The sequence below is a fragment of the Prevotella dentalis DSM 3688 genome, assembly GCF_000242335.1.
GTDB lineage: Bacteria > Bacteroidota > Bacteroidia > Bacteroidales > Bacteroidaceae > Prevotella > Prevotella seregens.
Genome location: NC_019968.1, coordinates 576713 through 1038085, shown reverse-complemented (window position 1 = coordinate 1038085; position 461373 = coordinate 576713). Strand labels below are relative to the sequence as shown.

The 461373-nt window shown below is 60.1% G+C and carries 338 protein-coding genes, 8 tRNA genes, 3 rRNA genes, 1 other RNA gene and 1 pseudogene (2 of these 351 only partly in view); 168 read left to right on the top strand and 183 right to left on the bottom strand.

The window, feature by feature from the left end:
- Both coaW and PREDE_RS11340 read right to left on the bottom strand, forming a co-directional pair.
- Positions 1–678, bottom strand: the 5' portion of a protein-coding gene (gene coaW, locus PREDE_RS11345; RefSeq protein WP_005847611.1) for a type II pantothenate kinase. Its footprint begins 162 nt before the window's first position; the window shows 678 of its 840 coding nt (coding positions 1–678); its start codon is at positions 676–678; its stop codon lies off the left edge, out of view.
- Positions 679–738: 60 nt separating this feature from the next.
- Complete coding sequence (locus PREDE_RS11340) at positions 739–1152, bottom strand: hypothetical protein (RefSeq protein ID WP_005847614.1); 414 nt, start codon at positions 1150–1152, stop codon at positions 739–741.
- A 507-nt stretch (positions 1153–1659) separates the two neighbouring features.
- Between PREDE_RS11340 and PREDE_RS11335 the strand changes: the two genes are divergently transcribed.
- From PREDE_RS11335 to trmD, 4 genes are all read left to right on the top strand, one after another.
- Positions 1660–2058: a (deoxy)nucleoside triphosphate pyrophosphohydrolase gene (locus PREDE_RS11335; RefSeq protein ID WP_005847618.1), complete on the top strand. Its 399-nt coding sequence runs from the start codon at positions 1660–1662 to the stop codon at positions 2056–2058.
- 160 nt (positions 2059–2218) lie between these two features.
- A complete protein-coding gene (gene ligA / locus PREDE_RS11330) occupies positions 2219–4219 on the top strand; it encodes an NAD-dependent DNA ligase LigA (RefSeq protein WP_005847620.1) in 2001 nt (666 codons plus the stop codon).
- 119 nt (positions 4220–4338) lie between these two features.
- Positions 4339–5082 (top strand): nucleoside-specific channel-forming Tsx family protein, encoded by a 744-nt coding sequence (locus tag PREDE_RS11325; RefSeq protein WP_005847621.1) that lies wholly within the window; start codon positions 4339–4341, stop codon positions 5080–5082.
- Positions 5083–5089: 7 nt separating this feature from the next.
- Positions 5090–5764, top strand: a complete 675-nt coding sequence (gene trmD, locus PREDE_RS11320) for a tRNA (guanosine(37)-N1)-methyltransferase TrmD (protein ID WP_005847623.1) — start codon at positions 5090–5092, stop codon at positions 5762–5764.
- A gap of 35 nt (positions 5765–5799) precedes the next feature.
- Here the strand turns inward: trmD and PREDE_RS11315 are convergent, their stop codons facing one another.
- The gene (locus tag PREDE_RS11315; protein ID WP_015310506.1) at positions 5800–7443 is read right to left on the bottom strand and encodes an NAD(P)/FAD-dependent oxidoreductase; all 1644 of its coding nucleotides are present in this window, start codon (positions 7441–7443) and stop codon (positions 5800–5802) included.
- A 271-nt stretch (positions 7444–7714) separates the two neighbouring features.
- On the opposite strand from PREDE_RS11315, the gene thrA reads away from it, so the two are divergent.
- From thrA to PREDE_RS11285, 6 genes are all read left to right on the top strand, one after another.
- On the top strand, positions 7715–10150 hold the full coding sequence (thrA, locus tag PREDE_RS11310) for a bifunctional aspartate kinase/homoserine dehydrogenase I (RefSeq protein WP_015310505.1): 2436 nt from the start codon (positions 7715–7717) through the stop codon (positions 10148–10150).
- 34 nt (positions 10151–10184) lie between these two features.
- Entirely contained in the window at positions 10185–11462 is a 1278-nt protein-coding gene (locus PREDE_RS11305; protein WP_005847629.1) for a cofactor-independent phosphoglycerate mutase, read from the top strand.
- Between the two features lie 3 nt (positions 11463–11465).
- Positions 11466–12791 (top strand): threonine synthase, encoded by a 1326-nt coding sequence (thrC, locus tag PREDE_RS11300; protein ID WP_005847631.1) that lies wholly within the window; start codon positions 11466–11468, stop codon positions 12789–12791.
- A 750-nt stretch (positions 12792–13541) separates the two neighbouring features.
- Entirely contained in the window at positions 13542–16784 is a 3243-nt protein-coding gene (locus PREDE_RS11295) for a SusC/RagA family TonB-linked outer membrane protein (RefSeq protein ID WP_005847633.1), read from the top strand.
- Between the two features lie 18 nt (positions 16785–16802).
- Positions 16803–18803: a RagB/SusD family nutrient uptake outer membrane protein gene (locus tag PREDE_RS11290; RefSeq protein WP_005847635.1), complete on the top strand. Its 2001-nt coding sequence runs from the start codon at positions 16803–16805 to the stop codon at positions 18801–18803.
- Positions 18804–18831: 28 nt separating this feature from the next.
- Positions 18832–20484, top strand: a complete 1653-nt coding sequence (locus PREDE_RS11285; RefSeq protein WP_015310504.1) for a DUF5123 domain-containing protein — start codon at positions 18832–18834, stop codon at positions 20482–20484.
- 274 nt (positions 20485–20758) lie between these two features.
- Here the strand turns inward: PREDE_RS11285 and pyk are convergent, their stop codons facing one another.
- Complete coding sequence (gene pyk, locus PREDE_RS11280; protein ID WP_005847640.1) at positions 20759–22204, bottom strand: pyruvate kinase; 1446 nt, start codon at positions 22202–22204, stop codon at positions 20759–20761.
- A gap of 239 nt (positions 22205–22443) precedes the next feature.
- On the opposite strand from pyk, the gene PREDE_RS11275 reads away from it, so the two are divergent.
- Positions 22444–23925 (top strand): tagaturonate reductase, encoded by a 1482-nt coding sequence (locus tag PREDE_RS11275; RefSeq protein WP_015310503.1) that lies wholly within the window; start codon positions 22444–22446, stop codon positions 23923–23925.
- A gap of 148 nt (positions 23926–24073) precedes the next feature.
- On the opposite strand, the gene PREDE_RS11270 is transcribed toward PREDE_RS11275, so the two are convergent.
- From PREDE_RS11270 to PREDE_RS11260, 3 genes are all read right to left on the bottom strand, one after another.
- Entirely contained in the window at positions 24074–24529 is a 456-nt protein-coding gene (locus PREDE_RS11270) for a DUF4293 domain-containing protein (protein WP_005847644.1), read from the bottom strand.
- Complete coding sequence (locus tag PREDE_RS11265) at positions 24529–24867, bottom strand: DNA-directed RNA polymerase subunit omega (RefSeq protein WP_005847646.1); 339 nt, start codon at positions 24865–24867, stop codon at positions 24529–24531. The genes PREDE_RS11270 and PREDE_RS11265 overlap by 1 nt, the downstream gene beginning before the upstream one ends.
- A gap of 70 nt (positions 24868–24937) precedes the next feature.
- Positions 24938–25771, bottom strand: coding sequence for an outer membrane protein assembly factor BamD (locus PREDE_RS11260; protein WP_044127150.1), 834 nt, complete (start codon positions 25769–25771; stop codon positions 24938–24940).
- A 115-nt stretch (positions 25772–25886) separates the two neighbouring features.
- On the opposite strand from PREDE_RS11260, the gene uvrB reads away from it, so the two are divergent.
- The 4 genes from uvrB to PREDE_RS11240 all read left to right on the top strand — a co-directional run bounded on the left by uvrB (position 25887) and on the right by PREDE_RS11240 (position 31300).
- On the top strand, positions 25887–27920 hold the full coding sequence (gene uvrB, locus PREDE_RS11255) for an excinuclease ABC subunit UvrB (RefSeq protein WP_005847649.1): 2034 nt from the start codon (positions 25887–25889) through the stop codon (positions 27918–27920).
- A 139-nt stretch (positions 27921–28059) separates the two neighbouring features.
- The gene (locus PREDE_RS11250) at positions 28060–28728 is read left to right on the top strand and encodes a DUF4468 domain-containing protein (RefSeq protein WP_005847651.1); all 669 of its coding nucleotides are present in this window, start codon (positions 28060–28062) and stop codon (positions 28726–28728) included.
- 1 nt (position 28729) lies between these two features.
- Positions 28730–28954, top strand: coding sequence for a hypothetical protein (locus PREDE_RS11245; protein WP_005847652.1), 225 nt, complete (start codon positions 28730–28732; stop codon positions 28952–28954).
- Entirely contained in the window at positions 28955–31300 is a 2346-nt protein-coding gene (locus tag PREDE_RS11240; protein ID WP_005847654.1) for a putative porin, read from the top strand.
- Between the two features lie 119 nt (positions 31301–31419).
- Here the strand turns inward: PREDE_RS11240 and PREDE_RS11235 are convergent, their stop codons facing one another.
- The 8 genes from PREDE_RS11235 to mazG all read right to left on the bottom strand — a co-directional run bounded on the left by PREDE_RS11235 (position 31420) and on the right by mazG (position 37754).
- Positions 31420–31851, bottom strand: coding sequence for a hypothetical protein (locus tag PREDE_RS11235; protein WP_005847655.1), 432 nt, complete (start codon positions 31849–31851; stop codon positions 31420–31422).
- 23 nt (positions 31852–31874) lie between these two features.
- Entirely contained in the window at positions 31875–32306 is a 432-nt protein-coding gene (locus PREDE_RS11230) for a hypothetical protein (protein ID WP_005847657.1), read from the bottom strand.
- A gap of 92 nt (positions 32307–32398) precedes the next feature.
- Positions 32399–32914 carry an RNA polymerase sigma factor gene (locus PREDE_RS11225; protein WP_015310501.1) on the bottom strand — a complete coding sequence of 172 codons (516 nt, stop codon included), beginning with the start codon at positions 32912–32914 and terminating at the stop codon, positions 32399–32401.
- A 52-nt stretch (positions 32915–32966) separates the two neighbouring features.
- Positions 32967–34538, bottom strand: a complete 1572-nt coding sequence (locus PREDE_RS11220; RefSeq protein ID WP_015310500.1) for a L,D-transpeptidase family protein — start codon at positions 34536–34538, stop codon at positions 32967–32969.
- 19 nt (positions 34539–34557) lie between these two features.
- Positions 34558–34869: a T9SS type A sorting domain-containing protein gene (locus PREDE_RS11215; protein WP_005847662.1), complete on the bottom strand. Its 312-nt coding sequence runs from the start codon at positions 34867–34869 to the stop codon at positions 34558–34560.
- 408 nt (positions 34870–35277) lie between these two features.
- Positions 35278–36192: a ribonuclease Z gene (locus PREDE_RS11210; protein WP_005847663.1), complete on the bottom strand. Its 915-nt coding sequence runs from the start codon at positions 36190–36192 to the stop codon at positions 35278–35280.
- Positions 36193–36228: 36 nt separating this feature from the next.
- Positions 36229–36798 carry a lipocalin-like domain-containing protein gene (locus PREDE_RS11205; RefSeq protein WP_005847665.1) on the bottom strand — a complete coding sequence of 190 codons (570 nt, stop codon included), beginning with the start codon at positions 36796–36798 and terminating at the stop codon, positions 36229–36231.
- A 26-nt stretch (positions 36799–36824) separates the two neighbouring features.
- Positions 36825–37754, bottom strand: a complete 930-nt coding sequence (gene mazG, locus PREDE_RS11200) for a nucleoside triphosphate pyrophosphohydrolase (RefSeq protein WP_005847666.1) — start codon at positions 37752–37754, stop codon at positions 36825–36827.
- 146 nt (positions 37755–37900) lie between these two features.
- Between mazG and PREDE_RS11195 the strand changes: the two genes are divergently transcribed.
- Positions 37901–40594 carry a valine--tRNA ligase gene (locus PREDE_RS11195; RefSeq protein ID WP_015310498.1) on the top strand — a complete coding sequence of 898 codons (2694 nt, stop codon included), beginning with the start codon at positions 37901–37903 and terminating at the stop codon, positions 40592–40594.
- Positions 40595–40597: 3 nt separating this feature from the next.
- Positions 40598–41857, top strand: a complete 1260-nt coding sequence (locus PREDE_RS11190) for a clostripain-related cysteine peptidase (protein ID WP_005847669.1) — start codon at positions 40598–40600, stop codon at positions 41855–41857.
- A gap of 102 nt (positions 41858–41959) precedes the next feature.
- Here PREDE_RS11190 and PREDE_RS11185 read toward each other — a convergent pair whose 3' ends face one another.
- The 5 genes from PREDE_RS11185 to PREDE_RS11165 all read right to left on the bottom strand — a co-directional run bounded on the left by PREDE_RS11185 (position 41960) and on the right by PREDE_RS11165 (position 47584).
- Positions 41960–42670 carry a DUF2461 domain-containing protein gene (locus PREDE_RS11185; protein ID WP_005847670.1) on the bottom strand — a complete coding sequence of 237 codons (711 nt, stop codon included), beginning with the start codon at positions 42668–42670 and terminating at the stop codon, positions 41960–41962.
- Between the two features lie 4 nt (positions 42671–42674).
- Positions 42675–43325 (bottom strand): endonuclease III, encoded by a 651-nt coding sequence (gene nth / locus PREDE_RS11180; RefSeq protein ID WP_005847672.1) that lies wholly within the window; start codon positions 43323–43325, stop codon positions 42675–42677.
- 62 nt (positions 43326–43387) lie between these two features.
- Positions 43388–45442 carry a molecular chaperone HtpG gene (gene htpG, locus PREDE_RS11175; RefSeq protein WP_005847674.1) on the bottom strand — a complete coding sequence of 685 codons (2055 nt, stop codon included), beginning with the start codon at positions 45440–45442 and terminating at the stop codon, positions 43388–43390.
- A gap of 317 nt (positions 45443–45759) precedes the next feature.
- Positions 45760–46125: a hypothetical protein gene (locus PREDE_RS11170; RefSeq protein ID WP_005847675.1), complete on the bottom strand. Its 366-nt coding sequence runs from the start codon at positions 46123–46125 to the stop codon at positions 45760–45762.
- A gap of 4 nt (positions 46126–46129) precedes the next feature.
- Entirely contained in the window at positions 46130–47584 is a 1455-nt protein-coding gene (locus tag PREDE_RS11165) for an aminoacyl-histidine dipeptidase (RefSeq protein ID WP_005847677.1), read from the bottom strand.
- A 142-nt stretch (positions 47585–47726) separates the two neighbouring features.
- On the opposite strand from PREDE_RS11165, the gene PREDE_RS11160 reads away from it, so the two are divergent.
- The 6 genes from PREDE_RS11160 (at position 47727) to PREDE_RS11135 (ending at position 51522) form a co-directional block, all read left to right on the top strand.
- A complete protein-coding gene (locus tag PREDE_RS11160; RefSeq protein ID WP_015310497.1) occupies positions 47727–47921 on the top strand; it encodes a hypothetical protein in 195 nt (64 codons plus the stop codon).
- 46 nt (positions 47922–47967) lie between these two features.
- On the top strand, positions 47968–48582 hold the full coding sequence (locus tag PREDE_RS11155; protein WP_005847680.1) for an OmpH family outer membrane protein: 615 nt from the start codon (positions 47968–47970) through the stop codon (positions 48580–48582).
- Positions 48583–48670: 88 nt separating this feature from the next.
- Positions 48671–48744: transfer RNA gene (locus PREDE_RS11150), tRNA-Arg, on the top strand.
- Positions 48745–48775: 31 nt separating this feature from the next.
- Positions 48776–48852 (top strand) — tRNA-Arg (locus tag PREDE_RS11145).
- A gap of 579 nt (positions 48853–49431) precedes the next feature.
- Complete coding sequence (locus PREDE_RS11140) at positions 49432–49713, top strand: HU family DNA-binding protein (RefSeq protein WP_005847681.1); 282 nt, start codon at positions 49432–49434, stop codon at positions 49711–49713.
- A gap of 234 nt (positions 49714–49947) precedes the next feature.
- Positions 49948–51522: an Rne/Rng family ribonuclease gene (locus tag PREDE_RS11135; protein WP_005847684.1), complete on the top strand. Its 1575-nt coding sequence runs from the start codon at positions 49948–49950 to the stop codon at positions 51520–51522.
- Between the two features lie 47 nt (positions 51523–51569).
- On the opposite strand, the gene PREDE_RS11130 is transcribed toward PREDE_RS11135, so the two are convergent.
- From PREDE_RS11130 to rpsF, 5 genes are all read right to left on the bottom strand, one after another.
- Positions 51570–53720 carry an alpha-amylase family glycosyl hydrolase gene (locus PREDE_RS11130; RefSeq protein WP_005847686.1) on the bottom strand — a complete coding sequence of 717 codons (2151 nt, stop codon included), beginning with the start codon at positions 53718–53720 and terminating at the stop codon, positions 51570–51572.
- A gap of 103 nt (positions 53721–53823) precedes the next feature.
- On the bottom strand, positions 53824–54711 hold the full coding sequence (gene fabD, locus PREDE_RS11125; RefSeq protein ID WP_005847687.1) for an ACP S-malonyltransferase: 888 nt from the start codon (positions 54709–54711) through the stop codon (positions 53824–53826).
- A gap of 163 nt (positions 54712–54874) precedes the next feature.
- Entirely contained in the window at positions 54875–55405 is a 531-nt protein-coding gene (rplI, locus tag PREDE_RS11120; protein ID WP_005847688.1) for a 50S ribosomal protein L9, read from the bottom strand.
- Between the two features lie 17 nt (positions 55406–55422).
- Positions 55423–55695, bottom strand: a complete 273-nt coding sequence (gene rpsR / locus PREDE_RS11115; protein ID WP_005847690.1) for a 30S ribosomal protein S18 — start codon at positions 55693–55695, stop codon at positions 55423–55425.
- 2 nt (positions 55696–55697) lie between these two features.
- A complete protein-coding gene (rpsF, locus tag PREDE_RS11110; RefSeq protein WP_005847691.1) occupies positions 55698–56042 on the bottom strand; it encodes a 30S ribosomal protein S6 in 345 nt (114 codons plus the stop codon).
- A 156-nt stretch (positions 56043–56198) separates the two neighbouring features.
- On the opposite strand from rpsF, the gene PREDE_RS11105 reads away from it, so the two are divergent.
- Positions 56199–56429, top strand: a complete 231-nt coding sequence (locus tag PREDE_RS11105) for a hypothetical protein (protein WP_005847693.1) — start codon at positions 56199–56201, stop codon at positions 56427–56429.
- 54 nt (positions 56430–56483) lie between these two features.
- Here the strand turns inward: PREDE_RS11105 and rprY are convergent, their stop codons facing one another.
- The 3 genes from rprY to PREDE_RS11090 form a co-directional block, all read right to left on the bottom strand.
- On the bottom strand, positions 56484–57182 hold the full coding sequence (rprY, locus tag PREDE_RS11100; RefSeq protein WP_005847695.1) for a response regulator transcription factor RprY: 699 nt from the start codon (positions 57180–57182) through the stop codon (positions 56484–56486).
- Between the two features lie 88 nt (positions 57183–57270).
- Positions 57271–58836 carry a sensor histidine kinase gene (locus PREDE_RS11095; protein WP_015310496.1) on the bottom strand — a complete coding sequence of 522 codons (1566 nt, stop codon included), beginning with the start codon at positions 58834–58836 and terminating at the stop codon, positions 57271–57273.
- A 205-nt stretch (positions 58837–59041) separates the two neighbouring features.
- Positions 59042–61204 (bottom strand): elongation factor G, encoded by a 2163-nt coding sequence (locus tag PREDE_RS11090; protein ID WP_005847699.1) that lies wholly within the window; start codon positions 61202–61204, stop codon positions 59042–59044.
- Between the two features lie 184 nt (positions 61205–61388).
- Between PREDE_RS11090 and hemW the strand changes: the two genes are divergently transcribed.
- A complete protein-coding gene (hemW, locus tag PREDE_RS11085; RefSeq protein ID WP_005847701.1) occupies positions 61389–62486 on the top strand; it encodes a radical SAM family heme chaperone HemW in 1098 nt (365 codons plus the stop codon).
- Here hemW and PREDE_RS11080 read toward each other — a convergent pair.
- Positions 62483–62866, bottom strand: coding sequence for a hypothetical protein (locus PREDE_RS11080; RefSeq protein ID WP_015310495.1), 384 nt, complete (start codon positions 62864–62866; stop codon positions 62483–62485). The genes hemW and PREDE_RS11080 overlap by 4 nt on opposite strands.
- Before the next feature lie 91 nt (positions 62867–62957).
- On the opposite strand from PREDE_RS11080, the gene PREDE_RS11075 reads away from it, so the two are divergent.
- Positions 62958–63731 (top strand): tRNA threonylcarbamoyladenosine dehydratase, encoded by a 774-nt coding sequence (locus PREDE_RS11075; RefSeq protein ID WP_005847705.1) that lies wholly within the window; start codon positions 62958–62960, stop codon positions 63729–63731.
- A 54-nt stretch (positions 63732–63785) separates the two neighbouring features.
- Here the strand turns inward: PREDE_RS11075 and PREDE_RS11070 are convergent, their stop codons facing one another.
- Both PREDE_RS11070 and PREDE_RS11065 read right to left on the bottom strand, forming a co-directional pair.
- Positions 63786–65132, bottom strand: coding sequence for a citrate/2-methylcitrate synthase (locus tag PREDE_RS11070; protein ID WP_005847707.1), 1347 nt, complete (start codon positions 65130–65132; stop codon positions 63786–63788).
- A gap of 118 nt (positions 65133–65250) precedes the next feature.
- Positions 65251–67551, bottom strand: a complete 2301-nt coding sequence (locus PREDE_RS11065; protein ID WP_005847709.1) for an aconitate hydratase — start codon at positions 67549–67551, stop codon at positions 65251–65253.
- Between the two features lie 275 nt (positions 67552–67826).
- Between PREDE_RS11065 and PREDE_RS11060 the strand changes: the two genes are divergently transcribed.
- Positions 67827–69401, top strand: a complete 1575-nt coding sequence (locus PREDE_RS11060; RefSeq protein WP_005847710.1) for a glycoside hydrolase — start codon at positions 67827–67829, stop codon at positions 69399–69401.
- On the opposite strand, the gene PREDE_RS11055 is transcribed toward PREDE_RS11060, so the two are convergent.
- From PREDE_RS11055 to PREDE_RS11025, 4 genes are all read right to left on the bottom strand, one after another.
- Positions 69379–72531, bottom strand: coding sequence for a glycoside hydrolase family 98 domain-containing protein (locus PREDE_RS11055; RefSeq protein ID WP_005847712.1), 3153 nt, complete (start codon positions 72529–72531; stop codon positions 69379–69381). The two genes, PREDE_RS11060 and PREDE_RS11055, sit on opposite strands and share 23 nt — an antisense overlap.
- A gap of 528 nt (positions 72532–73059) precedes the next feature.
- The gene (locus tag PREDE_RS14100) at positions 73060–73803 is read right to left on the bottom strand and encodes a putative polyvalent protein kinase domain-containing protein (protein ID WP_015310493.1); all 744 of its coding nucleotides are present in this window, start codon (positions 73801–73803) and stop codon (positions 73060–73062) included.
- A gap of 88 nt (positions 73804–73891) precedes the next feature.
- Positions 73892–74776 carry a DMT family transporter gene (locus tag PREDE_RS11030; RefSeq protein ID WP_005847717.1) on the bottom strand — a complete coding sequence of 295 codons (885 nt, stop codon included), beginning with the start codon at positions 74774–74776 and terminating at the stop codon, positions 73892–73894.
- 90 nt (positions 74777–74866) lie between these two features.
- On the bottom strand, positions 74867–75793 hold the full coding sequence (locus tag PREDE_RS11025) for an AraC family transcriptional regulator (RefSeq protein ID WP_005847719.1): 927 nt from the start codon (positions 75791–75793) through the stop codon (positions 74867–74869).
- A 161-nt stretch (positions 75794–75954) separates the two neighbouring features.
- On the opposite strand from PREDE_RS11025, the gene PREDE_RS11020 reads away from it, so the two are divergent.
- From PREDE_RS11020 to PREDE_RS11000, 5 genes are all read left to right on the top strand, one after another.
- Entirely contained in the window at positions 75955–77256 is a 1302-nt protein-coding gene (locus PREDE_RS11020) for a TolC family protein (protein WP_005847721.1), read from the top strand.
- Positions 77257–77398: 142 nt separating this feature from the next.
- A complete protein-coding gene (locus PREDE_RS11015; protein WP_005847723.1) occupies positions 77399–78298 on the top strand; it encodes an HlyD family secretion protein in 900 nt (299 codons plus the stop codon).
- Between the two features lie 4 nt (positions 78299–78302).
- Entirely contained in the window at positions 78303–79760 is a 1458-nt protein-coding gene (locus PREDE_RS11010; protein WP_005847725.1) for an ATP-binding cassette domain-containing protein, read from the top strand.
- Positions 79757–80860, top strand: coding sequence for an ABC transporter permease (locus PREDE_RS11005; RefSeq protein ID WP_005847726.1), 1104 nt, complete (start codon positions 79757–79759; stop codon positions 80858–80860). Before PREDE_RS11010 ends, PREDE_RS11005 begins: the two co-directional genes overlap by 4 nt.
- Before the next feature lie 26 nt (positions 80861–80886).
- Complete coding sequence (locus PREDE_RS11000) at positions 80887–81972, top strand: ABC transporter permease (protein WP_005847728.1); 1086 nt, start codon at positions 80887–80889, stop codon at positions 81970–81972.
- Between the two features lie 277 nt (positions 81973–82249).
- Here the strand turns inward: PREDE_RS11000 and PREDE_RS10995 are convergent, their stop codons facing one another.
- On the bottom strand, positions 82250–83401 hold the full coding sequence (locus PREDE_RS10995; RefSeq protein WP_015310491.1) for an IS110 family RNA-guided transposase: 1152 nt from the start codon (positions 83399–83401) through the stop codon (positions 82250–82252).
- Between the two features lie 264 nt (positions 83402–83665).
- On the opposite strand from PREDE_RS10995, the gene PREDE_RS10990 reads away from it, so the two are divergent.
- Positions 83666–84673: a patatin-like phospholipase family protein gene (locus tag PREDE_RS10990; protein WP_244879150.1), complete on the top strand. Its 1008-nt coding sequence runs from the start codon at positions 83666–83668 to the stop codon at positions 84671–84673.
- Between the two features lie 307 nt (positions 84674–84980).
- Here the strand turns inward: PREDE_RS10990 and rrf are convergent.
- From rrf to PREDE_RS10965, 5 genes are all read right to left on the bottom strand, one after another.
- Positions 84981–85093, bottom strand: a 5S ribosomal RNA gene (rrf, locus tag PREDE_RS10985).
- A 111-nt stretch (positions 85094–85204) separates the two neighbouring features.
- Positions 85205–88108: ribosomal RNA gene (locus tag PREDE_RS10980) — 23S ribosomal RNA — on the bottom strand.
- Between the two features lie 222 nt (positions 88109–88330).
- Positions 88331–88407: transfer RNA gene (locus PREDE_RS10975), tRNA-Ala, on the bottom strand.
- Positions 88408–88604: 197 nt separating this feature from the next.
- Positions 88605–88678 (bottom strand) — tRNA-Ile (locus PREDE_RS10970).
- Between the two features lie 258 nt (positions 88679–88936).
- Positions 88937–90470: ribosomal RNA gene (locus tag PREDE_RS10965) — 16S ribosomal RNA — on the bottom strand.
- The 16S, 23S and 5S rRNA genes sit together here with 2 tRNA genes alongside, the layout of an rRNA operon.
- Positions 90471–91089: 619 nt before the next feature.
- Between PREDE_RS10965 and PREDE_RS10960 the strand changes: the two genes are divergently transcribed.
- Positions 91090–92562 (top strand): glycoside hydrolase family 125 protein, encoded by a 1473-nt coding sequence (locus tag PREDE_RS10960; RefSeq protein ID WP_005847423.1) that lies wholly within the window; start codon positions 91090–91092, stop codon positions 92560–92562.
- A 280-nt stretch (positions 92563–92842) separates the two neighbouring features.
- Here PREDE_RS10960 and PREDE_RS10955 read toward each other — a convergent pair whose 3' ends face one another.
- The 4 genes from PREDE_RS10955 to PREDE_RS10940 form a co-directional block, all read right to left on the bottom strand.
- Positions 92843–93985, bottom strand: a complete 1143-nt coding sequence (locus PREDE_RS10955) for a cytochrome d ubiquinol oxidase subunit II (protein ID WP_005847421.1) — start codon at positions 93983–93985, stop codon at positions 92843–92845.
- A 129-nt stretch (positions 93986–94114) separates the two neighbouring features.
- A complete protein-coding gene (locus tag PREDE_RS10950) occupies positions 94115–95689 on the bottom strand; it encodes a cytochrome ubiquinol oxidase subunit I (protein WP_005847419.1) in 1575 nt (524 codons plus the stop codon).
- A gap of 18 nt (positions 95690–95707) precedes the next feature.
- Entirely contained in the window at positions 95708–95947 is a 240-nt protein-coding gene (locus PREDE_RS10945; RefSeq protein WP_005847417.1) for a DUF4492 domain-containing protein, read from the bottom strand.
- A gap of 508 nt (positions 95948–96455) precedes the next feature.
- On the bottom strand, positions 96456–98963 hold the full coding sequence (locus tag PREDE_RS10940; protein ID WP_005847416.1) for a choice-of-anchor J domain-containing protein: 2508 nt from the start codon (positions 98961–98963) through the stop codon (positions 96456–96458).
- 173 nt (positions 98964–99136) lie between these two features.
- On the opposite strand from PREDE_RS10940, the gene PREDE_RS10935 reads away from it, so the two are divergent.
- Complete coding sequence (locus PREDE_RS10935) at positions 99137–100558, top strand: hypothetical protein (RefSeq protein ID WP_005847413.1); 1422 nt, start codon at positions 99137–99139, stop codon at positions 100556–100558.
- Positions 100559–100652: 94 nt separating this feature from the next.
- Here PREDE_RS10935 and PREDE_RS10930 read toward each other — a convergent pair whose 3' ends face one another.
- Genes PREDE_RS10930 through PREDE_RS10915 form a run of 4 tightly spaced genes read right to left on the bottom strand, consistent with a single transcriptional unit; the run spans position 100653 to position 108993 of the window.
- A complete protein-coding gene (locus PREDE_RS10930; protein WP_005847411.1) occupies positions 100653–101525 on the bottom strand; it encodes a hypothetical protein in 873 nt (290 codons plus the stop codon).
- Positions 101526–101563: 38 nt separating this feature from the next.
- Positions 101564–103318 carry a RagB/SusD family nutrient uptake outer membrane protein gene (locus PREDE_RS10925; protein ID WP_005847409.1) on the bottom strand — a complete coding sequence of 585 codons (1755 nt, stop codon included), beginning with the start codon at positions 103316–103318 and terminating at the stop codon, positions 101564–101566.
- Positions 103319–103342: 24 nt separating this feature from the next.
- Positions 103343–106405, bottom strand: a complete 3063-nt coding sequence (locus tag PREDE_RS10920) for a SusC/RagA family TonB-linked outer membrane protein (protein ID WP_005847408.1) — start codon at positions 106403–106405, stop codon at positions 103343–103345.
- 11 nt (positions 106406–106416) lie between these two features.
- A complete protein-coding gene (locus PREDE_RS10915) occupies positions 106417–108993 on the bottom strand; it encodes a zinc-dependent metalloprotease (RefSeq protein ID WP_005847406.1) in 2577 nt (858 codons plus the stop codon).
- 271 nt (positions 108994–109264) lie between these two features.
- Here PREDE_RS10915 and PREDE_RS10910 point away from each other — a divergent pair, with 271 nt between their 5' ends.
- Positions 109265–110284 (top strand): UpxY family transcription antiterminator, encoded by a 1020-nt coding sequence (locus tag PREDE_RS10910; protein ID WP_005847404.1) that lies wholly within the window; start codon positions 109265–109267, stop codon positions 110282–110284.
- Between the two features lie 17 nt (positions 110285–110301).
- On the opposite strand, the gene PREDE_RS10905 is transcribed toward PREDE_RS10910, so the two are convergent.
- The gene (locus PREDE_RS10905; RefSeq protein WP_005847402.1) at positions 110302–110745 is read right to left on the bottom strand and encodes a T9SS type A sorting domain-containing protein; all 444 of its coding nucleotides are present in this window, start codon (positions 110743–110745) and stop codon (positions 110302–110304) included.
- Positions 110746–110888: 143 nt separating this feature from the next.
- Between PREDE_RS10905 and PREDE_RS10900 the strand changes: the two genes are divergently transcribed.
- From PREDE_RS10900 to PREDE_RS10750, 31 genes are all read left to right on the top strand, one after another.
- On the top strand, positions 110889–111272 hold the full coding sequence (locus PREDE_RS10900; RefSeq protein WP_005847400.1) for a 2-amino-4-hydroxy-6-hydroxymethyldihydropteridine diphosphokinase: 384 nt from the start codon (positions 110889–110891) through the stop codon (positions 111270–111272).
- Between the two features lie 151 nt (positions 111273–111423).
- A complete protein-coding gene (locus tag PREDE_RS10895) occupies positions 111424–113016 on the top strand; it encodes an ATP-binding protein (protein ID WP_015310488.1) in 1593 nt (530 codons plus the stop codon).
- Between the two features lie 423 nt (positions 113017–113439).
- Positions 113440–114834: a UDP-galactopyranose/dTDP-fucopyranose mutase family protein gene (locus PREDE_RS10890; RefSeq protein WP_005847394.1), complete on the top strand. Its 1395-nt coding sequence runs from the start codon at positions 113440–113442 to the stop codon at positions 114832–114834.
- Between the two features lie 35 nt (positions 114835–114869).
- Positions 114870–116456: a glycosyltransferase gene (locus PREDE_RS10885; RefSeq protein ID WP_005847392.1), complete on the top strand. Its 1587-nt coding sequence runs from the start codon at positions 114870–114872 to the stop codon at positions 116454–116456.
- Positions 116456–117478 carry an acyltransferase family protein gene (locus tag PREDE_RS10880; RefSeq protein ID WP_005847391.1) on the top strand — a complete coding sequence of 341 codons (1023 nt, stop codon included), beginning with the start codon at positions 116456–116458 and terminating at the stop codon, positions 117476–117478. Before PREDE_RS10885 ends, PREDE_RS10880 begins: the two co-directional genes overlap by 1 nt.
- A gap of 29 nt (positions 117479–117507) precedes the next feature.
- Positions 117508–118569, top strand: a complete 1062-nt coding sequence (locus PREDE_RS10875) for an acyltransferase family protein (protein ID WP_005847389.1) — start codon at positions 117508–117510, stop codon at positions 118567–118569.
- A gap of 30 nt (positions 118570–118599) precedes the next feature.
- A complete protein-coding gene (locus tag PREDE_RS10870; protein WP_005847387.1) occupies positions 118600–120144 on the top strand; it encodes a lipopolysaccharide biosynthesis protein in 1545 nt (514 codons plus the stop codon).
- Positions 120137–121369, top strand: coding sequence for a glycosyltransferase (locus PREDE_RS10865; RefSeq protein WP_015310486.1), 1233 nt, complete (start codon positions 120137–120139; stop codon positions 121367–121369). Before PREDE_RS10870 ends, PREDE_RS10865 begins: the two co-directional genes overlap by 8 nt.
- The gene (locus PREDE_RS10860) at positions 121339–122280 is read left to right on the top strand and encodes a glycosyltransferase family 2 protein (RefSeq protein WP_005847384.1); all 942 of its coding nucleotides are present in this window, start codon (positions 121339–121341) and stop codon (positions 122278–122280) included. Before PREDE_RS10865 ends, PREDE_RS10860 begins: the two co-directional genes overlap by 31 nt.
- Positions 122280–123131: a glycosyltransferase family 2 protein gene (locus PREDE_RS10855; protein WP_005847383.1), complete on the top strand. Its 852-nt coding sequence runs from the start codon at positions 122280–122282 to the stop codon at positions 123129–123131. The genes PREDE_RS10860 and PREDE_RS10855 overlap by 1 nt, the downstream gene beginning before the upstream one ends.
- A gap of 12 nt (positions 123132–123143) precedes the next feature.
- A complete protein-coding gene (locus tag PREDE_RS10850; protein WP_015310485.1) occupies positions 123144–124163 on the top strand; it encodes a glycosyltransferase family 4 protein in 1020 nt (339 codons plus the stop codon).
- Between the two features lie 204 nt (positions 124164–124367).
- Positions 124368–124940 carry a serine O-acetyltransferase gene (locus PREDE_RS10845; protein ID WP_005847380.1) on the top strand — a complete coding sequence of 191 codons (573 nt, stop codon included), beginning with the start codon at positions 124368–124370 and terminating at the stop codon, positions 124938–124940.
- 17 nt (positions 124941–124957) lie between these two features.
- The gene (locus PREDE_RS10840) at positions 124958–125905 is read left to right on the top strand and encodes a glycosyltransferase family 2 protein (RefSeq protein WP_005847379.1); all 948 of its coding nucleotides are present in this window, start codon (positions 124958–124960) and stop codon (positions 125903–125905) included.
- Between the two features lie 58 nt (positions 125906–125963).
- The gene (locus PREDE_RS10835) at positions 125964–126971 is read left to right on the top strand and encodes an acyltransferase family protein (RefSeq protein ID WP_005847378.1); all 1008 of its coding nucleotides are present in this window, start codon (positions 125964–125966) and stop codon (positions 126969–126971) included.
- Positions 126968–127915, top strand: coding sequence for a glycosyltransferase family 2 protein (locus PREDE_RS10830; protein ID WP_005847377.1), 948 nt, complete (start codon positions 126968–126970; stop codon positions 127913–127915). Before PREDE_RS10835 ends, PREDE_RS10830 begins: the two co-directional genes overlap by 4 nt.
- A gap of 74 nt (positions 127916–127989) precedes the next feature.
- On the top strand, positions 127990–129012 hold the full coding sequence (locus PREDE_RS10825) for a hypothetical protein (RefSeq protein ID WP_005847376.1): 1023 nt from the start codon (positions 127990–127992) through the stop codon (positions 129010–129012).
- 36 nt (positions 129013–129048) lie between these two features.
- On the top strand, positions 129049–130206 hold the full coding sequence (locus PREDE_RS10820) for an EpsG family protein (RefSeq protein WP_235777527.1): 1158 nt from the start codon (positions 129049–129051) through the stop codon (positions 130204–130206).
- Positions 130207–130230: 24 nt separating this feature from the next.
- Positions 130231–131127 (top strand): glycosyltransferase family 2 protein, encoded by an 897-nt coding sequence (locus tag PREDE_RS10815; RefSeq protein ID WP_005847374.1) that lies wholly within the window; start codon positions 130231–130233, stop codon positions 131125–131127.
- A 45-nt stretch (positions 131128–131172) separates the two neighbouring features.
- A complete protein-coding gene (locus PREDE_RS10810) occupies positions 131173–132273 on the top strand; it encodes a glycosyltransferase family 4 protein (RefSeq protein ID WP_015310483.1) in 1101 nt (366 codons plus the stop codon).
- Positions 132266–132874, top strand: a complete 609-nt coding sequence (locus PREDE_RS10805) for a sugar transferase (protein WP_005847370.1) — start codon at positions 132266–132268, stop codon at positions 132872–132874. The genes PREDE_RS10810 and PREDE_RS10805 overlap by 8 nt, the downstream gene beginning before the upstream one ends.
- Positions 132875–132919: 45 nt before the next feature.
- Complete coding sequence (locus PREDE_RS10800) at positions 132920–133564, top strand: PglD-related sugar-binding protein (protein WP_005847368.1); 645 nt, start codon at positions 132920–132922, stop codon at positions 133562–133564.
- A 13-nt stretch (positions 133565–133577) separates the two neighbouring features.
- A complete protein-coding gene (locus tag PREDE_RS10795) occupies positions 133578–133808 on the top strand; it encodes an acyl carrier protein (protein ID WP_005847366.1) in 231 nt (76 codons plus the stop codon).
- Positions 133808–134845 carry a ketoacyl-ACP synthase III gene (locus PREDE_RS10790; protein ID WP_005847364.1) on the top strand — a complete coding sequence of 346 codons (1038 nt, stop codon included), beginning with the start codon at positions 133808–133810 and terminating at the stop codon, positions 134843–134845. The genes PREDE_RS10795 and PREDE_RS10790 overlap by 1 nt, the downstream gene beginning before the upstream one ends.
- A complete protein-coding gene (locus PREDE_RS10785) occupies positions 134842–135597 on the top strand; it encodes an SDR family NAD(P)-dependent oxidoreductase (RefSeq protein ID WP_005847362.1) in 756 nt (251 codons plus the stop codon). The genes PREDE_RS10790 and PREDE_RS10785 overlap by 4 nt, the downstream gene beginning before the upstream one ends.
- 5 nt (positions 135598–135602) lie before the next feature.
- Positions 135603–135842: an acyl carrier protein gene (locus PREDE_RS10780; RefSeq protein WP_005847360.1), complete on the top strand. Its 240-nt coding sequence runs from the start codon at positions 135603–135605 to the stop codon at positions 135840–135842.
- Positions 135835–137313 (top strand): class I adenylate-forming enzyme family protein, encoded by a 1479-nt coding sequence (locus PREDE_RS10775; protein WP_005847358.1) that lies wholly within the window; start codon positions 135835–135837, stop codon positions 137311–137313. Before PREDE_RS10780 ends, PREDE_RS10775 begins: the two co-directional genes overlap by 8 nt.
- Entirely contained in the window at positions 137301–138359 is a 1059-nt protein-coding gene (locus tag PREDE_RS10770; RefSeq protein ID WP_005847356.1) for a ketoacyl-ACP synthase III, read from the top strand. The genes PREDE_RS10775 and PREDE_RS10770 overlap by 13 nt, the downstream gene beginning before the upstream one ends.
- A gap of 54 nt (positions 138360–138413) precedes the next feature.
- Positions 138414–139412, top strand: a complete 999-nt coding sequence (locus PREDE_RS10765; RefSeq protein ID WP_005847354.1) for a sugar-transfer associated ATP-grasp domain-containing protein — start codon at positions 138414–138416, stop codon at positions 139410–139412.
- Positions 139403–140338 carry an aldo/keto reductase gene (locus tag PREDE_RS10760; protein WP_005847352.1) on the top strand — a complete coding sequence of 312 codons (936 nt, stop codon included), beginning with the start codon at positions 139403–139405 and terminating at the stop codon, positions 140336–140338. Before PREDE_RS10765 ends, PREDE_RS10760 begins: the two co-directional genes overlap by 10 nt.
- 37 nt (positions 140339–140375) lie before the next feature.
- Positions 140376–141539 carry a glycosyltransferase family 4 protein gene (locus PREDE_RS10755; protein WP_005847350.1) on the top strand — a complete coding sequence of 388 codons (1164 nt, stop codon included), beginning with the start codon at positions 140376–140378 and terminating at the stop codon, positions 141537–141539.
- A 52-nt stretch (positions 141540–141591) separates the two neighbouring features.
- Positions 141592–142911 carry an aminotransferase class I/II-fold pyridoxal phosphate-dependent enzyme gene (locus tag PREDE_RS10750; protein ID WP_005847348.1) on the top strand — a complete coding sequence of 440 codons (1320 nt, stop codon included), beginning with the start codon at positions 141592–141594 and terminating at the stop codon, positions 142909–142911.
- A gap of 790 nt (positions 142912–143701) precedes the next feature.
- On the opposite strand, the gene PREDE_RS10745 is transcribed toward PREDE_RS10750, so the two are convergent.
- The 3 genes from PREDE_RS10745 to PREDE_RS10735 are packed head-to-tail and all read right to left on the bottom strand — an operon-like array spanning position 143702 to position 150951.
- Positions 143702–146185: a glycoside hydrolase family 31 protein gene (locus PREDE_RS10745; RefSeq protein ID WP_005847346.1), complete on the bottom strand. Its 2484-nt coding sequence runs from the start codon at positions 146183–146185 to the stop codon at positions 143702–143704.
- Between the two features lie 40 nt (positions 146186–146225).
- Complete coding sequence (locus tag PREDE_RS10740) at positions 146226–147854, bottom strand: RagB/SusD family nutrient uptake outer membrane protein (RefSeq protein WP_005847344.1); 1629 nt, start codon at positions 147852–147854, stop codon at positions 146226–146228.
- Positions 147855–147888: 34 nt separating this feature from the next.
- Entirely contained in the window at positions 147889–150951 is a 3063-nt protein-coding gene (locus tag PREDE_RS10735; RefSeq protein ID WP_005847342.1) for a SusC/RagA family TonB-linked outer membrane protein, read from the bottom strand.
- Positions 150952–151100: 149 nt separating this feature from the next.
- Between PREDE_RS10735 and PREDE_RS13940 the strand changes: the two genes are divergently transcribed.
- Positions 151101–151385 carry a hypothetical protein gene (locus PREDE_RS13940; RefSeq protein WP_155801352.1) on the top strand — a complete coding sequence of 95 codons (285 nt, stop codon included), beginning with the start codon at positions 151101–151103 and terminating at the stop codon, positions 151383–151385.
- Here PREDE_RS13940 and PREDE_RS10730 read toward each other — a convergent pair.
- The 3 genes from PREDE_RS10730 to PREDE_RS10720 all read right to left on the bottom strand — a co-directional run bounded on the left by PREDE_RS10730 (position 151328) and on the right by PREDE_RS10720 (position 155242).
- A complete protein-coding gene (locus tag PREDE_RS10730) occupies positions 151328–153349 on the bottom strand; it encodes a helix-turn-helix domain-containing protein (protein ID WP_005847340.1) in 2022 nt (673 codons plus the stop codon). The genes PREDE_RS13940 and PREDE_RS10730 overlap by 58 nt on opposite strands.
- A gap of 88 nt (positions 153350–153437) precedes the next feature.
- Positions 153438–154685, bottom strand: coding sequence for a porin family protein (locus PREDE_RS10725; RefSeq protein WP_005847338.1), 1248 nt, complete (start codon positions 154683–154685; stop codon positions 153438–153440).
- Entirely contained in the window at positions 154682–155242 is a 561-nt protein-coding gene (locus tag PREDE_RS10720) for an RNA polymerase sigma factor (RefSeq protein ID WP_005847336.1), read from the bottom strand. The genes PREDE_RS10725 and PREDE_RS10720 overlap by 4 nt, the downstream gene beginning before the upstream one ends.
- A gap of 302 nt (positions 155243–155544) precedes the next feature.
- Here PREDE_RS10720 and PREDE_RS10715 point away from each other — a divergent pair, with 302 nt between their 5' ends.
- The 3 genes from PREDE_RS10715 (at position 155545) to PREDE_RS10705 (ending at position 157558) form a co-directional block, all read left to right on the top strand.
- Complete coding sequence (locus tag PREDE_RS10715; protein ID WP_015310480.1) at positions 155545–156153, top strand: DUF4840 domain-containing protein; 609 nt, start codon at positions 155545–155547, stop codon at positions 156151–156153.
- 185 nt (positions 156154–156338) lie between these two features.
- The gene (locus PREDE_RS10710; RefSeq protein WP_005847332.1) at positions 156339–156968 is read left to right on the top strand and encodes a sugar O-acetyltransferase; all 630 of its coding nucleotides are present in this window, start codon (positions 156339–156341) and stop codon (positions 156966–156968) included.
- 26 nt (positions 156969–156994) lie between these two features.
- Positions 156995–157558 (top strand): NAD(P)H-dependent oxidoreductase, encoded by a 564-nt coding sequence (locus PREDE_RS10705; RefSeq protein ID WP_005847330.1) that lies wholly within the window; start codon positions 156995–156997, stop codon positions 157556–157558.
- A gap of 139 nt (positions 157559–157697) precedes the next feature.
- Here the strand turns inward: PREDE_RS10705 and PREDE_RS10700 are convergent, their stop codons facing one another.
- From PREDE_RS10700 to PREDE_RS10625, 16 genes are all read right to left on the bottom strand, one after another.
- The gene (locus PREDE_RS10700; RefSeq protein ID WP_005847328.1) at positions 157698–160619 is read right to left on the bottom strand and encodes an AraC family transcriptional regulator; all 2922 of its coding nucleotides are present in this window, start codon (positions 160617–160619) and stop codon (positions 157698–157700) included.
- A gap of 52 nt (positions 160620–160671) precedes the next feature.
- Positions 160672–163005, bottom strand: a complete 2334-nt coding sequence (locus PREDE_RS10695; RefSeq protein ID WP_005847326.1) for a glycoside hydrolase family 3 C-terminal domain-containing protein — start codon at positions 163003–163005, stop codon at positions 160672–160674.
- Positions 163006–163041: 36 nt separating this feature from the next.
- Positions 163042–165408 carry a glycoside hydrolase family 3 N-terminal domain-containing protein gene (locus PREDE_RS10690; protein ID WP_005847324.1) on the bottom strand — a complete coding sequence of 789 codons (2367 nt, stop codon included), beginning with the start codon at positions 165406–165408 and terminating at the stop codon, positions 163042–163044.
- Between the two features lie 9 nt (positions 165409–165417).
- Positions 165418–166404 carry a hypothetical protein gene (locus tag PREDE_RS10685; RefSeq protein ID WP_005847322.1) on the bottom strand — a complete coding sequence of 329 codons (987 nt, stop codon included), beginning with the start codon at positions 166402–166404 and terminating at the stop codon, positions 165418–165420.
- A gap of 61 nt (positions 166405–166465) precedes the next feature.
- A complete protein-coding gene (locus tag PREDE_RS10680; RefSeq protein WP_005847320.1) occupies positions 166466–168265 on the bottom strand; it encodes a SusD/RagB family nutrient-binding outer membrane lipoprotein in 1800 nt (599 codons plus the stop codon).
- Between the two features lie 29 nt (positions 168266–168294).
- Entirely contained in the window at positions 168295–171465 is a 3171-nt protein-coding gene (locus tag PREDE_RS10675; RefSeq protein ID WP_005847318.1) for a SusC/RagA family TonB-linked outer membrane protein, read from the bottom strand.
- A 55-nt stretch (positions 171466–171520) separates the two neighbouring features.
- Positions 171521–172927: an MFS transporter gene (locus tag PREDE_RS10670; RefSeq protein ID WP_005847316.1), complete on the bottom strand. Its 1407-nt coding sequence runs from the start codon at positions 172925–172927 to the stop codon at positions 171521–171523.
- A 26-nt stretch (positions 172928–172953) separates the two neighbouring features.
- Positions 172954–175482 carry a GH36-type glycosyl hydrolase domain-containing protein gene (locus PREDE_RS10665; RefSeq protein WP_015310477.1) on the bottom strand — a complete coding sequence of 843 codons (2529 nt, stop codon included), beginning with the start codon at positions 175480–175482 and terminating at the stop codon, positions 172954–172956.
- Between the two features lie 21 nt (positions 175483–175503).
- Positions 175504–176718, bottom strand: coding sequence for a glycoside hydrolase family 5 protein (locus tag PREDE_RS10660; protein WP_005847312.1), 1215 nt, complete (start codon positions 176716–176718; stop codon positions 175504–175506).
- A gap of 159 nt (positions 176719–176877) precedes the next feature.
- Positions 176878–178413 carry a RapZ C-terminal domain-containing protein gene (locus PREDE_RS10655; RefSeq protein ID WP_005847310.1) on the bottom strand — a complete coding sequence of 512 codons (1536 nt, stop codon included), beginning with the start codon at positions 178411–178413 and terminating at the stop codon, positions 176878–176880.
- Between the two features lie 9 nt (positions 178414–178422).
- The gene (locus PREDE_RS10650) at positions 178423–178641 is read right to left on the bottom strand and encodes a hypothetical protein (protein ID WP_005847308.1); all 219 of its coding nucleotides are present in this window, start codon (positions 178639–178641) and stop codon (positions 178423–178425) included.
- A 300-nt stretch (positions 178642–178941) separates the two neighbouring features.
- Positions 178942–180564: a chaperonin GroEL gene (gene groL, locus PREDE_RS10645; RefSeq protein ID WP_005847307.1), complete on the bottom strand. Its 1623-nt coding sequence runs from the start codon at positions 180562–180564 to the stop codon at positions 178942–178944.
- 246 nt (positions 180565–180810) lie between these two features.
- The gene (locus PREDE_RS10640) at positions 180811–181080 is read right to left on the bottom strand and encodes a co-chaperone GroES (RefSeq protein WP_015310475.1); all 270 of its coding nucleotides are present in this window, start codon (positions 181078–181080) and stop codon (positions 180811–180813) included.
- Between the two features lie 685 nt (positions 181081–181765).
- Complete coding sequence (locus PREDE_RS10635) at positions 181766–186328, bottom strand: rhamnogalacturonan lyase family protein (RefSeq protein WP_005847304.1); 4563 nt, start codon at positions 186326–186328, stop codon at positions 181766–181768.
- 295 nt (positions 186329–186623) lie between these two features.
- Positions 186624–188021, bottom strand: a complete 1398-nt coding sequence (gene axeA1 / locus PREDE_RS10630) for an acetylxylan esterase AxeA1 (protein ID WP_005847302.1) — start codon at positions 188019–188021, stop codon at positions 186624–186626.
- Between the two features lie 58 nt (positions 188022–188079).
- The gene (locus tag PREDE_RS10625) at positions 188080–189579 is read right to left on the bottom strand and encodes an alkaline phosphatase family protein (protein ID WP_005847300.1); all 1500 of its coding nucleotides are present in this window, start codon (positions 189577–189579) and stop codon (positions 188080–188082) included.
- Between the two features lie 161 nt (positions 189580–189740).
- Between PREDE_RS10625 and PREDE_RS14095 the strand changes: the two genes are divergently transcribed.
- Positions 189741–189890 (top strand): hypothetical protein, encoded by a 150-nt coding sequence (locus PREDE_RS14095; RefSeq protein ID WP_211205780.1) that lies wholly within the window; start codon positions 189741–189743, stop codon positions 189888–189890.
- Positions 189891–190616: 726 nt separating this feature from the next.
- On the opposite strand, the gene PREDE_RS10620 is transcribed toward PREDE_RS14095, so the two are convergent.
- From PREDE_RS10620 to gap, 6 genes are all read right to left on the bottom strand, one after another.
- Complete coding sequence (locus tag PREDE_RS10620; protein ID WP_015310473.1) at positions 190617–192032, bottom strand: glycoside hydrolase family 57 protein; 1416 nt, start codon at positions 192030–192032, stop codon at positions 190617–190619.
- 197 nt (positions 192033–192229) lie between these two features.
- Complete coding sequence (locus tag PREDE_RS10615) at positions 192230–193498, bottom strand: glycosyltransferase family 4 protein (RefSeq protein WP_005847294.1); 1269 nt, start codon at positions 193496–193498, stop codon at positions 192230–192232.
- A gap of 15 nt (positions 193499–193513) precedes the next feature.
- Positions 193514–195457: a glycogen debranching enzyme N-terminal domain-containing protein gene (locus PREDE_RS10610; protein WP_005847292.1), complete on the bottom strand. Its 1944-nt coding sequence runs from the start codon at positions 195455–195457 to the stop codon at positions 193514–193516.
- 1051 nt (positions 195458–196508) lie between these two features.
- Positions 196509–197441 (bottom strand): diacylglycerol/lipid kinase family protein, encoded by a 933-nt coding sequence (locus tag PREDE_RS10605; RefSeq protein WP_005847290.1) that lies wholly within the window; start codon positions 197439–197441, stop codon positions 196509–196511.
- Positions 197432–198379, bottom strand: coding sequence for a tRNA (adenosine(37)-N6)-dimethylallyltransferase MiaA (gene miaA, locus PREDE_RS10600; RefSeq protein WP_015310469.1), 948 nt, complete (start codon positions 198377–198379; stop codon positions 197432–197434). The genes PREDE_RS10605 and miaA overlap by 10 nt, the downstream gene beginning before the upstream one ends.
- 159 nt (positions 198380–198538) lie before the next feature.
- Positions 198539–199606 carry a type I glyceraldehyde-3-phosphate dehydrogenase gene (gene gap, locus PREDE_RS10595; RefSeq protein ID WP_005847286.1) on the bottom strand — a complete coding sequence of 356 codons (1068 nt, stop codon included), beginning with the start codon at positions 199604–199606 and terminating at the stop codon, positions 198539–198541.
- A 243-nt stretch (positions 199607–199849) separates the two neighbouring features.
- Here gap and mscL point away from each other — a divergent pair, with 243 nt between their 5' ends.
- The 3 genes from mscL (at position 199850) to PREDE_RS10580 (ending at position 201506) form a co-directional block, all read left to right on the top strand.
- On the top strand, positions 199850–200272 hold the full coding sequence (gene mscL / locus PREDE_RS10590; RefSeq protein WP_015310468.1) for a large-conductance mechanosensitive channel protein MscL: 423 nt from the start codon (positions 199850–199852) through the stop codon (positions 200270–200272).
- Positions 200273–200286: 14 nt separating this feature from the next.
- Positions 200287–200772 carry a pyridoxamine 5'-phosphate oxidase family protein gene (locus PREDE_RS10585; RefSeq protein ID WP_005847283.1) on the top strand — a complete coding sequence of 162 codons (486 nt, stop codon included), beginning with the start codon at positions 200287–200289 and terminating at the stop codon, positions 200770–200772.
- 137 nt (positions 200773–200909) lie between these two features.
- Positions 200910–201506 carry an RNA polymerase sigma factor gene (locus PREDE_RS10580; protein ID WP_005847281.1) on the top strand — a complete coding sequence of 199 codons (597 nt, stop codon included), beginning with the start codon at positions 200910–200912 and terminating at the stop codon, positions 201504–201506.
- A gap of 4 nt (positions 201507–201510) precedes the next feature.
- Here PREDE_RS10580 and rpe read toward each other — a convergent pair whose 3' ends face one another.
- Entirely contained in the window at positions 201511–202176 is a 666-nt protein-coding gene (gene rpe / locus PREDE_RS10575) for a ribulose-phosphate 3-epimerase (protein WP_005847280.1), read from the bottom strand.
- A gap of 36 nt (positions 202177–202212) precedes the next feature.
- A complete protein-coding gene (locus tag PREDE_RS14370) occupies positions 202213–202338 on the bottom strand; it encodes a hypothetical protein (protein ID WP_005847279.1) in 126 nt (41 codons plus the stop codon).
- Positions 202339–202548: 210 nt separating this feature from the next.
- On the opposite strand from PREDE_RS14370, the gene PREDE_RS10570 reads away from it, so the two are divergent.
- A complete protein-coding gene (locus PREDE_RS10570; protein WP_005847277.1) occupies positions 202549–203967 on the top strand; it encodes an FN3 associated domain-containing protein in 1419 nt (472 codons plus the stop codon).
- Between the two features lie 95 nt (positions 203968–204062).
- Here PREDE_RS10570 and rplT read toward each other — a convergent pair whose 3' ends face one another.
- From rplT to PREDE_RS10550, 4 genes are all read right to left on the bottom strand, one after another.
- Complete coding sequence (gene rplT / locus PREDE_RS10565; protein WP_005847275.1) at positions 204063–204407, bottom strand: 50S ribosomal protein L20; 345 nt, start codon at positions 204405–204407, stop codon at positions 204063–204065.
- A gap of 39 nt (positions 204408–204446) precedes the next feature.
- Positions 204447–204644, bottom strand: coding sequence for a 50S ribosomal protein L35 (gene rpmI / locus PREDE_RS10560; protein WP_005847273.1), 198 nt, complete (start codon positions 204642–204644; stop codon positions 204447–204449).
- 79 nt (positions 204645–204723) lie between these two features.
- Positions 204724–205410: a translation initiation factor IF-3 gene (gene infC / locus PREDE_RS10555; protein ID WP_005847271.1), complete on the bottom strand. Its 687-nt coding sequence runs from the start codon at positions 205408–205410 to the stop codon at positions 204724–204726.
- Positions 205411–205680: 270 nt separating this feature from the next.
- Entirely contained in the window at positions 205681–206067 is a 387-nt protein-coding gene (locus PREDE_RS10550; protein WP_005847269.1) for a rhodanese-like domain-containing protein, read from the bottom strand.
- Between the two features lie 507 nt (positions 206068–206574).
- Between PREDE_RS10550 and PREDE_RS10545 the strand changes: the two genes are divergently transcribed.
- The 5 genes from PREDE_RS10545 to PREDE_RS10525 all read left to right on the top strand — a co-directional run bounded on the left by PREDE_RS10545 (position 206575) and on the right by PREDE_RS10525 (position 210980).
- Positions 206575–207243, top strand: coding sequence for a LysE family translocator (locus PREDE_RS10545; protein WP_027951870.1), 669 nt, complete (start codon positions 206575–206577; stop codon positions 207241–207243).
- Between the two features lie 102 nt (positions 207244–207345).
- A complete protein-coding gene (locus PREDE_RS14205; protein WP_005847265.1) occupies positions 207346–207888 on the top strand; it encodes a DUF4924 family protein in 543 nt (180 codons plus the stop codon).
- Positions 207889–208773, top strand: a complete 885-nt coding sequence (gene rfbD, locus PREDE_RS14200) for a dTDP-4-dehydrorhamnose reductase (protein ID WP_005847263.1) — start codon at positions 207889–207891, stop codon at positions 208771–208773.
- 21 nt (positions 208774–208794) lie between these two features.
- A complete protein-coding gene (locus PREDE_RS10530) occupies positions 208795–210381 on the top strand; it encodes a peptide chain release factor 3 (RefSeq protein ID WP_005847261.1) in 1587 nt (528 codons plus the stop codon).
- Between the two features lie 2 nt (positions 210382–210383).
- The gene (locus tag PREDE_RS10525; RefSeq protein ID WP_005847259.1) at positions 210384–210980 is read left to right on the top strand and encodes a UpxY family transcription antiterminator; all 597 of its coding nucleotides are present in this window, start codon (positions 210384–210386) and stop codon (positions 210978–210980) included.
- A gap of 311 nt (positions 210981–211291) precedes the next feature.
- Here the strand turns inward: PREDE_RS10525 and PREDE_RS10520 are convergent, their stop codons facing one another.
- Complete coding sequence (locus tag PREDE_RS10520; protein WP_005847257.1) at positions 211292–211882, bottom strand: helix-turn-helix transcriptional regulator; 591 nt, start codon at positions 211880–211882, stop codon at positions 211292–211294.
- Complete coding sequence (locus PREDE_RS10515; protein WP_005847255.1) at positions 211882–212838, bottom strand: LuxR C-terminal-related transcriptional regulator; 957 nt, start codon at positions 212836–212838, stop codon at positions 211882–211884. The genes PREDE_RS10520 and PREDE_RS10515 overlap by 1 nt, the downstream gene beginning before the upstream one ends.
- Positions 212839–213064: 226 nt before the next feature.
- On the opposite strand from PREDE_RS10515, the gene PREDE_RS10510 reads away from it, so the two are divergent.
- The 10 genes from PREDE_RS10510 (at position 213065) to PREDE_RS13935 (ending at position 224945) form a co-directional block, all read left to right on the top strand.
- Positions 213065–214396: a hypothetical protein gene (locus PREDE_RS10510; RefSeq protein ID WP_005847253.1), complete on the top strand. Its 1332-nt coding sequence runs from the start codon at positions 213065–213067 to the stop codon at positions 214394–214396.
- Positions 214397–214453: 57 nt separating this feature from the next.
- A complete protein-coding gene (locus tag PREDE_RS10505; RefSeq protein ID WP_005847252.1) occupies positions 214454–215671 on the top strand; it encodes an imelysin family protein in 1218 nt (405 codons plus the stop codon).
- Positions 215672–215770: 99 nt separating this feature from the next.
- Positions 215771–217228, top strand: a complete 1458-nt coding sequence (locus PREDE_RS10500; RefSeq protein ID WP_005847250.1) for a di-heme oxidoredictase family protein — start codon at positions 215771–215773, stop codon at positions 217226–217228.
- Between the two features lie 187 nt (positions 217229–217415).
- On the top strand, positions 217416–218606 hold the full coding sequence (locus PREDE_RS10495) for a porin (RefSeq protein WP_044127113.1): 1191 nt from the start codon (positions 217416–217418) through the stop codon (positions 218604–218606).
- Positions 218607–218616: 10 nt separating this feature from the next.
- Complete coding sequence (locus tag PREDE_RS10490) at positions 218617–219366, top strand: hypothetical protein (protein ID WP_005847246.1); 750 nt, start codon at positions 218617–218619, stop codon at positions 219364–219366.
- A complete protein-coding gene (gene ccsA / locus PREDE_RS10485; RefSeq protein ID WP_005847244.1) occupies positions 219366–221444 on the top strand; it encodes a cytochrome c biogenesis protein CcsA in 2079 nt (692 codons plus the stop codon). Before PREDE_RS10490 ends, ccsA begins: the two co-directional genes overlap by 1 nt.
- Positions 221445–221459: 15 nt before the next feature.
- Complete coding sequence (locus PREDE_RS10480; protein ID WP_005847242.1) at positions 221460–222632, top strand: Rid family hydrolase; 1173 nt, start codon at positions 221460–221462, stop codon at positions 222630–222632.
- A gap of 18 nt (positions 222633–222650) precedes the next feature.
- A complete protein-coding gene (locus PREDE_RS10475; protein WP_005847240.1) occupies positions 222651–223784 on the top strand; it encodes a Rid family hydrolase in 1134 nt (377 codons plus the stop codon).
- A 394-nt stretch (positions 223785–224178) separates the two neighbouring features.
- Positions 224179–224682 (top strand): HU family DNA-binding protein, encoded by a 504-nt coding sequence (locus PREDE_RS10470; protein ID WP_005847238.1) that lies wholly within the window; start codon positions 224179–224181, stop codon positions 224680–224682.
- A gap of 167 nt (positions 224683–224849) precedes the next feature.
- Positions 224850–224945: a smalltalk protein gene (locus tag PREDE_RS13935; protein WP_015310466.1), complete on the top strand. Its 96-nt coding sequence runs from the start codon at positions 224850–224852 to the stop codon at positions 224943–224945.
- 65 nt (positions 224946–225010) lie between these two features.
- Here PREDE_RS13935 and rhuM read toward each other — a convergent pair whose 3' ends face one another.
- The 20 genes from rhuM to PREDE_RS10370 all read right to left on the bottom strand — a co-directional run bounded on the left by rhuM (position 225011) and on the right by PREDE_RS10370 (position 248047).
- On the bottom strand, positions 225011–226036 hold the full coding sequence (rhuM, locus tag PREDE_RS10465; protein ID WP_005847236.1) for a RhuM family protein: 1026 nt from the start codon (positions 226034–226036) through the stop codon (positions 225011–225013).
- 100 nt (positions 226037–226136) lie between these two features.
- On the bottom strand, positions 226137–226706 hold the full coding sequence (gene rfbC / locus PREDE_RS10460; RefSeq protein WP_005847234.1) for a dTDP-4-dehydrorhamnose 3,5-epimerase: 570 nt from the start codon (positions 226704–226706) through the stop codon (positions 226137–226139).
- A gap of 52 nt (positions 226707–226758) precedes the next feature.
- Positions 226759–227859, bottom strand: a complete 1101-nt coding sequence (gene gmd / locus PREDE_RS10455) for a GDP-mannose 4,6-dehydratase (RefSeq protein WP_015310465.1) — start codon at positions 227857–227859, stop codon at positions 226759–226761.
- A gap of 253 nt (positions 227860–228112) precedes the next feature.
- Positions 228113–229324 (bottom strand): GDP-L-fucose synthase family protein, encoded by a 1212-nt coding sequence (locus PREDE_RS10450; RefSeq protein ID WP_005847230.1) that lies wholly within the window; start codon positions 229322–229324, stop codon positions 228113–228115.
- 22 nt (positions 229325–229346) lie between these two features.
- The gene (locus PREDE_RS10445) at positions 229347–230528 is read right to left on the bottom strand and encodes a nucleotidyltransferase family protein (RefSeq protein WP_005847228.1); all 1182 of its coding nucleotides are present in this window, start codon (positions 230526–230528) and stop codon (positions 229347–229349) included.
- A gap of 73 nt (positions 230529–230601) precedes the next feature.
- A complete protein-coding gene (locus PREDE_RS10440; RefSeq protein ID WP_005847226.1) occupies positions 230602–231735 on the bottom strand; it encodes a DUF1972 domain-containing protein in 1134 nt (377 codons plus the stop codon).
- A gap of 32 nt (positions 231736–231767) precedes the next feature.
- Positions 231768–232604, bottom strand: a complete 837-nt coding sequence (locus tag PREDE_RS10435) for a LicD family protein (RefSeq protein ID WP_005847224.1) — start codon at positions 232602–232604, stop codon at positions 231768–231770.
- Between the two features lies 1 nt (position 232605).
- Positions 232606–233340, bottom strand: coding sequence for an SDR family NAD(P)-dependent oxidoreductase (locus PREDE_RS10430; protein WP_005847222.1), 735 nt, complete (start codon positions 233338–233340; stop codon positions 232606–232608).
- Positions 233340–234686 carry a Gfo/Idh/MocA family oxidoreductase gene (locus PREDE_RS10425; protein WP_174264893.1) on the bottom strand — a complete coding sequence of 449 codons (1347 nt, stop codon included), beginning with the start codon at positions 234684–234686 and terminating at the stop codon, positions 233340–233342. Before PREDE_RS10425 ends, PREDE_RS10430 begins: the two co-directional genes overlap by 1 nt.
- A 14-nt stretch (positions 234687–234700) precedes the next feature.
- On the bottom strand, positions 234701–235663 hold the full coding sequence (locus tag PREDE_RS10420) for a capsular polysaccharide synthesis protein (RefSeq protein ID WP_005847218.1): 963 nt from the start codon (positions 235661–235663) through the stop codon (positions 234701–234703).
- A gap of 35 nt (positions 235664–235698) precedes the next feature.
- A complete protein-coding gene (locus tag PREDE_RS10415) occupies positions 235699–236682 on the bottom strand; it encodes a glycosyltransferase (protein WP_005847215.1) in 984 nt (327 codons plus the stop codon).
- 187 nt (positions 236683–236869) lie between these two features.
- Positions 236870–237952, bottom strand: a complete 1083-nt coding sequence (locus PREDE_RS10410; protein ID WP_005847213.1) for an acyltransferase family protein — start codon at positions 237950–237952, stop codon at positions 236870–236872.
- A gap of 41 nt (positions 237953–237993) precedes the next feature.
- The gene (locus PREDE_RS10405; protein WP_005847211.1) at positions 237994–239169 is read right to left on the bottom strand and encodes an EpsG family protein; all 1176 of its coding nucleotides are present in this window, start codon (positions 239167–239169) and stop codon (positions 237994–237996) included.
- A gap of 50 nt (positions 239170–239219) precedes the next feature.
- Positions 239220–240461, bottom strand: a complete 1242-nt coding sequence (locus PREDE_RS10400) for a glycosyltransferase family 4 protein (protein WP_005847209.1) — start codon at positions 240459–240461, stop codon at positions 239220–239222.
- Between the two features lie 63 nt (positions 240462–240524).
- Positions 240525–241580, bottom strand: a complete 1056-nt coding sequence (locus PREDE_RS10395) for a polysaccharide pyruvyl transferase family protein (protein WP_005847208.1) — start codon at positions 241578–241580, stop codon at positions 240525–240527.
- Between the two features lie 3 nt (positions 241581–241583).
- Positions 241584–242147, bottom strand: coding sequence for a serine O-acetyltransferase (locus PREDE_RS10390; RefSeq protein ID WP_005847206.1), 564 nt, complete (start codon positions 242145–242147; stop codon positions 241584–241586).
- Positions 242144–243877, bottom strand: a complete 1734-nt coding sequence (locus tag PREDE_RS10385; RefSeq protein ID WP_005847204.1) for a thiamine pyrophosphate-binding protein — start codon at positions 243875–243877, stop codon at positions 242144–242146. Before PREDE_RS10385 ends, PREDE_RS10390 begins: the two co-directional genes overlap by 4 nt.
- 11 nt (positions 243878–243888) lie before the next feature.
- Entirely contained in the window at positions 243889–244755 is an 867-nt protein-coding gene (locus PREDE_RS10380; RefSeq protein WP_005847203.1) for an SDR family NAD(P)-dependent oxidoreductase, read from the bottom strand.
- The gene (locus tag PREDE_RS10375) at positions 244740–246293 is read right to left on the bottom strand and encodes a lipopolysaccharide biosynthesis protein (RefSeq protein ID WP_005847202.1); all 1554 of its coding nucleotides are present in this window, start codon (positions 246291–246293) and stop codon (positions 244740–244742) included. Before PREDE_RS10375 ends, PREDE_RS10380 begins: the two co-directional genes overlap by 16 nt.
- Before the next feature lie 635 nt (positions 246294–246928).
- Positions 246929–248047: a porin gene (locus tag PREDE_RS10370; protein ID WP_005847198.1), complete on the bottom strand. Its 1119-nt coding sequence runs from the start codon at positions 248045–248047 to the stop codon at positions 246929–246931.
- A gap of 1068 nt (positions 248048–249115) precedes the next feature.
- Here PREDE_RS10370 and PREDE_RS10360 point away from each other — a divergent pair.
- Together PREDE_RS10360 and nrdG are read left to right on the top strand one after the other, a co-directional pair.
- Positions 249116–251326 carry an anaerobic ribonucleoside triphosphate reductase gene (locus PREDE_RS10360; protein WP_044127069.1) on the top strand — a complete coding sequence of 737 codons (2211 nt, stop codon included), beginning with the start codon at positions 249116–249118 and terminating at the stop codon, positions 251324–251326.
- A gap of 21 nt (positions 251327–251347) precedes the next feature.
- The gene (gene nrdG / locus PREDE_RS10355) at positions 251348–251848 is read left to right on the top strand and encodes an anaerobic ribonucleoside-triphosphate reductase activating protein (protein WP_005847192.1); all 501 of its coding nucleotides are present in this window, start codon (positions 251348–251350) and stop codon (positions 251846–251848) included.
- Between the two features lie 134 nt (positions 251849–251982).
- Here the strand turns inward: nrdG and PREDE_RS10350 are convergent, their stop codons facing one another.
- A complete protein-coding gene (locus PREDE_RS10350; protein ID WP_154648472.1) occupies positions 251983–255366 on the bottom strand; it encodes an alpha-L-fucosidase in 3384 nt (1127 codons plus the stop codon).
- Between the two features lie 197 nt (positions 255367–255563).
- On the opposite strand from PREDE_RS10350, the gene PREDE_RS10345 reads away from it, so the two are divergent.
- Positions 255564–256415: a helix-turn-helix domain-containing protein gene (locus PREDE_RS10345; RefSeq protein ID WP_005847190.1), complete on the top strand. Its 852-nt coding sequence runs from the start codon at positions 255564–255566 to the stop codon at positions 256413–256415.
- Between the two features lie 159 nt (positions 256416–256574).
- Here the strand turns inward: PREDE_RS10345 and PREDE_RS10340 are convergent, their stop codons facing one another.
- Entirely contained in the window at positions 256575–257456 is an 882-nt protein-coding gene (locus PREDE_RS10340; protein WP_005847189.1) for a hypothetical protein, read from the bottom strand.
- Between the two features lie 231 nt (positions 257457–257687).
- Positions 257688–258353 carry a ParA family protein gene (locus tag PREDE_RS10335; protein ID WP_005847188.1) on the bottom strand — a complete coding sequence of 222 codons (666 nt, stop codon included), beginning with the start codon at positions 258351–258353 and terminating at the stop codon, positions 257688–257690.
- A gap of 2590 nt (positions 258354–260943) precedes the next feature.
- Between PREDE_RS10335 and PREDE_RS10330 the strand changes: the two genes are divergently transcribed.
- Positions 260944–261300, top strand: coding sequence for an MmcQ/YjbR family DNA-binding protein (locus PREDE_RS10330; protein WP_005847186.1), 357 nt, complete (start codon positions 260944–260946; stop codon positions 261298–261300).
- Between the two features lie 250 nt (positions 261301–261550).
- Here the strand turns inward: PREDE_RS10330 and PREDE_RS10325 are convergent, their stop codons facing one another.
- Positions 261551–262051 carry a hypothetical protein gene (locus tag PREDE_RS10325; RefSeq protein WP_005847184.1) on the bottom strand — a complete coding sequence of 167 codons (501 nt, stop codon included), beginning with the start codon at positions 262049–262051 and terminating at the stop codon, positions 261551–261553.
- A 152-nt stretch (positions 262052–262203) separates the two neighbouring features.
- A tRNA-Met gene (locus PREDE_RS10320) sits at positions 262204–262276 on the bottom strand.
- A gap of 359 nt (positions 262277–262635) precedes the next feature.
- Here PREDE_RS10320 and PREDE_RS10315 point away from each other — a divergent pair.
- From PREDE_RS10315 to PREDE_RS10270, 10 genes are all read left to right on the top strand, one after another.
- Positions 262636–263235 (top strand): TetR/AcrR family transcriptional regulator, encoded by a 600-nt coding sequence (locus PREDE_RS10315; RefSeq protein WP_027951903.1) that lies wholly within the window; start codon positions 262636–262638, stop codon positions 263233–263235.
- Between the two features lie 67 nt (positions 263236–263302).
- Positions 263303–264055 carry a 3-oxoacyl-[acyl-carrier-protein] reductase gene (fabG, locus tag PREDE_RS10310; RefSeq protein WP_005847182.1) on the top strand — a complete coding sequence of 251 codons (753 nt, stop codon included), beginning with the start codon at positions 263303–263305 and terminating at the stop codon, positions 264053–264055.
- 7 nt (positions 264056–264062) lie between these two features.
- The gene (locus tag PREDE_RS10305) at positions 264063–264743 is read left to right on the top strand and encodes an RluA family pseudouridine synthase (protein ID WP_005847181.1); all 681 of its coding nucleotides are present in this window, start codon (positions 264063–264065) and stop codon (positions 264741–264743) included.
- 70 nt (positions 264744–264813) lie between these two features.
- Positions 264814–269526: a translocation/assembly module TamB domain-containing protein gene (locus PREDE_RS10300; protein WP_005847179.1), complete on the top strand. Its 4713-nt coding sequence runs from the start codon at positions 264814–264816 to the stop codon at positions 269524–269526.
- Positions 269523–271862, top strand: coding sequence for a translocation and assembly module lipoprotein TamL (gene tamL / locus PREDE_RS10295; RefSeq protein ID WP_005847177.1), 2340 nt, complete (start codon positions 269523–269525; stop codon positions 271860–271862). The genes PREDE_RS10300 and tamL overlap by 4 nt, the downstream gene beginning before the upstream one ends.
- A 429-nt stretch (positions 271863–272291) precedes the next feature.
- Positions 272292–274313: a ribosomal protection-like ABC-F family protein gene (gene abc-f / locus PREDE_RS10290; RefSeq protein ID WP_015310461.1), complete on the top strand. Its 2022-nt coding sequence runs from the start codon at positions 272292–272294 to the stop codon at positions 274311–274313.
- A gap of 66 nt (positions 274314–274379) precedes the next feature.
- Positions 274380–276416, top strand: coding sequence for a M13 family metallopeptidase (locus tag PREDE_RS10285; protein WP_005847171.1), 2037 nt, complete (start codon positions 274380–274382; stop codon positions 276414–276416).
- A gap of 15 nt (positions 276417–276431) precedes the next feature.
- The gene (metA, locus tag PREDE_RS10280) at positions 276432–277349 is read left to right on the top strand and encodes a homoserine O-acetyltransferase MetA (RefSeq protein ID WP_005847169.1); all 918 of its coding nucleotides are present in this window, start codon (positions 276432–276434) and stop codon (positions 277347–277349) included.
- 101 nt (positions 277350–277450) lie between these two features.
- The gene (locus PREDE_RS10275; protein WP_005847167.1) at positions 277451–279472 is read left to right on the top strand and encodes a peptidase U32 family protein; all 2022 of its coding nucleotides are present in this window, start codon (positions 277451–277453) and stop codon (positions 279470–279472) included.
- Positions 279473–279484: 12 nt separating this feature from the next.
- On the top strand, positions 279485–280498 hold the full coding sequence (locus PREDE_RS10270) for a hypothetical protein (RefSeq protein WP_005847165.1): 1014 nt from the start codon (positions 279485–279487) through the stop codon (positions 280496–280498).
- A gap of 33 nt (positions 280499–280531) precedes the next feature.
- Here PREDE_RS10270 and PREDE_RS10265 read toward each other — a convergent pair whose 3' ends face one another.
- The 3 genes from PREDE_RS10265 to PREDE_RS14090 are packed head-to-tail and all read right to left on the bottom strand — an operon-like array spanning position 280532 to position 282878.
- Positions 280532–281773 (bottom strand): GH25 family lysozyme, encoded by a 1242-nt coding sequence (locus PREDE_RS10265; RefSeq protein WP_015310459.1) that lies wholly within the window; start codon positions 281771–281773, stop codon positions 280532–280534.
- 32 nt (positions 281774–281805) lie between these two features.
- The gene (locus PREDE_RS10260) at positions 281806–282720 is read right to left on the bottom strand and encodes a hypothetical protein (protein ID WP_005847159.1); all 915 of its coding nucleotides are present in this window, start codon (positions 282718–282720) and stop codon (positions 281806–281808) included.
- Positions 282717–282878 carry a hypothetical protein gene (locus tag PREDE_RS14090; RefSeq protein ID WP_005847157.1) on the bottom strand — a complete coding sequence of 54 codons (162 nt, stop codon included), beginning with the start codon at positions 282876–282878 and terminating at the stop codon, positions 282717–282719. The genes PREDE_RS10260 and PREDE_RS14090 overlap by 4 nt, the downstream gene beginning before the upstream one ends.
- 117 nt (positions 282879–282995) lie before the next feature.
- On the opposite strand from PREDE_RS14090, the gene PREDE_RS10255 reads away from it, so the two are divergent.
- Both PREDE_RS10255 and rmuC read left to right on the top strand, forming a co-directional pair.
- Positions 282996–284426: an MATE family efflux transporter gene (locus tag PREDE_RS10255; RefSeq protein WP_005847155.1), complete on the top strand. Its 1431-nt coding sequence runs from the start codon at positions 282996–282998 to the stop codon at positions 284424–284426.
- Positions 284427–284469: 43 nt separating this feature from the next.
- Positions 284470–285891, top strand: a complete 1422-nt coding sequence (gene rmuC, locus PREDE_RS10250; RefSeq protein ID WP_005847153.1) for a DNA recombination protein RmuC — start codon at positions 284470–284472, stop codon at positions 285889–285891.
- Positions 285892–287160: 1269 nt separating this feature from the next.
- Here rmuC and PREDE_RS10245 read toward each other — a convergent pair.
- The 8 genes from PREDE_RS10245 to PREDE_RS10210 all read right to left on the bottom strand — a co-directional run bounded on the left by PREDE_RS10245 (position 287161) and on the right by PREDE_RS10210 (position 296136).
- Positions 287161–288582: a hypothetical protein gene (locus PREDE_RS10245; protein WP_005847147.1), complete on the bottom strand. Its 1422-nt coding sequence runs from the start codon at positions 288580–288582 to the stop codon at positions 287161–287163.
- 33 nt (positions 288583–288615) lie between these two features.
- On the bottom strand, positions 288616–291345 hold the full coding sequence (locus PREDE_RS10240; RefSeq protein WP_005847145.1) for a TonB-dependent receptor domain-containing protein: 2730 nt from the start codon (positions 291343–291345) through the stop codon (positions 288616–288618).
- A gap of 302 nt (positions 291346–291647) precedes the next feature.
- On the bottom strand, positions 291648–292319 hold the full coding sequence (locus PREDE_RS10235; RefSeq protein WP_005847143.1) for a Crp/Fnr family transcriptional regulator: 672 nt from the start codon (positions 292317–292319) through the stop codon (positions 291648–291650).
- A 28-nt stretch (positions 292320–292347) separates the two neighbouring features.
- Positions 292348–293373, bottom strand: coding sequence for an FAD:protein FMN transferase (locus tag PREDE_RS10230; protein ID WP_005847141.1), 1026 nt, complete (start codon positions 293371–293373; stop codon positions 292348–292350).
- 84 nt (positions 293374–293457) lie between these two features.
- Positions 293458–294180, bottom strand: a complete 723-nt coding sequence (locus PREDE_RS10225; RefSeq protein ID WP_005847139.1) for a DUF6048 family protein — start codon at positions 294178–294180, stop codon at positions 293458–293460.
- Positions 294128–294613 (bottom strand): DUF6452 family protein, encoded by a 486-nt coding sequence (locus tag PREDE_RS10220; RefSeq protein WP_015310457.1) that lies wholly within the window; start codon positions 294611–294613, stop codon positions 294128–294130. Before PREDE_RS10220 ends, PREDE_RS10225 begins: the two co-directional genes overlap by 53 nt.
- A gap of 13 nt (positions 294614–294626) precedes the next feature.
- Positions 294627–295580, bottom strand: coding sequence for a glycosyltransferase family 2 protein (locus PREDE_RS10215; RefSeq protein ID WP_005847136.1), 954 nt, complete (start codon positions 295578–295580; stop codon positions 294627–294629).
- A gap of 19 nt (positions 295581–295599) precedes the next feature.
- Entirely contained in the window at positions 295600–296136 is a 537-nt protein-coding gene (locus PREDE_RS10210; protein ID WP_235777524.1) for a DUF4199 domain-containing protein, read from the bottom strand.
- 247 nt (positions 296137–296383) lie between these two features.
- Here PREDE_RS10210 and PREDE_RS10205 point away from each other — a divergent pair.
- Both PREDE_RS10205 and PREDE_RS10200 read left to right on the top strand, forming a co-directional pair.
- Positions 296384–296457 (top strand) — tRNA-Thr (locus PREDE_RS10205).
- Positions 296458–296903: 446 nt separating this feature from the next.
- Entirely contained in the window at positions 296904–299477 is a 2574-nt protein-coding gene (locus PREDE_RS10200) for a glycoside hydrolase family 88 protein (protein ID WP_005847133.1), read from the top strand.
- Here the strand turns inward: PREDE_RS10200 and PREDE_RS10195 are convergent.
- Positions 299469–299744 carry a type II toxin-antitoxin system YafQ family toxin gene (locus tag PREDE_RS10195; RefSeq protein WP_005847131.1) on the bottom strand — a complete coding sequence of 92 codons (276 nt, stop codon included), beginning with the start codon at positions 299742–299744 and terminating at the stop codon, positions 299469–299471. The two genes, PREDE_RS10200 and PREDE_RS10195, sit on opposite strands and share 9 nt — an antisense overlap.
- A gap of 2 nt (positions 299745–299746) precedes the next feature.
- Positions 299747–299977, bottom strand: a complete 231-nt coding sequence (locus PREDE_RS10190) for a hypothetical protein (protein WP_005847129.1) — start codon at positions 299975–299977, stop codon at positions 299747–299749.
- Between the two features lie 779 nt (positions 299978–300756).
- Here PREDE_RS10190 and trpD point away from each other — a divergent pair.
- The 7 genes from trpD to PREDE_RS10155 all read left to right on the top strand — a co-directional run bounded on the left by trpD (position 300757) and on the right by PREDE_RS10155 (position 307970).
- Positions 300757–301782, top strand: coding sequence for an anthranilate phosphoribosyltransferase (trpD, locus tag PREDE_RS10185; protein ID WP_005847123.1), 1026 nt, complete (start codon positions 300757–300759; stop codon positions 301780–301782).
- A gap of 54 nt (positions 301783–301836) precedes the next feature.
- Positions 301837–302715, top strand: coding sequence for an indole-3-glycerol phosphate synthase TrpC (locus tag PREDE_RS10180; protein WP_005847121.1), 879 nt, complete (start codon positions 301837–301839; stop codon positions 302713–302715).
- A gap of 20 nt (positions 302716–302735) precedes the next feature.
- Entirely contained in the window at positions 302736–303512 is a 777-nt protein-coding gene (locus PREDE_RS10175; protein ID WP_005847119.1) for a phosphoribosylanthranilate isomerase, read from the top strand.
- Between the two features lie 189 nt (positions 303513–303701).
- A complete protein-coding gene (trpA, locus tag PREDE_RS10170; RefSeq protein ID WP_015310454.1) occupies positions 303702–304478 on the top strand; it encodes a tryptophan synthase subunit alpha in 777 nt (258 codons plus the stop codon).
- 8 nt (positions 304479–304486) lie between these two features.
- Complete coding sequence (gene trpB / locus PREDE_RS10165; RefSeq protein WP_005847115.1) at positions 304487–305695, top strand: tryptophan synthase subunit beta; 1209 nt, start codon at positions 304487–304489, stop codon at positions 305693–305695.
- Positions 305696–305723: 28 nt separating this feature from the next.
- A complete protein-coding gene (locus PREDE_RS10160; protein ID WP_005847113.1) occupies positions 305724–307241 on the top strand; it encodes an anthranilate synthase component I family protein in 1518 nt (505 codons plus the stop codon).
- A gap of 165 nt (positions 307242–307406) precedes the next feature.
- Positions 307407–307970, top strand: a complete 564-nt coding sequence (locus PREDE_RS10155; protein WP_005847111.1) for an anthranilate synthase component II — start codon at positions 307407–307409, stop codon at positions 307968–307970.
- A 565-nt stretch (positions 307971–308535) separates the two neighbouring features.
- Here PREDE_RS10155 and PREDE_RS10150 read toward each other — a convergent pair.
- Positions 308536–310128, bottom strand: a complete 1593-nt coding sequence (locus PREDE_RS10150) for an ATP-binding protein (protein WP_015310453.1) — start codon at positions 310126–310128, stop codon at positions 308536–308538.
- Between the two features lie 347 nt (positions 310129–310475).
- Between PREDE_RS10150 and PREDE_RS10140 the strand changes: the two genes are divergently transcribed.
- The 8 genes from PREDE_RS10140 to PREDE_RS10105 all read left to right on the top strand — a co-directional run bounded on the left by PREDE_RS10140 (position 310476) and on the right by PREDE_RS10105 (position 330726).
- A complete protein-coding gene (locus PREDE_RS10140) occupies positions 310476–313346 on the top strand; it encodes a fasciclin domain-containing protein (protein WP_005847105.1) in 2871 nt (956 codons plus the stop codon).
- Positions 313347–313373: 27 nt separating this feature from the next.
- Entirely contained in the window at positions 313374–316793 is a 3420-nt protein-coding gene (locus tag PREDE_RS10135) for a SusC/RagA family TonB-linked outer membrane protein (protein ID WP_005847103.1), read from the top strand.
- Between the two features lie 15 nt (positions 316794–316808).
- A complete protein-coding gene (locus tag PREDE_RS10130; protein WP_005847101.1) occupies positions 316809–318566 on the top strand; it encodes a RagB/SusD family nutrient uptake outer membrane protein in 1758 nt (585 codons plus the stop codon).
- A gap of 18 nt (positions 318567–318584) precedes the next feature.
- Entirely contained in the window at positions 318585–320651 is a 2067-nt protein-coding gene (locus PREDE_RS10125) for a fasciclin domain-containing protein (protein WP_005847099.1), read from the top strand.
- 56 nt (positions 320652–320707) lie between these two features.
- A complete protein-coding gene (locus PREDE_RS10120) occupies positions 320708–322366 on the top strand; it encodes a fasciclin domain-containing protein (protein WP_235777523.1) in 1659 nt (552 codons plus the stop codon).
- Positions 322350–325667, top strand: coding sequence for a SusC/RagA family TonB-linked outer membrane protein (locus tag PREDE_RS10115; protein ID WP_005847096.1), 3318 nt, complete (start codon positions 322350–322352; stop codon positions 325665–325667). Before PREDE_RS10120 ends, PREDE_RS10115 begins: the two co-directional genes overlap by 17 nt.
- 53 nt (positions 325668–325720) lie before the next feature.
- Positions 325721–327625: a RagB/SusD family nutrient uptake outer membrane protein gene (locus tag PREDE_RS10110; RefSeq protein WP_235777522.1), complete on the top strand. Its 1905-nt coding sequence runs from the start codon at positions 325721–325723 to the stop codon at positions 327623–327625.
- Between the two features lie 221 nt (positions 327626–327846).
- On the top strand, positions 327847–330726 hold the full coding sequence (locus PREDE_RS10105; RefSeq protein WP_005847092.1) for a hypothetical protein: 2880 nt from the start codon (positions 327847–327849) through the stop codon (positions 330724–330726).
- Between the two features lie 294 nt (positions 330727–331020).
- Here the strand turns inward: PREDE_RS10105 and PREDE_RS10100 are convergent, their stop codons facing one another.
- From PREDE_RS10100 to PREDE_RS10080, 4 genes are all read right to left on the bottom strand, one after another.
- On the bottom strand, positions 331021–331449 hold the full coding sequence (locus PREDE_RS10100) for a D-Ala-D-Ala carboxypeptidase family metallohydrolase (RefSeq protein ID WP_005847091.1): 429 nt from the start codon (positions 331447–331449) through the stop codon (positions 331021–331023).
- A gap of 11 nt (positions 331450–331460) precedes the next feature.
- A complete protein-coding gene (locus PREDE_RS10095) occupies positions 331461–331919 on the bottom strand; it encodes a hypothetical protein (RefSeq protein ID WP_005847089.1) in 459 nt (152 codons plus the stop codon).
- A gap of 827 nt (positions 331920–332746) precedes the next feature.
- A complete protein-coding gene (locus tag PREDE_RS10085) occupies positions 332747–334519 on the bottom strand; it encodes a chloride channel protein (RefSeq protein ID WP_005847084.1) in 1773 nt (590 codons plus the stop codon).
- A 69-nt stretch (positions 334520–334588) separates the two neighbouring features.
- Positions 334589–335158 (bottom strand): L-threonylcarbamoyladenylate synthase, encoded by a 570-nt coding sequence (locus tag PREDE_RS10080; RefSeq protein ID WP_005847083.1) that lies wholly within the window; start codon positions 335156–335158, stop codon positions 334589–334591.
- Positions 335159–335405: 247 nt separating this feature from the next.
- Here PREDE_RS10080 and PREDE_RS10075 point away from each other — a divergent pair, with 247 nt between their 5' ends.
- The gene (locus tag PREDE_RS10075) at positions 335406–336383 is read left to right on the top strand and encodes an ROK family protein (protein ID WP_005847081.1); all 978 of its coding nucleotides are present in this window, start codon (positions 335406–335408) and stop codon (positions 336381–336383) included.
- Between the two features lie 683 nt (positions 336384–337066).
- On the opposite strand, the gene fmt is transcribed toward PREDE_RS10075, so the two are convergent.
- The 12 genes from fmt to PREDE_RS10015 form a co-directional block, all read right to left on the bottom strand.
- A complete protein-coding gene (fmt, locus tag PREDE_RS10070) occupies positions 337067–338047 on the bottom strand; it encodes a methionyl-tRNA formyltransferase (protein WP_005847078.1) in 981 nt (326 codons plus the stop codon).
- Between the two features lie 158 nt (positions 338048–338205).
- Positions 338206–338637, bottom strand: coding sequence for a BT0820 family HAD-type phosphatase (locus PREDE_RS10065; protein WP_005847076.1), 432 nt, complete (start codon positions 338635–338637; stop codon positions 338206–338208).
- A 4-nt stretch (positions 338638–338641) separates the two neighbouring features.
- On the bottom strand, positions 338642–341182 hold the full coding sequence (locus PREDE_RS10060; protein WP_005847074.1) for a GumC family protein: 2541 nt from the start codon (positions 341180–341182) through the stop codon (positions 338642–338644).
- 64 nt (positions 341183–341246) lie between these two features.
- Positions 341247–342128, bottom strand: coding sequence for a glucose-1-phosphate thymidylyltransferase RfbA (gene rfbA, locus PREDE_RS10055; RefSeq protein ID WP_005847073.1), 882 nt, complete (start codon positions 342126–342128; stop codon positions 341247–341249).
- Between the two features lie 270 nt (positions 342129–342398).
- On the bottom strand, positions 342399–342710 hold the full coding sequence (locus tag PREDE_RS10050; RefSeq protein WP_044127058.1) for a helix-turn-helix domain-containing protein: 312 nt from the start codon (positions 342708–342710) through the stop codon (positions 342399–342401).
- Positions 342697–343038 carry a type II toxin-antitoxin system RelE/ParE family toxin gene (locus tag PREDE_RS10045; protein ID WP_262498069.1) on the bottom strand — a complete coding sequence of 114 codons (342 nt, stop codon included), beginning with the start codon at positions 343036–343038 and terminating at the stop codon, positions 342697–342699. Before PREDE_RS10045 ends, PREDE_RS10050 begins: the two co-directional genes overlap by 14 nt.
- A 93-nt stretch (positions 343039–343131) precedes the next feature.
- Entirely contained in the window at positions 343132–344298 is a 1167-nt protein-coding gene (locus tag PREDE_RS10040; protein ID WP_005847067.1) for a TlpA family protein disulfide reductase, read from the bottom strand.
- Positions 344299–344352: 54 nt separating this feature from the next.
- Positions 344353–345780 (bottom strand): RagB/SusD family nutrient uptake outer membrane protein, encoded by a 1428-nt coding sequence (locus tag PREDE_RS10035; RefSeq protein WP_005847065.1) that lies wholly within the window; start codon positions 345778–345780, stop codon positions 344353–344355.
- A 12-nt stretch (positions 345781–345792) separates the two neighbouring features.
- Entirely contained in the window at positions 345793–349350 is a 3558-nt protein-coding gene (locus tag PREDE_RS10030; RefSeq protein ID WP_005847063.1) for a SusC/RagA family TonB-linked outer membrane protein, read from the bottom strand.
- Between the two features lie 114 nt (positions 349351–349464).
- Positions 349465–350499, bottom strand: coding sequence for a FecR family protein (locus PREDE_RS10025; protein WP_005847062.1), 1035 nt, complete (start codon positions 350497–350499; stop codon positions 349465–349467).
- 40 nt (positions 350500–350539) lie between these two features.
- On the bottom strand, positions 350540–351073 hold the full coding sequence (locus PREDE_RS10020) for a sigma-70 family RNA polymerase sigma factor (RefSeq protein ID WP_005847061.1): 534 nt from the start codon (positions 351071–351073) through the stop codon (positions 350540–350542).
- Between the two features lie 171 nt (positions 351074–351244).
- Entirely contained in the window at positions 351245–352681 is a 1437-nt protein-coding gene (locus PREDE_RS10015; protein WP_005847060.1) for a sodium:solute symporter, read from the bottom strand.
- Positions 352682–352869: 188 nt separating this feature from the next.
- On the opposite strand from PREDE_RS10015, the gene PREDE_RS10010 reads away from it, so the two are divergent.
- The 3 genes from PREDE_RS10010 to pflA all read left to right on the top strand — a co-directional run bounded on the left by PREDE_RS10010 (position 352870) and on the right by pflA (position 357104).
- Positions 352870–353163, top strand: a complete 294-nt coding sequence (locus tag PREDE_RS10010; RefSeq protein WP_005847059.1) for a hypothetical protein — start codon at positions 352870–352872, stop codon at positions 353161–353163.
- Between the two features lie 608 nt (positions 353164–353771).
- Entirely contained in the window at positions 353772–356018 is a 2247-nt protein-coding gene (gene pflB / locus PREDE_RS10005; protein ID WP_005847057.1) for a formate C-acetyltransferase, read from the top strand.
- 309 nt (positions 356019–356327) lie between these two features.
- Positions 356328–357104 (top strand): pyruvate formate-lyase-activating protein, encoded by a 777-nt coding sequence (pflA, locus tag PREDE_RS10000; RefSeq protein WP_005847056.1) that lies wholly within the window; start codon positions 356328–356330, stop codon positions 357102–357104.
- Positions 357105–357176: 72 nt separating this feature from the next.
- On the opposite strand, the gene PREDE_RS09995 is transcribed toward pflA, so the two are convergent.
- On the bottom strand, positions 357177–358406 hold the full coding sequence (locus PREDE_RS09995) for a uracil-xanthine permease family protein (protein WP_005847055.1): 1230 nt from the start codon (positions 358404–358406) through the stop codon (positions 357177–357179).
- A 192-nt stretch (positions 358407–358598) separates the two neighbouring features.
- Here PREDE_RS09995 and PREDE_RS09990 point away from each other — a divergent pair, with 192 nt between their 5' ends.
- Both PREDE_RS09990 and PREDE_RS09985 read left to right on the top strand, forming a co-directional pair.
- On the top strand, positions 358599–358922 hold the full coding sequence (locus PREDE_RS09990) for a cupin domain-containing protein (protein ID WP_015310449.1): 324 nt from the start codon (positions 358599–358601) through the stop codon (positions 358920–358922).
- 110 nt (positions 358923–359032) lie between these two features.
- On the top strand, positions 359033–361273 hold the full coding sequence (locus PREDE_RS09985; RefSeq protein WP_005847052.1) for a DUF6055 domain-containing protein: 2241 nt from the start codon (positions 359033–359035) through the stop codon (positions 361271–361273).
- A 159-nt stretch (positions 361274–361432) separates the two neighbouring features.
- Here PREDE_RS09985 and ssrA read toward each other — a convergent pair.
- The 4 genes from ssrA to PREDE_RS09970 form a co-directional block, all read right to left on the bottom strand.
- Positions 361433–361831, bottom strand: a transfer-messenger RNA (tmRNA) gene (ssrA, locus tag PREDE_RS13590).
- A gap of 205 nt (positions 361832–362036) precedes the next feature.
- Positions 362037–362735, bottom strand: a complete 699-nt coding sequence (gene trhA / locus PREDE_RS09980; protein ID WP_005847050.1) for a PAQR family membrane homeostasis protein TrhA — start codon at positions 362733–362735, stop codon at positions 362037–362039.
- The gene (locus PREDE_RS09975; RefSeq protein ID WP_005847049.1) at positions 362732–363883 is read right to left on the bottom strand and encodes a nucleotidyltransferase family protein; all 1152 of its coding nucleotides are present in this window, start codon (positions 363881–363883) and stop codon (positions 362732–362734) included. The genes trhA and PREDE_RS09975 overlap by 4 nt, the downstream gene beginning before the upstream one ends.
- An 11-nt stretch (positions 363884–363894) precedes the next feature.
- On the bottom strand, positions 363895–365829 hold the full coding sequence (locus PREDE_RS09970; protein WP_005847048.1) for a polysaccharide biosynthesis protein: 1935 nt from the start codon (positions 365827–365829) through the stop codon (positions 363895–363897).
- Between the two features lie 774 nt (positions 365830–366603).
- Here PREDE_RS09970 and PREDE_RS09960 point away from each other — a divergent pair.
- The gene (locus PREDE_RS09960) at positions 366604–368769 is read left to right on the top strand and encodes an alpha-galactosidase (protein ID WP_005847044.1); all 2166 of its coding nucleotides are present in this window, start codon (positions 366604–366606) and stop codon (positions 368767–368769) included.
- Positions 368770–368807: 38 nt separating this feature from the next.
- On the opposite strand, the gene PREDE_RS09955 is transcribed toward PREDE_RS09960, so the two are convergent.
- A complete protein-coding gene (locus PREDE_RS09955; RefSeq protein WP_005847042.1) occupies positions 368808–369059 on the bottom strand; it encodes a hypothetical protein in 252 nt (83 codons plus the stop codon).
- Between the two features lie 126 nt (positions 369060–369185).
- Here PREDE_RS09955 and PREDE_RS09950 point away from each other — a divergent pair, with 126 nt between their 5' ends.
- The 3 genes from PREDE_RS09950 to yfcE are packed head-to-tail and all read left to right on the top strand — an operon-like array spanning position 369186 to position 370694.
- The gene (locus PREDE_RS09950) at positions 369186–369386 is read left to right on the top strand and encodes a hypothetical protein (RefSeq protein ID WP_044127051.1); all 201 of its coding nucleotides are present in this window, start codon (positions 369186–369188) and stop codon (positions 369384–369386) included.
- Positions 369387–369412: 26 nt separating this feature from the next.
- Positions 369413–370138: a sigma-70 family RNA polymerase sigma factor gene (locus tag PREDE_RS09945; protein WP_005847038.1), complete on the top strand. Its 726-nt coding sequence runs from the start codon at positions 369413–369415 to the stop codon at positions 370136–370138.
- Between the two features lie 7 nt (positions 370139–370145).
- Positions 370146–370694 carry a phosphodiesterase gene (yfcE, locus tag PREDE_RS09940; RefSeq protein ID WP_005847036.1) on the top strand — a complete coding sequence of 183 codons (549 nt, stop codon included), beginning with the start codon at positions 370146–370148 and terminating at the stop codon, positions 370692–370694.
- A 113-nt stretch (positions 370695–370807) separates the two neighbouring features.
- Here yfcE and PREDE_RS09935 read toward each other — a convergent pair whose 3' ends face one another.
- The 5 genes from PREDE_RS09935 to ileS all read right to left on the bottom strand — a co-directional run bounded on the left by PREDE_RS09935 (position 370808) and on the right by ileS (position 378168).
- On the bottom strand, positions 370808–372454 hold the full coding sequence (locus tag PREDE_RS09935) for a dipeptidase (protein WP_005847035.1): 1647 nt from the start codon (positions 372452–372454) through the stop codon (positions 370808–370810).
- 28 nt (positions 372455–372482) lie between these two features.
- The gene (locus PREDE_RS09930; RefSeq protein ID WP_005847033.1) at positions 372483–373403 is read right to left on the bottom strand and encodes a DUF4296 domain-containing protein; all 921 of its coding nucleotides are present in this window, start codon (positions 373401–373403) and stop codon (positions 372483–372485) included.
- A complete protein-coding gene (locus tag PREDE_RS09925) occupies positions 373400–374086 on the bottom strand; it encodes a lipoprotein signal peptidase (protein ID WP_005847031.1) in 687 nt (228 codons plus the stop codon). The genes PREDE_RS09930 and PREDE_RS09925 overlap by 4 nt, the downstream gene beginning before the upstream one ends.
- Entirely contained in the window at positions 374083–374463 is a 381-nt protein-coding gene (locus PREDE_RS09920; protein ID WP_005847030.1) for a TraR/DksA family transcriptional regulator, read from the bottom strand. The genes PREDE_RS09925 and PREDE_RS09920 overlap by 4 nt, the downstream gene beginning before the upstream one ends.
- Before the next feature lie 72 nt (positions 374464–374535).
- Positions 374536–378168, bottom strand: a complete 3633-nt coding sequence (gene ileS / locus PREDE_RS09915; RefSeq protein ID WP_005847028.1) for an isoleucine--tRNA ligase — start codon at positions 378166–378168, stop codon at positions 374536–374538.
- Between the two features lie 100 nt (positions 378169–378268).
- Here ileS and yihA point away from each other — a divergent pair, with 100 nt between their 5' ends.
- The 3 genes from yihA to PREDE_RS09900 are packed head-to-tail and all read left to right on the top strand — an operon-like array spanning position 378269 to position 382747.
- Complete coding sequence (gene yihA / locus PREDE_RS09910; protein WP_005847026.1) at positions 378269–378883, top strand: ribosome biogenesis GTP-binding protein YihA/YsxC; 615 nt, start codon at positions 378269–378271, stop codon at positions 378881–378883.
- Positions 378883–380688 carry a ribosomal protection-like ABC-F family protein gene (abc-f, locus tag PREDE_RS09905; protein ID WP_015310446.1) on the top strand — a complete coding sequence of 602 codons (1806 nt, stop codon included), beginning with the start codon at positions 378883–378885 and terminating at the stop codon, positions 380686–380688. Before yihA ends, abc-f (PREDE_RS09905) begins: the two co-directional genes overlap by 1 nt.
- A 13-nt stretch (positions 380689–380701) precedes the next feature.
- A complete protein-coding gene (locus PREDE_RS09900) occupies positions 380702–382747 on the top strand; it encodes a DUF5686 family protein (RefSeq protein WP_005847022.1) in 2046 nt (681 codons plus the stop codon).
- Positions 382748–383064: 317 nt separating this feature from the next.
- Here the strand turns inward: PREDE_RS09900 and PREDE_RS09895 are convergent, their stop codons facing one another.
- On the bottom strand, positions 383065–384852 hold the full coding sequence (locus PREDE_RS09895; protein WP_005847020.1) for a calcineurin-like phosphoesterase C-terminal domain-containing protein: 1788 nt from the start codon (positions 384850–384852) through the stop codon (positions 383065–383067).
- Between the two features lie 215 nt (positions 384853–385067).
- Here PREDE_RS09895 and PREDE_RS09890 point away from each other — a divergent pair, with 215 nt between their 5' ends.
- Complete coding sequence (locus PREDE_RS09890; protein WP_015310445.1) at positions 385068–386027, top strand: DNA adenine methylase; 960 nt, start codon at positions 385068–385070, stop codon at positions 386025–386027.
- Between the two features lies 1 nt (position 386028).
- Entirely contained in the window at positions 386029–386862 is an 834-nt protein-coding gene (locus PREDE_RS09885; RefSeq protein ID WP_015310444.1) for a type II restriction endonuclease, read from the top strand.
- A 306-nt stretch (positions 386863–387168) separates the two neighbouring features.
- On the opposite strand, the gene PREDE_RS09880 is transcribed toward PREDE_RS09885, so the two are convergent.
- Positions 387169–387741, bottom strand: a complete 573-nt coding sequence (locus PREDE_RS09880) for a DUF4738 domain-containing protein (protein WP_005847015.1) — start codon at positions 387739–387741, stop codon at positions 387169–387171.
- 284 nt (positions 387742–388025) lie between these two features.
- Between PREDE_RS09880 and PREDE_RS09875 the strand changes: the two genes are divergently transcribed.
- Both PREDE_RS09875 and PREDE_RS09870 read left to right on the top strand, forming a co-directional pair.
- Positions 388026–388697, top strand: coding sequence for a DUF4230 domain-containing protein (locus tag PREDE_RS09875; RefSeq protein ID WP_005847013.1), 672 nt, complete (start codon positions 388026–388028; stop codon positions 388695–388697).
- Positions 388698–388699: 2 nt separating this feature from the next.
- The gene (locus tag PREDE_RS09870) at positions 388700–389338 is read left to right on the top strand and encodes a DUF4230 domain-containing protein (RefSeq protein ID WP_005847011.1); all 639 of its coding nucleotides are present in this window, start codon (positions 388700–388702) and stop codon (positions 389336–389338) included.
- 80 nt (positions 389339–389418) lie between these two features.
- Here PREDE_RS09870 and PREDE_RS09865 read toward each other — a convergent pair whose 3' ends face one another.
- Together PREDE_RS09865 and PREDE_RS09860 are read right to left on the bottom strand one after the other, a co-directional pair.
- Positions 389419–390447 carry a LacI family DNA-binding transcriptional regulator gene (locus PREDE_RS09865; protein WP_005847009.1) on the bottom strand — a complete coding sequence of 343 codons (1029 nt, stop codon included), beginning with the start codon at positions 390445–390447 and terminating at the stop codon, positions 389419–389421.
- Between the two features lie 315 nt (positions 390448–390762).
- Positions 390763–391227 carry a hypothetical protein gene (locus tag PREDE_RS09860; protein ID WP_044127107.1) on the bottom strand — a complete coding sequence of 155 codons (465 nt, stop codon included), beginning with the start codon at positions 391225–391227 and terminating at the stop codon, positions 390763–390765.
- A gap of 201 nt (positions 391228–391428) precedes the next feature.
- Here PREDE_RS09860 and PREDE_RS09855 point away from each other — a divergent pair, with 201 nt between their 5' ends.
- The 5 genes from PREDE_RS09855 to PREDE_RS09835 all read left to right on the top strand — a co-directional run bounded on the left by PREDE_RS09855 (position 391429) and on the right by PREDE_RS09835 (position 396154).
- Positions 391429–392079 carry a hypothetical protein gene (locus PREDE_RS09855; RefSeq protein WP_005847005.1) on the top strand — a complete coding sequence of 217 codons (651 nt, stop codon included), beginning with the start codon at positions 391429–391431 and terminating at the stop codon, positions 392077–392079.
- 125 nt (positions 392080–392204) lie between these two features.
- The gene (locus PREDE_RS09850; protein WP_005847003.1) at positions 392205–392498 is read left to right on the top strand and encodes a hypothetical protein; all 294 of its coding nucleotides are present in this window, start codon (positions 392205–392207) and stop codon (positions 392496–392498) included.
- A 7-nt stretch (positions 392499–392505) separates the two neighbouring features.
- The gene (locus PREDE_RS09845) at positions 392506–392811 is read left to right on the top strand and encodes a cell division protein ZapA (protein WP_005847001.1); all 306 of its coding nucleotides are present in this window, start codon (positions 392506–392508) and stop codon (positions 392809–392811) included.
- A 46-nt stretch (positions 392812–392857) separates the two neighbouring features.
- Positions 392858–394393, top strand: a complete 1536-nt coding sequence (gene rny, locus PREDE_RS09840) for a ribonuclease Y (protein ID WP_005846999.1) — start codon at positions 392858–392860, stop codon at positions 394391–394393.
- 159 nt (positions 394394–394552) lie between these two features.
- Positions 394553–396154 carry a DUF438 domain-containing protein gene (locus PREDE_RS09835; protein WP_044127050.1) on the top strand — a complete coding sequence of 534 codons (1602 nt, stop codon included), beginning with the start codon at positions 394553–394555 and terminating at the stop codon, positions 396152–396154.
- Positions 396155–396502: 348 nt separating this feature from the next.
- Here PREDE_RS09835 and PREDE_RS09825 read toward each other — a convergent pair whose 3' ends face one another.
- The 3 genes from PREDE_RS09825 to PREDE_RS09815 all read right to left on the bottom strand — a co-directional run bounded on the left by PREDE_RS09825 (position 396503) and on the right by PREDE_RS09815 (position 402360).
- On the bottom strand, positions 396503–399595 hold the full coding sequence (locus tag PREDE_RS09825) for a sugar-binding domain-containing protein (protein ID WP_005846995.1): 3093 nt from the start codon (positions 399593–399595) through the stop codon (positions 396503–396505).
- A gap of 103 nt (positions 399596–399698) precedes the next feature.
- On the bottom strand, positions 399699–400958 hold the full coding sequence (locus tag PREDE_RS09820) for a rhamnogalacturonan acetylesterase (RefSeq protein WP_015310441.1): 1260 nt from the start codon (positions 400956–400958) through the stop codon (positions 399699–399701).
- A 25-nt stretch (positions 400959–400983) separates the two neighbouring features.
- Positions 400984–402360 carry a rhamnogalacturonidase gene (locus PREDE_RS09815; protein WP_005846990.1) on the bottom strand — a complete coding sequence of 459 codons (1377 nt, stop codon included), beginning with the start codon at positions 402358–402360 and terminating at the stop codon, positions 400984–400986.
- A 496-nt stretch (positions 402361–402856) separates the two neighbouring features.
- Between PREDE_RS09815 and sppA the strand changes: the two genes are divergently transcribed.
- The 5 genes from sppA (at position 402857) to PREDE_RS09790 (ending at position 408055) form a co-directional block, all read left to right on the top strand.
- On the top strand, positions 402857–404635 hold the full coding sequence (gene sppA / locus PREDE_RS09810; RefSeq protein ID WP_015310440.1) for a signal peptide peptidase SppA: 1779 nt from the start codon (positions 402857–402859) through the stop codon (positions 404633–404635).
- A 36-nt stretch (positions 404636–404671) separates the two neighbouring features.
- A complete protein-coding gene (lpxK, locus tag PREDE_RS09805; RefSeq protein ID WP_005846984.1) occupies positions 404672–405844 on the top strand; it encodes a tetraacyldisaccharide 4'-kinase in 1173 nt (390 codons plus the stop codon).
- A complete protein-coding gene (locus tag PREDE_RS09800; protein ID WP_005846983.1) occupies positions 405729–406538 on the top strand; it encodes a purine-nucleoside phosphorylase in 810 nt (269 codons plus the stop codon). Before lpxK ends, PREDE_RS09800 begins: the two co-directional genes overlap by 116 nt.
- 75 nt (positions 406539–406613) lie before the next feature.
- A complete protein-coding gene (thiL, locus tag PREDE_RS09795) occupies positions 406614–407726 on the top strand; it encodes a thiamine-phosphate kinase (RefSeq protein WP_005846981.1) in 1113 nt (370 codons plus the stop codon).
- A 256-nt stretch (positions 407727–407982) separates the two neighbouring features.
- Positions 407983–408055: transfer RNA gene (locus PREDE_RS09790), tRNA-Phe, on the top strand.
- A 90-nt stretch (positions 408056–408145) separates the two neighbouring features.
- Here the strand turns inward: PREDE_RS09790 and PREDE_RS09785 are convergent.
- Complete coding sequence (locus PREDE_RS09785; RefSeq protein ID WP_005846979.1) at positions 408146–408523, bottom strand: RidA family protein; 378 nt, start codon at positions 408521–408523, stop codon at positions 408146–408148.
- Between the two features lie 147 nt (positions 408524–408670).
- On the opposite strand from PREDE_RS09785, the gene PREDE_RS09780 reads away from it, so the two are divergent.
- The 6 genes from PREDE_RS09780 to PREDE_RS14085 all read left to right on the top strand — a co-directional run bounded on the left by PREDE_RS09780 (position 408671) and on the right by PREDE_RS14085 (position 415663).
- Entirely contained in the window at positions 408671–409696 is a 1026-nt protein-coding gene (locus PREDE_RS09780; RefSeq protein ID WP_005846977.1) for a PrsW family intramembrane metalloprotease, read from the top strand.
- Positions 409697–410031: 335 nt separating this feature from the next.
- A tRNA-Tyr gene (locus tag PREDE_RS09775) sits at positions 410032–410114 on the top strand.
- Between the two features lie 657 nt (positions 410115–410771).
- A complete protein-coding gene (locus PREDE_RS14365; protein WP_005846973.1) occupies positions 410772–410903 on the top strand; it encodes a hypothetical protein in 132 nt (43 codons plus the stop codon).
- A gap of 50 nt (positions 410904–410953) precedes the next feature.
- Positions 410954–412090, top strand: a complete 1137-nt coding sequence (locus tag PREDE_RS09765; protein WP_015310439.1) for a helix-turn-helix transcriptional regulator — start codon at positions 410954–410956, stop codon at positions 412088–412090.
- Between the two features lie 297 nt (positions 412091–412387).
- On the top strand, positions 412388–415495 hold the full coding sequence (locus tag PREDE_RS09760) for a leucine-rich repeat protein (protein WP_005846969.1): 3108 nt from the start codon (positions 412388–412390) through the stop codon (positions 415493–415495).
- 12 nt (positions 415496–415507) lie between these two features.
- Positions 415508–415663, top strand: a complete 156-nt coding sequence (locus PREDE_RS14085; RefSeq protein WP_005846967.1) for a hypothetical protein — start codon at positions 415508–415510, stop codon at positions 415661–415663.
- Positions 415664–415739: 76 nt separating this feature from the next.
- Here PREDE_RS14085 and PREDE_RS09755 read toward each other — a convergent pair whose 3' ends face one another.
- From PREDE_RS09755 to PREDE_RS09740, 4 genes are all read right to left on the bottom strand, one after another.
- Positions 415740–416528: a FecR family protein gene (locus tag PREDE_RS09755; protein ID WP_015310438.1), complete on the bottom strand. Its 789-nt coding sequence runs from the start codon at positions 416526–416528 to the stop codon at positions 415740–415742.
- 36 nt (positions 416529–416564) lie between these two features.
- Positions 416565–417644, bottom strand: a complete 1080-nt coding sequence (locus PREDE_RS09750; protein WP_005846963.1) for a DUF4249 domain-containing protein — start codon at positions 417642–417644, stop codon at positions 416565–416567.
- A gap of 82 nt (positions 417645–417726) precedes the next feature.
- Positions 417727–420438 (bottom strand): TonB-dependent receptor, encoded by a 2712-nt coding sequence (locus PREDE_RS09745; RefSeq protein ID WP_005846961.1) that lies wholly within the window; start codon positions 420436–420438, stop codon positions 417727–417729.
- Between the two features lie 343 nt (positions 420439–420781).
- A complete protein-coding gene (locus PREDE_RS09740) occupies positions 420782–422065 on the bottom strand; it encodes a D-alanyl-D-alanine carboxypeptidase/D-alanyl-D-alanine-endopeptidase (RefSeq protein ID WP_015310436.1) in 1284 nt (427 codons plus the stop codon).
- A 252-nt stretch (positions 422066–422317) separates the two neighbouring features.
- Between PREDE_RS09740 and PREDE_RS09735 the strand changes: the two genes are divergently transcribed.
- Positions 422318–423568 (top strand): nucleotide sugar dehydrogenase, encoded by a 1251-nt coding sequence (locus PREDE_RS09735; RefSeq protein ID WP_015310435.1) that lies wholly within the window; start codon positions 422318–422320, stop codon positions 423566–423568.
- Positions 423569–423887: 319 nt separating this feature from the next.
- Here the strand turns inward: PREDE_RS09735 and PREDE_RS09730 are convergent, their stop codons facing one another.
- The 5 genes from PREDE_RS09730 to PREDE_RS09710 all read right to left on the bottom strand — a co-directional run bounded on the left by PREDE_RS09730 (position 423888) and on the right by PREDE_RS09710 (position 428303).
- Positions 423888–424520, bottom strand: a complete 633-nt coding sequence (locus PREDE_RS09730; protein ID WP_005846955.1) for an HAD family hydrolase — start codon at positions 424518–424520, stop codon at positions 423888–423890.
- A gap of 4 nt (positions 424521–424524) precedes the next feature.
- Positions 424525–425016, bottom strand: a complete 492-nt coding sequence (locus tag PREDE_RS09725) for a low molecular weight protein-tyrosine-phosphatase (protein WP_005846953.1) — start codon at positions 425014–425016, stop codon at positions 424525–424527.
- A 143-nt stretch (positions 425017–425159) separates the two neighbouring features.
- Complete coding sequence (locus PREDE_RS09720; RefSeq protein ID WP_005846951.1) at positions 425160–425345, bottom strand: hypothetical protein; 186 nt, start codon at positions 425343–425345, stop codon at positions 425160–425162.
- 48 nt (positions 425346–425393) lie between these two features.
- Positions 425394–426836, bottom strand: coding sequence for a hypothetical protein (locus PREDE_RS09715; RefSeq protein WP_005846950.1), 1443 nt, complete (start codon positions 426834–426836; stop codon positions 425394–425396).
- Positions 426837–426875: 39 nt separating this feature from the next.
- On the bottom strand, positions 426876–428303 hold the full coding sequence (locus PREDE_RS09710) for an MFS transporter (protein ID WP_005846948.1): 1428 nt from the start codon (positions 428301–428303) through the stop codon (positions 426876–426878).
- A 401-nt stretch (positions 428304–428704) separates the two neighbouring features.
- Between PREDE_RS09710 and PREDE_RS09700 the strand changes: the two are divergent.
- Positions 428705–429766, top strand: a pseudogene (locus PREDE_RS09700) (alpha/beta hydrolase-fold protein); the annotation flags it as partial.
- 277 nt (positions 429767–430043) lie between these two features.
- On the opposite strand, the gene PREDE_RS09695 reads toward PREDE_RS09700, so the two are convergent.
- The 4 genes from PREDE_RS09695 to PREDE_RS09680 all read right to left on the bottom strand — a co-directional run bounded on the left by PREDE_RS09695 (position 430044) and on the right by PREDE_RS09680 (position 437025).
- Complete coding sequence (locus PREDE_RS09695) at positions 430044–430796, bottom strand: ABC transporter ATP-binding protein (RefSeq protein WP_015310433.1); 753 nt, start codon at positions 430794–430796, stop codon at positions 430044–430046.
- A 112-nt stretch (positions 430797–430908) separates the two neighbouring features.
- Positions 430909–434244, bottom strand: coding sequence for a preprotein translocase subunit SecA (gene secA / locus PREDE_RS09690; RefSeq protein ID WP_005846937.1), 3336 nt, complete (start codon positions 434242–434244; stop codon positions 430909–430911).
- Positions 434245–434412: 168 nt separating this feature from the next.
- On the bottom strand, positions 434413–435807 hold the full coding sequence (locus PREDE_RS09685) for an alkaline phosphatase family protein (RefSeq protein WP_005846935.1): 1395 nt from the start codon (positions 435805–435807) through the stop codon (positions 434413–434415).
- 3 nt (positions 435808–435810) lie between these two features.
- A complete protein-coding gene (locus tag PREDE_RS09680) occupies positions 435811–437025 on the bottom strand; it encodes an Lnb N-terminal periplasmic domain-containing protein (protein WP_015310432.1) in 1215 nt (404 codons plus the stop codon).
- A 132-nt stretch (positions 437026–437157) separates the two neighbouring features.
- On the opposite strand from PREDE_RS09680, the gene PREDE_RS09675 reads away from it, so the two are divergent.
- The 4 genes from PREDE_RS09675 (at position 437158) to PREDE_RS09660 (ending at position 442879) form a co-directional block, all read left to right on the top strand.
- Entirely contained in the window at positions 437158–438471 is a 1314-nt protein-coding gene (locus PREDE_RS09675; protein WP_005846931.1) for a hypothetical protein, read from the top strand.
- Between the two features lie 32 nt (positions 438472–438503).
- Positions 438504–439139: an LptA/OstA family protein gene (locus PREDE_RS09670; protein ID WP_015310431.1), complete on the top strand. Its 636-nt coding sequence runs from the start codon at positions 438504–438506 to the stop codon at positions 439137–439139.
- A gap of 56 nt (positions 439140–439195) precedes the next feature.
- Positions 439196–440428: a hemolysin family protein gene (locus PREDE_RS09665; protein WP_015310430.1), complete on the top strand. Its 1233-nt coding sequence runs from the start codon at positions 439196–439198 to the stop codon at positions 440426–440428.
- Positions 440429–440737: 309 nt separating this feature from the next.
- Complete coding sequence (locus tag PREDE_RS09660) at positions 440738–442879, top strand: peptidylprolyl isomerase (RefSeq protein ID WP_005846925.1); 2142 nt, start codon at positions 440738–440740, stop codon at positions 442877–442879.
- Positions 442880–443099: 220 nt separating this feature from the next.
- Here PREDE_RS09660 and PREDE_RS09655 read toward each other — a convergent pair whose 3' ends face one another.
- From PREDE_RS09655 to mltG, 4 genes are all read right to left on the bottom strand, one after another.
- Entirely contained in the window at positions 443100–443735 is a 636-nt protein-coding gene (locus tag PREDE_RS09655; RefSeq protein WP_005846923.1) for a DedA family protein, read from the bottom strand.
- Positions 443732–445222, bottom strand: coding sequence for a tetratricopeptide repeat protein (locus PREDE_RS09650; protein WP_005846921.1), 1491 nt, complete (start codon positions 445220–445222; stop codon positions 443732–443734). Before PREDE_RS09650 ends, PREDE_RS09655 begins: the two co-directional genes overlap by 4 nt.
- A 3-nt stretch (positions 445223–445225) precedes the next feature.
- On the bottom strand, positions 445226–446944 hold the full coding sequence (locus tag PREDE_RS09645; protein ID WP_005846919.1) for a glutamine--tRNA ligase/YqeY domain fusion protein: 1719 nt from the start codon (positions 446942–446944) through the stop codon (positions 445226–445228).
- 225 nt (positions 446945–447169) lie between these two features.
- Positions 447170–448216, bottom strand: a complete 1047-nt coding sequence (mltG, locus tag PREDE_RS09640) for an endolytic transglycosylase MltG (RefSeq protein WP_174264892.1) — start codon at positions 448214–448216, stop codon at positions 447170–447172.
- Between the two features lie 145 nt (positions 448217–448361).
- Here mltG and PREDE_RS09635 point away from each other — a divergent pair, with 145 nt between their 5' ends.
- Together PREDE_RS09635 and PREDE_RS09630 are read left to right on the top strand one after the other, a co-directional pair.
- Entirely contained in the window at positions 448362–449144 is a 783-nt protein-coding gene (locus PREDE_RS09635; protein ID WP_005846915.1) for a carbohydrate-binding module family 20 domain-containing protein, read from the top strand.
- On the top strand, positions 449119–449763 hold the full coding sequence (locus PREDE_RS09630; RefSeq protein WP_005846913.1) for an HAD family hydrolase: 645 nt from the start codon (positions 449119–449121) through the stop codon (positions 449761–449763). The genes PREDE_RS09635 and PREDE_RS09630 overlap by 26 nt, the downstream gene beginning before the upstream one ends.
- A gap of 131 nt (positions 449764–449894) precedes the next feature.
- Here PREDE_RS09630 and rpmA read toward each other — a convergent pair whose 3' ends face one another.
- On the bottom strand, positions 449895–450185 hold the full coding sequence (gene rpmA / locus PREDE_RS09625; protein ID WP_005846911.1) for a 50S ribosomal protein L27: 291 nt from the start codon (positions 450183–450185) through the stop codon (positions 449895–449897).
- A 17-nt stretch (positions 450186–450202) separates the two neighbouring features.
- Entirely contained in the window at positions 450203–450520 is a 318-nt protein-coding gene (gene rplU, locus PREDE_RS09620; RefSeq protein ID WP_005846909.1) for a 50S ribosomal protein L21, read from the bottom strand.
- A gap of 1105 nt (positions 450521–451625) precedes the next feature.
- Here rplU and PREDE_RS09610 point away from each other — a divergent pair.
- From PREDE_RS09610 to PREDE_RS09600, 3 genes are all read left to right on the top strand, one after another.
- A complete protein-coding gene (locus PREDE_RS09610; protein WP_005846903.1) occupies positions 451626–454955 on the top strand; it encodes a TonB-dependent receptor in 3330 nt (1109 codons plus the stop codon).
- Between the two features lie 22 nt (positions 454956–454977).
- Complete coding sequence (locus PREDE_RS09605) at positions 454978–456498, top strand: BACON domain-containing protein (RefSeq protein ID WP_005846901.1); 1521 nt, start codon at positions 454978–454980, stop codon at positions 456496–456498.
- 169 nt (positions 456499–456667) lie between these two features.
- Positions 456668–457000: a cupin domain-containing protein gene (locus PREDE_RS09600; RefSeq protein WP_044127046.1), complete on the top strand. Its 333-nt coding sequence runs from the start codon at positions 456668–456670 to the stop codon at positions 456998–457000.
- Here the strand turns inward: PREDE_RS09600 and PREDE_RS09595 are convergent.
- The 4 genes in view from PREDE_RS09595 to PREDE_RS09580 are tightly spaced (at most 27 nt apart) and all read right to left on the bottom strand, a layout consistent with a single transcriptional unit that may run on beyond the window.
- Positions 456997–458754: a M6 family metalloprotease domain-containing protein gene (locus PREDE_RS09595; RefSeq protein ID WP_005846897.1), complete on the bottom strand. Its 1758-nt coding sequence runs from the start codon at positions 458752–458754 to the stop codon at positions 456997–456999. The two genes, PREDE_RS09600 and PREDE_RS09595, sit on opposite strands and share 4 nt — an antisense overlap.
- A gap of 25 nt (positions 458755–458779) precedes the next feature.
- Positions 458780–459568 carry an EFR1 family ferrodoxin gene (locus PREDE_RS09590; protein ID WP_005846894.1) on the bottom strand — a complete coding sequence of 263 codons (789 nt, stop codon included), beginning with the start codon at positions 459566–459568 and terminating at the stop codon, positions 458780–458782.
- A 27-nt stretch (positions 459569–459595) separates the two neighbouring features.
- Positions 459596–460198 (bottom strand): tetratricopeptide repeat protein, encoded by a 603-nt coding sequence (locus tag PREDE_RS09585; protein WP_005846892.1) that lies wholly within the window; start codon positions 460196–460198, stop codon positions 459596–459598.
- A gap of 4 nt (positions 460199–460202) precedes the next feature.
- Positions 460203–461373: the 3' portion of a M64 family metallopeptidase gene (locus tag PREDE_RS09580; RefSeq protein ID WP_005846891.1), read on the bottom strand. 71 nt of this gene lie beyond the right edge of the window; the window shows 1171 of its 1242 coding nt (coding positions 72–1242); its start codon lies off the right edge, out of view — the gene reads right to left on this strand; it ends in the stop codon at positions 460203–460205.

The window sequence follows — 461373 nt, the reverse complement described above, 5'->3', positions numbered from 1 at the left end:
GAGCACGTACTCCCTGATGCCCGAGTTGAGCGAAGCCAGAATGCAGCTCGACCCGATGCTTTGCAGCACCATGGTGATGATGCCCAGGGCAATGTCCTCGCGCGAGGCATTGCTCCGCGCGTTGCCGAAGAGCGAGGCGGTGGCCGTCTTGGGCAGGTTGGGCAGGGGATTGGGGCTGATGTCGCCGATGAGCACGTCCACGTTGGCGGGGTCGCCCTCCATGGCCAGGGCCACAATCTGCTTCACCTCGTCGGTCTTGAGCATGATGCGGCTCAGCCCCATCAGCGTGCCGCCGCCCAAACCGATGCCTCCGATGTGGCGGATGTCGTCGCCGTCGCACTGCACCAGACTGGTTCCCGTGCCCATCGAAACCACGAGCATGCGGTCCAAGTCGGTCTCGTAGCGCGCCCCCAGACCGTCGGCCAGGAACTCCTCGGCCTTGTCGGTGGGCAGCCCGTAGATGGGCGTGTCGATGTAAGCAGCCCCTACACCGGTTATCATCACGTGCTCAATGTCGTCGAGTCGCAGCCTGTTGTCGTAGAGATACTTGCCGAAAGCCCCGTAGAGCGAGGTCACGGGGTCGGTGGCTTTGATGCGGACGGGCGACACCACAGCGCCCTCGCCGTCGATGCCTACTATCTTGGTGGTACTGATACCTACGTCTATACCGATTACCATAATTGGGTGAAAGATATGATGGGTGATGGGGATTGAACGTGTTGCCCTGCCTCCCGGGCCTCAGCGCACGATGCGGGCCATCTGCGGGTCCAGGTCGTCGAACTCGTCGCCCTCGCGGTATTTCTGCGTGGCGGCCTCGTGGGCCGCGAGCTGGTAGAGGCACTGGGAGGCAATCTCGGCCTGTGGGGCCGTCACGTCGGCAGCCACGCGGAGGCGGTGGCTCAGCAGGTCGGTAGGCGAACCGAGGTGCATGTTGCTCACACTGAGGCGGCCACCCGCCATCTTCACCTCGATGGGCGTGTCGATGAAACCAAAGGTTGGCCGCGCCGCCAGCAGTTCGTCGTAGGCCCGCCGCACCTCCGCCGTCTTCACGTGCTGCGGTCGCAGGTCCTCGGCGTTCTGCCTTGCGGCCTCGTCGATATAGGGAGCCATGTCGGCGTATGCCACCTGGCCCAGGAGTTGTTTGAATGTCATGTCGGTGTCTTTTGGGTGCAAACTTACGCAAAATTATCGGATTACGCCCCCTCTTTGCCGAAAAATTGAGGCTGCCGGGAGGGCTGCCCGCCCTGCCCCGCCGCCTTTCCGGGCTCGGGGATGCAGGGGTGCGGGGGCAAGATGGGGGTGGCACGGGGCGGACAGCCCACCTGAAAACGAGGGGCCCAAGGCGGCTGCAACGGCACGCCCACGCCCGCACCGTGGGGCGATTGCGCCGCAACGGCCGTGCGATTACGGCCTTTTCGCGCGGCGTTTGCACCGTTTTCGCAACGCGTTTGCGGCGTGTTCGCGCGGCGATTGCGCCGCCCCATGCCCGCCGCCACCGCCCCATACATCCCCGGCAGACACACAAAGGCTGTGCCCCTACATGGCGGAGGGGCGGCACGCCAGCCTGAAAATAATGGGAAAAAGGCGGGGGCGGTATCTGATTTTTTGCGTATCTTTGCATGAATCAACAACAAAACCACACCCTAAAACAACCGAAACATGAGCACCCAAGAGGACATCATCGACGTGGTGGCGGCCGTTGTCAGAGACGACGACCGCTACCTCTGCGTGCAACGCCGCCGTTCGCACCGCGCCTACAACTCCGAGCACTGGGAGTTTCCCGGGGGCAAGGTGAAGGCGGGAGAGAGCCGGCACGAGGCCCTGCTGCGCGAAATCCGCGAAGAAATGGACTGGGACGTCTACGTGGGACGGCCGCTGGGTTGCGTGGTCCACGCCTACCCCGACTTCACCATACGCCTCTGGCCCTACCTGTGCAAGCCGGGCGACGGCCCCTTCACGCTGCTGGAACACCTCGACGCCCGCTGGCTCACGCGCGAGGAAGCCGAGGGCCTCAACTGGACCGCGGCCGACCGCCAGGTGCTGGCCCTGCTGCCGTGAGGGGCAAGGGGCCGGGTTGCGCACGGTTTTGGCCGCATGTACCCGCATGAACCGGCGGCGCCATGGGCCGCAAGCGTAGGGGCACTCCGAAAATATTGCGGCGCGCCCGCGGTCCTTTCCCGCCTTTTTTGCTAACTTTGCAGGGAAAGACAAGACACGCATGGACAAGACCCAACAGATGCAGGAGCTGATACGGCAGCTCAACGAGGCCTCGGAGGCCTACTACAACGGGCGTGGGGAGCGCATGACCGACTATGAATGGGACGCGAAGTTCGACGAGCTGCGACGGCTGGAACAGGAGACGGGCACCGTGATGCCCGGCTCGCCCACCCACCGGGTGTCGGAAGACAGCATCGCCGGACAGAAAGAAGCTCACGAGTTTGCCGCCCTCTCGCTGGCCAAGACCAAGCGCACGGAAGACCTGGCAAAGTGGGCCGAGGGGCGGCCCGTGTGGCTCTCGTGGAAGCTCGACGGGCTGACGCTCGTGGTGACCTACGACGGCGGCCGGCTCGCCAAGGTGGTGACGCGCGGCAACGGACACACCGGCACCAACATTACACACCTGGCACGGGCCATCGCGGGCATACCGCCGACCATCAAGGACCGGGGGCACGTGGTGGTGCGGGGCGAGGCCGTCATCGCCTACGACGACTTCGAGCAGTTCAACATGGAGAGCGAGGAGGAGTATGCCAACCCCCGCAACCTGGCCTCGGGCTCGCTCACGCTGAAAGACCCGGCCGAGGTGGCGCAGCGGCACATCCGCTGGATTCCCTTCACCTTGGTGCACACCGACGACGAGCTCCACTCCTGGGGCGCGCGCATGGACTATCTGCGCGACAACGGCATGGGCTGCGTGGAGCACGAACGCATAGACCATCCCACGCCGGAAAACGTGCAGACGGCCATCGACCGCTGGACCGAACGCGTGACCCACCGCCGGAATCCCTACCCCGTGGACGGCTTGGTGATGGTCTACGACGACACGGACTATGCCCGTACAGGCTCCGTCACGGGCCATCATGCCACGAGGGCGGGCCTCGCCTTCAAGTGGCAGGACGAGCGCGCGGCCACCGAACTCGAACGGGTGGAGTGGAGTTGTGCGGCCTCGACCATATCGCCCGTGGCCGTCTTCACCCCCGTGGAGCTGGAAGGAACCACCGTGAAGCGCGCCTCGCTGTGCAACATCAGCGAGTGCGAGCGGCTGGGCATCGGCGGACGGGGCACGCGGATCGAGGTGATCAAGGCCAACAAGATCATCCCCAAGGTGGTAAGTGTGAGCGCGCGGGTGGGCAGCCTCGTTGTCCCGGAGGCGTGCCCCGTGTGCGGCAAGCCCACCGAGGTGACGGTGAGCCCGGCCAGCGGCACCAAGACGCTGCACTGCACCAATGCGGCCTGCCCGGCCAAACAGCTCAGGAAATTCGCCCGCTTCGTCTCCAAGGAGGGCGTCAACGTGGATGGCATTTCCGAGCAGACGCTCGCCAAATTCATCAATTTGGGCTGGGTGTGCGAGTATGCCGACATCTTCAAGTTGCCCGCACACATCCACGAGATAGCCGCGCTCGAGGGCTTCGGAGAGAAGTCTGCCGCCAACCTCATGCGCTCCATCGAGAAGGCGCGCACCGTGGAGGCCCGGCGGCTGCTCTATGCACTCACCATCCCGATGGTTGGGCAGGACGTGTGCGCACGGCTGCTCGCCGCCTATCCGCTGGCCGACCTCATCGACATCGCCTCGGGGCGCGACCGCGACGGGGCCACGCTCTTCGGCCCCACGGGACAGGAACGGCTGGCCCTCATCCCGGGCATTGGGCCCGAGAAGTCGGCCTCACTGGTGGGATGGTTCAGTCAACCGGCCAACCTGGCTATGGTAGAGCGGCTGCTCAAGGAGGTCAGCGTCAGCCAGACGGCCGTCACCACCGCCGGCGACCGCTGCCGGGGGCTCACGTTTGTGGTGACCGGCGACGTGCACCACTACAAGAACCGCAACGAGCTCAAGGCCTACATCGAGAGCCAGGGGGGAAAGGTGACGGGCTCGGTAAGCAAGGCTACGTCCTACCTTATTAATAATGACACGGCCTCGGCCAGCGGAAAGAACCAGAAAGCACGGCAGCTGGGCATCGCCGTTATCTCGGAAGACGAGTTCGTGAGCCGCTTCGCCGACTGACGCGGAACGGCCCGCCGCCGCTCCGATAGCCCGCCGTGCATGCGCCGCGGGCAATAAACGGGGAAAACATTTGGCAGTTACGGGATTTTCCCTTACATTTGCACAAAATTTAACAGAAGATGAAACGTATCCTTGCTACGGCCGCTTTCGTGGCCTGCACTGCCGCCCTGGCTGCGCAAAACGTGCAGCTGCACTACGACTTGGGCCACTCGCTCTACAACGACCTGACCACCAGGCCCAGTATGACAACCACTGTAGAGATGTTCAAACCCGACCGTTGGGGCAGCACCTACCTATTTACCGACCTCGATTACCAGCGCGACGGCGTGGCCGGCGCCTACTGGGAGATAGCCCGCGAGTTCAGCGTCACGAAGAACAAACAGTGGGCAGCCCACGTGGAATACAACGGCGGGCTGAGCAGCGACGAGTCCACCTGGAACGCCACACGCTTCCAACACGCCGCGCTGGCCGGCGGCGCGTGGAACTGGCACAGCGCAGACTTCAGCCGAACGTTCAGCATTCAGGCCCTGTACAAGTATTATTTCAAGAACCGCCACTATGGCGCGCACCCCTTCAGCTCGTTCCAACTCACCGAGGTGTGGGGCCTGAACTTCGCCCGCAACCTGTGCACCTTCAGCGGTTTCTGCGATGCTTGGTACGATCCCAACGTGAAAGGCAAGTGGATTGTGGTGAGCGAACCGCAGTTTTGGTTCAATCTAAACACCATCAAAGGCTGGGACAAGGTGAACCTGAGCCTCGGCACCGAGGTGGAGTTGAGCAACAACTTCGTGTGGAATGAGAATGGCAAGAACAACCGGTTCTACGCCATTCCCACCATCGCCGCCAAGTGGACATTCGACTAAGCCGCCCATGAGAATAGACATCATCACGGTGCTGCCCGAGATGCTCGACGGATTTGTACACGAGTCTATCCTGGCACGCGCCCAGAAAAAAGGGCTGGCAGAGATCCGGCTGCACAACCTGCGCGACTACACCAACGACAAATGGCGCCGCGTGGACGACTATCCCTACGGTGGATTTGCCGGCATGGTGATGCAGATTGAACCCATAGACCGCTGCATCTCGGCCCTGAAAGCCGAACGCGAATACGACGATGTGATCTATGTGACGCCCGACGGAGAGAGGTTCGACCAGCGCATCGCCAACGGCATGAGCCTGCAACAGAACCTCATCATCCTTTGCGGCCACTACAAAGGCATAGACCAGCGCGTGCGCGACCACCTCATTACACGCGAGATCAGCATGGGCGACTTCGTGCTTACCGGCGGCGAGCTGGCCGCTGCAGCCATTGCCGACGCCGTGGTGAGGCTGGTGCCGGGCGTCATCAGCGACGACCAGAGCGCCCTCTCCGACTGTTTTCAAGACAATCTGCTGGCCGCTCCCATCTACACCCGACCGGCTGAATACAAGGGTTGGAAAGTGCCCGACATCCTGCTTAGCGGCAACGAGGCCAAGGTGAAACAGTGGGAAATGGACCAAGCCATGGAGCGCACGCGCCGTCTGCGCCCCGACTTGCTCAAATAAAAAGCTTTCGCCACGTGGCGAAAGCTTTCTTGTTTTTACTGGGAAGACTGCCCGTTGCTTGCATATTCGACCGCCATTTCGGCACACCGCTCGCCGTCCACGCCGGCCGAGACGATGCCGCCGGCATAGCCCGCACCCTCTCCGCAGGGGAAGAGACCGCGCAGACGGACGTGCTGCAGCGTCGTGTGGTCGCGCAGAATGCGCACCGGACTCGACGTGCGCGTCTCGACGCTGATGAGCGTGGCCTCGTTGGTGAGGAAGCCGTGGCTGCGCTTGCCGAAGGCCTTGAACCCCTCCTGCAGACGCGAGGTGATGAACTTGGGCATCCAGAAGTGCAGCGGACTGCTGATGAGCCCCGGCGCATAGCTGCTCTTCGGCAGGTCGAAACTGAGGTGGCCGTTCACAAAATCGGCCATGCGCTGCGCCGGAGCAGTCTGCCTTCGGTTGCCCTGCTGCCAGCAGTCACGCTCCAGTCGCTCCTGGAATCGCATCACACGGAGGTTGTCCGGCCCGTCCGCACGACTCTCGTCCTCCGTTCCGGGCTGGGCCGCATCGGGCGCAAAGAGCGTAGGGTCGGCCATGTCCTCGGGACGAATCTCGACCACCATGCCGCTGTTCGACCACTGCGTGCCGCGGTTGGCCGGCGACATGCCGTTCACAACAATCTGTTCCGGCCCCGTGGCGGCGGGGATGACAAAGCCGCCCGGACACATGCAGAACGAGTAAACGCCCCGTCCCGCCACCTGCGCCACATAGGCATACTCGGCCGTCGGCAGGTATTGGCCACGGCCTTCGCGGTTGTGATACTGTATGCGGTCGATGAGTTCGGAGGGATGTTCCAGCCTCACACCCACGGCAATACCCTTGGGCTCTATCTCAATGCGGGCGGCATCCAGATAGCGGTACACGTCGCGCGCGCTGTGGCCGGTGGCCAGAATCACCGGCCCGCGGTAGGTCTCGCCGGCCCCCGTGGCCAGATTCACGGCCTCGGCGCCCACTACCGTGTCGCCGTCGAGCAGCAGCCGGGTCATCTTTGTCTGGAAGTGCACCTCGCCGCCACTCTGCAAAATCTGCATCCGCATGTTCTCAATGACGCGCGGCAGCTTGTCGGTGCCGATGTGTGGATGGGCGTCGGCCAGGATGTTGGTCGAGGCCCCGTGCTGGCAGAACACGTTGAGGATCTTCTCTGTGTTGCCCCGTTTCTTGCTGCGCGTATAGAGTTTGCCGTCGCTGTAGGCGCCCGCCCCACCCTCGCCGAAGCAGTAATTGCTCTCGGGGTCCACCTGTTGGGTGCGCGTGATGAGGGCCAAGTCCTTCTTTCGCTCGCGTACATCCTTGCCGCGCTCCAGCACCACGGGGCGCAGTCCCAGCTCGATGAGGCGCAGGGCAGCGAAGAGACCGCCCGGCCCCGCGCCCACCACGACCACCTGCGGCCGGCCCTCCACGTTGGGATAAGCCGTGGGCGTGTAGGCCTCGTCCTGCGGAAACTCGTTGATGTAGACCCTCACCGTGAGGTTTACATAGATGGTTCGCTGGCGCGCGTCGATGCTGCGCCTGAGCACGCGCACCTGATTGATGCTCCGTGCATCCAGTCCTTTCTCCCGGGCAATGTGCCCGGCAATGCGCTCCGAGCTGCCCGCCACCTGCGGCAAAACCCGTATCTGGTATTCCTGTATCATGTCATGCAAATCTTAAAAACGGTGCAAAATTACGCAATTTATCAAAGACAGACCTGCCAAAAAGTATAATTCTTCATACGAAAAGCCCATTCTGCCCACACGCTAAACACGCCAAACAGGTATCAAATTCCAATTTTCCCTCCACGTTAAACGGTAAATTGTTACCGAAAACGTTGGTCGGGAGGATAATTCTTAGTATTTTTGCAGCCAAGTTTTGCCGTAGCCCCGTTTGTTCCGGGGGCGGCATGACATGATTAAAACGTCATTCACAATGAAAGTATTAAAGTTTGGCGGAACATCAGTAGGTTCCGTAAAGAGCATTCTGAGTCTGAAACGCATCGTGGAAAATGAGGCCCGCCGACAGCCGATTGTCGTTGTCGTGAGCGCCTTGGGCGGCATCACCGACCAGCTTATCTCCACTTCACAACTGGCTCTGACGGGCAACGAGGGCTGGAAGAGCGCCTACGAGGAGATGGTGGACCGCCACCACAAGATGATAGACACCATCATTACCGACCCCGCCAGCCGCGAAACGCTGTTCAATCAAGTGGACGCTCTCTTCGAGCAACTCCATTCCATATACTTCGGTGTGTACCTCATCCGCGACCTGAGCAAGAAGACTCAGGACGCCATCGTGAGCTACGGCGAGCGCCTGAGCTCGATCATCGTGTCGACACTCGTCCGCGGTTCGCGCTGGATGGACGCGCGCGAGTTCATCAAAACCGAGGTGGTGAACGGCAGGAACGCCCTCGACAGCGACCTCACCAACAAGCTCGTGCGCGACGCTTTCGACGACATGCCCCGCGTGTCGCTCGTTCCGGGCTTCATCTCGACCGACCGCACCACGGGCGAAATCACCAATCTGGGCCGAGGTGGATCGGACTACACAGCCGCCATCATCGCCGCCGCGCTCGACGCCGACTCGCTGGAAATATGGACCGATGTGGACGGATTCATGACCGCCGACCCCAAAGTCATCCGCTCGGCCTACACCATTGACGAGCTAAGCTACGTCGAGGCGATGGAGCTCTGCAACTTCGGCGCCAAGGTAATCTACCCTCCAACGATCTACCCCGTGTGTATCAAGAGCATCCCCATACGGGTGAAGAATACGTTTAATCCCGAGAGCCCCGGCACCATCATCAAGGACAAGATAGAGAACGACCGCAAGGCCATCAAGGGAATATCCAGCATCAAGGGCACCACGCTCATCACCGTGTCGGGCCTTTCGATGGTGGGCGTCATCGGTGTGAACCGCCGTATCTTCACCGCCCTGGCCGAAAACGGCATCAGTGTGTTCCTCGTGTCGCAGGCTTCGTCGGAAAATTCCACCTCCATCGGCGTGCGCGACGAGGACGCCCAGGCCGCCGTCGATGTGCTCAACCGCGAGTTCGGGGCCGAGATCGAGGACGGTTCCATGTTCCCCATGCACGCCGAGAGCCACCTGGCCACCATTGCCATCGTGGGCGAAAACATGAAGCACACGCCCGGCATTGCGGGCAAGCTCTTCGGAACACTGGGCCGCAGCGGCATCTCGGTCATTGCCTGCGCCCAGGGCGCCTCGGAGACCAACATCTCATTCGTCATTGATTCGCAGTATTTGCGCAAGGCACTCAACGTGCTCCACGACTCCTTCTTCCTCTCGGAATACAATGTTCTCAACCTCTTCATCTGCGGCGTGGGCACCGTGGGCGGGAAGCTCATCGAGCAGATACGCGCCCAATACGACGAGCTCAAGGAGCACTCGCGCCTCAAGCTCAACGTGGTGGGCATCGCCACCTCGCGCAACGCCGTCTTCTCGCGCGACGGAATCGACCTCGACAACTACCGCGAACAGCTGAAAAACTCGGAGCCCTGCACTCCCGAGAAGCTGCGCAACGCCATCCTCGGCATGAACATCTTCAACTCGGTGTTCGTGGACTGCACGGCCTCCAAGGACATTTCGGCCCTCTACCAGACCTTGCTCACCCACAATATCAGCGTGGTGGCGGCCAACAAGATAGCTGCCAGCTCGCGCTACGAGGACTACGCGCAACTCAAGGAGACGGCGCTGCGCCGCGGTGTGAAGTTTCTTTTCGAGACCAACGTGGGCGCGGGGCTGCCCATCATCGGCACCATCAACGACCTGCGCAACTCCGGCGACCGCATCCTCAAGATAGAAGCCGTGCTCAGCGGCACGCTCAACTTCATCTTCAACGAGCTTGCAGCCGACGTGCCTTTCTCCGAAACCGTGCGCCGCGCCAGGCAGCAGGGCTACGCCGAGCCCGACCCCCGCATCGACCTGAGCGGCACCGACGTCATCCGCAAGCTGGTCATCCTGACGCGCGAGGCCGGCTACCGGGTGGAGCAGGCCGACGTGGAGCGGCGCCTCTTCGTGCCCGACGACTTCTTCCAAGGCAGCGCCGACGACTTCTGGAGGCGGCTGCCCGAACTCGACGACAGCTTCGAGCAGCGGCGACGGCAGCTCGAAGCCGAGGGCAAGCGGTGGCGGTTCGTGGCCACGATGGAGGGCGGAAAGACCAGCGTGGCCCTACAGGCCGTGAACCGCAGCCACCCTTTCTACGGACTCGAGGGCAGCAACAACATCGTGATGCTCACCACAGAGCGGTACAAGGAATACCCCATGCTCATCCAAGGCTACGGCGCAGGGGCCAGCGTCACGGCCGCAGGCGTGTTTGCCAATATCATGAGCATTGCCAATATCTGACCCCATCACATTCACCCCACAAGCGCAAATCCCCATGAAACACATCATTATTCTGGGCGACGGCATGGCCGACCATGCCGTCGGACGGCTGGGCGGCCGCACCCTGCTGCAGCACGCCGACACCCCCTACATGGACCTGCTGGCCCGCCGAGGCCGCACGGGCCGGCTGATGACCATCCCCCAAGGCTTCCACCCGGGCTCCGAGGTGGCCAATACGGCTATCCTGGGCTACGACCTGAACCGCGTCTACGAGGGCCGCGGACCGTTGGAGGCGGCCAGCATAGGCTACGACATGCAGCCCGAGGACACGGCTTTCCGCTGCAATGTCATCACGCTGCACGACGATCGAATCCTCACCCACAACGGCGGCAACCTCTCCACCGAGCACGGCGACGAGCTCATGCGCTACCTTGACGAGCGTCTGGGCAACGACAGCGTGCGCTTCATCACCGGCATACAGTACCGGCACCTGCTCGTGGTGAAGCGTGCCAGCAAGCACGTGGTGTGCGCACCGCCCCACGACCACCCCGGCGAACCCTGGCGGCCCCTGCTGGTACAGAGCGAGCCGGGCTGGGAAGACAGGCGCGAGGACGTGCTCGGCCACGACGGACGGCCCACGGGAGAGCACCGCCTCACGGGCCGGGAGACGGCCGAATTGCTCAACCAGCTCATCATCGACTCCCAGCAAATCCTGGCCGACCACCCCTACAACCGCGACCGCACGGCCCGCGGCGATCGGCCCGCCAACAGCATCTGGCCCTGGGGCGGAGGCTACAGGCCCAGCATGCAGACGCTGATGCAGCTCTATCCGCAGGTCAGGACGGGCTCGGTCATCTCGGCCGTCGACCTCATTCGGGGCATCGGACGCTACGCCGGACTCGACGTGGTGAAGGTGCCGGGAGCCACCGGACTGGCCGACACCAACTACGAAGGCAAGGCTGCGGCCGCCATCGATGCCCTGCGCCGGCAGGACTTCGTCTACCTGCACCTCGAAGCCAGCGACGAGGCCGGCCACGACGGCGACCTCGAACTCAAGCTGCGCACCATCGAATATCTGGACCGTCGCATCGTGGAGCCCGTCTACAACGAGGTGAAGCACTGGGCCGAGCCGGTGTGCATCGCCGTGCTGCCCGACCACCCCACGCCGGTGGAGCTGCGCACCCACGTGGCCGAACCCGTGCCCTTCCTCGTCTGGCACCCGGGCATCGAGCCCGACGCCGTGCAGCAATACGACGAAGTGGCGTGTGCCTCCGGGGCCTACGGTCTGCTCCACCTCGAACAATTCATGAAAACCCTGATGCAAATACACTGACGCATGAAATACTATTCCACCAACCACCAGGCCCCCGAGGCCACGCTGCGCGAGGCCGTGGAGCGCGGCCTCGCCCCCGACCGGGGCCTCTACATGCCCGAGCGCATCGAGCGGCTGCCGGCCTCGTTCTTCGACCGCATCGCCTCCATGTCGTTCCCCGACATGGCTTTCGAGGTGAGCCGCGCTTTCTTCGGCGAAGACGTGGACGAGGCCTCGCTGCGCCACATCGTGGCCGACACGCTGACATTCGACACGCCCGTGGCCCCCGTCGACGGCAACATCTTCAGCCTCGAACTCTTCCACGGCCCCACGCTGGCCTTCAAGGACGTGGGCGCCCGCTTTATGGCACGGCTGCTACAACACTTCATCCACCGCGATGCAGCCGACGGCCGTCCCGTGAACGTGCTCGTGGCCACCTCGGGCGACACCGGATCGGCCGTGGCCAACGGCTTTCTCGGCGTCGACGGCATCCACGTCTACGTGCTCTATCCCAAGGGCAAGGTGAGCCGCATCCAGGAAAGTCAGTTCACCACGCTGGGCCGCAACATCACCGCCCTCGAGGTGGACGGCGTGTTCGACGACTGCCAGGCCCTGGTGAAGAGCGCCTTCATGGACCCCGAACTCAACGCCCACATGAAGCTCACCTCGGCCAATTCCATCAACGTGGCCCGTTTCCTGCCCCAGGCGTTCTACTATTTCAACGCCTACGCCCAGCTTCTTCGCGACGGCCGGCTGCGTCGCGAGGGCGGCCGCAGCAACCTCGTGGTGTGCGTGCCGAGCGGCAATTTCGGCAACATCACGGCCGGCCTCTTCGGCGTGCGCATGGGACTGCCCGTGAAGCGGTTCATCGCTGCCAACAACGCCAACGACGTCTTCTACAACTATCTGCAGTCGGGCCAGTACCGTCCGCAGCCCAGCAAGCAGACGCTGGCCAACGCCATGGACGTGGGCGACCCGAGCAACTTCGCCCGCATACTCGACCTTTACGGCTCCAGCTGGCCGGCCATCAGGGCCGACATCAGCGGGGCCACCTACACCGACGACCGCATCCGCCAGACCATGCGCCAGTGCCACGAGCGCACCGGCTACGTGCTCGACCCCCACGGAGCCTGCGGCTACCAGGCCTTGCGCGAGCAGCTGCAGCCCGACGAGCTGGGCGTGTTCCTCGAAACAGCCCATCCGGCCAAGTTCAAGGAGCAGGTAGACCGCATCCTCGGCACCGACATCGCCATCCCCGAACGCCTCCAAGCCTTCATGCGCGGCACCCGCCACAGCGTGCCCCTGCCCGCCAGCTTCGCCGCCTTCAAGGAGTATCTGATGCAGCAGTAGGAGAAAACGGCATCGTTCCATCGGCCGTTCCATTTTGATGAAACACATATCCGGCATTGTTCCATCGGCCATGTGGTTTCGATGAAACGGGCAAATGGTATCATTTGAACAAACATGCGATATGACTTGAACGGGCGTAGGGGCCGGCGCAAAGGCCGGTTCCTACGCCCGTTCCGTTTGACCAATCCACCCATCCCCCGTTGCATGCCCGGCCGTCACGGCGTTGTCACGTTGTCATAACGCCGCAATCGCATCGCCATTCCACCGCAATCGCATCGCCTTCACGGCGCAATCGCCGCGCGTTTGCGCCGTCATCGTCCGCCCTCCACCGCGCAGCATCCGTGAAATCTGTGGAATCTGTGAGAAAAAGCACCGCGCAGCCACATGTCCAATATGTTGTTATGTCCAAATCCCCACCCCGCAGCCCACGCGCCATCCGCGGCTTCTGTCCCAACATCCACGCCCCCGTCCTTTCCGCCCTTTCCTGTCAAACGCACAAATCCCGGTGGTGTATGGAGCCATGGAAACCGTCCAAACAGGCACCCTGACAAAAACAATTCGGCGAAAATTCTTTTTTTTCCCGATATACCATTACCTTTGCAACAGGTTATTCGGACGATGCAAGGCGTTGCGTGTCATCGAAGAAGACAGGCCGCCCAATCCGTCGCCCCACTCATTTGGCAGCCCGCTTTCTTCCCAATAGCCAAGTGGTTTGAGACTTTTCTGTGATTTATAATTAAAAACTAATGTATGTCTGGTAATTTGAACTCTATCAGAATGGCGCTCGTCGGCCTGCTGCTGTTGGTGGCAGGAAGCCTGTCGGCGCAGACAATCAAAGGTACGGTGAAGGACAACACGGGCGAGCCCGTGCTCGGAGCCACCATCCAGGAAGACAGCGCACGGGCCAACGGCACCGTGACCGACCTGGACGGCAACTTCACCATCACGCTCAAAGGCAAGAGCCGGAGGCTCAGCGTGTCCTACGTGGGCATGAAGACGCAGCTGGTCAACGTGGACGGCAAGACCTCGGTCAGCGTCACCCTCGAGGACGAGGCCACCAGTTTGAACGACGTGGTGGTCATCGGCTACGGCACGGTGAAGAAGAAAGACCTCACCGGCTCGGTGTCGTCCATCTCGGCCAAGGACATTGCCGGCGTGCCGGTGGCCAATGTGGGCGAGGCCATGACCGGCAAGCTGGCCGGCGTGAGCATCACCACCACCGAGGGTTCGCCCGACGCCGACGTGAAGATCCGCGTGCGCGGCGGCGGCTCGCTCTCGCAGGACAACTCGCCGCTCTACATTGTCGACGGCTTCCCCGTGAGCGGCATCGGCGACATTGCACCGTCCGAAATCGAGAGCATCGACGTGCTGAAGGACGCCTCCTCCACCGCCATCTACGGCGCACGGGGCGCCAACGGTGTCATCATCATCACCACCAAGAGCGGCAAGGAGGGCAAGACGCAGGTCAGCTTCAACGCTTCGCTGGGCTGGAAGAAGCTCTCCAAGGAGGTCAAAGTCATGAGTCCTTACGACTATGTGGCCTATCAGCACGAGCTCGGTTCCACCGACTACGGCAACTACGAAGACCTCGACATCTGGAAGAGCAACGCCGGCAGCAACTGGCAGGACGAGCTCTTCGGCCGCACGGGAACGCAGCGGCAGTACAACGCCAACGTGAGCGGGGGCACCAAGGACCTGAAATACAACGTGAGCTACGCCCACAACGGCGAGAACAGCATCATGCTCAACTCCGGATACCGCAAGGACAACATCAACGCAAAAATCAACGCCAACCTGAGCAAATGGCTGTCGCTCGACTTCAACGCCCGGCTGGCCAATGCCAAAATCAACGGTCTGAGCGGCGGCGCGGAGACCAACCAGAGCAACGCCGCCAACTCCATCGTGGCCAACAGCATCCGTTTCCGCCCCGTCGATCCGCTGGCCTCCAACGACGACGACGAGTCGACCAACTCCTCTTCGCTCAAGGATCCGCTGCTCCGCATCAAGGCCACCGACCGCATACAGCGGCGTTTCCGTCAGGACTATAACGCCGGACTGAACTGGAAGCCCTGGAAGAACATCACGTTCCGCTCGGAGTTTGGCTACGGCTGGAGATACGAAGACGACAACTATGTGTGGGCCGCCGATGCCGTGCAAAGCTCCAAATTCGCCTTCAACGGCCAGCCGCAGCTCGACTATGTGCACCAGGAATACAAGTCGTGGCGCAATGCCAACACCGCCACCTACGACAACAGGAAGCTCTTCGACGGCCGCGACCGCCTCACGCTGCTCGTCGGACAGGAGTGGAGTTCCACCCGGCACACCGCGCGGGAAAACACTGTTGTGGCCTTCCCCTCGACCATGACCATCGGCGAAGTCAAGGCCAACACGGGCGCGGGAACGCCGCTTCCCGTGGTGACCACCATTGCCGCCGACGACAATATGCTCTCCTACTTCGGGCGTGTGAACTACACGCTCAACGAGAAATACCTCGCCACGCTGGCCCTGCGCGCCGACGGCTCCTCCAAATTCGGCAAGAACCACCGCTGGGGCGTCTTCCCGTCGCTGGCCCTCGCTTGGCGCATCAGCGACGAAGCGTTCCTCAAAGGCAGCAAGGTTTTGTCCAATCTCAAGGCGCGGCTGAGCTTCGGAACCGCCGGCAACAACCGCATCCCGGCCGGCCAGCTCTACCCCGTCTACAGCATGGCAGGCAACGACGGCAAGGCCCCTTACTTCAATGAGGAGCGCGGCGCACAGCTCGAACGCGGCACCTACCTGTCCAATCCCGACCTGAAATGGGAGACCACCATCACCCGCAACTTCGGCATCGACTACGGATTCTTCGACGGACGCATCAACGGTACGCTGGATTTCTACTGGAACACCACCAAGGACCTGCTCATGCGAACGGAGATTCCGGCCAACACGGGCTACAATTTCCAGTACCAAAACATCGGCCAAACCTCCAACAAGGGCGTGGAACTCGCCCTCAATGCCGCCATCGTCGAGCACAAAAACTTCGCGCTCAACGCCACGTTGAACGTGGCTTGGAACAAGAGCAACATCGACAAACTGAACTACAATTCGCCCTGGCAGAGCAGCAATTTCGCCGGAAGCAACATTGCAAAATACGAAGATTTCTACGTGACCGAGGGCGGACGGCTGGGCGAAGTCTGGGGCTACCGCACCAATGGCTTCTTTACTGCCTACGACCCTGTGCGCAATCCGAACGGCGAACTGGTGCTCAACGGCACCACATGGAAGCTGCGCGACGGCGTCAAGGACAACAGCAACACGCTCACCGGCGGCCAGTACTATCCCGGAGGACTGAAATATCAGGTCGACGGGAACGGCGACCCCGTCAAGCAGAAGCTGGGCAACACCATTGCTCCGGTCACCGGCGGCTTCGGCCTCAACGGCAATTGGCACAATCTCGACTTCTCCATCTTCCTCGACTATTCGGTGGGCAACAAGATCGTCAACGGCACCAAACTGGTCAATGCGTTCTATGCCGGCTCGGCCAGGGGCTACAATCTCGTGGACGATTTCAGGCTCGGCAACCGCTATACATGGATTGATCCCGCCACGGGCATGAACCTGGCGCGTCCCTCGGCCGACATTCTGGCCCACTATGGAAGCGGCGACGCCATTGCCACGCGCCTGTACGAGCTCAACGCCGGCGCGGCCATCTACAACCCGGCAGCCGTGAGCAACATGTACATCAACGACTACGCCGTGGAAGACGCCTCGTTCCTGCGCCTCAATACACTGACCGTAGGCTACACGTTGCCCGCCAAATGGATGAAGATTATCTTCATCAGCAGCATCCGTCTCTACTTCACGGCCCACAACCTCTACTGCTTCACCAGCTACAGCGGCTACGATCCCGAGGTGGATACAAGCAGCAAAAGGAACGCCATGTGCCCCGGCATCGACTATGCCGCCTACCCCAAGAGCCGCACGTTCGTGGGTGGCGTGAACATCACTTTCTAATCATCAGACAGCATTCCCATGAAAAAGATAATCACAGTTTGCACCATTGCAGCCGCCCTGGCCGGGACAACGTCGTGCTCCGACTTCCTCGACCAGAACTCGCCATCCGAGCAAAACGCCGAAAACACCTACAATTCGGCATACTATACCAGCCTGCGCGTCAACAAAATCTACGGCGGACTGACCCAGGACCAGACCTATTCGCAGTACATGAACATCGTTTGGGGCCTGAACAGCGACATAGAATTGGTGGACGGCCTCGGCAGCGACGCAGCCAATACAGGCAGCGAACGCGGCAACATGAACTACAACGCCTCGCCGGGCTGGAGCAGAATCTCGTCGCTGTGGGACAAGGCCTACGGTGTGATCGAGGACTGCAACACCACCATCGAGGGCATCGAGGGCAGCCGTCTCCTCGCTGCCGGCAGCAGCGAGCGGGCCGTCATGCGCCGCTATGAGGGCGAGGCCCTCACGCTGCGAGCCATGCTTTACCTGGACATGATTCGCTTCTTCGGCGACATTCCCATGAAGATGGAGCCGTCGCGAAGCGACCTGGGCAACGCCTATCTGGACAAAACCGACCGCGACGTCATCATGGACTCGCTCATGAACCAGCTGGACCGCGCCATCGACTACCTGCCCTGGGCCGGCCAGAACGGCTACACCACCGAGCATGCAACCAAGGGATACGCCCACGCCCTGCTGGCACAGATCGCCCTTACCCGTGCCGGCTACGCCATTCGGGAGCAGGGAAAGGACGGTTACGAGACGGCAAGCTACAGCGACGCCACCTATCCCACGCAGCGGCCGGCCGCCGAAATGCGCAAGACGCTCTACGAGCGGGCCCTCGCCCACCTCGCGGCCGTCATCAAAAGCGGCGTGCACGCCCTTAACCCCTCGTTCCGAAACGAGTGGGAACTCCTGAACCAACTCAAGCTCGACCAGAGCTATCGCGAGAACTTGTTCGAGGTTCCGATGGGCCTCAACGTGAGTAGCGAGCTGGGTTACACCGTCGGCGTGCGCATGAACGGCGTGACCTCGCGCTTCGGCTACGGCAATTCGTCGGGCAAGATGAAGCTCACGGCGCCCTTCTTCTACTCGTTCGACAAGAACGACACACGCCGCGACGTGACCTGCTCCAACATACAATACAAGGAGGACAAGGACGCCAGCGGCAACAAGGCAACCGTTTGCCAGATGCTGGGCAACACGCCTTTCGGCATCTATGTGGGCAAGTGGGACCCACGGATGGAGGGCGAAGCCTGGCTCTCGCAGAACAAACAGGTGTCGCAGAAGCACCTCACGGGCATCAACTGCGTGAAGATGCGCTACGCCCAAGTGCTGCTGATGTATGCCGAAGTGATGAACGAACTGGCCGGCCCCGACGGCCACTACACGGGCGACGCCGGGCTCACCGCCCGCGAAGCGCTGGGCCAAGTGCACGAGCGCGCCTTTGACAGCCAGCACAAGGCACAGGCACAGGCCTACACCGCCACGCTTCCTGCCGGCAAGGAAGCCTTCTTCAGGGCCATCGTCGACGAGAACGCCTGGGAACTTGCAGGCGAGGGAGTGCGCAAGTTCGACCTGATTCGGTGGAACCTCCTCACGCAAAAGACACTCGAGATGAAGGCTCAGTACCTGGCCGACGTGGCGGCCGCCGAGGCCGATCCAGACAACAGCGGCCGCTACCAGAAGACGGTTTACTTCAACTATACCGACGCCACGAAGACCGACATAGACGAGAGCAGCAGCACCTGGTACGGGCTGCCCGAGGGCAAGACGGCGGCCGACTACACGGGAAGCGCCAGCTCTTTCGGCGCGGCCAAGACGGCAGACAAGACCGACAAGAACGTCTACACCAACCTGCCATCCATTTCCAGCGGCCTCGTGGGCTCGGCACTCGCCGTCGGCGACACGCCCGACGTGACGGTGAAGAACCGTTACCTCGTGCCCATCGCCTCGACAACCATCTCCACTTCCAACGGCCACCTGCACAATTCCTATGGCTACGGGGACTAAACATCACGCACTTCATCAACGCATCATCATGAAAAGTATCAAGCATAGCATCTGCACGGCCGCCGTGGCGACGCTGGGAGCGCTCTCCCTCGCGTCGTGCACCGACGGCAACGACTGGAACGTGGACAACACGCTGAACCGTCTTTTCGGCACCACCGACATCTCGCTCGACATCCATGACACCAAAGTTGGTGTGGCCTTCACCGAGATCAAGGGGGCCGAGGGCTACCAGGTGGAGCTGAGCACAGACTCTCTTTATGCCGACGAGGTGGCCCCGGGCTCCATCGTCGACACGCTACGCGGCACGCCCGACACCCTGCGCAACCTCACGGGCGAGACCAAATACTACCTGCGCATGCGCTCCATCGCCCAGGGCAAGGCGGCTTCGCGCTGGGTGTACTACAAGAACAGCCGCGGCCATCGCTACTTCGTCACCAAGTCGGAACAGCTCTTCCGCGACCTCACCCCGGCCGACGTGGACGAGAGCACGGCCCACGTGAGCTGGCGGGCGGGCCAGCAGGTGACCCACCTCGTGGTGCTCAAGGGCGGCGAAACGGTGAAGAGCATCGAGCTCGGAGCCGACCCAATAGCCGCCGGCGACTACACCATCACCGGACTGCAACCCACCACCACCTACACCGTGAACCTGATGAACGGCACCGCCAAGCGCGGCACACTGACCCTGACCACCACTGCAGCCATGCCGGCGGCCAGCTACAAGTACTACCTGCCGGCCGGCACCAAGGAGCTTACACAGGACATGCTCGACCAGATTGCGGCCACGGCGCAGCAGAAAGCGGGCAGCAACACCAACTACAGCGTCACCATCGGCATCGCCGCCGGCCAGCAACTGGCCCTCTATGGCAGCAACGCCGAGGAGGGCAAGACCTCGCTGACCATCCCCGACGGCATGGCCGTCACCTTCTTCGGACTGGCTGGCGACGCCCCCACGCTCAAGCTGCAGAAGGCGCTCAACCTTGAGGGCAGCCACGCTTACGTGCGCTTCCAGCACCTGAACATCACCGACGACGGCGCGGGCTACTTCGTCAACCAGTCGAAAACAGCCACCGTAGACGAGTTCGGCGTGGACAATTGCGAAGTGAGCGACTTCGCCACGGCCTTCTTCCGGCTCCAGGGAACGAGCGGCATCTCCGTGAACACGCTCAGCCTGAACAACAGCATCTTCCACGACATGTGCAGCGGATACTCCTTCATCCACGTGGACGCGGGCAGCGGCAAGGGCAAGGTGAACCGCATACGCATGGCCAACTGCACGCTCTACAACATTGCCACGGGCGGCAAAATGCTCATATTCAGCAAGAAAACCAACATGGAATCCATCGCCATAGACCGTCTGACGATGTACAACTGCATAGGCAACGGCAACTTCCTCATCGACTTCGGCGACAAGACTTTCGGCGCAAACAGCATCACCATCAGCAATTCGCTGTTTGCAAAAACGCCCGACGACGTGACCAACAAGAACCTGCGCTGTCTGCATGCACCCGTCGTGACCAACACCTACACCACCTCCGACTTCTTCAAGAAGATAGACGGGGCCACGGCGCTCGACGCTGCAGCCGGCGACGTGTTTGCCGACCCGGCCGCCGGTAACTTCACCCTGAAGCCCGCATACACCCGCCTCGGCGCGGGCGACAGCAGGTGGGACACGATTGATTAACCGGCCGTCCACCCGTCTTTCTCCGTCCGTCCGCCCACCGCAGGGCGGGCGCGGGCACATACAAAAGGCCCCACCGCCATGCGGTGGGGCCTTTCCGTCAAATTCTTCGCGCCGTTGTCGCCATGCGTCTGCGCCGTCATCGCAGGGCGTCTGCGCCGTTTTCGCGATGCGATTGCGCCGTCGCCGCCGCGCGATTACACCGCCATCGCGGCACCGTCTCCAGCCCTGCGCCGCGCCGCCACCAAGGGGCCGGCGCGCTGCGGGGCCGCCGCGCCTACTTCTTGTCGGGCAGGTGGAACTGGTAATCGTTGTCGAACACCTTGCCCACGTTGTTGATTTCGAGGAACGTGGTGCCGCCGCCCTCACCGAACGAACCGGAAAGGTAGGCTATCTTGTCGTCGGGTTGGATGTAGCCTTTCTGCCTCAACATGCGCAGGGCAGCCGAGAACATGTACTCGGACGAGACGTGGTCTTTCTGGTAAATGGGGATGACGCCGTAGGAAAGGTTGAGCCATCGCTGCGTCTTCTCCTTGTAGCAGATGGCCAGGATGGGCTTGGGGCCGCGGAAAGCAGCCAGGTCGCGGGCCGTCTCGCCCGTCTCGGAGTCGGTGATGATGCCGGCCACGCCCAGATGGCGCGACGACTCGATGGCGGCGTGGGCCAGGAACTCCTTCTGCGTGCAGTTGTCGTTCAGGGGCACTTCGTAGTGCTCGCCGAAGTTCTGCCGGTCTTTCTCGGCCTGCTCTGCAATGGCCGACATGGTCTCGACAGCCTCCACCGGATAGCGTCCCGAGGCGGTCTCGCCGCTGAGCATCAGGGCGTCGGTGTTGGAATAGATGGCGTTGGCAATGTCGGTCACCTCGGCGCGCGTGGGCCTCGGATTGCCAATCATGGTGTGGAGCATCTGTGTGGCCACGATGACGGGCTTCTTCTTCTGCACGCACTTGCGGATAATCATGCGCTGGATGCCGGGTATCTGCTTCACGGGCACCTCGATGCCCAGGTCGCCGCGGGCAATCATGATGCCGTAGCTGGCGTCGATAATCTCGTCGATGTTGTCCACGCCCTCCTGGTTTTCTATCTTGGAGATGACCTTGATGTCGGAGTGATGCTCGTCGAGAATGTCCTGCACGGCCTTCACGTCGGCGGCCGAACGCACGAAGCTGTGGGCTATGAAGTCGATGTCCTCCTCGATGGCGAGCAGGATGTTGCGGCGGTCTTTCTCGGTGAGTGCAGGCAGATTGATGTGCTCGCCGGGCACGTTCACGCTCTTGTGGGCGCCCAGCACGCCGTCGTTGGTGACGCGGGTGAAGACCGTCGGGCCCACAATGTCGGTCACTTTCATGTCGATGGCGCCGTCGTCGAAGAGGATGTCGTCGCCCACTTTCACGTCGCTGGCAATGTCGGGGAACGAGAGATTCACGATGTCGTGGCTGCTGTCCATGCCGGGACGGCCGAAGATTTTCACCACGTCGCCCGTCTTGTACTCGATGGGTGCCTCCACGCCGGTGGTGCGCACCTCGGGGCCTTTGGTGTCGATGAGGATGCCGATGTGGGGCGACACGGCCCGCACGTTGCGGATAATGGTGCGGATACCGTCGGGTGTGGCGTGGGCGGTGTTCATCCGAACCACGTTCATGCCTGCAAAAAACAACTTGCGCAGGAAGTCCACGTCGCAGCGGCGGTCGCTGATGGAGCAAACTATCTTTGTCTGTTTCATAATTCCAAGGGGATTATTTGGGGAGATAACGATTGATGTCTGAATACTCTTGCAAAGGTACTTAAAATTTCGCAGAACGGCCTTTACGGCGCAAAATAAAATCGGGCACGCAAAGGTTTACGTGCAATTAATGTGCGGCGGCGTGCCGACCTGCGGTTTATTTGCTTAACTTTGCAGCGACTTTGAAAGCGCAGCATCGACAATTCCATTCAGAAACAACATCATATTCAAGACAAATCATGAAAGCATTGCAAGCACTCAACAAGCGCACGGCACCGAAAAGCGCCATGCCCGAGCGTATCATTCAGTTTGGCGAGGGCAACTTCCTGCGCGCCTTCGTAGACTGGATTGTCTACAACATGGACCAGAAGACCGACTTCAACGCGTCGGTGGTGGTGGTGCAGCCCATCGAACGGGGCATGGCCGACTGGCTCAACGGCCAGGACTGCCTGTACCATGTGAACCTGCAGGGCAAGGAGAACGGCCGGCCCGTGGACACGCTCACCCGCATCGACGTCATCAGTCGGGCCCTCAATCCCTACACGCAGAACCAGGCCTTCATGGCCCTGGCCGAGCAGCCCGAGATGCGGTTTATCATTTCCAACACCACCGAGGCCGGCATTGCCTTCGACGAGAGCTGCAAGTTCAGCGACGCTCCGGCCGCCAGCTATCCCGGCAAACTGGTGCAGCTGCTGTTCCACCGCTACAAGTTCTTCGGCGGAGACCCCACCAAGGGCATGATTCTGATGCCCTGCGAGCTCATCTTCCTCAACGGCCACCACCTCAAGAAGTGCATCTATCAGTACATCGAACTCTGGAAAAACGACCTGGGCGACGACTACGAGGGCTTCAAAACGTGGTTCACACGCCACTGCTACGTGTGCGCCACGCTCGTGGATCGCATCGTGCCGGGCTTCCCGCGCGACACCATTCAGGACATCCAGCAGAAGATTTGCTACCGCGACAACCTCGTGGTCAAGGCCGAGAGCTTCCACCTTTGGGTCATCGAGAAGGCCGAGAACATGACCGTGGAACAGCTCAAGGCCGAGTTCCCTGCCGAAAAAGCCGGGTTGCATGTGCTCATCACCGACAACGAAAAGCCCTACCATGCCCGCAAGGTGACCCTGCTCAACGGCCCTCATACCGTGCTCTCGCCGGTGACATTCCTTAGCGGAGTGGACATCGTGCGCGACGCATGCGAGCACCCCGTACTGGGCAAGTACATCCACAAAGTGCAATTCGACGAGCTCATGCAGACGCTCGACCTGCCCATGGAAGAGCTCAGACAGTTTGCCGCCGACGTGCTCGAACGCTTCGAGAACCCGTTTGTGGACCATCAGGTGACGAGCATCATGCTCAACAGCTTCCCCAAATACGAAACGCGCGACCTGCCCGGCGTGAAGATTTACTTGGAGCGCAAGGGCGAGCTGCCCAAGGGGCTGGTGTTCGGACTGGCCGCCATCATCACCTATTATAAAGGTGGACAGCGCGCCGACGGCACAGCCATCGTGCCCAACGACGACCCGAAAATCATGGCCCGGCTGGCCGAACTCTGGGCCACGGGCGACACGCGGCAGGTGGCCGAGGGCGTATTGGCCTTCGACTACGTGTGGAAAGAGAACCTCAACCAGACTGTTCCCGGCCTCGCCGCACTGGTCAAGGAGTACCTCGACCTCATTCAGGCCAAGGGAATGCTCGAGGCCGTGAAGACCATTCTGTAGGAAACGGATAACACAAAAACCCGTCCACCAAAAACAATCATCCCGTCCGGACGCAACGATCCGGACGGGATGATGGTTGAAACGGGGCCTCGTTGTGGCACCCCTTATGGTTTTTGCCCGCAGGAACACGCCCCGCGCGGGCCGCCAATCAACGTATGCGGTCCATTGACCGCACCAGCTTCTCGTCGGCTTTCACCCCGGCACGCGCCAGCACCAGCAGCACCACGGCCACCAAGGGCAGGCAGAAAGCAAAGTGAACGCGCAGCGACGTGGAGGCCGAATCCACCGACCCCAGGAACCAGTAGCCGGCAAAGGCGGCATACCAGGCCAGGCAGAGCACGATGTTGGCCGTGCACAACGCCATCTGAACAGGGCGCCGACGATAGAGGAAAATGCTGATAAGCGTCAGCGAGCCCACCACCACCAGGTCGACAAAAGGCAGCGGATGGGGGTCGAAGCCCCTGCCCGAATACAGCCCCAGGCTATACCAACGCACGCCCTCGCCCATGGCTTTGGGCTCCAGCGTGGCCACCGGCAGACACAGGCAAACGATGACGCATGCCAGGGCCAGCAGCAGAAAGAGGGTCTGTTTGCGCTGAATCATCAGGCCTGCTCCGTCTGGTTATCCTGCGAGGGGTCGCGCCAATACACGTTGCCCTCGATAAATTCCTGCGTGGCCAGCAGCGTGGCCTTGGGCAGTTTCTCGTAGTAACGGCTGATTTCTATCTGCTCACGGTTCTCGAACACCTCTTCGAGCGAGTCGTTGTAGGAGGCGAACTCGGCCAGTTTCTTGTTCAGATCCTGCTTGATCTCTGTAGAAATCTGGTTGGCGCGCTTGCCAATGATGGCCACACTCTCGTAAATGTTGTTCGTCTCGTCACAGAGATCCATGATGTTTCGGGTGACGGTGTTGACCGGAGCTTTTGACTTTTTGTAATCCATGTCTATTGTTGGGTTTTAAATTTTGGCGTTGCCGGCAGGCCGTAGAGGCGGCCTCGGGAGAGGCAGGAGCCTATTCCTGCGCCGTGGAAGTGACCTTCTTGCACTTCTCGATGTACTCTTCGGCGTGCTTTCTTTCCTTGGAATCAGGATATTCGTTGATGAAACCGTAGCACTCGTCCTCGGCATCCTGGAAGCGTTCCAGCTTTCGGGCCTCGATGCTTTGCTGGGCCAACTCGTACTTGCTCTTCATGATGAGCACGGCAAAGTCCTCGCGCTTGGAGGTGTAGGGATAGTCTTTCAGGGCGTTCTGGGCCGTCACGATGCAGGCTTCATAGTTGTTTCCGCCGCTGAAACAGTTGCCGAAGTAGGACCCGAGGTCGTAGTAGAGCCGGGCAGAGAGCAGTTCTTTCTCCACCAACTTGTCCTGCAGGGCGAAGAGTCGCTGCTGCGCCAGCTCCTTCATACGGGCGTCCGGATAGATGTCCAGATACTCCTGAAAGGCCGAGATGGCCCTCACCGTCTCACTTTGGTCGAGCCGGGGCTCGGGCGTGCTCATGTAGAGGCTCTGCCCCACGTAGTAGGAGGCCTGCTCGGCATAGACGCCACGCGGATAGGTCTTCACGTAACGCTTGAAAGCCTCGGCCGCCGTCTCGTAGTCGCGACTGCAATATTCGGCCATGGCCAGCATGTAGAGGCTCTCCTCTGCATCGGGCGTTCCTTTCTCCTGAACGATGAGTTCCTGAAGCAAAGTGGTGGCGCGGGTGTACTTGCCCTGGGCAAAACACTCCTTGGCATACTCGTATTTGTAACGCCAGTCCTGGGATTTGTACACCTGGTTGAACTCCTTGGCACAACTGGTGCAAAGGAGAAGGGCGGATAAAGCAACGGTTACGGTTTTCTTCATATCCTGTCTTTTGACGTGCAAAATTACGCATATTTCTTTGATTTGCAAAGGTGGCATCGTTATTTTTAGTGAAAAAAGGGACGCGAAAACAGTTTTTTCGTAATTTTGCATTCCCATGGATTTCAAGCTGACTTCTAAATACAAGCCCACCGGCGACCAGCCCCAGGCCATCGCCCAACTGGCCGAAGGCGTGCGCCGCGGCGACCCGGCGCAGGTGCTGCTCGGCGTGACGGGCTCGGGCAAGACGTTCACCGTGGCCAACGTAATAGCCCAGGCGGGCATGCCCACACTGGTGCTGAGCCACAATAAAACGCTCGCCGCCCAGCTCTACGAGGAGATGAAGGGCTTCTTTCCCGACAATGCGGTGGACTATTATGTGTCTTATTACGACTATTATCAGCCGGAGGCCTACCTGCCCACCACCGATACCTACATAGAAAAAGACCTTGCCATCAACGAGGAAATCGACAAACTGCGGCTCGCCGCCGTGAGCGACCTGCTGTCGGGACGCAGGGATGTGATCGTGGTCTCGTCGGTATCGTGCATCTATGGCATGGGCGGGCCGGTGGCCATGCAGGAGAGCATCATTCCCATCAGGCGCGGACAGCGGCTCGACCGCAACGATTTCCTGCGGCGGCTAGTCAATGCTTTGTACGTGCGCAACGACATAGAGCTGCAGCGCGGCAACTTCTCGGTGAAGGGAGATACGGTCAATATCGCCATGGCCTACAGCGACTACGTGCTGCGGGTGACGTGGTGGGACGACGAGATAGACAGCATCGAGGAGGTGGATGCCCTCTCGATGCACACGCTGCAACGCTTTGACGAGTATCAGATTTACCCCGCCAACCTCTTCGTCACCAGCAAGGAACAGACTGAAAGTGCCATCCGCCACATCCAGGACGACCTGGTGACGCAGGTCGATCACTTCGTCGAACTGGGCGATAACATCAAGGCACAGCGCATCAAGGAGCGCGTGGAGTACGACATGGAGATGATTAAGGAGCTGGGACACTGCTCGGGCATCGAGAACTACTCGCGCTATTTCGACGGCCGCGAGCCCGGCCAGCGGCCCTATTGCCTGCTCGACTTCTTCCCGAAAGACTATCTCATGGTCATCGACGAAAGCCATGTGAGCGTGCCGCAAATCGGTGCCATGTACGGCGGCGACCGGGCACGCAAGCAGAATCTCGTGGAGTACGGCTTCCGGCTGCCCGCCACTTTCGACAACCGGCCGCTGCGCTTCGAGGAGTTCCACGACCTGCTTCATCAGGTGATCTACGTCTCGGCCACGCCGGCCAACTACGAATTGCAGGAATCTGAGGGCGTGGTAGTGGAACAACTCATCCGTCCTACAGGGCTGCTCGACCCAGAGATCGAGATACGTCCGTCCGAAAATCAGATAGACGATTTGCTCGACGAGATCGTGACACGAAGCCGTAAAGGCGAGCGTGTGCTCGTCACCACGCTCACCAAGCGCATGGCCGAGGAGCTCACGGAATACCTGCTCAACCACGACGTGAGGGCCAACTACATCCACAGCGACATCGCCACGCTGGACCGTGTAAAGATTATGAACGACCTGCGCGCCGGTCTCTACGACGTGCTCGTGGGCGTGAACCTGCTGCGCGAGGGCCTCGATCTGCCCGAGGTGTCGCTCGTAGCCATCCTCGATGCCGACAAGGAGGGGTTCCTGCGAAGCCACCGCAGTCTGACGCAGACGGCCGGACGGGCCGCCCGCAACGTGAACGGCAAGGTCATTATGTACGCCGACACCGTCACCGAGAGCATGCAGCGCACCATCGACGAGACGGCCCGACGGCGCAGCATCCAGCTGAAATACAACGAAGAGCACGGCATCACGCCCCGCCAGATCGTGAAGGACATCAAGGGAATGCTGCCCACCAGCCAGGGCGCGGACTACGAACGGCCCGAACGCCGACAGGCTCAGCAGGTGTATCTGGAGCCCGACAGCGCCGCCTTTGCCGCCGACCCGATTGTGAAACGCATGACGCGGCCCGAACTGGAAAAGAGCATTGCCGACACGAAGGCCCTCATGGAGCAGGCCGCCCGCGACCTCGACTTCATCCAGGCCGCCCAGTACCGCGACGAGATTCTGCGCTTGCAGGCCCAGCTGGAACTCAAGTAACCCGCGCCCTTAACGGCCGAACCCACGACCGACAAGCCGCAGCGGCACAGCCAATAACAAAAGTTAAAATGCGGGCCAACCGTCGTTTATACCACGGAAATTCGTAATTTTGCTAACCGTTAAACCAGAAATACAGGCAATGAAAAGGATCATTATCGCCCTCCTGGCATGCCTCCCGATGACAGGCATGGCACAGAATACGTGGGAAGTTCCACAAGAAGATACCCGGCAGACGCAATCCCAGCAGAAGAAAAAGGCCCTCTTCGAGACCCACAAGAAGGTCGAAGACCCGAAATATCTGGCCGGAGCCGTGCCCGAAGTGGACGGACGCATCGTCTTTACCCTCGACAAAGACGTGCCGGGCATGGGTGCAGACGAGATTTATCAGAAGACTTTCGACGCCCTCCAGGCCCTTGTCAAGGAGCCCGACCAGTTTCCCACGAGCAAGATTGCCGCGGTGAACAAGGACGAACACACCATTGCCGCCCGCTTCAAAGAGTGGCTGGTGTTCCAGAATACCTTTCTCTCGCTCGACCGTACCGTCTTTCTTTACACCCTGATTGTCAAGGCAACCGACGGCCATCTCAAGGTGACCATGGAGCGTCTGGGCTACCAATACGAGAAAGAGCGCGAGGACACCAACGGCGGTCTCGACACCAAGGCCGAGGAATGGATCAGCGATCAGGTGGCGTTGAACAAGAAAAAGGACAAGCTCAACAAGTTCTGCGCCAAGTTCAGACGCAAGACAATAGACCGCAAGGACCATCTTTTCGACTACCTCTGCAAGGCCGTCGGCGTGGCTTACTGACATGGAAAACGAAAATTCTTACCTCCAACGTCGCCGCCGCAACGCGGACGACGCACCACGCGACCCCTTTATCCGACTGCGCAACTGGCTCAACCTCGTCTTCATGCTGGGGGCCGTCGTGGGCGTGGCGCTCTATTTTTTCAGCGACCACACAGTCGGCACGATCGTTATTCTGGCGGCCATGGTCTTCAAGATTGTGGAGTGCGCCCTACGCTTTTTGCACTAAATGAAGAAAATCCTCCTTTTGTTCCTCCTCCTCCCGACCGTGTTTCCTGCCCTGGCGCAGCTGGAAACCCGAGACGGGGGGTATAACCAGATAGACGAAAACGGGACGCTCACCACTCCGAACCAGCGGCGCAACAACGCCGACTCACTGGGCTCGGACAAAGAGATTCCCAAGGGACTGCACATGTGGACCGTGGACAGGCGCTTCGGCGACCGGCAAGCGGCACCCCTCGACACGCTGTCGCACATGTTCATGAACACCATCTTCACCTCCGGGCTACGCGGTGAATACAACACCACGGGCAACCTCGGCGCACCCCGCCAGGCCCGCATCCTCATAGACCGACGGGAGAACGACCGCCAGTTTATCTTCACCAACCCCTACGATTTCTTCATCGTCGCACCCGATTCGTTCCGCTTCACCAATACGTTGTCGCCTTTCACCAACATCAGTTACAACACTTGCGGCGACCGCACCAACGGCGAAGACCACTTCACGGCCAAGTTCGGCGTGAACGCGGGAAGGCGCATCGGCGCGGGCTTCAAGTTCGATTATCTCTACGGCCGCGGCTATTACAGCAACCAATCCACGTCTCATTTCAACTACACCATGTACGGATCGTACATCGGCGACCGGTATCAGGCACACCTGTTGCTCTCGACCAACCACCAGAAAGTGACGGAGAACGGCGGCATTTCCGACGACAACTACATCACCCATCCCGAGTCGTTCAACGAAAATTTCCAGACCTCGGAGATCCCAACCATGCTCTCTTCCAACTGGAACCGCAACGACAACCAGCACGTCTTCCTCACGCAACGCTACAGTCTGGGCTTCACCCGCAAGGTGCGCATGACGCAGGAGGAGATCGACGCCCGCAAGTTCGCCATGGCCTCACAGCAGGAGTCGGCCGACCGCCAGGCCCGCGACGAGGCCGCCAAGACCGCCCGCAAGCAGGGCCGCAAGCCGAGCACGCAGGACCTCAAGGCCCCCGCCACCTTTGCCGGACGGCCCGACGGAGCACGCATTGCCGAGGGCCCTGCCCACCCCGACTCGGCCACCGTCGGCCCGACAGCCGGCCAACGCATCGCCGTTGACAGCAAAGCCACGGCCGACAGCCTGCTTTCCGCCGCGAAAAAAGCGGCAGAAGACACCGCCTGGCTCAAGACGGAATACGTGCCGGTAACGAGCTTTATCCACACCGCCGAACTCAACAGCTACCGCCGTATCTACGAGGCTTATGCCACCCCCGCCAACTATTATCTGGACAAATTCACCGTGCAGGAGAAGCTGCCGGGCGATTCCATCTACGACCAGACGCGCCACTGGAGCCTGCGCAACACCTTTGCCGTGTCACTGCTCGAGGGCTTCAACAAGTGGGCCAAGGCCGGACTCAAGGGCTTCCTCACCCACGAGCTGCGCCATTTCACGCTGCCCGACGCCACCGGCGACCGCTCGTGGAATGAGAATGCCGTCAGTGTGGGCGGACAATTGGGCAAGACAGCGGGCCGCACCGTACACTACCACGCCCTCGCCGAGTTCGGCATTGCCGGCATCAACGCCGGCGAGCTGCACCTCGACGGCGGGGCCGACCTGAACTTCCCGCTGCTCGGCGACACCATGACGCTGGCCGCCACGGGATTCTACCACCGCGAGAAGCCCGGCTTCTACTACCGCCACTACCAGAGCCGCCACTACTGGTGGGACAACGACGGCCTCTCCATGACCGACCACCTGCGCCTGCAGGGCATCCTGCGCTACCGCAAGACGCGTACCACGCTGCGCGTGGCCGTCGACGAACTGCGGAACCATGCCTACTTCGCCGCCACCTATACCACGAGCAGCAGTGGCCGGCTCTACAATGCGCTCGCCGTGAAACAGAAGAGCGGCGCCATCAGTCTGCTCACCGCCGAGCTGGCGCAGGACCTCACTTTCGGCCCGCTCAACTGGGAGAGCGTGGTGACTTTCCAGAAGTCGACCGACGACGACGTGCTGCCCGCACCCACCATCAACGTCTACACCAACCTTTATTTGCGCTTCAAGATAGCCCGCGTGCTGAAGTGTGACTTCGGTGGTGACGCCCGCTACTTCACGTCGTACACCGCCCCCGAGTATGTGCCCGGCATCGGTCAGTACGCCCTACAAGGCAACGAGAGCAAGGTCAAGGTGGGCAATTATCCCATCGTGAACGTCTATGCCAACTTCCACTTGCAGCACACGCGCTTCTTCGTCATGATGAGTCATGCCAATGCGGGCAGCGGCAAGAAGAACTATTTCCTGGCTCCCCACTACCCGCTCAACGGCAGCACCATCCGCTTCGGCCTGAGCTGGAACTTCTACAACTGATACGAAAAAGCCCCCCGGCCATAATGGCCAAGGGGCGCAAGCCGGCACTCCCACAGGGAGCCGCCGGCCATCATGCGCCGTGGCGTGGGGGCATCGGGCCGTCCCACGCCACAGTTTGTTCAATGCTGGCGGCGCGCCATGCGGCGGAAAGCCTGCCGATGGAACTTTTCCTCAGCCTTGATGATGCGCAGCACGGTGCCCGCCGGCAGCACCTTGCAGAACCGGGCATGGTATTGTTGCTGCAACTTCTTGATTTGCAGGTCTATCTCGTCGCACGCGCGGATGGCCTCAAGACTGGCTTTGTCGTCGCGTGTGTCGGTATGCCGGTACTGCCGCATCTTGCCAAACAGCACGCGTTGCTTCTGCTGCATCTCCTTGTAGACCGGAAAAAAAACGGCCGCCTCCTGCGGCGACAGCCCGGCCTCGGTGGTGACAAACTGTTCAAGGTCGGCCTCAAACTGCCGCGGGTCGAACTTCGGGCCCTCCTGGGCAACCGCCGGAAGCATGACCGCCACGACGGCCCAGACCATCAATATTCTCTTCCAAATCATAGACTACACGGGGTTTAGGGGTTTCAATCAGTATCGACCATATACTTGTACAGGTCTTCGGTGTCGAGCATGGCATAGTCGGCCATGGCGTCCATAGCCGAGTAGGAGGCCTGTGCCGGGGCCTCGGGCGCGGCGCTGCCTTGGGCGGAGGGCTTGCCCCCGCCGCCATGCAGGTAGACTTCGAGGCTGAACACGGCCACGCACACGCTGGCCGCAGCCACCACGGCCGGGTGCAGCCGCCGCCACAGGGTGGGTCGCAGGGCTGCCGTGCGGGCCCGCCGCCCGCCGCCCACAACGGTTTCGGGAGTCGCAGCGGCCTGTTCCGGCGCGGTGTCGGCCCCCTCGGGCAGCTGCCGCATCACCCGCGAGGGCAGGTCGTCAAAATAGCCCGAAGGCACCCGGAAAGGCGTCTGCCGGCCCAGCATTTCGGTCAAGCGTTTTTCTTCTCTGTCCATATTGGCTTGTCTCCTTTTGTCCTTTTGACGTTCGGCGCTTGGGAAAGTTTAATCCCGCGCGCCCGAATTTTCCGATCGCCACCCCGCGGGCGTCAGCCGTGGCCCTCGAGATAGGCCGTGATTTTCTTCACGGCCAAGTGGTAGCTGGCCTTGAGCGCCCCCTCGCTGGTGCCGAGCAGACGGCTCATCTCCGCATATTTCATCTCGTCGAAATAGCGCAGGTTGAACACCGTGCGCTGCACGTCGGGCAGCGTGGCCACGGCCTCCTGGAGGCGTGCCTGGGTCTCGTCGCCGTCGAACCACTCGTCGGCCAGCAGCTGTGCGGCCACCGTCTCGTCGGCATCGGCGCTCACCTGCTGCACCACGCGCCGGTGGCGCAGGAAGTCGAGCGACTCGTTCACGGCGATGCGGTAGAGCCAAGTGGAGAGCCGCGAGCGGTTCTCGAAGGTGTCGAGCCGGCTCCACGCCTTGAGCAGCGTGTTCTGCAGCACGTCGTCGGCATCGTCGTGCGAGAGCACCATGCGGCGAATCTTCCAGTAGAGCGGCTCGCCATAGCGGGCCACGAGGGCCTCGAAGCCCTGTCGCCGCCGGCCGGGGTCGGCCAGCATCCGGATGATTTGCTGTTCGTCGGTCTCGCTCACGTTGCGGGTCGGGGTGGGATTAGAGATAGTTTTTCAGAATGTCGTAGATCACGCGGTCGTAGCCATACACGTCGGCAAAGGCCTCGATGCGGCCGTCGGGGTCGGGGTAGAGCGTGAAGTAATAGAGGAATATCGGCACGGCGGGCTCCACTTTGACCGTGCCCACCAGCCTGCGGCGGTCGAGTGTGTCGCTCACGGTCTGCATCTCAGGCGTGAGCTCGCTGCGTCGCTTGCCCAGCGGCGACACGTCGGCCGCCATCGAATAGCGTATGCGGTCGATGAGTTGCTCGTCCTTGCGGGCCAGCATGAACACGGCCAGGTCCAGCGGTCGCTCCACGCGCACGCAGCCATGGCTCACGCCGCGGTCGGTCTGCGCAAACACATTGCGCGACGAAGTGTCGTGCAGGAAGATGGAAAGGCCGTTGTCGAAACGGAAGATGATGCGGCCCAGGGCGTTGCCCTCGCCGCCCTCCTGTATCACCAAGTAGTCGCCGTCGAGCAGCATTCCGCGGGTGACGAGCCCCGGCTCCACCACGCGCCCCGTGCTGCGCTGGCGCACAAAGTAGCGGTGACGGCGGAAGTAGCCCGTGTCGCCGGCATGCGGCAGGATGCTCTTGCGCACGATGCTGCGCGGCATCACCCACTGGGGATTGATGTCCATGCGCTGCACGCGGCTGGCCATGACCGGCGTTTTGGTGGCCATGGTGCCCGAGGCCACGCGCATGGTCATCGTCTCGTCGCCGTCTACGGCAAGCAGATGGTACGAGGGAATGTTCACCAGCACGTATTTGCGGTGGGCCTGGGGCCGGTCGGCCAGCCGCCATCGGCACCGCTCCATGTTCACCAGCAGCCGCACGCGGTCGGGCGCCGGGGCGGGGCCGCTGTCCAGCCGGGCCCGCAGCCGGTGGTAGAATGCGTCCTGCGGCTCGGCCTCCGCAAGGAAAGGGCCCACGCTGTCAGTCCCTGCCTTGTGCAGGGCCTCGCGGAAGAAGGCACGCGTGGCGTGGCGCATCTTCAGATCGAAGAGCGTGCGGTAGGTCGGGTGCACGGAGTCGCTGTCGTGCACGTCGAGCCGGTTGAAGACGTAGGTAGGGTTTACAAAGCCGAACTGCTGTCCGGCGGCATAGCGCAGGTAGGCTTTCGTGAGGTTGTATTCCAGCCGGGCCATCACCCGGTTGATGCGGTTGTCGCCGTCGTCGAAGCGCAGCTCGCGGGCCCGTTTCAGGTCGGCCTCGATCTGGGGCAGGCGGAAGCGGCGGCGGCTGAACCCCATGCGCGCCACGCCCTGCAGGTGGGCCACCGCGCTGTCGGCCCTGCTGTCGAGCCCCTTGCGGTCTATCCACACCAAGGGACTGCGGCCGGCATAGTAGGCACGCGTGCGCTGGTCGGCCGCCATCGAGTCGCGGTCGGCGGCAGCCAGACGGTCTATTTCTTCACGGATGCGGTGGGAGTTGAGCCGGTAGGCCGGGGCCGACAGCGTGGCAAAGTCGGCCAGCGACAGGTTGCGGTTGGGGTTGGGCTCCTTGTCATGGCACGACTGCAACAGCCCCACCACGAGCAACAGGAGCACCCACGAGCATGGGTACTTCAAAGCGGCAACGCCAATCGGCTCATCGAATGGAAATCTTTCTCACCACCTTGCCCACCTTGACGATGTAGCAGCCCTTGGGCAGGTTGAGCGGATAGCTCTTTTCCGAGCTGTCCACCTTGACGTTCATCACGCACAATCCCGTCACATTGTAGATGGAAAGCGTCTGTCCTGCAGCTCCCGACACGTGGAGCACCGACTCGCTCGACACCGAAATGACCACTGAAGGCAGGTCGTTCTCGATGATTTCCACGGCGGGAGCGGCCGTCGTCCGCAGCGGCACGGCGGCGGCGAGCAGGGTTAGCAAGAGGGTGAAAAATATCTTTTTGCACATACGCGTTTGCTTTTGGATCCACTTGCAAAGATAGCAGATTGCGGTGAAAATCTCCCGATTGCCCCCTCCTTTCTTCGCTCGGTTAAGAATATTTAACGTGCGCTACACAATACTTTCAGCCCCCGCCCTGTCGGGTGTCGGTTGTCAACTCGGCGGCATGGCCCGGTGCGATTCCCGCCGCGGCGCGCTTGCCGCCCGCGAAGTGCGTGGGCGTGCAGATTCGTCCATGCCGCAGCGGCGTTGCGAACACGCCGCCGGCACCCCGCGAACACGCCGCAAACGCCCCACGAACACGCCGCAAACGCCCCACGAACACGCCGCAAACGCGACGCGAAAACGCCGTCATCGCAGGGCGAAGACGGCGTAAAGAAAATGCGGGCGGCCGAAAGACGGAACAAAAGGCCGGCCCTACACGCTGACCACCAGCCCCTCATTGGCCAGCAACGTGTTGGGGAAGACGGCCTGGGCCTCGCGCAGCAGCAGCGTCTCGTCGTCGTAGCGTGCGCTGAAATGGCCCAAGAGGAGCCGCCCCACGTGGGCGTCGCGGGCCACGGTGGCCGCCTGAACCGACGTGGAATGGTGGTAGAGGCGGGCGCGGTCGGCGTGGGCCGCGTCGTAGGTGGACTCGTGATAGAGCAGATTCACGCCCTCGACGGCCTCGTGCAACGTGGGCATGTAGCGCGTGTCGCTGCAATAGGCATAGGCCCGGGGCGGGGCGGCGGGCAGCGTGAGCCGGTCGTGGGGGATGAAAAGACCGTCGGGTGTGGTCCAGCCGGCCCCGTTCTTGATGTTGTTGATTTGGCTCAGGGGAATCTCGAAGCAGTCGATCATGTCGCGGCGGATGTGGGGCAGCGTGGGCTTCTCGCGGAAGAGGTAGCCGCAACAGGCGATGCGGTGGCGCAGGGGAACGGACTCCACGGTAAGGCTGCGGTCGTCGTAGACCACCTGCTGCCGCGTGGTGGCGACGGCATGGAACTCCACCGTGAACTCGAGCCCCGTGCAGAACTGCCTCAACACCGCGTCGAGCATGGGCCCCAAGGCGGCCGGGCCGTAGACGTGGAGCGGGGCCGTGCGCCCCAGCATGCCGAAGGTGGAGATGAGGCCGGGCAGCCCGAAGCAGTGGTCGCCGTGCAGATGGGAAATGAAGATGGCCTGTATCTTGGTGAAGCCCACGTGCGACCGCCGCAGCTGCATCTGCGTGCCCTCGCCGCAATCGACCATGAAGAACTTGCCGCGCAGCTCCACCACCTGGGCGGAGGCGTAGTGCTTCAGCGTGGGCAGCGCACTGCCGCAGCCCAGAATATGTATTTTGAATGGTTCCATAAGCCGTGAAGCGCGCCCCGACGACGGGGCCGCCGCTTATTTCTGACGCTTGTAGACGAAGATGCCTTCGCGGTTTTCCAGATAGAGCGAGTCGCTGCCCAGATGGCCGATGTTGAACGTGTCGCGGTTGAGCAGCAGCTGGCCGTTGAGGATTTTCCAGCTGGTCCAGGGGTTGCGCTCGGCCTTGACGCTCGACTTGACCACGCCGCCCTCGAGGATTTCAAAGTTCTTGTCCAGGCTGGTCCACTTGCCCAGCAGCGTGGTGAGGTTGATGACGCGGCGCGCCGTGGGGTCGCCGTCGACGGCTTGGCCCTCGATAACGGCCAGCCTGTCGCCCACGAGCAGCCCGCCCTGCACGTCCTGCCGCCCGTCTTCGTCCTCGCCCAGCACGTAGCGGAGCGTGTCGCCGGCGTCGGTAATGAGCTCGAGCGTGTGCATGGCCGTGCCCTCGCCGCACACGCCGTAGACGGTGGAGTCGGCCGCGGTGTCGGCCAGGAGGGTGCTGTCGGCCCCGCCGCGGTCGCCGCGCGACGGCGTGTTGCGGCAGCCGGCCACCACAAAAGCCAGGGCCAGCAGGGCCAAGGCGCAGATAGTTACCTGTTTCATCGTTGCATGTATTTAGGGGTTTGTCTTCATTTTTCCTGCGCCTTGGCTTCGTTCCAGAGCGCGTCCATCTCGCCGAGCGTCAGTTCGCTGAGGGCCTTGCCCGCAGCCTTGGCCTGGCGTTCGATGTAGCCAAAGCGCGAGATGAACTTGCGGTTGGTCGACTCCAGCGCGTTGTCGGGGTTCAGCCGGTAGAGGCGCGCGGCATTGATGACGCTGAAGAGGAAGTCGCCCAGCTCGTGGGTGGAACGCTCGCGGTCGCCGCGCCGCAGCTCGGCCTCGAGCTCGCCCAGCTCCTCGCGCACCTTGTCCCACACGTCTTCTTTCTGTTGCCAGTCGAATCCCACGTTGCGGGCCTTGTCCTGTATGCGGTAGGCCTTGATGAGAGCGGGCAGTGCAGCGGGCACGCCGCTGAGCACACTCTTGTTGCCGTCGCGCTCGCGCTGCTTGATTTGTTCCCACGTTTGCTCCACCTCGCCGGCCGTGCCGGGCTTGTCGCCAAGGGTTTCGCCGTCGGCCTTGTAGACCACCTGGCCCTGCGCGTTCATCGTCATGGCGGGGTTGTCCACGGCGAACGGGGCGTTGTCGATGCCCCAGTCGCCCTCGCTGCGGCTCCAGTCGATGAAAGGATGGCGGAACATCAGCTTGTCGGCCTCCCGGTTGCACACGTCGGCCATGTCGTAGGCCCCGGCCTCGGCACCTATCATGGCGTAGAACACCACGTGCTCCATCACGTCGCCCAGCTCTTTCATCACCTCGCGGAGGTCGCCGTGCTGCAGGGCGTCGGCCAGCTCGAACACCTCCTCGATGGTGTTGGGGCGCAGGCTCGCCATGGTTTGTTTGCGGTCCCAGGGGCACTCGCGGCGCAGACGGTACTGCACGTCGAGCAGCCGGCCAAAGGCGGCCAGCATCTCAGCCCGGCTGTGCCGGGCTTGGGGTTTGCCGGATTGTTGCATCATCTTTTTGATGCAAAGTTACGGGTTTTCGGGGATAAATTCGTAATTTTGCGGTGTTTTTGTGGGCCGACAAGGCCGTTTTCGCCCGCATGCGAAAGCGCCGATGCGGCCTCGGCAAGGATAAATATACGAAAAGACAACCAACATACATGGAATTAGCAAGCAAGTACGACCCCAAAGAGGTGGAGTCGAAATGGTACGAGTATTGGCTCGACAACAAGCTCTTCAGTTCTAAACCCGACGGGCGCGAGCCCTACACGGTGGTGATTCCGCCACCCAACGTGACTGGTGTGCTCCACATGGGCCACATGCTGAACAACACCATTCAGGACATTCTGGTGCGCCACGCCCGCATGGAGGGCAAGAATGCGTGCTGGGTTCCCGGCACCGACCACGCCTCGATAGCCACCGAAGCTAAGGTGGTGGCCCGTCTGGCCGAGCAGGGCATCAAGAAAACCGACCTGACACGAGAGCAGTTTCTCGAGCATGCCTGGGACTGGACGCGCGAGCACGGAGGCATCATCCTGAAGCAGCTGCGCAGGCTGGGCTGCTCGTGCGACTGGGACCGCACGGCCTTCACCATGGACGAGACCCGCTCGGAGGGCGTCATCAAGGTGTTCGTGGACCTGTACAACAAGGGCTATATCTACCGCGGCGTGCGCATGGTGAACTGGGATCCGCAGGCACAGACGGCACTCTCGGACGAGGAGGTGGTGTACAAGGACGAGCATTCCAAGCTGTACTACCTGAAATACTACGTGGCACCCGAGGACCAGGCCTCGGTGGAGCGCAGGGATGAGGGCAACGTGATGCACCGCGACGGCCGCGGATACTATGCCGTGGTGGCCACCACACGCCCTGAAACCATCATGGGCGACACGGCGATGTGCATCAATCCCGACGACGTGAAGAACACTTGGCTGCGCGGCAAGCACGTGGTGGTGCCCCGCGTGGGCCGCGTGATTCCCGTCATCGAGGACTCGTATGTGGACGTGGAGTTCGGCACGGGTTGCCTGAAAGTGACTCCCGCGCACGACGTGAACGACCACGCGCTGGGCCTCAAGCACGGCTTGCAGACCATAGACATCTTCAACGACAACGGCACGATGGCCGAGGCCGCGGGCATGTACGTGGGTCAAGACCGCATGGACGTGCGTCGGCAGATCGCCCTCGACCTGGAGGCCGAGGGACTGATGGAGCGTGTTGAGGACTACGACAACAAGGTGGGCTTCTCCGAGCGCACCAACGTGCCCATCGAACCGAAGCTCTCCACGCAGTGGTTTCTCAAGATGCGGCACTTCGCCGACATTGCGCTGGCCCCTGTTATGGACGACGACATCGAGTTCTATCCCAAGAAATACAAGAACACCTACCGCCACTGGCTGGAGAATATCAAGGACTGGTGCATCTCGCGCCAGCTGTGGTGGGGACACCGCATCCCGGCCTACTACTTCAAAGACGCCGAGGGAAAGAATGCCTGCGTGGTGGCCGAGACGGCCGACAAGGCCCTGGCCGAGGCACGCCGGCAGAACCCGGCCCTCACGGCCGACGGCCTGGAGCAGGAGAGCGACTGCCTGGACACGTGGTTCTCGTCGTGGCTTTGGCCCATCTCCGTCTTCGACGGCGTGAACCATCCCGACAATGAGGAGATACGGTATTACTATCCCACGTCGGACCTGGTGACGGGCCCGGACATCATTTTCTTCTGGGTGGCCCGCATGATTATGGCCGGATACGAGTACCGCGGCACGTTCCCCTTCAAGCATGTGTACTTTACGGGCATCGTGCGCGACAAGCTGGGACGCAAGATGAGCAAGAGTCTGGGCAACTCGCCAGACCCTCTTCAGCTCATCGAGAAGTTCGGCGCCGACGGCGTGCGCATGGGCATGATGCTCTCGGCACCGGCCGGCAACGACATTCTCTTCGATGAGAGCCTGTGCGAGCAGGGCCGCAACTTCAACAACAAGATATGGAATGCTTTCCGCCTGGTGCAGGGATGGCAGACGGCAGACGCCGCGCAGCCCGAGGAAAACCGCCTCGCCGTGGCCTGGTTCGAGGCCAAGCTCAAGGAGGTGAACGCCCAGATGGACGAGCAGTTCAAGGGCTACCGCATCTCCGAGGCCCTGATGACGGTGTACCGACTGTTCTGGGACGAGTTCTCAAGCTGGTATCTGGAGATAGTGAAGCCCGAGTACGGCAAGCCCATCGACCGCCTGACCTACGACGCTACGCTGCGTTTCTTCGACGACTTGCTCAAGATGCTGCATCCGTTCATGCCGTTCATCACCGAGGAACTGTGGCAGCACATCCTCGACCGCAAGCCGGGCGAGAGCATCATGAAGGCCACGCTGCAGATGGGCGCACCCACCGAAGCCGAGCTGAAACTCCTGGCCGACGTAGAGCAGGTGAAGCAGGTGGTGTCGGGGGTGCGCATGGTTCGCAACCAGAAGAACATCGCCCCGAAAGAGCAGCTCGACCTGCTGGCCATCGGCAGCAACCGCTTCGGGGCCTACGGCAGCGTGATGACGAAGATGGCCAACCTGAAGACCGTCGAGACCGTGGCCGAGAAACCGGCCGATGCCAGCGCCTTCATGGTGGGCACCGACGAGTTTGCCGTGCCCGTGGGCGACCTCATCGACGTGGCCGCCGAGATAGAGAAGCAAGAGAAAGAACTGCAGCACCTCGAGGGATTCCTGGCCGGCATCCGCAAGAAACTGGCCAACGAGAACTTCGTGGCCCACGCCCCCGAGGCCGTGGTGGCCCGCGAACGCAAGAAGCAAAGCGATTCCGAGGAGAAGATTGCCGCGCTGAAAGAGTCGCTGGCTGCGCTGAAAAACAAGTAAACCATGAAGAAATCGTTCCTGGGCCTCGTCGTGTTGGTGCTCTCTCTGGTCGGCGCACAGCTGTTCTCGGCGTGCGACAACAAGGAGGCGCCCTCCGTGAACGACATCAACAAACAGACCATTCTGGTCTTCATGCCCTGGTCGGGTACGGAGTCCAGCAGCGGCCTCTATCCGGTTTTCCGGCAAAACCTCGACAGCATCGAGGGGGCCATCCTGAAGGCCAAGCGGCTGCAGGGACGGCTGATGGTGTTTATCAGCACGGCGGCCAGGCAGTCTGAGCTCTACGAGGTGGGCTACACGGGCGGCAAAATCGTGCACACACCCATCAAGACCTACGCGGGCAACGACTACACCACGGCGGCCGGCATCACGCAAATACTCAACGACGTGAAGGCCAACGCCCCCGCACTGAACTACGCCATGATGGTGGGCTGCCACGGATGCGGCTGGACCTACAAGGCCGATTGGGAGAACTATCCCTTCCAGGCCAAGCGCAACGTGCTGGTTCCCGGGCAGAAACAGGAGGCCGCCGCCGGGGCCAAGGGCATGGGCGGGGGCGCGGTCTGGCCCACGACCCGGTTTTTCGGCAGCGTGGGCGACAAGGCCTACGGCATCGATGTGCCGACGCTGGCCGACGGCATCCGGGGAGCCGGACTGAAGATGCAGTACATTCTCTTCGACGACTGCTACATGGCCAACGTCGAGACAGCCTACGAACTGCGCCAGGCCACCAACTATCTCATCGCCTCCACCTCGGAGGTGCTGGCCCTGGGAGTTCCTTATCAGACCATGTGGAGCGCACTGGCCTCGGCCACGCCCAACTATAAGACGGCCGTTTCGGCGTTCCACACGTTCTACTCGACCTACGCCTATCCCTACGGCGCCCTGTCGGCCATCGACTGCCGCAAGGTGGACGGCCTGGCCGCCATGATGCGGCAGATCAACCAACGCTATGCGCTGGCCGACTCACTGGCAGACAGCCTACAAGTGCTCGACGGCTTCAATACGCCCCTGTTCTACGACTTGGGCGACTATGCAGACCATCTTTGCCCGAACACCACCCTGCTGAGCGACTTCCATTCGCGACTCGACGAGGTGGTGAAAGCCAAGGCCGCCACAGATACGCTCTACTCGTACCTCTATGCAGCCCCCTTATATATAAAGGTGAAAAGCTACTCGGGACTCACCGTCTCCGACCCCAGCCGCCATCCGGTGGCCCTGAAAGGCAGGGAGAAAACCGGGTGGTGGAAAGCCACGCACTAAGGCAAGGGGCATAAAAACAAGGCCGGGCGGCCATGTTTGCGGCCGCCCGGTTGAAAAGAAAGTGGGCGGCAAGTGTTGTGAACACTTGCCGCCCGCCGTTGTTTATTCGTAGTCATCAATGACGTTGTTGGTGAAATCCATCATCGGCTTGCCTGTCTTGAGTATCTTTACCATCTCTTTCGGCCATGCCTCGCCGTCGAAAAAGTCGTCGGGCACCACGTGCCACGCACAGTAATCTTTCATTTTCAGATAGTGCAGATGCTCGTAATCGCTGGGGAAATCCCTGGGAGCCTTCTTCAGTCGGGCTATGCCAAAGCCTTTGGGGGCGGCGTGGTCGTCGCTCCATTCGGAGTCGTTGGCATAGCCGAAAGCCTTGATAAACTGGCCGTTCTCCACGCACTTGAGCCACTCGCCAATGTTTCCCATGATCTCATTGCGCATGGCAGTGAGGATGTTGGTAGGCAGCCAGTGGGCGCCAACAGCCAGCAAACACTGGCCCGGCTGCACGTGGAGGTAGTAGCCTGCGTGCAGACTCTTCTTGCCTTTGGCCGAGATATAGGCGCCGAAGTGGCGCTTGTAGGGCGACTTGTCGGGCGAGAACCGCGTGTCGCGATAGAAGCGATAGGTGCAGTCCTTGGCCGTGAGGTGCCCCACGGAGGGGTCGAAGGCGGCAATGGCAGCGATGGCTTTGTCCACGCCGGCGTCGAACGAGTCGCGGGCCGCCTGGTATTCGGACTTGTGTTCCTGGAACCAAGGGCGGTTGTTGTTGGCCGCCACGTCCTGCAGGAACTTCATGATGCGTTGGGTTTCCATGGGTCTATTCGAGTTTACTCCCCTCCAGCCGCTTGGGGCACACGGTGTCGAACGGGCACTCCCCGCACTTGGGCCGCGCACTCTGGCACACATATCGGCCGTGGAGCAGCAGCCAGTGGTGGGCCGAAGGAATGTCGGCGGCCGGAATGTCGCGCATGAGATGCTGCTCCACTTTGAGCGGCGTGTTGGCCGTGCGAGGCACCAGACCGAGTCGGTGCGACACACGATAGACGTGCGTGTCTACGGCCATCGTAGCCTTTCCAAACCATACAGCCTGCAGCACGTTGGCCGTCTTGCGTCCCACGCCCGGCAGTTTCACCAGTTCCTTGGGGTCGCTGGGCACCTCGCCGCCATAGTTGTTGACGAGCATGCGCGCCATCTCGACAAGGTGGCGCGACTTGGCATTGGGATAGCTCACGGAGTGAACGTACTCCAACACGTCCTCGGGCTCGGCCTGGGCCATGGCCCGCGCCGTGGGGTAGCGAGCGAAAAGGGCCGGCGTCACCTCGTTGATGCGCTTGTCGGTGCACTGTGCCGAGAGCAGCGTGGCACACAGCAGCTGGAACGCCGAGCCGAACTGCAGCTCTGTGCCTACGTCGGGCGCGTTCCTGCGGAAGTAGTCGAGGATGTACTGATACCTTTCTTTGCGGGTCATGACAGGCAGGCTTTCCGCTTCACCGGGGTGTTGCGGAGCGATGGAGTTACGGAGTTAAGACATTATTTGATGAGTTCGATGCTGCGCTTGAGGAACTTGTCGAGTGCCTCTCCCTTGAGCATTCCGTTCTGGAGCAGGGCCAGATCGATGAGCTGGTGCACGATGCGGTTGCCGGCAGCACAGTCGGAAAGTATCTGTTTTCGCTTGTCGCGCTGCTCGCTCACCGCCTTTTCGGTGTTCTGCACATCGTCTTTTTCTTCCTGCGTCAGCTCCTCGGGCTTCTTGCCGTCCTGGCTCTGATGCAGGGCGGCCAGGCGTGCCTGCAATCCCTTGAGCTCGCTGTCGACCGGCTTCAGAGCCTCTGCCGTGCCGGCGTTCACGTCGTCGAGCACCTGCTTGACCAGCGCATGATCGGCATTGAGCACCACGGTATAGCTGTCGGGCATCTGGCCATAGAAGCTCATTCCCGGCTGGAAATGGCTCATTTCCTTCATACGGCGCATGTACTCGCTTTGGGTAATGACAACGGGCATGCCCGTCTCTCCCAGCGACTCCACATCGACATTGAACATCGCCTTGTCCATTTTGGGCATCTGAGAGCTGAATACGGCTGACAGATTGTCACGGTCGGCCTCGGCCACGGCACCCTTTTTGGCATCGTCTTTCACGATGAGCCGGTCGATGATGTCGGCGTCCACGCGGGTGAACCGACTCTTCTCGAGCTTCTGTTCGAGCATGCTCACCATCGGCACATCGAGCTGGCCATCGAGCCAGAGCACGCTGTAGCCCTTGCTCTGGGCACTGGCCACGTAGGCGTACTGCTCTTCCTTGTTGGTGGCGTAGAGGTAAACGAGGTTGCCGTCCTTGTCGGTTTGCGCGTCCTTGATGAGGGTTTTGTACTCCTCGAAAGTGAAATGCTTGCCGTCCACGTCCTTGAACAGGGCGAAGTCCTTGGCGCGCTCGTAGAAGTCTTCCTGCGAGAGCATGCCGTAATTGATGAACAGACGCAGGTCGTCCCACTTCTTCTCGTAGTCCTGTCGGTCGGTTTTGAAGATCTGTTGCAGCCGGTCGGCCACCTTCTTGGTGATGTAGGTCGAGATCTTTTTCACGTTGGCATCGCTCTGCAGATAGCTGCGACTCACGTTCAACGGGATGTCGGGCGAGTCGATGACACCGTGGAGCAGCGTCAGGAAGTCGGGCACGATGCCCTCCACCTGGTCGGTGACGAACACCTGATTGCAGTAGAGCTGAATCTTGTTGCGCTGCAGTTCAAGATTGTTCTGCACGCGCGGGAAATAGAGAATGCCCGTGAGATGGAACGGGAAGTCCACGTTGAGGTGAATCCAGAACAGCGGCTCGTCCTGCATGGGATAGAGCGTGCGGTAGAAGTTCTTGTAGTCCTCGTCCTTCAGTGAAGCGGGCGCCTTGGTCCAGAGCGGCTCCACATGGTTGATGATGTTGTCCTCGTCGGTGTCCACTTGCTTGCCGTCTTTCCACTCGGTCTTCTTGCCGAAGGCCACGGGCACGGCCATGAACTTGCAGTATTTGTTGAGCAATGCCTCGATGCGGGCCTTATCGAGGAACTCCTTGCAGTCATCGGCGATGTGGAGCACGATGTCTGTACCGCGGTCGGTCTTGTCGGCATCCTCGATCGTGAACGAGGGCGAGCCGTCGCAACTCCAGCGCACGGGCTGTGCGTCCTCCCGGTAAGAGCGGGTGACAATGTCCACCCGGTCGGCCACCATGAAGCTGGAATAGAAGCCCAATCCGAAGTGACCGATGATGGCATTGGCCTCGTCCTTGTACTTGTCGAGGAAGTCGGTGACGCCCGAGAAGGCTATCTGATTGATGTATTTGTCGATTTCTTCGGCCGTCATGCCCAGTCCGTGGTCGCTGATGGTGAGCGTCTTGGCCTCCGGATCGAGGGCGATGCGGATGGTCTCGTCGCCCACTTCGCCCTTGAAGTCGCCCTTTTGGGCCAGGGTGCGCAGCTTCTGTGTGGCATCGACGGCATTGGAAACCATCTCGCGAAGAAAGATTTCATGGTCTGAGTAGAGGAACTTTTTGATGACGGGGAAGATGTTCTCCGTGGTAACCCCGATATTTCCTTTTTTCATCGTTAATGATTTATTGTATTCAGTTACATGGGCTGACTTTGCAAAAAATGTGCCAAGCCGCGGTCGCGTGCACGGCCGCCCCGCCCGCATTCAAAGTTTTTTTGAAGATTTACCGAATTCTTGACACGGCGCGTTGAAATAATCTTTATATTTGCAACATAGATTCATTTCAATAGGTTAAGGTTAGTTTTTTAAAAGGTTAAAAGGCCCCAATCCGAGTAGTGATACCGTGGATTGGGGTATTTGTTTGCCCCTTGCGGGCCGTGCAAACGGCCCTTCGGCCCGACATGACCGAAGAGCCATCCACACCGGAAAACTTAATCGTTCTTGAATCCCACGACACCCGTGAGCCCTGCGTCGAGGTAGAAGGTCTGGCGCAGGGTGTCGCCGCCCGCCACATAGCGCACGTGGATGAAGTGGAGTTTGGGCGTGGGCGCCACGTAGGCCGCATGGCCGTGGGCACGCAACTGCCCGGCGGCGGCGGCGCGGACGCGCATGACCTGCACCACGGAGTCGGTGACGAAGAACGTGGAGTCCATCTTCGACCACTCCAGCACCTCGGCGTCGGCCAGTCCCATGTCGCGCCCCATGAAGTCGCGGACCAGCCCACGCGCCTGGCGCGACTCGCCGCACCCCACGAGGAGCAGTGCGGCCAGGGCTGCTGCTGCAAACCATCGCATCATGGGCCTACTGTTTTGCAGGAATGTTCTTCAGAATCTCGAGCAGGTGATCCCACACCATCTGCACCGTGGGGATACTGAGACGCTCGTCGGGCGTATGGACGCAGCGCAGCGTGGGCCCGAAGCTCACCATGTCGAGGTGCGGATACTTCTCGGAGAACAGGCCGCACTCCAGTCCAGCGTGGATGCCTTTCACCTGCGGCTCCTTGCCGAAGAGCTTGCGGTAGGCGTCCACCGTCACCTTGACGAGCTTGGAGTCGGGGTTCATCTTCCAGGCGGGATAGCCGTCGTTCTGCACCACTTCGGCGCCGGCCAACTGGAACACGGCTTTCACGCTGTCGGCCATGTTGCGCAGGTTGCTCATCACATTGGAACGCTGGCTGGCCACCACGACCACCTCGCCCTCGCTGCTTTGCACGCTGGCTACGTTGCTCGACGTCTCGACCATCGAGGCCAGGGCCTCGTCTTGGCACATGGCCAGCACACCGTTATCCATGGCCTGCACGGCGCGGATGAGGCCGACGCTCACCGTCTTGGGCATCACGGGCTGGGCTTCGGCGCTTTCCATGTTCCACACCATGTTCTTGTCGGTCACGTGGAACTCGTCTTCCACCCCGGCGGTAAACACGTTCCAGTCGGCGCGCACCTGCTCCTTCCGGTCGGCCGGCACGGCAAACACAATCTTTCCGTCGCGCGGAATGGCGTTGTGCATTTTGCCCGAATTCCACTGTGCCAGGCGCAGGTCGAGCTTCTCCTGCTGCATATAGAGGAAGCGGGCCATGAGCTTGATGGCGTTGGCACGCTTCTTATCGATGTCGTCGCCCGAGTGGCCGCCGTTGAGTCCCTTGAGCGAGGCCTCGATGAAGAAGTGTCTTTCAGGAGCTTTCTCGCGCTCGAAGCGGAACGTTGCCGTGGTGTTGATGCCGCCGGCACACGACACGAAGATCTGTCCCTCGTCCTCAGAGTCGAGGTTGATGAGGTAGTCGCCCGTCATGAAGCCCGCTTTCATGCCGAAGGCGCCCGTGAGGCCAGTCTCCTCGTCGCGTGTGAACACGCACTCGATGGGGCCGTGCTCCAGGTCGTCGGAGTCGAGCAGGGCCAGCTCGATGGCCACGCCGATGCCGTCGTCGGCCCCCAGCGTGGTGCCCTTGGCGTGCAGCCAGTCGCCCTCCACATAGGTCTGGATGGCGTCTTTGTGGAAATCAAAGTCCACGTCGACCAGCTTGTCGCACACCATGTCCATGTGGCTTTGCAGCACGGTGACGGCCCGCTGCTCATAGCCTTTCGAGGCGGGCTTGCGGATGATGACATTGCCCGTCTCGTCGACCAGCGTCTCGAGGCCGCGCTTGCGGCCGAACTCCTTGAGGTATGCTATCATCTGTTCCTCGTGCTTCGAGGGGCGGGGAATCTGGTTGATCCTTGCGAATTGCTCGAAAACACGAGCCGGTTTCAATTCTGCCATAACTTGATGTTTTTAAATTTTATTTTTAAAGGTTTGTCCGTTTTTTCTTTGCACTTTGCGCTTTTTGCACTAACTTTGCAGCGTTCGTGTGTCAGGACGCATGCCCCGACGGCGCGCCCACGACACTGCAAAGTTAATAAAAATGACAGAATCTCTGCTCTGCAGCGTGTTAATAATTGCTATTGCCGTGGCCCTGCTGGCCGTCAAGCTGGTGTTTCGGCGCAACGGCCGCTTCAGCTCCCAACACATCCACGACAGCAAGGCCATGCGCGACCGAGGCATCCACTGCGTGCTCGACCAGGATCGCGAGGCACGCCGCGCCGGCAAGGCCTGCTGAACGCCGCCCCACAGCATGAGAACAAAAGGACAAAACAGATATTGAAATGAACAAGAACCGCATTTTCCGCACAATGGCCGTGGCCGCACTGGCCACCGTGTGCCTGGCATCCTGTGACAAGAGCAAGCCCCAAATGGACGAGAAAGCCACACCCGCCACGGCCGGTACGGCCGCCGGCACCAAGATGGCCTACGTCGAGGTGGACTCCATCATGGTGCAGTACAACTTCTGCAAGGAGTACAGCAAGATACTCCAACAGAAAGGAAACAACATCCAGAAGACCTTGGCCAACAAGCAGCAGCAGCTCCAGGCCGCCGCTGCCAACTTCCAACAGAAGGTGCAGGCCAACGCTTACACCCGCGAGCAGGCCGAGGCCGTGCAGGCCGGACTGCAGAAACAGAACAACGACCTCCAGGCATTGAACCAGCGGCTCAGCTCGGAGTTCCAGGCCGAGACCGACCAATTCAACAAGGCGCTCCACGACTCGCTGCAGCACTACCTGGCCATCTACAACAAGAACAAGAAATATGGCATGATCTTCGCCAAGCAGGGCGACAACGTGCTCTATGCCGACAAGGCCTACGACATCACCAACGAGGTGGTGGCCGGGCTGAACAAGGCCTACAAGGGCAAGGCCGCCGCCGACAAGTCGAAGAAATAAAAAAAGGCGAGTACGGCAAAAAAGACCGGCAAATGTTTGGTTGTTCGGGAAAAACGCCGTACCTTTGCACTCGCTTACAAGGTAGCATGGCTTCGTAGCTCAACTGAATAGAGCATCTGACTACGGATCAGAAGGTTCCGGGTTTGAATCCCAGCGAAGTCACTCCTCCCCCTGCAAGCATCACCAACGGCTTGGCTCCGTAGCTCAACTGAATAGAGCATCTGACTACGGATCAGAAGGTTACAGGTTTGAATCCTGTCGGAGTCACCACAAACCAAGGATGTACGGCACGCGCCGTACATCCTTTTTGTTTTGCCCCCACCCGGTGCAATGACCTCCGTCACCCATTGGAACAATCTCCGCCAACCCTTGGTACGCCCACCACCACTCGGCGCCGTCACCCACCCCACCCTTTCACCGCCGTCCGTTTGCGCCGTCATCGCGTGGCCGTTACGGCATAATCGCGCAGCGTTTGCACCGTCGTCGCGCGGCCATTACGGCGTAACGGCAACGCCGTTGCGCCGCCAAGAAAACGCCGCGGCGGCGCAGTGGTGACACGACGAAAAAAGCCGCTGCCCGTCCCCACGCCCCAAGGCCCCGCCGAACGCCCACCCATGCCGCCCGAAGAAACGTGACAAATGGCCCCGCCGGCCAGTCCACACGCGTGCCCCACTCACCCGGCGGCAACGGCAAGGACTTGAATATTAGACACTTCGACCAAGAATTTTAACCCATCACACCGAAAAAAACCGAAATAAGTTTCCTTATCACGCGAAAAACCCGTATATTTGCAGACCGCAAAGAAAGCGTAAGTAAAATTAGATAACAATATAAGACACAAGATCAGCTATGACGAAAGCAGATATCATCAGTGAGATTACTGAGCAGACCGGCCTGCAAAAGAAAGAGGTGGCCATCGTAATAGAGAGCTTCATGGAAACCGTGAAGAAGTGCATGCTCGAAAAGAAGGAGAACGTGTACCTGCGTGGCTTCGGCAGCTTCATCATCAAACACCGCGCCGCCAAGACGGCCCGCGACATCGGTAAGAACACCACCATCACCATCGCCGCCCACGACCTGCCGAGCTTTAAGCCGGCCAAGGCTTTCGTGGACGAGATGAAAGGCGAATAATCTCGGCCGCAAACCTCCCGGAAAAAGAACAAACAAATATTATAACCACATTTTAAACATTCAAAGCTATGCCAAACGGAAAGAAGAAGAAGGGCCACAAGATGGCCACGCATAAGCGTAAAAAGAGATTACGTAAGAACCGTCACAAGAGCAAGTAAGCCCGAGAGACCGTTCTGAGGAGGGGGCCCGCCTTTGCGGCGCGCCCCTTTCTTCATTCAAACAAAAGTTTAGGAAATGACAAGCGAAGTAGTAATCGATGTAAAACCCAAGGAGATTTCCATCGCCCTCTTGGAAGACAAGCGGCTGGTGGAATACCAGAACGAACCGCGATCGGCCAACTTCTCCGTGGGAAACATCTACATTGCCAAGGTGAAAAAGCTCATGCCGGGCTTGAACGCCTGCTTTGTAGACGTGGGTTATGAACGTGACGCTTTCTTGCATTACCTTGACTTGGGAAGTCAATTCAATTCTTACGCAAAGTATCTGAAGCAGGTACAGAGCGACCGCAAGAAGCTCTACCCCTTTGCCAAAGCCAGCCGACTGCCCGACCTGAAAAAGGACGGCAGCGTGCAAACCACCCTGACCGTGGGCCAGGAGGTGCTGGTGCAGGTGGTGAAGGAACCCATCTCCACCAAGGGGCCACGCCTCACGGGAGAGCTGAGCTTCGCCGGACGCTTCCTTGTCCTTATGCCCTTTGGCGATAAGGTGTCGGTATCTACCAAGATCAAGAGCGGAGAAGAGAGAGCCCGCCTCAAGCAACTCATCCACAGCATCAAGCCCAAAAACTGCGGCGTCATCGTGCGCACCGTGGCCGAGGGAAAGCGCGTGGCCGAGCTCGACGCCGAACTGAAGATACTCAACAAGCGGTGGGAAGACGCCATCGCCAAGGTTCAGAAGACACAGAGCCGCCCGCAACTCGTGTACGAAGAGACCGGCAGGGCAGTGGCCTTGCTGCGCGACCTCTTCAACCCCAGCTACGAAAACATCTTCGTGAACGACGAAGACGTGTTCAAGGAAGTAAAGGATTACGTGGGCCTCATCGCCCCAGAGAAGGTGCGAATCGTCAAGCCTTACACGGGAAAAGTGCCCATCTTCGACAACTTCAGCATCACCAAGCAGATTAAGTCGAGCTTCGGAAAGACGGTGAACTACGCCCACGGGGCCTACCTCATCATCGAGCACACCGAAGCCATGCACGTCGTGGATGTGAACAGCGGCAACCGCTCCAAAAACGAAAAAGGACAGGAGGGAACGGCACTCGACACCAATCTGGGTGCCGCCGACGAACTGGCCCGACAGCTCAGACTGCGAGATATGGGAGGAATCATCGTAGTGGACTTCATCGACATGAACCTGGCAGAAGACCGCCAGATGCTCTACGAACGCATGTGCAAGGCCATGCAGAAAGACAGGGCACGGCACAACATCCTGCCTCTGAGCAAGTTCGGACTGATGCAGATTACCCGTCAACGCGTGCGCCCGGCCATGGACGTGAACGTGGAGGAGACCTGCCCCACCTGTAACGGCAGCGGAAAAATCAAATCGAGCATTCTCTTCACCGACCAACTGGAAGGAAAGATTGACCAACTTGTCAACAAGATTGGCGTCAGAAAGTTCTATCTGCACGTCCATCCCTATGTGGCCGCCTACATCAACCAGGGCTTTATCAGCCTGAAACGCAGGTGGCAGAAGAAATACGGACTGGGCGTGCACATCGTTCCGTCGCAGAAACTCGCTTTCTTGCAATACGAATTTTACGATTCCAAGGGCGAATTTCTGGACATGAAAGAAGAAATCGAAATCAAGTGAGGCTCCTCCGGGAGCCTCACTTTTTTGTTGCCCGTAGGGCCGCGGGCCTACGGGTGCACCTTGAAGCGCACGCGGAAGGTCATCGTCGGCTGGTCCCAGTTGGTGCCGAGCAGCTCGAAGCGGCCTATCTGGGCCGTGGAACGCACGTGCTTGCCGATGCAGGGGCACACGTCGAAGTCGCCGATGCGCACCAGCCGGATGGTATCCGAGCTGTCCTTGGGCAGCCGGTCGAGGCTCACGCCCTCGGGCAGGTTGTGGCGGTCGACGTAGTCGAAAGTCACGGGCAGGTCGTCGTCGATGAGCGCATTCATCTGCTCCTCGATGGCTTTCTCCTCCTTGCGCGTGGGTTTACGGTCGAGCACGAAGCTCATCTTACTCTTCTTGCGCTCAATGTGGGCGTTGGCCGACCGGCCGCAGCCGAACATGCGTATCATCACCTGGTTGAGCAGGTGCTCGGCCGTGTGGGCCGGCGGGAACTCGTCCTTGGCATGCACGTTGAGCACATAGGGATTTTCGTCCATACTGATACTGAATTTATAAATACGGCCGTCGTAGGGCCTGATGTCCATATCCACGGTGCCGTCGCGCTGCAGGGCGATGGGCATCTCCTGACCGGTCAGCAGGTCGATGGCCGTCACCCCGCGCTCGGGCATGTGCAGGAAGTCGAAGGCATGGCCGGGAATCACCACACCGGCGTGCACGCGCTCGCCGGAGAAGTTGATCACGATGAGCAACACCTCGTCGCCATGCTTGCGCAGGAAAGCAAACTGGTGGCGGGGGTTGAACTTCCACGTCTGCGGGTTGACATACATCAGGTCGAAAAACTTGCCCTCGCGCACGGCCGCCTCGCGGTTGGCCAGGTGCAATATCTGCTGGTAACGCAGCTGCAGACACTTCTCTGCCGGGTCGAGGCGCTGCCGGTCGAAGTAGCCACGGTAGAGCTTTTCGAGCTGCCAGTAGTCGAAGATGGTGGTGCGGCCGTCGCGTCCGGAGAATCCTTCCTCGTCCATGCCGCGCTCGCCCAGCTCCTGACCGGCGTAGACCATGAAGGGATTCTGCTGCAACATGGCCAGCAGGATGACGCCGGGCAGGGCCCGGTTGGCGTCGCCGCAGAAAGCATCGCTGGCAATGCGCTGCTCGTCGTGGTTCTCGAGGAAGTAAAGCATGTGGTCCTTGATGTCGTCAACGCTCTGCCAGCAATAGGTGATGCTGCTGGCGGGACGGTGGCCGCAGATGACGTCGCGCACGCAGTCGTACATGCCCACCTTGTCGTAGAGGTAGTCGAACCCGGCCTGGATGTAGGTGCGGTACTGGGCCGTGTCGTACACCTCGCCGATGAAGTCGACGTGGGGATGACGCAGTTTCACAATGCGGGTGGCATAAGCCCAGAACTGCGAGGGCACCATCTCAGCCATGTCGCAGCGAAAAGCGTCGATGCCCTTCGACGCCCAGAAGAGCAAAATGTCGGTCATTTTGCTCCAAGTGCCGGGTACGGGGTCGTAGTGGAAGCTGCGACCGCCGGCATCGCAATAGTCCACGCCGTAGTTGAGCTTCACTGTCTCGTACCAGTCGTTCACACCGGGATGGTTGTCGAACCGGTCGTTGCCCGTGCAGCGGGCGGGCATCTCCACGTAGGGCTCCTCGCCCTCGGCCGGCCCCACGGGCAACACGAACGGCTGGCCGGGACAATAGTAGAAATTGTTCCGGGGCGAGAAGTGCATGTCGGTGCGGTCGTCCTGACCCAGGTCGCGCACGCCGGCAGGGCGTGCAATGGAGTGGTATTCGCGGGCCACGTGGTTGGGCACAAAGTCGATGATGACCTTCATGTCGGCCTCATGGGTGCGCTGCACCAGGGCCTCGAATTCGGCCATACGGCTGGGCACATCAACGGCCAGGTCGGGGTCGATGTCGTAATAATCGGTGATGGCATAGGGCGAACCGGCCTTGCCTTTCGTCACCGAGGCGTGCTGCCGGGGAATGCCGTAGCGGGAATAATCGGTGGTGGTGGCGTGACGGATGACGCCGGTGTACCAGACATGGGTGAATCCCATGCCCCGGATGCGGCGCAGACGCACCGCATCGAAATCGTTCATCTTGCCCACGCCGTTCTCGAGAAGCGTGCCGTTCTTCTTCCGGGTGCTGTTCGGGTTGCCAAAGAGGCGTGGGAGAACCTGATAAATAAATAGTTTACTGTTCATGATGCGTCGGTGCGCAACGTGTTTAGCAGATGTCTTGGTGTAAAAAGAGACGGCACCGGCCACGCGTCGGGCCGGTGCCGTCTCTCGGTGTAGGGGTCTGTTTTCAGGCAATGCCGCGGGCGGCCACTGTCTTGTCGATGCGGGCAATCATGCCCTGCAGAGCTTTGCCGGGGCCGCACTCGGTGAAATCGTCGGCACCGTCGGCAATCATGTTCTGCACGCTGGACGTCCAACGCACGGAACTGGTGAGCTGCGCGATGAGGTTCTGCTTGATTTCGGCGGCGTCGGTGTGGGGCTTGCCGTCCACGTTCTGGTAGACGGGGCACTTGGGTGCGGCGATGGCCGTCTGCTCGATGGCAGCCTGCAGCTCGTCCTTGGCGGGCTGCATAAGCGGCGAGTGGAACGCACCGCCCACCTTGAGCGGCAGGGCACGCTTGGCGCCGGCGGCCTTCAGCTTGTCGCAAGCCTCGAGAATGCCGGCCTCGTCGCCCGAGATGACGAGCTGCCCGGGGCAGTTGTAGTTGGCGGCCACCACCACCTTGCCAGTGGCGCTGACCTCGGCACATATCTCCTCCACCTTGTCGTCGGCCACGCCGATGATGGCGGCCATGGTGCCGGGATTGGCCTCACAGGCTTTCTGCATGGCGTTGGCACGGGCGGCCACAAGGCGCAGACCGTCCTCAAAGCTCAGTGCACCGGCAGCCACGAGGGCCGAGAACTCGCCCAGCGAGTGGCCGGCCACCATGTCGGGAGCAAAGGCGTCGCCCATGCAAAGCGCCGAGATGACGCTGTGAAGAAACACGGCCGGCTGGGTGACGCGCGTCTCCTTGAGCTGGTCGTCGGTGCCGGAAAACATAATGTCGGTTATCTTGAAGCCGAGAATCTCATCGGCCTTGTCGAACAGTTCCTTGGCCAACGCATTGTTATCGTAGAGGTCCTTGCCCATTCCTACGAACTGCGAGCCCTGTCCGGGGAATACAAATGCTTTCATGTTTTGTTCTGATTGAGTTTGAATAATCTACCTGCAAAGGTACGAAAAAAAAGGCATTTTCGCACCAACGCCATGTAGGAATTACAAGAAAAAATCCCTGTCACCGGCATGGTGGCAGGGATTTGTATGTGGATATGCTTTGCAGTGCGCAATCGGGCCCTGCCTATTCGGCTGCGGGAGCCTCCTCCTCGGCCACGGGAGCCTCGGGGGCAACCTCTGCGGGAGCCTCCTCGACGGGGGCGGGCACAGGGGCGTTCTCGGCAACAACCTTCACGGGCACGCGCACCTCAACCTCCTTGTGGAAGTGAACCACGGCCTCGAAATCGCCCAGCTTGCGGGCATCGCGCATGGTGACAATCTTGCGGTCAACCTCAATGCCGCGCTTGGCCAGCTCCTCGGCCACGGTAGCTGCATTGACCGAGCCATAGAGATGGCCGGTGGCTGCCACCTTGGCGCTGATCTCCAGGGCTACGTCTTTCAGAGCCTCGGCACGCTTCTCGGCCTCGGCCTTCAGGGCGGCGAGCTTGCCGGCCTGCTGACGCAGGTTCTCGGCGAGCACCTTCTTGGCACTCTCGGAGGCAATGACGCCCTTGCCCGTGGGGATGAGATAGTTACGGCCGTAGCCGCTCTTCACGTTCACAATGTCGTTCTTATATCCAAGACCGATAATATCTTCTTTCAGTATAATCTCCATATCTTAGCCTCCTTGTCTTACTTCATCATGTCGGTTACGTATGGAAGCAGTGCAATCTGACGTGCACGCTTGATGGCCTGGGCCACACGACGCTGGTATTTTAGCGAGGTGCCGGTGATGCGGCGCGGAAGGATCTTGCCCTGTTCGTTGAGGAACTTCTTCAGGAACTCGGGATCCTTGTAGTCGATATACTTGATGCCGCTCTTCTTGAAACGGCAGTACTTCTTCTTCTTGGTGTCGATAGAAGGAGCGTTCAAATAACGGATTTCTGATTTCTTCTGCTCTGCCATAATTATGCCTCCACTTTAGCTGCCCACTTTGCACGACGCTTCTCTGCATAAGCAATGGAGAACTTGTCGAGCTTCACGGTCATGAAACGAATCACTTTCTCGTCACGGCGATAGCCTGTCTCAAGTGTGTCAACTACCGACGGCTCTGCCTTGAACTGCAACAGGCAGTAGAAGCCGGTCGATTTCTTCTCGATGGCATAAGCCATCTTCTTCAGTCCCCAGGCCTCTTCATTCAGGATTTCAGCACCCTTGTCGGTGAGCAGTTTCTTGAATTTAGCGACCGTTTCCTTCATCTGTTCATCAGACAAAACGGGAGTCAAAATGAAAACGGTTTCGTATTGATTCATACTAAACTTGTAATGAAATAAATGTTATTGTGCAAAATGCGGGTGCAAAGGTACCAATAATCGGCGAGACAAAAGGCCGTAGACGCATTGTTTTTTCGCTTTTTAACATAAATTGCGAGCTTTAGACTCCCTTTTATTCGTACTTTTGCAGCCGCAATGAAGAAGATGCAGACCATACGCAGGGGCTGGGCCGCCGCCCGCTCATGGGCCCGCAGACACAGACGCCTGTGGGGGCTGCCGCTGGTGTATGCAGGGGTGGCGCTCATCGCTGTGAGCTATGCGGCGGGACTCACCAACTACAACCTGTGCCTCTTTGTTCCGGTGGCGCTCATTGCCGCCGGCATTGCGGGCTACGTGCAGCACGAAAAACACGGGGGCAGCTACTGAACGGTAGCTGTCCCCGTGGCATAGAGGCCTCGGCGAGACCTGTTCTCATGACTCTTAGTCCTCGTCGGGCACGATGAGTTTGTAGCCCTGGCCGTGAATGTTGATGATTTCCACCTGGTCGTCGTCTTTCAGATGCTTGCGCAGCTTGGTGATATATACGTCCATGGAACGGGCGTTGAAGTAGTTGTCGTCGATCCAGATGGTGCGCAAGGCATCATTGCGCTTGAGTATCTCGTTGGCATGCGAGCAGAGCAGGGCCAGCAGTTCGTTCTCCTTAGTGGTGAGCTTGGTCTGCTTGTCGGCAATGGTGAGCAGCTGTTTCTGGGTGTCGAAAGTGTAGCGGCCAATCTTGTAGCGCGTGCTCTCCTTGTTCTTTTTGCCGCGCACCCGGCGCAGGATGGCCTCCACACGCTTCACCAGTTCCTCCATAGAGAAAGGCTTGGTGATGTAGTCGTCGGCTCCTTTGTCGAATCCCTCGAGCACGTCTTCTTTCTGCACGCGGGCCGTGAGGAAGATGATGGGCACCTGCGAATTGATTTGCCGGATGTCCTGGGCCAGTGAGAAGCCGTCTTTCTTGGGCATCATCACGTCAAGGATGCAGATGTCGAACTTGTCCTTGGTAAACTCCCGGTAGCCCGCTTCGCCGTCGGGGCAGAGCACGGCATCGTAGCCTTTGGCGATCAGATACTCGCAAAGCAGCGTTCCCAGGTTCTCGTCGTCCTCGCAAAGCAGGACTTTAATTCTCTCGTCCATAGTCTTATACTTTTAAAATGAATGATTCTTTTGTCTGCCATCGGAACCCGGAGGCACCGCGCAGGGGCCGGAGCCGTGGCGCCGCGGCCTATTCGTCCTTGATGACGGGCAGCTTGATGGTGAACGTGGTGCCATTGCCATACTCGCTGTCCACACGGATGTCGCCATCATGCAAGACGACCACGTTGCGCACGTAGGCTAGTCCAAGGCCGAATCCTTTCACGTCGTGCACGTTGCCGGTATGCACCCGATAGAACTTGTCGAAGATTTTTTTCAAGTTCTCTTTCTTCATGCCCATGCCGGTATCGCGTACCGAAAGGTAGAGATTTTGGTCGTCGTTCCACGTCCTGAGGTAGACATTGAGCGGCTCCTCGGGCTTGCGATACTTCACGGCATTGTCCATCAGGTTGAAGATCACGTTCTGAAAGTGCACCTCATCCACGTAGATGCCCGACTCGACAGCCTCCACCTCGACATAGATTTTGCCTCCGGTGTGCTCCACCCGGAGGCTGAAGGAGTTGGCAATCGTCTCTACCATCTCGTTCAAGTCGAGGTGTTTCTTCTTGAACGAGGCTTTCTTACGGTCGAACATCGACATCTGAAGTACTTTCTCCACGAGGAAGCGCAGCCGCTTGGTCTCGTCGGTCACCACTCCGGTGAGGTGCTTCATCATCTTGTCGCTCTTGGTCACGGAGTCGTCGTTAAGCATTTGGGCAGCCAGGGAGATGCTGGCAATGGGTGTCTTCAGCTCGTGGGTCATGTTGTTGATGAAGTCGTTTTTGATCTCGCTGTACCGCTTCTGGCGGAAGATGACCATGATGGTGAAGATGAACGTAATCAGCAAAATGAACGTGAACACCACGCTGGGTATCATAAACCGCACGCTGGAGAAGATGTAACTGTCGATGTCGGGGAAATGGACTTTCACCACACCCATCTTTGATGAGGGGTCGTTGCGGAAGAGTACCTGCGTGTAAGTGTACCTGACGCCCTCGTCAGTGTAGTCAGGACAGCGGTACACCTCGCGGCCGTCCTGCGTGCACACGGTGAAGTGGTAAGGGATGTTGATGCCGTTGTTCATCAGTTCGGCCTTGAGATCCTGGTCGAGAATCTTGAAGTTGACCCGCTCTTTCAGCGGCTTTTCCGAGGCCGAATAGAGCATGTTCATCACCACTTCGTCGAGCAAAGCCTTCTGATAGACATAGCGGTTCTTCACGATTTCCTGCAACGATTTACTGGCTGCGGCGGCCGAATTCTTGTCTGTTCGCAAAATCATTGCCTTAGGCATGCTGCCCGGACGGGTGGCCAGCGTCTTCAGCTCGAACGAAGAATACACCGTGCCGTCCCTGCCGGCCACGGAATATTGATGGGAGTATTGCACCGTACCATCGTTGGGTTGCCCCGACCGGGTGCCCACGCTGTCCTTGCGGTAGGCCCTGCGCTCAGTCTCGTTGACATCCTTTTCCAGATAGCGGAGGGTCTCGTTGAGCTCCAAATTGCGCGAGGCCTGATAGAGAGCGCGGTTTACACTCTCGTCGAACTGCTCCTTCTTCATGTTGGCCATCTCCTGAATATAGGTCAGCTGGAGGCCAAGCAGGATGACGAAGGACAGCCCCATGACAATGGCAATCGTCCAAATGGTCTTCTTCTTCATGCGGACAAAGATAGGCAAAAACTTAATTGCTTAACATTCAACTGTTAATTCTTTCGCCCAAATTCAATGATTTTAACTAATCAAAAGGCCATTGATGCCCTATAAACAACCAAGTCCCCGCCTTTCCATGACGGAAAGACGGGGACTTTCAATTGGGAGCGTCGTGCCTCCGGGAGATTTCGGCTCAAGCCTTTTCCCCGGTAGTTCAGGCTTCCTCCTCGGCGGCTTCGGCCTCGTGTTCGGCTATCAACTTCTGCTGCATGTCGTTGGGCACAAGCTCGTAGCTCGCAAACTTGGTGGTGAAGCTGGCCCTGCCGCCAGTGAGTGAGCTCAGTGCCACGCTGTAGTTGGCGAGTTCTTTCAACGGAATTTTGGCGGCAAGTTTCTGATAACCAGCCTCTGCATCCATGCCCATGATGATGGCACGGCGGCCCTGCAGGTCGCTCATCACGTCGCCCATATAGTCGGACGGCACATAGACTTCCAAGTCATAGATGGGCTCCAGTATCTTGGGGCCGGCGGCTTTAAAGGCATCCGAGAAAGCGTGTCGGGCCGCCAACGTGAACGAGAGCTCGTTGGAGTCCACGGGGTGCATCTTTCCATCGAACACCACGACACGCACATCACGGGCATAGCTGCCCGTGAGGGGGCCGCGTTCCATACAGTCCATCACGCCCTTGAGGATGGCAGGCATGAACCGAAGGTCGATGGCACCACCCACCACAGAGTTGATAAACACCAGCTTGCCGCCCCAAGGCAGGTCTTTTTCCTCCCTCGACTTGATGTTCATCTTGAACTCCTGGCCGTTAAAACTATAGGATGTGGGGTCGGGCATGCCCTCGGCATAAGGCTCCACAATGAGGTGCACCTCGCCGAACTGACCGGCGCCGCCGCTCTGTTTCTTATGGCGATACTCCGCCTTAGCTTTCTTGGTGATGGTCTCGCGATAGGGAATCTTCGGCTCGCCAAAGGTCACGGCCAGCTTCTCGTTGTTCTCCAGCCGCCACTTCAGCGTGCGCAAATGGAACTCTCCCTGTCCGTGCACGATGGTCTGGCGCAGTTCCTTGCTCTGCTCCACCACCCACGTGGGGTCTTCCTGGCGCATCTTCAGCAGGGCGGCCATCAGCTTCTCCATGTCCTGTGGACTGTTCGACTTGATGGCACGACTGTATTTCGAGTTGGGATATTTGATAAAATCAAATCGGTCTTCGGCTCCTTTGCCGTTCAGGGTATTGCCTGTCTTCACGTCTTTCAGCTTCACCGTGCAGCCGATGTCGCCGGCATTGAGCTGGTCCACAGGCAGCCGGTTGGCGCCGGCACAGGCATAAATCTGGCCCAGCCGCTCCTTGGAGCCACGGTCGGCATTGCTCAGATCGTCGCCCGACCTCACGCTGCCGCTCATCACCTTGAAGTACGACACCTCGCCGATATGGGGTTCCATACCGGTCTTGAAGAAGTAAAGGCGTTCCACACCGTTGCTCTCGGGAGCCACTTCCTCGCCCCGGGTATTGCGCACTCGCGGCATTTCGCTCACGAAAGGCACCACATTGCCCAGAAATTCCATGAGTCGCTGCACGCCCATGTCCTTGTGGGCATCCACGCAGAATACGGGGAAGATGCTGCGGGTCACGAGTCCTTTGCGGATGCCCTCGCGCATCTCGTTTTCCGAAAGCGCCTCTTCCTCAAAGAATTTCTCCATCAGCGCATCGTCGTTTTCGGCGGCCGCCTCTACGAGAGCCTTGTGCAATTCCATGGCCTTGTCCATCTCCTCGGCGGGGATTTCCTCGCGCTTGGGCTCGCCACCATCGGGTCCCCAGGAAAGTTTCTTCATGATAAGCACGTCTATAAGGCTGTGGAAACCCGGCCCGGTCTCCAGCGGATATTGTATCTGCACGCACTTGGGGCCGTAAATCTCCTGCATCGTAGAGATGATATTGTCATAGTCGCACTTCTCGGAATCGAGTTGATTGATGAGGAAGATGACCGGTTTCTTGAGCTTTTCAGTATATCTGAAGCAGTTCTGCGTACCCACTTCGGGGCCATACTGGCCGTTGATGAGTATCACTGCCTGGTCAGTTACATTGAGCGAAGTGATGGCACCGCCCACAAAATCGTCCGAGCCGGGACAATCAATAATGTTCAGCTTCTTGTTGTTCCACTCAACATGGAAGACCGTCGGGAATACCGAATAGCCATATTCCAACTCCACGGGGAAGTAGTCGCTCACGGTGTTCTTGCCCTCGATGGAGCCACGACGCTTGATGATGCCGGCTTCGTAAAGCATACTCTCGGCAAGAGTGGTCTTGCCGCTACCCGCACTGCCCAGCAAGGCAATGTTTTTGATTTCGTCTGTCTGATATACTCTCATATCAAAAGATTTAAGTTGTTAGTAATGTATAAGTGTCTTGTTAAGGTTAGGAGCCGTCGTCTCCAAAACGTTGCTAAAGATAGGCAAAAAACAAATAGGCTCCAAAAGAAAGCCCCGGGAAACCGGCTTATTTTAAAACTTCTTAGTACTTTTGTGCGCTCGGAACCATCAATCCACGTTTCTTATGGCAGGCCTTTACATCCATATTCCTTTCTGTGCAAGCCGCTGCATCTACTGCGGCTTCTACTCCACCACGCTCCCCGGGCTGCGCGACCGCTATGTAGAGGCTTTGTGCCGCGAGATGGAGCTGCGCCCCGAACGCCCCGAGCTCTCCACAATCTACCTCGGCGGCGGCACGCCAAGCCAGCTCACGCCCGCCCAACTCGACCGATTGTTCTCCTATATATATAAGGTGTACCCTGTGCGAGCTGGCGCCGAGGTGACGATGGAGTGCAATCCCGACGATATTCCGGAGGGGCTACCCCGCCATCTGCCCGTCAACCGGGTGAGCATGGGGGCCCAGACTTTCGACGACGGACGGCTGCACTTCCTCCGTCGACGCCACACGGCGACCGAGGTGGACCGGGCAGTCGATGCCCTGCGCCGGCAGGGCATCAACAATATCAGCATCGATCTGATGTTCGGATTTCCGGGAGAGACCCTGGACGACTGGCAACACGACCTCACTCATGCCCTGCACTTGCAGCCCGAGCACCTGTCGGCCTACAGCTTGATGTACGAGGAGGGCACGCCGCTCCACGGGTTGTTGGCGAAAAAGAAAGTGGAAGAAATCAGCGAGGAACTGAGCCTCACCATGTACGACACGCTTGTCGACCGGCTCACCGCCGCCGGCTACGAGCACTACGAAATCAGCAATTTCGCCCGGCCGGGCTTCCGCAGCCGCCACAATTCGAGCTACTGGCAGGGCGTTCCCTACATCGGGCTGGGGGCTGCGGCCCACTCCTATGCCATCGACACCCGCCAATGGAACGTGGCCGACGTGCTGCAATACATCCGTGCCATCGAACAAGGCCGGCTGCCCAGCGAAACCGAGCAGCTGGACGACAATACGAAATACGACGAATTGGTCATGACCCGCCTGCGCACCAGCGAGGGCATTGCCCTCGAAGAGCTCGCCCCCGCCTACCGAGACTACCTGCTCCGAAACGCGCAAGACTATTTGAACCGCAGCCTGCTCCGTCTCGAAGACGGACGGCTACGCCTCACCCGCGCCGGCATCAGCATCAGCAACACCGTCATGAGCAACCTGATGCACGACTAACCACGCCCCACCATCTGCTCCAGTCCCTCAATGCCCTGCTCCTGATACACGCGGTAGAAGTGCCGTTTGATGTCGGCATTGATGTCCACAATGCTCCGCTTGCCCGTCACGTAGGGCTTCACAAACATGGTCAGCACGAAGGCCGCCGCGCCTACGCCCAGCCCAGCCAGCAAGTTGACCATCTCGTTGTGCAGCCATCCGGCATTCATAAAGCCCACTGTCGCCGCCACGGGCAGGACAAACAGCAACCAGTCGCCGGCCGTGTTCATCTTTCCATTGTTCTCGCGCTCCTCGCGCAGCTGCAACGGTGCACAGCGCAACAGCTGGGCTTCATGGGCCCGCCAATAAGTCTCGAACTCGCCATCAAATTGTTTGTCCATCGTTGTCGTCTCTTGGGTTTTCTGATGTTCTGCCCGCAAAGATAGGAAAAATTTAAGTAACTTTGCAGCCCAAAAGACCAAAATACAGGATATGCAAGACCAATTCTCCCGCACCCGCATGCTGCTGGGTCAGCCCGCCATGGACACGCTCGGCCGTGCACGGGTGGCCGTCTTCGGCGTGGGCGGCGTGGGCGGCTATGCCGTCGAGGCACTGGCACGCAGCGGTGTGGGCGGTCTCACCCTTGTCGACAACGACCGCGTGTGCCTCTCCAACCTGAACCGGCAGCTCCATGCCCTGCTCTCCACCGTGGGCAAATACAAGGTAGACGTGGCCGCCGACCGTGTGCACGACATCAATCCCCACTGCATCGTTTGCAAATGCCAGATGTTCTACCTGCCGCAGAATGCCAATTCCATCGACCTCTCGCAGTTCGACTACGTGGCCGACTGCATCGACACAGTGTCGGCCAAGCTCGAACTCATCCGTCGTTGCCACGAGCTCCACGTGCCCATCATCTCGAGTATGGGCGCCGCCAACAAGCTCGACCCCACGGGATTCCGTGTCACCGACATCAACAAGACACAGATGGACCCGCTGGCCAAGGTCATTCGCAAGAAGCTGCGCAAGCTCGGCATCCCACGCCTCAAGGTGGTCTACAGCGAGGAGGAGCCGCTCACGCCCATCCATGACGAGGCCGACTCCTGCCCATCACCCTGCAACTGCCCCGAAAAAGACCTGCCAATGGGCAGCGGCCGCCGCAGCATTCCGGCCAGCAATGCTTTTGTTCCCGCCGCCGCCGGCCTCATCGTCGCCGGCGAAGTGGTGAAAGACCTGCTCCGGCAGGCGGGAACAATGCGGGGATGACGAGTAAGGAGTTAGGGAGTTAAATCCTTAACTCCCTAACTCCACTGTCAAAATCTACCTGTCCTTAATCGCCACATACGCCTTCGGCGTGAGGATATTCTTGTAGGCGGGGCGGATGATGCGCCGGCTCTCGAAGTTGAGTTCCTCGATGCGGTGGGCCGTCCAGCCCACAATGCGGGCCATGGCAAAGATAGGCGTATAGATTTCCTGCGGCAATCCAATCATCTCATAGATAAAGCCGCTGTAGAAATCGAGGTTGGCACAGATGGGTTTCTTCGACTGCCGGAAGGCCGACACGCACTTCACGCCCTCCTCCTCGATGAGTTTCAAGAACTCGTATTCCTTTTCGCGTCCTTTCTCACGGGCCAGTTCGCCGGCGAGCCGCTTCAGTTCTTCGGCGCGCGGGTCGCTCACCGTGTAGACGGCATGGCCGATGCCATAGATGAGTCCCGACTTGTCGTAGGCCTCTTTGTTGAGCATGCGCAACAGGTAGGTGTCTATCTCGTCTATGTTGGTCCAGTCGGAGATGGCCTCTTTCAGGTGGTGGAACATGTTGATGGCCTTGATATTGGCACCGCCGTGGAGCGGACCTTTCAGCGAACCGATGCCCGCAGCAATGCTCGAATAGGTGTCGGTGCGGGTCGAAGAGGTGACGCGCACGGTGAACGTCGAGTTGTTACCGCCGCCGTGCTCGGCCTGGATGATGAGCAACAGGTCGAGCATGCGTGCGTCCAGTTCCGTGTAGTTGCCCTCCTTGAGCATGTAGAGGAAGTTCTCGGCAATGGTCTTGTTCTCGCGAGGATGGCGTATGTTCAGGCTGCGGCCCTGCACCGTGTGCCGGTAAATGTTGTAAGCGTAGGCAATGATGGTGGGAAACCGGGCGATGAGCTCGATGGACTGGCGCATCAGGTTGTCGCGCGAGATGTCGTCGGGATTGGGGTCAAAGGTGTACATCTCCAGCACGCAGCGTGCCAGAATGTTCATGATGTTCGAGCCTTCCAGGTCTATGATGTGCACGATGGTGCGGTGGTCGAGCGGCATGTTCTCGTTGATGAGCTCCTCAAAGGCCGCCAGCTCCTCCTGGTCGGGCAGCTTGCCCGAGAGCACCAGATAGGCAATCTCCTCAAAGCCGAACCGTTTCTCCTGCAACAGCGGCGACACCAGCGTGTCCAATTCGTAGCCGCGGTAGTAGAGTTGTCCGCGGCAGGGCTGCAGCTTGCCGTCGTCGTCGCGTTCGTAACCCACCACGTTGCCGATGTTGGTCAGGCCCACCAGCACGCCGGAGCCGTCGTCATTGCGCAGTCCGCGCTTCACGCCGTACTGCTGAAAAGCCTCACGTGGTATCTTGCACGAGTTCTTCACCTCGTCGCTCAGTTTGTAAATCAGATATTCTTTCTTCATTGTCGGTTCGATGTTTTACGAGGAGTGAAGGAGGGATGGAGGGATGGAGTTAAGACATTTATCTTCACTCCATCACTCCTTACTCCCCCTAACTCCTTTAAATCCTTAACTCCAAAGTTCAACGCTCCATGGAGGAGAAGTTCAGTGCAGAGCCTGCCCTGAACCAGTTGATTTGCGTCTCGTTGTACGTGTGGGCGGCTTTCAGCCGCTCCTGCGAGCCGTCACGGTGGTGCAGCGTCACGTCGAGGAGCGAGCCCGGGGCCATGTCGGCCAGCCCCGTCACGTCGATGCGGTCGTCCTCCTGCACGCGGTCGTAGTCGGCCTTGTCCACAAAGGTGAGGGCCAGCATGCCCTGTTTCTTCAGGTTGGTCTCGTGGATGCGGGCGAAGCTCTTGGCCAGGATGACGCGCACGTTGAGGTAGCGCGGCTCCATGGCCGCGTGCTCGCGCGAGGATCCCTCGCCATAGTTGTCCTCGGCCACCACGATACTCGGCATGGCATGGGCCTTGTAGTCCTTGGCTGCGGCCGACACCTCTTTATATTGTCCGTCCAATTGGTCCTTCACCCGGTTGCTCTCGCCGTTGAAAGCATTCACCGCCCCCATGAGCAGATTGTCCGAAATGTTCTGCAGATGCCCGCGGAACCTGAGCCACGGGCCGGCCATCGAGATATGGTCGGTGGTGCACTTGCCCTGCGTCTTGATGAGCAGCGGCATGCCCACAAGCTCTTTCCCGTCCCAGGGGGCAAAGGGTTCGAGGCGTTGCAACCGGTTGGAGTCCGGGGCTATCTCCACGGCGATGTCGCGATGGTCGCCCGACGGCCTGATGAAGAGCCCCTCCCGTTCCAGCACCTCCACGCCCGTGAGCGTCTCGTCGGCCCCGGCACGGAAGCCGCGTGGCGGGAAGTCGAAGCCTCGCGGTTCGTCGAGCATCACGCTGTGGCCCGCCTCATCGGTCAGCGCATCGGTGGCGGGATTGAAGTCCAGCCGGCCGGCAATGGCCTGTGCCACCGTGATTTCGGGCGACCCGATGAAGGCGTAGGTGTTGGGATTGCCGTCGGCCCGCCGGCGGAAGTTGCGGTTGAACGAGGTCACGATGGCGTTCTTGCGCTCCGCATCATCGGTGTGCCGCTTCCACTGCCCGATGCAGGGGCCGCAGGCATTGGTCATGATGAGGGCGCCGATGCGCCTGAAGTCGTCGAGCAGTCCGTCGCGCTCGGCCGTGTAGCGTATCTGTTCCGACCCGGGATTGATGATGAGCTGCCCACGCACGGGGATGTGCTTCTCGGCTGCCTGACGGGCCACCGAGGCGGCACGGGCCAGATCTTGGTACGACGAGTTGGTGCACGAGCCCACCAGCCCCACCTCCACCGTCATGGGGTATCCGGCTGCCGGGCCCTTGGCCTTCATCTGCGAGAGGGGCGTGGCGGCGTCGGGCGTGAAAGGGCCGTTCAGATGAGGCTCCACCTCCGAGAGGTCGATGTGGATCACGCGGTCGTAGAAGCGTTCGGGATTGGCCGTCACGGCCTCGTCGGCCCGCAGCTCGTCGGCCACCCCACACGCCATCGTGGCAATCTCCTGGCGGTCGGTGCGCCGCAGGTATTCCCCGGTGTTGTCGTCGAAGGGAAAGAGCGAGCACGTGGCTCCCAGCTCGGCGCCCATGTTGCAGATGGTGGCGCGGCCCGTGGCCGAGAGCGTCTGCACGCCCTCGCCGAAGTATTCGAGTATGGCGTTCGTGCCACCTTTCACGGTGAGCATGCCCAGTATTTTCAGTATCACGTCCTTGGGCGCGGCCCAGCCCGAGAGGCGGCCCGTGAGACGCACGCCGATGAGCCGTGGCATCCTGAGCTCCCAGGGCTGCGCCGTGAGCACGTCGACGGCATCGGCGCCACCCACGCCCACGGCCACCATGCCCAGGCCGCCGGCATTGGGCGTATGGGAATCCGTGCCCACCATCATGCCGCCGGGGAAGGCGTAGTTCTCGAGCACCACCTGATGGATGATGCCCGCTCCGGGCGCCCAGAAGCCGATGCGGTACTTGGCCGACACCGAGCGCAGGAAGTCGTAAACCTCCCGATTCTGCCTGCGGGCCGCGGGCAGGTCGTGCTCCGCCCCCTCGTCGGCCAGTATCAGGTGGTCGCAATGCACGCTGGCGGGCACGGCCACGCGGTCCTTGCCCGCGTTCATGAACTGTAACAGGGCCATCTGCGCCGTGGCGTCCTGCATGGCCACGCGGTCGGGCCGGAAGTTTACATAGGCCTCGCCCCGGCTGAAGGGGCGCAGCTCCCGGGGGTCGTAGAGATGGGCGTACAGCACTTTCTCGGCATAGGTCAGCGGGCGACGCAATGCCTGACGGGCGGCCTCCACCCGACTGGCGTAGCTGGCATAGAAATGCCGCAACATGTCTCGGTCCAGTATCATCTTGTCCTACTTAAATGTTTAATGCTTTGCAAAAGTACGAAAAATAATCCAAATTGTTACCGCTAACGGGAAATATTTATCAATTTGCAAGCACTTTTTAGATTTATCCAAGTTTTAAGCAACTTCTCCCGCCCGGTCTCCGCATAGGTTTCACGCCGCCGTCGCATCGAAAAAACCGGGCGCGCCGCCGCGCATCTGCCGTTTTTTTCGTAAGTTTGTCGCCGTAATCGCATGCCTCCCATCGCGCGGAGGCTTCACTCCAAAACAAAAAGAAGATGAACGACAAGACAACCTCACCGCTGCGGCGGCTCCTTGCCGCCCTCCCGCTGCTGTGTGCCACGCTCGCGGCCTCGGCCCAGACGGCCGTGGTCTGGCAGATAGACACCACACGTGCCGAGCAGACCATCCGCCACTTCGGGGCCTCCGACGCCTGGAGCATGCAGTTTGTGGGCCTGTGGCCCCAGGCCCAGCAGGAGCAGATAGCCGACTGGCTCTTCTCCACCGACAACGACGCCACGGGCCGTCCGCGGGGCATCGGCCTCTCGGTGTGGCGGTTCAACCTGGGCGCGGGCAGTGCCGAACAGGGCGATTCGTCCCAGATTCAGCCCGCCACGCGCACCGAATGCTTCCTCACGCCACAGGGCACCTACGACTGGACGCGGCAGCCGGGGCAACGCCGCTTCCTGCAGCTGGCCCGCCGGCGCGGCGTGCCCCACTTCCTGGCTTTCCTCAACTCCGCCCCCGTCTACTTCACCCGCAACGGCCTCGCCACCAACACCGGGCGCGGCGGCACCATCAACCTGCGCGACGACTGCTACGACAGCGTGGCGCGGTTTGCCGCCACCGTGATGCGCGAACTGGAGCGGCGCGAGGGCGTCCACTTCGATTACTTCTGCCCGGTGAACGAGCCCGACGGCAGCTGGAACTGGCTCGGGCCCAAGCAGGAGGGCTCGCCCGCCACCAACCGCGAGGTGGTACGCCTGGCCCGCGCCATCGGCAAGGAGTTCCAGCAGCAGGGCGTCTCCACGGCTGTCATGGTCGATGAGAGCTGCGACCTGCGTTGCCTGCTCGGCATCCACGACACCGACTGGACGCGGGGCCACGCCATCCGCAGCTTCTTCTCGCCCGACTCCACGGCCACCTACCTGGGCAACACGCCGGCGGTGCCCCGCATCATCAACGCCCACAGCTACTGGACCAACACGCCCGTAGCGTTCATGCGCCAAATCCGCGAGCAGCTGCGCGACACGCTGCGCCGCTACAACGTAGCCTATTGGCAGACCGAACTCTGCATCATGAGCAACGACAACGAGATTGGCGGAGGCGCATTCTACGACTACTCCATGCGCACCGCGCTCTACGTGGCCCGCGTCATCCACCACGATCTGGTGTATGGCAACGCCGAGAGCTGGTCGTGGTGGCGCGCCCTGGGCGGCGACTACCGCGACGGACTCATCCGCGTGCTCAGCACCGACGGCTGGCGCACGGGCAAGGCCCTGCCCGGCAAGCTCATGTGGACACTGGGCAACTACAGCCGTTTCGTGCGGCCGGGGGCCGTGCGTTACGACATGACGGCACGCGACGCCACGGGCCAACGCGTGACCGACGGCGACTCCGACCCGTACGGCGTCATGGTCTCGGCCTACCGCAACACCGACGGACGCTGGGCGGTGGTGGCCATCAACTACAGCGAAGCCGCCCGCCCGTTCACCCTCTCGGGCGTGGGCCGGCGGCAATGGAAGATGTATCGCACGAGCGACGTCGAGGGCGAGAGCCTGACACCCGTGGGCCAAACCGACGGCTCCACGGTGCTCGAGCCCCAGTCGGTCACCACGTTCGTGGCCGACTGAGGCTGGCGGATGAGCCGACAAACACCTTTCTGGCCGTGCCGTCGGCCGTGCGCAGGATGTTCAGGCCGCGCTGCATGCGCTCCAGCCTCACGCCGGCGGCATTGTAGATGCCCGTCACGGCAGCCGCGCCGGCCGGCACATCCACCGACTCCAGGCCGGTGGCGACCACCTTGTTCACCCGGCAGTCGGCCAGCAGATACTCGCTGAAGCCGCCCTCACTCACCAGCTTGACAACATAATTGCCCGCTACCTTCACCGTGAAGGGCAGCACGACGGGCTGTGCGCCACTGATGTCGGCCGTGCGGTTGCCGTCGGCATTGGGCGCGGCCGTACAGTCGGGCGACAGGAAAAGCTGCTGCCCCGCGAGGCTCTCCACGGCCACCCGGTAGTGCGGCACACCTTTCCAGGCGGCCACGGCCAGCGTGAGCTCGTAGCGGCCCGGGGCCAGCGCGAGGCGGTATGCGGGCTGACGGCCGTAGGCCGCACTGCCCACCCGCCAGTAAAGGGCCTTGCCCTGCCAGCCGGTGAAGCCCACCATCGTGCGCGCCCCACTGCCGTAGATGTTGGGATATTCGTGCAGCTCGCCGCCCTGGTCGGTCTGCCAGCCCTCGGGCAGCGCGCCGGCGGCCGTGGCCGAGAAGTCGAGCCGATAGACGGCCGTGGTGTCGCGGAAGAGCGGAATGAGCGTCACGTTGTCGTCGGGCATGACAAACGACTGGCCGTCGATGGTCACATCGCCGTGCACCAGCTCCCAGCCCGCAAGCTCATAACCGGCTGCGGGCTCGGCCTGCAGCGTCACCGTCTGCCCCTCGGCAGCCGTGGCTGTGCTGGCCGTGGCCGTGCCGTGGGCCGACGGGCGCAGCGTCACGGCAAACGTTTCGGCCGGGGTACCGGCCGGAGTGCAGGTCACTTGGTCGATGTACATGGCCCGGCCGTCCACATTGTTCAGCAGCAACCGATTCTCGCCGGCCGTGAACGCGGCCGTAAGGGTGGCCCTGCCCCAGGCGCCGGCAGCCGTCCGCGGACAGTCGAGCGTCTGCCCCACGCCGTTCACCGACACGGTGAGGCGGGCGTCGCCGTCGGGCGACTGGTATCTCACGCCAACCGCATAGTCACCGCCACGCTCCGTCCGTACCGTGTGGCGCAGGCAGCCGCGCGGGCTGGTGCCCATGTCCATGAACCCGTTGCCAGCATGTCCGCGCACCTGGGGATAGGCGTTGTAGGGGTCGAGCACACAGCTCTTGATTTGCTGCCAGTCCATGTCTTCGGCCTCGACCACGAGCTCGCCCGTCTGCGGCGCGGGCTGGCGGGGCAGGTCGAGACTAAGCCGCGTGCTGTCCAGCACGTCGGTGCGGCGGCCGTCGGCCTCGCCCCGGCACACGATGCGCAGGTCTACCGGGCCGTTGTGCCTCACCTCGACGGTGTACGTGCCCTGCGCGGCATCCCATCCGAGGGCGGTCTCCGCCTGGGCCTCGGCCCGGACATTCACCGTGCAGGAGGGCTCGGCCGTGACGCCGGTCACCACGATGCGGTCGGTCACCAGCGCGGCACTGTCCGACCGGTAATTGTTCAAATAGACGTCGATATGGCCGGCATACTCCTTGATGACGCCGCTGCCGAGCTTGCCGTAGGTGAGCTGCAGCGACGCGCAACTGTTGTATTGCAGGGGGATGACGGCCGTGGCCGTGGTCTTGCCGTTCAGATAGGAGTAGGGTGTGTAGGTGACAAGCTGGTTGCGGAAGCGCGACACGAACAGGTCGCCCCGGCTCGTCTCGGCATAGTTGGCGTCGAACTCGGCCACCTTGGAGGCCTCCGAGGGCCAGCGCGAGGCGGCGGCCGACTTGCTGACCTGCACGGGAATGGCGCGTGCCAAGTCGTCGTAGAGGCCCGGCACCACGGGAATCACGCCGTAACGGCCCGTGCGCTTCAGGTAGAATCCGTTCTCCATCCACTGCCCGCGGCCGCGGTTCATCGGGTCGTCCTGCTTGTAAAGGCCGTCGTAGAGACTGCCCCAGGCGGCATACTTGTCCTCGTCGCTGCCGGTGGCGAGGTCGTTCACCACGGCAATCTTCGTGCGGCCCACCACGTCGGCCCGGGTGGGAATGGTCAGCGTGCCGTCGATGACCTTGCGAAACAGGTCGATCCACGCATTGCGAAACCCTGGGAACGTGCCCCAGTTGCGGTGCGTGAAGCCCTTGACGGTGGAGTTTCGCAGGTTCTGGAAGTCCTCCGTCCAGATGAGTTCCGGGCCGTCCCACACGGCACCGCCGTTGATACCCGTCTGCTCCATCACCGTGCCGATGCCGGCCGCCACGGGATAGGTGCAGCCGTGGCCGCGTCCCAGCACCTCGTCGAGCGACCCGTTCCATCCGCAATTGTCGTAGCGCACGCCATAGTTGGCGGCCAGCCCGGCGATGAACGGGCCGATGGTCACGCTCTCGTTGTTGTAGAAACACGACGAGGTGGTGTATTTATAGAGCCACAAAATGGCCTCGGGATAGGCCTTGCAGGCGGCCAAGAGGTCGGCGTTGCGCTTCATCATGCCCATGGGATTGAGCGGATGCGACCAGATGTTGCCGCAGAAGCTCACCGTGAGGAAGCCGCCGTAGCGGTGCGCCATCTCCACCAGGCGGGCAAAGAGAGCCAGTCGCGTGGCCTGCGGACTGGAGCTTTTGTCGCCCGGTTCGTCGAAGCCCCAGAACTGTTCGGCATAGTTCCAGCCCAGGAAGTTGGGGTAGCGTCGGTAGAAATACTCGAAGGTCTCCAGGTCGTTGTCCTGTATGTGGGTGTGTCCGCCGCTGGCAGGCTGACACGTGAACCACAGGCGGTTGGCCTGGCAGACCGTTGCCCACGACTTGTACGTGCGTATGGCGTTCTGCGGCATCTTGTACACTCGCCGCGCGGTGTCGTACTGGCACGAGAGCGACAGGTTCATGCACACGTAGGGTTTGACGTCTTCGGGTATCAGGTCGATGATTTTCTGCGGGTCGGCTTTGTTCCAAACGTCGATGTGAACCAGCCACAACGGGTGGCGGGCATCAATGGGACGCCGCTCCTGGGCCGGCAGCAAGAGGGCGGCCATAAGCAGGAGTAGCACGAGCGGGAGTCGGTGGAGCATCGGTCTGTTCATTGTTCTTGGTCTTAGGTTTTGGTGCAAAGTTAGTCAAAAGACGGCATTCCTGCTTTTCGTTTTGTGCCAGATGTTTTTCATTCCATCGCTTTTTCGTGCGGACATCACGGCGTAATCGCGTCGCCATTACGCCGCAATCGCCCTGCGTCCGCGGTGCAATCGCCCCGCGATTACGGTGTTGCCGCGGGGCGATAAGCGGGCATTGAACACAACCCACACGGATGCGCGCGGATGCTGTGCGGGATTTTTTAGACAGAACAACATATTGGACAGATGGCTGCGCGAGGGTGTTTCTCACAGATTTCACGGATTTCACAGATGCTGCGCGGTGTTTTTGTTAATGTGTTTCACTGGTTGCCCAGATACCAATTCGCCCGCGCAGCATCTGTGAAATCCGTGGAATCTGTGAGAAACTTCCTTGAGCTGCATCTGTGGAATCCGTGAAATCTGTGAGAAAATCCCCAAAACATCCATGCCCTTGCGGGCATACGGCATTATCACCACAACAGAATCTATGGACATTGACCACTATTTCAGCAACGCGTAATAGTGCGCCAGCACCTCAACGGCCGGTCGTTTCAGTTTGATAATGGGGTCGATGAAATAGAATTGCTCGCCATTGGTCAGCACGTTGTCACCGTCGGCAGACACGTCGGTGACGGCCAAATAATCGTTTCCATAAAAATATCGGTTCTCGGGTACCAGCCCAAGACCTTGCGTGAGATAACGGTCTATCTCCTTTTGAGCGGGAACACCATACTGGTCCGGGACGTAGGCCTGGGTCAGAATAATGCGCACACCGTCCACATCATCACTGATACCTTTGAAATCATAACGGGTATTGGGAAAAAGAATATTGTGTATCAGATGCTCGTAGATGGCATCCTGAGCGTGCATTTGCTTGATGGTGGACTTGGCAAATGGGTTTCGCACTTTCACCACGTACTCGCCGTGCTCTTCAAGATAGACGATACTCTCACCCGACGGCAGACGTTTTCGGTCTCCAAAAAGTGCCCAGTCATCGCGTGGAATATAAAGGCCATGAGCTTTTGCAACGGCTATCAGCCGCGCGCCCTCCGCCTCTTGCGCTGCAGTTCGCGTGCTTTGCTCGTAATCTCCATATTGTTCAGCGGATACCCCAACCTCGAACACTCCAATATGGCTTCGGCTGCAATCTGCCTCACGCCTTGTTTCAAGCTCTGCACGTACAGGAGGGCATTCTGTCCGTTTCTTAAAGAAAGCATTGACAATCGTTCTTCCATAATTCCACATAATGGCTTTGATTACGGTGCAAAGTTAAGCGATTCTTTTGAGATAACGCAGTATTACTGACAAATAAATCCATTCGCCGCCCCCTGCCCTACCCTTTGTTGGACCAGTACACGCCGAGCAGGATGAGGGCGGAACCCAAGCAAGCAAGCCACGTCATCGACTCGCCGAGCACCAAGGCCGAGAACACCACTGTGGAAATGGGGTTCAGATAGATGTAGTTGCTGGCGTGGAGGGCACCTATCTTCTTGCTCACGAGGCTCCAAAGGGCGAAGCACCCGAAGCTGGCCACCAGCCCCAGGAACAGCAGGTTACCCCACACCACGGGGCGGACGAAGCCCTCCAGTGGAAACTGCCATGGCCGCACGGCAAACAAGGGCAGCACTGTGACGAGCCCATAGAAGAACACCTTGCGCGTGACGAACACCGCACCGTAGCCGCCCAGCCGACGCAACAGCAGACTGTAGACGGCCCAGCACAGGGCCGCCGAGAGGGCCAGCAGGTCGCCCAAGGGGTTGAGTTTGAGCAGGAAATGCCCGTTGAACACCACCAAGGCCACGCCCAGCGTGGCCGCCACCGAGCCCATGACGAGCGGACGAGTGGCCCGGACGCTGCGCAGCAGGGCCAGGGCGAGCAGCGTGGTGAGCAGCGGCGCGGTGCAGACAATGAACGAAACGTTGTTCACATAGTCGATGCGAACGGCCTCGTTCTCGGTGACGAAATAGAGAGAACCGCCTGTCATGCCGAGCAGCACGAGCTGCAGCTCGTCGCGCAGACTGTCGGCCCAGAGGCGGCGGGGCGAGATGAACCAGATGCAGAGGTAGGCAAAGAGAAAGCGGAGGGCGAAGATCTCGTGGGCCTGGAGGCCGTGCTGCAACAGCACCTTGGAGTTGACGAACGTGCATCCCCAGATGAGCACCACGAGGGCACCCACAACATGATAGCCCAGATGGCTGCGGACGGTTGACGGATTCATGGCTGCAAAATTAGCAAAATCCCGGCAAAGGGCGGCGGTTTCCCATGTAAAAGGCCACCCCGCGGAGCCGAAAAGCGGACGACAAACGGCTCAGCCCTCGGCCGACCGCCGATAGGCCATGGGCGTCTGGCCGGTCATGCGCTTGAAAAACTTGCCGAAAAAGCTCATGCCGGGGAAGCAGAGCTCGTCGGCAATCTGCTTGAGGGGCTTGGATGTGTGGCGCAGATCCACCTTGATGGCCGTGAGCAGGGCCTCGTCTATCCACGCCTTGGCGCCGCGGCCGCTCACTTGCCTGACGAGCGTGCTCATGTAGCGGGGCGAGAGGCACAGCCGCGAGGCATAGAAATCGAGGGTGTGCTCGCGGCGGGCATAGGCGTTGACCAGGGCGATGAAACGGGCAAACAGCTGCTGCTCGCGGCTCTGGGCGGCCTGGTCGCCGGGGGCGTGACGCTGATAGAGGCTGTCCACGTACCACCAGAAAGCGGAAGCCATGCCCAGAAACACCTGCGGACTGCAGTCGTCCTGCTGGAGCGTGTCGTAGAGCAAGGAGACAAACTGGGAGAAACAGGCCTGTTCGGCGGCCGACAGCGATAGGCGGAAGCTGCGCAGATGGCCGTCGAGCGCGGGCGGAATGGCATTGCCCAAGGCCAGCCCGAAGACTTCGTCGCTCATGACGACGCCCTCGCCCGCAACATCGTCGGACAGGCCACGGACGTGGGCCGTGGAGTTGCGGCCCAGAAAGAACAGGTCGCCCGCCTGCAGGTCTACGGGCAACAGATTGATGACCGGGTGGGCATGGCCCTGCCGGACGAGCACCACGCGCATCTCCTCGAGCAGGGAGGGGTGGTCCGTCAGATGGCGCGTCACGCTGGTAATCATGTGTTTCGCCACAGCCACGTGGCGGTTCACGTAGGCGTGAATCTCCTGATTCAGATCCGCATCGGCTGTGTCGGCGGCCTCGAGAAGCAGCGAACGCATCTGGAGCAGCGAAAGACGGCGGAGCTCTTTTTCTTTCATATAACAAGGTATTATCCGACGCAAAGATAATCATTCCGCCCGTATCGTGGACGAAAAAACTGGAAAATCGTACAAAAAGCACATCTTCCCGCACAAGAAGACAACAGCCGTTCCGGGCAAAGTGCCTACCTTTACACCACGAACAGAAAACAAAAACTATCATGACTCCCCACAAACCCTCCGCCCGCCTCCTGCTGGCCACGCTCTGCCTGGCCGCCCTGCTGCCCGCGCGGGCCCAGACACTGGAGCAGTGCCACGAGGCCGCCGAGCGCAACTATCCGCTCATCAAGCGGTATGCCCTCGCAGAGCAGACGGCCGGGCTCACCGTGGCCAACATCGAAAAAGGGTGGTTGCCCCAAGTGTCGGCCTATGCACAGGGCACCGTCCAGAACCGTGTGGTGACGTTGCCAGAGGCCATGACCCGGCTGATGACCAGCCAAGGCATGCAGGCGGACGGCCTGGCGAAGACACAATATAAGATAGGTGTGGACGTGGCGCAGACCCTCTACGACGGCGGCCGCATGCGCGGACAGAAGTCTGTGGCCCGCCGCCGGCAGACCGTGGACGAGGCGCAGAACCGCGTGGGACTCTACGCCGTGCGCCAACGCGTGGACGATCTCTACTTCGGGCTGCTGTTGCTCGACGAAAAACGGCAGCTGAACCTCGACCTGCAACGGCTGCTCACGAGCAGCGAGCGGCAGTTGGCGGCCATGGTGCGGGCCGGCACGGCGGCCACGAGCGACCTCGACGCGGTGCGGGCCGAGCGCATCGGAGCCCGCCAACAGGCCGTGGAGCTGGAGACGCAACAGGCGGCCCTGCGGCAGATGCTGGCCCTCTTCACCGGCCTCGACATCGGCAGCCTTTCGCGACCCGAGGCCGGCACGGCCGCCGGCACCCCCGACGCTGCCGACTGCCACCGCCCGGAACTGCTGCTCACCGAGGCCCGGCTGTCGCTGCTCGACGCCCGGCAGCGGGCCCTCGACACCCAGCTGCGCCCCGCACTCGCGGCTTTTGCCCAGGGCTACTACGGCTATCCGGGCCTCGACATGTATCGCGACATCATGCGGCGCACGCCCAGCCTGAACGCGCTGGTAGGCGTGAAGCTGAGCTGGAACATCGGGGCCCTCTACACTCGGCGTAACGATCGCGCCCGTTTGGGGCTGGAACGGCAGACAGCCGAGAACGACCGCGAGCTGTTTCTCTTCAACAACCGGCTGGAAGCCACCCGGCAACAGGCCGACATTGACAAGTACCGGCGGCTGCAGGAACAGGACGACGAAATCATCCGGCTGCGCACCGACGTGCGTCGGGCGGCCGAGTCGAAGCTGGCCCACGGCATCATCGACGTAAACAACCTCGTCCGCGAGATCAACGCCGAGAACCAGGCGCGCCTCCAACGCTCCATCCACGAGCTCGAGATGCTGCGCGAAATCTATCGCTTGCGCCACACGCTGAACCCGTGACACACCTTGCATTTGTCCTAACTCCCTCACTCCTTCACTCCATAACTCACCCAATATGGCAAAAGACTGCCATTTGTCTTAACTCCATAACTCCTTTAACTCCATAACTCCCACCCCTTAACTTCATAACTCCAAAAGAAAAATGAAAACTCCCCTCCCCCTCATAGCCGCCCTCATCCTCGTCGGTTGCGGCAACACAGAGACCCGGAACACGGCCTCGGGCACGTTCGAGGCCACCGAGACCACCGTGTCGGCCGAAGAGAGCGGCCGCCTGCTCGCCCTTGATATTGCCGAAGGCCAGGAACTGACCATGGGACAGACGGCGGGGCTGGTAGACACCATGCCCCTGCACCTCCGGCTGCAACAGCTGCGTGCCGTGCGCCAAGTGTACGGGGCGCAGCGGCCCGACGTGACGGCCCAGCTGGCCGCCCTGCGCCAACAACTGGCCAAAGCCCGGCAGGAACAGCGGCGATACACCGAGCTCGTGGCCGACGGCGCCGCCCCGCGCAAGCTGCTCGACGACGCAAACAGCCAGGTGCTGGTGCTGGAACGCCAGATTGCCGCCCAAGCCTCGGCACTGGGCACACAGACGGCCACGCTGGCCCGACAGCAGCAGACCACCGACGCCGAAGAGGCACAGCTGCGCGACTGCATCGCCCGCTGCCGCATCACCGCCCCGCTGCAGGGCACCGTGCTGGAGAAATATGCCGAGCGCGGCGAGGTGACGACGGCCGGAAAGCCCCTCTTCAAGATGGCCGACACCCGACGGATGACGCTGCGTGCCTATCTCACCTCGGCACAGCTGGCCGCCGTGAAACTGGGACAGAAGGTGACAGTGACCACCGACTACGGCGACCAAAAGCCCAGACGCTATGCCGGCACCGTGACCTGGATTTCGGACAAGAGCGAGTTCACGCCCAAAACCATCCTCACCGACGACGAGAGGGCCGACCTGGTGTATGCCGTGAAGGTTGCCGTGAGGAACGACGGGTATGTCAAAATAGGGATGTACGGCCATGTGGAGCTCGCCCCCAAACCGTAGCGGCATGGAACAGGCAGCCATAGAAATCAGCCATGTATCCAAGGTCTACGGCGCAGTGCAGGCCCTGGACGACGTGTCGCTCAAGGTGAAGCCTGGCGAAATGTTCGGGCTCATCGGCCCCGACGGGTCGGGCAAGACCACGCTCTTCCGCATCATCGCCACGCTGCTGCTGCCCGACGGCGGACAGGCCACGGTGGAGGGGCACGACAGCCGGCGGCAGCCGGGGGCCATACGGCGGGTGACGGGCTACATGCCCGGCCGCTTCTCGCTCTACGAAGACCTCACGGTGGAGGAGAACCTGGACTTCTTTGCCACCCTCTTCGGCACCACCGTGGCCCAGGGATACGACAGCATTCGCGCCATATACGGCCAGATAGAGCCCTTCCGCCAGCGGCGGGCGGGAGCCCTTTCGGGCGGCATGAAGCAGAAGTTGGCCCTGAGTTGCGCGCTGGTGCACCGGCCGCGCGTGCTGCTGCTCGACGAGCCCACCACGGGTGTGGACCCCGTGAGCCGCAAGGAACTGTGGGACATGCTCGCCACGCTGCGCCGCCAAGGCATCACCATCGTGGCCGCCACGCCCTATCTGGACGAGATAAGACGCTGCGACAGAGTGGCTTATCTGGACCACGGCCGCGTGGCCGGCACGGGCACACCCGAGGAAATACTCAACCGGTTCAAGGCGGTGTTCGACCCCGACCCGCTGCCCGCCACGACGCGCGGCGACGGGGAAGAGGCGGTCATCGAGGTGGAGCATCTGGTGAAAGCCTTTGGAAACTTCAGGGCCGTGGACGACATTTCGTTCAGCGTGCAGCAGGGCGAAATCTTCGGATTCCTCGGCGCCAACGGGGCCGGCAAGAGCACGGCCATGCACATGCTCACGGGATTGAGCCAGCCCACGGCGGGCCGCGGCCGCGTGATGGGCTATGACGTGGCCACGGAGTACGAGCAAATCAAACGAAACATTGGCTACATGAGCCAGCGCTTCTCGCTCTACGAGGACATGACCGTGGCCGAGAACCTGAGGCTCTTTGGCGGCATTTACGGCATGAACGACCGGGACATCCGGGAGCGCACGGGGCTGGTGCTGCACGAACTGGGCATGGAAGCACAGCGCGACACCATCGTGAAGGCCATACCGCTGGGCTGGAAACAGAAGCTGGCCTTCTCGGTGAGCATCTTCCATGAGCCGGGCATCGTGTTCCTCGACGAGCCTACGGGCGGCGTGGACGCGGCCACACGCCGGCAGTTCTGGCTGCTCATCCGCCAGGCTGCCCGGCGCAACATCACCATCTTTGTGACCACCCACTACATGGACGAGGCCGAATACTGCGACCGTATCTCCATCATGGTGGATGGAAAAATCAGTGCCATGGGCCCGCCCGACGAGCTGAAACGCCGGCTCGGGCTTGCAACCATGGACGAAATATTCACCCATTTGGCACGAAAAGCCCGGCGCACATGAAAACATTTCTCTCTTTTGTCCGCAAGGAAAGCCGCCACATCCTGCGCGACCGGCGCACGATGCTCATCCTCTTCGGCATGCCCACGGTGATGATGCTGCTCTTTGGCTTTGCCATCCGCACCGATGTGAAGAACGTGCGCACCGTGGTGGTGACGGCTTCGATGGACGGACTCACGCGCCGGGCCGTGGCGGCGCTCGACGCCTCGGACTATTTCACCATCGTGGGCACGGCTCCCACGGGGGCCGACGCCGAGCGCATGATGCGGCGGCAACAGGCCGACCTGGCCATCGCCTTTGCCCCACGGCTGGCCAGCCACGCCTACGACCGTGGCGCCATCCAGATACTCACCGACGCAGCCGACCCCAACATGGGGCAGCTCTATGCCAGCTATGCCCAGAGCATCGTGGTGCCCGTGGTGGCAGCGGCCGCGCAACGGGGCCGCGGGGGCACGACAAGAGAGGTCGTGGCCACGACCATGCTCTACAATCCGCAGCTGCGCTCGGCCTACAACTTCGTGCCCGGCATCATGGGCATGCTGCTCATGCTGGTGTGTGCACTGATGACTTCGGTGAGCATCGCCCGCGAAAAGGAGCGCGGTACCATGGAGGTGCTGCTCGTGTCGCCCGTGCGCCCCATCGTCATCATCCTGGCCAAGGCCGTACCCTACATGGCCTTGGCCGTCCTTATCCTCGTCGCCATCCTGACGATGAGCTACTTCGTGCTCGACGTGCCGCTGGCGGGCTCGGTGGGATGGATAGTCGTGGTATCGCTGGTCTACATCCTGCTGTCGCTCTCACTCGGGCTGCTCATCAGCACCGTAGCCGAGTCTCAGCTGGTGGCGCTGCTGGTGTCGGCCGTGGTATTGCTCATGCCCGTCATCATACTTTCGGGCCTAATATTCCCCGTAGAGAGCATGCCGGAGGTGCTGCAATGGGCTTCGTGCGTGGTGCCGGCCCGCTGGTACATCGCCGCCATGCGCAAGTTGATGATTATGGGAGTGGGTGTAGGCGACGTGATGCGCGAGCTCTGCGTCCTCGGCCTTATGGCCGCCGCTGTCCTCGGACTAGCCCTGGGCAAGTTCAAGACGCGGCTGCAATAGTCGTTCACCAAGAAAATGGGCAAGTTATGATACTGAAACATCTGATACGCAAGGAGTTCATCCAGATGGGGCGCAACCCTTTCCTCCTCAGGCTCATCCTGCTATACCCCATCGTCATCGTGTGCGTGATGCCGTGGGTGATGAGCATGGAGGTGCGCAACATCGGCGTGACGGTGGTCGATAACGACCGCTCCACCACAAGCCGGCGGCTCATCCATCGCATCGAGGCCAGCAACTACTTTGTGTTCAAGGGACAGGCCGACACCTACGCCGACGGTCTGAAACGCATGGAACGCGGCCAGACCGACATCGTGTTGGAGGTGCCGCCACGCTATGAACGCGGCCTCGTCGACGGGAGGCAGCCGCAGATACACGTGGCGGCCAATGCCGGCAACGCCACCAAAGGCGGAATGGGGGCCGCCTATCTCTCGCAAATTGTGACGGCCAACCTGAGGGCAACGCCGTCGGAGGAGCAGTTGCGCGTGTCGGTGATCGACCTGTACAACCCTCATTTGAGCTATAAAGTGTTCATGATTCCGGCCCTCATGGGGCTGTTGATGATGATGCTTTGCGGATTTCTGCCGGCCCTGAACATCGTGGGCGAAAAGGAAACGGGCACCATAGAGCAGATGAATGTGACGCCGGTCAGGAAGTGGGAGTTCATCCTGGCCAAGCTGGTGCCCTACTGGCTGGTGGGTATGGTGGCCATGACCACAGCCCTCGTGCTGGCGTGGCTGGTCTATGGCATTGGCTGTCAGGGGCCGTTGGGGCTGGCCTATCTCGTGGCGTTGCTGCTGGCTTTATTCTTCAGCGGGCTGGGGCTCATCGTGAGCAACTACAGCGACAACATGCAGCAGGCGGTGTTTGTCATGTGGTTTATGGTGGTGGTCATGATGTTGATGAGCGGCATGTTCACGCCGGTGGCCTCCATGCCGGCCTGGGCACAGGTCATCGTGAGGGCCAACCCGATGCACTATTTCATGGATGCCATCCGAACAGTGTACGTGAGGGGTGGCGGCTTCGCCAGTGTCGCCCGCCAAATTTTCGCCCTCGCTGCCTTTGCCGGGGTGATGAACGTGTGGGCGGTGGCAAGTTATCGGAAGAATCGCTGACAAGTCGCGCTTTGTCCGCAAAACTTTGTATCTTTCCTCTATAAAACCGAAAATAAAAGCCCTTCCAGGTAACTCAAACACCCGGAGTTCGCCACCTCGTTCCATATTGGTTGCGTACAGGCCCGTCTCCAGGCCTGCATAAACGATAATGATACTTTCCTCTTCGAGCTCCGGGCTCACACTGGGTTCCATCGCCGGCCATGTCGTGGGTTAATTTGCAAAGCGAGGTCGCGTGCCATCACAAAGATAATAGCCTTTCCATGACCGGTATATCGTGTCATCCGTTTTCGTCGGAAGTCCCGATTCTGTTGTCGAAGTCCTTGTATTGGACGTTCCGGCTGAGTATGTGCCATGCGCAGACAAGCATCTTGCGCGCAATGGCGACCTGTACTTTCATCCTGTTCTTTCTGCGGACTTGTGTCTGATGATAGGAGAAGCGGTTGAAGAAACAGCCTTGGGTGCGGCTCGCGCCCAAGGCGCATTGGATGAGGGTGCGGCGCAGGTAGCGGTTGCCATGGGTGATGCAGCGTGACTTTATGGTCTTGTTCGACTGGTCGTTGCGTGGTCTCAGGCCACTCCATGAAGTAAGATGGTTTGCCGTCTGGAAATGGCCCATGTCCGTTCCGATTTCTGCAATCAGTGAGGTGGCGGCCCTCATCTTTATTCCCGGTATGGTCTGTAGGTTCTGCAATGCGGCGGAGTATTCCCTTTCACAGACGGCCTGCATCTTGTCCATGCATTCCTGCTTATGTTGCCCGGCCATGTCTATCTCGGCCTTGAGCTGGCGCAGGATGTCCATGTCGCATTCCGTGACGCATCCCGTGAGCGAGGAGATGATGGTGTCCTTCCCGTGGCGATTGATGATACGGCCGTGAATCTCCTCCACAAGCACCTTGGGGTCGGTCACGCCCTCGCAGATCCTGTCTATGACGGACTTGTAGCTCTTGCTGTCCGTGTTGGACACGTAGTTGCCCAGCCGGATGTTGCACCGCTGGACGACGGCGTCGAGCTTGGCGAGCTTTCGGACAATCTCATCGTCAAGGTCGTAGATGCGCCTGTCATACTGGCGCAGCTGCTGGATGCGCTCGGGCGGGACGAAGCTGCCACGGACAAGTTCCTTCATCATGCACTCCGCTATCCACCGGGCATCCTTGACATCGCTCTTGTGGCCGGGAAGCTGCCTGATGAAGTAGGGGTTGATGAGCTTCAGCTTGAAGTGCGGCTCAAGCACACGCCATACAGGAATCCAATAGACACTCGTGCTTTCCATGCCGGCCTCCTCTACGTGATGTGTGAGCATCAGATCACGCATTTCCTGTAACTGGCAGGTCAGAACACCGAAAACTTTCTCAATAATTTCGCCTGTGCTGCTCAAAATACAAAGATAAATGCTATCTTTGTGCACGTCAAGGCCGCATACGATTCTCATAAGCCTACATTTTGAGGATTATTAATACCTCTCAAAGATAATACAAATTGTGCCACGAGCATGTGTTTAGGACAAGGAAATCTATGCTGGCCTTGACACTTCTACCGGTACAAGGGAAGCCGTCAGGGAATTTATTTTTGGTTTTTTATTACCACTGGCTTATAAATCACGATTTTTATGTAAATTTGCAAAGAACTGCATTGCAAAGCACAAAGCATGGAATTGTTTGCACAATGGTGGAACCGTATAAGGGGACGGCATGGCATGGAAGAAGCCAGATGCGTGGCTCTCGTGTTGGGCGGCGGCGGTGCACGCGGCCTGGCCCACTTGGGCGCCATCGAGGCTCTGCAAGCTCAAGGCTTCCGTATTACCTCGGTGGCCGGCACGTCAATGGGGGCCCTCGTCGGTGGTCTTTTTGCCGCCGGCAAAATCAACGAGGCAAAAAACATAGCCGAACGGCTCACGCGCAGACGTGTCCTCCGCATGATGGATATTTCACCCGGCCTGGATCACATTGCCACCGGCGGGCGGTTCATGCAGCTGCTCGACAGTCTCATCGGCGATGTCCGGATAGAAGACCTGCCCATTCCTTTCTGCTGCTCTGCTTCGGATGTCGTAAGCGGACAGGAAGTGGTGTTTCGCAGCGGTCCGCTTTCCACGGCCATCCGCGCCTCTATCTCCATTCCCGGCTTCTTCAAACCCGTTACACTCGACAACCGTATCCTGGTAGACGGCAGTCTGCACAACACGCTCCCTCTTGATCGGGTGCAGCGTCATCCTGGCGATTTGCTGATAGCCGTTAATGTAAGTGCACCGGACGACAAACCTTTCCCTACCCGTCTCAAACAAGACAACCTCACAGCAGACAGGCCATTCGGCACCTATCTCAAACAAAACAATCCCAAAGCTGATGCCTCCTTCGGTGCCCATTTCAAACAAAATAATCACCAAACTGACACCTCTTTCAGTTCCCACAAACAACACGATGCCAGAGCGAGCAGCATGTTCTCCTCTCTTTGGCATCGCCTCCCCCTGCTCCGCGTATTCCTTAAAACCGAATTATCCGCCAACTACATGAACATGGCTTTGCGCGTGGCCCAGATAAGCATTCAAAACAACACGCAGATGGCCATGCGTCTCACCCCTCCAGACCTCTGCCTGAATCTTCCAATGTCCACTTTCGGCCTTTTCGACTTCGATAAAGCACCCGAAATTATCAACCAAGGCCACCAGCAAATGCTTCACCTCCTCACTTCCTCCCCCCTCACATAACTCTCAATAACAGCTTATCATAGCTTATCATTGCTTATAAATTGCCTATTGCCCCTTAAAAAGTCCCTACAAATTCCTATCACCTCCTATGATGGCGCGCACCATTGCCTATCACGCCTATCATAGCCTATCAATTGCTATCACCTCCTATCATAGCCTATAATTGCCTATCACCTCCTATCATTACCTATCACCTCCTATCATTGCCTATCCCTGCCTATCCTCTTCTCTCCCCTTTCTCTTTCCCCAACCTCCCCCACCCCAAAAAAGTCCCCCGCCCACACTTCCTGTGGACGGGGAACCAAAAAGCAGGCAGCTCCCTACTCTCCCGCATTGCATTGCAGTACCATCGGCGCAGACGGGCTTAACTTCTCTGTTCGGAATGGGAAGAGGTGGGACACCGCCGCAACAGCCACCAAAAATAACGAATGACCATCGGCACAAGGCAAGACTGAAAAAGAAAAACAAAGACATGCGCCCGGACACCGCATCAAAGCGGGACAGGGAACGCCACGGCTGAAAAAATGGGGCCCGAAGAAAGCGCTCGGGCAATTAGTAGCGCTCGGCTTTGACGTCGCCGTCTTTACACCTGCGCCCTATCTACGTCGTCGTCTGCAACGACCCTCTACGGAGTTCTCATCTTGCGGAGGGCTTCGCACTTAGATGCTTTCAGCGCTTATCCCGACCAGACGCGGATACCCGGCGGTGCACCTGGCGGCACAACCGGCAAACCGGAGGTCTGTCCGTCACGGTCCTCTCGTACTAGTGACGGCACCACGCAAAACTCCTGCGCCCACGATAGATAGAGACCGAACTGTCTCACGACGTTCTGAACCCAGCTCGCGTGCCACTTTAATGGGCGAACAGCCCAACCCTTGGGACCTTCTCCAGCCCCAGGATGTGACGAGCCGACATCGAGGTGCCAAACCACCCCGTCGATATGAGCTCTTGGGGGGGATCAGCCTGTTATCCCCGGAGTACCTTTTATCCTTTGAGCGACGGAGTTTCCATACACGTCCGCCGGATCACTATGCCCCAGTTTCCTGCCTGCTCGGCATGTCTGCCTCCCAGTCAAGCGCCCTTATGCCATTGCACTCCATAAGGCCGGTTACCAATCGGCCGGAGGGCACCTTTGGAAGCCTCCGTTACGCTTTTGGAGGCGACCACCCCAGTCAAACTACCCGCCAAGCGGTGTCCGCGCATACGCGCGTTAGACCTCAGACAGCCGAAGGGCCGTATTTCAAGGAGGGCTCCACATGCACTGGCGTGCACGCCTCAAAGCCTCCGGCCTATCCTACACATCGGATGACCAAGGTCAGCGCTAAGCTGTAGTAAAGGTTCACGGGGTCTTTTCGTCCCATCGCGGGTAATCGGCATCTTCACCGATACTACAATTTCACTGAGCTCATGGTTGAGACAGCGTCCGGATCATTACACCATTCGTGCAGGTCGGAACTTACCCGACAAGGAATTTCGCTACCTTAGGACCGTTATAGTTACGGCCGCCGTTTACCGGGGCTTCAATTCAACGCGGCACCTTGCGGATGACGTCTCCTCTTAACCTTCCGGCACCGGGCAGGTGTCAGGCTGTATACGTCCACTTGCGTGTTGGCACAGCCCTGTGTTTTTGTTAAACAGTTGCCTGGACCTATTCTCTGCGCCTCCCAAAAAAGGGAGGACCCTTTATCCCGAAGTTACAGGGTCAGTTTGCCTAGTTCCTTAACCATGAATCTCTCAACGCCTGAGTATGTTCTACCCGTCTACCTGTGTCGGTTTGCGGTACGGGTACCACAAGGGTTGAGCTTAGCGGATTTTCTCGGGAGTATGATTACCAGCGCTGTTACCCCTCCCCGAAAGGAGGGGCATACTGTCAGGGTCGGCTCGGAGGGTGGATTTGCCTGCCCTCCTCGGCGCCTACGCCCTTCAACGGGGATTTCCGTCACCCCGCGGCTGTGTCACTGCTCCGTCCCCGCGTCGCCCCATGTGGTAGTAACGGAATGTTGACCGTTTCTGCCATCGCCATCGCCTGTCGGCTGAGGCTTAGGACCCGACTTACCCCGGGATGACTGGCATTGCCCGGGAAACCTTGGACTTGCGGCGGGGGGGGATCTCACCCCCCTTGTCGTTACTTATACCTACATTTGCTTTGCCGTACGCTCCAGGATCAGTCATCTTCACCATTCTGCGCATACGGCATGCTCCCCTACCGATACTTTATTCAATGCTATCCTGCGTCTTCGGCGTCCGCCTTATACCCGATTATTATCCACGCCCGGACCCTCGACCAGTGAGCTGTTACGCACTCTTTGAATGAATGGCTGCTTCCAAGCCAACATCCTGGCTGTCACAGGGACAGGACTTCGTTAGACTAACTCAGGCGGAACTTCGGGGCCTTAGACGGCAGTCTGGATTCTTCTCCTCTCGGGGACGGACCTTAGCACCCGCCCCCTTACTGCACGGCTGCGGCGCATGAGCATTCGGAGTTCGTCAGGTCTCGATAGGCGGTGAAGCCCTCTCGACCTATCGGTCGCTCTACCTCTCATGCGGAACACCGCACGCGGCACCTAAATGCCTTTCGGGGAGTACGAGCTATCTCCAAGTTTGATTGGCCTTTCACTCCTACACACACCTCATCCAGAAGCTTTTCAACGCTTATTGGTGCGGACCTCCATCCGGTGTTACCCGGACTTCATCCTGGACATGTGTAGATCACTTGGTTTCGCGTCTGCCACCACCGACTGAAACGCCCTATTCAGGCTCGCTTTCACTGCGGCTCACGCGTCTCATGACGCTTAACCTCGCCGGTGACGGCAACTCGTAGGTTCATTATGCAAAAGGCACGCCGTCACTGCTATAAGCAGCTCCGACCGCTTGTAGGCGCATGGTTTCAGGAACTATTTCACTCTTCTCATGGAAGTGCTTTTCACCTTTCCCTCACGGTACTCGTTCGCTATCGGTCTCATCCGAGTATTTAGCCTTGCCGGATGGTCCCGGCGGATTCACGCAGGATTACTCGTGGCCCGCGCTACTCAGGATACCACTATGCCGACAAATGCTTCGGGTACGGGGCTATCACCCCCTGCGGCACCGCTTTCCAGCGGATTCCCCTCGCAACTGCCGTGCAACGACGTGGTCCTACAACCCCCAAGCCGCGTTGCCACGGCGTGGGTTTGGGCTCTTCCCCGGTCGCTCGCCACTACTGGGGGAATCATTATCTTATTTTCTTTTCCTGGAGGTACTAAGATGTTTCAGTTCCCTCCGTTAGCCCCCGGAAAAAACACCGGGTGACAGTCCTTCAGACTGACGGGTTGTCCCATTCGGATATCCGCGGGTCAGGGGTCATTTGCACCTCACCGCAGCTTTTCGCAGCTTATCACGTCCTTCCTCGCCTGGATGAGCCAAGGCATCCGCCATGCGCCCTTTCCTACTTTCTTCGACTTTCCCCCATGACAGCTTATCTGCCAGGGGGACGCCCATACTTTCAGCTGTATCGTCCCGCACGTGGACACGCACCTCTAAAAAGGCGCGCCACGAGCGGCAAGTCTTCACTTTTTCTTCTTATACAGTCTTGCTTGTGTCAATATGTCAAAGATCGGAGACCGGGTACACATTCAGGACGCACGAACCCATGTTCGTGCTCCGTGAACGGAACGGTCGTGGTGGAGAATAACGGATTCGAACCGTTGACCCCCTGCTTGCAAAGCAGGTGCTCCAGCCAGCTGAGCTAATCCCCCTTGTCCAATTCATAATTCAAAATGCAAAATTCAAAATTACAGACCTGCACCGACGGATGTCAATGTCAAGCCGGCGGCATTCCGAACCGGGAACCACAGGGAGCGTACAATACAAAAAACATCGTCATCTTCCCAACCGCACGCCCTCGCCGGACGGCAATCTTGAATTTTGAATCCTGAATCCTGAATTGCAAAAGTAGTCCCAGGCAGACTTGAACTGCCGACCTCCACATTATCAGTGTGGCGCTCTGACCAACTGAGCTATAGGACTCTCTAGCGCCCCACCGGCCCTTGTCAAAAAACGGGGACCGGAGGCAGCCCGGCTTCCTTCTTCCCTTGCTTGTCAAAAACAGGGCAGCAGCAGCAAGAAGATTGGGAACGGCTGGACGAACCGTCACTGCCATACGGCCACACGGGCCGGACGGCATCATCCTTTCAGAAACACAAGGCATACACGCCCCAGAGGGGCACACATGCCTTAAGGCAATACCTTTCATCACAACGCACACCTCACAGGCGACAGCTCCAGAAAGGAGGTGTTCCAGCCGCACCTTCCGGTACGGCTACCTTGTTACGACTTAGCCCCAATCACCAGTTTTGCCCTAGGCCGATCCTTCCGGTCACGGACTTCAGGCACCCCCGGCTTTCATGGCTTGACGGGCGGTGTGTACAAGGCCCGGGAACGTATTCACCGCGCCATGGCTGATGCGCGATTACTAGCGAATCCAGCTTCGTGGGGTCGGGTTGCAGACCCCAGTCCGAACTGAGGGGGGATTTCAGGATTGGACCGCGTTTGCACGCGGCCGGCTTGCTGTGCCCCCCATTGTAACACGTGTGTAGCCCCGGACGTAAGGGCCGTGCTGATTTGACGTCATCCCCACCTTCCTCACACCTTGCGGCGGCAGTGTCCACAGAGTGCCCGGCATGACCCGATGGCAACTGCGGAGAGGGGTTGCGCTCGTTATGGCACTTGAGCCGACACCTCACGGCACGAGCTGACGACAACCATGCAGCACCTTCGCAGAAGCCCCGAAGGGCCTCACCATCTCTGGATCGTTCCTCTGCAATTCAAGCCCGGGTAAGGTTCCTCGCGTATCATCGAATTAAACCACATGTTCCTCCGCTTGTGCGGGCCCCCGTCAATTCCTTTGAGTTTCACCGTTGCCGGCGTACTCCCCAGGTGGGATGCTTAATGCTTTCGCTTGGCCACACGCCCAATAAAAGGGCGGACGGCGGGCATCCATCGTTTACCGTGCGGACTACCAGGGTATCTAATCCTGTTCGATACCCGCACCTTCGAGCTTCAGCGTCAGTTATGCTCCCGTCAGCTGCCTTCGCAATCGGGGTTCCTCGTCATATCTAAGCATTTCACCGCTACACGACGAATTCCGCCAACGTTGCGCACACTCAAGCACGACAGTTCGCGCTGCAATCCAGGTGTTGAGCACCTGCATTTCACAACACGCTTGACATGCGGCCTACGCTCCCTTTAAACCCAATAAATCCGGATAACGCCCGGACCTTCCGTATTACCGCGGCTGCTGGCACGGAATTAGCCGGTCCTTATTCATACGGTACCTGCAAAACACCACACGTGGCGCACTTTATCCCCGTATAAAAGCAGTTTACAACCCATAGGGCCGTCATCCTGCACGCTACTTGGCTGGTTCAGGCTTACGCCCATTGACCAATATTCCTCACTGCTGCCTCCCGTAGGAGTCTGGACCGTGTCTCAGTTCCAGTGTGGGGGACCTTCCTCTCAGAACCCCTACCGATCGTTGCCTTGGTGGGCCGTTGCCCCGCCAACAAGCTAATCGGACGCATCCCCATCAACAAGCGGATAAACCTTTCTTCCAACACGGAGGACCTCGTTGGAATACATAGGGTATCAGACCGCATTTCTACGGATTGTCCCCTGCTTGAAGGTAGGTTGGATACGCGTTACTCACCCGTGCGCCGGTCGCCATCGGCAGATGCAAGCATCCGCCATGCTGCCCCTCGACTTGCATGTGTTAAGCCTGTAGCCAGCGTTCATCCTGAGCCAGGATCAAACTCTCCATGGTAAAATATAACATTGTACGTGCCTACAATCACCACAAGGCCAATGCCCCACGGCAAATGGAAGCACGACGTCTTGCCTGTCACAGAACGCCTGAAAATGTATCGAAGTTCAAGTAAAACCTGTGAATCTCATCCAAAATGAATCGGACGGTTCTCATTCATACCCAATTCCCCGAAACCCAATAAAAACAGGAACGGGGACTTGCTTCTTGTACTACTACTCTGTCTATGTAAATACTTTCAAAGAACTCTTTCCTAAACGCAAACCGCCACACAGGCGGAAAGCGAGTGCAAAGGTAGACATTGCAACCAAAACAACCAAACAATCCCACAAAAAAATACAGATGAAAAACGAATTTTTCGCTTTAACGGACAAAACAAGGACACAAAAACAGAACTCACATTATTATATATATGCGCGAAAAAGCGGCGACAAGCATTGTTGAAACGACTGAAACATGCTTGAGGAGGCTGGAAAGGGAATGACAGACACCGCAAAAATCGGGCGAAAAGGCTTGAAAACCGGAAAATAATGGCTATATTTGCGCCATACGGACAAGACCATCAACGAAAAACAACCCAAACTCGACCCCAACATCCACCGCCAACACCCAACCCGCCATGTACCATCCCATCACCCGCACCCTAGCCCTCGCGCTGTGCCTGACAGCCGCCGCACCCGCACTGCACGCCCAAGACGTGCAAGTGGATCCGCGATACACCACCACCGTGGCCGACGACCACGCCGCCGAGTACATCTCCAAGCGCCCTCCCGTGGAGCAACGCCTGTTCCGCTCCGAGGTGATCGACCAGAAAATCAAGGAAGTGAAGCGCATTCTAAAGGACAATCCCAGGCTGGCCTGGATGTTCGGGAACTGCTTTCCCAACACGCTGGAGACCACTGCACACTACCGACAGCCCGACGGCGACGACGACACCTTTGTCTATACCGGCGACATCCCGGCCATGTGGCTGCGCGACTCCGGTGCGCAGGTATGGCCTTACGTGCCGTTTGCCCGCAAGGACCCGAAGCTGCGCCGGCTCATCCGCGGCGTCATTCTGCGCCAGTTCAAGCTCATGGCCATCGATCCCTATGCCAACGCATTCAACGACGGCCCCACCGGCGCGGGCTGGCAGACCGACGAGACCGACATGAAAAAGGAAGTCTACGAGCGCAAATACGAAATCGACTCCCTCTGCTACCCCATCCGCCTGGCCTACGCTTACTGGCTGGCCACGGGCGACGACACCATCTTCGGCGATGCCTGGCAAAGGGCCATCGCCGCCGTGGTGAAGACTTTCCGCGAGCAACAGCGCAAGGACGGGCTGGGCAGCTATCGATTCTACCGCGTCACCGACCGCACCTACGACACCGTGGGCTGGGGCGGCTACGGCGCGCCGGCGAAGCCCGTGGGCCTCATCGCCTCGGTGTTCCGGCCGAGCGACGACGCCACCACCTTTCCTTTCCTCGTGCCCTCCAACTTCATGGCCGTCTCGGCCATGAACAAAGCCGCCGAGATCCTGCGCAAGACCAACGGCGACGCCCGGCTGGCCGACGACTGCGCACGGCTGGCCCGCGAGGTGAGCGCCGCCCTGAAGCAGCATGCCGTGTACCCCCATCCCAAGTATGGCGACATCTACGCTTTCGAGGTAGACGGCTACGGCAACCACCTGCTGGCCGACGATGCCAACGTGCCGAGCCTGCTCAGCCTGGCCTATCTGGGCGACGTGGATCCCGCAGACCCCATCTATCAGAACACGCGCCGCTTTGTCTGGAGCGACGACAACCCCTGGTTCTTCCGCGGACGGGCGGGCGAAGGCATCGGCGGGCCCCATGCCGGACGGCAGCTGGCCTGGCCCATGAGCATCATGATGAAGGTGTTCACCGCCCGCGACGACAAAGAGATTGCCCGATACATGACCATGCTCATGCACACCGACGGCGGCACGGGCTTCATGCACGAGTCGTTCAACGTGGACGACGCCACCAGCTACACCCGCCCCTGGTTTGCCTGGGCCAACACGCTTTTCGGCGAGCTGGTGCTCAAACTCATCGACGACGGCAAGGCCCCACTGCTCAACCGGCTGCGCTGACCGCCGCTCCCCGTCCCGCCCGCCCTGCCGCAAGCAGCCGCCACGGCGGCGCACCCGCCCCGCCTCCACGCCGCAAAGGCGATGCCGTTACGCCGTAACCGCATCGCCTTTTCCGTGCAATCGCCCTGCCATTGCGCCGTCAACGCAGAGCCTCCACGACCGCGCTCGCTCACGATGCCCCCTTTGGGGCAAAAGCATCGGGCAGCCCCCGTGCCGCGACGACACGCCGGGGGCTGCCCGATGATGCTGTGGTATGGGGGCCGGAAGGCCGGCGCGCGGGTCAGTAGGCCTCGCCCTCGCTGATTTCGCGGCGGTCTATCTTCTTCTTGTCGATGGCCCGCCACGCATACGCGGCATAGGCCAGGATGACCGGCACCAGCAGCGACACGTAGGCCATGGCGCGTAGCGTGGTCTCGCTGCTGGAGCTGTTGCGGATGGTGAGCGAGCTCTGCAGGTCGGCGTTGGAGGGATAGAACGCCGTGTTGTTCCAGCCCACGCAGAGGAAGAGCACCAGCACCACGAGGATTACACCGATGCCCGCGGGCCAAATGCCGCGCACATAGTCCTTGACCAGCACGGTGCGGGCCACGCCGAAGAGCAGCAGCACCACACCCGCGAGCAGCACCAGCGTGAGGGGCCACATGGCGATGAGGTTGTGCAGATACTTGTAAGGCTCCATGAAGATGAGCCCCGTGGCCGGGTCGTAGGCGTAGCCGGCCTTGAGAAGGGTGCGCAGCAGGAAGGCGAGGAAGAACACGAGGAAAGCCGCCACGTTCCAGACGAGCTGCGTGCGGGTGCGCCGACGTATCTCGTCGTCGGCCACATTGTTGTGCACGTAGAGGATGCCCAGCACGCGGGCCAGCAGGAACACGGCCACGCCGAACACCAGATTCCACACGTCGAGCAGGGCATCGAGGCCGCTGCTGGCGTTGGCCCAGCGGCTGATGACGGGTTGCACGGAGGTCATCATGTTGGCTTTTTCGATGATGAAATTGCTGCCATTGAAGAACGTGGCCACCGCGCCGCCCAGCAGAAGCGGGCCTACCACGCCGTTGAACACCAGGCAGGCCTGGAACGTCTTCGGGCCGAAGAGGTTGCCCAGCTTGTGCTGAAACTCATAGCTCACGGCCTGAACCACGAAAGAAAACAGGATGAGCATCCACACCCAGTAGGCTCCACCGAAGCTGGTGCTGTAGAAAAGAGGGAACGAGGCAAAGAACGAGGCGCCGAAAGTGACCAGCGTGGTAAACGTGAACTCCCACTTGCGGCCCGTGGAGTTGACCACGAGACGACGCTCTTCGGCCGTCTTACCCAGGTTGAAGATGAGCGAATTGGCTCCCTGCACAAAGAGTAGGAACACCAGAAAAGCGGCCATCAGCGACACGATGAACCACCAGTATGATTGCAGAAATTCGTAACTCATTTTTATTTGTTGCTTTAAAACTGTGAACTCTGACTTGTGAACGACGAACCGTATTCCAAGAACATTTTAAATGATGACTTGCGAACGCAGCACGGGATGCCGGAAAAATTTTGAATTTTGAATTATGAATTATGAATTGTATTCCGGTCCCCGCCTGATCTGCTTGCACAGAATGCTCACCTCTACGACGAGCATCGTGGTGAAAAGAGCCAGGAAAAGGAAGAACGTGAGGGCGACGCTGCCGGCCGGAATGTCGGACACGGCCACGCCTACGGGCAGCATGTCCTGGATGGTCCACGGCTGGCGGCCCATCTCGGCCACCACCCAACCCGCCTCGCTGGCCACATAAGCCAGCGGGATGAGGGCCACGCCAGCCAGCTGCAACCAGCGCATGCGGGTGATGTCCTTGCGGTAAACCACGAAGAGCACCACCGCAAAGAACGCGATGAACAGCACACCCAGCCCCACCATCACGCGGAAAGCGTAGAACATCAAGGGAATATTGGGCACCAACTCGTGCACGTCCTTGATGTATCCGTAGCCGAAATACTTGATGTTGTCGCGCAGCACGGGCAGCTGCGCCTTGGCCTCGGCCGGCATGGGCTCGCCCTTCTTGGCGCGGGCCATGGCCGCACGGTAGGTCTGCAGGGCCACGATGGCTTTCTTGCCGCTGGCCATCTTCTCGGCATACGAGGGCTCGCGGGTGCCGTCCTCGCGGGTGTAGCCCTTGATGAGGTCGTTCACGCCCGGCACATAACCGTCTGTCGAGTGCGTGGCCAGCAGTGAGAGCACCCCCGGAACAGCCAGCCGCATGGGCGGTTCGGCCTGGCGTTCGTAGTCGGGCTGGCCGATGGGGCTCACCATCGAGACCAGCGTAAGGCCCTGGTTGGTGCCGCCGTTGTAGAGCGCTTCCATCGTGGCCAGCTTCATGGGCTGCACCTTTGCCACCATGTAGGCCGAGTTGTCGCCCGTGGCGGCGGCCAGCAACGAGGCCACCAGACCCACTCCCGCGCCAATCTTGATGCTGGCCCGGGCCAGCTGCAGCTCGCGCTTCTTCAGCAGATACCAGCAGCTCACGCCCACGGCAAACACGGCGCCGATGATCCACGACGAAGTGATGGTGTGGAAAAACTTGTCTACGGCAAAGGGCGAGAACGCCACATCCATGAACGAGGTCATCTCAAAACGCATGGTGTCGGGGTTGAACTGCTGGCCCACGGGGTACTGCATCCACGAGTTGGCCACCAGAATCCACCAGGCCGAAATGGTTGCGCCGAGGCCGGTGAGCCAGGTGGCGGCCAGGTGGAAGCCGCGCGACACCTTGTCCCAACCGAAGAACATCACGGCCACGAACGTGCTCTCCATGAAGAAAGCCACGATGCCCTCGATGGCCAGCGGGGCTCCAAACACGTCGCCCACCATCCAGGAGTAGTTACTCCAGTTGGTGCCGAACTCGAATTCGAGGATGATTCCCGTGGCCACGCCCATGGCAAAGTTGATGCCGAAGAGCTTCTGCCAGAAACGGGCCACGTCCCGCCAGAAAGCTTTCTGCGTGCGATAGTAACAAGTCTCTGCGATGCCCATAATCACGGCAAGGCCCAGCGTGAGCGGGACAAACAGCCAGTGATAGATCGCCGTCAGCGCAAACTGGGCTCTGGACCAGTCTACTGTTGAGCTGGTAATGTCGAGTAACAAATTGAACATATTGGTTAAGAATTAAATTTACGGCTGCGGAGCAGGAAGGATGCGCGAGGAGACAAACTCCGGCTCGTGTCCTTTCTGCGCATGGTTGCTAATGAAATTGGGGAAGAAAAACAGCTTGAGCACGGCGAAGATGACGAACAGCTTAATCAGAATGACGGCCCACAGCGTACGCCCCAGCGTCATTTCCCTGAACCCGTCACGGTAGAGGCGATAGGTTCCGCGCATCAATCGGTATAGCTTGCTTGACTTGAAATTCATTAGTTTTTGGTTATAGCTGCAAACTTAACGATTTTTCCCGATTCCCGCAACGATTTCATTGGAAAATCTACATTGTTGGACAAAATATCTTTTGCAGGGCCATCGCAGTGCGTCAGACAGGAGAACGGAGTCGCTTGCCGGATTCGTGATGGGGGGATAGACAGAACAACACGGGGGGTTAGACAGAACAACGGGGGGGGTTAGACATAACAACAGAATAACATATTGGCTGGCGCACTGTGTTTAAAGACATAGTAACAGAATAACATGTGGCTGACGCGATGTGTTCTATATGTTGTTATGTCTAAAATATCACCGCGCCAGCCACATGTTATTCTGTTACTATGTCTTTAAACACACCGCGCAGCCACATCCAACACACGTTGTTCTGTCTGAAAACACGGCGCAAACGCATGGCGATTACGCCGTAACGGCATTGTCTTTACGCCGTAGACGGAATGCCGTTACGGCGTAAAGACAACGCCTTGTCGGGTGAATGGCAGACGGTCTACCTCACCACCTTCTTCCGTGTGGTGGCGCGACCGGCGGCGTCGGTGCCGCGGACGATGTAGACGCCCTTGGCCAAACCCCGGGCGCTATCGGCCACACGGATGCCGCCAAGCGTGTAGACGCCGGCCGGCAACAGGGTGCGCACGGCGGTGCGGATGCCCGTGGGCGTGACGTTGACCGTGGCCGGCTGCGAGGCCGACGACTCGCCCTTGCTCGTTACGGCGGCTACGGTATAGACGTTGGTGCCCGGCAGGGGGGCCTTGTCGACGAACGACGGCGTGGGGGCAGTGCCTATGAGCTCGCCGTTGCGATAGACGCGGTAGCCCTGCAGGGTGTGCGAGGCATCGGCGGCATAGAGCTCAATGTTGTCCACCATCCAGTTGTAGGCCAGCCCGATGGGGTCGGCCGGGTCGAGCGGCTTGTCGAAAGCGTGGAAGCGCACGCGCATCTGGCTGGAGGCGTAGGCCGAAAGGTCGACGGCCACTTCCATGTATTTGTTGCTCGTTTCCCTGCCGCCGAGGCTGCGAACCTCGAGCAGCACGTGCCAGGTGGCGCCGTTGTCGGAGCTCACCTCCACGTTGTACTCCTGTGGATTCTTGACCGGAAAGAGCCCCATGCCCGTGTTGCACGACTGGAACACCAGCGTCGTGGCATGGTCGAGGGTGGGCGAAGTGAGCGTCTCGTTCTGGCTCTCGGAGTCCCAGGCCGACCACATGGCCGCGCTGTAGTTGCCGTCGTAGGCCTTGTAGGTGCGGTTTTTCAGCTGCCAGTGCCAGCCGCGCGTGCCCACGTTCTGCATTTGCCATCCGTTGGGATTGTCGGTGTTCTCGAAGTCTTCGCTCAGTATTTTCTTGCCCACGGGCACCGCATTCCACGAGAGCGACACGCCGGAGGAGTCGATGACGGCGTGCAGACCGTTGGGCATGGACACCAGATTGGACACCTGGGCCACGGTGAACTGCTGCTGCAGGGCGGGGTTGTGCGTGGCGGCGACCGTGATCACGGCCTGTCGCACCTTGGAGTCGGTGTTGTCGGCAGCGGCCACAAACACCAGCTGCGTGGTGCCCGAGGGGCCCTGTATGGCCGACGGCATGAGCCAGTCGGGCACGTTGCGGATCTGCCATTCCACGTCCGAGGCGACGGTCAGGCTGCCTGCACTGCCCGCCGTGCCGGCGAGCATGAGGGCCGAGTCGGAGAGGACGATGCGCTGTTCGGTCTGTCCGAGCGTGAACGTGATGGTCTCGCCGCAGGCCGACACCTGGCTGATGGCGAAGTTGGCTACGGTGCCGTCGCTGTAGAATGGCTTGTCGGGCGCGGCGCCTCCAAAGGCCGTGCGGCCGCTCTCGGCACTGAGCACGGCCTTCGCGATGGTTCCGTCGGAGGTGAGGCTGCCGCCGGGACGGAACACGTAGGTCTCGTCGAGGATGGTCGTGCCGTTGTAGTTCACGTTGCCGCCCGAGGTCCGCGGGTTGATGCGGTAGACCAGCAGGCCGCTCTCCGGCAGGGAGATGTCGCCGGCCTCGCGCCGCCGGTACTCCACGACGAAGTATTCGTCGGAGCCCAGCGGATGGATTTTATAGGCTATGTTTTCCTTGTCGGGGCCGCCCACGGGGTTGAGTTTGTAGGTGCCGGGAACCGAAATTTCGGGGATGCTGTCCACCCAATGGCAGTACTTCATCTTGGTGTAGACCATCATTTGCTGGGGCAGAAGTCCCTGGTTGGACATGAGGTCCCACATGCCCACGGGCGTCTGCGAGTCGTTGGCATGGTAGAGATCATAGGTGCCGAGCGAGTGGGAGCTCTCGTGGCAGACGAGGCCCAGGTTGAGGTCGATGGGTTCCAGTCCGCCGGAGAACGCGCTGCGGTAGCCGTTGGCCTGGTCGAAGACCATGAGGCAACCCACGAATCGCTTGCCGTGCACGTAGACTTCCTTGCCCGGGGCCGTGATCACGTCGAGGCGCTTGGGCCAGAGCATGTGCGAGGCCGAGCGGTCGGAGTTGCCGCTGAAGACGTAGGTCAGGTTGTCGATGAAGCCGTCCTGGTCGGCGTCGAGCGTCTGGTCGGCAGGCAAATGCTTGTCCAAATAGTTGGCAATCTCGATGGCGAGGGCCTGCAAACGGGCCGCGCCGGCCACGTCGTCCTTGTATCCACTGTCGTTGATGCCGGCCTGATAGGGCTGGTAATAACCGCGCTCGTACTTGGTGCGGCAGGCCACAACCGCCCCCGAATTTGGGGCCGGGAAGAAGCCGGTGCGCCACGACAGCTGGCCGTAGGAGGCGCGCTTGAAGTAGTTGAACAGGGAGAGCGAGTCGGGACGGTCGTCGTTGAACAGCTTGTCGTAGGCCGGGAACGGGCGCGTGAACGCCTCCTCCTCGGTGTCGTCGGCAAACTGAATGAAGCAAACCAGATTGGAAAGGTCGCCCTTGTTGGTGGCGGCCGCCGTGGCGCGCAGCGGCAACAACAGGGCCGCGAGCAGCAGGAGGCTGGACAGGTAAATCTTCTTCATATTGTGAAAAATTGGTGGTTTCGAGGCTAATTGGCGGGCGAATACGGCCCGAAGACAAGCAAAGTTAAGCCAATTAATATAAAAATGGAACTTTTTAAGGCCGAAATCGTAATTTATTCAAATAATTTAATACTTTTGCGGAGACGTCATTCACATTATTATTATTACCGCTTATGAAGAAGACTTTACTCTCTTTGGCCTCCGTGGCCTTTTGCATGGCTCTGTCTGCACAGACCCATCCTTCCATCACCTTGAAGACAGCCGTGGACGGCAAGCCGCTCACCCTGGGGCTGGCAACAAGCAAGGACGTGGCCTCCATCAACATAGACTGGGGCGACGGCACACTCGTACCGACCGAAGCCATCAAGATGGACGACGGCTATCAGACCACAACCAACGTGACCGGAACGGCCGTAGGCACCGGCGAAGTGAAGATTTACAGCGACGACATCACCGTGCTGGACTGCTCTTACCGCAAGGACGAGGCGAAGATCAGCGAGCTGAACGTGTCGAACCTGCCCGCACTGCGCTATCTTTATGCGCCCACCCACGAGCTGACGGCTATCGACCTGTCGAAGAACACGGAGCTGTACTTGCTCGAACTCTCGAACAATCTGCTCGAGAATATCGACCTCACAGCCAACGTGAAACTGCACAACCTCACGCTGAGCAACAACCGGCTGACCGCCGTCGACCTGTCGAAGAACACGGAGCTGTACAAGATTTACCTCTCGGACAACGCCATCCCGACCGTCGATTTCTCGGCCAACAACAAGCTGAAAACCGTCTATATGCTCAACTGCGGGCTCTCGAGCGTGAAGTTCGGCGAGAACAACACCGCCGGTCTGCTCATCAGCATGAACAACAATGCACTGACGAGCTTCGACGGCAGTAGCCTGACGGGCCTGGAATCGCTCTCGCTGAACAACAACTTGCTGACGGAACTCAAGCTGAGCGACGCCTTTGTGGCCTCAACCGCCAAGCGCAAGACGCTGAACATCATGGGCAACAGCTTCACCCTGGCCACGCTGCCCGTGCCCGGAACGTTTGCCACGGCAACCCGTTTCAACTATGCGCCGCAGCGCGCCATGGAGGTGCAGAAGGACTTCAGGCAGGGCGACGTGCTCGACCTCTCGGCCCAGACGCAAATCAAGGGCCTGGCCGACGCACCCCAGGCAACGGTGTTTGCCGTGAGCAACGCCAAGGACGAGGAGCTCGTGGCGGGTGTGGACTACAGCGAGGAGGGCGGCAAAATCACCTTCCTGAAAGGCCAGACCGACTCGCTGCACGTGAGCATGACGACGACGGCATTCCCTAAATTCGTGGGCACCAAGGTGATGCGCACCACCAATTTCTATGTCACCGCCACGACCAACGGCGTGACTGCCGCCGAGAATGCCGGGCCGGCCGTGAGCGTCGAGCAGGGCGAACTGCGCGTGAGCGGGCTTGCCGAGGGCGAGACGGTGACGGTATACAGCCTCGCCGGCGAGACCGTCGCCACGCGTCTGGCCGTTGGCGGCAAGGCCACGGTGCAGCTGGGCCACGGCGTCTATGTGGTGAAGGCCGGCGGAAAGGCCGTCAAGGTGGTGATGTAAAGCTATTCTTCGGCCGCTTTTCAAGGCCCACTGACCCCATCAAAAAATCCCACGCCCGGCAGGGGCGTGGGATTTTTCAATTTGTACGGAGCGTTCAGCGCACAGCCAGCTTGCGCACTTCCTTGCCCCTACGCACGATGTAGAGGCCCTTGGGAAGCGTGGAAAGCAGCTGCGCGTCGGCCTGAAGGGCCAACGGCGTGCCGTTCACGGCATACACGTCGACGCGCGCCGTCGCGTCGACGAGCGTGCGGATGCCCGTGGTTTCCTGGCGCGGCGTGGTAATTCTGACGCCGTGCACGTAGGCCGTGTCGGCGCTGGTGTTCTGGATGAGCACGTAGATGGGCCCATCGGAAACGATGGTCTGCTCCTGCGCGTTGGTGAGTTGATGTACGTTTTTCCAAGTGAAGTTGCCCGCATAGCTCAGTCTTCCGAAGCCAATGAGGTTGTAGCGGTTGAACTTCTGCTCGTAGCTGTCGAGTGCCGTCCCGGCCTTTGTGGTGGAGGCCACATAGTAATACATCGTGCTGGCGCACGACACATTGAGGCTTAGCGTGGCCAGCGAGGGCAGCTTGAGCACGATGGCGCCGCCGTTGCGCTGGGTGTTCTTGCTGCTGCCGGGCAGCACAATGGCACCCGTCTTGGAGCCTTTCTTGCCAATGCCGATGGATTCGGCGTCGTTGCCGTCGCGTCCCACGCCCACCACCGTGGGCGAAGCGAAGGCCTCCTCATAGGGCTCGAAGTTGGCTCCGGCCATCTGAACGACCTTGCCTGCGGCGTTGGCGCAGTAGTTATCGTTGTCGATGGCACCCACAAAGCGGTCGATTTTGTCCTGCGAATCGAACCAGAGCCAGCCGTCGCCATCCACGCAATCGGCCGGGAAGAAGTTGTAGTCGGTCTGCGCCGGCACGGAGGCGGCGAGGCCAAGAGACAGTGCAAGGAGTGTAAAGATTCTCTTCTTCATCATCATTTTCTATTTTAAGTTGATAAAAGGGGCGGGCGGAGGGGTTACATCTCCGTCCAGCCCGGGTTCTGTTTGATGCCGTGATACTTGACTTCGCTCCAGGGAATGGGCAGGTAATACTGCTTGGCGTTGAACTTGCGGATGCGTCCCGGATAGCGGTTGAGCCGGCCGACGGTGTACTTGTAGCTGCCGTCAGCATTGAGGTCCACGCGCATGGCCATGAGCGGGTTGCTGCTGCCGTTGAGCTTCTGCTCGGCAATACCCCAGCGGAAGAAGTCCCAATACGTGGTCTCCTCAAAGGCAAGCTCCACGCGCCGCTCGTTCACCAGCTGATCCCAACCGAGGGAAACGAGGGGCTCCATGTGGACACGGGCCCGCACTTGGTTGACCAGAGACAGGGCGGCGGCGGTGTCGCCGAGGCGGAAGAGCACCTCCGCATAGTCGAGCAGAACCTCTGCATAGCGCCAGATGATGTAGTTCTGCTTGCTGGCGTAGGTCTTGTTGTCGTCGATGGTCTGGGCCGGATCGAGGAACTTGGCCATGTAATAGCCCGTGCGCGAACAGGCCGCGCTGGCCGAGGTGCCGTACTTTGTGATGTCGACGCCCGGCTGCTTGCCGGTGTAGTGCATGTCCATCACATGGTTGCGATAGGTGCAACCGTCGTAGAGCACGTTGGCATAGAAGCGGTAATCGCGGTTGGCATAGGGGTGCTTGGGGTCGTAGACGGCCCCCGCGCGCATGCCGTACTCGTCTACATGGTTCTGTGTCGGCGTGTAGGCTGCGGTGACACCGGTGAAGAATGGCGAGGCCGCATCGCGGTCGAGCGTGTGTCCAAACTTGACGGCATAGTCGCCATCGTCGGAGTGCTGAATCTCGAAGATCGACTCTTCGCTGTTCTTGGTGAGGAAGATTTTGCGGTATTCCTCGCTGATACCCTGCTCCGTGGTGGCCTGAATGGGGATGAGCCGGTAGGCGCCGAGGGCGATGAGCTCCTCGTAGGCGGCCTTGGCCCTGAGCAGAAGTTCGTGCGCATGGTCGCCGGTGAAGCCCAGCGAGGCGGCCGTGTCGGGCTTGTTCTGGAACACTTCGGCCGACGCCCACAGGCAGGCCTTGGCCTTGAGCATGAGGGCTGCGCCCTTGGTGGCGCGGCCTTGGCCGGCTGCGGCGTGGCTCGCGGGGAGCGTCTTGGCGGCCGCGTCGGCCTCGGCCACGATGAAGTCGAGCATCTGCCCGTAGGTGGCGCGGGGGAATTTCTCGGCATGTTGCAGCGGGTCGTAGGGATGGTCGATGATGGTAACGCCGCCGTGGAGCCGCCAGAGCAGGTAATAGTAGTAGCCGCGGAGGAAGTGGGCCTCGCCCACGACACGCGCCTTCTGGTCGCCGTCGGCGATGCTGCCCTCGTTGGCAAACAGCTTGTTGATGGCCTGAATCTGGGTGAAATAGGCGTTCCAGTTGTAGCGCGCCCAGTTGGTGAGCTCGAGGTCGCTGCCTTTGAGCAGGTCGCCGTAGCCGGCATTGAACCAGTCGCTCTTGCTCACGGTGAGCTGATCGCCGAACCAAGGCATGTAGTATTTGGACGCACTCTTCACCAGCGCGATGCTGGGCACGAAGGTTTTGAAGCCCGACCCGATGCCGTGGTACCAGGAATTGACGTACTCGTCGAGCAGCATGGAGTTGTGCCAAACCTCGGTTTCGGAGATTTTATTGATGGGAGCCGTCCTGAAGATGTCGTCGCAGGAGGCCAGCTGGGCCGTGCTCGCAACGAGAAGAGCGGCATATAGACAGTTCTTGAAACTCATGCGTGTCATACGTGAAAGTGTGGATTAGAAACCAATGTTGAGTGTAAGGCCGTAGCTGCGCTGGATAGGGTAACCCCGAAGCGACTCGGGGTCCATACCTTTGAGCGACGACCACGTGAGCAGGTTGCTGCCCTGCAGGGCGATGCTCATGGTGGAGACGTGGAGGGGACGCAGCAGCGATGCGGGAAAGGAGTAGCCGAGGTTGAGCATCTTGAGCCTCACGAAGTTGCAATCCTGTATCCAAAAGGTGGATTCCAGGCGGTTGTTGTCGTTGGTGGTGACGAACTTGATGCGGGGATAGCGGCCGTTTGGGTTCTCGGGCGACCACGATTCGGTGAGGTGGTAACGCTGGAACTTCTGCAGTGTGCCGTTGTCGAGCGTGTAGTAGTCGCGTATATTCTGCTTGTATCCGCTCTCGCCCTGGAACATGGCGTTGATGAAGAAGCCCTTGTAAGAGGCTCCGAGGCGGATGCCGAAGTCGAAATCGGGCACGGAAGAGTTCTTGACGAAGATGCGATCATTGTTGTCGAGCACGCCGTCGTTGTTCTGATCGACGTACCGGATGTCGCCCGGCGCGAGGGTAGCGTTGCCTTGTCCGTCTTGGTCGAGCCGGTGGGCGTCGATCTCTTCCTGCGTCTTGAAGAGGCCGTCGGCCTGATACATGGTCCACACCATACTGCTACGGCCTTTGCGACGCAGGTTCGGAAGCTGTGCCGACTCGTCGCCATAGTCCAGGTATTTGTCGTCGTTCTTGGCCAGGGAGAGGGACAGACTGTACTTGAACTTGCCGATGGTGTTGCGGTGGCTCAGGGTGAAGTCCCAGCCCCAGGCCTTGAGCTTGCTGAAGTTCATGCTCGGCACGCTGCCGTTGACGCCGGTCGAGGGCGGAAAGAGATACTCGGGTGCGGAGGTGATCTTGTCGGTCTCGTAGCGCAGGTAGTACTCGAACGTCAGGCCGATGCGGCCGCCCCAGAAGCCCAGGTCGGCGCCCACGTTGTAGTCGTGGGTCTTGCCCCAGGTGAGTGCGGCGTTGGGATAGCCCTCGAGCACGAGGCCAGGGCGGTAGGAGCCGCCGAAGCTGTAGCCGTAATTGCCCGACTCGGTGTAGTTGGTGAGGTAGGAATAGGCACCCACCAGGCCGTCGTTGCCGAGCCATCCGGTGGAGGCCCGGAGCTTGACGTTGGAGACGACGTCCTGCTTCCAGTTCTTGAAGAACGTCTCATTGGACAGCACCCACGAGGCCGACAGCGAGGGGAAGAAGCCCCAGCGATTGTCGGGCGAGAAGTTGGTGGAGCCGTCCACACGGAAGCTGAACTCGAAGAAGTAGCGGTAGGCATAGCCGTAGTTGACGCGGCCGATGAGCGAAGCGCGCTCGTTGATGCTCTCGTCGCCCGAGAGCTTGGAGTCCTTGGACACGCCGATGGTCTCGGGAAAGCTGCTCTTGTCGAGGTTCTGGCCGGTCATGTACTGGTTGTGCAGCCGCTGGTAGTTGGCCACAAGGGTGGCCCCCACGTCGTGCTTGCTGGCGAAAGTGCGGTTGAAGTTGAGCCCTGCCTCGTAGAGCTGGCTGGTGTAGAAGCGGTCGGTCTGCTGCTGCGACACCTTGGCCGAGGGGTAGATGGTGTTGCGGTCCACGGCCAGCGAGCGGGTCTTCTCGTCGTAGGTGTAGAGCGTAACGGGCTTGTCGAAGTCGGTCTCGATGCGGTGGTTGTCGTCGAACGTGCCGCGCAGGTAGGCCGAGAGGCCCTTGACCATGGGGAAGTCGTAGGCCAGGCGGGCGGTGATGGTGGCGTTCTTGCTGTTGTCCTTGATGTATCCGCCCAGTCCGTAGATGTTGATGAGGGGGTTGTTGCCGTTGGCGCTGGCCAGGCTTCCGTCGCTGAAGCGCAGCACCTGCACAGGCGAGTAGGCGTAGGCCGCGTCGATGGTAGTATAGCTACTGTTCTTGCTCTGCGAGCTGGCGCCGGTGTAGTCGAGCGAGAGGGTGAGGCCTTTGGCCAGCGTGGCGTCGAGCTTGCCGCTGTAGTTGAGTCGGCTGCGCTTCACGCCGCTGTACAGTCCCTTGTTTCCGGCATAGCCCAGCGAGAGGTAATAGCGCACGAACTCGTTGCCGCCCGAGGCCGAAACACTGTGCGAAGTGGAGTGGCCGGTCTTGTCGAGGTAGTCCAATATGTTGTCGTTGCCATACACGTTGGGGTTGGAATGGGTGCGTATCTGCTCCAGCTGCTCGTCGGTGTAGGGCTCGAGGGTGGTGGTGGGCGAGTTGGCAATGGCCACGTTGCGCAGCTTGGCAAACTCGTAGGCGTCGAGGAACTCGGGCAGACGGGTGGCCTGTTGCAGGTTGTACTGCCCGCGATAGTCCAGCTTGATCTTGCCGTTGGCCTTGGCGCGCTTGGTCTGCACCAGCAGCACGCCGTTGGCGGCGCGCGCTCCATAGACGGCGGCGGCGGCGGCATCCTTGAGCACTGTGATGCTCTCGATGTCGTCGGGGTTCAGGTCGGAGAGGCGCGTCTCGCCGTCTGAGGTGTTGGTTCCGAAGCGCGGCACGCCGTCGATGACGAGCAGCGGCGCGCTGTTGATGCCACGGATGCTCATCGCCGCCTCGCGCGCCGTGCTGGGGTCGCCGGTGGTTTGCATCACCTGCAGGCCGGCAACCTGGCCTGCCAGCGACTGGTCGAGGTTGGTAGTGGGGATCATGAGTAGGTCTTCGGCCTTGACAGTCTCCACCGAACCCGTGATGGACGACTTCTTCTGGATGCCGTAGCCCACGACAACGAGCTCGTCGAGACTCTGTGCATCGTCCTCCATGGTGACGCTGACGGGGCCAGAGGCGGGGGCCACCTCCTTGGTTTTATAGCCTATGTAGGACACGAGCAGGCTCTTGGCGCGCGCGTCTCGGGGTATTGTGAACTCGCCGTCGGCATTGGTCACGGTGGCCAGCTTGGTGTCTTTCCACCGCACCTGGGCCCCAATGACGGGCTCGCCGCCACTGTCGACCACCTTGCCTTTCACGGCGCCGGCCTGCGCCCAGGCGGCCGCCGGGGCCGCGAGCAGCAGGAGCGACACGATTGTCTGTCTGATTCTCATAGCTTGATGGGTTATTGATGATTCAGGAGGCGCTCGATGACGAACACCTGATAATTGTAGAAATCGCGCGTGCTGCCCACGGCCTGATTGCGGTAGGAACGGTACTTGGCCAGCACTGCACGCAGCCGGCCCAGCATGATTGCGCCGAGTTCGCCCTGCGATAACGCCGCAGAGCCGAGATTAATACGGGAAAAAGACGACGCGATATGGCCGTAATCGCAGAGCGTTGACGGGGCCGTCGCGTCGCGCCAGAACGCTGCCACGTCGGCGGCCGCGGCCGCGGCTTTCTTGGGCTCGGCCTTTTCGAGCCCCGAAGCGCGCATCATCTGGGCAATGGCGGCCCCCTGGAGCTGCTGCTCAGCCGCGGTCAAACGGCCACCACGGGGGGCGATGAAGAGTGCCTGGGTGAGGTTGGACAGATAGGTGTCGAGGGGATAGTTGAGGCGGGGGTCGGCCAGGCCGCCCTCGCGGATGCGGTAGAGCGTGGCGCCATTGAGCAGCGACGACACCACGGTGGTGCGTATCTTGTCGTTCACGTTGAGGTCGATCTCCATCTTGTTCAGCACGTCGGCGGGCGTGAGCCAGGCGTCGTAGCTGCGCGCCTGGCGGAGCAGCCAGTGCATGGCCTCGCGCTGACGGGCGCGGGAAACGAAGCGGCGGGCGGCGGGCTGGCCGTCGCCCTGGCGCACCTCCTTGTACTCGATGCCGCCCACGAGGGGCATGACGTGGCCCAGGTAGCGGCTGTACTGGCGCGTCAGCTCCTTGTACACGTCCTCGACGGCGTCGTAACGCTCGCCGCGCTCCATGGTCCAGTCGAGCAGATGCCTCATCACAATCTTGAGATTGCTGATGCCCAGGTCGCCGGCCTTGACGTGGTCGTTGCCCAAATCCTCGGTCAGGTCGGTGGGATCGATGGTGCCCAGCATCTGCTGCGCGCCGAATTCGTACATCGGGTCGCCGGCCTTGGCGGCTATCCAGCGGTCGAGTTCGGGCTTCTCCTCGGCGGGCGTGGCGGCCCCGGGAACGAGCCGGTAGCCCCAGTTGATGGCGTAGACGTCGTACACGCCCAGCTCGGGCGGCAACAGGCTGACGCCCCGTTCGGGGTCGCCGGGCTGGGCCACGTAGTTGTTGCGGGCGTAGTCCATGATGCTGGGCGTGGTGCCGTAACGCCGGGTGAACGAGGGGCTGCGCAGCGAGTCGACGGGGAAGGCGTAGCTGGCGCCCATGTTGTGCATCAGTCCGAGCGTGTGGCCCACCTCGTGCGAGGCGGCATACTTGATCGACTGGCGCATCAGCTCGTCGTCGAACACCGGGCGGCGCACGCGCTCGTCCACGGCTCCGGTCTGGACAAAGCGCCAGTTGTGGAGCAGCGACACGATGTTGTGGTACCACAACACGTCGGCGCAGAGTATCTCGCCCGTGCGTGGATCGCTGTGACTGGGGCCCATGGCGTTGGGCGTGGCCGTGGTGGCGTACTTGAAACAGTTGTAGCGCATGTCGTCGGGATCGAAGAGCGAGTCGGCCGCGGGATAGTCGCGGGCCTCGATCACATGCTTGAAACCGGCCGCCTCGAACGCCTTGTTCCACACGAGGATGCCGTCCTTGATGGTCTGGCGCCACTTGGCGGGGAAGGCGGAATCGACGTAGAACACGATCTTGCGCTGCGGCTCCACGAGCTCTCCGCGGAAGTAGCGGTCGCGGTCCTCGGGCCTGGGCTCCACGCGCCACCGCCTGATGAAGCTACGTTGCTCCACGCGGTCCTTGTCGGAGCTGTAGAGATTCTGCAGCTCCGAGAAGTAACCCACGCGGTTGTCCTGGTAGCGTTTGGGCATGGGGTCGTCGGGCAGCACGAAGAGCGAGCGGTGCATCCGCACGGAATAGGGCGTGGCCGTGAGCCCGCCGGTGAGGTTGTAGCTGAGCGTGCTCTTGATTTCGATGTTGCGCTCAAAGGCCTTCACCTCGTTCAGGCCCGAGGCGTCGGCCACGTAGGTGCCCTTGAGCGAGTTGCCGCCGCCGAGCAGCTTGGTGATGGGGCTGTCGGTTTTGATGGGGCTCAGGCAGGCCTCGTTGGTGCCGAAGAAGGCGCTCACGTCGATGACCACGCTGTGGCCGTGGGTGGCCACAATCTTAAACGCCTTGAGAATGGGGTTCAGAAAGTTGCGGTCGAACGAGGCGCGGATGGGGTCGGAGGCGGCCACCAGGTTGGCTGCCTGCACCAGATTCATGTAGACCGAACGCTCGTCCTTGGTGAAGTTGACGACCATCGGGTTGCCAACCATCTGTCCGGCCACGTAGTCCTTGGCGTTGCTGGTCGAGGCCACGCGGTTGGCCAGCATGTAGGTGCGGCCGAAAGCAGAGTCAGGAATCTCGAAATAGAGCTTGTTGTCCTTGGCCTTGAAGATGACGGTAAAGAGTCCTTGCTTCTTCACGCCGCCCTTGACAATCTTGCCGTACTCGTCCTTGGAGAGTGAATCCTTGCCAAGCAGGAGTGCGCCGAGCTTGGCTTTCGGCTTCTTCTTGGCGGCGGCGGGCCCCGGGCAGCCCACGGCAAGGGCAAGGAGCAGGCAACCGGATAAGAGGTGTTTCATCTGTCTGTTCTAATTTAGTTTCCGAGGCCGGGGCCGGCTGAGGGCGCGTTGGCAACGCCATCTCCGGACAAGGCCGCAATGAAAATGATGATATTTTTGCAAAGTTAAGCATTTTTGCAGGTTTCCGCAACGCCAAAAGGCCAAAATCTTACCGCGAAATGGCCGTAAAGGCAAAATAAAAAGGCGGCGGATTTGCCGCCACCGAATATTATGCCTAACTTTGTATGGACGAAAGGGCGCCCCATGAAACACGCGCCGGACATGGAACAACATGGAACAACAGCCAACAACTGACAGCGAAAACACCCGATGGTACGTGCTCTCGGCCAACTATAAGAAGGAGCTTGCCGTGCGCGACGAGCTCCGGGCGCGCGGCTTCGAGGCCTACGTGCCCATGCAGTACGCCCTGGCGCAGGTGCAGGGACGGCGCGAGCGTGTGCTGCGGCCGGCTGCCCATGGGCTGGTGTTTGCCCGCGCCACCATCGACCAACTGCGCGACTACAAGCACTCCTCGCGCAACAATCCCTACGTCTTCTTCCGCATGCAACGCGTCGGGGGGCGGCTGGTGCCGCTCTTCGTGCGCGACGACGACATGGACAACTTCATGCGACTCACGGGCATCGCCGAGGCCAAGCTCACGTATTTCCGCCCGGAAGAGCTCCATTTGGCCAAGGGAGAACGGATTCGCATCATGGACGGAATCTTTGAAGGCATCGAGGGCGTGGTGCAACGGCTGCCCCACAAGCGGGGCGACTATCTCGTGGTAGACCTGCCCGGCGTGTCGGTGGTGGCGGCACGCATCAAGCCCGGCTATGTGCAGCCCGTGGAACGGCGCGTGGCACGTTCGCAGAATGTGGATGCCGACGTGACCCGACTCGCCGCCCTGGCCCTGCGGCTGCTCTACGAACTGCCGGCCGACGGGACGCGGCAGGCCGAACGCGGCATCGTGGCGGGCGAGCTGCAAGTTGTGCGACGCGCGCTGGAGGGCTGCAAAACGTTTCTCGCGGCCGACCGGGCAGCCTATGCCCTGGCCCACTATCTGGCCGCCCGCGCCCTGGGCGAGCCCACCCTGCCCCACGCCGAACGGCTGCGTCCGCTCTGGCCGCGGCTCAGCGTGCGCAGCCTGCTGCGGCTGCGCATCTGCCTCTATCTGGCCCTCGACCACGCCGATACGGCCGCGACCGACAGCATGGCCGCCACACTCGCACGGTGGGACGACAGCCGTTACACGGCGGGCGAGCGCGCATTCCTCACTGAGAAGATGCGGGCCGAAAAAGCTCTGGGAAAATAAAAGGAGGGCGTGAGGCGTCAGCGCTTCACGAACTTGAGAACGATATACCGGCACTTCAACAGGTAGATGCCGGTGTTGAGCTGATGAATGTCCACCACCGTGTGGCGGTCGTCCACCCGGCGTTCCATCACCTTGGAGCCCTGCAGGTTGTAGACGGACAGCGTGGCGCCCCGCTCAAGACCGTCGATACGGAGCGTCTGGTCCTGAAAACCGCTCACCGCCAGCAGCTTCAACTTGTCGATACATTCGGCTTGGGCCACCTGCAACATCAGCCGGGCAATGTCGCCGCACAGCGTGGTGTTGTCGCTCCAACGCAGGGAAAGCATGTCGCCGTCCATGGCAATCTCGGTGACGCTCTTGCTCACCTCCATGCCGTTCACCCGGATGGGTGCGGGGCGCACGGCGGCCCACATCGTGGACGACCAGACAAACAGGACAAGACCAAAAAGCCATCGAGACATGGGCTCACGTGTTTAGGGGTTCGGAACAGGGTCGGCTGGTGGCCGATCCATTGCGGCAAATATAGGAATAATAGTTGGGATTTTCCGTTTTTCGCCGCCTTTTCTTCGCCGGTGTTAACATTATTTCGTACTTTTGTGCCGTCATGGCCCTACACAGAATCGTTCTTGGCCTGGGTTCCAACACCCGGCAGACCTACCACATCCGGCTGGTGCAGCAGCAACTGCGGGCTGCACTGGGCGACATTTGCTTCACACGCACGCTCTGGACGGTGCCCATCGGTGTGCGTTCGCCGCTCTATCTCAATGGGTTGGCCGAGGCGCGTACGGCGTTGGACTACGACGAGCTGCTCCGACTCACCAAGCAAATCGAGCAAAGCATAGGCCGCACCGAGGCCGACCGCCGGGCCCATGTGGTGCGGGCCGACATCGACATCCTGCTCTACGACGGCCAACGCTTCCACCTCTCCGACTGGCAACGCCCCTATGTGCGCCGTCTGCTCGGCGAATTGCAGGGCTTCGAGCCGTAAGGACGGCGGCAGGAAACGTCACGGCAAAGGAGGCAAAAAAGTGGAACCAGGAGGAAAAAGGCAGAATCAGAAGCTGAAATACCGCGCCCTTTCCTTTGCCGTCTCGGCAATATGACTTATATTTGCAGCAAGAATCCATAAGCGCAACGACATGAAATACCCCATCGGAATACAAGACTTCAAGAGCATCCGCGAAGATGGTTTCGTCTATGTGGACAAGACTGACCTCGTCTACGACATGGCGACCCAGGGAAAAATCTACTTCCTGAGCCGGCCGCGGCGCTTCGGAAAGTCGCTGCTCGTCTCCACGCTGAAGTATTATTTCCGCGGCGAGCACGGGCTGTTCAAGGGCCTGGCCATCGACAAACTGGAAACCGAATGGAAGCAATACCCCGTGTTCCACCTCTCGTTCGGCCCGCAGGACTTCACGCAACCCGACGCTCTGTACAAGGCCATCAACTATTTCATCAGTTGCGCGGAGCAGGAGTACGGGCTGCAGACCATCGAAGAGACGCTCAGCACGCGGTTCCTCCGCGTGCTGCATGCCGCACACGAACAGACGGGGCTGAGATGCGTAGTGCTCATCGACGAGTACGACAAGCCGCTGCTCGACGTGCTCGACAGGCCAGACACCATACGCGTGAACAACGTAGACAAGACCTTCGAGGAGCACAACCGCGACCTGCTCAAGGGTTTCTACGCCGTGTTCAAGGACGCCGACCCCGACTTGCGCTTCGTTTTGCTCACGGGCGTCACCAAATTCTCGCAGGTCAGCGTGTTCAGCGGCTTCAACCAGCCCAACGACATCAGCATGGCTCCCAAGTTCGACGCGCTCTGCGGAATCACCAACCAAGAGCTCCACACCGTCTTCGCCGACAGCATACGAGAGCTGGCCGACGCCATGCAAACCACCGAGGAGGACATGAAGAGCCTGCTGCAGAGGCAGTACGACGGCTACCACTTCAGCCGTCTGATGACCGACGTGTACAATCCTTTCAGCTTGCTCAAGGCCTTCGACAACCAGGACGTGCGCGATTTCTGGTTCCAGACCGGCACGCCCTCCTACCTGCTGCGACTGCTCGAGCACTGCGAGGAGAACCTCAACGAGATGGTTGGCCGCTACTACAGCGAGCCGCAGTTCGTCGACTACAAGGCCGACGTGGAGCGACCGCTGCCCATGATATACCAGAGCGGCTACCTCACCATCAAGGAATTCGACCCCGACAGCCGAGCATACCTGCTCGACTTCCCCAACAACGAGGTCACAGCGGGCTTCGTCAGCCTCACGGCCGCCAGCTACCTCAAGTCGAAAGAAAGCCCGCAGACCTGGATTCTGCAGGCCCAGCGCGCACTCAAGCAGGGCGACACCGACGACTACCGCGACCTGCTCGCCGCGTTCCTCTCCAGCATTCCCTACTCCGCACGCCGCCATGAGAACGAGCGAGAGCAGGAGCGCTACTTCCAATACACCGTCTACCTGCTCATGCGCATGATGAGTGTCTACACCGTTTACCACGAGAAGCACACCAGCCAGGGACGTGCCGACTTCGTCATCGAGACCCCGCGCTTCGTCTACATCTTCGAGTACAAGCTCGACCGGCCCGCCGCCGAGGCCATCCGCCAGATCGAGGAAAAGGGCTATGCCCGCGAGTACGCCCAGGACCCCCGGCCCGTCTACTGCATCGGCTGCACCTTCAGCAGCCAGACCGGTACCGTGGGCGACTGGGCATGCCAGAGACAATGACCGCAACAACAACTCTCGTGCTCATGCCAGGAGTGGCCGTTACCAAACACACACGTGCAGTATTTTAGCGCCGGCATGGGGAAAACCCGCACGGCGCTCCGCACGCACGCGTCGCAGGGCTCCGAAAAGACCGCCAGAACAACGCTGCGGCAACGAATTGCCGTCCATTCCATCGAATTTAATCCGGATAATGTTGCCACCTTGGATTTTTTTCGTATTTTTGCAAACGCATACATAATTTAGACTGTTACTGACAATCTGCGAGCATGGCCACGCAAGCAGCGGCCAGCCAAGGGGCGGCGCCCTGCGCATCCCGCCGACGGCTTGTCCCATCGGCCAGCTCAAAAGCGGACGACACTTTCAGCCCCGGGCCCTTTTGGCCCTCACTCCATCTGCGGTCAGACAGACGGAGGAGGGAAAGATATGTCCCAGACAGAATTGTCAGAACGCCTACACCTTATTATAATATATAAACAGCCCCCTCTCCTCATCAACCCTTTGAAGTACGACTATCTCATTGTTGGCTCTGGCTTGTTCGGTGCCACCTTTGCCCATCTGGCCCGCAAGGCAGGCAAGCGGTGTCTGGTGATCGACCGTCGGCCGCACCTCGGCGGCAACGTCCATTGTCTGGAGATGGAGGGCATTCACGTGCACCAGTACGGCGCGCACATCTTCCACACCAGCGACAAGCGGGTGTGGGACTTCGTGAACGGCATCACCCCCTTCAACCGCTACACCAACTGCCCCGTGGCTAACTACGAGGGGCGGCTCTACAACCTGCCCTTCAACATGAACACCTTTTACCAGATGTGGGGTGTCACCACCCCCGCCGAAGCCGAGGCCAAGCTCCGCGAACAACGGGCCGAGGCCGTCGCACGGATGGCAGCCGGGGGTGTCGGCGAGCCGCGCAATCTGGAAGAACAGGCCTTGGCGCTCGTCGGCCGCGACATCTACGAGCGGCTCGTCAAGGGCTACACCGAGAAACAGTGGGGCCGCCCCTGCACCGAGCTGCCCGCCTTCATCATCAAGCGGCTGCCCGTGCGGATGGTGTTCGACAACAATTACTTCGACGATGCCTACCAAGGCATTCCCGTCGGCGGCTACAACCGCCTGATCGACGGGCTGCTCAAGGATGTCGAAACCCAGACGGGCATAGACTTCTTCACCCCGCTCGGCCCCGCCGATAGTAGGGATCGGGCACACGCCCACGCGTCCGGTGCCGGCGGTTCCGCCCACGGCCTCGGGCATGGTGGGGCCGGCCCGACAGCCCTTGCCGCCCTGTTGCAGCAAGCCGGACACCCCGTCGGCCCGCAACAGACCCTCTGGGAGACCTGGCCCGCACTGGCCCACAGATTAGTCTACACCGGCCCCATCGACCAGTTCTTCAGCTACCGCTACGGCCGGCTGGCTTACCGCACCGTGCGTTTCGAGACCGAAACCCTCGACACGCCCAACTATCAGGGCTGTGCCGTCGTCAACTACACCGAGGCCCGCGTGCCCTATACCCGCATTATCGAGCACAAGCACTTCGAGATGTTCGGCCCCCAAGTGGACGCATGCCCCCGCACCGTCATCTCCCGCGAATACGCCACGGAGTGGCAACCCGGCTTGGAACCCTACTATCCGGTGAACGATGACGCCAACAACACCCTGTACAAGAAGTACAAGGCACTGGCCGACGAATACCCCGCCACCCTGACCCTTCCGGCCCCCGGCCGTTCCTGCCTCTTCGGCGGCCGGCTGGCCGAATACAAATATTACGACATGGCACCCGTGGTGGCCCGGGCAATGGAGCTGTTCGAGGAAAAAGGAAACTAGTACCGACATGGCAGATTGCATCACAACCGCCGCTTATGAATGAAAAGAAATTAAGTATCATCGTCCCTGTCTACAATGTAGAAGAGTACTTGGAACGCTGCATTGACTCCATTTTTTGCCAAAGAATGGCAGAGGAAGATATGGAAATCATCATGGTAGATGACGGTTCCACGGACAACAGTCGGGCAATAGCGGAAGCCCTGGCCGCCAAACACCATTCCCTGCAGCTCATTCATCAGGAAAATGGAGGGCAAAGTGCTGCAAGAAATACAGGATTGAGACATGCCTCGGGGCAATATGTCATGTTCGTTGATTCCGACGATTACTTGCTGCCCAACGTGCTGGACAAGGTCTATGGCTGTGCGGTGCAACATGACTTGGATATGTGTGCATACCGGTTCAAGACGATGAAGGTCGATGGCAGCTGGTATGAGGATATGGTTCAGCCATTCGACACAGACAAGATATACACCGGAGAGCAAGCCCTGTTGAAGCATGTCTCCATCTCGTCTGCATGCGCCAACCTGTACAAGATGGAGTTCATTCAACAAAACAACCTGTTCTTTTCGGTTGGCATAGTACACGAGGATGTTGATTTCAACAGCCGGGCATACGCCTTTGCAGAACGCATCATGTTTACAGGGCACCTCGTTTATGCCTATTTCAGAAACGAAAACTCTTCAAGCCGGAGCAAAGACTCAGGCACGCTGAGGAAATCCCTGCTTGACGAACTGAGTGTGGCGGCCAACATGAAAAGGTTTGCCGAGACGGCTGCGCTGTCTGGCACACTCAAAGCTTTCTATCATCAGCATTGCAACTCCATCATGATTTCCCTGCTGCTGCTATATTTCAGAGGGCGTTATCCCTATGCGTTCCTGCAACAGCTTCTTGAAGACGCCAAGGGAAGGTCGCTGTATCCCGTCTACGGGAAAACCCATTCGTGGGCAACAACATGGATGATACCCCTTTTGAATCGGCGAGAGACCTTTGCCTTTTATGCCCAATCCACAGGTATCCTTGCCCGCTTGAGGCTGCACGGGCATGTACGGTGGTGCAACTTGAACCGGTGGTTGCACAGAAGACACCTTGCCAAACGGTTCACAAACCAGACCAGCATCATCTGCAACAACTGCTTTGGCAGCAGAATTTCGCAAGATTTGCATTTGGCGTATCGGTCTCCAACGATAGGAATGTTTATGTATTGGCCGGATTATTTCCTTTTCGTGAAGTGCCTCGGAGAGGCTGTTAAAAAAGAAATTTCTTTCCGAAATGTCTCAAAATACGACGGCAAGGGAAGAGATTACCCTATCGGATTTATCCCGATGGGCAGCCAAGACATAGAACTTCATTTCATGCATTACCCGTCGCCGGCCGTTGCAAAGGAAAAGTGGGAACGGCGATGCAAAAGGGTAAATATGGACAATTGCATATATATTTACGAAGGAAACGAGAAAATGGCAAAGGAAGAGATAGAAGAATTTCTAAGGTTGGGCGACTGCCACTTCTTTCATGACATTGATTTGTCCATAAGCCACACCCGCTATCACGCCATACCGCAAATGCGCAGCAAGCACTTTACCGACGGCTACGACATGGCCCATCTGTTTTATAGATACTTATAATGAAGAGATTTCAAGAGATAGATGTGGCCAAGGGCCTCCTCATCATGCTGGTTATAGTGGTTCATGTACCCATGGCCTTGCACAAAATGGGCTACGACTACCCCTTTGTGTGCTACCCAAGCAATGAGACTAGTTTCTTGTATGACGGTTTCTTCATGCAGGCTTTCTTCATGCTGTCCGGCTACACCTCGCATTTTGACAAGCCATTCCGTGCTTTCTCCGTCGGCAACCTCAAGGGTCTGCTGGTTCCTTTCCTGTTTTTTGGCATCCTCACCAAAGCAGCAGAGAGTGCACTGTTCGGGGACGATTTCTGGACGCTGACCGTAGGAGGCGAGCGGTATTTCTTTCTGGTCGAGACGCTCTGGTTCCTGTCGGCCATGTTTATAGCCCGATTCATTTACTGGGCCGTGCACCGCACTACGACCAACGACCTTTTACGAGGAGGGGCACTGCTTGCCATCCTTGTCATGGGAGTCGTGCTGAACCACATTCATCAGGAAGCGGAAGACCCCGCGCACTTCCACAATTACTTCCATTATCGCAATGCCATGTGCCTAGCAATCTTCCTTTGGATAGGCGATTGCATGAAGAGACACACTTGGATGAAAGGGCACGCCAGGGGAATTGGCTTCTGTTACATTCCCCTGATTCTTGTTTCAAAGTTCTTCCCCAAGATACATCCCGTTGCCTATACAGACTCCTCTGCACTGACAATTGCCGAGATTCCCGCTTACATTCTTTTCTCCGTCTCGGGAACACTACTGCTTGTAGAGCTTGCCGTATATCTGAAAAGAGCTGGAATTGTCGCTTACATGGGCCGCAACTCACTGGTTGTCTACTGCGTCCATTTCCTCATCATGCAGTGCGTGGCCGTGTTGTTGAGCGGTCTGGTGACGCCAGAGGGCAAGACGCTTTCCATGCTGTATTTTGGCATTTTCCTGCTGCTATGCTGGTCGTGTACCGCAGGATGCGCCTTTGTGTTCAAGAAATATCCATTGAATTACTGCGTGGGGAAATGGTAAGCCACCGCGAAACAAGCCCTATGGGACGTATGGAACATGTAGAATATATAGACGCCCTCAAGGGCTTCGGCATGTTCCTCGTGGTAATGGGGCACGTCATCGCATGGTCGTTCGACAGCTATGGGGCAGGTTTCTACGTGCCCGAAGCTACGGATACGCCGGCGGTATTGCTTTGGTGGCATGTAATCTACAGTTTCCACATGCCCCTGCTGTTTTGGATTTCAGGCTGTCTGCTGGTCTCACCATCCAGACCTTTTGCTGCGAACATGCTTCCCGGCTATCTATGGCGGAAGACATACACGCTCTTAATACCGTTTTTCGTGGCAGGCTTGACGTTCATGGCCATCACCGGCGAACCTTTCACGAAATATTGGTTTCTCCGTACCCTGTTCATTTTCATCCTGATGAGTCTGCCTTATGAGCTCGTCAGGCAGCGAGGCCTGAAAGGGCACCGGCGGCTTGTTGTGGGGGTGGACATCGCCTATTATATGGTTCTGGTACAAGTTATCAAGATATTGTCGTGGAAACACCGCGGGGACATCGTAGACGTGCTATGGGACTCGGAACACATGTTGCACTTTCAATATTTTGTCTTTGGTATCTTCTGCAGCCGCTATTTTTCGTTGAAGAAACTGCTCGACAGCAATTGGTGCTACACCGTGGCTTTGGTTCTTTTCTGCTGCGGCACATTTATCACAAATGCGTCCAACCAGAGCGAATGGGCTACCCAAACGGCTTATCTACTTGTGCCTTACTGCGGCATCATCTGTGCGCATTACTTGTTCAAGTCCAGATTCACGTCCGGCAGGTTTGTGGAATGGCTGAAAGGCCTTGGGCGACACTCACTCGAAGTTTATATCCTGCACTTTTATTTCGTCATTTCCATACCCCAAGTAGGCGCGTATGTCATCCGCGGCATGCAGGAAGACGCGTTTCACGGAAGCATGGCCAGTACAGCGCAGCTGCTATATGGAGCGGCCGTCGCATGCATCATCTGCGTGCTGTCCCTCCTTGCCACCCGCGTGTTGAGATCAAGCAACGCACTGTCCCTCTTGCTGCTGGGCAGGAAAAACAAGAAGCCAAACGGCTGAGGCAAGAGCACGCATCAGGAAAACTAAGAAATGGAAGCCGATTCAAGAATCAAGAAAAGCCTGCTGAACGCCAAGGTCAACACGATATGTTATACACTTGGACTGTTCATGACTTTCTTTTCCAGAAAGATATTCATAGACCATCTGGGGGCCGAATTCCTGGGGCTGTCGAGCACTCTGGCAAGTCTGCTGGGTTTCCTCAACCTGGCGGAGCTTGGCGTGGGACAGGCCATCAGCGTAGTACTCTACAAACCTATCTATGACAAGAACCGCCACGACATCAACGAGATTATCAGCGTGCTGGGTTATCTCTACCGTATGATAGGCTTGTTCATCCTCATTGGGGGCGTGGTGCTGTCGTGTTTCCTGCCCATGATATTTCCAGACACCAGCTTTTCCTGGGAAATTATCTATTTAGCTTTCTTCTCTTTCCTCTTCTCTGCATTGCTGGGTTATTTCTGCAACTACAAGCAGAATCTGCTTTGGGCTGACCAAAGAGGGTATGAGATAACCGGGTATTTCCAAATCATTGGACTTGTCAAGACCTCCATACAGATGGCCATTGCCTACTATACAGCCAACTATGTGTTGTATCTGGTCATTGAAATCTTGTTTGGCATTGCTTATGCCTTGGTTTTAAGATGGAGGGTGAATGCCGTCTATCCTTGGTTGCGCACAGAAATCAAGAAAGGAAGGCAGCTGTTCAAGAAATATCCCACCATCGGGAAATATATCGGGCAGCTGTTCATTCACAAGATAGGCAGCTTCGTACAGTTCCAAATTACCCCTCTGCTGATCTATGGCTATGTGTCTCTGGTCGTTGTAACATTCTATAACAACTACATGTCTGTGGCCACACAGGTAAAAGGATTCATAGGCGGTGTGCTCGACAGCACGGGGGCCGGGGTGGGCAGTCTGATAGCCGAGGGAAACCGGGAGCATATTTTCCGCATGTATAAAGAGCTACTCAGTATCAGATATTACATTGCCGGCTCACTGTGTTGCTGCATTTTTTATCTTGCCTCCAATTTCATTTCCGTTTGGCTGGGCAAGCAATACATGCTGTCGCAACTGGTGGTTTTGCTCATCTGCATCCAGACATTCTTCAACATGTCGCGAGGCACCAACGAGCAGTTCTCCAATGGCTACGGCCTCTTCTCAGATGTATGGGCACCGTTTGCAGAAACTATTATTTTCGTGTTGGTAGCCATGGCGCTGGGCAGCAGGTATGGATTGGTCGGCGTACTGTGCGGCCCGGTGGCCTCGCTCGCACTCATTGTCAATGTCTGGAAACCCTATTTTCTATTCTCCAAAGGGCTGAAACGCCGCTTCTACACGTATTGGTTGTTGGTTGCCGACTATACTGCCTTGCTCCTTGCCGCATATTTTCTTTCCAGTTTTCTTGCGGGGCATGCGGGCATAGACGGCTCCTTGTCCTGGAAGAACTGGTTGCTCCAGACACTGGCATTTGCGCCCTGCATGTTTGTCACGAGTTTTATCCTGTTTTATTTCTTTGGCATGGGCATGAAAGGGTTTGTCGGCCATTTGCTGTTGTCGCGCAAGATCCATGGATAACAAACCAAATATCCTACTGATTGAGCCTTTTATTCCTTACCCGCTGACCAACGGCGGTGCACAGGCCATCTTTCATGGCATACAGGCCATCAGGGAAGAGTATCATGTTTATGTGCTCTTCACAAGCCGGATGGGCGAGAAATATTTCCACGAATTTGAGCAAGAGATTGGGCCGGATGTCACCCTTTTGCCGTATTTGCCCGTCAAGTCCGCACGCCTTCCCCTGAAAAACAGGATTGCCCTCTCGCTGTACTACCGGACCGGAAGCGACCGACTGAGAGTGCAAGACCCCTTTGAAGAAAAGACGGTGGAACCTGTTTTCTCCGAAGATTTTCTCAGATACGTTCATGAAATCATCAGCAAACACAGCATATCCATCGTGCAGGTGGAGATGCCATGGGTCATGTCCATTGTCCTCGGATTGCCGCAATCGGTCAAGAAAGTATTCGTGCATCACGAACTTCGGTTTGTCAGAAACGAGCTGGAACTCAAGACCTACGGCGAGAATCTCTATCGGAGGGCGGCTGTAGAACTGAACAAAATACAGGAGATTGGCTTGCTGAACAGATATGATGCCATCGTCACTTTGTCGGAGACCGACAAGGAGAAACTGCTCCGCGAGGGCGTGAACGTACCCGTGCACTCTTCGTTTGCCATCGTCAATACAGCCCCAAAGGCCGAGGAGATCACCAAGATGGAAAAGACCGTTTCTTTCGTCGGCCCAGAGTTTCACCTCCCCAACCAGAAAGGCATCCAGTGGTTTTTGTCGGCATGTTGGCCCCGTCTGCTCCAAAAAGACCCAGCATATCAGTTCCAAATCATCGGCAACTGGAATGAAACGACGAAGACAAGCCTCGCCAGCCGATACAAAAACATAAAGTTTCTGGGCTTCGTGGACCATTTGCAAGAGGCTTTGACCAACACCGTCATGATTGTGCCCATCAGGATTGGAAGCGGCATCCGCATGAAGATACTGGAGGCCGCGGCCAACGGCGTGCCGTTTGTCTCAACACAGGTCGGCGCAGAGGGACTGCCCTTTGTCTCGGGCAAGGAGTGCTTCATTGCTGACGATCCCGATGCTTTTGTAGACGGAATCCTGCGTTTGCAGGACTCTGCCTTGGCCAACGCTTTCGTGCAGGCGGCACGTCACCGCGTACAAACTCAGTTTTCTTTGGCAGCATTAAAACAGAACCGATGCGAAATTCTCAAGAGCATCATTCGGTAAAGTTCTCATTTGTCCTGCCCGCCTGGAAAGGCAGATACCTTGCAGAGGCCGTGAGATCCATCCTGCGGCAGGACTATCGGAACTTTGAACTGATTGTAGTGGACGACTGCTCGCCGGAGCCGCTTGGAGAAATCATGAAGGAATTCCGGGACAACCGTGTCGTCTATCATCGGAATGAAAAGAACCTGGGCGGGCGAAACCTTGTCGGGCAATGGAACCGCTGTTTGCAATATGCCTCGGGAGAGTATGTGGTGCTGGCTACCGACGACGACCTTTATGAGCCGACATTCCTCTCTGCATTTGTTCCTCTCATCGGGAAATACCCCAAAGTCGAGCTGTTCCGTGCCCGCATTCTGCAGACAGATGCTCATGGAACCATCAAGGAAATAGACCGTTGCTACAAGGAGTACCTGACGAAAGACGAGTTTGCCTACCATATGCTGCATGGCATGAAAGGCGGCATACCTCATTATATTTTTAAGCGACAGGCCCTAATGGCCAAGGGAGGCTTCGTCGATTTTCCCAAGGCATGGGCGTCAGATGATGCCACGGCCATCATGATGGCAGGGCACGGCGTGGTGAACAGTCAGGAACATTTGGTGAGGTTTCGGTGGAGCAGCATCAATATTTCAAGTAACAGTACATTGATAAAAGAAAAGGTACAAGCAAGGATGCTCTTCTATAAGTGGTTAAAAAAAAACTTGACACCTATTGAACCAAGGAACGAAAAGAATCAGTTCCTTCATTCAAATATTGATGTATTTTTACCATTATACCATAAACTATCATTAATTACCCATCTTAACAGTGTTTCTTTTATAAAAAGAATTAAATGCTTCAAAACCATATATTGCAGTACCGATCTTTCTGTAAAAGACAAGTTGTCAATTCTATATAGAACTTATATATAATGAAATTCAGCATTATTACGGTTAATTTTAATCACGCGGAAGGACTTCAAAATACTATAAGGAGCGTAATCGGCCAAAGTTATAAGAACTATGAATACATAATTGTAGATGGTGGAAGTACCGATGGTAGTGTAGACATAATTAGGAGTTACGAGGCAGATTTGACATATTGGGTTAGTGAACCAGACGGAGGTATCTATCAAGCTATGAATAAAGGTACGAAAATGGCAACAGGTGATTATTGTATATACTTGAATTCTGGCGATATTTTCTCAAACATAAGGGTGTTGGAAAACGTAGCAGGAATGAGCCTCACAGAAGATATTATTAGTGGAGACCAACAAATTGGCACTAAACTTCTTAGGAGTCCGGATTTTGTTACATTAAAGATTTTTTTTATACGCTCGCTTTTTCATCAAGCAACATTTATTAAAACAAACTTAATAAAAACACATCCTTATGATGAGAGCATGAAATTTGCTGCTGATTGGAAATTCTTTATGGAAATGATAGTCCTAAACAATTCTACTTACAAACATATACCTTTGAGTATTTCTATCTTTGAATCTGGAGGAGCCACAGAACAAAATACGCAAAAGTCAAGAGATGAAGTTAGGGGAATATTAGAGAATATTTTTCCAAAGCGTGTGCTCGAAGACTATAATGACTATTGTTATGGAGAGACTCCTTATCGAAAGATGATGAATAAAATAGAGGACATCCCACCTGTAAAGAAGATTATTTATACAATAGATGTAGCTATATTAAAGATTATAAACATTAGAATTAAGTCAAAATGGATTCGAGAACTTGGCTTCTTTCTAATTAATAACGAAAAGAGTCGAATATAATTAATAGAAAAAATGAAATTAGCAATATCATTATGTACTTCTTCTCATGCTTTCCTTGGTGGTGTTGTAAATCAAGGAAAGATGTGGAAAGATGGTCTTGAACTATTAGGGCATTCCGTTGATCTTGTTAACTACTGGGATTCATACAAGTGGGCAGACTATGATGCGATTATAGTATTAGGAATGGGATTAGAACACGTTTCCCTAATTAATGAAATTTCAAAATACAACAAACATGTTATTTCTGCTCCAATATTGGATCCTGATCCAAGTATTTCTTGGAATATGTTTCGAATAAAAGCTAGATATTCGCTGGGATGGTTCAAGCATTTCTCTGGTTTTAGAGGTATGAGGCATTTGTTTTATGGTTTTGAGCAGTTGAATGCGTATTTAGTCCGTTCAAATTATGAAGCAGACTTTCTCACTAAAGTTTTCAAGATTAAGAGAAAACGTATCTTTATAGTACCTCTTTCATATAGAAATAAAGACATAAATTATTTTCCCGAGAAAGAAGACTTCTGTTTTCATGTGAGCAGACTAGACGCTCCAAATAAAAATGTGAGAAGATTGATAGAAGCAGCAAAGAAATATCAGTTTAGACTAATATTAGCAGGATTTATCAATGGAGAAGATAATAAAACTTTGCTCTTGGATCAAATAAGAAATTACCCTAATATCTCATACATAGGAACTTTGCCAGATGACAAACTCAATCATTATTACGAGAAGGCAAAAGTTTTTGCATTACCAAGTACTAATGAAGGAGTTGGACTTGTTGCCTTGGAGGCAGCAGCATACGGAGCAGAAATATTAATGACAAACTTGGGAGGTCCGCAAGAGTATTATAAAGGGATGGCAGAGTTGGTTAATCCTTATAGCATAGATGAAATAGGCCAAGCAATTTGCAAATTAATGAAAGAGGGGAAAGCTCAGCCACAGCTGATGAATTATATAAAAAAAGAATATTCCTTGAGAGCTTGCTCTGTTAAGCTAGAAAAAGTTATCATTTCTATAATAAAAACATCTTGTTAAAGTATGGCATATAGAAAGCGGTATAGCCATAATATACCATAAAAGTGTACATAAATCTTGCATGGCATCGTTTCTGTATTTGACTTGATGGGAATAAACAGTACGGCATGCGGATACATTGAGTAAAAATATAAAACTCTCCAAAATCCAAATGGCCATGCTCAACCGCGGGCTCGTCAAAGACTTCTCCATCAACGGAAAGACATGCAATACCAAGAATGCTTAGACTATATACGCAGCGACTATTATCGTTTCAAGGAGCGAAAGGACGCGGGCCTAATCCGCATGTGGACGGCCACTTTTCTCGACGTTGGCTTCCGCTTCTTGTTTTGGTTCCGGCTGGCCAAATGCAGTAATGTCTTGTTAGGCGGGATAAGCAGAATGCTGTATAGGTATTGTGCCATGAAGCACCATATCGTGATCGAGCGCACGACGGAGATTGGATACGGATGCCGCATTGTGCATGGAGGCCCTGTTGTCATCAATGCTTCCGCGGTAATTGGTGACAATGTTGACATATATCAATTTACTTCCATCGGGAGTATGTACATGACGGCCGCCCATATCGGCAACAATGTTTACATCGGTCCATCAGTCTGCATTGTTGAAGATGTGACCATCGGCAACGGGGTGACCATCGGCGCAGGGGCTGTGGTGGTTAAAGACATACCCGACGGCGTAACCGTGGCTGGGAATCCTGCCCGTGAAATATCTCGGAAAGAGCCGGGGCGGCTGGTGTGGAGACGATGGAACAGGGCGTGGAACAAAGCTAAATAAATATAATCTGACTGGTTATGAGCACCAAAATATCCGTAGTGGTTCCCGTCTATAACGGCGAGAAATATATCAGGGAATGCGTTGACAGCATACTGGCCCAGACATTTGAGGACTTTGAACTGATACTGATAGACGACGAAAGTCCCGACAATTGTGGAATGATATGCGACCAATATGCAATGGAAGACAGCAGGGTCAGGGTGGTGCACCAAACAAACCAAGGCATCAACCACACCCGACGAAACGGCGTAAGGGAGGCACATGGAGAGTGGGTGGTCTTCGTCGATGATGACGACACGCTACCCATGGATGCTTTGCAAAAGCTCTATGCAGTGTCGGACGGTACCGACTTGGTGATAGGTTTCCCTGACAAGCCGATCCATAAGAAAGAGCTGACGCTGGAAGAGTGCAAGAGCAACGCCATCACGGGCAGACTGTTTCCACCCACTCCTTGGGCCAAGCTCTACCGACGGACATTGTTTTCTGACGAGATCTTCGACTTTCCACGTGGCATAGATGGCGAAGAAGACATGATCATGAACATTCGCGTGATGTTTTCGCTGAGCCGGGCACCCCACTTTGTTTTCGAGCGGGTATACCATTTCAGGCGCAACCTGACGAGCGTGTCACACACCAAGAAGGCCTCCATTGCCCATGAGGCCCTGTTCGACGAATGTCGCGTGCACTCAATCCCCCCCCGCGAACGGGAGCATTTCATGAAAGCCATCCTCTCAAGCCGCATCAATGGCCTGTACGGCGTGGCCTATGCGTCGCCCGAAGACTTGGCAGACAAGCAACATCCCTTTTTGCAGCAAATCAAGGAAGATGTCCGGCGAACAGGTTACCGACTAAAGTTTACAGACAAGATCCTTTTAAGCTGCTCTAATCGGAGCTTGCTGAAAACTATAGGATTTGTCCGAGCCGTACGCAACTTCGCCAAGTATCATCTGGGGCTAAACAATTAAAGATGAATATTGGACATTACTCACAACCAGAGTTAATCACCCCAAAAGGCTAAAAGACATGGAAAAGACAAGGATACGTTTCCTAGATTTGGCAAAACTCACAGCCATCTTTCTGGTCGTATGGGGTCATGTGATACTCTGTTCGGGCAGTGAAAGTGCCAATACACGTAGCATCCACGATTGGATTTATACTTTTCACATGCCGCTGTTTATGCTGTTGAGCGGATTTTTTGTTGCATCCTCCTTACAATATGGTTTTGTCTCTGTACTGAGAAAGAAGTTCGCCCAATTGTTGGTTCCTTGCCTGAGTTGCACCTTGCTGTGCATATTATACATCGCTCTGTTCAGGGAACTGACTTTCAATGCTGTCCGAACAGAACTCATAGGCAATTCCTGGTTCCTCAAGACGCTGTTTGCCAACTATGTATTGTTCTATGTCTTGAAGCAGACTCGGTTGCAGGATGGTTGGCTGTTCGTGCTGTCCTATGTTGCCATTCTGGCCATCCCGCATTCCTACTCATTGCAATTCTCATGGCTGTACCCGTTCTTTTGGATGGGTTATTTCATGAAGTGCAAGTTTCAATGGTTGATGGACAACATGAAGGTCTTGACACTTGTGAGCATTGCCGCATATAGCACATTCTATGCTCTGTGCCATAAAGACATGGTAACTATGCTTGGAATCCTGCCCACCATGGCATCCATAACATCGACACCCCTGCTGCTTTTGTCGAAATTTGTAATGGCTGCAGCCGGAAGCCTCATGTGCATCGGCCTATGCTATTACGTGGAGAAATATGCTCCCCATGGTATCGTTGCCAAGATGGCCTGTTGTGGCAAATATACTTTGGGCGTATACATCATACAGACCATATTCATCATAGAAATATATGCAGATATAGCCGGAACGATAACAGCTTGGGGGCAAGGTCATGAAGTTTGGCATACCCTATGGGTATCCGTATTCATGTCGATATTGTGCTTGGCAACCATACAGTTCTTTGCACGTTACAAATGGGTAGACCGCTTATTGTTCGGCGGGCAGTATTACACCGACAAGGCATGACTCTCCTTTCCATACTCATACCGGCCTACAATGCCGAGCAATTCCTGCCCAGATGCCTTGACTCCATCTGTGGGCAAGACATGGCCGGGACGGAAGTCGTCATTGTTGACGACGGATCTACAGATGGCACCCTTGTCCTGGCACAACGATATTCCCACCTGCACGATAATATACGGACATGCTCCAAACCCAACGAGGGAGTAGGTGCGACTCGGAATCGACTTCTGCAGGAGGCAAAAGGCGAATACGTCTGGTTTGTGGATGCAGACGACTATGTCCATGAAGGCTGCATTCCACAGATCTGTTTGGCACTGGCCGAGGCACCAGACACCGATATGATGACGGTGCTGCATGACGAAGAAACTCTCCACGGCAGTTTTGAAGGCAGCGGGGAAGACTACATAGTGCAGGGGCGTTTCGACGGCTATCTTTGGAGCAAGATTATCAAGAGGTCTGCAATAGAAACAAACCACATTAGATTTGAGGCCGACCTTTGCTCGCAGGAGGACTGGCTGTTCCTTATGCAGCTCTATCCCATGCTCAGACGGGTGAAAACGACCCACATCATGGCTTACCACTATTGTGACGACAACCAGAATTCCGTGATGCGCAAGCCGACAAGGGAAAATATTCATCGCAATGTAGACAACTCGCTGAAGACCATCTGTCATTTCGGACAGCTCGTCAGCAAGTACCAAGGCAGACGCTTCTGCCCGGCCTATCGCGCTTGGCTGAACTATTCTGTTTCGGGTTTCCTCTTCAGCCTGCTCCCGCTGGACTATACCAAGACAGAAGTTAGGGCCATGTTACAAATCTTTCGGAAGAAAGGGCTCTACCCGGCAGGCAAGGCCCATCGGAAGAAAGCAGACCTATTTCTTCTGCTGGCCAATCGTGAATGGGTATATCTCCTGTTGGTGAACAGGTGGAAAAAGATTTCATACTGAAATACTGACTCCAAAACATCGTGGAAGAATCGAAATACAGACAGGGAAGAATCGGGCGAGCTCTGTACGGGCTCATGAACAAGACGCTCTACGTCTTGCCCATTCTGGTCAGCAACTATCGGTTCAGACGGTCGCTGTTTAGACCAATGTACCACGAGAGGGCTGCGGCCAGTCATGAACCACGGCCAAGCAAACAGCCGAAAACGGTTGTTTACATGGTACAGCCGGAGACAACATTCTCTGGCGGACTATCCGACCGGTTGCGAGCCATCACCTCCATATATGCAGAATGCAAAAGGCAGGGACTGCCTTTCAGAATCGTATTTGAACCCTTGCACTTGCAAGACTATCTGAAACCCAACAAATACGACTGGCGCATTGACGGGCAGGACATCATATGGGACATGCGGCGATGCTATCCCTGCACACTGTTGACCTATCACCATCGTTTAGAAAACCCTTTGCAGAGAATGGCCCAACGGCTACTGCTGCGAAGTTTCATCAAGAAAGACGCAGAGCAAATACATGTTTACTCCAACATGGCCACAGAGGAGAAGCGGTATGGCAAACTGTTCAAGGAATTGTTTGTCCCGACGCAAGAACTACAGGAACAGATAAATTACCACCTGCAACATATAGGTGGAAAAAGAAACTATATTTCCATGACATTCCGCTTTCGCCAGCTCTTGGGCGACTTTAAAGAAGGAGGGGAAACGCTTGACGAGAGAGAAAAAGGGCTGTTTGTCCAACGCTGCATAGCCTGCGTAAACAGAATGCACCAAAAGCAACCTGGAAAGAAAATCTTGGTGACAGCCGACAGTGCTACATTTTTAGAGAGCCTGAAAGCATCAGTACACGGCCATGGACTCGAGGCCTACGATTCGTGGCTGTATCTCATCCCTGGCAAAGTGGTGCACATGGGATTTACACATGACGCAAACAAACAGACTTACATGAAGTCGTTTGTTGACTATTATATGCTTAGCTATGCCTCGACAGTTTATTTGGTACGTGACAGATTGATGTACCATAGCGGCTTTCCATATCGGGCAGCTATACTTAATGGAGCCGATTATCAAGAAATAACATTAGACTGAACTATGCTAATATATATTGTAGCACTTGCTGCCATCATGTATATCATGCAGACCACCTCTCCCCTGCGTCAGCAGGAACACCTATGGCCGCTTGCCTTGTGGGTGTTTGCCATCACTTTGATATGCGGCTTGGGAGACATGCTTGGTGGATACGACCGATATATCTATGCCGAGATATTCGATGGTACGGCAGACGACCGCGCAAGGGGAATCCCCTTGTTCTCTACAGCTGCATTTATCTATGCAGAAAAGGAGCAGGGGTATGCCTTGTACAACTATCTGCTGACCTACGTCACTTCCAACCGCTATATCTTCATTCTCGTCACTACACTGGTGGTCTATCTGTTTCTGTTCCGGCATATCACAAGATACAGCCGTTATCCCATCATGGCTTTCTTCTTGCTGTTCTGCATCTATTACTTTTTCACTTTCACCTATCTCCGCCAGGTGCTGGCTCTGTGTATAGCATGGTTTGCTATTCCCTATGCGATACAAAGACGGCCCATCCCCTTTTTTGCCATCATTATACTCGCCATGTTGTTCCATAACAGTGCCTTGCTATTCTCGGGTATATATTTCATAGCAAGCCATCGTTTTAGCAGAAAGCAGATATTAACCGTTATCATTTGGTCGTTAATCTTAGGCCTAACACCGCTTTCTACTTTCCTTTTTTCTACTATTGGAGGTGCGGTGAATGAGGAAAAAGCCAATTTGTCGGCAAGTGGGGCAAACACAACGCGTTACGCCTACATCATAGAAGCAGCCTTCTTTCTATATTTCATTTTGAAACGTTATGATACGATCGGTAAAAACAGGCTTTCGCTCTGCATGATGAACATCGCCTTGGCCTTTGTTTTCATTCTTTGCTTTTTTGTCCGGTTCTTGGATGGAGGTCGAATGAGCTGGTATTTTCTGATAGGGGTCGTATGCACCATGGCTGAGATTATGGCCAAAGATAGAAGAAAAGGCGATATAAGAAAGATGATAACACTCGTAGCCGTCCTACTCTATTTGCGGATACTTTGGGGATGGGGAATACAACTCCGACCTTATAAATCTTTCCTGACCGACGGCGTACGAACAGAAGATGCCATTTGGGAACGATACGAATATGATCATCACTATGACGACGACAAACTGTACCGTCCGGTTTTTGGACCCATGAAGAAAGACAAACTCATAGACAAATATTAATACTCTGATTGTTCTCCTGCAAATATGATGCTGTCTATACTTACCCCAACCTACAACCGAAGCACTTGTCTGCCACAAATCTTTAAGACCTTGTGCCAACAAACAGTTGCGGTCTTTGAATGGATCATCATAGACGACGGTAGCGATGATGATACAGAAGCTATAGTTGCTGCGTGGACAAAAGCATCTGCAGTGTCTTTTCCCATTCGTTATAGGAAAAAAAAGAATGGAGGGAAGCATACGGCTGTAAATCTTGGAGTGCAGATGGCACATGGCGAACTTGTGCTGATACTCGACTCTGACGACGAGTTGCCTGCGAATGCCATGGAGAAGATAACAAGAAGATGGTTGGAAAGCGGGGTGCCAGCTACAGACGCTACATGCGGCGGCCTTGCTTTCTGCATGGCCCATCGAAACGGTCATCGTATAACCACAATTGGCAGAGGACAGACACAACAGCCTATCAAGGCAGACGAGATAGCCCTGCGATACCAGTATGGTGTTCGCGGAGATATATGCGAGGTGTTCCGCACAGACGTGCTGCGTGAGTTTCCTTTCCCAGAACAGCCTGGCGAGCGGTTCTGCCCGGAGCAGTTGGTATGGTTCAGAATAGCCCAGAAGTACAAACTGTACTTTTATGAAGAAGTGGTTTACTGCCGGGACTATCTGGAAAGCGGACTAACGGCTAACATCGTCCGGATTCGCATGCACAGCCCCGTCGCTTCCTGCATGACCTACGCCGAGATGCTTGGCTATACCCTTCCCTTTGCACAAAAAGTGAAAGCAGCAGTTAACTATTTCAGATTTCGGCATTGTATGCAAATCAGAAATGAGCACAACAGCATGGTGCCCCGTATAAGCTGGCCTTGGTTAGTGTTTTGGCCCATCGGTCTGGCCATGCACTACAGGGACAAACTTTGAATCGGCAGCATTGCCAATGTGGGGAAAACAGAAACATAGCCACAAATGAAAATACTTCAAGTCATAACCTCTCTCCGCATGGGAGGGGCCGAGCATATCGTGGTGGAACTGGCCAACGGCTTGGTGGCGCGAGGCCATCAGGTGGACATTGCTGTATTCGATGGCATAGAGACGCCTTTCTACAAGGAGCTGGAACCCAGCGTTAGGGTGTATCGGATGGGGAGTGGCACGTACAATCCATTATACATTTTCAAGCTGGTGCGACTCATGCGCCACTACGATCTCGTGCATACCCACAATTCCTCGCCACAGCTTTTCACTGCCATTGCCAGAGTGTTATGCTCTGTGGAGCTAGTCTCCACAGAGCATACCACTTCCAACCGCAAACGCGGTTGGAAGTGGTATGCTCCCATCGAGAGCTGGATGTATGGGCAGTACGACCATGTGGTCTGCATCAGTGAAATTGCCGAAAAGAAGCTCCGCGAGTATATGGGGGGGACATGGCTCGACAAGCACTCAAAGAAATACACCCGCATCTCCACCATCAACAACGGCGTGGACGTAGAGGCCATCCACCGTGCCGAGCCTGACCATTCGCTTCTCGAAGCCAAAGGCGATCGAAAAGCCGTGCTGATGGTGGCCGGTTTCCGCGAAGCCAAAGACCAGGACACCATCGTCCGTGCCATGTCGCTATTGGACAAGGAGTGTTTCGAGGTATGGTTTGCCGGCATCGGCACACGCATGGAGACCGTGAAGACACTGGCCAAGCAACTGGGCGTAGCCGACAATGTACGGTTTCTCGGACTGCGCACCGACATCCCACAGGTGCTGCAGGCGGCCGATATAGTGGTCATGTCCTCTCATTGGGAGGGGCTGAGCCTGAGCAATATCGAAGGAATGAGTGCGGGAAAGCCATTTGTGGCATCGGATGTGAACGGACTGCGGGAGGTGACCAAGGGGTACGGCGTGTTGTTTGAGCATGAGAATGATAAAGAATTAGCCTCAACTATCAACAGACTGGCTGAAGACGCCTCATACTATCAACAGATTGCCGGCGGCTGCTATGAACGGGCTTGCCAGTATGACGTTAGCAAGATGGTGGAGGCATACGAGAATGTGTATTTAAAAACTCAACTGCATGTATAGACATTTCTTCAAACGTATACTGGATTTCTGTATCTCAATGGTAGGCATCATACTTCTCTCCCCTCTGTTGCTAGTCATTACAGTGTGGCTGCACTTTGCCAACAAAGGTGCCGGCGCGTTCTTCTTCCAAGAGCGGCCCGGGCTGCACGGGCGGATATTCCATGTTATCAAATTCAAAACCATGACCGACGAACGTAATGCCAATGGAGAGCTGCTACCCGACGGGCAACGGCTTACGCGGGCAGGGCGCTTCGTACGATCAACCTCGATGGACGAGCTGCCTCAGCTTATCAATGTACTCAAGGGAGACATGGCGCTAATAGGCCCGCGACCTCTACTGCCACAATATCTTTCTCTCTATTCCAAAGAGCAGGATCGTCGTCATGAGGTGAGGCCGGGCATCACGGGATGGGCACAGTGCCACGGACGCAACACTATAAGCTGGACAGACAAATTCTGCTACGATGTGTGGTATGTGGACCATCTCTCATTGGCTGTAGACCTTACCGTATTATGGCTTACCATTAAGACCGTGGTGAAACGTGAGGGCATCAGTTCCAAAACGTCGGCCACCATGGAGGCTTTCAACGGCAACAATTAATGGTTTCCAGTTTTTTTGCTTAATTTTGTCGCAAAAATAAATACGATGCAAGACATAGCTATTTTCGGAGCAGGTGGTTTCGGCCGTGAAGTGGGCCATCTCATTCTTTCTCTCAACGCGATGGAACCGCAATGGAATCTCATTGGTTTTTTTGACGATGCCAAGGAGAAAGGCTCTTCGGTATCAGCATTGGGGAAAGTGTTAGGTGGTGTAGAAGAATTAAACAACTATCCGAAAGAACTTTCGGTTGTCATAGCAATTGGCTCTCCTAAAAGCATTATGGGAGTTTATGATAAGATTTCAAACAAGCGGATTAATTTTCCAAATATCATTGCTCCAGATTTCAAGATAGTGGACAAGGGCTCCCTGAAGATGGGAAAAGGCAACATCATCCAATCCAGATGTGTCGCATCGTGTGACGTGACCATAGGGAATTTTAATGTGATGAATGGCTCTGTCGTGTTAGGACACAACGTAGAGATTGGAGATTTTAATGTCATCATGCCTGCGGCGCGTATATCTGGAGAAGTTAAAATAAAGCAGCAGAATCTGGTTGGCGTTGGCGCTATCATTCTTCAGAGAATTCATGTGGGGCGACATGTCGCTGTAGGACCAGGCTCTGTATTGTACACCAAGCCAAAGGACGGTGGCGTTTATATTGGCAATCCTGCAAAACTATTTAAGTATTAATAAAAACAAGGTTATGGAATTAAAAGATTTTATTGAGAATTTTGCAAATCAGTTTGACGAGACAGATGCTCAGGAGATTAAGGCAAATACTAAATTTCACGAGTTGGACGAATGGTCTTCTCTAATAGCCCTCTCTGTTATCGCAATGGTCGACGAAGAGTACGATGTGGCTATCAAGGGTGAGGACATCAAGAATTCCGTCACTGTAGAAGAATTATTTAATACGGTAAAGAGTAAACTTTAATGGCTTTTTTGGAATTAAGAAAGGTAAGACTTGCTGGTATCTCTGCTGGTGTTCCCAAACATATAGAACGCTCTGTTTCCACCACTGGGAAATATGATGCCGAGAGTTTTGTTGCCATTACCGGTGTTAGAGAAAAACGTTTTTCCAATGATTTCACGACTTCCGATTTAGGACTTGCTGCTGCAAAACAACTCATGGCAGATTTGTCTTGGTCGGCAGAAGACGTTGATCTTCTGATTTTCGTATCACAGACCCCTGATTATATCTTGCCGGCTACCGCCTGCGTCTTACATGGCAAACTTGGGTTAAAAAAGGAATGCTTTGCAATGGATATTTCTTTGGGGTGCTCTGGCTGGGTATATGGTTTAGCCAATATGATGAGTCTCATGCAGACTGGTGCTTTCAAAAAAGGTTTGTTGTTGGCAGGTGATGCCCGCAAACATGCAGCAGAAGAGCCAGACCAACTATTTGGTTATGCCTGCACAGCCACAGCATTGGAATATGACGAAGACTTTTCTGATACTTTTAAGTTCAATTTAGGTACTGATGGCAGTGGATATGATGCTATTATCCGTCCTGCGGGCGGTACACGCAATCCGTTCACCCCACACTCTCTGGATGTGGAGGAGTGTGAGGACGGACGTTTCAGGCACTCACTGCAGACCAGAATGAAAGGAATGGATGTCTTTGCTTTTGGCATGACCATAGCTCCAAAGTCTATCAAGAAGTTGGCTTCTACTTACGGATTTGATTATCAAGACTACGATTACTTCGTCTTCCACCAAGCTAATTTCAAAATGAATGAAACCATTCGGAAAAAACTAAAGTTGGAAGAAAAGAAAGTGCCTTATAGTCTTCATGAGTTTGGAAACACCTCTTCTGCTTCTATTCCCCTAACCATAGTAACACAATTGAAACAACAAGTAGAAGCCAAGGACACGAAGATTATCGGTTGCGGTTTTGGAGTCGGGCTCTCTTGGGGTACTGTGGCATTTCAAACAAGAAAAATTGTAATTTCAAATTTGGTTGAATTATGATAGACTTCAATCCTTTTTCTTTGGCAGGGAAACAGATCCTTGTCACGGGAGCATCATCAGGTATAGGAAAAGAAATAGCCATAAGGTGTGCCAGAATGGATGCTTCTGTAATTCTTACCGCAAGAAACAAGGAAAGGTTGGCTCAAACCGCACAGGAAATGCCTCATGCAGATAGGCATCTTCAAATTATCGCTGATATTTGTGATGACAATGATTTAGAGCAATTAACAGCCGAATTGCCAACGTTGGATGGAGTCGTCGTTTGTGTAGGCAAAGGCTTAACTTTGCCATTCCAGTTTGCCACCAAGGACAAGTTCATGGATCTTTTCCTGACGAACTTCTTTGCACCTACAGAATTAATACGTTTGCTGTATAAGAAGAAACTCATCAGTAAGAATGGTTCTATCGTAATCTTGTCATCTTTGGGAGGCAACCAAATTTTCAGTGGCGGAAATTCAATTTATGGAGCGTCAAAAGCGGCATTGAACTCTATCATGAAATTCTGTGCCAAAGAGTTTGCTCCACGAAAAATCAGAGTGAACAGCATCTGCCCAGGAATGGTTGACACTCCCTTTATCCATCGCGGAACCATCACAGAAGAACAATTGGCACAAGATAAACAGAGGTACCTACTGAAGAGATATGGCACTTCTGAAGATATAGCCAACGGTGCAATTTATTTATTGTCAGATGCTTCTTCTTGGATGACAGGAGAAAGTCTTGTGATAGACGGGGGAGTATCTGTAAAATAAACGATATGGGAAATACTAAGCAACAGATTTACCAGATAATCAGCGAAGCCCTGGATGTTGATATCAACTTGATTCACGAGGGCTTGTCCATTGGAGACATACCAGAGTGGGATTCCGTAGGAAATCTTACCATTATCAGTCATCTGGAAGAAAAATTGGGTATAGAGATTCCTTTGGACAATCTTTTTGAAATGACGACTGTGGAGAACATCTTTCAAGTTGTAAAAAAGATAAAGAATGAGTGATCTCCTTTACAGCCCACTGTTACAGGCCTTGGCAAAGAATGCAATTGATATACCTGATAAAGTTGCATTAGAGGAAGCAAAAAGACGCATAACATATCATGAATTGTTCATCGCTATCAGGAAAACAGCTTCTTTCCTACAAGAAAAGGGAATTCAAAAAGGTGATAAGGTTATCCTATCGGCAGACAAAGAAATTGATTTTGTTTTCGTCTATTTTGCTTCCCACATGCTTGGAGCCATCAATGTCGTCGTCGATCCTGCCATGAGGAAAGAACGACTGGAATATATCGTCGATATTACTCACCCGAAAATCAGTTTTGGTCTTAAGACTCCAATTAAAGGATGTTTGCATCAAGAGTTTCCCCTTTCCTTATCAAACATGCCTTCTTATAAGAAAAGTGGAAGCATTTGTAATATTACTGATACTGCAGACATCATGTTTACCACTGGTACCACTGGTAAACCTAAAGGTGTATGTCTGTCGCATCTGAATATTTTCTCTTCTGCGAGAAACATCAATGCCTTTATAGGAAATACAGCAGAAGACATAGAAGCCTTGGCTCTTCCGCTGAGCCATTCTTTTGGTCTTGGTCGGATGAGATGTTGCCTTCTCCAAGGTACGTCTTTGGTTTTGTTAGGGAACTTTGCAAACTTGAAATTATTTTTTGAAGCGATAGAAAAATATCAGATTACTGGCTTTGGAATGGTTCCTGCCGTATGGGCGTATATTCAAAAATTAAGTGGAGACCGAATTTCTAAATATAGTCAACAAATTAAATACATAGAGATAGGCAGTGCTGCCATGAGCATTGAGGACAAACGAGAATTACTTGCCCTGTTCCCAGACACTCGCATTTGTATGCACTATGGACTCACGGAGGCCTCCCGGGCTTTATTCATGGAATTTCATGACAAACAAGGTTGTCTCAACACAATCGGTGCTCCCTCTTCTTCTGAAGTCCTTGTGAAGATTAGAGATGAGGCCGGGCATGAAGTGCCTATGGGAGAACAGGGTGAAATCACGGTGTCTGGAGACATTGTAATGAGCCGCTATTTTCTTCCCAAAGATAATGAGGGGATGTTTTTTGGCTCTTATTTCAGAACTGGTGATTGGGGGTATTTAGGACAGGATGGCAATTATTATTTGGTCAGTCGCAAAAAAGAACTCATCAATATTGGAGGCAAGAAAGTCAGTCCCACAGAAATTGAAGAGGCTATACTGAAGACGGGAGTCAGTGAGTGTGCTTGTATATCTGTCAAGGATCCCAATGGTATCCTGGGTGAAGTTGTCAAGGCTTTCGTGGTGAAAGGCAAAGAAGACATATCGTTTGATGAAATTCGCTCACGAATTTCAGGTAAGCTGGAGCCTTATAAAGTACCCGTGTTCTTTGAATGGATTAAAAGCATTCCTAAAACCAGCTCTGGGAAAATACAAAGGTTATTATTAAAGGAACATTCATGTCTAAACTAACAATAAATCATGTGAGGATTGCAGGACTGTCTGCTTGCGTGCCCTCAAAAGTTGAAGAAAACATAGGCTTGCCCATTTTCAAGGATACTAAGGAAGCTGAAAAGGTCATCAACTCCACGGGTATCATAAGACGCCATATAGCAGAAGAGGGAGTTACATCTTCAGACTTGGCCGTGAAAGCCGTAGAAAAGCTACTGGAAGACTTACATTGGGAAAAAGACAGCATAGATTGTCTGGCATTTGTAAGTCAAACCCGTGATTTTATTGCTCCACAAACATCGTGTATCCTCCAGGATCGACTGGGACTAAGCAACAAATGTTTTGTGATGGACCTACCTTTTGGCTGTTCAGGCTTTGTACATGGCATCAGCGTGGTGGCGGCCCTACTTCAAAATGGCAATCTTAAACGAGCTTTGATGATTAATGCAGAGACCAACTCAAAAAATAGAAACAAAAACGATCGTTCAGTCAGACCACTATTTGGTGATGCAGCTACGGTCACGGCTCTTGAATACTCACCCACTGCCAAACCCATAAATTTTGTTTTTGGCGTTGACGGCAGCGGCTATCAAGCCATCTGGACCAAGTATGGCGGGATGCGCTTTCCAACCACCCCCGAGTCTCTTCAGGAAGAAGAACTTGAGCCAGGAGTCATTCGCAAGGGTACAGATATGATTGTGAACGGTATGGATGTTTTTGCTTTCGCAATTTCTCGTCCCCCGAAATCTATCAAGGAATTGATAGAGACTTTCTCCATCGACATGGATACCATAGATTATTTGGTTCTGCATCAAGCAAACAAGTTTATTGACGAGAAAATCCGGAAAGCACTGAAGGTCGATTCCTCAAAAGTTCCTTATAGTCTTGACGAATATGGTAATGTAACCAGTGCTTCCATTCCTTTGACTCTTGTTGCAAGATGCCAAAAGGAGCTGACAACACGGACAAATCATTGCATAGCCTCCGGATTTGGCATCGGACTGGCATGGGCAAGCATGGAACTGTATATAGAGCATGCCGTTTGCTCCGACATCGTTGTCTATTAGGAATATTCAGTTTGCCATCTGTGAGTTTTTGTATCACGTCTGTTATTGCATAAGATGAAATTGCATAAAGTAATAACCGTCTTCAAGTACGTGCAAGCCAGCTGGGCAAACAGCAAGGAACTTTGTTTGTCCATCTTGCCTGATAAATGCCGCTTCCTTATTTTCCTTGACCTCATTCGTTGTTATCTCCTATGGGGAGACGACTTCAACGATTACCGTACATTCGAGTTTTGGAACAAAACAACTGATGAACGCAAGTCATATATCTCATTTCGGAGAAATGACAAGTTACGATTTGCTTTCACCTCGCCCGATGTTTATCAAGTGTTCTTGGACAAGGCTGCATTCAACCAGCGTTTCGCCAAATATATACACAGGGCATGGGTATCAACAACAAAACATTCAAGGCAGACGATAGATATATTTCTACACACACATGATGTGTGCGTTGCCAAGCCCCTGACAGATTACGGCGGACATGGAATTTTGAAACTTGACAGATACTCTCCCGAATATTCGTCCTCGGAACAGACACTCAGAAAGCGTATATCAGCAGGCGAAGATTTTATTATAGAAGAATGTATCTCCAATTCTTCCAGCATACGGGAAATAGCCAATAACTCGCTGAATACAGTCCGAGTTGTGACGGTGCTGGACCAAAGGCAGGAACTGCATGTCGTTGCGGCTTTACTGAGATTTGGAAATGGAAAGGGCTTTACGGACAACTACCATGATGGTGGAATGGCCTGCCCCATTAATCTTTCTACAGGTCAACTCACCAAGTTTGCCTACGGAATGAACAATGTGAAGTATGAGCGCCATCCCTCCTCTCATGTCGTTTTTGAAGGCTTCCCTATTCCAGAGTTCCAAGACTGCATGAAACTGATAACAAGTTTGGTCTGGGAAGAACCCTCCGCCAGATACGTGGGATGGGATATTGCCATAACAGACAACGGATTGGAACTTCTGGAAGGCAATATCCCTCCAGGTGAAGACATCACGCAAATTGCAACAGGAAAGGGTATTTGGTACCAAATGTTAGAATGGAAATAGAACAACAAATGAAAAATATCGTATTGAACAATGGGGTAGAGATGCCCCAACATGGGCTTGGAACATTCCTCATTCCCAAAGAGAAACTATCCAGAACACTGGCCGAAGCATATGAAATGGGCTACCGGCAGTTCGATACCGCTTGGAGGTATCACAACGAGACAGAGATAGCACAGGCACTTAAGGAAAATGGAATCCATCGCGAAGATGTCTTTATCACGACGAAAGTGAATGCCGATGCACTTTATTATTTCGGTTATTGGTATGGCAAACACAGCATCTTCAATGTCCGCTCATTCAAATCCATTAGCAGGGCGATTGAAGAATCTTTTGAGAATCTTCAAACCGATTATGTAGATTTATTTCTTGTTCACTGGCCATGGCCGATTTATCGGAAAATGTATAAGGAACTGACCAAATATTATAAGGCCGGAAGAATTCGCGCGATAGGCGTATGTTCCTGTTTACCTCCACATTTAGAGGCTCTAAAAGATGTATCAGACATTGTGCCTGCCGTCAATCAGTTTGAGATCAGTCCACTGAATACACAGAAGCAACTGATTCAATATTGCCGGGAACGAGGTATTCAGGTTGAAGCAATGGCTACATTGAGCCACTTCCGTTCAAATGAACCAAGAAAAGAACTTACGGAAAATGAGACTATCCGCCCTATTGCAGAGAAATATGGCAAGACTATTCCACAGATTATATTTAAGTGGCTCCTGCAGCAGGACATCATCATCATTCCTAAAACTTGGAATCCTAAATATCTAAAGCAGAACATTTCGCTTTATGATTTTACTTTGGACGATACAGAGATGGCTTTGATAGATTCATTGGATAAGGGGCACTTCCTCAACTATAATCCGTATAACGCTTTTCGAGGACTCCCGCGCAAATACAAAAGTTGGGATGGCTTTAAATAATTCTGTCGTATAAACCTCTAATAAAAAGCAACAAAACATGAGGAAGTTGGTACGATTAGCAACCATGGATTACTCTCTGGGTAACCTATTAAAAGGTCAGCTAAAATATCTGTCAGCTTACTATGAGGTTATAGGCGTGGCTTCCAACTCTGGAAAACTTCAAGGCATCGGCGACCGTGAAGGCATCCGTGTAGCCGACATTCCCATGAGCCGAGAAATATCCTTGAAACAGGACGTGCGCTCGCTGTTTGCACTCTTCCGCTTTCTGCGGCAGGAACGGCCCTACATCCTGCACTGCAACACGCCGAAAGGATCGCTGCTTGGCTTGGCGGCCGGATGGCTGGCCCGGGTGCCCCATCGCATCTACACCGTGACGGGACTGCGTTATCAAGGAGCACACGGACTTCTGCGGCTTATCCTCAAGACCATGGAACGCCTCTCGTGCCTCTTTGCCACCAAGGTCATACCCGAGGGACAAGGAGTGCTCCACACCCTGCAGCACGACCATATCACGCGAAAACCGCTTGCCGTACTGCATCACGGCAACATCAACGGCATTGATACTGCATTCTTCAGTCGCAAGGCCTTGTCAGGTGGAACGGAGCAAGTGAGCCGGACTTCTCTGGGCTTGGCCGACGACGACTTCGTGTTTGTCTTCATTGGGCGCATCGTCCACGACAAAGGCATGGACGAGCTGGCGAGGGCTTTTGCCCGCCTTTCGGCATGTCAGCTTCCCCGACGCCCCAAGCTGCTGATTGTAGGCTCCTTTGAAAAGGGAGACCCCATCGACCGGCAAAGCGAGCAAGAATTCCGCACCTCGCCCGATGTGTGCCTGGCCGGCTGGCAGAGCGACGTGCGACCCTACCTTGCCATCAGCGACGCGCTGGTGTTCCCCAGCTATCGCGAGGGATTCCCCAACGTGCCCATACAGGCCGGAGCCATGGATGTGGCAAGCATCGTGACAAACATCAACGGCTGCAACGAAATCATTAAAGACGGGCAGAACGGCAAGATTATCGCCGCTCCGCTTGCCGAAGGCTCCGAGCAGATGGAGGCCGCACTCTACGATACCATGCGGTGGTTTGTGGAACATCCTGCCGAGGTAGGGCGAATGGCCCGCAATGCACGTGCTATGATTACGTCGCGCTACGAGCAGCGGGATGTCTGGGAGGCCACCTTGCAGATGTACCAAAGCCTCTGACACACGTACTACAAACAATCCAAACAAATCAAAAAGTCTGAAAAGAGACACCATGCAAAAACCAGAAAAGCGAATCATTCTCTGTCTGGCCCACATGTCGGGCAATGAAATGAAATATGTGCAGGAGGCTTTCGACACCAATTGGGTGGTGCCCCTGGGCCCCAACGTCAACGGATTTGAGAGCGACCTGAAGCAATTCGTCACCGGAACAGCGCCGGACGGCGCCGGCTCCTCCAGCAGGAAGGGAGAGCAAAGCGGGATGGAGGAAGCGCTGGAGCGAAAGCAAGTGGTGGCCCTGGCCTCGGGCACGTCGGCCGTACACCTGGCTCTCGTCGCTCTGGGCGTCCGGGCGGGCGACGAGGTGATGTGCCAGAGCTTCACATTCTGCGCCTCCTCCCACCCCGTGAGATACCTGGGGGCCACGCCGGTCTTCGTCGATTCCGAGCCCGACTCCTGGAACATGGACCCCGAACTGCTCGAGACGGCCATCCGCGACCGCATGGAAAAGACGGGCCGCAAGCCGCGCGCCATCATCGTGGTCTACCTCTACGGCATGCCGGCCAGGATTCGCGACATCATGGCCGTGGCCGAAAAATACGGCATTCCCCTCATCGAGGATGCTGCCGAAGCCCTCGGCTCGCGCTACGACGGGCAGGTATGCGGCACCTTCGGCCAGTATGGCGTGCTGAGTTTCAACGGCAACAAGATGATCACCACCTCGGGCGGCGGCGCCCTTATCTGCCCCGATGCGGCCAGCAAAGAGCGTATCATGTTCTTCGCCACCCAGGCCCGCGAGGCTTTCCCCTACTACCAGCACGAGGAAATAGGCTACAACTACCGCATGAGCAACATCTGCGCCGGCATCGGCCGCGGACAGATGACCGTGCTCAACGCCCACATTGCCCACCATCAGCACCTGGCGGCATACTACCGAGAGGCGCTGCGCGACGTGCCGGGCATCGCTTTCCACGACAACCCCAACGCCCACGCCGACTCCAATTTCTGGCTCAACACCATCACCATCGACCCGTCTGTCCGTGTGGCGGGGCAGGAGCGGGCCTACGCCGAGGCCGTACACGGTGCCGTGGGCGGTGCCGCCGGCGTGGTGCATGCCACCGGACGGGCCCATACCGACTGCGAACCCAACGACAATGTCGAGGCCATGCGCATGTTTCTTGACCAAGCGGGCATCGAGAGCCGCCCGCTCTGGAAGCCCATGCACCGCCAGCCGGTCTACCGCGACTACCCGGCCTACGTCAACGGCGTCTCCGAATCGCTCTTCAAAATAGGGCTCTGCCTACCCAGCGGACCGCTCGTCACCGACGAGAATGCCGCCTACATCGTCGACCGCATCAAGGCGGCCATTATGTAAAAGCCGGTGATATGTAGGGACATATTGTAGAGGCAAGACACCAAACAACCACGGTTGGCATATAGGGACACACGCAATGTGTGTCCATCTGCACCATTCATTGTAGGGACATACAAGGCGTATGTCCCTACAATTGTATTATCCCCCTGCGTGTTAAACATGATTTTTAGACAGAACGAGAGGTGGTTTTAGACATAACAACATATTGAACATATTGCTGCGCAGTGGAGATTTAGACATAGTAACAGAATCGTGCAGCAAATTGGGGCCATCTGTTGTTCTGTCTAAAACCACCCCTCGTTCTGTCTAAAAGACAACCGGCAACAACGATAAACAACAAGCCATCCTGTCTAAAAACCCGTCGCGCAGCTATATGTTCAATATGTTGTTATGTCTAAAACCACCCCTTGTTCTGTCTAAAAGACAACCGGCAACAACGATGAACAACGGGCCATCCTGTCTAAAACCGCTCAAGGCTCTGTCTTCACGCCGCAAACGCAAGGCGACAACACCGCAAACGCGCGACGATTACGCCGTCAACGCAGAGCGATGACGGCGTAAAGAAAGAGGCATGGCGGCCTATACCAATCCTATTAACCAGCCTATACAGTCCTATAGCCCGGCCTATACAGCCTACAAACAAGCCCATACAGTCCTATAAGACGCCTATACTGGCCCTATAGCCCGGCCTATACAGTCCTATAACCCGTCCAATCCCGGCCTATAGTCAGCCTACACCAACCCATAGGAGAGGTGGGGAGGCCCCGCGGCGCGGCCTCCCCGCGCGGGTTCAGAGCATGAGCGAGAGTGCGCGGCCGTCGTAGTCCACAGTCTGCGCACCCTGCATGGGCTGGTCGCCGCGGCCGCTGTCTGCCCCCACCAGCACCACACGGAAGCGGCGGCGGGCCAGCATGCCCTTGTAACGCCCCCGGCGCGCGCCGATGGTGAGACGGTGCGCGGCATCGTCGTAGCCGAAGCGGATGGTGGCATACTGCCCGCGCTCGTAGTCGTAGCCGTCGCCAGCGTCCTCGTAGAGCGTGAAAGAGCCGTCGGCACCGGGGTAGACACGTATCTCCAGGTCGTCCCAGGGCTTCTCCGAGCTGTACTGCACATCGGGGCCGAAAGGCATCACCGTGCCCGCCCTGACATAGACCGGCATGATGTCGATGGGGCACGGACGCAGCAGCTCCTGCCCGCCGTCGTGCCGCTCATTCGTCCAAAAGTCGTACCAGGCAGAGCCCTTTGGCAAGTACACGCACACCGGAGCCGCGGCCCGCTGCAGGTCGGGATAGATGAGGTGGCCGCGCTTCTGCGCGTCTTTCCACGTGTAGAGCGGGTCGGTGACGGGCTTCACCAGCAGACTGCGGCCGAAGAGATACTCGTCGTTGAGCCGCGCGGCACGGCGGTCGGCACGAAAGTCCATCACCAGCGGCCGCATCATGCTGCCGTCGTTGAGCACGCAGTCGGCCAGCGTGCTGTAGATGTAGGGCAGCAGACGGTAGCGCAGGCGGATGCCGGCGCGGATGGCGTCGTAGCACCAGTCGCCCTCGTCGCCGAAGCGCCAGGGCTCGCTCACCATCGGCGAGGAGCAGTGGTTGCGCATCAATGGCATGAACACGCCCCACTGCATCCAGCGCGTTTGCAGCTCCTTGAGGGCGGCGTTGTGCGGGTTCTGCTCGAAGCCCCAGTAGAAAAATCCGCCCAGGTCGGTGTTCCACATGGGGATGCCGCAGAGCGTGTAGTTGAGGCCCGAGGGCACTTGCTGCTTCATCTCGTCCCAGCTGGCCGCGATGTCGCCACTCCACGAGAACGCGCCGTAGTGCTGCATGCCGAACGTTCCGCTGCGCGTCATCTGAAACACGCGCCTGCCGTTGCCGCGCAGGGCGCGCTGATGGTCGTAGATGCCGCGGTTGTGGACCAGGGGGAACGCATTCTTCACGCTGCGCCACGAGCCGTCGGCCGTGAGCCAGTCGTCGTCGCCAGGCTGCTCGAAGTGGTCGGGCTCGGTCGAGTCGGTCCACCAGGCATCCATGCCCATGCCGTAGAGATGGGACAGATGGCGCCAGTAAATGTCGCGCGCCTTGGGGTTGAACGCGTCGTAAGGCATCACGCCCTGCCGGCGGGGCCAGGTGTCGAAGGGGTAGAGCGCTCCGATTTTCTCCAGTTCGCGGTACTGCGGCGTCCAGGGCCCGAAGCTGGCCCACACGCTTATCATCAGATGAGCGTTGTTGCGGTGCACGTAGTCCACCATCTCTTCGGGGCTCTTCAGCCGCGGCGTCTGCCGTGCGGGCAGGCTGCGCATGTCGGCGGGCAGGTATTTCTGCCACTCCGGGTCGCCCACCTTATTGATATAGTAAGGGTTCATAAAGCGCATGGCGTTCCAGTTGGAGTCGCAGCCCCAGTACTGCCAGTCCTGCACAATACCGTCGAGCGGCAACCGTCGGCGGCGGAACTCGTCGAGCACCGAGGCCAGCTCGTCGCTCGTTTTGTAGCGTTCGCGGCACTGCCAGTAGCCCATGGCCCAGAGCGGGAACATCGTGGCGCGGCCCGTAAGCTGTCGTATAGCCGCGACGACGCCGTCCTGCGTGCCGTCGCGATAGAGGAAGTAATAGTCCACGCAGGGCGCCACTTCGCTCGAGAAGACGGTGCGGCCCGTGGCCGGCGAGTCGGTCCAGCGCGAGCGTCCGGCGTTGTCCCAGTAGAGTCCGTAGCCCTTTTCGCTGGTCAGGTAGGGGATGGAGATGTAGGTGTTGTGGTTCCAGAACTCCACGTCGCGGCCGCGCCGGTTCATCGCCGTGTCGCGCAACTGGCCCATTCCGTAGACTGCTTCGTCGGGTTCCAGCGTGAACTCCTGGCTCACGGCGTACTTGCCGCTGTCCACGGCATGGGTGCAGGGCGTGAGCGTGGCCGCCCCGGCGCGTAGCAAGGTGCGGCCCGTGCTGTCGGCAAAGGTGACGGCTCCGTCGGCCAGGTTCAGCGTGACGCGGATGCGGGCCGACTGCAACGTCAGCCGCCCGTCGGCCTCGCACCGGTCTATGCCGCGCCCGAGGCCCTGTCCGGGCTGGGCCACGACGGAATAACTCTTCTTCTCTCCCACCCCGCTGCCGGGCCATACGCTCACGCGGACGATGGTGGGCGAGTAGAATTGGATGCTCACTGTGCGGCCGTCCAGCTGCTTCCGGCAGCCGAAGCCGATGCTCTCGGCCCCTGCGCCCGGGCCTGTGGCCAGGGCGAGGAGCGTGAGGACGAGGTAACGCAAGAAGGTTCTCATCATGCAATGGGTTTTAAAAACGTTGGGGTTGCGGCCGCCGGGCTCAGTAGCCGGGGTTCTGTTTCAGCTTGCCGTTGGTCAGAATCTGCCTGTTCGGAATGGGGTAAAGGTTGCGCGTGGCGTCGCTGGCGTCGTGCGAGAACCAGGCCCGCGTGGTGAAAACGCCGAAGCGCACCATGTCCTGCCGGCGGCGGCCCTCCTGCGAGAACTCCCAGCCCAGCTCGTCGAGCATGCGTCCATACTTCACCTGGGCCCCGTCGTGGGTGGTGCGGGAGTCGTCGCGGCGGCCGTAGTCGTAGCAGGTTGTGCCCTCGAGCTGGCTGCCGCTGACGGCGGCTTTCTCGGGAAGGTCGGCAAAGTTGCGGCGGCGCACCTCGGTGACCAGCCGTGCGGCCTCGTCGGCCCGGCCGGTGCGCAGCAGGGCTTCGGCCTTCATCAGCAGCACGTCGGCATAGCGCAGCAGGGGAAAGTCGTTGCTCAACCGGTTGGTGATGCCCTGTGCATACTCGAACTTGCCCCAGCGCAACCCCTGGTTTTCCTCGGAGCCGTCGATGCTGTTCACGTGGTTCACGTAGTCGAGCGGGCGGCCCACCAGGTTGCCCATGGTGCACTTCAGGGTGTCGCCCGTGGCCGAAAACTGCACGCCGGCGATGAAGTCATCCCGCAGACGGCGGTCGTCGGGGTCGAAAGTGTCGATGTATTGCGGCAGTGCGCAGACGCCGCCCCAGGGCGTGGCCTGGAAGTTGTAGGTGGCTTGGTTCTCGGGTTGCAGCGAGTACATGTGGAAGTCGAAGGCGTTCCAGTCGTCCACGTAGGTCTCGTCGAACGGCAGGGCGAAGATGATTTCGCGCGACTTCTCGTTGTTGGTCACGAACACGTTCTTGCGTGTGGCCTCCAGCGCATACTTGCCGCTGCCGATAACCAGGTCGCATGCCTCGATGCACTTGTCGTAATCCTGGTGCGTTCCGTCTGAGAACACCTCGGAATTGAGGTACATCTTGGCCAGCAGCGCGTATCCGGCCCACTTGTTGAAGCGGCCGTAATAGGCGTTGTCCACGCGCTCGCTCAGGTTGGGAATGTTCTCGGTGAGCTCCTTGACGACGAACTCGTACACGTCCTTGCGGCTGCTTTGGTCGGGCAGGAATCCCTCGGGCACGTCGAAGCGGGTCACGATGGGCACGTTGCCGAAGAGGTCGTCGAGCAGGTAATAGTACGAGGCGCGCAGCACTTTCAGCTCCGAGACGATGGCCGTCTGGCGGTCGCCGAGCTTGATTTGTCCCGACTCTATCTGGTAGAGCACGCGGTTGCAGGCGTTGATGCCGTCGTAAGTGCGCACCCACGACTGCAGCGGAATGTCGTCTTCGCTGGTCCATTTGTGCTGGTGCATGCGCTTGTACACGCCGCCATCCACCCATCCGTTGGGCCTTGCGGGAATCACGTCTTGGTCTGTACAGAGCATCTCGGCCCGTGCCACGCCGTTCCAGAGCAGCATGGTCTTGCGCCACGACACGTATCCCGACGACAGCAGCGAGGCCACATCCTCGTCGGTCGGCTCGAAGCCGTCGGCCACAATACGGTTGTAGCTGGTGTCCTCCAGCCTGGTGCAGGAGGCTGTGCCCAGGAGGGCGGCAACCCCTACAAGGCAGGTATAGAGCAGGTTTCTTGTTTTCATGTTTCGGTTTTGTTTAAAGTTGGCAGTGTGGCGGTTAGAAAGTGGCGTTCAGTCCAAAGGTGAACGAACGCGTGTGGGGGAAGATGTCGCGGTTGTCGTAGCCGGGGTTCAGGCCCGCTGCCGACACTTCCGGGTCGATGCCCTTATAGCCGCTGATGGTGATAGCGTTGTTCACCGTGGCGTAAAGGCGCAGTGCCTTGACATACTTGCCCAGCCGGCCAAAGGTATAGCCCAGCGTGACGTTGTCTATTTTCCAGTAGTCTCCGTTCTCCACATAGTAGCTGTTGAACTCCTCCGAGCAGAGCGTGTTGAGCACGGCCTTGCCGAATACCGGGTCGTAGGCCGAGCGCAGGCGGTTCCAGTCCTGGCGGCTGCGGTTCTCATAGAACATCCGTGTGCCGTTGATAATCTGGAAGCCGAAGGCCCCGCGCATGTTCACGGCCAGGTCCCACTGCCTGTAACGCAGCTGGTTGTTGAAGCCGAGGTACCACTTGGGCACGCCGTTGCCCAGCACTTGCTTGTCCTCAAAGCTGTGCGTGAAGTCGTCGTAACCCACGCGTTGGCCGTCCCTGTTCTCGTAAATCCACTTGCCCTGCTCGTCCACGTCCACCACTTTGAAGCCGTAAATGTCGCCCACACGGTGGCCGATGCGCACGATGTGCGACTCGGTCTTCACCGGCTCCTCGATCCATCCGGCCATGAAATAGTCGGAAGAGGCCTGGTAGAGGTCGTTCGATAGGCTCTTCAACTTGTTGCTGTTGGTCGAGAAAGTGAGCGTGGCGTTCCACGTCAGGTCCTTCGTCTTCACCGGAATGGCACCCACCATCACCTCCAGACCGTTGTTGCTCATCTCGCCCACATTGGCGCGGGTAGTGGTATAAAGGTTGGGGGGAGAGGGCACGGAGTAGTCGTAGAGCAGGCCCTTGATGAGGCGATAGTACCAGTCTATGCTCACGTTGAGGCGGTAGCCGAGCATGCTGAAGTCCAGTCCCACGTCGTATTCGTGCTTCTCTTCCCACTTCAATTTGTCGTTGGCGTTCTGCGTAGGCTGGAGTGCACGTATCCATTTGCCGTCGTAAAGGTAGTAGTCTCCATAGCCCAAGAGCGAGCGGCCGAGGAACGATTCGCTGGGCTGCGAGCCCGTCACGCCGTAGCCTGCACGCAGCTTCATGTCGTCGAAGAGCTGCTGGCGGCGCATGAAATCTTCCTCGGTGATGCGCCAACCGAGCGACACCGACGGGAAGTTGCCCCAGGGTTGCCTGGTGCCTGCCAGCTGACTCGCGGCCTCATGACGCAGACTTGCCATGAAGAGGTAGCGGTTCTTGTAGTTGTAATTCACGCGTCCGAAGAAGCCGATGAGGTTGGTGTCGAGCCAGTAGCTGTACTCCGTGGCCTTGCCTTCCTTGAGTGCTTGGCCCACCCCGATGTTGTGCCAGCTGAACCGGTCGGTCGGGAAGTTGTAGTTGCGCTCGTACTGCTGGTTGTAGTTGCCGGCCTGATAGCTGTAGCCCGCAAGGGCCTGCACCGAGTGATTGCCGAACGACTGGTGATACTGCGCCGTGAGCTCCACGAGCTTGGTCATGGTCGACGAGCTGCCGGTCGAGGCATATCCGTTGCGGCCGTCGCGGATATTGGAGATGTGCTGCTTGGTCTCGTAGTAGCCTCCGCTGCGTGTTGTCTTGTCGTAGGACAGCAGGGCGTTGAACGTGAGCACCTTGATGGGGTTGAAAGTAATGTTTGAACTCACCCGCGTTTGCTGCACGTCCTGCCTGCCGTCGGCCTCGTAGATGCGGGCCAGCGGGTTGTCGTAGTTGAAGATGCCGGTGTTCTCGCGCCAGGTTCCGTCGGCATTCCGCGTGGGTTCCGTGGGGTTGTGGATCATCGCCTGACGCCAACTGTAGGTGTCGAAACTGCCGCCGTCGGTGGTCGAGGTGTAGCCGCTCTTGTTGGCCAGAAGCTGGAAATTGAAGCGCAGCATGTCGTCGAGCATGCTGTGGTTCACCTCGGCACGGCCCTGAAACTCCTCTTTGTCCGACTTGTGGAAGATGCCCTGGAGCTTGCGGTAGTTCAGGTTGAAGATGTAATTGGTCTGCGGTGTGCCGCCCTTGAACGAGAGATTGTGCACGTGGCTCACGCCCGTGCGTAGCACTTCGTCTATCCATCGCGTGTCGCTGCCCAGGTCCCAGGAGGCGTCGCGCAGCCCGTCGGCAATCTGTCGGCGGTAATCTGCGGCCGTGCAGAAGTCGGGTTTCTTCACGATATGGGTCATGGTGAGGTAGCCGCTGTACTGCACTTCGTTCATGTTCTCGCCCTTGGCCTTGCGCGTGGTAATCATCACCACGCCGTTGGTGCCGCGCGAACCGTAGATGGCCGCGGCCGAGCCGTCTTTCAGCACGTCGATGCTCTCGATGTCTTCGGGGGCCACGGTGTTGAAGTCGCCCGGCACGCCGTCGATCAAAATCAGCGGATTGGTCGATGCGCCAAGGATGGTTGTGCTGCCGCGCAGCGACACTTCGGTGCCGCCCACAGGGTTTCCGTTGGGATTAGTGACCGACAGGCCGGCTATCTTTCCCTGTATCAGCTGCCCGGCATCGTTCACCGCACCGGCCGTGAAGTCCTCACGCTTCACGCTGCCCACGGAGCTCGTCACGTCGCCTTTGCGCTGTGTGCCGTAGCCGATGACCACCACCTCGTTGAGCACTTTGTTGTCTTCCTGCAGCGTCACGGCCACATTCCGGCGGCCGTTGAGCGGCAGTTCCTGCGGGGCGAAACCGATGTATGTCACCTGCAGCGTGGCCCGGGCGGAAGCCACCGTGAGGGAGAAGCGGCCGTCAAGGTCGGTCACGGTGCCGTTGCCGGTGCCTTTCTCCATGACGGTTGCGCCGATGATGGGCTCGCCGGCAGCGTCGGTCACGGTGCCCTGCACCTGGTGGCGGGCCTGGGTGGGCGCTGGCCGCGGCGCGGTGTTCATGGTCTGCACGGGCAGCCGGCCGGGGGTGCCGGCCGCATGGGCTGCGGGTTGCGACGGGGCGTGCGCTCCGGCCACGGAGCAGCAGACGGCCGCCGACGCAAGGATGAGGTTCTTCTTTAGGTTCATGTCGATTGCGTAATTTTAGGTTGTATGATGAATGATGAATGGTTGGCAACAGGCCGCACGGGCACGGCACGGGGCCCGACGGGGTGGCGACATACGCCTGCCCGACGGTTGCAAAGTTAGGGTTTCGGCCCCGAAAAAGGATAGAACAAATGAAGATTTGGGATGTAACGTATGTTGATTTTCCCTTGGTTCAGCAACGGAAAACGGCAAAAACGCAAGCCGAAAAACGGGAAAACGCCCGGCGAAAAACGGCTCGACGCGATGCGGTTGCGCCATTTTCGCGCGACGATTGCGGCCTCATCGCGCGGCGGTTGCAGCGCCGCGCCCGCAGCATGCGCAGCCCACGGCCATGCCGCAAGGCAGCGAAGAAAAGGAATTACTGGTATTCCGACGGCTTCATGCCGAACTTGAGCTTGAAGCACTTGGCGAAGTAGCTGGGACTGTTGAAGCCACACTGTGCGGCAATCTCATTCACGCCGTGCCGCCCCTGGCGCAGCATGCGGGCCGCTTCGTCCAGCCGGATGTTGCGGATAAAGGCCACGGGGGTGTCGGCCGTGAGGGCGGTGAGCTTCTTGTAAAGGCCTGTCCGTTCCACGCAGAGGTCGTTGGCCAGCTGCTCCACGCCGTACTCGCCGTCGGCCAGATGCCGCCGCACGAGGGCCTCGGCCCGCTGCAGGAAATCGGGCTGCGCGGCCGCGACATCAGCCGCAGGCTCTGCCGGAGCCTCCGACACGGGACTCAAAGGCCTGAACAGCGCGGCCATCGGCTCCGCCTGTGGCCGCTGCGGCGACAAAACCGGGCTTTCCGTGCCGGCCGCGGCCTCCTTGCGCCGCCGCCTCAGCAGCCATCCGGCCCCCACTCCGCCGGCCAGCACCACCGCGCCCGCCCACACGCCGGGCCACGCCCACCACGGCCGCGCCACCGAAATGTGCACCGTGCGCACCGTGCCCACCCACCGCCGCGGGTTGGTCGAGGCCTGCACCTGCAGCGTGTGGTCGCCCGCAGCCAGGCGGGTGAACGAGAGATACATCACACCGTGGTCGCTGACCACGCCGGGATGGCTGTCGGCCGACACCGTGTGCCACACCCCGCCATCGAAGCGGTAGCGGTAACAGGTGCCGCGGGGCCGCACGTAGTTCATCGTCGTGAACTTGAAGGACACGTCGCGCTGGCCGCTTCCCAACCGCAGTTGCTGCAGGTAGGGCGTGTCCGTGGGCAGCAGCACGCGGCCGCCGTAGGCCCGCCCCATGCGCAGCTCCTCGCCGCCAAGGTAGACGTTGGTCAGGATGGGACACACGGGAATGTTGAGGGTTCGCGTGTCGAAGAGGTTGAAAAGCGACGAGGCGTAGAGCAGTCCGTTGTGGTAAGTGCCCAGCCACACGCCTTGCTGATGGTCGGGATAAATGGTGTTGATGCCGTCGGTGAGGGTGCTGCCGTCGGGCAGCGACACCGTGCGGAACTCCCGGCAGCGGGCCCCGCGGTTCAGGTCGAAGAGCAGGTAACCGCGCAGACTGCATATCAGGGCCACGTTGTCGGGCGTGACATTGAGCGTGTTGAGGATGTAGGGCGAGCGGTAAAGCTCGCGAAAGCGGAAGCGGCGCGTGTCGAACGCGAGGAAAATGGTCTCGTGCCGGCTCGTGCGAATCTGGTAGAACATGCGGTGGGGACCGCGCACAATGAGCGAGGTGCGCTGGTAAAGCCGGGCGTCGGCCGGGCCGTAGGCCGTGGCCACGCGCAGCCGGCGGCCGGTGCGCAGGTCGTAGTCCACGGCCATGCCCGTGCTGAAAAAGGTGTAGAGGCGGCCGTCCCACACGTCCAGGTCTTGCAGTCGGCCCAGCGAATCGGGCATGAGATAGTCGCGGCGGGTGCAGATGTTGCGCAGCCTGCGGCCCGCAACGACCCATGTGTCGTGATGGCTGTCGATGTAGAGGTCTTCGGGTGGCAGCCCGCCGCCCCAGCGGCGAAGCGAGTCGAGCGGGGCGGGCATGGGGCGCAGACGCTGCAGGTCCACGCAGGTCACGGCATAATGGTCCTTGATCCAGAGCCGTTCCTGCCGGTCGAGGTAGAGGTGCGTCTCGCCATCGTAGCGGCGCAGGGGCGTGCGCAGCCCCTTGTGCAGCGGCACCAGGCAGAAGTTCTGCCCGTTGTACACGTTGACGCCACGCTCGGTATAGACCGCCATGCGGCCATCGCCGAGCTGAATCATCTGCAAAATACCATTGTCGGAAAGGCCGTTCTGGCGGTTCAGCGTATAGAAGATGCGCGTGGCCGAACGCACCGACGGCGACGATTCGCCCTCGTCCACGGCCGTGGCCCCACGGGTGGCGGCGCTGCCTCCCACCCCCGGCGCGAGGATGAACAACAAGGGAAGCAGCAGCAAATGTCTCCGGGCGGTCATACGTGCAAATTTACGAAAACAAATCGTAAAACCGCTAAACCACGCCGGAGGAGAAAGAACCGTAAAACGTTAAAAAACTCAAACCCGCCTATTTCACCGTCACCCGCACGCCCACATTGAGGTGCAGGCCGAGCGGCTTGTCGGTATAGGCCGAGTGCACGCCGCTGCCATTGTGCAGGTAGCAGGCGGCGCCGGGCTCGGCAAAGACACTCATCCGCGGCGTGGCCAGATATTCCACGCCCGCCGTCGCCAGCAGACTGAACACGGGTCGGTGCTCGCTCACGCGGGTCGAACGGTCGCTGTGGTCCTCCGTCTGGCGGCCGCTCACCAGCTGTTCCACGCATCCGCCGGCCGAGGCGTAGACGTTGACGTGCGGCGTGCGCCACAGGCTGTAGCTGGCCATGAGGGGCAATCCCACGTAGTGGAGCCGCTGGCGCACGGTGCTTTGCATCACGCCGCGCTGCTCCTGAACCAGTTCGGAACTGAGTTTGCTGTAGACAAGGCCCGTCTGCAAGCTCCAGCGGGCGTTGAGTCGCCGGCTCACCGAGAGGCCCACGCGCAGGGGCTGGTGGTGGTGTTCGTGGGTGGTCGTCGGGGGATCGTCGGTCTCGGGGGCCCGCACGGCCTGCAGCTTGGCAGCGTCGTACGGCAGACCGGCGTCGGCATAGCTGGCTTGCGAGAAGTCGCCCAGCGGCTCCTGGGAGGCCGTGGGGCCCGCACCCGAGCCGCCCGCACCGCCATAGAAGGCACCCACGCGCCATGCACGGGAGTCGCGGGGCAGGTCGGCCGAGGCCAGGAGCGGGGCGGCATCGTCGGTGAAGCGGCTCCGGCGCACGCGCCTCACGGTGTCCCTCCCGGCCGAGGCTTCGGCCGGGGTGGCGGCCGGGGGCGTTGTTACAGTCTCGTCGGCAGTCGGCACGTCGGGCGGCCCGGCGGCCAAAGCAATGTCGGCGGCAGCCACAGGCTTCGCGACGGCCCTTGAGGCCTGGGTCAAAGGAGCCGATGCCACGAGCGCTTCTGCCCCTCCGGGGACCGCGCCGTGGCCGCCGCCCGCCCTGTGGGCGGCCTTGGCGGCTGGCCCGCGCTGGGCCACCATAGTTCCGGCAGGCAGGTCACGATGCCCAGCGGGCCGCATCCAGAAGACCACTCCCACCGTCACGGCGGCGGCAGCCACGGCGGCCACGGCCCAACGGCGCAACGTCACCACGCGGGCTCCGGCAGGCTGCACACCGCGCCGCGCCAGCTCGCGGCTGATGCGTGCGGGCAGGTCGGCGGGCGGTTCGGGGCCGTAATCGTCGGCCAGCTGCCTCAGCTTGTTCATCCATTCGTCGTTCATGACTTGCCTTTCTTGTATTCGTTGATGAGATGCGCCAGCATGTTCTTGGCGCGATGGAGCTGCGAGGCCGAGCTGTCGGGCCTGATGCCGAGCAGCTGTCCTATCTCCTTGTGGCTCCGTCCTTCGATGACATAGAGGTTGAGCACGGTGCGGTAGCCTTCGGGCAAGCGGCGCAACAAGGTCATCACCGCCTCTGGCGGCAGCCCCTCCGTGTCGGGATCTTCGTCGGGCAGGTCGGGCAGGTCAGTGTTGAGCACCACCGTTCCCTCGCGTTTCTGCCGGCGCAACAGCTGCAGACTCTCGTTCACCACGATGCGTGCCATCCATGCCCGCAGCGACCCGGGGCCGCGATAGCTGAACCGCTCCAGCTGCGTATAGATCTTGATGAAGCTCTCCTGCAGCACGTCGGCCAGGTCGGCGTCGCCCGTTACATAGCGTGCACAGACTCCCGTGAGGTAGCTGGCATAGCCCGCATACAGCCTCTCCATGGCCAGAGGACTGCCCTGGCGGAATAGCTGCACGAGCTGCTCTTCGTTGTCTGTGGTCTGTACGGTCATGGTTACGTCCGTCGGCGGCTGGGCGGCGGCCCGTGCACGGTCTCTCCGGTCTTCACTCCTGAAATGCCGTGCCAGGCGAAACCTTGCGTGGCGCGCCGCATAAAAACATATATAATAAGGTGTAGCCCCACCGGCCCGGCGGGGCGGCGGCTATTTGTGTACAAAGTTAGCGAATCGGCGGCGCACGGCCAAGAAAAAACGGGCAATACCTAAAAAAATCGCATTGGCCGTGCAAGGTTTCCCACACCACGCCGTTTAAGGGGCAGCAACAAGAAATACAAATGCCAAAATTTAACAGAAAAATGAAAAGCTTAAAAATCATTTCCATGGCGGCCTGCTGCGCCGCCGCACTGGTCTTCAACGCTTGTACCGAGAACGACAGCCCCAAGAGCCTCACTAAAGAAGAGGTGAAGGCGGCTTTTGAAACTGTGAAAGGCACTTACAAGGGCTCCGTCATCTTCCCCGCTACCAACCCCAAGAATGCGAAAGATGTCACCGATACGCTCGACGTGAACTGGACCATCGCCACCGATTCGGTGATGACCATCGACAATCTGCCGGCCCAGGCGCTTGTTCCGGCTATCTCGGACGAAGCCCTCGGCAAGGCGCTGGCCCAGCAGCAAGCCCAGAGCATGAAGTGCTACATCGGGTTCTACAGCGTGTCGCCGGCGTGCTTCCTCATCAATCCCAAGGGCCTGACCTACAAGTTTGCCTACGGCACCGAGAAGAAAGAACACGACGTGGTGGTGGCGTTCTACGTCAACAATAGTGGTTCGCTCGGTGCTTACAACGCCACGAACAAGACGCTTCAGATGCAAATCGTGGCTGGCGGCGTCTACATCGACGGCAAGCTGCAGCCCCGGCTCATCAAGAAAGCAACCCCGCTTCTGTTCAAGGCCACCAAGAAGTAGGCCTATCCGAGGCCGTCATAAGGCAGCCTCACCACGCCCGTACAGCCTCGCGCACCCCATACGCCGCTGTACGGGCATTTTATTTTTCAACATTTCGGGCGCGCAACGCACCGTCTACCCGTTTTTTTGCTACCTTTGCAGCCACACCGCCGCCCCATGCCGGGCGGCCCGACACCCACCCAAAGATGGACAGCGAATTCCAGAAGATGCGGTCGCAGCGGCTCTACGACTTCTCCGACCCCGAAATCAACGCCAGCCTGGCCCACGCCAAGGAGGCCTGCCTACGCCTGAACCAGCTCACGATCACCTCGCCCGGCTTCCGCGAAGCCCTGCGCGAGGTCATTCCGGGAATCCCCGACAGCAGCTGTGTGTGCCCGCCTTTCCACTGTGACCACGGCAACGGCATCACGCTGGGAGAGCGCAGTTTTCTGAACTACAACTGCACCATCCTCGACGGCGCCACGGTCACCATCGGTCGTGACGTGAAGATTGGCCCCGGCTGCCAGCTGCTCACGCCCCAGCATCCGCTCGACGCCGAGGCGCGGCGAGGCACCCGCGAGACCTCCTACCCCATCTCCATCGGCGACGACACCTGGCTCGGCGGGGGCGTCATCGTGTGTCCCGGCGTCACCATCGGCCGCCGCTGCATCGTGGCCGCCGGGTCAGTGGTGATTCGTGACGTACCCGACGACTGCCTCGTGGCCGGCAATCCGGCTGTGGTGAAACGGCGGCTCGACACCCCGGCACGGCCACACGGGCAGGAACCAACAGGGCAGAGCCCCCGACAGAACGGCCGGCACACACCCGCGGACTGACCCGATTTGCAACATTATTCCATATCATGAAGAAAGTTCTAATTGTTTCCGGCCACACCGACCTGAAAGATTCGGTGGCCAATAACACGGTACTCGACGAGCTGAAACGCCAGTTTCCCGAGGCCAAGTTTTCCATCTTGAGCGAGCTCTACCCCGACTTTCGCATCGATGTGGCGGCCGAACAGCAGAAGCTTGTCGAGGCCGACGTCATCGTGTGGCAGTTTCCCGTGTTCTGGTACAGCCTGCCGTCGATGCTCCACCGCTGGGTCGAGGAGGTGTGTGTGCACGGCTTTGCCCACGGCTCCACGGGCACGGCCCTGAAAGGCAAGAAGCTCATCGCCTCGTTCACCACGGGTGCTACGGCCGATTGGTACAGCCACGAGGCACTGGGCTACACCGTCGACGAGATACTTATGTCGCAAATCAAGGCCACGGCCAGCCTGTGCCAGCTCGACCTGCAGGACTATGTGTACACCGGAGGAGTGTCGTATGCCCTGCGCACCGACCCCGAACAGCTGGCCAACATCAAGGCCCTCGCCCGCCGGCATGCCGACAGACTCGCGGCCCAGCTCCGCGAGCTGACAGCATAGGAGGGCGTGCCCGACGCCCCCCCACGGCGGCGCGGCGAATGCGTCACCGCCGGGACATCCCCGCACGACGGCGTTATGGCAAGTCCATAACGCCGTCGTCGTCTTGTGTCCGCGCCGTTTTCGCACCGCCGTTGCGGGCTCATCGCGCGGCCGTTGCGGGCTCGTCGCCAAGCCCGGCTCCCGCCCCCGCCGCTTCGCCGGCCGGCCGGGCATTGAACCTGGAGGGCTGCACGCCAAAGTATTTCTTGAACACGCTGCTGAAATACTTGGGGTTGTCAAACCCCGCAAGCGCCGAAACCTCGCCCACGGACTTGCCGCAGCGCAGCAGGGCAGCCGCCCGCTCGAGCCGGATGACGCGCACAAAGTCCTGCGGCGACTTGCCAGTGAAGGTCTTGAGCTTCATGTAAAACACCGTGCGGCTCATGCCCATCTCGCGGCAAAGCCTGTCGATGGTGAAGCCCGTGTCGGTGATATGATCGAGCACCGCCTTGGTGGCCTTGTTGATAAACTCCACGGCGCCCTCTTCCTTCACGCCGGCGCCTTCGGGGGCCGGCGCGGCCACGTGGATGGGGACATGGGCGTTGGCACTGTCCTGCACGAGTTTCATGTACCTGCCGTGCAGCCCATACATCCACCACATGCCGCGGAAAGCCGCCGCGAGCAACAGCAGGTAGGCCAGCCACATCCACCACGTGTTCCACCAAGGCTGGGCGATGTGGATGGCAATCGTCCGCTCGTCGATGACGGCGTGGCTGGTCTTGCTCACGCAACGGATGTGCAAAAGGTGCCTGCCGGGCTCCAGATTCTCGAAGTTGACGTACTGTTGGGCAAAGGCGTCGCTCCAGTTGTTGTCGCCCAAGCGGTACTGGTAGACGATGTCAAAATGGTTGCGATGGTTGATGCTTTCAAAGGCCACGGAGAAAGTGCGCTGGCTGTACTTGAGCCAAATCTCGTTGCGGGCCAGCCCCTTGGCAGCCTGCTCGTTGAACAGCTCGCGGTCTTTGGCCGACTTTCGGCGGCCCTCCACCCCCTTCACCTCCACGCGCGTCAGCTGCAGCCGGGCCGTGTAGCTCTCTTTCTGCAAGAGCTTCGGGTTGACGATGAGGGCCGCCTCGGTGGTGCCGTAAAGGATGTCGCCGTTAGAAAGCCGGGCCACCGAGCCGCGCAGATAGCAGGCGTCGAGGCCGTAGCAGTAGCTCACGTTGACCACCCTGCCGGGCCGGCGCGGATCCACGAAGGCCAGTCCGCGCTCGGTGCCCAGCCAGAAGCGGCCCGCGTTGTCGCGCACAATGCTGCCCACACTGTTGGAAGGCAGGCCCTGGCGGGTGGTGATCTGCGTGGTGCGGCCCGTGCGAGGGTCGTGGATGTGCACGCCGCAGCCGTCGGTGGCAATCCACAGAAGGCCGTCGGGGGCCTCGCACAGGTCGGTGACGTAGCGGTTGGCAGCGGCTGCGCCGCGGGGCACATAGTGCAGCTCCTGCGGTCGGGCGTCGCCCAGCCGCACACGGAAGAGGCCCCGCGTGGTGCCCACGGCCACGCTGCCGTCGGCGAGCAGCTTCATCACAAACACGCTGTGCAGGTCGAAATACCTCACGCCTGCGGCCGTCTTCACCGCCAACGGGCCGTAGAGCGCGCCCATCCAGAGGTTACCCTCGCGGTCGTAGACCATGCGGTAGACATGGTCGTCGCGCAGCACGCCCCCGGCCACGGAGTAGGCTTGGCGCACTTGTCCGTCCAGCCCTATCTCGCACACGCCGTTGCCGTAGGTGGCGGCCAGAATCCTGCCGTCGGGGCTCCGGCAGACGTCGAGCACTACGAGGCCGCGCCCCGCGTGCCGCCACGTGCCCTGTGCGGTGTTGAACATGCTGACGCCGTCCTCGGTGCCCATGACCAAAAGGTCGGCGCCGTACTGCATCACACAGTTCACGTGGCCGTCGATGATGCTCTGCGCGTTGTTGCGCATGTGGGAGAAGATGGCCACCGTGCTGCCCACGGGCCGCGCAATGTCCAGTCCGCCGGAGTAGGAGGCCATGATGATGTTGCCCCAGCTGTCCACCAGAATGTCGTAGATGCCGTTGCCATAGAGCACCCCGTGGGGCCCGTCGTTGGCGCTGAAGAGCAGCCGCGGGGCCGTCGTGAGGGCGGTGGGGGCGGCAGAGGCCCCGGCCACGCCGACGACAAGGGCGGCCGAAGCCGCCACCTGGTACACGCCGCAGCCGTCGATGCCTATGAGCATCATCGGGCCGCAGGGCCTGATGGCCCTCACCGGATTGTGGGGAATGCCGGGGCCCGCATGGGCCACGGCCCAAGGGCCGGCGGCCGACGGCCGGGCCACCACGAGGCCGCGGTTGAACGTGCCCACCCACAGCCGGTCGCGGCGGGCGTCGTAGTGGGCCACGAGGGCATTGTCGGGCAGCACGCGCACGCACTGCCCGGCGGGGCCGTAGAGGTAGCCGCCGCGGTCGGTGCAGAAGAAGAACCGGCCGCCGCCCAGTGGCAGGACGTGGTGGGCCACGACGCCCGGCTCCCTGAACACGGGCCGCAGCCGTCCGTCCCGCAGCCAGAAGACGCCGCGGTCGGTGGCCAGCCAGAGCGTGCCCCCTGCGGCATAAACGTCGTTCAGCTCCACGGCGGCATGCAGCAGGGCGGCTGCACTGGCCTGCAGGTCAAAGCGGTCCTGAATGCGGTTGTACTGATAGATGCGCCCTTCGTTGTCGAAAACGCAGGGCCGCTCCATGGCGCCGGAGGCATGGGCGAACTTCAACACGCGGCCGGCAAACCGGCTGTGCTCCCCGTCGGCCAGGAAATAGGAGCGCACCGCGACCCCGTTGCTGCGGTCGACGCCGTTCTTGGTGGCTGCCCAGACAGCGCCGTCGGTGGTCTCGCAGAGCGAGAAGGCGCGCTGGCTCGAGAGTCCGGCCCCTGGGCCGACGTGTGAAAACGTAAAGTCCCTCACCTCGTAGCCCCGCCCCGGCAGGGGGAAGAGCAAGAGGCAAAGGACCCATCGTATTTGAAGCAGACGCTTGAGCATGTACATGGCGTTGTTTGTGCGGTTAGGCATAACGGTCGCAAAAGTAACGTTTTTCGGCCAAACCGCCAATGAAAAACCCGTCTTATTGCTGCCGCGCCAAGGCGTTGCTGGTCTTTTCCGCATATGCGGGCAGGGCGAGCGTGGCTCGGCCCTTGACGGTTGCCACGTCCGTAGCCACGAGGAAAGTGTAGGTTCCGGCGTCGGCCAGCCACTGGCTGCCGGCCTCGTCGTAGCTGGCCAGGTCGCGGGTGGCGAGTGTCATCTGCAGCGTCTGCGTCTCGCCGGGCTGCAATGTGCGCGTCTTGGCAAAGGCCTTGAGCTCTTTGGCGGGTTTCTCCAGGCTGCCTTTGGGCGCAGCCACGTAGAGCTGGGCCACCTCCTTGCCGGCCATGCTGCCCGTGTTCTTCACCGAAACCGACACCACGATTTTGTCGCCGCTGCGCTTCACCACGGGCTTGCCAAAGTCGAACGTGGTGTAGCTCAGTCCGTAGCCGAACGGATAGGCCACCTCGCGGCCCCTGCTGTCGAAGTGACGATAGCCCACCCAGATGCCCTCCTCGTGCTCGGTGTAGTCGCGGTTGGGCACGGGCTGGCCGCCACTGCTCATGGACTCGTAGGTGAAGAGGTCCATATCCTGCGGGAAGCAGCGCGTCGAGGGGTGGTCGGTGGCGGCCAGCGGCCACGTCATGGTGAGGCGGCCCGAGGGGCAGGCCTTGCCCGTGAGCAGGTCGGCCACGCTGTTTCCGCCCTCCTCGCCGGGCTGCCAGGCCATGAGAATGGCATCGGGGAAAACGCGCCAGCTGGCCGTCTCGATCACGGAACCCGAGTTGATGACCACCACGACGGGCTTGCCCTCGGCATGGTAGACGGTGGAGACGTCCTGAATGAGCTTCCGCTCGAGCGGGGTGAGGTTGAACTCGCCCTCGACCTTGCGGTCAATGCCCTCGCCGGCCTGCCGCGAAATGGTGACGACGGCCAGGTCCGACTGGGCCACCTGACGCTCCAGACACAGTTGGCTTATCTCGATTTCGGGCATCTTCTGGTCGCCCATCAGGGGTGCCTCGAACCAGCGTTCGCCGGGCCGGTCGGCCTCGAACTTGAGCTTCGCATAGGCAATGTACTTCTGGTAAATCTCGGCAAGGTCGGGCGTGGGCTCAATGCCTGCGCCGCGCAGGCCCTGCACCAAATCCACGATGTAGGGGGTGTGGACGCAGCCCGAGCCTACGCCGCCCGAGAGGAAATTGTACGAACCCGTGCCGAAGAGGGCCACGCGGGGCTGTGCGCCCGGCTTGAAGCCGAGGGGAAGCACGCCGTTGTTCTTGAGCAGCACCATGCCCTCGGTGGCCGCCTCGCGCGCAACGAGGGCGTGGGCTTGCAGGTCGGGGTTGTTGGTGGCCTGATAGCCGTTGAAGTGTGGCGTGCGCACGATGTACTCCAGCAGGCGGCGCACGCACAGGTCCACGGCCTCCATGCTCAGCTTGCCGCTCCTCACGCCCTCCACAATGTCGGCTATCTGCTCCTTGCTGCCGGGCTCCAGAAGGTCGTTTCCGGCCCTCACCTCGTCGATGGTAAGGAGCCCCGCCGACTCGCGCTTGCCGCACCAGTCGGTCATCACGATGCCCTTAAAGCCCCAGTCGTCGCGCAGGATGCGGGTGAGCAGGTCGTCGTTGGCCTGGGCAAAGGTGCCGTTGATGCGGTTGTAGGCCGACATGACCGTCCAGGGCTGGCTCTCGCGCACGGCAATCTCGAAGCCGCGTAGGTAGATCTCGCGGGCGGCGCGCTGCGAGACACGCTCGTCCACGTACAGGCGGTTGGTCTCCTGCGAGTTGACGGCATAGTGCTTCAGGCTCACTCCGGCACCCTCGCTCTGCACGCCGTTGATGTAGGCGGCGGCAATCTTGCCGGTAAGCAGCGGGTCTTCGCTGTAGTATTCAAAGTTGCGGCCGCAGAGCGGGTTGCGGTGTATGTTGGCGCCGGGACCGAGAATGACGTCGCAATTGTAGGCCTTTACCTCGTTGCCGATGGCCTTGCCCACGCGGCTGGTCAGCTCGGTGTTCCATGTGGCTGCGAGGCAGGAGCCGACGGGGAAGCCCGTGGCATAGTAGGTCTTGGGGTCATTGGGCCGCAAGGGGTTGATGCGCACGCCGGCAGGGCCGTCGGTCAACACCGTCTCGGGGATGCCGTAACGCGGCAAGGGGATTGTGGACCCGGCGGCGCCGGGAACCGTTCGCGAGGAATTGCCGGCCATGGCCGTGGTCGTCCAGAAGTCGTACTCGCCGCCCACGAGCAGCGACGCCTTTTCTTCGAGCGTCATGGCGTGGAGCACGGCGTCGATGTTGTCCCGGGACAATTGGGGCGCCTGCCCCATGGCTGCAGTACTCATGGTGAATGCAAGGGATAAAACAAGTGTTTTCATGTCTGATGATTGGGGTTGGATGTTGAATGGTTGGAACTACTCCGGCACCGTCGTCACGGAGAAGTAGTGTTCGCGCAGGGGCTTCTCCACGGCGCGGCCCTTGAGCACCACGTCCTGCTGCAGCCGGATGTCGGCCGACGAGGCCCCCAGCTTGAGCGTGTAGGCGCCCGGCTCGACGCGCCAGCGGCGACGGCGGCCCTCGCGGGTGTAGTGGCCCATCTGCTCGGTGTAGAGACGGATGGAGACCGTCTTGGTCTGGCCCTTGGCCAGGTGCACGCGGGCAAAGCCCTGCAGCTGGATGGGGCGCAGCGGCTGCGACGGCCGGGTGGGCGAGAGATAGAGCTGGGCCGTCTCGGTGGCCTCGGCCCCGCCCGTGTTGGTCACGTCGAAGCTCAGCGTGAGCGCCTCGTCGGTGGTTCGGGCCTCGGGGGCCACGCGCAGGTTGGCATACCTAAAGGTGGTGTAGGTCAGCCCATGGCCGAAAGGCCACTGCACGCGCGGGTCGGTCTGCGTCGAGCGGTTGTAGCAGAGGGTGGAGTCGAGCTCCACGCGGGGGTAGCTCACGCTCAGCTTGCCCGACGGCGACACGAGGCCGTAGAGCATGTCGGCCACGGCATTGCCCCCCTCCTCGCCCGAATACCAGGCCTGGACAACGGCCGCACACTCGTCGGCAAGGTTGCCAAGCACTTGGGCCCGGCCGCCAAACACCACAAGCACCACGGGCTTGCCCGTGGCTATGAGCCGCCGCACGTAGGCCTCCTGGCTGCCGGGCAGACGCAAGCCCCGGCGGTCGCGGTTCTCACCACAGAGCATCACGTTCTCGCCCATGGCAGCCACGATCACGTCGCAGCCCTTGGCCAACGCCAATGCCTCGTCGGCATTGGCCGGTTGGCCCGAGTCGACCTTGCGGTGCAGGATGCCATACTCCCACGCGCGTTCGTCGCCGAGCTCCTGATAGCGCGTCTCTATCTCCTCGGTCCAGTCGCAGCCGCGGCTGTAGAGCACGCTGACACCCGAGGGGGCGCGTCGGGTCATGCCCTCGTTCAGCGTAACGATGTGGGGGCAGTCGGGGCCCACGTCGGTCTTCTTCCAGAAGTAAGACATGGACTGGAAGCTGTAGTCGCCGCACATGGCCCACATGGAATGGGCGTTGGGACCCGTGAGCAGCACCGTCTGCCGACCGCGCAGGGGCAGCACGCCACGGTTCTCGAGCAGCACGACCGACTGCGTGGCCAGCTCGTAGGCCGTGCGCCGCTCCTCGGGCGAGTCGAGCCTGATGTCGTCTGGACTGTACAGATAGGCATCGCTGTCGAACAGGCCGCAGCGCAGCTTGTGCCGCAACACGTTCTTCACGGCGCGCTCAAAGGCCTCGTTGCCCACCAAGCCCAGCTGCAGGGCCTCGGGCAACGTGGCATAATTGCTGCCGACGGGGAAGTCAACATCGTTGCCGCCGTTGATGGCCGCCGCTGCACGCTGCATGGGGCCGGGCAGTCCGGGTATCTGGTCGATGGCGTTGTAGTCGCTCACGACCATGCCGTCGAAACCCACGTAGCCGCGCAGAATGTCGGTCAGCAGCTCGCCGTTGGCCACGCATTTCGTGCCGTGCACGGCGTGGTAGCCAGGCATCACGACCTTGCTGCCCGCCAGCCGAATCATGGCTTCGTGGGGCATGAGGATCTCTTCCATCAGTTCCTTCTCGTCGGCGTCGCCGCCGCCATAGCCCAGGTAGTGTTTGGAACAGGCTGAAACGCCCCGCTTGAGGCCGCCGGCCTGCAAGCCACGCACAAAGGCGGTGCCCAGCACGGCCGAGAGATAGGCATCTTCGCCATACGACTCTTCGAGCCGGTTGAACGAGGGGTTGCGGCACACGTCGACCATCGGCGAGAGCGACAGCACGCCGCCCATGCGGCGCAGGGCGCGGCCGGTCTGCAGGGTCTTCCGTTCGGCCAGCTGCGGGTTGAACGAGCAGGACAGGCCAATCTGCTGCGGATAGACCGTGGCGTCACGGGCATTGATGCCCGAGAGCACCTCCTCGTGGAACAGGGCCGGGATGCCGGTGGGCGTGTGCCGCATGAGCCACTGCTGAATGGCGGCCACGCGGTCGCGCAGCACGTTGGCCGACAGGGGCAACTGGCTGGCATACTGGGAGAAATGGCCGATGCCGTAGGGGATGAGCCGCCGGCACTGCGCCGTGTCGAGCTGGCCCTGGGCATCGAAAAGGTCGTCCATGAACCGGCTCTGCAGCTGCGCCACACGCTCGGGCTGAGACATGCGGCTGTATATTTCGTTCACGCGCCGGGTCTCGGCGGCGGACGGCGAGTCGGCAAGGGGCACGACTGCTGCAGAGGCAGCGGCGGCGTTCACCGCCACCGTCGCCAAGAGCAAGAAGAACTTGTCTTTCATGTCAGCCGGTTACTTGAAGGTCACTTTCGTCACCTTGTAGCCAAAGCCCACGATGAGCATGCCGCCGCGGCCGTCCACAAGGGCTTTGCAGGCTTCGGTGTAGTCGAACACGTAGGGGTTGGGCGTGTCGGCCGTGAGGTCGAACTGGGGCACGAGCTGGTCTTCGGAATTGTCGCCCCACTGCGGGGTGGTGATGCGAAAAGCATGGTATTCGGCCTCAACCAACTCGTAGTAGACGCAGATCTTCGAGCCCACCGGGGCACTGGCCAAGGCTTCGGCGCCCACGGCGACGTTGGCCTCGCCCCAATTGATGGACAAGTCGCCCTGCCAGAGCACGGTTTCTCCCCCACCGGGTTCCACGTAGGGCTCGTTGGTCACCTTGGCCTTGCCCACTCCAAACTTGCCCGCTGCGGTCTCGACCACCAGCTTGTAGTCGCCCTCGGGCAGTTCGGGCACGGTGAAGCTGAGGGCCGATCCGCTGTTGGCCAGGTCGGCCACTTTCTGGCTGCCCACGTAGAGACCCGTCACATCCTGGATATGACTGCCTGGGAGGGTTGCCTTTTGGCCGGGGTTGAGCCAGCGCGACTTGGCGTCGCTGGAGAGCGAGGGATCAGTGTCGAGCGGCAGCACGGACAGCGTGCAACTACGCGAGGTCTCCTTGCCCTTGGTGGTGGTGGCCACAATCTTCACATTGTAGTCACCCGCCAGCAGGGGCATGTCGATGGTTGTACCCTCGCTTGTCTTCTCGCCGTCGATGTACCATGACACCGTGGTGTACTGTGTCGGCGTGACGATGGCGGTGAACGTGAAGTTCTGATCGCGGTCGATCGAGGGCAGGTTGGAGGGCTGGCCGCCCGACATTTCGGGGAGGTCGGTGTTGAGAATGCGCGGTGCGTCGTCCTCGGTGGCCGTGAAGAAAGGGTCGTTGCTCTCCGAGCAGCCTGTGAATGCAAGTGCTGTGGACAAGGCCAAAAGCACGGTATATATTTTCTTCATTGTTGTTGTTTGTTGGTTTGGGAAGTAATGACGTTGGGTGATGGCGTGCGATATAAGCCAGCTATCTTAGGTGCGTGTTCTCCGCCATGTCCCACCACACGCGGTGGTGCCAGTCGTCCCTGCCGCCCATGCGGCTGAGGGCGTCGTTGTAGCTGGCGCTGTTGTACTTGACTTCAAGGCTCGGATACTTCAGCCGCACGGGCGTGGTGAGGTTGTTGTCCTCGCTGGTGAAATCGGAAATCTCGTACTTGTTGCGGTCGAGAATGTAGGGATAGTCCGAACGGCGCATGTTGGCCCAAGCCTCGGCAGGGTTCATCAGGTGCAGAATCCAGGCCTCGGTGTTGATGCGTTCTTTCTGTTCTTCGGCGGTGGCGCCCACGGGATGTGCGGCGATGTAGGCGTCGATTTCGGCATCCGAAATCTTGGTCTGCACGTCATAGTAGCCATTAATCATCTCCATGGCGGCACGCACGCCGGCCTTGTAGTGGCTCTCCACGGTGCCGCCCACCTGCCATCCCTTCAGGACGGCCTCGGCCAGCAGCAGCTCCACCTCGGCGCTCGTCATGAGAATGCCGGGCGTGTTGCCCTTCTCCAGCTTGACGGAGAGGGCCGGACGCAGCATGCGCACGTGGTAGTTGTTGGTGTTGTAGCCGCCGTTGGGGTCTTCGTCGATGAGCTTCTGCAGTCGGGGGAAGTAGAGTTTCAGGTTTTCTGCGCTCAGATCCACCCAGTTGGAGAGGATGGGACAGGTCTGTCCGGGACGGGCTTTGGCGTTGCTGTACCAGGCCGCGCCGGGCACACAGGCGTAGGAATAGCCGGCGGGCAGCTGGCCTACAGCCGAATTCTGATAGGCCACGACCTCGTCGGTGAAGTCGATGCTGCCCGTCTCGTCGGCCGAAGCCTCATTGCGCTTCACATTATTATAATAGCGACAAATGCGGTACAGGCGCGGATCGGCGTTCTGTTTCATCATTTCATAGAACGTGGCACTGATGAAAGTGGGGCTGCTGGCATCCTGTCCGTAAAGCATTTCGCCCAGTGCATTCACGCGGAAGTCGAGCTCGCGGGCTCCGTCGTAGAGGGTGAACGGGCCGTCGATATACTTCACATAGGCATTGTCTGCAGCCGTGGCGATGTAGCCGCAGGGGGCGTTCACAGCCTTTTCAAACTCCTGCCGCGCCTTGACGGGGTTCACATCGGAGATGCGCATGGCGTAGCGCATGCGCAGTGAGTTGGCATATTTCTTCCACTGTGCCACGTCGCCGCCGTAGGATGTCACGTCGCCCGTCACGCGGTCGCCGTCGCCCAGCCGGTTGATGCAGCTGTCCAGCTCGTCGAAGAACCAGCTGTAGATGTCTTCCTGCTTGTCGTACTTGGGGTTGGCGATGTGCTTCAGATAGCCCTGTCCGGCCTCCGAGCAGGGTACATCGCCGTAGGTGTCGGTCAGCACCGACATGACGTACACACGGTGAATGCGCAGCATGGCATTCACGTTGGGCTTGTCCTGGCTGCGCGAGATGGCATCCACCATGTTCTTGATACCCACGTTATAGAACTCGTCCCAGATGGTACGCATCATGTCGTTGTTGGCATTCACGGCGCCGCCATAGTTGCTTACGTTCCAGCCTCCGGAGAAATGCTGCGTGAATCCGGTGACGTAGCAGCGGTAAGCATCCATCAGCCCAAAGTCGCCGTAGGTCTGCAACAAGCCCGTTGTGAGCTGCGTGTTGGGGTCAAGTGTCTCTGCCTTGGTCTTGTCGGTGTTCACTTCTTCCATGTAAGAGTCCGAGCACGAGGCCATGCCCAGCAGGGGAAGAGCCACGACGGCGAGACGCAATATGTTTCTTGTTATTCTTTTCATACGTTTATTCAGGTTTGTGGTTCGGAGGTTTAGAACTTGAGGTTTACGTTAATGCCGTAGCTTCTGCGCGAGGGCAGCGAGCCATACTCCAACCCCATGCCCGAGGTGTTGTAACCGGAATCGGGGTCAATGTTGGGGATGTTCTTCCAGACGATGAACGGGTTGCGGGTCACGAACGACACAGTAAGGTCTTTCACCACCTTGCCAAGCATCTTCTGTGGGAAGGTGTAGCCGAAAGTGATCTCGCGGCACTTGATGTATGAGTTGTCGTAGACGAACATGCCGGGGGCGTTGCGCGAGGCGGTCTCCCAGTAATCCTCGGGATTCACGGCCACGTCGTTCTGACGCAGCACGTTGCCGCTTTCGTCCAGGATGACGCCGGGCACCACCAGTCCGCGGCACTTTCCGGCTTCGCGCCACTCGGCCAGGCTCATGCCGGCAGCCAGACGCTGCTCTTCCGACTGGTACCATTCCTCGCGGCCCTCGAGCGTGCCGCTGGCCTTGCCCGTCTGATAAGCCGAGCGCATGGACATGGAATAAAGGTCGGCGCCCACCTTGACGTCGAAACCGGCTGTGAGACGGAAGTTCTTATAGGTGAAGGTCGAGTAGAAACCACCCGTCCAGTCCCAAGTGGAGTTGCCCAGTGTGCGCAGCCGATCGTCGAGTTCGGGCAGACCGGTCGCGGCGTTAATGACAATCTGGCCGTCGCCGGTACGCTTGAAATCGGGTCCCACGATGGAGCCGAAGTTCTTGCCCACCTCGGCACCCACGGACACATTGCACCATGTGGCCTTCTCCAACTCAAAGTAATCCATGCCGTCCACCAGCTCCAACACCTTGTTGGCATTCTTTGAAAAGTTGACGCCCATGTCCCAGGCGAAGTCCTTGTACTGCACGGCGCGTCCGTTAAGGGCAATCTCTATACCCTTGTTCTGTATCTTGCCGGCGTTGATCAGGCGGTAGGAATAGCCCGAAGTAGACGATGAAGCCAGCCCGATGATCTGGTCGCGCGAGGTCTGGTTGTAGTAGGTCACGTCCAGTCCCAACCGGCTGTTGAACATCTTCATCTCCAGACCGAGCTCGTAAGAGCTGGTCATCGTGGGCTTAAGATCCTTGTTGGGCTGGGTGGTGTTGTTGATCATGCCGATGGTGTAACCGGGATACGAGTACTTGCCCGTGGCATAATTGAGCGAGAGCTGATAGGGATTGGTATCCGAACCCACCTTGGCCCACGAGGCGCGGAACTTGCCATAGTTCACGAGTTTCTTGTTCTTGATGAACTCTGACCATACCACGCTTCCCGAAACAGAGGGATAAACATACACGTTGTGGCCGCCGGGCAGCGTCGACGACTTGTCGCCGCGCAGCGTTCCTTCCAGATAATAGGTGTGGTTGTAGCCCACGCTCGCACTGCCGTAGATTGAGTTAATCTGCTTCTTGTACGTGTTCTCCTGGATGTTCTGCTCCTCATAGTTCATGATGGCAATCAGATTGTCCATCTGCTGATTGGTGCCGGTGAAGACGGTTGTCTTGTTGTCCACCTTAAAAATGTTGCCTCCGACCGTGGCGTTGAAGTCGAAGTCGCCCCACTGGTTGCTGTACAACGCGAGGATTTCAGCGTTCAGCGTGCGGTTGTTGAAGATGGAGTTTTGCAGTTGCCCGGCAGCCTTTCCCGGTGTGGTGCGGGCAATGAAGTCGGAGAAGTTCATGTTGTTGATGTCTGTTCCGATGGTTCCTTGCAGCTTGAGATGCCTGTCAACGTTCCATGTGGCCTTGCCCGTCAGACGGAAAATATCCTTGGACGTGGTGTTCTCGTTCTTGTAGAGATCCCAATAGGGGTTGCGGTTGTACTGGTCCACACCGTTCCACTTGGAATATTCGCCCTTGTCGTCCTCATACTTTTTCAGCCACTCGTGGTTGTAAGAGCTGGCCAGCGTCATGAGGTTCTTGCCCACGTTGCTCTGCGAGTCTCCCAGGGCGGGACGGTTTTTCACGTTCTCCCGCGTGTAGTTGCCCGTCAGGTCGAGGTCTACTTTAGACACAGAAGTGGTGACGCGCAGGTTGAAATTGTCGCGGCTCATGTGGGTGTTCGGCAGGATGTCGCTGTTGCGCATGTCGGTCACCGAGAAGCGCATGCCGGTCTTTCCCGAGTGCACAGACACGATGCCGGTGTTCTGCGCCGTGAGTCCCGTGCGGAAAAAGCTGGCCGCATTGTTGGAGTAAAGGTAGAAAGGACGCTCCACGCCGTCGAAGTACAACATGGAGTTATTGTCGCCTTTGGGGCCCCAAGAGTTGTTGGTGAGCGTCATGGCGGAGTTGGAATACTTGCCGTCGGCCCCTTGTCCGTACACCTGCTGCACGTCGTCCCACTTGGCCAACTGCGAGTCTATGGTGAACGAACCGTTGTATTCCAAGGAGAATTTGTCTTTCTCCGCCTTCTTCGTCGTGATGAGAATCACGCCATGAGATGCCCGCGAGCCATAGAGGGCGGAGGCCGCCGGGCCTTTCAGCACGGTCATGGTTTCTATGTCGTCAGGGTTGATGGCCGAGATGCCGTCGCCCAAATCATAGCCTCCTGCCGTGCCGGCACTGCCGAAATTGGTGTTGTCCAAGGGAACGCCGTCGACCACATAGAGCGGCTGATTGTTGCCCGTCATCTCGGTGTTGCCGCGCAGCAGCACGCGCGTGGAGCCCGAAGCTCCGCCTGCAGTCTGCTGCACCACAAGGCCGGCCACCTTGCCCGAGAGGGAGTTGATGACGTTGGTCTCCTTGGCTTTGGTCAGTTCGTCGCCCTTCACCTCGGAGAGGCCGTAGCCCAGAGCCTTGCGGTCGCGCTTGATGCCGAGTGCGGTCACCACGACATCCTGCAGCATTTTGCTGTCGTCCTCCAGCTTGACGACCATTCCATTGGCAGCCTTTACCCGAACGGTCTTGCAGCCCACGTAGCTCACTTCGAGCATAGTGCCGGGTTCACAACTGATGGAAAAGTTTCCGTCCAGATTGGTTACGGTGCCTGTCTGGGCGCCCACCACGGCAATGGTGGCGCCGATGAGGGGTTCGCCCTGGGCATCGGTCACGGTTCCCTTGATGTCTTGCTGGGGTGCTACCGAAGCGTAGGCAGTGCCCTGTGATGACAGAAACGGTGTTCCGCACATCATTCCTGCTGTCAGCAGACCGATTAGCATTGGTTTTTTCTGCATATTAGTAAGCGTATTGATGGATATGTCTTGAGTTGCTTTTATATGTCTTGAGGTATCAGTCCGGCTGCCGGGAGCCTCCGTTCTGCGAGCGAACCAGCCGTGCGCCTATCTCCTGCATGCGACGGCGGTCCAGCGGATAACAGAAGAGCAGCGCGCACATCAGCAGTGCAATGGCCGCGGGGATACAGCTCATGGCGAGTCTCATGCCGAGAATGGCGGTGTCGGTCTGCGACGCGGCGTTGGGCACCAGCCCGAAGGCGTCGAAGAGCAACAGCACGGCACTGCCGGCAATGGCGCCTCCAAACTTCTGCGCCATGCTGCCGCTGGAGAAGACGAGACCTGTCGAGGCCGTGCCGTTGCGGGCCTGTGAGTAGTCGGCCACGTCGGCATACATGCTCCACACCAACGGACTCACGATGCCGGTAAAGACGCTCACGGCCACCTGCAACGCCAGCATGAGAATGTAACCGCCATTGGTCAGCGGCACCATAAAGAACAGCACGCTCAGCACGGCCATGGCCGCGGCGGCCAAGATGAACGTGGACTTCTTGCCCAAACGCTTGCTGAGGGGCACGGCCACCACCACACCGAGCATGTTGCACACCTCACCCACAGCCAGGAACAGGCCTGCAAAGAACACGAAGCCCGTGAAACCGAGGTCGACGTGGGCGTGCTCGCCAATGTAATATTTAAAGTAATAGGCCACCGTGGCTCCACGCACGGTGTTGAAAAGGTTGGTGCAGAGGGCGGCGGCAGTGAGGATCCACCACGGCACATTGCGCAGCAAGGCCTTGAAGTCACTGCCCAGGGCTGCCACGCCGTCTACCCGGACGTGCTCGCGCGTCAGCATGAAGCAACCGATGAACAGCAGGAAACACACTGCCGCAATGGCAATCATCGCACCCTGCCAGGCGTCGGCCGGGGCATTGACGGGCGAAAGCGGCTGATGCTTCACGAAGAAGTCGCACAGCGGCTCCCATGCAAACAACGCCACAAACGAGCCGGCATAGGCAAAGAACATGCGGTAAGACGAGAACACGGTCTTCTCATACGAGTCGGTGGTCATCACCCCAAGCATCGACGCATAGGGCACGTTGATGCCCGTGTAGACGGTCATCATGAGGATGTAGGTGCAGTAGGCCCAGATGAGTTTTCCGTTCTGGCCGAGGTCGGGGGTGGTGAAAAGCAGCACGCCCGCTATGGCAAACGGAGCGGCAAACCACAGCAGGTAAGGCCGGTACTTGCCCCATCGGGTCTCGGTGCGGTCGGCAATGACGCCCATCATCGGGTCCGACACGGCATCCCACACGCGTGTGACAAACATCAGCGAGGCGGTCTGAGCCAGCGTCAGTCCGAAGATGTCGCTGTAGAAGATAGGCAGATAGTAGGAAAACACTTTCCAGAACATGCTGCTGGCCATGTCGCCCATGCCATAACCTATCTTTTCCTTGATTGTAGCCATCGGGTTGTCGGTTTACGGAATTGGAATCACAGGGTCGCCACCACCTCGTGGCGGCCCGGCCCGGCCTTGACAATGGTGCCCTCCTGGGGCTTGCCGTCGACCACCAGACTGCGCACGCCGTGCTGGCGTCCGTCGGGATTGAGCACAGTTATCTCGAACACACTGTCGCGGAACTCGCGGTGCACGTGATACTCTTTCAGGTCGGCGGGGATGCAGGGGTCTATCTCTATGCCGTCGTAGGCGGGCTTGACGCCAAGGATGGCCTGCGTCACGGCAATCCAGTTCCACGCTGCCGTGCCCGTGAGCCAAGAGTTCTTGCCCTCGCCGGGACGCGCACTTTCCTTGCCGGCCACCATCTGGCAGTAGACGTAGGGCTCCACCTTGTGCAGCTCCTGATTCTCGATCCAGGCCGGGGCTATCTTCTTGTAGTGGGCCCAGGCGTCGTTGCCGCGACCGGCCACGGTCTCTGCAATAACCACCCAGGGGTTGTTGTGGCAGAAGATGCCGCCGTTCTCCTTGTAGCCTACGGGGTAGGAACTGATCTCTCCCATCTCCACATGGTAGGTGGTATAGGCCGGCCAATTGAGCACCATGCCGTGCTCGGAGTCGAGCCATTGCTTGCAGGAATCGAGGGCTCGCCCCACCATTCCCTCCTCCATGCCGATACCGGCCATGGCGCAGAAACCCTGCGACTCAATGAAGATCTTGCCCTCCTCGCAGGTTCTGGAGCCTATCTTGTTGCCATAGAAATCGTAGGCACGCAGGTACCAGTCGCCGTCCCAGCCGTGGCGTTTCACGGCTTCGACCATGGCATCCACGCACTGCTCGGCGCGCCTGGCCTCGGCATCCATGCCCGTCTGGCGGCACAGGGCCACATAGTCCTTGCCCGTCACGACGAAGAGTCCGGCTATCATCAGCGACTCGGCCTGGCTGCCTTCTGCGTTGTTCTCCGTGGTCTGGAACGACTCGTTGGGGTCCCACGAGAAGCAGTTCAGGTTCAGGCAGTCGTTCCAGTCGGCCCGCCCGATGAGCGGCAGCATGTGCGGGCCCAGATGTTCCACCACATGATTGAACGAAATGCGCAGGTGCTCCATGAGCGTCACCTCGGTGCCGGGCTCATTGTCCCAAGGCACCAGCTCGTCCAGGATGGAGTAGTCGCCGGTCTCCTTGACGTAGGCCACGGTGCCGAAGATGAGCCAGCACGGGTCGTCGTTGAAGCCGCCGCCGATGTCGTTGTTGCCGCGCTTGGTGAGAGGCTGGTACTGATGGTAGCAGCCGCCGTCGGCAAACTGGGTCGAGGCTATGTCGATGATGCGCTGGCGGGCACGCGACGGCACTTGGTGGACGAAGCCCACGAGGTCCTGATTGGAGTCCCGGAACCCCATGCCACGGCCCACACCGCTCTCGAAGAAGCTGGCCGACCGCGAGAAGCAGAAGGTAATCATGCACTGATAGGGGTTCCAGATGTTGACCATGCGCTCCAGCCGGGCGTTGTCGGCGGCGTTGCCGAAGCGCACACCGTGCACCGCAAAGCTGCGCAGGATGCGCTGCCAGTAGGCTCCCAGCTCGGCAAAGGCGGCGTCGACAGCCTCTGCCGTGGCAAAGCGGGCTATCACGGACTGTGCTTTTTCCTTATTAATAATGGTGCGGTCGGCCTCGCCCAACGAGGTCACGAGGCCATGGCGCGGGGCGTCCTCGGGCTCGAACTTGCATGCTTGCTCGTTCTCGGCATAGCCCAGCACGAAGATGAGGTCGCGCCGCTCGCCGGGCATCAACTCCACTTCCACGTAGTGTGAGGCCACGGGGCTCCAGCCATGGGCCACCGAGTTGGCCGGCCGCCCTGCCTCGACACACTGCGGATTCTCGAACCCGTTGTACATGCCGACGAACGTTTCGCGGTCAGTGTCGAAGCCCTGGGCCTGTGCATTGGTCAGGGCGTAGTAGGCATAGTGGTTGCGCCGCTCCTTGTACTCGGTCTTGTGATACACCACAGTGTGGGGCTGCCCTTGGTCTTCGCCCTGCGTGTAGACCTCCACCTCGCCGGTACTCCAGTTGCGCTGGAAGTTCTCCATGTCGGTGGCGGCGTTCCACAGGCACCACTCGGCGAGCGAAAACAGCTTGAGCCGGCGCACGGCGCCGGTGGTGTTGCACAGCGTGAGCTTCTGCACCTCGGCTTGCGTGCCCAGCGGCACAAAGAAGAGCACGCTGGCCTCGATGCCGCGGCGGGCGCCTGTAATGCGCGTATAGTTCATGCCGTGGCGGCACTCGTAGCTGTCCAAGGGGGTCTTGCAGGGCTTCCATCCAGGGTTCCACACGGTGCCGCCATCGTTGATGTAGAAGTAGCGGCCGCCGCTGTCCATGGGCACACCGTTATAGCGGTAGCGCGTGATGCGGCGGTATTTGGCGTCCTTGTAGAAGTCGTAACCGCCTCCGGTGTTGCTGACGAGGCCGAAGAAGTCGGTCGTTCCCAGATAGTTGATCCAAGGAAAAGGGGTCTTCGGGTTCGTGATGACATACTCGCGGTGCTCGTCGTCGAAGTGTCCGTATGATTTCATGTCAAGATGGTGTTGCATTGTTTACTTGCCGGCCATGATGCCGTCTATGATCCATTGTGCCTTGATGGGGCAGCTGTTCTTGGTGCGGTCGAAGATGCCGAAGCGCTCTTGGCCGTTTCCAAAGGCGTTGTTGTCCCACACGAAGGTGGAGAAGCCGCGCTTGCGTGCCTCGCCGGTAAGGAAGCGGCAGTAGTAGCTCATGTTCTCATGGATGCGGTCGGTCTCGTCGGCCTTGTAGTGGTCGGTCACGCCCCACTCGCCCACGACCACGCCGAGTCCTTTCGAGGCCCAGGTGCCCACCACGCGATCGAAGAGCGCCGTCATGGCCTTCTCGTCGCTGGGCGAGGCGCCGTACTGCTTGTAGGGCTCGCCCCAGTAGTAGTATTCGCAGCTGCCGGCATAGTCCCAAGGACTGTAGTAGTGGAACTCCACGCTCATGTAGCCGTTGCCATTGTCCTCGGTGTCCTTGGGAATGATGAAGTCGCCGTTGTTGATGCCGAAGTCGGGATTGCATACATAGGTCTGCACGATGAGGTGACGGCGGGCGTTCTTGCCGCCCATGGCGCGCACAATGTCCACGAAAGCCTGGTTGTAGGCATTCTGCACCTCAAGGTTCTCGGGCGTGGGCTTGCCCCAGTTGTCGCGCACGTGCACCTCGTTGGTGCCGGCAAAGGCCACGCGGTAGTCGTAGTTGGCCAGGGCCGTGGCTATGTTCATCCAGAGCAGGGACAGCTTTTGGCAGTTCTCCTCCTTGTGGGCCAGCAGGGGGCGGCCCTCGAGCCACTTGTCGTGGTGCACGTTGACGATGACTTTCATGTCTTCGGCCAGGCACCAGTCCACCACTTGTTTCACGCGGTCCAGCCAAGCCTTGTCTATGCTCATGGCCTTGTCGTTGGTGATGTGGCATTGCCAGCGCACGGGTATGCGCACGGCATTGAAGCCGGCCTGGCGCACGGCCTTGATGAGTCGGCGGGTCACCACCGGATTGCCCCAGGCGGTCTCGGCATTGAGTGCGCCGGCGGGATTGCCGATGTCCATCGACTCGCCGTCCTGCCCGGGGGCCGGGCATTCCAGCTGGTTGCCCAGATTCCAGCCCACCACGTCCTTGTTCCACGCCTGCGCGGTCACGGGGGTCTCGGGGTTGGCAACGGTTGGAGGATTGGCCACGACGGGGTTGGAACTGCACGCGCAGCACACGAGGGCGGCCAGTAACAGGTGTACGGATTTGAACTTCATGATGTCTAAGATTTGTCGGTAAGTTGTTGGTCGGGTTGAAATGACACGGCAAAAGTAGGCCATACAGGCCACAACCAGGGTCTGAAAACAAACAAGAAAGGTATAAAAACCGTGCTTCGACAGTTTTTATACCTTTTCGCGATAGATTTTACACCTTTTTCAGACCAGGCGTTGCTCGATGCCTTGCTCGCGGTGCACCACGTGCACCTCCACCCCGAACCGCTTGTGCACGTGCTCGGCCAGGTGCTGCGCGCTGTAGACGCTGCGGTGTTGGCCGCCCGTGCAGCCGAAGCAGAACATCAGATGGGTGAAACCCCGTTGCAGGTAGCGGGCCACATGCTTGTCGGCCAAGGCGTAGACATGGTCGAGAAATTCGAGTATCTCTCCGTCGTCCTCCAGAAAACGGATGACGGGTTCGTCCAGTCCCGTGAGCTGCTTGTAGGGCTCGTAGCGACCCGGATTGTGGGTGCTGCGGCAGTCGAAAACGTAGCCTCCGCCGTTGCCCGAGGGGTCGTCGGGGATGCCCCGACGGTAGGAGAAGCTATAAACGGTGACCAGCAACGGGCCCTTGCCGTCGTACTTGGAGAACGTGGCGGGGCCGTCCTGCGGATGGGCGGGGTAGATGTCGCGGTCGGTGGTGCGGTAGCCGTCGGTCCGACTATGCACAGTCGGGGCCACGGGAGCGAACTGCGGCAGCTCGGTGAGGCGGCGCAGCAGGTCGCGCAGGTAGGGATAGGGCAGCACGTCGTCGCGCAGCCGCAGCAGGTCGCGCAGGTTGTCGATGGCCGGCGGAATGCTGTCGATGAAGTGTTGCTTGTGTTCAAAGTAGCCGCGGAAGCCGTAGGCGCCCAGCACCTGCAGCGTGCGGAAGAGCACAAAAAGGCTCAACCGCTCGGCAAAATGGCGCACCGAAGGCACCTCGGTGTACTGCTTGAGCGACTCGTAGTAGGCAGCCACCAGCTCGCGACGCAGTTTAAAGGGGTATTTGGCCGAGGCCTGCCACAGGAAAGAGGCCAGATCGTAGTACACGGGACCGCGCCGTCCGCCCTGAAAATCGATGAAGAAAGGCTGCCCCTCGGCGTCGAGCATCACGTTGCGGGCCTGGAAGTCGCGGTAGAGGAAGCTCTCGGCGGGCTCCGACGTGAGGTCTTTGGCCAGGCGGCGAAAGGCGGCTTCGAGCTTGAGTTCGTGGAAATCGAGCTCCGTGGGCTTGAGAAAACAGTACTTGAAATAGTTCAGATCGAAGAGCACGCTGTCCTCATCCATCTCGGGCTGAGGGTAGCATTGGCTCCAGTCGAGCCCGCGCGCGCCGCGCATCTGGATGTTGGGCAGTTCGCGGATGGTGCGCAGCAGCAGCTCGCGCTCGGCCACGTTGTAGCGTCCGCCGGCCTCGCGACCGCCGCGAATGGCGTCGAAAAGCGAGCGTTCGCCCAGGTCGGTCTGCAAGTAGCACATCTCGTCGGCACTCACGGCGAGCACCCGCGGCACGGGCAGCTTGCGCCGCACGAAGTGGCGGTCCAGGTAGACGAAGGCGTGGTTCTCCTCGCGGCTCGTGCCCACCACGCCGACAACCGTCTGCCCCGCGGCGTCGGCCATGCGGTAATACTGCCGGTTGCTGCCCGCCCCGGCCAGGCGTTCCACCCGTGCCGGAGCCTCGCCCCGCCAGGCCGTATAGAGTTGTGTGAGCTGTTCCATGGCGCGCAGCTATTGCTTTTGCTCCTCCTCGTGCCTGCGTCGAAGCTCGTCGAAGAGGCGGCGCGTGCGGCGGCGGTACTCCCTGTCGGCCAGCAAGCTGTCGACAACAAACAGCAGCAGCACGATGCCCATGGACATGAGCAGCGACCGCGTGATGTAAATCAGTCCGGCAGAGACCAGCAGAAACAGCAGAACTTTCTTCCAATCGATGTGTAATTTCGGCTTCATGGTGCAAAGATAACGGTTTTTAAGGGAAGCACAAAAAAAATCGGATGTCATCGCGACAACCGATTTCCAAAAAACAAACTACTTAAAAACTAATCTACTAAAACAAATCAAAAAATATCGTTGACCCTCTCACAGAAAGGTCTGTTACAGTTTACCGCTGCAAAGATACGAAGATTATGGATATTCTCCAAATATTTAAGCGTGAAAAAGCACCGGCCAATATTTAAAAAAGACTAACGTGCCGAAACCGAAAGGGGCGCGTGCCCCTCGGCACGCGCCCCTCCATGCGGTTGCGTGTGATTACATCATGCCGGGCTGTGCAGCGGGCATGGCCGGTGCGTTCTCCTCGGGCTTGTCGCAGATGAGGCACTCGGTGGTGAGGAACATGCCGGCTATCGAGGCGGCATTCTCCAGAGCCACGCGGGCCACCTTGGCCGGGTCGATGACGCCGGCAGCGCGCAGGTCTTCGTAACGGTCGGCGCGGGCGTTGTAGCCGTAGTCGCCCTTGCCGCCGCGAACGTTGTCCACCACCACGGCGCCCTCGCCGCCGGCGTTGGCCACAATCTGGCGCAACGGCTCCTCGATGGCGCGGCACACGATGTTGATGCCCGTCTGCTCGTCGGCGTTGTCACCCTTCACATCGGCCAGTCCCTGCTGGGCACGGATGTAGGTGGTGCCGCCGCCCACCACGACACCCTCCTCGATGGCGGCGCGGGTGGCGCACAGAGCGTCGTCCACACGGTCTTTCTTCTCTTTCATCTCCACCTCGGAGTTGGCGCCCACATAGAGCACGGCCACACCGCCGGCCAGCTTGGCCAGACGCTCCTGCAGCTTCTCCTTGTCGTAAGAGCTCTTGGTGTTGGCAATTTCGTTCTTGATTTGTGCCACGCGCTCCTGAATATTCTCCTTGGCGCCGGCCCCGTCCACGATGGTGGTAAAGTCTTTCGATACAGTCACTTTCTTGGCTGTGCCGAGCATTTCGAGGGTGGCCTGGTCGAGTTTGAGGCCTTTCTCCTCGCTGATGACCACGCCGCCGGTGAGCACGGCAATGTCTTCGAGCATGGCTTTGCGGCGGTCGCCGAAGCCGGGGGCCTTGACGGCGCAGATCTTCAAGCCGCCGCGCAGACGGTTCACCACGAGCGTAGTGAGGGCCTCAGAGTCCACATCCTCGGCAATCACCATGAGCGGACGGCCGCTCTCAGCGGCAGGCTGCAGGATGGGGAGGAACTCCTTGAGGTTTGAAATCTTCTTGTCGTAGATGAGGATATAGGGATTTTCCATCACGCACTCCATCTTGTCGGCGTCGGTCACGAAGTAACCCGAGAGGTAACCGCGGTCGAACTGCATGCCCTCCACCACGCCGATGCTGGTGTCGCGGGTCTTGCTCTCCTCGATGGTAATCACTCCATCTTTCGACACCTTGCGCATGGCGTCGGCCAGCAGCTTGCCAATCTCGGGGTCGTTGTTGGCCGAAACGGTGGCCACCTGCTCAATCTTGTCGTAGTTGTCGCCCACGAGCTCGGCATTGTTCTTGATGAAATCCACCACGTTGGCCACGGCCTTGTCGATGCCGCGCTTGAGGTCCATGGGGTTGGCGCCGGCCGTTACGTTCTTCAGGCCCTCGTTGACGATGGCCTGTGCCAGTATGGTGGCGGTGGTTGTACCGTCTCCGGCGTCGTCGCCCGTCTTGCTGGCCACGCTCTTCACGAGCTGTGCGCCGGTGTTTTCAAACTTGTCTTCGAGCTCCACCTCCTTGGCCACGGTCACGCCGTCCTTGGTAATCTGCGGGGCACCGAACTTCTTTTCAATCACCACATTGCGGCCTTTGGGGCCCAGCGTCACCTTGACGGCATTGGCCAACTGGTCTACACCCTGCTTGAGCAGGTCGCGTGCTTCTGTATCGAACTTGATAATCTTAGACATAATTGTAATTTTTTATGGCCCGCTCAGCCTCTCACGGCTTCTTCACGGGCTGGGTATGGTTTAAATATGAGTGCGGGGGCGACGTGTCGCGAGCCTGTCATCGCTTGCTTGGCAACTCTGCTCGGCTTTATCATCAGCCTGGAATTATTAGCTTGGCAACTCGGCCCGGCTTTATCACGAGCTTGTCATCGCTTGAAAAATCTCCCCGGATGGCTCAATTTTGAATTATGAATTTTGAATTTTGAATTACTCAACCACTGCGAGCACATCGCTCTGCCGCATCATGAGATACTTCTCGCCGTCGTTCTCCAGCTCGGTTCCCGAGTACTTTCCATAGAGCACTTCGTCGCCCTCCTTGAGAAGCATGGCCTCGTCTTTGGTGCCCTGTCCCACAGCCACCACCTTGCCGCGCTGCGGCTTTTCCTTGGCCGTGTCGGGGATAATGATGCCTCCTACTTTCTCTTCGGCCGGTGCGGGGAGCACCAGCACTCTGTCTGCTAATGGTCTTACTTTCATAATTTCATGTATTTTTAGAATGTGAATACGTTGTGTCGCACGCTCCGCGTGCACGGTTTGTCGTGGGTCTCCGCCTTGCGGCAGCCCACCCTCCCCCTCTGCCAAAAGCGTGCCAACACCGTGACAACGCCGCCGACTGACACATTTGGCACACCCGCGTCTGCCACATTTGTCAGTCTTCGACCGGTGCCGACAGGGCGCCCGTCCTGCCTTTCCCGCACCGTCCTGCCGGCATGGGTGTGCCGTCGTCCCACGATTACGCCGTATCCGCCGAGCGTCTGCGGTGTTTTCACCGCACGATTACACCGTTTTCGCCACGCGATTACGGCGTGCTCGTCGCGCGATTACGGCGTGCTCGTCGCGCGATTACGGCGTGTTTATTTCGCCATGTCCCTGCCGGGACATGCCTGCCGTACCCTCAAACATCCGCCGACCGCCCACACGGCATGCTCCAAACGCATGTTCCGACCGCCCTTGTGCTGCTCTATATAAATTTAAAGACAACTCGAACAACAACAAACAACACTGCCAACCAGGGCGAAGCGTTGTTTGTTGTTGTTGCGGGTTGTCGTTTGGACAAGGCGGGGGATAACTTGAAACAGAAAGGAGGGAGCGGGGGTTCAGACCCCCAACCCCCTATCTTAGGGGGCTAAGACCACCGGATTAGGGGGCTAACCACGCAGGATTAGGGGGCTAAGACCACCTTAACGGCAGAAGAAGCCGAGCGTGCAATGTAGGTGCCGGGGGCAAGACCGAGGGCGAGGAGACGGCGGCGCAGGTCGGCGGGACGGGCGGTCACGCGGCCCACATGGGCTCCACCCACGGCGTAGACCTCGAAAGCAGCCTCGACATCGGCCGAAAGACGGCCCAAACCCGTGGTCGCCGCGACGATGCGCAGGTAGCCCGTGGTGCTCTTGTCGGTGAGCGACGTGCGCTCCCAGGCCATGCCGGCGGGCAGTTCGGGCAGCGTCACCGACGTGGGGGCCTGCATCACGCGCTGGCAAGTCCAGAGGCAGATGCTGTCGCCCACAGCGGGCGTGTAGCCGTCGGCAAGCCTCACGCAGACGTTGCCCAGGTAGAGGAAGTTGCCGCACTCGATGCGCGAACCCACGACGGCCGTGCCGCTCTTGCTGCTCACCACGAAGTTGGCCGTGGCCGTGGGGGCCATCTTGAACATGGCCGACGTGCGGAACACGCCGCCCAAGTTGTCGTTGGCATACTTCACGGGGGAGAAACGGCTCGCCCCGTTGAGCGTCACGGCACTCACCAGACCCGTGCCCTTGACCTCGGCCTCGCCGTTCACCGTGAGCGTGGAGCCGATGATGGGGGTGGCTGTGCCGGAGGTGAACGAAAGCATGCCCTCGTCAACCTGCAGCTGTCCCTGCACCTTGTTGACAAAAGAGAGGTTCATACGGCCCGCGCCGCGCTTCACCACCTTGCTGGTGGAGACCACGCCGAAGTTGAAATCGTTGCCCGAAACGCCCACGATCCATGCGCCACTGCCGGCCAGGGTGCCCGCGCCGGTGACGCTGCCGAGCGGGAAATCGTGGCCGTTGTTGCTCACGGTAACGCCCGACGGCACGTTGAGCGTGGCCCGGGGAAGGCCGTGGCTGTTGGTGAAGTCGAAGGTTTCGTTGGTGTAGAGGTGCTTCGTCGTGCGGTTTTCGAGGCGCGGCACCACCGTGCCCTCGAAGTCGCTCCAGTCGCCGCTGAACGTGCAACGCACCCAAGCGTCGTACACATTGAACGTGCCGCGGCCGGTGAGGCGGCCCGTGTAGTTGCAGCGCGGGTCGGCATGGAACGTGCCGGTGCAGCCCTCGGGCACGACGAAGTTCACGGGATTGACCGACGAACTGTTCTCCGTGGCGGGGTCGTAGAGCGTGCCCTGGCCGAACTCCACGGTGGCGGGAAGCTGTGGTTGGTTGTAGAGCTCCACGTCGTTCACCGTGCCGCGGGCAATGACGAGGCGGTCGATGGTGTTGACCGTGCCGAGCGTGAGCGTGCCGTCGCCCATCTTGGTCACAGTGTTGCCCGCCCCGGCAAGGCCTCGGTTCAGGGTGAGGGCCGTGCCGCCGGGCGTCTCGAACGTGGCGCCGCCGCTGCCGATGAAGAACGGCTGGTCGGTGATGATGGTGCGGGCCACACCGAATGTGGCTCCGCCCGAGAGCGTGATGCGGCTCGCGGCCGTGCCCAGCGCGCCGTAGGCCACGCCCGTGAGATTGCCCAGGCTGTTCACCACGAGCCGTCCGCCGCTCACCTCGGTGGAGGCCATGCGGTTGAGCGAGGCCACGGTGAGCGTGCCGGCGCCCGTCTTGCGGAGCGTGGCGGGGCTCACGATGCTGTCGCCCGAGAGGGTGTAGGCCTTGGTGTCGTTGGTGAAAAGCAGCGAGGCGGGGCGCACCGCGCCCTTCACCTCCACCTGCGTGGAGGCGGCCCGGTCGTCGAAAGTCACGTCGTCGCCCGGCGCAGAATAGTCTTTTTTGTCGCCGTTGAGGAAGTTTTCACTCACGCCGAAGTCCCAGATATGGGAGTCGTCGGTGCCGTTCCAGCGCACGGCGGCGGCACTGCGCAGCGTCTCAACGTGCAGCGAGAGGCGGCCGTCGACCAGCACGAGACGGGTGCGGCGGTCGCCGAGGCCCTCGAGCAGGATGTCGGCCAGGCGGCCGCGCAGTGAGTCGACACGGCCCAAGGTGTAGTCGCCGTCGGGCAACTCGCCCTGGATGCGGAACTCGAACACGGGCGCCTTGTACTTGGGCCCGTACTCTCCCCAGTCTTTGGTCTGGAGCACGAGGGTGTCGGCATTGAGCGTGTCGGGGCGGGCATTGACGATGTCGAACACCACACGGGCGCCGATGCCGAGGTCGAGGCGGCTGGCCGAGAGGCTGCCCACGCCGTCGTCGCCGGGCAGCAGGGTAGCGTTGTAGTCTGCACGCAGCCCGCCGAGGAAGTGGCCGCCGCGCGAAACAAGGCGCGTGTGGCGGTTGAGCCACACGGGACTCTTGGCCATGGTGCCGTCGAACCGGAGCGTACCGTTCCAAATGTCGGTGGGGCCGCTGTGGTTTTCGGTGACGTTGGGCAGCACAAGCACGCCCTCGCCCTGCTTCACCAGCCGCGTGGCACCGCCGAAAGCCCCGCCCGTGAGGGTGTGGGTGCAGGTGGTAACCATGCGCTCGGGGGTCTTGCTGCGGGCGTTTTCGCCGCCGGTGCCGGCCACGATGGCGGGCGCATTGTCGGTAACGATCCAAGGAGAAGCCCCGTCGGCCACGCCGACAGTCATGTCAGCCTGGTCGCAAAGCAGCAGATGGGCCTTGCCGCTGCGGAGTGTTGAGCCGTCGGCCACCACGCTGCGGCCGGTGAGTGTCACGGGCGGCGGGGCCACGGTGATGCCTTCAAGCTCGCCCAGGAAAAAGCTGGGATGGGGCGGTTGGTTGTAGCCCACGCACTGCCAAGCCATGGCATTGCGGTACTCGTGGTCGTGCCAGAGGGTGTAAATGGCGTGTTCCGTGGGGTAGTTGGTGGTGTAGAGCTGCAGCTCGCTCGGGCCGTTGCGCACGATAAATTCCTCTCGCCAGTCGCCCAGAATGTCGCCAAGGGCGCAGGGATTGTTCTTCGACGAGTTGTTGAGCTGGCCTCCCGAGGTGAAGATGCGGCCGTTGCCCCACTTCGTGATCGAGGCGGCACGCTCCACGCCGGGGCTGTCGAATATCTCGTCAAGCAGGTCGCCGTCCCAGTAGATGCGGCAGTTCAGGTCGTCCCACTTCATCTTACTGTTGGCGTCGACGGGCAGAATCTTGTCGGACGAGAGGCCGATGATGCCCGAAGAGACGGAGCGTCCCTGGCCGCCGGGGTAGTCGTTGGTGAAGTTTCCGGCCAGGGCGCGGCCGTCGTCGCCGCCGTCGGCCTTGCGGTAATACAGCTGGCCGGTGGTGGCGTTCCAGTAACTGTTGCCCTCACTGCCCTCCTGACAGGTGAACTGCTCGAGACCCCAGCGGTACGGATCGAGGTCGCCGCAGTGCTGTGCATCGCCATGTCCGAGGCCGGTGGTGGCCAGTCCACGGCCGTTGTCGTCGATAATCATTGAGCCAAAGACTATCTCATCGCGGCCGTCCATATCGACGTCGGCTATCTGGAAGTTGTGGAAACCGTTGCCAAACCACGGGCTCGACGCGTCGTAGGTGTTCCAGCGCCACCGCTGCGAGAGCTTGTGGGTGACGGGATCCACGTCGAGCGCGCACATCTTGTGGCGCGTGTAGCAGCCGCGGCCCAGGAAGATGCTGGCCCGACGGCCGTCCAGGCAGGGTGCGCCGAAGTAGTGCTTGCAGGCGCGGTGGCCGGTGTCGTTGGAGCCCCACACGGCCGCATAGTCCGTCTCGCCCTGCTCGAAGCGGGGCAGCGGATAGGCCGGCGGCGTGTAGGCGCCGCTGTTGCCGTCGTAGCCGTAGGGCACGCCCGTGGCGCCGTCAAGGTAGAGCAGGTACTCCTTGCCGGCGCGGGTGTACTCGACGCGGGTGTCGGCCGTCCCGCCATTGTCGTAGTTCATGTCGCCGATGTTGATGGTGCGGCCGTCGGCGGTGTGGATAATCATGTTGTCGGCACCGCGCATCAGGGCCTCGGCACGGCCGTCGCCGTCCCAGTCGTAGCCTATCATGTCCCACTGCTCGTCGGGCCCCGACATGAGGTTGGGCCCCAGGTCGATCCACCACAGGCGCTTGCCCTGCAGGGTGTAGACCTCGTAACGGTTGAAGTCGGTGCGGTTGCTGGTCTTGAGCAAGTTGCCGCTGTCGTTGCGTCGCTTGAGCATCAGCTCGGGCACACCGTCGCCATCGACGTCGGCCAGCGAGATGTCGTTGAGCGAATAGCCGGCCGTAACGTCCTTGCCCGCGCGGTTGAGGGCGGGCTCTATGGGGATGGAGAGATACTGTCGGGCCCACGCCTTGACGGGCGCGCAGCGTTCGTGCAGCTCGCCGTTGACCACGGCCTCGACCTGATAACTGCTCGAAGAGTTGCCGCCGGCATCCTGAAAGTTGGAGACGGAGAGGCCGGAGGCGATGCGGGCGCCGTCGCGATAGAGGTTGTACTGCGTGTCGTAGTACTCCTCGCCCAGCTTGCGCCAGCTCACCAGATTGCCCGACGAGCGGCCGGGCACGGCCACGAGGCCACGGTCGAGGCGGTCCATCGTGCGCTGGGCGTGCAGGGGAAGGGCCATGCCGAGGGCCAGCAGGGTGGAGAAAAGGATTCGCTTGTTCATGGGTTTGTTGTTGGTTTTTAGTTGTTTTTTGGGGTTGCAGGGATGTGTCCCGTGCGGGGCGGCCGCCGTTTCAGGGGTTTGCGGACGCGCGGACACGTGTGCCCGCGAGGGCCGCGGGCAGCAGATTCCGGCTGCAAAATTAGTGAATCGTGGAGAGAGACGGGCACGGCAGCAACCGTTTTTCGGCAGAATGGCCAAAAAACACGGGTTAAAAACAAAAAAGCCGGGCGTTCAGACCCGGCTTTTAGAGACCGTGCCCCGGCTGCCAACACCGGGCGGCGGGGGCGCGGGGAGCTCACGGTTTGAGATACGGGGCGATGATGCGGGCCATCTGTTCGGCCCCCTCCGCAGTGGGATGTACGCCGTCGCGCTGCATCTGCCGGCCGTCGGCCAGGCTGAAGGCCGCGTGCAAGTCGATGAGGGTGAGGCGGTTTTTGCGCGCCACCTTCCGAATGACGGGGATAACGCCGGCCGTGATGATGCTGTCGTTGATGTCGCGACCGGTGAGCCGCGTGGTGGGCACGGGCGTGCACAGGTAGATGGCGGGCCGGGTGGGCAGGGCCTTGAGCGAGTCGACCAGCTGCTGCAGGTCGCGCTCCAGGTCGGCCCTGTACTGCCAGTTGTGGGCTTTGGAGTCGTTGGTGCCCAGCTTGACGATGACGGTCTGGGGCTGGAAGTCGAGGGCATCGCGCCAGGCCGGCTCCTGCATGTAGGGGTGGTCGCCCTTATTTAATAAGGTGCGGGCCGAGACTCCGAAGTTTTTCACGAGCCAGTCGGGGCCGAGCAGCTGCTGCAACCGGGCGGGATAGGCCTGCGACTCGGCCATGGCGAGGCCGGCGCCGTCGGTGATGGAGTTGCCGATGCAGGCCACGCGGCGGGCTCCGGGACGGGGCGAGGGCAGCGCGGCAAGCCACTGGGTGAGGTCGGCGAGCATCTGGTCGTGGAAGGTGTAGCTGGGCCTGAAGCCGAAGCCGTGGCCTCCCGAGGGATAGATGTAGAGGGCGCAGTCCTTGCCCAGACGGCGCATGGCCGAATAATAGGCCACGCCATTGGGCACGGGGGGCACCGCCGCGTCGTCGTTGGCCAGCAGGATGACGGTGGGCGGAGTGAGGTGTCGGCGCAGCTGCGTCTCGTTGCTCCAGGCCCGTGTTAGCGCAGGGTCGTCCTGTCCGTCGCCCAGAAAGTTGGCCTTGGAGCCGCCGTGGCAGCCCTGCCCCATGGTGATGACGGGATAAAAGAGGATGGCAAAGTCGGGACGCGAGGCCCAGGGGGCGTGGGTGCTCACCGAGGAGGCCAGATGGCCGCCGGCCGAGAAGCCCATGATGCCCACGTCGTGGGGGTTGACGCCCCACGCGGCGGCCGAGTCGCGAACGGTGCGCATGGCGCGGTAGGCATCGGTCAGGGGGATGGTGCGGTCGCCGTGGGGCATGCGATACTTCAGCACGAAGTAGGCGATGCCCTGCCGGTTGAAGTAGGCCGCCCAGTCGTGGCCCTCGTGGTCAAGGGCCAAATGGGCGTAGCCGCCGCCGGGACAATCGACGATGGCGCGGCCCGTGGGCTGCGCGGGCAGGTAGGCCGTGAGCTCGGACTGGCCGTCGGCCGAGTTGGGGAGCACAAACTTGCGGGCCGTCTGCGCCGCAGACTGAATGGAAACGGCGAGCGATGCCGCCAGGACAAGAATGAAATGTTTCATAAAAGAGTTGTTGTAGTTGTTGAATTTACGGGGATGAGTGGCGGCGGGGCAAGAGCCGTCAGCGGGCCTCGCGGCCGTCGGGGGCGGGCACGGGCCGGGCGTTGCCCACGCAGCTGTTGGGCATCTGGATGTGGAGCAGCTCGCAGATGGTGGGCGCAATGTCGACAATGGCCGTGGGTTCGGCCGTTTCGCCGTGGCCCACATGCCAGCCATAGACCACGAAGGGGATGTGGGCGTCGTATGGATTCCACTGTCCGTGCGTGGTGCCGGGGTAGTCGGGCTTGCTGCTTACGTTCTCCCAGTCGGCGCGGGGCACGTAGAAAATGTCGCCGCTGCGCTTTTTGTTGTAGCCGTTGACGATGCGCTCGCGGATGGGCTGCGGCACCGACGTGGTGAGGGCGCGGTCGTAATCCACGGCGTAGAGTATGTCGTCGCGCCGCTCCAACTCGCGGATAAGGGCTTGTTTTACGGCGTCAACGCGCTGCGATTGGCGGGCAATCGCGTCGCGATTAAGGTAGATTCGCCCCGCGTCTTCGCCTTGAACGACGGGCGTTGACAGCCCCAACTGCTGGCAGACGGCCCGATCCACACTGTCCATCCACGTCCACGTCTCCAGCCCGCCCGCCGGAATGCGGTGGCGGCGCAGGAGGTTATGGTTGTGGGCCGCGCCGTGGTCGGCCGTGAGAAAGAGCAGGTAGTTGCCGCGGCCCACGCGCTCGTCGAGCACGTGCAGGAAGCGGGCCAGCTGCCGGTCGAGCTCCATGTAGGCATCGTGGTTCTGCTGTCCGCGCGTGCCGAACGTGTGGCCGATGGCGTCGGTCGACGAAATGCTCACGGCCAGCAGGTCGGTAACGGAGTCCTGGCCCAGCTGTTCGTGCTCCAATGCGGCCTCGGCCATCTGGAAAGTCTTGGTAATGCCCTCCACCGAAGTCTTCACATCGGTGCCGGGCTTGGCCCCGAGGCGTCGGTTCTGCTGCTGCACCCAGCGGGGAAGCTCCTGCATATAATAGGTGGACGAGACGAAATGGCCGGCCGAAGTGTCCCACCAGTAGGCGGCATCGGCGGCATGCCCGGCGGGCAGGATGGCGGCGCGGTCTTTCAGTGCCACGCCAATGACCTTGGCCCGAAAGTCGGTTGCCGTCTTGAGTACGTCGCCGAGGCCCGACGCCAGCAGGTTGCGCGGCGACATCTGGCCCTCGCGGCTCTTCGAGCCCACGCTCTGCACGGTGGTGTCCGAGCAGCAGTAGGTCTTGCGGCCGTCGATGTAAAAGTTGTTGCCGGCGATGCCGTGCAGGGCCGGCACACTGCCCGTGTAGACGCTGGCATGGCCGATAGCCGTCACCGTGGGCACATAATTAATCATCGTGTTCTCGAAGCTGAAGCCCCCGTCCATGAGGCGGCGCAGACCGTCGGGGCCGTACTGGTCGTGATAATAATAGAGGTAGTCCCAGCGCATCTGGTCGACCACGATCCCCACGACGAGTCGCGGACGCTGCACCTCGGCCCGGCCGGGCAGTGCCAGCAGGGCGGCGGCAAGGAGCACAAGCAGTTTTTTCATTCGGATTGCGGTTTAGACGTTTCTTGGCGCAAATTTACAAATTTCCCGTCGAACGGCAAACGATTCGGCCGAAAAGCCGTAACTTTGCAACTGCAGCGCGCCCGCCCGCGAGCCGGCGGCGCGTTCTTGCACAGCCATTCACCCACAACCCCATGTCCGCCATGCCCAAGGTCTTCACCCATTTTGCCGCCGACGAGGAGAGCCGGCGCGCCGAACTCATCCGCATCATCGAGCACAGCGTGGCCCAACTCTCGCTGGCCGAGCTCGAAGCCCTCTACTACGACCTCGTGTCGAAAGACTATATCCGATAAGGCAACCGCCCTATCCACCCCTGGCAAGGCCTATCATCCGATAAGACAATTGCCCTATCCACCCCTGGCAAGGCCCATCATCCGATAAGGCAACCGCCCTATCCTCTCCTATCAAGGCCTATTATTTCCTATCAACTCCTATCGCTTAGGGGCCGGCCTCCGCGCCGGCCCGCCCTATCAAGACCTATCCTCTCCTATCGAGTCCTATCAAAGCCTATCGAGTCCTATCAAAGCCTATCGAGTCCTATCAAAGCCTATCGAGTCCTATCAAAGCCTATCGAGTCCTATCAAAGCCTATCGAGGGGCCCTCTCAAGGCCTCTCCCAGCCCCCCCCTTCCCCCAAGGAAAAGGCCCCGGCCCTGCTGTGTGGCAGGGCGGGGGCCTTTCGTTTCTCTTACTTCTTGCTCTCTTTGTCGGCCAGCGCGGCGCGGCGGTCGGCCAGAATCTTCTCCAGGCGGCTGTTGGTTTGCAGCTCGACCTGGGCGTTCATTGTTACCAATTTGTCCATAATGCTTTACAATCTTTTTACTTTTAGCGGCGCAAAGTTAGTGCCGTTTGCCCGATTTTGCCGCCGCAAGAACGAAAAAAAGAAAGGAAAGTCCCGATTCTTTGACCTATATCAATGCACCGGGCATGCACAAAATACCCCTGTCCACCGGCCGTTGGCCGGCGGACAGGGGCTTACAAACAGCGGGACAGGGCCGAACAAGCCCACAGCCCTACGCTCTATTTCGCCTCCCCGGCCGGTGCCTCGGCCTTGGCGGGAGCCTTCTTCCGCGGGGCAGCCGGCTTTTTAGGCGCCGGCTTCTTGCCCTCATACTTCTGCCGCAGCTTCTCGGCGGCGGCCTCAATCTTCTCTATCTTGGCCTGCAAGCGGGCTATCTCCTTGTCTTTCATCTCTATCTCGTCGCCCTCGTTCTTGATGGTGGTGAGCAGAGAATTGAGCTGTTCGTTGTCGATGTCGGTGGAATAGCGGTCGTTGATGCGGGTGATGAAGTCGCCAAGAATGTTCATATAGTTGGTGAAAGCGTCGAACGGGCTGCTGTAGATGCCGCGGTCGAGACCCACGTTGGAGGGCTTTGTGGTCATGAACCGGAAGTTGTTGCTGGCCTGCAAGTAGTCCCAGTCCTGATTGATGCGGGCGTCATTGGCAATGCGCACACGCTCGGCCACGCTGTAGAGCTTCTCGAAAGCCTCGCGCTGCATGGGATTTCCGAGCCAGCTGCTCACGTCGCGCTCCTCGTCCACCCACGACAACGTGTCGGGAACATCGATGCTTCCCACGCTCTTCACCGAGGCGCAGATCTCCGACGGCGTGGCAAACCGGATGTCCTTGAGGCGTGCATACTCGGGCAGGGCCCGCAGGAACTCCAGGATGTGCGACGACAACGGCTGGGCAATGCCTATGGCCGAGAGCTCCATGAAGATGTTGACCACCTGCTCCTCGGCGGGCAGCGAGGCGATGTCGCCGATGTATTTGTCGGCAAAGAGCGGGTAGCCGTCCCAGTCGGAGTTGTTGAAGCGCAGGCAAATGTCGTCGCTCAGGCGCACGTCGCGCAGCAGGAGCTTGAGGTTGGGGGCCAGCGCACAGTTGTAAACATAGTGGGGCGACTTCCATCCGAGCACGTGCTTGGCGCCCTCGGTGAGCATGCCCTTGAAGCCCATCTGGGCGGCTTGCAGCCCGATGTCGTCGCTGTAGATGAGCGAGGAGTTGCGCAGCACGGTGGGTTTCTTGCCGAAATATTCCTTGATTTTGTCGCACTGCTTGCGCACGTCGGCGGCGAAGCACTCGGGATCTTTCAGCGAAGAGAGGCCGTGCGAGTAGGGCTCGGCCAGAAATTCCACGCAGCCCGTCTTGTTCATGGCCTGCAGCTTGTCGAGCATTTGCGGGGCATGGAGCTCGAACTGCTCGATGCACACGCCCGAAAGCGAGAACGCCACCTTGAAGCGGCCCTCGCTTTCGCGAATCATTTGCTCCAGCGTGTCGAGGGCCGGCATGTACGAACGCTCCACAACATCGGTGATGCTGCGCTCGTTCTCGTAGTCGTCGTAGTAGTAGTGGTCGGTGCCGATGTCGAAGAAACGGTACCGTTTGAGATGGATGATTTGGTGTATCTCGAAATACAAACAGATGGTTTTCATATACTTTGATGTTTGAACGTTGAACTTTGAACTTTTGCCTGCGGGGCGGCGGGCCGGCGCCTTGAAGCGTTGGGCCATTAATCACGGAGCGTTAAGCCGTTACTGGCAGGGCGGCGGGCCGTTAATCGCGAAGCGTTGAACCGTTACCGGCAGGGCGTTGAACCGTTGCTTGCGGGGCGGCGGGCCGTTGCCGGGGGTCAGATCCAGCCGATGGTGCGCATGTAGAGCTCGCGAATCCAGGCCCCCACTTTCTCCCAAGTGATCTGGTCAACCTCGCGCTTGCCCTCGTCCTGCAGGTAGCGGAAGAGGCTGTCGTTGTGGCAGATGCCGTAAATGGCGTCGGCCAGCGCATGGATGTCCCAATAGTCCAGCTTGATGCAGTTGTCCAATATCTCGGCGCAACCGCTCTGTTTGGAGATGATGGTGGGGGTGCCGCACTGCATGGCCTCGAGCGGCGAGATGCCGAAAGGCTCGCTTACGGAGGGCATGACGTAGACATCGGAGTCTTTCAGGCACTCGTACACCTGCTTGCCGCGCATGAAACCGGGGAAGTGGAAACGGTCGGCGATACCACGCTCGGCGGCCAGATAGATCATCTGTTCCAGCATGTCGCCCGACCCGGCCATGCAGAACCTCACGTTGTGCGTGCGGTGAAGCACCATGTTGGCTGCCTCGACGAAGTACTCGGGCCCTTTCTGCATGGTGATGCGGCCCAGGAAAGTCACCACCTTCTCCTTGCCCGCGTGGTTGGGGCGGGGGATGGCGGCGTTCTCTGCACTGAGCGGATACACGGCGTTGTGCACGGTAAACACCTTGCGCGGGTCCTGATGGTACTGGTTGATGACGGTTGTCCGCGTGAGTTCGCTCACGCACATGATGCAGTCGGCATGGTCCATGCCGTCTTTTTCGATGGAATAAACCGTGGGGTTCACGTGGCCGCGGCTGCGGTCGTAGTCGGTGGCGTGCACGTGGATGCACAGCGGCTTGCCGCTCACCTGCTTGGCATGGATGCCGGCGGGATAGGTGAGCCAGTCGTGGGCATGGATAATATCGAACGCCTCGGCCCGGGCCACGACACCCGCGATGACGGAGTAGTTGTTGATTTCCTCGTGCAGGTTGCCCGGGTAGCCTCCGGCAAAGTCCATGCAGCCCAGGTCGTTGACGTGCATGTAGTTGAAGTCGGAGTAGATGTGGTCGCGGTAGCGGTAGTACTCGTTCGGGTCCATGAGGTGGCCGATGCGGTCGCGCACGTAGTCGAAGCCCACGTCGCGGTAGGCGATGGGCACGCTGTTCATGGCCACGATGCGGGCAAAGGTGCGGTCCTCGTCGCCCCAGGGCTTGGGCAGACACAGCGTGATGTCCACGTCGCCCTGGGCGTGAAGGCCCTCGGAGATGCCGAAATTGGCGGTGGCCAAGCCGCCGTACACGTGAGGAGGATACTCCCATCCAAACATTAACACTTTCATTTGCAGGTCCTCCTATTAGTATTTATACTTTTCCAACTGTTCCAGTGACCGCAGGATCTCGGCCACGTTCATGGCAAACGACACGGCGCCGCGCCCATGGAAAGGCGGGTTTCCGTCGAAGAGCTCGGGCAGCGTGGCCATGCAGTGGTAGAACATCTCGTCTTCATAGCCCACCAGCTGCCGGTCGATGAAGCTCAGGCGGGTGCGCTTGTAGAGCTTCAAGCTGGCCTCAATATAGAAGCCGCCGAGCCATGGCCAGGCCGTGCCCTGATGGTAAGCATAGTCGCGTTGGGTCTGCGGGCCCACGTACATGGGGTTGTATCCGCCGCTCTTGGGCGAGAGCGAGCGGAGCCCTTTGGGCGAGAGCAGCTCGCGGGTGCAGATGTCGATGACGCGCTTCTTCTGGTCGGGAGAGAGCGGCGAGTAGTCGAAAGCGGCGGGGAAGATCATGTTGGGCCGTACGCTCCAGTCCACGGCCTCGCCGTCTACATAGTCGAAGAGGTAGCCGTACTCGTTGACAAAGGTGCTCACGAACGAGACCTGGCAGCGTGCGGCCAGCTCCTCCAGGTGGCGTTGCTGCTCGGACTGGCCGGCATCCTCGGCCATGCTGGCGGCAAAACGCAGGGCGTTGTACCACAGGGCGTTGAACTCCACCACGTAGCCTGTGCGCGGCACCACGGGCCGGCCGTTGGCCATGGAGTTCATCCACGTCACGGCTTTGTCGCGCCCTTCGGTGCGGAGCAGGGCGTTGTCGTCGAGCTTCAGGTTGGGATGGCGGCCGGCTTCGACGTAGGCCAGGATGTCGGCCACGAGCTGCCCGTAACGCGCGCGGGCGGTGGCGAGCCCCTTTTCCTTGGCATATTGCTGGATGCACCACACGGCCCAGAGCAGCACGTCGGGCTGGTCGGTCTCGTAAAGTTTCACCGAAAGCGGCTTGCCGGCCATGAACTCGCGCAGCCCTTTCTCGGCCGTGGCCATGGCTGCCTCGAAATATTCGTCCTCCTCGATGGAGAGGGTGAGGCCGGGCAGGGCAATGAACGTGTCGCGGGCGCGGGCCTTGAACCAGGGGTAGCCGGCCAGCACGTATTTGTTGCCGTCCTTGTCCTCCACATGGAACTGGTGTGCGGCGTTGACCAGACAGTGGAAGAAGCTGTCGCGCGGCGACCGCTCCTCCACCTCTTTCTCGAACAGCGCCTTCAGCCCGCGCGTCTTGGCCTCGGTGGTCGAGGCCGAGAACACCACGCTCTCGCCCTTGCGGATGCCCAGCTCGAAATAGCCGGGCACGTAGAGATCCTCGTTGGAGGCGTAGCCGCGCTCCTGCTCCTTGGGATATTCGATGCCGCGGTACCAGTCGGGCTGGAACACGAACTGCGCCTTTTTGGACAGTTGCATGTAGAGGTCGGGGTAGCCGGCGTACATACAGGTACGTATGCCGTTGTCCACTTCCTGGTAGTCACGGCTGGCGGTGGAGTTCTCGTGAGTGAACTGGCGCACGCTGCGAAAGGCGAGGAACGGGCGGAAGCGCAGCGTCGTGGCCGAGTGGGCGTCGACGAGCGTATAGCGAATGAGGATGCGGTCTTCGTAGTGCTGGAAGACGACTTCTTTCCTAAGCAGCACGCCGCCCACGCGGTAGAGGGTGGTGGGAACCTTGTCACAGTCGAACTCCTGGATGTACTTGTGCCCCTTCGGACTGAAGTTGTTGCCCTGATACTTGTGCAGGCCGAGGTTGAATTCGGCGCCATGCTGAATCACCGTGCAGTCGAGCGAGGAGAGCAGCACGTGGTTCTCGTCGTCCAGCCCGGGCACGGGCACCACGAGCAGACCGTGGTACTTGCGCGTGTTGCAGTCCACGATGGTCGAACAGGAGTATGCTCCCGAGCGGTTGGTGCGTAGGAGCTCCTTGGGAAGGGATTCCTGCAGGTTAGTCATCAGAGCCTTTTCAAATCTAAGATAACTCATAGTTGCTAATTAAGGCTGTTGTTGTATATGCGATTGTTCATTAGGAGCAGGCCCGCGGCGTTGCGCTGCGAATGCCTATATTCCATTCCCAAAGATAAGCATTATTTTGAAACCGCGCAAAAATACTGACCAATTATTTGGAAAAATGTATCATTTTTGAGGCCGTTGATTCTTTTTTGCAAATGCGCTGCCGGGCGTTGCCGCACACAAGACGGCGAAGCACGCCCGCGGGAGCCCCGCAGAGGCCCCCGCTTTGCGGCGTAAACGCACGGCGATTGCGGCGTGGAGGCGGCGCGATCGCGGCGTAGAGGGCGCGCGAGTACGGCGTTATCGCACGCAGGGAGCAGCGTGGGCGCACGCTGAAAGCTGCGTTATCGCACGCAGAGGCGCAGAGGAAAGGAGATTGATGGGCTGAAAAGAAGAGAAACGCAGAGGCTCTGCGACTCTGCGTGAGAGAAGAAGAGACTCGCCGTGAGACATGACTCGCACGCAGAGACACGGAGAAAAAGAGGATAAAAGAAAAGGTGACGCAGGACGCTCCGCCTCTCGGCGCCTCCGCGTGCAAGAAAAATAAAGGCTCAAAAGAAAAGGTGGGGCAGGAAGCTCCGCCTCTCGGCGTCTCCGCGTGAGGCATGTCCTCGCGCGAGAACTCGGCGGGCTCCTACACGGAGGCGCAGAGGAAAAGAGGATAAAAGAAAAGGTGGGGCAAGACGCTCCGCCTCTCGGCGCCTCCGCGTGAGACATGCCCTCGCACGAAAGCTCGGCGGGCTCCTACACGGAGACACGGAGGAAAAAGAGGATAAAAGAAAAGGTGGGGCAGGAAGCTCCGCTTCTCGGCGCCTCCGCGTGAGGCATGTCTTCGCGCGAGAACTCGGCGGGCTCCTACACGGAGGCGCAGAGAAAAAGAGGATAAAAGAAAAGGTGGGACAGGAAGCTCTGCCTCTCGGCGCCTCCGCGTGAAAGAGAAAGCAGCTCCACGCGAAAGAGGGAAGAGGGCTGCGTGAGACAAGTGCTCGGGGTGAGCGACAGAAAGAAAGGGGGCGAAAGGGCCCTACGAGGGGATGAGGAAATTGACGACCTCCTGCTCCACCGTGACGCGGTAGGGACCCACGGGAGTGTGCATCAGCCGGCCGTCCACGCCCACCAGCGCACCCTCCGCACGCTCCACCTCCACCTTGTGCGTGCGGTATGGGTGCACGCTGTGGTGGTTCAGTATCTTGCCGCGCACGAAGAGATAGATGCCTTCAAAGAGCTGAGTCATGCCGGGATGGTACACCACCGACACGTCCAGCAGCCCGTTGTAGGGCACGGCATTGGGCGTTTGCCCGTAGCCGGAGGCGTTGCCGATGCACATCGTCATCACCCTGCGGTCGATGGTGTCGGTGTTGATGCGGAGCTTCATCCGGTAGTCCAGCCGCTGGAACGTGAGCAGCAGGAACGAAAACAGGAACGACAACGCCCGGCTGCCGAACACATGGTGCGTGCGCCGGCGCAGATTCATGATGGAAGCAATGAGCCCCACGTTCACGCAGTTGAGGAAATAGCGGCGGCAGGCCTCGCCCTCTCTGTTGGTGTAGCGGATGCAACCCAGGTCGATCCGGCGCACGCGGCGCGCCTTGAGCCAACTGATGGTCTGCTCGTAGTTGTCTTCGTCGAAGCCCCAGAAGTGGGCAAAGTCGTTCATCATGCCGTTGGGTATCACGCCCAGGACGATGCTTTCGCGCACCTCGCGCTCCGCCTGCATCAGGCAGTTCACGGTGTCGTTGAGCGCAGAGTCTCCGCCCACGATGACGATGGTGCGGTAGCCGTTGTTGATGAGCATCTTCACCAGCCGGTCCACACTGCCCGTGCTCTCGCTCTGCACGTGGTCAAAGTCGATGCCATTAACGTGCAGGCACTGCTGTATCCTCTCCCACCGCTTGCGCGACGAGCCCATCACGCCCGACTTCGGGCAGTAGATGATTCCCCAACGATTCATTTCCATGTTCTCATTCGTTTGATTGCGTTGATTTTTTCTTCCGTCGGCAGCGTGGCGTCCAGCCAGTGGATGGGTGTGCCGCGCCGCTCCATGCCGCGAAACCAAGTCATTTGCCGCTTGGCGAACTGGTGGATGGCGATTTCGAGCCGGCGCAGCATCTCCTCGCGCGTGAGCCGTCCCGCGACATACTCGGTGACGTATTTGTATTCCAGCCCATAATAAATAAGGTCTTCTTCGGCTACGCCCCGGGCCAGCAGCCGGCGTATCTCGTCGGCCATGCCCTCGTCCATGCGCTGGTGCAGACGGGCCGTGATGCGGCGTCGCCGCTCGTCGCGGCCGATGTCGAGCCCCACCACGAGCGAGTCCACCCGCGGCATGGCGCGCTGCTCGGCGGCGTGCTCCAGGTTGTAGGTCTCTATCTCGATGGCGCGGATGGCGCGCTGGCGGGAGTCCACGTCGGTGGTGTTGTGCATCGCGGAGCCGGTCTGCCGCTTCAGTTCCCGCAGCCGCTCGGTGAGCGCGGGCAGCGTCTCGCCCTCCAGGCGGGCGCGCAACGCGGCGTTCTGCGGCACGGTGGACAGGGCGTAGCCCTTGAGCACCGCCTCGATGTACAGCCCCGTTCCCCCGCAGAGGATGGGCTGCACGCCGCGCCGCGAAATGTCGGCGAGGGCCGCCTGGAAGTCTTGCTGGTAGCGGTAGAGGTTGTATTTGGTGCCCGGCTCGGCGATGTCTATCAGGTGGTAAGGTATCTGCCGTGCGCCCACCACATAGTCGGCCAGGTCCTTGCCCGTGCCGATGTCCATGCCGCGATACACCTGCCGCGAGTCGGCACTGATGACTTCGCCTCCCAGGTCGGCCGCCAAGGCAGCCGCCAGCGCCGTCTTGCCGCAGGCCGTGGGGCCGAGAATGGTGATGAGTGCAGGGGCCGCCGGTGGGCCTGTCATGTCCTGATAATGAGCGTTCACGGCGGCAAATATAGGTAAAAATTATCAGACGGCCGAAGATTTACGCCGTGTTTTCGCAAAAAAAGACCGCCCAACACGGTGTGTCGGGCGGTCATAACCTGTTTGGACGGCGTTCCGTCAAGCAGTCTCGGCGGGCTCTTACTTCAGCTCGGCGAGGTACTTGATGGTGCGAACCATCTGCGAAGTGTAGGAGTTCTCGTTGTCGTACCAAGACACTACCTGCACCTGATAGGTGTCATCGCTAACCTTGCTCACCATGGTCTGGGTGGCATCGAAGAGCGAACCGAAGCGCATGCCGATGATGTCGCTGGATACAATCTGGTCCTCCGTGTAGCCGAAGCTCTCGGTGCAGGCGGCCTTCATGGCGGCGTTGATGCCCTCTACGGTCACGTCCTTGCCCTTAACCACGGCAATGAGGATGGTGGTGGAACCCGTAGGAGTCGGTACACGCTGGGCCGAACCGATGAGCTTGCCGTTCAGCTCGGGGATAACGAGACCGATGGCCTTGGCTGCACCCGTGGAGTTGGGCACGATGTTGCAGGCACCTGCACGCGAACGACGGAGGTCGCCCTTGCGCTGGGGGCCGTCGAGAATCATCTGGTCGCCCGTGTAAGCGTGGATGGTGGACATGATACCAGACTGGATAGGAGCGTAGCCGTTCAGGGCAGCGGCCATCGGAGCCAGGCAGTTCGTGGTGCAGGAAGCAGCCGAAATCACCGTGTCGTCTGCCTTCAGGGTCTTGTGGTTCACGTTGTACACGATGGTGGGGAGGTCATTTCCTGCGGGAGCAGAGATAACAACCTTCTTGGCACCGGCCTGAAGGTGAGCGGAAGCCTTGGCCTTGGAGGTGTAGAAGCCCGTGCACTCCAGAACCACGTCCACTCCGAGCTCGCCCCAAGGCAGTTCAGCAGCGTTGGGCTTGGCATAGATAGTGATCTCCTTGCCGTCCACAGTGATGGAGCCCGGAGTAACCACCGTCTTGCCGTCCTCGCCGAGAACAGAGTCCTTGAAAGCTACAGTGTGCTTGCCCTCGCCGAACTTGCCGGCGAAACCACCCTGTGCGGTGTCATACTTCAGCAGGTGAGCGAGCATCTTGGGACTGGTCAGGTCGTTGATGGCAACAACCTCATAACCCTCTGCCTCGAACATCTGACGGAATGCGAGACGGCCGATACGACCGAAACCGTTAATAGCTACTTTTGTCATTTTACTTTGATTTATTAATAAAAGTTTATAAAAATGTATCCTATTCAGGGAATGACGCAAGTTTTTGGCTTGCTCGATTGCAAAGTTACGAATTATTTTCTATTTTTGCATTCGGTTTGAGTATTAAATTAATTAAAAAGGAACAGACTGTCATTCCGACTTGGCAAAAGCGCGACTGCGCGGTAACGGGTGCAATATCCACTTGCCAAAACCACGGTATTGACTTGTCATCATCACAGCATCATGAGCAAATTTATCAATGAATTCAAGGAGTTCGCCGTCAAAGGCAATGCCGTAGACATGGCCGTCGGCGTCATCATCGGCGGCGCGTTCGGCAAAATCGTCAGCAGTATTGTGGACGACATCATCATGCCGCCCATCGGTTGGCTCATCGGCGGCGTGAATTTCTCCGACCTTAAAGTGACGCTTCCGGCCATGGATATGGGGCTCGAGACCACGGCTCCGGCCACCATCAACTACGGCAACTTCATTCAGACGGCCTTCGATTTCGTGGTCATCGCCTTCTGTGTGTTCCTGCTTGTCAAGGGCATCAACAAGCTGGCCCGCAAAAAGCAGGAGGAGCCCGCCGCACCCGCTCCCGCCCCGGAGCCCACCGCCGAGGAGAAGCTGCTGGCCGAAATACGCGACCTGCTGAAGAACAAATAGCTCCTGCGCGCATCATGAAATACGTCAACGACACCGTGCGACGGCAGGACCGGCTGATGGACGAGGGGCGGGCCCTGGAGTTGCTCCGCACCAGCGAGTACGGTGTGCTGAGCATGGTCAGCGAGGGCGGCGGCTACGGCATCCCCGTGAACTACGTGTGGGACGGCCGCCAAAGCATCTACATCCACTGCGCTCCCGAGGGCCGCAAGCTGCGGGCACTGGCCGAGAACGCGCGGGTGTCGTTCTGTCTCGTCGGGAGGGTGAACTTGCTGCCCGGCAAGTTTACCACCGAATACGAGAGCGCACTCTTCTTCGGCGAGGCCCACACCCGTCTGGACGACGAGGAGAAGATGGCCGCCCTGCACCTGCTCATCGACAAACTGTCGGCCGACTTCCGCGACACGGGCGACAAATACGCCCGCAAGAGCTTTCACCGGGTGGAAATCATCCGCGTGGACTTTACCGAATTCAGCGGCAAGCGCAAGAAAGTGACTTTGTGATTTGATTGCATTTAGCCTGCGAAAAATTTGGCGGACTTACAGATTTTCCATAATTTTGCACACGTAACACCTCAAAACGACAAATTAATCAACGCCTATCGACACACATTTACTTATTCAACAACAAGACTAAGAAAATGAAGAATCTTACAGAGATGACCGACGAGGAGTTGGCCCTTTCTTATATGGACGGCAACAACCGGGCGTTCGATTTGCTGTTGTCGCGGCATCAGGACAGGCTTTTTTCGTATATCCTCTTCGTCGTACACGATGAAGACAAGGCCAACGACCTGTTCCAGGACGCTTTCATCAAGATTATCGTGAAGCTGCAGAGCGGCAAATACGCCCCCACGGGCAAGTTTGCCGCATGGTGCATGCGCATCACCCATAACGTCATCATGGACTGGTACCGCGAGCAACGGGCCAGGCACATCGTTGAGGCGGGCGAGGACAACGACCTCTCCAACCTGAGCCACGACACCCTGCTTGACGGCAACATCGAGGGGCACTACGTGAATGAGCAGGTGCTCTGCGACGTGAAGAAGATGATGAACCACCTGCCGGCCTCGCAGCGCGAGGTGGTATTCATGCGCTTCTACCAGCAGATGTCGTTCAAGGAGATAGCCCTCACCACCAATGTGAGCATCAACACGGCCCTGGGCCGCATGCGCTACGCCATCCTCAACATGCGCCGCATGGCCCGAGACAACGACGTACAGCTGGAGGTGGGCTAAGCGTCTATGCCCTTTCTGCGCCCAGCCGCTTCAGCATGCCGATGACCTCCCCGGGCCGCTCGGCTCCGAACACATAGCTTCCACTCACCAGTACGTCCACGCCAGCCCTGACCAGACGCGGCGCTGTGTCGCCGTTCACGCCGCCGTCCACTTGGATGAGGGCGTGCGAGCCGCTCTCGGCGATGAGCCGTCTGAGCCGTTGCACCTTGGCCAGCGTGTTCTCAATGAACCGCTGTCCGCCGAATCCGGGGTTCACACTCATGAGCAACACCATGTCGACCTCGGCCAGCACATCTTCGAGCAACGCCACGGGCGTGGCCGGATTGAGGGCCACACCGGCTTTCATGCCGGCCTCGTGTATCTCGTGGATGGTGCGGTCCAGATGGGTGCAAGCCTCCTGATGCACGGTCATCATCATGGCACCCAGGCGCGCCGTACGGGCAATGTAGCGTTCGGGATGCACTATCATGAAGTGCACGTCGAGGGGTTTGCGGCTGATGCGCTTCACGGCCTCGAGCACAGGAAAGCCAAACGAGATGTTGGGTACAAACGAACCATCCATCACGTCACAGTGCAACCAGTCGGCTTCGCTGCGGTTGATGAGGTCTATCTCCCCCCTTAGGTTGGCAAAATCGGCGGCCAACAGAGAGGGCGAAACAAGTGTTGTCATTGCAAATATCAGTTTTTAGCGGTCAGGGGGCCGTGTTCAGTTCATGCCACAAGGCACATTCCGGCCCTGCACCTTGGCCACACGGTAGGTGTAGGCCATCTGGCGGATGATGCCGAGCGTGCGCTCAGAGGGTTTGATTTCTTCGGGAGTAAAATTCTTCATAGGCTATTTTTGTTTGTGGAACGTGGTTTGCCGTCTTCTGATTGTCTAACGCAAGGCCCATGGCCTTTATTACATGTCCGCGCGATATATTTCTGCAAACCCTCGTTTTTCCGGCCGGAGCCGTTGTGGCTTCCGAATATCTTTCGTATCTTTGCAATATGTCGCACGCGCGTACATTATTTATTATAACCATTTACAAACCGTTTGTCTATGAACAAAGTATTACGCATTCCGATGCTTTTATTCCTCGCACTTGCAGGTCTGGCCGCTCATGCCGCCAACTACACCCACACTTTCACCGAAGGCGACATCAATGCCGTGGGCAATGTCACGCTCTCCGGCTCGGCCTGGGACGTGAGTGCAGAGTGGAATTCCTCGGCCTACTTCGGCTGGGACAAGAACTATGGCAAGGGCATCCAGCTGGGAAGCAGCAAGAAATCGGCCAAGAGCATCGTGCTCAAGTCGTCTGCTTTCGACGGCAACATCAGCCGCGTGGTGGTGAATGCCAGCACGGCCAAGGACGCGAAAGCCACGATCACCGTGGCCGTGGGCGGCTTCTCGGGGCAGAATGACCTGAAAATGGAGGCCACCGACTACAGCTTTGAGCCCAACGCCACGGGCGACGTGGTCATCACGCTGAGCCAGCCTTCCACCCAGAAAGCCCTCTACGTGAAGAGCATCCAAGTGACCTACGGCAGCAGTGCCAACGCTCTGGCCGCACCGACCATCGACGGCACGACACCTTTCCTGGGCACCACCCTGGTGACACTCACCGCCACCGAGGGCGCCACCATCCACTACACCACCAACGGCGAAGAGCCCACCACGGCCTCGCAGCAGTATGCTGGCCCCTTCACGCTCACGGCCTCGGCCACGGTGAAAGCCATTGCCAGCGACGGAACCAAGACCAGCGACGTGACCGCCAAGGAGTTCACGGCCGCCGTGGAGACGTCGGACATTGACGATTTCAAGCAGCAGACCGACAAGACCGTGGCCAACCTGGCGCTGAACAACGCCCGCGTCGTCTTCGCAGACGCCAGCGGACGCTACGCCTACGTGCAGGACGAGACGGGCGCCATCTGCTTCTACAACACCGGACTGGGCCTCAAAACAGGCCAGACGCTCAACGGCAGCGTGGCCGGAACACTGGTCATCTACTACGCTCTGCCCGAATTTACGGCCAACGCCCTCACCTCCACCGACAAGCTCACCCTAACCGACGGCGACCCCGTGGCCCCCTCCGTGCTCTCCATTGCCGAGGCCAAGAGCAATGCCAACGTGTGCCGACTGGTGCAGATCAGCGGCGTGAAGCTCGACTCCATCGGCAAAAACCTCTACGCCTCGCTCAACGGCGACACCATCCAGGTGTACGACACGTTCAAGACGCTGGCCCAGACCCAGCTCCCGGCCTCCAGCGAGGGCAACACCGTGACGGGCATCCTCGTGCCCCATGGCAAGGGCTTCGAGATCTGTCCCACCACGACCGGCGGCTTCGTCACCACCTCCGTGAAGCGTGCCGAGCTGTTTGCCGACGATACCGACGCCCCGCTCTACAACCTCAGCGGCCAGCGCGTGGGCAAGTCTTTCAAGGGCATCGTCATCCGCAAGGGCCGCAAGCACCTGCAATAGACCCCGCCCAAACACAAAAAGAGCAGGAACCGGCATTGCCGGTTCCTGCTCTTTTTTAATAGCCTAAAGCGAAAGGGCCCTGTCGGAACCGCCGCTTACTTCACCTTGTCCACGATGGCCTTGAAAGCCTCGGGGTTGTTCACGGCGAGGTCGGCGAGCACCTTGCGGTTGATTTCGATGCCGGCCTTGTGCAAAGCACCCATGAGCTGGCTGTAGCTCATCTCCTGCAGGCGGGCCGCAGCGTTGATACGCTGGATCCAAAGCGCACGGAAAGTGCGCTTCTTGTTCTTGCGGTCGCGGTATGCGTAGGTGAGACCCTTCTCCCAAGTGTTCTTGGCTACGGTCCAAACATTCTTGCGGGCGCCATAGTAACCCTTGGTGAGCTTCAGGAGTCTTGTTCTTCTTGCTTTTGATGCAACGTGGTTAACTGATCTTGGCATAATTTTCTTTCTTTAAACGTTCGACTAAAAAGTTAATGGTTAGCGCAGGCAGAGCAGGTCGCGCACCTGCTTCAGGTTGGAACGGTCCACCAGAGTCTGGTGTACAAGGTTCCGTTTCTGCTTCTTGGTCTTCTTAGTCAGAATGTGACTGTGGTAAGCGTGATGACGCTTGATCTTACCCGTACCGGTGAAACGGAATCTCTTCTTCGCACCGGAGTTCGTCTTTACTTTTGGCATTTTTTGTTGTTGTTTAAATGATGATTATTGAAAGGTGGCAACGCATATACCCGGCGGTACCACACAGTATTGACCCGTATCAGTCGGCCGTCTCGCCGACGAGCTTCTTCAAAGCGTCGCCTCCCTTGGCATTGGCCAGCAGTCCGTTCTTCCCGGCATCCTCGTCCTTCTGGGCCTTGGCAGCCTCCTGGGCAGCGGCCTCGGCGGCCAAACGGTCGCGCTTCTGCTGGCTCTGCTTGGTCACGCCCACCTTTTTCGGGGCGAGGAAGAGGAACATCTTCTTGCCTTCCAGCTTGGGCAACTGCTCCACCTTGGCATACTCTTCGAGGTCGTTGGCAAAGCGCAGCAACAGCACCTCGCCCTGCTCCTTGAACAGAATGGAGCGTCCGCGGAAGAACACGTAGGCGCGCACCTTGTTGCCCTCGTCGAGGAACTCCTTGGCGTGCTTGAGCTTGAACTGGTAGTCGTGGTCGTCGGTCTGCGGCCCGAAACGTATTTCCTTGACCTCGACCTTGACCTGTTTCTGCTTCATTTCCTTCTGCCGCTTCTTCTGTTGGTAGAGGAATTTGCTATAGTCGATAATCCGACAGACAGGCGGCTGGGCGTTAGGAGAGATTTCTACGAGATCTACCCCCTGCTGACGAGCCAAGTCCAGCGCCTGGCGGGTCGGCATCACTTCAGCGCCATTGTCACTTACCACACGAACTTCGCGGGCATGAATCTGCCCATTCACGCGGTATTGATTCTTCACATTGTCTTTCTTCATTCAACTATATTAAAGCCTTTTTTACGGATGACAGGGCACAATGCGCCCAATTCAAGGTGCAAAATTACAAAAGAAAACTGTAACTTCCAAATGTTTTGCCGGTTTTTCATCCGCCGCCGGCCGCGCCTGGCATGTCGTCCTGCAAGCCGGAACCGCGGCGGCGGCCCCCACAAGAAGCAGAGGTGCTGGCCCCGACCGCAGAAGCGCTGCGGGCAGGGGCTTCATGTGTCGCGTATGCCCGAAGAGCCATTCCCCGTCGCCCCACGCCCCTCACCTCACGATGGGGCGGCCGGCGGCGGCCCACTCCATGATGCCGCCGGCCAGGTTCACCACGCGGTAGCCGGCACGGGCCAGAATGTAGGCCGCCGTGAGCGACCGCTTGCCACTGCGGCAATAGACGTAGACGGGCAGCGCAGGGTCGAGCAGCTGCCGCACGTGGGCGCCAAAGTTGGTGTGCTGCACGTCCACGTGGACGGCTCCCTCAAGATGTCCCAGGGTGTACTCCTCGGTGGTGCGCACGTCCAGAATCTGCACTCTGCGGGTGGCCACGCCGTCGGCAAAGGCGGCGGCGTTCACCGAGCTTATGTTCTCTCTCACCTTTCTGGCCTGCTCGCCGAATCCGAATCGTGCCAGCAGGGCGTTCCATAAATTTCCCATAGTCTGCGGTTTGTTGGGTGTGCGGGGCCGCCACAGGCGGTGGCCCCTCGATTGCAAAGATAAGAAAAAATCTGTTTTTTCCGCATTTTCAGGCCACAAAATGTGTCTGCCGTCGGGCGGAAACAGGGCGGTCGCGCCGTGGGAATGGGGCGGTATGGGAGGCAAAAAGGGCCAGGCCCCGTTGCGGCAAATGCGCGGACGGGCGGCAAAAAGGGCTGGGACGCACGGCAAAAAGGGCGCATGCGCACGGCCAAAACGGCAGGGGCGACATGCAGACTCCAGCAGACGTGCGACAAAAACGGTGCAAACGCACAATGAATGCGCCGCAGACGCGCGGCGAATACGGCGCAGCCGCAAGGCGAATACGGCGCAGCCGCAAGGCGGCGACGGCTCCACGGTGGCTCCACGGCGGCCGCGTGCGGACAGGGTTTTACGGCGGCGGGGGCCACATATTCCGCGCGAAGTCTTCGCCATGTCTGAAAAAAGTCGTAACTTTGCAGCCGTATGATGCCGTTTCCGATACACATAGACCTGCTGCAACTGATACTCAAGGGGCTGCTCATAGGCGTCATCGCCTCTGCTCCTATGGGTCCCGTGGGTGTGCTCTGCATTCAGCGCACGCTGAACAAGGGCCGCTGGTACGGCTTCGTGACGGGTCTGGGCGCCGCCGCGAGCGACATCATCTACGCGCTCATCACGGGCCTGGGCATGAGTTTCGTGATGGATCTCATCACCAACCCCACCAACAAGTTCTGGCTGCAAATCTCGGGCAGCGTGCTGCTGCTCGTCTTCGGCATCTATTGCTGGCGCAGCAACCCCACCAGCAACATGCACCGCAGCGGCAAGCAAAAGGGCACACTGTGGCACAACGGGGTGACGGCGTTCCTCGTCACGTTCTCCAACCCGCTCATCATCTTCCTTTTCATGGCCACGTTTGCCCAGTTCGCCTTTGTCATTCCCTCCCACCCCACGGAGATGACGCTGGGCTATCTGAGCATCGTCGTGGGGGCGCTGCTGTGGTGGTTCGGGCTGACGTGGCTCGTGGACAAGGTGCGGGGCAAGTTCGACGAGAGCGGCATCCTCATCCTTAACAAGATTATCGGGTCGGTGGTCATCGTCTTTTCGCTGGTGGTGCTCATCGGCACCGTCTTCAATCTCTACACGTTCCACTATTAGCCGGCCCCGCAACGGGCCCGCAACGGGCCGGGCCCCGCGCTTTGGAAAGGGCACGGCGCAACGGCTGCAAAGACACACCTTATTATATATAGACGCGCATCCATGTTTATCGCTCAAGAAATACGCAAGACCTCCATCGCCGAATACCTGCTCTACATGTGGCAGATGGAAGACCTCATCCGCGCCTACGGCTGCTCGCTGAGCCGCATACGCAAGGAGTATATCGACCGGTTCGACTACACCGAGGCGCAGAAAGAGGAGGAGACCGACTGGTTCGGCAACCTCATCCGCATGATGAACGAGGAGGGACGGCGCGAGGGAGGGCACCTGCAAATCAACCGCGTGGTGCTGCAAGACCTGGCCGAACTGCACCACCAGCTGCTGGAATCGACGAAGTTCCCGTTCTACAACGCCGAGTACTACAAGGTGCTTCCCTTCATCGTGGAGCTGCGCAACAAGGGCGACAAGGAGCTCAACGAGGTGGAGACTTGCCTCGACGCGCTCTACGGCATGATGCTGCTCAAGCTGCAACAAAAGGCTGTTTCGCCCGAGACCACCCACGCCATTCAGGAGATTTCCACCTTTGTGGGCATGCTGAGCGACTATTATATCAAGAATCGTGACGAAGGACTTAAATTTGAATAAATGAATATCTTAGTGACAGGAGCCAACGGACAGCTCGGCAACGCCATTCAGCGCGCCAGCCAAAAGTCCGCAGCCGACCGCTACATCTTCACTGATGTGTGCGAGGGCTACGAGAAACTCGACATCACCAGCCTCGAAACCGTCCGACGGGCGGTGCGCGACAATGACGTGAAGTGTATCATCAACTGCGCCGCCTGGACCAATGTGGACAAGGCCGAAACGGCCGGCGACATCGTGGAGACCCTCAATGCCACGGCCCCCGAGAACCTCGCACGCGCCATGAAAGAGGTTGGAGGGCTGCTCGTGCACATCTCCACCGACTACGTTTTCGGCGGCGACCCCTACAACACGCCCTGCAAGGAAGACCAGAAAGGCACGCCGACGGGCGTGTACGGACTGACCAAGCTGCACGGCGAACAGCGCATCCAGGCCACGGGCGTGAACCATCTCATCTTCCGCACGGCCTGGCTCTACTCCGAGTACGGGCACAACTTCGTGAAAACCATGCTCCAGCTCACGGCCACCAAGCCCAGCCTCAAGGTGGTGTTCGACCAGACGGGCACGCCAACCTACGCCGGCGACCTGGCCGAGGCCATCTTCGACATCGTGGAGCACCGCAAGTTCGAGGGCCGATCGGGCGTCTACCACTACTCCAACGAGGGCGTCACCTCCTGGTACGACTTCACCAAGAAGATAGCGCAGCTGGCCGGACACACGGCCTGCGACATCCAGCCCTGCCACAGCGACGAGTTCCCCTCGCCCGTTGTGCGCCCTGCCTACAGCGTGCTCGACAAGACAAAGTTCAAGTCCGCTTTCGGCATCAGCATCCCTTACTGGGAAGACAGCCTGCGCAAGTGCGAGGCACGGCTGCTGGAGCAGGGGTAAGCCATCAAACCAAATCACTGCATGAAAGAAATAGAAAGGCGGCGGACGTTCGCCATCATCTCCCATCCGGACGCCGGAAAAACCACGCTCACCGAGAAGTTCCTGCTCTTCGGCGGGCAGATTCAGGTGGCCGGCGCCGTGAAAAGCAACAAGATTCGCAAGACGGCCACCTCCGACTGGATGGACATTGAAAAGCAAAGAGGCATCTCGGTTTCCACCTCGGTGATGGAGTTCGACTACCTGCCTGACGCGCAGGAAGGCGAGCCTTACAAGGTGAACATCCTCGACACGCCCGGCCACCAGGACTTTGCCGAAGACACTTTCCGCACGCTTACCGCCGTGGACTCGGCCATCATCGTGGTCGACTCGGCCAAGGGCGTGGAGGCGCAGACCCGCAAACTCATGGAGGTGTGCCGCATGCGCAACACCCCCGTCATCATCTTCATCAACAAGATGGACCGCGAAGGCCGCGACCCCTTCGACTTGCTCGACGAGCTCGAGGAGGAACTCCAGATCCATGTGCGGCCCCTTTCGTGGCCCATCGGCCAGGGACAGAAGTTCAAGGGCGTGTACAACATCTATGAACGGCAGCTCAACCTCTTCACGCCCAACAAGCAGCGGGTGACGGAGAAAGTGCCCGTCGACGTCGCGTCGGCCGAGCTCGACCAGACCGTGGGCGAGCGCGAGGCCCGGCAACTGCGCGACGACCTGGAGCTGGTGGACGGCGTCTACCCGGCGTTCGACGTGGCCGACTACCGCGGGGGCCAAGTGGCTCCCGTGTTCTTTGGCTCGGCGCTCAACAACTTCGGCGTGCAGGAGCTGCTCGACTGCTTCGTCGAAATAGCCCCGAGCCCCCGTCCCACCAAGGCCGAGGAACGCACGGTGGAGCCCGAAGAAGACAAGTTCACGGGCTTCGTGTTCAAGATAACGGCCAACATCGACCCCAACCACCGCTCGTGCATCGCCTTTTGCAAAATCTGTTCGGGCCGTTTCGTGCGCAACCAGCCCTACCTGCACGTGCGGCTGGGCAAGACCGTTCGCTTCTCCTCGCCCACGCAGTTCATGGCCCAGCGCAAGAGCACCGTCGACGAGGCATGGCCCGGCGACATCGTGGGACTGCCCGACAACGGCATCTTCAAGATAGGCGACACGCTCACCGAAGGCGAAGACCTGCACTTCCGCGGGCTGCCATCGTTCTCGCCCGAGCTGTTCAAATACATCGAAAACGACGACCCGATGAAGTCCAAACAGTTTGCCAAGGGCCTCGAACAGCTCATGAACGAGGGCGTGGCACAGCTCTTTGTCAACCAGTTCAACGGCCGACGTATCGTGGGCACCGTGGGGCAGCTGCAGTTTGAGGTCATCCAGTACCGGCTGGAGCACGAGTACGGCGCCAAGTGCCGCTGGGAACCGGTGCACCTGCACAAGGCATGCTGGATAGAAGCCGAGGACGCCGACGAGCTCGACAACTTCAAGAAGCGCAAGTACCAGTACATGGCCAAGGACATTGAGGGCCGCGACGTGTTCCTGGCCGACTCGGGATACGTGCTCGCCATGGCCCAGCAGGACTTCAAAGCCATCAAGTTTCACTTCACCTCAGAGTTCTGACCGTGGCCCCGCCCTCCAGTCCCGACAACAGCGAAGAGCCCCTGCTGCCGGCCGACGCCGCCGGCATGCAGGACGACCGGCCGTGGTACGCCCTGCGCCTCTTCACGCTGCGGCAGTCCGAAGTGGCCGAACACCTGAAGTCGCTCGGCCTCGACATCTACATCCCCATGGAGTATCGGGACCGCGAGGACCGCACGCACCACATCCGCCACGAGCTGCGGCCCGTGGTGCACAACCTCATCTTCATCCGCAAAACCATGGAGGAGGAGGAGCTGCGCACCCTGCTGCACGGGCTCGACTACAAGATGGCCGTCATCCGCAAAAGCCGCGACCGGCAGGACTACTGCGAGATTCCGGCCCATCAGATGCAGGAGTTCCAGGCCATGTGCAACCCCGACATCCTCATGAAACGCTACCTCTCCCAGGAGCAGGCACGGCTCAAGGCGGGCACTCCCGTCCGTGTCACCCACGGTCCGCTCCGGGGATTGCAGGGCAAACTGGTGCGGTCCAACAAGCATTACTTCCTGCTCAAGGAGATTCCGGGCATGGCCGTCATGCTCAAAGTGACGCGATGGTGCTGCCAGCCCATAGGCGAATAAGGAGGGGCACGCTGCACAACCCTCAGCTGCACGCCGCGCAACCCTCCGTTTTACGCCGCACACGCTTCACGAACACGCCGCAAACATCGGACAAATACGGCGTATTCGCCCGATGAATACGCCGTAAAGCCATCGCGAATACGGCCTATAAAATCTCATAACAACCCATACCGTCCTGCAAAACACAGCCTATCATCCTCCTATAACATCCTATCAAATCCTATCATTTCGGCCTAAACCATCCTATAATTAGGCCCAGGCTCCCCGCAACATCCCCGGCCCTCACCCATGGTGAAAGCCGGGGACGACCGTCATATCTTGTTGATGTCCACGTAGCCGTGGGTCACGGCATAGATGGTGAGGGCCGAGACGCTCTTCATGCCCAGCTTCTCCATGATGCGCTTACGGTGGGTGATGACCGTGGTGAGGCCGATGTTGAGCCGCTCGCCCACCTCCTTGTTGATGTAACCCTGCACGATAAGGCTGAGCACCTCTATCTCGCGGTCGCTCAACAGCTTGCCGGTGAGGGCGCGGGGCATGGGCGGAAGGTTGCGGCCGTGGGCGTGGGCGTGCTGCTCGAGCGCGAGCAACGAGCGCACGAGCTGCGCCTCGGGCACGTTGATGCACAGGCAGTGGAAGCCCGTCGGCTGCGTGGCCGGGTCGGTGTTCATGGTGAGCACGATGGTCTTCTGCCGGCGGTCCAGGAAGAACCGGCGGTGCCCGAGCACGATGCTCTGGGCCACGAAGTAGTGGAAGAAAGTGTCGGGGCGGTTGGCCTCCAGCTCGGCAAACGAGCCGAAAGCCGACACGTCCATGATGGGAACCACGGTCTGCAACAGCTGTTTCAAGCCCAACACGGCGAGCGTGTTGGCGTCGACGACGGCTATTTTGGGCCTTTCCATCACAGTTTCACGGTGCTGATGTCCACAAGATTGTTCACGATGGCATAGATGGTGAGCCCGGCCGGCGAGTGGATTTGCAGCTTGCGGGCGATGTTGCGGCGGTGGGTGATGACGGTGTTGATGGAGATGCAGAGGTGGTTGGCTATCTCCTTGTTGGTCATGCCCTGCACCAAGGCCACGATGACGTCCTTTTCACGGTCGGACAATGTCTCCTGCGACTCGGCGTTGTGGTTAATCATGTTGCTGATCTTGACGCTCACATCGCTCTGCTTCGACTTCATTTCGAGCCGGCGTATGGCGGGGATGAGGATCTCGTCTTCCACTTCGGCGTGTTCCATGAGCCACTGCTCGCAGTTGTAGATGTCGTAGAGGGCGGCCGAGAGCTGGTTGTTGTGCAGCCCGTCGGACGGCAGGTACTTGATGATGATGTTCTTCAGCTCCTTGAGTTTCTGGTCGGTCTGGTTGTGGTGCTTCGAGAAAGTCTCGATGTCGTAGTTGGTGGGGGCGTTGCCTTGCCCGAGTGCTTCGACGTAGGGGAACACCGTTTTCTCCTCATACTGCATGTGGTTGCGTATGCTGTGGGCGTACTCATCGTAGAGCTTCATGATGAGTCGGGCCAGGTTGTCGTTCTCGTCGAGCGCGTCGGTAAGGGCCTTGCGGATGAAAGGCAGCTGAAAGTCGAGGTAGTAGGCATGGCTGGCCTTGAGGTATTGCAGCAGCGTAGGGATGGACAGGCGGTCGGCGTCGTCGTAGTCGCGGTAGCCGTTGATGGTGTAATTAACCACGGCCAGGAAGGTGTAGGTGTCCACATCCTGGTCCTCGCACACCTCTTTCACCGTCTTGTCGCCGAAGCCCAGGTTGATGCCGAACGAGCCGAGGCTCTGCAGCGTATTGTAATTGTCCCGGATAATAGAGATTAGTTTATCGTCGGGCTCATACATCTTCTGATTCTTCATCTGTCTGTTCGTTGTGAATAATAGGTGCAAAATAACTAAAAAACTGGGACATTGACAACAGAATCGGCCGCCTTTTTGCCTTTTTCGCGGTACAATACCTAAAAATAATGACCCTGCAAATATACTCACTTGTAGGTATTGCACGGTTCGCGATTCGGCCGTAACTTTGTAGTCCGGAATCAAACTGAGTCCCGAAAGCCGAATTACAGACATCAACGATACTGATATGAACAAGTCAAACAAGGGACTGGCCATCGCGCTGCTGGCGTGCCTAAGCCTCTCCGCCCCCGCGTTTGCCGCCCAGCCACCGGCTGCCCAGGATACCGCATTCAGCAAATACCGCATCGGCGGCTATGGCGAGATGCTGGCCCGCTTCAAGGATTACGGCCTGAATCGCTTTGCCGGCACCGCCCAAGGCAACACAAAAATCAAACACAACGAGATTTCTATTCCGCGCTTCGTGCTCTCGGGCGACTACAAACTGTCCAGCAAATGGATACTTGGAGTCGAAGTTGAGTTCGAGGCTGGCGGCGTAGGCACGGCCTATGAGATAGAGTCGGGCTCGGGTTCCGAGAACGGCGAATACGAGACCGAGACCGAAAAGGGCGGCGAGGTGGCGCTCGAGCAGTTCCACATCACCCGTCTTGTCGTGCCGGCGTTCAACGTGCGCGTGGGCCATCTCGTCGTGCCCATGGGCCTTACCAACACCCATCACGAGCCGCTCAGCTTCTTCACCCCAGCACGTCCCGAGGGCGAAACCTCCATCATTCCCTCCACCTGGCACGAGACGGGCCTCGAGTTCTTCGGCTCGTTCGGCCGCGGCCTGGCCTCGTTCGACTACGAGGCCCTCATCACCAGCGGCCTCAACCCCGACGGATTCGGCAAGTACGAATGGGTGAAGGGCGGCAAGCAGGGAGCCTTCGAGTTCGACAACTTCACCTCGCCCGCCTACACCGCGCGCCTCAATTGGACAGGCGTGCCCGGGCTTCGGCTGGGTGTAAGCGCCTACTACAACCCCAATTCGGGCAAGAACTGCGAGAAGCTGGTGAACTATGAAGCCCTGAACAAGGTCAACGTCTTCATGTATTCGTTCGACGCCCAGTACGTCGGCCGCTACGTCACGGCCCGTGCCAACGTGCTCCACGGCTACCTCTCGGCCTCAGACCAGGTGAGTGCCGCCTCCGTTTCGTCGGCCTCGCCCTACGGCACCCGCAACCGCGGCGTGGGCTCTCACGCCCTTACCTATAGCGCCGAACTGGGCTTCAACCTGGCCGGTTTCTTCCCCGGCGTGAAGTTTCCCGCCATTTATCCCTACGCCCACTACGACTACTACAACCCGCAGGAAAGCATGTCGGCCGGCACTGCTGCCGACCCACGCACCCAGGTGAGCATGTGGGCGTGCGGCCTCAACTGGCGGCCCCTGCCCTGCCTCGTAGTCAAGGCCGACTATGCCACCCGCCAGTTCGGCACCCACAGCCTCTTCGGCAAGGGCCGTTACAACTCCGAAAACGAGCTGCGCATCGGCGTGGCCTACGCCCTCTACCTCGCCAAGAAATAAAGTCAGTCGACAAACAAATAAACAACCACTATATTTTTAACGTAATCAGACAGTAACATGAAAAAGAGTTTATTGCTTCTGGGGTTGCTCTCCATGGGCCTCACGTTCGTATCATGCGGCGACGACAACAAGGGAAATGGGACAGCACAGACCAACGACGAGAAGATTATCGCCGAGATTGATGCCGAAGACACCGTGGAATACACCTCTGCCCGTGCAAAGGCGTGGGGCAACTACATGCGCGTGGTAGGCAACCTGCTCGTCAAAGATGCCACTACACTCTACAACGATTGGGCCGTCAGCTTCAACGGAGGAGCCTCTTATGGCAGTCAGTTCAAGGGGCTCAAGCTGAAAGGTTTGACCACCAGCCTGGCCTGTGTGGAGCAGGTACTCGACGGCATGTCCGACATTGCCAACGAGGTGGGCGAGGCCAAAATCGGCGATCCCTACAAGCTCTACACCACCAAATACCCCGATAAAAAGAGCATGCGCGCCGGTCTCTACGCCGTGGAGTCGTGGTACAGCTGGCACTCGCGACTGGACTATTCCAACAACATTCTGTCCATCCGCAATGCCTACTACGGGGTCTACGACAAGAATATCGGCAGCATGAGCAAGACGCCGGCCGCCAATTCCATGTACAAAGTGGTGGAGGCCAAGAACCCGGGACTCCACACTCAGGTCGTGGCTGCCATCGACGCCGCCATCAAGGCCATACAAGACATTCCGCAACCTTTCCGCAACCACATCAACTCGGCCGAGTCGGTGAAGGCCCAAACCGCCTGCGCCACCCTGCAGTCGCTGCTCTCCAAGGAGCTGAAGACCTTCTTCAGCGAGAAAGCCAACACCGAAGCCGAGCTCGCTCCTGTCGTTGCCCAAGTGGTGGATGCCGTCATCCTGCCCACCTACAAGGACCTGCTCGACCTCAACACCAAGCTCTATGAGAAGGTGGTGGCCTTTGAGCGCAACCCCTCCAACGCCGCCTTCGCCGCCTGCTGCGAGGCCTGGATTGCCGCCCGCCAGCCGTGGGAGTCGTCCGAGGCTTTCCTCTTCGGCCCCGTTTCAGACAAGGGTCTCGACCCCAACATGGACACTTGGCCCCTCGACCAGGACGGCATCATGAACGTGCTGAAGTCGCAGAAGTGGGCCGATCTGGAGTGGACCGGCGAGTTCAACGAGGATGACGCCAGCATCGGAGCCAGCCAAGCTCTGCGCGGATTCCACACTTTGGAGTTCCTCATCTTCAAGAACGGCAAGGCTCGCACCATTCGCTAAGCCTCTTTCCGTCCAAAGACATGAAGCGAAGGCCGAGAGTTCCCAACTCCGGTCTTCGCTCTTGTGCGCTAAAAGAAATCGTTAAAAATATCCCCATTCATGAATCCCATCAAGTATTCATTCCTGCTTCTCGGAGCCTTGTCCCTGTCGGCCTGTGAAGACAACGACGGGCAGCTCACCATTGCCGACGTGGACGTGCCCGCAGGCTACGCCCTCTCGGCCGGCACGGCCACCGAGTTCTCGCGGTCGGCATTCTCCTACGACCAGCCGGCCAGCTGGATCTCGGGCGAGTACAACGCCCTGTTCAACAAGGGCGACCGGCTCTACGACAACGTGGCCACCAGCAACTACAACCATGCCGGCGGTGGCTTGGGCCCGGTTTATGCCGGTTACAGCTGCGGCGGCTGCCACCGCAACGCGGGCCGCACCGAGCCCTCGTACTGGACTGCCTTTAAGAACGGCAGCCGAAAAGCCACGGGCGAGTACGGCTTCACCTCGATGCTCTGCTACGTGACGCGGCGCAACGGCAAGTTTTTCCAGAACTATGGCCGCGTGATCCACGACAACACCATCTACGGCGTGACCCCCGAGGGCGAGATTCACTTCGAGATCGACTCGGCCGTCTACCGCTTCCCCGACGGCGAACGCTACACGCTCTGCTACCCTCGCTTCAGCATTACCAAGTGGTATGCCGACAGCATCCGCCCCGAAGACCTGTTCATCTCCGTGCGCATACCGCTGCGCCACGTGGGCCAGGGCCAGATTATGGCCCTCGACCGCACCGAGATACAGCAGCTCGCAGCCCGCAGCAACTACCCCCGCTGGGGCATCAGCGGCCGCTGCAACGTCGTCTCCGAGCGCAACGTGAGCCAGATTGGCGTGGGCGGCAACAAGGCACACCACGGCGACCTCACCGTGGAGCTGGGCTACTCCTCCGACATGGGCCTCACCAACAGCCGCTACCCCGAGGAGATATGCCGCGGGCAGAGACAGATAGAAGAGGGCTCGATGATGGGGCTGAGCTATGAAAAGCTCGACGTGAGCACGGCCGACATGGAAGCCGTGGACCTCTATCTGCACAGCCTCGGCGTGCCGGCGCGCCGCGACGTGAACGACCCCGACGTGCAGGCGGGCGAGAAACTTTTCTACAAGGCCGGCTGCCACCTGTGCCATGTCACCACGCTCCACACCAACAAACGCGGTTCCACCCTGCTGGCCGGCCTCACTTTGCCCTGGCTCGGCGGCCGCCAGACCATCCATCCCTACTCTGATTTCCTGCTCCACGACATGGGATCGGAGATCATGGGCGTGGGCCTCAACGACAATATGGTGAGCGGACTGGCCCGCGGCAACGAGTGGCGCACCACCCCGCTCTGGGGCATCGGTCTGCAGCAGCTCGTCAACGGCCACACCTACTTCCTGCACGACGGCCGCGCCCGCAACTTCACCGAGGCCATCATGTGGCACGGCGGCGAGGCCGAGGCCAGCAAACAGGTCTTCGCCCACTACTCCAAGGCCCAGCGCGCCCAGCTCATCCGCTTCCTGTGGAGCCTGTAACCGACATCCGAAAACAAACCAGAAAAGACATCACGATATGAAAATCAACCGCATTTTTGCTGCCATCGTCGCAGCCAGCCTGTCTGCAACCGTCTGCGCCGAGACAGCCAACCCCGCCGCTCCCGAGGACAATGCCCTGGGCAAGGCCGCAGCCTCACTCCACGCCACCGCCGCCCGCCTCGACTCCATGGCCGCCGCTCCGCAGGCCTCCGGCCGCCAGGCCACCCACTACGACATGGAGAACGGCGTGCTTCCCATTGCCGACAACCGCGGCTTCTCCCTGCAGTCGGCCGACGGCCGCTTCATCCTGAAGCCCTATCTCATGCTTCAAACCACGCTCACCTACAACTATTATGCCGACGAGGGCCTCGACAAGGCCTACAATCAAGACAACATTGCCAACTCGGGCTTCGCCATTCCGTTCGGCATCATCGGCTTCACGGGCAGGGCGTTCGGCAAGATTGACTACAACATCTGCGTGAACGCGGCCGCCACCGGCGGGGCCATCCTGCAACAAGCCTGGATAGACTATGCCGTGAGCCCCGCCCTCCGCTTCCGCGCGGGCAAGCAGAAGACGCCCTTTGCCGGCGCTTTCCTCACCACGCTGGGCGAGACGCTCTTCCCCATGATGCCCACATCGCTCACCAGTGCCGTCATTCTTCCCCACAGTCTCAACGCCGTCACACCGCCGATCAACACGGGCTGGGACCTCGGTTTCAAGATGCACGGCCTCATTGCCAACAAGTGGGGCTACGAGCTGGGCCTGTTCAACGGAACCGGCGGAACCGTCAACACCGCCACGAAGACCATCAGCGACGACAACCATCTGCCCTCGCTGCTCTATGCCGCACGCCTCACTTTCCAGGGCAACGGCCCGATGCCGATGAGCCAGGGCAACCCCAACCTCACGCAGCTGGGCACGAAATACGTCATCGGCCTCTCGGCCAACTACAACAACGAGGCCGAATACGAGTCGACCAACGACTTCCGCGCCGGCGTGGACTTCGCCCTGCTCAGCGGCCGCTGGTCGGTGGCCGCCGAGGCTTACTACATGAACATGGGATTCACCAAGCGCCAGAAGATCGACGAAAGCTACAATTACATGGGTGCCTACGCCCAGCTGGGCTACTTCGTCGGCCGCGACTGGCAGCTCGGTCTGCGCTACGACTGGATGGACCGCAACGGCAACCACAAGGACGGCAGCCTGAACTCGCCGGCCGTGGTATGCAACTATTTCGTGCCGAAGACCAACATCAAGGTCTCCGCCATGTACCAGTACATCGGCCGATGGGGCCACGACACCCAGCTCGACCGCGACCTCGACGACCTCGGCATAGCCACCCACACGGCCTGTGTGATGCTGCAATACGCCTTCTAAACCCACTGCCATGAACATCCTTACACACAAAAGCCCGGCCCTGCCGGCCCTCCTCGGCCTCGCACTCTGCCTTGCCGCGTGCGACGACGGCCCCATCCACGAGGCCGAGCACGTGGCCGAGGGCGGCAAAGTGGTCAAGGTAGAGGGCACGCTGACCGGTCTGGACAGCTGGCCCGACGACTACGACGTGTCGCTGGCCGGGTTTACCGACAACAGCGCCGACGAGTGGTCGCCCTACGCCACCATATCGAAAGTCATCACGGCCGACGCCAACGGCCACGTCTCCATGTCGCTCTCGGGCATCGGCGGCAGCATAGAGACCGTGCAGGTGTGCGTGCTCAACCGGCTGCGACAGCGCATCATGACCTTCACCAGCCGCAACATTGCCAACGAGAAAGGCACCGACACCATCCGCATAGACCTCGGAACGGTCAACACCAGCATGCTCAACGCCGTGCAGCAGAGCGTGTTCAACGCCAGCTGCACCGCCTGCCACGGCGGAAACGGCCGCTCGGCCGCCGGTCTCGACCTGACCGAGGGCCACAGCTACGCCGCCCTCGTGGGCCAGCAGTCCGTCAAGGTCAAGGACCACAAGCGCGTGCAGCCCGGCGACGTGGGCGGCAGCGTGCTCCACCAGGTGCTCAACACCAACGTCTCGGCCGACTGGCACCAGAACCATGCCGACATGCTCAACAAGGAGCGTGCCGCCCATCTGCTCACCCTCATCGACAACTGGATAAGCAGCGGAGCCCCCGAGTGATGCCGACAAAGACGCTCAAGACCCTGCTGGGACTGCTCTTCGCGGCCACCGTGGCCGTGCTGGCCGCGGGCACCGTGGTGGAGAAGCTACACGGCACCGACCAGGCTGCCCGCAGCATCTACCACACGCCCTGGTTCTTCGCCCTGTGGGCGGGTCTGGCCGCAGCGGGCGCAGCCTACGCCGCGACGCGTCGTCTGCACCGCCGACCGGCCGTGGCCCTGCTGCACGGAGCCCTGCTGCTCATCCTCACGGGGGCGGCAGTGACTTTCCTCACCGGCCGCGAGGGACGCATCCACCTGCGCGAGGGCATGCCCGAGACCAGCTACATGCCGCGCGGCAGCCACGAGATGCAGCCCCTGCCCGTGGCCCTGCGCCTCGACCGCTTCGAGGTGACGACCTACCCCGGCACGGAGACACCGGCCGATTTCGTGAGCCGCGTCACCTGCACCGACCGCGCCACGGGCCACGCCCGTCCGGCCGTCATCTCAATGAACCACATCCTAAGCACCCACGGCTACCGTTTCTACCAGACCAATTTCGACACCGACCGCAAGGGAACGGTGCTCACCGTAAACCACGACCCCTGGGGCACGGCCCTGACCTACGCCGGCTACGCGCTGCTTGCCGTGGCCATGGCCCTCACGTTGCTGAGCCCCCGCGGGGAGTTCCGCCGTCTGCTGCGCTCGCCGGCCCTGCGCCGCCGCCTCTTCGGGCTGGCGTTGCTCGCCGTGCCCGCCCTGGCCGCCGCCCGCAGCGTGCCCACCATTCAGGAGGCCAAGGCCCGCGAGGTGGCCCGCTACCAGGTGGAGTACAACGGCCGCGTGGTGCCGCTCAACACCGTGGCCATCGACTTCGTGCAGAAGCTCTACGGCCGCCGCAGCTACCGTGGGCTGCGGGCCGAGCAGGTGGTCTACGGCTGGCTCGTGAGCCCCGAGGCCTGGAAGCGCGAGCCCATGATACGCATTCCCTACGCCCCGCTGCGCCGCTGGCTGGGCATCGAGGGCAAGTATGCCGCCATGCAGGACCTTTTCGACGCCGACGGCAAGTACCGACTCATGCCCCTCATCCAGGAGGAGCAGCGGCAAGACGCCATGGGCAAGGCCATCCGCGCGCTGGACGAGCAGGCCGGCCTCGTGCTCATGCTCACGGGGCACACGCTCTTTACGCCCCTGCCGGCCGGTGCGCCACGCCTGAGCGAGGCGCGCGTCGAGGCCGAAATCATCTACAACCGCATCCCCTTTGCCACCATCCTCTTCATGCTGAACCTCACGATGGGGCTCGCCACGTTCCTCGCCCTGCTCTGGGCCATGGGCCGCACGCGCGGCCCGCGTGCGCGCCGCGCCATGCGGCGACTGTGGCATGCGGGCTGGGCGGTGCTGGCAGGGGCCTTCGTCTTCGCCCTGGCGGGCTACGCGCTGCGCTGGTATGTGGGCGGCCGCGTGCCCTTGGGCAACGGCTACGAAACCATGCTCTTCATGTCGCTGGCCCTCATGGGCCTCACGCTGGCCCTGCGGCGGCTGGACTATGTGCTGCCCTTCGGCTTCCTGCTCTCGGGCCTGACGCTGCTGGTAAGCCACCTGGGGCAGATGTCTCCACAGATTACCAACCTCATGCCCGTGCTGCAGAGCCCGCTGCTCAGCATCCACGTGAGCATCACGATGGCGGCCTACGCCCTGCTGGCCTTCATGGCCCTCAACGGCGTGCTGGCCCTGCTGCTGACCCCGCGCGGCGGCCGCCGCGACGCCACGACGGGCCCCGACACCGCCGACGGCCCCGACCAGCTCACCGTGCTGAGCCGCCTCATGCTCTATCCGGCCGTGTTCCTGCTGGCCGCCGGCATCTTTCTCGGGGCCGTGTGGGCCAACGTGAGCTGGGGCCGCTACTGGAGCTGGGACCCCAAGGAGACGTGGGCGCTCATTACGCTCATGGTCTACGCCGTGCCGATGCACACCGCTTCGCTGCCCGCCCTGCGCCGCCCGCGCGCGTTCCACCTCTACCTCATCTGTGCATTCCTCACCGTGCTCATGACCTACTTCGGCGTGAACTACTTTCTCGGGGGCATGCACGCATACGCATAACAACCACAAAACAATATGGAAACCCAAAAGTTGCAGATTCAAAACGACCACGTACTCATCCGTCTCTTCGCCCTCGACGGCGCCAACGGCGCAGGCGAATACCTCTGCATGTTCACCCTCGAACCCACCGAAGCTCCTTTCGGCGAGCAGCTGGGCTGGCTGCTCAAGGCCTACGACGAGCTGCTCGCGAGCCGGTTCCACGGCCAAGTGCCCGGCCTGGCCGAGGCGCGGCCCGTGTTCAAGCGGTTCTACCTGAGCGACGCCGCCAACCAGGCCGACGCGTTCTGGGCCGCAGTGGGGCAGGACGACTGCGCCGTCTCCACCGTGCAGCAGCCTCCTCTCTGCGGCGGCAAGGTGGGCATGTGGGCCTGGCTCATGACAGGCGTGCAGACCGCACGGGTCGACGATCACCTGTTCCGCGCCTCGCACGGCGGCTACGACGAGCTGTGGTCCACACAAAATACGGCAAATGGCGACACGTCTTACGTGCAAACGGCCGCCCTTTTCGGCGCATACGCCGAGCGATTGCGGCGCAATGGTTGCACGTTGGCGGCCAATTGCGTGCGCACCTGGCTCTACGTGAACGACATTGACAACCACTACGACGGCGTGGTGAGGGCCCGCAACGACGTGTTCGACCGCGAGGGGCTCACCGACCAGACCCACTACATCGCCTCGACGGGCATCTGCGGGCGCGACGCCGACCCCCGCACGCTCTGCAAGATGAACGCCCTGGCCATCGGCGGCATACGTCCCGAACAGGTGCACTACCTCTACGCACTGGACCATCTGAACCGCACAAGCGAGTACGGCGTGCGCTTCGAGCGCGGCACCTGCGTGGACTTCGACGGCCGCCGGCGCGTCTTCATCTCAGGCACGGCCAGCATAGACAACCGCGGCAACATCGTCCACGTGGGCGACATACGCGGCCAGGTGGAGCGCATGTGGGAGAACATCGAGGCCCTGCTGGCCGAGGCCGGCTGCACATTCGACGACGTGGCCGAGATGACCGTCTACCTGCGCGACGTGGCCGACTATCCCGTGGTGGCCTCCCTCATGGCCGGCCGCTTCCCCCACACGCCCTACATCATCGTCAACGCCCCCGTGTGCCGGCCCGGATGGCTCATCGAGACCGAGTGCATCGCCATGAAACCCCTCTCCGAGGCCGACGCCCCGGCACATGCCTGACCCCAAACCCCACCCCTCATGACACCACATCCCTACATCGACATCCAGCTGGGCACGCTGCCCTGCACGGAGGGCGTGACCGAGAGCCACGCCCTGCTCTCCATCGCCCCGGCGGGCTTCACCCTGACCTACGAGGAGCAGCTCAAGGCCCTCATGGAGGCTTTCGACACGCTGCGCCGCGAGCTCGGCGCACAACCCGTGTTCAAACGCTACTTCATGAGCGACGCCGCCAACCAGTTTCCCGGCCTCATGAACTATGAGCTCGAGAGTCCCGACTATGCCGTCTCGGCCGTGCAGCAGCCGCCCGCCGGCGGAGGCAAGCTGGCGCTGTGGGCCTGGCTCATGACCGGCGTGCAGACACGCGCCTGCCCCGGCGGGCTCTTCGAGGCCGCACACGGCAGCTACCGCCACCTCTGGAGCGGCGGCAACAGCATCGACGCACAGGGCTCTGAGGCGCAGACCAAGCTGCTGCTCAACGACTACGTGATGCAGCTGCTCGGCGAGGGCTGCACGCTCGAGGCCAATTGCCTGCGCACCTGGTTCTTCATCAACGACATCGACAACAACTATCCCGGCGTGGTGGGCGCGCGCAACGACGTGTTCCGCACCCAGAACATGAGCGACCGCACCCACTTCATCGCCTCGACCGGCATCGGCGGACGGCAGAACAACCCCAAGGTGCTGGTGCAACTCGACAACTACGCCGTGGCGGGGCTGCAGCGCGGACAGCTGCGCTATCTCTATGCGCCGGCCCACCTGAGCCGCACGAGCCGCTACGGCGTGAGCTTCGAGCGGGGCGTACAGGTGGACTACGGCGACCGCCGCCACGTCTTCGTCTCGGGCACGGCCAGCGCCAGCCCGCAGGGCGAAATCATGCACGCGGGCGACGTGGCCGCCCAGTGCCGCCGCGTGTGGGACAACATCGGGGCGTTGCTGGCCGAGGGAGGCACCGGATGGGCCGACGTGAAGATGCTCATCTGCTACCTGCGCGACCGCGCCGACGCGCCGCTCGTGGGCCGCATGCTGGCCGAACGCTTCGGCCCGTCGCTGCCCCGCCTCGTGGTGCAGGCCGGCGTGTGCCGTCCTGGCTGGCTCGTCGAGATGGAGTGCATCGCCGCCCGGCCCCTGCACACGGCCTTTGCCCCGCTCTAAGGCGACGCTACACCTTATTATATTAGGGGGCCTCACGGATGATACGAGGCCTCCTCACAATGATGTCACTGTCCCCTTACGGATTGCACGAAGGCACCCCGCGGGGTCGGCGGCCTCGCCCGAACCTCTCGACACGCCGCCACCAGCCGCCCAACGCACAGTCCCCGGCCGTCCGACCCTCTCCTATTGGCCTGACGGAGAGGCCGTTGCGCCCCCTGCAACCTCAAACTTCAACGCCCTGTGGTCTACGCGATAGGCCACAGGGCGTTGGCGTTGTGCCCCCGGTGCCGTATCTTTGCATCGTCGAACAGAGAAAGGATGCATCACTCAGACACTGTGAAGACACAAACACACAACTCATGTTTAACCTTAAAGCAAAGAAAGGAACCGAATTATGGCAATCCGTTATCGAAAAGTACAGAACAAGTTGAACAACAGTCCCACCTTCGGCAAGTGGTATGCCAGGGCCGTGGTGCTCGATACCATCGACACGAAGAGGCTGGCCGAGGAGATCTCGCACTCCACCACCGTGACCTATGCCGACGTAATGGCCGTGCTCTGGGAGGTGTCTGTGGCCATGAAGACCCATCTGCTCAACTCGCAGCGCGTGGTGCTCGACGGCATCGGGGCGTTCAAGGTGGGCATCAGCTCCAAGCCCTCCGACACCGCCGCCGACTGCGACGGCACGAAGATCACCAACTTCCGCATTCTCTACAAGCCCGAGTCCACGTTCAACGCCACGGGCGTGAATGCGAAAGGCCACCGCACCGGCGTCTACATCAAGAACCTGCTGGAGGGCGTGACCGCCAAGGAGACGCCCAAGAACACGGTGAAAGACGCCAAGCCGCAGCCCGGAGGCAAGACCGAGAACGGCGGCAAGACCGAGGGACAGGGCTAAGCCCGCGGGGGAGGGGCCGGGCCATGCGGGCCGGTAGCGGCGTCACAACGATGGCGCGACGGCGGGCGGGGCCCGCCAGGACGCACGGCACGCGGCGCGGCTCCGCCGCCCCCTCCCCCTCTCCTCCCCCATGCTTCACTTCAATCTAACTCTGAAAAACACACGACATGAAAAACAAGGAAACCTGGAGAATGATTCTCCAAATCGCCGTCAGCATCCTGACGGCCGTCGCCACCACGCTGGGCATCACCTCGTGCAGGTAGCACAAACGAAAAATCCCGGGGCCATGGCCCCGGGATTGCTGTGTGGTGACGGTTGCGGCAGCGGCTCATCCCGCCCCGTCCGCCCTGTCGTCGCTTGTGGCGCGGCGGCAAGTGGAGAGCCGCCTGATGTCGCGGTCGAGCTGTCTGATGCTGTCGAGACGCTCGAGCCGACGCTGCTGTTGCATGTAAGCCTCGTACTCTTGGGTGGCTTTCCGGACGGCCAACTGATGGGATATTTTGCCCGCATGTTCCAGAATGTTCTTCTCGTTCATGGTGAGGATGAGCCGCAGCTTCTGCACCCAGTCGCGCATATACATGGGTTTCTCGGCCAGGGCCTGCGCCTCGGCATAGGCAAGAAACTGCTCTACGATGAGTTTCAGCCCGCCGATTTCCTTTTCATGCAGATAGTTTTTCCCCACCAGGGCGTCGGCTTTCGTCACCTTTCCCTCGCGTTCGGTCGAGGTGAGGCCCATCATGGGCAGGGAGGCATTGGCACGATAGTACACCAGCTCGGCCGCCGTCTTGCCGCTGACGGCCCACAAGAGCTTGTTCTGCACTTCCTTGTAGAAAGCCAACGTCAGTTCGTCGGAGGGGTTGTAGTCGATGCTGGTGGCGTAGATGTCCTTGATTTGCTGGTAGAACACTTTTTCGGAGAGGCGTATCTCGCGTATCCTGTCCAGCAACTCCTTGAAATAATTGTAGGCCGAACCGCTCTTGAACCGCTCGTCGTTCAGCGCAAAGCCCTTGACGAGATACTCGCGCAGACGCTGTGTTGCCCAGATGCGGAACTGGGTGCCCTGCAGCGACTTCACCCGATAGCCTACGGAAATAATCACGTCGAGGCTGTAGTACTTCACTGGCTTGTCTGAATTTGCAATGTGCAAAAAATGCACATTGCCCTCTTCTTCAAGCTCGCCCTCCTCAAAGGCATGACGGATATGCTTGGTGATGACACTACGGTCACGCCCAAAAAGTGTACACATTTGTGCTTGAGAGAGCCATACCGACTCGTTCTCAAAGTGTACATCTATCTTGATTAATCCATCTTGAGACTGGTATATGATGATGTCGCTATTGCCTTTCTGCTCCATTTTTCTTTTGTTTGAAATATTGATTGCCGCACCCCGCCCGGCATTTCATGTCCGGACGGGGTGCGGGCGGCAGGTGCGCATGCCTCTGGTGGAGTGGCAATCAGTACAGGCTCACGCCGTAGTCGAAGAAGTAGTCGCTGTCTTTCAGTAGCGGATGGTTCGTGTCCTTGGGCGAGAGCAGGGCCTTGTCGGCCGGGATGCGCCAGTCGATGCCCAGGGCGGGATCGTTCCAGGCAATGGCGCCCTCGCTCTCGGGGCAGTACAGATTGTCGCACTTGTACTGGAAAACGGCCGTGGGACTGAGCACGCTGAAGCCGTGGGCGAAGCCGCGGGGAATGAAGAACTGCCGCTGGTTCTCGGCCGTGAGCTCCACGGCCACGTGGCGGCCGAAGGTGGGCGAGCCCTTGCGCAGGTCGACGGCCACGTCGAGCACGGCTCCCTCGACCACGCGCACGAGCTTGCTCTGGGCGTGCTCGCCTTTCTGGAAGTGGAGGCCGCGCAGCACGCCGTAGGACGACTTGGACTGGTTGTCCTGGACGAAGCGCACGGGGCGCACCTGCTCGTTGAAGGCTTTCTCGTTCCAACTCTCAAAGAAATAACCGCGGTCGTCGCGGAAAATGCGCGGCTCGATGATGACCACGCCCTCGATTTCTGTTTTGATGACGTTCATTTGTATGCTGAATAAATAGTGACAAGATGTGGAAGGAACCCGTAGAGGGGTGTTATTTCACGATGCCTTTCTCCAAATACTCCTCCAGATTGACGCGCACGCGGGCGGCGGCATCGTCGCCGGCCACCTTTTTCATGTCGTGGTCGACCATGAGCTTGACCAGCTCCTCAAAGGTGGTGGCGTTGGGATTCCAGCCCAGCCGGGCCTTGGCCTTGGTGGGGTCGCCCCAGAGGTTCACCACGTCGGTGGGCCGGTAGAAGTCGGGCGACACCTCGACGAGCACCTTGCCCGTGGCGCGGTCGATGCCTTTCTCGTCGGCTCCCTCGCCCTGCCACTCCAGCTCGATGCCCACATGGCGGAAAGCCAGCGTGGCAAACTCGCGCACGCTGTGCTGCTGACCGGTGGCGATGACGAAGTCCTCGGGCTTGTCGTTCTGCAGGATGAGCCACATGCACTCCACGTAATCGCGGGCGTAGCCCCAGTCGCGCAGGCTGCTCAGGTTGCCCAGATAGAGCTTGTCCTGCTTGCCCTGCTTGATGCGGGCGGCGGCGAGCGTAATCTTGCGGGTGACGAAGGTCTCGCCGCGACGCTCGCTCTCGTGGTTGAAGAGGATGCCGTTGCAGGCAAACATGCCGTAGGCGTCGCGGTATTCTTTCATAATCCAGAAGCCGTAAAGCTTGGCCACGGCGTAGGGACTGTAAGGGTGGAAGGGCGTGTTCTCGTTCTGCGGCACCTCCTCCACCTTGCCATAGAGCTCGGATGTGGAGGCCTGGTAGATGCGGCAAGTGGAGGCCAGCCCGCACGTGCGCACGGCCTCGAGGATGCGGAGCACGCCCACGGCATCCACGTCGGCCGTATATTCGGGCGAGTCGAAGCTCACCTGCACGTGGCTCTGGGCGGCCAGGTTGTAGATTTCCGTGGGCCGCACCTTGCCCACCACGCCCACGATGGACATGGAGTCGCCGAGGTCGGCATAGTGGAGGTGGAAGTGGGGCTGGCCCTCAAGGTGGGCAATGCGCTCACGATAGTCCACGGACGAACGGCGAATAATGCCGTGCACCTCGTATCCCTTACTCAGCAGCAGCTCGCTGAGATAGCTGCCGTCCTGTCCTGTAACGCCCGTAATGAGGGCAATGTTCTTTTGTTCTGCCATATTTCTCTTATTTTTCTTTTCTCTATTTCTATAATGATTGCTTGTCAAGACGATGCAGTCTCACAGATTCCACAGATTTTTCCCACATCTTCTAATATATAAAAGCCATGTGACACCGCGCAACAATCTGTGGAATCCGAGGAATCTGTGAGAATAACATCCCATTTGTAAGAGCCCCACAACACCGCGCAGCTATCTGTGAAATCCGTGGAATCTGTGAGAAAAACGCCTCGTTCGTGGGAGCCGCACGCCGTCAGTCTGCGAGCGACTGGCGGTACCAGGCGTAGAGCCGGGCCACGCCCTCCTCGATTTCCACCTTGTGCGTCCAGCCGAGCCGGTGGAGCTTGGACACGTCGATGAGCTTGCGCGGCGTGCCGTTGGGCTTGGACGCATCCCAAACGATGTCTCCCCCGAAGCCCACGGTGCGCTTCACGAGCTGCGCCAGCGAGCCGATGGTGAGCTCCTTGCCCGTTCCCACGTTGATGTGGCAGTTGCGTATCTCGCCGAGCGAGGGGATGGCCCCGCCGCGTCCCTCGGAATTGTTGCGGTCGACGGCACCGTCGGTCCGTGCCCCATAGAACACCGAGGAGTACTTCTCAACGCCTATAATGTCGGCAAAGTCCACGTTGAGCAGCACGTGCACCGAGGCATCGGCCATGTCCTCGCTCCAGAGAAACTCGCGCAGCGGGCTGCCGTCGCCCCAGAGTGTCACCCGATTGTCCTCGATGCCATAGAAAGCCAGTGCCCTGCGTATGCGCTCCTCGGGGTTGCTGCCGTCCACGTTGCCCTCGCCGATGAGGGCGCGCAGCGCGTCGGTGGGGTTGATGGGGCGACGGTTCATGTCGGTGCGGATGGACTGCCAGTCGCCCTCATGGATGAGCTTGGCCAGATAGATTTTGCGCATCATGGCGGGCATGACGTGCGAGTTTTCCAGGTGGAAGTTGTCGGCCGGCCCGTAGAGGTTGGTGGGCATCACGGCCATGTAGTTGGTGCCATACTGCAAATTGTAGCTCTCGCACATCTTGAGCCCGGCAATTTTGGCAATGGCATACTCCTCGTTGGTGTATTCGAGTGGCGAGGTGAGCAGGGCATCCTCGCGCATGGGCTGGGGCGCATCCTTAGGATAGATGCACGTGGAGCCGAGGAAGAGCAGCTTCTTCACGCCGTGCAGATAGGCCTGCTCGATGACGTTGCACTGCATCTTCATGTTCTGCATGATGAAGTCGGCACGGTAGAGCGAGTTGGCCATGATGCCCCCTACGAAGGCAGCGGCCAGCACCACGGCTTCGGGCCGCTCGGAATCGAAGAACTGCGTCACGGCCCGCTGGTCCGTCAAGTCCAGTTCGCGGTGGCTTCGCCCCACCAGATTCCGATACCCCCTCTGCTCGAGGTTCTTCCAAATGGCCGATCCCACGAGTCCACGGTGGCCGGCAACGTAAATCTTGCTATCCTTGCTTAAAGACATGATGATATAAATATATGATAATCTATTTTAAACGACGCTCTCCCGGCAGCCTGGACGGGCTGTGCCGCCACCGCCATGCCGCATGCCAAAGCCGGAATACAGGCTCGGACAAGGCCTCGACAGGGAAATAACGCACAAGGCGCACGTCGCGAATGAGACGGCCAAGATTGCGTCCCACCACGCCGTTGCCCAGACGGCGCACATGGTATTTGCCGAAATTGCCACCCCTCAACACCTCGTCCAGCACAAGCCGACCCCGCCGGGCATCGGGCTCCACCAAGGCATATCGCGAGTCCATGCCGAACTCTTCGGTCAGAATCCACATCACCGCCCCGGCAATGCCGCCGAGCCCCAGGCGGGCGAACAACCCTTTCCATTCGGCTTTCGAGCCGTGGACCAGATCCTCGCTGGCCGTCAGCAGGTAATAATAATCCAGCAACTGCCGCAGCCCGATGCCCTCCTTAAACAGATGTTGGAAGATGTGACTCAGCTGGAACACGGCGTTGAACCTGGCCGTGGGCACGGCCACCCGACCGCCACCCAGCTCCACCTCATGGGCGAACTGGGCGTCGGCATGCACAAAAAAGAACTCCTGCAGCCGCTGGTTGTGCCGGAAATTGAACATGAAGTGCGGCCGATAATGTATCTCCACCTCCGTGCCCTGATACGCCGGACACTCGATATGATGATAGATGGCCTTTGCAGCAGGCATGAAGCGCCTGATGTAGGAAATGATACGGCGGGTGTCCTGCCTCACGGCCGCCTCCCTTTCTGCGGCCGTGCTACCGCCGGCGGGCGCAGCCGTGCGCAGCCACAGATCGATGTCGCCCGGCGTGCGGAGCCTGCCGTCCGGGTACATCAAGGCATTGCCCTGCCCTTTCAGCAGACAGCACTCGAAGCCCGACTTCCTGAAATTGCGCACGACGGCCGCCACATGACCGTCTATGCGCTCGTTGGTGCGGCTGATGACGAGGCCCTCGCTGCACCAGTCCATCATGACCTCGGCCATCGTTCCGTCATCGCCTTCCACCTCCAGCCGCTTGACTCCCTCCAGCATCACCGCCGTCAGCGACTGCCGTCCGGCCATGTCGAACACCTCCCTCACCCTGTCCGGCGTGAGGGCGGCGGACACTGCATCGGCCGTTCCGATGCAGTAGCGCAGCAACTGGAGGAACAATGGGCAGGAGGAGGACGGGGCTTTCATCCGATTTTAGATTTCAATCCTACAGGTTCAGGCAGAAGACCATAGGCAAACGGGATCCGGCTGTTCCCGAAGACTACAACTGACTGTCACGAAGCATCCACTTGAAATACGCTTCGTGCTGATCCACCAAGTAGTCCCAGGAATACTCCTGACGGATGATTTCAAGATTGGATGCGATGTATTTCTCTTTCTTCTCCCCGGCGATGTCCTCTATATGATTGAGCAATCCTGCAACATCCTCTGCAGATTTATAGTATTCTGCATTGTCACCCAATACGGCTTTGTTGAAGATATTGTCGTGTGCAAGGATGAAACAGTCGGACGCCATCGCCTCCAACAACGAGGGATTGGTTCCTCCTACGCTGTGTCCGTGGAAGTAGGCGAAAGAGAAATGACGTATGCTGTTCAGCTTGTCAAAGTCATAAATGCCCCCGACGAACCTGATGTTCTTGTCATTTCCATAGGTTTTCACGAGCTCCTGCCCATGCTTCGTAGTCGTCTTTCCCACAATGACAAGGGGCTTCTTTCCATATTCCGTCGATTGCTTGTAGCCCTCTATTGCCATGAGCATATTGTTTTCCGGCTCCATTCTGGCAACAAGCAGGTAATATTCGTTCGGTGTCAGGCCCAGACTTTCCAAATGCCGGACATCGTAATTGTCGTATATGTTGGCACCATAAGCGAGAAATTTGCTCTCTTTGCCGTACACCTCTTTATAATAGTCGCGGATGCCCATGTTGTCGGCAATGAGATAATGGCTGTGCTTTACTGCCTCACGCTCTTCCCAATGCACGAATTTCTGCACCCATTTGTTGAATTTGGAACGCTTGAACTCCAGTCCGTCCATATTCGTGGTAAAGAGCGGACGCTTGATATTCTTCACATTAAACCAGATGTAAGCAGGGATAATGCTCGTGTATCCGGCCTCATAGATGATGTCGAACTGCTCTTTCTTGAGTGCATCCCTCAGACAGGCAAAGTCGTAGAAGAAACTTCCTATCGAGCCTCCCATCCATTTCTCAGGCGAATAGATGTGCTTGATGTGGACTCCCTTGTACGCTTTCTCCTGGTAGGGATGGTAATGCGGGGAATAAACCGTAATGTCGTGCCCGCGCTTGGCCAGTCCCACAGATATATATTCGGCAAATTGCTCAAAGCCGCCGTAGTTGTTGGGGATGCCCCGTGTGCTTACAAATGCTATCTTCATGTTCTAAATGCTATGCTATAAAGGGTTTTCGCTTAAGATTCCGTTACGCTCTGGCCGTGAATCTCCACGATTCTGAAATGAATTTTCCGGGCATTTACAGGGGGGAGCTTCATGTAGTCGCCATACAAATGCGACAAATACTTGTCGTATTCCTTGATGCCTCTTAGCTTGATGTCCTCAAAATCGTAGAACGTATCCCGGCCATACCAGGAAGTTGGAATCATCTCCACGGTTCTGTATGCCCCCATAATGTTGCCGGAAATCTCGGAAGTCCACATGTCATGCTTCCGCAGAATGCGGTCTATCTTCTCTTTTTGGTGGTAGGCATTGAACATTTTGTCGGTTGGCAATGCCGTTATCAGCTTCAGGAAAAGCCTTTCGGCAAATCCTCTTTTCCGCTCTTTGTCAATGCCTTTCTTGTAGTGCAAGGCCATCATGGCCCTGTGAGCCATCACCCTGAAGTAATACAGCTTCCTCAGCAGACCGTTGTCGGGCGAACCGTCCAACGGGAAAATGTCGATGGAGACATGGGTGTACTTGCCCTCCGCCTCGTATCTGTTTTCCATCACCTTGGTTTCGGTGTCCTGTATTCTTGTGATATAGTAATGGTAGTCGCGGTCTGTCTTGTAATTGATGAGCCGCAACTCCTTGCTGAGCAAGGAGGGAGCAATCTCCAGAAACCGCTCGTAGTCCTCCCTGGGCATGCCCAGGTCGATGTCGTCGTCCCAGGGAATAAAGCCCTTGTGCCGGATGGCGCCGAGCATGGTGCCGCCCAAGGCATAATAAACCAGGCCGTTCTCATTGCATATATTGATCACTTTCTTGACGATATTCAGGTCGGCCTGATGGAGTCTTTCTATGTTTGTCATCCTATTTTATTCTTTTTGATGCAACCTTGTAGTCGTAGCTGTGCAGCCCCTCCTTGCGGAAATCATGGTGATACCGCTCCAAAACCTCATGAAATACCTCGTCGTACTGCGGGATGAAAAGGTCATCCTTGGCCTCCATGTGCAACAATATGTCCCGTGCGAGCGGTGCCGTCACCGCCAAGTCGGTCTTGCCCTGGCTGAAACTCGTGCCCTTGATGGAGCCCGGACTTACGTTCAGTATCCGGTTGGGGCTTCCACCTTTCTCGAGTTCCACGTTCACACTCTCTATAAATATCTTGAGCGCGGCCTTCGTGGCGCCGTAAAGGGAGAAGAAAGGAGAAGACATGAACCCGGCAATGCTGACCATAACGCCACAGAAGAAATCGTTGTCCGACTTTAATTTGTGGTAAAAGTGCTTGATGATTCTGATGACGGGGATGGTGTTCACCTGGAAATATGTGGCTATCATACGCTCGTCTATGTCCTCGAAGAGCGCCAGCCGGCCAAAGCCCGCCGTGATGATGAGCCCGTCTATGTCTTCGTAAGCATCCAGAATGCTGTAGTCTTCGGCCGTTAAATCAAACTGCCTGCTCTCTATTTTAGGGGATGCGAAAGCCTTGTCGAGCGGTGCCTTGTCGATGATATACACCTTTTCGGTTTCGTCTCTTTCGGCAAGGAGGCAGGCCATCGACAGGCCAATGCCATTTGCTCCTCCCACGATCAATATTCTTTTCATCACAATTCTATGAAGTTTTTCCTTTCTGTAAACTGTTCCATAATCTCTGCCATGGCTATGCTTTCCCTGCGTCTGAGCCTTGCCGTACTGAAGCGATGGTTGACGATGCAGGAGATAAACTCCTGTATCTCGTATCTCAACCCCTCGCCATCCCATGTGTAGAAGTACTTCTTGTTCTGGTTCTGGTCTTCGTAGCGGAGTTCATAGTAATCTGTTTTCCACCATGGTGCGGGAACATAGGCATAGCCCTTGGTGCCTGATATGACGAGATTGCCCTCGGTTTTCACGCCCAGTCCCAGCTTGAAAGAGGCCACGGCGTTCTTGTATCTCATGACTCCCTTCGTGTAAACATCGACTTGGTTGCGCATGCGGGAGTAGAGGTTCAGGTTCTCGTATTCCGTTCCCAACAGCCGGATGATGGGAAGCAGCGGATAAGACCCCATCTCGTAGAACGAGCCGCCGGCCTGCCGTGGGTCCAGCTCCCGGAGCGAGGGGTCGCCCCACACCTTGGATTCGGAAGCGTCTATATCCACCACCTCGCCTATCAGTCCCGACTTGATCATCGTGATGAGATGGTTGAAGGCCGGGCAGTGGGCCGTCTTGTTGGCCTCCATGAGTATGACGCCGTTGTCCTCGGCCAGTTTGTAGAGCTCGCGGGCCTGCCCTCCCTGCAGCACCAGCGGCGTTTCGCAAAGCACGTGCCGGTGCTGGCCGATGGCATATTTGGCCTGTTGATAGTGCAAAAGATGGGGTGTGGCGATGTAGACGGCATCGACACGGGCAACCAGTTGCTCGAACGAACTGCATACGTCTTCTATCCGATGGGCGGCGGCCAGACGGGTGGCGGCATCGCGATCGGTGTCGTAGACACTGGAGATTTTCACCTGACTGACGTAGTTTGCCTCCGGGGGGAACCTGCGGGCGATGCGTCCGCAGCCGACAATGCCGATGCGGATGTCGGCGTCCTGCTCCTCGCGCAGCATGGTAGAAGAGATTCCTTCCGTCCGCGGGAGATAGACGACGTCGCAGAATTCACGGAGATAATCGAAGTGTCCCTCCCAGTCTGACCCGACCGTAAAGATGTCGATGTCGTATTTCTGGACGTCGTCTATCTTCTGTCCGACGTAGTCCTCGATGATGATTTTGTCGGCCAGACCGGTCTGCCTGACGGCTTCCACGCGTTCGAGCACATTGTTCTTGACGTTGAGCTTGCCGCGCTCCCGGTCGAAATTGTCGTTCGTAACGCCCACAATCAGGTAGTCGCCAAGGGCCTTGGCCCGCTTCAGCAGGTTGATGTGCCCTTGGTGAAGCAGATCGTAGGTGCCGTATGTAATTACTCTTTTCATCGTATAGTCAGTTTTCATGATAGCCCTTGTTCGCCCTCAGCCTTGACGATATGGGCATAGAAAGTATCTTCCTGCCGTTCCTTCACCGGGTCGAGCTTGTAGCTGAGCTTGTGGAAGCACGTCTGGCGTTTCCAATCTTCCCAGAGGCTCGGCCGGTAGGCGTCAAAGAAATGCAGGAGCAATATGTGCGGTGTTTCGTTCGTATATGGCGGGATTTGCCGGGCCTCGTCGGCATGGAACTTGCAGGCGAGGGTGAAGAAATGATGCAGCAGGAAATAGTTGAGCAGCCGGTCGTTGCGCTGCCAGTAGGCATAGAGCAGCGTGCGGGTGGCGCGGAGTATGCTGTTGCCGGGCCGGGCCCACATGCACCAGCTCGACATCTGCGTGGCGTGCCCGTTTGAACCGGGCTTCTGCGTCTGGTAGACAAAGAGCTCGGAGTCGAGAATGCTTGGGGGAATGGCCCCTCCCGTACAGAGCACCGTGGCGTCCAGCCACAGCCCTCCATGGTTGATGAGCAACTCTATGCGCAGCAAGTCGGAGAAATGGGTCAGCGTGATGGCGCCCGACTCCAGCTTCTCGAGGATGCGGGGAGGGAAAGAAACGTAGTCCTTGTAATTGTCTTTCGTGATGAGCACCACCTCCCATTCGCCGAGGTATTGGCATACAGACCTGTAACACTGCCTCACCAACCGGGGTGCTCCGTCCATGCCTTGCCACCAGAATATCCATACTTTCCGGCTGCCGCACTGCACAGGCGGGGTACAGTCGTCGGCTGCAAACAGGTATTTTGCATAGTGCTTTTCCAGGTATCGGTAGGTGGAGAGCGATGCTGCCTCGCGAAACAGTTCCAGCCCCTTGTCTGAAAGCCCCGTTGCCAGCAACTGCAAGGGGGCCTTGAACAGGAAGCCGGTGGTGAGGTATTCCCGGAGAAGACTCGCCCCTCCGAAGCGTTTGTACAGATTGAAGATGTGTCCCATGGCGTCAGTGTTCGTAAAAATGTTTGTCTCCGGGCCTATGGCCGATGCTGGCAGCGGGCATAAAACTTCTGGAATACCTGCTTGGGCGTCTTCCCCGTAAAGCATACGGAGAGCGTGTTTCGGTCTTTCCATGCCAGCATGCGGTATCGTTCGGGGTCGGCCTTGCCCCTCGACCGTGCCGTGTGGTAAACGTATTGCCCCACGAGATAGGGCACGTGCAACAGCGTATGGAGCCAATAGCCCCAGCGCGAGCCGCCGCCGCAAAACAGCATCGTGCCTACAAACCCTGCGGGCCCGGTGGCTGTCTGCACGGGGCTCAGGCTGCGGCCGGTCATCCCCTCGTAGTGCACGATCTCGGCATCTGCGTCCACCCAGCACTCGTATCCCCGCCGGCGCAGGGTGTAGCTCACGGCAATGTCTTCCGGGGTGAAGAAGTATTGCTCGTCGAACCACCCTATTTCCCTGAACACACTGGTCTTGATGAGGAAATAAGCACCGATGATGTCGTGGCTCTTGAATATGCCATGGACGGGATTGCGCCTGTTTATCCTCCGCTCGTTCCACAGTCCGAAAGCTCCCAGCGTATAAGTCAGGGGCGTGTGTGCCGCCCTGCCGCAATACTGTATCCGGCCATTGCCCAGGATGCCCTTGGGGCTCACCACGGCTACCTGTGGGGGCAACGCCTCGATGGTCTCCACCAGTTTGTCCACGCAGGGCATCTTCAGCTCCGTGTCGTCGTTAATGACCAGGCAGTATTTGCCGGCAGCCCGCCGCAGGGCCAGGTTGTTGTTCTCGGAGAAGCCCCTCGTCTCGTTGCTCTCAATGATGGTCGGCCAAGGATAGGCGGCCCTGATTTTTTCGAGGTTTTCCCGACTGAACAGGTAGGCCACAACGAGGCATTCGTAGCTGACCGACGTATATTTCCGTATGCTGTCAAGGCAGCGACAGAGGTTTTCGGGATTGTTCATGCAGACAATCACTATCGAAACCGTGGGCGAGAGTGTGCTTTGATCGTTCATGTGTGTGGTGCGGTGTAGCAGAAAAAGGCGCAAACGCGTGGCGAAACCGCCGTTATGGCGATGCGAACAAGCCGTATTCGCAATGCGTGTACGGCTCGAACGCCGGGCGAAAAAGCCGTATCGGCAGCGGCATCAGGCCGCCGTGGGAATGCGCGGGCCATAGGCCGGCACTCCGTCGGGCGCGAGCCTATCTCAGAAACGACAGGGCAGGGATTCGCTTTCCAATGGCAGGGAAGGCTATGTTCTTGACCAGAAAGCTGAACGCGACGGCCAGCGATATGCCCAGCAGACAGTAGGTCCAGTAGAGCAGCTGCGGGTTTTCTATCATTCTTTCCAGGTGCGCTTTCTCAAGCAGTCGGAACATCATCATGTGACACAGGTATATTTCCATGGACAGAGCGCTCAGGAATGTCATGATTCGGTTGTCCAGCAACTTCGTTTTCAACATGCGGAATCCCCCGGTCATGGCATAGAGTATCCAGAAAATGAAGATTATCAGGATGAAAAGAATGTTCTCTCCGAATATCTTGGGGGCGACATGGATTTGCAGTGCCGTGCAAACCACCGCCGCCAGCAGGTAGGCAAACCTAAGCTTGGCGTTGCCAAGCGGCTTTCGATAAATGTAAAGCAAGCCGCCGCTGATAAAGAATGGGAAGCTGAACACGATGTTGTGCCGGTAGTTTATGATTTCCGAGGGAAGCACAAACTGCTCCGTAAGGAAATAGTTGACGACCAGCAGGTGCATCGCCAAGGCCACGCCCCACGCAAACCATGCCCGCCGACGGTCTTTCAGGATATAGACAAACCAAGGGAACAGCATGTAGAACACGAAGACTACGCCGACAAACCATCCCACGCCAATGACATGTATGTCTGGATTGGGAAGGAAATTGAAAGCCAGTGTCAGGTCTGCAAAGCCTTGATAGAGCTCCTCACGGGTGGGATTCATCAGCAAATCTATCAGCACAAGCAGGGCGAAAAACGGAAATATCCGGCTGTATCGCTTGTTGTAGAAGCGCTCGGCGTCGAACGACGAACGGCCGGCCTCAACATCAAACTTATGGTAATATCCGCAGCACATGGAGAAAGCGCTGAGGATAAAAAACATAAAGACAAACATTGTAAAGAACGGAATTGCCCGCTCGTACAGAATGCCGCTGTGCCGCAAGGCCGCCGCGGTGGCGTCGTTCATATTGACAAGGTAGTGCATCATGGCGATGCCGAATGCGCCTATGGCGCGCAAACCGTTGAAACTGTTGTATCTTTCCATGAAGTTGTGGGGAATGTGATGGCACGGCCGAGGGCCGCGGGTCAATAAAGTATGCCGTCGAACAGCCAGCTGTGATAGGGAACGACGATGAGTCCCTCTGCCGAAAAAGCCGTCTGCACCAGCAGCTGCGTGGTCACCTTATACATAAAGTAGGCGAAGATAGGGACCGAAAAGCCTATCTGCACTTTCAGTTTCTGGCCGTGGAGGGCGTTGGGAATGACGATAATAACAAGAATGGTGAGATAGAGTATCAGTCGGCTCCACATCAGATTGTTGTAGAACAGGTTGTTGGCCAACACTCCCCAGAGGAACAACTGATTGTACCACAGCTTCAGCTTGTCGTTCGTTTCAAGATAAAGCAGCATGAAAGCAATTGCCATGAACGGGAGCAGATTCATGTTCAGCCAGCCCTTGCCCTCGATAAACCCGAAACTGAGGCTTCTGTAATTCTCATAGTGGCCGAAATTGACGGCATTGGAGGCAATGTCAAGTATCTGGTTGACAAACGTAATGTTGAGGGCGCTCAGTACGTAGGAGGAGGCCAAGACTATGAGCCAGAAGCTCTTTTTGAAAGGCTTGAAGTAAGCGACAAGGATGAACGGCAAGGAAAACAATACCGACTTGTGGGTAAGGACGGCTACCATATACAGTGCTCCGGCCAGGATATACTTGCGCTTTTTTCTGGCCGTATTGGAAAAAAAGAGGTAGCTGGAGACGAAGTAGAAGCTCATGGCAGTGCACTGCCGCATCATGCTCATGTAGAGAAACAGGGTGATGCTGGCCGTTCCCGCCATGAGAAACAGGAGGAGGGCATACAGCTTGTTCAGGCTCGTCTTCGTGATAAGATAGAACAAGCCGTAGCAAGAAATCAGGGAATCGGCAAAGATAAAGAACTTATCGTCGGTGGAAAGGTCGCGGAGAAATCTCCCGATAAACTCAAATGCCGGGTCGGTGGCTGCGCCCTGGTAATGGAAATTGGGGCTTCTGAAGAAGTAAACATAGGATATGGTGTCGGTCCCTACAAGGGCATCCCTGGTGCCTATGAACAAGAACACAAGCAGTGCATAGAGCCAAAAGACCCTGTTTTCGATTTTCTGCCTTGGAGATATGCCGCCCGGCCCCGTCGCTCTGACGTATCTATGCAGGTAGAACTGTATGACAATGAAAGAGAGAATAAAAAAGGAATACAGAAGTATATAGGGTCTGAAGATGTCCATTCTATGAAAATTATGCCATTATTCTTCGGTTAGGGTGCGGTAAAAGCGTGTCAGGCCGTCTGTTCCGAAATGATTTCGCGGTATATACCGACGAGTGTACGGACGATGTGCTCCGGGTTGTGGCGATCGTGGGAGAGCCTGTACTCGTTCTCGCTCAGCTCCTGCATCCTTGCCTTGTCTCCGTACAGGTCCATGATTTTGAAGGCAAGGGTGTAGCTTTCGTTATAGGGATAGAGGATGCCCGTGGTGCCGTCTTCCACCAACTGGGGGATTCCGCCGACGTTGGCGGCTATGACGGGTGTGCCTATAAGCTGCGCTTCGCAGAGCGTGTTGGGCGAATTGTCTATGATGGCAGGGTGGATGTACAGGTCGGCATCCGCCAGTTCTTCTGCTATCCGCTCGGCACCGACGCGCCCTATCAGGTTGACGTTCACGTCTTGGTGGGATATGCCGGTTCGTTGCTCGTAGGCACGGAGGTCGTTCTCGGTGGATGTCAGCCGCCACTCAAAGTCGGCGTGCAGGAGTTCTGTCAGTATTCGGGCCGTCTTGAGGATGATTTCGTTGCCTTTCAAGGTGCTGCCGCTTCCTATGGTGACGAGTCGCAGCTGTTTGTGGTCGTGGAGCACCCATCGCCGGGCGGCGTCGTAGATCTGCGGACGGATGGCTTCGGCACAGTGGAAATACCTGCTTCCCGGAGAGAAATACCTGACGATGCTGCGGTCCCACTCGGTCCGCCCCATGAAATATCTGTTGGCCTTCATCTCCTCCCGCTCCATCGTGCAGCGTATTTGAGCCTTGCGTTTGCGGAAAAAGGCATAGCGGAAGATGCTGAACGGATTGTAATGCTTCTCGTGATAGATGTCTGCCTTGTGGGTGACCATGCCGGCCATGTCGGTGTATATGTTCTGAAAACCCATGATATGGACCACCATCGGCGTGCTGATTTCCTGCGCCAGAAGGCTGTAATGCCAAAGCTCCGTGCCAAAACAATGGATGATGTCGGGGCGGAAGTCTGCAATGGCTTCTTTGTAGTGCCGCTTCAGCATCTCGTATTCTTTTCTCGGAGACTGCGTCGCCTTCAGCCTGTCTGTCAGCGTCTGCCTGATATTTGCGGGATAATAGGTGAATCCGTCCTTGACGGTCTTGCCGTCTGCACGCGTATATTCAAAGCACAAGGCTGTCTCCATATCCCCTCCATAACGCTGCACGGCCCTTTGAAGAGCCTCCACCCAGGTGCCGTAGGGGGTCGGTGCGTAAAGTCCCGGTGAGGGAGTGAACCATAAAACTTTCATGATTGACCGTCTTTTACGTGTGTAATCTTGTATCTTCGAGGATTGCGAATCGATGGGCAGGCCTCATAATGGGGAAGAATAGTAATTATCCTTAAACCAAGATGGGTTGACGATTTCTTGCCCATTTCGCGCCAGAATCTCCATGACACGGGAATAAACACCGTCCAGGGTCTCCTCAAAATAAATGTTCTTTCCAAACTCTTCTCGTGGAAACCACTTGACTCCGCTGGAAAGCTTGTGGTCGCCGGAGGAGATAACGACGACCGGGGTATTGACTATTTGCGAGAAAATAGTGCCGTGATAGCGGTCGGTGACAACCACTTGGTACTGTGCCAAACGCCTGAGCATCTTGCGGATGAGCTTTTCGCGCTGCGTTTCCCAGGCACTTATCGGTGCCTCGATGGTCGTGTCGCACTGAAATGTCCTGATTTTGTCGAACCTTTCTTTCAAGGCTCGCAGCTGCTCGTCCGAGTAAAACTTCTCGCCATCGTTGCGGGTGCAGAAGCAAATGCCCCGCCGTGGCAGATGATAATGGAAATCTTTGTTGCCGATTAACGACGTCACCACGTCAGGCATGAGCCTTAACTTGACTTTTGGGAATAGTTGTTGTGCCTTTGCATAAGAAACATCGTCACGGCAAATCAAAGTCAAGGAGGGGTGATTATTGAAACATTGGGCAACGACATGCTGGAACCAGTCGGCCAAAAGATTGACCGTCTGGGGCAGAATGGTCACCGGATGGTCATAAAAAGCATTGACCACGTCTTGAATGAACGGGAGTTCGGGATGAGGATCATAGAGCAGATAACCGCTGTGGACAAACACCAGGTCGTCTTTCTTTATCTTTTTCTTGATCTCGAAAAGCGTGGACAGCCGGCGATACCGCGTCGGAACGCAGATGATGCGATGGTTAGGATACCACTCTTTAAAAAGTCGAAGCCAGCAGAACAACTGTGCCTGATCGCCCAAATTGCTATGCGTCGGTGCACAAAAAAGGTAGAGTGTTCTGGCGGCCGGGTTTCGTTTTATCTCGCCTTGCAGTTTGTCGGCCTGCCTGTTACAGTAAATATCAGTAAAGATATTGCCTATTTTTCTTTTTATCTTTGCTAATGCGCCCATTGTCTAAAGTTTGATTTTGCATTTAATACCGTCCTTACGGACAATCACCGCCGGATTTCCCACTACGGTACAGTTGTCGGGTATGCTTTTATATACACAGCAATTGGGCCCGATCCGCACATTGTGCCCAATCGTTATCTCCCCAAAGATCCTTGCTCCGGCACAAGCATAGAAGTTGTCGCCTATTTGTGGAGAGCCGCCTTTCTTCTTGTTTTTGCCGATAACAACGTTTGGTTGGAAGGTGGCGTTCCTGCCAATCCGTGCTTCGCCATTGATGATGATCGTCCCCCAATGGAAGAGAGTTACCCCCTTGCCAAGGACATTGGGCGGAATCTGGAAGCCAGATATTCGCCCAAGTCTCCTCAAACGCCACAAGGCATACAGTTTCAACAAGGGGTGGTGGCAGTTGATGGCATATTCTGCCATCCGAAGACAGCGAAGATACTGCCGCTGCAGGTACTGGTCGCAAATGGGATCGGCGAAAGCCTGCCCGCGTAAACCTCGACCGACAAAATTCGATTGATCGGCCTTTACATACGCTTTGTAGTCTTCCCAGGAGCGAATCATTGCTTGATTAGGTTTTTAACCAAAGCTGTTCCTGCCGGTCCCAACACTTTCTTCAGTATCGCTTTAGGCGTATGGGCAGGCTCGTTGCTGTTGCTTCCGATAAGCTCCTGAATGGCTTTCACCTCATCATCAGGGTTGGTGGTGACCTCAAAGACAACAGGTTGCTCGGACGGAGCGACAAAGATGAACTTCTTTTCCTCGAACTCTTTCTTGGTCGTGGCCGACAAATAAACGAATCCACAATCTTCGGCCCAACCCTTGGCCGTGCCGTTGTGTCCGCTGGCCGCCACAAACTGATCCAGTTTTACCTTGTCTTTCCACGGACGGGTCATCACCCTGAACTCCGCTCCCGTATGATTATTTATTAAAAGAATCCTCACGTTTTTCCTGATGTGGCGGATGCCGAGAGCGTTCATATCATAGAAGAAAGCCAAGTCGCCGGTAACCAAGAAACACAGTTCTTCTGTGTTCATACTCTCTCCAACCAGCATGGAAGTGCAGCCGTCTATTCCGAATGCCGCCACGTTGGCAAAGCCTTTCACAGAGGCTTTCAATGGGAAATAGTTCCAGCAACGGAGGCTATTAAGGATGGCGAAGTTGATATAACTGTTTTCTGGGATCAGGGAATGAAGCTGTTGGGCGACATAAAGATTGGACAAAGGAAGCTGTGTGTCGGTTACCAAGTTCTGTATCTCGGTTTCCCATTCCGTAAAATAATTGTTCTCCTCGACCTCGTCGACCGTTGCTGTCCGTTTGAAGAAGTCTGCATCGGGCGACACGAAGACCTTGGTCAGCCGGCCGTAGGTGTCCACCACGTCGCCTCCCCGGTCAACTCTCCACACCTCCGTCCGTTCGCCAAGTCCGCTCAAGGCGCCAAAGATGGAATAGTCGCCTGTCTGTCCGCCAACGGTAATGACAATATCAGGACAGAGGCGACTGTCGGCTATCCTGCGGGAAGACACCAGCAAATTGCCCTGGACTGTGTTCCTGCCATGGAAATTAGACAGATTGTTGGTGTATACCGCCGCATGATGTCTTTGGGTAAAGGCATCGATGGCTTCCATTTGGGCCTGCGTGAAAGGCCGGTGCTCGCCAATGACGACGAGAATCTTCTTTCCCTTGAGTTCCAACTCACTCCAGTCGTCCCAGTATTCGTAACGCTTGATGGTGCGAACGCTGGGCAGCTCTTTCTGGTCGAAGACGCTTTGCACACGGTCGTCTATCCTGATGTTCAGCTGTACCGGGCCTGGGGTGTGGTGTGTCAGCTCGAGCATGGCCTCCCTTGCCCGCTGCTGGCAGAGGACTCGCGTGTTTACATCTACGACCTGTGGCAAGTCATACGATTTCTTGACGGCGTCGCGCGGCAGTGAACATTGGTCGGGCGCCTGCATGTAGTCTTGGTACTCGTAGCGTTCGAGCTTGGATGTTGTGATGGCAAGAATAGGCACATGCTTGTAAAACGCCTCGGTAAGTCCGGGCAAATAGTTCCTCGTGGCCTGTGCGCTGGTGCACGATGTGGCCACTTTCTCCCCGGTCTGCAGGTGCAGTCCAATGGCAAAATACATGGCGCTCCGCTCATCCGGGACAGAATAGCAATGGAAGAAGTCGTCGTCTTGAACGGCTTGAACAATCGGTATATTCGTCCCGCCGGGGTTTAATACAATGTGGCGTATTTGATATTCCTTTAATAAAGCAATAACTATCCTGACGTTTTCGTGAGTTGAATACATTGTGTTGAATATTAGAATGAATAAGGTACGTCATCGTAGGAGAGGTTGCCCGCGCCTCCTGTCATATAAATCATGTCGCCCATGATTGCACGGCCATAGTCGCTGACAAGGATAACCGCCATGTTGGCAACTTCTTCCGGCATGATGTATCTCCCCAAGGGGATGCGCTCCAGGCCCAAGTCTGCCTTGTCACCGGCCGTCATCATAGGGGTCGCTGTCGGGCCAGGCGCAATTCCGTTGACCGTAATGCCGTCCTTGCCCAAAGCCTTTGCAAGTCCCAGCGTCAGGGAACGGATTCCCCATTTGCTCAGAATGTAGGCACTGTTTCCCGGACGAAGACACGAGGCAGAGCCTATATTGAGTATGTTTCCGCGGATATGATTGGCTTTCATATACCGTCCTACAAGCTGCGACAGGAAGAACGCACCTTTCAGATTGGTGTCCATGACGGCATCGTACTCCGCTTCCCGGGCTTCGGGCATGGGAGCTGCATTCACCCCTGCGTTGTTGACCAAGATGTCAACAGCAGGGATTCCCTCTGCCTCCAGCAATGACAATATCCTTTGAAACCCCTCTGCAAAAGAAGAAACGTCGGAATTGTCAAGTCTGAACGCTATGATTTTAGAGGAGGGAAAAGCCTGCTCCAGCTCCGTTTTCACCTTGCTCAGCTTGTCCTGATTCCGCCCGGTCATGACTATCGAGGCTCCGGCTTGCAGGAATGCCCGGGAAATGGACAAGCCGATGCCGCTCGTTCCGCCCGTGACAAGGGCGCATCTTTGCTCCAGCATCCTGCTCGGCGGGAGTTCAACGGTCTTGATTATCATTCTCGGGCGACGGTCAAGAAGCGTCTTGACAAGGTGCTTTATTGTTGTGTACATACGTGTTTTTTCAGGAGTTTTGCCATAACTAGCCCTTTCACTTTCCCTCTTTCAGACTTGGACATCCCCACCATATAAATGAAAATTACGGAACTGACGAGGGACGCAGCAACGGTAACCAACAGGTTCAGCCAGTATCCGGGGACTGCATACAGGCATGCCAAAGGCACGGGCAGCACAAGAACAGAAGTGTAAAGGATGGGAAAAATAGAGGAGTTCAGGTAATCTCGAACCGACAAACCTATCTTACTGCGCAGGTAAATGACCCTTGCGACGATGATAACGACATTGATAAGGATTCTCACCACCCACACAGACCATACCGCCATACCCAATTTCAGCACGACATATACCGCAGGAACCGTGAGGAAATTGATGGAAGAGACCAGTATCTGGTAGTTTCTGATATGTCCGGCGGCCTGAACCGACATGTAGAGCGGGGCCGTCAGTGCCTCAGACAGATAAAAAATCAGGATGAGCTGGCAGAAAATTCCCGTGTACTCCGGGACGTCGACCAGCCAAATATCCAGTATCTTGTCTGTCTCCAACAGGAGTGGAAGCGAGATGAACAGCATCAGGAAATAGGAGTATTTGGACGTCTTGTAGACCAGATTAAAAAACTCTCGGATCTGTCCCGCCGCATAATACTTCACAATCTGGGGATTGAACGCAGTCTGAAAATTAGTGAAGAACTGGACGACCTGGCCCGAAATCTGATTGGCTATGCCCAATGCCGCGTTCAGCGTAACGCCGTAGAAGATATTGACCACGATGTTGAGACCCTGCTGGGCGAGTATGTTTGCAGCATTTCCCATCAGGGACCAGCCGGAGAAACTGAACAAATCCTTGAACATTCCACGGTCCCACAGCAGGCGATAGCGCGCCGTTCGGAAACTCCGGACACAGTACACGCGATAGGCAACATTGTCTGCAACGTTGACCAACAGCAGCAGAAAGCCATACGCAATGAGCTTGTCGACGGGAGAAATATACAGCAGATAGACAATGCCGAGCTTCAGCACGACATCCAACAAGCTCAAATAGGCATAAAAATCCATCCGTTCATAGGCAATGAGCGTTGCATTGTACGGTATCCTCGTCAGGTTGAGCATGAACGTAAATACCGTAAACTGATAGATCCAGAACGCAGCGTCGGCCCGGGCCGGAGGAATATTGAGCTGTGTATTGACAAACCACAGGCCGACCGTCTCGGCCAGAACCAGGAATACAACCGACAGCATGGCATAGATGCTCATGCTGATACAGAACACCTTGTGGGTCTTCTCCTCGTCCTGCTTGCCCAAGTAGAAGTTAAGAAACCGCTGTGTCGCAGAAGTCAGCGCACCGTTTACAAAAGAAAACAGAACGACGATGCCCCCAATGATGTTGTAGATACCATAGTCGGACACCCCCAACACGTGCAGAACCACGCGCGAAGTGAAGAGCGACACAACAAGTATCAGCAACATCCGCACGTAGAGAAACATGGTGTTCTTGGCGATGCGCTTGTTGTTTGAAACCGTATGTTCCTGTGCCATGATTGTTTGTTCGTGGCCGATCGGCTATCGTATCAGCCCCATTTCTCTGGCCAGCCCTGCATTAATCACAGTGTTATTTCTTACCTATAAAGGGCTACCCGTTCGTCGACAATCGTTTTTTCGGATATGCCTGCCCTGCATGTCTCCATAGCCTACGCCCGAACCCTGCCCAAACAAAAGGACAGGAGGACTGTCTTTCCCGAACGATTCGGCCCGATGAAAAGGTTGATTCTGCCTGCTTTATGGCAAGCTGCATTCCTGATTGGGCCATAGTTCTCAAGGCTATAAGAGTTTATCATATATCAAAGACCTATGGAAATTAATTTGTATTTCACCTTTCGAGTCTATCTTAGAGGTACCAACAATATACCTCGTGGAAAATTCAATGGTCTGAATATCAGCGAGTTATGTGTTTTCATACGTGCAAGGGCCCGAGCAGTAGGGGGTGCTGGAGGGGTGTAAGCGGGCTCTTGTGCCTACAAAGATAGGGGAAATCCGTGGAAAGAGCAAATCTGAGGCGGAGAATTTTGCCTGTCGGCCGGGTCGAGTGTGCAAATGATTGCACTGCAAAGGGGATGCCAAGCAAGGCCGACGGCACGGACACCACAGCATGAACCGCCGAAGCACGCGCCCCCTCAGAACCGGAAGTCGAGCTGCACGTCCACCATGTCGTAATCGTGGCAGACCAGCGAACGGTCGTTCACGCGCAGGTATTCGGTGTTGAGCTGCACGTTCTTGTTGAACATGAAGTTGGCGCCCACCTCATAAAGGGTCTTGCTCGTGCGCCACGAGGCCGAGGGGCGGTACAGGTCGTAGCGGACCTTGGCATAGAGTTTCTTCGGGAGCACGGGGGCGATGACGAGAGCGTAGGCGCCGTCGGCCTTGGCACCGAGGGCCTCGTTGACGTCGCACTTGCTCAGGTCGGCCGAGGAATTGTAGGTGGTCTGGAAGGCCTTGCCCGTGGAATGGATGTACTCCGAGCGCACGGTCCAGTCGCAGAACTTGTACTCGCCCGAGATGGCGTAGCGGTGCTGGGGCAGCCGTCGCACGCCGGCGACGTCGTTGCCCTGGAGGTTTTTCCAGCTGCCCTTGCGGCTGTAGGAGCCTTCGGAGCCGAACACGCCGAGGCGCAGGCCGGCCACGGGCATCACCCAGACGCCGCCGATGAGCTCTTTCTGCTGGTCCACGTCCTTGGTGTTGATGCCCTGTCCGTTGAACACGCCGGCCTGATAGTGCAGCAGAGGCCGGCCGGCGGCGTTCTTCACGAGGTCGCCCTCGAGCTGCACGCCGATGTCGCGGCCGTTGCTCGGGTGGGCGCCGGAGCGGTCGGCAAAGTAGACCAGACGGCTGACGCTCTGGGCCACCGACAGGAATCCCTGGTCGATGGGGTGCAGGGGGTTGTCGAAGGAGAACGGGCGCTTGAACTGGCCCACCTTCACACGCATGAACCCGAAGCGCTGCCACTCGGCAAAGAGGTCGACCAACCGGGACGAGTTGCCCAGCGTGGAGGTGTTGCCGTTGAACTGAACCTGTGCTTTCCAGTACCAGTCGGTGGCGATGCGCCCGTCGAGGCTCACGCGCAGCAGCCGCAGGTTGAAAGAGTTGCTCTCCGCGCCGTCCTGCCCGGAATACTGGTATTGCGCCATGCCGTAGCCCGAGAGCCTCACGTTGTTAATCCATGCCGGGGTCTTGTTTTCCGCGCCGGCGGCGGCCATCACGGCGACGGCGGCCAGCGTCATCATAGTCCTTTTCATGATATGTCAGGGTTTTGGTTGCCGTATGCAGACATGCGGCCGACGCTGCAAACGGCCGGCCGACGCTGCAAACATGCTGCAAATATAAGGATTATTCTGGAAATGTGGGCCGTTCCCGCCCGTTTTTTCTCGGCCGGCAGACGCGGGGACAGCTGCAAACGCGGCATTGTCGTGGGGCGGCCGCGCTGCAAACGCAACGGGAATATAGCGTAAACGCTACACGGCCACGCCGTAAACGCAACGGGAATATGGCGCAAACGCCACACGCCTACGCCGCAAACGCCATGCAATAATGCCGCCAACGCCACGCAAATGCGCCGTCGCCGCAGGGCTCCCACACCGGCAAGCATCCTCCAACCCACCCTATCAAGTCCTATACCCCCCTATCCTCTCTTAAAAGACAACCCTTGCCACAACAACAAACAACCACAACAACCACCCCCACACACCCTGCAACGATTGCCAAAGACCACCTTATTCTTCCCCCAACCCACCCTATCAAGTCCTATACCCCCCTATCCTCTCCTAAAAACAACTCCTATAACAACAACAAACAACCACAACAACCACCCCCCCACACCCTGAAACGATTGCCAAAGACCACCTTATTCTTCCTACAACCCAGCCTATCCTCGCCCAAACCCAGAGCCTATCAAGTCCTATAACGGCCTATCCTCTCCTACAAATCCCCCTATCCTCTCCTACAAATCTCCCCTGCCCCATCCCCAAAAACCGCCCCGCACGGCAACCTTGGCCCCTCCTCCGCCCGCCCCCGTGCGCCCCCCGCGCCGCCTGCCCCGGACGGCACGGGGGATAAGCCGCTGAAAACCTTTGCCTTGTACCCGGAACTTGCACCATCGCTTCACAAAAACGGCAACAATTCTACGAGGAATTTTGTCAAAGTTTTCTTTTTAAATCTGTAACTTCAAGACTATCAAACGATTGACATTTCTTAACGCAACAAAAGTTGTCCAAAAGTAAAATCTTCACGGGAGAATGGTTATCTTTGCAACATCATTCCAACACAATTCAACAAACCCCTTTAAACCCCATCGAGGACACACCAAAATGATACAGACGGTAGTTAAAAGAGACGGTCGCATCGTTGGCTTCAACGACCAGAAAATCCAGGCAGCCATCCGCAAAGCCATGCTCCACACCGACAAGGGCGAGGACGAGCACCTCATCGTGCGCATCACTGACCACATTGCCACCAAGGGCAAAGCCCAGATGTCGGTGGAGGACATTCAGGACGCCGTGGAGGTGGAGCTGATGAAAAGCGCACGCAAGGACGTGGCCCAAAAGTACATCGCCTACCGCAACCAGCGGTCCATCGCACGCAAAGCCAAGACGCGCGACGTGTTCATGGAGATTGTGAACATCCAGAAAAACGAGGTCACGCGCGAGAATGCCAACATGAACGCCGACACCCCGGCCGGCATGATGATGAAGTTTGCCTCGGAGAGCACCAAGCCTTTCGTGGACGACTACCTGCTGAGCGAGGAGGTGCGCGACGCCGTGAAGCACAACTACATCCACATTCACGACAAAGACTACTACCCCACCAAGTCGCTCACCTGCGTGCAACACCCGCTGGACCACATCCTGAACCACGGATTCGTGGCCGGCCACGGCTCCTCGCGACCCGCCAAGCGTATAGAAACGGCCGCCGTGCTGGCCTGCATCTCGCTGGAAACCTGCCAGAACGAGATGCACGGAGGCCAGGCCATTCCCGCCTTCGACTTCTATCTGGCCCCCTTCGTGCGGCTGAGCTACCAGGAGGAGCTGCGCAACCTGGAGCAGCTGACCGGCCAGCCGCTCGGCCATCTGATGGACGCGCCCATCGACGACTACCTGGAGCTGCCGCTCGACGGCATCGACGGCGACGACCGCCTCAAGCAGCACGCCATCAACAAGACCGTGAACCGCGTGCACCAGGCCATGGAAGCCTTCATCCACAACATGAACACCATACACTCGCGCGGCGGCAACCAAGTGGTGTTCTCCTCTATTAATTACGGCACCGACACCTCGGCCGAGGGCCGCTGCGTCATGCGCGAGCTGCTCAAGACCACCTACGAGGGCGTGGGCAACGGCGAGACGGCCATCTTCCCCATACAGATCTGGAAGAAAAAGCGCGGCGTGAACTATCTGCCCGACGACCGCAACTACGACCTCTACCAATACGCCTGCAAGGTGACGGCCCGCCGCTTCTTCCCCAACTTCCTGAACCTCGACGCCACGTTCAACCAGAACGAACGCTGGCGGGCCGACGACCCCGAGCGCTACCGCTGGGAAATCGCCACCATGGGCTGCCGCACACGCGTGTTTGAGAACCGCTACGGCGACAAGACCAGCGTGGGACGGGGCAACCTCAGCTTCACCACCATCAACATCGTGCGCCTCGCCATCGAGTGCATGCAGGTGGCCGACCCCAGCGAACGCATCAATCTCTTCTTCGCAAAACTCGACCACACGCTCGACGTCACCGCCCGGCAGCTCGACGAGCGCTTCCAGTTCCAGAAGACGGCCTACGCCAAACAGTTCCCCCTGCTCATGACCAAGCTCTGGAACGGCTGCGAAAAGCTCGGGCCCAACGACACCATCGAGAGCGTCATCAACCAGGGCACGCTCGGCATCGGCTTCATCGGACTGGCCGAATGCCTCGTAGCCCTCACCGGCAAGCACCACGGCGAGAGCGACGAGTCGCAGCAGCTCGGGCTGCGCATCGTCACCTACATGCGCGACCGCGTGAAGCAGTTCTCCGAGCACTACCAGCACAACTACTCCGTGCTGGCCACTCCCGCCGAGGGCCTGAGCGGCAAGTTCACCAAGGTGGACCGCAAGGAGTTCGGCTCCCTGCCCGGTATCACCGACCGCGACTACTACACCAACTCCAACCACGTGCCCGTCTACTACAAGTGCTCGGCCCGCCACAAGGCCGAGGTGGAGGCCCCCTACCACGACCTCACCCGCGGCGGACACATCTTTTATGTGGAAATCGACGGCGACGCCACCCACAACCCGCAGGCCATCATGGCCGTGGTCGACATGATGGACCGGCTCAACATGGGCTACGGCTCGGTGAACCACAACCGCAACCGCTGCATGGAATGCGGCTACGAGAACGCCGACCCACACATGGAGACCTGTCCCAAGTGCGGCAGCCACCACATCGACCGGCTGCAACGCATCACCGGTTACCTCGTGGGCACCACCGACCGATGGAACCACGGCAAGCTGGCCGAGCTCAACGACCGCGTGCAACACAGCCTGTAGACCCATCCCCCCCCTACCCCCATGTCCACCCTCTCCATCCTCTCCATCGTCGAAGACACCATGGTCGACGGCCCCGGCCTCCGCACTTCCGTCTATTGCGCCGGCTGTCCCAACGCCTGCCCGGGCTGCCACAACCCGCAGTCGTGGGACATCCGCAGCGGCCACCCCATGTCCACCGACGACATCATGCGCGTCATCGAGGCCGACCCCTACGCCAATGTCACCTTTTCGGGCGGCGATCCCATGTTCCAACCCGAGGGCTTCACCGCCTTGGCCAAGGCCATCCGCCGGCGCACGGCGAAGACCATCTGGTGTTTTTCAGGCTTCACCTTCGAGGCATTGGTCAGGAATCCGCGCCAGCGCGCCCTGCTCGAACAGCTCGACGTGCTCGTCGACGGGCCTTTCGTCGAGTCGCTGCGCGACGAATCGCTCATCTTCCGCGGCTCCACCAACCAGCGCATCATCGACGTTCCCGCCTCGTTGCGCCGGGGCGAGGTGGTGACGTACCGGCTGGCCGTGTAGCCCCGCCCACGCGCACCCCCCGACCTGCACGTGCAAAACCGACGGGCCGCCCTCCTCTTTCGAGAAGGGCGGCCCGTCGCCATGTCGCCGCTGCCCATTCAAAAACCGAACATCGACGAGCTGCAAACCCACCGTTACCAGACCACAACCTTCTTGCCGTGCGTCACATACACACCCTTTGTCAGCTTCGAGTGGTTGCGGCCGACGGCCTGACCCGAGAGGTTGTAGACTTCGGCGGCCCGCAATGCGGCAGCAGCCGGCCGACTGATGGCTGTGGGAGCTGGGTCTATGCGCACCATCCGCACCCGCTTGGCACGGAACTCCTGCTGCTCACTGCCCTGCGTCAGGTCGCACTGGAAGCCCACGTTGAGCGTGGTCGTCTCGTTGAGCGCGAAATAAATGCCGTTGAATGTGCCGTCCTTGGTGCATGCCCCCATGTCGTAATGGGCGATGGACTTGCGCTCCATGTCGGCTGTGGGAAGCGTGCCCCGGCTGGCAAAGATGTAGCCGCGCACGGGCAGCCACGTGTCGTCGAACGTGGCGCCGAAGTAGTAGGAGCCCCGCGGAAGGGTCAGCGTGCGGTAGATGCGGGCGTCGGCCAGCGAGCCCACGGTGTTGCGGGCGCGGTCGTTCCAAAGGCCCATCATCAGGCTGTAGCTGCCCGTGTAGTTGTCCAAACCAGCCTTGGTACCCGTCCCATCGGTCTGGGGAATACGGAAATTCTCGACCGTCCAGTACTTCGGGGCCTCAAAACGCGTAGTTCCCGGGCCGACGGGCGTGAAGCCGGAAGCCTCGACAAGCAAGTCTTTCGTCAGGTCGGTGGCATGCTCTTCGTCGCCCCGTCCACCGGGAACCTTGCCGTTTTTCTGAAAATCCTGGCAAGCAGCCTGCAACAAAAGACAGGCGTCGGGCAGGCTCTCGGAGACCAAGAGCTGTGCGGCCCGGGCCATCTGCACCCGCAGCCTATCCACGGCTTGGGGACTGTAATAACCCGTGTTGCAGCCAATGACGGCCGCGGAGAGCAGGGCTTCTGCCTCGGCCACGAGTCCGTCATACTGCGCCGACGTGACATCGGCGTAGCGCAGCAGGCTCACCCGCTTGACGCGCAGCTCCTGCGTCTCCGCTCCACTGGCCAGATCGGCCTGGAAACCAAGGCAGACATCGGCTTCGTCATCGAGGGAGAAGTAGACGCCGTAGGTGTCGTTGCCGTCGCGGACAGCCGTCACCGGATAAAACGCCAGCGACTGCTGCTCGATGTCCTGTGTGGCGCAGGGCTCGCGTGAGGCAAAGACATAGCCGCGGGTCAGGTTGTAGTGGGTGTCGAAAGCCCCGCCGAAATAATAGCGGCCCCGCCGCAAATGCACTTTCTGGTACACGCGGGCGTCGGCCAGCGGGGTCGTGGCGCGGCTGCGGTCATTCCATATGCCGAGCATGAGACAGCTGGTGCCGGGATAGTTATCGATGCCGTTCTTGGTGCCGCTGCCGTCGGTTTGCGGTATCTCGAAGTTGTCCACCGTCCAGAGTTTCGGCGTGGCAAAGCGCGTGGCCGTGGCTTGCTTGCGGGCAAAGTCGGCGGTCTCGCCAAGCACATCGGCCGTGATGTCCTGTGCATGGGCGGCATCGGCAACGCCGCCGGCACACTTCTCCTGCACGGTCCGGCGGTAGGCCGCAGTGAGAGCTTCGACAATCTGGCCTATCGCTCCGTCGCCATCGTCCTCGCGGCAGCTGCGGGCCCGGGTCAGTTCGGCCTCGAGCAGCAGCACGTTGCGGCGGCTCACCTTGCCGGTGTTGTAGCCTGCCGCGGCCTTGAGAACCGCCACGGCTTCGTCCACGGCGGCGACGAGCTGCTGCAGACGGGCCCAGGACGAGGGTGTTTCGCCGAAGCAAATCTGGAACACCGGGGCTATGTCGTTGACGCGATGGACGGGCACGTCGACAAAAACACCGTCGGCCCGCTGCTCGAAGCCCACCTCGCCGTGGCCGAGCAGCTCCACCTTCGCGACGCGCCCATTATAATAAGGTGAGAGCACACCCAGAGACTCCAGCCGGTAGCGACCCGCGGCGGGCCAGGCCATGATGGTGGCAAAGAGCGTGTCGTGGCGTTCGGCATAGCGCACGTCGCGGCTCGAGTAGTTGTTGTTCTCGTTGAATCCCTGCGCTGTGAGCGGGTTGGATGCCTCGGCTAGCGGGCCCTCGCCGAAGGTTTTCCAGGGACGCGTGCCGTAGATGCTCTGCTTGTTGTCCTTCATCCACGCCGCGATGCCCTGCACCACAGCCAGTTCCTTGTCGTCGATGGTGCCGTCGCCCTTCACCGGGACGCTGAGCAGCAGGTTGCCGTTTTTCGACACAATGTCCACGAGCATGCGCACCACCTGGCCCGCCGGCTTGTAGCTGCCGGCCTCGTAGACGGCCCGACTGTAGTGCCAGCTGCCGATGCAAGTGCAGGTCTGCCAGGGTTTCTTCTGGATGCGGTCGGATATGCCACGCTCCACGTCCCAGAGCAGGGCCTGCTTCTGCTCGTCGTCCAGTATCTTTCCCATGACCACTACCTGCGGCGGGCCGCCGTTGCGGCGTGCGCTGTGGTTGTAATAGCTGGCCAGAATGTTCAGTCCCACGCTGTCGGTCACTCCGTAGAACGGCAGCACGGTGTCGTCGAAATAGAGCATGCTGGGGTTGTAATCGTTGATGAGCTGCAGCACGCGGTTCTGAAACTTGTCCATGTAGGCCTGCGTGGGGCGGGCCGCCCCGTTGCCCCACGCCCACTGGCTGTGGATGGTTCCCGAGTTGTCCCAACCCGTGCTGTGGGCGTGCCGCTGGGCATAGAGTTCCTGCGGGTCGTAGCCCTCCCACCAAGTGCCGCGGCCGTCGGCCGCCGTCAGGTTGCCGTCGTAGGGCTGCGAGGGCTCAAGCCACGTCCACGCGTGGCTGGCATGGATGCTCACTCCCATCGGCAGCCCGTGCTTGCGGCAGGCGTCGCTCCAGCCTTTCACGAGGTCTTTCCGCGGCCCCATGTTCACCGAGTTCCACTGTTGATAGGGGCTGTCCCACAGGTCGAAGTTGTCGTGATGGTTGCCCAGCGCCATGAAATACTGTGCGCCGGCTTCCTTGTAGAGCTTCACCAAGGCCTCGGGATCCCATTTTTCAGCCTTCCAATGGTGTATCAGGTCCTTCAGTCCGTGGGTTTGGGGCGAGCCGAAATGGGCGGTGTGCCAGTTCCATTGCTCTGTTCCGGGGTAGTACATGAAGCGGGCGTACCAGTCGCCGTCCTCGGCCTCGCACTGCGGGCCCCAGTGGGCCCACATGCCAAACTTGGCATCCTTGAACCATTGCGGGCACTGCCAGCCGCGCACGCTCTCCCATGTGGGCCGGAAAGGGCCCTGCTCCACCGGCACTCCGGCCCGGGGAGCCGTGCGGCGAACGGACTGCGAGGCCGACGGGCGCGGCAGCACCGTCTGGGCATAGCCCGCGGTGGCGGCCATCGTAAGTGTCAAAGCGGATAAGAATTGTCTGATTTTCATAAGCGTTGTGTTCGTGAAGTCTGCTGTTGCAAAGAAAGGAATTATAACGTCAGTCTGCAAATGTGGAATCAAAAAAATGATAACGGCTATCAATATCATGCGCATGTTCGTCAATTTCATGCTAAAACAGAGCCGCCAAAGCGACATTATACAGAGAAGATTTCCTACCTTTGTCGACACCAACTCTCCCACAACCCATGGACGCATTCGACGGAAGGCTGGCCCTGCTCAACATGGGCTATGCGCGCGACAACGAAAAATGGAACTTCGGCCCCATCTGCAGCAACTTCTCCAGACTCTATCTGGTGACGCGGGGAACAGTTTGTGTCAGAATAAACGGTCTCGAACACAAGCTCACGCCCGGCCACATGTACCTCATTCCAGAGCTCACCACCCACTGGGACAGCTCGGACGGATGCTTTGAGCACTACTACATCCACTTCGTAGACCCGCAGCACAGGCTCATGGAACTCTACCGGCAGTATGAGCTGCCCCTCGAAATCGAGGCCACGCCCGACATGGAAACCATGGTGCGCAGCGTGGGATACGACTACCAGGAGTTTGCGCTGAAGCAGCCGCAGCCCAAGACATACGACAACCTGCCGGGGACGATGACGATGTACAAACTGTTTGAGAAAAGGAGCGTAGGCCAGAAAATGCGCATGAACAGCCTGTTGCAGTACCTGCTCTCGTGCTTTTTCATCAAGGGAAAAAGGCGCAGCGAGGTCAGCGACAGCCGTGTGGCGCGCATCGTCTGGCACATCGACCGGCAGCTCGACGAGGAAATTCGGCTGGACAGGCTGGCCGCAAGCGTGTGCCTGTGCAAGGAGCGGCTCATCCGCCTCTTCAAGGAGCAGACGGGCATGACACCCACGGAATACATCATGGCAAGGCGCATCTCGCGGGCGGAGACGCTGCTGCTCGCCCACCAATATTCCATCAAGGAGGTGGCGGCAATGGTGGGTTACCGCGACCAGAACTATTTCTGCCGTTGTTTCAAGAAGATTGCCGGCCTCACGCCGACGGCTTTCGTCAGGCAAAACAAATAGCCGCCGCAAGGGAAAGACCCGCGGGAAGACACTTCTCCCTTGCCTATCCTCCGTATAGGCAAGGGGAACGCGAAAACAAACTCATGGAGTTCATGTGCCGCCGCCCACCTGCCGCGAGGGCGGCCGGCAGCCGCACCCGAGGCAAAGGCCGGCCGGGGCCTAAATCAGGTTGCCACTGAAGAGCACCTTTTTGATGTCGTCCTCGTGGTCATAGATAAAGCGAGCCACGATGGAACTCAGGATGGCGGAGGTGGACAGACGGTCGGGACCGGCGTATTTCATGCGGTCGAGCACGTTCTTGAGCGACTCGTCGATGTAGATGGTGGCCAGCTTGCCGCCGCCGGTCTTGTATTGCTGCGCCATGTCGAGGAAGAGTTGCCAGCTGTCGGTGGAGTCGTCCCTGACGATGTGGTACTCTTTCATGGTGTTTTCCTTGGGGCGGCGGCCACGCATATGCTCTGCCGCCGCCGTGGCATCGGCTTGTGGCGCATCCACACCGGCGGGCTGCAGCGAGCTGCGGGCGGGCTCCGCGCCCGTGGCTTCGGGCCGGGAATCAGCCGTTTCCGACTGGGATTCCACTGCCGTTTCGGGTCGGGCGTCCACGCTTTCGGGTCGGGTGTCTGCAACAGCTGACTGGGAATCCACCGCCGTGTCGGGCCGGGCGTCCGATGCTGTAGGCCCGAAATCCGTAGCGTCCGACCGCGAAGCGGCGACGTCCGGCGAAACATCCTCCCCTTTTGTCGCCGTTTCGGCCGCAATCGCAGGCTGATTCTGCCCGTCCCCTACCCTACTCTGCTGGCCACCAGCCTGTTCGACCGTCTGCGGGCGGTCTTCGCTCACCATGCCTACTAGCGACGCAGTCTGCACAGTTTCGGCCTCTGCCGCCAGCGTTTCGGGCGTCTCTTCCTCGGTTTCGTCGGTCTCTGCAGCCGCGTCGGCCACAATGGCCTGGGGCTTGAAATGGGAAGTGCCGTTCTGCAAATCGTGCACCAGTCCCTGAATGCCGCCGGGAAGGAGCACGCGTGTCTTCTTCTTTGCCATATATCTATATTTTTATATATTTATTTTTCTATCGATTTGTTTGCCGTTTTCTTCTTTTTCTTGTCTCCCTGCCCGTTTCTTTTCTGTCGTCTGGCCCTCTTGCGGCCTTGTGGCATCAGTCTATTTCGCCTTTTCGTTTCTGTCGGTTTCACTTTTGCGCTTCGGCCAATGGTTTTGTCTCTTCGGCCGCCCGGCTTTTCAGTAGAGGCAGGGTGGGGCAGGGCGGGGCGCTTATTCTTTCATGCGCCGTATCATGAAGTCGAACGCCGGCTTCACCGCCTCGCGCTGTGCGGCCGTAATCTCGAACGTGTTGATGCGCTTGAGGGCGGCGCGTGCGGTGATGCGGGGCGTCACCGAACCCAGTTGTTTGAAGATGGCGTCGGTCTGCTTCCACATCTTCAGCTCGTCGGCCGTACCGATGCGCACGTCGATGCGGTTGGGAATGAAGAAGAGGCGCGCCTCCATCTCGGGCGTGGTCTGCCGCAGGGCATTGACCACTTGGATGAACATACCGGTGGAGTCGAGCGTCTTTTCCTCGTATTCGTAGGGACAAACAATGTAGTCGGCCGACGTGAACATGGGCACCAAGCCGTCCTCCGACACGTTGCCCGGGGAGTCGAAGAGCACGAAACCCTCTGTCTCCGAGGCCGAATCCATGAGCTGTTGCATGGTGTCGGGGTCCTGCACGTCGAAGTCCTGCACGGTGTAAGGCTCCTCCACACCCTCGTAAATATCCATGTCTTTCTTGCGTTGCATGGAGATAGTCTTCTGCAAATCAGTGTCTATGATGCACACGTCCTGCTTCTTCCACGCCAGATAATTGGCAAAGAGGATGCAGAGTGTAGACTTTCCCACGCCGCCCTTCTGGTTGGCAAATACAATCTTTCGGTTCTTCATTTCACCTTAATCTATATGAATACATAATTCCATTTGCAAATATACGCATTTTCATCTAAACAAACAAACATTCAAACAAATAAATGAAGAAAAGACCATTAAATCATTTAATTGAAGAAATAAACAAATGAACAAACAAATATCTACATATACTTCAATATAAACAATTACCTATATAAGCATACACAAGCCTACAAACATAATCACATAAATATATATTTAATCATAAAAACACAAACATAGTTCCATAAACAAACATTTATATATCCATACAAAAACATAAATCATCATTTAAACAAACAAATAACAGAACTCAAAAGCCCCGCCAACGCCTACACGCCAACGGCCCTTATCAGCTCCTATAATATCCTATGATTCACCTATTTACCCATACAAGTTCCTCTCCTAACCCAGCACACGTAAATACATATACAAATAAACATCTTCTGAAATAGACCGCAATCAACACATAATAATATAAATAAATAAAAATGTAAAGGAGCAAAACTATGAACATATAAAGATATTACTACATATAAAATCATATATTTAAATAACCAAAAACACATAATAATAAATATATTAATATATAATCAAATATCCAATTGAGCAAATAAACAAGTAGATAAATAGATAGACAAAGATACAAATATAAGAAAATATAATTATATAAAACAATAAAGGAATAAACATATACACACATCATTAAATACGAACGAAGGCAAAACAAGCACAAAAACCAAATACAAATCACTAAAGAAACAAAGAATTAAATAAATAAAAGTGTGAAACAATAAATATATAAACAAATAAACAAGTCGGCAAATTAATAAATACACAAATCGATATATAAATATATATCACACGAGCTATCCCTCCTCAACGTGGCATCAAATCTTGCGGACGGCATGCCCATCCTGTCCTCGCGACAAGAAAAAGAGAAGAAAAGAATATTTTTAAATTTTCAAAGAGTTAGATTATCTTTATATGTATCATTAGTTCATTGATATTAGTAGGGGACTGTAACTACTTGTTATTCAACGTACTGTAAGCCATATCGGCGACAAATTAGTAAGGTGGTGCGACAGATAGGGAGTATTTGTGCGACAGATAGGGAGTATTGTTGCGACAAATAGGGAGTGTTTTGAGCGGCTTGGCGACAGATAGGGAGGATGACGGCGACAGATAGGGAGGATGTTGGCCGTCGAATGATTTTTGCATGACAGATTTCTCGCATTCCCGGGAGTGGGGTGGGGTGGAAGCTGCGTGGCGGCATCTTTTTGATATGGCATGGTCGAGGAATGGGGAGTTTCGGGAGGAGCGTATCTGGTTGACTGTAAATGCTTTGCTGGTTGCGGCGACATATAGGGAGCTTTCTGGTGGCAGTTGTTCGCATGGGAGTGCGACAAATAGGGAGCATCACGTATTATTTTTACAATGTGTGCATCGGGGTGGTTGCCCCTTGTTTTCGTGGTCGAAATCGCTTGGGCATATATTTCCATAATCTTCTTTGTATCAGTGGTTTGTGTTTGCTTAGGGTGCGGCTTCATTATTGCTGCTACACCACTTAGGTGCAGCTTGTCACATCCTGCCCTCTATGCCGGTTTTGCGCCGCCTTTACGGCGTAACGGCCTTGCCTTTGCGCCGTATTCGTTTCGTCTTTGCGGCGTATTTGTTCCGTCATTACGCCGTCATGCTTCCAACTCCACGCCGTGGTTATTTCCAATCTGGGGGAGAAAGCCAAGCGTAGGGGCGGCCGCTGCGCCGGCTTGCCGTCGTTTTTATTCACTGTGCAAGGGCGAAGGCCGAAAGTTCCCCAAAACGAAGTATTTGGCTGCGGCCCGGGTTGCAAGTGCTTGGCGCGTGGACAAAGATAAGCAATTTACCCGGCCCGACAAAGAAAAACGGGGAAAGAGGCCATCGCCCGACAGACAAGGGGCCAAGGCTTAAGAAGAGATTTTGCGAGGAAAAACAGGGCATAGAACAGTAATGAGACGATTCTACCCAAAGGTTAAGAAGAGATTTTGTGAGGGAAAGGCGGGGTTTATCCAAACATTATCGCTAAATTTGCACGCGTGGGCTGGTTCCCGGTCGGGCCCGAGGCTGCAATCGGGGTGCACTCTCCCAGTTTGCTGTTGCTCCCGACCGTGGCGCATGCAACAGCCGGGGCCCGCGCAAAATGACAAGGGCACGCAGATTTCTTTCCACGGAAATACGGCGCAGCATCGCGGACGGCCTACCGCAAAATCATGGACAACCCTGCGCAACACTCCGGTCGGCTTGGTGCAGAGTCATAAAGAGCTTGGTGCAGCAGCGCGGACAGCTTACCGCAAAATCATGGATAGCCCCGCGTAACACCCCGGTCGGCTTGGTGCAGAGTCATAAAGAGCTTGGTGCAGAGTTACAAAGAACTTGGTGCAGAGCCGTGGGCAGCCTACCGATGAACCACGAACAGCCCGGCGTAGAGCCGCTGGCAATCTGGTGCAACACCCCGCACGGCCTACTGCAACCCCCTGACTGACCCGATGCAACACCCCATCCGGCCTGCCGCTCCGCCCACAAAAGCCCAATCCGACAAACCCCAGACAAGATGGATATAGAGCAAGTAAGAGACTACTGTCTGCAACTCCCCGGCGTGACCGAGGACGCGCCGTACGGCCCCCAGATGGTCGTGTTCCGCATCGAGGGCAAGATATTCCTGCATCTCCCTTTGGAATATGCCGACCCCCGCATTTCGATCAAGCTCCCCCCGGAGGAGGGGCAGGAGCTCCGCGAGCGGTATGAGGCCGTCAGCGCGGCCTACCATCTGAACAAACGGCACTGGAACGACGTGCTCATCGAGAACCGTTTCTCAGAGGAACAAATCAAGAGCTGGATTCTGGAGTCCTACCGACTCGTGCTGAACGGACTGCCGAAACGGCTCCGCGAAAAGTATTCCGGCGCATGAATACCGCCGGACGGACATGAAAAAACGGTCTGAAGACCGTTGCCAGGGCGGTTGGGGCTGGGTTTGCCCACGCCGCATGATTCGTCCGTCGTCGTGCGTCATGCCCTCAAGCCGTCCATGAGAAAGGTTTGCCCGCCCCGCATGGGATGGGCATTGGCGCCGCGCTGATGCTTTCCCGTAAAAACCAAACGGTGTGGAACTGCCAGCAAGGGCAGCCCCACACCGTTTGGTTGGTGCCGTAGACTGATGGTTATTGCCTTTGGAAAGTGACCACCTTGTAGTCCTTTTCACCCTGCATGGCCAGGAATTTCAAGGTGTTTCCGGTTATGGAGAAAGTGATGACAACGTTTTCCCTTGCATCGTCTACCGGGCTCCATTCCTTTGTAACCGAGTCCCATTTCTTGGCGCTTGACCATTGTATCATCAGCTTGTCCCCGGTTGTATCGTATGTTCCGCGCCAATATTCCAGGCTTTTTTTGTCAAGGCTGCCCGAATGCTCGGTTACAACTCCTTCTTTTGAGAATGTAACGGTGTCGTTCGAGCTGTATTCATTTGAAATCCAAGTGCCTACAATCGGGCTGGTTTTCTTGTCGTCGTCGGACGAGCAGCTTGAGAACGAGAAAACAAAGCCTGCCAACGCAAGCATCAAAAACAAATACTTTTTCATAATTGTGAAATTAAAAAGATCGATTATGGGGGCAAAAGTAAGCAATCTTTCCCGTCGGAGCAATATTTTTTCACTTTTTTTCATTCAAAGGCTCGTCGTTGGGGTCGCCGGTTCCAGCGGCCATGCCTGCGGCGTTCCCGCCTGCTGTCCAGACCGTGCCTGGGCCGGGGGCCACGCAACAGCATATCAAAAAACCGTCCGAAACAGCTTGCAAAAGCGTTTCGGACGGTTCCTTGTTGCGGAGGCAGGACTCGAACATGCGACCTCCAGGTTATGAGCCTGGCGAGCTACCAACTGCTCCACTCCGCGATATTAACCCTGCATGTTGTGAATGAACGCTGCGGGCGTTCTCCCAAATGCGTTTGCAAAGATAGGGCTTTCCGGCGAAACAGCCAAGGAATCGACGCTTTATTTGCGGGTTTTAACACAAAGTTAACAGTTTCGGCGGCTCAAAGCGGCCGGGATGCCGGGTGGGGGAGAGTGGCAAAGGGGCGGGCGGGCGCCCCGCCGACCCCTGCACATCGGGCGGAGGGTGTGCAGAGTTTTTGCCCGAAATATTTGCTCATTTCAGAGAATAGTCCTAATTTTGCGATGATTATGCGCCGCACGGCACCATTCTGCACGCCATGCAGGGGCGGGCCGCGCCCGGCACACGAAAGGAAAAGCTTATGTCCATATCGAAGACACGACAAAAACTGGTGGACGTGGCCAGGCAGCTGTTTGCCAAAAACGGCGTGGCGGCCACCACGATGAACGACATTGCCGCGGCTTCCGGCAAGGGGCGGCGCACGCTCTACACCTATTTCAATAGCAAGGAGGAGGTCTACTATGCCGTGATCGAGTCCGAGTTGGAACGGCTGAGCGACAAGCTCGACGAGGTGGCGGCCAAGAAAACGCGGCCCCAGGACAAGATAATCGAGCTGATATATACGCATCTAAGCATGATCCGCGAGACCGTGGTGCGCAACGGCAACCTGCGCGCCGAGTTCTTTCGCAACATCTGGACGGTGGAGAAAGTGCGCAAGAATTTCGACGAGGACGAGATAGAGCTCTTCCGAAAGGTCTATGCCGAGGGCAAGGCCGACGGCGAGTTCGACATCGACAACGTGGAGCTCGTGGCCGACATCACCCACTATTGCATCAAGGGCCTTGAGGTGCCGTTCATCTACGGACGGCTGGGGCACGGGCTCACCGAGGAGACGAGCAAGCCGCTCGTGGCCAAGGTGGTCTACGGTGCACTGGGCAACAAGCGCACGCTCGTCAGGTAAAGGCGCCGCCCGAGTCGACAAAAGACAGAACAAACAGTATCAACCAACTAAAATAAGAATCGACAACATGGGATTATTAAGTGGTAAGACAGCCCTGGTGACAGGTGCTGCACGCGGCATTGGCAAGGCCATTGCCCTGAAGTATGCCAGCGAAGGCGCCAACGTGGCGTTCACCGACCTCGTCATCGACGAGGAGCACGGCGGGCTGCAGACCGAGCGCGAGATAGCCGCCCTCGGCGTGAAAGCCAAGGGATATGCCAGCAATGCCGCCGACTTTGCACAGACGGAGGAGGTGGTGAAGCGGGTCAAGGAGGAGTTTGGCTCGGTGGACATCCTCGTGAACAACGCCGGCATCACCAAGGACGGCCTGATGCTCCGCATGACCGAGGCCCAGTGGGACGCCGTGATTGCCGTCAACCTGAAGAGTGCGTTCAACTTCATCCATGCCTGTGTGCCGGTGATGATGCGCCAGCGCGGCGGTTCGATCATCAACATGGCCTCCGTGGTGGGCGTGCATGGCAACGCCGGACAGGCCAACTACGCCGCTTCCAAGGCCGGCCTGATTGCGCTGGCCAAGAGCGTAGGGCAGGAGATGGGCCCCAAGGGCATCCGTGCCAACGCCATCGCCCCGGGCTTCATCGACACGGCCATGACCCAGGCCCTGCCCGAGAATATCCGCAAGGAGTGGATTTCCAAGATACCCCTGCGCCGTGGCGGAACCGTCGACGACATTGCCAGCTGCGCCGTGTTCCTGGCCTCCGACATGTCGAGCTACATCAGCGGACAGGTTATTCAGATCGACGGCGGCATGAACATGTAACGCCGTCATGCGTGTTGTTTACGAAGACAACCACGTCATCATCGTCTATAAAGAGAGCGGCGAGATCGTGCAGGGCGACAAGACCGGCGACGTGCCCCTCTCCGAGACGGTGAAAGCCTACGTCAGGGAGAAGTACCACAAGCCGGGCAACGTGTTCCTCGGCGTGGTGCATCGTCTTGACCGGCCCGTGGCGGGGCTCGTCGTCTTTGCCCGCACGGGCAAGGCGCTGGCGCGGCTCAACGACATGTTCCGCCGTGGCGACATCCACAAGACCTACTGGGCCCTTACCCGCAACGCGCCCCCCGAGCCCGAGGGCACGCTCACGCACTGGCTCGTGCGCAACGAGCGGCAGAACAAGAGCTATGCCCACGACCGCGAAGTGCCCGGCTCGAAGAAGGCCGTGCTGCACTACCGGCTCATCGGCCACACCGAGAACTACCACCTGCTGGAGGTGCAACTGCTCACCGGCCGCCATCACCAGATACGCTGCCAGCTGGCCCGCATGGGCTGTCCCATCCGCGGCGACCTGAAGTATGGTGCGCGGCGCAGCAACCCCGACGGCAGCATCTCGCTGCTTGCACGCCGCGTGGCGTTCGAGCATCCTGTGTCGCACCAGCCTGTCGAGCTCGATTCCCCGCTGCCCGCCGACCGTTTGTGGCACGACGTGGCCGCCGCGGCCGGTCGCTGATTGGCCCCGCTCCGCCACTTCTTCTCCCCTTGTCCCATCCCGCAGTCTTCCTCTCTCCCGACCGGTGCCCATGAAAAGATATGCCAAGTGGGGCGGCGTTCTGTTGCTGACGCCCGTCCTGCTCTTTGTGTTCCTCTCCCTGCTTTTCTACTTCCCGCCCTTTCAGCGATGGGCCGTGAGGCAGGCCGCGGCCTATGCCTCCGGGAAGACCGGCATGCAGATCAGCGTGGGCAGCGTGCGCCTTTCCTTTCCCCTCGACCTGGCTTTGGCCGACGTTCGGGCCTTTGCGCCCAACGACACGCAGCCCGACTGCCGCGACACGGTGGCCCTTGTAGGCCGTGTGGTGGCCCGCGTGCAGCTGTGGCCGCTGCTCCGCAGCCAGGTCATGGTGGACCGTTTGGGCTTCGACCGGCTCCACCTCAACACCACCCATTTCATCCCTGCCGCCCGCATTCGCGGCCAGGTGGGCCGTCTCGACCTCCGGGCCCACGGCATAGACCTCAGCCGTGAGCTGGCCTGCGTGGATGCCGTGCGGCTGTCGGACGCCCAGCTCGACATCGCCTTGAGCGACACTGTGCCGCCCGACACCGCCCCCAGCACCAACTTCTGGAAGCTGCGTGTGGCCCGCCTCTCGCTGCGCCGCACCGCCCTCACCCTCCATCTGCCCGGCGACACCCTCTCCGTGGCCGCCCGGATGGATCGCGCCGAGGCCGTCGGCACGTGGATGGACCTGCACCGAGGCCTCTACACCGTGGGCCGGCTGGACTGGCAGGGCGGCCTGGCCTACGACCAAAACTTCGTGCCTCGCACGCGCGGCCTCGACTACAGCCACCTCCAACTCTCGGCCCTGCGGCTGCGGGCCGACTCCTTTTATTATGGCGACTCCCAGCTGCGGCTGGCCGTGCGCGAGGCCGCCTTTGCCGAACGCAGCGGTCTGGCCGTGAGCAGCATGCGCGGCACGTTCACGATGGACAGCACGCACCTCGCGCTGCCCGCCCTGCGCGTGCGCACCGCGGCCGGCACCGACGTGGCCCTCGGCTTCGCCATGGACCTCAATGCCTTTGCCGACGTGCAGCCCGGCACCCTCCAGGCCACGCTCCGCGGCCAGATAGGACGGCAGGATTTGCTGCTCCTTGCCGCCGACAACCTGCCGCGCGACCTGGCCCGCCACTGGCCCCGGCAGCCGCTGGTGGTGCATGGCGGGGTGGGGGGCAACCTGCAGCGGCTGCGCGTGCGCCAGCTCGCTCTCCGTCTGCCCACGGCTCTCAGCGTGCGGGCCGACGGCTTCCTTGAGCACCTCGACCGCCCCGACCGGTTGCGTGCCCGCCTGCAGGTGCAGGCCCGGACTGACCGGCTCGACTTCGTGGCCGCCCTGCTGCCGCCCGCCGTGCGGGGCACGGTGCGCATCCCGCGCGGCATCGGGTTCCGCGGGCAGGTCGATGTCGATGGCCCGCGCTATGCCAGCCGCTTCACGGCCACCCAGGGCGGTGGCTCCGTGGGCGGCATGGTGTGGGTCGATGCCGGCCGCATGGCTTACGAGGCCAGCCTCTCGGCGCGCGCCCTTCCCCTGCGCGCCTTCCTGCCCCGCTATCCTCTCCACGCTTTCACCGGCAGCCTCACGGCCCACGGCCAGGGCACCGACCCGCTCTCGTCCCGCACCCGTCTGCAGGCCTCGGCCGCCGTCTCCCGCTTTGGCTATGGCCCCTACGACCTTGCCGGCGTGCGTCTTGACGCCACCGTTTCCCAGGGACGCGTGCAGGCCCGCGTGGACAGCCGCAACTCGCTGCTGCGCGGAACCATTGCCGTCAACGCCCTCACCGGCGGCCGGCGGCTGCGCGCCACCGTGGGTTGCGACATCGCCCATGCCGACCTCCACGCCCTGCGCCTCGTCGCCCAGCCGCTGGTCGTCTCGGGTTGCGCCCATGTGGACCTCGCGTCCGACCTGCGCCAGTACCACCGTGTGCAGGGCACGCTGAGCGATATGACCCTACGCGACTCCACCCGCGCCTACCGCCCGCAGGACGTGGGGCTCGACATCGTCACCTCGCGCGACACTACCCACGCCATCATCGACTGTGCCGACTTCCACCTCAACATGGACGCATCGGGCGGATACGAGCGGTTGCTGGCCCGTTGCAACGCTTTTGTGGGCGAGTTGCAGCGTCAGCTGCGCGACAAAACCATCGACCAGCTGCGCCTTCGCCGCCAGCTTCCGCTGGCCCGCGTCTATTTGCGGTCGGGCAAGGACAACATGGTGTGCCGCATCCTGCGCCACTATGGCTATGCCCTCGACCGTGTGCTGATGGACCTCACGGCCTCGCCCGTGGACGGATTGGACGGCCGTCTGCAGGTCGACTCGCTCGTTTTGGGCGGCTTCCAGATGGACACCGTGCGCTTCCGCTTCGATTCCGATGCCGAAAAAATGACCTACACCGCCCAGCTGCGCAACGGCCCCAAGAACCCCGACTACGTTTTCAATGCCCTCTTCGACGGCTCCATCGACGCGCACGGCACGTCGCTCCAGGCCCGTGTCTACGACCACGTCGACCGCCTCGGCGTGCGCCTGGGCCTGCGTGCCGCCATGGAGGCCCACGGTGTCAGCCTCCATCTCGTCGGCGACAGGCCTGTTCTGGGCTACAAAGAGTTCTCCGTGAACGACAGCAACTACCTGTTTCTGGGCGACGACCGGCGCATCCGCGCCGACATGGCCCTGCGCGCGGCCGACGGCACGGGTCTCCAGGTCTACACCAACGACTCCAATGCCGTGGCCTTGCAGGACGTCACCGTCAGCCTACACCGGTTCAACATCGGCGATGCACTGGCCATGATACCCTACACGCCCGATGTAGAGGGCATCCTCGACGGCGACTTCCACCTCATTCAGACAGCCTCGGAGCTCTCCGTCTCCTCGTCGGTCGGCGTGCGGGGCATGGTCTACGAGGGCTGTCCGATGGGCAATGTAGCCACCGAGTTCACCTACATGCCCAAGTCCGACGGCAGCCACTATGTGGACGGAACGCTCTCACACAACGGCGCGGAGGTGGGCACGCTCACCGGCACCTACGTCTCGGCAGGCCGTGGCGTGCTCGATGCCACGCTCAGTCTGGAACGGTTGCCCTTGGAACTGGCCAACGGCTTCATCCCCGACCGCCTTTTCGGCTTCAAGGGCTACGCCGAGGGCGACCTCAGCGTGCGGGGATCGCTGGCGCGGCCCGACGTCAATGGCGAGGTGTTTCTCGACTCGGCCTACATCTTCAGCGAGCCCTACGGCGTGGAAATGCGCTTTGCCAACGACCCCGTGAGCATCGAGGACAGCCGGCTGCAGTTCGAGAACTTCGAGGTGTTTGCCCACAACGACAGCCCGCTCAACGTGAAAGGCTACTTCGACTTCTCCGACATGTCGCGCATGCTGCTCGACGTGCGCATGCGGGCTGACAACTATTTGCTCGTCGATGCCCGCGAAACCGGCCGCTCCGAAGCCTACGGCAAGGCCTACGTCAACTTCTTCGGGCTCATGCAGGGCCCCGTGGACAACCTGCGGATGCGCGGCCGCGTGGAGGTGTTGGGCACCACAGACCTGAAGTACAACCTCAAAGATTCGCCCCTTTCCACCGACAATCAGCTGCAGGGACTGGTCGATTTCGTCGACTTCCGAACGTCGGCCGCCACCGCCCCGAGCCGTCCGCCGCTCACGGGTCTCGACATGGACCTGAGCATCAGCATCGACGACGGCGCACACGTGGACTGCTATCTCAACGCCGACCACTCCAACTACATCGACGTTGTCGGCGGCGGCGACATGCGCATGCAGTACAGCGCGGCCGACAACCTTCGGCTCACCGGCCGCTACACCATCGGCAGCGGCGAGATGAAATACTCGCTGCCCGTCATCCCGCTCAAGACGTTCACCATCCAAGACGGCAGCTACATCGAGTTCCGCGGCGACCCCATGGACCCCGCCCTCCACCTCACGGCCACCGAACAGACCAAGGCCACCGTGGGCGGCGACGCGTCGGGCGGCCGCGTGGCGGTGTTCACCTGCGGCGTGGTGGTGAGCCAAATGCTCTCCAACATGGGCCTGGAGTTCATCATCGACGCCCCCGACGACATGACGCTGCACAACCAACTGCAGAGCATGTCCAAGGAAGACCGCGCCAAGCAGGCCGTGGCCATGCTCACCACCGGCATGTATCTGGCCGACGGCAACACCAGCTCGTTCTCCATGAACTCCGCGCTGAGTGCTTTTCTGAACAGCCAAATCAACCAGATTACGGGCAAGGCACTGCGCTCGCTCGACGTGAGCTTCGGCGTGGACAACTCTGTCAACGGTAGCGGCGCCCTGCACACCGACTACTCCTTCAAGTTTGCCAAGCGCTTTTGGAACAACCGTCTGCGCATCGTCGTGGGCGGCCGGCTCTCGTCGGGGGCCGATGTCACGCCGCAGGAAGAGACCTTTTTCGACAACGTGACCTTTGAATACCGGCTCAGCCCCACGTCCAACAGGTATCTCAACCTCTTCTATCAGCGCGACAGCTACGACTGGCTGGAGGGCAACGTGAGCCGCTTTGGCGGCGGATTCCTGTGGAAACGCAAGCTGAGACACTTCAGCGACCTGTTCCGCTTCCGCGACGACAAGTCCGTTTCCCTGCCCGCTGACACTGCGCGGCGCGACTCCGCGCCCGCCCGCCGCGACTCCATGGCCGTGCGCCGTGCCGCTGCTGCCGCCCGTCGTGCGGCCGCACGCCAGGGCGCCGCCCCCGCCACCCAAGACCCACAGCGATGAACAAGACTTCCCTCTCCTCTCTCTCCGCCCTCGTGCTGACGGCCGTCGCGGCCCTCGTGCTGGCCTCCTGCTCGACGACGAGCGGCATCCCCGAGGGCGACCGGCTCTACACCGGCCTCACGCCCATCACCTACAACGCCCCCGAGCGCGGCGCGCACTTCGCCGCCACGCAGGAGGAACTCGAGGCCGCCCTGGCCACCGCGCCCAACGGCGCCCTCTTCGGCAGCAGCCGTGTGCGCTCGCCTTTCCCCGTGGGCCTGTGGATATGGAACGCCTTTCACGACAGCCACGGCCTCTTTGCCAAGTGGCTTGTCGGCGCCTTCGGCTCGCGGCCGGTGCTCATGAGCTGGGTCAACCCCGCGCTGCGTGCCTCGGTGGGCACCGAGGTGCTGCGTGCCCACGGCTACTTTCGAGGCCGCGTCACCCACGAGATTGTCGTGGGCAAGAACCCCCGCAAGGCCAAGATTGCCTACACGGTGGACGCGGGCCACCTCTTCACCGTCGACACCTTGCGCTACGAGGACTTCTCGCCCGCGGCCGACAGCCTGGTGCAAGCCACCCGCGCCGAAGCCCGCTTGCGGGCCGGCGACGCCTTCGACGTGAGCGCCCTCGAGGGCGAGCGCACGCGCATCAGCACCCTGCTGCGCAACAACGGCTTCTTCTACTACCAGCCTACCTACGCCTCTTACCTGGCCGACACCGTGTCGGCCCCCGGCCGCGTGGAGCTGCGCTTCCGGCCGTCGGCCGACATTCCGGCCGCGGCCCGCCGCAAGTGGTACGTGGGCGACGTGAGCATCGACATGCGGCGACAGTTCATGGAAGAGCTGCACGACTCCATTCGCCGCCGCCGTCTCACCGTGCGCTTCAACGGCCGCCGCTCGCCCGTGCGCCCGTCGGTCGTCCTCGGCGCCATGCGCCTCTTCCCGGGCCGCCTCTACAGCTACGACGACCACCAGCGCAGCCTCAGTCAACTCACGACGACGGGCCTGTTCAGCATGGTCGACTTCACGTTCACGCCGCGCGACACCACGGGCCGCTGCGACACGCTCGACCTGCGGCTCAACTGCGTGTTCGACAAGCCCTACGACGTTTACTTCGAGGGAAACCTCACGGGCAAGACCAACAACCGCCTGGGCCCGGGCGTGGTGCTGGGCCTCACCAAGCGCAATGCCTTCCACGGCGGCGAGCTGCTCGACGTCAAGGTCAAGGGCAACTACGAGTGGCAGACGGCCCACGGCGGCGAGGGCTCCTCGTCGCGCTTCAACAGCTACGAGTACGGCTTCGACGCTTCGCTGCAGTTTCCCACTCTCGTGGTGCCCTGGGCCGAGTCCATCCGCCGCCGCTTGTGGCGGCGTGTGGCGCGCACCCACTACGTGCCCACGTTCACCACCATGCTCAAGGGCTCGTCCGACATCATCAGTCGGGCCAATTATTTCAAGCGTCACATCGTCTCGGGCGAGTGGACCTACACGCTGCAGGCCTCGCCCACGGTGCGCCATCAGTTCTCGCCGCTGGTCTTCTCGTTCGAGTACATGCGCAAGACCACGGCCGCCTTCGACTCCATTCTCCGCGCCAACAGCTACCTGCAATACACCATGCGCGACCAGTTCGTGCCCAAGATGCAGTATGTCTACACCTACACCAGCCCCTCCCGCCGCAGCCCCCTGTGGTGGCAGACCACGGTGAGCGAGGCCGGCAACCTGCTGTCGCTGGGCTATGCCGCCGCCGGCCGCCGCTGGGACGCGCAGGGCAAGCAGCTGTTCCAGAATCCGTATGCCCAGTTTCTCAAGCTCGAGACCGAGCTCGTGAAGACGTGGCGGCTCGCCGAGCACAGCCGGCTGGTGGGCCATGTGGACGCGGGCGTGGTGTGGAGCTACGGCAATGCCACGGTGGCACCCTACAGCGAGCAGTTCTATGTGGGCGGCGCCAACTGCATCCGGGCCTTCACCGTGCGGGCCGTGGGTCCCGGCAGCTACCACGACGACGCCTCGGCCGCGGCCTACTATCTGGACCAGACGGGCGACGTCAGGCTGCTGGCCAATCTGGAATACCGGCCGCGTCTGCTGGGCAGCCTCTACGGTGCGGTGTTCCTCGATGCCGGAAACGTGTGGTCTCTGCGCGACGACCACCGCCAGGGCGGCCGCTTCCGCCTCAGCAACCTGCTCCGCGAGACGGCCCTCGGCACGGGCGTGGGGCTGCGCTACGACCTGGATTTCATCGTCATCCGGCTGGACTGGGGCGTGGGCCTGCACGTGCCCTACCGCTCCGGCTTCTACAACATGCCCTCTTTCCGCGACAGCCAGAGCCTGCATTTCGCCATCGGCTACCCGTTCTGATGGTGCGGGGCGGGGGAGCTTTAGGCGGGAATAGGCCGGGATGGGCGGGGAGTTATAGGAGGTGATAGGGGGTTATAGGAGGGGGATAGGCAGGGATAAGGGAGGATAGGGGTGATGAGGCCGGCGCAATCGCGCGGCCTTTGCGGCGTAGCCGCAGGACGATGACGGCGTGTTCGTGCGATGATTGCGGCGTAGCCGCAGCGCGATTGCAGCGTAACGGGGAGCCCGCCAAGCCGCGACCATGCAGGGTGGGGGCGGCAGCGGTGCAGGATGGGGCCCCGAAGATGCTGTGCTGGGGCCGTGACCATGCCGTGCGGGCGCGGCGGGCCCGGGTTGTCCGTGCTTGCAAAAGTAATAAAAATAATGTGTAGCTGCACGCAATGGGGCTTTTTTTTGTATCTTTGCAGTCTATAAAGATTCGGGAAAAAGATGATTTCGGTAGAGCATTTGACAGTGGAGTTCGGCGTGCGGCCCTTGTTTCATGACGTGAGTTTCGTGGTCAACGACCGCGACCGCATCGCCCTCGTGGGCAAGAACGGGGCCGGCAAGTCCACGATGCTGAAGATTCTGTGCGGCCTGCAGAAGCCCACGGCCGGCACGGTGGCCGTGGCCGGCGACACCACGGTGGGCTACCTGCCACAGGTGATGCGGCTGGCCGACGACACTACCGTGCGCGAAGAGGCGCGCAAGGCCTTTTCACGCCACACCGACATGAAGGTGCGGCTCGACCGCATGCAGCGCGAAATGGCCGAGCGCACCGACTACGAGAGCGCCGGCTACCTGGAGCTGGTGGAGGCATTCACCCAGGAACACGACCGCTTCATGATGCTCGGCGGCGACAACTACGAGGCCGAAATGGAGCGCACGCTGGCCGGACTGGGCTTCGGCCGCGACGACCTGGACCGCCCCACCAGCGAGTTCTCGGGCGGATGGCGCATGCGCATCGAGCTGGCCAAGATTCTGCTGCGCCACCCCGACGTGCTGCTGCTCGACGAACCGACCAACCATCTCGACATCGAGAGCATACAGTGGCTCGAGCAGTTTCTGGCCCAGAGCGCCAAGGCAGTGGTGCTGGTGAGCCACGACAGGGCTTTCATCAACAACGTGACCAACCGCACCGTGGAGATTACCTGCGGCCACATCGAGGACTACCGCGTGCCCTACGACCAGTATGTAGTGCTGCGGCAGGAGCGGCGGGCCCAGCAGCTGCGCGCCTACGAGAACCAGCAGCGCGAGATGGCCGACACGAAGGCCTTCATCGAGCGGTTTCGTTACCAGGCCACCAAGGCCGTGCAGGTGCAGCAGCGCATCAGGCAGCTGGAGAAAATGGTGCCTGTAGAGGTCGACGATGTGGACAACCGGGCCATGCACCTCAAGTTCCCGCCCTGCCTGCGCTCGGGCGACTTTCCCGTGATTTGCGACGAGGTGGGCAAGGCCTACGGCCGGCACACCGTGTTCGGCCACGTGAACCTCACCATCCGGCGCGGCGAAAAGGTGGCCTTCGTGGGCAAGAACGGCGAGGGCAAGTCCACGCTCGTGAAGTGCATCATGGGCGAGATACCCTTCGACGGCCGGCTCAAGCTGGGCCACAACGTGCAGATAGGCTACTTTGCACAGAACCAGGCGCAGCTCCTGGACGAGTCGCTCACCATCCACGACACCATAGACCGCGTGGCCACGGGCGACATGCGGCTCAAGATCAACGACCTGCTGGGCGCGTTTATGTTCGGCGGCGAGGTGGCCGACAAGCGTGTCAAGGTGCTCTCGGGCGGCGAACGCTCGCGCCTGGCCATGATACGGCTGCTGCTCGAGCCGGTGAACCTGCTCATCCTCGACGAGCCTACCAACCACCTCGACATGCAGTCGAAGGACGTGCTCAAGGAGGCCATCCGCGCCTTCGACGGCACGGTCATCGTGGTGAGCCACGACCGCGAGTTCCTCGACGGCCTCGTGTCCAAGGTCTACGAGTTTGGCGGCGGCCGCGTGGTGGAGCACTTGGGCGGCATCTACGACTACCTGCGGGCCCGCCGTGCCGAGACCATCCACGAGGCGTTGGCCTCGTCGCCGTCGCCGGCCCCTGTGGCCGCGCCGCCCACAGCCGCCGTCCGGCCCGCCTCCGGCCCGTCGCGCCCGGCCGCCGCACCCGCTGCGGCCAAGGCTCCGGCCCCCACGGCGGTTGCCGGCGACGCCCGCCAGAACTATCAGGAGCACAAGGAACGGCAGAAAAAGATACGCCGCGCCGAGCGCAGCGTCGAGGAGTCGGAGAAGAAGATAGCCCGCCTCGAGGCCCGCCTCAAGGAGCTCGACACCCTGCTCATGCACCCCGACAACGCCGCCAACATGGAGCTCGTGGGCGAGTACACCTCGGCCCAGGCCGCCCTCGACCGCGAGAACGACGCCTGGCTGACGCTCTCTGAAGCCCTCGAGACGCTCCGCGCCGCCGCCGTCTGACGGCTGCCGCCGCGGCATCCCCCTCCGGCGGCCCCGCCGCCGACCCCCAACGAATCCCCAACAACCATGTATATGAAACATTTCCTCCCCATGATGATGATGCTCGCCGCCCCCGTGGCCGGCATGGAGGCCCAGAGCAAGTCGGGCCTCGACCTCTCCAACCTGGACCGCACGGCGCGTCCGGCCGACAGTTTCTACCAGTTTGCCACCGGCGGCTGGCAGCGCGCGCACCCCCTGCCCGCCGCCTACAGCCGCTATGGCAGCTTCGACATGCTGCAGGAAAACGTGAACCGGCAGGTCAATACCATCCTCGCCGACCTGTCGCGCAAGGCCTACAAGCCCGGCACCACCGAGCGCAAGCTCAGCGACTTCTACCGGCTCGCCACCGACTCGGCCTGCCGCAACCGCGAGGGGCTGGCCCCCGTGCAGCCCCTGCTGGCCGAGATGGAGGCCGCCCGCAGCCTCGACGACCTGCGCCGCTTGCAGCTCAAGTACGCGCGGCTGGGCTATGGCGTGCCCTTCGGCTCGGGCTTCGCGGCCGACGACAAAAACGTGACGATGAACATTCTCGTGCTGCGTCAGGGCGGCCTCACGCTGGGACAGAGAGACTGGTACCTCAACACCGACAAGGCCACGGCCGACGTGCGCGAGGCCTTCCGCCGCCACATCGTGCGCATGTTCCGCCTCTATGGCTTCACCGAGGAGCAGTCGGCGCGGAAAGGCGAGGCCGTGTTCCGCTTCGAGACCACGCTCGCCCTCGTCTCCAAGAGCAACACCGACCTGCGCGACCCCCAGGCCAACTACAACAAAATGACGCTCGCCGCCTTCGAGGCAGCCTGGCCCAACATCCCGCTGCGGGCCCTCTCGCAGGCTCAAGGCATCGACACGGCCGCCATCCGCGAGGTTGTTGTGGGCCAGCCCGCTTTCTTCACGGGCTGCGACCGGCTCGCCGCACTGCTCACGGCCGACGAGTTGCGCGCCCTCATGGAGTGGGACGTCATCATGGGTTCGGCCAATGTTCTGTCGGACAACGTGCGTGAGGCCAACTTCGACTTCTTCGGCAAGACGATGAAAGGACGCAAGGAAGACTTCCCCCTCTGGAAGCGCGCCACCGTCCAAGTGGAGCACGCCATGGGCGAAGCACTCGGCAAAATGTACTGCGAACGCTACTTCCCCGCCTCGAGCAAGCGCATGATGGAGGAGCTCGTGCGCCAGCTTCAGCTCAGCCTGGCCCAGCGCATCGACGCCCAGACCTGGATGAGCGACTCCACCAAGGCCAACGCCCATGACAAGCTCGACCGCTTCTACGTGAAGATTGGCTACCCCAACAAGTGGACCGACTACGCCCGCCTTGACATCGACCCGGCCCGCAGCTACTACGAGAACGTGGTGGCCGCACGCCTGTTTGCCGTGGACAAGGAGATACGCGACAAGGCCGGGCGGCCCGTGGACCGCGACGAGTGGTACATGACACCCCAGACCGTCAACGCCTACTACAACCCCACGACCAACGAGATCTGCTTCCCGGCCGGCATCCTGCAGCGGCCTTTCTTCGACCCCAAGGCCGACGATGCCTTCAACTACGGGGCCATCGGCGTGGTGATAGGCCATGAAATGACCCACGGCTTCGACGACCAGGGCCGCCAATACGACGCCACGGGCAACCTGCACGACTGGTGGACGGCCGCCGATGCCCGCGGATTCGACCAGCGCGCCAAGCTCTACGCCGACTTTTTCGACGCCATCGAGGTGCTGCCCGGCCTGCACGCCAACGGCCGCTTCACTCTCGGCGAGAACCTGGCCGACCACGGAGGCTTGCAGGTGGCCTACAACGCCCTGCGCAATGTCACGGCCACCCGCCCGCTGAAGACCGCCGACGGCTTCACCCCCGCCCAGCGCTTCTTCATCGCCTACGCCGGCGTGTGGGGCCAGAACATCACCGAACAGGAAATCCGCAACCGTGTGAAGACCGACCCCCACTCGCTCGGACGCTGGCGCGTGGACGGCGCCCTGCCCCACATCGACGCCTGGTACGAGGCCTTCGGCGTGACCCCCGCCGACAAAATGTACATCCCCCAGAGCGAGCGGCTGCAGCTCTGGTAACCAGAATCCAACGCCATGCCCTTACGCTTACCCGACAGGCTGCCGGCCGTCGACATCCTGAAGAAGGAGAATATCTTCGTCATGAACGAGAGCCGGGCCCACACACAGATGGTGAGGCCGCTGAAAATCGTCGTGCTCAACCTCATGCCGCTGAAGATTACGACCGAGACCGACCTCATCCGCCTGCTCTCCAACACGCCCCTGCAGCTGGAGGTGAACTTCATGAAACTGCGCAGCCACACGCCGAGGAACACGCCCATCGAGCACATGCTCATGTTCTACAAGGACTTTGACATCCTTAGACAGCAGAAGTGGGACGGCATGATTGTCACCGGCGCCCCCATCGAGCAGATGCCGTTCGAGGAGGTGGAGTACTGGGAGGAGATAAAAACCATCTTCGACTGGGCCCGCACCCACGTCACTTCCACGCTCTACATCTGCTGGGCGGCCCAGGCGGGGCTCTACCATTTCTATGGCGTGCCCAAGTATCCGCTGGCTGAAAAGATGTTCGGCATCTTCCGGCAGACGCCTCTTGTGCCCGAGTTGCCCATCTTCCGAGGCTTTGACGACGTGTTCATGATGCCCCACAGCCGCCACACCGAGGTGCACCGCGAGGACATCGAGGCCGTTCCGGCGCTCACCGTCATCGCCGAGTCGGAGCGCAGCGGAGTGAGCATGGTCATGGCGCGGGGCGGCCGCGAGTTCTTCATCACCGGCCACCTGGAGTATGCCCCCGACACGCTCGACAAGGAATACCGCCGCGACCTGGGCAAGCGCAACGACGTGCCGCTGCCCCGCAACTACTATCGCGCCGACGATCCGGCCCAGGGACCGCTGGTGACGTGGCGGTCGCACGCCAACCTGCTGTTCAGCAACTGGATCAATTATTACGTCTATCAGGAGACGCCCTACAACATCAACGAGATAGAATAGCCGTCGGCACGGGGCCGGGCGGACTGTTGTACGCGTCCGTGCAGCCGCCTTGCAGGGCCCGTGCGCCCTCCCGCACGGGTGGAGCGGCCGCCTTTTTCACTATGCGCAAACTCGAACTCCTGGCTCCTGCCAGGGACTTGGCCTGCGGCTTGGCCGCCATCGACCACGGGGCCGACGCCGTCTACATCGGTGCCGAACACTTCGGCGCGCGGGCCGCCGCCGGCAATTCGCTGGCCGACATCGCCGCGCTCTGCACCCATGCCCACCGGTTTGGGGCCCGCGTCTACGTCACTGTCAACACCATTGTCTACGAGCAAGAGCTCGCCGCCACGCGGCAGCTTGTCACCGATTTGTCGCGCATCGGCGTGGATGCCATGCTCGTGCAGGACATGGGCATGCTGGAACTGCGCCGCGAGGCCCTGGCCAGGGTGGCTCGGGCACCGCTGCTCCATGCCTCGACGCAGTGCGACACGCGCTCGGCCGAAAAGGTGGAATGGCTGCGGCGGCTCGGTTTTGCGCGTGCCGTGCTGGCCCGCGAGCTGTCGCTCGAAGAGATAGAAGCCATCCGCAAAGCCGTGCCGGACATCGAGCTCGAGGTGTTTGTGCACGGGGCGTTGTGCGTGAGTTATTCGGGCGTGTGCTACGCCTCGCAGCACTGTTTCGGGCGGTCGGCCAACCGGGGAGCGTGTGCCCAGTTCTGTCGCATGCGCTTCGACCTCGTGGATGCCGACGGCCACGTCGTCGAACAAGGCCGTCATCTGCTCTCGATGAAGGACATGAGCCAGCTCGACCACCTGGAGGAACTGGCCGATGCCGGCGCCACATCGTTCAAGATAGAGGGGCGGCTCAAGGACGAGGGCTACGTCAAAAACGTGGTGTCGGCCTTCAGTCGGCGGCTCGACGAGCTGGTGGCGCGCCATCCGCAACGCTATGCACGGGCCTCGCGCGGGCGGGTGGCGTACAGCTTCGAGCCCAACCTGCAGAAGACTTTCAACCGCGGCTTCACCACTTACTTCCTAAAAGGGCGGCAGCCCGACATCGCCTCTTTCGACACGCCCAAGGCTCTTGGCGAGTTCGTGGGGCGGGTGAAGGAGCTGCGGCGCGACTCGTTCAACGTGGCTGGAACGGCGGCATTTGCCAATGGCGACGGGCTTTGCTTCATCAACGAGGAGCACGAGCTGGAGGGTTTCCGCGTGAACCGCGCCGTGGGCAACCGCCTCTACCCCCTCCGCATGCCGCGCGGGCTCAAGGCGGGAACGGGTCTTTACCGCAACAACGACGAGGCTTTCGAGCGTGTGCTGGCCGGCGCCACGGCCCAACGCACGCTACCCGTGCGCATGCGGCTGGGGCTCACGCCCTCTGGATTCCGTCTCCGGGTGTGGCCTGCACCTGCAGGAGCCGGCACCTCAACACCGCCGGACGGGCTCGTTCAGGCCGGGCCCGAGGCTGGGGAACCGGTGGGCGAGGCCACGGTGGACTTTGCACACGAGGCCGCCAAGTCGGCCCAGACCGACAACATACGCCGGCAGCTGGGCAAGTTGGGTGGCACGCTCTTCAGTTGCGACGGCATCGGCATCGACGACGAGGCCGCGCAGCTCTTCATTCCGTCCAGTCTGCTGGCCGCGTTGAGGCGCGAAGCCGTGGAGCATCTGGCCGCGGCTCTCGAAGAAAACAGGGGAGCTGAAGACTGCCCGAACGTGGATTCTAAAGACAACAAGAACAAAGAAAACAACCCAAATACCGATGTTGAAGACAACATCGACGACAAAAACAACTTGAACAACCCTGCCAAGGAAGCCGCCCCAGCCGTCGCCCGCGTGTGGCAACCCGAGTACCGGCAGTTCTCCTACCTCTACAACGTGTCCAATCATCTGGCCCGCGACTTCTATGCCGCCCACGGCTTGCCCCGCGTGGGCCCGGCCTTCGAGCTGGAGGGGCGGCAGCATGGGGCCCTGCTCATGCAGTGCCGCCACTGCCTGCGCTATGCGCTGGGCTTCTGCGTGCGCCATGGCGGCCGCAAGCCCACGTGGCGCGAGCCGCTCGTGCTGCGGCTGGGCGACGGCCGTCGGTTCCGTCTGGAGTTCCGTTGCGACGAGTGCCAGATGAACATTTACAGTGAGTAGCCGCCCGAATCCATGAGAAATCCCATTCCCTTTTCCCTGCGCCCCGCCTTCGTAGCGGCCGTGGCCCTGCTGGCTGCAACGCTGCTGGGCTCGTGCTACGTGAGCCATCGGCGGCCCCATGCGGCCCAGCCCTACAGCGAGCGACAGCTCGACTCGCTCTCGTTCTTCTCCACCCATCACTACACCAACAACTACAACTTCGTGGTGCGGGCCGACAGCCTGGAGCTGCTGCGCCAGCAACCCGAGGAGTTGCTGGGCGGCATGCAGACCGATTCGTTCACCGTGTACCGCGGGGCGCACCTTGTCGTGGCCGACATCCGCATGGTGCCGGCCGACCCTGTCGACTCCGTGTGGGTGCAACTGGCCAACGATACCTCGGCCTTTGGCTGGACACGCGAGAGCCTGCTCCTGCCCCGCGTCATGCCAGACGACCCCATTTCCGAGTTCATCTCCGACTTCTCGGGCTCGCATGTCATTGTTTTCCTCGCGGTCATCGTGGTTTTTGCGGCCAGCTACCTGCTGTGGAGCATCTTCAGGCGACGGGCGCGCATCGTCCATTTCAACGACATCGACTCCTTCTATCCCACGCTGCTCTGTCTCATCGTGGCGGCATCGGCTGCGCTTTATGCCAGCATTCAGCTCTTCGCGCCGCAGATGTGGCAGCACTTCTACTTCCATCCCACGCTCAATCCTTTCAGTCTTCCGCCCGTGCTGGGCGTGTTCCTGCTGTCGGTGTGGGCCATGCTCATCGTGGCGCTGGCCGCTTTCGACGACGTGCGCCACCAGCTGCCGGCGGGCGAGGCCCTGCTCTATCTGGGCGGATTGGCCGCCGTGTGTGCCGTGAACTATATTGTGTTCAGCCTCACCGTGCTCTATTTCGTGGGCTATGTGCTGCTTGCCGGCTACGCTTTCTACGCCCTGCGGCAGTACCTGCGCCACAGCCGCGCGCCCTATCGCTGCGGCCGTTGCGGTGCGAGGATGCGGCGCAAGGGCCGGTGTCCGCACTGCGGGGCGGTCAACGAATGAGGCCGCCGCACGCCTTTCCCCCTTTCCTTTCGTTTATTTTTTGCGGACGGCGGCCAGCCATTGGCGGAATTCGCCGCTGTAACCATTGAACACATTGATGTCCACCTCGCCGTGGATGCCGCGCACGCGGCCGTCGGGGGCGAGCTGCCAAATCCACAGTTTCACGTCGGGCTTGTACTCGCCGTAGCGCGCTATCCACACCGGATAGCCGTGTTTGACGTCGGGAGCCGCGTTGAGGTATCGGTTCACGAAGAGCTGGCTGACGTAGAGCACGGGGCGCATGCCCGTTTGCCGCTCCACGATGTGCAGCCAGCTGCGCACGCGCGCCCACATGGCCGCCGGGCCTCCCATCTTTTTTACCTGGCTGGGCAGCGGCTCCAGGTCGAGCACGGGCGGCAGATCGCCCGTGCGGAAGTGGCTGTGGCGCAGAAAGTGGGCCGCCTGCTCGGCCCCCGTGCTCCGGTGGGAGAAGAAGTGGTAGCTACCCACCGGGTAGCCGTGGGCCCGCGCGGCGGCGTAGTCGGCGGCGTAGTAGCGGTTGGTGAGCGAGGTTCCTTCGGTGCTCTTGATGAAGATGAACGACACGCGGTAGTCGACGGTCCCGCTCACTTTCTTCTTCGAGAGCGAGCCCAGATGGCTGATGCGCAGCCGGCTCCAGTCGATGGTGTAGCGGCGGCGACCCCGCTCGTGCTGGTGTTTGGACAGGTCGATGCCGTAGATGCGGTCGGCGGTGTAGTGCAGTCGCTCGCCTTTATACACGTCGGCTTTCCACTCGCCCACGCGGAAGTAGCGGTGCTGCGAGGAGAAGCCGAAGCCCGTGCGCTCGTCGGCCACCCACTGCCCTTCGTAGTAGGTGCCCAGCGTGTCGCGGTAATGGCCGTAGCCGCGGGCCCGCAGCCGGCGGTCGAACTCGCCCGTGTAGACGCCCGCCGAGTCGTGGCGGGTGCCCGTCACGAGGGTGTCGTGGTCCCACACGCCGTCGATGCGGCGGCCCGACGTGTCTGTGGTCCAGCCCCGTCCCTGGCGCATGCCGCCGCGCCACGAGCCCGAATAGACCACGGTGTCGCCGCGGGTGAGCACGCCCAGCCCATCGCGCAGGCCGTGGCGCAGCTGCCCGCGGTAGGTCGTGTCGCCGCGGCGAATGGTGAACACGTCGCTCCCGGGGGCCGAACAGCCCGCCGCCAGCAGCGTCGTGAGCAGCAGCAGGGCAGCCAGAGGGTGAAAGAGGAGGGAGCGGCGGCGTCGCGTCCGCCCGTTGGGCAAATATCGAGTCATGTGTTTCTGCATATAAGAAAGGAGTGGGGCGGTCAGTCCCCGACCTGCCGCCCGGCCACCACGCCGATGAACCGGCCGTGGCGTGTAAAGGCCGCACTGCCGTCGGCAGCGAAGAGCCGCGGCAGGTCGTGGCGGCCGCGGTCGAGCCGGCCCTCGGTGAGCAGGGTGTGGCGGGGCAGCCGTGTGCCGGCCGGCACCACCGTCACGACGATGATGCGGCGGTGGGCGGGAGCCAGCCAGGGCGTGTTGCGCACGGCGTAGACCCCCCAGGGCTTCATGAAGCGGCGGGTGCGGATGATGAGGGACTCGCCCCGCCGGCCCACCTTGGTGACGGCGGGGTGGCACGACACCTGCTGCGGCCGGCCGTCGCCGTCGAACCAAGTCACGGTGTAGTCGCCGCGCTCCACCAGCCGCAGCCGGCCGCGCGTGTCCACCCGGGCCAGCCGTCGGCACACGTTGCGCAGCGAGTCGGTCTCGCGCCGCTGCCCGGCCGCATAGACTGCGATGTGCGTATAGCCCTCGTCGCGCACGCCGTGGCTGCGCAGGTAGTAGGCCAGCTCCTTGCGTTCGGTCTCCTTGCGCCCGAGCAGTGCGGCCATGGAGTCGCGCCGTGCCTCCACCCAGCGGCGCAGGTTGGCGGCTCCCCGCCAGCTCGCAGCGGTGCGCGGGCTGTGCGCGGGCTTCACGGTGAGCACGCGTCCGTCGCAGCTGGGCCACCACCAGTGGCGGTTAATCCACACGCCCTGCTGCTCCACGGTGTCGGTTTGCAGCGGTAGCGTGTCGCCGGCGGCCACGAGGCAGAGCGACTGCCGCCCCCTGACCAGGCAGGCTGCACTGCGCATGTCGGCCTCGGTGGCGGGCAGCATGCGCACGCCCAGCCACCCGCCCGCCCCGAGGGCGAGCACCGCTGCAGCCGCCCCGAGGCGGCAAAGCCATCGCCGCCTCATGGCCGGAAGAAAGTTTTGGGGGCGCTGAGGCGGCGGCGTGCCACGTCGGGGTGGCTGCCGTGCACCGTCATCACGTCCACGAAGTCCATGGAGAAGAGTCCGCGCAGGGCCCCGCCCTCGAGCGCGAGCCCCGTCCTGGTCGATTCTTGATTTGTCATTGCCTTGCAAAGTTACGCATTTTATCGCATGCTTGTCCGCTTTTCCGGCCTTTTCTCCCCTTGGGGTCAATCTTTTTTGGTACCTTTGCCCCTCCATCACCAGCACCCTTTCAGGCCATGACCCACCGTCCCCGCTCCTCCGTCCCCGCCTCCGGGCCCTCCACAGACCGCGCCATCCTGCGGCTGGCCGTGCCCTCCATCGTGAGCAACATCACGGTGCCGCTGCTCGGACTGGTGGACCTTGCCATCGTGGGCCACCTGCAGGCGCCCGGCGGCTCGGGCCGCTACATCGCCGCCATAGCCGTGGGCACGATGATATTCAACGTGATGTACTGGCTCTTCGGCTTCCTGCGCATGGGCACCAGCGGGCTCACGGCCCAGGCCCTGGGGCGTGGCGACTGGGCCGGGGTGGGGCTGTTGCTGCGGCGGTCGGTGCGCACGGCCCTCGCCATTGCGGCGTGTTTCGTGGTGTTGCAGTGGCCACTGGGGTGGCTGGCACTCACGCTTATCCACCCCTCGGCCCAGGTGTGGCCGCTGGCCGGCCGGTATTTCGACATCGTTATCTGGGGTGCCCCGGCCATGCTGACGCTCTACAGCCTGAACGGTTGGTTCGTGGGCATGCAGACCACACGCGTTCCCATGCAGGTGGCCCTGTTCCAGAACGTGGTCAATATCGTGGCTTCGGTGGCCTTCGTCTTCGGCTTGGGGCTGCGCATCGAGGGCGTGGCCCTGGGCACGCTGGTGGCCCAGTGGAGCGGTGTGGGGCTGGCGGCGTGGCATGCGCGGCGGATGTGGCGCAGCGCGGCGGCGGCCCATGGTGCGGCCCTGCGGGAGCCGGCACACGGGGCGCGGCCCTCGTTCTTCCGCGTGAACCGCGACATCTTCCTGCGCACGCTGTGCCTGGTGGCGGTGAACCTCTTCTTCACGTCGGCCGGTGCGCGGCAGGGCGACATGGTGCTGGCCGTGAACACGCTGCTCATGACCTTTTTCACGCTCTTCAGCTACGTCATGGACGGCTTTGCCTTTGCCGGCGAGGCCCTGGGCGGCCGCCTCTACGGCGCGGGCGATGGGGCCGGGCTGCGCCGCCTGGTGCGCCGTCTCTTCGTGTGGGGGGCGGGCATGATGGCGGTCTTCACGGCCGTCTACGCCCTCGGTGGCACGGGCTTTCTGGGTCTGCTCACCAGCGACGGGGCCGTGGTGCAGGCCGCCGCGGCCTATCTGCCGTGGGCCTGCCTGGTGCCCGTGGCGGGCATGGCGGCCTTTGTCTACGACGGCATCTTCATCGGTCTGGCGGCCACGCGCGGCATGCTCGTCTCCAGTGTGGCGGCCACAGCGGCTTTCTTCGCCGTCTTTGCGGGCGGGGGAATGGTGCTGGCGGGCGGTGGTGCGGGTGTGTTTCCGGCCGCCAAGGCCGCGACTTCGGCCTCCTCTCCGATGCTCAACCACTTTCTTTGGCTCGCCTTTCTCGTTTATCTGGCCGCCCGCGGCCTGTTGCAGCACCTGATTTTCAGACACGACCAGGGCCTCCGCCGGCAGCGGGTGGGGTGAGCAACTTGTTGACACAGTGTGTTTTTTTAGAAATCGTAAAGATATGCAAATCCTTTTTCTCATTATCGGACTCCTCATTGGCGCAGCCCTGACGGGACTGCTGGTACAGAACAAGCGCAAGGGCCTGGAGGCCGAACTGCTGCTGGCACGCCAGCAGACTGACTCGGAGGTCCGCCAACGTCGGGACACGGAGGCTCGCCTCGCCGCCGCCGCCGACCAGCTGGCCGCCCTGCAACAGCAGCTCACGGCCGCCAAGGTGGCCGTCAGCGCCGTGCAGGCACAGCTCGACACCGAGCGGCGGCAGCACGACGAGGAGGAGGCGCGGCGCAGCGAACGGCAGGCCCGCCTCGAAGACGAACGCCGCGAACAGCAGCTGCACCGCGAGCGGCAGCTGCAACAGCAGTTCGAGGCGCAGCTGGAAACGGTGAGGGAGCAGTTCCAGAACCTCGCCGCACGCGTGATGGACCACACCGCCGACAGGCTGAAGACGCAGAACACGGAGTCGATGCAGACGCTCACCGCTCCCCTGCGCGAGAACATCAGCAAGCTGCACGAGGCCATCGCACAAACCAATCAGGAGACGGCGCGCTCCACCGCCTCGCTGGCACAGCAGCTCAAAGCCATGGCCGAGCAGACGGAGAAGATAGACCACACGGCCAACAGGCTCACCAACGTGATGCGCGGAGGCAGCAAGATTCAGGGCAACTGGGGCGAACTCATCCTCACCGAGATACTCGAACAGAACGGTTTCCGCGAGGGAGTGAACTACGACGTGCAGCAGACGCTCACCGACGAACGTGGACAGGCGCTCACCAACGACGAGAGCGGCCGCCGCATGATACCCGACGTGGTCCTGCATTATCCCAAGAACGAGGACGTGATTATCGATGCAAAGATGTCCATCGAGGCCTACGAGCAGTATGTCAACACCGACAGCGAGGCCCTGCGCAAGAAGTATGCCGACGACCTGGTGCGCAGCATCCGCACGCAGTTCATGGGGCTGGCGCGCCGCGACTACAGCAGCTACGTGCGGCCGCCGCGCCATGCCATCGACTTCGTCATCATGTTCGTGCCCAACGAGGGGGCGCTGCAGCTGGCCCTGGCTACCGACAAGCGGCTGTGGAGCGAGGCCTTCGAGCGGCATGTGTTCATCACTTCGCAGCAGAATCTGATGGCTATCCTGAAGATGATCGAGGTGGCGTGGCGGCAGTACACGCAGACGGAGAACCAGCTGCGGGTGTACAGCCTGGCCGAGGAACTGCTCAAACGGGTGGGCGAGTTCATCAAGCGGTTCGACAAGGTGAAGCGCGACATCGAGACCTTGGGCAAGGACTACGAGGACGCTTACAACAAGGCCTACACCGGTCGGCAGAGCATTGTGCAGAAAGCCAACGAGCTGAAGCAGCTCGGGGTCAAGGAGTCGGGCAACCAACCCATCCCCGAAGCAGAGGTGGAGCTGGCGTAGAGCCGCCCCGCCCCTCGCCTCACGCTGCGCCCTTTGTTCTTTGCACGCCGGGACATGTGTTTTTGCACGCCAAGACCATCGTTGCTGCACGCAGAGACATGTGTTTTTGCACGCAGAGACGCGGAGGCAGGGAGGACAGCCCGACAGGCTTTGCCAGAGAGGCCGTGGAGGCTGGGAGGGAAAGGAGGAGAGGGAGACAGGGCTGCGCATGGGTGTTTAGACAGAACAACATATTGAACATATGGCTGCGCGGTGAGAGTTCTCACAGATTTCGCAGATTACACAGATGCTGCGCGGTGGATGTTTGGACGTAACTACATAGCTGACAAATGGTTGCACGATGTTTTTTTGGACATAATTACATACAAAACAAATGGCTGTGCGATGACGGTGTAGCGGCGGGATGATTTCGGCGTAATCGCCGTGCGGTTACGCCGAAATCGCCTCGCGTTGACGGTGTAATGGTCGGACGAAAACGGGGAAACGGCGATGAGGCAAACCGAAAGAACCGCGGTAGAAATATAGGCACATATCCCGCGTGTGTCCGCCAACCCCTTTCTTTTTTCGGACAAACAGATCGTATGTTGCTACAATTTGTCGACAAATCCGTGATTTGTCGCGCCCTTTTATGCCTGTCCCCGTCATTCCCTTTTCGGACATACAGTGCGTATGTTCCTACAATTATAGTGCGTATGTTCCTACAATTATAGTGCGTATATCCTACAATTACAGCGCATATATCCCTACAATTGGATGGAGAAAAATGGGGAACGGTGGGGCAAAACCAATGGTTTTGCCCCACCGTTCTTTTTTGTAGGTCTGCCGTCGGGCTGTCAGAATCTTCACCGCGCAGCCATCTGTTTTATATGTAGTTCTGTCTAAACAACCGCCGCGGAGCCATTTGTTCAATATGTTGTTCTGTCCAACCACCCATCGCGGAGCCATCTGCCAAGCATATTGTTTAGTTCAAACAGCCATCGCGCAGCATCTGTGTAATCTGTGAAATCTGTGAGAGCTTTCACTGCGCAGCCATATGTTCAATATGTTGTTCTGTCTAAACACCTATGTGCAGCCCTGTCTCCCTCTCCTCTTTTCCCTCCCAGCCTCTGCGGTCTGTCGTGCGGAGCCTGTGGGGTTGTCCTCCTTGTCTCCGCGTCTCTGCGTGCAAAAACACATGTCTCTGCGTGCGGTAACGATGGTCTTGGCGTGCGAAGACGCGTGTCCCGGCGTGCGGGGCAGCGGGGACGGCGTGAGGAGCGGGGGCTCCTACTACTCGAAAGGCACTACGCTGTCGGCCTGTCGGTTCTTGACGAGGACGCGGTTCATGTTGTGGGTGACGGTCACCGTGCGCGTCTCCTCGTCGATGGTGAAGTCGTCCATGCCCTGGTTGGTGGGGATGAACGCGGGGATGCGGGCCTCGGTGTAGTCCTCGCCGTGTGCGGCGTGGGCCGCCTCGACCTCGCACAGCGGCAGACGGATGCCCAGATCGGCCACCCGACGGCCCTCGCCGAAGAAGATTTCCTGCCGCATGAGGTAGAGCAACTCCAGCGCGGCGTCGTGTGTGGCGAGGCCGTCGATCATGGACTGCGTCACCGACGTGCCCGAGATGTAGGGGATGTCGATGAGTGCCGGTGCCTGCCTGTCGACGATGAGGCCGCTGCGCAGCGAGTCGGAGGCCGAGGCGCGCACGCGGTAGTCGGCCCGTTTGGGGTAGACGCGGTACATGCCGTTGTCGCGTTTCTCCAGCTGATCGTTCACGCCCTTGGCCACGGGGCGGCTATTGACGAGCTGCAGCAGCCGGCCGAGTGTGGCCTTGGCCCCCGTGAGGTCGGCCTCGGCGAGTTGTGCCTCGGCCAGGATGAGCCAGGCCTCCTCGGCCTTGGCCAGGGTGATGGGACGCTGCTCGGTGCTGGTGCGCTGGAAATACTTGGGGTCGAGGAAGTCGAGGCGCGGCAGCGGCTGGAACCATGTGCCCCATATCGCCTCCTGTGCGGCATTGTTCACGTTGTTCTCGCCGTCGAAGGAGACCTGGCGAACAAAGTCACTGCTCTGGGCCAGTGCCTCGCGGGCCATGGCCACGGCACTGTCCTTTTGTCCCAGCATGCGCCATGCCCGTGCGGCCAGCGTGGCCACGAAGGCGCGCTGCGAGGCCGAGTCGGCCGAGGCGCGGGCTTGTGCCAGCGTGTGCAGGGCCGCCCGGAGGTGGTCGGCCCAGGGGCGTGCCTCGCCGCCCGACTGCAGGGGCAGGCCGGTGAAGGTCTCGCCGGCCAGCAGCTGTCCGTAGGCTTTAATGCTGTAGAGCTCGAACTGCTGGCTGCGCGTGGGGGCCTGGCGGGCGGCCACGGTGGTGAGTCCATAGTCGGCCATCTCGCGCAGGGTGGCCACGCTGCGCTGCATGGTGGCGATGTCGGTGTCGGTGTGGAGCAGGCGCGGGAAGTCGAACGCCTTGCTGCTGCGCGAGTGGTTGTTGAAGTAGTTGTCCGAGAGAATCTCGGCAAACTGGCACCACTTGCCGATGGCCGTGGCCGTCTTCATGCGTGTGCCGGCCACCCAAGCGTCCATGGCGTCGGCCGAGCGGAGGAAGGTGTCCTCGTCGACGTTGGGGTTGACGATGCTTTCCGGCTGCACCAGCTGGCAGGCGTTGAGCCCCAGCAGGGCAGCGGACAGGAGGGTATGGTGTAGGAATCTCATGATGTCGGGTGATAAGAATGAGGAATATGAGGATTAGAAATTGATGGCTGCCGACAGCACATACTGGCGGGGCGCGGAGAAAGTGGAGTAGTTGAAGCCCGCCGTGGCCACGGCTCCCTGCGAGTGTGCGCCCGAGAGGAGGGCCTCGGGGTCTACCGAGGCGGCGGTGAAGGCCAGCGGGTTGTAGAGGTGCAGCCCCAGGTCGACGCTGCGCACGGGGCCGTGGTGCAGGGTGATGGTGTAGTCCAGCGAGATGGTTCGTATCTTCAGGAAGTCGGCTTTCTCGACGAAGAAGTTGGTGAAGTCGAGCCATCCCTTGGCCCGGGTGGTGCCGGCCAGGGCGGCGTCGGGGATGGCCGGGTCGGCCACGCCGCGGGCAAAGCGGAACTGCCGGTCGAAGGAATGGACGTAGCTGCCCGTCTGGTAGTCGCCGGTGACGAGGAGGCTGAGCTTCTGCCACGAGAGGTTGAGCGAGAAGTTGCCGTAGAGGGTGGGCAGCGTGGTGCCCAGGTCTTGCAGGTATTGGGTGGAGGCCACGGTGCCGTCGGCGTTGAGTGTGGTCTTCGAGCCGCGCAGTATGCCCACGGGCTTGCCCTGCTCGACCACGGTCTCGATGGTGCGTGCAGAGAAGCCACCGATGTTGAACGGCACGGCGCCGCCCGTGCTCAGCACGCAGTTGTCGTTGGTGTTGAGCGAGGCACGCAGCGCGCCTTTCCAGTGACGGGTGCGCAGGAAGTTGACGCCGAGGTTGAGTTCCACGCCGCGGTTGCGTATCTCGCCCACGTTGGCCAGATAGCTCGAGGCCTGTCCCGACGAGGGAAGCGTGGGCAGCGAGAAGAGGGCGCCCTTGGTGAGGGAGTAGTACCAGGTGAAGCCCACCGAGAGTCTGTCGTTCAGCAGCGAGGCCACGAGCCCCAGCTCGTAGGCGTGCTTGCGCTCAGGGCCCAGGTCGGCATTGCCGTAATTGCCGAAGGCGGCCGCCTGGCGGCCCTGGAACGAGGCCACGGAAACGGTCTTCTGATAGGCAAAGGCGGGCGGGTAGGTGCCGGCCACGCCGTAGTTGGCAAAGACTTTGGCCGAGCGCACCCAGCCGTGACGGGTGAGGGGCTCCAGGAAAGGCTCGTCGGAGAGCACGTAGGAGAGGCCCACTTTGGGGTAGGCCTGCCAGCCCACGTTGTCGCCGAAGGCCGTGTTGTAGTCCACGCGCAGACCCAGGTCGAGGTAGTAACGGTTGGCCAGGCCCAGGTTGTCCTGCAGGTAGAAGCCGTAGTTGTTGAGGTAGCTCAGCCACTCGTCGGCCATCTGCGTGGCGGCGCCGGTGAGCACTTGCGCGCCGTCGCGCACGCCCTTGCCCACGTAGAGCGACTGGTGGTCGCGGGTGTTGAAGTACTGGAATCCGCCGGTGAGGATGTTGCTCAGCGCGTTGCGGTAGAGCTTGTACTGGCCGTTGAGGTCGGCCGTGACGCCGAAATAGTTGCGGTCGTAGTTGGCAATGCTGCCTGCATCAGTGGTTCCAGCGGGCTTCACCTGCGTGTGGATGAGGTAGGCATTGGTCTCAATGTTCTTGTCGGTATTGTACCGATAGTCCACGCCGAAGAGGCCCTTGAGGGTGAGATTGCGCAGCGGCGTGAGCGTGAACTGCTGTGAAGTCTGGAAGCGTTTCACGCTCTCCTTGTTGTTTTGCAGGGCTTCGGCGCGGTCCACGAAAGCGCGCATCTGTGCCCACTGCTGGTCGTCGGCCGCGTCGATGTCGGCTCCGAACTTGCGTCGGCGGCCGTCGGCGTCGGTATAGGCGAAGTAGGCGGCCGTGCTGCCCTCGGCAAACCACAGGCCGGTGTAGTTGCCGTCGTTGCCGTTGCGCGAGCGGCGGAAGTCGGCGGCAGCCAGTCCGAAGGAGTTCTGATACTCCAGCAGGCGGTTGATGCGCAGGTGCGAGCCGAAGCGCAACTCGTATTTCTTCGACTCGTTGCCGTTGTGAATCACGATGCCCGTGCCGCGGCTCATGCTGGCGCCGAGGCTGTATCCGGCGCGGTCGGTGCCGCCCGAGAAGGCGAGGCGGTACTTCTGCGTGTAGCCGGTCTGGTTGAGCAGCTGCTTGGTGCGGCGGAAATGGTAGAACTGCGACGTGGCCTCGTCGATGCCAAGTTCCACTCCCGCGCTGCCCGCGAAGCGGCCCTTGCCGCCCTTGCGGGTGAAGATCTGGATGACGCCGTTGCCGGCATCCGAGCCGTAGAGCGTGGTGGCCGCGCCGCCCGGCACGTATTCGATGTGGTCGATGTTCTCCATCGGGATGTCGGCGATGGAGCCCGAGGCGGCGGCCTGGCCGTCTACGTTGCCGCCGAGCACGGTCTCGGCGAACTTGTTGGAGAGGGTGGTGCCGGTGTTGAGATTGTCCATTCGCACGCCGTCCACATAGATGACGGGGGTGGAATTGACCAGTGCCGACGACAGGCCGCGCGCCTTAATCATCGACGTGGTGCCGGGCTGGCCGCTGGTTATGGTGAACTGAACGTTGGGGAGCAGCGTCTGCAACTGCTGGTCGAGACGGCCGCCGGGCATGTGGGCCAGCTGTGAGGCCGAGACGGTGGTGACTTCCGACGACAGCCGCCGCTTCTGAATGGCGCTGCCTTGGCCCGTGACCACCACCTCGTTCAGGTTCACGGGATTCTTGTAGGCTACGGTGTCTTGGATTGTTTTAGCATCACTCCGGCCTTCGGCAAACAGGGCCGCGGGCATCAGGAGCGGGCATGCCGACAGGGCCATCACGGACGTTTGTCGGGCTTTTTTGCATAAATTTTTCATCCTGAGTATTGTCTAAAGCGGCTGCAAAGTTAGGTATATTGTGCGATTGGACCAAGGAAAAGGGCAAAATTATTCCCTTTTCGGAATGGCATTGACGGGGCGAACGATGCGTATTTGTACAATAATCAGGTAATTATATACGGTTTTTCGCTCTGCGTCCGGCCGTAAAAACAACAGCGCACGACGCTGCCAAAGACAACAAAAACAACAAAAAACAACGGGAAATGCTGGGTCGTGACGTTGTTTTTTGTTTTATATCACCGCTATCCCACCAGGGCTTCCATGGACGGCACGACGATGCGGCTGCGCCCGAGCGTGAGCAGTCCGTCGGCCTGCAGGGCGTTGAGCACCTGCGACACGCGGAGGCGGGTGTCGTTGAGTTCGGCTGCCAGCCGGCGCATCTTGATGTGGAACACCTTGTGTCCGCCGGGATAGAGGCAGTGGTCGGCGAAGAACCGGCGCACGCGGTGGTCGAGATCGTGGGGCAGACTGCGCCAAGGGGTGTGGCGTTGCTTCTGCAAGGCGGTGGAGAGGAGGTTGAGCAGGTTGAGGCGTAAGATGAGCGAGGAGGCCGTGAGACGCAGCGTTTCGTTCTTGTCGATGCTGATGAGGCTGCACGGCGTGAGGGCCGCGAAGGTGCTGGTGTGGCGTTGGGACAGGCCGAACACCAGTTCGGGCTGCAGCGTGAAAGGCGCGCGCAGCTGCTCGCTGACGGCGTAGCCGCGGTCGTCGGCCGTGGTGACGGCCTCCATCAGGCCGTCGACGAGCAGCAACAACCGGCCGCAACGGTCGCCTTCGGCCACGATAGGGTGGCCGGGCGCAGCCTTGATGAAGTCGAAGCGCGTCTGCGTGACGATGCGTTCGAGCTCGTCACGGCTCATGCCGGTGAAGAGCGGCTGGCTCGTGAGCTTGGTGTAGAGGCCGAGGTTTTCCATGCGCGGGGTGGGTGTGGCGGCGGCGGGCCTACTTCACAATCTTGTCTTTGAGCGTGGGCGAGAACCAAACCTGGTTGCGGCCCTGCGCGTCGGCATAGATGAAATAGGCCATGAGCTCGGGGTGGCGGGCCAGGATGCGGCGTGCACCGTCGAGTCCTGTCACCATGAACGCCGTGGCATAGGCGTCGGCCGTGGCGCAGTTGTCGGCAAGAACGGTGGCCGAAAGGATGTTGTGCTGCACGGGGCGGCCCGTCTTCGGGTCGATGGTGTGGGCGTATTTGCGGCCGTTCTTGTAGTAGAAGTTGCGGTAGTTGCCGCTGGTGGCCATGGCCTTGTCGGTGACGTTGAGCACGGTTTGCAGCTCCTGGTTCTGCTGCAGGGAGTCGTCCGTGGGCTTGGTGACGCCTATCTTCCACGGCACGCGCTTCTCGCTGATGCCGCGCGAGACGATCTCTCCGCCTATCTCTACCATGAAGTTGGCGACGCCCTGGCGGCGCAGGTAGGCGGCCACCACGTCGGAGCCATAGCCTTTGGCGATGGCCGAACAGTCGAGCATGATGCGCGGGTCGGCCTTGACGACGCGGCCTCCGCTCAGTCTCACCTTGCGGTAGCCCACGATGGCGCGCAGCGAATCGATGGCCTGGGGCGAGGGGGCACGCCCCTGCTTGAAGCCGAAGCCCCAGGCATTGACCATCGGGGCCACGGTGATGTCGAAGGCTCCGTCGGTTTCGCGTGACACCTCCTCGGCCAGCGTGAACACCCGAACGAACATATCGTTGAGGCGTGTGGGCTCGTTTCGGTTCACGTGGGAGATGATGGACTGCTCGTTGAAAGGGGAGAGCGCGCTGTCCACACGCTGCATTTCGGCCACGATGCCGGGGTGCAGGTCGCGGTCGCTCTGGTAGGTGACGTGGTAAACGGTGCCGAAAATGAAGCCCTCGTCGTGCTGATAGGGCATGCTGCGCTGGTGCGAGATGATGAGAATGGTGCCTACGATGAGCAGCAGGAGGAACGGAACCTGCCAGGCCAGCTGTTTCTTTTGCTTCTTTTCCATGAGTCGTGGGTGGTGGCTTTCACCTTATTATATATAGGTGCGCTGTTTGTTGCGGATGCGTGCGCCGCCTTGCGGCGCGGGCGTTCAGAACTCGAGCATCAGCTCGAACGTGCCGCCGATGCGGCTTCCGCCCTGCTTTCCGAATCCGGGCACGTACCAGGTGTTGCCCAGCGAGCCGTCGTTGTGGACGAGCCGACGCTGGTAGCGGGCCGTCCAGCCCAGGTGGACGGGGCCCCAGATACGGGCGTCGACACCCGCGAGCAGCTCCAACCAGTGGCAGTTGGCCTTGATGCCGGCGAAGCGGAAAGGGGAACGGCCGCCCCAGACAGGGTCGATGAGGTCGGGGTGGGACAGGTCGAACTTGAAGTAAGTAAGGGCATAACGCGCACCTGCATAGACGCGGTAGATGTCGTGTTTGTTCTTCATGATGTTGAAGTCCACGCCCATTTTGAGGTAGGGTGCCGAGGTTTTGTAGCCGGTCTGCGTCACGATGTCGTGGTGGTCGGCCGTGCCGAGGCCCAGCTCGACGGTGGGAAAGTACTTGTCCTTGAGGTTCACGCGCACGCCGGCTTCGAGCTGTCCGTAGTCGGACACGGCGCGCTGGATGAGCCCCACAAGGTCGGCCTTGACCTGAAAGCCGCGGTAGAGGGGGATGGAATCGTCCATCTGCTGCTGCCGCAACCGCTCCTGGGCCTCCTGACGGGAGCGCGAACCCTGCGCCCCGACCGCCATGACGGCCCCGAAGAGCAGCAGGCTAATAGCGATGCTCCTTGAAAAAGACGTGCAGATGCTTGGGCGTAGGGTCATAGGTCACTTCTTGATGATGGATGACAACCGAGTCGAGGGCGTGGCGTGTGAACGTCACTCCGGTGAGCGTGTGGAAGTAATTGAGCCCGCAGTCCACCGACTCGAAGTGGGGATGGTTGGTTTTTCGGAGGCGAATGGTGTCCATCGTGGCGTTGGTGCGCAGGTAGAACACGTCCTCGTCCTGCACGTAGCTCATGGGCAACGAGAAGCTGTCGGTACCCACTTGACGGTTGATAATCACCGAGTCGAAGCCGTTCTGGCGGGTGGTTGATATGGTGAGCGTGTCGGGCAGGGTGGTTACCCGGCCCATGAGTTTGTAGTTGGCGTAGACCGTATTGTTGAGCGGACAGTCCACACTGGAGCATGCTGCCGTGACGAGCACGGCCAGCAACATGCCTGCGGACAGCCAGCGCTGGTGATGGGAGTGTGCCATAGGAGGGATGTTTTCAGCCTATCTGGGCCTCGATCTGGTAGTCATTGCGGCTCGGATTCTGGCGACTCACGAGGTCGCCGATGAATCCGGCCAGGAAAAACTGGGAGCCAAGCAGCAGCGCCGTGAGGGCAATGTAGAACGAGGCGTGGTTGGAAAGCAGGTCGCCATAGGCTCCGTGGCACAGGTCGACGGCCTTCTCGATGCCCAGCCAGCACAGGGCCACGAAGCCGATGAAGAAGATAAAGCTGCCGATGAGCCCGAACACGTGCATGGGCTTCTTGCCGAAGTTGGTGAGAAACCAGAGCGTGAGCAGGTCCAGATAGCCGTTGAAGAAGCGGTTGATGCCAAACTTCGACGAGCCGTACTTGCGTGCTTGATGGTGCACCACCTTTTCGCCGATCTTGTCGAAGCCGGCATTCTTGGCCAGATAAGGGATGTAACGGTGCATCTCGCCGTAGACTTCGATGTTCTTCACCACGTCGCGGCGGTAGGCTTTGAGGCCGCAATTGAAGTCGTGCAGGTTGTGAATGCCCGAGATTTTGCGTGCCGTGGCGTTGAAGAGCTTGGTGGGAATGGTCTTGGTGAGGGGGTCGTAGCGTTTCTGTTTGTAGCCCGACACGAGGTCGTAGCCCTCGTCAACGATCATGCGGTAGAGGGCGGGAATCTCGTCGGGAGAGTCTTGCAGGTCGGCGTCCATGGTGACAACCACGTCGCCCTGGGCCTTGTTGAAGCCGCAATAGAGGGCCGGACTCTTGCCGTAGTTGCGTCGGAACTTGATGCCGTGCACGTTCCCGTCCTCGCGTGCGAGCCGCTCGATGACCTCCCAGGAGCGGTCGGTGGAGCCGTCGTTGACGAAGATAATTTCGTAGGTGTAGCCGTGGGCGGCCATCACGCGCCGTATCCAGGCGTGGAGTTCGGGCAGGGACTCGTCCTCATTGTAGAGAGGCACAACAACCGATATATCCATATAGACAGTGTATAGAGCATTAAGAATGTGGGGCGCGGCGGCAGACCAGGGCGATGGGGAAGCCGAGCACGGCACCTGAGAAGATGTTCTGCATCATGAAGATGAAGGCCAGTTCGATGGGCGACAGCTGGCCGACGAGCGTCATGGCCTGACGCAACTCGCCCAGTTGCCGGGCCGTGGCTGCGCCGTTGGCCCGGTAGACCTCCTCGAGCGCCTTGATGCTGGTCACGAGCATGCCCATCATTGCCCCGTGGTCGAAGTAGCGGAAGTAGACGTATTGCGCCACGGCGAAGAGCAGGGAAGCATAGAAAAAGGTGAACCACGAGAACGCCAGGCCGCGCCTAAAGGAGATGAAGCCGCCGAGGGCATGGTTGCGAAAGCGGACGAGCAGCCAGCCCACGAAGAACGGGGTGGCCAAGGCCAGCAGCCCTCCCAGCGACGAGGCGGGTGCCAGCACCATGAGCAGGAAGCTGCACAGCCACAGCAGGGCCAGGAAAACACCGTCCTGACGGGCAAAGGCCTTGACCTGCACCAGTGCGGATACATTCATTATCATGGCTGCAAAGGTACGCATTTTATGCGATAACGGCGTGCACGCCCCGCCGGTTGTTTCCCAATTAATGTTAAATCGAGGCGGATTTTGCGGGCCGTCTGCCCGTTTTCGGGTGGAAAGCCTTACCTTTGCAACCGCTAATGCAAACACGGGCAAGTCTCTTACGGCCAGCTCCCTCGGAATCCCCCAGGGCGGGAACGCAGCAAGGGTACTTGGTTGTAGCGGCGCGATAAGAACCGCTTGCCCACCCGCCTCTTTAGCTCAGTTGGCCAGAGCACGTGATTTGTAATCTCGGGGTCGTTGGTTCGAATCCGACAAGAGGCTCACCCATTCTCCGCCTTTTTCTTTTTGCCGGTAGGCGCGCCACGCCCTTGCAAGGGTGTCGGGAGGCGTTCGGGCCGGGGTCTGGAAAGGCCCAAACAAAAGAGGTTGGTGCAGGAAGCTACCAACCTCACGAGATGATTTCGCTGGAAAAAACTCGCGAAACCTCTGAAAAACAGTAGCAAATATAGGCTTTCTTTTCCATACTTGCAAATAATTTTAAGGTAAAATGGCTTTTTTAACACTCTTCGGCGTGCTTTGTGGAAATACTTTCTTAACTTTGTCGGGAGATTAATGGTCGGAAGACGAAGCGTTTTCGTCAGGACGACCGTGGTTCATATTGTTTAGTAGTAATGCTGGCAGGTTGAGTCTGTGAAGACTGTAGGCCTGTCTTTTTATGCTGACTACGACCTGCAACAAGCTAAAACAAACCCATTTTTACATATCTTATGAAGAGACAGATCACGTTATGGCTGGCGGCTCTCCTGCTTCCTTTGCTGGCGCTGGCGCAGTCGTGGGACGAGGCCCAGTACCGGCAGATTGAACAAAGCATCCGCAAACCCGTGTTCGCCGGGCGCGAATACCGCATCACCGACTTCGGCGCCTCTGTGCGGGCCACGGCCGCCCGCAACCAGAAAGCCATCAACCGTGCCATCGCCACCTGCTCCCGGCAGGGCGGCGGCCGCGTCGTCGTGCCCCGTGGCGAGTGGCTCACGGGCGCCATCCGCCTGCAAAGCCGCGTGAACCTCGTGGTGGAGGAGGGCGCCACGCTCGAGTTTGCCTTCGACCCCGCCCTCTACCCGCTGGTGAAGACCTCGTGGGAGGGGCTGGAGTGCTGGAACTATTCGCCCTGCATCTACGCCTACCAGGCCACCGACGTGGGCCTGACGGGCCGCGGAACGGTGGATGGCAACGGCAGCCGCGACACCTGGTGGCCCATGTGCGGCGCGGCAAAATACGGATTTGTGGCCGGCCAGACCAAGGAGGCGCAGAGCCTGGGCGCACGCGCGCAGCTGCTGAAGATGGCCGAAGACGGCGTGCCGGCCGACGAGCGACGCTTCGGCATGGGCCGCGGACTGCGCCCGCAGCTCGTCAACTTCAACGCCTGCGACGGCATTCTGGTGGAGGGACTGACGCTCGCCAACTCGCCCTTCTGGGTGATTCACCCCCTGCTCTCGACCAACATCACCGTGGACGGCGTCACCGTGACCAACGACGGGCCCAACGGCGACGGCTGCGACCCCGAGGCTTGCAGCAACGTACTGATACAAAACTGCACGTTCGACACCGGCGACGACTGCATCGCCATCAAGAGCGGACGCAACAACGACGGCCGCTTGTGGAACCGACCGTCGGAGAATATCATCATACGCCACTGCAAAATGAAGGACGGACACGGCGGCGTGGTCATAGGCTCGGAGATCTCAGGCGGCTGCCGCAACGTGTTTGCAGAGGACTGCCACATGGACTCGCCCCACTTGGACCGCGTGCTGCGCATCAAGACCAACAACTGCCGGGGCGGCGTCATCGAGAACATCAACATGCGCAACGTCACCGTGGGGCAGTGCAACGAGGCCGTGCTGCGCATCAACCTCGACTACGAGCCGCGCGAACAGTGCTACCGCGGCTTCGAGCCCACCGTGCGGCGGGTCTACATGGAGAACGTGACGAGCCGTGAGAGCAAGTACGGCGTGCAGATTATCGGGCTGAACAACATCGAGAACGTGAGCGACGTGACGGTGAAGAACTGCCGCTTCGACGGCGTGTCACGGCAGCCCGTGAGCATCACCGGCAAGACGCGCAACATCCGTTTCGACCAGCTTTTCATCAACGGCTCGCTCGTGCTGGCCGAGGCCGACCGCCCCTACAAGCGTTACTCGGAGTGGATGGTGGCCTCCGAAATGCAGCGCGTGCCACAGAGCTGGCTGCTCGACTTCTCGAAGAAACCCAAGTGGAGCTACGTCATGGGCATCGAGATGGAGAGCATGCTCGACACCTACCTGGCCTACAACGACGGCCGCATACTCGACTATCTGCGGGCTTACCCCGCCAAGATGATCGACCAAAAAGGCAACATCACGGGCTATGACCTCAAGGACTACAACCTCGACAACGTGCGCACGGCCCGATTCATCTACCGCATGAACGAGCTGGAGCCGCAGCCCAACCTCGGCCGGGCCCTGCGCACGCTCTTCAAGCAGCTGGAGCAGCAGCCGCGAACGCGCGAGGGCGTGTGGTGGCACAAGGCCATCTATGCCAACCAGGTGTGGCTGGACGGCATCTTCATGGGGCTGCCTTACTACACGCTGGCCGCCCCCGCGCTCAAGGGCGAGCGGAAAGCCCGCGCGAAATACTGGCCCGACGCCGTGGACCAGATTGTGAAGACCGACCGCCGCACCTACGACGACGCCACGGCATTGTGGAAGCATGCCTGGGACGAGACCCACTCCGCCTTCTGGGCCGACCCCGCCACGGGCCGCAGCCGCCACACCTGGGGCCGCGCCCTGGGCTGGTACACCATGGCCATGCTCGAGGTGCTCGACGCGCTGCCCGCCGACTATGACCGCCGCGGCGAGGTGGAGAGCCTCTTCCGCAAGGCCATGGCGCAGGTGGTGAAACACCAGGACGCCGCGACGGGCGTGTGGCGCGACGTGCTCGATGTCGACGACGAGCGCAACTATCTCGAGGCCACTTGCTCGTCGATGTTTGCCTACTGCCTGCTCAAGGGCGCGCGCCTGGGCTATCTGGACGCCGGCTTCAAGGAGGCCGGCATCCGTGCCTACAACGGCATTCTCAAGGAGTTCGTGCGCGTCAATGCCGACAAGACGCTCTCGCTCACCCGCTGCTGCTCGGTGAGCGGCCTGGGCCCGGCCCCCGGTCCCTACGTCAAGACGCCCAACTACAAGCGCGACGGCTCCTTCGACTACTACATGAGCGAGCCCATCCGCGACAACGACGCCAAGGGCATCGGCCCCTTCGTGTGGGCCAGTCTGGAGATGGAACGGATGGCGGGGTCAGAATAAGTCGGAGTGGCTGCCTGTTTGCAGAAACAGCAGGGAGAGTTCCTTGTCGTTCTGTTCCCATATCATCAGCCAGTCGGGAGTGAGGTGACACTCCCACTGGTTGGCGTGGTTGCCACTCAACGGATGGGGTTTGTAGCTTGCCGGAAGACTGCCTTCGCTGGAAAGAATGTCGATGGCAGCTTGCAGTTTCTCCATCTTGAGACCCCGTTTGAAGCATCGCTTCACGTCTTTTTTGAAGCGATTGGTATAAGAAATGCGGTAGGGCATGGTCAGCCTAAAATCTGTTTGAGCATGTCTTCGGCGTTGTCGGCATGATACACGCGTCCCTCCCGCTTGTCTTCCATGGCCTCCCGGTAGCCGGCCGTTTGGGTAATGTCGGGGCGGGAGGGGGAGGAAGTGTGGATGGTCTTGACAATAGACACACCATCCAAAGAGGACAACACCCTCTTGAGACTTGCCAGTATCCCTTTGTTCTCTATGTTGATGACGAGCTGTGGCATAGTGATTTCTTTGCTGGCAAAGATAGTTGGAATCTTTTAATCTTGCAAATCAACGAACGACTTTTTCGGGCATGCGTCTTATTTTATGGTTCACCGTGCCGCGCCGGGCGGCTTTGCATCGGCGTCTCGTTCTACAAAACCCCGCGTGCCGTTCTACAAAACCCCTGCATGTTTTCCCCTCAACGCCACCTATCATATCCTATGACGGCATATCCCCTCCCATAAAACCCCGCGTGCCCTCCCACAAAACCATTCGTGTTAAAACTATGGCTGATGGACAAAAAAAAGGGCAAAATGTTTGCAGAATCAAATATTAAACGTATCTTTGCAGCCAAATTCACAAAACAACAACAGCAAATGAGCAATCATGTATCTGCATATTGGTGGTGGCGCAACTCAAGATTGAAGAAGTCGTGAGTCGCCCAGCCGTGTAGTTACTTGGTGCAAACAAGATACAAGGAGGCCTGCCGTTCTTACGACAGGCCTCTTTTTCGTTTGCCCGCACAGCCGGGCGGCTTCCCGGCCCGGCGGCCGCCGCACCACGGCAACGCCACAGCAGCCCGCCGGCAACACCGCAACAGCCCGGCGGCAACGCCGCAAACGCAACGCGACGGCGGCGCAATCGCCCGGCGAAAAGGCCGCAAACGCGCGGCGGCAACACGGCAATCGCGCAGCGAAAAACGCCGGACGGCCCCACGGCATCCCCCCAGGGCCGCTTCGGCAAAGCCACGGCCCCGTTTCGGCAAAAACCCGGAGCCGCCCCGCCAAACCACAGGAACATGACAAAAATGATGCAAACCATGGACATGACAGCCCTTTTCAACCGGCTCCTCAGCCACGAGGAGCTGCAGCGCGAGGAGGCCAAGGCCCTGCTCGTAGCCATCACACGCGGCGAATTTACCGACCCTGAGCTCACCGCCCTGCTCACCGCCATCCAGATGCGGGGCATCACCGTGGACGAGTTGCTGGGCTTTCGCGACGGCATTCTGGAGACGGGCGTGGCCGTGCCGCTCGACTGCGACCGCTACATTGACGTGGTGGGCACGGGCGGCGACCGCAAGAACACGTTCAATATCTCGACCACGGCGTGCTTCGTCATTGCCGGGGCGGGCTACCGCGTGGCCAAGCACGGCAACTTTTCGGCCACCAGCGTGAGCGGGGCGTCGAACGTCATCAGGAACCACGGCGTGTCGTTCACCGACGATGTGGCCCGTCTGAACCGCTCCATCAACGAGTGCGGCATCGTCTACCTGCACGCGCAGCTCTTCGCCCGGGCTATGAAATTTGTGGGCGCCATCCGCAAGGCCCTGCCCTTTCCCACGTTCTTCAACCTGCTGGGGCCCATCATCAACCCCTCGAAGCCCCAGTGCCAGCTGCTCGGCGTGGCCAATCTGGACCAGATGCGGCTGTACCATCAGGTGTATCAGAGGCTTGGTATCGACTACGGCATCGTGAACAGCATGGAGGGCTACGACGAGATTTCGCTCACGGGCGACTTCAAGGTAACGACCAACAGCTACGAGCGCATCTTCAGTCCCGCCGACCTCGGCTTTGCACCGGCCCGTCCCGAGGAGCTGGCGGGCGGGGCCACGGAGGAGGAGGCCGCCCGCATCTTCGACGCGGTGCTGCAGGGAACGGCCCTGCCGGCACAGAAAAACATCGTGCTGGCCAACGCCGCCTTTGGCATCCAGGTGCTCGAACGCGGGCGGAAGACCGTGGCGGAGTGCGTGGAGCTGGCCCGCGAGAGCCTCGACAGCGGCCGCGCCCTGCGCACGTTCAGGAAGTTTGTCGAGCTGAACCATTGAACATGGAAGCTGGAACATTGCTCAAGGCTTCGTGTTCCAAGTAAGGAAAGTTCTATGTTCAACGTTCAAAGACCCAAGAAAGTGGATATATTGGAAGAGATAGTAGCCCACAAGCGCATGGAGATGGAGCAGCGCATGCAGTTTGTTCCGCCGCGCAGGCTCCACGCCCTGGTGGAGGAACAGATGGCCCGCGAGGCGTCGGCGCCGCCCTCCATGCGGTGCGCGCTGATGGATTCGCCCACGGGCATCATCGCCGAGTTCAAGCGCAAGTCGCCCGCCAAGGGCTGGATCAACCGCGAGGCGCGGGCCGGTGCCGTCCCCCTGGCCTATCAGGCCAACGGCGCCGCGGCCCTGAGCATCCTCACGGATACCGACTATTTCGGCGGTTACGACGAGTTCGTGCAGGAGGCCCGGCAGTCGGGCGTCACCATTCCGGTGCTCTACAAGAACTTTATCATCTGCGAATACCAGCTGTTCCAGGCCCGCTTCTGCGGGGCGTCGGCCGTGCTGCTCATTGCCGCCTGCCTGGACTTGGACACGTGCCGCACGCTCATGCGCACGGCCCGCGGGCTCGGACTGGAGGTATTGCTGGAGATGCACGGCGAGCGCGACCTCGACCACGCCGCGCTGGAACCCGACATGTATGGCGTGAACAACCGCAACCTGGGCACCTTTGTCACCGACGTGGACAACAGTTTCAGGCTCTCCGGGCGGTTGCCGCAGGGCGTGTGCGCGGTGAGCGAGAGCGGCATCGCGCGGCCCGAGACGGTGGTGGGGCTGCGCCGGGCCGGTTTCCGCGGCTTCCTCATGGGCGAGCACTTCATGCGTCAGTCCGACCCCGGCCGCGCCTTGGCCGACTTCACGGCCGCCCTTAACTCCCTCACTCCCTCACTTAACTCCAAAACTCCATCCCCTAACTCCTTAACTCCATAACTCCCTAACTCCTTTAAGATATGATAATCAAGGTATGTGGCATGCGCGATGCCGAGAATATTCGCGAAGTGGCTGCGCTTGGCGTAGACATGATGGGCTTTGTTTTCTGGCCCGAGAGCCCGCGCTTTGTGCGCATGGTTTCGTCTCAGGCCGGCATCATTCCCGACTACAGCGAGGAGCGGTTCCGTCAGGCACACGCCGCCTCCGCCGCGTCCGGGCCGGAAAGTCCCGGGCCGGAAGTTCAAGATTCAAACCTCAAGCCTCAAGGTTCCAAGTTCCAAGTTCCAAGTTCAAAGGCTCCGGCCCCGGCCCGCGTCGGCGTGTTCGTGGACGAAATGCCGCAAACCATTGTGACGCGCGTCTACAACTACAAGCTCGACTACGTGCAGCTCCACGGCGAAGAGAGCCGCGTCATGATAGAGAACCTGCGGTCAACGCTCGTCCCCGACATAGCCCCCGGCATCAAAATCATCAAGGCTCTGGGCATCGGCTCGCGCGAAGACGTGGCCCGCGCCCGCGACTACGAGGGTGCCGTAGACCTGTTTCTCTTCGACACCCACGGCCCCACGCAGGGCGGCAGCGGCCGGCAGTTCGACTGGAGTGTGCTCGATGCCTACGACGGCAACACGCCCTTTCTGCTCAGTGGAGGCATTGGGCCCGACGATGCGGCGCGCATTCGGGCCTTCCGCCACCCGCAGTTTGCCGGCGTAGACCTGAACAGCCGCTTCGAGACAGAGCCCGGACTGAAGGACGTGGAACGGCTGCGCGCATTCATTTGGGCAATTCAAAATTCATAATTCAAAATTCAAAATGAGAGCAGTTGAGCAATTATGAATTCATAATTCACAATTCAAAATTTGCGGTTGGCCCAGTCGTGGGGCAAGGTTCTTCGCTTCCTGGCCCGCCGATGGCGCACCGCTTGGGCTGATGTCTTCACTCCATCACTCCTTAACTCCTTAACTCCCGTAAAACCATTACCCCAAGAGATGAACAGCATCAACCGACTTTTCGCGGAGCGCGGCGACCGCAAGCTGCTCTCGCTTTACTTCTGCGCCGGCTGTCCCAGGCTGGACATGACGGCCGATGTCGTCCTCACGCTGCAGCGGCGGGGCATCGACATGATCGAGGTGGGCATCCCATTCAGCGACCCGCTGGCCGACGGGCCCGTCATTCAAAGCGCCGGAACGGTGGCGTTGAAGAACGGCATGACGCTCCAACTGCTCTTCGACCAGCTGCGGGCCATCAGGCACGAGGTCGCCGTCCCCCTGGTGCTGATGGGCTATCTCAACGTCGTCATGCACCATGGACTGGAGCGTTTCTTCCAAAACTGCGTGGAGAGCGGTGTCAGCGGCTGCATCATCCCCGACCTTCCGCTCAAGGATTATTTGGAAACGGTGAAGCCCTTGGCCGACCGCTACGACGTGCGCGTGGTCATGATGATTACTCCAGAGACCTCGGCGGAGCGCATCCGCTTCATCGACGAGCACACCGACGGCTTCATCTACATGGTTTCTTCGGCCGGCATCACCGGCGCGCAGCAGAGCTTCGACGAGGCGCGGATGGCCTATTTCGAGCGCATCGCCGCCATGAACCTGCGCCATCCGCGCATGATTGGCTTCGGCGTCAGCAACCGGCAGACGCTGGAAAGCGCGCAGGCCCACGCCGCAGGGGCCATCATTGGCAGCAAGTTCGTCACGCTGCTGCGCCAGACCGGCGACGCCGAAGAGGCCGTCGGCCGGCTGTACGACGCGCTCAAACAATAAGAATCGCTATGGAACAAGAACTCAATCCCAGCCCCGAGGGCTTCTACGGACCCTTTGGCGGGGCCTATGTGCCCGAGATATTGTACAAGTGCGTGCACGATTTGCAGGAGGCTTACCTGCCCATCCTCGAGAGCGAGGACTTCAAACGGGAGTACCGCCAGCTGCTGCACGACTACGTGGGACGGCCTTCGCCGCTCTACGAGGCCCGTCGGCTGAGCCGCCGCTACGGCTGCCGCATCTTTCTGAAACGCGAAGACCTGAACCACACGGGCGCGCACAAGATCAACAATACCGTGGGACAGATACTGCTGGCACGGCAGATGGGCAAGACGCGCATCATTGCAGAGACCGGCGCCGGACAGCACGGCGTGGCCACGGCAACGGTCTGCGCCCTGATGGGCATGCCCTGCGAGGTCTTCATGGGCAAGACCGACGTGGAGCGGCAACACACCAATGTGGAGCGCATGCGCATGCTCGGGGCCACGGTGCACCCCGTCACCACGGGCAACATGACGCTGAGCGACGCCTGTTCGGAGGCCATACGCGACTGGTGCTGCCACCCCGCCGACACGTTTTACATCGTGGGTTCCACCATGGGCCCGCACCCTTACCCCGACATTGTGGCCCGGCTGCAGAGCGTCATCTCCGAGGAAATCAGGTGGCAGCTGCGTGAAAAGACGGGCCGCGACCACCCCGACTGGCTCGTGGCATGCGTGGGCGGGGGCTCCAACGCCGCCGGCACGATCTACCACTACGTGGACGACGAGCGGGTAAGGATAGTTCTCGCCGAGGCCGCCGGCCGCGGCACCGACACCGGCCACACGGCCGCCACCATCCATTGCGGCAGCGAGGGCATCATCCACGGGGCACGCACGCTGGTGATGCAGACCGCCGACGGACAGATAGAAGAGGCTTTCACCATCTCGGCCGGCCTCGACTATCCGGGCATCGGGCCCATGCACGCCCATCTGGCACGGCAGGGACGCGAGCAGGTGCTGGCCGTGACCGACGCTGAAGCCGTGCGCGCGGGCTACGAGCTGACGCGTCTTGAGGGCATCATCCCGGCCATCGAGAGCGCGCATGCCGTGGCCGCGCTCGGCAAACTGACGTTCCGACACGACGACATCGTGGTGCTCACCGTCTCGGGCCGCGGCGACAAAGACGTGGAAACTTACCTCGCCCACAAGGACATGGCCGGGGCATACGGGGAGTTTTAATCCAAGGAGTTAAAGGAGTTAAGGAGTTATGGAGTTAAGACAAATGACCAACGACACCACACCACAGGGCTTCAGCTACCACGCCGTGGCCCGCAAGATACTGGCAGACCTCTATACACCCGTGGGTGTGTACATGCGTTTGCGCGACCTCTACCCGCAGTCGGCCCTCATGGAGAGCTCCGACTATCACGCCACCGACAACGCGCGGTCGTTCATCGGCTGCCATCCCATGGCCTCCATCGCCGTGAGCCATGGCCGCGTGACCTGTTCATGGCCCGACGGCACCACGCTCGACGAGCCTCTGCCGCAGCCCGCTCCCGGCCGGGGCGAGGCTTGCAAGCAGGCCGTGGCCGAGGCTTTCGGCAGGTTCATGGGCCGCTTCAGGGTGACGGGCGAGCGCGCGGACTGCTGCGGACTCTACGGCTTTACCTCGTTCAACGCCGTGCGCTATTTCGAGAACATCGAGGTGAAAGACACCACCATGGCCGAGAACGACGCGCCCGACATCTGCTACATCATGTACCGCGACCTCCTCGTGTTCGACCATTTCAACAACACGCTCACCCTCGTCACCCTCGTTCCGGCCGGCGGCGACACGGCCGACGGCATCCGGACTGCCGGGCCCGACGACGCGGCAGAGGCGCAGGGCAACGCACAACTCGACGCGCTGGAGAAGGCCATCAACCGCGCCAACGTGAAGCCCTACGGCTTCAGGCCCGTGGGCGAGGCCACTTCCACGCTCACCGACGAGGAGCACAAGGCCAACGTCCGCCGCTGCGTGAGGCACTGTCTGCGCGGCGACGTGTTCCAGATCGTGGTGTCGCGGCGGTTCGTACAACGCTTCGAGGGCGACGACTTCAAGCTCTACCGCGCCCTGCGCTCCGTCAATCCCTCGCCCTATCTGTTCTATTTCGACTTCGGAGGCTTCCGTATCTTCGGCAGCAGTCCCGAGACACACTGCCGCATCGAGGCCGGGCGCGCCTACATAGACCCCATTGCCGGCACCACGCGCCGCACGGGCAACCCCGAGGCCGACCGCCGCAACGCCGAGTTCCTGCGCAGCGACCCCAAGGAGAATGCCGAGCACGTGATGCTCGTCGACCTGGCGCGCAACGACCTGAGCCGCAGTTGCCACGACGTGAAGGTGGACTTCTACAAGGACATGCAGTTCTACAGCCACGTCATTCATCTGGTCAGCCGCGTCAGCGGCACGCTGCGCCCCGGCGCCGATCCCATCAGGGCATTCTTCGATACGTTCCCTGCCGGCACCCTCTCGGGCGCGCCGAAGGTGCGCGCCATGCAGCTCATCACCGAGATGGAACCCCACAACCGCGGGGCCTACGGCGGCTGCATCGGTTTCATCGGGCTCAACGGCGACCTCAATCAGGCCATCGTCATCCGCACGTTCATCGCCCGCAACGGCGAGCTGTGGTTCCAGGCGGGCAGCGGTGTGGTGGCCCGAAGTGATGCCCAATACGAGCTGGAGGAGTGCAACAACAAGCTCGGCGCCCTCGTCAAAGCCATCAGAATCGCGGAAAAAGTTTAGCAATTCAAAATTCAGAATTCAGAATTCAAAATTAAAGGGAGGGGAAGAGTGCGGACGAGGAGCGGCCGGAACGGTGGGCAAGACGAGCCGGAACTTTGAGCAAGACCGTTGTCTTTAACTCCTTCTAACTCCTTAACTCCTTTAACTCCTCAAGAAAATACTCTCATGAAAACCGTTATCATAGACAATTACGACAGCTTCACGTACAACCTGGCCCAGCTGGTGGAATTGCTTGGGGCCGACGTGGAGGTGTACCGCAACGACCAGTTCACGCTCGGTCAGCTGGAGCCCTTCGACCGTATCGTCCTCAGCCCCGGCCCGGGCATCCCCTCGGAGGCCGGCCTCCTGCTCGATGTGGTCAGGACTTATGCCGGCCGCAAGCCCATCCTGGGCGTTTGCCTGGGCTACCAGGCCATCGGCGAGGCGTTCGGTGCACGCCTCAAGAACCTGGCCGAAGTGTATCACGGCGTGGCTACGGAGGGCACGCAGCTGGGCAACGACCCCCTCTTCGAGGGGCTGTCCCGGCGCATCGTGATGGGACGCTATCACAGTTGGGTGGTCGACCGCACCGCCTTTCCCGCGTGTCTGGAGGTCACGGCCGTGTCCGACGAGGGCCACATCATGGCCCTGCGCCACCGAAACTACAACATTCGCGGCATCCAGTTCCACCCCGAGAGCGTGCTCACGCCCGACGGCCGCCGGATGGTGGACAACTGGCTGCGCCTGTAAGGCCGGCCTCTGTGCCGGCCCGCATGCCCCGCAAGGCCATTCAAACGCGTGGTGTCGTCTTGCCAAACCACTGCGCCCTCCCGCCAATCGTTTGTACCAAACGTGCGGGCCGGCACGCATGCCGGCCCGCACAGAGGATGGTTTGAGCCGAAATGATAGGATTTTATAGGATGTTATAAGAGATGATAGGCTGTTATGGGAGGGATGATGGGCTGTTATGGGAGGGATGATGGGCTGTTATGGGAGGGATGATGGGCTGTTATGGGAGGGATGATGGGCGGGATTTGTAGGCGGGATATGCCGTGTTTATAGGATGTTTAGCCGCATGCACCGTGGGGTTCTGCCGTTTTTGCAGAACCTTGATGGTGTAATCGCGCGGTGATTACACCGTTATCGTCAGGCGATTGCGGGTTTCTCGTGTGGCGATTGCGGGTTTCTCGTGTGGCGATTACGGGTTTGTCGTCAGGCGATTGCGGGGTTTTCATCAGGGAGTTGCGGGCTTGCCTTTAGGGGGTGACGGCTTTCCGGCCGGCCCGGCATGCCGTTGGTGCCGGGCTGCGGGCGGCTATACGGCCTGGCATGCCCAGTCGCCCACGGTACCGGTCTGGCTGCTGAAGGTGCAGCCGATGCAGTAGACGGGCCGGGGGTCCTGGGCGTACTCGCGGGCATAGCCCTTTTCCTCGATCTGGCGGATGGCCTCGGCGGCGGGCCGGTCGAGCTTGTACTCGAAGATGTAGACGAAGCGCGGGGTCTCGATGACGAAGTCGGCACGTCCCTGGCTGGTGTGCTTCTCGTGGTAAACGGTGTAGACGCTCATCATGCGCATGAGCAGGTAGACGGTGTATTGGAAGTAGCGCTCCTGCTCGCGCTCGTTCTCATGGCGGCGTGCGGAGTAGGGAATGCTGGAGAGGAACGCGGCGAGCAGGTCGCGGTAGCCGTCGGTGTCGCCCTGCTTGAGTGCGCGCTGGGCCTGCAGAATCCAGGTCTGCGGGCTTTCTTTCGACTTGAGGTAGCTGGCGGCCGTGAGGCTGACGAAGCCCGCTGTGACCTCGTTGTTGGGGAAGTCGAGCAGGTATGCTCGGCTGTCGGGGTCGAATTCCTTGATGGTGAGGTAGCCGCTCTGGTATATCATGGGCAGCGGTCGCTCCACGTCGGCCTTGTAGTCGACGAACTGCGGCTCGCTGTAGTAGCGGCCGACCATCTCGTTGAGGTTCTCCTCGCAGTGCTCGAGCAGTCGCAGCAGGTAGGAGGGCGTGCCGGTCTGGAACCAGAAATCGCGTATGGCTTGGTTGTCGAAGGCCTTGAGCAAGCTGAAGGGATTGTACACGTCGGTCATTCTTTCGCTGAAGTGGTAGCCGTCGTACTGCCTCTGCAACAGCCGCTTCATGTCTTCTTCGGTAGTCCCCATGGCATCGGCCAGCTCTCGTATGCTGTCGGCGAAGACGGTGTGGAGCTCTTGGTTGGTGATTCCGCAGAGCGCGTCGAACTTGGGAGCCATGCTGATGTCGTTGGGCTGGTTGAAGCCGCTGAACACGCTGACCTGCGAGAATTTGGTGACGCCCGTGAGCAAAACGAAGCGCAGGTCGGGGTCGGCGTCCTTGAACACGGCGTAGAAACCCTTGAGCAGGTCGCGGTTGTGCTCCTCGAAGGTCTTGTCTACGTTGTTCACGCGTATGGTGTCTGGCCTGTCGAGCACGTCGAGCAGCGGCTTGTCGTACTCGTCGATGAGTACCACGCATCGCAGCCCCGTCTGTTCGTGTGCGGCATGCAGCACGCGGAGGAACCGCGTGCTGAGCGTCTCTTCGATGGTCTGCAGCCCGTACTCCTGCTCCGCGCAACTGATGAAATAGTTGATGGCCTTGTACAGAGCGTCGGGCTGCGTGAAGTCCTGCGGGCCGAACGAGAGGTGGAACACGGGGTATTGCTTCCATTCGGTTTCCAGCTTGTCGATGGCCAGGCCCTTGAACAGCCCGTGCTCGCCGCGGAAATAATACTTCAGCGTGGAGATGAGCAGCGACTTTCCGAAGCGCCGCGGCCGGCTCAGGAAGTAGATGGTGCCCTGTGTCGCCAGGTCGTAGACGAGGTCAGTCTTGTCCACATAGACGAATCCGTCTTCTCTTATTTTCTTGAAGTCTTGTATTCCGATGGGGTATTTCATGTTGTTGCGGCTTGATTGTACTTTTGCAAACTTACGTATTTTTTCTGGATTAGCCGCTGATCGCGGCAGAAAAAAGGGTTTCCCGTCCAAACATTTCTTGCTGGCCACGCGGGTTGCGACGTTTGGCAGCGGGCAGACGGACGCGGTATTTCTTTTTTTGATTTTAACCTTTGATAAATGATTTTTGGGCAAAAAGGCACGCAAAAATGCTAATTTTCGTATAATTGCCGTTTGGTTGTTTAAACTAATGTTATTAATTTTGCAGCTTAGAACGACCTGAAGACGCTGCATGCGCCGCCTATCCAATCGATTAAAACAAACAAAACAACAATAACTAAGAACGATTTATGAAAAAGCTCTTCGTATGTCTCTCTCTCATCTGCGTGGGACTGATGACTTCCTGCGTGGACAAGAACGAGGAAGTGGATGAAGACAACAAGCCCGCGTGGCTCGGAGGAAGCATCTATGAAGCGTTGAAGAACCCGGACTCCAAGTACCTCACGGGCACGTTTGCCACGTACCTGCGGCTGGTTGACGACCTGGGCTACGGCTCTACGCTCTCGCGCACCGGCAGCAAGACGGTGTTCCCGGCCAATGACGAGGCTTTCCAGCGTTTCTTCCAGAGCAACGCCTGGGGCGTGACGAGCTACGAACAGCTCACCGTGGCGCAGAAGAAACTGCTGCTCTACAGCTCCATGCTCGACAATGCACTGCTGGTAAGCATGCTCTCCAACGTGTCGAGCGGGCCGGCCTCGGTAGAGGACGGGCTGGCGCTGAAGCACCAGACCTCGGTGAGCGTCGCCGACACCGTGACCCATCTCTATGGAGCCACGCAGATGCCAAAGAACAACGGCTGGTGGACACCTTATTATAATAAGGGCATTGACCTTGTGCAGGACGGCACCCGGCCCATGATGGTGCACTTTACGCGGGAGCAAATGGTGAACAACAACATCACCACGGCTGGCGACGGCTCCGACTTCGAGATTCTTACCGGCGAACGCTACGATGCCGACAACGCCTCGGCCTATATCTTCAACGACAAGATCATCAATCAAGACGTGACTTGCCAGAACGGCTACATCCACCAGTTGCAGGACGTGCTCGTGCCGCCGGGCAACATGGCCGACGTGCTGCGCCGCGCGCCCGAGACCTCGATCTTCAGCCGTATGGTGGACTATTATGCCGCGCCCTACTTCAACCAGACCGTCACCAACAACTACAACGACTGGGCCGTGGCCAACAACGCCGCACTGATCGACTCCATCTTCGAGCTGCGCTACGTGAGTTCGCGTTCGCAGGGCGGCTCGCTCACCGTCGATCCCGGCAACAATGCCCTGGGCAACGGCCGCTACCTGAAGTACGATCTGGGCTGGAACCAGTATTATCCCGCCCATGCCAACACCTCGGGCATCGACTACAGCATCACAGATATGGGCGCAATCTTTGCCCCTGACGACGATGCCGTGAGGAAATACTTCCTGCCCGGAGGCCCCGGAGCCTACCTCATCGACATCTATGGCAAGCAATCCAACACGGAAGACAACCTGCTTGAGAACCTCGATTCCATGCAAATGGCCAATCCTGCCATCATTACGGCCTTCATCCGCAACCTGCAACAGAGCTCGTTTGTGGAGACAGTGCCCAGCAAATTCCCGACCATCATCAACGATGCCTCCGAGAACATGGGCATGTCAACCCGTCTGCTGCGCCGGACGGGCGACAAATACGACATCAAGATAGCCAACAACGGTGTCGTTTATGTGACCAACGAGATGATTGCCCCCGATGAATACCGGGCCGTACTGGCCCCCTCGTCGTCGTATCCAGACATGTATGTGATGAACTGGGCCATTCAGGACAGCAAGGTGCTGCGGATGGACTTCAAGTATTACCTGCTGGCCATGAGCGCCACCTACGGTCTCTTCCTGCCCGACGACGAGGCTTTCGGCCATTATTACATCGATCCCACCTCGCTCAAGAACGCCAATCCCCGCGCCCTGCGCTTCTACAAGTTCGTCACCAATCCCAAGAGCGGGGCCGCCGAACTGCGCTGCGACGTGCACCGCTACAACCCGGCGACGGGCGAAGTGGGCGCTGACGTGATAGAGACCGTGCGCTACAACTCGGCCGCCACGGCCAAGTACACCAGCCAATTGGTCGACATTCTGAACTATCACACCCTGTTGTTGCCCGACGGCGAGACCATCGGCCGGAACCATTACTACCAGACCAAGCACGGCGGTGAGGTCTACGTGAGCGGCAACGGCGTGGGCGCCACCGTGGGAACAAGCGCCCAGGTGGATGCCGACGCCAAGCTGACCCCGGCCCGCATCGAGGTGGACTACACCGAAGCCAACGGCCATGCTTACCGTATGGACCGTGTGATTCAGGCCCCGCAGAAGAGCGTGAGCCGCGTTTTGCAGGACAATGCACAGTTCTCCGACTTCTACGAGCTCTGCGCCGGCTTCGCTGCCGCCGATGTATTGCTCAAGGCCGGCATCTCCGACGCCCAGAACAGCTTCGGCACCACCGAGCAGGACCAGTATCTTGTCTTCACTTCGACCTACGGAACAGGCAGCAATCAGGTGAAGAACGCCTGTCTGGACGAGAACGTGAAGATGTTCAACACCTACAACTACACGCTCTACGCCCCCGACAATGCCGCCATGCAGGTGGCCTATGCCCACGGATTGCCGCGCTGGAGCGACATTCAAGCCGCGCTGGCCCCCTATGAGTCGGCCGAGGATGTGCCGGCCGCCGTGGCTGCCGCAGCCAAGCAACAGATCAAGGCCATCCGCAGTTTCTGCCGCTACCACTTCCAGAGCGGCTCGGTCTATGCCGACAACACGGTGGCCGCCGACACCTACGAGAGCCTCTGCACCAACAGTCTGGGCATGGCCGAACAGTATGCTGTCTCGGGCGGCAACGGCCGAATCAGCATCGTCGACGGCGCGGGGCAGAGCCACAGCGTGGACGGCGGCGAGGGCCGCATGGTGAATCAGATGACCCGCGACTACTGGTTCGACCGCGAACGCACGTCGGCCAGTGCCATCACCACCTCGTCGTTCTGTGCCGTGCACGAGCTCGCCACGCCGCTCTTCCTCTACAAGGACGCCGCCGGCAACCCCTCCTGGGACGCCGACGTGGTGGCCGCCAATGCCGCTGCAGCCAAGCGAATGGCCGCCAAGGGCAGACAAACGAACAACAAACGCTAAAGGCTAACATAGATTAGAACACAGAATATGTCCAAGAAAAGAATATACGCAGCGGTTGTGCTGGCCGGCATGTCCATGGGACTGTCTGCCCAAAGTAGGCGCATCAGCGGCACCGTGAGCGACTCGCAGGGGCCGGTGATGATGGCCAACGTGACCGAACGCGACGCCAACAACCGTATCGTCTCGGCCGCCCAGACCGACATCAACGGTAACTTCTCGATGGAAGTGAAGAGCCCCAAGAACAAACTCGTCATCACCTACGTGGGCGACAAGACCAAAACGGTGAAGATTGGCGACGCCGAAACCTTTGAAGTGATGCTCGATCCCGACGACCACACCCTCACGGAAGTGGTTGTCAAGGGCGCCCGCACCTCGTCGGGCGGCCTGTTCATCCCCAAGCGCGAGGTGTCGGTCTCGCAGCAAACATTCAATATGGACGCAGTGGAGGGCATGTCGTTCACCTCGGCCGACGAAGCCCTGCAGGGCGAAATAGCCGGTTTGGACATCGTGGCCAACTCGGGCAACCTGGGTTCGGGCACCACCATGCGCCTGCGCGGCGTGACGACCATCAACGGAAACGCCGAGCCCCTCATCGTGGTCGACGACAAAATCTTCGACAATCCCGACGAGACTTTCGACTTTGCCAACGCCAACGAGGAGCAATACGCCTCGCTGCTCTCGGTCAACGTGGAAGACATTGCCAGCATTACCGTGCTCAAGGACGCCGCAGCCACGGCCATTTGGGGCGCCAACGGTGCCAATGGCGTGATTCAAATCACCACGAAGCGCGGCTCACGCGGCAAGACGCGCGTGAATTTCTCCTACAAGTTCACCGGCACATGGCAGCCCGACGGCTACAAACTGCTCAACGGCGACGACTATACCATGATGCTCAAGGAGGAATTTTACAACCCTTCGCAGAAAGGAACGGCCACCACTAACATCGCAGAGCTGAACTATGACCAGAGTTGGGCCGAGTATGAAAACTGGAACAACAACACCGACTGGGTGAAGGCCGTGAAGCAGTTCGGGCAGATGCACTCCTACAACCTCAACCTCACGGGCGGCGGCCAGCGTGCGCAGTTCCGCATTTCGGCCGGCTACGACCACCAGACGGGCTCGATCATCAAGCAGAAGCTCGACCGTTTCTCCACCCGGCTGGTGCTCGACTACAGCGTGTCCGAGCGTATCAAGTTCTCCACCAACTTCGCACTCACCTACACTGGAAACGATGAAAACTATGCGGGACTGCTGGGCATTGCCCAGAAGCTCTCGCCCAACATGAGCATTTACCGGCAGAAAGCCGACGGCACCGACACCGGCGAGTACTACATTATGAACCCATCGGGCAACGCGACAGGCACGCTCAATCCCTACACGGGCAACTACTCGTCCTACGAAATGCGCAACATTCGCGGGCTGGGCAACCCCGTTGCCATTGCCAACCTGGCCTGGAAGAAGGATCAGACCTACCGCATCACGCCCGACTTTGCTATCAAGTACGAGCTGTTGGGCACCGGGTCCGACCAGCACCGCCTCACGTTCAACGGCCGTGTGGACTTCGACATCTACGCCCGCAGCGTGCCCACCTACTGCCCCGCGGCTCTCAGCACCGATGCCTGGACCTCTGCTTCGTACAATGCGAGCGCCAACACCGAGAGCAACCGCTTCAAGATGGGCGGCCGCGTGGAGCTGGTCTACACGCCCTACTTCCGCAACAAGGACCTCTCGGCCATGATGCTGGCCCGCTATGAAATGAGCACTTCCAAGAGCAACGGCCAGTCCATCGAGATGAACCGCCTGCCCGACGGCATCACTTCGCCCACCGCCCCCGGCGACTTGCGCAAGATGAACAGCAGCAACGGCCGCAGCAACTCGCAGAATTGGATATACGAATTTCACGGAGCCTACAAGGGACGCTACATCACCACCGTGTCGCTGCGGGCCGACGGCAACTCCAAATTCGGCCCGAAAAACAAGTGGGCCTACTTCCCCGGCGTGTCGCTGCGCTACAATGTCATCGACGAAGGGTTCATGAAGAGCCTGCGCTCGTGGCTCTCCATGGCCGCCCTGCGCACCACTTGGGGTATGGTGGGCAAGGCCCCCGACGCCGACTACCTGTTCTATTCCACCTACAACACCAGTGCCGGATACTATGGCCGCGGCAGCTCCTCGCAGGCGGCGGCCAGCATCGACGGCCTGAAGCTCGACGACCTGCGCTGGGAAAAGACCACGTCGGTGAACCTGGGCTTCAACCTCGGCTTCCTCAACGACAGGATAGAAGTGGACTTCGACTGGTACCACAAGGACACGAAAGACCTGCTGCAAAAGAGCGTTACCATCCCCTCGACCACGGGCTACGGCTCCGTGGCCTATGCCAACGTGGGCGCCATGACCAACGATGGCTGGGAACTGAACGTCAACGGCCGCGACATCATCAAGGCCGGCAAGTTCTCGATGAGCGCGGGTGTCAACTTCGCGCAGAACTACAACGAGATCAAGGAGATGGACAAGCGCGTGCTCGATGCCGTCAACTCCAAGTGGACGGCCACCTCGCGCGGCAACCTCGACAAGGCCACGCCCGTCTATCTGAACCGCGTGCAGGTGGGCAACGCCCTGGGCTCCATCTACGGATTCCGCTACAAGGGCGTCTACCAGTACAGCTACGAGTACCTGCAGAACCACCAGAAGGAGAACCATCTCACGCCCGCCGCCTACGAAAACTGGATCAACGAGCAGCTGGCGGCCGGCCACACGTTCCCCGTGGCCGTGGGTAGCGACGGCAAGGTCATCATGACCAGCAACGGCGAGCCCCAGCATCTGGTCTACAACTACGACTCCGGCTCGTCCACCTACACGTTCCAGGGCGGCGATGCCATCTACGAAGACATCAACCACGACGGCCAGGTCAACGCCCTCGACATCGTGTACCTGGGCAACTCGCTGCCCAAACTGCAGGGCGGTTTCAACTTCTCGTTCCGCTACGGGCAGTGGAGCCTCAAGACGCGCTTTGCCTATCGCTTCGGCAACAAGGTGGTGAACGGCGCGCGCTGGGCCCTGCAGGCCATGTCCACCACGTACAACCAGACCGCGGCCGTGAACTATCGCTGGCGCAAGAACGGCGACGTCACCCCCATGCCGCGCGCCCTCTACGTGGACGGCTCCTCTGCAGCCTACAACTATCAGGGCTCCAGCCGCTACGTGGAGGACGGCTCGTTCGTGCGATTCAACAACCTGCAGCTGGCCTACAACTTCGACAAGAAGACCGTCAAACGGTGGGGACTGAACAATCTGCAGCTCTATCTGAGCGTGAACAACCTCTGGCTCTGGACCAAATACAGCGGCACCGACCCCGAAATTTCCACCGGCGGATGGGGCATTGCCACCGACAGCTCGCAGACTCCGCGGGCCAAATCCTTCACCGCCAGCATCAACATTGGATTCTAAACCAGCAGACAACGTATGAACAACATAGCTAAACACATCAAGAAAATGGGAAAAACGTGCCGCGTCTGCCTGTTTTTCCTCTTGCCTTTAAGCCTTATTGGCTGCGTGGATACGGTGCTTTTGCCCGACGATAAGACCGTGGACGAAGACTTCTGGAAGACTAAAGCCGACGTCAGCGAGATGGTGACGGGTGCCTATCGGTCGATGCTCGCCACGTCGGTCATCAACAATCTCATCGTGTGGGGCGACTTCCGGTCGGACGAACTCGTGCCCGTGAGCTCACCCACGCAGACCGCCCTCACCGAGCTCAGCGCCGTGAACGTGCAGACTACCAACGCCTACGCCAACTGGTCGTCGCTCTACAGCGTCATCAACAACTGCAACATCGTGCTCAGTCGGGCCGGTGGTGTGATGGCCATCGACCCCTCCTACACCGACGGCGACTACCAGGTCGACCGCTCGCAGATGCTCGCCCTGCGTGCCCTCTGCTACTTCTACCTGGTGCGCAACTTCCGTGACGTGCCCTATTCGGCCCATGCCTACATGAACAGCTCCGAGCCGATGAACCTCTACCAGAGTGCGCCCGACAGCGTGCTGCAACTCTGCATCAACGACTTGCAGGAGGCCGAGCGCAACGCCCTCGACCCCACGGCATACACCGACTGGCGCAGCAAGGGGCTCATCAACCGCGACGCCATCGACGCCCTCCTGGCCGACATCTACCTGTGGCGGGCCAGCGTGGCCCACTCGGCCGCCGACTACGGGCAGTGCGTGGCCTACTGCGACAAGGTTATAGCCTCCAAACGGGCCGCCCACCAGCCCGGACGCAACGAGACCGTGCCCAAGGAGTATCCCCTGGCCGACGGCAACCAGGCCTTCGCCGACCTGTTCATCACGCAGAATGCCGAGGAGAGCATCTTCGAGTTGCAGCTCGACGGCGCCAACAACAGCAACACCGCCCTGTGCCAGATGCTGTACAAGTATGCCAGCAACAGCTCCACCACGGGCTACCTCAAGGCCTCGACGCTCTTCGGCCAGAACGGCGTCGTCTACGTAAACAACAATGCCGCCAAGAACTCCGACTACCGCTACTGGCAGAATGTCTACGCCGTGGGCAGCGGCGCAGAGTCGTTCGACGTGCGCAAGATGATTTCCACCACCGTGCCCGGCACCGGCGACCCCTCCAGCCGGGGGGCCTATGCCCGCGAGGAGAGGGCCTACACGCATTTTGCCCAGAACTACATCTTCTACCGTCTGTCCGACGTCATGCTGATGAAGGCCGAGGCCATGACCCAGCTTGCCGCCGACGACAACGACGTGCAGCTGCGTCAGGCGTTCAACATCGTGCAGTACGTGAACAGCCGTTCCCTCTACTCCGGCAGCCTTTCGTCCGACTCGCTCAAGTGGTCGTACTACAATTCCAAGGCCGGCATGGAGTCGCTCGTGCTCAACGAGCGGCTGCGCGAACTCAGCTTCGAGGGCAAGCGGTGGTACGACCTCCTGCGCTACAACTACCGTCATGTAGCCGGCGTGGACTACACCACCACGCTGTACCGGCAGGAAGTCGAGGGCCGCGCCCGCGTGAGAAACAGCCAGGACATGCTCAATCTCGTAGTACGCAAGTACGCCTCGGGCGGTCAGGCCGCCGCGTCCAAGATGCGCACCGAGCCCCAACTCTACATGCCCGTCTACCAAAGCGAGATGGAAGTGAACCCCAACCTGCGGCAGAACCCCGCCTACGGCTCGGGCAAGGACTACACCAAGAACTATTAATCAGGAGGAAAACCAGACATGACCAACAACATTTTCAAGATAGGACTGGGACTTGTGGCCGTGGCCCTGACCCTGGGCGCCTGCAACAGGGAGCCCGACGAGTCCAACCTTTACACCTTTACAGGCCAGACGGTGGGGAGCTTCGTCGCCGCCGACAGCAACCTCACGGCGTTCAGCTACATCCTGAAGCGCACCGGGCTCGACCGCAACATGGCCACCTACGGCCAGTACACCTGCTATGCCCCGACCAATGCCGCCGTGCAAGCCTACATCGACAGCCTCTGGAACGACAAGGAAGCCGTGGTGGAACACAACGGCATGACCGCCAACACGCTCGAGGGACTGACCGATTCGCTCTGCACCGACATCGCCAAGTACCATCTTACCAACGGTCTTTACAGCATCATCGCCATGGGCGGCTCCGGCGCCACCATCACCACCATGCTCGGACGGCCCATTTCTTCGTCGGTCGACTCGCTGGGACGCACCGTGCTCAACAGCACGGCCACCATCGTGAGCGAGGACAACGAGGTGACCAACGGCCTGGTGCAGGTGGTCGACCGCGTGGTGCCGCGCACCTCGCGCATGCTCGGACCCACCCTGCAGAGGCTCAAGGACTACTCCATTTTCTACGAGGCCCTGCACCGCACAGGCCTTGTCGACTCCGTGGAGCAGAGCACCAAGGGCGTCATCTACACCAAGGACTACGACCATACCGACACCAACGGCGACAATCTGCTCACGCCCACGGAATGCAAGGTGGGCTACACCATCTTTGCCGAGACCGACGCCGTGATGAAAGCCAACGGCATCAACTCGTTCGACGACCTCGTGGCCTATGCCAATCGGGTCTATGGCGGGGCCGCGGCCTGGTACGACTATCCTCGCGAGAAAGGCATCGCCGTGAGCACCGGCACCGACTATACCAACCGCTTCAACGCCCTGAACATGTTCGTGGCCTACCACATCCTCTACGTGTCGATGGCCCAGGACCAGATGGTGTTCGAGGACAAGCCCGGCGTGCCCGCCGGCACCGACAAGTGGAACTACGTGAACGGCGGCGAGCCCTACGACTACTATGAGACCATGCTGCCCCACACGCTGATGAAAATCTGGGAGCCACAGCCCGGCAAGACGCTCTACATCAACCGCTGGGTGCTCAACAACACGCTCACCGACGAGGTGGGAACGCGCGGCTCTGCCGCTATGCACCCCGTGAGGCACCCCGGCATCGTCATCGAACGAACCGACATCACCGCCTACAACGGCTACATACACCCCATCAAGGGCATGCTGGTCTACGACGAGCACGTGCCCAACGGCACGCTCAACGAGCGTGTGCGCCTCGACGCCGAGACGTTCCTCGAGGAGCTTATCAACAATGGCTTCCGCAATATGTACGCCAATGAGATCAGCGCCCTCAACGGAGGGGGCTCCGGCGCACGCGTGGCTTACCCCGTGAACTACTTCAACGACGTCATCTGCTACAACGGAAACTCCACCAAACTGCGCACCAACGTGCGCGGAGACTACCGTGCCTATCAGGCCGACACGTTCCAGGGCTGGGGCCAGTACGACCTCGCCGTGCGCCTTCCATCCATGCCTTCGGGCCTCTACGAGTTCCGTTTGTTCTACTCTCCCATGGGCCACGGCGGCATGATGCAGTTCTATTGGGGCAAGTCTAAGAACGTACAGACCATGAATGCCCTGAGCATCCCGCTCGATGTACGCATCGGAGCCGACGACCCGCGCATTGGTTGGACGCCTTTCTACAACGAGGACGACCGCGGCATAGCCACCGACGAGGCTATGCACAACCGCGGCTACATGCGCGGCCCGTTCAGCTTCTGCGGCCATCCCGGCGACGACGGCGACCAGTCCACCACCAAAAACTGCCGCGGCGACGGTGTGGTGACGCTGCGACGGGTGCTCGGACGCGTCAACGTCAAGCAGAGCGACGAGTTCTGGTTCCGCTTCAAAAGCGTCATCAACGACGACTCCGACCTGAAGTGGCAGCTCGACTTCGTGGAGTTCGTGCCGGTCAATATCGTTGACAACGACCAGTACAGCGAAGACTGGTACTAATTCATAATTCAAAATTCACAATTCAGAATTCAAAATTAATTGGAAGAAGAATGAAGATGAGAACCAAACATCATATAGCCCTCATGGCGTTGGCGGCCGTTGTGCTCGCCGCCACGTCGTGCTCAGACTTCGACGATTACAACTCCGTGCCGGTCGATGCCACCGCGTCGGCCAATCAAACGCTCTGGGAAAACATCTCGCAGAACAGCGAATTGTCCGACTTTGCCGCCCTGGTGAAGCGTGCCGGCTTCGCCGACGAGCTCTCGGCCGCCCACTATTACACCGTGTGGGCCCCGAAGAACGGCACCTACGATGCCGCCGCCCTCATGCAGAAAGACAGCGCCACACTGCTGCGACAGTTTGTGAAAAACCATATTGCCGAGTACAACCACACCCTCTCGGGCACCGTGCAGGAGCGCATTCACACGCTCAACGAGAAGTCCTACGACCTCACGGGGGCCGGAACCTACACCTTCGGCGACGTGAAGCTGGCCCAACCCAACCTGCCCAGCTCCAACGGAACGATGCACTTGCTCGACGGCATGGCCACGTTCTACCCCAATCTCTACGAGTTTCTCGACGAAGCAACGGGCGTTGATTCGCTGCGCAGCTATCTCAAGAGCTACGAGTTCACTCGGCTCGACCCCTCGAAGTCGGTGGTAGGCCCGGTGGTCAACGGCAAGCAGACCTACATCGACTCGGTGATGGTCACCACAAACACCATGCTTCGCAAGCTCGGAGCCTATATTGACCGCGAGGATTCCTCGTACACCATGCTGATGCCCTCCAACAAGGCTTGGACAGATGCGTGCAATCGCATCAAGTCCAGCTTCCACTACATTGGCAACACCTTGTCGCAGGACATCAAAAATGCCACTTCGGCCACGAAGGCGCCCGAGCTGACGGCCACCGTCAACCCTGCCTACATGACGGATTCGATTACCCGTCTCTTGCTCATGGGCAGTCTCATCTTCAACAACCGCAACGCCTACAACCGGTGGGTGGAGGACGCCGGCCAGACGAGCACCGACACCATCCTCACCACCGGCGGCATCGCCATCTCCAATCCCACGGCTTATCTGGGCCGCACCACGCTGAAACAGCGCATGAGCAACGGCTTCGCCCGCCTTGCAGACTCGCTGGCCGTGCACTCCTGGGACGGCTGGGCGCGCGAGCTTGCCTTCGTGCCCACCACCTCGACAAGCCGCACATGGAACGGCACGGGCAAGAACTTTCGGCTGGATGTCCGGCTGAACGACAGCATCGCCACCTACCATTATCTGCAGGCCGTCGCCTCCAGCCCCTACGCCAAGCCGCAGGTGGACGTGCTGCTGCCCGGCGTCATGTCGGTCAAATACAATATCTACGCCGTGCTTGTGCCCGCCTGGGACGAGGGTGCAGCCGCCGAACTGAAGCCCAACCAGCTCGATTTCTCCCTGAGCTACTGCAATGCCGCCGGCAAGCTGGCCGTTGCCAAGCTCAACCAAAAGGTGGAGAACGACCCCACCCGCGTAGACACCGTGGCCGTGGGAACGTTCACTTTCCCCGTGTGCTACGCCGGACTGCCCAACGCCGAGGTGAGGCCCAACCTGAAAATCACCACCGACTTCAATGTGTTCAACAAGCCGATGATGGCCAAATACACCCGCGACATCCGTCTGGCAGGCCTTATTCTCAGACCTGCCGAACTTGAAGAATATGAAGCAACCAAATAAAATGAAGACCACCACACCTTATATGCAGGGCCGCAGCCTGAGGCTGGCCCTCTGTGCCCTTGCTTTCGCCGTCGGCATTCCCGTCTCGGCGCAGGACAATGCCTCCCAGACCGAGGAGGTGGAGACCGCCATCAAGCAGCCCGCGCGCCCGCTCCGCCCCGCCCACAAGTATCCGATGATGACGCTCCGCGGCACCGTTACCGACCAGGCCACGGGCAAACCCCTGGCCGGCATCCAGCTGCGCACGCTCGGCAACGCGCTCTTCGCAGCCATGACAGGGGCCGACGGCCGCTTCCGCATCAGCGTGCCCGTCTTCACCACAAGCCTCTACGTGCACTCGCCGGGCTATCTGGCCCAGCAGGTGGGCGTTGTCTCGGGCGACTCCACCCAGACCATCGCCGTGCGAATGCTGGCCGACAGGTACCGCAGCATGTACCCGGACGGCACCGTCATCACTGCCCAGAGTAGCTTTCGGGCCGCCAGCAACAGCGTGACCATCGACAACGACATCGAGAACAACCTCGGGGCCGACGTGCGAAGCATCATGCGTTCGGCCACGCCCGACGCGGGGGCGGCCATGTTTGTGCGCGGCTTCAACTCGCTAAATGCCAATGCACAGCCCCTCATTGTCATAGACGGCATCGAGCAGGACATGCAGCAGAACCGCGGTTCGCTCCATCTTGGGCAGTTCAACAACATTCTGGCCAACCTCTCGCCCGACGACATCGACGAGGTGCGCGTGCTCAAAAACGCCACCGCCCTCTACGGCGCGCGCGGCGGCAACGGCGTCATCCTCATCACCACCAAGCGCGGCCACTCCATGGCTACCCGCATCGACGCCAACATCGGCATGGGCGTGGCGCTCGTGCCACGGCTTCCCAAGATGATGGACGCCGGCCAATACCGCAACTACGCCACCGAAATGCTCGGCACCATGGAGGCCAACACCCGGCTCGACAAGCCCATTTCCTACCACTTCCTCGACGACAACCCGGCCGGATACTACTATAATATCTATCACAACAACACCGATTGGACCGACTATGTGTACCGCACGGCCGTGACTCAGAACTATAGCATCAACGTGCAGGGCGGCGACGACATCGGCATGTACAACCTCTCGGTGGGCTATCAGAACGACCAGAGCACCGTCGAAAAGAATAATTTCGACCGGATGAACGTGCGCTTCAACACCGACATCAACATCCTCTACAACCTCAAGACGCGCTTCGACATCTCCATCAGCCGCACCACGGCCCGCGTCTTCGACGACGGCATCGCCCCGGACCTCACCGCCGGCACCGTCACCTCGCCGGCTTTCCTCTCGCTCATCAAGGCTCCCATCGTGAGTCCGTACCAGTACAATGCCGTCATCGGCGGCTTCACGAGTCTGCTTTCCGACTACGACGACATCTATTCGCAGCTCGGACGCGGCTACGGACTGGCCAATCCCGTGGCCATTCTCAGCAATGCCGACGGCGACAACAAGAACAAGGCCGAGAACACCTACTTCAATGTGCGCGTGGAGCCCACGTGGACCTTCAGCCGCAGCCTGTCGCTCACCACGATGTTCAGCTACAACCTCGACCGCAACGCCCAGCGTTACCACCGCCCCTACGGCGGCGTGCCCCCGTTCGAGATAGCCGATCTGGGCACGGTGACGTCCATGGCCGCCTCGCTCTTCTCCAAGGAGATCAACGTGGTGAGCGACACCCATCTGGACTGGTACCGCCAATACGGCCGCCACACGCTCGCAGCCTTCGGCGGATTCAGGTACACTTACTTCTCGTTCGACGACAACAACCTCAACACGCAGTACACCGGCGTGACCAATGACAAGAACCCTGCCCTCAGTTCTTCCACCGGCTATCAGGGCATCCACGGAGCCAACGACGTGTGGAAGACCATCAAGTGGTACGGCAACGCCGACTACAACTACATGAACCGCTACTTCCTCACCCTCTCATTAGCCGCCGAAGCCAACAGCCGCTTCGGCGAGAATGCCGGCGGACTCAAGGCCCTGGGCACCGTGTGGGCCCTTTTTCCCAGCGTGCAGCTGGGCTGGGTCATGACCCATGAGGACTGGTTTCCCAAGCATGGCGTGGTGAACTACCTGCGGCTCAACGCCGGCTACGACGTGAGCGGCAACGACGACATCTCCAACTATGCCGCCCGCACGTCGCTCTCTGCCGTGCGCTTCCTCTACGACATGACGGGCCTGCAGCTCACCAACATCGGCAACGACAAGATACAGTGGGAGACCAACAAGAAGCTCAACGTGGGCCTTCAGGCCTACCTGCTCGGCAACCGCGTGGGCCTCGACTTCAATTTCTACGTCAACCGGGTGAGCCATCTGCTCACGCTCATGACCTTCAGGAACCCCATCGGCGGCATCAACAACTACTGGACCAACGGCGGCGCGCTGCGCAACACCGGCTTCGAGGCCACGCTCACGGGCAAGCCCGTGGTGGGACGCGACTGGCACGCCGAGCTCGGCTTCAGCGTGGGCCACTACAAGAACAAGGTGACGCGGCTGCCCGGAGGCAGCTACACCAGCTCGGTCTACGGCGACCACAACCTGCTCACCGCCGTGGGCAACCCCGTGGGCCTGTTCTACGGCTACCGCACGGCCGGCATCTTCGCCACCGACGACGCCGCCCGCGCCGCCGGCAAGGACGGCTATCTCTACACGACCGACGCCACCGGCCGGCGCAACTACTTCCGCGCCGGCGACGTGCACTTCGTCGACCGCAACGGCGACGGCGAGATTTCCGAGGCCGACAAGGCGGTCATCGGCGACCCCAATCCCGACCTTTACGGCAACATCTTCGCCCGCGTGGGCTGGCGCGGCCTCACGCTCGACCTCGGTTTCAACTACAGCCTCGGCGCCGACGTCTACAATTACCAGCGCAGCATCCTCAACAGCGGCTCCACGCTCTACAACCAACAGGTGGCCGAGGTGGGCCGCTGGCGCTACGAGGGCCAGGCCGCCACGCTGCCGCGCGTGGCCTATGGCGACCCCTTGGGCAACAACCGCTTCAGCGACCGCTGGATAGAAGACGGCTCCTACCTGCGTCTCAAGACCCTGCGACTCAGCTACCAGCTGCCCGTCCCCGGCAGCTGGACGTGGCTCCAGGGCCTCTCCGTCTGGGCACAGGCCAACAACCTCGTCACCCTCACCAAGTATCTGGGCAGCGACCCCGAGTTCAGCGTGGCCGGCGGCGTGCTCTATCAAGGCATCGACGCGGGCAACCTCGCCCAGGGCCGCAGCTTCCAGTTCGGCCTCAAAATCAATCTGTAGCCCCGTCAGCCCCTCCGTTTACATTCCAAGAACAGAACAAGCAAATGAACATCATGACTTTATACCATCAGACGAAGCGGCGCGCACACCGCCGTCTCCTCGCCATGGGCCGCGCCCTGCTGGGCCTGACGCTCCTCGCCGGCACGCTGGCCGGATGCGGCGACATGCTCCAGGCCGACAACTCGCGCCAGATTTTCGGCGGCGACCTCAACCGCAAGACCGACTCGCTCTTCTTCGCCTTCGGCATTATGCAGGCCATGCAGCACACGGCCGACCAGTATGTCTTCCAGGGCGAGCTGCGCGGCGACAACGTGGCCACCACCGCTTACACCGACAACAACCTGCGCCAGCTCTACGGTTTCTCGGCCACGGCTGCCAACCGCTACGACTCGGCCTACGTCTACTACCGCGTCATCAACAACTGCAACTACTACATTGCCCACCGCGACACCACGCTTCTCACCGGTTCCACCAATGTGGTGAAGAACGAGTATGCCGCCGTCAAGGCCTTTCGTGCCTGGGCTTACCTGCAGTTGGCCCGCAACTATGGCAGCGTGCCTTTCTTCACCGAGCCGCTCACGAGCATTTCCCAGATTGAGAATAACGCTTTTCCGCGTCTCGATCTCACCGAAATCGTGGCGCGTTTAGCCGTTGATCTCGAGCCGTTTACGGGTTACAGCGTCCCCGTTAACGGCGGCGGCGACCACGGTGTAGGCTCCACCAACTTCGGTTCGGCCAAGACAGTGCGCACGGCTTTGTGCTACATTCCCGTCGATGTCATCCTCGGCGAGCTCTATCTCGAGGCCGGCGACTATGCCGCCGCCGCCCGCCACTACGCCACCTACATCACCGCCGTGGGCAAACCCTCGGGCACACGCTACGCGCAGGGCATGGCGAACCAGCTCGCCCCCCGCACCATGGCCCAGCTGCAAGCCATCCCCGCCGACATGGCCGGCCTGCAGGGCGGCACGCAGTGGGCCGCCATCTTCAGGCCCAACGCCACGCAGGACATCATCTCCTACATCCCCATGGCCGTGAACCGCCTGCGCGGCACCACCACGCAAGTGCCCCAAGCCTTCGGCTACAACTATTACTCCACCGTGAATTCCGCGGCCGAGCTCTATTCTGAAAGGATTCAGCTGGTGCCCTCGCAGCCGCTGCGCATGCTGTCGGACAGCACCGCCTATTACTATTTCCAGAACGTTGCCGGCGGCCTGGCCCAGCAGTATGTGGGCCGTGCGGCCCTGGGCGACCAGCGTCTGGCCGCCGCCACCCGTCAGGGCGAGGGCGCAGACTCCACCATGCAGTGGGTGACCAAGTACCAAAACGGCAACATTATCCTCTTCCGCAACACCACCGTCTACCTCCATCTGGCCGAGGCGCTCAACCGCATGGGCCATCCCGACGCCGCCTTTGCCATCCTCAAGGAGGGCGTCACCGAGCAATTGCTCGACTCGACGGCGGCTTATGTCTCGGCCGAGTCCAAGTCGTTGCTGCAAAACGGCTGCCCGCTGCTCTCGGCTGCCAACCGCGCTCTCTTCCCGGCCCACACCGCATCCAACTTCGAGGCCACCAACTGGGGCATCCACCAGCACGGTGCCGGCGTGACCAGCGACGGCAACTATCCCGGCCGCTCGCCCTACCAGTTCGATGCCGTGGTGGACAAAAAGATGCGCGACATCGGCCGCGACTTCAACCTCACGGTCGGCACCACGGCGCAAGACACGCTGGCCGCCCGGATCAATGCCATGGAAGACCTGCTCTGCGACGAGTACCAGCTGGAGTTTGCGTTCGAGGGAACGCGCTGGTACGACCTCATGCGGCTGGCCCGCCACAAGAACGCCGCTGCCACTTTCGGCGCCGACTTCGGCGGCAAGTGGCTGGCCCGCAAGCTCCGGTACCGCAGTCCCGCCGTCGATCTCTCCAACCCTGCCAACTGGTATCTGCCGTTCGAGTAGGGGAAAAAGCTGCCCGCCCTCTTCCCAATCCTCTCCGCAAGGGAGGGAGTTGGGGGGAGGGCGGGCATCCGCATTCGGCTTGCCGCGGCTGCCGGAACGCGCATCGTGCAGGGCCGCAGCCGCTTCCAAGGGTTGCCGGAACGCGTATCGTGCTGGGTCGTAGCCCGTGTGTGTGCGTCGGCGCAAGTCGGTTCATTCCTTTTCTTATTCTTCTTCCCGCCATGCCGCTTGTCCTTTTGCTTTTCTTCTGCTGCCTCTCGGCCTCCGCCTCTCCCCTCGATTCCTTGGAGCAGCGGCTGCGGCAACACCCGCAAATTCAGGAGAAGGTGTACGTGCATACCGACAACTCCTGCTACTTCATCGGCGACACGCTCTGGTACAAGGCCTACGTGCTGCGGGCCGACTCGCTTTGTCCCACCGACATGAGCCGGCTGCTCTACGTGGAACTGCTCTCGCCCGACGGGCTTGTCGTGGCCCGACAGCGCGTCGTGGTGGCCGACCAGGGCTACAGCTGCGGCCAGTTCGCCCTGCCCGACAGCCTTTACAGCGGCTACTACGAGCTGCGGGCCTACACCCGCTGGATGCTCAATTTCAATGTTTCGTCGCGCAGCTACACCCGCGACGACCGTCACCGATTCTACAACGACCGCATGGCCGCCGACTATTACCGCGACTGGGACGACCTCTACAGCCGTGTGCTGCCGGTCTATGAACGGCCCGCCGAGCCCGGCAACTACACGGGTCGCTACATGGCCGGCCGGCCCAAGATGGAGATGGCTGCCCCTGCCCGCCGCGAGTTGCACTGCGCGTTCTATCCCGAGGGCGGGCTGCTCGTGGAGGGATTGCGCAGCCGCGTGGCCTTCGAGCTTACCAATCAGGACGGCCAGGCCGTCAGTCTGGCGGGCCGTCTCTCCGGCCAGGGGGAGCCCGTCACGGTGCAGACGACCCACATGGGCCGTGGCACGTTCGACCTTACGCCCGCCGCCGGGAGGCGTGCCGAGCTCTCGTTTGTGTGGCTGGGCAAGACCTACGCCTTTCCCCTGCCCCGCGCCGGGGCTTCCGGGGCCGTGGTGCGTCGGGGCCGTGGGCTGCACTTCTCGTTGCAGTCCACGCTCGATGCGAGGCCGGCTGCCTGGGCCGTGCTCTGCCGCGGGCGCCTCTGCCTGTTCGGTCGGCTGCCCGGCGCGGCTGCGGATGGGCCTGCCGCCGCCCCGACGGCCGGCTCCGCGACCCCCGTCGAGATTGTTCCCGACGAGCGTCGGCTGCCCTCGGGCGTGAACGAACTGCAGGTCTACGACGCCCGGGGCTGCGTGCTGGCCTCGCGTCTCTTCTTTGTGAACCATCACGACCGGGCCTTGCCGCTGCGCGCCGCCACCGACAAGGCCGACTACGCACCCTACGAAGCCGTCGACCTCACCCTCTCGGCTCCGCCCGAGGCACAGGGCGCCACGGTGTCGGTGAGCGTGCGCGACAGTCGCACCGACGACACTACCTACGACGACGGCGACCTGCTGGCCTCGATGCTCCTCTGTAGCGACCTGCGGGGCTTCGTCGCTTCGCCGGCCTATTACTTCGCCGCCGACGACGAAGAACACCGCGAAGCCCTCGACTTGCTCATGCTGGTGCAGGGCTGGCGCAAGTACAGCCGCTTCGAGCGCACCGCCTCCACGGCCGGGCTGGGCCGCCTCGTGCCCACGCCGGTGCGCTACGAACCCGAGACGGCGCTCACCGTGGAGGGATCCGTCAACAAGCAGTTGAGTGTGGAAATGCTGCGGCTCACCGATGTGGAGGGGCTCAACAACAGGCCCGGCGTGGCCGAGAAAGGGCTGCGGCAGGCCGAGGAGGCTGTCACCACGGGCGGCGTGGATGCCAACGGCCGCCCCGTCGTCGTGCTCTCGGGCGGTGCTGCGACGGAGGGCAGCGACGCTTTGACGGCCGGCGGCGATGTGTCGGCCGGCACAGCCGACCGCGGAAACGGCAACGGCGGCACCGGTGCAACCACCGATGCCGCCGGCGAATCGGCTGAACTAAAAGGGGATCTTGGCGTGAACCATGGCGGCTTGAAACACGAGGTGCTGGTCGAGGGCGAGCTGGTGAAAGACGGGCAAGTGGCGGGGCTCACGCAGCTGACCCACGACGGCGGCCGCTTCACTTTCCGGCTGCCGCCCTATTACGACCGGGCGGTGCTCTTCCTCACGGCCTACGAGCCCAAGGACTCGGCCCGCCGTGCGCTCTCTTCACGCCGCGACAAGCACCGCTTCGACGAGGAGGCCTACCCCGCGTTCTACGTCAAGCGCGACCTGTTCTATCCTGTCTTTGCCCGTCCCTACAGCTTCTACCAGACCCACCTGCCCGACCTGCTGCTGCCCTCCGACACGGTCTCGGCCCCCGGCATGGCGGCCGACCACACGCTCTCCACCGTCAAGGTGGAGGCCCGCCGCCGCTCGCGCAGGGCCATGGACTACAACAGCCCGGCCTATGTGGTCGATGCTTACGACCTCTATAACGAGGCCACGGATCGCGGCCTGTCGTGGGGCGTGCCCAACATGGGCACCTTTCCGCCCGTGGCCTGCCTCACGGTCTACGGCAACATGAACCGCCGCCGCGACTACAACGTGCTGGGAAAACTCGACGATTACACTTTCTTCCAGAACTTCAGCTCCGTGGTCGAGAGCGTCAAGAACCGGACGCCGACCAGCGTTTTCGCCGACTTGCACCTCAAGCGCATCCGCAATTTCCGCCTCTACACCGACTATGAACCCCGCCGACCTGCCGACCCGCACACCGAAGAGCTCAACCAAACGGACGTTGCCGTGGTCTATGAACTCATTCCCGGCGACGGCACGCGCCATACTTACCGAGACCGCCGCTACCTGCTGCCCGGCATCGAACGGCCATTACAGCACTACAGCCCCGACTACAGCCGCAGCCGTCCGGCCGCTCCCACCGACTATCGGCGCACGCTTTACTGGAATCCCAACGCCCGCCTCGACGCCAACGGCGAGTTCCGCGCCACCCTTTACAATGGCAGCCGTCCCTCCCGCCTCCGTGTTTCTGCGGCTGGGGTGACGGCGCAGGGGAAGATGCTTGGGGCCCGCTGACGCACCTCCCACGGATATTCCGTGGGGCTGCTCCCCTGTTTTTTCTCACAAATACCCTGTCATTTCTTACAACTCCATGGTTTTTTCTCACAGATTCCACAGATTTCACAGATGCTGCGCACCTAAAATTTCTATGGCTTTTCACCGCGCAGCATCTGTGAAATCTGTGGAATCTGTGAGACTTCCCCATGAAATTCTGTGAGAAACTCTGTGGAATCTGTGAGAAAACCCCATGTCATCTGTGAGAAAAGACCGGGCAATCCGTGAGAAAGGGAGGGGCGGTGGCGACGGCGTTCAGACCATCTCCCTGCGGTTGCGCCGCGTCGCGGTGTAGCTCACGTGGAGCCAGCGGGGCGTGGGGGAGCCGAGGGGCTCGAAGATGAGCTGGTCGAAGTCGAGGTGGCGGCGGATGTGATGGCAGATGTGCAGGCCGCGGTCCACGTCGCCGATGACGATGTCGGCCGCCTCGCCGCGCAGGTGTTGCGAGCCCGGCACGCCGCCCACCAGCCGGTTCACCGCCGGCGAGCGGAATCCGCTCGACACCACAATGGGCCCGAACCGGCGGCGCAGCGGCTCCAGCACGTTCTCGGCGAGGGCGCGGAGAGCCTGTCGCTGGCGGTCGTTGGGCGTGTTGTCGAGGGCGTGCTCCAGGGCCGCGCCCGAGCGTGTCAGTTCATACCAGGTGAAGTGTTCGCTGATGTGTTCTCTCTCTTGTGTCGTCATGGTTGTGTGTTTTAAGGTTGGGTTGGGTTGTTGTGTTGTACAAAGTGTGCGATGGTGCAGCCTTGTCCGGCCAGCCGCTCGTAGCGTTCCACCATGGAGAGCCCTGCCGTCACACGGTTTTGCACGCGGCTGACAATGCGGGGCAGCGAGGGCGGCACGGGCCGTCCCACGGCGCGGAAGGCGCGTCGGGCCAGTTCGTTCTGCGTGCAGGGCCGTCCCTGGCGGTCGGTCACGGCGTTGCGCATCCACACCAGATGCACCATTTCCACCAGGTCGCGCTGGGTGCCCGTCCACGTGAGGCTGCCGCTGGGCTGGCCGATGAGCCACTGCAGGTCGGCTGTCATGCGGCCCATGGCCTCCTGCCGCCGCTCCATGCGCCGGCGCATCTGTTGCAGTTCGTCGTCTGCTGCGTCCGCCTCTTGCGGGCGGGCAGCGGTTGCCTGATAGATTTTTGTCTTGTCGTTGTTCATGATTTGTGGTTTGAGGGTTTATTTTTTTGTTTTTCAAGGATTGCGTCTTTACGCGTCTTCGTCCTTTCTTTTTTCATCTTGTTGCCGGCAAAGTTAGGGCTCCCGGCCCGTGTCTCCAAGAAAACGGGTGTTTCTTTAAACTTCATTAGGTAGTCCATGAAACCAGGCTTCACAAATATTTTTCGGCGTGCCGGGGGTTGGGGCATGCCATTTCGGGGTGAAATGGCTGTGGCACAGCGGGTTGATGGGTTGGTGGCGATTAACGGTTTTTAAGGTTTTCGTATTTTCTTTCTTGTGTGTCGGTGGTGGGAGTACAGGGGTGCCGGCTTGCGAATTTCCGTGTGGGCCGGCACGAAAGCCGGCCCGCACGGTGGATGGTTTGGGCTGAAATCAGAGGGAGGGATAGGACATTATAGGAGGAAATAGGCCATGATAAGATGGCATAGGGGATATTTGCGGGATGCAATAGGCCGTCATGGCACGATGAAAACGCCGCAAAGACAACGCGAAAACGGTGTAACGGAGGCGCAAAAACGGTGTAAAGAAACCGTGAAAAACGGTGGAAGAAAGATGGGGGAGGCGGTGAGGGGAGAAAGAGATACCGTGGAGGGGGAGGCGGGAAGCCGTGGAGAGAGGAAAGAGAAGCCGTGAGGAGGAGATGGGGATGAGGTGGAAGAAAGATGGGGGAAGCGGTGAGGGGAGACGGTCTGGCCACGGAAAGGGGGATGGGGATGCCGTGAGGGGAGGATAGGAAGGCTGGGGAGGGGGTGGGAACGGGCAGGGCGTGGGGAGGTGCGGACGCGGTGCGGGGAGAAGAGGGGGCGGGGCTACTCGGCCGAGAAGTCGGCCACCATCTGGCGGTAGACGCTGTACATGCGCGCCTTGCTGACGTAGCCGCGCAGCCGGTTGTTGATGTCGACCACGGGAAGTACCTCGGCATGGGTTGCGTCGAACTTGGCCATCACCTCCTGCATGGGCTCGTTGTCGTAGAGGGTGGCGGGCGGCGGCGTCATGATTTGGCTGACACGGAACTTCTGGTAGAGCTCCGTGCGGAACACGATGTGGCGTATCTTGCCAATGTCGATGACGCCCAGCAGACGGCGATCTTCGTCGAGGACGGGGATAAAACTGTTGGTTGTGCTGGTGAGCACGTTGACCAGGCGGCCCATGGACATGTCGGGGTCTACGCTGACGGCCTCTTTTTCGACCAGCGATGCCATGTTCATCATCGTGAGAACACTCTTGTCGGTGTGGTGGGTGACGAGCTTGCCCTCGCGCGCCAAACGCATGGCGTAGATGCTGTGGGGCTCGAAAATGCTGATGAACATCACGCTCACGACGGCCACTACGATGAGCGGCACGAAGAGTGCATAGCCTCCTGTGATCTCGGCAATGAGGAAGATGCCGGTGAGCGGGGCGTGCATCACGCCGGCCATGACGCCGGCCATGCCCAGGAGGGTGAAGTTTTTCTCGGGCAGGTAGACGCCGAGCTGCTCCATGTTCCACAGCCGGGCGAAGAGGAAGCCCGCGAAGCCGCCCACGAAGAGCGAGGGGGCGAAGGTGCCGCCGCAGCCGCCGGCGCCGTTGGTCGACGAGGTGGCGACGATCTTGGTGAGCATCACAAGGGAGACGTAGACCACGAGGAGCTCGGAGTGTCCGTAGAAGAGCGAGCCGTCCATCACCTGGCTCCAGTCGGCCTCGGTCTTGCCGCCGATGAGCGTGTCCAGCGCACTGTAGCCCTCGCCGTAGAGCGAGGGGAAGAGGAAGATGAGCGAGCTGAGCAGCAGTCCGCCCACGAGGAGCTTGCCGTAGGGATGGTTTTTCATGCGGGCGAACTGGCCCTCGCAGAAAGTCATGGTGCGCATGAAGTAGAGGCTGACCATGCCACAGAACACGCCGAGCAGGATGGTGGGCGGCACGCGCTCTACGGCCCAGGCGCCGTCGAGGTGGAAAGCGAAGAGCGTGGACGTGCCGGTGAAGAGGTAGGAGAAGATGTCGGCCGTGATGCTGGCCACGAGAATGGGCACGAGCGAGTTCATGGTCATGTCGATCATGAGCACTTCGAGCGTGAAGACGAGGCCGGCAATGGGAGCCTTGAAGATGCCGGAGATGGCCGCCGCGCAGCCGCAGCCCACGAGAAGCATCACCGTTCGCCTGTCCATGCCGAAGAGTTGGCCCAGGCGCGAGCCGATGGCCGAGCCCGTGAGCACGATGGGAGCCTCGGCCCCTACGGAGCCGCCGAAGCCGATGGTGATGGCCGAGGCCACCACCGACGACCAGCAGTTGTGGGCCTTGATGCGTGACTGCTTGGTGGAGATGGCGTAGAGCACGCGCGTGATGCCGTGCGAAATGTTGTCGCGCACGATGTACTTGATGAACAAAGAGGTGAGGTAGATGCCGATAACAGGGAACACCAGATAGAGCCAGTTGGGGGCTTCGGAGATGAAATCCTCGGTGAGCAGGTGCTCGATGAGGCGGATGAGCAGGTGGAGCACGTAGGCAGCCACGGAGGCCAGGATGCCGATGGCAAAGGCCAGAACGGATGTGGCCTGCTTGTCGGTGAGGTGGGCTTCGCGCCAGGCTATGAGCTTGTCAGTCACGTGCGGTGGGAATGGTGGTGGGGTTGACGGTGGATGGGTAGGCGGGGTGTGGGAAGAGGCGGTGCGGGGCTACGGGCGGATGACGCTCACTTCACCCGCGGGGCCCAGCCTGATGATGGAGCTGGGGGTGTGGGGCTTGTGCTCCTGGCGGCGCGACCAGCACACGTAGTCCACGCGCCGGAGCAGCTCTTCGGGGATGTCGCGGTAGTTCTGGGCGGCGGGCTGGCCGCTGATGTTGGCGCTGGTGCTTACGAGTGCCTTTTGGAAACGGTAGCACAGCTCGCGGGAGAAAGACTCGCGGGTGATGCGCAGGGCTATGCTGCCGTCGTCGGCAATGAGATTGGGGGCCAGGTTCACGGCCCCGTCGAGGATGACAGTGGTGGGTTTCACGGCGGCGTCGAGCAGTTCCCAGGTCACGGCGGGCACCTGGCGTACGTAGCGTTGCAGGCGTGCGTCTGAGTCGACGAGGCAGATAAGGGCCTTCGAGTCGTCGCGCTGCTTGATGTCGTAGACCTTGGCCACGGCCTCGGCGTTGGTGGCGTCGCAGCCGATGCCCCACACGGTGTCGGTGGGATAGAGTATCACGCCGCCCTCGCGCAGCACGCGCACGGCGTTCCTGATGTCTTCTTCCTGTGTCATTATCTCGCAAAGATAGCAATTCTTTTGCGGGCAAACAAGCCTTTACGGCGTTTTTTTAAGCCCGTTTTGCGCTAACCGTTGCGCATCGTCTGCCCGTTGCCGGCCCTGCGGCAAAAAAAAAGGCGTTTCGGGTGTATTATTCAAATGTTTTATTATCTTTGCACCAATATCATGGCGTGATACGGCCCTTTTCGCATGTCGGGGCCCCCGCATGAGACGTATTACTAACTTAAAAGGTATATATACAATGAACGAACAGGAATTTTTGAAGCCTTACGTCATTGGTCTGGACCTTGGAGGCACGAACTCTGTGTTCGGCATCGTGGACAGCCGTGGCGAAATCAAGGCCACGACGGCCATCAAGACGCAGGGTTATGACCGGGTGGAGGACTATGTGAAAGCCTCTGTGGACGCGCTGCACATCATCGTGGACCAGGTGGGCGGCATCGGCACCATCAAGGGAATGGGCATCGGTGCGCCCAACGGCAACTACTACACGGGCACCATCGAGTTTGCCCCCAACCTGGCGTGGGGCCACAACGGCATCGTGCCGCTGGCCGACATGTTCTCGCGCGAGCTGGGCATCCCCGTGGCGCTGACCAACGACGCCAATGCGGCGGCCATCGGCGAGATGACCTATGGCGTGGCCCGCGGCATGAAAAACTTCATCATGATGACGCTGGGCACGGGCGTGGGCTCGGGCATTGTCGTGGACGGCAAGGTGGTGTACGGCAGTGATGGCTTCGCCGGCGAGCTGGGCCACGTCATCACCGTGCGTGAGAACGGCCGGCCCTGCGGCTGTGGCCGCAAGGGCTGCTTGGAGGCTTATTGCTCGGCCACGGGCGTGGCCCGCACGGCCCGCGAGCTGCTCGAGACCACCGACGAGCCCTCGACGCTGCGCGACATGCGGCCCGAGGACATCACTTCGCTCGATGTGAGCATCGCCGCCGGCAATGGCGACAGGCTGGCCCAGTACATCTTCGAGTTCACGGGCAGCATGCTTGGTGCGGCCTGTGCCGACTTTGCCGCCTTCTCTTCGCCCGAGGCTTTCGTCTTCTTCGGCGGCCTGACCAAGGCCGGCGACCTGCTCATGGATCCCATCAAGCGGAGCTACGACGAGCACGTGCTCAACATCTTCAAGGGCAAGGCCAAGTTCCTCATCAGCGGCCTCGACGGCAGTTCGGCTGCTGTGCTCGGTGCGTCGGCCGTGGGGTGGGAGCTCTAATATGAGATTTTGGAGGCCCCTCTGAGTGCTTCGCACTGGAGACTTCACTCGGGGGGCATCAATCCTTTCACGCTGTGCGCCGTTGACCTTTCACGCAGAGTGCATCGGTTTTTCACGCAGAGGCGCGGAGAAAAGGAGGTTGCGCGGTGAAGACTTCATGCGGAAACGTAGAGATAAGGAGGCCTCGTACAGTTCTTCTCACGCAGAAATGCGGAGATCGAGGAGACCGTGCTTGGTTCTTTTCACGCAGAAATGCGGAGATAAAAAAGACGGTGTTTAGTTCTTTTCACGCAGAGGCGCAGAGACAAGGAGGCTATGCAATAGCTAAAAACTCCTTGTCTCTGCGTCTCTGCGTGTAAGAATGACATGCTTATACTGTAAGAAAGATGCACTCCACGTGAAAGAATGACGCACTTTGTGTGAAAGAATGATGCACTTAAGAGGTAAGAATGATGCGCTTTGTATGAAAGAATGAAAGGGGCCGCGTGAAAGAATGATGGTTGGCAGGAGAAAGCCCACATCTCTTTGCGTGGAAAAATTCGTCGCGCAGCCTCCTTGTCTCTTTGTCCCCGCATGAAAGTCTCCACCGCGCAGCCTCTTTTTCTCCGCGCCTCTGCGTGAAAAACTGATGTGCTCCGCGTGAAAGAACGAAGCGCTCCACGCGAACATGGAGGGGGATGCTCTTATTCTTCGATGCTCAGCAGCTCCGATTGATGCAGGCCGTTGAGGAACTCGCGGGCCTCCATGCGCCGCTTGCCCGCCAGCTGGAGGGAGAGGATTTCGAGCCACTCGTCAGCGCAAGCCACGAGGAGCCGCCCCCTTTCCAGCCGTAGCGAGCCCGGCCTCAGCCCTGCGCACGCCTCGCCCGTCTTGCGGGTGCGGAACAGCTTGAGCGTGGAGAGCGGGCCGCCGCAGGTGACGGTCGTCCATGCGCCGGGGTAGGGCGAGAGGCCGCGCACAAAGTCGTAGACGCGCTTGGCCGGCTGGCACCAGTCGATGCGGCAGCTGTCTTTGAAGATTTTGGGGGCCGGGTGCAGCACGGTGTCGGCCGGCAGCTGTCCCTGCTGGTCGGTGGAGGCCACGCGGCCGTTGCCGGCCAGCACCAGGTCGATGGTCTCCACGGCGATGTCGGCGCCGAGGTGCATCAGTCCGTTGTAGACGTATTCCGCGTCGGCCTCGTCGGGCAGGGCGAAGCGTTTTTGCAGGATAATGCGGCCCGTGTCGATGTTGTGGTCGAGGAAAAAGGTGGTCACACCCGTCTCGGTCTCGCCGTTGATGATGGCCCAGTTGATGGGTGCCGCACCGCGATACTGCGGCAGCAGGGCGGCGTGCACGTTGAAAGTGCCGAACCGGGGCATGGCCCACACCACCTCGGGCAGCATGCGAAAGGCCACCACCACCTGCAGGTCGGCCTGGAAACTGGCCAGTTCGGCCACGAAGTCGGGGTCTTTCATCTTGACGGGCTGGAGCACGGGGATGCTGTGGGCCAGCGCATACTTCTTCACTTCGGAGGGTTGCAGCTGGTCCTGGTGCCGCCCCACGGGCTTGTCGGGCTGAGTGACCACGGCCACCACGCGGTAGCCTTGGTCCACGAGGCGGCTCAGCGTGCCTACGGCAAACTCGGGCGTGCCCATGAATACGATGCGGAGATCTTTCTTTTCCATAGTTGTTTTTGATTGCTTTCTTGATGGTTGGTGCGGGGGCGACGGTGTGTGGCGCGGGCCATCGGTGACTGTGCGCCGGCGCATGTCCCCCGGAATGCAGCGGGGCAGACGCTCGTGGAGAGGTCTGCCCCGGTGTTGAGAGGTGGGGGGTGGCGGGATTAGAACTGCCACCAGTGCTTTTTGCGGGGAATATCTTCCACGGCGGTGTGCCCCATGCTTTCGCGAATCACGTCGGCATACGACTTGTGGTCGTGGATGATTTTATAGATTTCGCCCCAGTCGGGCAGCCCGCCGATGCCGCGATCGTCGATGAACCAGTCGGCTTTGAGCTTGCGGCTGAAGTGATTGTTCTTGTCTTCTTCCTCTTCAGGATAGTCGCGGTTGACGGCCCAGAAGTCGACGCCGCGCTCATGGCACCAGTCTACGGCATCCTGCAGGAGCTTGCCCTCGCGCACGCTCCAGAGGATGAGGCGGTGCTGATCCTTGATGAGCATGCGCAGGGTTTCGGTGGCAAAGGGGAGCTCCTCGCCGATTTCGGGGTAGCGGTGCTCCACGATGGTTCCGTCAAAGTCTACTGCTATGGTGGCCATGGGCTTATCGCTTGATGGAGTTGTCGTTGCCGTCGCTGTAGTGACTGTTGCTGTAATTGCCGTAAGCACCGTAGTTGCCGTAGCTGCCGTAACGGCCGTAAGACCCGTAACTGCTGTACTTGCTGTAGATGCTGTAGCGGGCATACCTGCCGTATTTGCCGTATTTGCCGTAGCCGTAGTAGTAGCCGTACTTCTTCTTCGACATGTCTATACCGTTGATGACGATGCTCATCTTGGGCAGTTTCTTGGTGGTCGAGAGGCCGTTGATGAGGTCGAAGCTCTCCTTGGCGGTGTAGTCGGCGCGGCACATGTAGACGGAGGTGTCGCAGACGCGGCCTATCTGCAGCGTGTCGGTCACCAGACCCACGGGCGCCGTGTCGACAAGGATGTAGTCGTAGTGCTCGCGCAGCAGGGCGAAGATGTCCTCAAGGCTGCGGCGCGACACGAGCTCGGCGGGGTTGGGCGGCACCGGACCGGCCATGAGCAGGTCGAGGTTGGCGTTGATGCCCGACGGAACGATCTGGCTCTGGATGGCTTCCCACTCGGGCTTGTCCTTGACAAGCAGGTTGGTGATGCCGTGCTGTTTGTCGGGGAGCTCGAAGAGTTCGGCTAGGCGCGGCTTGCGGATGTCGAGACCTACGAGTAGCACACGCATGCCCAGCAGAGCGAACGACACCGAGAGGTTGGCGGCGATGAAGGTCTTTCCCTCGCCCGAATTGGTGGAGGTGAACATGATGACCTTCTCGTTTTCCTCGAGCATGAACTGCAGGTTGGTGCGCATGGAGCGGAAGATTTCCTCCATCATGTTGTTCTTGTTCTCGTGAACCACGATGTCGGCCTTGGTCTTGGCCACCTCGGAGGCCACGGCCACGTCGGCCAAGATGGGCAGACTGGTGAGGCGCACCACGTCGGCATGGCCCTCGATCTTGTAGTGGAAGAACTGGATGAGGAACAGCACCAAGGCGGGAATAGACAGTGCAATGATGAGGGCGATGAGCATAATCATCGGCTTCTTGGGGCTGATCTGCCCGCCGATAGCGGGATTGTCGATGAGCTTGCCCTTGTCGGCCGTAGCTGCGAGCGAGATAGAGTTCTCCTCACGCTTCTGCAGAAGCATCAGGTAGAGCCCCGACTTCACTTCCTGCTGGCGGTCAATCTGGGTGAGCATGCGCTCCTGCTCGGGCGTCTCGCCCACTTGGCCTTCGTATTTGTTGTACTGCGAGAAGATGGAGCGACGCTGGATTTGCAGGTTGCGGCGCGCCTGTGCGAGGGCGCGGCGGATGGAGTTCTGCAAGTCGTCGAGCTGGCTGGTGAGGGGGATGACGGAGGGAGAGCTCTCGCTGGCGCTCTGCAACAGCAGGTTGCGACGCTGCACGAGGGTGTTGTAGTTGTTGATGAGCGACGTGGCCGACTGGTCGGTCAGACCCACGTTGGAGGGCAGCGGCTGGTAGCGGTTGGCGGGATTGTCGATGTAGCTGCGCATCTCGTCGAGCAGAGCCACCTGTGTTCCGGCCTCGACCACTTTCTGCGAGTAGACGTCTGCGTTCTGCACAGCCTGGCCGGCATTGAGCTTGAGCTCCACCATGCGGTTGTTCCTCTTGTAGGTTTCAAGCTGTCCTTCGGTGTTGCCCAGCTCGGAGTTGATCTTGTCCAGACGGCTGTTGATGAAGTCTTCGGTGCGTAAGGCTATCTCGTTCTTATCCTCGTTGGCCTGCCGGTTGTAGCAGACGGCCAGCTGTTTCAGGTAATCGACCGAGCGTTGCGGGTCTTCGTCGTTGATGACCAGCTGGGCGATGGTTGTGGTCTTGCTGGTCTGCGACACGCTCAACTCGTTCACATATTTATATGCGGCATACTTGGGCGAGCGCACAAAGATGTGCATTTTCTCTCCCTCGTCCATTGGATTGAGTGTGTTTGCCGTCAGGGTGAGGATGCCGGCACGCGTGCCGATGGTGACGGGCAGCCGTTTGATGGTCTTGTCAATGGCGTAGGGACCGTCGGCCTCGTTCTCGTTGACGGGCACGTAGTAGGTGCCGGTGACGCGGTATGCGCTGCCCTCACGCTTGATGAGCAGCTCGATGGTGGTGTTGAGTTTCTCCAGATGGGCAGCGTCAATATCGACGCTGATGGGCTGGGTTTTGTACACCAACTGATCCTTTACCTTGCCCACGCGGTAATAATCCACGTAGAGTTTCAGGTCGCGCACGGTCTGTTCGGCCAGCGAATGCGAGGTAAGGATCTCCATTTCGTTGTCTATACCGTTGGAGTTTGAAATCATACCGAGCGTGGCTGTGCTCAGCATGCTGTTGGCGCGATTGCTGGATTGGTCGTTGTCCTTAATCAGCAGCTTGGCCGATGACTGGTAGATGGGGGTCTTGTAGCGGAGATAAATGGCCGCCGTGCCCAAGCAGATAATCAAGGAAAGTATGAACCACTTCCAGTTAAGAATCAGCGTGGTGTAGATCGCGGCAAAGTCAAAGGACGACTTGTCCTCCTCCATTGGCGCGGTTGTCTGCTCCACGTCCAGTGTTTTGTTTTCTTCCATTGTTTATGAATAAAGGGATATTGTTCTGTGTTGATGAATGCTCCGGGTGCCGTGCGGGAGAGCGTCAGTCTTGTGCCTCGGCCAGTTGGAGCAGGTATTTGCCGTAGTCGTTCTTGGCCATGGGCCGTGCCTGTTCGGCGAGTTGGTCGCGGCTGATCCAGCCGCGCTTGTAGGCGATCTCCTCAAGACAGGCCACTTTGAGTCCCTGCCGCTTCTCAATCACCTCGATGAAAGTGCTGGCTTCCGAGAGGCTGTCGTGGGTTCCGGTGTCGAGCCAGGCGAAGCCGCGCTGCAGCGTCTGGACCTTCAGCTTCTGCTGGGCCAGGTATTCCTGGTTGACGGTGGTGATTTCGAGCTCGCCGCGGGGGCTGGGCTTGATGTTGCGGGCTATCTCCACCACGCTGTTGGGGTAGAAATAGAGGCCCACCACAGCGTAATTGCTCTTGGGATTGCGGGGCTTTTCCTCGATGCTGAGGCAGTTGCCGTGGTTGTCGAACTCGGCCACACCGTAGCGTTCGGGGTCGTTCACGTAATAGCCGAACACCGTGGCGTTGCCCTCAGCCTCGGCTTGGCGCACACTTTCGCGGAGCAGACTGGAGAAGCCGGAGCCGTAGAAGATGTTGTCGCCCAGAACCAGGCACACGCTGTCGTCACCGATGAACTGCTCGCCGATGATGAAAGCCTGGGCCAGTCCGTCGGGGCTGGGCTGCTCGGCATACTCGAAATGCACGCCCAACTCATGCCCGTCGCCCAGCAGACGACGGAACCCCGGCAGGTCGAAAGGGGTGGAGATAATCAGGATGTCGCGGATGCCCGCAAGCATAAGTACCGACACCGGATAGTAAATCATCGGTTTGTCGAAGATGGGAATGAGCTGTTTGCTGATTCCTTTGGTAATCGGATAGAGTCTGGTGCCGGAGCCGCCGGCCAATACGATACCTTTCATGTGCTATTTTTGTTTTGTTATTCTTTCAACTTCAAACATCTACGTACAGGCATTCTTCATAGGGTTTAGGCGCAGAAGAGGGTTGAATCGTTGAACTGTCCTTTACATTACCGTGCAAAGGTAGCAATTAAAATCGAGATAGATGTGTTTTTAATCAGGAATTTACACGCCTGTATGCAAGTTTCTCTCACTTTTGCACGCGACAACGCCGGGACAGACTGGCGAATCTGTCCCGGCGTCAAGGGAAAACGAGAGGTCGTTACAAGTGGCTCAACCCACGACGAGCGAGAAGCGAAGCCCCAGCGCATTGGCTATCAACATGAACGTGGAGAGCTGCATGTCGCAGTTGCCCCGCTCGATGGTGGAGATATACTCCCGCTTCTTTCCGATGCGGTCAGCCAGCTGCTGCTGCGTCAGTTTTTGTAGCTTGCGCTGTTCTTTCAGCAACTCGGCATAGTAGTAGGTCTTGGCCTTGGCTTCAAAATCTTTGCGTTCGGCACTGCCTTCAGGGCCGTTTTCCTGGTTTAAGATGTCGTCGAAGCCTTTCAGTTGCTTCCACTTATCTTCTTTAATCTTCAGCATATTCTGTCCTCCATTCATTAAATATGGTGTTTGCCTTTTCTATTTCAGCCTTGTACTGCTTGGTGCTTTTCTTCAAAAAGGAGTTGAGCAGCAGTATCTTGGTAGCCTGCATAAAGCTGTTTGCATCAATGGCTACGATGATGGTGCGGTATTGGTTGGAAGCAACGGGGACGCGTAGCTCGTAAAACGGGGTGCCCTCCAGATGCTTGACAAACTTCTCGTTGACCACATATTGGGTTCTGACAATTTGGAGTACATACTTGTATTTCTCCTTAATCTTGTCGTCCAATGCATGGAAGAACTCATCAAAATATGGCGTTAGCCTGATGTCTCTTCGTGTTTCTATGCTGCAAATGTAGGTAATTTATTCCATATTACCAAATATTTGGAAGACTTTTATTACATAGTGCTTGGCCGATGGCTACTTCATGAGCTCGGCAAGTTTGTCTCGAAGCAGCTGGCCGCGCAGTCCCTCGGCGATGATTTTGCCGGTCTTCACGTCCACGAGGAACATGGCAGGGATGGACTGCACCTTGTAGGCATCGGCAATGCGCGACCTGTCCACACCGTTGGGCCAGGGCAGCTGCTCCTCCTTGAGGGCTTTCTTCCAGGCCGCATCGCTGCGGTCGAGGGAGATACTGACGATTTGCAGCCCCTTGTTCTTGTATTGGTCGTAGCATGCCTTGAGGTTCGGAATCTCGTTGCGGCAGGGCTTGCACCACGAAGCCCAAAAGTCGACGAGCAGGTATTTCCTGCCTTTGGCAATCTTGTCAGACGGTGTGGTCTTGCCGTTGGCATCAAGCACGCTGAAGCGGGGATAGTCCTGCCCCTTGAGTCCCTTGGGGTCTACGAGCTCCTTGAGCAGCCGGCCGTAGTAGGACGACTGGGCCGAGGCGGAGAGACACTCGTAGTCGGCCTTGTTCTCGGGCGTGAAATAGGAATACACGTCGAGCCGCATGAACGGTCCCCACCACGTACTGTCGTTCTCGGCAAAGAGCTCGTTGTACCGCTTCTCTATGAGATTGAAGAACTGGGCATCGCATGCCATAAACTCCTTCCACGTCTCGGAGGCCCGCAGCCGGGCCATCTTGGCCGAGTCTTTGGCGGCATAGGCTGCGCTGATCTGCCGGTTGATGTCGCGGTATGCGTCGTGGTACGCGCCGTTGTAGATCTCCAGAAACTTCTTGAAAGCCCCGAGCTTCATCATGTACTGGGCGTGCAGCGGACTGTCGTAGACCTGCTCTCCTTTGCCCATATAGTAGGTGACGCCGTCGCTTTCGGTGCTGTCCGCAGCCACCGAGGCCGTGACACGCTCGCCCTGCCCGGTCATGAGGTGGAGCAGGGTGCCGGGCACGCCCTTGGCCCTAAAGTCGATCATGCGGGGCTCGGCGACGGGCACGGTCAGCGTGGCCTTGCCGCCCGCGAGGGTGGCCGAGGCCAACGGCGGTTCGTCGGCATGGGTGCTGCCCAGCGCGGCCTCGATGACCGTGCCGTCGGGAAGCCCGGCGATGGTGAGCGATACGGTGGATTGTGCGCCGGCCAGCAGGGTGGCGGCCAGCAGAGCGAGGGTGGATATAGTCTTCTTCATATATAATAAGGTGTAGATGCTGGTGGATATGCAGGCTTCTGTGCCGGGCCGCGGCTACCGCGTGGCATTGTATTGCAGGGTGCCGCCGCCGGGATTGCTGATGGCTCCGAGGGGAAATACCATGGTCCAGAGGTAGGAGTCGCCGGCGAGCGACTCGGTCTTGCCGTTGTGTGTGCGGGTGAGCGTGTAGGGGAATTTGCCCTCGGCGTTGAGCCTTCGGATGTCGGCGAAGGGAACAATGGAGCCAATCAGCTCGTTGAACTTCGTCCGGCAGATGGCGGCCATGGCCTCGTTGGCCGTCGTGGCCACGACGGGCTGGTACTTGTCGGGCAGGATACGCGTGTGGCGCAGCTGGTTGAGCCAGTCCATGGCGGCCGTGAGGTTGCCCTTGCGGGCCTCGCACTCGGCCTTGATGAGATACTGCTCGGCCGTGCGGCAGCCGCCCATATTGAAGTAGCCTGTCGTCATACCGTAGTAGTAGACGGTGCTGCCGCCATAGTCGCGCAGCTTCCAGTTGGCATAGAACTTGGCGTCGCCGTCCTCCACCGTCTGGCTGCGCCACTGTGGCACACCCGTGATTCCCTCGGCGCGGCTCATGTCGCCATGCTTGAAGTCGTAGTTCTCACAATAGTCAAAACCCATGGGCGAGGTGGCGCGCGTCCACACGTCGGGTGTCTCGATGGCCGTCTTGTTGGCCTCGTAGAAGGCTGTCCAGTCGTAGAGCTTGCGGTTCACGGCCAGTGCCCTGTCGGCATAGGCCGAGGCTTGGTCGTAGTTCATCATCGTGAGATACACGCGGGCCAGGAACGCGTAGCACGCCCCCTTGCCCGGCAGCAGGATGTTTTGCCCCATGTCGGGCAGGTAGGGCAGGGCCGCCTCCACGTCGGCGATGATGAGGTCGTACACCTGTTGCACGCTACCCTGCTCGTAGGGCGCGTTCACGGCCGAGCTAGTGATGATGGGCACGCAGCGTGTGGTTTGGGCCGTGGCGGGGTTGTAGGTGTCGGCGTAGAAGTTGGCCAGCTGATAATAAGCCATGGCCCGCAGCGCCTGGGCCTCGGCATACACCGTGTGGCGTTCGGCGTCGGTGGCGTCAGTAGCCGTCATGGCGTTCTCCATCACCAGGTTGGCCACGGCGATGTTGGCGTAGCCTTGATAGTAGGTGGTCTCGTCCGACTTGTTCCATTCGGCGCGGTCGATGCTCGTGTCCCAGTTGTAGTTGGCCTGATACAGCGGGTTGGAGCCCGTGAGGTAGTAGGCCGACACATAGCGGTCGCCCAGCAGGTTCTCGGCCTGGGTCACGTCGTAGCGGTGTGCGCCGTTCTCATAGTTGAGCAGTTGGGCATAGTCGGCCAGCGTCTCCGGGATGTTCTTGCCCTTGGGTTTCTCGTTCAGATAGTCGTTGCACGAGCTCAGTGCGAGCACGCCCGCGAGCACGAGGCCCAGCGTGCGGCAGGTGGAAGTGTGGATATGCTTGTTCATGGGGTTGCGGAATTAGAAGTTCAGAAATACGCCCAGCACGTAGGTCGTGGCGTTGTATCCGCCCAGCTGGTACTTGGCATGGCTGCTCTTGGCCCAGAGGCAGGGGTTCTCGATGTTGAGCTGCACGCGTGCGCTGCTGAGCCATGCCTTGCGCACGAGGGCCCGGGGCAGGCGGTAGGCCAGCGCAACGTTGCTCAGCCTCACGTGCGAGGCGTCGAGCAGGTTGGCCGACGAATAATAATAGGTGGAGTAGAGGCTTGTCAGCGGCAGCCCGGCTTCGGCAAAGGCGGCCCGCGGCACCTCGGTGGTGCGCTCGTCGCCGGCCTGTCGCCATCGGGCGGCAATGCCGCTGCCCAGCCTCGACAGACGCGACACATAGCCTATGCCGCTGGCGTAGCCATAGTTCAGGAACGGCATGTTGGCGTTGCGCTGCTTGTAGTTGCCCTCATAGGTGAAGAGCAGCGACAGGTCGAATCCGCGCCACGACACCGTGGTTCCAAACGACCCGCTGTAGGTGGGCATGGCGTTGCCGATGCAGCGGATGGCGTCGAGCGAGGTGGGTGCGGTGGTCGTGAGCCGTCCCTGCTCGTCGTAGACCTGCGGCAGTCCCTCGCTGTTGAGCCCGCCCCAGGCGTAGCCGTAGAGCGCCCCATACTGGTCGCCGATGGTGGGATAGGCCGTGGAGTGGTCGAGGGCAAGGAAGTAGACCGGAGCCTTCACGTTGACATACATCACGCGGTTCTGGTTCAGCGCGAGCATGCCGTTGAGCGTCCATGTGAGTTCCTCGGTGCGCAGCACGTCGCCCTGTAGCGTGATTTCGAGGCCGCGGTTGCGCATTTCGCCGTTGTTGATGGCATACGACGAGTAGCCGTAGCCCTCGGTGGGCACGCCTTGCGTGGTGGCCAGCAGCCGCTCGCCATACTTGTTGTAGTAGTCGATGGTGCCGCGTAGCCGGTTTTTGAGCAGGGCAAAGTCCAGCCCGATGTTGGTCACCTTGGTCTTTTCCCACGACAGATCGCTGTTGGGGCGCGTGGCCACGTACTGGTAGGGCTGGCCCGTGTTGTAGTCGGTGCCCGAGTAAGTCACGAGGTAGGGCGAGTAGGTGGGGTTCACGTTGCCCGTGATGCCGTAGGTGGCACGCAGTTTCAGCATGTTCACCCACGTGTGGCGTTTCATGAACGGCTCGTTCGAGAGGTTCCACGAACCGCCCACCGACCAGATGGGCTTGTTCTGATACTGGTTGCTTGTGCCCCAGAGGTTGGAGCGGTCCCAGCGCATGGAGAACGTGGCCGAGAGGCGGCTGTCGTAGGTGTACGACGCATTGCCATAGACCGAAACGTACCGGTTCTTCGTCTCGTAGAAGGCGGCGGGGTTCGAGGCCGAGCTGTAGTCGCCGAAGACATTGGTCAGTCCCTCGATGAGCATGGCCTCGTTCACGGCCCCCGAGGTGAGCGCCCGGTCGTTGTAGTTGTAGTAAGCGTTGCGGTGCATCTCGAGTTTGTTCTCGCGTGTCTCGGTGCCGACGATGGCCGAGACGTTGTGACGCCCGGCCACGGTGTGGTCGAACGAGAGCTGCTGGCGGAAGTTGTACGACTTGCGGTACTGGTCGCGCGTGTTGAGCACGTCGCCGTAGGGCAGGTTGTAGACCACGACGCCGCCCTCTTGCGTGGCAAAACTGTTCACCAGCCGGTTCACTTCATACGACCCGGCCTGCTGTATCTGCCGGTATTTGGCCGAGCCGCGCTCATACTGGAACGAGGCCGCGTACCTGAGCCAGGGCGTCAACTCGACGTTGAGTCGGGCAAAAGTGCGCAGGTTCAGCGTCTTGGTGTTGCCCACTCCCTTGTCCAGATTGGCCATCGGCGTGATGTCTTCGCTGTAGAGCCCGTATTGCTTGAGGGCCGCCTGGTGGGTCGAGCCGTAGAGCAGGGCGGCCGGCCGGGTGCAGGGTGAGCCGTCGGCGTTGAGCAGGTCGTCGTAGGGCAGCACCGTGTAGCCCGGCAAGAGCGGGTTGTAGGTCTGCTCGTCGGCGTCGGCAAACTGCAGGTAAGCCCCCGTCTCCAGCTCCATCCAGCGCGTCAGGCGCGTGGTGTTGGCCAGGTTGATGCCCACCGATTGGTCCTTGGAGTATCGGTCTTCGTAGGCGTTGTGCTTGTAAGTCACCGAGGCTTTAAACCGGTTGGCGGCCGTGGTCTTGGCCAGGTTCAGGTTGTATTGCTGCTGCAGCTCGTCGCGTTTGGCGTGGCGGGCCACCTGGTCGTAGTAGTTGTATCCGCGCGTGGCCAGCCTGTCGAGCGTGGCATTCATCTCTGCTTCGGTGGTGTTGCCGGCGTAGTGGTTCAGTATGGCGCGTATGCCGGCGTTGGGATAGTGGTTCTCGGCCAGTGCCGTCCGGGCGTAGGCCTGGGCGTCGGCGCCGTGCAGCGAGGTGTTGGCCGCGGCCCACTCGCGCTCCAGCGCCACCATGTCGGCGCTCGAGGCCAGGTTGCCCGTGTAGAGCGCGTAGGGCTTCCAGGCCAGCGAGGCGTTGAAGCCCACCTCCAGCTGCTCGTTGCGCGAGCCGCGCTTGGTGGTGATCACAATCACGCCGTTGGCCGCACGCGCGCCGTAGATGCTGGCCGCGGCGGCATCTTTGAGGATGGTAATGTCCTCGATGTCGTCCATATTGAGGTCGGGCAGCTGGGTCGATACGTAGCCCTGCCAGTCCATGGTCTGGTTCTCTACGGGGAAACCGTCGATGACATAGAGCGGAGCTTTCTCGCCGTACATGGTGGACAGGCCGCGTATGGTGCCGTCGGTGTAGCCCGCCACCTGGCCCTCGAGCAGCGAGGTGATGGAGTTCATGCGCTTGGTCTCCAGGTCTTTGGCCGTGAGCTTGGCAAAGGAGCCCGTGGCGCGCTCCTTGGAGATGGTCTGGTAACCGGTGACGAGCACCTCGTCGAGCATGGTCTTGTCTTCTGAGAGCACGTAGTTGTTGGTCTCGTGGCGGCCCACCGGCATCTTCTTGGTCTTCATGCCCACGTAGCTGAGCTGCACTTCCGTGCAGTCGCCGGGTATCAGCAGTTCGTATCGGCCGTCCACATCGGTCACCGTGCCGTAGGGCGAGCCCGGCACGCTCACGGCTGCACCCACGAGGGGCTCGCCCTGCTCGTCGGTGACGGTGCCGGCAATGCGCTTCAGGTCGGCCTTGTCTTTCGGTGCGGCGGGCTTGCCCTGGGGGCCGGTCGGCGCGTCCTTGGCAGTGGCGGTCTTGCGTGCAATGCTGATGTAGCGGCCGTTCACCGTGTAGTCCAGGGGCTTGCCCTCGAGCACGCGGGCCACGGCCTGCCGGGGCGTGAGGCCCGCGAGGCTGGCCGTGACGGTGTAGTCTTTCACGTCGTCGACGACGAAAAGGATCTTCCATCCCGACTGTTTCTGAATCTGCCGCAGGGCCTTGGCCATGGGTTCGCCCCGGAGCGTGAGGGTCACGGTGGGCTTGCCGGCCGTCTGTGCCGGCAGGGGCTGTGGCAGGGCGGCGGCCACGGTCAGGGCGACGGCCAGCCCCAGGATGCCATGTAGTCTGTCTCTCATACGACGTTGGTTTTTAGTTGATGATTTGTTGCTTTGCCTTAGATACGTGGAGGGCCGGCAGGTGGTGGCAGGCTGAAAGCAGAAAAGTGGGAAAAACACGGTTTCTTCACTTTTTCAGGGCTGCTCGATGACAATCTGTTGGTTTTGCAGCCGCGCGTGGAAATGGTGCATGCTGTTGAGCAGTTCCACGGTCTCGGCGGCCGTGCTGCGGCGCGAGGTGGCGAAGTGGAGGCGCAGGTCGCGTAGCGCGGGTGTGCCGAACACCACGTCCACGCCGTACCACCGGCCCAGCTCGGCCATGATGTCCTCAAGCCGCCGGTTGTCAAAGTAGAACTGTCCGTCGCTCCATGCCGTCTCCTCGTCGGTGTTGGCCGTGGTGGCCACGAGGGTGCCGGCGGGGCCTGCCTCCACTTTCTGGCCGGGCACCATGGTGAGGGCGTGGCGGCTGCCGCGGGCGGTCACCTGCACACGGCCCTCCACCAGGGCCACGCTGGGCCGCTGGCCGGGGTAGGCGCGCACGTCGAACGTGGTGCCGAGCACACGGGTGGTGAGCCCCGTGGTGTGCACCAGGAAGGGCCGGCGGCGGTCTTTGCTCACCCTGAATAGGGCCTCGCCGCGCAGCCACACTGTGCGCCGGCCGCTACGCATGCGGCGCGGATAGTCGAGTCGGCTGTTGGCATTGAGCGTCACCTGGGTGCCGTCGGCCATGTGGAGGGTCAGCGTTTCGTCCTCGGCCGTGGCCACATGGGCCAGCGTGGTGTCGGCCGTGGCGGCATGGCGGGCAGTCGGGGCTGCGGTGTCCCCTCTGGTGCCGGGCAGCCATCGGCCGATGGCCATCACGGCTATCCACATGGCCGCCGCCCCCGCGAGGGCGCCCAGCAGATGGGGGCGCAGGGCCGCGAGGCGGGCCGTGCGCGCGGATTGCCGGCTGTTGGCGGTGACGCGCTGCAGCTCGCGCTCCACGTCGGGCAGGGGCACGCCCTGCTCCGTGAGGGCGCGCTGGGCCCGGGCCAGAGCCTGCAGCTGGACGCGGGTCTCGGCGTCGTGGGCCAGCAGGGCCTCCTCGTCGGGGGTGAGGGAGGCCCCCGGCTCGGTGGCCTTCATGGCTTGGAGGGCTGCCGTGAGGCGGTGCAGGTCTTTGTCTTTCATGTGTTATGGGGTCTGAAGGGTTGTTGCATCATGGATACGTTCAGGTTTCGCTTTCGGTGGCAACCTCGTCGGGCGATTTTTCGCCGAAGCGTGCGCGCAGCAACTTCAGGGCGCGCATGACGTGCCGCTTCACCGTGTCGTGGTGCACGCCCAGCGTGGCGGCCACCTCGTCGTAGCGGCGGTGCTCCAGATAGCACATGCGCATGATGGTGCGGGTAGGCTCGGAGAGGGTCGCCATGAGGCGGTCGGCCAGCCGTTGGCGGCGCAGCGACTCTGGGGCGTCGTTCCAGGCCTCGTCCACGGCGTGCACGTAGTAGTCGGCATAGCGCGCCTCGACCTGGCGGTGGCGCAGCAAGTCCATGCACCTGCGCCTCACGGCCACCGTGAGCAGCGTGGCGGCGCGCGTGTCGTCCACCGTGTCCCACAGGCTCCACACGTGGGCGAAGGTGTCGCTCACGATGTCGCGCGCGGCCTCGCGGTCGTGGGTCAGCTGCACGGCGTAGTAGTAGAGTCGGGCATACTGCGCGCGGAAGAGGCGGGCAAACTGCTGGTCGGAACGGGTGGAGAGGGGCATGGGCGGCGGCGGTGGGGGGAGGAATGGTGGGAGATGACAGGACTTGACAGGAGGTTATAGGAGGGGATAGGAAGTTATAGGAGGGGATAGGACTTGATAAGGAGGGGGGAATAGGGCGGGATAGGGAGGGGGATAAGACGTGATAGGAGGGGGATAGGACGGGATAGGGGATTACAAGACCCGGGCAGGGGCGGCTGTGGGGCGCGACAGATAGAGGAGGGTGGCCGTGAGGGCGCCGTTGAGCATCAGCAGTTCGTAGCCGAAACGGTAGCCCGTAGTGGCCGCGGTAAGGGTGTCGAGGGCCAGGCAGAGCAGGGGCGAGGCCACGCATATCCAGGGCACCCGGCGGTCGGCCACCGGCTGGCGGGTGAGCAGGCCGTAGGCAAAGAGGCCCAGCAGCGGCCCGTAGGTGTAGGAGCAGAGGATGTAGATGGCATCGAGCACGCTCGTGGAGTTGACGGCGCGGAAGCCGCATATCAGCAAGGCGAACGCCACGGCCATGGTCGCGTGCACGCGGCGGCGCAGACGTTCGTCGTCGGGCCGGCGGGCCAGGTCCACGCAGAAGCTGGTGGTGAGGGCCGTCAGGGCCGAGTCGGCCGAGGAGAAGGCGGCGGCCAGCACGCCGATGGTGAACAGCACCGTCACCGCCGTGCCCAGCCGTCCGGTGGCGGCAAAGAGGGGCAGCAGCTCGTCGCCGGCGGCGGGCAGGGCGATGCCCTGCCGGTGGGCCAGCATCATGAGCAGCACGCCGAGCGAGAGAAACAGCAGGTTCACCGGCACGAAGGCCAGCCCGTAGCAGCACATGTCTTTCTGCGCGTCGCGCAGCGTCTTGCACGTCAGGTTCTTCTGCATCATGTCTTGGTCCAGTCCGGTCATCACGATGGTGACGAACACGCCGCTCAACAGCTGCTTCCAGAAGTTCTGTCGGCTCACCCAATTGCTCCACTCGAACACGCGGCTGTGGCTGTCGGAGGCCACGGCAGCCGCGGCCTGGGGCAGCGAAAGGTGCAGCTCGGCGGTGACATGCAGGATGATGAGAGCCAGCGCCGTGAGCATGCAGAGCGTCTGGAGGGTGTCGGTCCACACCAGCGTCCTGATGCCGCCGCGGCGTGTGTAGAGCCAGATGAGGGCCACCATGCCCACCGCCGTCACGGCAAAGGGCACGCCGAGGGGCTGCAGCACGTAGCGGTGCAGGATGAAACACACCACGTAGAAACGCACGGCGGCACCCGTCATCTTCGACAGCAGGAAGAACGAGGCCCCCGTGCGGTAGCTCCTGGGGCCCAGCCGACGGTCGAGCCAGGCATAGATGGTGGTGAGCCGCAGCCGGTAGTACAGGGGCAGAAGACCGAACGCCACCACGGCGTAGCCGCCCACAAAGCCGAGGCACATCTGCAGATAGGTCATGTCGGTCTGCGTCACCATGCCCGGCACCGACACGAAAGTGATGCCCGAGATGCTGGCGCCCACCATGCCGAAAGCCACCAGGTACCAGGGCGACTGCCGGTTGCCGCGAAAAAAGGTATCGTTGTCCGTGCGCCGGGTGACGAGCCGACTGTAGGCCAGCAGGGCGGCAAAATAGGCGAGGACCGTGAGAAGAATGACCATCCGAATAGCTTTTGGTGACAGGGCGACAGGCTGCCCTGCCGCTCTTTTCGACTGCAAAATTACAACATTCTGCGCAGAATCGCGTGCGTTTCCGGGCAGAACGACGTGGCTTTTTGGACAGAACCGCGTTGGTTTTTAGACAGAACAACATATTAAACATATAGCTGCACGGTGAAAAGTTCTCACAGATGGCACAGATTTCACAGATGCTGCGCGGTGTTGCTTGGGGGGAAAGGCTTGTTGTTGACCGTTGTTTCGTGTTGTCTTTAGGACAGAACGGCGTTGGTTTTCAGACAGAACAACATATTAAACAGATAGCTGCGCGGTGGAGGGGCTCACAGATTCCACAGATTTCACAGATGCTGCGCGGTGTTGCTTGGGGGGAAAGGCTTGTTGTTGACCGTTGTTTCGTGTTGTCTTTAGGACAGAACGGCGTTGGTTTTCAGACAGAACAACATATTAAACATATAGCTGCGCGGTGAAAAGGTCTCACAGATGGCACAGATTTCACAGATGCTGCGCGGTGGTGCTTGGGGAGACGGGCTTTGCATTGCGGCGCAATCGCCGCGCGTTTGCGCCGTAACGGCCGTGCGTTTACGGGGTCGTCGCCGCGCGTTTGCGGCGTGAAGACGGGGCCGTTTGTTGTTTATCGTTGTTGTTGGTTGTCTTTGGGACAGAACATTCGGCATACCAAATATGCCCGTCGCCCGCAATATTGGAATGTCATGCAATGTTGTTCTGTTCACAAAGCCACGGCGCAGCATCTGTGAAATCTGTGGAATCTGTGAGCCCCTCCACCGCGCAGCTATCTGTTTAATATGTTGTTCTGTCTAAAACCACCCTTTGTTCTGTCTAACTCCACCCCTTATTTTGTCTAACCCCTCACGTTGCTCTGTCTGAAATCACCCGGTGGTCACATTTGTGCCCGCGCATGGAGGTGGCATCATCATTGTTGGGTATTTCGTGAAGAACGCGGTGCGGGGATGGTGGAATTAATTGGAAAATGTGTAATTTTGCACTCCCGTTCATCGCAACGCCGGATGAAAGGTGCCGCAAGGCACCGTCAATTATTCATTAAACAACGACAATTATGAGAACAGAATGGAGAGGTTTCAAAGGAAACAAGTGGCAGTCTGAGGTCAATCTGCGCGATTTCATCCAGAACAACTACACCAGCTACGAGGGCGACGAGGCCTTCCTGGCAGGGCCTACCCAGGCTACCGACACGCTCTGGGGCATGCTCAGGGAGCTGCAGCGGCAGGAGCGCGCCAAGGGTGGCGTGCTCGACATGGAGACCGAGGTGGTGTCGTCGCTCACGGCCTACAAGCCCGGCTACATCGGCGAGGGCACCCGCGAGCTGGAGAAAGTGGTGGGCCTGCAGACCGACAAGCCGCTCAAGCGGGCTTTCATGCCCTACGGCGGCATCAAGATGGCCGAACAGGCCTGCACCACTTACGGCTACACGCCGTCCGAGAAACTCCACGAAATCTTCACCAAGTATAGCAAGACCCACAACGACGGGGTGTTCGACGCCTACACGAGCGAGATGAAACGCGTGCGCCACAACCACATCCTCACGGGCCTGCCCGACACTTACGGCCGCGGTCGCATCGTGGGCGACTACCGCCGCGTGGCCCTCTACGGCGTGGATTTCCTCATCGAAGAGAAGAAGCGCGACCTTGACAACATCGGCGACCGCGAGATGGTGGACGACGTGATACGCCTGCGCGAGGAGGTGTCGATGCAGATTCGCGCCCTCGGACAGCTCAAGGAGATGGCCGCCGCCTACGGTTTCGACATCTCGCAGCCCGCCAGCAACGGCCGCGAGGCGGTGCAGTGGCTCTACTTCGGCTACCTCGGCGCAGTGAAGACACAGAACGGAGCCGCCATGTCGGTGGGCCGCGTGTCGACCTTCCTCGACATCTACTTCGAGCGCGACCTGGCCGAAGGCACCCTCACCGAGCAGGACGTGCAGGAGCTTATCGACCATCTGGTGATGAAGTTCCGCATGGTGAAGTTCGCCCGCATCCCGTCGTACAACCAGCTTTTCTCGGGCGACCCCGTGTGGGCCACGCTCGAAGTGGCCGGCATGGGCATGGACGGCCGCTCGATGGTGACCAAGAGCGACTTCCGTTTCCTCCACACCCTCATCAACATGGGCCCCTCGCCCGAACCCAACCTCACGGTGCTCTACAGCCCGCGTCTGCCGGAGGCGTTCAAGCGTTACGCCGCCTGGATCTCGGTGAAGACCAGTTCCATCCAATACGAAAACGACGAGGTGATGCGGCCTGTGTGGGGTGACGACTATTCGATCTGCTGCTGCGTCTCGGCCACGCAGACGGGCAAGGAGATGCAGTTCTTCGGCGCACGCGCCAACTTGGCCAAGTGTCTCACCTACGCCATCTCGGGCGGCGTCGACTCGAAGAGCCGCGAGCAGTGCGGCCCGGCCCTGCGCCCCATCGAGGGCGACGTGGTGACCTACGACGAGTTCATGCCCCGTTTCATGGACATGATGGAGTGGCTGGCCGCCGTCTACGTGAAGACGCTCAACCTGATACACTACATGCACGACAAGTATTTCTATGAGTCGGCCGAGATGGCCCTCATCGACACCGACGTGCGACGCACCTTTGCCACCGGCATCGCCGGCTTCTCGCATGTGGTCGACTCGATCTCGGCCATCAAGTATGCCCGCGTCAACATCATCCGCGACGAGACGGGCTTCCCGCTGGAGTTCAAGACCGAGGGCGACTTCCCCCGCTACGGCAACGACGACGAGCGGGCCGACGAGATTGCCGTGTGGCTGCTCAAGACCTTTATCACTATGATAAAGAAGCACCACACCTACCGCAACTCCGAGCCCACCACGTCTATCCTGACCATCACTTCCAACGTGGTCTACGGCAAGTACACCTCCAACATGCCCGACGGACGCAAGGCCGGCACGCCGCTCGCCCCGGGAGCCAACCCCAGCTACGGCGCAGAGAAGGCCGGACTGCTGGCTTCGCTCAACTCGGTGGCCAAGCTGCCCTACGAGTATGCTCTCGACGGCATCTCCAATACACAGACCATCAGCCCCTCGGCACTGGGCCACGACGACGCGGAGCGCGCCTCGACGCTGGTGCATGTCATGGACGGCTACTTCGGTCAGGGCGCACATCACCTCAACGTCAACGTCTTCGGCGTGGACAAGCTACGCGACGCCATGGAGCATCCCGAGAAGGAAGAGTACCAGAACTTCACCATCCGCGTGAGCGGCTACGCCGTGAAGTTCATCGACCTGACGCGCGAACAGCAGGAGGATGTGATTGCTCGGCAGGCGCACGAGCGGCTGTAACCCCCTGGATCCCCCTTTCGCTGGTGTAGGCACACGCCCCATGCGTGTCCGCCTGCGCGCTGAAATGGCGGGGGCATGCCGCTGAGTGGCAGACACCCGCGGGGTGTGCCGCTGCACGAATATCCACAAAAGGGGCCTCGTCCTGTGCTGTGGCACGAGGCGGGGCCCCTTTCTTTCCCCTCCCTCCGCCTGCTTCCTTGTCTGTGATACAGGGAGAAAGGAAACGCTGCGGACGGAGGAAAATGTGAAAAAGGAGGAAACCAAGGGCACCCTGAAAGGTGCAAACCATATAATGAAAGGAACAAAAACATGATGAATACCCAAGACACGCTCTCCACTTCTGCCCCCGGCGGCAGTGACGAGGGCCTTGTCCACTCCATCGAATCTTTCGGCTCCGTCGACGGGCCGGGCGTGCGCTTCATCATCTTTCTCAAGGGCTGCCCCATGCGTTGCCAGTTCTGCCACAACCCGGACAGCTGGTCGACGGAGGGCGCGCAGCGCATGACGGCCGACCAGCTGCTCGACCGCGCCGAACGTTTCCGCGCCTACTGGGGCCGCGAGGGCGGCATCACCGTGAGCGGGGGAGAGGCTCTGATGCAGATGGATTTCCTCATCGAGCTCTTCGCCAAGGCCCACAAGCGCGGCATCAACACCTGTCTCGACACCTCGGCGCAGCCCTTCACGCGGCGCGAGCCGTGGTTCTCGAAGTTTGAAGAACTGATGCGACACACCGACACCGTGCTGCTCGACCTCAAGCATATCCGCAACGACGGCCACCGGCGGCTCACCGGCCACACCAATCGCAACATTCTGGATTGCGCCCGCTACCTGTCGGACACGGGCAAGCCCGTGTGGATACGCCACGTGCTCGTGCCCGGCGTCACCGACGACGACGCGCTGCTCCACGAGCTGGCACGCTTCATCGGCACGCTCAACAACGTGGAGCGCATCGAGGTGCTGCCCTATCACACGCTCGGTGTATATAAATATGAGAAGCTGGGAATGGACTATCCGCTCCGGGGCGTCGGCTCGCCCACGCCGGAACGCGTGGAAAATGCCACGCGCATCCTGCGGTCGGGAGAGTAGCTCGGCCCGCAGCGGGTTGAAGAAACGGGTTGCGGCCGGCGCGTCCGTGGCGGCCGCAGCCATAGCCGGCGCCTATTGGGCGGGCGAGGATTTCTCCTTGTCCGCCTTTTTGTCGTGGGGCAGACAGAGGTTGAGCACCACGCCGGCCAGCGCGCTCAGGCCGATGCCGCTGATGGCAAAGCTGCCCCAGCTGAGCACGGCGCCGCCGATGCCCAGCGTCAAGGTCACGGAGACGATAATCATATTGCGCGTTTCGCCCATCTTCACATGGTGGTGAATGAGGTTCTGGATGCCCACGGTGGCGATGGTTCCGAAGAGCAGCAGCATGATGCCGCCCAGCACGGCGGAGGGAATGCTCTGGAGCAACGCCGACAGTTTGCCGATGACCGAGAACACAATGGCCGTGGCCGCCGAGATGCGGATGACCTGCGGACTGGTCACCTTCGTGATGCTCATGGCCCCCGTTACCTCGGAGTAGGTGGTCACAGGAGGCCCTCCGAGGAAGCTGGCTGCCAGGCAGGCGAGCCCGTCGCCCAGCATGGTGCGGTGCAGTCCGGGGTTGGCCACGAAGTCCTTGTGGGCCACGGCGCTCACCACATACACGTCGCCGATGTGCTCAATCACCGGGGCAATGGCCACGGGAATCATGTAGAGGAACGGCTCCCACGCGAACTCGGGCAGGTGGAAGTGGACAATCGAGGGCGGCAAGGCGAACCAGGGGGCGGCCTCTACGGCCGTGAGGTCGACCAGTCCCATGGCCAGAGCCGCCACGTAGCCCACGATGATGCCGCAGATGACGGGCACCAACTTGAGGAGTCCGCGGGCCAGCGAGAGCACCAGCACGGCCGTGGCGAGGGCCACAAAAGCCAGCAGCCAGTGGGTCTTGGCCATGTCGACGGCCGCCGTGGAGAGCGACAAGCCGATGAGAATGATGACCGGACCGATGACCACCGGCGGGAAGAGGCGGTCGAGCAGACACTTGCCCTGCCACCGGATGAGGGCCGACATGACAAAATAGACCAGCGAAACGCCGATGATGCCGGCCAGTGTGCCGGGCATGCCCCACTGCTTGCTGGCCGCAATGATGGGGGCGATGAAGGCGAAGCTGCTGCCCAAAAAGATGGGTACGCGCCCTTTGGTGACGAAGTGGAAGATGAAAGTGCCGATGCCGGCAGTCATTAACGACGTGGCCGGATCGAGGCCGACGAGCAGCGGTACAAGCACGGTGGAGCCGAAAGCGATGAACAGAAACTGGACGCCCAGTATCGTTTTCTTGGCCGGAGAGAGGGTTGCGTTGTCCATGGGATGGTGAAAATGGAATGTGTTGGGTAAATAGAGGTCAAGGCTTTGCCATTGCCGCGCAAAGGTAAAAAGAATTTGCGAGATGGGCAAGACGCCCGTCACATTTGTGCCCGATGCGTCTGTGATTGGCCCCGGGCACGGTGTTTGCAGGGCGAACGGTAGCAAAACATGTTTAATCAAAGAGATGCAATCATGAAAAAATTCGAGAAAGGCCAGACGTTTCAGGCCGGTGAGTTGGTGGATTATGCCGAGGACGGCGTAGTAAGCAAGGAACTTGTGCACAACGATGCCGGTTCGGTCACCCTGTTTTCGTTCGATGCCGGTCAGGGGTTGAGCGAGCACACGGCGCCGTTCGATGCCTTGTTGCAGGTGCTCGACGGCGAGATGGAGCTCACCGTGAGCGGTGTGAGGCATGTGGTGACGGCCGGCCGGTGCTTCGTCATTCCCTCGGGCGCGCCCCATTCGGTGCATGCCGGCCGCCGGTTCAAGATGATGATTACGATGATTCGCGGGTAAGCGGCGGGGGCTTTTGGGTGTATTTTTACGTCATGGCGGGAAAAAACCTGCGGGAATGGGCTGCCATACGGAATAATTCGTTACCTTTGCCCCATCACTTAAAATAAACCATGATGAAGCGAAATCTACTAATTGCCCTTTTGTTCATTCTGTTGTTTGGCACGTCTGCCGGCGTTTGGGCCGCCCCAACAACCCGTGCCGCCTCCCCAACAAGCTCTGCCTCCGCCGCGGCAAACCCCGGCAAGGCCCAGAAATCCATCTACATTCCCTTGGAATGGCGCAACCAAGGTGCCAACAAACTGTATGCAGAACAGGATCCAAGAAACGAGTACACTTGGTCGAAGTCGCGTTCCATCGAGAACGACGACATCATTATCTACTGGGATAAAGGCTATGGAGACACCAAGCCGTCCGACTTGAGGAAAGACGATTTCTTCTATGTCGATCTCGAAGACCTGCTTAATAAGTGCCAGCAATTCTACAATCTCTACTACAACAAGCTGGGTTTTGTGAACCCTGCGACCACTAGTTTGAACAAGTATAAGACCATCGTGTGCCTCTGTCATACCAGGGATTGGACATGCTTTGGCGCGGGATACGACTTTGTAGTGAACGCTTTGTGGCTCAATCCGGCCACTTGCAAGCCTGTGGGCTTCTCGGTGGCGCACGAGGTTGGGCATGCTTTTCACTACATGTGCTACGCTGACGCCTCCGGCAACAACCCCGTTTCCTCCTCCACGATAGGGACAGGCTTCCACCTGCCCGTGGGAAAAGGCGCGACGATATGGGAGCAAACCGCACAGTGGCAGGCCTGCCAATGCTATCCGGCGAGCATGTTCGACGAGAGCATCAACGCCTTCCGCAGCACCCACACGCTGGCCTTCACGCATGAGATACACCGCTACCAGAGCTATTGGTTCCTCTTTTATCTCTGCCAGCACTACAACGACATCAGAACAGTAGCCGATGTTTGGAATCAGCCTATGAACGGGGCGGTGGACTTCAACCAGTCGCTCATGGCCCTGAAAAAGCTCAAGTCGGCCGATTTGTACAAGCTGTACTTCGACTATGCCCTGCGCTGCGTCACCTGGGACTTCGATGCTTGCAGCCCCTACCGCGACAAATATATAGGCGATTTCCAGTACAACTGCGCCCTTGCGGGCGACGGAAGCTATCAGGTGGCCATGCGCAGCTGTCCGCAATCCACGGGATTCAACGTGATTCCCCTGGAAGTTCCCGAGGCCGGCACGCCCGTTACGGTGCGTTTCACAGCGTTGCCCGCCGGAAGTCCGCTGGCCGAAAGCGACCCCGGACAGTACATGAAGGGCATCAACGACTATGCAACGCTGCCGGCCGGAGAACGCCATTACAACAACAAAGTCAATCCCCGGTTCCGCGGATTCCGGCTCGGCTTTGTGGCTTTGCTGAAAGACGGCACCCGGAAATACTTCCAGCAGGACAACGTCGTATGCACAGGCAAAAAGGAATCGACCGAAGAAGCAACCATGACCGTACCCGACAACACGGCCAAACTCTGGTTTGTCGTCGTTCCGGCACCCACTGTTTACTACCAGCATCAGTGGAACGACGAGCCCGCCGACGACGATCAGTGGCCCTATCGCTTCTCCATCGACGGCACAACTCTCGGCGATGCGGCCAATGTCTACGTCAACCCGACCCTCGACGGCCGGGAAATCAGCAACACAACCATCACTTACGACCTGACTTTCCCCGCCACGTCGGCCTCGTCGGGCGACTATTCCGGCTGCACCGTCACGCTTTCAGGTCAGGCCGCCGCGGCGTTGGGCACCGCTTTCCAGCTACTTCCCGCCGACATAGGCGGTCGAATGACCGCATGGGCCAAGGGCGGGCCGGCCGCCGGCAAAATCATGTTCTACGCGGTCAACCCCAATGGAAGGCTCAACGATGCCGGCTCCACGGCCAATGGCTACGGTCATTGGTATGACATTCATGGGTTTCGTTGTGGGTTCTACGACGGCAATGCCAGAGTGTTTTCCGAGTTCAATGCCAATGCACTGACATTCAACATCGGTCAGAAACCGGGCACATGCCGCCTGGGCGACAAGTACACCATCCGGCAGGCCCTCCGTTACCGCGACAACCACAACAAGGAGGCGGTGGCCACTTTCGTCTTCCATGTGACGCTGGGAGCGGAAAAATCGGTGAAGGTGAGCACCGGCATCAGCAAGCCCGCCTCGGTTCCCGTCACCCCTGCCCCCTACATTTACACGCTGGGCGGCCAGCGCATCACGGCGAAAAGCGTGGAGCAGCTTCCGGCCGGAGTCTATATTGTGAACGGCCGCAAGTACGTTTCGCGCGGCCGCAGGTAGTCCATACGCCGCCGAAACGGGCTCCCGTCAGGAATGGCCGCTCCCTGCAAGCGAGCCCGTGTAGGGTTGGCCCAGAACAAATCATTGCCGCAACTCCTCGGAGTTGCGGCAATGACGTTTCTCAATCTTCTTCCCCAGGCTCTTGTCCAAAGCCCTCGAGTGTGGAGCTGGTGGGATTCGAACCCACGTCCAAACAGGGAAACCATACGCTTTCTACACGCTTATTCCAGCCTTTTGTTTTCGTGTGACGGCAAGACCTGGACCACCAACCGGCACCTTATCCTCTGAATTTCACACGGGCAACGAGGCTTGCCCGCGCTATTTCCGATTTTCCTGCACCGCTGAATCCTTGGATTCGGAACCACATCCTTGGAGCGATGTCTCGTCGCATCACCTGGTGACGCGATAAAGCCAGTGATCTACTATGCTTCGATCAGGCAGCGAGAGCGTAATTGTTTTCGCCAATTAAATTGTTGTTCACTCAGTTTAAGGAGGTAGCCAACGAGCCTCCGCGTGCTTACATACCGTCTCATCCTGCTGTCAAATCCAGTCAGCCCCCAGCGTTTTCGGGTCATGCCCGTCTGTCGATGCCGGGTGACGGCGGCGGATGCCGGGGGGCGGGGCGCAGGGTTGCGGGCCTCGGCGGACAATCCGCTATCGGCGGCAAAGATACCATTATTTTTTGAAAGTGCCATGTTTTCGGCCGAATTTATTTTCGGCCGACCATCCGAGGTTTGTTTTCGGGGGAGGGGAGGAGGAGGGATCAGAGGTATTGCATGAGGATATCCCACACGGCAACGAGGTGGCATACGGAGCCGAGGAGCACGAAGAAGTGGAACACCGTGTGCATGTAGCGGCGGCGGTGGAGCGTGTAGAACAGGGCCCCGGCGATGTAGGCCACGCCCTCGGCCACGATCCATGCCACTGTTCCCGCACTCACGGCGGCCATGAGCGGCTTGAAAGCCACCAGCACGCTGAGCCCCATGCCCACGTAGCAGAGCGTCTCCACGTTGCTGTGGCCCTTGAGCCGACGGAACGAGAGCACCGTTCCCACGGCTGCACACAGCCACACGAAGCCAAAGAGCGACCACCCCCACCAGCCTTGCTGGCGCAGGGCGATGAGCGTGATGGGCGAGTACGAGCCGGCGATGTGCCAGTAGATGGCGGCATGATCCCAGCGTCGCAGCCGCTCCTTCCATACGCTGCGCGCGCTGAGGGCGTGGTAAAGGGTGCTTGCCGCGTAGGAGCCGAGCATGCCAAAGAGGTAGAGCGCCACGCCGGCCGTGGCCCAGCCGTTGCGCACACGGAAGCACCACAGGAGGAACACCGCCCCCGCGGCCACGCCCATGACGATGCCTCCGGCGTGGCTCCAGGCGTTCCACAGCTCCTCGCGGTGGCTGAAGAAGAGCCGGTCGCGCAGGCGTGAGGGCGTGTGGCGGTGGCGGGAATCGGGCGAGGTCATGACGGGCGGTGGGGATGAGTGCGGGCGTTGGCGATTTTTCGGGCCACGCGCCGCCTCAGATAAGCCTTGTAGGCCATGTGCCACCAGCGCGAAACGGGGCGCCCCCAGATGGTTTCGCTGGGAAATTCGAGGGCGAAGTGCAGGTTGCGCCAGGTCTCGATGAAGTACTGCGTGTAGACCGACTTGCCCTTGAAGTTGTACCGTTTGTCGTGATGGCCGAAGTTTCCGGCCAGCAACACCTCGCGCAGCAACAGCCGCCCCACGCGCTCGTTGGGCTCCACGAGCATGTAGCGGCCGGGCAGCCCCAGCACCTCGTGCAGCAGCCACATCACGCCGCGGCCGAACTTGAGCATGCCTGTATGGCGCAGCAGCTGCGCGTCGGCCCGCTGCTCCTCAGACGTGAAGCCGCGGCGCAGCAGGTAATAATAGTCTATGAGCTGCCGCAGGCCTATACCCTCGAAGAAGAAGTGGTGCATGATGTGCGACAGTTGGAAGATGCGGTTGAAGTCGTCGGTGGGCACGGGGACGCTTCCCGCCGCGCCGGGCAGCCTCACGCGCCGGGCAAACTGCTCGGCCCGCACGCGGTTGAAGTAGCATCGCAGCCGGTATTCGTGGAGCAGGTTGCCCATGAACGAGGGGAAGAAGTGGATTTCGGCCGGCGTTCGGGTGAATCCCGAGAAGTCCACGTGGTGGTAGCCTATCTCGGCGCGGGGGGCGTTGGTCTTGACGAAGCAGAGCAGCGAGAGGGTGTCCTGGTCGGTCCAGAGGTCCACGTCGCCCGGCGACCGCATGTGTGGGTCGGGATACATCAGGGCGTTGCCCTGCCCTTTGAGCACGCATGCCTCGATGTGGCCCTCGTGGTGGAGCCGGCTGACGAGCAGTGCCGTGTCGCGGTCGGCCCGTCGGGCCTTGGCGGCATTCTTCCCGTCGGCTGCAAACCAGGCGGCAGCCACATACTTGTCGGGCCCGCCGGGCTGGTCGGCGGGCAGGCGGCGCAAGCCGTGATACATCACGCCCACGATGCCCTGCTTGCGTGAAAACTTCAGCATATCGTTCCAGTCTATCTGCCCGAGGCAGGGCGGCACGGGGGCCTCCTCGTCGATGGCAAACCGCAGGAAAGCCAGGTAGTGCTTGTATTTCTCTTCCACGGGGCGGGTGTTCAGGATTTGTCGAGCACGGAATAGACCGTGTTGTTGGGGTGATACTCGGGCACTATCTGTTTCATGGTGTGCACAATCTTCATGTCGTCGAAGTTGTGGGCCACGGCAAAGAGCCGCTCCATCTGCCGCTGCACGTCGGCCAAGTCGTACTCGCGCACTTTCGAGATGCGTATTTTGGGGTGGAAGCTGGGCAACGTCTCCTCCGTGTTGGCGAGCATTTCCTCGTAGAGTTTCTCGCCGGCGCGCAGCCCGGTGTATTCTATTTTCACGCCCGTCACGCCGCTCAGGCGTATCATGCGGCGGGCCAGGTCGGCTATCTTTACCGGCTGTCCCATGTCGAACACGAAGATTTGGCCGCCCTGTCCGTGAGTGCCGGCCTCGAGCACCAGCTTGCAGGCCTCGGGGATGAGCATGAAGAAGCGGATGATGTTGGGGTCGGTGACGGTGACGGGACCGCCGGCTTTGATCTGTTTCTCGAAGAGGGGGATGACCGAACCGTTCGATCCCAGCACGTTGCCAAAGCGTGTGGTGACAAACTGCGTGGCGGCTTGGCGCCCCTCGCCGTCGCTGACGGTGCCGCCGGCAATGGCCCGGCTGAGGCTCTGGCAGTAGATTTCGCAGATGCGTTTGGAGCAGCCCATCACGTTGGTAGGGTTCACAGCCTTGTCGGTGGAAATCATGACGAACTTCCTCACGCCGTATTTCACGCTGAGATCGGCAATGACTTTCGTGCCGTACACATTATTATATATAGCCTCTCCGGGGTTGTCTTCCATCATGGGCACGTGCTTGTAGGCGGCCGCGTGGAAGAGGAAGTCAGGACGGAAGCGGGCGAATATCTCTTCCATGCGCTCCTGCTGGGTGATGCTGGCCACGATGGTCTCGCAGGGAATGTCGGGATGCTCGTGGGCCATCATCAGGCGGATGTCGTGCTGCGGCGTCTCGGCCTGGTCGATGAGGATGAGCCGTACGGGCTTGTAGACGGCCACCTGGCGCACCATTTCCGAGCCGATGCTGCCCGCGGCGCCGGTAATCATCACGCGGGTGCCGCTGAGCATGGTGCCGATGGCGTCCATGTCCACTTGGATTTGGTCGCGTGGCAGCAGGTCCTCGATGTTGATTTCCTTGAGCTGTTCCGCCTCCATCTTGTCGCCGGGACGCCACACTTGCGACTCGGGCATCATGTAAATGTGGATGCCTGCATCAATGAGAGCATCTTGCAGCGACTGGTCTTCGCGGAACTTTTCCGTCTGCAACGGCGACACGAGCACGGCTTGGATGTTCATGGCTTTGAGCAGCGAGGGCAGCCCGTCGTCGGCCTCGTAGACCTTGACTCCCAGGATGATGCGCCCCCTGAGCGTGGGTTCGTGGGTGATGAATCCCTTGAGCTGGTAGGGCGAGGGCTTCATGTTTCGCATCATCTTGGCCATGGCCACGCCGCCCTCGCGCGCGCCGTAGACCATGGTGCGAACGCCTCGATCCGAGCTGAAGGCCACGTCGTAGAGCGTCTTTACAATGATGCGAACGGCCCACATGAGGATGGTAGCGATGAAGTACATCAGAAAAATCTGCCGCCCTTCCAGTCTCACGAAGTGCAGGTCAAGGTAGTACACCCCGTAGTGGGCTACCTCGGCGATGGCGCAGCTCAGGGCCATGGCATAGGCCACGCGCTGCAGGTCGACGAACGAGGAGTAGCGCACGACGCCGCTGTAGGTGTGGAACACGCGGAACCCGATGAGGTTGAAGCACATGTAGATCAGGATGGTCTTGGACAGAAGAACGATGTTGCCCAGCGTGACGGCCCCGCGGTAGTAGAGCCAGAACACGAGGATTCCGGAGAGGTAACAGATGAGGCAGTCGATGGCGAGCACCGTCCAGTAGGGCAATGCGTTCTTGGTGAAGTACCAATTGGCTATTTTATGAAATATTCTCATGTGTTTTCAGTCGATGGTCTTACAATCTTTTTTACTGACAGGATGCACTGCGCAACCGTGTGTGCAAAGCGGGACAAAGGTACTACATTTTGCGGGATAAAGACCATTGCGGAGTGTTAAATCTGCGTTTTCCGGCCTTTCATCCTCCGGATGCCCGCACAGCAGGGGCCGCCACCGCAAGAATGCGCGTTAAAAAGGTGTAAATTTGTGTGCCCACACATTCGTTTCCCGGGCAGTTTACTTACCTTTGTGAGTCGAAAATCAGGCCACCCGCGAGGGCCGTCTTTTGTTTCATGTTTATATATTATTTTATTAGATTTCTTACATTAATAAGTACTGACTTTACGAGCCGGCTATCCGTGATGGATGGCCGGCTTTGTTTTTTGTTGTGGCAAAAGTTTTGCAAAGGGTCTCCGGGCCATAAAAACAAGCCGCGCGGGGCGGCCGTGCGACAAAAAAAGGCTATCTTTGCACCATGCCCCGCGCCTCGGTGGCCCCGTCACGACCCGGCTGTGGGTCGGCCTTGCGGCCGCAGAGTCTTGCCCCTGCCCCAGCCGCACGCACGCCCTGCCGCCGCCGGGGCTGCGCGATGACGGCCTTGAGGCCGCGCGATTGCACCGCAAAGGCCTGGCGATTGCGCCGTAACGGGCGTGCGATGGCACCGTAGACGCGCGGCGATGGCGGCGTGAAGGCAACGCCCGCGGGCCGCGCCCGCAGCGGCAGCACCCGTCGGCGGGCCGCGCAACGACAAATCATTTTAAACCTAAACGCTATATGTATTGCAAACTTCTCACTACGCTCGCCGTGACTTGTTCGCTGGCAGCCCATGCCGACCGGCTGAACATCTGCACGCGCAACCTCTCGCTGGTGGTCAGTGCCGACGAGGGACGGCAACCCGAGTATGTCTATTTCGGCTCGCGGCTCAGCGACGCCGAGAGCCGGGCCCTGCCCGTGCCGCGGGGCGGCCGCATGGACGCCTACCCGGCCTACGGCCTCAACTGTCCGGTCCCGGCCGCGCTGGCCTGCCGCCACGCCGACGGCAACCTGAGCACGCAGCTCGTCGTAACCGGCACGTCGCAGCAGGGCGACCTCACCACCGTGCGGCTCAGGGACCCGGTGTACGACCTGCGCGTGGATCTGAAATACCGTGCGCTGGCCGACGTGGACATGATTGAGGCCTGGGCCGAAATCACCAATGGCGAGAAAGCCACGGTGACGCTCACCGGCTTTGCCTCGGCCACGCTCCCCATCCGCCGCGGCGACGTGTGGATGAGCCACCTCTACGGCTCGTGGGGCAACGAGGGGCGCGTGGCCGAGGAGCCGCTGCGGCCCGGCGAAATCGTGGTGGCCAACCGCGACGGCGTGCGCAACTCGGCCACCGCCCACGCCGAGCTGATGTTCTCGCTCGACGGCAAGGCCCGCGAGAACAGCGGCCGCGTCATCGGCGCCGCCCTGTGCTACAGCGGCAACTACCGCCTCCGCGCCATCACCGACGACAGCGACTACCACTACCTCATGGCCGGCATCGACGAGCAAAACTCCGAGTACCACCTGCGCCGCGGCGAGACCTTCGCCACGCCCTGCCTGGCCCTCACCTTCTCGCGCGAGGGCCTTTCGGGCGCGAGCCGCAACTTCCACAGGTGGGGGCGCCGGTACCGGCTCATGCACGGCGACCGCGAACGCATGGTGCTGCTCAACTCGTGGGAGGGCGTCTACATGGATGTGAACCAGAAAGGCATGGACCAGATGATGGCCGACCTGGCCGACCTGGGCGGCGAACTCTTCGTGATGGACGACGGATGGTTCGGCCAAAAGTATCCGCGCAAGCGCGACGACACCGCGCTGGGCGACTGGGTGGTGGACCGTGAGAAGCTGCCCGAGGGCATCGAAGGCCTGTTGCGCGACGCGCGCCGGCACGGCGTGAAGTTCGGTATCTGGATAGAACCCGAGATGACCAACACCCGCAGCGAGCTCTACGAGAAGCATCCCGACTGGGTTGTCAAGGCTCCGCGGCGCGACGCCGTGACGGGACGCGGCGGCACGCAGCTGGTGCTCGACCTGGGCAACCCGCAGGTGCAGGACTTCGTCTTCTCCGTCGTCGACCGGCTCATGACGGCCCATCCCGACATCGCCTACATCAAGTGGGACGCCAACATGCCGGTGATGAACCACGGTTCGCAGTATCTGCCCATGGCCGACCAGAGCCACCTCAACATCGCTTACCACCGCGGACTGGAGCGCGTCTTCCGGCGCATCCGCGCCAAATACCCCGACCTCGTGATGCAGGCATGCGCCAGCGGCGGCGCCAGGGCCAACTGGGGCGTGCTGCCCTACTTCGACGAGTTCTGGGTAAGCGACGACACCGACGCCCTGCAGCGCGTCTACATGCAGTGGGGCACCAGCTATTTCTTCCCGGCCATGGCCATGGCTTCGCACATCTCGGCCGCCCCCAACCACCAGACGGCCCGCGTCATCCCCCTCAAATACCGCATTGACGTGGCCATGAGCGGCCGCCTGGGCATGGAGATACAGCCCCGCAACATGACCGATGCGGAGCGCGACCTCTGCCACAAGGCCATTGGCGAGTACAAGCAGATACGGCCCATCGTGCAGCTGGGCGACATCTATCGGCTGCAGAGCCCCTACGACAACAAGGGCGTGGCCTCGCTGATGTATGTCACGGAGGCCAGGGACAAGGCCGTGTGGTACTGGTGGAAGACGGAGACCTTCGTCAACCAGCACCTGCCGCGCATCCCCATGGCCGGCCTCGACCCGGCGCGCACGTACACCGTGCGCGAGCTGAACCGCGTGGGCCGCAAGCCTCTGGCGTGCGAGGGGAGGCAGTACAGCGGCGCCTATCTCATGGAGCACGGCCTCGAAATGCCCTACACCCACGACACGGGCACGGCCTGGGCCAGCCGCGTGTTGCTGCTCGAGTGAGGCGACGGGGCCGGCCGTCGGGGCCGCTCCGGCTGTACCTATCCCAACGCCATCCGCTCCAACCGCTCCACGGCTTCGGCCATGTCGGCGGCAAAGGTGGCGTGGGCCAGCAGGTAGTCGGGCCGCCCTGCGGCCAGAAGGGCGTAGAGCGCGGGGTTCATCTGCTCTACATACGAGCTGATGGCATACTCGATTTCGTCCTTTTGCCGCGCACTTGGCGAGTGCGCATAGACGCGCCACTTCTGGTGCAGAAAGGCGTAGGTCTGTTCAATGCTGTCCTTGCTAATCATGGGTAGGGGTTTTTGCCGGCAAAAGTAAGTAAAAAAACCGAGGCCCGCACGTGAATGATGCTTAAAAAGCAGGGCGTTTTCGTTTTTTATGCGTACCTTTACCCCGCAAACATCAACCCACGACACATGGACGACATCACCGAATACCGCAGCCGCATACTTCGGCTTCTGCTCCAGACCACCGGCCCCGACGGCCAGCCCCGCCTCACCGAGCGGCAGGCCCGGCAGCTCATGGGCGAGCTGACCGACGAAGACTTGAGGGCCGGCATGGACTTCAACACCCCCGAGGAGGTGGCCGAGCTGCTGCTCGAATCGGGCCTGGCCTGAACGCCCGCCCCCGCAAACCACACATCATGGACAAGGACAAGAACGCACTCCACACCTATCTCGACGAGATAGGCCAGCAGCGGCTCCTCACCGACGAGGAGGAGCGGCAGCTCGCCGACCGCATACAGGCCGGCGACCAACGGGCCACCGACCGGCTCGTCTCGGCCAACCTCACCTTCGTGGTGGCGATGGCCCGCCAGTATCAAGACCGCGGACTGCCCGCCGAAGACCTCATCAGCGAGGGCAACATCGGCATGCTTCGCGCCGCCGCCAGGTTCGACGGGCGGCAGGGCAAACGCTTCGTCGCCTTTGCCGCACCCTATATTCGCCAGGCCATGGAGCAGGCCGTGGAGCAGCAGGGAGGCCTCTACCGCGTGCCGCGCAACGTGGCCGACACGCGGCTGGAGAAGAAACGCAGCCACCCCCTCTCCATCGACGCACCCGTGGGAGGCAGCCAGGAGCTGAGCCTGGGCCGCATCATTGCCGACGCCGACGCGCCCGACCCCGACCGGCAGCTCGAGCAGGGCACCCTGCTGGCCGAGCTGCAACAGCTCGTGGCCCGCCTCGAGCCGCGCGAACGGCAGGTGGTGGAACGCTTCTACGGCCTCGGCACGTCCCACCTCACCATGGCCGAGATAGGGCGGGAGATGGGGCTCAAGCGCGAGCGCGTGCGCCAGATTCGCGACAAGGCCGTGCGCCGGGTGTGCCGCCTCACGCGCAGCACGGAGCTGCGCGACTACCTCAAGCAGTGACGCGCCCATGAAATACCTGCTCCTTTCCGACATCCACGGGTCGCTGCCAAGGCTGCAGCGCGCCCTCGACTTCTACCGCGCGCAGCGGTGCGACATGCTGCTCCTGCTGGGCGATGTCATCAATTACGGCCCGCGCAACCGCATTCCCGAGGGCATCGACGGCCAGGGCGTGGCGGCCCTGCTCAACGACATGGCCGCCGACATCGTGGCCGTGCGCGGCAACTGCGACTCCGAGGTGGATCAGATGCTGCTCCGCTTCCCCATGATGGCCGACTATGCGCTGCTCGTGGACGAGGGGCGGCGCGTGCTGCTCACCCACGGCCACGTCTACGGCCCGGCCCAATTGCCGCCCGGCCGCTTCGACCTGGTGGTTTCGGGCCACACCCATCTGTGGGAGTTGCGGCGGGGCGACGGCGGCCCTGCCTGTTGCAACACCGGCTCCATCACCTTTCCCAAGGGCGGCAACCCGCCCACGCTGGGCGTGATGGACGGCGGCGTGGTCACCATGTACACGCTCGACGGCAACCCGCTGGCCTCGCTCGACCTCAACCAATAAAGGCTTGCCGCAATCGCGGCAAGCCTTTTGCTTGCGTGGGTTCTGTCCCCAATCCTTTCCTTTTCCTCCTTTCACATCCTTTTTTCCTCCTTTCGCATCCTTGCCCTGGCGGGCTAAAAGCCCTCCGGGCAGCGGTAGCGGTCGCCCGTCTGCTCCACCAATTTCTTGCGGAAGGCCTCGGGATAGCCGGGCCGCTTCACGGCCGCGCCGAGCCCCTCGGGCGTGCGCTCGAAGGCTCCGCCCGTTTCGGGCTTCACGGCCATGTCGTTGAACTTCACGATGAGATAGGTTCCCAGCTGCTTCCAGCGGGCCAGCATCTGCTGGGCTTTCTCGTTGCTGTAGGCGTTGAGCAGCTTCACGGCCGCGGCCTCGTCGGTGGCACAGAGGGCGGCGGCGCGCTGCTCCACCTCGGGCTGCTGGGCAAAGTAGCTCTGCTCCAGCGAGTCGCGCACGGCTTCGAGGCTGGGGAAGAGCAGCGAGTAGCGCGGGTAGACCATGTTGCTCACCCAGTTGCACACCCAGTAGGCGTTGTCCATCGAGAACGTCAGGGCGTCGGCGCCGGGTGTGTTGTAGCACTCGGGTTGCACGGTGTTGCCGCAATAGACGGGCGTGTAGGCCACCATGTTGCCGTCGTCGTTGCCAAACCACAGCACGCCGCCCACCTGGCGGGGCAGCCAACTGCGCAGCTGGGCCACGTAGCTGAAGGCCGTCTGCTGCGTGCTCGTGGGTCGCTCGTTGAAGTATTTCTTGCCGTCCACGTTGAAAAAGAGCGGTGTGGGGCGGTAGGGCATCTGCCAGACGCCGCCCCCCATGTCGGCACTGTCCATGGCCATGGGCGTGCCCTCGTAGTGGTCGCGCATGGCCGTCTCCACGTCGTGCACGCTCAATTTGCGGTCGGGCACCACCCAGAGGGGCATGTCCTCGGCCGTCGCGTCCTTGCCCAGAACCCAAGGCAGGTAGCGGTCCATGCCCTTGGCGAAGCGGTTGAAGAAAGCCCACACGCGGGCGTCGCAGATGCGCCGGCCCGAAAAGTCGGGACGGGCGTAGACGGCTTTCCAGCTGAAGTCGGCGTCTTTGCCCGTGAACCAGCCCTTCTGCCGTGCGAACTTCACCACGTCGCGGGAGTAGATCACGTTTTCTTTGTCGCGCATGTCGAACTTGCCGATGCGGCTCTGGTTGGCGTGTCCGCAGATGGCGTTGTCGGGAATGCGCTGTGCCACCCACACCACGCCCTTGGAGCCGGGGCCCTTGCCCATCATTTCCATCACCCAAGCCTCGTTGGGATCGCAGATGGTGAAGGTCTCGCCCTCGGAGCAGTAGCCGTGGGTCTCGGCCAGTGTGGTCATCACGCGTATGGCCTCGCGGGCCGTCTTGGAGCGTTGCAGACCCAGGTAGATGAGCGAACCGTAGTCTATTCCGCCCTGGGGATCGACCATTTCCTCGCGCCCGCCGTAGGTGGTCTCGCCGATGGAGACCTGGTATTCGTTGATGTTGCCGATGACGTTGTAGGTCTCTGCCGCCTCGGGGATGCGGCCGATGAACCGGTGTGTGTCCCAGTTCACAATGTCGCGCATCGCGCCTTTGGCGTGGTGGGCGGCGGGATAGTGGCACAGACCGATGAACATGCCGTAGTCGTCGGCGTTGTAGGAGCAGATGACGGAGCCGTCGGCCGAGGCTTTCTTGCCCACGATGAAATTGGTGCAGGCCGGTGCCGCCACGGCGGCGAGGAGCAGCAGGGCCAGTGTGATTTGTTTTTTCATGCTATATGTGTTGATGGGTTTGGGGGTGTTATCGCGTGGGTTGCCGGAGTTGCGGTACGCCGGTGTGCCCGGGCGGCGGCAGGGGCACGGAGCCGTCGGGGCGGGGCATGGTGTCGGCGGGCTGCCCCGCGGCCGCTCCCGGCTGCATGGCGGCTGCGGCCTTGGGCTTGGGATGGCAGCGGAAGAGGCGGATGCGGCTTAGTGCCATGAGGTGGAGCGTGGTGGCGGAGGCGTTGGCCTGGTTGTCCTTGTTGAGCAGGAAGAAGCCCCGCACGGCCTTCACGGCCAGGCTGTCGGGGTTGTCGAGCGTGAGTGTCAAGGGACCGGCCGCGGAGATATGCACGACGCGCGAGGCCACGCTGTCGTTGGCGTAGACCACGGCCAGGGCCGCTACGCCGTCGCGCGCGCCGTCCTGGAAGATGAAGTCGCTCTGCAGCGAGAGGATGAACGCGTCGCCGCGGCGGAACGAGGAGTCGGCCGTGTGGGCGAAGCTGTAGACGTTGTAGGGCTGGTTGGGGATGAGGGCAATGCTCCGTTCGCCCCTCCAGATGTCGGCCGTGTCGCCCGTTGCGCTGGTTGTCGTGAGGGCTGCAAGGTCGTCCGACGACGAGCCCAGCTCGCGGGCGTCGTCCTGCATGCGCTGGGCCACGTGCTCGTAGATGGCGTGCAGGCGGTCGGTGTGGCGCATGTAGTAGACCATCGACGTGTCGAACTCGGCCTGGCTCACGCCGTACTTGCGCAACACGGCGGCGCGGTAGGCCATGATGTTCTCGTTGTAGTCGCCCTTGGCGGCGCGTGCCATGGCGTCGGCCAGGTGGTAGTCGTAGAGCAAATCCTCCATGTCGTCCTCCTGGATGAACGTGGACGGCACGCCGGGCTTGCAGCCCGCGAGGGCCAGTGCCAGCACACACACACATGCCGCGACGGCGGCCACGCGCAGCGTTTTCATGGGTTGCCTCCGTCGTTGCCGGCCGCGGCCGGGTCGTCCTTCCGCTTTCTCCAGCCCCCCGTCAGCTCCATGTCCTTGCGGCAAAAGAGGAACAGGCAGACCACGCCCACCGTGATGCAGGTGTCGGCAAAGTTGAACACGGGCGAGAAAAAGATGAACGGGTCGCCGCCCAGCACGGGAACCCACGCCGGCCACTGGGTCTGGATGATGGGAAAATAGAACATATCCACCACCTTGCCCATGAGGAAGCTGGAGTAGCCGGTGCCGAAAGGCACCACGTAAGATATATAATAAGGTGAGGAGGCACTGAAAACGAGCCCGTAGAACATGGAGTCGAAGACGTTGCCGGCGGCTCCTGCCACAATCAAGGACAGGAACACCACGTAGCGCGTGCGGGCCCCGCGCTTCACCATGCGGTGGATATACCAACCGATGACCGCGATGGCCACGAGCCGTGTCACGCTCAAAAGGAGCTTGTTGACAAAGGTCATGCCGTAGGCCATGCCGATGTTCTCGATGAAATTGATGTAGAACCAGTCGGTGATGCGGATGGATTCGCCCAGCGTCATCGTGGTCTTCACCTCGATTTTGATAATCTGGTCTATGACGATGATGGCCACCACGAGCAGCCAGGCCATGCGGCCGTCGGTCATAAACTCCCTTGCTTTCTTCTTCATCGTCATTTCTTTCTGGCGTTTTTGGACGCTACGCTGAGTGTGGCGTGGGGCACCACGCGCAGCCTCTCCTTGGGAATGAGCTCCCCCGTGAGCCGATCGATGCCGTAGGTTTTCTTGTCGATGCGGATGAGTGCGGCCTCCAGTCCTTGGATGAATTTCTGCTGGCGCTGGGCCATTTGGATGAGGTTTTCGCGCTCCATGGCCTGTGTGCCTTCCTCGAGCACCTTGTAGGTGGGGGCCGTGTCGTCGTCGGAGTTGCTGTCGGCATTCATCAGCCGGCGCATGGCGTCGCTGTAGCTGGCGCGCGTGAGCCGGAGTTTCTCGTTGATAATCGTGCGGAACTCTTCGAGCTCCTCGTCGGAATAGCGTGTCTTGGTTTCCATGGTGGGGATGTGAAAGCAGAGGCCCGGCCCTGCGTCCCGGGGATGGGGCAGCGGGGACGGGCCTTTTGCGGGTTAGTTTTTCTCGACTTTGATGTTGAGCTTGAACTCGTCGAAGTCGGTCTCTTCGCCGTCGTTGGGGGCGATGACAAGCTCGTCGGCCAGCACCTGCGCCTTGATGTAGTCGCCGAAGGAGGCCACGGCGGCGTCGGTCTGGGCGTTGGGAGCCACCGTCACGCGGATGCGGTCGGTGATGTCCAGCCCCGTGTCCTTGCGCAGATTCTGGATGCGGTTGATGAGTTCGCGCGCCATGCCCTCCTGCCGCAGCTCGTCGGTGAGCTCCACTTCGAGGGCCACGGTGAGGTTGCCCTCGTTGCTCACGAGCCATCCGGGAATGTCTTCGGAGATGATTTCCACGTCGGCAGCTTCCACGCAGACCGTCTGGCCGCCCAGCTCGAAGCTGTAGCTGCCGGTCTGTTCGAGCGTGGCAATGTCTTCCTGCGACAGGGCGGACATGGTGGCGGCCACGTCTTTCATGAGCTTGCCGAACTTCTTTCCCATGACGCGGAAGTTGCATTTCACTTTCTTCACCAGGATGCCCTGGCCCTCGGCAAAGCGTAGCTCCTTGACGTTCACCTCGTTCATGATGAGGTCCTGCACGGCCTCGATGTGGGCGCGCTGGGCTGCATCGACGGCGGGCACCATGATTTGCTGCAGCGGCTGGCGCACCTTGATGTTCACCTTGCGGCGCAGGGCCAGCACCATCGACGTGATTTTCTGGGCCATGCCCATGCGCTCTTCCAGGCCGCTGTCCACCAGCGAGGCGTCGGCCACGGGGAACCGCTCCAGATGTACCGAGGCCATCCGGCCGCCAAGGTCGTGGTAAAGCTGGTCGGCAAAGAACGGGGCGAACGGCGCCAACAGCCTGGCCACCGTGGTGAGACAGGTATAAAGCGTGTTGTAGGCGGCGAGCTTGTCGGGGCTCATGTCCTTGCCCCAGAAGCGTTTGCGGTTGAGCCGCACGTACCAGTTGCTGAGATCGTCGTTCACGAAACCGTCGATCAGACGGCCGGCACGCGTGGGGTCGTAGTTCTCCAACTCGCGCGTCACGCCGGCAACGAGCGTATTCAGGCTCGAGAGAATCCAGCGATCGATCTCCGTCAGGGCCTCGCCGGCGGGAGCCATGGCGGGGTCGTAGCCGTCCACGTTGGCGTAGAGGGCGAAGAAGCTGTAGGTGTTGTAGAGCGTTCCGAAGAACTTTCGGCGCACCTCGTCCACGCCGTTGGGGTCGAATTTCAGGTTGTCCCAGGGCTCGCTGTTGGTCATCATGTAGAACCTTACGGGGTCGGCGCCGTACTTTCCAATCATTTCAAACGGGTCGGTGACGTTGCCCACGTGCTTGCTCATCTTGTTGCCCTTGGCATCAAGAACCAGTCCTGTGGAGATGACATTGCGGAAAGCCACCGAGTCGAACACCATCGTGGCGATGGCATGGAGCGTGAAGAACCAGCCGCGCGTCTGGTCGACGCCCTCGTTGATGAAGTCGGCGGGGAAGAAAGCGGGCGGCACCGGCGTGCCCTCGTAGGTGCCGTGCACCAGCGACGCCCGGTACTCGGCCTCGGTGCGGCCCGTTGCAGCCAGCCCCTTGGCCTCGATTTCGCCCTCGAAAGGATAGTGTTGTTGGGCGTAGGGCATGGAGCCACTGTCGAACCAAACGTCGATCAAATCGCTCTCGCGACGCATGGGTTTGCCCTCGTCGCTCACGAGAACGATGTAGTCTATATAGGGTCGGTGCAGGTCGATGCGGTCGTAATTCTCCTGCGAATAGTCGCCGGGCACGAAGCCTTTGTCCTTGAGCGGGTTGGACTGCATCACGCCGGCGCCCACGGCTTTCTCTATTTCGGCATAGAGTTCCTCCACCGAACCGATGCACTTCTCGTGGCGGTCTTCGTCGCGCCAGATGGGCAGCGGCGTGCCCCAGAAGCGCGACCGCGAGAGGTTCCAGTCGTTCAGGTTCTCCAGCCAGTTGCCGAAGCGGCCCGTTCCGGTGGATTCCGGCTGCCAGCGGATGGTCTTGTTGAGCTCCACCATACGCTCCTTGCGGGCTGTGTCGCGGATGAACCAGCTGTCGAGCGGGTAGTAGAGCACGGGTTTGTCCGTGCGCCAACAGTGTGGATAACTGTGTACATGCTTCTCGATTTTGAATGCCGTGCCCTCCTGTTTCATCTCCATACAGAGCACCACATTCAGGTCTTCGGCCTTCTCTGAGGCCTTAATGTCCCATACTCCGTCGGGGTTGAACCGCGGGTCGTAGGCGTTTTTCACGTAGTCTCCGGCGTGCCGTCCGTAGGCCTCGAGGGCGACGCAGTGCTCCACAAAATGGGTGTCGAGCTCGTCGACGGCATAGTATTTGCCCTGCAAGTCCACCATGGGGCGGGTCTCGCCGCGGTGAGAAATCATGTAGAGGGCGGGCACATGGGCGTCGCGTGCCACCTTGGCGTCGTCGGCGCCAAAGGTCGGAGCGATGTGCACGATGCCGGTACCGTCGTCGGTGGTAACGTAGTCTCCGAGGATGATGCGGAAGGCTTCGTCGTTCATTTCCACGAAGCTGTCGCGGCCGTCTTCGCCCCGGAACACCTTCTCGGGGTGGGCCTCGGCGTAGGCATTGACGAAGTCGGGGGCGAAGTCGCCCGTCTTTTCACAGGCCTTCACCCAGGGCATGAGCTGCTCGTAGTGCATGCCCTCGAGCTCGGCGCCCTTCATACGGTCGACGATGCGCCAGGGGCACAGCTTCTTCTCCTTGTCGAAAGGCGGCAGCTGGCCCTCCCGACACTCCTGTGCGGGGTCGAGATAGGCGCTCACGCGACCCTTGGCCATGATGAGCGTCACGGGCGAACCGTCGTAGAGGTTGTAGGTCTCGACGGCCACGTAGTCGATTTTCGGGCCCACGCAGAGGGCTACGTTCGAGGGCAAAGTCCAGGGTGTGGTGGTCCAGGCCACGAAGCAGGGGCGGCCATGGCGCGTCCAGGCAGCCCTGGGATTGCGGACGAGGAACTGCGCCGTCACCGTCGTGTCCTTCACGTCACGGTAGCAACCCGGTTGGTTCAGCTCGTGGCTGGACAGCCCGGTGCCGGCTGCGGGCGAGTAAGGCTGGATGGTATAGCCCTTGTAGAGCAGCCCCTTGGTGTAGAGTTGCTTGAGCAGCCACCACAGCGTCTCAATGTATTTGTTGTCGTAAGTGATGTAGGGATGGTCCAGATCAACGAAGTAACCCATCTTCTCCGTGAGCTCGCGCCACTCGGCGGTGAACTTCATCACGTTCTCGCGGCAGCGTCGGTTGTACTCCTCCACGGAGATATACTTGTCCGACTGGCGGTTGTCAATATCTTTCTTGGTGATTCCAAGCTCCTTTTCCACGCCCAGCTCCACGGGCAGTCCGTGGGTGTCCCAGCCGGCTTTGCGCTTCACCTGGAAGCCCTGCATCGTCTTGTATCGGTTGAATGTGTCCTTGATGGCTCGGGCAAGAACGTGGTGAATGCCCGGGTGTCCGTTGGCAGAGGGCGGGCCTTCAAAGAAAATGAACTGCGGGCAGCCCTCCCGTTCGCTTATACTTTTGAGGAAGACGTCGTTCCTCCTCCATTCTGCCAACACTTCTTCGTTTGTCCGGGTGAGGTCAAGACCCTGATGTTCGGCAAACTTCTTAGCCATAATTTGTCTTTCTTTACCTGATTAAAATTTTGCGCAAAGGTAATCAAAAAATATAGATTCTACAAATTTTTAACTACCTTTGCACCGTAAACGCAAGCCCATGAACATCAAGCAAGCACAATTTGTCGTCTCGGCCCCGACGGTGTCGAAGTGTCCCGGCGATACGAAACCCGAGTTCGCATTCATCGGCCGCAGCAATGTGGGCAAGTCGAGCCTCATCAATATGCTGTGCAATCACAAGGGATTGGCCAAGACTTCGGCTACACCGGGCAAGACGCTGCTCATCAATCACTTCATCATCAACGGCGAGTGGTACCTCGTGGACCTGCCCGGCTACGGCTATGCCAAGCGTTCCAAGACCGTGCAGCAGCAGTTGGACCGGATGATACACTCGTACATGCTGCAGCGCGAGCAGCTCACTTGCGTCTTCGTGCTCGTTGACGTGCGCCACGAGCAGCAGCTCGTGGACCGCGAATTTGTGGACTGGCTGGGGGCCAGCGGCGTGCCCTTTGCCATCATCTTCACCAAGGCCGACAAGCTGGGCCGCGTCAAGGCGCGCGACAATGCCGAGGCATGGATGAAGCTGCTGCACAGCACCTGGGAGGAGCTGCCGCCTTATTTCATCACCAGTTCGGAGAAGAAGACCGGCCGCGACGAGGTGCTCGACTACATCGAGGGCGTCATCCGCGACGTGAGCAACCCAAAGACGATGTGATGGCACCCTATTTGGACGTACAGAATCTGACGAAAACCTTTGGCGCGCAGGTGCTTTTCGAGAGCATCAACTTCTCGGTGGGCGAGGGCCAAAAGGTGGGGCTCGTGGCGCGAAACGGCACGGGAAAGTCCACCTTGCTTGAGATTATCGCCGGCCACGAGGGCTATGACGAGGGTGCCATCATCTTCCGCAACAACATCCGGCTGGGCTATCTTGACCAGACTCCACGCTTCGATCCCGACGAGAGTGTCATTGACGCGTGCTTCAACCACCGGGGCGACCCCGAGCGGGTGCTCCGCGCACGCCAGATCCTCACCCAGCTGCACATCACCCGACTCGACCAGCCCATGCGCGAATTGAGCGGCGGACAGCAGAAGCGCGTGGCCCTGGCCAACGCCCTGATAACCGAACCCGACTTCCTCATTCTGGACGAACCCACCAACCATCTCGACCTGGAGATGATTGTTTGGCTCGAGGGATACCTCTCGCGCTCCACGCTCACGCTGCTCATGGTGACCCACGACCGCTACTTCCTTGACCGTGTGTGCAACCTCATCCTCGAGCTCGACGACCGCACCATCTACACCTACCGCGGCAACTACAGCTACTACCTGGAGAAGCGGCAGGAGCGCATCGACAACCGGCGGGCCGAGGTTCAGCGCGCCAACAACCTCTACCGCACCGAGCTGGAGTGGATGAGGCGCATGCCCCAGGCCCGCGGGCACAAGGCGCGCTACCGCGAGGAGGCCTTCTACGAGCTGCAGGCCAAGGCCACGCAGCGCATCGAAGACCGGCAGCTGAGGCTCAAGGCGGGCGGCGTCTACATCGGGTCGAAGATATTCGAGTGCCAGTATGTGTCCAAGAAATTCGACAACCCGGGTGGCGACGACAAGGTGATACTGGACAATTTTTACTACAACTTTGCCCGGTTCGAGAAGATGGGCATCGTGGGAAACAACGGCACGGGCAAGTCCACCTTCGTGAAGATGCTGCTCGGCATCGTGCCCCCCGACGGCGGACGCTTCGACATTGGCGAGACCGTGCGCTTCGGATACTTCTCGCAGGAGGGCATGAAGTTCGACGAAAACGACAGGGTGATCGACGCCGTCACCGACATTGCCGACTACATCGACCTGGGCGGCGGCCGCAAAATGACGGCTTCGCAGTTCCTCAACCACTTCATGTTCGAGCCCGAACAGCAGCACAACTACATCTATAAACTCAGCGGAGGCGAGCGGCGCAAGCTCTACTTGTGCACCGTGCTCATGCGCAACCCCAACTTTCTGGTGCTCGACGAGCCCACCAACGACCTCGACATCCAGACGCTGCAGGTGCTCGAGGAGTATCTGCAAGACTTTCCGGGCTGCGTCATCGTGGTGAGCCACGACCGTTATTTCATGGACAAGGTGGTGGACCACCTGCTGGTGTTCCAAGGCGAAGGCGCGGTGCAGGACTTCCCGGGCAATTACACGCAGTACCGCGAGTGGAAGGCGCTGCAGAGCCAAGCCGACGCGGCCGAGGCCGCCAAGGCCCCCAAACCCTCCAAGGCCCCGGCCGGCGAGGAGAAGAGAGAGCGCTGCCTCGACACCCGCCGCAAGCTGACGTTCAAGGAGAAGCGCGAGTACGAGCAGCTCTCGCGCGACATCGAGGCCCTCGAGGCCGAGCAGAAGCAAATCGAGGACGCGCTCTGCAGTGGCACGCTCACCGTGGAACAGATCACCGACATGAGCCGCAGGCTGCCCCAGGTCAAGGAAGCCCTCGACGAGAAGGGCATGCGCTGGCTGGAGCTCGACGAGCTGGCCTAATCACCCCGACGGCATGGCACGCACGTCTCTACTCCTCCTGGCCCTGGCCCTGACGCTCGCCGCCGCGGGCCGCGAACGCCCCGACACGGCCCTGCTGCACCGCATCTTCGACTATGCCGCCACCGTCGACACCACCCGTGCGGCCGACACGGCCGAGTATGCCTACACGCGCTTCCGCCTCAGCGTGGACCGCAAGAACCCCACGCTGATGCTCGTTCCCACCGTCTATGCCATCGCGCACAGCGGCCAGCGGCAGTATGTGGGCGAGACCTACAGCCGCATCACCATGCCCAGCTTCGGCCGCTACGAGTCGCAGCAGTTGCTGCACGTCACCACCGTGCCCCGCCGCCACCGCACGATGACCACGATGCTGCGCTACCTCACCCCCCACGTCTACGGCGAGACGCTCTTCGAGAACGCGCTGCTCTCGCCCTTCCACCGCGCCAACCGCCGGTTCTACCGCTACCGGGTCACCTTTCTGCTCAACGGCACGGCCCGCGTCAATTTCACGCCCCGCCGCCGCAACACGCAGCTCGTGGGCGGCCAGGCCCTCGTGGACTACTACACGGGGCGCATCATCCGTTGCTCGCTCACGGGCGAATACGACATGGTCAACTTCTGGATCACCCTACAAATGGGCGCCGAGGGTTGGCGCACGCTACTGCCCGCCCGCTGCGACCTGCGCACGCGCTTCCGCTTTATCCGCAGCAAGGTGAGCGGCCGCTTCACGGCTTTCTACGGCCTGCCCCGCGTGTTGACCGACACCATCGCCAACGAGGACGACATGGAGCTGATGTGCCGCGTGCGCCCTGACACGCTCGACTACGACGCCCTCGCGCTCTACGGCACCATGGCCGCCCGCCGCATGGCCCGCGACTCGGCCCTCGCCCGCCGTCCGCCCGAGGCCCGCCGACCCAATCTGGCCCGCAAAATCCTGTGGGACATCATCGGCGACAACATGCTCAACCGCGTGAAAAGCAACTTCGGCATCAACAATCAGGGCTACATCCGTCTCAACCCCATCCTCAATCCGCTCTACATGGGCTACGACCACCACCGCGGATTCACCTATAAATTCGACCTGCGCATGAGCTATCAGTTCGGCCCCAACAGCGAACTCTCCACCCGGCTCAAGGCGGGCTACGCTTTCAGGCAGAAGCAGTTTTACTTCCGGCTGCCCCTTTACTATTACTTCGATAAGCGACGCAACAGCTACTTCAAGCTCGAGGTGGGCAACGGAAACCACATCCGATCGCTCTCCGTGCGCCGCGACATCGAGCGGCAGTATCCCGACACGGCGGGCCTGGGGCTGCCCGATTTCGGGCTGCTCCACGAGTTCCGGCAGACCGACACCCGGCTGATGGTCAACATCAACCTGTCCGACCGCCTGGGCTTCCAGCTCGGCACCCTGTTCCAGCGGCGCGAGGCCGTCCACCGCGAAGCCTTCCGTCGCCTGGGCCGCGCGGGCGTCTACCACTCGTTCGCCCCCATCGTGGAGCTGCAATACCGGCCCTGGGGCTGGCGGGGCGCCGTGTTCACGGCCGACTACGACCGAGGCATTCGCGGCGTCATGGGTTCCAACACGGACTACGAGCGCATGGAGTTCAACGGCGAATACATCCACCGACTCAACCGCCTGCAGTCGTGGCAGATGCGCGTGGGCACGGGCTTCTACACGCGCAAGGACGCGCGCGGATACTTCCTCGACTACGAAAACTTCCGCGAAAACAACATCCCCGGCGGCTGGAACGACGACTGGAGCGGCGAGTTCGAGCTGCTGCGCAGCGACATCTACAACACTTCGGCCTACTACGTGCGGGCCAACGCCACCTACGAGAGTCCGCTGCTGCTGCTCAGTTGGCTGCCTTGGCTGGGCCACTACATGGAGATGGAGCGCGTGTATGTGTCGGTGCTCGACGTCAAGTCGGTGCATCCTTACGTCGAGCTGGGCTACGGATTCACCACCCGCCTCTTCTCCTGCGGTGTCTTTGTAGGCAGCGGACAGGGTAGCCGCGTCTTCGGTTGCAAGTTCGGCTTCGAGCTCTTCCGGCGGTGGTAAGGGCGTGGTTTCAGACAAAACAACATGCTTTGGATGTGGCTTCGCAGAGGGTTTTTAGACATAGCAACAGAATAACAAATAAGCTTCGCGGTGGGTTTTTAGACATAACAACATATTGAACACATGGCTGCGCTCCGCAACTGCCCTACTCGCAAAGGGAATAACTTCCACCGCGAAGCTTATTTGTTATTCTGTTACTATGTCTTTAAACCCACCGCGCCAGCCTTATGTTCAATATGTTGTTCTGTCTAAAACCCCACTGCGCAGCCACATCCAAAGCATGTTACCATGTCTATCTCTCTGTTGCCCTGTCCCAACTACGGTTGGCGGCCATAGAAATGGGCGTAGTTGAAGAAAGGCTGGGTCACGGTGTCGGTGCTGCTGGCCGTATAAGTATTGCCGTAAGGGTCGACGGCCTTGACGAAGACCACCGACGACGCACGCCGCGGCACATAATAATAAAGGTGGTTCATGATGAGGTAGCCGTTCTTCTTGCTCACGAACCAGTAGCTCACCGACTGGCTGTAACGGTGGTGATAGCCCGTGGCAAAGGCGTCCTGGCCCAGCGAACTGATGCGCGTCATGGGGTGTTCCACGCCGTTTTCCATGGCCACCACCCGCCAGCGCGAGTCGGCATTGAACACATTGGCCACCAGCACGCCCGCCCCACGCGCCAGGTTCCAGTCGGCGGCGTAGCTCTCTTCGTTGAAGTTTGTGCCGGCGCGGAAGAGCGACATCTGCCGCGTGCGCTCCCAGCGCGTGCCCTTGTAATAGGCATTGGCCAGGGCCGTGCCCTCGAAACTGTAGACGTAGTAGCCGTTGGGCGTGCCGCAGATGTTGATGTTCGACTGCCAGATGTTGCCGCAGGCCGCCGCGTGGCAGTGCTCCATGAGGTGGCGGCCCTCGTAGTCAATCTCGTGGTTGAGGGCGAAGTGGGTGTGCCCGCAGAAGAGTTCCGCGCCGCCCTCGAAGCCGTCGACCAGCTGCAACAGCTCCCCGAGGCGCGACGAGGAGTAGTGGCCCTGCTCCGTCGCGATGCCCAGCGGCTGCGCCCCCTCGGCGGGCCGGTTGCCCAAGGTGAGGGGGATGTGGTAGCAGAGCACCACCTTTTTGCGCTTGTCGGCCAGCTCCAGGTCCTGCCGCAGCCACTCCATCTGCGCGTCGGAGAGCTCTCCGGGCTGGTAGTAGAGGCTGCCGTGGTAGAAGTTGCAGTCGTTGAAGCACACGTAGTGCTCCTCGCCGCGGTCGAAGCTGTAGTCCGTGGGGCCCCAGTTTTCCTCCCATTTTTGCTTGTACACCCGCTTGCCGTCCTGGTCGTGATTGCCGATGACGGAGAACACGGTCATGTCTGCCGACCCCAGCGCCGTGCGTATCTGGCGCTCCAGCGAGGCGTTGTAGCCGCCGTAATACTGCACGTCGTCGCCCATCGAGAGGCCGTAGACGGGCGTGCCCGGGGGCAGTTCGGCGAGCGTCTGGCGGATGTCGGCCATCGTCTCGTCGGTGAATCGCGCCACGTCGCTCTTCTTCACCGGGTTGTCGTCGGGGCCTGTATAGTAGGGGCTGAAAGCGTTGGTCACCTGCGGGTCGCCGATGACAATCATGCGATAGGCCGTCTCCTTGCCGCCGGGCAGGCGGGTGAGCGTGAAGTCGTACACCGAGTCGCCCTCCACAATCGGCCGGTAGCAGCACGCCGTGCGGTCGGCGTCCGAGTGGGTGGGCACGCGGCAGTCGGCCGGAACGGTGTAGTAAACAAAGCGCGCCTTGGGCTTGCGGCGCAGAGCGTAGCGGCCCATCGAGTCGGTGAGCGTGCATTCGTAGCTGTCGCTCACCACCACGCCGGGCATCGGCGTGCCGGTGGAGTCGGTGAGCGTGCCGCGTATCGAGTCCACGGCCAGGGTGCGCACGCGGCGCAGCGAGTCGGCCACGAAGCGGGCGCGTGCCGCCGAATCGGCCAGGGCCACGCGGCGGGCGATGGAGTCGGCCCGTGCCTGCGCCGCCTCGCGCCGCCCCTGTTCCACCATCGAGACCACGCCCATGCTCGCGAGGGCCAGCACCACAAGGAGCGTGGCGGCCAGGTACACCTTGTTCGTTTTCAAATTCTTCATGCGGAAAAGACTTGAGTATTCATGTCATGTTACGGCGTATGACTTCACTCACGACAAAATTATGAATTTATTCCGAGACGCGCGACGGAGTGCCATCTCTTTTTAGAATATCCTGCAAAATCTGTAAATGATTGGGCCGGAAACGCGTGGTTCACAAATAAAAATGTTATTTTTGCGGACGGTTAACATATAGACTCATCGAACAAAAAATGCTCATGGCAAAAGCAAAGCCCTTTATCAAGTGGGTGGGTGGCAAGGGACAGCTCCTCGAACAGCTGGACGAACAGCTTCCGGCCGACTTTGATCGCTGGATCGACGTGACCTACATTGAGCCCTTTGTGGGGGGCGGGGCCATGCTTTTCTATATGTTGCAACGCTATCCTAACATCAAGCGGGCCATGGTGAACGACATCAACCCGGACCTTGTCACCTGCTACCGCACCGTGCGTGACGAGCCCGAAGCGTTGATTGCCGCCCTGCAAGCCATCGAAACAGCCTATCTGGCCCTGCCAAACGAGGCCGAACGCAAGGCCCGCTACCTGGACATCCGGGCACGGTACAACCGGAAAGGGCTCACCCCCGTCGACAACACGGCGTGCTTCATCTTTCTGAATCGTACCTGCTTCAATGGTCTGTACCGCGTGAACAAGTCGGGGGCTTTCAACGTTCCGTTCGGCCGATACGCGCGTCCCACCATCTGCGATGCCGCCACCATTCGAGAAGACAGCCGCCTTTTGCAGCGTGTGGAGATAGGCAACGCCGACTTTGAGCAGACCCTCGAGGCCGCACGCGGGCGCACGCTGTTCTATTTCGACCCTCCCTACAGGCCGCTGAGCGACACGTCGAGCTTCAATGACTACACCCGGGAATCGTTCAACGACGATGCCCAGATACGCCTCAAGCTGTTCTGCGACAAGGTGGACGCAGCCGGTTTCCACTTCATGCTGAGCAATTCGGACGGCAAGGCGGAGGACGAGGCCACCGGATTTTTCGACACTCTCTACGCTTCCTATCCCATCGAAAGGGTGTGGGCCTCGCGCAATGTCAACGCCAATCCCAACAAAAGGGGCAAGCTGACGGAGATACTGGTGCACAATTACCAGCAGACAAAAGCCGCAGCCCGCGCAGACTTCTTCGGCCGGCAACCCTTGTACATCACCAATCACATTGCATAAAATGAATAAAGACTTCGATCTGTTCATGTCTCAACTTCAGGAGACCAACCAGACGCTGGACTTCTTCTGCGACTTCGAGAAGATAACCCGAAACGTTGAAGACATCAGGTTGAGCCTCTGCATGCTCAACAGCCTCATCGGCAGCAAGAACCTGCGCAAGGGCGTTGAGACCATTTGGGAGCGCGACAAGTCAGCCTTTGCCGTCATGGACATTCTGATTGCCGTGCGCAGCAAGGGCAAGAAAGTGGTGCTGAATGCCCACGGACAGTGCGTGCCCGTCGACCGATTCTTCGAGAGTGTGGACGGCGTGATGGAGTTTTTGGAAGACACCGGACTGGCCGACATCTTCAGGAAAGGGGCGATTAAAGACCTCGTGGACTATGTGTTCGGCATCGAAACAGGCCTTGACACCAACGCCCGCAAGAACAGAAGCGGGGACATGATGCAACGGCGCGTGGCCGGATTGCTCGGTCAAAACAATGTCGGCTTCCGGCAGGAGGTCTGCTCCGACGAGTGGCCCGGCATCAAGAAAGCACTGGGCAACGACGAGAAGCGCTTCGATTTCGTGGTCGAAAGTCAGGGCACAACCTATCTTATAGAGGTGAACTTCTACAGCGGTGACGGCTCCAAGCTGACCGAGGTGGCCCGTTCCTATTCCGACATTGCACCCAAAATCAATGCCGTGCCGGGGTTTGAGTTTGTCTGGATTACGGACGGTATAGGCTGGCGGTCGGCCCGCAACAAGTTGCAGGAGGCCTACGGCATCATTCCTCACGTCTACAATCTGACCAGCTTCACCGACTTCATCCGCCTACTTTCCACGCCCAACCCATAGCGACATGCCGTCACTGCATCTGCCGGTCCGCACCCATGATTGCAGCGGGTCGGCACGGAGGATGCGCGAAAGTGGGGGATTCCATGCCATGTCCGGCCGCAGAACCGGCCCCTACGCAGAAACCCCGTAACACCGCCGTGCGGCCATCGCAGCATCGTTGCGCCGCAAACGCGCGCCCGTTACGGCGTAATCGCCGGGCCGTTGCGCCGCAATCGCAACGCGAATACGGCGCGGACGAAAGGCGGGCAAGCGGCCAACGCAGGGCGGAGCCACGGCAGCCCGAAAGCGGACAGCCGGCGGCGCGGGCTACACGCCGTCGTCCTCGTCGTCCTGCTGCGTGTCCGACTCGGTGTCGAGCCGTGTGTCCTTGGACACGGTGACGTTGCCGAAGTTGTCGATGCGCAGCACCAAGGGCACGTATTCGTCGCTCGACTTGTCGGGGTTGCCCACGCTCGCGGCGAAGAGCAGACGGTTGCCGCTGGCCCGAACAAAGACAATGCCCAGCAGGGCGCCGTCGCGATAGCTGGCGTCGTCCACGTAGTCGCGGAAGAAACTCTTGGTGAACGAGCGGCTGAAAAACTCGGAGCCGTCGGCCCGGACGATGCGCAGACGGATGCGGTTGTCGTAGTAACGCGTTGCGCCGTCGCTGGCCAGGGGCAGCGAGTCGTCGGCCGCGAGGCTCGACTCCACGGTGTATTTGTTGCCCATCCACGCCACGGGGCGCGTCTGCGTGTAGTCGCCCATCTTGTGGATAGTGGGCTTGCGGGCCGCAGGGGCCGGCTTTTTGGTGATGATGATGGTGTCGGTCTTCTTCTTGGCACAGGAGGAAACCATGACGAGGGCGAGGCCCATGAGGCCTATTGCGAGTAGTCTTTTCATTGCGTTTTCGTTGTGTTTCCCAGGCGGGATGTGTGCAAAGTTAAGCAAAAAGATTGAAAACGGGCCGCGAAAACGGCAAAAAGGCACGCACGGTTCAGGCTGCACGCGCCGCGAAAGCTGAAAGTACGGACATCAAAGTGCAAGGCACACTCCTCCCCCGGCAGGCCGCACGCGCCGCGAAAAGGTCCGGCCGGAGTTAAAAAATGGGACGACGACGGAAGATTCTGCGTTTTTTTACTAACTTTGCAGCACATTTAAGCAAACCCGCAAACCGCCATCCGCCCATGTTCCACCGTCTCCTCCTCCTCGCTCTGCCGGCCCTGCTGCTGCTCACCGCCTGCAGCCGGTGTGGCGACGGCTCCGGCCGGGAGGGCGCTCCGGCGGCCGCCGACACCGTGCCGATACTGGTGATGCAGATACAGAAGTGCTCGCGGCTCTACAGTTCGGAGTACCAACTGCACAAGATCGTCACCTTCGGCGACACGCTTGCCCTAAGCGGCTCGCTGCTGCAACACCGTTTCAAGATCAACCTGCCCGTGGGCCAGCGACGCGTGGCTATCCCCCTCACGGCCACGGTCAAGGCTTACGTGGACATGGGGCAGCTGACGGAACGCGACATTCGGCGGCGCGGACGCCGCATCGAACTGGTGCTGCCCGACCCGCAGATAGAGCTCACCGCAACGCAGATAGACCACGACGCCGTGCGCCAGAGGGTGTCGCTGCTGCGCAGCCGCTTCTCCGACGAGGAACTGACACGCATCCAACAGCAGGGTCGGGAGGACATTATCCGCTCGCTGCCACGGCTGGGCATCGTGGAGAATGCGCGTCAGAACGCGGCCCGTCAGCTCATCCCCATCGTGGCCGGAATGGGTTGGCGGCCGGAGGATGTGACCGTCACGTTCCGCAAGAAGTTCACGCCCGCCGACCTCGCGGGCCTCATCCGCAAAACCGAATAGCCATGGCCGCACTGCCGGGAAAACTCCTGCGGGCCCTCTGGGCCTCGACACGCACCACGCGCATCGCCGTAGTGGCCACGGCTACGACCGTCGCCATCGTGCTGGGCGCGGCCGCCTGGTGGCTGCGCGGCACCCACGTAGGGCTGTCGCATACGAGCCACATTGACATCACGCCCGTGCAGATAGAGCGCATACGCAGCATCGGCGAGTGGGAATTTCTCTCCATCAGCGACGAGGAACTGGTGGACACCGTGCGCCACGGCTTCTTCGGCGACGACGGTCTGGCCCGCATCTACTACGGCACGCTGCGCCTGGGCATCGACCTGGGCGAGGTGCAGGAGGGCTGGATACGGATGGATCACGACACGGTGAGCGTGACGTTGCCGCCCGTGCGTCTGCTCGACGAGCGTTTTCTCGACGAGGCCCGCACGCGTTCTTTCTACGAAGACGGCCGCTGGACCGAGGCCGACCGCGCCCGGCTGACGCGCCGCGCCGAGGCGGCCATGCGCGACCGCTGCCTCACGCCGGCCAACATTGCCAGCGCCGAACGGCAGGCCGCCGCGCAGATGAGCCAGTTGTTGCGGGCCATGGGCTTCGCGCAGGTGCGCGTAAGGTTCGCTCCGCGCGACGGCAAAAAATAACCGTCCGCCCAGAAACGGCCATAGCCGGGCCCGGGCGGACGGTCTGCGGGGCACGGCGGCCATGGCCGGCCGCCGTGCCGCTACTTCTTCTCCTTTCTCTTTTTCTCGCTGCTCTCCCGGTATTTCAGTATCATGGGCACAATCTTCCTGTAGATTTTCCGGTCGCCGCGGATGCGCCGGATGAGCAGCTCGCAGGCGGCAACGCCCTGCTCGTGGGCCTGGTCCATGATGGCCGAAAGGGTCGGCGTGACAAAGGCGGCGTTGTCGCCGTCGGTGAATCCGATGATGGCCACGTCCTCGGGAATGCGCAGCCCCAGGCTCTTGATGGCGTCGAAGGCGGCGTAGGTCAGGATGTCGTTGAAGGCAAGAATGGCATCCGGGCGGTCGGGAAGCTGCAGCAGGGCGACGGTGGCGCGGCGGGCCACGTCGAAATCTATCCTGTCGCACACCACGAGCCCGCGGTCGATGGGGATGCGCTCCTCGCGCAGGGCCTGCAGGTAGCCGTGCTTGCGCCGCTTCACCATGTCCAGATGGTTGGGCCCTCCGACGAATGCAATGCGCCTCGCGCCGCCCTCGAGGAGGTGCCGGGTGGCGTCGTAGGCGGCCACATCGCCGTTGCCCACCACCTGCGAAAAACGGTCGGGCAGACAGGTGCGGGCGAAGAACACGAGCGGCATGTCGGCCTCGGCGAGCATCTCGTAGTGGGTGTAGTCGATGGTGTCCTGCGCCAGACAGGCGATGATGCCGTCCACATGGAGCGAGAAAAAATTGTCGACGGCACGCTCCTCGAGCACGTGGCTCTCGTGGCTGTTGGCCGAAAACACGGAGTAACCGTTGCGCGAAGCGTAGTCCTCGATGCCGTCGAGCACCGAGGCGTAGTAGTGGGTCACGAGGTTGGGAACGATGACACCGATGATGCGGGGGGCCTCCTTGCGCAGGCTTTGGGCGAAGGGGTTGGGCCGATAGTTGCGTGCCTGGGCCAGCGCCTTGACGCGTTCCTGCATCTGTTGGCTCACTTCGTGGCTGCCATGAAGCGCGCGCGACACCGTGGCCATGCTGACGCCGAGCTCCGCGGCCAGGTCTTTGAGGGATGTGCGATGCTGTTTCACGGGCGAGAAAATGGGGTTGACCAATGAAAAAAGTGGGGTTGACCGTCAGTTTTCGGCAAATTTACGCAAATTGTCGGAGCCCCGCAAACGTTTACGTTGCTTTTTCGCCGCCGTGCGACAAGATTTGCAACGAATAGCCTTATCTTTGCAGCATATTTTGTATATAACAATGAATAGTTGATAATAAGTTAGTAAGAAAACAACGAGCCAGAACCGTCGGGAGACAGTTCTGGCTTTTTTGGTTGCGCCGCGGGGCGGCGGCCCGGGGGCGACGGGGCCGAAGCGGCGGCGGCAGGGCCGCCCTGCGGCCTTCGTCTATCGGTCTTGCTGCAGCACGCAGCGGGCGGCAAGCTGGCTGCGATCCACGACGATGAGGGCCATGGGGCGCATGGTCCACGACATGTTGCGCTCGCCCACGCGCAACGTGTAGTGCAGCGTCAGGGTGTCGCCCTCGCGTGTGAGCCGCCCGGGCACCACCTCGGTGTAGTCGTTGGTGAGGGGCAACACGATGCCGATGACAAACTGCCGCGCAAAGTCGACGGGCGTGGGCTGCCCGTCGGAACCCATCACGGCGGCCGCGCCATAGAGGCGGTCGAACTCGGTCTGCGTGGTCACCACGGGGCTGGAAGGCAGTTGCGCGTCGTTGTTGAAGAAGTAGTGGCGGGCCTCGCTGTAGGCCACGCTGCCGGCTGCAGCGGCCGTTCGCGTGCGGTGGCAGGCGCAGCTCCACAGCAAGCAGAGGGCGGCGAGGGCCACGGCATGGCGCATAGCCGTTCTCATGATTCTTGCATCGATGTTCATATCCGGTAAACGCGTGGCCCGGCAAAACCTTGCACGGCGTGCGAAACTTTTCTCCCGGAACGGGCAAACTGCGGGGCCGTCGGCGTGATTTCGGCGGTTTCGCTTGCGTTTCTCGGCAAAAAGCTATAATTTTGCAGGTAAATTCGGCCCTCTGCGGCCTTTCATAACAGACCAATCAACATGGGAATACTATCCAAAATCTTCGGCAACAAGCAGCCGGAAGAGAAGACCGGTGGCATGCAGGACTACATGACGCTCGTGCGTGTCTACTTCCAAGCCTCGATGGCTGCCCAGCTGGGCATCACCAATCTGGCCATGCTGCCCGACCTGCGCATGTTTAAAACCACCCTCCGCGTGCCCACGCAGAACAACAAACTCGGTGTGGGCGAGAAGGCGCACTGCAAGAAAATGATGCACGAAATCTACGACACGGACGACGGCTTCTTCAAGGAGATAGACCAAAGTGTCCGCAAAAACTGCAAGAAACTGCAGGATGCGCAGGTGTATCTCGTGCAGTTCCAGAACTTTTCACAGGACTTGATGATGCTCATCGGCAACCTGATGAAGTTCAAGCTCCGCGTGCCCGCCATGTTCGGAAAGGTGATTTACACCATGACCGAGAAGACCGTGAGCGACATTTTCACCAAGAACAACTTCTCGGATGCCGGCACCGTCAAGACGGTGATGGGCATACGGCAGTACAACCAGCGGCTGGGCTTCTCGCAGCAGTGGGTCACCAACTTCGCCTATCGGGTGGTGATGCTGGCCAAGAAAGAGCCCACCCCCGCGCAGCAACAGGAAGAAGCCGCCCGGAAAGGCCAGAAGAGATAGGTTCCGGGACAGGCCGCCGCACCCTTGGCATGCGGTACCAAAATGTAGGCCGGGGGTAAAGATTTCAGCGTTTTTGCTTGCAAATCTCGCCGAAAAAACATAAATTTGCAGAAAATTGAATCGTCATGGACGCCAATGAGAAGCTCATCAGCACGTTCGCTACCCGTGTAAGGCAGATGATTCTCCAATATCACGAGGTGAAGCAGGAGAATGCAGAGCTCTACGCCATGGTGGATGAGCGCGACGGTCGCATCAGGCAATTGGAGGCTCAGCTGGCTCAAACCCGTAACGATTATGCGTCGCTCAAGATGGCCAAGATGCTCGAAGTGACCGACGGCGACTTGGAAACGGCCAAGAAACGAGTGGCCAAGCTCATTCGAGACGTTAATAAATGCATCACCCTGCTGAGTGAAAAATAACAGCGCGATGGCAGAAGCAGACCCGAATACAATCAAAATACGGTTACATATCTACGATACAGAGATCAGCGTCACGGTGCCCCGCGACGAGGAAGCACTGTATCGCAGGGGAACTAAACTCATCAATGAACTCCTCAACGCCTACTTTTCCAACTTCAAAGGCAGGAAAGGCGACAAGGAGATTACCTATTTTGCGATGATAGACCTTGCGTTGAGGCTGGAACGCCAGCTCCTGCGCAACGACACCAAACCCTATGATGATATTCTCTCGAAGCTGACGTCCGAAATCGAATCCGAGCTGACACAGAAGTGACGCGCGAACAAGAGAATATGAATAACCAACTAACAATACAGCATTCATGATAGCAACAGCGATTGTGGCCCTGACAGCCCTGGTTGTCGGAGGCCTTGGAGGCTATGGCCTCTTTCGGTATGTGATGACCGGCAAATATAGGCAGATGATGGCGGCGGCCGAAAAAGACGCCGACGTGGTCAAGGAAAAGAAGCTGCTCGAGGTGAAGGAGAAGTTTCTGAACAAGAAGAGCGAGCTCGAAAAGGAGGTGCAGCAGCGCAACCAGAAGATACAGCAGAGCGAGAATCGACTCAAGCAACGCGAGATCTCCCTCAACCAGCGGCAGGAGGAACTGGGCCGGCACAAGCAGGAAGTGGAGCAGGAGCAGGTGCGAATAGACAATGAAAAGAAGCTCCTCGCCTCGCGACAGGCCGAGCTCGAGAAGATGCAGGACCAGGAACGGGCCAAGCTCGAGGAACTCTCGGGCCTGAGTGCGGAGGAGGCCAAGAACCGACTCGTGGAGAGTATGAAGGACAAAGCCAAGATGGACGCTGCCAGCTACATCAACGAAATGATGGACCAGGCCAAGCTCGACGCCACCCAACAGGCCCGCAAAATCGTGATACAGACCATCCAGCGCGTGGCCACGGAGACGGCAATAGAGAACTCTGTGAGCGTGTTCCACATTGACAACGACGAGGTGAAAGGCCGCATCATAGGTCGCGAGGGCCGCAACATCCGCGCCCTGGAGGCCGCGGCCGGCGTGGAAATCGTGGTCGACGACACGCCGGAGTCCATTGTTATCTCGGCTTTCGACCCCGTGCGCCGCGAGGTGTGCCGCCTCGCCCTGCACCAGCTGGTGGCCGATGGCCGCATCCATCCCGCCCGCATCGAGGAGGTGGTGGCCAAAGTGAAGAAGCAACTCGACAATGAAATCATCGAGACCGGCAAGCGCACGGCCATCGACCTGGGCATCCACGGCCTACACCCCGACCTTATCCGCATCGTCGGCAAGATGAAATACCGCTCGTCCTACGGGCAGAACCTGCTGCAGCACGCCCGCGAAACGGCCAACCTCTGCGCCGTCATGGCAGCCGAGCTCGGGCTCAACCCCAAGAAAGCCAAGCGCGCCGGCCTGCTCCACGACATCGGAAAGGTGCCCGACGAGGAGAGCGAACTGCCCCATGCACTGCTCGGCGGCAAGATGGCCGAGAAGTACAAGGAGAAGCCCGACATCGTGAACGCCATCGCAGCCCACCACGACGAGGTGGAGATGCAGACGCTTCTGGCCCCCATCGTACAGGTGTGCGACGCCATTTCGGGCGCACGGCCCGGTGCACGACGCGAGATTGTCGAGGCCTACATCAAGCGGCTCAACGACCTTGAGGCCATCGCCATGAGCTATCCAGGCGTTACCAAGACCTACGCCATACAGGCAGGGCGCGAGCTCCGCGTCATTGTCGGCGCAGATAAGATGAACGATGAGGACAGCACGAAGCTGAGCAACGAGATCGCCGAGAAGATACAGAACGAGATGACCTACCCTGGACAGGTGAAGATCACCGTCATCCGCGAGACCCGCTCCGTGGCCTACGCCAAGTAAACGGCGGTCCGAACCAAGCAGAAACCGTAGGGCCCCGCATGCAATTGCATGCGGGGCCCTGAGGTTTTAGCATTAATTAACCACGTCGGGGCACAATTGTTACCCGTCCGCAAGGCCCGCAACCCCTACCTTTGTACGCAGAATCCAAACCCTACAGACATGACAAACAGCATGAAAGACCATCTCCCACAGATTGAGATGGCAAAAATGGAAGCCCTCTACCAGATAGAAGCACAGTACGAATCGGGCCGCCTCACGCTCGAAGAGGCCCGCCGACAGCTCGCCGCACGCGTGGGCAGGCTGCGCCCCTACCATCTGGCCTACATGGAGCAGAACCTCAAAAGCGGCGACGCCGACGAGTGCATCCGCGTGGATATGCGCAAGACCATGCTGCTGCTCGACGGCTTTATGGACAACAGCCGCCCGGAGTTGCCCGCCGACCACCCGCTCACTCACTACTACAGCGAGAACGAAGAGATGCGCCGGCTACTGCTTGCCGTGGAGGATCTGGTGCAGTATCCGATGATTAAGAACCAGTGGCTCGAGCTCTACGACCGGCTCAAGCTCTACCCCATACACTACGCCCGCAAGCAGAATCAGCTCTACCCGCTGCTCGAGCACAAGGGATTCGACCGCCCCACTACCACGATGTGGAACTTCGACGACATCGTGCGCGACGAGATACGGCGGTCGCAACAGCTGCTCGCGGGCGACACGCCCGAGGAGGATTTCATCGCCCTGCAACAGGAACTCGTGGCCCATTGCCGCGACCTCATGGAGAAAGAGGAGACCATTCTCTACCCCACGGCACTGGCGCTCATCACTCCGGCCGAGTTCGACGACATGAAGAGCGGCGACCAGGAGATAGGCTTCGCCTTCATCACCGTGGCTCCCGCACCTGCCGCCACCCCCTCCACGACCCCGGCCGACGGTGCGGCCCCCGCACCCGACGGCCTTGCCCGCGACCTGCAGGCCCTGCTGGGCAAGTACGGATACGCTGCCGGCGGCGACACGCAGCTGCTCGACGTGGCCACCGGCAAGCTCTCGCTGGAGCAGGTGAACCTCATCTATCAGCACCTGCCGGTCGACATTTCGTTCGTCGACGAGAACGAATTGGTGAAGTTCTACTCGGACACCGACCACCGTATCTTCCCCCGCTCAAGGAACGTCATCGGCCGAAAGGTCGAGAACTGCCACCCGCGCAAGAGCGTGCACGTGGTGAAAGAGATCGTCGCGAAGTTCCGCTCGGGCGAGCAGGACAAGGCGGAGTTCTGGATCAACAAGCCCGGACTCTTCATCTACATCGTCTACGTGGCCGTGCGCGACAAGGAGGGCCGCTTCCGCGGAGTGCTCGAAATGATGCAGGACTGCACCCGCATCCGCGAGATGCAGGGCTCGCAGACCCTGCTCACATGGGGCCATGGGGAGGCCGGCACGGCCGCAGACCCTGCTCCGGCGGCCGCCGACACTGCTGCTTCGGGCCCCGCCGACACTGCCTCTGGCCCCGAAGACGCGGGCACCTGCCCCGAAGACACCGCCGGGAACGACATGGAGATTACGGGTTCAACCCGGCTGAAGACGCTCTTCGGCCGCTACCCCAACCTGAAAAAGAACCTCGTGGCTGCCGTTCCGCAGTTCAAGATGCTCGACTCGCCGCTGGGCAAGCTCATGCTCCAGCGTGTCACGGTAGGCATGGCCGCCGAGCGTTCGGGCCTCGGCGAGGACAAACTCATCGAGCTCATCCGCGAGTCGCTGCGATGACCGAGGGTGATTTTTAGACATAACAACATATTAAACATAAGGCTGCGCGGTGGGTTTAAAGACATAGTAACAGAATAACATGTTCGCTGCGCGGTGGGTATGAGTTTTGACGTAGGGGTCGACCTTTGTGCCGGCCCTACGTTTGGAACAAACGTTCAGGGGTCGTGACAATGGGAATATTAGGAACTGGCCGTGCAGTATATGGGTCGTGGCAATGAGAATGTGCTGCTCGATGAATGTTCTGACGGGCATGCGGGCCGACACAGAGGCCGACCCCTACGTCAAAACTCATACCCACCGCGCAGCCATATCCGCAGCATGTTGGTTTGTCCACCGCTGGGCGGGAGGTTATTCTGTCTTTTGCAGCAGGTCGATTTCGACGATGCGCAGTTCTGTCCTGCCTTTGGCCGATGCGGTGCGGTCGAGTTCTCCCGTGGCCCCGCCGGCCAGTTCCTTGATTTCTCCGAACTTCGTGCTGTCCCAGCTGGGCCCCAACATCCTGACGGTGAGGCTGCGGCTCTTCACGCCCCGCGGGATGTCGATGTGCACATAACCCAGTGTAGCGTAGGTCCAGCCCTCCCACACTTTCTGCCGGCCGGCGTAGATGGCGAGCGGATACACCTTGTTGCGCCAGCCCGTGAGCTTGAGCACCACCTCGTCCACACGGGCCGGACGGGCGAGAGTGAACGTGGCCCACGCGTTGGCGGGCGTGCCGTCGCTCTTCCATTCCGACAGCTCGTTGTCGTCGATGGCTTTCAGAGCGTCGGCGGCGTTGGAGCCCACTTGCACCGAGGCCACGTCGAGCGTGCGGCGAACGTCGCGGCATGACGGTGTGGCGGGTGTCTCGCCGCGGTCGAGGCAGAGCGGCAACGCCAGCCCGGGATTGTAGGAACTCACGCCGTCACGGGTGTCGAGGGCCGTGGTGTGCAGCTCCAGCGTGACGGGTTTCAGTCCGTCGGCCAGGGCGTGGAGGGTGATGACGCCGGGCGTTGGGGTGGAGCGCACGAGCACTCGGTTCACTCCACACTCCACGGGCAGGCTGAGTTCGCGGATGTAATTGCCGAAGGCCGACGTGGTGGCAGGCCCGTCGAGCAGTCCCGGCCGGCCTTGACCGGTGGCGGCGGAGCCGTTGGGCCGGGTCGTCGGGCCGCTGGCCGTGTGGGCGGGAACCGCGGCATCGTCGTTGGTGCAGGGGCCGACGGGGCGCGCGATGCCGCCCAGCCACTCGCCCTCGCCGCTGAGGCTGAAGTTCACCATGCGGTTGTCGAGTGGGCAGCGGCGGCCCTCGGCATCGACCACTTCCACCTGAACGAGGGCCATGTCGGCCCCGTCGGCCTTGAATCCGAGGGGATTGCCGATGACGGTGGCCCGCAGATGGTCGGCGGGGCCGGCCGTCTCGATGGTGTGGCGCGCCACCACCCGGCCGTCGCGGCGGCTCACGGCCTCCAGACGGCCCGGCTCGAAGGCCACGCTGTCCACGGTGAAGAGATACTCATGGCTGCGTCGGCCGTGGCCTATGCTGCGGCCGTTGACGAGCAGTTCCACGTCGTCGCCGGTGGAGACCACGTAGACCGGCTTCACCGTGCCCGGTCCGTAGTTCCAGTGTCCAATGATGTGGGTGCCGTCGTGCTCGGGCGTCACCCATCCGTTCCACATCACCTGGTGGGCGAAGAACGCGTCCTTGGGAATGCGCATGGCGTCTGTAACGCCCGACGTGCGGTAGTTGGCCTCGCCCCGGAAGTGGGTGTTCGTGTCCGAAAACACAATCTTCGCCCCGCCGCTGTTCACGCGCCGGCCCGTGCCCGGCCGGTCCACGAAGTAGTCGTGCCAGCGTTCCACCATGCCGCAGGCCAGCCGGTCCTGGTTGTGGTTGTAGTCGGGCGCGGGCGCGCCACGGTAGAGCGGCCCTGCGCCCTCGCGGTGGAAGGGGTAGCTGTAGGCGTCCCAATACTTGCGAAGACCCTCGTCACGGTAGTATTCCATCTGCCAATAGGGCTTGCCTTTGCTCTTGTTGACGTAGAGCATTTCGCCGCCATACTCGGCCTCGTCCACGTCGAGCATCTCGCGGCTGCCGATGGCCCGTCCGCCGTGTGGGTCGTAGCGGTCGCGCAGCCGGCGCAGCTCGGCCATGTGTTCGGGCGAGATGCTCTCGTTGCCGCCCTCGTAGAACAGGATGGACGGGTTGTTGCGGTTGTAGATGATAGCGTCGCGCATGAGCTCCACGCGCTGTTCCCAGCGGCGTCCCGTCACGTCTTTCTCGGCGTCGCCGGCGGGCATAGCTTGGATGAGCCCCATGCGGTCGCAGCTCTCCACGTCCTGTTTCCAGGGCGTGACGTGCATCCACCGCACCAGGTTGCCGCCCGACTCCACCTGCAAACGGTTGCTGAAGTCGGAGAGCCAGGCCGGCACACTCATGCCCACGCCCGGCCATTCGTTGCTCGTGCGCTGGGCGTAACCGTGCATCATGATGATGCGGTCGTTGAGCCAGATGCGGCCCTCGGCGAAGCGTGTCTTGCGGAATCCGGTGCGCACGACGTGGTCGTCCATGGGCATTCCGTCGTCGTCCATGAGGCGTGTGGTGACGGTATAGAGGTAGCCGTAGCCCCAGCTCCAGAAGTGGGCGCCGGTCAGTCGTCCCTCGGCGGCGACGTTGCAGGTCTCGCCCGGCTGCATGGTGACGCGGCGGCCGCCGAAGCGGGCCACGGTGCGGCCGTCCTTGTCGGCCACCTCGCAGCGGTAGGTGAACGAGCGTGGACGGTCGTCGTCGTTGCACACCTGCGACTCGGCGTGCAGCGTCACGGCGTGTCCGGCGATGTCGTAGTCGGTTCCATAGATGTAGACGCCCGTGGTCTGGAGGTTGCTGTAGAGGGGCAGCGTCTGGTAAAGGCGGTCGGTTTCGTGGAGCCACACGTTCTTGGGGATGCCGCCGTAGTTGGCGTTGAAGTTGCGGTCGTTCCACTGATAGGGGCTGCCCGAGGAGCGTTCGTGGTACCGCCACGAGCTGTCCACCCACACGGCAATGACGTTTTCGCCCTCGTGCACGTAGGGCGTGAGGTCCCATCCGCTGGCCATCACGCCGTTTTCGGTGAGTCCCAGCCGATGCCCGTTGACGTAGACTTCGGCCCCGAAGCGCACGCCCTCGAACTCGACAAAGAACTTTCGGCCCGCGACGGCCCGCAGACGGAAGTGCTTGCGGTACCACATGGTGGTGTCGCTGAGTTGGTGGATGGGTCGGCGGAAGGCCTCGGCCTCGTTCCAGGCACGGGGCAGCGTGACGCGCTGCCACGCGTGGTCGTCGTAGTCGGGGGCCTCGGCCCCCTCGGCGGGGCCCAGCCGGAGCAGCCATCCGCTGTTGAAATTGAGTTTCTGCCGCCCGGCGGCGCGGGTGCCCAGGCCGGCCGCAGCCAGCACGAGCAGCAGGAGCAGGTGTTTGATGTGCATGTTTCAGTGAGTTTGTTTACGGTGAATGATGCGGCCCAAACAAGGGCTTTGCCGTGGCCCGGACTGCCCGTAACGGCAGCTTTTCTGGCCCGGCGTTGCGGCGTCAGTTGCCGTCGGGCTTGATGATTTGGTAGACGGGGGCGTTGTACCAGCGGAAAGCCCGCCAGTCGTCGGGCCGTGCGGGGTCGTAGTCGTGCCAGTCAGGGCGCAGCTGCGAGGCCATGGGCAGCCCGAGTTGCTTCATTCCCATGACCACCATCTTGGCAATCTCGTAGGCGCCGTAGGGATTGAAGTGGGTGTTGTCGGCCAGTGCTTTTTCCTGTCCGGGGAAGGTATGGGGCGGATAGTGCACGAGTGCGCGCTTGGAATCTTCCTCGCCCAGGGTCTCGAAGAACGTGCGCGTCATGTCGTGCAGCTCGATGAGGGGCACGCCCTCGCGCCGTGCCACGGCCCGCATGGCGTCGGGATAGTCGCCGTGGGTCTCGACGATGCGGCTGCCCTCGAAGCGTCGCCGCTGCGTGGGCGTGAGGAAGACGAGGTGCCCGCCCCGGCCGCGCACCTGGTCGACGAAGCGTTTCAGGTTGTACGAGAAGTTGTACCACGCCCCCGAGCCGGCCGCGCGCTCTTTCTGATCGTTGTGTCCGAACTCGCAGCACACGTAGTCGCCGGGCCGCATCATGTCCAGCACCTTGTCCAGACGGTTGGCTGCAAGGAACGTGCCGGCCGTGAGCCCGCTCTCGGCGTGGTTGGAAACGGCCACGCCGGGACCGAACCATCGCGGTATCATCTGCCCCCAGCTGGCCCACGGTTCCATGTTTTGATCGACCACGGTGGAGTTGCCGCAGAGGAAGACGGTGCGGACCGTCGTGTCGCGTTCGATGCGCAGCCGGTTCACGGCTGGGGCGGGACCGTTGAACTCCAGCGTGAGGCGGTCGTCCCAATCGAGGTAGTCGCGCTCGCGCTCCTTGAGTTTCACGCGCTTGTTGTCGCCGATGGCGGGCGACCGCTTGTTCACCACAAAGCACAGCTCGCGCAGCTCGCCGCGGCGCGTGGGCGTGGCCTCGGCCATGAGGCGGCGGCTCTCGGCGCGCACCACGGTCGAGGCAGCCTTGCGCCGCGAGCCAAGGGTGAGGGTGACGCGGTAGTTGCCATCGGGCACCCTGACCGAGAAATAGGCCGGGCGGCCCAGCCCGTTGCGGCTCTCGGCGGCGGTGGGCGCGGGGGCGTATTGCAGCATGTCCCAGCCGTAGCCCCGCGCGTCGGAGTAGGCGGGCTGGGGTTGCGTCATGTCGAAGTCGAACTGTTGGGCCCCGGCCGCGAGCGTGGCCGTGAGGCAGAGGGCCGAAAGGAGAAGTCGTTTCATGGGGTATGGGTGATGGGGTGGGGGTTCAGCGTTTGGTGTTTTTAGGGTTTTTAGGGGTCTTGGCAGCGGCGGCCGGGGTGTCGGGCAGCCGCTCGCCGTTGACGGTGAGACCCCTGACCACGGTGCCGGGGATGAGCGTGGGCGAGAAAGCGCGGGCCTCGTCGGTGACGGTGACACGGTCGAAGGTGAAGTCGCGCAGCGCGTATTTGTCCGACGTGCCCACGTCGAAGAAGTTGCGGCACGCCATGTTCACGTTGCGCAGGGTGATGTTGTTGCAGCGCGACAGCGGCATGTCGGCGCGCTCCTCGCGCTTGTAGAACTGTGTCCAGGGGCGCACCACGAGGAACGACTTGGCCTGTCCCGTGACGTTTTCCACCGTCACGTATTCATAGTGCTGGGGCGTGTCGGGGCGCATCTTGAGCCAGAGCACGCGGCTCACGCTGCCCGCCTCGATGTTGCGCAGGATGATATTGCGGTTCTCGATGCTCTCCGAGCCCAGCGTCATGCAGCCGTGCACGGTGCCGTAGCGGCAGTTCTGCACGATGATGTTGCGGTTGGTCCCGTTGTCGGGGTTCTTGTCGGCATAGGTTCCCTTGCCTCCCTTGAGGGCGATGGCGTCGTCGTTCACGCTCATGTAGCAGCCGTTGACGAGCACGTCGCGGCACACGTCGATGTCGATGGCATCGGTGCTGGGGCCTTTCACGCCCTCTGTGGGCGAGTAGATGTGGCAGCCGAGGTACTTCACGCGCTCGCATTTGTAGAGGTGGTTGGTCCAGAACGGGCTGTTCTGCAGCCGCAGCTGCTGCACCGTCACGTTCTTGCAGCGCGAGATGTAGACCAGCCGCGGCCGCTGCTCGTCCTTGTTGGTGCACTGCCGGTTCCACTCGCGCCGCAGCCAGAACTGCCGCCAGTAGTGGTAGCCGTTGCCGTCGATGGTGCCGGGCCCGGCCATGACAAAGCCGTCGATGGAGTCGGCATTGACCAGAGCCGTGTAGTACCGGCACGTCTCGCCCTCGATGCGCGTCTGCTTCAAATCGAAGTCCTCGATGCGCGAAGAGCCCTTGAGGCATCCGCCCTCTTCGACGAGCAGGTGGGTGCCCTGGCGGAAGTAGAGGCTGCCCGAGACGAATGTTCCGCGCGGCACCACCACCACGCCGCCGCCCTCGCGCGCGGCGCGGTCGATGACGGCTTGCAGGGCGCGCGTCTGCACGCGCAGGGTGTCGGGGCGGCAGCCGTAGTCGGTCACCACGTAGCGGCGGCCCAGCGTGGCCACGTCCACGGCCGTGGTGTCGTCGAACCAGGCGTCGATGGGGGTGCCGTCGGGCCAGAGCTGCGGTTTCTGCCGGGCCTCTGCGCCCAGGCAGGCGAGGAGCATGAGGGCTCCCAGGAGGATTTGTTTCATAGTGTTTGGTGTATCAATGAGTTTGTTTTTAGAGTGGATTCAGATAGCGTGCCCGGCCCGGGTCGGCCCGGCGTCGCGACGCGGGCCGGGCAATGGCGGCGTGGGGGCCTTGCAATGGCGGCGTGGGGGCCTTGCAATGGCGGCGTGGGGGCCTTGCGATGGCGGCGTGGGGGCCTTGCGATGGCGGCGTGGGGGCCTTGCGATGGCGCCGTAACGGGCCTGCGATTGCGGCGTAACGGCGTGGCGATTACGCCGTTTTGACCGCGCGATTATGGCGTGGTGGCTGCGCGATTATGGTGTGGCGGCGATGTCCCGGCCGCAGGGCCGCCCTGCTGCCGCCGCACCCCGGAGCCGCCCCTGCGGCCCGAGGGCTGCGTTTCATGTGGCAAAAATAAGCAATTTGCCAAAGAAAACCAAGCAGAACGGCAGGAAGTTTCGGAAAAATCGTGTATATTTGCACATTGTATCAACCAACGAGAGATTTAACGACAAACGAATGAAAGACTTTCTGAAACACGTGGGCGCCACCGTGGTGGGCCTCTTCCTCTTTAGTGTGGTCGTGGCCGGCATCGGCATCATGGCCGTGGTGGGCATGGTGGCCTCCGCCTCGAGCACGCGCAGCGTGGCCTCCAACTCGGTGCTGGTGCTCACTCTCGACGGGCCCCTCGCGGAGCAGTCCGAGGGCACGCTGCGCGACCAACTCACGGGCGACAGCCCGCAGGGGCTGCGCGAGATGCTCGCCGCCGTGCGCAAGGCCAAGGCCAACGACGACATCAAGGGCATCTACATCGAGGCCGGCGACCTGGACGCCGACATGGCCCAGGCCGAGGAACTGCGCGGCGCACTGATGGATTTCCGCAAGTCGGGCAAGTGGATCGTGGCCTACGGCGAGGAGTATTCCCAGCTCTGCTACTATCTGGCCACCACCGCCAACAAGATATACATGAACCCGCAGGGCCTCGTGGACTGGCACGGATTGGGCGGACAGGTCACCTTCCTGCGCGACGCCTATGCCAAGATTGGCATCAAGATGGTGCCGTTCAAGTGCGGCAAGTACAAGAGCGCCACCGAGACCTACACCGAAGACCGCATGAGCGAGCCCAGCCGCCGGCAGACCGAACGCTATCTTGGCGGCTGGTGGAACGCCATTTGCCAGGCCGTGGGCCGCAGCCGGGGCATCAGCGTGGATTCGCTCAACGCCTATGCCGACCGCGTGGTGTCGCTCGAGGACCCCAAGAACATGGTGCGGCTGAAGATGGTCGACGCGCTGGTCTACGACGATGAGGTGAAGCCCCTCGTGAACAAACTGCTGAAACAGGAGGCCGACGACGACATCAACCAGCTCACTGTGGCCGACATGGCCGACGTGCCCGAGCCTGACACCACCGACAGCGACAACGAGGTGGCCGTGTATTACGCCTATGGCGAGATCGTGGACGAGGTTCCGACGCAGAGCCTCTTCACCTCCAGCCACCTCATCGTGGGCAAGGACGTGTGCCGCGACCTGGCCTCGCTGGCCGACGACGACCAGGTGAAGGCCGTCGTCATTCGCATCAACTCGGGCGGCGGCAGCTCGTATGCCTCCGAGCAACTGTGGCACCAAATCGGGAAGTTGCGCAGCAAGAAGCCCGTCGTGGTCTCCATGGGCGGCGCGGCGGCATCGGGCGGATACTACATGGCCTGTGGGGCCAACTACATCTTTGCCGAGCCCGGCACCATCACGGGAAGCATCGGCATCTTCGGCATCCTCCGCGACCGCTCGGAGCTCATGACGCGGCTGCTGGGCTTTAAGTACGACGAAGTGAAGACCAACCGCAACGCCACGATGGGCTCCGAGGTGAAACCCATGACGCCCGAACAGGCCGGCTACGTGCAGGCCGCCGTGGATCGGGGCTACCTGCTCTTCAAGAGCCGCGTGGCGCAGGGCCGCCGCATGACGATGGCCCAGGTGGAGGAGCGGGCCCAAGGCCACGTGTTCCTGGGCAGCGACGCGCTCAAACTGGGACTCGTCGACGCGCTGGGCGGAGTGGACCAGGCCGTGGCCAAGGCGGCCCGGCTGGCCCGTCTCGACGACTATTACACCGCCGGTTACCCCGCCCCCAAGGATTTCTGGGAGCAGCTGCTCGACGAGGGCAGCTCGTCCACCGGCTCCGTGCTCGACGGCCAGTTGCGCCAGACGCTCGGCAGCCTCTACGAACCTTTCATGCTCATGCGCGCCGCCGAGGGCCAGTCGTGGCTCCAGGCTCGCATGCCCCTGCTGCTGCGCGCGCGGTAGGGTGGCTACACCTTATTATATAATACCCCCTGCACCATGCGTACCGAAGGCGACCTCATCAGGATCAACGACTGGCTGCTGCCCCTCAGCTGGCTCTACGGGCTGGGTGTGGGGCTGCGCAACCGGCTCTTCGACCTGGGGCTGCTGCGGCAGCGCGCCTTCGACATCCCCGTTATCTCCGTGGGCAACATCACCGTGGGCGGGTCGGGCAAGACGCCCCACGTGGAATACCTCGTGCGGCTGCTCAAGGACGTGGTGCGCGTGGGCGTGCTCTCGCGTGGCTACAAGCGCAAGAGCCGCGGCTATGTGCTGGCCTCGCCCGACACTCCCATGCCCGACATCGGCGACGAGCCCTACCAGATGAAGCAGAAGTTTCCCGGCATCTACGTGGCCGTGGACCGCAGCCGCTGCGAGGGAATAGACCGTCTCACGGGCGACGAGGCGACGCGCGACGTCGACGTTATCCTGCTCGACGACGCCTTTCAGCACCGTTATGTCAAGCCCGGCATCAACATCCTGCTCGTCGACTACCACCGACTCATCATCTACGACCGGCTGTTGCCGGCCGGCCATCTGCGCGAGCCCATGCGCGGAAAGAACCGCGCCGACATCGTCATCGTGACCAAATGCCCCAAGGACCTCAAGCCCATGGAGTTCCGGGTGCTCACCAAAGCCATGGACCTCTACCCCTACCAGGAGCTCTTCTTCACCTGCATCGACTACGACGAGCCCCGTCCTGTCCATGCCGAGGCCCCGCCGCGGCTGGAGTTGGCGGGCAAGCACGTGCTGCTGCTCACGGGCATAGCCTCGCCCGAGCAGATGCACAACGACCTGCGGCCACGCTGCCGTTCCGTCGTGCCCATGGCCTTCGGCGACCACCATCTCTTCAGCCGGCGCGACGTGGAACGCCTCAATGCCGCCTTCGCCGCCATGCCCTCGCCCAAGGTTGTCGTCACCACCGAGAAAGATTCCGCGCGTCTTGCGGGGCTCGACGGGCTCAGCCCCGAGGTGCGTGCCGGCCTTTACGTGTTGCCCATCCGCGTGCGTTTCATGCTCGGACAGGAGGAATACTTCAACAATAAAATCATAAGCTATGTGCGAAAAAATTCAAGAAACAGCATCCTGGTTAAGAGAAAGGATGACGACAAGCCCCAAGACGGCCATCGTACTGGGAACCGGCCTGGGACAATTAGCTTCAGAGATAACTGATACCTACGAGTTCCCGTATCAGGAAATCCCCAACTTCCCCGTGTCTACGGTGGAGGGACATGCCGGAAAACTCATCTTTGGCAGGCTCGGCGGCAAGGACATCATGGCCATGGAAGGCCGTTTCCACTTCTATGAGGGCTACTCCATGAAGGAGGTTACGTTCCCCATCCGCGTGATGCACGAGCTGGGCATCGAGACGCTCTTCGTGAGCAACGCCTCCGGCGGCATGAATCCCGACTTCTCCATAGGCGACCTCATGGTCATCACCGACCACATCAACTTCTTCCCCGAGCACCCGCTCAACGGGCCCAACTTCCCTGCCGGCCCGCGCTTTCCCGACATGCACGAGGCCTACAACAGCGCACTCATCAGCCTGGCCGACGACATTGCGGCCGAGAAAAACATCCGCCTGCAGCACGGCGTGTACGTGGGCGTGCAGGGCCCCACGTTCGAGACGCCGGCCGAATACCGCATGTACCGCCTCATGGGCGGCGACGCCGTGGGCATGTCGACCGTGCCCGAGGTCATCGTGGCCTGTCACTGCGGCATCAAAGTGTTCGGCATCAGCATCATTACCGACCTGGGCGGCTTCGACGTGCCCGCCGAGGTGAGCCACGAAGACGTGCAGCGGGCCGCCAATGCCGCCCAGCCCAAGATGACGGAAATCATGCGCGAGATGATTAGGCGGGCGTAGAAAACCTGCCTTCACCGTCTCCTTGGGGCGTGTTTTCTGACTCCTTTAACTCCTTTACTCCTTTAACTCCCAAGAATGGAAATCGCCAAGCTCGGTGAGTTCGGCCTCATAGACCGGCTCACCAACGACATACAGCTCAAGAACGAGTCCTCGCTTCGGGGCGTGGGCGACGATTGCGCCGTGATGCACTACCCCGACACGGAGGTGCTTGTCACCACCGACATGCTCATGGAGGGCATTCATTTCGACCTCACCTACATCACTTTGCAGGAACTCGGCTACAAGGCGGCCATGGAAAACCTCTCCGACGTGTTTGCCATGAACGGCACGCCGCGCCAGCTGACGGTGTCGCTGGCCCTGGGCAAGCGGTTCAAGGTGGAGGATCTGGAGGCCTTCTACCGCGGTCTGCGGGCGGCCTGCGACAAGTGGAATGTCGACATCGTGGGCGGCGACACCACCTCGTCGCTCACCGGCCTGGCCATCAGCATCACCTGTATCGGCGATGCCCCGAAGGCCGACATCGTGTATCGCAGCGGCGCCCGCGAGACCGATCTCGTGTGTGTGTCGGGCGACCTCGGCGCGGCCTACATGGGCCTGCAGTTGCTCGAACGCGAGAAAACCGTGTACTACCGGCAGATAGACGAGCTGAACGGCAAGATTCGCGAGGCGCAGAAAGCCGGCAACGACGCGCTGGTGAGGCATCTGCAGCAGGAGGGCGCCAGGCTCACCGACTTCCAACCCGACTTCGCGGGCAAGGAATACCTGCTCGAACGCCAGCTCAAGCCCGAGGCACGCGGCGACGTGGTGGCCCTGCTGCGCGAACGGGGCATCCGTCCCACAGCCATGATGGACATCTCCGACGGACTCAGCTCCGAGCTCATTCACATCTGCCGGCAGAGCCATTGCGGCTGCCGCATCTATGAAAAGCAGCTCCCGATAGACTATCAGACGGCGGTCATGGCCGAGGAATTCAACATGAACGTCACCACCTGTGCCATGAACGGAGGCGAGGATTATGAGCTGCTCTTCACTTGCCCCATCGGCGACCACGCGAAACTCGACGAGCTGGAGAGCCTTGGCATCAAGCAGATAGGCTACATCACGAAAGAGTCGCTCGGCACGCGGCTCATCGCCCGCGACGGCCAGGAGTTCGACATCACGGCCCAAGGCTGGAACCCCCTGCGCTGACACGCCGCGCTGCAAGCCCTTGTCGCCCGCCCGGCAACCGTCGGCGGGGTGCCCGGCAGTAGTCCGTGAAGCGTCCGACGGTCGTCGTCAGAGCGTCCGGCAGTTGCCCGCGGCAGTGCGTCGGCCGCCTGTAATACCGACGGGAGAGAATGTGTTAACAAACATTAAGCCGCAACACATTCTCCCCCGATTGTTCTTTCCTTTCAATATTAAAGTCTACCTTTGCACTCACAAAACCAAGAAATGGCAAGCAAGAGGTGCCTTAGCTCAGGTGGTAGAGCAATGGACTGAAAATCCATGTGTCCTTGGTTCAACTCCAAGAGGCACCACTCCTCCTTTCACCAGCCCGGTTTCTCCGCAAGGAGGCCGGGCTTTTTCGTGCCCTGCATCCGGGAGCCGTGGGTGCAGGGCACGCTGGCTCAATCCTCTGAGGCGATGCACTCTATCTCGACGCGGGCGTTCTTGGGCAGCGTCTTGACGGCGATGGCCGAGCGGGCCGGGAAAGGCTGCGAGAAGAACTGGGCGTAGACCTCGTTCATTTCGGCGAAGTCGGCCATGTCGGCAAGGAACACGGTGGTCTTCACCACCTGTGCCATGGTGAGGCCTTCGGCCTCGAGAATGTGCTTCATGTTGGTAAGGCTTTGGCGCGTGAGCTCCTTGATGCCGCCCTCGGCAAAGGTGCCGGTGGCAGGGTCTACGGGCAACTGCCCGCTCACGAAGACCAGCCGGCCGGCGTGAATGGCCTGGCTGTAAGGGCCGATGGCGGCCGGTGCTTGCTCGGTGTGGATAGCGTTCATGGTGTGTTGATGTTTTAAAGAATGAATGGATGGCTGCAAAAGTAGCAATAAAGTTTGGTTCCGGGGCCCCTTTTTGCGGATTTATGCTTACTTTTGCCGCGGCTACGCGCCGGCAATGTCGCCGTGCACCGAGGCCGACAAACAGCTATGATATACGTGATACGCAACCGCCACACCTACGGCCCTTATCCGGAAGAGGTGGTGGCCCGGTATGTTGAGGAAGGCAAACTGCTGGTGCACGACCGCGCCCGCGATGCCGCCACGGGCGAAGAAACCACCGTGGGCACGCTGCTCGAGCGCAGCGGGCTGCGCCCCCGTGTCAGGGATCGCGGCTCGCTGGTGCAGCAACTGCGGGCCATCGGCTCGGAATTTATCTTCCCCAAGGACGACATGGCCCACCGCCGCTGGCTTCAGGACAAGCGATTGCTGGTGCTGGCCATGGTGGGACTGTCGCTCTCGGTGCTGATGTTGCTGCCTGTCGGCGGCTATTTGGTGTTCTATGCGGTGTCGCTCTACTTCGCCGTCATCTGGGGACTCTTCTTCTATTACCTGTTCCGCACGCGGCAGGTCAACCCCCGCACTACGGTGTCGGTATTCTTTCTCACCCAACTGGGCGTGTTCATCATCTTTTCGGGGCTCAACCGGCTCAACTTCTTCTATATCTTCACAGAGGCCGGTTTTCCGCTCAACATCGTGGGCTACGTGCTCGGCGTGGGGCTCACCGAGGAGTTTGTCAAGCTCTTGCCCCTGCTCATCCTGCTGCGGCGGGCCCGCGAACCCATGCTGCCCCAGACGCTGGTCTACTATGGCCTCATGTCGGGCATCGCCTTCGGGGTGTTCGAGGGCGTGCAGTATCAGACCACGGTCAACGTGCAGGCCGACTACACCACGGCGTTCCTGCTCAACATCGCCCGGCTCACGTCGCTGCCTTTCCTCCATGCCCTGTGGGGCGGCATCTGCGGCTACTTCGTGGGCTTCGCCCATCTCTACCCCCGTTACCGCAAGTCGCTCTATGCCTTGGCCCTGGCCATCCCCGCCACGCTCCACGGTCTTTACGATGCCTTTGCCGGCGTGGCCTATGTGGTTTCGCTGCTCGTGGCCTTTGGCAGCGTGCTGGCCCTGATGACTTATCTCAGCAAAAGCGGCAACTTCCGCGAGCGGCTGCGCTCGTAGTCAGAGTTCGCGGAGTGCCCGCGCCTCCTCTTTCTCACGCGGAGGCGCGGAGACAGGGAGCCTGCCGGACGGTTGGCTGCACGCGAAGATGAGGGAAAAGGAGGTGCGTGCCGGGTTGATTGCACGCAGAGGCGCGGAGCAAAGGAGTTTTTGGAAGTTCTCTAAGTCATGGTGCGCATCCTCCTTTTCTCTGCGTGGAACCGCACGCAGAGACGCGTTTTAGGGGAGATTCCGCACGGCACTCATAGTTGTTAAATGATGCAAAAACTCGGATGATAATTCGCTGTTGTCGCCGAAAGCCTTTACCTTTGCACCCGCTTCCCAAGGAAAGCCGCGGGTGGTTACCAGAGTGGCCAAATGGGGCAGACTGTAAATCTGCTGGCTCTTGCCTTCGGTGGTTCGAATCCATCACCACCCACTCGCATGCGGGGGTTGCGCCATGGCGCAACCCCCGCTCTGTTTTTAGCCACAGCCCCGGCAGTCCGTCACAGACAGCCGGGGCTGTGGGCGCTTTGGTGTGGGGTCGCCGTGTGGGGAGGATGCCGGGCCGCACGGAAATATATCCATGCAGGAAATGGCCGGGAGGCTTTCGTGGGCCCCACTAACCGCCAAAGGAATGGCCGGGAGGCTTTCGTGGGCCCCACTAAACGCCCAAGGAATGTCCGGGAGGCTTTCGTGGGCGCCACTAAAGGCCCAAGGAAAGGCCGGGAGGCTTTCGTGGGCCCCACTAAGTGCCAAAGGAATGTCCGGGAGGCTTTCGTGGGCGCCACTAAAGGCCAAAGGAAAGGCCGGGAGGCTTTCGTGGGCCCCACTAACCGCTAAAGGAATGTCCGGGAGGCTTTCGTGGGCGCCACTAAACGCCAAAGGCATGGTCTGGAAACAAGCCTTTGGCTTACCGTAATATCAGTGGGAGGTGGACTATGCCCCTTGCAAACTGGGCGCTCATCTCACAGCAATTGGCCATAAAATTTGGTGGTGGGTGTGAAATGATGTAACTTTGAAGCCAAGAAGGCTCCTCATCTGGAAAACATGATTAAAACTGTGTCTCCCCTCTGAGGTTAAATCATAAGGGAGAATGGCCTTGACACTGTTCAACTTGCACTACCCCATTATGGCAAATGTACGGGTCAAGGCATGGAGTGGCATGACCACGGGAATGGCACGCCAACGCAAGGCACAGGGAATGAAAGAGAGCCGTCTGGCGTAGCATAGGCTGGTGGCCAGATGGCAAAGAACATACACGATGATTTAGAACAAATGCTGAAAGGATTACTTGCCAACCTGCCGATGCTGACCTGCCTGGTGATGTCGGCCATCATGGCACTGGAATTGCGCTGTGGCCGATTGCGCGAACTGCCGTCGCTGTTGCGCTTTATGCTCGTGAGCGCCATGCTGTATGCGGGTCACTACGTCTTTTTTCTGCGCGCCGAGGCATGGTTGCCCCTCACCGACACGCTGTATGTCTTTGCGAATCTTGCCGTCTATCCCCTCTATCTCATCTACGTCACCCGCCTCTCCGTGGCGCATCGCTCGCACGGCATTTACTGGCTGCTGGCTCCGGCGGCGGTGGGTGCGCTTGCTGTCGGAGTTCTGTATGCCTTTATGCCAAAGGCAGAGACTCATGTCTTCTTCGACACATACCTTTATGGGAACAGTCTGGACGGACTTCAAGGGGCGGCGTTGTGGCAGGCCTGCGTCCATGTGGCATGCAAGGTGGTCTTTGCCCTGATCGTGGTTTATGTGCTTGTGACAGCCATGCGTCGGCTACGCGAATACGACAAGGCCCTCGAGCAGTATTTCGCCGACACCGAGCACATGGCCATGCGCAGCGTGCGCAACGTTTTGGTACTCGTGGTCGTCATATCCTGCGTGTCGTTGGTGTTCAACGTTGTAGGCCGCCACAGCTTTGCCGATTCTACTGCGGCTCTGGCCATTCCCTCGCTGCTTTTTACCGGTCTGCTGTTTGCTTTCGGTTACGTGGGGCTGCACCGCACGTATTCCATCGTGGACTTGGAGAAACTGCGTGGCGAGATGCGTGCCGAATCGTCCAACGGCGCGTCCACACCCGGGGGCGACGCCATCTGCCAACGCATCCTTGCGCTGTTTGACGAGCAGAAGGTTTTTTTACGGCCCAACCTGAAAATCGACGACGTGGCTGCCATGGCATACACCAATCGCACATACGTCTATCAGGTGGTGAACAAGCAGATGGGCATGTCATTCGCCGAACTGGTCAACCGCCGCCGCATTGCTTACGCCATGCAATTGATGAAGGACACCCCTGGCATTTCCATGACCGAGGTAGCCACAGCATCAGGCTACAACTCGCTCTCCACATTCTACCGCAACTACCGGCTTTATGATAAGGACGCAGACCATGCCGCAGCCTTATAGGATATGGCCGCCAGGCAGCTTTCTTCGGAACCACATTCACCATCACCTTGAGCGCGTACTGGAAAGCATACGCGCTTTTTTCGTGCTTGTTGCCGGTACAACACAATACCTTAATGCTTGCACAGGATAGCGCAATTTTCTTTTTGAATCGAGGGAGGAAAGCACGCCTGCAACGTATTTTTGTGAATATGGGACGAACATTTGTGAATATGCAAAACGCGTTCAGACGAACAGCTGTAACTTGTGCACCTATAAAATGTAAGGTGCAAGTTCAAATAATTTAAAAAACCAAAGCGTATGAAAAAAATCTTCTTCCTTTTGTTGTCTGCCGTTGCAGCCACGACAGCCTGGGCGCAGACAACGTTCACGGCAGGTGACTTTACCTACACCGTGACCGATGCAGACGCAAAGACCGTATCGGTGAAGCAGGCCAACAGCCAAGTCGGCGGTGCGCTCGTCATCCCCACCACGGTGGAGAACGACGGAGTGAGCTACAGCGTCACCTCTATCGCAGAGAGTGGTTTCAAGTACAATGCCAACATCACGTCGGTGGTGTTTCCTGCCAGCATGCGCAGCACCGGCGAGTCCTGCTTTGAAGAGTGTAAAAACATCGCATCCATCACCCTCAACGAGGGGTTGGAGACCATAGGCGATTATCTGCTTTGGATGCGGAGTGGTGAAAGCAGCAATGCTAAACTCACGACCGTCACCATTCCGTCCACAGTGACATCCATCGGTCGAGGCGCGTTCTACAACTGCACGGCCTTGGCCGAAATCACCTTCAGCGGCGCAGAGGAGCCCATTACGCTGAATCATGCCAACTATGCTGTATTTGAAAATTGCCCCGCCACAACAGTCAACCTTGACCGCAACATAGAGGGATCGACACGTGCCGACTTTCCTACCGTGCAGACGCTCGTCGTGGGCGGTAACGTGACCAAGCTGCATGAGAATATGTTCAAGGACTGCAAACAGCTCACCAGCGTGACCCTTGGCAGCAATCTGACGGAGGTGGGCAAAGCATGTTTCTACGGCTGTTCGGCGCTCACGGGCATTGACATTCCCGCAAGCATCGCCACGCTCTCCGAGAGCATGTTCGAAGAATGTACCCGTCTTGCAGGCGTCACGCTGCACGAGGGGCTCACCACTGTGGATCAATGGGCGTTCTACAAGTGTGCCCTTACCAGCGTCATCTTGCCAGCGTCGGTTACGTCGGTGGGCAAAAACGTGTTTTATGGCTGCCCAATAGAAGAATTTCACATCTCCGACAGTGAGACGGAACTTTCTGTCGATGCCAACGCAAACATCCCCGGCAAGAACTTCTACATAGGTCGCAATCTTACGTTTGCGGAGGGCACGTCGATGTTCAACGACGTAGAAACGCTCACCCTCGGTGGCAACATGACCACTATCCCAGAGAGTCTCGCCAGGGGCAAAAGTACGCTCAAGACACTCGTGGTCGGCGAGAGCATTGTAAATATAGCGGGTGCCACCGCATTCAGAGAAACTGGTCTGACAAGCGTGTCTCTGCCGTCCAGCCTCAAGGTGCTGCCGCAGGAGACGTTCGAGAAATGCTACTCGCTGACCACCGTAACGCTTGCCGAAGGTCTTGAGGAGATAGGCCACGGCGCCTTCTACGATTGCAAGGCACTCACGGAGATAACTCTGCCGGCTTCGTTGAAGAAGATAGGCAAAGGTGTGTTCCATCGGAATGAAGCCCTGAAAAAGATGGTTGTCGCCGACAGCGACACAGAGCTGTCCTTTGAGACCAGCGGCTACAACTACGGCACCCCGAACATGACACCGGCTTACGCGCTTGACCATATCTACGTGGGCCGCAACATCGTACGCAACGATGAACTCACCAACAGCATCATCGCTCAGGCAAAAGTTGTGGAATTGGGCGAGAAGGTTACGTCCCTGGGTTATCTGATGCCCAGAACAGGCGACGTATCGGACATATACGTACCATGGACTACCCCCATTGAGCAGACGGAGGATATATGCAGCGGCAACTACGGCAACATCACGCTGTGGGTTCCCGGCGGCACCAAGGAAGCCTATCAAGCTGCGGATATATGGAAGAAGTTCACCATCATGAGTCACCATAGCACGCTCGTCACCCTGACGGCCTCGGCCCACGGCACCATCGCCAACGAAAAGGCCACGGCCACCGACGGCTCGGCGCAGTATCGCCAGCCGAAGGAGGCTGCCGTGGCTTACACGCTCACGGCCGAAACGGGCTACGAACCGACTGCCTTGACCGACAATGGCAACGCCGTCTCGCCGCTGCCCGCCCTCGGCGCAGCCCAGAGCCGCGCCAACAGCGAGGGCGAGGAGTACGTGACGTTCGTCGCCACCTTCGGCCCCATCAGTTACACGCTGACCTACGACCTCGCCGGTGGCACCGTGGCCACGGAGAATCCCGCCACATACACCATCGAGAGCGATGACATCGTCCTTGCCGCGCCCACCAAGGTGGGCCACACTTTCAAGGGTTGGAAACTCAGTGGCGAGGGCGAAGCACAGATGAGCGTCACCATTGCCAAGGGCAGCACCGGCAACAAGTCCTACACCGCCACATGGCAGGTCAACCGCTACACCGTGACTATCACCGGTGGTGGCGTGACCGCCGACAACAACGCCCCCGAGCATGGCACGGATGTAGTGCTGACCATTGCCGAAGATCCCGATGCTGCACTCGCCACCCTCACTGTAAACGGCATTGAGGTGACATCGCAGATTGCCGACAACAAGTACACCATCAGCAACGTCAGTGGCAATGTGACAGTCGCTGCCACTTGGAACTCCACCAAGGAATTCATCACCATGGCTCATGGCCAGGCAACCTTCAGCTGTGACCGCGACCTGGACTTCTCGGAAGTCAGTGGGCTCGCTGCGTATATTGCCAGCGGCTTCGACCGGAATGGCACGGTGCTGCTCTCAAAGGTGGACGTCGTGCCGGCAAACACCGGATTGTTCCTCGTGGGAACAGAGGGTGCCACCTACAAAGTGCCTTATGCAACGGCAACCTCTTACTACGTCAACCTGCTGAAGCCGGTTCTCACGGCCAAGGTGGTGCCTGCCACCGAAGAGAGCTACACCAATTTCCTTTACGGAGAGAACAATGGTGTTGCAGGTTTCTACAAGGCTTCGGGCACGGGCGAGGTCGCCGCCAAGAAGGCTTACCTGCAAGTGCCCACCAGCATGGCCGGCTCCAAATCTTGCCTGATGATACGCTTCACCGACGATGAGCCGACGGGAATCGACCGCGTGCACATCGATGACGTGGCTGGCAAGGGTGTCTACGACCTTAATGGACGCAGGGTTGCGGACAGGCTTGAGGGAGCCCATCTGCCAAGCGGCGTCTACATTGTCAAGGGCAAGAAAGTTTATGTCAAATAAAAACACATGTGTATGAAGAAGATTTATTTAAGACCAGCGATAAAGGTGATACAGATGAGCCCGCTGGAGATGATTGCCATGAGTGGCAATTTTAAGGAAACCAAGACCGAGGAAGTCGATATATATCTCGACGACGACAAAGCCATAGATGGCAATTGCGCCTGGTAAGGGCTGTCACACGTCATAACAGAAAACTGGAGCTGCGCTATTATTGGTGCAGCTCCAGTTTTTTCTGGAGGGGTGGTCACGGCTTGCGCGTTATGGTCACGTCGAGCGTCTGCTCGATGATGGGCAGAATGCTGTCGAGCTGCGTGGCCTCGAAGTCGCCCGAGAGGCGTTTCTGTGTGTCGCTGCACGAGAGGGCAACATGGAAGTTGGCCGAGAGCTGGCGCAGCACTTCGGGCAGCGGTGTGTTGTCGAAGTGGAAGCGGCCGGTGGCCCAGGCCATGCTGTTGTCGTCGATGTCGGGGAGCCGACGCGGACTGTCACCGCCCGCGGGCAACAGGGCACCCATGCCCCGGCTCAGCACGATGGCGCGGTGACGGCCGCGTGTGGAGGCAAAGCTCACGGAGCCCTCGGACACGTAGACCGTGGTGCCGCGGCTGGTCTCGTCCACTTGCAGGCGTGTGCCGATGTCGCGAATCTCGTAGTCGGCATTGCTGATGACGAAAGGATGGCGCGGGTCGTGGCGTATCTCCAGATAGGCGCGGCCCCGGATGCGCACGTGGCGGCAGTCGCCGCGATAGGACAGGGTGGAGTAGGGGGCGAGGGTGACACGTGTGCCATCGGCCAGCGTGTAGGTCTCGGCCACGTCCTGACGCTGTGTGCCGAGCGTCACCTCGCGGTGGGCGTAGAGCGTCCAGGCCCCGCCCGTCACGAGGGCCAGCAGCACGGCGGCCACGGCCCAGCGGCGCAGCCGGCGGTTGGGGCCGGTGCCGGTGGCCGCGTGGAAACGGTGCAGGGCCGCCCGGGTGTCGAGGCGGCCGGGCAGGTAATGTCGGAAAACGAATTGCCGTTCGTTGTCAGTGTGCATGGTATGATAGATTGAAAGATGAGTCTGGCGGCCGGCCTACGAACGCTTGAGCACCCAGCCGGTGCGGCCCGTGTTCCAGCTGCCCACGAGTCCCAGCCCACCCATGACGTTGCTCTGCATGGGCCTGATTTGCGAGAGGCCGCTGCGTGCCATCTCGTTATTGTCGAGCTCGTTGAGCGAACGCATGAACCGATAGTACTCGGGCGTGATGCGAAGCAGCTCCACCTGGTAGGCGCGGGCAAAGTCGTAGGAGTAGACGTAGCCGGTCTCGGGGTCATGATAGGATGCCGAACTGGAGGGGTTCACGTTCAGATGGAGCGTGTAAGTGGCCCCATTGATGGTGGCGTCGTCGAAGATATAGAGGTTGCCGTAGAAAGAGTTGGAGAAGCCAAAGTTGTCGTCTATCTCCGTGGGCGGCATGAGCAGGGGCTCGCTCTGCGTGTTCACCTCGGGGTAAGTATAGATGGAATCGCGGAACTCCACCCGAGCCGAGTCGAGTGAAAGCTGGTCGCGTTTCTGCACGTAGTCGGCGTAGTCGTAGAAGTAATAGATGGAGTGGCCCCCGTCGGTATAGCCCGTGGCACTGCCGCGATAGTGCTTCACGCGCACCCGCACGGCGTAGTAGCAGCGGGTGGCAGGGTCGTCTGTGAACGTGGCCATGACTTGATCGAAGCGGCGCGACTGGCCCTCGTCGGGGATATAGATGGGTATGTTCTCTGCCACCTGCAGGTTGCCCACGGCCACAGTGTCGGGAATGACGGTGGAGGCGCTCACAGGAGCCATGCCGTCGGCCTCGACGCTGAGGCTCACGCGGTCGCCGGCCTGCTGGCGGCCCACCACGCGATAGAAGCCCTTGCCCATGGGCTCGGCCTGGAGCTGGCGGCCGTCCACGCTGTAGCTGATGCGGGCATTGGACACGACGGTCACCTTCACGGAGTCGTTGTAAGCCTTGATGGGGATGCTGCGGCTCACGCCGATGTAGGTGGTGTCGCCCACGGTGGGCATGCAGTAGACCACGAGACGCGGGGTGTCGGACAGCGTAGTGAGTGTCACCTCGTCCTTGCACGAGGCGAGGGCCAGGGTGACGGCGGCCATATAGAGGAGTTTTCGGATCATGATGGTTGGGTGATGAGGGTTGTGTGATGGATGAATGGTGCGGTGCGGCGGTGCCCGGGGGATGTGGCCGGGCGGGCCGCCGTTAGAACTTGATGGTGTAGCTGAACGAGGGCACGACGGGAATGTAGGCGTGGTTCTTGATGTAGAAGCGCCCGTCCTTGTGCTGGCGTATCTCGGTCCAGAGCGAGTTCAGGTGGCAATACACATTATAAAGACTGATGTTCCAGATGCGCTCGTGGCCGTGTTTGGTGGTGTGGTGGAAGTCGAAACCGATGTCGAGCCGGTGGTAGGCGGGGAGCGTGAGGTTGTTGGGACGCTCGTAGACCCACATGGTGCGGCGTTCGTCGCCATAGATGAGCTGCCGGTAATCCACCTGTCTGCCGTCGGGCACGTTGGGTGTGGCGGTGAGCTGGGTGGGCATGGTGAGGCGGTTGCCGCTGTGCAGGCTCCAGACGGCGAAGGCCGAAATCTTGGAAGTGAGCTTCCAGCGGGCCGTGAGGTTCAGCTTGTGGCGGTTGTCGAACTTGTCGTTGTACCAGTCAGAGTAGAAGTCGGCGTAGCGACGCTGGTTCCATGAGAGGGTGTAGGCGCCCTGGAGTTCCAGCCGGTGGGTGGTGTACCGGGTGTCGAGCTCGATGCCGTAGAACCGTCCGCGGCCGTCCATGACGAGCAGATCCCAGTTCTCTGCGGGCGGCTCCAGACTCGACCAACTGGCATATTGCAGCAGGTGGCGGCTCTGCTTGTAGTAGCCTTCGAGCGAGAGCAGCCAGTGCCGGCCCGGCTGCACGTAGACGCCTGCCGCCGCCTGCCACGAGCGCATGGGCTTCAGCCGTTCGGTGGTGGGCACCCAATAGTCGGTGGGCAACTCGAGGATGGAGTTGGAAATCTTGTGCACATACTGCGTCATGGTGGTGAACGAGGCCTTGAACGAGAGGGCCTCGGCGGGCTGATACTTCATGGCCACGCGCGGGTCGAGAGTGGCAAAGGTCTTGGTGCCAATGCTGAAGAGGGCCGCGTTGACGCCGCCGTTGAGGCTCCAGCGGCTGTTGATGGTGAACTCGTCTTCGGCATAGACGTTCCACTCGTGGGCCGTGTGGCGGTTGTGGCTGTCCGTGCGCAGGGTGTCGCCTTTCTGCGAACTGTCGCTGGAGAAGTTGTACTGCGTGCGGGTCTGCGGCTTGAACGCGTGCCAGGTATAGTCGTGACCGAAGCGGACGTGGTGGTGGGGCGAGGGCCGGTAGTCGAACGACACGCGATAACCCAGGTCGTTAATCGTTGACCGGTACTGGTGTTCGTCGTGCGACGCATACGACAACTTGTCGTCGCGATACATCCGGTCGTCCTCGAGCGTGTGGAGTTTGGCGTGGTTGTAGGTGTAGACGGCGGTGAAGTTGGCAAAGAGTTTGGGTGAGAAGATACGGTTCCAGTTGAGTGCAGCATTGAGGTTTCCCCAGCTGAACTTGTTCTTGGTGAGGTCTCGATTGGTGGCGGAGTTGTACGTGTCGCGCCAGTCGTCCTTGGTGTTGAGCTTGTCCTGACCCGAGTAAAGGCTCAGTGACAGGCGCGAGACGGGGCTGAAAATGTGGGTGACCTTGGCGTTGAGGTCGTGGAAGAAGTAGTTGAAGCTGATCTTTTCCTCGTCGTTCAGCCGGCTGGCAATGGCCGAGGCGGGGCGCGTGAGCAGGTCGATCCAGCTACGGCGCAGTCCTATATTATAAGAGGTCTTGTCCTTGACGATGGGGCCTTCGAGGTGGAAGCTGCCGTCGAGTAGCCCGATGCGGTAGCTGCCGTGGGTGTGCTCGAAGTCGCCGTCGCTGGTGCGTACGTCGATGACCGACGACAGGCGGCCGCCGTAGCGGGCGGGGAACCCGCTCTTGTAGAAGTCTACGTTCTTCACCACGTCGGTGTTGAAAGCCGAGAACAGGCCCATGGTGTGGTTGATTTGGTAGAGTGGTGTGCCGTCGAGCAGGAAGAGGTTCTCGTCGTTGTTGCCGCCATGCACGTAGAGTCCGCTGGCCAGCTCCATGCCCTCGGCCACGCCGCTGGTGCGCTGGAGCGTCTTCACCACGTCGGGACTGCTCAGCAGGGCAAACTCCGTCTGGATGTCGCGGCGCGAGAGCGACCGCTTGCCCGTCTGCGTGTTGAGCAGCGGCGAGTTGAGGTCGCCCGTGACTACCACCTCGCCCAGCCGGGCATTCTCCTTGAGGCTGACGTCGAGCCGCTGGTCGGCGGTGAGGTCAAGGGTCTGTTCGTAGTCCTCGAATCCGATGTAGCTGTAGCGCAGCCGGTGCTGTCCCTCGGGCAGGGTGAGCGAGAAGAAACCGTAGGCATTGGTCATGGTGCCCTGTCCGGTGGTGTGGTCGTAGACGGTAGCGTTGATCAATGTCTCGCCGTCGGCATCGCGCACAAAGCCGCTCACGGTGTGCGAGCGGCGTGCTTTCTCTCGCTTTTGTGGGGTGGGCGAGGCGGTGGGAGTGGCTTGTCGGGGCTTGTCGGGGCTTGCCGGCTTGAGCATGACGTAGCTGCCTTTCTGTTCGTAGCCGATGCCGGTGCCGCGAAAGAGGGTGTTCAGGGCCTCGCGCAGCGGCATGCGCGAGAGCGACGGGCCGTCGTAGGCCCGTGTTACGGGGATGGAAGCATCGTAGACAAAGTTCACTTGGTGTTGTCGGTGCAGCTGTTCCATCTGCTGCTTGATGGTGTTGGCGTGTGGCTTGCCCTGCGCACCTGCGGGCATCGCTGCCAGCAGGGCGACAGAGAGAAGCAAGGTCGAAAGACCGATTTTGAAGATATTCATTTTGCTTGTGTCGTGCAAGTTTCTGCCGCTATAACGTGGCGGGCCGTAAATCCCCCCATGTCGGCAGGACAAAATTTTCTTCTTTCTTCATCCTTGGGTGTTCCGACATAATAACATATTGGCTGGCGCGGTAGGGTTTAGACATAGTAACATAATAACAAAAGGCTGGCGCGGTGGAGTTTAGACATAGTAACATAATAACAAAAGGCTGGCGCAGTGGGGGAGATTAGGGGGATAAAAAATCATCGCGCAGCCAATATGTTATTTTGTTACTATGTCTAAACTCCACCGCGCCAGCCTTTTGTTATTATGTTACTATGTCTAAACCCCTCATGTTGCTCTGTCAGCGGCCGGGTTCGGGGCGGGCAACGAGGGCTTCGCCCAGCTTGCGCTGCAGCACGCGGGCGTCGAGAACCGACATCTCGCTGTCCATAATGGCGAACGCCAGCAGGTGGCCGTTGCTGCCCCGGCAGTATCCGGCCAGCGAGCTGATGCCGTAGGGGTGGGAGAGGGTGCCGGTCTTGGCGCGGATTTTGCCGCGCGTCTTCGGCCCGGCCAGCTCGCGGCGCAGCGTGCCGTCCACGCCCGCGATGGAGAGTTGGGCCAGCAGCAGCCGGTAGATGGGCCTGTGGCGGTAGGCGTAGCGCAGCACGGTGGTGAGGGCTTCGGGCGAGAGCCGGTTGTGGGTGCAGAGGCCGCAGCCGTCGTGCACGACGAGCGCACTGTCGCGCAGTCCCAGCTCCTCGCGCATGAACCGGCGCAGGTAGGCCACGCCGGCCGCCGTGGGCTCGGCCCTGGGGTCGGCGCGATGGCCGATGGTGTAGAGCAGGGCCGTGGCTTGGGTGTTGGAACTGTGCTTCCACATGCGCTCTGTAACGCGGTCCACGGAGCGGTAGAAGCGGAAGATGCAGTGCGACCCGCGCGGCGTGCGGCCCAGCGCCACCTGGCTGTCGGCCACGCTGACGCCCCGTGCGCGCAGGGCGGCCGTGAGCTCTTTCTGCACGCGCGGCGCCCCTTTGTAGAGCAGTCCGTAGTGCGAGAAACTCAGATCCCACGGATACCAGTGGGCCTCGCTGCGCACGGGGTCGTGCAGTTGCAGGTCGAGCAGCAGCCGGCCGCCGATGCGGCGGATGCCCTTGCGGCGCAGGGCGGCGGCAAACTGGCCGAGGTCGGGGCCGTTGAGCTGCGGGTCGAGGCCGGCCCTGAACGTCACGTCGCCGCGCAGCGTGTCGCCCACGACCTGTCCGCGCGTGTAGATGGAGGTGGCATAGAGGTGGCGCGTGCCCAGCAGGTGCAGGCCGGCCACGCCGCTGAGCAGCTTGAGGCACGAGGCCGAGGGCAGGGCCTTGCGCTCGTTCAGCCCGTAGACGGGGCGGTCGGCCGTGAGGTCGTAGACGTGGAAGCCCAGCCGGCCCTGCGGGCGCGGGGCGGCGGCCAGGTCGGCCAGCCGGCGGCGCAGGGCCGGGTCGACGGGCAGAGTATGTTGCGAAGAAGTGTCGGCGGCCGGCTGGCGGCCCTTGGAATTGTCGCTGCTGCACGAGCCCAGCAGCGTGGCAAGCAGCAGCCCCATGAGGCAGGGGCGGAGCGTGTGTGTGAGTTTCAAGATATGGTTCTTTTGTTTGCGCATGCGTTGTTTCCTTGCAAAGTTACGCATTAAAATCGGCTTGACGGCCCCTTTGTCGGCTAAAAATGACGGTTTTTGCGGTCTGCCGCGCCCCGTCTGCGATGAAGCCCACCCTGTCTGCGGTGAAGCCCGCCCCGGTAGCGCCGGGTGCAGATTTGCCGCCAAATGATTGGCCATGTCGGAAAGAAATGCTAATTTTGTCGCGTTTACCGAGAAACGGTAGGCCGACAAACCGAAAACAGAAACAACCGAATGATGGAAAAGAAATATCGCATCGCCGTGGCCGGCACGGGATATGTGGGCCTGAGCATCGCCACCCTGCTGAGCCAGCACCACCAGGTGACGGCCGTGGACGTGGTGGCAGAGAAAGTAGACATGCTCAACCGCCGCCGGTCGCCCATCCAGGACGAATACATCGAGAAATACCTGGCCGAGAAAACGCTCGACCTCACCGCCACACTCGACGGCGAGGCGGCCTACCGCGGGGCCGACTTCGTGGTCATTGCCACCCCGACCAACTACGACTCGGCGAAGAACTACTTCGACACCTCGCACGTGGAAGAGGTCATCCGGCTGGTGCAGCGCGTCAACCCCGAGGCCGTGATGGTCATCAAGTCCACCATTCCCGTGGGCTACACCGAGGCCGTGCGGCGCAAGTACGGCTCCCGCAACATCATCTTCGCCCCCGAATTCCTGCGCGAGAGCAAGGCCCTCTACGACAATCTCTACCCCAGCCGCATCATCATCGGCCGGCCCGCCGGCGACGAACGCCTCGACCGCGCGGCCCACGTGTTTGCCGACCTGCTGAAAGAGGGCGCCCTGAAACCCGACGTGGAGACGCTCTTCATGGGGCTCACCGAGGCCGAGGCCGTGAAGCTCTTTGCCAATACATACCTTGCCCTGCGCGTGAGTTACTTCAACGAGCTCGACACCTACGCCGAGGTGAAGGGACTCGACACGCAGGACATCATCCGCGGCGTGTGTCTCGACCCGCGTATCGGCTCGTTCTACAACAACCCCTCCTTTGGTTACGGCGGCTACTGTCTGCCCAAGGACACCAAGCAGCTGCTGGCCAACTATGCCGACGTGCCCGAAAACCTCATCCAGGCCATTGTGGAGAGCAACCGCACGCGCAAGGACTTCATTGCCGACCAGGTGCTCCACAAGGCCGGCTACTACGACTACTACAACCGCGGCGACTACAGCGAGGCGGCCGAGCGGCGGTGCATCGTGGGCGTGTACAGGCTCACGATGAAGAGCCAGAGCGACAATTTCCGCCAGAGCAGCATCCAGGGAGTGATGAAGCGCATCAAGGCCAAGGGGGCCGAAGTCATCATCTACGAGCCCGCGCTACAGGACGGCACCACCTTCTTCGGCAGTCGCGTGGTGAACGACCTGGCCGCCTTCAAGCAGCAGAGCCAGGCCATCATTGCCAACCGCTACGAGCCCGCGCTCGACGACGTGCGCGAGAAAGTCTACACCCGCGACATCTTCCGCCGCGACTGAACCCGGCCTTCTGCCGCCCCGCCGCCGTTGCCTCCGCAGCGAGCGACGGGTGTGTGCCAAAACTCCGAAGTGTTGCCGATTTGTAAGGGCACGGCCCGTGTGTGTCCGAAAACAGGGCGAATAGTTTCCTTAAACTATTCGCCCTGTTGCGTTTGTCCGTTTGTCGCGCTGCGACGGCTCGTTTCTCGCGTGGCGATGGCGGCGTAATCGCGTGGCGAAAAACGGTTTTTCGCGCTGCGACGATGGCGTAATCGCACGGCGGCAAACGGTTATTCGCGTAGCATAGGCGGCGTGGTGGCGGTGCGACGGCTCCGCGGGGTCAGTCGATGGAGAGTAGCGAGTCGGTGATGATGTCGGCTCCTGCGGCGCGCAACTCGGCCTCGGTGCCATTGCCGTAGGTCACGCCGCAGGTGCGGCATCCGGCTCCGCGGCCCATGAGGATGTCGTAGTGCATGTCGCCGATGACCAGTGCGTCGGTCGCGTTGAGGCCGAAGTGGGCCAGCGTCTGGAGCACGGGGCAGGGGTCGGGCTTGGGCCGGGCCACGTCCTCGCAGCCCAGCACGAGCGAGACGTACCGGCCCAACTGCATCTCGCGGACGAAGGCCATGAGCGACTCGTGGCCGCGGCTGCTGGCCAGCGACACCCGCGCGCCGCCCTCGTGCCACCGGCGCATGGCCTCGGCGGCCCCGGGAAACAGGGGCGCCACGCCCGACTTTTGGCTGGCGGCAAAGCGTCGGCGGTAGATGTCGACGCACGCCTGTACCTGCGTCTCGGTGAGAGGCATCAGCATGCGGAAGCATTCGGCCAGCGGCAGTCCGATGGTTTGGCTGCACGCCTCGTGGCTGCGCGCGGGCAGACCGGCCTCGCGCAGGGTGGCCTGCATGGTGTCGGTGATGATTCGGTTGGTGTCGGCCACGGTGCCGTCGAAGTCGAGAATGTAGAGCTTGTACATGGGATCAGCGTTTGGCCAGGTACTTGTCGATGAGCGTCTGGCAGGCGTCCTCGATGAGGCTGATGGCCAGCTCGAAGCCGGCCGCGCCGCCATAGTAGGGGTCGGGCACGCTGGCATGGCCGGCATAAGCGTTGAACAGCGTGCTCATGGGCGTCACGCGGGCGCGCTGTTCCGGGGTGCGCGTGCGCGACATCACGGCCTCATAGTTGTCGTCGTCCATGGTGACGATGAGGTCGAAGCGGTCCAGGTCGGTGCGGGCGTCGAACTGCCGCGCCCTGTGGTCGAACTCGTAGCCGTGCGCGCGGCCGTGGCTGCGCATGCGCTCGTCGGGCAGCTGCCCCACGTGCCAGCCGCCGATGCCGGCCGAGTCGATATGGACCAGATGGTCGAGGCCGCGCTGGCGCACCATCTTTTCCAGAATGCCCTGGGCCGCCGGCGACCGGCAGATGTTGCCCAGACAGATGAAAAGCACCGAGAAATTTCCTTTTTTTGTCATGGTGGTGTGGTTCTTGCCCGGCGGTTGGCGGCGGAACGATTCCGCGGCGTGCCGTCGGCAGAGGAATTGCAAAAGTACGGAAAAATCCCGATACGGCCATCAAAAACGCCCCGGTTTGTGAGTCCGGGGCGTTGGTTTGCAGGTTATTCTTCGTCGTTGTCGTCGTCCCAGAGGCTGGGCTTCGGCTCCATGCAGGCTCCGCCGTCCTTGGACAGCGGGGCCGTTGTGGGCGTGTGGGAGACGGGAATGGAGGCCGAGGCCTGGAGCAGACAGCTTTCTGCGCTCATGGCGCGCGTCTGGACGGTGGGTGCAATATACTGTTTTTTCATGATGTTGGAGTTTGCAGATGAATGTTTGATGGGGTGTGGCGACGGCGTTCAGCGGTTCACGAACTTGTGTCCGTTCTTCACCACGATGCCCTTGTAGCCTTTGTCCACGCGCTGTCCGGCCAGGTTGTAGAGTGCTTCGCTGTCTGGTTGGGCGGTGGCATGAGGCTTCCCGATGGCCGTGGCCTCGGCAGAGACGATGGGCAGATGCTTGGCACCGGCGGGCAGACCGCCGAGATAGGCCTTGCCGGCAGGGATGGAAGTGCCGGCGGCCAGTGGGGCAAAGACGGCCCTGCCGTCCTCGGCGGCCAGCACATGGAAGGCTGCATCGTAGGCCACTTCGGCCGTGGCGGCCAGCAAGTCGTTGTCGGCCACGGGGTCGGCAGCGGCATCCGTGGTCTCCATGGCGTAGGATGTGCCAGGCGTGCCCTTGACCACGACACCCGTCCGGGCCGGAATCACCTTGCCCGCCAGCGGGGCGAGCACGATGGCCGTGGGCGTGGCCCGGGCCGTGTAGACCGTGAGGCCCTCGGGAACGATGGTGTTGCAGGTACCCGAGAACGTGGCATAGCCCACGTCCGAAATGCCGAGCGGCATGGCCTCGGCCAGGTAGAGGGCAGTGACATTTGCCGTACTTCCCCAAGCCACCTTGATGCAATTCAGGTGCACATAGCCCAGTGCATCGAGGCCGGTGAGGCTGAGCTCGGCGCGCCCGTCGCCGTCGAGGGTGACGCGTTGCTCATTGAGCGTGTTGTCTTCCTGGCGGTTGAACATCAGTCGCAGCGTGCCGCCCTTCTCGCCGATGACGATGAGCCGGGTGTAGCCCGTGAGGTCGGCATACTGCCTGTTCGACACGTTCACGTTGCCGTAGACCACACCGCCCCCGCCGAGGGCCGTGCCCAGGTTGAGCTGGCAGTAGGGCGCATCCGTGGTTTGCCGGGCTTCGGCACCCACGCCGTCCCACACATGGAACAGGCTGCTCGCCAAGGCGGGCAGGGCAGGAGCCTTGACAACCTCCTTGACGAGGTAGAGCCGGGAGATGTTTGCCGTGCCGCCCCAGGGCACCTTGATGCAGTTCAGGTGCACGTAGGGACGGGTGTCGATGTCGCCAAGATCCAGTTCGGCCCGGCCGTCCTCGCCCAGCGTCACCACCTTCTCGGTGGGTGCTGTGTCGTCGGACTGCCGGTTCAGCAGCACGCGGAGGCGGCCGCCGGCCTGTCCCAGGGCCACGAGCTTGGTGTGTCCGGTGAGGTCGGCATACTGCGTGGCCGACACATTGCCGTTGCCGTAGACCACGGCGCCGCCCTCGAGGGCGGTTTCGAGCTGCATGGTGAAGTACTTGCCCTCTTCGGATGGCTGGGCGTTGGCCCCCACGCCGTCCCATACGTGGAACAGGCTGGACGTGAGTTCGGTTTCCTGGGTCTCCTGCGCGGAGACGGTGGTGCCGGTCAGCAGCAACAGTGCCAGACCGAGCAGACGGGTTGTTTTTCTCATGATTTTATAGGGTTTAGGGTTTCGGCTGGGGTTGACGGCTCATGTCTGCGGGGCCTTGTGACGCGCTTCGATCTGGCGGTTGATGTCGTCTATGACCTCGTCGGTGAGCTCATAGCGCGAGATAATGAGCATGGCCACCACGAGCAGCAGGGCCGGCAGCACGGCCACGAGCCACAGAATGCCCTGCTCGGCCAGTGCGCTCTGGGTGGTGGCATTGGTCCGGTCGAAGCCCACCAGGGCCAGCACCAGGCCCGGCACCACGCCGCCCAGGGCCATGCCGGCCTTGTAGAAGATGCCGGTCAGGGCGTTGACGATGCCCGAGATGCGGCGCCCGTGGGTGTATTCGCCGTAGGAAATCACCTCGGGCACCAAGGCCCACATGTAGCCTGTGGCCACAATGACGCCCGTAGACTTGACAAATTGCGCCACGTAGACCAGCCAGACCTGCGACCGCAAGGCCGGTATCATCGAGATGGCATAGAGCATAGCCATGCCCAAAATGGCGATGCCGAGGAATGCAAAGAACATCTGCTGCTTGCCGATGGCCCGCTTGATGGCGGGCACCAAGGGCATGAAGATGAAGGCCGGAACGGAGCCCAGGGCCATGAAGTTGGCCATCTGGTCGGGCGTGCCGTGCACATTGTAGATCATGTAATAGCTTCCTGCCGAGTTGCCGACGGCCATCATGGCAAATGCCGTGACGAAGAAGAAGGCCAAAACGCGCAGCGGACGGTTGCGCACGAACTCGGTCCAGAGGTCGGACACGCGCACGTTGGCCGTCTCGCTGCGGTCCATGACCACGCGCTCGCGCGTCTGGCTGAAGCAGAAAAAGAGCAGCGCGAGGCCCACAAGCGCGTAGACCAGCATCGTGACGAACCAGGCACCGGCGGCCTCCTGCGTGTTCACCTGACCGCCGGGAGCCAGTGCAGCCACCAGCTTGGGTATGCCGTAGGCCACGGCCAAGCCGCCCAAATTGGCAAAAAGCATGCGTACGGAGGTGAGCACCGTTATCTCGTTGGTGTCGCGGGTGAGGGACGCATTGAGTGCGCCGTAGGGCACATTGATGAGCGTGTAGCACATCGACATGCCCACATAAGTGGCGTAGGCATAGGCCAGCGAGCCGTGGAACCCGTTCCAGAAGCACAGCACGGCGAAGCCCGTGAGCGGGATGCCGCCCAGCACCAGGTAGGCGCGGTACTTGCCCAGCCGGGGCGAATGCTTGTCGACAAAGGTTCCCACGAGCGGGTCCCACAGCACGTCGACCAGCCGCACCACGAGAAACATGAACGCGGCCGAGGCCGGATTGAGGCCGTAGACGTTGGTATAGAAGATCAGCAAGTACATGCCGATGGTCTGGTAGATGAGGTTTTGCGCCAGGTCGCCCGAGGCAAAGCCCGTGCGCTGCAGCCAGGAGAGCTTGTAGAAGCCGCGCTCTTCGGCGGCCGCGCCGTTGGATTCTTGTTGCATGGCAGGTGTGTGACTGTTGTGATGGATGCGTGGAATGTCGGGCGCAAAGATACGGAGTTTGGCGCGGGCGGGGCTTTTCGGATGTTTCCAAAGGTTTTGCTTTTGTATCACAACCGGCCGCACGCACCGCCCGGAGGCGGAAGAAAGAAGGAAAAGAGACAAACAAGAAAGTGCCGTTTGGCCGATGTTGCGTATCTTTGCACCATGAAACCACTCAAACAGGAAATGATATGAAACGTACAAGTCAAGTTCGGGGCCGCCGGATCGCCCGGTGGGCCGCCGGCGTGCTGCTCTGCATGGGGGCTGCCGCAGCCGCCCAAGTCCATGCCCCTGCCGCCCCGCGGCCCAGGCTTGCGGCCCCGCAGCCGCCGCATGCCGCCCCCGACGGGCTGCCGGCCGGCAGCCGTTTGGCCTCGACGGCCGAGCCCGGCAACGACTATCCGCGCGTGGACAGCCTGCGGCGGGCCTACTTCCGCCTGGCCGCCCCCGGGGCCAGCCGTGTGCAAGTGGAGATATGCGGCCGGAAATACGACATGCAGCGCGACGCCCGGGGCGTGTGGACGGCCGTGAGCGAACCGCTTGCCGTGGGATTCCACTACTATTTTCTGCTCGTCGATGGCGTGCAGGTGGCCGACCCCGCCACCGCCACCTTCTTCGGTTGCTGCCGCCAGGCCAGCGGTATTGAGATTCCCGAGGGCCCCGAGGGCGACTACTACCGGCCCCGGCAGGGCGTGGCCCACGGGCAGGTGCGCTCGGTGACGTACTACGCCGAGAGCACGCGGGAGTGGCGGCGAGCCATGGTCTACACCCCCGCCGAGTATGAGACGGGCACGCGCCGCTACCCCGTGCTCTACCTGCAGCACGGCATGGGCGAGGACGAGACCGGCTGGAGCCGGCAAGGCCAGCTGCCGCACATCATGGACAACCTCGTTGCACGGGGCGAGGCCGTGCCGATGGTGGTGGTGATGGAGAGTGGCGACGTGAAGGCTCCGTTCCGCGGAGGCTCCAACGAGGCCGGGCGGAGCGACTACGGCGCGACGTTTTACAAGGTGCTGCTGAACGACCTTATCCCCATGGTGGACCGCACTTTCCGCACCCTCTCCGACCGCGACCACCGGGCCATGGCCGGCCTCTCGTGGGGCGGGCACCAGACGTTCGACGTGGTGTTTACCCATCTCGACCTCTTTTCCTACGCCGGAGCCTTCAGCGGCGCCATCTTCGGGCTCGACGTGAACCAGACCTACGGCGGCATATTTTCGCGCCCGGCCGAGGTGAACAGCCGTCTGCACTATCTGTTTCTGGGCTGCGGCAGCGAGGAGGACATGGGCACCGGCCGCCTGGTGGCCGACCTGCGGCGGGCTGGCGTGCGGGTGGACAGCTATGTGTCTGTGGGCACCCACCACGAGTGGCTCACGTGGCGGCGCTGCCTCAGGGCTTTCGTGCCCCATCTGTTCAAACGCTGACGCCCGGCCCGCAGCGTGGGGGGCGCCGGCGAAAAGGCCGCGGAGGCGTTGCGATAACGGTGCAACGGCGCGGCGATGACGGTGTGATCGAGACGCGACGACGGCGTAACCGCATTGCGATTACGCCGTCGTCGTTTGGGGATTCCGGCACGGTGGTGGCGGAGGTGCGGCCTGACGGTAGTGTCGCGGCCGCATGGCGGGAGCGTTGCGCCCGTGTCATGGTGGCGGGTCGGCCGCCCCGGGGCACCGGCACGAGCCGTTCGCATGGGCTGCCCGGCTATGCCTGGGCTTCGAAATATTCCTCCAGCCGCCGGGTGGCCGAGCCGGAGGTGTTGGGCAGGTCCTCGATGATGCGGCCGTGTTCGAGCAGGGCCACGCGCGTGCTGATGTCGATGGTGTGCTGCAGGTTGTGGCTGCTCACGAGGATGGTGGCCCCTGTAGCGGCGTGGTGGTCGAGGAGGAGCTTCTTCAAAAGGTTCTGGCTCGAGGGGTCGAGAAAGTTGAACGGCTCGTCGAGAACCACCAGCTCGGGGCGGGAGAAGAGCACGGAAATGATGCCTACTTTCTGTTTGTTGCCCGCGCTGAGGTTGCGGATGAGCTTCTTCTGGCCGAACACCTCGTCGTGGGCGAAGGGCAGGAACGGGGCCACGGCCGAGCTTTCGGGGTGGTTCCAGTCGATGGCGGGCAGTCCGCTGATGCGGGCAATGAAGTCGAGATACTCCTCGGGCGTGAGGAAGTCGATGAGGAAACGCTCGTCGATGTAGGCTCCGGTGAGCGATTTCCAGGCCTCCGACTGGGCGGGCAGGATGGGCTCGGGGTCGGGTTGGCCGGCCGTGGGGGCGGGCAGCAGCGTCACCTGGCCCGCATCGGCCTTGAGCAAGTCGAGCACAAGACGGAAGAGCGTGGTCTTGCCCGCGCCGTTGTTGCCCACGAGTCCGAGGATGTCGCCGTGGCCGACGGTGAACGAAGGGATGTCTACGGCCGTCTTGTCGCCGAAGGTTTTGAGGAGTTGGTGGAGTTGGATTTGCATGTCGGGATGATGGGTTGGAACGGGAAAAGGAGACCGCACGGCCGTCGCAGGGCGAGTGGCGGTGGGGTCTCCTTTTCGGGTGGATGGGTGGATGTGCCGCGGGCGGGGGCCTTTAGCGGAGGCCCTTGCCGTGGCAGTTCTTGAACTTCAGGCCGCTGCCGCAGGGGCAGGGGTCGTTGGGACGCGGCATTTTGTCGTGCACCACGGGCTCGCGCCGGCGCACGGGCTCGCGCGTGTCCTGGCTGGCGGCGGCATGCTGACTGCTGCGTATCTCGTCGAAGTCGTCTTTCTGCTCGTTGTAACGCTGGGCGTGCTGCTCCTCGGGAGCGGCCTGCTGCACCTGCTGCTGGGTCTGCACGGGTATCTGTCCGCGCATGAGGAAGCTCGAGATGCGGTTGTTCATGTCGTCGATCATGCTGTCCCAGAGCTTCGCGCTCTCGAGTTTGAAGATGAGCAGCGGGTCTTTTTGCTCGTATGAAGCGTTCTGCACGCTGTGGCGCAACTCGTCGAGCTGGCGCAGATTTTCCTTCCAGTCGTCGTCGATGATGCTGAGCATGACGAACTTCTCGAACTCCCTGACGATGTTTTTGGCCTCGGTTTCGTAGGCTTCCTTCAGGTTGACGCGCAGCTGCACCATGTGGCGGCCGTCGGTAATGGGCACGAGAATGAACTGGAACTGCTCGCCCTGGTGCTCGTACACCTCCTTGATGACGGGGTAGGCGTCGGCCTGAATGCGGTCTGTCTTACGCTTGAAGGCGGCCATGGCACTCTGGAAAGCACGCTCCTGCAGGTCGGCCTTGTTGCTGTTGTCGAACTCTTCGGCGGTGAAAGGAATCTCCATAGACAGCACCTCGAAGAAGGCTTCCTTGGCCCCTGCGTAGTCGTTGTTGTCGACAATGCTCACCACACGGTCCCAGATGACGTTGGTGATGTCCATGCCGATACGCTCGCCCATGAGTGCGTGGCGGCGTTTCTCGTAGATGACGGTGCGCTGCTTGTTCATCACGTCGTCGTATTCGAGCAGGTGTTTGCGGATTCCGAAGTTGTTTTCCTCCACCTTTTTCTGGGCCCGCTCAATGCTTCTGGAGATCATGGAACTCTCTATTCGCTCGCCGTCTTCGAAGCCGAGGCGGTCCATGACCTTGGCAATGCGCTCGCTTCCGAACTTGCGCATGAGGTCGTCCTCGAGCGAGACGTAGAACACTGACGACCCCGGGTCACCCTGACGGCCGGCGCGTCCGCGCAGCTGTCGGTCCACACGGCGGCTCTCGTGGCGGGTGGTGCCGATGATGGCGAGGCCTCCTGCGGCCTTCACCTCGGGGCTGAGCTTGATGTCGGTACCGCGGCCGGCCATGTTGGTAGCGATGGTTACGGCTCCCAGTCCGTTGACCGACTTGCCGGCCTCGGCCACGATCTGCGCCTCTTTCTGGTGCAGCTTGGCGTTGAGCACCTGGTGGGGCACCTTCCGCATGGTGAGCATCTTGGAGAGAAGTTCGCTGATTTCGACCGACGTGGTGCCCACGAGGCAGGGCCGTCCCTGCTGGCGCATCTCCTCAATCTCCTCGATGACGGCACGGTATTTCTCGCGGTTGGTCTTGTAGACACGGTCGTCGAGGTCGTGGCGGGCGATGGGACGGTTGGTGGGAATCTCCACCACGTCGAGCTTGTAGATGTCCCAGAACTCGCCGGCCTCGGTGCTTGCCGTGCCGGTCATGCCGGCCAGCTTGTGATACATACGGAAATAGTTCTGCAGAGTAATGGTGGCAAAGGTCTGCGTGGCGGCCTCGATGCGCACGTGTTCCTTGGCTTCGATGGCCTGATGCAGGCCGTCGCTCCAGCGTCGTCCCTCCATAATGCGGCCCGTCTGCTCGTCCACGATCTTCACTTCGCCGTTCATCACCACGTACTCGTCGTCCTTGTTGAACATGGTGTAGGCCTTGAGCAGCTGCTGCAGGGTGTGCACACGGTCGCTCTGCACGGCGTAGTGGTTGAGCAAATCGTCCTTGCGGTCGAGGCGTTGCTGGTCGTCGAGGCCGGTCTCGGCCTCGAGGGCGGAGAGCTGCGAAGCGATGTCGGGCAGCACAAAGAGGTCTTGATCGTTCACTTGATGGGCCAGCCAGTCAGTGCCTTTGTCGGTCAGATCGGCGCTGTTCATCTTCTCGTCGACCACGAAGTACAGGGGCTTGACGGCCTCGGGCATGCGTCGGTTGTTGTTCTCCATGTAGATTTCCTCGGTCCTCTGCAAGCCCGACTTGATGCCTTCCTCGGAGAGATACTTGATGAGGGCCTTGTTCTTGGGCAAGGCTTTATAGGAGCGGAAGAGGCAGAGGAAGCCCTCGTCGGTGAGGTTCTGGTCTTTCTTCTCGCGGCCTTCGTTGATTTTCTGTCGTGCCTCGGCCAGCAGTTCGGTGGCCTGTTTGCGCTGCACCTCGTAGAGACGCTCCACCAGCGGCTGGTATTCCTCGAACATCTGGTCGTCGCCTTTGGGGATGGGGCCCGAGATGATGAGCGGCGTCCGCGCGTCGTCGATGAGCACGGAGTCCACCTCGTCCACGATGGCGAAGTTGTGGCGACGCTGCACAAGGTCCTTGGGCGAGAGGGCCATGTTGTCGCGCAGGTAGTCGAAACCGAACTCATTGTTGGTTCCGAAAGTGATGTCAGCCTGATAGGCCTTGCGCCTCGCCTCGGAGTTGGGCTGGTGTTTGTCGATGCAATCGACCGAAAGACCGTGGAACTCGTAGAGCGGCCCCATCCATTCGGAGTCGCGCTTGGCCAGGTAGTCGTTCACCGTGACCATGTGCACGCCGTTGCCTGTCAGGGCATTAAGGAACACGGGAAGCGTGGCCACGAGGGTCTTTCCCTCGCCCGTCGCCATCTCTGCAATCTTTCCTTGATGCAGGGCGATGCCGCCAAAGATCTGCACGTCGTAGTGCACCATGTCCCATTTCATCTTGTTTCCGCCGGCCGTCCACTCGTTGTGGTAGACGGCTTTGTCGCCGTCGATGGTGATAAAATCGTTGGCAGGATTGGCGGCGAGCTCGCGGTCGAAGTCGGTGGCCGTGACCACCACCTCGTCGTTCTCGGCAAAGCGGCGTGCGGTGTCCTTGACAATGCTGTAGGCTGTGGGCATCACCTCGTTGAGAACCTGCTCCAGGGCGTCGAGCATTTCCTTGTCCTGCTTGTCGATTTCGTCGAAGATGGGCTCGCGTTCATCGATGGGCGTGTCCTCGATGCGGCCCTTGAGCTCGGCTATTTTGTCGAGGTAAGGCTTGGCGGCGTCCTGCACGTGGCGGCGCATTTCCCGGCTCTTGGCACGCAGTTCGTCGTGGCTGAGTTTCTCGATGTCGGGATAGACGGCCTTCACCTGCTCCACAAGGGGCTGGATAAGCTTCATGTCTCGGCTTGACTTGTCGCCGAAAAGCGATTTCAAAATGTTGTTGAAGTTCATATCTGAATTGATTTTATGCTGTTGAATGCTGCAAAATTACGAAAAAGAATCCGTAATGCAGGTGATTCGGCCTACGAATTGGCACATCGCGTTGCGGTGTGCGTATAAAGGGCTTGAAAAGGGGAAATGCAGGCCGTTTTCCCCGGCCCGCCGTGCCGCAAGCGCGGCTCAGAACAGCGGGGCGGCGTTGCAGGCGTTGGGAGCGCGGATGCGAATGGCCTTGGCCACCGTGGGCGCAATGCGGTCTACGGTGACGGGCGTGGCGACATGGCCGGGCTGTGCGCCCGGGCCCATGAAGATAATGGGGAACGGCATGAAGCCGGCCCGGCTGGTATAAGTCTGTTGGGTGTCTTCGTTGAGCAGTTTCCAGCCCGGCGCCACCTCGATGGCGATGTCGCCGCTGAGCGTGGGACGGAAACCGTTGCGGTATTTCAGGATGTCGGAACCCCCGTCCAACAGGCGCACGCTGGTATATACATCGGCCACGCCCGCGTTCTGAACGAGAAACTCCTGGCTGCGCCCGAGGATGTCGGTCATGCCGATACGCTTCTGCTCGATGAGCTTGTGGTTCAGGTACATCTGGTTGCCGAAGGTCTGTTCCACGTACCGTCCCTGGCCGTAGACGGCCCCGAGGTAGATGTTGAGCAGGTTGGCCGTGCGGTTGATATAGAACGTTCCGGTGGGGATGCGGTACTTGCCGGGGTCGGTTGCAGACTCTTCGGTGTAGCCGGTGGAGGTGACAACGAAGAGCACGCGGTCGAGTGGGACGCGCTGTCCGACGCCGCTGATGAGGCGTTGCAGCGTGTTGTCGAGCTGCAGGTAGACGCTCTCCATCTCGTCCTGCCACTGCCGCACGGGCTTGCCGTCGGCCTTGCCGGCCGAGAGCGTGAGGCAAATCAGGTCGGTGTTGTCGTCCTGCCCGAGGGGTGTGGCGGCGAGTGCGCTGAGCGATGCCGTCACCACGTCGTCGTTGCTGGCCGGTGCGCCGTGGGCGTTCCTGGCGGCGGGCTCGGCCCTGAGCCACGTAGGGGCGGGGGCATAATAGGAAGAAGTCTGCCAGTGTCCGGCCTTATCGAGCCAGAAAGCACCGTCTGCGGCATGGCCGACTGACAGAATGGCCGACTCGCTGTCGGCCGCAAAGGCATAGACCAGCGCGCGTCCGGCAGAGCTGACTTTCAGTTCGTCGCCCACGGTAGAGGTCTCCAGACGGGCCGGAGAAGCCGTGTGCCGGGCGTCGTCCACGCAGCTCACGGGCTGCAAAGTCTGGCGGTCGAGCCAGCGCGAAGCGATGATTCCGTTGTAGTAGGGCGTGGCGCCGGTGGAGAGGGTGGCCGTGGCCGACGCACGATCGACTGGCGAAAAGGGATAGCTGGCATTGTCGTAGACCATGCCGTCGCGCAGCAAACGGCGGAAACCGCCCGCATGACAGAGCGGGGCAAAGGCCTCCATGTAGTCAGAGCGCAGCTGGTCGATGGTGACGCTGACCACCAGCCGCGGTGCCAGCTGGTAGGCTTGCATCTCGGCCGACGTGAGGGCCGCCAGTATAAAGGCCAGGTATCTCATGGGCTATTGCTGCTTGTATATGAATCGTTTGCTCGTGGTTCTGCAGAGCAAACACAGTGCCAAAAAGACGGCGCCCTCGGCATAGTCCTGAAAAAAGCCACCCGCAAGGAACAGCAGGAGGCATGCCGAGAGCACGTCCCAGCCGCGGTGGAAGCGGCCGCGGAGGGTGCGGGCGGCAAGAGGATAGACCAAAGCGAGGGCGATGGGGTTGAGCAGCAGGATCTGCAAGTTGAAACTCACCGTGGGATGCTGCGAGAAAACCATGGCCAGCAACACGAGGCCGGCCAGCCCGTCGAGAGTGAAGAGCACCACATCGACCAGCCAAAAAGCCTTGCCGCGGCGCAGCTCGTACAGCGTGACGAGGGCCGCGAGCACGAAAAGGGCGGCAAAAAGCAGGCGCGGCGTGAGGCTGTCCCACAGTCCGAAGCCCGCCAACGGGGCATTGGCAGCGTTGGGCTGCAGCAGGACGACGGTGGAATCGACCAGTGGATGGCGGCGGCCCGCGGCGTCGATGACGGTGGCCCGGGCGAAGTCGTGCCGCAGCGAGTCGGGCAGAAACTGCTGCTGCGCATGGTCGGTGGGGGCGTCGGCGCGCACGCCCAGCAGCAGATCGTTGCCGAATCGGGCCCAGCGATGCCCAGCGTTCCACTGGTGAATCATGTCGCGGTAGGAGGTGGTGACAGCCGGATCGACGGCATAAGCCACGCGCCCGTCCAGATGGCCGACGAGCATGTCGCGGGCCCTCGTGGTGCAGTTGTCGTAGAAATAGTTGTAGCGGTACGTGCGGTTGGCCGGCAAGTAGTTCTCGTAGACGGCCTGGAGGATGGCTGCTTTCTCGCCGGGCGAGAGGCGGAGCGTCTGCTGCACCACACCGCGGCCGTTGCGGGCATACTCCATGAGGAACATGGGGAACGGCTGGATGCCCATCTCATAGTCGGTGATGCCGAAGACAAAGCGCAGTGCAAAATACTTCTGCCCGAAGCTGAACATGCCGTAGTTGACGGCCAAGTCCTGCTGGCGGGCGGGGTCGCGCAGCCGTATGGCCGTGTGGCCGTAGAGGCTCCACACCTCGTTGCCCGGCGAACAAGTGAGCAGACTGATTTCCACGCTGTCCATTCCGTGGTCGCGGCTGCCGTCGCCGGTGGCCCGTGCACCCGGTGTTAAGAAAACAAAAACCGCCAGAAAAAGTATTCTTAAAAGACTATCCAAACGTTTCACGATGCAAAAATACCTTATTATTTCCGGTTAACGTGCTTTTGTTCCGTTTTTTTTCAATACTTTTGCAGTTGGCTATTTCAACACGGGCTGGCGTTTTTCGCTTCCGGCCCGGCGCAACGAAACATTCAGAACATGAAGAGATACCTCGCAACTGCCATCGTGATAGCAGTCTCTGTACAGGCTGCCCTGGCCCAGAGCAGCACCAATTCCCCTTACAGCCAGTATGGTCTGGGCATTCTTTCAGACCAGTCTTCGGGTTTCAGCCGCGGCATGAACGGCCTCAGCCTCGGCTTTCACGAGCACAATCAGGTGAACTATCTGAACCCCGCCTCCTATTCCTCGCTCGACAGTCTCTCGTTCATCTTCGATGCAGGTGTGTCAGGCCAGGTGACCAACTTCAAGGAGGGGGGCAACCGGCTGAACGCCAACAGCTCCAGTTTTGAGTATGTCATGGCCGGGTTCCGGGCGTTGCGCCACGTGGGCGTGAGCTTCGGCGTGCTGCCCTACACCAACATCGGCTACTCCTACTCCAGTTCGCAGCGGGTGGGCGGCAGCGGCACCACCGTGGCCACCAACACTTACAGCGGCACGGGCGGGCTGCACCAGATCTACCTCGGCGTGGGCTGGGAGCCCCTGCGAGGGCTTGCCGTCGGCGTGAACGGCAGCTATATCTACGGCGAATACACGCGCACCGTGGCCAACAGCTACAGCGACAGCTATGCCAACACCCTGACAAAGCGATACACGGCCGACGTGAGGAATTTCAAAATAGACTTCGGCGCACAGTACACGGCCCGCCTGACGAAGAAAGACGAGCTGACGCTGGGCGTGACCTACGGCCTGGGCCGCAAGATTGGCGGCGACCCGAAGCTCGAGATCATCTCGACCAACGCCCAGACTAAAGTGGCCGATACCGCCACTTTCAACGGCTCGAACGGCGGCAAACTGCAGCTCGAGATTCCGCGAACGCTGGGCGTGGGCCTGATGCTGAACCACGACAACAGCCTGAAACTGGGCGTGGACTACACGCTGCAGAAGTGGGGTAGCGTGGAGATGCCCGTCTACCAGGCGAGCGACGCCGGCCAGAAAGTCACCTACAGCATGCGCCCGGGCTACTACAGCGACCGCCACAAGCTCACCGTGGGAGCCGACTTCTGCCCCCAGGGGCAGAGCCGGAGGCTGATGCGCCGCGTGCACTACAGGGCCGGCGTGGCCTATGCCACACCTTATTATTATATCAACGGGCAGGACGGCCCCAAGGAGCTCAGCGCCAGTCTGGGCTTCGGCATTCCCATCATCAACGGCTACAACAACCGCTCGCAGCTGAACGTCGGCGTGCAATGGGTGCGCCAGTCGGCCCGCAACTACATCACGGAGAACAGCTTCCGCCTCAACATCGGCATCACGTTCAACGAGCGTTGGTTTGCCAAATGGAAAGTGGAGTAATCGCTGCACGGGGTTTGAAAGCCAAGAACTACATGCCGAGCCTGCTGGCCGCTGCGCTCGTGCTCTTCGGTTGTGAGGAGCAAAAGGAGCACACGGCCGGCGCCATACACAGCCGCGACTCGGTGGCCGTGATGACCACGTGGGGCGTGAACACCCTCATCTCCGACTCGGGCGTCATCAAATACCGCATCGTGACCGAGCGGTGGGAGGTGAACCAGGCGAAGAATCCCTCGCGCTGGACTTTCGACAAGGGCCTCTTTCTGGAACAGTTCGACGACAAATTCCACGTCCAGTCCTACGTGCAGTGCGACACAGCCTACTATTACGACCAGCTGCACCTGTGGGAATTGCGCTCGCGCGTGCGCGTGCTCACCAAGGACGGACTGCGTTTTGCCAGCGAGCAACTCTTCTGGGACGAGAACCGCCACGAGCTCTACTCCTACGTTTTCTCCCGCCTCGTCACCCCCGAGCGCACGCTGCAGGGCACCTACTTCCGCTCCGACGAGAAGATGACGCGCTACTACGTGTCCAACTCGCGCGGCTCTTTCGAGCGCGGCGACGTGGACGGCACGGGCTCGATGACCGATTCGGCCCGCGCGGTGCAGGACAGCCTGCAGATGAGCCGCCGCCGGCAGGCGGTGCCCATGCGCAACACCGGTAATCCCTAAACGCTTCAGACGTGGAACAACCAAACCTTACTCTCATTGCCAACATCGCCCTGGCGATGGTGCTCAGCGCCTTTTTCTCGGGCATGGAGATAGCCTTTGTGTCCAGCAACCGCATGCTCGTCGAGATGGACAGAGAGAAGAACGGGCTCGCGCAGAAAGCCATATCGTTCTTCTATCGCCACGCCAACGGCTTCGTTTCGACCATGCTTGTGGGCAACAATATCGTGCTCGTGGTGTATGGCATTCTCTTTGCCCGGCTCTTCGACAGCACGCTCTTCGCGGGCATGGAACCCGGCGTTCAGCTCACCCTCGACACCGTGCTCTCCACGCTTGTGGTGCTCTTCACGGGCGAATTTCTGCCCAAAACCTTCTTCAAGAGCAATCCCAACACGCTGCTCACCCTCTTTGCCCCCGTGGCTTTCGGGTTCTACATCGTGCTGTGGCCCGTCAGCAAGGTAGCCACAGCCATGGCCCGCGGGCTGCTGCGCGTGGCGGGCATCCGCCTCGACTACGACTCCGACGGGGAGGGATTCACCAAGGTAGACCTGGACTATCTGGTGCAGTCGTCCATCGACAACGCGCCCGACGAGGAGACCATCGACGACGAAGTGAAGATATTCCAGAACGCCCTCGAGTTCCCTGACATCCGTGTGCGCGACTGCATGATACCGCGCACCGAGATACATGCCGTAGACATGGACGACTGTTCGCTCGAGCAACTCATGCAGATGTTCGTGGAGAGCGGCAACTCCAAAATCATTGTCTACAAGGAAGACATCGACCATATCGTGGGCTATATCCACAGCCACGAGATGTTTCGGCGGCCCGTGCGCTGGCAAGACCACGTGCGCACGCTGCCTTTCGTGCCCGAGACCATGGCCGCGCAGAAGCTCATGCGCACTTTTTTGCAGCAGAAAAAGAGCCTCGGCGTGGTGGTCGACGAGTTCGGCGGCACCAGCGGGCTGGTGGCTCTGGAGGACATTGTGGAGGAAATCTTCGGCGACATCCAGGACGAGCACGACACCGAGAACTACACGGCACGACAGACCGAGAACGGCGACTACATCCTCTCGGCCCGGCTCGAGATAGACAAGGTGAACGAAATGTTCGGCCTCGACCTGCCCGAGAGCGACGAATACATGACGCTCGGCGGGCTCATCCTGCACGAATACCAGAGCTTTCCCAAGCTCAACGAAGAGGTGCGCGTGGGCCGTTTCGTCTTCAAAATCATCAAGAACACCATGACCAAGATAGAGCTCGTGCGGCTCCGCGTGGACGCGGTGCGGTAGGCCCGCCCGGCGACGGCGGCACGGCCCCTCCGCGACGGCACCGTAACCGCGCCGCGACGACGGTGCAATCGCGCGGCGTCTGCGGCGTGTTTGCGCGGCGTCTGCGGTGCAATCGCAGGGCGTTTGCAGCACAGCGATTTTGCCCCTGCGGCGTTGCCGCGGGGGCATATTGTGTGCACGGTGCGCATTTTCTTGGGGAAACGTGCCTTGATTTGACGGATATTTCGTAAATTTGTACGCCTTTTGTAGGCTCAAGCCTCTTAAACCCGGAGCAAGAATAAAACAATAAAATAAAATCATTTAAAACAAATGGCAGCATTAGGAAAAATCAGAAGCAGGGGCATCACGCTGATCGTCATCATCGGTCTGGGCCTGTTTGCTTTTATCGCCGAGGAAGCCTTTCGTTCTTGCGAGTCGTCTCGCAACAACCAGCGCCAGCAGATCGGTGAAGTGTTAGGTGAGAAAATTGGCTACGAAGAGTTCGCCAAGCTCGTGGACGAGGCCCAGGAGGCCATGAAGCTCATGGGCCAAGAGAACATGAACGACGACCAGCTGAACCAGCTCCGCGACCAGGTGTGGCAGAGCTACGTGCAGTATCAGATCATCAAGAACGAGTGCGACAAGCTCGGCCTGACCGTCACCGACGGCGAAATGCAGAACGTACTCAACGAGGGCACCAACCAGATGCTGCTCTCCACACCCTTTGTCAACCGCCAGACGGGCCGCTTCGACGCCAACCAGCTCAAGCAATTCCTGGCCCAATACAAGAGCCAAAAGAACGCCAACCCCCAGATGTCGGAGCAGATGCAGGCCATCTACAAGTACTGGGCATACGTGGAGAAGTCGCTGCGCCAGCAGTTGCTCATCCAGAAATACAACGGGTTGCTGGCCCATTGCTTCCTTTCCAATCCCGTGGAGGCAAAGATGAGCTTCGACGAGGAGAGCCAGGAGAGCCAGATTCAGCTCGCCGCTTGGCCCTACGCCAGCGTGCAGGACGCTAAGGTGCAGGTGACCGACGCCGACCTGAAAGCCAAGTACGATGAAATGAAAGGCCGCTTCCAGCAGTATGTGGAGAGCCGCGACATCAAGTACGTAGACGTGCAGATCAGCGCCTCGGCCGCCGACCGCGCCGCCCTGCGCAAGCAGTTCGACGGCTATGCCAAGGAGCTGGCCGCCGCCGCCGACCCCGCCGACGTGGTGCGCAAGAGCACTTCCGAGGTGCCCTGGCTGGGTGTACCCGTGGGCAAGGAGGCCCTGCCCACCGATGTTGCCGCCAAGCTCGACTCCATGTCGGTCGGCCAGACGCTCGGCCCCGTGGAGAACATGCAGGACAATACACTCAACATTGTGAAGCTCGTGGCACGCCAGCAGCTGCCCGACTCGGTGCAGTTCCGCGCCATCCAGGTGGGCGGCGCCACCCCCGACGAGGCCCATCAGCGGGCCGACTCCGTGTATGCCGCACTGACTGCTGGGGCCGACTTTGCCACGCTGGCCAAGAAATACGGGCAGGACGGCAAGGAGCAGTGGCTCACCACACGCCAGTATGAATACTCCAACTCCATGGACAAGGAGACCAAGGGCTACCTGAACGACCTGCTCACGCTCGGCGTCGGCCAGACCAAGAACGTGCAGCTCACGCAGGGCAACCTCATCATTCAGGTGCTCGACCGCCGCAACATGATCGACAAGTACACCGTGGCTGTGGTGAAGAAGCCCATCGACTACTCCCGCGAGACGCGCAGCGTGGCCTTCAACAAGTTCAGCTCCTTTGTCAGTGCCAACCAGACGGCGGCCGATATAGAGAGAAATGCCGTGAAGAGCGGCTATAGGGTGCAGGAGCTCAAGGACGTGACCACCGCCCAGCATAACCTTGCCGGCATCCGCTCCACCCGTGACGCGCTGAAGTGGCTCTTCGATGCCGACGAGGGTGCAGTGTCTCAAATGTACGAGTGCGGCGACAACGGCAACAACCTGCTGCTCGTCGTCTGCGACAAGATACACCCCATTGGCTACCGCGGCCTCGACGATCCGCAGGTTAAAGAGATGGTTAGACAGGAGGTGATGCGCGACAAAAAGGCCGACCAACTCCTGGCCAAGGCCAAGGGTGCAGGCAGCATGGCCGCCGCCAAGGCCAAGGGAGCCATGGTGTCTACGGTGAGCCAGGTGACCTTCGCAGCCCCTGTATTCGTGCAGTCTACCGGTGCCAGCGAGCCCGCTCTGAGCGGTGCTGTCTATGCCACCAAGCAGGGAGCCTTCGGCAGCCACCCTGTGAAAGGACTGGCCGGAGTGTACCGCTTCCAGGTGGTGAAGCGTTCGAGGAACGCCGCTAAGTTCGATGAGAAGCAGCAGGAAACGAAACTTCGCCAGAAGTCCATGCAGTATGCGGCCAACTTTATGAACGAGCTCTACATCAAAGCCAATGTCGTAGACAACCGCTACCTCTTCTTCTAAACACGGGCTTGCCCGTTGCAACGCAAGAAACCACGCCTCCCGGGTAACCGGAGGCGTGGTTTCTTGCGTTTGGTGGAAAGCGGTTTGGGAGTGCCGCTGCGGACTCGTTCGCCCAAGGCGGCGGGGCGGAAGATGTGCCGCGGTGGGCTTGTGTGCCCAAGGCGGCATTGCCGCGTGCGTGTGGCTGCGGGCTTGTCGCGGCTGTGGCGGCGCGCGGCGGTCAGAGTTTCATCCGTTTGCGCCGGTTAATGTACCACTTGGCGAGGAAATAAAGCAGGGCCACGGCCACAAGCGTCATGACCGCGAGCTTGATGTATTCGCCGTATTCCATGATTTTGTCGTTCAGCTTTTCCTCGGGCACCACGGCGTGCAGGTACCAGCCCAGCCCGGCCAGGATGAGGTTCCAGCAGCCTGCACCGAGCGTGGTGTAGAGCAGGAACTTCCAGTAAGTCATCTTGGCCAGCCCGGCAGGAATGGAAATCAGGTGGCGGATGCCCGGGAGCAGGCGGCCCGTGATGGTGGCCACCATGCCGTGGTCGTTGAAGTATTTCTCGCTGTGCTCCACCTTTTTCTGGTTCAGCATGCACAGACGGCCCCAGCGGCTGTTGGCAAATCGGTAGATGATGGGGCGGCCCAGGTAGTATCCGGCCACGTAGTTGATGGTGGCTCCGCAGTCGGCTCCGAGGGTGGCGGCCAGAATGACGATCCAGATGTCGAGGTTGCCGCCCGCGGCATGATAGGCTGCCGGCGAGACCACGAGCTCTGACGGCACGGGGATTACCGTGCTCTCCAGCAGCATCAGCAGGAATACAGTGCCATAGTTCAGGTTGTCGAGAAGCGATGAGAGGATGTTCATAATGGTGTGTGGGGGATTGATGGGTGTGATGGGTTATGGGTGTCGGTGTCGCCGGAGGGCCGTGCGGCCATGTCGGGATGGGTCAGCGCGTAGCGGTAATAGTCGGCGGGCACGATGTGGCTGGGGAAGAGATCGGCCAGTCCTTGCAGTGTCTCGTCGCCGTTGCGCTCGACGGCGGTGCGCAGATGGCGCAGGAAATCCTCGCGCTGTCCCAGCCGGTGGTCGCACAGTGCCAGGTACACCCACACGTCGGGCCACTCGTCGCCCGTGTCGCCGCCGGCCATCTCGCCGAAGATTTGGCGGGCCAGAGCTGGGTGTTCGCTGCCGAAAGCCGATGTGGCAAAGAAGAACTGGCCGCGTTTCTGCTCCTTGGGGTCGGTGGCGGCCATGGCTTTGCGGTAGTGGGCCACGGCCTGGGGCTCGTCGCCCTGCCGCAGGAATACGTAGGCCCGCAGCATGTCTTGTTCGGCTATGCTGCCGCCATCGCGCGCAATCTGGTCGATCACGTCGAACGCAAGGCCGTAGTTTCCCATGGCTGCATGCGTGTAGCATTTGTTGCAGAGAATCTCGAAATAGGTGCCGGAACCCGGTGTCGAGAGCCGTTCGGCCTGTTCCAGATAGGGCAAGGCCTCGGCGCTGCGGTTCTGAAGGGAGAGCACACTGGCGATGCCCATGCTGCCGGCCTCGTCGTAGGGCTGCAGCGAGGCAAAGAGACGGTAGTATCTTAGTGCCTCGTCATAGTTCTGAAGCATCATCAAACTGTTGGCCTTGTTGATGACGGCGTCGGGGTTTCGGGCGTTGATGGCCAAGGCGAAGTCGCTGCTCTCGAGCGAACCCGAGGGGTTGTTGGCCATGTACTGGGCCGAGGCCAACTCGTTCCAATACTCGATGCAATAGGGATCACGGTCGATGAGATGGTTGAAAATCTTCTCGCTCCGCTCGTACTGGCCGGTGCCCATGGCTATCTGTCCTTCAATCTCCCGATAGTCGTCGAAGTCGGTGTCCTGGCATTTGGCCAGCCATTTTTCGGCCAGTTCGTAGTTGCTGTACGAGGAAAACAGTCCCGCTGCGTCCAGCCGGAAGTCCTCCAAATCGTCCTCGTCCACCTGCGCTTCGCGGGCTGCAAGGTAGCTGTCGGCCTCCTCGTCCTGCTCGCGTGCCAGCATAATCTCGGCCGTGATGTAGTAGTATTCCAGCTCGTCCGTGTCGTTCACCTGGTGCGTCAGCTGCTCGGCCTTGTCCGCATTGTTCTCGTATTGCAGGGCGATGCGGGCGCGGAAGAGCAGCGGGTCGGCCGCCCCGGGGAACATGGCCATGGCTTGTTCGGCCGTGGCAATGGCCTCGTCCACACGGCTGTGCTGATAGTAATATTCAGCGATGTCGGTGAGTTCGTCGGGCTCCAAGTAGATGGAGCCGCCCGCTTTGCAGGCTGCTTCATACTGGTGGAGCGTTTCGAGGAACTCCTTGTCGTAGCGTTTGTCGTCCAAAGTTTACTTGTTTTGTTTGGCCCAAGTGTCTTTCAGCCCCACGGTTTTATTGAAAACCGGGGCCTCTTGGGTGCCGTCCGGGTCGGCCATGAAGTAGCCGATGCGCTGGAACTGCAGGTATTCGCCGGGCCGTTTCCGGGCTGCGTAGCTCTCCACGAAGCAGTTGCGGTCGGTGCGCAGAGAGTCGGGATTGAGCAGTTCGTGGAAGTCGCGCTCGTCGGCCGACGGGTTCTCCACGGAGAAGAGACGGTCGTATTCTCTCACCTCGGCCTTGACGCAGTGGTCCGTGCTCACCCAATGGAGGGTGCCCTTTACCTTGCGGTCGGCACCCGGCAAACCGCTGCGGCTCTCGGGATCGTACTCTGCCTGAATCTCCACCACGTTGCCTTCAGCGTCCTTGGTACAGCCCGTGCACTTCACGATGTAGGCGTTTTTGAGCCTCACCTCCCGGCCGGGGCTCATGCGGAAGAACTTTTTCGGCGCGTCTTCCATGAAGTCGGCCCGCTCCATCCACAGGTTGCGCGAGAACGTGATGGCGTGCGTGCCGCTGTTTTCGTCCTCGGGATTGTCCACGGCCTCCATGTCCTCGCTGCGGCCCTCGGGGTAGTTGGTGATGACAAGTCGCACCGGATCGAGCACGGCCGACACGCGCACGGCCCTCTTGTTCAGGTCTTCGCGCACGGCTGCTTCGAGCAGAGCCATGTCGTTCAGCGCGTCGAACTTAGTGTAGCCGATGGACTTGATGAAGTTTTTCACCGATTCCGGCGAGTATCCGCGGCGTCGCATGCCGCAGAGTGTAGGCATGCGGGGGTCGTCCCAACCGTTGACCAGGCGCTCGTCCACCAAGGCGTGGAGCTTGCGTTTCGACATCATGGTGTAGGTGAGATTCAGTCGGTTGAACTCAATCTGACGGGGGCGGAAGTCGTCGATGCCCCGTGCAGCCGTGCCGTCGCACTCCTTAAGGAAGTCCACCAACTTGTCGTAAAGCGGACGATGAGGCACAAATTCCAGTGTGCATATCGAGTGGGTCACGCCCTCGAAATAGTCGCTTTGCCCGTGGGCGAAGTCGTACATCGGGTAGCAATGCCACTTCGTGCCGGTGCGATGATGGGGTGTTTGGATGATGCGATAGATGACGGGGTCGCGGAAGTGCATGTTATCGTTGGCCATGTCGAGCTTGGCCCGCAGCACCATCGAGCCCTCGACGGCCTCCGGCGTGTTCATTTTCTCGAACAGTTGGAGGTTCTCTTCCACGGGCCGGTTGCGGTAGGGGCTGTCGGTTCCCGGCGTGGTGGGGGTGCCTTTCTGTGCGGCAATCTGCTCCGAGGTCTGCTCATCGACGTAGGCCAGACCCTTGCGAATGAGCCAAACGGCGAAGTCCCACAGCTTCTGGAAGTAGTCGGAGGCGTAATAAATGTCGCCCCATTTGAATCCCAGCCAGCTGATGTCGTTCAGAATATTCTCCACATATTCCGTGTTTTCCTTGGACGGATTAGTGTCGTCGAAGCGCAGGTTGCACACGCCGTGGTATCTTTCGGCCACGCCGAAGTCCATGCAAATGGCCTTGGCATGGCCGATATGGAGGTATCCGTTGGGCTCCGGGGGGAAGCGAGTCTGGATGCGTCCGCCGTTCTTTCCCTTTGCCAAATCCTCCTCTACGAGCTGTTCCACGAAGCTCAGACTCCGTTTTTCTTCACCCGTATTGCTTTCCTTAATGTCCATATTCCTGTTAATTGATTATATTTGCAAAGTTAGTCATTTCTCCATAATTTATAAGTGAAAGGTTCAAAAACATTTGCAAGTGTCATTAAAAAGTTTTATCTTTGCAACCGTTATCCTGAATACAATCTTTTTACCTTAACGAAAGGCTAATACCTATTGAGAATGAATGGCATGCGCTGTGAAGCGGATGCCATTTTCTTTTTGGGTGCTTCTCTCGCGGGAAGCCTATTTGATTCCGTGTTTGTTCAAGGCGTCGGCGTAGCGGTGGGCGTTGTCCATGTGCTCGGCATAGGTTCGAGCAAAGTTGTGCGTGCCGCTGAAGTCCTCCTTGGCACACATGTAGAGGTAGTCGTGACGCACCAGATTGAGCACGGCATCGATGCCGGCGACCGACGGAATGCGTATCGGGCCCGGCGGAAGACCGGGGAAACGGTAGGTGTTGTAGGGGCTGTCGATGCGCAGCAGACTGTTGTAGATGCGCTTCAGGGCGAAGTTTCGCCAGGCGAACTTGATGGTGGGGTCGGCCTGCAGGGGCATGCCCTCGGGATATTCAGCGTCGCGCAGCATGAGCCTGTTGTAGTACATGCCGGCAATCATCGGCTTCTCGGCGTTGTTGGCAGTCTCTTCATCGACGATGCTGGCCAGCGTGACGACCTGCAACGGCGAGAGCCCGAGGCTTTTGGCCTTGGCCGTCCGCCCCTCGTTCCAGAAGTGGCGGTTCTCCTTCTGCATGCGCTCCATGAGAGCTTCGGCCGATGTATTCCAGTAGATGTTGTAGGTGTTGGGGATGAAGAGGGCGGCGATGGTGGCCGTGTCGTAACCATAACGCCGGCACACCGCCTCGTCGGTGAAGGCGCGGGCCAGCCGCGCGCTGTCCACCATGAGCCGCGCACCGAGCGTGCCGGCCAGGTCCTGCATGGTGCGCACGCTGGGCACAGTGAGGGCCAGAGGCTCTTGCATGCCGTTCTTGATGTGGCGGAACAGGCTGAAAGCCCCGGTCGTCGGGGTCACGGCATAGCGTCCCGTGTGCACGTGCTTGGCCAGGTTGCTGTGGCGCGAGAGAGTGCTGAAAGCGTGTAGGCTGTGCTTTTGGGCGACAGTTCCCAGTTTGGCCATGAGCGAGTCGTAGTTGTCGTCCTCGTCAATGCAGACATAACAGGTCTCGGCCTTGCCCGTGAACGAGGTGAAGAAGTAGTAGTAGCCCAGTCCGGCCATGAGCAACAGGCAGAGTGCGGCCGGCAGGAGGTATTTTCTTTTCATGTCTTTCTTCATGATTTTTGTCGTCTTTTTAAACGGTGCAAAGGTACGCCAAAACGGCGACATGGCAAAACTTTCGACTTCCAACTTTCGTGTCGGCGGCGGCATTTTGGCGTCGTTTTTTGTGCTTCACTTCGTTTCTTTGTCGTAACTTTGCAGCATGAAACTCCAATTCAGCATTTCCTATCGAGCGCCCTTCGGCCAGTCGGTGCACGTGTGCCTGCGTTATCTGGACGCCGGGGGCCACGGCCGCAGCCTCGACCTGCCCATGCACACCGACGACGGCACGCTGTGGCGGCTTGAGACCACGGCCCGCCCGCTGCCCCGCCAGGCCGTGCGCTACCTGGCGTACCACTATCAGGTGGAGGACGACGCGGGCCGCCTGATGCGCCGTGAGTGGGCCGCCGTGCCGCGTCTCTACTGTTGCGACGAGTCGCGCAACTACATTTTCGAGGACATCTGGCGTGACCTCTCGCTGCAACACTATCTCTTTGCCGTCCGCCGGCCCCGCCGCCCGCTGATGCGCCTGTGCGACGTGCCGCAGTTCAACCGCTCGGTCATCTTCCGCGTGTCGGCTCCCCACGTGCCGGCGGGCCGCTCCGTGGCCCTGCTGGGCAGCGACGCCGCCCTGGGAGCATGGAGCGAAAAGCGCTATTTGCAGATGTATCCGGTGGGCGATGGCGACTGGATGCTCTCTATCAACGCCTACGCACTGGGGCTGCCCGTGGCGTTCAAGTATGTGGTGGTGGACGACCATACGCACGACATCGTGGAGTGGGAGCGGGGCGACAACCGCCGCACCGCACTGCGACGGCTGGAGACGGGCGACCAGCTCGTGGTCTACGGCGGCAACGTGCGCACCGCCACGACGCTGACCTTTCACGACGAACTGCTGAACGAAGACCATACGACCGACTATGACTTACGAGAGCTATATATTTGATTTGGACGGCACTCTGCTCGATACGCTGGGCGATCTGGCGGCGAGCTGCAACTATGCGCTGCGCGTTCACGGCCTGCCCGAGCGCACGGTGGAGGAGGTGAGGCGCTTCGTGGGCAACGGCGTGAGGAAGCTCATGGAGCGTGCCGTGCCCGAGGGGTGCCCCCAGGCGCAGTTCGACGAGGTGTATGCCGCCTTCCGACGGCACTATCTTGACCACAGCCTGGACACCACGCGGCCCTACGACGGCGTGCCCGAACTGCTGGCCGAGCTGCGTCGGCGCGGCCGCCGCGTGGCCGTGGTGAGCAACAAGTTCTACGCTGCCACGCAGGCCTTGGTGCGCCACTTCTTCGGCGACGAGGTGGCCGTGGCCATCGGCGAACGCGAAAACATCCGCCGCAAACCCGCCCCCGACACCGTGCTCGAGGCCCTGCGCCAGCTGGGAATGCCCCGTGAAACTGCCGTCTACATCGGCGACAGCGACGTCGACATCGACACGGCACGCAACTGCGGCATGCCCTGTATCAGCGTGCTCTGGGGGTTCCGCGACGAGCCGTTCCTGCGGGCCCACGGCGCCGCCACGCTGGTGCGCCGCCCCGAGGACATCCTCGCCCTCGGCTGAACGGCGGCCATCCCGCCGCCGTCTGCACCTCCGGCCGGGACCTCCGGCCGCCCTTTCGCCGCTCTACACGCAGAAAGCCCGCTCTAAAAGGAGCGGGCTTCTATGTTTGTTTGGAATAAGTCGGGATTGTGTTAAGCCTCGGCCTTCTTGGTCTTGGCGGCGTAATCCTCGGGCGAAAGCACCGACACGGTGCTCTTGTCGCGGACTCCTCTGTGGAAGTACACCACGCCGTCGGCCAGGGCATACAGCGTATCGTCCTTGCCTTGCCCCACATTCTCGCCGGGGAAGTGCTTGTTGCCGCGCTGGCGAACGATGATGTTGCCGGCCACAATCTTCTGTCCACCCCAAATCTTGACGCCCAGACGCTGTGAAGCCGACTCGCGTCCGTTCTTAGAACTACCTACACCTTTCTTATGTGCCATGATGAATTCCTCCTGATTTAAGCGATTACTTGTTTAACTTCTACCTCTGTGAACTGGCTGCGGTGGCCGTTGCGCTTGCGCGAGTCCTTGCGGCGCTTCATCTTGAAAACAATGATTTTGTCGCCCTTGACCAGCGGGTTCACCACTTCTACAACCACTTTGGCACCTTCCACTTGCGGTGCGCCGACAGTCACTGCTCCCTCTTTGTCTACGAGCAGCACCTTGTCAAACTCAACAGTCTTGCCGGCCTCCACATCCTTGATGTGGTGCACGAAGAGCTTCTTGCCCTCCTCGACCTTGAACTGCTGACCGTTAATCTCTACAATTGCGTACATGTTTATTTATAAAAAACGGGTTTCTCCGCAAGGCGAGTGGCCTGACGCCCCTGCTTTTTCGGGCCTCCACGGAATGAATCAGCTGCAAAATTACGAAAAAAGACCGACATGCACGTTGCCGTGCCATGGATTTCTTTCCGAATTATAAGAATTTAACAAAAAGGCTGCCGCCCGGATTTCGTGGTCCGATGCGGCAGCCCTGCCTCTATGTTCTACCTGTTGAGAAGTCTCTATGCACATCCGTAAGACCCGCCGCGGAGTAGCGCCTCGCCGTATATGCGCATGCAGGCGGCGTAGCTGCGCACCACTTTGGACCATACGTTTCTCATGTTGTTCATCAAATTTTTCATCTTTCTTTTCCTTTCTTTTCTTGGGGCACGCACGTGTGCCCGATGTTATCCTGCAATCTTCTTGCCTGTATATGTTCACTTTGTCGGGTGCAAAGGTAGGGCCATTCTTCGGTACGTGCAACAGTTTTGCCCGTTTTTCTGCTTTTTTCGGGGCCGAATTTGACGTGGGTCAACCCGCGGGGGCCCTGCGCTTGATATGGGTCAAGCCCCGCGGCCAATCTCCGGACGGCTGCCAACTTGTCGGTCTCCGCCTTGTGGTGAATCTTCGGACGCAGCCCCCTCGCCGCCGGTGCGGGCCGTCGTGGGCGGCATATATATAATAAGGTGTAGGTGCGCCGCGCCGCAATTGCGCCGTGGGGGCTCTGCGATTGCGCCGTATCCGCCCCGCGTTTACGCCGCAGCGGCCTTGCGTTTGCACCGTTGTCGCCTCGCGATTGCGCCGTGGCCGCCTCGCGATTGCGCCGTGGCCGTAGGACCATCTTGCCGCGGAGCCCCGCACCCGCCGCCGTGGCGGCCCGCACTTGCCACCGTGGCCGTAGGGCCGGCCGTGCCTGGAGGCGGTGGCAGGGCCGGCCGGAGCCCTGCGCACGCTCGTTTTCTGTCGCCAAGGCGGCTGTTTCAAAATAATTTCGCTTACGGCTTGTTTTTTAACGAAATGATAACATAATATTGAGATAATTTACTTAATTTTGCACAAGAAAGGTAAAAGACGGGGTCTCTGCCCCAAGGTTTTAATTTTAATTTAATATCATCTTATGCAGAAAAGATTGTTCTTTCTGATGGCCATGGTATTGATGTTTGCCGCATCAATGACGGCCCAGATCACAACTTCTGGTATCAATGGTAGGGTCACGGCCGGCGGCGAGGACGTCGTTGGAGCCACGATCGAGGCCATCCACACGCCTTCGGGCACGCGCTATCAGGCCGTGACCAATGCAAAAGGCATGTACACCATCAACGGCATGCGCCCCGGCGGCCCTTACGAGGTGCGCATCAGCTACATCGGCTACCAGACCAAGGATGTGAAAGGGGTCACCCTTCAGCTGGGCGAGACCTACAGCCTGAACAGCTCGCTCACCGAGGACGCGCAGCAGCTGGGCGAGATTGTGGTGTCGGCCAAGGCCACGAAGTTCACCACGGAGAAGACCGGCGCCTCGACAAACATCTCCAATGACCAGATGCTCAACATGCCGACCGTCAGCCGCAGCATCACCGACATCACCCGTCTTTCGCCCTACGGCGGCAACGGCATGAGCTTCGGCGGCACCGACGGCCGCACGGCCAACTTCACGGTAGACGGTGCCAGCTTCAACAACAACTTCGGACTGAGCAGCCGGCTGCCCGGCGGCGGCAACCCCATCTCCATCGACGCCATCCAGGAAATGCAGGTGGTGGTGTCGCCTTTCGACGTGCGCCAGACCAATTTCATCGGCGGCGGCGTGAACGCCATCACCAAGTCGGGCACCAATACCTACAAGGGAACGGCCTACATCTACCACCGCAACGAGCAGATGCGCGGCGACGCCGTGGACCATGAGGCCATTGCCGGCGCCCGCGAGACCGACCGCAGCACCACCTACGGCATGACCTTTGGCGGCCCCATCCTCAAGGACAAGCTCTTCTTCTTCGTCAACGGCGAGATGAGTGTCACGCCCACTGTGGTCAATCGTTGGCGCGGCTCCGAGAATGGAGTGGCCGATGCCGACAACTATGTGTCGCGCACCACGCTGTCCGACCTGCAGAAAGTGTCCGACTTTGTGAGGCAGAAGTACGGTTACGACACGGGCAGTTACACCAATTTCCCTGCCGATGAGAAGAACTACAAGCTGTTGGCCCGTCTCGACTGGAACATCAACAACATGCACCATCTGGCTTTCCGCTACAACTACACGAAGAATCGCGCCTGGAATTCGCCCAACGCCACGTCGATGGACGGCGGCTCGCGCGTGTCGGGCGCACGCCTCTCGCAGTATTCCATGGCCTATGCTAACACCATGTATGCCATGGACAACCTGGTGCATTCGTTCTCGCTCGACCTCAACAGCCGCTTCTCAGACAACCTGTCCAACCAGTTCTTGGCCACCTATTCCAAGCTCGACGACCTGCGTGCAAGCAACTCGAGCGAGTTCCCTTTCATTGATATTCTCAAGGACGGACAGGCCTACATCTCGCTCGGATACGAGCTCTTCACCTGGAACAACGCCGTGCACAACAAGGTGTGGAACGTCAAGGACGACCTTACCTACTATGCCGGCAACCACAAAATCATCGGTGGACTGAGCTTTGAGCACCAGATGGCCGACAATCAGTACATGCGCAACGGAACGGGCTACTACCGCTACGACTCGCTCGACGACTTCCTCAACGGGGGTACGCCCGAGATTGTGTGTCTCACCTACGGCTACAACGGCGTGGGCAACCCCGCCGCACGCGTGCAGTTCAACAAGGCCGGCGTCTACGCGCAGGACGAGTGGACCGTGAACGACCGCTTCAAGCTGACCTACGGACTGCGTCTCGATGGCCTCTTCTTCGACAACGGCGACCTGACAACCAACAAGGCCATCTACGAGCTGGACTACTTCGGCCGCCACATCGACACCGGCAAGTGGCCCTCGTCAAGCCTCACCGTGTCGCCCCGCGTGGGCTTCACCTGGGACGTGCTGGGCGACAAGAGCCTCAAGCTGCGCGGTGGTTCGGGCCTCTTCTCGGGCCGGCTGCCCCTCGTGTTCTTCACCAACATGCCCACCAATTCGGGCATGGTGCAGTACCAGGCACAGCTCAACGCCAGGACAAAAGTGTATGACGGCAAGAAGAAACAGACGCTCATGCCCTCGTACACCGGCCCCACCACGACCGATGCCGACGGCAGCCGGTACATTGACATGACGCAGTTTGCCGGCGGCCTCGTCACCGAGGGCGGGCAAGCCTCGGCCGCAGCCCTCTACAACAAGCTGGCCAGCCTGGGCTATCCCACGACCATCACCCCTGAGGAGGGCACCGTTCCCTCGGCCATCTCGGGCGTAGACCCCAAGTTCAAGATGCCGCAGGTGTGGAAAACGTCGCTGGCCGTGGACTACTCTTTCCCCGTGGGCTTCCCCCTCTCCATGACCGTCGAGGGCATTTTCAACAAGACAGTCTATGGCGTGATGCTGAGCGACTGGAGCGTGCCCAGCGTGGACGGCTTCGCCCGGCTCAATGGAGCCGACGCGCGTCCCCTGTTCCCCAAGGGCTTCCAGCGCAACGTGTCGGCCTACATGTTGGAGAACACTCACAAGGGCTACGGCTGGATCTTCAACGCCAGCGTGAACGCACGTCCCGTGGAGAGCCTCGAATTCATGGCCGCCTACACCCACACCGTGTCCAAGGAAATCACCGGCATGCCCGGCTCCAACGCCTCGTCCGTGCTCAACTACATGGCCACCGTGGACGGTCCCAACCACGTGAGGCTGCACAATTCGCAGTATGTCACGCCCGACCGCTTCGTGGCTTCCATCACCTCGCATGACAAGAGCGGCAACCACTACAGCCTCATCTACGAGACTTGGCGCGGCGGTTACAACTACTCTTACATGACAACCAACGACATGAACGGCGACGGCTACAACTATGATGCCATCTATGTGCCCACCGACGCCCAGGTGGCCAACAACGAATTCCGCTTCAAAACCGAGGACGACAAGGCTCGTTTCATGGACTATGTGCATGCCAACGGCTACCTGAAAGGCCGTCAAGGCAAGTATGCCGAGGCCTACAGCGTGTACAATCCCTGGGTGCACCGCATCGATTTCAGCTACAAGCACGACTTCAAGCTTAACGTGGCGAAGACCAAGCACGTGCTCCAGCTCAGCTTTGACATGAAGAATGTGCTCAACTTCTTCAACTCAAGCTGGGGCGTGATGAAGACGCTCAACCCCGAGATAGGCAACGAAGCCCGCATCCTCAACTACGAGGGTGTGGACGCCGACGGCTATGCCACTTTCTCTACGCCGAGCTCCATCAACGGCAACACCAAGACCTGGACCCCCAACCACGCCATCGGCCAGTGCTGGTACGCCTCCATCGGCATCAAGTACATGTTCAATTAATGTTTAAACCGAAGACTCAATCATGAAAATCAAACATATCATTCCGGCTCTGTTCGGGCTGCTGGCCATGCTGACGGGCTGCTCGGACGACTATGTAAAGGATGCGCTCGGAAACCTTCAGGTCTCTAAATCGTATGTGACCATCCCCGTCAAGGGTGGCGCAGATACCATCACCGTGACCGCTACGGGCGACTGGACGCTGGAGAAAGTGGTGTCCAAGGACGACTCCCTGAAGTGGCTCGGCATCTCGAAGGTTGCGGGGGCAGCCGGCGAAACCGAGCTCGTCTTCTCGGCTGCAGCCGAGCCTGGCGGGCGTGCCGGCGAGGTGCTGCTCCACTGCAACGGCCAGACGCAGCACCTGAACATCCAGCAGGGCGTGGTCAAACCGGCCGACGTGACCTGCGCCGAGGTGATTGCCGGACCCAACAACAAGAGCTATCGTGTGACGGGTATCTGTACAGGTATCTCCAATACCGTCTACGGCAACTGGTATCTCACCGATGCTACAGGCCAGATCTACATCTACGGCACGCTCGACGCCAAGAAGGCCGAGAAGAATTTTGCCAGCCTCGGCATCGAGGTGGGCGATGAAATTACCGTGACCGGCCCCAAGAAGACCTATGGAACAACCGTCGAACTGGTGAATGTCACCGTGGAGAAGATCAACAAGTCGCTCATCAAGGTGGACTCCACCGAGGTGGCCGGCACCGTGGGCAACACGTTGCCGCTCGAGGGCGGCGAGCTGGTGGCCCATCTTACGTGCAAGGGTCAGGGCGTGTCGGTCGGCATTCCCGAGGACGCCAAGGAGTGGCTCTCCATCTCTTCCATCAAGCAAAGCGGCACCACGGCCACCGTCATCTTCAAGGTTGTGGCCAATGCGGGCGGTGATCGAACCACTACCATCACCTTCAGCACCACCGATGGCAAGAAAGAATACTCGTCGACGGCCGAGCTTGTACAGAAAGGAGCCATTGTGGCCGCTACCGTGGCCGAGTTCAATGCCGCCCCGGTGGGCAACACGATGTACCGCCTGACGGGTGTCATCTCCAAGGTGGACGATGCCGCCAAGGGCCGTTTCCACATCAAAGACTTCTCCGGAGAGACCTATGTCTACGGTTTCCCGAACTTCCCGGCCACGGGCGCCAAGGAGGGAGACATCGTTACTCTCGTGGGCAAGCGCGGCCAATACAAGGAGGTTATTGAGATGCTCACACCCACGTTGGAGAAACTTCAGGCCGTTGCCGAGGTGTCGGTGGCCGAGTTCCTGACCAAGGCCGACGACCTGAACGTATATTATAAGGTGTCGGGCAAGGTGGCAAACATCAAGAATACCACCTACGGCAACTTCGATTTGGAGAGCGGCGACGCCAAGGTTTACGTCTACGGCTGCATGCCCGGCTATGGCGCTACGGGCGATGCAAAGAAGAATTTCCTCACGACGGCCGGCATTGCCGAGGGCGACGAAATCACGATGATAGGCTATAAAACGACCTATAAGGGTACGATTCAGATGGGCGGCGGCTTCTTCTTCTCGAAGAAGTAAGCCCGGCGAGCCGTCTGACACCGGAACCGGGTGGCCCGCAGGGCCGCCCGATACCGACAAACAAGAAAGTGGAAGCCCCTGCATGGAGTTTCCACTTTCTGATTGTCTTTGCAACTGCGCCGTGCAGACCCGCTGGGGCGACGGCCGGAAAGCTTTTAAAACAAACGTTATGATTATCGATTTCGACAAGATTCCAGAGACCTATGTCGAGGGTTTCAAGGGTGGGCAAGGCCGTCTCGACACCCGCAACTACGCAGACGACAAGGTGAAAATCATGTATTCCACGCTACGTCCCGGGGCTTCCAGCGGGCTGCACACCCACGAGGGCAACTGCGAGGTGGTGTTCGTCGTAAGCGGTGTGGCCACGTTCCACTACGACGGCACGGTGGAGGAGTGCCGCGCCGGCCAGTGCCACTATTGCCCGATGGGGCACAGCCACTACATGGAAAACCTGACCGACCACGACCTCGTCTACTTCGCCGTGGTGCCCGAGCACCGTTAAATCACGAACTTCTTGCCGCCGCGGATGTAGATGCCGTGGGGCAAACCCTCGGCCGAAGTGCCGACACAGCGGCCGTCGATGGTATAAATCTTGTCCGTCGACGGCCGTTTGTCGTCCGTGCGGCGGTCGATGCCGGTGGCGGCCACCCGTTTCAGGTAGTCGAAGTAGACGGCCCCGTCCTTGTAATTGATGTTGTAAATCGGTGTCTCGGCGGCCGCCGTCCACCACGCGCCGTTGGGCAAACCGCCGCCTTGGGCGAAGCTCGCGTCCTCCCTGAACAGGTCGCCGTGCAGGCTCTCGGCGTATTGCCGCGAGGTAATGCCGAATCCCGGCTTCTCGCTGTTGACGCGATAGCTGGTGAGCAGGGTGCCGTCGGCCGGCACAACAGTCATGCGCGGTGCGCCCACGGCGTTGTTCACAGTGTTGTTGGAGAGCATGAAGCTGTTGTCATAATTCACGTGATAGACGAGCAATCCGCGTGTTTGGGGGTTGTAGCTCGAGCCCACGCGGGCCATGCGCACGTTCCAACCCTTGTCCTCGAAGAGCTGGAGCACGTAGTATTCGCGGGCATTCGTGGGATTGACAACCTTTACGGCATGCCCGCCCTCGAAGATATTGGTGAGCCGGTACTGCCCGGCTTCGGTGATGGGGCGTATCTCTCCCCAGCCCATGGCCTCGCGCTCCCAGGCGGTGTAGGCCGTGGGACAGTAGCCGCGGTAGACGTATTCGCCGCTGTCCATCAGGCTCCAGTCCTCCATGCCCTGGTTGTCCATGCCCTGTGCCCTGCCCGCCGTGGGGTAGAAGTCGGGCAGACCGAGGCAGTGTGAGAACTCATGGCAGAAGAGTCCGATGCCGTTAATGCGCCTGATGGCCGTGGAGTCGGTGTGGTCTTCGTTGTAGATGTAGCCGTTGACACCCTCGTATCCCAGCAGCTCGTTGCTGATGCCGCAGCGGTTGATGCCCTTACCGTCGTACTTTTTGCCGCTCGATCCCCACATGGCCTTGGGCCACATGGTCTCCACCGGGCCGCCCGAACTCTGGCCATAACCGGCATAAATGACGTACACCAGGTCGATGTTGCCGTCGCCGTCGCCGTCGTATTGGGCAAGGTCCACGGAGTCGACCACGGCCGTGCAGGCGTCTGCCACGAGCTCAGAAGCGCGTTCATCCTGCCCGTTGTCACTGGTTCCGCCATAGTAAGCCATGTTTCGGGGCAGGGTGATGGGGCCGTAAATGTCGAACTGTGGCGCAAAGGCCGAGTCGCTTTGGGCCATGAAATACTGTCTCACGCTGCCGCGGTTGTACTGCTCGCCATGCCCCATGTCCACGGGCCCGGCGGGCGACGTGCTGTTGAGGTACTGGTCGAAGGAGGCCCGCGGGTTGGGCAGGGTGAAGGGCTGGTCGGGATATTGGGCCAGAATCACCGCGGCGCGGGGCGTCCCCGTGTGGGGAAAGAGGTTGGCTGCCGGGGCGATGGGCTCCCTGTGGCGGGCGGCCTTGCGGTGTGCGGCGGCGGCGCGGGTCTCGATTTGCTCGGCTGTGACGCCGGCCGGCTCGAAGTCGTTGCCCTTGCGGCGCAGCACGTTGCCCTGCAGATCGGTGTACCAATTGAAGTGTTCGTCGCCGTGGAGCACGACGGTAATCTGGCTTCCGTCGCTCTGTGTAAAGGTCATGGGGTAGGGCCAGGCCTTGCAGGCGTGCATGGCAGAGGCCGAGAACAGGCCGATGGCCAGGGTGAGAATGGTTTTCTTCATGTTGTTTTGGTGTTGGGGTAAGAGGTTAATGTGAAGTGTGTGGCCGGCCAAAGAAGTACTGGCCTTTGTGCCGCGTGCGCCGTCCGTACTCGATGGCGTGGTGCGGGCAGTGGTGGTAACAGGCAAAGCAGGTGAGGCACGAGCCGTCGTGCCGCCACCGGGGCTCGTGCCCCAAGCCGCCCACCACGTCGCCAACAGGGCATACGTCGGCGCAGATGCCGCACTTCACGCAGCGCGAACTGTCCACGCGAAAGGGCCCGTCGGTGATGAGACAGTGCACGAAGAAGCTGCCGAGGAGCCGCGAGTTGACGCGCGGCCAGCGGCCGACGTCGAGCCGGGGGCGGCTGCTGCGCCGGGCCACGATGTCGGCCGTGTAGGCTTTCAGCCGCGCGGCGGCCTCCTGCTGCTTGCGCTTCTCGTTGGCGGCGGTGTCCACATCCATGAACGGAAGTCCCACGTACGACTCGGGCATGAGCAGCGAGAAGACGGCGTCGAGCCCGATGCCGCGGGCCCGCAGGTCGGCCTCGAAGAGGCGCATGGTCTCCCCGATGGTGTCGCCCGCGGTGCAGAGGGCGTAGACATAGTGGCCCGCGGCCGCTTGCAGGCATAGCCTCTCCACGAAGCGGCGCACCGGTTGCGGCGGTCGCCATCCGTGGACGGGGAAGCAGAAGCCCACGCGCTCGCCCGGCTTCAGGTCGCAGACCACGGGTCCCGCCCGATGCTCGGACATGCAGACCAGCGTCTCGCCGGTGGCTTCGGCCAGCCGACAGGCCGCCCATTTGGTGTTGCCGGTGCCTGAAAAATAGAATATCATGCGGCAAAGTTACTAAAAATAAAGCATTTAGCCGTGCTTATTCTTTATTTTCTCGCAACACCCCTGAATCATGTTCCTGATTTGAGCCACGCGTGCAGTCTCTTCGGGCCGGTACCGGCGGTAGTACACCAGAGCGTTCTGGAAGTGGTCGAGAGCCGCTATCCAGTCCTCCCGGTACATGTAAATGAAGCCCTCCCGATAGTACGCATCGGCCTTTTCATTGTCCTGACAGAGCGTCAACATCTGTTCGTACAGGGGCAGGGCACGGTCGTATTGTTGCAGTTGGAAGTGGCTCTCGGCGGCCGCGTAGCAGTAGAACGACCGCTCTTGGGGGGCAAAAGCCGAGAGGCGGGGTATGACGGAGTCGAGGCAAGCGGCGGCTTCTGCATACGCCCAGGCGTAGTAATGGCACACGCCCAGGTAGGCGCGGAAGCGCGGATTGAGCCTGTAGCGACCGTCGAGCCGCTGGAGAATGAGGCGTGCCTCGTGGTACTTGCCGCTTTGAAAATAGTCGATGGCACGGCCCAGCTGCTCGCTGTCTGCCGTCTGTGCCCGGGCCGGGACGGCGGCAGACAGCAGCAGAACCGCTGCCACGAGGGCGGCACGCAGCCGGCGGCACTGGCTGTGCATGGGCTTATCGGGTGTAGAAGTCGATGAGCGCCTGCAGGGCTTGGCGGCAGGCGGGGCAGAACTCGGGTGTCTCGTTGGTGCGCATGCGGCAGTCTTCATAGGCCCGGTAGACGCCCTTGAGCTTGTAGCCGGCCCCCTCGTAGAAGCCCGCCGCCTTGTCTTTGCCGAGCAGATTTTCCCACTTGTCGCGGAAGTCCACGCGCGTGGTGATATTCTTTTCCCAGGGTTCCACGTCGAGCGGGTAGAGGTCCACGGGCTCGGCGTCGTAGGCATACTCGTCGGCCAGCCCGGCAAAGCTGTGTCCAAACTCGTGCACCACCACGGGCTTGGCCCACGCGTTGCGGGTGGTCGAGAGGATGTAGGAGTTGAGAATGCCGCCGCCGCCGTAGCCGTCGGAGTTGACCAGCACCAGAATGTGCTCGTAAGGCGTGCCGGCCAGCAAGTCGTGCATGTCCTTGAGGCGCGACGTGGTGAGGTACCGCTCGCTGTAATTGGTGTACCAGTGGGAGTGGAGGGCCGTGTTTTTCCAGATGCCCTTGCCGGGGTTGCTGGCGCCGCTCTCGGCCGACGGCGACTTCACGGCCACAATGTTGAACCTGCTGCGCGAGCTCTTGAAGGGCTCGTGCTCGAACAATGCCTCCATGGCGGCCCGCGCATCGGCGATGAAAGCGCCCATCTCCTCGGCCCGATAACCCTCGGCCAGATAGGCCAGGTGGATGCAGTTGGCGGTGTCGGCAGCCTGTTGCAGCAACTCGTAGGGCGTGACGCCGTGCTGCCCGATGGGGCGTATCAGGATGTCGGTGGGCACCACCTGGTGGGTGAGCCGGGCGCACACCTGCCGCCGGTTGTCGCGCAAGTCGACGGTTACGTCGGCCGTATCTCTGGGCATGGGCACCAGAAACACGTTCTCGAACGCCTTGGTGGTGTGCAGGGCTTCGGGTTCTTGCTGCCATTCCTGGAAGAGAGTGGAGAACGAGTTGCGGTAGATCACCCGGCCCGTGCGGTGGTCGCGCACGGTGATCTGCCCGTTGCCCTCCACGGGCACCTCGGCGAGCCGTCTGCGTTTGCCGTACCAGCGGGGCTCCACCATCAGCTCGTCGAGGGCCAGATGCTGGGTGTTGCGGTCGCCGGAGAAGATGTAGTCGATGCGCAAGGTCTTGTCCTGGAAGTAGCGG

Bases quoted from the DNA above. Each gene is read 5' to 3' on its own strand.
- PREDE_RS11340 (WP_005847614.1), bottom strand. From the start codon at position 1,152: ATGACATTCAAACAACTCCTGGGCCAGGTGGCATACGCCGACATGGCT.
- PREDE_RS11335 (WP_005847618.1), top strand. From the start codon at position 1,660: ATGAGCACCCAAGAGGACATCATCGACGTGGTGGCGGCCGTTGTCAGA.
- ligA (WP_005847620.1), top strand. From the start codon at position 2,219: ATGGACAAGACCCAACAGATGCAGGAGCTGATACGGCAGCTCAACGAG.
- PREDE_RS11325 (WP_005847621.1), top strand. From the start codon at position 4,339: ATGAAACGTATCCTTGCTACGGCCGCTTTCGTGGCCTGCACTGCCGCC.
- trmD (WP_005847623.1), top strand. From the start codon at position 5,090: ATGAGAATAGACATCATCACGGTGCTGCCCGAGATGCTCGACGGATTT.
- PREDE_RS11315 (WP_015310506.1), bottom strand. From the start codon at position 7,443: ATGATACAGGAATACCAGATACGGGTTTTGCCGCAGGTGGCGGGCAGC.
- thrA (WP_015310505.1), top strand. From the start codon at position 7,715: ATGAAAGTATTAAAGTTTGGCGGAACATCAGTAGGTTCCGTAAAGAGC.
- PREDE_RS11305 (WP_005847629.1), top strand. From the start codon at position 10,185: ATGAAACACATCATTATTCTGGGCGACGGCATGGCCGACCATGCCGTC.
- thrC (WP_005847631.1), top strand. From the start codon at position 11,466: ATGAAATACTATTCCACCAACCACCAGGCCCCCGAGGCCACGCTGCGC.
- PREDE_RS11295 (WP_005847633.1), top strand. From the start codon at position 13,542: ATGTCTGGTAATTTGAACTCTATCAGAATGGCGCTCGTCGGCCTGCTG.
- PREDE_RS11290 (WP_005847635.1), top strand. From the start codon at position 16,803: ATGAAAAAGATAATCACAGTTTGCACCATTGCAGCCGCCCTGGCCGGG.
- PREDE_RS11285 (WP_015310504.1), top strand. From the start codon at position 18,832: ATGAAAAGTATCAAGCATAGCATCTGCACGGCCGCCGTGGCGACGCTG.
- pyk (WP_005847640.1), bottom strand. From the start codon at position 22,204: ATGAAACAGACAAAGATAGTTTGCTCCATCAGCGACCGCCGCTGCGAC.
- PREDE_RS11275 (WP_015310503.1), top strand. From the start codon at position 22,444: ATGAAAGCATTGCAAGCACTCAACAAGCGCACGGCACCGAAAAGCGCC.
- PREDE_RS11270 (WP_005847644.1), bottom strand. From the start codon at position 24,529: ATGATTCAGCGCAAACAGACCCTCTTTCTGCTGCTGGCCCTGGCATGC.
- PREDE_RS11265 (WP_005847646.1), bottom strand. From the start codon at position 24,867: ATGGATTACAAAAAGTCAAAAGCTCCGGTCAACACCGTCACCCGAAAC.
- PREDE_RS11260 (WP_044127150.1), bottom strand. From the start codon at position 25,771: ATGAAGAAAACCGTAACCGTTGCTTTATCCGCCCTTCTCCTTTGCACC.
- uvrB (WP_005847649.1), top strand. From the start codon at position 25,887: ATGGATTTCAAGCTGACTTCTAAATACAAGCCCACCGGCGACCAGCCC.
- PREDE_RS11250 (WP_005847651.1), top strand. From the start codon at position 28,060: ATGAAAAGGATCATTATCGCCCTCCTGGCATGCCTCCCGATGACAGGC.
- PREDE_RS11245 (WP_005847652.1), top strand. From the start codon at position 28,730: ATGGAAAACGAAAATTCTTACCTCCAACGTCGCCGCCGCAACGCGGAC.
- PREDE_RS11240 (WP_005847654.1), top strand. From the start codon at position 28,955: ATGAAGAAAATCCTCCTTTTGTTCCTCCTCCTCCCGACCGTGTTTCCT.
- PREDE_RS11235 (WP_005847655.1), bottom strand. From the start codon at position 31,851: ATGATTTGGAAGAGAATATTGATGGTCTGGGCCGTCGTGGCGGTCATG.
- PREDE_RS11230 (WP_005847657.1), bottom strand. From the start codon at position 32,306: ATGGACAGAGAAGAAAAACGCTTGACCGAAATGCTGGGCCGGCAGACG.
- PREDE_RS11225 (WP_015310501.1), bottom strand. From the start codon at position 32,914: ATGCTGGCCGACCCCGGCCGGCGGCGACAGGGCTTCGAGGCCCTCGTG.
- PREDE_RS11215 (WP_005847662.1), bottom strand. From the start codon at position 34,869: ATGTGCAAAAAGATATTTTTCACCCTCTTGCTAACCCTGCTCGCCGCC.
- PREDE_RS11210 (WP_005847663.1), bottom strand. From the start codon at position 36,192: ATGGAACCATTCAAAATACATATTCTGGGCTGCGGCAGTGCGCTGCCC.
- PREDE_RS11205 (WP_005847665.1), bottom strand. From the start codon at position 36,798: ATGAAACAGGTAACTATCTGCGCCTTGGCCCTGCTGGCCCTGGCTTTT.
- mazG (WP_005847666.1), bottom strand. From the start codon at position 37,754: ATGATGCAACAATCCGGCAAACCCCAAGCCCGGCACAGCCGGGCTGAG.
- PREDE_RS11195 (WP_015310498.1), top strand. From the start codon at position 37,901: ATGGAATTAGCAAGCAAGTACGACCCCAAAGAGGTGGAGTCGAAATGG.
- PREDE_RS11190 (WP_005847669.1), top strand. From the start codon at position 40,598: ATGAAGAAATCGTTCCTGGGCCTCGTCGTGTTGGTGCTCTCTCTGGTC.
- PREDE_RS11185 (WP_005847670.1), bottom strand. From the start codon at position 42,670: ATGGAAACCCAACGCATCATGAAGTTCCTGCAGGACGTGGCGGCCAAC.
- nth (WP_005847672.1), bottom strand. From the start codon at position 43,325: ATGACCCGCAAAGAAAGGTATCAGTACATCCTCGACTACTTCCGCAGG.
- htpG (WP_005847674.1), bottom strand. From the start codon at position 45,442: ATGAAAAAAGGAAATATCGGGGTTACCACGGAGAACATCTTCCCCGTC.
- PREDE_RS11170 (WP_005847675.1), bottom strand. From the start codon at position 46,125: ATGATGCGATGGTTTGCAGCAGCAGCCCTGGCCGCACTGCTCCTCGTG.
- PREDE_RS11165 (WP_005847677.1), bottom strand. From the start codon at position 47,584: ATGGCAGAATTGAAACCGGCTCGTGTTTTCGAGCAATTCGCAAGGATC.
- PREDE_RS11160 (WP_015310497.1), top strand. From the start codon at position 47,727: ATGACAGAATCTCTGCTCTGCAGCGTGTTAATAATTGCTATTGCCGTG.
- PREDE_RS11155 (WP_005847680.1), top strand. From the start codon at position 47,968: ATGAACAAGAACCGCATTTTCCGCACAATGGCCGTGGCCGCACTGGCC.
- PREDE_RS11140 (WP_005847681.1), top strand. From the start codon at position 49,432: ATGACGAAAGCAGATATCATCAGTGAGATTACTGAGCAGACCGGCCTG.
- PREDE_RS11135 (WP_005847684.1), top strand. From the start codon at position 49,948: ATGACAAGCGAAGTAGTAATCGATGTAAAACCCAAGGAGATTTCCATC.
- PREDE_RS11130 (WP_005847686.1), bottom strand. From the start codon at position 53,720: ATGAACAGTAAACTATTTATTTATCAGGTTCTCCCACGCCTCTTTGGC.
- fabD (WP_005847687.1), bottom strand. From the start codon at position 54,711: ATGAAAGCATTTGTATTCCCCGGACAGGGCTCGCAGTTCGTAGGAATG.
- rplI (WP_005847688.1), bottom strand. From the start codon at position 55,405: ATGGAGATTATACTGAAAGAAGATATTATCGGTCTTGGATATAAGAAC.
- rpsR (WP_005847690.1), bottom strand. From the start codon at position 55,695: ATGGCAGAGCAGAAGAAATCAGAAATCCGTTATTTGAACGCTCCTTCT.
- rpsF (WP_005847691.1), bottom strand. From the start codon at position 56,042: ATGAATCAATACGAAACCGTTTTCATTTTGACTCCCGTTTTGTCTGAT.
- PREDE_RS11105 (WP_005847693.1), top strand. From the start codon at position 56,199: ATGAAGAAGATGCAGACCATACGCAGGGGCTGGGCCGCCGCCCGCTCA.
- rprY (WP_005847695.1), bottom strand. From the start codon at position 57,182: ATGGACGAGAGAATTAAAGTCCTGCTTTGCGAGGACGACGAGAACCTG.
- PREDE_RS11095 (WP_015310496.1), bottom strand. From the start codon at position 58,836: ATGAAGAAGAAGACCATTTGGACGATTGCCATTGTCATGGGGCTGTCC.
- PREDE_RS11090 (WP_005847699.1), bottom strand. From the start codon at position 61,204: ATGAGAGTATATCAGACAGACGAAATCAAAAACATTGCCTTGCTGGGC.
- hemW (WP_005847701.1), top strand. From the start codon at position 61,389: ATGGCAGGCCTTTACATCCATATTCCTTTCTGTGCAAGCCGCTGCATC.
- PREDE_RS11080 (WP_015310495.1), bottom strand. From the start codon at position 62,866: ATGGACAAACAATTTGATGGCGAGTTCGAGACTTATTGGCGGGCCCAT.
- PREDE_RS11075 (WP_005847705.1), top strand. From the start codon at position 62,958: ATGCAAGACCAATTCTCCCGCACCCGCATGCTGCTGGGTCAGCCCGCC.
- PREDE_RS11070 (WP_005847707.1), bottom strand. From the start codon at position 65,132: ATGAAGAAAGAATATCTGATTTACAAACTGAGCGACGAGGTGAAGAAC.
- PREDE_RS11065 (WP_005847709.1), bottom strand. From the start codon at position 67,551: ATGATACTGGACCGAGACATGTTGCGGCATTTCTATGCCAGCTACGCC.
- PREDE_RS11060 (WP_005847710.1), top strand. From the start codon at position 67,827: ATGAACGACAAGACAACCTCACCGCTGCGGCGGCTCCTTGCCGCCCTC.
- PREDE_RS11055 (WP_005847712.1), bottom strand. From the start codon at position 72,531: ATGAACAGACCGATGCTCCACCGACTCCCGCTCGTGCTACTCCTGCTT.
- PREDE_RS14100 (WP_015310493.1), bottom strand. From the start codon at position 73,803: ATGTGGAATTATGGAAGAACGATTGTCAATGCTTTCTTTAAGAAACGG.
- PREDE_RS11030 (WP_005847717.1), bottom strand. From the start codon at position 74,776: ATGAATCCGTCAACCGTCCGCAGCCATCTGGGCTATCATGTTGTGGGT.
- PREDE_RS11025 (WP_005847719.1), bottom strand. From the start codon at position 75,793: ATGAAAGAAAAAGAGCTCCGCCGTCTTTCGCTGCTCCAGATGCGTTCG.
- PREDE_RS11020 (WP_005847721.1), top strand. From the start codon at position 75,955: ATGACTCCCCACAAACCCTCCGCCCGCCTCCTGCTGGCCACGCTCTGC.
- PREDE_RS11015 (WP_005847723.1), top strand. From the start codon at position 77,399: ATGAAAACTCCCCTCCCCCTCATAGCCGCCCTCATCCTCGTCGGTTGC.
- PREDE_RS11010 (WP_005847725.1), top strand. From the start codon at position 78,303: ATGGAACAGGCAGCCATAGAAATCAGCCATGTATCCAAGGTCTACGGC.
- PREDE_RS11005 (WP_005847726.1), top strand. From the start codon at position 79,757: ATGAAAACATTTCTCTCTTTTGTCCGCAAGGAAAGCCGCCACATCCTG.
- PREDE_RS11000 (WP_005847728.1), top strand. From the start codon at position 80,887: ATGATACTGAAACATCTGATACGCAAGGAGTTCATCCAGATGGGGCGC.
- PREDE_RS10995 (WP_015310491.1), bottom strand. From the start codon at position 83,401: ATGAGAATCGTATGCGGCCTTGACGTGCACAAAGATAGCATTTATCTT.
- PREDE_RS10990 (WP_244879150.1), top strand. From the start codon at position 83,666: ATGGAAGAAGCCAGATGCGTGGCTCTCGTGTTGGGCGGCGGCGGTGCA.
- PREDE_RS10960 (WP_005847423.1), top strand. From the start codon at position 91,090: ATGTACCATCCCATCACCCGCACCCTAGCCCTCGCGCTGTGCCTGACA.
- PREDE_RS10955 (WP_005847421.1), bottom strand. From the start codon at position 93,985: ATGAGTTACGAATTTCTGCAATCATACTGGTGGTTCATCGTGTCGCTG.
- PREDE_RS10950 (WP_005847419.1), bottom strand. From the start codon at position 95,689: ATGTTCAATTTGTTACTCGACATTACCAGCTCAACAGTAGACTGGTCC.
- PREDE_RS10945 (WP_005847417.1), bottom strand. From the start codon at position 95,947: ATGAATTTCAAGTCAAGCAAGCTATACCGATTGATGCGCGGAACCTAT.
- PREDE_RS10940 (WP_005847416.1), bottom strand. From the start codon at position 98,963: ATGAAGAAGATTTACCTGTCCAGCCTCCTGCTGCTCGCGGCCCTGTTG.
- PREDE_RS10935 (WP_005847413.1), top strand. From the start codon at position 99,137: ATGAAGAAGACTTTACTCTCTTTGGCCTCCGTGGCCTTTTGCATGGCT.
- PREDE_RS10930 (WP_005847411.1), bottom strand. From the start codon at position 101,525: ATGATGATGAAGAAGAGAATCTTTACACTCCTTGCACTGTCTCTTGGC.
- PREDE_RS10925 (WP_005847409.1), bottom strand. From the start codon at position 103,318: ATGAGTTTCAAGAACTGTCTATATGCCGCTCTTCTCGTTGCGAGCACG.
- PREDE_RS10920 (WP_005847408.1), bottom strand. From the start codon at position 106,405: ATGAGAATCAGACAGACAATCGTGTCGCTCCTGCTGCTCGCGGCCCCG.
- PREDE_RS10915 (WP_005847406.1), bottom strand. From the start codon at position 108,993: ATGAAACACCTCTTATCCGGTTGCCTGCTCCTTGCCCTTGCCGTGGGC.
- PREDE_RS10910 (WP_005847404.1), top strand. From the start codon at position 109,265: ATGGAACAACAGCCAACAACTGACAGCGAAAACACCCGATGGTACGTG.
- PREDE_RS10905 (WP_005847402.1), bottom strand. From the start codon at position 110,745: ATGTCTCGATGGCTTTTTGGTCTTGTCCTGTTTGTCTGGTCGTCCACG.
- PREDE_RS10900 (WP_005847400.1), top strand. From the start codon at position 110,889: ATGGCCCTACACAGAATCGTTCTTGGCCTGGGTTCCAACACCCGGCAG.
- PREDE_RS10895 (WP_015310488.1), top strand. From the start codon at position 111,424: ATGAAATACCCCATCGGAATACAAGACTTCAAGAGCATCCGCGAAGAT.
- PREDE_RS10890 (WP_005847394.1), top strand. From the start codon at position 113,440: ATGTCCCAGACAGAATTGTCAGAACGCCTACACCTTATTATAATATAT.
- PREDE_RS10885 (WP_005847392.1), top strand. From the start codon at position 114,870: ATGAATGAAAAGAAATTAAGTATCATCGTCCCTGTCTACAATGTAGAA.
- PREDE_RS10880 (WP_005847391.1), top strand. From the start codon at position 116,456: ATGAAGAGATTTCAAGAGATAGATGTGGCCAAGGGCCTCCTCATCATG.
- PREDE_RS10875 (WP_005847389.1), top strand. From the start codon at position 117,508: ATGGAACATGTAGAATATATAGACGCCCTCAAGGGCTTCGGCATGTTC.
- PREDE_RS10870 (WP_005847387.1), top strand. From the start codon at position 118,600: ATGGAAGCCGATTCAAGAATCAAGAAAAGCCTGCTGAACGCCAAGGTC.
- PREDE_RS10865 (WP_015310486.1), top strand. From the start codon at position 120,137: ATGGATAACAAACCAAATATCCTACTGATTGAGCCTTTTATTCCTTAC.
- PREDE_RS10860 (WP_005847384.1), top strand. From the start codon at position 121,339: ATGCGAAATTCTCAAGAGCATCATTCGGTAAAGTTCTCATTTGTCCTG.
- PREDE_RS10855 (WP_005847383.1), top strand. From the start codon at position 122,280: ATGAAATTCAGCATTATTACGGTTAATTTTAATCACGCGGAAGGACTT.
- PREDE_RS10850 (WP_015310485.1), top strand. From the start codon at position 123,144: ATGAAATTAGCAATATCATTATGTACTTCTTCTCATGCTTTCCTTGGT.
- PREDE_RS10845 (WP_005847380.1), top strand. From the start codon at position 124,368: ATGCAATACCAAGAATGCTTAGACTATATACGCAGCGACTATTATCGT.
- PREDE_RS10840 (WP_005847379.1), top strand. From the start codon at position 124,958: ATGAGCACCAAAATATCCGTAGTGGTTCCCGTCTATAACGGCGAGAAA.
- PREDE_RS10835 (WP_005847378.1), top strand. From the start codon at position 125,964: ATGGAAAAGACAAGGATACGTTTCCTAGATTTGGCAAAACTCACAGCC.
- PREDE_RS10830 (WP_005847377.1), top strand. From the start codon at position 126,968: ATGACTCTCCTTTCCATACTCATACCGGCCTACAATGCCGAGCAATTC.
- PREDE_RS10825 (WP_005847376.1), top strand. From the start codon at position 127,990: ATGAACAAGACGCTCTACGTCTTGCCCATTCTGGTCAGCAACTATCGG.
- PREDE_RS10820 (WP_235777527.1), top strand. From the start codon at position 129,049: ATGTATATCATGCAGACCACCTCTCCCCTGCGTCAGCAGGAACACCTA.
- PREDE_RS10815 (WP_005847374.1), top strand. From the start codon at position 130,231: ATGATGCTGTCTATACTTACCCCAACCTACAACCGAAGCACTTGTCTG.
- PREDE_RS10810 (WP_015310483.1), top strand. From the start codon at position 131,173: ATGAAAATACTTCAAGTCATAACCTCTCTCCGCATGGGAGGGGCCGAG.
- PREDE_RS10805 (WP_005847370.1), top strand. From the start codon at position 132,266: ATGTATAGACATTTCTTCAAACGTATACTGGATTTCTGTATCTCAATG.
- PREDE_RS10800 (WP_005847368.1), top strand. From the start codon at position 132,920: ATGCAAGACATAGCTATTTTCGGAGCAGGTGGTTTCGGCCGTGAAGTG.
- PREDE_RS10795 (WP_005847366.1), top strand. From the start codon at position 133,578: ATGGAATTAAAAGATTTTATTGAGAATTTTGCAAATCAGTTTGACGAG.
- PREDE_RS10790 (WP_005847364.1), top strand. From the start codon at position 133,808: ATGGCTTTTTTGGAATTAAGAAAGGTAAGACTTGCTGGTATCTCTGCT.
- PREDE_RS10785 (WP_005847362.1), top strand. From the start codon at position 134,842: ATGATAGACTTCAATCCTTTTTCTTTGGCAGGGAAACAGATCCTTGTC.
- PREDE_RS10780 (WP_005847360.1), top strand. From the start codon at position 135,603: ATGGGAAATACTAAGCAACAGATTTACCAGATAATCAGCGAAGCCCTG.
- PREDE_RS10775 (WP_005847358.1), top strand. From the start codon at position 135,835: ATGAGTGATCTCCTTTACAGCCCACTGTTACAGGCCTTGGCAAAGAAT.
- PREDE_RS10770 (WP_005847356.1), top strand. From the start codon at position 137,301: ATGTCTAAACTAACAATAAATCATGTGAGGATTGCAGGACTGTCTGCT.
- PREDE_RS10765 (WP_005847354.1), top strand. From the start codon at position 138,414: ATGAAATTGCATAAAGTAATAACCGTCTTCAAGTACGTGCAAGCCAGC.
- PREDE_RS10760 (WP_005847352.1), top strand. From the start codon at position 139,403: ATGGAAATAGAACAACAAATGAAAAATATCGTATTGAACAATGGGGTA.
- PREDE_RS10755 (WP_005847350.1), top strand. From the start codon at position 140,376: ATGAGGAAGTTGGTACGATTAGCAACCATGGATTACTCTCTGGGTAAC.
- PREDE_RS10750 (WP_005847348.1), top strand. From the start codon at position 141,592: ATGCAAAAACCAGAAAAGCGAATCATTCTCTGTCTGGCCCACATGTCG.
- PREDE_RS10745 (WP_005847346.1), bottom strand. From the start codon at position 146,185: ATGATGAGAACCTTCTTGCGTTACCTCGTCCTCACGCTCCTCGCCCTG.
- PREDE_RS10740 (WP_005847344.1), bottom strand. From the start codon at position 147,854: ATGAAAACAAGAAACCTGCTCTATACCTGCCTTGTAGGGGTTGCCGCC.
- PREDE_RS10735 (WP_005847342.1), bottom strand. From the start codon at position 150,951: ATGAACCTAAAGAAGAACCTCATCCTTGCGTCGGCGGCCGTCTGCTGC.
- PREDE_RS13940 (WP_155801352.1), top strand. From the start codon at position 151,101: ATGAAGATTTGGGATGTAACGTATGTTGATTTTCCCTTGGTTCAGCAA.
- PREDE_RS10730 (WP_005847340.1), bottom strand. From the start codon at position 153,349: ATGACCGCCCGGAGACATTTGCTGCTGCTTCCCTTGTTGTTCATCCTC.
- PREDE_RS10725 (WP_005847338.1), bottom strand. From the start codon at position 154,685: ATGAACGACGAATGGATGAACAAGCTGAGGCAGCTGGCCGACGATTAC.
- PREDE_RS10720 (WP_005847336.1), bottom strand. From the start codon at position 155,242: ATGACCGTACAGACCACAGACAACGAAGAGCAGCTCGTGCAGCTATTC.
- PREDE_RS10715 (WP_015310480.1), top strand. From the start codon at position 155,545: ATGAAAAGCTTAAAAATCATTTCCATGGCGGCCTGCTGCGCCGCCGCA.
- PREDE_RS10710 (WP_005847332.1), top strand. From the start codon at position 156,339: ATGGACAGCGAATTCCAGAAGATGCGGTCGCAGCGGCTCTACGACTTC.
- PREDE_RS10705 (WP_005847330.1), top strand. From the start codon at position 156,995: ATGAAGAAAGTTCTAATTGTTTCCGGCCACACCGACCTGAAAGATTCG.
- PREDE_RS10700 (WP_005847328.1), bottom strand. From the start codon at position 160,619: ATGCCTAACCGCACAAACAACGCCATGTACATGCTCAAGCGTCTGCTT.
- PREDE_RS10695 (WP_005847326.1), bottom strand. From the start codon at position 163,005: ATGAAAACACTTGTTTTATCCCTTGCATTCACCATGAGTACTGCAGCC.
- PREDE_RS10690 (WP_005847324.1), bottom strand. From the start codon at position 165,408: ATGAAAGACAAGTTCTTCTTGCTCTTGGCGACGGTGGCGGTGAACGCC.
- PREDE_RS10685 (WP_005847322.1), bottom strand. From the start codon at position 166,404: ATGAAGAAAATATATACCGTGCTTTTGGCCTTGTCCACAGCACTTGCA.
- PREDE_RS10680 (WP_005847320.1), bottom strand. From the start codon at position 168,265: ATGAAAAGAATAACAAGAAACATATTGCGTCTCGCCGTCGTGGCTCTT.
- PREDE_RS10675 (WP_005847318.1), bottom strand. From the start codon at position 171,465: ATGCAGAAAAAACCAATGCTAATCGGTCTGCTGACAGCAGGAATGATG.
- PREDE_RS10670 (WP_005847316.1), bottom strand. From the start codon at position 172,927: ATGGCTACAATCAAGGAAAAGATAGGTTATGGCATGGGCGACATGGCC.
- PREDE_RS10665 (WP_015310477.1), bottom strand. From the start codon at position 175,482: ATGAAATCATACGGACACTTCGACGACGAGCACCGCGAGTATGTCATC.
- PREDE_RS10660 (WP_005847312.1), bottom strand. From the start codon at position 176,718: ATGAAGTTCAAATCCGTACACCTGTTACTGGCCGCCCTCGTGTGCTGC.
- PREDE_RS10655 (WP_005847310.1), bottom strand. From the start codon at position 178,413: ATGGAACAGCTCACACAACTCTATACGGCCTGGCGGGGCGAGGCTCCG.
- PREDE_RS10650 (WP_005847308.1), bottom strand. From the start codon at position 178,641: ATGAAGCCGAAATTACACATCGATTGGAAGAAAGTTCTGCTGTTTCTG.
- groL (WP_005847307.1), bottom strand. From the start codon at position 180,564: ATGTCTAAGATTATCAAGTTCGATACAGAAGCACGCGACCTGCTCAAG.
- PREDE_RS10640 (WP_015310475.1), bottom strand. From the start codon at position 181,080: ATGAAAGTAAGACCATTAGCAGACAGAGTGCTGGTGCTCCCCGCACCG.
- PREDE_RS10635 (WP_005847304.1), bottom strand. From the start codon at position 186,328: ATGAACAAGCGAATCCTTTTCTCCACCCTGCTGGCCCTCGGCATGGCC.
- axeA1 (WP_005847302.1), bottom strand. From the start codon at position 188,021: ATGAAACATTTCATTCTTGTCCTGGCGGCATCGCTCGCCGTTTCCATT.
- PREDE_RS10625 (WP_005847300.1), bottom strand. From the start codon at position 189,579: ATGAAAAAACTGCTTGTGCTCCTTGCCGCCGCCCTGCTGGCACTGCCC.
- PREDE_RS14095 (WP_211205780.1), top strand. From the start codon at position 189,741: ATGCCCAAGGTCTTCACCCATTTTGCCGCCGACGAGGAGAGCCGGCGC.
- PREDE_RS10620 (WP_015310473.1), bottom strand. From the start codon at position 192,032: ATGAAAACCATCTGTTTGTATTTCGAGATACACCAAATCATCCATCTC.
- PREDE_RS10615 (WP_005847294.1), bottom strand. From the start codon at position 193,498: ATGAAAGTGTTAATGTTTGGATGGGAGTATCCTCCTCACGTGTACGGC.
- PREDE_RS10610 (WP_005847292.1), bottom strand. From the start codon at position 195,457: ATGAGTTATCTTAGATTTGAAAAGGCTCTGATGACTAACCTGCAGGAA.
- PREDE_RS10605 (WP_005847290.1), bottom strand. From the start codon at position 197,441: ATGGAAATGAATCGTTGGGGAATCATCTACTGCCCGAAGTCGGGCGTG.
- miaA (WP_015310469.1), bottom strand. From the start codon at position 198,379: ATGACAGGCCCACCGGCGGCCCCTGCACTCATCACCATTCTCGGCCCC.
- gap (WP_005847286.1), bottom strand. From the start codon at position 199,606: ATGACAAAAGTAGCTATTAACGGTTTCGGTCGTATCGGCCGTCTCGCA.
- mscL (WP_015310468.1), top strand. From the start codon at position 199,850: ATGAGCAAATTTATCAATGAATTCAAGGAGTTCGCCGTCAAAGGCAAT.
- PREDE_RS10585 (WP_005847283.1), top strand. From the start codon at position 200,287: ATGAAATACGTCAACGACACCGTGCGACGGCAGGACCGGCTGATGGAC.
- PREDE_RS10580 (WP_005847281.1), top strand. From the start codon at position 200,910: ATGAAGAATCTTACAGAGATGACCGACGAGGAGTTGGCCCTTTCTTAT.
- rpe (WP_005847280.1), bottom strand. From the start codon at position 202,176: ATGACAACACTTGTTTCGCCCTCTCTGTTGGCCGCCGATTTTGCCAAC.
- PREDE_RS14370 (WP_005847279.1), bottom strand. From the start codon at position 202,338: ATGAAGAATTTTACTCCCGAAGAAATCAAACCCTCTGAGCGCACGCTC.
- PREDE_RS10570 (WP_005847277.1), top strand. From the start codon at position 202,549: ATGAACAAAGTATTACGCATTCCGATGCTTTTATTCCTCGCACTTGCA.
- rplT (WP_005847275.1), bottom strand. From the start codon at position 204,407: ATGCCAAGATCAGTTAACCACGTTGCATCAAAAGCAAGAAGAACAAGA.
- rpmI (WP_005847273.1), bottom strand. From the start codon at position 204,644: ATGCCAAAAGTAAAGACGAACTCCGGTGCGAAGAAGAGATTCCGTTTC.
- infC (WP_005847271.1), bottom strand. From the start codon at position 205,410: ATGAAGAAAGACAATGTGAAGAATCAATACCGCGTGAATGGGCAGATT.
- PREDE_RS10550 (WP_005847269.1), bottom strand. From the start codon at position 206,067: ATGGGAAATTTATGGAACGCCCTGCTGGCACGATTCGGATTCGGCGAG.
- PREDE_RS10545 (WP_027951870.1), top strand. From the start codon at position 206,575: ATGCCGTTTCCGATACACATAGACCTGCTGCAACTGATACTCAAGGGG.
- PREDE_RS14205 (WP_005847265.1), top strand. From the start codon at position 207,346: ATGTTTATCGCTCAAGAAATACGCAAGACCTCCATCGCCGAATACCTG.
- rfbD (WP_005847263.1), top strand. From the start codon at position 207,889: ATGAATATCTTAGTGACAGGAGCCAACGGACAGCTCGGCAACGCCATT.
- PREDE_RS10530 (WP_005847261.1), top strand. From the start codon at position 208,795: ATGAAAGAAATAGAAAGGCGGCGGACGTTCGCCATCATCTCCCATCCG.
- PREDE_RS10520 (WP_005847257.1), bottom strand. From the start codon at position 211,882: ATGGAAAGGCCCAAAATAGCCGTCGTCGACGCCAACACGCTCGCCGTG.
- PREDE_RS10515 (WP_005847255.1), bottom strand. From the start codon at position 212,838: ATGAAGAATCAGAAGATGTATGAGCCCGACGATAAACTAATCTCTATT.
- PREDE_RS10510 (WP_005847253.1), top strand. From the start codon at position 213,065: ATGAACAAGTCAAACAAGGGACTGGCCATCGCGCTGCTGGCGTGCCTA.
- PREDE_RS10505 (WP_005847252.1), top strand. From the start codon at position 214,454: ATGAAAAAGAGTTTATTGCTTCTGGGGTTGCTCTCCATGGGCCTCACG.
- PREDE_RS10500 (WP_005847250.1), top strand. From the start codon at position 215,771: ATGAATCCCATCAAGTATTCATTCCTGCTTCTCGGAGCCTTGTCCCTG.
- PREDE_RS10495 (WP_044127113.1), top strand. From the start codon at position 217,416: ATGGCCGCCGCTCCGCAGGCCTCCGGCCGCCAGGCCACCCACTACGAC.
- PREDE_RS10490 (WP_005847246.1), top strand. From the start codon at position 218,617: ATGAACATCCTTACACACAAAAGCCCGGCCCTGCCGGCCCTCCTCGGC.
- ccsA (WP_005847244.1), top strand. From the start codon at position 219,366: ATGCCGACAAAGACGCTCAAGACCCTGCTGGGACTGCTCTTCGCGGCC.
- PREDE_RS10480 (WP_005847242.1), top strand. From the start codon at position 221,460: ATGGAAACCCAAAAGTTGCAGATTCAAAACGACCACGTACTCATCCGT.
- PREDE_RS10475 (WP_005847240.1), top strand. From the start codon at position 222,651: ATGACACCACATCCCTACATCGACATCCAGCTGGGCACGCTGCCCTGC.
- PREDE_RS10470 (WP_005847238.1), top strand. From the start codon at position 224,179: ATGGCAATCCGTTATCGAAAAGTACAGAACAAGTTGAACAACAGTCCC.
- PREDE_RS13935 (WP_015310466.1), top strand. From the start codon at position 224,850: ATGAAAAACAAGGAAACCTGGAGAATGATTCTCCAAATCGCCGTCAGC.
- rhuM (WP_005847236.1), bottom strand. From the start codon at position 226,036: ATGGAGCAGAAAGGCAATAGCGACATCATCATATACCAGTCTCAAGAT.
- rfbC (WP_005847234.1), bottom strand. From the start codon at position 226,706: ATGAACGTCATCAAAACAGAAATCGAGGGCGTGGTCATCATCGAGCCG.
- gmd (WP_015310465.1), bottom strand. From the start codon at position 227,859: ATGGCAGAACAAAAGAACATTGCCCTCATTACGGGCGTTACAGGACAG.
- PREDE_RS10450 (WP_005847230.1), bottom strand. From the start codon at position 229,324: ATGTCTTTAAGCAAGGATAGCAAGATTTACGTTGCCGGCCACCGTGGA.
- PREDE_RS10445 (WP_005847228.1), bottom strand. From the start codon at position 230,528: ATGAAAGCCCCGTCCTCCTCCTGCCCATTGTTCCTCCAGTTGCTGCGC.
- PREDE_RS10440 (WP_005847226.1), bottom strand. From the start codon at position 231,735: ATGAAGATAGCATTTGTAAGCACACGGGGCATCCCCAACAACTACGGC.
- PREDE_RS10435 (WP_005847224.1), bottom strand. From the start codon at position 232,604: ATGACAAACATAGAAAGACTCCATCAGGCCGACCTGAATATCGTCAAG.
- PREDE_RS10430 (WP_005847222.1), bottom strand. From the start codon at position 233,340: ATGAAAAGAATATTGATCGTGGGAGGAGCAAATGGCATTGGCCTGTCG.
- PREDE_RS10425 (WP_174264893.1), bottom strand. From the start codon at position 234,686: ATGAAAAGAGTAATTACATACGGCACCTACGATCTGCTTCACCAAGGG.
- PREDE_RS10420 (WP_005847218.1), bottom strand. From the start codon at position 235,663: ATGGGACACATCTTCAATCTGTACAAACGCTTCGGAGGGGCGAGTCTT.
- PREDE_RS10415 (WP_005847215.1), bottom strand. From the start codon at position 236,682: ATGAACGATCAAAGCACACTCTCGCCCACGGTTTCGATAGTGATTGTC.
- PREDE_RS10410 (WP_005847213.1), bottom strand. From the start codon at position 237,952: ATGGAAAGATACAACAGTTTCAACGGTTTGCGCGCCATAGGCGCATTC.
- PREDE_RS10405 (WP_005847211.1), bottom strand. From the start codon at position 239,169: ATGGACATCTTCAGACCCTATATACTTCTGTATTCCTTTTTTATTCTC.
- PREDE_RS10400 (WP_005847209.1), bottom strand. From the start codon at position 240,461: ATGAAAGTTTTATGGTTCACTCCCTCACCGGGACTTTACGCACCGACC.
- PREDE_RS10395 (WP_005847208.1), bottom strand. From the start codon at position 241,580: ATGGGCGCATTAGCAAAGATAAAAAGAAAAATAGGCAATATCTTTACT.
- PREDE_RS10390 (WP_005847206.1), bottom strand. From the start codon at position 242,147: ATGATTCGCTCCTGGGAAGACTACAAAGCGTATGTAAAGGCCGATCAA.
- PREDE_RS10385 (WP_005847204.1), bottom strand. From the start codon at position 243,877: ATGTATTCAACTCACGAAAACGTCAGGATAGTTATTGCTTTATTAAAG.
- PREDE_RS10380 (WP_005847203.1), bottom strand. From the start codon at position 244,755: ATGTACACAACAATAAAGCACCTTGTCAAGACGCTTCTTGACCGTCGC.
- PREDE_RS10375 (WP_005847202.1), bottom strand. From the start codon at position 246,293: ATGGCACAGGAACATACGGTTTCAAACAACAAGCGCATCGCCAAGAAC.
- PREDE_RS10370 (WP_005847198.1), bottom strand. From the start codon at position 248,047: ATGAAAAGGACTATGATGACGCTGGCCGCCGTCGCCGTGATGGCCGCC.
- PREDE_RS10360 (WP_044127069.1), top strand. From the start codon at position 249,116: ATGATACAGACGGTAGTTAAAAGAGACGGTCGCATCGTTGGCTTCAAC.
- nrdG (WP_005847192.1), top strand. From the start codon at position 251,348: ATGTCCACCCTCTCCATCCTCTCCATCGTCGAAGACACCATGGTCGAC.
- PREDE_RS10350 (WP_154648472.1), bottom strand. From the start codon at position 255,366: ATGAAAATCAGACAATTCTTATCCGCTTTGACACTTACGATGGCCGCC.
- PREDE_RS10345 (WP_005847190.1), top strand. From the start codon at position 255,564: ATGGACGCATTCGACGGAAGGCTGGCCCTGCTCAACATGGGCTATGCG.
- PREDE_RS10340 (WP_005847189.1), bottom strand. From the start codon at position 257,456: ATGGCAAAGAAGAAGACACGCGTGCTCCTTCCCGGCGGCATTCAGGGA.
- PREDE_RS10335 (WP_005847188.1), bottom strand. From the start codon at position 258,353: ATGAAGAACCGAAAGATTGTATTTGCCAACCAGAAGGGCGGCGTGGGA.
- PREDE_RS10330 (WP_005847186.1), top strand. From the start codon at position 260,944: ATGGATATAGAGCAAGTAAGAGACTACTGTCTGCAACTCCCCGGCGTG.
- PREDE_RS10325 (WP_005847184.1), bottom strand. From the start codon at position 262,051: ATGAAAAAAAGTGAAAAAATATTGCTCCGACGGGAAAGATTGCTTACT.
- PREDE_RS10315 (WP_027951903.1), top strand. From the start codon at position 262,636: ATGTCCATATCGAAGACACGACAAAAACTGGTGGACGTGGCCAGGCAG.
- fabG (WP_005847182.1), top strand. From the start codon at position 263,303: ATGGGATTATTAAGTGGTAAGACAGCCCTGGTGACAGGTGCTGCACGC.
- PREDE_RS10305 (WP_005847181.1), top strand. From the start codon at position 264,063: ATGCGTGTTGTTTACGAAGACAACCACGTCATCATCGTCTATAAAGAG.
- PREDE_RS10300 (WP_005847179.1), top strand. From the start codon at position 264,814: ATGAAAAGATATGCCAAGTGGGGCGGCGTTCTGTTGCTGACGCCCGTC.
- tamL (WP_005847177.1), top strand. From the start codon at position 269,523: ATGAACAAGACTTCCCTCTCCTCTCTCTCCGCCCTCGTGCTGACGGCC.
- abc-f (WP_015310461.1), top strand. From the start codon at position 272,292: ATGATTTCGGTAGAGCATTTGACAGTGGAGTTCGGCGTGCGGCCCTTG.
- PREDE_RS10285 (WP_005847171.1), top strand. From the start codon at position 274,380: ATGTATATGAAACATTTCCTCCCCATGATGATGATGCTCGCCGCCCCC.
- metA (WP_005847169.1), top strand. From the start codon at position 276,432: ATGCCCTTACGCTTACCCGACAGGCTGCCGGCCGTCGACATCCTGAAG.
- PREDE_RS10275 (WP_005847167.1), top strand. From the start codon at position 277,451: ATGCGCAAACTCGAACTCCTGGCTCCTGCCAGGGACTTGGCCTGCGGC.
- PREDE_RS10270 (WP_005847165.1), top strand. From the start codon at position 279,485: ATGAGAAATCCCATTCCCTTTTCCCTGCGCCCCGCCTTCGTAGCGGCC.
- PREDE_RS10265 (WP_015310459.1), bottom strand. From the start codon at position 281,773: ATGACTCGATATTTGCCCAACGGGCGGACGCGACGCCGCCGCTCCCTC.
- PREDE_RS10260 (WP_005847159.1), bottom strand. From the start codon at position 282,720: ATGAGGCGGCGATGGCTTTGCCGCCTCGGGGCGGCTGCAGCGGTGCTC.
- PREDE_RS14090 (WP_005847157.1), bottom strand. From the start codon at position 282,878: ATGACAAATCAAGAATCGACCAGGACGGGGCTCGCGCTCGAGGGCGGG.
- PREDE_RS10255 (WP_005847155.1), top strand. From the start codon at position 282,996: ATGACCCACCGTCCCCGCTCCTCCGTCCCCGCCTCCGGGCCCTCCACA.
- rmuC (WP_005847153.1), top strand. From the start codon at position 284,470: ATGCAAATCCTTTTTCTCATTATCGGACTCCTCATTGGCGCAGCCCTG.
- PREDE_RS10245 (WP_005847147.1), bottom strand. From the start codon at position 288,582: ATGAGATTCCTACACCATACCCTCCTGTCCGCTGCCCTGCTGGGGCTC.
- PREDE_RS10240 (WP_005847145.1), bottom strand. From the start codon at position 291,345: ATGGCCCTGTCGGCATGCCCGCTCCTGATGCCCGCGGCCCTGTTTGCC.
- PREDE_RS10235 (WP_005847143.1), bottom strand. From the start codon at position 292,319: ATGGAAAACCTCGGCCTCTACACCAAGCTCACGAGCCAGCCGCTCTTC.
- PREDE_RS10230 (WP_005847141.1), bottom strand. From the start codon at position 293,373: ATGGAAAAGAAGCAAAAGAAACAGCTGGCCTGGCAGGTTCCGTTCCTC.
- PREDE_RS10225 (WP_005847139.1), bottom strand. From the start codon at position 294,180: ATGACCCTACGCCCAAGCATCTGCACGTCTTTTTCAAGGAGCATCGCT.
- PREDE_RS10220 (WP_015310457.1), bottom strand. From the start codon at position 294,613: ATGGCACACTCCCATCACCAGCGCTGGCTGTCCGCAGGCATGTTGCTG.
- PREDE_RS10215 (WP_005847136.1), bottom strand. From the start codon at position 295,580: ATGGATATATCGGTTGTTGTGCCTCTCTACAATGAGGACGAGTCCCTG.
- PREDE_RS10210 (WP_235777524.1), bottom strand. From the start codon at position 296,136: ATGATAATGAATGTATCCGCACTGGTGCAGGTCAAGGCCTTTGCCCGT.
- PREDE_RS10200 (WP_005847133.1), top strand. From the start codon at position 296,904: ATGAAGAGACAGATCACGTTATGGCTGGCGGCTCTCCTGCTTCCTTTG.
- PREDE_RS10195 (WP_005847131.1), bottom strand. From the start codon at position 299,744: ATGCCCTACCGCATTTCTTATACCAATCGCTTCAAAAAAGACGTGAAG.
- PREDE_RS10190 (WP_005847129.1), bottom strand. From the start codon at position 299,977: ATGCCACAGCTCGTCATCAACATAGAGAACAAAGGGATACTGGCAAGT.
- trpD (WP_005847123.1), top strand. From the start codon at position 300,757: ATGACAAAAATGATGCAAACCATGGACATGACAGCCCTTTTCAACCGG.
- PREDE_RS10180 (WP_005847121.1), top strand. From the start codon at position 301,837: ATGTTCAACGTTCAAAGACCCAAGAAAGTGGATATATTGGAAGAGATA.
- PREDE_RS10175 (WP_005847119.1), top strand. From the start codon at position 302,736: ATGATAATCAAGGTATGTGGCATGCGCGATGCCGAGAATATTCGCGAA.
- trpA (WP_015310454.1), top strand. From the start codon at position 303,702: ATGAACAGCATCAACCGACTTTTCGCGGAGCGCGGCGACCGCAAGCTG.
- trpB (WP_005847115.1), top strand. From the start codon at position 304,487: ATGGAACAAGAACTCAATCCCAGCCCCGAGGGCTTCTACGGACCCTTT.
- PREDE_RS10160 (WP_005847113.1), top strand. From the start codon at position 305,724: ATGGAGTTAAGACAAATGACCAACGACACCACACCACAGGGCTTCAGC.
- PREDE_RS10155 (WP_005847111.1), top strand. From the start codon at position 307,407: ATGAAAACCGTTATCATAGACAATTACGACAGCTTCACGTACAACCTG.
- PREDE_RS10150 (WP_015310453.1), bottom strand. From the start codon at position 310,128: ATGAAATACCCCATCGGAATACAAGACTTCAAGAAAATAAGAGAAGAC.
- PREDE_RS10140 (WP_005847105.1), top strand. From the start codon at position 310,476: ATGAAAAAGCTCTTCGTATGTCTCTCTCTCATCTGCGTGGGACTGATG.
- PREDE_RS10135 (WP_005847103.1), top strand. From the start codon at position 313,374: ATGTCCAAGAAAAGAATATACGCAGCGGTTGTGCTGGCCGGCATGTCC.
- PREDE_RS10130 (WP_005847101.1), top strand. From the start codon at position 316,809: ATGAACAACATAGCTAAACACATCAAGAAAATGGGAAAAACGTGCCGC.
- PREDE_RS10125 (WP_005847099.1), top strand. From the start codon at position 318,585: ATGACCAACAACATTTTCAAGATAGGACTGGGACTTGTGGCCGTGGCC.
- PREDE_RS10120 (WP_235777523.1), top strand. From the start codon at position 320,708: ATGAGAACCAAACATCATATAGCCCTCATGGCGTTGGCGGCCGTTGTG.
- PREDE_RS10115 (WP_005847096.1), top strand. From the start codon at position 322,350: ATGAAGCAACCAAATAAAATGAAGACCACCACACCTTATATGCAGGGC.
- PREDE_RS10110 (WP_235777522.1), top strand. From the start codon at position 325,721: ATGACTTTATACCATCAGACGAAGCGGCGCGCACACCGCCGTCTCCTC.
- PREDE_RS10105 (WP_005847092.1), top strand. From the start codon at position 327,847: ATGCCGCTTGTCCTTTTGCTTTTCTTCTGCTGCCTCTCGGCCTCCGCC.
- PREDE_RS10100 (WP_005847091.1), bottom strand. From the start codon at position 331,449: ATGACGACACAAGAGAGAGAACACATCAGCGAACACTTCACCTGGTAT.
- PREDE_RS10095 (WP_005847089.1), bottom strand. From the start codon at position 331,919: ATGAACAACGACAAGACAAAAATCTATCAGGCAACCGCTGCCCGCCCG.
- PREDE_RS10080 (WP_005847083.1), bottom strand. From the start codon at position 335,158: ATGACACAGGAAGAAGACATCAGGAACGCCGTGCGCGTGCTGCGCGAG.
- PREDE_RS10075 (WP_005847081.1), top strand. From the start codon at position 335,406: ATGAACGAACAGGAATTTTTGAAGCCTTACGTCATTGGTCTGGACCTT.
- fmt (WP_005847078.1), bottom strand. From the start codon at position 338,047: ATGGAAAAGAAAGATCTCCGCATCGTATTCATGGGCACGCCCGAGTTT.
- PREDE_RS10065 (WP_005847076.1), bottom strand. From the start codon at position 338,637: ATGGCCACCATAGCAGTAGACTTTGACGGAACCATCGTGGAGCACCGC.
- PREDE_RS10060 (WP_005847074.1), bottom strand. From the start codon at position 341,182: ATGGAAGAAAACAAAACACTGGACGTGGAGCAGACAACCGCGCCAATG.
- rfbA (WP_005847073.1), bottom strand. From the start codon at position 342,128: ATGAAAGGTATCGTATTGGCCGGCGGCTCCGGCACCAGACTCTATCCG.
- PREDE_RS10050 (WP_044127058.1), bottom strand. From the start codon at position 342,710: ATGCTGAAGATTAAAGAAGATAAGTGGAAGCAACTGAAAGGCTTCGAC.
- PREDE_RS10040 (WP_005847067.1), bottom strand. From the start codon at position 344,298: ATGAAGAAGACTATATCCACCCTCGCTCTGCTGGCCGCCACCCTGCTG.
- PREDE_RS10035 (WP_005847065.1), bottom strand. From the start codon at position 345,780: ATGAACAAGCATATCCACACTTCCACCTGCCGCACGCTGGGCCTCGTG.
- PREDE_RS10030 (WP_005847063.1), bottom strand. From the start codon at position 349,350: ATGAGAGACAGACTACATGGCATCCTGGGGCTGGCCGTCGCCCTGACC.
- PREDE_RS10025 (WP_005847062.1), bottom strand. From the start codon at position 350,499: ATGAAAGACAAAGACCTGCACCGCCTCACGGCAGCCCTCCAAGCCATG.
- PREDE_RS10020 (WP_005847061.1), bottom strand. From the start codon at position 351,073: ATGCCCCTCTCCACCCGTTCCGACCAGCAGTTTGCCCGCCTCTTCCGC.
- PREDE_RS10015 (WP_005847060.1), bottom strand. From the start codon at position 352,681: ATGGTCATTCTTCTCACGGTCCTCGCCTATTTTGCCGCCCTGCTGGCC.
- PREDE_RS10010 (WP_005847059.1), top strand. From the start codon at position 352,870: ATGGCACAGATTTCACAGATGCTGCGCGGTGTTGCTTGGGGGGAAAGG.
- pflB (WP_005847057.1), top strand. From the start codon at position 353,772: ATGAGAACAGAATGGAGAGGTTTCAAAGGAAACAAGTGGCAGTCTGAG.
- pflA (WP_005847056.1), top strand. From the start codon at position 356,328: ATGATGAATACCCAAGACACGCTCTCCACTTCTGCCCCCGGCGGCAGT.
- PREDE_RS09995 (WP_005847055.1), bottom strand. From the start codon at position 358,406: ATGGACAACGCAACCCTCTCTCCGGCCAAGAAAACGATACTGGGCGTC.
- PREDE_RS09990 (WP_015310449.1), top strand. From the start codon at position 358,599: ATGAAAAAATTCGAGAAAGGCCAGACGTTTCAGGCCGGTGAGTTGGTG.
- PREDE_RS09985 (WP_005847052.1), top strand. From the start codon at position 359,033: ATGATGAAGCGAAATCTACTAATTGCCCTTTTGTTCATTCTGTTGTTT.
- trhA (WP_005847050.1), bottom strand. From the start codon at position 362,735: ATGACCTCGCCCGATTCCCGCCACCGCCACACGCCCTCACGCCTGCGC.
- PREDE_RS09970 (WP_005847048.1), bottom strand. From the start codon at position 365,829: ATGAGAATATTTCATAAAATAGCCAATTGGTACTTCACCAAGAACGCA.
- PREDE_RS09960 (WP_005847044.1), top strand. From the start codon at position 366,604: ATGTATTGCAAACTTCTCACTACGCTCGCCGTGACTTGTTCGCTGGCA.
- PREDE_RS09955 (WP_005847042.1), bottom strand. From the start codon at position 369,059: ATGATTAGCAAGGACAGCATTGAACAGACCTACGCCTTTCTGCACCAG.
- PREDE_RS09950 (WP_044127051.1), top strand. From the start codon at position 369,186: ATGGACGACATCACCGAATACCGCAGCCGCATACTTCGGCTTCTGCTC.
- PREDE_RS09945 (WP_005847038.1), top strand. From the start codon at position 369,413: ATGGACAAGGACAAGAACGCACTCCACACCTATCTCGACGAGATAGGC.
- yfcE (WP_005847036.1), top strand. From the start codon at position 370,146: ATGAAATACCTGCTCCTTTCCGACATCCACGGGTCGCTGCCAAGGCTG.
- PREDE_RS09935 (WP_005847035.1), bottom strand. From the start codon at position 372,454: ATGAAAAAACAAATCACACTGGCCCTGCTGCTCCTCGCCGCCGTGGCG.
- PREDE_RS09930 (WP_005847033.1), bottom strand. From the start codon at position 373,403: ATGAAAACGCTGCGCGTGGCCGCCGTCGCGGCATGTGTGTGTGTGCTG.
- PREDE_RS09925 (WP_005847031.1), bottom strand. From the start codon at position 374,086: ATGACGATGAAGAAGAAAGCAAGGGAGTTTATGACCGACGGCCGCATG.
- PREDE_RS09920 (WP_005847030.1), bottom strand. From the start codon at position 374,463: ATGGAAACCAAGACACGCTATTCCGACGAGGAGCTCGAAGAGTTCCGC.
- ileS (WP_005847028.1), bottom strand. From the start codon at position 378,168: ATGGCTAAGAAGTTTGCCGAACATCAGGGTCTTGACCTCACCCGGACA.
- yihA (WP_005847026.1), top strand. From the start codon at position 378,269: ATGAACATCAAGCAAGCACAATTTGTCGTCTCGGCCCCGACGGTGTCG.
- abc-f (WP_015310446.1), top strand. From the start codon at position 378,883: ATGGCACCCTATTTGGACGTACAGAATCTGACGAAAACCTTTGGCGCG.
- PREDE_RS09900 (WP_005847022.1), top strand. From the start codon at position 380,702: ATGGCACGCACGTCTCTACTCCTCCTGGCCCTGGCCCTGACGCTCGCC.
- PREDE_RS09895 (WP_005847020.1), bottom strand. From the start codon at position 384,852: ATGAAGAATTTGAAAACGAACAAGGTGTACCTGGCCGCCACGCTCCTT.
- PREDE_RS09890 (WP_015310445.1), top strand. From the start codon at position 385,068: ATGGCAAAAGCAAAGCCCTTTATCAAGTGGGTGGGTGGCAAGGGACAG.
- PREDE_RS09885 (WP_015310444.1), top strand. From the start codon at position 386,029: ATGAATAAAGACTTCGATCTGTTCATGTCTCAACTTCAGGAGACCAAC.
- PREDE_RS09880 (WP_005847015.1), bottom strand. From the start codon at position 387,741: ATGAAAAGACTACTCGCAATAGGCCTCATGGGCCTCGCCCTCGTCATG.
- PREDE_RS09875 (WP_005847013.1), top strand. From the start codon at position 388,026: ATGTTCCACCGTCTCCTCCTCCTCGCTCTGCCGGCCCTGCTGCTGCTC.
- PREDE_RS09870 (WP_005847011.1), top strand. From the start codon at position 388,700: ATGGCCGCACTGCCGGGAAAACTCCTGCGGGCCCTCTGGGCCTCGACA.
- PREDE_RS09860 (WP_044127107.1), bottom strand. From the start codon at position 391,227: ATGAGAACGGCTATGCGCCATGCCGTGGCCCTCGCCGCCCTCTGCTTG.
- PREDE_RS09855 (WP_005847005.1), top strand. From the start codon at position 391,429: ATGGGAATACTATCCAAAATCTTCGGCAACAAGCAGCCGGAAGAGAAG.
- PREDE_RS09850 (WP_005847003.1), top strand. From the start codon at position 392,205: ATGGACGCCAATGAGAAGCTCATCAGCACGTTCGCTACCCGTGTAAGG.
- PREDE_RS09845 (WP_005847001.1), top strand. From the start codon at position 392,506: ATGGCAGAAGCAGACCCGAATACAATCAAAATACGGTTACATATCTAC.
- rny (WP_005846999.1), top strand. From the start codon at position 392,858: ATGATAGCAACAGCGATTGTGGCCCTGACAGCCCTGGTTGTCGGAGGC.
- PREDE_RS09835 (WP_044127050.1), top strand. From the start codon at position 394,553: ATGACAAACAGCATGAAAGACCATCTCCCACAGATTGAGATGGCAAAA.
- PREDE_RS09825 (WP_005846995.1), bottom strand. From the start codon at position 399,595: ATGCACATCAAACACCTGCTCCTGCTGCTCGTGCTGGCTGCGGCCGGC.
- PREDE_RS09820 (WP_015310441.1), bottom strand. From the start codon at position 400,958: ATGAAACGACTTCTCCTTTCGGCCCTCTGCCTCACGGCCACGCTCGCG.
- PREDE_RS09815 (WP_005846990.1), bottom strand. From the start codon at position 402,360: ATGAAACAAATCCTCCTGGGAGCCCTCATGCTCCTCGCCTGCCTGGGC.
- sppA (WP_015310440.1), top strand. From the start codon at position 402,857: ATGAAAGACTTTCTGAAACACGTGGGCGCCACCGTGGTGGGCCTCTTC.
- lpxK (WP_005846984.1), top strand. From the start codon at position 404,672: ATGCGTACCGAAGGCGACCTCATCAGGATCAACGACTGGCTGCTGCCC.
- PREDE_RS09800 (WP_005846983.1), top strand. From the start codon at position 405,729: ATGTGCGAAAAAATTCAAGAAACAGCATCCTGGTTAAGAGAAAGGATG.
- thiL (WP_005846981.1), top strand. From the start codon at position 406,614: ATGGAAATCGCCAAGCTCGGTGAGTTCGGCCTCATAGACCGGCTCACC.
- PREDE_RS09785 (WP_005846979.1), bottom strand. From the start codon at position 408,523: ATGAACGCTATCCACACCGAGCAAGCACCGGCCGCCATCGGCCCTTAC.
- PREDE_RS09780 (WP_005846977.1), top strand. From the start codon at position 408,671: ATGATATACGTGATACGCAACCGCCACACCTACGGCCCTTATCCGGAA.
- PREDE_RS14365 (WP_005846973.1), top strand. From the start codon at position 410,772: ATGGCCTTGACACTGTTCAACTTGCACTACCCCATTATGGCAAATGTA.
- PREDE_RS09765 (WP_015310439.1), top strand. From the start codon at position 410,954: ATGCTGAAAGGATTACTTGCCAACCTGCCGATGCTGACCTGCCTGGTG.
- PREDE_RS09760 (WP_005846969.1), top strand. From the start codon at position 412,388: ATGAAAAAAATCTTCTTCCTTTTGTTGTCTGCCGTTGCAGCCACGACA.
- PREDE_RS14085 (WP_005846967.1), top strand. From the start codon at position 415,508: ATGAAGAAGATTTATTTAAGACCAGCGATAAAGGTGATACAGATGAGC.
- PREDE_RS09755 (WP_015310438.1), bottom strand. From the start codon at position 416,528: ATGCACACTGACAACGAACGGCAATTCGTTTTCCGACATTACCTGCCC.
- PREDE_RS09750 (WP_005846963.1), bottom strand. From the start codon at position 417,644: ATGATCCGAAAACTCCTCTATATGGCCGCCGTCACCCTGGCCCTCGCC.
- PREDE_RS09745 (WP_005846961.1), bottom strand. From the start codon at position 420,438: ATGAATATCTTCAAAATCGGTCTTTCGACCTTGCTTCTCTCTGTCGCC.
- PREDE_RS09740 (WP_015310436.1), bottom strand. From the start codon at position 422,065: ATGCGCAAACAAAAGAACCATATCTTGAAACTCACACACACGCTCCGC.
- PREDE_RS09735 (WP_015310435.1), top strand. From the start codon at position 422,318: ATGGAAAAGAAATATCGCATCGCCGTGGCCGGCACGGGATATGTGGGC.
- PREDE_RS09730 (WP_005846955.1), bottom strand. From the start codon at position 424,520: ATGTACAAGCTCTACATTCTCGACTTCGACGGCACCGTGGCCGACACC.
- PREDE_RS09725 (WP_005846953.1), bottom strand. From the start codon at position 425,016: ATGACAAAAAAAGGAAATTTCTCGGTGCTTTTCATCTGTCTGGGCAAC.
- PREDE_RS09720 (WP_005846951.1), bottom strand. From the start codon at position 425,345: ATGAAAAAACAGTATATTGCACCCACCGTCCAGACGCGCGCCATGAGC.
- PREDE_RS09715 (WP_005846950.1), bottom strand. From the start codon at position 426,836: ATGAGAAAAACAACCCGTCTGCTCGGTCTGGCACTGTTGCTGCTGACC.
- PREDE_RS09710 (WP_005846948.1), bottom strand. From the start codon at position 428,303: ATGCAACAAGAATCCAACGGCGCGGCCGCCGAAGAGCGCGGCTTCTAC.
- PREDE_RS09695 (WP_015310433.1), bottom strand. From the start codon at position 430,796: ATGCAAATCCAACTCCACCAACTCCTCAAAACCTTCGGCGACAAGACG.
- secA (WP_005846937.1), bottom strand. From the start codon at position 434,244: ATGAACTTCAACAACATTTTGAAATCGCTTTTCGGCGACAAGTCAAGC.
- PREDE_RS09685 (WP_005846935.1), bottom strand. From the start codon at position 435,807: ATGAGATACCTGGCCTTTATACTGGCGGCCCTCACGTCGGCCGAGATG.
- PREDE_RS09675 (WP_005846931.1), top strand. From the start codon at position 437,158: ATGAAGAGATACCTCGCAACTGCCATCGTGATAGCAGTCTCTGTACAG.
- PREDE_RS09670 (WP_015310431.1), top strand. From the start codon at position 438,504: ATGCCGAGCCTGCTGGCCGCTGCGCTCGTGCTCTTCGGTTGTGAGGAG.
- PREDE_RS09665 (WP_015310430.1), top strand. From the start codon at position 439,196: ATGGTGCTCAGCGCCTTTTTCTCGGGCATGGAGATAGCCTTTGTGTCC.
- PREDE_RS09660 (WP_005846925.1), top strand. From the start codon at position 440,738: ATGGCAGCATTAGGAAAAATCAGAAGCAGGGGCATCACGCTGATCGTC.
- PREDE_RS09655 (WP_005846923.1), bottom strand. From the start codon at position 443,735: ATGAACATCCTCTCATCGCTTCTCGACAACCTGAACTATGGCACTGTA.
- PREDE_RS09645 (WP_005846919.1), bottom strand. From the start codon at position 446,944: ATGGACATTAAGGAAAGCAATACGGGTGAAGAAAAACGGAGTCTGAGC.
- mltG (WP_174264892.1), bottom strand. From the start codon at position 448,216: ATGAAGAAAGACATGAAAAGAAAATACCTCCTGCCGGCCGCACTCTGC.
- PREDE_RS09635 (WP_005846915.1), top strand. From the start codon at position 448,362: ATGAAACTCCAATTCAGCATTTCCTATCGAGCGCCCTTCGGCCAGTCG.
- PREDE_RS09630 (WP_005846913.1), top strand. From the start codon at position 449,119: ATGACTTACGAGAGCTATATATTTGATTTGGACGGCACTCTGCTCGAT.
- rpmA (WP_005846911.1), bottom strand. From the start codon at position 450,185: ATGGCACATAAGAAAGGTGTAGGTAGTTCTAAGAACGGACGCGAGTCG.
- rplU (WP_005846909.1), bottom strand. From the start codon at position 450,520: ATGTACGCAATTGTAGAGATTAACGGTCAGCAGTTCAAGGTCGAGGAG.
- PREDE_RS09610 (WP_005846903.1), top strand. From the start codon at position 451,626: ATGCAGAAAAGATTGTTCTTTCTGATGGCCATGGTATTGATGTTTGCC.
- PREDE_RS09605 (WP_005846901.1), top strand. From the start codon at position 454,978: ATGAAAATCAAACATATCATTCCGGCTCTGTTCGGGCTGCTGGCCATG.
- PREDE_RS09600 (WP_044127046.1), top strand. From the start codon at position 456,668: ATGATTATCGATTTCGACAAGATTCCAGAGACCTATGTCGAGGGTTTC.
- PREDE_RS09595 (WP_005846897.1), bottom strand. From the start codon at position 458,754: ATGAAGAAAACCATTCTCACCCTGGCCATCGGCCTGTTCTCGGCCTCT.
- PREDE_RS09590 (WP_005846894.1), bottom strand. From the start codon at position 459,568: ATGATATTCTATTTTTCAGGCACCGGCAACACCAAATGGGCGGCCTGT.
- PREDE_RS09585 (WP_005846892.1), bottom strand. From the start codon at position 460,198: ATGCACAGCCAGTGCCGCCGGCTGCGTGCCGCCCTCGTGGCAGCGGTT.